We start from the raw sequence: 461,373 nt of genomic DNA, 5'->3' as shown, positions 1-461,373 counted from the left end.
TATTAATCGTACCTGTTACACTATCCATTACACGTATTTTAAAAGTAAATCCTGTTCCTTATTTAATTTCAGAAGTACTATTTTCAAATATAGGCGGAACAGCAACATTAATTGGTGACCCGCCTAACATTATGATTGGATCAGCTAATAAGCATTTAGACTTTAATGCCTTTTTACTAAACTTAGCTCCAATCGTAATCATTATTTCTATCGTTACACTTGGCATTATTTACTTCATGTATCGCAACAAACTAAAAACAACGCCTGAGCAAATCGAAAAGCTAATGGCATTAAATGAAAAAGATTATATTAAAGATCAGAGCCTCCTTTTAAAATCCATTACGATTTTAGGACTAACTATTTTAGGCTTTGTACTTCATTCTATTATTCATGTAGACGCTGCCGTTATTGCGATGACAGGTGCTACACTTCTTATGTTAATCGGTGTGAAAGAACATGATATTGAAGATGTATTTGCCCACGTTGAATGGGTAACAATTTTCTTCTTCGCTGGACTATTCGTTCTCGTTGGCGGATTAATTGATACCGGACTTATTTCTTCACTCGCAAAAGAAGTACTCGACGTAACAAATGGCGATATCGGTTTCGCTGCTATACTTATCTTATGGGTATCTGGCATCGCATCTGCGACAATTGATAACATCCCATTTGTCGCAACGATGATTCCACTTATTCAAGATTTAGCTACAGGACTCGGACTATCTGTCGATTCTCCGCAAATTGAAGTACTATGGTGGGCGTTATCACTTGGAGCTTGCCTAGGAGGCAACGGAACATTAATTGGAGCATCAGCAAACGTAGTCGTTGCTGGTATTGCAAAACGTGAAGGACATGGATTCTCTTATATGGACTTCTTAAAAATCGGCTTCCCCTTAACTATCATTGCGCTATTGTTATCACATGCTTACATTTATTTACGTTATTTAATGTAGAAATTGTAGTGTACGAAATTATATCATCAAATACAAAAGGTTTGCAGCACTATGCTACAAACCTTTTTTCATCACCAAAATATACCTATAATTGCTAATCCACCTAAAATCATACCACCAATTTGTCCGACGATTGTTGGTGATAGTTGAACACCTTTTCTCACTTCAACAACCGGTCTTTCATGCCTTAGTTGCTGCACTTCACTTTGAAGTTGGTGCACACTTCCGTGCAATTCTTTAATTAATTCTTTTAATTCAGCGACCTCTTCGTTTACTGGCTTACTTTTTTCTAAGTTCATCTCGCATAACTGCTACTAAAAATATAGACAAATGTATATTCTTAGAGTATTCCTGCCTCTATGTGTCCTGTCTCGCCACTAACTCGCTACTACAGTTTGCTGTAACACTCCACAGGCGTAAATTCCGATGTAGCCCACCGTACATATATACAATCCATTTACGTTAGTATTGTATATTTTTTTGCTTGTAAAAGGTTGATTGACGCGTTCAAATCTCTATCTATTACATTTCCACAGTCACATTCATATACTCGGTCGGATAGCTTTAAGTCTACTTTCTTTTGACCGCAACATGAGCATAACTTTGACGAGGGATAGAATGTATCTACTTGACGTAGTTCGATTCCATATTCCTCACATTTCGTCAATAACCATGTTTGAAATGTATAAAAGCACTGCTTAGCAACTGCTTTAGATAGATGTTTATTCTTCATCATACCTTTCACATTCAAATCTTCCACTGTAATAAACGTTGGCTTGGTTTTCACCACATCATTTACAACAGACTTTACATACGCTAACCGAATATTTGCTAGCCTGCCATGTAGTTTTTGCACCCTAAGAATATTTTTATCTATATTCGCTCTTTTGTTAGTAACAGATTGTTCACCTCTCTTTTTTATATTTTCAAATTTACGCGATAAAGAACGTTGCTCACGTTTTAACCGTTTTTCTATCTTTTTTACTTGTATTGTTTTGTTAATGTTTTCATGAACGATACCGTCGCTACGTATAACGAAATCCTTCACCCCTAAATCAATCCCTACACCTGTTTGATTGAGAGTTGGCTTCGTTTCTATTTCTTCCAATTCGCAAAGCACAGACACAAAATATCTTCCTGCTCTTTTACCTATCGTTCCACTTTTTACAATCGCATTTTTGGGGATATACCCATATTCTTTTAACCTCATCCAACCAATCGTTGGGACTTTTATCCTATGTCTTTCTACTGTCCAATCTGTTTTGTTGTTTTTAGGAAAATAGCATTTCACATCTTGATTCTTCTTTTTCTTATAACGCGGAAATCCAGATAAACCCTTAAAAAATCTTTTAAAAGCTTTATCTCCATTCATAATTGCCTGTTTTACCGCTTTACTAGATACCTTTTTAATCCATTGGCTACATTCTTTTGTATAGACATTGTTTAGCCATTTAGAAAAATCATATCCCCTCAAAAACTTTCCTTCTGATTCATACATCTCTTTGTTTTTGGAGAGATACAGATTGTAAACGTACCTACACACTCCAATTGTTTGATTGATTTTGATTATTTGTTCATTTGTCGGTTTTATCTCTATAAAATATGCTCTTTTCATATCTCTTTATCCCTCGACATTTTTGTATTTTCTCAATCATATATCCTACGAATACATACATGAATGATAGATAGCAAATTTTGAACAAGTTCTTCTTCTGGAGATCATTTTTCATTTTCTTTTTGTGTTTCCGTAAGCAGTTAAAAAAACTTGATTACCCCATCTTTGCAATGTTTTAACGGAAACGTTAAGCATTTCTAAAAATTCTTTCGATTTTTATTGTTTCATAATTATATTTTAATGCACATGTCTATGATTACCAGATTTTTAACTTACTGTTAAATACCCCTTATAAATCCAATCAGTGCACTGTAAATTTTCGCCAATAATCATTATATCTCCTGCATACTACATATATAATATGGAATGTACTTTTAATCTTGCAGCTCTATCCATTCATCCCGCAATATCCCCATAATCATTCGATCAAAACACTTTCCATCTCTTTGAACTGCTTCTCTCATACAACCTTCCATTTGAAAACCCATCTTTTTATATAGCGCAATGGCTGCTTTATTATAAGAAATAACATCCAGACCGACGCGGTGTAAATTCATTTCATAGAAGGCATACTTTAAAATAAGATGTATTGCTTCTTTCCCATATCCTTTTCCCCTATCTTTTGTATCTCCTATACCAATTGCTAATAAACCTGTTCTGTTATTCCACTCTATGCCATGAATTGCAACAAAACCAATTAAGCGATCATCATGAACTGTTCTTAACAGGAAAGAAATACTATTCGATCTTCGTCCCTTAAATAGTCCATCATTTGATATTTCATGTAAAGATTGCGGGCATGCTAAGTCTGTATCTACATTTCTTAAATACTCACTATCCTCTTGCCACTTAGCCATTACTTTAGTATCTGTTTCTCTAACAGCTGATAATTTAATTGTTTTATCTTGAAAAAGATTAATTGTCATCTAAAACTCCCCCTTTTTTAAATAGCGGGGACAATAATTCTAGCCTATTTATCCCCTTGTTCCATAAACTGTTTTTTTAACGGGATACTTACAATAAGCGCTGACATTGGCACATCTCCTCTATATTGAATTAACTTCATTGTATAATTTTTCATTTATTCTAACAATAGAAACAATAAAAAGACCCTCCAAATTTAGAGGGCCTTTCCTAATAGCAAAACTGTATTATTTCGTAAACATTTTCTCTGCTTCATCCATTGCCATTTTGTTACCTAAAGCAGAATAGTCAAGCCATGGTTGATCATTAATAATGTATACGTGCTTACCTTTAACAGCTTTTAAGTCTTTCCAAATTGGTGTTTCTTGCAGTTGTTTAAATGCTGCTTTCGCTTTATCGTCTCTGTTTACAACAACGAAAATAGCATCCGCATCAAAGTCAGGTAATACTTCTTGTGAAATTACTTCGAAAGGACGGTTTCCATCAATTTTCTCTACACCATTTGCAGGTTGTAATCCTAAGTCTTGGAATAGAATTGGTCCCATCGGTTTTTTCGTACTAAATACACGTAATTCTTTTGCAGTAACGCGAATTGCCATTACTTTTTCGTTATTACCTAACTCTTTATCTATTAAACTTTTTACTCGTTTTGATTGTTCTTCATAGTCTTGAATATATTTATCTGCTTCTTTCTCACGGTTTACAAGTTTACCTACTTCTTTTAAATGATCTCTCCACGTACCTTCATCTAAATTAAAAGTATGTGTTTTTGCAATTTTTTCGTATTTCGCTAAATCTTTGCCAGCATATTTTTCATCCACATAAATTTCAGATGGCTTTAATTGTAGTAATGCTTCCATATTCGGATCTGTTACAACGCCCAGTTTCTTCGTATCTTTCAGCTGTTCTTTCACGTGAGGTAAGAAATCTTTTAAATCTCCACCAATTACAGAACCTACCGGTGTAATTCCTAATGCAAGTAAGTTATTCGTTAAATGAATAGACATAGAAGCAATTTTTGGATCATTACTTTTTTCAGTTTTTTTAGTTGCCTCTTCACTATATTTCGTTTGACCACATGCTGATAATACTAAAATAAACATAATGCTAAATAAAATAGTAAGTTTCTTTTTCATATGTTCTCCTCTTTGAAGTATTTATTTTGTTTTTGTAAGTAAATAAAGAAAATATGGCGCACCTAAAGTCGCTACTACTACGCCAGCTGGAATAGAGTTTGGCTCAAATAAAGATCGCCCTATCGTATCCGCGAGTACTAAAATAATCATTCCAATTATGCCCGCTAACGGAAGGAAATGTTGATATGTACTACCTACTAACTTTCTTGCGATATGCGGAGAAACTAAGCCGATAAAGCCAATTCCCCCTGCCATTGATACACTTGCACAAGACAATCCTACCGCTGTAGCTAAAAGCAGTAACCGTTCTTTTTGAACAGATACACCAAGTCCTGCTGCTACACTATCACCTAGTGACAGTGCATTTAACGTTTTGGATTTCAGCCATGCGTACGGAGTTAGTATCAAAATCCAAGGTAATAATGCTAGGACATGAATCCAATCTCTTCCCCACACGTTACCAACTAACCACCTAGAAGCGAATGTATACGTCTCATCATTTAACTTGAGCGAGAAAAATAACGAAAGTGCACTAAAACCAGCTGAAACTGCAATACCAACAAGAATAAGTCTAATGGGAAGTAAACCTTTTGACCGATCACTCGCAAGCAAAACAATAAGAAATGCAGCTAACACTCCTCCGCCAAATGTAAATAACGGTATTAAAATCGATGCACTCTCGTTAATAGAATGAAAGAGAGTAACGAATATAATAATCCCGAAAGATGCACCTGAATGCAATCCAAGAATCCCGGGATCTGCGAGTGCATTACGAGATAATCCTTGCAAAATCGCACCGGAAACCCCAAGGCCAATACCTGCTAACATTGTGATTATAATTCTTGGCATACGATAATCGTATAGCACGGTTGCACTCTCAAAATCACCATAGCCAAAAAGCGTTTGAATTACTTTGAGCGGTGCGATGCTCAGCGTTCCCGTATTTAAGCTAATCAAAATTACAGCGATACTTATACATCCGAAAATTGTAGTTACAGTAATAGCTCTCTTTTTATCCGTGCTAAAAAGATCCTTCACTTATAACTCCCTCCCAACTTTACGTGCTATATAAAGGAAGAACGGAACTCCAACAAGAGCTACCATAATTCCTATCGCAAGTTCTTTAGGAGGATTTACTGTTCTTGCTCCTAAATCAGCTAAAACTAATAAAATAGCTCCTAATAATGCTGACATAGGAATAATAAGTTGATAATTAACACCTACTAATTTTCTAGCAATGTGCGGGATGACCAATCCTACAAATCCAATGGAACCAACAGCTGAAACAGAAACACCTGCTAGAATCACTACCGTAATCATCCCGAGTATTCTCGTTCGGTTCGTTTTTACACCTAAATTTGTAGCGACATCATCCCCCATGGATATGAGTGAAATAGATCGCCCTAGCGCTGTCGCAAAAACAATTGTTATGAGAATAATAGGCACTAAAAATTTCAAGTGTTCCCACTTAACCCCCGCAACACCACCAGCATACCAAAACGCTAAATCTTGGCTTAAGTCATAATAAATCGCGACACCTGAACTTAACGAATGTAAAAGCGCGGCCATAACTGCCCCTGCAATCGTTAACCTCATCGGCGTTAGCCCGCCTGATGTTGCTGATCCAATAATAAAAATGAGTACTGTACTTAAAACTGCTCCAATAAAGGAGACAATCATTAAATAGGAATACGGCATATGCGGGAAAAAAGCAAAGCTAAGTGCTACTACAAACATCGCACCTGCATTTATTCCAAGTACACCTGCATCAGCTAAAGGATTTCGTGTTACCCCTTGCATAACAGCTCCAGCGACTGCAAAAGCAGCTCCTACAACTGCTGCGCCAATTACCCTTGGGAGCCTTAATTCATAAATAATTTGATGCTGTGTTAATTTCGGATTATAATCAAAAACCGCTGCCCACACAGTTTGCAAATGGATATCCTTTGCACCAAATGCAACGGCTAAAAATATAGCTCCAATTAAACATATAATTGTTAAGCTCATGAAACATATGAACTTAATATGTATCCAGCGATTATTGCCAGCATGTACAGTAGACTTATGTAACATGTTTCATTTCATCCTTTATATTCAGTTCTTTTTTATTTATAATCATTATTGATAATAATTATCATTTTCATTTAGATATTATATCCCCACTTTTTTTAAATAGCAAACTTTTTTTTACTTTGTTAAACTATCAAAATACTTATTACAACTCCCTTCTAAAACTTCCAAATACATGCAAAATGACGTACTGTTTTATTTTCAAATTTGTAGTATACTAAGTTATTATTTTGATTTTTCAAATAATAATCCTGAAGGTGAAAACATGTTTTATGTAAAACAACTACTCTATTTTACTTATGAACAAGCATTATCCTGTTTGTTCCCTGTCATTATTTTTTTAACACTTGCTCTTTCAAAAATCATTTCGATTCCAGGGCTGTACCGATATGATTTCATACTCATCGTATGTCTTCTTATGCAGTGGATTATGTACAAAACAGGTCTTGAAACAAAAGATGAACTAAAAGTAATTACTGTCTTCCACCTCATCGGCCTTTTACTAGAAATATATAAAGTACATTTCGGTTCATGGAGTTATCCTGAAGAGGCGTATTCAAAAGTTTTCGGAGTTCCGCTTTACAGCGGTTTTATGTATGCGAGTGTCGCAAGTTACATATGCCAAGCGTGGAGAAGATTGCATTTACAAATGCATCATTGGCCGAAAGCTATTTTTGCAATACCTCTAGGAGCAATGATTTACTTTAATTTTTTTACACATCATTTTCTATATGACTTTAGATGGGTATTAACTTTAATTTTATTCATTGTTTTCTTTCGCACATTTGTGGAATTTTCATTACGAGGCGTTACATATAAAATGCCGCTCGTACTCTCATTTTTCCTTATCGGATTCTTTATTTGGATTGCAGAAAACATCGCTACCTTCTTCGGAGCATGGCAATATCCAAATCAACGGGAAACATGGAGCCTCGTTCACTTAAGCAAAATTAGCTCATGGTTTTTACTCGTTGTTATTAGCATTATGATTGTTACACAACTCAAACATTTGAAGCAGTCGAAAGGATAATAAAATGATACATCACATTATACTCAAATAAATATCATGCATCAAAAGATTTGAACACACTAGTTCTCTCAAACATTACAATAAGGAAAAAATCATATTGAATAAACAAAAAAACAAGTGCCTATAATTTAGGGAGTGAATCTATGATAAGCGTTCACGACAATACCATTATTTCATACCAAGTTAATCTTGAGAAAGAAGAAATTCATATACACACCCTTACTGAATCAGGAAGGAATGTAAATATAATTTTTTCTGGTGTCTTAGCACACTTTTTTGAAACTCATCTAAGTTCTAGCATTATTTCTAATATAGACGAATATCCCCTTCTAGATTTTTTTAAAGAGAATAAGAAATTATTAGAGGAACAAAAACCTTATGGTTGGCCAATATCTTATGATAATATTACAGAATTAGAGGAAACATTGGTAAAAGAGAATTATGTTTATTACAACATTTTTGCATCTTATGGTCTAAGTGGTTGGGTGTTAGCTAAGAAACTTGAGATATTAGATTCTAATTAAGTTGATATTAATCTTAAATACCCTTCCGATAACGATTTTCTAATTACAAAAAAACGAAATCCATCTGGGATTTCGTTTTTTCAAGCAATTAAATTCAAAACTACAGAGATTTCACAAGACGTTCCATCGCCTTCATTTGCCCAATATGGTCTGCTTCATGATAAAGCATCATACCGTAAAGCTCTCCAACTGTTTCCAACCCTAAAAATGGCTCTGGAAGTTTATTTTCAAATGCTTCTGCTGGAATTTCTTGAATGCGCTTCGCTTGTTCTTTTAATTGAACCGTTAACACTTCTAATGATGGCCCTTCTGTTTTCCATTTAGATGGTCTTGAACCATATCCAAACATACCTGGATATTCAGTTGGTAATTGTTTAAACTCTTTTCCAAACATGAAAACTTCTGCTGCCGTTAACACATGACCGATATGCCAGCGAATTGTATTGTTAAAGCCCTCCGGCTGCGTATCCGCAGTTTTGTCATCTAACGTTTCCATAAATTGAAGTAATGCCCCACGCGTTATTTCAAATTGTTTTAAACCAATTATTCTATTCATTTTATCGTCTCCTTTTTTATGTACAATTTATTATGAACTAAGGATGTTAAACTTATTAAAGTTTCACCTTGTTTAATCTATCAGAAACAATTAAAAAATACATCTAATATGCTTACTGAAAACAATAAAAAAGGACCACTCCTCATAAATATAGAAATACTTACTGCACAAATATTACAGTAAACAAAAGAGGAGTGTAATTACATGTTAGATGTTTTAAAACAACAATATAATCTTATTAGTTCTACAAGGGAAAATCTATTTACATTTTTGGAAGAAATTCCACAAGAAAAATTGCACAGTACGGTTCCTAATTTCGGAAGCGGTAGCATTATGAAGACGCATATTCATGTAGCCGATTGCTATCGATACTGGCTTGGAACATTCGCATTCAAGCAAAAACGGGCAGATTTTTCATTCGCTAGTGATGATGAAATTGAGCATGCAGATGTCGAGAAAATCCGTGCTAGGTTTAAGTTAGTAGATGAAGTTGTACAACGCTTTTTAGATGAATACAATGACCGTTGGCTCGAAAATATAGCAAATGAAGTGAAATGGCAAAAAGAACATTGGAGTACAACTCCACTATGGCTTTTAACTCATACAGAAACTCATGAGTTTCACCATAAAGGCCAAATTGTATCAATGGCTCGTCACCTCGGATACACGCCTCCTGATACAGATCTTAGTTAATTACTACAACTGAACTTAATGCACACAAAAATAAAGAGCACGTTTTGATTAATCTTTTTCAAAATATGCTCTTTCTCTATTTAAATAACTTAATCGTTTACTATATTACTGGTTCACCTATAACAACTGTTAATGAAATGACTCCCTCGTCACCTCAATAAATTGCTGCAGTGGCGCTGTCATCCATTTATCTTTATGCCAAGCAATTTGCGTATAGACCGGAGTGATTGTATTCTTTAAGACTAATTCCTTTATCGTTCCCTCTCGTATATCTTTTTCTACTACTATTGCTGGCAAAACTGCTATACCTAAATCTGCAATAACGCATTGTTTAATTGCCTCGACACTAACAAATTCGATCTTATTTGCTGGGTATACATCTTCCGCACGGAATAACTCTTCAAATAAAGTCCGATACGAGCAACCTAGTTCTGTTAGTAAAAGTGTTTCGCTTTCTAAATCTTTTGTAGAAACGGAAGGTTGTTCAAGTAAACGATGCGTAGGAGCAGCTACTACTTTTAATTCTTCTTTCATAAGTGGCTCCACATGTAAAACATCCTCTGTTTTACATTCGTCCAAAATAAATACAAGATCTACTTTCCCCTCCATCAATTGTTCCTTCGCATCTTTATTGGAATGTGCAGGTTTAAATATAAGCTTTATTTGGGGAAATTGTGCTTTAAATTTCTTTAATATAGATGGAAGCCTATATGTACATTGACTTTCTTGTGCACCGATTATTAACGTACCCGCTATTTCCTCATCATCTTTCACAGCCATTTTCGCTTCGTTACTGAGTGCAATCATCTTATCAGCATATAGTTGAAACTTCCTGCCTGCTTCAGTTAAGAAAAGACGTTTTCCTAATCTTTCAAATAATGGCGTACCGAGCTCAGCCTCTAACGTTTTAATTTGCGCCGTTACGCTCGATTGAGCAAAGTTTAATTTCTTCGCAGTTTGTGTAAAGTTCAAAGTCTCTGCAGCTACTTTAAATGTAATTAATTGTTTTATCTCCATTTATCATCCCTCTTTTCAATCGATATTTCCGATTGATTTTATCGAAATAATCCTCTTTGCCTATTGATATTTGTATTGTATGATAAAGAACATCGACAAACAATATAAATGGAGGTATTCCATATGAAAGCACTTTGTTTCGAAGCATTCGGAGACGCTGATGTACTACAATATAAAGAAATACATGATCCAATCATAAATCCAAATGAAGTTCTTGTTCGCATGCAAGCAATCGGTTTAAATTTCGCTGATATTTATAGACGCCGCGGCGATTATCATCTCGCTGGTAACCCGCCTTATATATTAGGTTATGAAGGCGCTGGTATTGTTGAAAAAGTAGGAGCTAACGTTACTACTATCAATCCCGGAGACCACATTGCATTTGCTGACGTTCCATTCTCAAATGCAGAATTAGTTGCCGTTCCATCTGAAAAAGCAATTACACTTCCAGACTCTATTTCTTTTGAAACGGCCGCTTCTGTCTTATTACAAGGATTAACAGCACATTATTTAACGAAAGATAGCTATCAAATAAAACAAGGCGATATAGCTTTAGTACACGCTGCAGCTGGTGGCGTTGGTCAACTTCTCGTTCAAATGATTAAACTACTGGGCGGAACAGTAATCGGTCTTACATCATCAAAAGAAAAAGCACAAGTAGCTACGTTAGCTGGTGCTGATCACGTATTTTTATATACTGAAGCATGGCCTACGAAAGTACTTGAATTAACTAATGGTGCCGGAGTAAATGTTGTGTATGAATCAGTAGGTTCTACTTTAGAAGAAAGTTTTAAAGCTACTAAAGTTGGTGGTACCGTTGTATTCTATGGAATGGCTGGCGGTAATCCCACGCCTGTAGATCCACGTATGCTTATGGATACTTCAAAAACTTTAACTGGCGGAGACCTTTGGAACGTTCTTACTACTTTTGAAGAACGCAAGCAACGCTCTACTCAATTATTTGATTGGATTACGACTGGAAAATTAAACATCGCGAATGCTACTACATTCTCTTTACAAGATGGTGCTCTTGCACATGAATTATTAGAGAGCCGTAAAAGTACTGGGAAGATTTTATTAATTCCGTAATCGTTCCACTTTAAAAAGGAAAGATAAGCATACTAAAAGAGCATCGATTCCGATGCTCTTTTAGTATGGAATGTTATTAGTTTCTTTTTATTCCAGTAATTTTCGGCTCATCATATGAAATAATGTCGATGATATGGTTCAAACAAGGAATTTGATAGTGAACGAACTGCTCTTCAGGAAATATAAATTCAGCAATTGTTCCTGTTTTAACGAAATCCAAATATCTTGATTTTGAGTAAACTCTAAAAATTCTACCTTCTGAAATTTCGTAGTCATCCATTACAGTAAACGATTCATTAGTAACGGAGTAAGCAACATACGATTCAAAATCCAATTGCACAATTAGCAGATTGTCATCAACATCAATGGATGATGCTTCTATTTCAACCTCATCTGTAATTTTCGCGAGTCCCTTAGTTTTGTTAACTTTACACCTATCAATAAGTACCCTCAGTGAATTTTCTTCAAGTTCAAACAATTTGTTTAAATATATATATCCTTTAAATTCCATCAAATCTTGAAAATCCATTATTCCCCCCCATTTTGAAAATCTAAAAGGAATCGTAATACACCCTGTTAAATTTCCACACTTTCTTTCCCTTTTGCAACATAACTCATATCCCCAACTGATTCGACTGTGTACTTCCCATCTTGATATACAATCTTCGTCACACTAGCATTTTCCACTCCAAGTTTTGTTTTACTACTGTCTAACATTTCTATTAAGGCAGTAATCAAAAGCCCATGAACGACAACTAGAACGTTGCCACCTCCATTTTTAGCAGCTTCTTCACTAATTTTATCAATCTCTGTTTTTATGCGAGTAGAAAATAATTCCCAATCTTCCGCCTGTTTCGTAGGATCTGCTGCTCTAATAAGATTAATCACTTCTTGAATAGAAAACTTCATGAGTTCTTCTGGTGATGCAACGCCCACAGCTTTTCCAACCACATCCCACATATTTTCAAGTTTTTCACCTTCAAAAATACCAAAATTTAATTCTCGTAAATTTTTCCTTTGCTCAAGTTTTAAGGTGGATTGCTCACTATATTTTAATACTAAATTAGCAGTTTCAATCGCTCGACCGCTATCACTACTATACGCATTCGCAAAATGAACATCTTTTAATCCCGTTCCTAAATTAGAGGCAACTTCCACACCTTTTTCTACTAACGGAGAGTCTGCCCAACCTTGCGCACGATGATTCGCATTTAATATTGTTTTACCGTGTCTTGTAACATATAACGTAACTACATTCTCATTGCTATCTGTTTCTCGATTCTTCATCATATTCTCTCCCTTTACATTTCTATATCAATTTTACCATCTCAATTATTCATTGAGCAAAATATACGTAAGTAGATCTGCTTAATAAAAAAAGCTATCTTTCTGTATATCCCTACAAAAAGATAGCATCTTTTATGATTACATTTCTTAATCGATTCTCCTACTCAGCAAAAGCACTCGAATACTGTACAACCCCTTCTACACCTTCAAGAGCATTTTCCGTTAATTCCATTACCATAAACACTTCTTCAGGCACTTCAAATGGTGCTTTTATATTCCACTCACTTGCTTTTTTAAATCCGAATTTCGGATAGTACTCTGGATGTCCTAATACTACAACTGACCCGTATCCAAGTTCTTTCGCTTTTTCTAACGCAGCTCCAATAAGCTTTCCACCAATTCCTTTTTTCTGATGGCCCCTAACAACTGAAACTGGTGCAAGTGCTAATGAATCTACAGTAGTCCCATCTTGTTCTATTGTAATTTTCGATAACATAATATGCCCGACTATTTCCTCATCTACTGCAACGATTGATAATTCAGGAATAAACGAGTCACATTCTCTAATACGTTTTACAAGTTCATGTTCCTTTTTATCACTAAATTCTTCATTTAAAAATGCCTCTTTTACAACTTCTTCTGTCTTTCTATAATCATTTTTTTGTTCTTGTCTAATCGTTACCATTCTATATTATCCTCTATTCTTTCTTATTTCTTTTTCAATTTTACGAAGCGCTTTTTTCGATCCGCGCTCAATATCGTGTTGCATTTTTCTTTCTTTATAATCAACAAATAGTGTATTTAAATCATATCCTTCTGGGTATAATTCTTTCGCCGCTACCTCTAAAGTAATACGTTTCACATTCACTTCAACGAATTCACCGTTATAATATACAACGACATTATAGAAATTATCTTTTTCCTTATATACAATCCCGAAATCGTTATGATCTAACAAATTCACACGGTCGCCGATTTTATATTCATAGTCATTTTCTCTTTTTTCTTGCACCATTTTCGGTTTTCTAATCTTACTTTCATTCACTTTTTCTATAGCGTATTCTTTATTTCCCATATACTCTTTCGCTCTTTGCAGTACATGTTCTCTCACATTCATTTTATTCGCAATCCAAAGTGCATTACTTTCACCTGATTTACCGATCACTAATTTATAAAGTGGCTCTAGTGTTTCACTATTAAATTGCATTGCTGCGTTCATAAAATCATCGTGCATTTCTGAAAAGCGTTTAATTTCACCGTAATGCGTACTCGCAATTGTAATACATCCCGCAAGATAAAATTCTTCTAAAATAGATATCGCAAGCGCCGCACCTTCATTCGGTTCTGTACCGCTTCCTATTTCGTCAAATAACAGTAACGTATTATTATTTGACATCCTCATAATCTCAGAAAGATTTTTCATATGAGATGAAAATGTACTTAGTGCATTTTCGATACTTTGGTTATCACCAATGTCTACAAATACATTTTCGAAAATAGCAATTTCCGTTTCTTTATCTCCAGCGATGTGAAGGCCTGACATTGTCGCTAATGTTAACAATCCAATTGTTTTTAGCACAATTGTTTTCCCGCCTGCATTCGGCCCAGTAATAATTAAACTACGATATTCTTGACCGATTTCAAAGTTTAATGGTACTACTTTTCCACTTAAAAGCGGATGCTTACAATTCATTAAATGAATGTAGCCATGATCGTTTAATTTCGGCTCTATTCCATCGATTGATTTACTAAACTTCGCTTTCGCAAATACCATATCATATTGGCTAATTAGTTCCATATTAATTTTTATATGATAAATATTTTCTAATACCATTCCTGATAAAGTCGCTAAAATTTGATACTCTTCCATCGCTTCTTCTGCTTTCCAACTTGCGAGTTCCGTATTTAACTTTGTAACCGTATGCGGTTCTATAAATACAGTTGAACCTTTAGCGGAAGCTTCAACTATACTTCCCGCAACTTGATTTTTATAAGAAGATTTAATTGGAATCGTATACCTATCGTCCTTCTTACTAATAAAGAATTCCTGAATATATTTCTTATTTGCACTACTATTTAAAAACTTCGTTAAACGTTCTTTTATTTTTCCGTCTACAGAATCAATGTTATTTCGAATTCGTTTTAACTCTTTACTAGCCGCTGCATCAATGCTATTTCCTTTAATTGAAAAGTTAATTTCCTCTTCAATACTTTTAAATTCAGTCATTGAATTTGCATAGGAAGCTAATACTGGCGCAAAAAATTCTTTATCTAGCATAAACTTTTTAATCTTTCGGCACCCACGTAAAAAGTCTGAAACGCTCACTAACTCTGCTGGATCTAAAATCATCCCTTTTTCTAATTTTTGAATTGTACTAGCGATATTAGAAATTCCGAAGAAAGGCACATGCCCTTCTGCATCTACTATAGCTCGTGCTTCTGTCGTTTCATTCAAGCGATTCCTCACTACTTTTATACTCGTACTCGGCTCTAATTTATTTAATAGTTCTTTACCTAATCCACTTACACAATAAGATTTCACTATATCCTTTAATTCGTTATATTGTAACTTTTCAAAAGTCATCGTATTCATTTTGTTTCTCCTCACTATGATTGGTTTTTATCATCAATGAAGATACCTACTCATTAGATTCCAATGAGTTCTACATTATTCAATTATCATTTTTATACATTAAAAACATATACAAAAAAGCTGCGGGGATACCGCAGCTTTTACATTTACAAGGCATGTGTAATAACATATGAGAAAATAAGCCATAAAAACAGATGGCAATCCCCTTATTACACGCTTTATAAAGTATTGTAGGTATCTTCATAGGTTTCGAAATAAATGCATGACAAAATTAGGGGGATGATATACATAAAAATCCCCTGGTCTTATCCGATTTATTTCATTAAATTTTTCCTATTTAGTACCTACCGCACTCACAAAAAGCACCTCTCATTAATTTATATTTTATGTTCATTGAAATCTAATTTATTGAAATCATCATACTATATGTTTTGTAATAAGTAAAGATGTCAGACTTTTGCCCTTCACACCTGAGGAAGGACAATTTTTTCGGATAATGCTTTTTTCACTTTGTAGACTGTAAAACTTTCATATAATCAACCTTTTTCTCAAGGGTCTTTTTCGCATCTTCAGCCGTTACTATATAATCTACAGCAATATTTTGTAATACATCTTTATTAGTATTTGGCAGCTGAATCGTTATATCTTCTACACTACTTTTACTATTTTCAATCGTTTTATTAAATTCCTGAATACTTCTTGCAGCCTCCGCTAATTTTTCCATATGTGAAGGATTATTTACATCTAAAACAGTATCACTTCTAAAAACTGCCGTATAATACTGCTTCAATTTTTTCTTCGCTATTTCTTTCTCAGCATTTTTATCGAAAACAGTATCCCCTGTCTGCATTTGATCAAAATTAATTACAGTGTTATTCCCTTTCTTCCCATAATATTTATTAAATTTTTCTTGTAAATCATTTGTTTCCTTTTTTATTTTATAGTTATCATTATTTACTTCTGGAGAGATTTGTCCATCGAAATAAAGTTGAAATTGCAAATACGGTTCATCTACTTGCTGCACAAAAGCTATCCGTCCCTTTGGACCAAGGAAATCCTTTCCATTATCCAGTGTTTCAACTTGGTTTAGTTTAACAGAAATACCATACTCCGATTTTGTATAACTTTGTGCTTTTTGTTCAATTTCTTCATTCGATATATCACATGATGTTAATAGGAATAAACTAAACATTATGATATATATCATTTTTGTTTTTTTCATCTTGCGTCTCCTTTTGCTACTACTGCCTATACAGAAATGTCCTTATGGATTTTAAATTACGATTTATATAAAGAACTTCTTCTAATAACCGCTACATCAAATTGTCTTCGCTGACTTGAATAATAAAAACTCATCATCTTGCTTTAGAAAGCCCTAATAACCACAAGTGTAAAAACACCCATTTGTTATCGCTTTACAATCATAGTGTAATTTTACAATATAATCATTTTATCGTAAAGCAAATATAACATCTATTAAAATCATGTTAAAAACATACTAATATTTAGTTCTATAGCAATCACAGTACGGTTTTTATTGTATCAACTTTAAAGTAATAACTTTAATTTCGTTGCGGAAAAATTAAATAAGCGCCTCCGCTATTGCGAATGTCATTTACTTTCCCTAATACATTTAATAATTATGACAAGCAATCATAGGAGGTTACTATATGAGCAAAGAAAATATTATTTTACATGGACCTGCTCTTGAACCAAATTTAATTGGCCCCACACTCCCACCAATTCCACCATTTACATTCCCAACCGGACCTACTGGAATCACAGGACCTACCGGTGCGACAGGTTTTACTGGAATTGGAATAACTGGTCCCACTGGGATTACAGGACCTACTGGAATTGGAATAACTGGTCCTACTGGTGTTACAGGAATTACTGGACCTACCGGCGCTACAGGAATCGGAATAACCGGTCCCACTGGAGCGACCGGTTTAGGAATTCTCCCGGTATTTGGAACAATAACTTCTGAAGTAGGTATCGGTTTTTCAGCAGTAGTTAATACAAATGTTAATTTGACAATTCCAGGACCTGTTAGTGGAACTACTCTAACCCCAGTAGACAACTCCATTACAATTGATACCACTGGTGTGTACTCTGTATCTTTTTCAATTGTATTTGTGATACAAGCTATTTCGTCTAGTATATTAAACCTTACAATAAATGATTCCATTCAATTCGCCATTGAAACACGAGTTGGTGGTGGTTCTGGGGTAAGAACTACATCCGCTAGAACTGATCTATTACCTTTAAACCAAGGAGATGTCCTTCGAGTACGAATAAGAGAAGCCACGGGTGACATTATTTATTCCAATGCATCTCTTGTTGTTTCAAAAGTCGACTAGTTCATTTATTAAAATAAAGATTTAGGAATGATATCAATGTAAAAAGAAGAGGAAACTTATATTTCAGTCTACCTCTTCTTTTTCATCACCAATTTACTGCTGAACATATATGGAAACTGAGCCTCCACTTACATAGAACTGCCCCCATCCGTCCTTATTAATTGTTACAGTATTTGTTTGATTACCCGTAATATCGTACCATACTTCCCCAGCGTTATTCTTTCCAACATCCATCCACTTTGATCCTCCTGGTCCATCCGAGAGTAATGTCGCTAAACCAGAATTAGCATGTACACCATCGCCTTCTCTTGTCCAGCCAATCACATCTGGATGGTCTAAATAATCACGCTGCGTACCATATGCAAAGTTTTTTCGTGCCGTCAAAATTGGATCAATTTTATCTTTTAACGCTGGAATTTCATAACTACTATTTCCGCTTGTCCCATAGTAATCACCATAGAAAACTGAAGGATAGCCCTCTGCACGAGTTAAAATAAATGCATATGCCAGCGGCTTAAACCACGGACTTACTACAGATTCCAATGACTGCCCAGGCTGAGAATCATGATTCTCAACGAGAGTAACTGCGAGTGCAGGGTGATTTTTCATTACTGTTCCATTTAAAATATTTCTCATATCATAATTCCCATTTCCTGTTGAAGCATAATGAAAATTGTAATGAAGCGGTGCATCAAACACAGATTGATTATAATTGACTTTCGCTAAATAATTGTTTAAAGCCTGAACATCATTTTGCCAATATTCAGCTACTGTAAACATTTCTTTCCCCGTTTGCTGTCTGGCATGATTTACCCAATCGCGTAAATATTCATGATCAATATGTTTAACAGCATCTAAACGAAAACCATCTAAATTTAATTCATTCGCATACCACGTCCCCCAATTTTTCATCTCATTCGCAACATCAGGATGATCAAAATCAAGATCTGCATACATCAAATAATCATAATTTCCATTTTCGCTAGACACTTCCCAATCCCACGCTTTATCTACACCCCTAAATTTATAAATTCGATTTAATTTCCTTCCTTCATCCCAATCCGTTCCGTCAAAATGATACCATTTCCATTTGAAATTAGAATAAGCATCTCCGCGCCCTGGAAAATTAAACCCGGTCCATGCACTAATTTGATAATCACCTGATACTTCAATATTTCGATTGTTACGGTCTACCTCAACAGCTGTTACGGTTTCAGTATAATCAGCCCCACCTTTATGATTCATAACTACATCACCGTATACGTCGATGTTTTGCTTATGTAAAGCGTCAATTGCAGATTTCAACTGTGCTTTTGTCCCATATTTCGTCCGCACCGTTCCTTTTTGATTGAATTCCCCCAAATCATATAAATCATACGCTCCATACCCTACATCATTTTGCGAAGTCCCTTTATATGCAGGTGGTATCCATACAGATGTAATTCCTTTATGAGCTAAATTTTCAGCATCAGAACGCAAACGATTCCAATGATTCCCATCATTTGGAGCGTACCACTCAAAATACTGCATTAATGTTCCATTGTTCACTGTTGCTGCTTCTGCCTTATTTCCCTCATATATATTAGGAAAAAGCAAAATAAACAATAAACAGACTACCGTAATCCTTTTCAACATATTTACACCATCCCCTTTAAGAAAACGTTTGCATAATTCGTTAAAGTTATTATAATATTCGTTCTACAGTTAGTAAAGTAACAATCTTTTAATCTCTCACATTATTTTTCAAAATATGAATTCAACTATTCCACAAGTACCCCACATAGTTTAAAATTCACATCGGATTCAAAATTGTTTACAATTTATCTATAAAAGCATAACGGAGGGATTTCTATGACCGACTTTCAAAAACAATTTTTTGCAAGATTAAATATAGAAGAAAAACACAAAGTTTCATTTGAAGATTTACCTAACATTATGTACGCAATGGCACAAACTGTCCCTTTTGAAAACTTAAATATTCTCGAAAACAACTTTAAAGAAATATCAAAAGAAAATCTAAAAGAAAAAATTTTAATAAACAACCGTGGCGGCCTTTGTTATGAATTGAATCCGGCTATGTATTACTTCCTTAAAGACTCTAAATTCGATGTCCATCTCGTTTCAGGAACAGTTTATAACGCTGCAAATTCTATATGGGCTGTAGATTCAGGGCATATCGCAACTGTTTTACAACATCATAATGAACTTTACTTAATTGAAGTAGGTTTCGGATCATATTTACCCCTTTCCCCTGTTCCTTTCTCAGGTGAGATCGTTCATTCTGTAACAGGCGACTATCGTATTCGTAAAGAAACGACTGAAAAAGGTAATTATATTTTAGAAATGCGTAAAAGTAATGAGTTTCTAGATCAATCTTCTACTGATGATTGGACAGTAGGTTATGCATTTTACTTGGAAGAAGTGGATGAAACGAAAGCAAATGCAGCACAAAAAATTATTGTTGAACATGAAGGTTCACCATTTAACAAAGTACCTCTTGTTGTAAAACTTACTCATGACGGGCACGCATCATTAACAAAAGATAGCCTTACAGTAACGAAAAATAGAAATAAAACAAAAGAAACAATTACAAAAGAGCAATATACAAACCTCCTTCATTCAACGTTCGGCATTACATTATAACTTTTAAAGCCTCGCCATTCTCGGCAAGGCTTTTTATTTTTCAGCAGGAATTTTTTGCAATTTGTTGTATTTCATAGTTATATAGGAATATAACTACATATTTAGAAAGGAAATGATTATGACAGAACTTAACGATCGACTACAAGTAGCTGATAAAGAAAAATGGGATTTAACGGATATTTACCATACAATTGAAGATTGGGAAAACGATTTTCATAAAATTGAATTATTAACGAATGAATTACACAAGTTTAATGGAAATATTCACGATGGCAATAGTTTATTAGCTTATTTAACAAAGAGTGAAGAAATATCTAGCATAATATCTTTAATGTTTGCTTATGCACGATTACAATCCGATCTTGACACACGCGATACTGACGCTCAATCCCTTGTCGATAAAGTATCACAATTACACGTGAAAGTAAGTGCGGCTAAATCTTTCTTTTCCCCATTCTTACTTAGTGTAGATGAAAACACATTACATTCTTACATAGAAGAAACAGAAGGCTTACACTATTATAAAGAAGACTTATTTGAGCTATACCGTTATAAAAAACACGTTTTGAATAAAGACCAAGAAGAGATTTTATCACAAATGGGTGAAGCACTCTCCTCCCCGCAGCATACATTTGGCATGTTAAATAATGCAGATATAATTTTTGGTGAAGTGACTACTGATGATGGAGAAAAAGTAAACTTAACACGTGGAATGTATTCAAAGCTAATAGAAGATGAGAATCGTGAGAATCGTGAAGAAGCCTATAAAGCTTATTACAAACCATACGTTCAATTAAAGAATTCTATCGCTTCTACTTTGTCCGCAGCTATTAAAAACAATGTTACTGTCTCAAAGCTACGAAAATATCCATCAGCTTTAGAAAAATCATTATTTGGCGACATGGTTCCGAAAGAAGTATATGAAAATTTAATTGAGACAACGAAAAAAAACATTCGATCATTACATACGTATAATGAACTTAGAAAAGAAAAATTAAATGTAGATGAACTACGACAATACGACTTGAGTGTTGATTTAGTAAAAGGTGTAAAACAAGACATTCCATACGACGAAGCGTTTGATATAATGATCGCGTCACTAGCTCCTTTAGGTAAAGAATATATCGAAACATTAAAAAACTTTAAAGATAAACGCTATATAGACGTGAGAGAAACACCAGGAAAACGTTCTGGCGCTTATAACTTTGGTGTATACGGTGTTCATCCTTTCATTCTTTTAAATCATCATGATGATTTAAATAGCCTTTTCACCCTTACTCATGAATGCGGGCACGGTATGCATACGCATTACTCACACGGATACCAACCAAGAATTTCTGCACACTATACTATCTTTGTTGCAGAAGTCGCTTCTACAGTAAATGAAGTGTTATTAATTCATTATTTATTAAAAGAAGCAAAAGAAACGAACGTACGTAATCATTTAATTAACTACTTTATCGATAGCTTTAAAGGTACTTTCTTTACACAAATCATGTTTGCAGAATTTGAAAAAATCACACATGAAATGGCCGAACAAGGTAAACCATTAAATGCCAAAGTCTTTAGTGAAATTTACGAAAACTTATTTAGAGAATATAATGGCGACTCCCTCGTATTTGACGAAGAAGTAAAATATGGCTGGTCTAGAATCCCTCATTTCTACCGTCCATTTTACGTATACAAATACGCAACTGGATTCGCTTCTGCCATTCAAATCGCCGATAAATTATTAAGCGGTGATCCAAATGCTCAGAAAAACTATATTGAATTCCTTAAAGGCGGAAGTTCTGACTATCCATTAAACCTACTGAAAAAAGCTGGCGTTGATTTAACTACACCAGAACCGATTGAAAGTGCATTAAATCGATTCACCCAACTTGTTGAAGAGTTTTCAGCATTATAGAAAAAAGCATGCAGATTATAGAATCTGCATGCTTTTTCATATAAAATATACATTTCATTTATTCACTTGTTGCTGTGTCACACAGTGAATCATACCACCATACGCAAACAGTTCATTTACATAAATACCAACAATTCTTCTTCCCGGAAACTGCCCTTCCATGATTTGAAGCGCTAACTTGTCATGCTCATCGCCATATATAGGAACCAATACAACTTCATTTCCAATATAAAAGTTCAAATATGAGCCCTTACAGTCTGCTTCTTTTACCACTTTTCTTGTCACCGGTACTGGGATGAGCTGAAATGGATTTCCATCTATATTTCTCGCCTGTCTCAATTCTTGATAATGCTTTTCGTACGCCTCCAAAAGGTAGGATTCACTCTCCCCAAAAGGATCATATTCATAAAGAATTGTATTTTCATTTACAAAACGCGCTGCCCCATCAATATGGTAATCTGTATCTTCATCATAATTATCCTCTCCGCGAATACCAGTTATCCATATAAAATTCGTTACTCCCAAATACTTCGTTAACTCTATTTCAATCTCTTCCTGACTTAGTGTAGGATTTCGATTTTCATTTATAATAGAAGTTTTTGCCGCCATTAAGGTGCCATTTCCATTTATCTCTATTCCTCCACCTTCTATACAGACACTAGATTTAACTTTTGGAATGCTATACATTCCACTTATTTTTTCCGGAATAACAGCATCATTTTCATACGGATATTTATCCCCCCAACCATTAAATACCCAGTGTGTTAAACAGAGATTGCCTTCCTTGTCTTTTACAAAGATCGGTCCATTATCTCTTATCCAAACATCATCCGTTTCTTCAATTAAAAAATCAATTTTATCCATATCTACATTCGCTTCAGTTAACTTCGATTGTACATGTACTTTTTCTTCCTCATCAAATACAACAATATGCACATTCTCTCCGTAATGAAGCTCCTTTGCCATCGTTACCCAAATATCATCTAGCTTAGATCTGTAACCTTCGCCTCTATGAGCCTTATCATGAGGCCATTGGAGCCATGTCCCCTCATGATTTTCCCACTCAGCAGGCATATAAAACAAACTATTTTCTATATTTCTCATACGTGTTCACCCCTTCTTCGAATGTAAGTTCAGTCTAAACTTTAACATCATGTTAAGGTCAACAGAAATATATTAACTACTTCATAAACCGATTCTTTATTTTCCCTTGTGATACACTACTTCTCCTTGTAAAACCGTCACTAAAACTTTCGCATTCGGAATCTTATCGGCACTCATTTTAGTAATATCTTCATTTAGTAATACCATATCGGCTGATTTACCTACTTCAATTGAACCAGTAATATTATCAAGACCTAATGCTTTGGCGGGCTTAATTGTATATGCATCAATAGCTGCGTATACATCAGACAAGCCCTTTTCATCAATACTTAGTGCATTCGAAATCGTCACAAGTGGATTTAGTTCATTTACATCCCAATCACTACTAAGTGATACGTTTGCTCCTGTTTTCCAAATGCGTCCTAACGGCATAATTCGTTTCATCTGTTGATTTGTAAAATACGCACTTGCCCAGCTTTGTTTAGGATCTTCTGCAAAATCATGACCTACTTGGAAATCAGCGCTAATACCTAACTTAGCAAAACGATTTATATCACTATCTTCTACCATTTCCACATGTGTAAGCGTATAAGGTTGATTCGCCCCTTCTTTTTTCGCTGCTTCAATTGCATTTAAACTTTCTCTTACTCCGCCATCTCCAATTGTGTGGATGAGTGCACCGTAACCAATTTTATTGAGTTCACTCAACCACCACTTCATTTTTTCTTCTGGAATATAGTTCAAACCGTACGGTGTTCCTTTAAACCACTCAAATTTATATTTTTCTAGTATTTTAGCTGTGCTGTTAATGCTAATTCCATCACTATACATCTTCACTTGATTAATAAGCATTCTAGATGATACATCATCACGCTTAATTTTTTTGAAATACTCCATTTGCTCTGCTTCATTTAAGTTCGGATATACCCACGGACGAAGTACTACTCGCGACGTTAACTTTTTCTCATCATTAACTTTATTCCAAACATCTAACCAGCCTCGTTTCCAATAAAGACGTCCATCGCCGACTGTAGTAATACCATTCTTCGCAACCTCATCTAAACCGTCTAACAAACCTTCATAATTTTTTTCAAAGAGATTGGGCTGGGAATTCCATGCTTTTTCCATCACGATATCCCCTGCTGTATCATACAGAAGCCCGAAAGGTTCTCCTGTTTCTGGATCCCGAATGATTCTTCCGCCTTGCGGATCTTTCGTCTCTTTATTTATTCCTGCTGATTCCAATGCCTTTGAGTTAACCCATACAGAATGAGAAGTTCTTTCCATAATTAATACAGGGTTATTAGGAAATAACTCATCAAGAACTTGTAATGGTGTTTGTTGTTCTGATTTTTCGTCCATATCTTTTAACAGCTCTTCCAAACTAAATCCTGTTCCGCTTATCCATTCGCCATCTTTCACATCTTTTTTACAAGCCTTTAAATACGAGCGTTGTTCTTGCAGCGCAGCATCCGGTGAAACACTACAATTCCCTGCTGCTGGTGATTTCGCCTCAAATATATGATTGTGATTGTCCACAAAACCAGGAAGAATAAAACGCCCTTGTAAATCCACCACTTTCGTATCTTCATTTATAAATCCTTCTACATCTTTGTTTGAACCAACAAATGTAATTTTCCCTTCTTTAACGGCTACAGCCTCTACAATGTCTTGCTTGTCATTTGAAGTATAGATTGTACCATTTTTAAACACTACATTTTTTGGCAACTGATTTGGTAGAACGAAGCTACCATTCTCACCTTCTCCTACTCCAGGAGTACACGCTGAAACCCATGTCATACTTAGAATCAGACAAATAATCATGATTGTTCTTTTCATATTCTTTCTCCTTTTTATTATGATGAATTACTTACATAAATAGAATAAGGATTGACATAATGTTAATGTCAATCCTTATTCTCAGTCTATTTTCATAACTAAAAAACAAATTTGTGTCACATACTCCTCTACTAAACAATCACATTCAGGTCCCTTTATGTAGACCTCATATGGTGAACCATCTATTACATAACCATTTCTTTCAATCCATTTTTCTAACGCAATATAAGCGTAGCCTATATAGTCATAACTTCCATAATGCATAGTAGTAGCGATTTGATGTGGATTTAATTTTTTCATTTCATATTCTTGTACTACATCTTTATTGTTCCCATGCATGACCGGAATCCTTAATTCAACATCACTTTCATTTGGAATATACTCTTCATCATAAAAGACCGTAGAGGGCGAACCAACCATTTGTAAGTTATGCTTTTGTACTTTTTCATATAAGTCATAAAAATAATCATCCATATCATCTATATTTATTTGCAGTCTTTGGGCAATTACTGTTATTTCATTTCTCATTCCAATAAATATATCGTAATTTCTATGACAAGCAGTATTTAAAGCATGATTCATATTTACCATTTCATTCATTTCTGAAATAACCTGTAAATTTTGTTTCACCTCATGAGACAACTCTATAATTTGTGATTGCATATGTTTAATAAATGAATCTTGATCTGATGATTGAAGAATTATTTTAATTTTCGGTAAAGGGAACTTGTACTCCCTTAGCTTTTTAATTTTCAACGCTATTTCAAGCTGTCCTTGCTCATAATATCTATATCCATTTACCGGATTCACATATGCTGGTTTCAATATTTCCTCTTTATCATAATGCCTTAGCATTCGTGTACTCATTTTACAAATCCGTGAAAATTCAGTAATTGTATACATATAAATACCCCTTGAATACATTTTCTTATATATAAGCTTATTTATTAAAACCAATCAAATATTTTTCTGATTGAAGAACCTTCATTCTGATCGTTCAGCCTTTTCATTTTTGAAGGTAACAAATGACTAGGACAATACCACGTTAAACAATTCATGGCGCCTCCCATTGTCGATATTTCTCCTACATGACTTTGAATAACTTGTTTCTCAGTATGCTGTTGAATATATCGTAAAACTTCCTCATCTTTAGCTAATCCAAACTTAGGAACGTAAAGCGTATCACATGTTTCTAACATATTTATATATAAACCTTTTGCTGACGCTATCTCTTCATCGTATTGACCCTTCTCTGTATATGACGAAGGAACAACTATAAATTCAGCCTCTGGCATTTGCTCTTGAATAATCTCTTGAACCTTATATCTAAATTCATGATCCCCTAAAAAATCACTAATAAACATTGTATGTTCATCAATAAATTTAACCATCCCGTCTGCGTGTGCAAGTACATCTCCCTCTTCAGCAGGAATAATAATAACCCGACTCACATCTAAATCCCATTCCAGTTGCTCTATAATTTCTTCTTCCGTCCAATCATAATTATCATCAAATATGCGTTCCGTTAATATAACGGTATCTTTTTTATTCCAAATAAGATTTCCACCGTCTAATATCAATGGAGATGTCACATATTCAAAGTCGTTCTTTTTCAACCATTTATTAAATTGTTGATCTAAATATCGTCCTTGATCTTTCGGTAAGTAATTTGGTTGATATTTGAATTTAACTAGATGATTTGTTACAACTGGTGCAACATCTCTTAACCAAATATCATCATACTCAAAAAAGTTTGTATGAAAGTTTTGCTCTTCAACAGATAAAGATATAAGTTGATCGGTAAATGCTTTATTTTCATTTAAGTATTTATTAAAATAAATAATATCTTCATAAAATGGTCGATAATATTCATTCGATTCATCTGGTATTGCAGTAAAAATAATGCCACTATGTTTTTGTTCCATATTACTTACCTCGCTTTTTAATAATGATTGAATAACTGTTTTCAATAAGCCAACTATTCCCCAATTCATTTCTCTTTTCATTACAATTTTTGAAACGTGCACATTTCATGAATGGATTATAGCACGGAGAAATATTATATATTTATATAAAAAATATAAAGCCGTCGTCGTTAAGCCATAAACTGACTCTTGACAAGATTTTAAAACTTTAATCGCCGTACACAATGACGGATTAGATGATTTTTTTATCAAGATTCAAATCCATTACTTCTAACAGGGCGTTTTGATTATATAAATTCACTAAATGTGTTTCTACCCCTATGCAAATCCCTTCTAGCGGAAGATCGTTTGGATCTTGACCAAATGGATCCTCAATTTCAACCCCTATTGCTTCAATCCCTATAAATGCAAAACTTATGAACGTAGTTGCAAGTACTGTAAACCATCCAAGACTATCAACAAGACCAATCGATAAAGTCCCGCAAAATATGAGCAGTAAAATTTTAATATGAGCAAAATATGCAAAAGGAATAGGCGTTGTTTTGATCCGATCACATCCACCCACAGCCGTAAGCAGAGTATTCAAATCAGCTTCCATATTAATTATTGCATTTGGGTGAATTTGACCCGTTTTCAAACCTTTTGATAGTATAGTTTTTAACATAAAAACTATACTAATCGGTAAATGAATAGACTCAGCCAACATTTCTTTTTCCTTCTCAGAACAAATATCAAACAATGCTTTTATTTCGGATAAATCTTTTTCGTCTCTCAAATGTCCTTTCGCTATCTTTGGAAAAGCAATTAACAAATGTAAAAATTTTAATTTTTCCTGATCCGTCTTTTTCCCTTCAGACTCCCAATAACATAAAAAACTAACTGCCAAATTTCTAGTACAAGCACCAACCGTGCCAAATAACTTTCTACCTTCCCAATACCTATCATAGGCAGTGTTAGTACGAAAAACTAACAGTAGCCCTAAAGCTCCTCCAACAATTACCCAAGGAGTTTGATTAATTTTTATTTCTACATAATAATAATTAATCACAGTTACTATCGTTGAAATACATATATATAATAAAATTTGCGGGAAAATATCTCTTATAACTGTTCCCTTTAATGTAAATATTTGATGTAAACTATTTTGATTATTGTAATGAACCATATTTACAAAAACCTCCTTCCTTATTAACCTTTTATTCTTTTAAATTATGAAAGTATACAATTAAATAGTAGAATCATAAACCCTATTATTATAAAACTGGTTAAGATTATTTCTTTCAATACTATTACTCCTTTTTATCAAAAGATAAAACATCTTTTTTGATTTAAACAACAAACGTTCACTCTTCTAAATCACGACGCATTATTTTAGAATTTGCAATGAATAAAGCACTAATTAATACAAGAATCGCGCAAGCATATATCAATGAATCCATTGGACTATCATGGTCTATAATAATTAGACGAACAATAGCCGTAATACCTATATATATAAAATAACGTAATGGAAAATGAAAGTTCATTTGAAAATACTTTATAATCATTACGATGAATTCAAAATATAAAAAAAATACGACAATGCTATCAATTAAATGATAACTAGATTCCTCACTATTTAATTTAAGTTCTTGTATAAATTGAATGACTTCTTTCATAAGAAACACACTTAAAACAATTCCCAAACAGATCAAAGCTACATTTATAATGTACTGTAGAACGATAGGAAAAAACGAAAATACTCTTTTAAAATTCTTTAACACAAACATTTTTCTCCTTTTCCATATAAAACAAGAATGACAATATAGTTTTATTTAATTATCGTTACATTAAAATTATACATTACTATCTTGTTACAGATGTTAAAACAAGACAAAATAAGTAAAGATAGCATTTCACCTATTTTGTCTATAAAGCAACATAACGAAACTATAATCGATTACTTCAATTGAATCGGTTGTTGCTGTGTCACACAATGGATCATTCCGCCATTTTTATAAAGCTCTCTCACATCAATTCCCACTACTTTACGATCCGGGTATAATTTCTGAATCGTATCGTTTGCGATTTTGTCATTTGGATCATTATAGTTAGGCACCAATATAACTGTATTCCCAACATAATAATTGATATATGACCCCTTATAATCTAAAGTTTTTCCACCTTCTAAAGTAACTTTATCTTTACTAAGCGGTAAGTATTCGTACTTATATTTCTGTCCTGAAGCATTTTTTGCATCTAACAATTTATCCATATCTTTGTTTGACAAGCCCCATTCAGCCAAGTCATCTTCTGCCATCGTTACGATTGTAGATTTATCATGGAATTTAGCAAATCCATCAATATGAAAATCAGTAATATCTAAATTAGGCACTCCATCTAACCAAATAAAGTTTGTCACCCCAAGGTCACTTATATATTTTTCAATTTCCGCTTCTGATAAATCAGGATTTCTATTTTTATTCGTTACTGCGCTTCGAGTTAATAAAGCAGTCCCATTGCTGTCTAATTCAATTGCGCCACCTTCAAGGACAAACTTCCCCCAATCAATTCTTTCAATCCCTAATTGTTTACTAACATTCTCACGTATACGGGCATCATTTTTATATGGAGTTTTCTTTCCCCAACCATTAAATGCTGGATCTAATATTTTCAGATTTTTATTATTGTCATAAACAAAAATCGGTCCACTATCTCTTGCCCACACATCATCAGTAGGAGCGATAAAGAAATCAACTTTATCCATATTCAGCCCTTTATCTATTAAAAGCTTATTGATTCGCTCTTTCTCTTCCTCATCATATGCAACAATGTGGACTTTTTCACCCTCAGTTAAAGCACTTGCCATCTTAATCCAAATAGGTTCAACTTCTTGTTTATACTCTTGACCATATGTGTATTCATGAGGCCATTGTAGCCATGTACCTTCATGTTTATCTTTTTCATCCGGCATCGTATATTTTCCAGCGTTTTTCTGTACCTCTACTTTTTTATCCTCTTTCTCTTTCCCTTTGGCATTTTCATTATTCCCTTCAAAAGAACATCCACTAATAATCGTTGTAGATAATGTAGCTATTAAACAAAACTTTACTATTTTTTTCATTTTTCAACCTCCTGTTCATGTCTACAATACTGTAAGGCTTAACATAGTGTGAAGCTCAAGCTTTTTCATCAATGTAAAAATTACCAATTATTCTTCCGCATGATAATCACATAATTTCAATACAAATAGATGACATTCACAAAATACACTTCCTATATTTAACATCCATATCATTTAACTTCCTTCATAAATTTATTCTAATACTAATCCCCTCTCATACATGCTCGTTCACTAAATAAAAAAAATCGGTATTGATAATTTTATATCAATACCGATTTTTAAATAATTATTTTCCTTCTATTAAATCATTCGCTAATTTCCTAAACTCTTGATTAAATGTATCATTCATACCATTTTGTACGTTAGAGAATAATATTACAAACGTTCTTTTATCCCAGTTAAAATTATTAAAAGTGTTCCAGCCAGCTAATACACCGTGGTTATGATAATAATCTGGGTAAATATAGAAGCTAAATCCATATTTTCTCGCAGGTGATACTGTAAACATATCTGATAAGCTTTGTTTAGAAATCAGCTTTCCATCCATAATAGCCTCATCTAATCTTTTCATATCTTCAACGGTCGTATACATTTCACCACAACCATACAGCCAGTTCATTTTTAAGCGGGGTGCAGCTATTAACTCATTATCTTTTTTCGTGTAACCTTCTGCTAAGAAAATATCTTCAGGGAGAGTTGCACCCATACCAGATTCATTCATTTCAACAGGAGTAAAAATGTTTTCTTTCACATATTCAGCAAGCGGTTTATTCGATATCTTTTCTACAATATACGCAAGTACCATATAATTATAATCTGTATATTTCCATCCTGTCCCTGCAGGAAATTGCAACTTTTGCGCTCCAATCCACGTTACTAACTTTAAACGTGATGCCGCATCAACACTACCTTGTCCCTGATCTGGTAACCCGGACGTATGTGTTAACAAATTTCGTAACGTAATGTTTTTATCTGCTGGAAACGATGGAATATACTTATTTACATTGTCTTCAATATTCAATTTCCCTTTTTCTCTTAGCTGTAATATAGATATTGCAACTACTGTTTTCGTTATGGAACCGATGCGATATTTTGTTCTTGGCGTTGTTAAAACTTTATCTTTTACATTCGCATACCCGTAGCCTTTTCGTAAAACCACATTATTTTTATCCGTTACGAGAACCGTCCCGTTAAATCCTTTATCTTTTAAATATTGATCGAGTTTCGTTGCTGCACTATCATAACGTTTTTGCTGATTCGCATCAACTTTCGATTGAACATTTCCAACTTTATCCTCAAAATTTGAAAATGCCTTCAAACTGTATTTCTTTTCTTTATTTGCATGTATAAGTGCAGCGACACTCCCACAAAAAATAGCAAAAACAAAGAAAGCGATTAACCATTTCTTAAACATATGGGAACCCTCTTTTATCTAGTTTCACTTTATACTTTTCCATTCTATTCTATATCTTTTAGTTTTTAAATATCTTATAATCTATCTACTCTATTATTCCTCATAGTAAACTAGATTCCTTTTTCTAACGTTCAAATTTTAACTACTCTCTATTGTAGTTCTTTTTTACAAAATTTCCACCTTACAATCGGATACATCCAACTTTAATTTTAATTTTTTATGTAACATTCGTTACACATTAACAAGAATGGAGCCGTTAATTTGAAAAAGACCGATAAGCGCAATCGTTTAGATGATATGATGTTTCATTATCGAGTAACAAAAAACAATATAGTTTCAATTGAATATTACAGAAAACAGATTATAATTTTAAAAGGAAATGATGCTGAAAAATTTTTAAACAAAATAAATCGGGCAAGTAACGAAAAAGAAAAACAGCTTATTATGGCTAAAATTACAGGTAATTTCAAAAGAGGAAATGAGCGTTAATGAAAACGAATCTCATTTATAACTTGATTATACAACATATTAAAAAAGAAATGTCACTCCCACGACATTTCTTTAGATTTTCTTCATAAAAGATTTACATTTTTAATATTCTTTTACTGTTACATAAATTCACCGCTGAAACGCTTAGTAATGCAGCTATACCTATCCATGCATATGTGTAGCCTTTTCCATCTACTATATAACCAAACAAAGCAGGTGCAAAGATAATAGCAATTTGATTAAGTGTAAGCGCAAAACTCACTGTTAGGCCTACCAATTCCTCACTTGCAGACTCAGCAACTTCAACCATAAAAAGACTAAACCAACCGATCGCAAAGAACCCTAGCAGTCCGCTCATCACAAACAATGCCTCAAGTGTCATTGTGTTTATACTCATTACAACAACTAAAATTAAGCAAAAAGATATACATACAGTTATTAATAAAGGTTTACGACGATCACCTTTGTAATATGTATCACTTATTGTAGTTAATATAATTCGCCCAATCATTCCTGCAACTAGCATAACTGAAAATACTTTCCCTGCTACAATAGGTGTTATCGATTTTTCAACAGCTAAAAACTTCATAAAATGTCCGACTAATATCATTTGTAAAGAAATCATGCAAATACCTGTAGTAAAAATTGGATACAGCTCTTTTTTACATATTACCTTTTTTAACTGCATCCAAAAAGAAATACTTACATTTTCTTGGCTCTTGTGTTCTCGTACGTACGATTCCTTATAAAATATGAAAAACAATAACCCGCCTATTATACATATAGTTGCAATAACATTTATCGTATAAGATAAACTAAATCTAAGTGTAAGCAAAGGGATCGTTACTCCTGCTAACGCCCCGCCAATAGGTATACCAGCTTGCCGTATTCCCATAGCTAATCCGCGCATTTCTTTCGGAAACCATTTCAAGATTACTTTACTTCCCCCTGGCTGGGATACGCTATAAAAAGTTCCTATTAAAAGAAGGACAAATAATAGCCCAATAAATCCCCTTGCCATATGAGCAAGTAAAAGTGCCCCGCCAATTAATACAGTGCTCGATCCAATTAATATTCTTTCGTTATATCGATCAAGTAACCTTCCGGCAAAAAGCATACAAAACAGCGGACCAATATTTACAGCACTTATTAACAACCCAACCTGCATATTCGAAAGTACATATTTCTGTTTCCAAAATAAAGCGAGTACCCCTACTCCATATGTTATAAGTGTTGCACTTGCCTGTGCTACCGTTGCCAAAGTTAACATGATCCATTTATTAGAACTACTGTACTTTTCAATTTTTTCTTCACTTATCAACGTTATCTCCCCCATATCCCTTTCATTGTATGAAGGTTCTGATATCATGTAAAATAAGTGTTAATAATAGAATCCATCAAAAAAATTGATAGCTTTTTCGGGGTGATAATAAATGGATATAAAAGATTTAACGGTTTTTTACGAAGTTGCGACAGTAGGAAATATATCTCATGCTGCTAAAAACTTAAACTATGTACAATCAGGTGTAACGATGCGTATAAAACAACTAGAAATTGAGTTAGGTGTGCCTTTATTTTATCGAAATGGAAAAGGCGTTACTTTAACTTCTAACGGAGAAATTTTATTAACATATGCAAAACAAATCATCCACTTAATCGATCAATCCATTCAAGCTGTCCAAAGTAACGGAACCGAGCCAAAAGGCACGTTAAAAATCGGATGTACAGAATCGACAACAGCCGTTCGTCTCCCGCCCATATTAACGACCTATTATGAAAAGTATCCAGAAGTTGAATTGATTCTAGAAACAAACACGACAGACCAATTAACTCAGCTCGTTTTAGAGCGAAAACTAGACGGGGCTCTTATCGCTGGAAATATTCAGCATACTGAACTTCATACACTTTCATTTCGAGAAGAAGAACTCGTTCTCATTAGTAAGAATCCTCTATCTTCCTTTAAAACAATAGAAGAACTGAATTTACTCGCTTTTAGTCAAGGTTGTTATTACAGAAGACTATTAGAAAACTGGCTTCAAGAAGAAGGGATTTCACCTAAAAGAATACTAGAGTTCGGAACAATTGAAGCAATACTTGCATGTGTAAAATCAGGTATGGGTACGGCTATTATGCTGAAATCTATTATTCCAGATTACGAACATGGTTTATCTTTAAATACATTACCAAATCACTTTAGAAAGGTTCCTACTACCTTTATTATTCGAAAAGATATTTTCCACTCAGCTGCCTTGCAAAAATTTATGGAGATGATCAACAATGCGTGAAAAGAAAATACGCGGAATGAAACGAAAAACAAAAACTCTTATAAAAAGAATTGAAGACGCCACTAAAGCATTTCCATCTACTTTCTATAACGATGAATACTGGCATATGCCTTTACCAGGCTCTCAAGCTTTTATCGATTCTAGTACAACACCTAGGAAAGTAAAGCGATTGTGCATTCAAACCCTGTTAAATCAAGCGAATCACTTAATGACAATGAAACCGAACGATACAAATACATATCGAGTCGTTGTTATGATCAAAATAGCAAGCTTATGGAACTCACAAATCATCATATTTAAAAACGATGACTACTTTCAAAATTTTTTCAATAGAGATAACGAATTTCAAAAATGGATTCCCCTCTCCAATGCTTCCGACTTCGGGCATGAATGGAAAATATCAATTTCTAACAGTGTCCAAACATTGCATTTCCAAGAGATAATCAAGGATGAAGATGGATTTTATGATGAAGGAGAACTTTTGTTTATAGGAGAGTTATCATAAAAGGGGAACTGTCAAATGAAAAACTTCCCTTTTTCCACTAAACAACATCGCTATATAATGAATTTAACATTTCACTATATAGGAGGTTTTCATATGGTAATCCCTAAATACCCTGAAGTCCCACATCTTACGAAAAAACAAATTGAAGAAATAACCGAAATCGCTTTCCTAAAAGAATCAACACCACAACAGTGTGATGCAATTTTCGTTTTCGGTGGTTCCCATCCTGGTAATTGGCAAGCTCCTTTACATGCTTATCAACAAGGTTTAGGTGCACAAATTATCGTCACAGGTGGTACTAGTTTACATGGAATGAAACATCCAAACTGGAATTAAGGAATAATGTAAAAAAAACTGCTTATTTAAACAGTTTTTTCACATTATTTCTTATTATATTTTAGACAATACATTTTCTTGAAAAGTACGTTCTTCTTGATCTTCATATCCGGTTGAAACAACTTCTTGAATATCATCATGGTTAAATAAATATGTGAAATCTGGATTCATATAGCCTTCTGGATAAGGACACCCCATATAATCGAACTTCCTTACCTCATCCGTTTCTACTTGTTGTTTCCGCCCGAAAATCATGAGTTTCTTTGTACCTTCTTTTAAAATTACAATAGAGCCTATAGGGAGCAGTTGTGAATTCATTGTCTTTTCTCCTTTCTTGTAAGTTTAGGTTTCTTTTGGGAATGTGGTGTATTTACATGTCCCGAAGCAGCCGTGGATTGTCTCCTTTCCTTCCTTGACAGTTTAGGCTTCTTTTGAGAATGTAATTTGTTTAAATGTCCTGAAGCAATAGATTGTTTTTTGAAGTCAAAGTAAAAATACAAATGTGTACTTAGAGCTAAGAAAACAACGGAAAACAATGAGGCGAGAATGATTAATACGATAGCCATAGCCTTTTGACTCAAAATACCAATAATAACTTGACCAACCATATAACCTAAACTTGAAAAAAGTACAATTTTAGGGATTTTTACTTCTTGATTAGTTGTCCCTCTTAAGCGGTCTGTAAAATATTGAATCCAAAATAATACAGATTTATAACCAATTAAACTATATGCAATAAGTGATAAAATTAAAAATAAAGGAGACTCTATTTCTACGAATTCGTAAGCTAACTTTTGCACAGCTATAAAACTACAAAATGAAATACTTAATGCAACAAATCCAGAATATAGTAAATGTTGCAATTGAGGCTGCCGAGGCTTATAAAAGGAAACCCAAATCCCCCATAGATTACATATCACATAAAATGGTAAAGCTACGTAAGAGTATATATTGTACGGTGGAAATATGAATAAAATGATAAGTAGCATAAAATTCATGATAACCCACACAAAAGCCCCTACAATATTTCTTATATCAAATGGTATTAATATTCGCATACAATCAACTATGTTGTTTCCATTATATTTGTCCATTATGCATCCCATCCATTTCATTCCTCTTCAAATCAACATATACCCATATATACGCTCCAGATATACTAAACACAACAGCCAATAAAGAAAAGACTAAAATTAAGACCGTCGCTAAACCATTTTGTGATAATGTACCTACACATATCTGTCCAATAATATATCCCAATCCTGATAAATAAACAATTGGAGAAATTTTTATATTGTCATTTTCTTCATTGTTTAATCGCCTTAAAAAACTTTTCATTCCAATAGAAATTAATTTATAAATTGTAAAAATGTAAAGCACAAAAGTAACAATAAAAAACAGAGGTGTTTCAATTTTAATAAAGGTATATGCAATCTTTTGAATCACTATAAAGCTTCCAAAAGAAAAAGTTATTCCCATAAATCCATTATATAAAATGTGTACCAACCTTGGCTAATTTGGTTTACAAAAAAATACCCATACCCCCCATATATTAGCAGTAAAAAGAAAAGGGAAAATTATATATAAGTATATAGTAAAGGTTGGAGGAAATAAAAATGGGGTTAAAATCATAAAATTAATAACTACCCACACCATAACGACACTCGATCTTACACTGTCAGGCATCAATTTCTGAATAATTTGTTCTGTGCTTTTTCCGTGGTATTTTTCCATATTAATCTCCCAAAAACTAAAAAATTTTATCTAAAGCTGCTCCGATTCCAGATTTAACTCTATCTTTTACCGAATCCTGTTTGCCATCATGATTCCAATCACCTTTGTTAAATTCGATTCCATCAGTGAACATACTAATTTCCATAAAAACATCCAAGCTTATTCCACTCCAATAAAGGTTCCATTTGCTGCATCACTAATAAGAAATAATATAAAAAAACTGCTTATTTAAACAGTTTTTTTACATTATTTCTTATTATATTTTAGACAATACATTTTCTTGAAAAGTACGTTCTTCTTGATCTTCATATCCGGTTGAAACAACTTCTTGAATATCATCATGGTTAAATAAATATGTGAAATCTGGATTCATATAGCCTTCTGGATAAGGACACCCCATATAATCGAACTTCCTTACCTCATCCGTTTCTACTTGTTGTTTCCGCCCGAAAATCATGAGTTTCTTTGTACCTTCTTTTAAAATTACAATAGAGCCTATAGGAAAAAGTTGCGAATTCATTGTATGTCCTCCTCCTTATTAATTGTTTTTTTAAGAATTTAAGGAATCTAGCTTGGTTTTCTGCCTCTTTAAATCAACATATGTAAATATATATACACCATATATACTAGACACAACAGCCAATAAAGAAAAGACTAAAATTAAGACCGTCGCTAAACCATTTTGTGATAATGTACCTACACATATTTGTCCAATAATATATCCCAATCCTGATAAATAAACAATTGGAGAAATTTTTATATTGTCATTTTCTTCATTGTTTAATCGCTTTAAAAAACTTTTCATTCCACTAGAAATCAATTTATAAATTGTAAAAATGTAAAGCACAAAAGTAACAATAAAAAACAGAGGTGTTTCAATTTTAATAAAGGTATATGCAATCTTTTGAATCACTATAAAGCTTCCAAAAGAAAAAGTTATTCCCATAAATCCATTATATAAAATGTGTACCAACCTTAGCTCATTTGGTTTATAAAAAAATACCCATACTCCCCATATATTAGCAATCAAAAGAAAAGGTAAAATTATATATAGGTATATAGTAAAGGTTGGAGGAAATAAAAATGGGGTTAAAATCATAAAATTAATTACTACCCACACCATAATGACACTCGATTTTACACTATAAGGCATCAATTTCCGAATAATTTGTTCTGTGCTTTTTCCGTGGTATTTTTCCATATTACTCTCCTAAAAACTAAAAAATTTCATCTAAAGTTGCTCCGATTCCAGATTTAACTCTATCTTTTATCGAATCCTGTTTACCATCATGATTCCAATCACCTTTGTTAAACTTAATTCCATCTGTTAGTATACTAGCTCCTATAGAAACACCAAAGCCAATACAAGCTCCAGCAACAGTTCCGATTGGACCGCCAAAAACAGTTCCAACAGCTGCACCTAGTTTGGCTCCCGCAAAGGCACTTACAGCAGTTGTACCAACCCCGATTGCTGCATCACCAATAATATCACCAGCTATCTTAGTTTTTGACGCTTTATTTTCAATATTTTCCTTTGTATCATTAATTACATCCCATCCTACAGCTGCATAGCCTAAAACATTTGTTTTTAATTTCAATGAATCTTTAAGAATTTCTTTTGGTGATAAAACATGTCTTTTTACATCGTCTATTTGCTTTACTTCGGCTAAAGGTAATTTTGTACGCCTTATCACATTAAGTCCATTTTTATCCTTTAGTACGGTGCGATTTTGAAATCTTACCATTTCTTTTCCTTTTCTATCTGTGTAGGGTGTTACACGCAAGCCTTTATTATGTAAAGATGCCAATTTGTAGGCAGCTGCACCTTCCGTTACGGTACCCAGTAAAGTAAATGAAGACCCTGCAGGGTTATCTTTCCAATCACCAATATCGCCACCAAACGGTGCAAACCAATTTATCTCAATTGCTTCTTCTCCAAATGAAACTTCTTGTTGATCAGCCTTCTCAAAACGATCAGCAGCTTTTCTTAATGAATCACTATGTTCTTTTAAAACGGTCGTTATAGTAGCTAACATGGATCCTGCGTATTGGGATTGATTTAACACAGCATCTCTTCCAGATATTTGGAAAGGTAGATCAAATATCTGCTGATTGATACGTTGATATGTTTCAGATAGCTCATGAGCTGTTTGTTCTATATTAGAAGCCAGTTTCCTTAAATGGTCAGGAGTAACCTTAATTTCACCGCTCACCTTGTTTCACCGCCTAATGATTTAAGATAAAGTACCATTTTCTTTATCTCTTCAGTAATTGTAAAGGTATCAAGGCAAATAAAATTCGTTTGTGTTTGCTCATTATCTAAAACTTTTTGGATTAGCCAATATTGGTTTTGACTATATAAAAACTGAATACAGTCTGTAGACCATGAGTCCTTTATATAATAATGAACTTGAACAGTATTTAACTCTTCACGATTATGTATAATGTTTGCTAACTCTAAGGAAGCTTCATCATCTAAGTAAAGTTTCAAGTAATCTACTAATTGCTTGTTTGATTGATTTAAAATGTTTTCTTTATATGCAGAAGAAGGGATTTTAAATGTATAATTTGGACGAGAGAAAGTATTTTTAGGCTGTAATGCTTGATATATAAATTGCCAAGCTACATCTGGTGTCCCGCATTCTTTAAATGTACATTGTTTATCACCGTTATCATCTGTTATTACATTTTGTATAACTTTTTTTTCACTAAAATAGAAAATGTTTTTTTCTAAAGCGCTGTTTTTACTTATCTGTACTTCAATAACAAATCCTGTAGTTAAACAAATGCGAAAATATTCTAAAAGTTGTTTGTTGCATAATGTTTCATCTTCCTTTATTATGAGTAGCTCTTCGTTTGTCCAATTCTCGTGCATTACATCTAATTCTTTGTCTATTTCTTCATCTGACCAATTTTCAAAGGGGTTCTCAATTCCAATCATAGTTTCACGGTCAAACATACCAGTTAATACATATGCTTCTTTATTTGATAAAATAAGAGGTTCAATAGTCAAATAGTCCCACTCCCTAGCGTAATATGTAATCCCTAAGAAATATAATACAATAAAAAAATGATTCAATCTAGTAATTGCCAACACTTATAACTAAAAACTAAAAAAATTCTAATAACAACAAAAAGAAAGGGAATTAATTTACATATATTTTTATAATAATAATGGCTCTTCACTAAACAATTTTATTTTGTAAGCTAAAAAAATAGAAGTATCGTCCTATATAAGACAATACTTCCTTAGTTACTTAAAAATCACATAATAAATTACCCATTACTTCTTCAAGCACTACATCTGGATTTACTACCTCTTTTTCCAAACGCCATCCTATAAAGCCATCTGGTCTAATCAATGCAGCACCTCCATGCCCTATCCCATATAGTTCACTCAAAACATCTTTTTGAGCAACAAAGTCTCCACTTAAACCAACACGATACACTTTTATATTTACTCCTAATTTAGATGAAACGTCACGTGCAGCTTCAGTCCAAGTACTAGGCTCTGCTCCAGTAAGTAACACAAAATTGCTACCAAATAGATCAAGTATAGAAACTTCTTTTCCTTCATAAGTTCCCCAAAAATGTGGCGCTCGCGTTCCAGGTCTTCCGTTCAACTCTATGCTATCCATTCTATGTGGAGTGACTGAATTATCTATAATCGCCTCTGAACAATACTGATATCCAACTGTAACAGCTAAACCATCTATATTATTCAAACTGCCTTCCTCTCTATTCGCAGCACGAAACAGTAAACTACTTGCATAAGCGGTCGTTAATTTTGCAACAGAGTGTCTCTCTTCATGATATGTTTCTAACAATTTTGGTTTTGCCTTCCCTTTTATAACAGCCGCTAATTTCCAAGCTAAATTATGTGCATCTTGTATTCCTGTATTTGAACCGAATCCTCCTGTTGGCGGCATAATATGCGCCGAGTCACCAACTAAAAAGATGCGATTGTCCTGAAATTTTACCGCTGTACTTTCACTCGCTTCCCACGGCAAAACACTTACTATTTCTGGCTTAATATCCGTACTTCCAATTGCAGTTTGAATAATTTGTTTACAGCGTTCTATAGAGAAATCCTCTGGTCGCTCCCCTTTTACTGGATCATAAGCTACATGATAAATCCATTTACTTTCGTTATCGACTGGAATAAGCGCACCAATTACTTCTGGATGAAGTATCATAGTAAAACCGAATGCGTCTCCTTTAATACATTCACTCAAATCCGCTTCAAAATATATGTTCATATAATAACCACCGATTGTACCACGGCCCTCGGTTAAAATACCTAACTGTTCACGTATTTTACTTTTCGCTCCATCTGCTGCAATTACATAATCACAATGAATCATGCTCTCTTCTTTCGTTTTACGATTTCGCATCGTTGCTATTACTCCGTTTCCATTTTGCTCATAAGAAACTAGTTCATGATAAAAAGATAGCTTCCCGCCTAATCTCTGTGCTTCTTGTAACATCATCTCCTCTAAAGTAATTTGATAACAAGCCGTTTGTTTTGATGGACTAATCTCTTCTATTTTTTGAAGTAACTTTTCATCGTTTCCATACTGAGCGGTCCTCATTTTTGCCAATTCTTCCTTTTCCACCTCAGCTATTGTATGAACTGCTAGTCTTCCTCGGCAATTTTCTAATGCTTTACCCGCTGATTTAATTCTTTGTTCTAAACCTAATTCTCGAAATAACTCCATCGTACGAAAAGTGATTCCACCTGCTTTTGGATGAATTGCAGTAGTCGGGTGCCTTTCAATCAGTAAATAATCAATTTTATGTTTTGCAAGGAATAAAGCAGATGCTAATCCTGATAATCCTCCTCCAACAATTAAAACTGGTATATAATTCGATTTCATATATTTCCCCTCCACATCATTGTTCTGAGCTCAGTGACATAAATATAATCAAAAAAACAACAAAGATATAGACTTATATTTCATTTTAAATTATCATATAGATAGATTACGCCCCAAATTACTTTTATCCTTTCATACATCTACAAGTCACTTAATTTGTGTGTGTATGAAAGGATAAAAAAGAAGGCTTTACTTTGAACTATTCTCTGATATAGACATCAAAAATAATAAAAACATTATAAGCGGTCGTAACCTTGTAAATTATACAAGGTTACGACCGCTTATTTTATTGTTAAATGGCTACCCTTTATCCTCGGCAGACATCGTATTTTTAAATCATTTTCTACCTTTCAACTCCATTATTTTCTATTCCCTATAATAACTACTCCATAATTTTCAATACGTAAAAATAGATTCGTCTCGATTTTCTTTCTCAATATTGCAGCTCATACAACATTCATGTAGCATTACCGTATCGATGTAATGGTTCATCATCTTAAACCTTTCGACTACTTATTGGAGGTAAAGTGATTGAAATGAATAAACAAGAGCAATTAAATGTTATAAAAAAAGGTTTTATTGATTCTCAAAAAGTATTATTAGCAATTGGCGATGAAACTCGTCAAGCTATTTTGTTAGTTCTCATGGAAACGGAATGTCAAACCGGATTACGTGTAGGAGAAATCACGAAACAAACACACCTTTCTCGACCAGCAGTATCACATCACCTTAAGATTTTACGAGAATCTGGTATTATTTTAATGCGTAAAGAAGGTACAAAGAACTTTTATTATATTGACATACGTACAAAATTAGGATTATTAAAAAACCTTGTATTAGATATTGAGAAGCTACTGCAAAACTTTTATTGAACTTTGGAGGTATAAGAAATGAGAGCAATGGTGATTGATAAGTACGGGAAAGTTCCAATGCGTATGACTGAGATGCCCACCCCTGAAATAAATGAGTATGAGGTGCTCGCAGAAATTCATGCAGCTAGCATTAACCCAATTGATTTTAAAATACGCGATGGAAAAGTGAAGTTGTTACTTAAATATAAAATGCCCCTTATTCTTGGTAATGACTTTTCTGGTGTCATTGTAAAAGCCGGAACAAAGGTGACTCAATTTAAAGTTGGTGATGAAATATATGCACGTCCAAGAAAAGATAAGATCGGTACTTTTGCGGAATATATAGCCATTCATGAAGATGATATAGCCTTAAAACCGAAAAATTTAACTTTTGAGGAAGCGGCGTCGATTCCACTCGTTGGCTTAACATCATATCAAGCATTACATGACATCATGCAATTACAAAAAGGACAAAAGATTTTGATTCACGCTGGATCCGGCGGTGTTGGTACTTTCGCAATTCAGTTAGCAAAAATAATGGGTGCCACTGTTGCAACAACTGCTAGTGAAGCTGGTGAAAATTTAGTAAAGTCTCTTGGCGCAGATGAAATTATTAATTACAAAAAAGAAAAGTTTGAAGATATACTGAAAAATTATGATGCGGTATTTGATACACTTGGCGGTACAACACTTGAAAAATCATTCGATATTATAAAAAGCGAAGGGAACATTGTTTCCGTTTCAGGAATGCCGAATGCTCGCTTCGGTAAAGAATTTGGTTCAGGATTTTTCAAAACACTCTTATTTTCATTAGCAAGCAAAAAACTTACTGCACTTGAAAAAAAGCATAATGCTCAATATTCGTTTTTGTTTATGAAACCAAGCGGAGATCAATTACGTATAATTGCAAAGTATATTGAATCTGGACAAATCAAACCTATAATCGATCGCATTTTTCCTTTTGAAGATACTCAAAAAGCAATGGAATATTCAGAGTCTGGAAGAGCAAAAGGAAAGATAATTGTAAAAATCAAATAATAATAAAACTCCATTTTTTAAAAATGGAGTTTTATTATTTGCTGTTAAATAGACATAGTGCAATGAAGTCCTTACAATAGATTTCAAGGGGAAATATCATATTATACTTTTAGCTAATTTTACAAAGAATACATACGTACAAATACATAATAAAAAAATAAACAAGGAGGAGATAAAATGACTAAAAATAATGAAGCAGGTTGGAATTTAGATAATAGTTATACGACTTTACCACAATCATTTTATACAGAAATCCCCCCAACTCCTGTACACTCACCGGAGTTAATTAAACTAAATAATTCTTTAGCAATATCTCTTGGCTTTAATCCTGAGGAACTAAAAAAGGACGCTGAAATCGCCATTTTAGCTGGTAATACTATTCCAGAAGGAGCTCATCCACTAGCTCAAGCGTATGCTGGGCACCAATTTGGTCATTTCAACATGTTAGGAGATGGTCGTGCCCTTTTAATTGGAGAACAAATTACTCCTTCAGGCGAACGGTTTGATATTCAATTGAAAGGTTCCGGTCCAACTCCATATTCACGCCGCGGTGATGGTCGTGCTGCACTCGGTCCAATGCTACGTGAGTATATTATTAGTGAAGCGATGTACGCGCTTGATATTCCAACTACTCGCAGTTTAGCAGTAGTCTCAACTGGCGAACCAATCTATCGCGAAACGAAGTTACCTGGAGCTATTTTAACTAGAGTTGCAAGCAGTCATATACGCGTTGGAACATTCCAATACGCCGCAGCTCGAGGCTCAATCGAAGATCTCAAAGCTTTAGCTGATTATACGATAAAAAGACATTATCCAGAGGTTGAATCTACTGAAAATCCATATGTCGCACTACTACAAGAAGCCATTAAGAGACAAGCAAGCCTTATCGCAAAATGGCAACTCGTTGGCTTCATTCACGGCGTAATGAACACTGACAATATAACGATTAGCGGTGAAACGATTGATTACGGTCCATGTGCCTTTATGGATAGTTATAATCAAGGAACAGTATTTAGCTCTATTGACACACAAGGCCGTTATGCATACGGAAATCAACCATATATGGCTGCATGGGATCTCGCACGTTTAGCTGAATCTTTAATACCGATACTACATGAAGATGAAGAAGAAGCACTAAAAATTGCACAAGATGAAATTTCAAAGTTCAGTGTGCAGTACGAAAACAATTGGTTCCTCGGAATAAAGAAGAAATTAGGACTATTTAGCAATGAAGAGCATGATCAATCCCTTATTGAGAAACTTTTAAAAGCAATGGAAAAATATAAAGCAGATTATACAAATACATTCCGTGCATTAACTGACAATATATTAGAAAATGCACCTTTATTTGAAAGTCCTGAATTTAAAGAATGGTACGAGCTATGGCAATCTCGGTTAGAAAGACAAAAAGAATCGAAAGATGATGCATACAAATTAATGAAAAATAACAACCCAGTAATCATCCCTCGAAACCACCGAGTAGAAGAAGCACTAGAAGCAGCTGTTAAAGATGGAGACTATAGCGTAATGGAGAAACTTCTTCAAGCTTTAGCAAATCCTTATGAATATTCTCAAGAACAAGCGGATTACTGCACGCCTCCTGTGCCGTCGAATCGTCCTTATCGGACTTTTTGCGGGACGTGATTTAGAGCACTAAGACTGTTTTTCTGCTCCTAATTGTATTATTTATTAGTGTAATTCCCACTAAATTCAAGTACACGATTCGTTATTTTCCATAAAGGAACATTATAAGTAGAAAAGGTGTTTTCGTATAAAAACACCTTTTCTACTTTTTTCTCCATCTTGTGAAAAAAAAAAAACGTAATTTAATACTCTAGTTTGCGTTTCTTTTATGTATTACATATCGTTAGCATATTCTATGTGATTACAGTTGTATATTATCACCTCTATCAATTTCCTCCCATGCGAAAAAGATACATACACCAAACAAGCTGTCACGAACAAAGGAGAGCTCCTTACTTCCTACCTATTTCTTTCCTAATGCGTTAACTTGGTAACTATTCTATTAAAATTCTTCTATTCAATCTTCATTTTTTCTTATTATATTCAGGAACATCGATAAGGAACAACTATTCTCGAATATAAAAATCCAGCTATTGTACAAATGTTGATAAAAAATAAAGGAGAAGAGAATGAATCCATTTTAATATAACTAATGAGAATTTGTATGTTCCAATCTCTTCACTATATTCCTCAACAATTTTTTATTAAAATTCATTACAATAGTTTAAAATTATGACGGATTACTTTCAACATAATGTGAAGGTAGCTCTAACAACAAAAAACTGGCTTGTAAACCTTTAATGTTTACAAGCCAGTAAATAATATCAACTAAAGCTAGCACTCTTAAAATAATACTTTAGAGTTGTCTTCCCTCTAAGTATACTAACTCAGGTCTCGTTGGAGACCACCCTTCTCCGTGAGTCGATTGTAACTTATTGACGACAGTATTTGCGGTTGCTGTTTGTTGAATCTTTGGAGTAGTATTTATCGTAAAAACTGTAATACCTGTAACAGCTAAACTCATTACCATTAAACTCAGTTTCTTCATTATTTTAACGCCCCTTTAGCTAAATTTGTTTTTCTTGCTTCAAGACTTAAACAAAAATATTCACTAGACGTTTTATAATCACACACCTCATATAACCTAGCTGCCATCACCTCAGCATATTCTTCTACATAATAAGAAAGATTCTCTTCTTTGAAATAAGAAATCCCTGTAACAATTACCCTTTTTAATTCCTCGATAGTCACATTATTATTTAATGCTTTTAAAATATTGAAATGATGTGTATATTCTTCATTCTCTACTTCTAAACAAAGTTCCAATCCTTTTTCAATAAGAATAGAAGATACATTTGTTTCACCTAACTTAGAATATTCCCTAGCTTGTAAAAAAACAGCTTTGAAATGATTAGGTATTTTCTCTGTTACTTCTGATAAGTGACGGATAGCTAATTCAGAAAGGTTTTGATTTGCATATAGCCACCCTAAGTTGTGCCGCACGAATGAAATTAATCTTTCTTCATTATTTTTTTGTAATAAATTTAATGCAGAATTTAAATGTTCCTCGGCCTGTTCAAACTGTTTTAGAGATACACAACTCATTCCAATAGTATTTTCGCAAGAAGCAGTATTACTTTCATAACCTTGGTGTTTAGAGAAGATATCTTTTGAAATAGTTGCATAGTGAACAGCTAAAAGTGGTTCATTATTATTATGATAGAATAAGGCTAACTTAGATTGAAATTCAGCTTGTTCAATTTCTTCTGGAACGTCTTTCAAAAGAAACTCTGCTTTTTCATAATATTTTTTCGCTTCTTTATAATCTTTAATTATAGTAGCATATACCGCTTTACAAAAATGGTAATAATAAGATACGAAACCATCCGTCGGAATTTTAAAAGAATCTATTTCGTCAAAGCTTCTCTTTGTGATACTAAATCTATCAACAAGCGTTTTATAACGAAAATCTAGTAAGAAATAATATAATAAATTTTGTTCTTGCAACATTTTATTTGATTCTTGTTTCAAAACATCAATATTTTTATCAATTTCTTGTTTTAAATTAGTTGCTTTTGACAATTGTTGTTGTAACATTGCTTGATACCATTCATTAAGTTGCTTTGTAACCTGTTCGCTTCCCTTCACTGGAATGTTCATAAGATCCCCCTTTTTTGAATATTCTCACATAAATAATAACAAATAGATATTAAGATATAAATATCTCATTAATATTTCTCAACATTTATTTAACATTAAATCCATTAAATTAATCACATGCTGTAAATTTTTTAAAACACTAAAGAAAATTGCCCCCATAAATACAGCGTCTAAATCACTATAAAAATCTATAAATACAATATATTAACACTTTATAAATGTGTATTCACACTCCACCATTATTTTAAACACCCTTCTTCATCAACCCTGCAATCCCCCTACTTCCTTCACTACCAACTTTCTCAAGTTCTTCTACAACTAATTTCCGTCTCTCCACAGAATGATTTTGACTTAACTTCGCTTTTCCTTCTATTTTATTTATCTTTATTCTAAACCCAACTATTCCCCTACTTAATCCTTCCATATAATTCGGATCTACATTATTCAGTGAGTAGGTGCTCTTTGGATTTTCATATTTATGTACTAAATCTTGAAGAGAATCTATTAATTCCTGTTCATCTTCAACAATTTCCAACTCTCCATATACATGCACCGCAACATAGTTCCATGTTGGTACTGCTTTATTTGTTTCATACCATGACGGAGAGATGTAACTATGTGGCCCTTGAAAAATAGCTAACACTTGTTGATTTCCACTATCTTTCCACTGCTCATTTGGACGTGCAAAATGCCCGGATAAAGTAAGTGTTTCCCTATTTAACAATAACGGTAAATGCGTTGCGTACGGTGCTCCGTTATGTTGAGAAAATAAAGTTGCAAAGCTATTTTGTTCAATCATTTCGTACTTCGTCTCTTCATCTTGTATAGTGAAATGTTTTGGTATGTACATAAGCTCCCTCTTTTCTTATCTTCTTATTTCCCATTATATTTATGAGATTTATTATTGGGCAGGGACAGATGATAATTGTTTTATAAGGTCAGTGCATATAGTAAAACCTTTGTTTCAAAAATAATAGGTGGCATTATATGATTTCTGCCACCTTAGTCAATTTTTTTATTTATACAAACTCCCTTATTCAACGATCCTTCATAGCTTTTTCTAATACATATTCAATAAATTCCGTTTTACCTAAGCTATAATTTAAGCGATTTTCCGCCGTTTCCGCTAATTCTTTCTTTAGCTTTCCATATTCAATAACAACGTTTGGATTTCCACGAAGATACTCACGAAACGCTACATGTCTTCTTAACTCTTCACTATTCTTATCGCATACATATAAATGATGTTCCATCCAAATTGTATTCTTCCCGTCCCTCGGAACATATTGACCCTTTCTCCCAAAAGCCTCTCTCCCCTTAAAACTCCACTCTTCTTGATGAAAATAACCTACCTGTTCAAGTCTATTTATTACTTTTGGAAAAACATCATAATCTTCTATTACAACATCGACATCTAATATCGGTTTAGAAGCAAGGCCTTTAACAGATGTACTCCCAACGTGCTCTATAGAAAAAATGAGTTCTCCCATTACGTTATTAATCAACGTCTGTAATTTACAAAATTCACTTTCCCATTGTGTATTATATTTCTCAACAGTAATAAATTGTTTCAATTGACCACCCTTCTCAAATCACTTTTATAACCTCTGAATATGCATATCCTTAAAATCAGTTTCATACTTCAATCCATACCCAAGCATTCGATCCATTCCAATATGTGCTGTCCATATTAAACCAATCATTAAAATCGTATCCATCTTTAAATAGACCCCTATTAAAACAAGTAATATTGATATGATATATGTGTGAAATAGATTATATATTTGTGCACCGATACGTTTGTTAATAGCGTACGCCACCATTGCTAAATCAGGTGCAAAAAGTAATACAATAAATAATAACCAACTAAATCCACATAATCCATATATATAAATTGCAGCTAATAAGACCACCAATCCTTCAAAGTGTATAATTCGTTTCTCCAAACTTCATCATTCCTTATCTGTTAGCTTGAAAATTTTATTCGGATTTAAAATATTTTGCGGATCAAGAGCTTTCTTTATTTTCTCCATTACCAATAATGCCGCACCATGTTCTTCTTCTTGATACTTTTGCTTTCCTATTCCAACGCCATGCTCTCCTGTACAAGTTCCGCCACGCTTAAGAGCATACAGTACAATACTTTCATTTATTTCATCCGCTTTTTTCACTTCATCTTTATCATTTGGATCAATCATTAAGAGCACGTGAAAATTCCCGTCTCCTACATGGCCAAGAATACCACCAACAAGTCCCACTTTATCTAATGTCTCTTTCGCATGTTGTATTGCGCCAGCTAATTCCGAAATTGGTACACAAACATCTGTACTCATTAGCTTTTTACCAGGATAACTATGCACGTAAGAATAAGCTAAATTATGCCTTGCATCCCATAATTTATTTCTTGCGGCAGTTTCAGTTTCAAAAGCGACTTCTTTACATTTATGATCAAAAACAATTTCCTTCGTAAACTCGATATCTTGCGTTAGCCCTGCTTCATTTCCGTGAAACTCTAAAAACAGTGTTGGTTCTTCTCTGTAATTTGTCTCATTATAATGATTTACTTGTTTCATAGATAATTCATCAACAAGTTCTATTCTCGCAATTGGAATGCCAGCTTGCAGTATATTAATAACAGCTTCTACTGCATCATTTATAGTTGGAAACGATGCTCTCGCAGCCATAACATGTTCTGGTATGCCGTATACTTTTAATGTTAGCTCTGTAAAGCATCCAAGCGTACCCTCTGATCCTACGAAAATACCATTTAAATGATAACCTGATGATGACTTCGCCGCTAAATTGCCAGTATGTATCACTTGCCCATCAGCAAGTACCACCTCTAAATCACGAACTTGATCACGCATAACTCCATATCTCACCGCTGTCGTTCCGCTCGCATTCGTAGCAGCCATGCCTCCTAACGTTGCATCTGCACCTGGATCTACACTAAAAAACAAACCGTACTTTTTCAATTCTTTATTGAGCTGAGAACGAGTAACTCCTGGTTGTACTTTCACAAGAAAATCTTTCTCTCTTATTTCAAGTATTTTGTTCATTAATGAAAAATCAACTGTAATCCCCTTTTCATAAGGAATTATATGACCTTCTAAACTAGAACCTACTCCAAATGGAATGACAGGTTTTTTATGCTCACTCGCTACTTTCATTATTGCTCTAACCTCTTCCGTCGTTTTTGGAAAAACAACTACATCAGGTAAACTACTATTATGGTAAGATTCATCTTTACTATGTAACTCTCTTACTGTCTTATTAACCACTACTTGATCTTCAGGAAGTACATGCTTTAATTCATTTACTAAACGCTCAATTGTTATTTCCATTACATACTCTCCTTTTATATTATTTACTCTACATTAATTATACTATTTTTATACAAAATAATTAGAATAGTTAAATTTATGAAATTTTATATACAAAAAGGAACTTGCAGTATTCCCTACAAGTTCTTTTTTAAAACTATATTTTAGACGATTTTTTCAATAAAATCATAAACCAAACTAAAGTAAATGCCATCATAGAATGAGAGAACCCTACAATATAAGTTAACCCTTTAAAGTCCGCTCCATTTAGTTGAAGAAGTCCTCTCGCTGCCAGCGATCCTAACATTAAAGTTAATGCGATATTATGTAAAATAAACCAGTTATTAAATCCTTTCACTTCATGAAACGCGAATACTTTCGCTAATCCTAAAGCAATTAAAAAGAAGAAAAAGCCAAGTACTAACGTATGCGTATGCAAAAGATTTAATAAAGTAGAGCCTAAAATCCCTTTATATTTCCCATACTCCCTAGCAAATATTCCTGACAATAAACCGATAATCAAATAAGTAAACGATGCATTATATAATTTCTTCATTATGTACCTCCTTGAGTAGAATGTGTAGTGTGTCATATTTAGTAATAATGATAGTTATATAGTAAAAACTCCTAGTTTCCTAGGAGTCATTGTATAAGTATCTCACTCTTTACAATCAATCCTAATTATAAAATATCCTTTTATACAAAACAATCGAACTTTATGTGAACAGTAACTCTCAATTAAAATAACTTGCACTTTTATTTCGCACAATCCATACTAATTGTTATAACTTTTAAAGGTGGTGCAATAGATTGATAGTTCTTGAAACTGAAAGACTCACTCTTCGCTGGCTCGATGTAAAAGATGCTCCGTTTATTCTTGAATTAGTAAATGATCCTGCATGGATTCAATTTATTGGTGATAAAGGCATTAAAAACTTAGAAGATGCAAAAAAATACATCTTAAACGGACCCGTCGATATGTACAATAAAATGGGCTTTGGTCTTTACTTAGTTGAACGAAAAGAAGATCTCACTCCACTTGGTATGTGCGGCCTTATTAAAAGAGATTCATTAGAAGATGTTGATATCGGCTTTGCTTTTTTAGAAAAATTCCGTTCAAAAGGGTACGGCTATGAATCAGCTGCTGCAGTAATCGAATACGGTGTACAAAAGCTCGGACTGAAACGAATTGTAGCAATTACTTCTATAGATAATGTTGCTTCAGGCACGCTGTTAGAAAAAGCAGGATTGCGATTCGAAAAAATAATTTCAGACTCAGGAGAAAATCTAAAATTATTCGGGTATAACGCATAACAAAAAAGGTCGCCATTCATGGCGACCCTTTTTTTCACTTCACTTCTACCGTATAATTCCCTGTTCCACCACCATACTGGTATACATGTAAATAGTACTTCCCTGGATACGTATTGTAACTACCTACTAATTTATTTCCTTGTTGCTGTGCATACGTAACATAATTATTTAAATCTGCTTCTGAATAAAGAACCCAGTTTACTCCGATATTATTTTCCTTCGTTACATTAATTTGAAGGTTTTTCGCAGTTTCTACATTTATTTCAAAGTAATCACTCGTATCACCGTTTCCTAAACTAGCACGTAAAACTTGATTTAACTGCAGTTTATTTGCCGTTTGGAATGAATTATTTGGCTCTTTTTCTACACTGTTATCTTCTTTCTTTTGAACCGTTACACTTGTTGTAGCAGTATTAGTTAACCCTTTATCGTCTGTTACTGTTAATTTCGCTGTATACGTCCCTTCTTTTGTATAAACGTGAGTTGGATTTTGTTCATTACTTACAGTACCATCACCAAGCTCCCATTTATAAGAAATAATTTTCCCATCTTCATCTTTTGATCCATCGCTTTTAAACGAGATCGCTTCATTCGTATGTCCGCTATACGGACCATTTATAACCGCGACCGGCGCTTTATTCACTGCACCTTCTTCTGTATTAATACCGTGGAACACAACATCATATTCAAATTGCCCTGATGCATTCACACGATAATTCACAAAGTATGCTGTTACAGTTTTATAGCCTGTCCATTCTTTTGCACTTAAACGTTTTAACGTATCATTAACGTTTTGCGTAATTGTTTTCCAGTCTTCATTTTCTCCTTTTGCAGCAGTACCTGTATACGTTCCTTGCAGTGTAAATGTATTAAAGAATTGTGATTTATTTTTCTTTACTGATACATTACTTAATTTTGCTTCCGCTGTAATTTCTGCGGCAATATCTGAAACTGGTTTCGGTGCATGAGTTGCTAAATAATCATCTGACACTAACGGAACATTATATTTCTCACGGTTGTCTACTAACATTTGCATATAGTCTTGATACTCTTTATTTAAATTCGCATCTTTACTTAAAGCAGAGCGATATGCATCATATGCTGTTACATCATTTTCCCTAATAAGATCATGAACTTTATCAAACATATCGTATCTCTTATTGTACATATACGATTGTAAAGCAAAGGAATAATTATAGAAATCCCACGTTCCATACTTTGCATTTAACGTTCGCTCTGCGGTATAACGTTCTGCTGGATTTGAAGATAGTCCTCCTATAATACTCTTTCTTGGAACGACGTTGTCCGTTCTCGTTGCACCTGCAAAAAACTCAGCATTCCCTTCTTCAAACCAAGATAATCTCTCATTCTCATACATCTTACCTTGTCCCCAAAGTCCTGGCACTTCATATCTACCTTGTAAATAATGCGTGAATTCATGTCGGAACAATTCTTCTAAACTATAAATACTTTCTTCTGGCGTACGTTCATAAGTAAAGAACGTACCTGTTCCTTCTATATAAAGACCGCCGTTATTCGTTTCATACCCGTACAATTGACGATTAAATTGATATTCAGCCGGGCTATTATAAATAACCATCGTTAATACATCATCTGGATTTCCTTTTTCTAACGGTTGGTCACTTTCAACCGTACGATGGAATTGTGCCTTCACTTCTTTTGCTGCCCAATATAAACGTTTAACTTTCTCCTCAGTCACTTTATCTCCCGCTTTTAAAACAATTGCACCATCATCAAACGTATACGTTTTCGGCAAATACTTTTTCTTCCCATCTTCTCGTATTTGATCTAAATCAACAACGTTACCGTTTGCATCTTTCCCGCCATAATTCGTCGTAATTTGCTCAGCTGCTACGAAATATTGCTCACCTAAATAAGGATAGATTTTCATCGCATCTGTTACAACTTGTAATCCTTTTGTCCCTGTACTATGGAATGTGCCGAGTCTACCTGTATAATAAATTCCATTATTAATAAGCCATCCGTTTTTCTCTGTAATCGTTCCCATTAACGCGAATCTACTTAATTCATTAATATAACTATCTATTTTTTGGTACCATACTGTATCTTTCGGTGCTTTTCTCGTATCGTACAAATACGATTGAATATCGTAATCAACACCTTGCATAATATCGTAAATCGCATTTCCAGCTGAAAGATTATCTACCAATGTAGAAAAATTATCATTATATTGCTTAAAAATCTTTGCAGCCGATGTTATCGTTTCCACATCACTCGAAGCATTTCCTATTAATTTCCCATATGATGATACAACTTTATTTTGTTCTAACGTACCGAGTTTGAAATTTGGATTGTTCGCAATCGTTTTTAATGCAGGTAAGCACTTGTCATGATAGCTACGTTCATTTAGTTTACTTAATTCTGTATTATAAAACCCTAAATAAAACCCTGATCGCAAAACTTCCACTAATGTCTCAATCCCTTTTGAATCGTCTTGCGTATAAGCCTGTCCTTGCTGCTTCAATTTATCAATAATTGCCTGCATCCTACTATCATTTTGATAGAATGCAAGGCTGTCCTTATTAAACTGAAATAGCCCCGTAATTTGCTCCCAATCGATTGTTACAAGTAAATCTACTAATTGTTGATTGCTTAATTGATTTAATTCAGCAATTGTATAAGTTTTCGCTACAGCTAATTGCTTACTTTCCTTTTTTACTTCAGGCGGTCTTTGCGATAAATCAGCAAATTGTAGCCTTTTCTCAAAAGACTTGCTTTCTAATACTTTCGATGAATGAGCTAATTCTTCCACGGGCAGTTGTACACCAACCGGCTCCATTTTTAGCACATTTCGATATGAAACTTGCTCTCCCTTAGTATCTTCCGCCAATATGCTTCCTTGAAAACTCCCTAACATTAAACTAGCAAAACTTACCCCTACTAAAACTTTTTTTGAATAGCCTTTCATGCTCTCCCCTACCTTACATTTTTTAGTGTCTCGCTCCATTATTTTACTATTCTGACTATTTATTCTGTATTGAGAAAAAAGAAGGGAACGTTCACACATGTATCCATTCAAAGCGAAAATAACACTTGACTTCACATGTGATTTATGTCAAAAAAGGATAGATAATAGCGAAATTCCTGCTACATCTATCCTCTATTTCAACACTATGATTTTAACTTTATAAACGTAACTTCCGGCAATGTTTGCATATGCTGAATAAATGCATTCTTTTCTTCTGACGATATATTTTTCAATTGCATTCCTACCTTATAAACTATTTCTGTATCTTGCTGTAAGGCTTCAACTTCATATGAAAGTATTGGAATACCTTTCACTCGTAGCGTCTCTACTATTTGTTGTACCGCTTCGTGTTTATTTATACACATTTGCACCGTTATATTTTGCGGAAATAAAAATTGTACCTTAAAAATACGACTTACAATCTCTAAACCAATCAAAACGAGAATCATCGCTCCAATCCCTACAACATACATACCTGCTCCAATTGCTAGCCCTATTCCTGCTGTAGCCCATAAACCAGCCGCTGTCGTTAATCCTTTCACTGCCTGCTTTTGAATAATGATTGTACCTGCACCTAAAAATCCAACTCCACTAACAACTTGCGCTGCAATCCGGCTCGGATCAAGAGCCATATGTTCTTCAAACACAATATCCGAAAAAGCATATTTCGAAACGACCATTATTAAAGCACTCCCTACGGCTACTAGGAAATGTGTTTTTAATCCAGCTTCTTTTGAGCGAATTTCCCTTTCAATACCGATTATCGCCCCTAACAAACCAGCAACACCGATTCGTATAATAAAATCAATATGTAAGCTCACGAGCACTTCCCCCTTTTATTCATTATAGAGAGATAGAACAAAAATTATCACATGCATCTACCCATCGATATAAAAGCATTTTATTAAAATACATTTAATATCCCAGTGATTTTATGTTAATATTTTAAATATTAACATAAATAAAACAACCTACTTCTCATACAAAAAAACTTTAAAGTTCAACGTCTAACTTATTTTCAGTTAAAAATGGCATATGAGTTGCGTGAAATGAGGTTGAGAAAGTCGGGAAACGCTTTCATTTTATATCATAATTTTTGTGAAATAAAACATAAATAAAAGGAGCTTACTAACAATGAACGTCTCTTTACTTACACCTACTACTGATTTACAAGAAGAATACTTAGATTTTTATAACGAATGGAAAGATAGCAGCGAAACGATGATTCCATGGGTTATTTCAAAAAATCCTTCTAATTTCACGGCAATGATTCAAGAATTACACGACGCACATAACGGAATAAATATTCCTGAAACTTGGGTACCAGATTCTACTTATTGGCTTGTTACAAATGAAAATAAAATTGTAGGAGCTGTTAATATTCGTCATAGTTTGACGGAGCATTTATTTAATGCTGGAGGCCATATCGGTTATGGTATTCGCCCTTCTGAAAGAAGAAAAGGTTATGCTACAAAGTTACTAGAGTTATCATTAGAAAAAACGAAAGAATTAAACATCACGAAAGCACTTGTCGTTTGCGACGAAGTGAATACTGCTTCAGAGAAAACGATTTTACATAACGGAGGTCTCCGTGATGATGATTTCACTGAAGAAGATGGGAATGTTGTGAGAAGGTATTGGATTGAGCTCTAAATAATCAAAAACAAGCCAGAAAGTGATTAAACACTTTCTGGCTCCTTTTATCCCGCGTTAACGGGCAGTACAACTCCCACCTCAAAATTCAGCTGGAACAAAGAAGTTAGGTGGGAGATTAACTGCCCATAAACGCCCGATTGGTGAAGGCTAATAATCAGTGGGGGATGAACAAAGCCCCCACTGATTAAAGTTTCACTTTATACTGCTTCTATTTCAAACTGCACTGTAATACCACTTGGATCTACTACAGTAAATCCATTTGTAGTTTCATTTATTTCATGTTGTTTTTCTATTAATCTTTCTTTCACTTCATCTAACGCTTCTTTATGCGGTAGTACTATCGTATACACTTTTAGTCCAGTTGCATGTGCTGGTGGATACGGATTATTTACTCCATTCCACGTATTTGCACCGATATGGTGATGATACCCTCCTGCCGAAATAAATAAGCAATCATCTTCACGCTGCTGCACTTCAAAGCCTACTGTTTCTACATAAAACTCATGTGACTTTTCTACATCAGCTATTCGTAAATGGACGTGTCCAACCACCGTTTCGGCTGGTAAGCCATCAAACTCATAATCAACGAGCACTGCCAGTTCTTTTAAATCAAGTGGCGTACTTCCTCCTGGCCCTTCTCCCCACTGACCTCGAGGGCGATCTGCATAAATCTCGATACCATTCCCCTCTAAATCTTGTAAATAAAACGCCTCACTATACGTATGATCACTTGCACTATTAAATCTTGAAATTGGCAAAATTTCATTTGAATATGTATAACGCCCTTCTTGCTCAGCCGGACTATCAATTACCTTTTTATTGCGAATAACACCAAATAGTGCCGAAGCAAAAGCTTCACGAGTCGGAACTAAAAAGGCTACGTGATATATACCCGTCGTACGCGGTTCTTGTAGCGCTGCATCTTCCAACTGCTCAAGAACAAGTAACGTATTCTTACCACCTTTTCCTGTTAAATATGCTTTATTCCCCTCTTGCTTACTTACCTCTAACCCTACTACATTCTCATAAAAAGCAATTTGACGCTCTAGATCTTTTACTTTAAATGCAACATGACCAATACGTGTTTTCGGATGAATTTGTACCATGAATAACGTCCTCTCCAGTTCCCTTTAGTTTTTTATGTAAGTTGATAGGCAATAGGCCCATTCAACGAATACACCTTAATTTTATTTTTTTGTAGCATCAACTTTTAGCCATTTTTTCGATATGTCACTTAATGTTCCATCTTGCTCTAATTCTTTTAACGCCTTGTTTATATCTTCTAACTTTTCACTCTTTTTTTGCAAATGGAAATGCAATCTCTCCCCATTCAAGTGGGCCAAATCCAACTTTGACATTATCTAGTTTCGCCTTTGTTATTGTTGTTTCCACTTGAACTTTATCATTATAATAAGCATCGACGCGTCCAAACCCTACTTCGTTCAATTCCGCCGTTGGATCCTCTGAGTACGTTTTAATCGTAAAAGCATTATTTTTATTTAAAGCTTTTAACTCTTGCTCTCCTGCTGTACCAAGTCCAACACCTACAGTCTTTCCTTTTAGATCCTCTAGCGATTTAATTGTATTATTATTTTTCTTCACCGCAAAAACAGAACCTGAATACACATACGGTATCGAAAAGTCATATTTCTTTTTTCTTTCCGGAGAAACGGATAATTCATTTGCAATCGTATCAATACGGCCTGAATCTAATAAACCGAATAATCCTTCAAAATCAGAAACATTCCATTCTACTTTATATCCAGCTTTTTTAGCAGCCGCTTCAATAATTTCAGCATCAAAACCTTTTACTTTCTCACCCTCTTTAAATATAAATGGGCTACGACCTGCAGAAGTCCCAACTTTCACTACTTTTTCATCTGTCTTTTTACTTGCTGCATTAGAACCACATGCAGACAAAGCTCCAACAGATAGTATTAATGCTAATGTTAGTAATAATGACGATTTTCTCATAACTCTTCCTCCTAAATAACGAAATGATTTCCTTCTTCAGATGCATTTAATTGCCGTAAAAACTTTTTCGTACGTTCATTTTGTGGGTTTCGAAAAATCTCTTCTGGCGTTCCCTGCTCTACGATAATTCCATCAGCCATAAAAATAACGCGATCAGCCACCTCTTTTGCAAAATTCATTTCATGTGTAACAATAACCATCGTTATATGTTGTCTTGCCAAGTCTTTAATAACTTGTAATACCTCATTAACTAATTCTGGATCAAGTGCTGAAGTCGGTTCATCAAACAATAATACAGCTGGATTTAAAGCCATTGCCCTAGCAATCCCTACCCTTTGCTGTTGTCCACCTGATAACATCGTCGGATAAAAATCTTCTTTATCAGCTAAGCCTACTTGTTTTAATATTTCTCTCGCTATTCCATTTGCCTCTTCTTCACTTTTTTTCTGTACAACCGTTAATGCTGTTGTAATATTTTGCAATGCTGTTTTATTTTTAAATAAATTATAGTTTTGAAAAACCATAGCTGTTTTTTGACGTAATTTTATGATTTCTTTTTGATAAAGTTTCTTCGTATGAATCTCTAAATCTTCAATTCTAATACTGCCATCATCCGGTTGTTCTAATAAATTTAAACATCGTAGTAATGTCGATTTCCCTGAACCAGAAGGTCCAATAATTACTACCACTTCCCCTTTTTTTACAGTAAGTGAGATTCCTCTCAGCACTTCATTATGTTTGTAAGATTTATACAATTTTTTCAACTCGATCACATATATCACCTCATTTCTCTTATAAATACGGTGCATCAAGTTTCTTCTCCAACCTTTTCTGTCCCCAGCTGATTACGATTGTAATAATCCAATACACAATCGCTACCGCTAAATAGCTTTCCATGTAACGATACGATTGTGCCGCCAGCATTTTCGCTTGTGCCAATATTTCAGCCACTCCAAGTGCAAAAGATAACGAAGATTCTTTTAACAATCCAACAAAATTATTTCCAAGTGACGGCACTGCTACACGAATAGCCTGCGGAAAGATAATTTGTCGCATCGCTTGTGCTTTTGTCATTCCAACTGATAAACAAGCATCCATTTGCCCTGATTCCACAGCATTTAATGAACCTCGAATGATTTCTGACAAATAAGCAGCATTATTTAAACTGAGGCCAATTAAAGTTGCTTGCATAGCTGTAAGTACTGTAAAAGCCGGAGATATTTGTGGCAATCCGAAATATAACACAAACAATTGAACTAATAACGGTGTCCCTCTAAAGAAAGAGATATACACCCTTGCAATTGGATATAAAAATTTCGTTTTGTTTTTTGTAATAATCGCCAAGCCAATCCCTATAAAGAAAGAAATAATCATTGAAACTACAGTAATCCCTAAAGTTATGTATACATACTTAAATAATTGCGGAAAACTTTCTAAAAAATACGCTACATCAAATTTCACGCTATCCCCCCTCTCTAAACAAAAAACTCTTCTTACACATATAAGAAGAGTTGAATGTTAATCCATTTCCCTTCATCTTCCAAACGTCTTTTACGTTTGCTGGAATTAGCACAGTGCTTTTTTAGCCTGTTGCTGAGATTTCACCGGGCCAGTCCCTCCATCTCTCTTGATAAGAAAACTAATAAATTTTTCCATTTATTTAGTTGTTATTATGAAGAATACAGTTAAAAATAAACAATGTCAATAGGAAAACTAAGAATTAAACTCAACCCTTTTTCGAACATACTAGTAATACATCAATTTACTATTCTTAATAAACTGTACACAAAAGCCATCTCCTCTGAAATTCAGAAGAGATGGCTTCAATTATAGAAACTATAAATATTTTACTTTCTTATCCTTTAACTACATATTTATTTCATCTTATGTACTTCAGCAACTAACTTTCCGCCCTGAATGCCCATATAAAGCTTAACAGGAGCATCATTCGTGTTTTCAAATACTAAATCTAAATATGGATACGCAATTGTTGCATCTCTTCCCTGAGGGACATAACCTACTGTTTTAGAATGTGTAGTTCTCTCTACCATTTTCAAACCAGCTTGATCTGCTGCATTGTATAGCGTTGATGATGTTTGACAAACGCCACCACCATAACCATCTACTAATTTACCATCTACAATTTCTTTACCTAATTGATACCCTTTATCTGGCGTTGTATCACCGATTAATGCATTGAAAGAGAAACTGTCTCCTTTTGCTAATACAACTCCATTTATGCTCGCTGCCGACAAACGAATATTCTCAATACGGCCACCTGCTGATCCACCTAAATTCGTTTCATATCTACCAATTACCGTGCCACTTCCTTGCGCATCACTTAATGTTGCGGTAGGCTTTTTCTCAACGATAGGTAACTGATATGAAGAATCCCACATACCAACGTTTAATAATTTATCTACTAATTCTTTTTCCATTAATTCAAAAGAAGGCTTTCCTTCTTGCCATGATCCATCAGATGCTATACGTGAAGGGACCATCTTTTTGTCAACACTTTTCCCGACTTCACCTGCAACCTTCGTTACGGATTTTTTGAATTTCGCCTCATCTTCAAAATAACCTAAACTCGATAAGTCTATTTTTTTCACTTCAGTACCAGTACGCCCATCCACTAAGCTAATTGAATCCTGTACATCAGCCTTAGCCTCTACAACATTCCCACCAAAATCACTTACTAATGCCACATCACTTACTTTTGTACCACAACCACTTACTACAGCTACGCATAGCACCCCTACTAATATACCCTTTATTTTTCGGAACAATATACTCTCTCCTTTTCCCCAACATTATTTCTTATGTATTATTTCATTTTTATGTATCTTTTGTTACAATCATTTTACAATATATTTAGAAAATGTTACAAGTTGTTTTTTACTCTATTAAAATTACTCTTTTCTTTTGTAAATGTCTATACATATTTATATAAATTTTCGAGTTTGATAAAATTGTAACTTTTATGCAACCTATCTCCATCCAGTATATACCATTCAACAGATGAAATACAAATGTAACACCCTTTCATTTCACCTCTCTATTCACCTGCATGCTTCAGAAACCGCAATACCGCTTTCTCATATGTGATCATTATTAACAACTTAAACCGAGCTTTTATCGGTAAAAACAATCATTCACTTCAGGTATATAGGTATTTGCCGTGCCACTACTCCGCTTTTGCACATACATTATGATGAATTTAACCTATTATAAAGAAATGGAGGATGTTTTTATGTATCCCTACAATCCTTATGATCCATATAACCAATATGGTTACCAACCTCAGTATGATTTACAGGCACAATACCAACAATATATAGATCAAACAGAACAAGTTAATCCATATGATCAAAATCGACAATTTCAACTTCCAATCTCTTTCCCTGGTACTGGAAACCGTCAATTAGAAAGACGAGTAAATGAGCTTGAGCAAAGAGTACGTCAACTAGAAAACACAGTTGAGCGTCATACGCGTAGATTAAACCGCTTAAATCAGCGTTTACGTACAGTAGAAAATAGGCTAAATATTCCATTTTCAGCATTAGAAGACGGATTTTAATTTCGAAAATAACAAATATATAAGGAAGGGGCTCCCCCTTCCTTATATAAATTGACGAAAGTTTTTTCCATCTCTATACTGATAAGAGTTAATGAAATGAAACAAGGTGATAAATATGGATTTTGAAATAAATTTTCTTTCCTTTTATGTAGTACAAGTAGAAGGAAAAGGTGAAGCAGTTGATAAGCGCTATAAACATTTTCAAACATTAGACGCTGAAGAGTATGAAGATAGCTCTTTAAAAGAATTTTTGAATGGTGAATTATTAAAAATTTCAAAGCGAAAAGTAGAACGTCACGCAAAAACAGAACAAGCCCCAACGAAGATCGGTCGCTTTATTGTAGAAGAAGGGCATGAACTCGATTCAAACCCTCATTACAACTTATTTAATCGTATTCGCTTTGCAGAAACAAAAGAAAACTTCAAAGATATGAGCGAACCTCTCGTTTATACATACCTTGACACAAGCGCTGTACGTGGTGGTGTGTTTTTAATCGCTCAAGCAAAACTACGCAAATACTTTGATGATCCATTCGTATTCGTAATGAAATGTGACTTCGAACCAAAGGTTGCTTCCATTTCTGATGAATCAACACTTATTCGTAACGTTGAAATGGCCATCACAACAAAGAATATGAAATCTATCCAGTACCCATACATGCCTGAAGAAGGTATGGTGGAGCCTGGCGAACTAAAAATACACCAAGCATCACACGCCCGCTACTTTGAAGACTTCTTAAAATTCGTCGAATACGAACGCTCTATGCCTGAAATTATGAAAACACAAGTAATGGACATGGTATACGACCAAATTGAAGATGTATTTGAAGAAGGTACTGAAGAACGTGAACAGTTCGACCAAGCGATGGAAGTATGGGCTGCCAGTCCGAAACGCGAAATTATGGAACAATTTTCAACAGAAGAAGTAATGGAAGCTACCGCTCAAATCGTCGAGCACGCCCCTGAAGTGGAATTAAAGCTAAAAGCAGATCATATCTCTGTGAAGGCTTTGCTTGCTGATTTCGGAGACCTAATACATATTGCAAAGGTAAACGACCGATATGTATTAATGATTGAGGCTGATACACTTACGTTTGAGAAAGGTTTCTCTCCCATTGAGTTTTTGAAGCCGGATGAATTACAAGACGTAATTGAGCGGATTGAGAATAAACAGCAGTATAGCTATGGATCAGGAGAAATTGAATAGAATAATGTAAAGAAGACAATGACGGGTTAAATTCCATCATTGTCTTTTTATTATCGAAAACATTTCGTATCAAGAACATGCGCTGTAACGTGTCCGTCTTGTATATCTGTTAATGTTATATTGTATGATCCGAATGGGATTGAATAAATGCTTCCATATACCTATTTTTACTGAGCTCTATTAACAAGCACTCTTTTATTTGGGACATAGTTGACATTTATACTAAAAACCGATTCTACTAAGAATCGGTTTTTCTTCTTTATAACAAATATGCTTATTTTTAAAATTTTTTTTTGCTCCAAGATGACATTTCTTGTAGAATCAAGCAGATTCCTTCCTTGTTGTACAAGCGTATTTCCATGAGAGACATCTACTTCAATATTTCTAGTTGACCAAGTCCTTCTATAAGTTTTTGGTGTTTTTGGTGTTTTTCCTTTTAGTCATTATGTATGTTTTTAAAATGAAAATTTCACTTCACTACCTCAAATTTATTGTACTCGTAAAAAGATAATTGAAAACGATATTCTGGATGCTCTCTCACCCAATCGTAAGCTTCTTCTAAAATATCCATTTTGTTTTGTAAGTCATTAAGTTCACTACATTCGTCCCTTTTCTGTTTGCACAGAGGGCAGAATCCATTCACTATTTCGGCACTCGTCGCCCTAATAGTTTTACTTTCTAAGTCAACTACTAGACGAAGAAGAAGAGAATGCTCTTCTTTTGTAGTCACCGTCATTTCAGCGATCCCATCCTCATTCCAAAAGACCCCGTTTAATTCCATCTTTACGGTGACGTCTTTGATATCCAAGTCTATCACTATCACACCTCCCTTGTATAAAACTCTTATCTTATTCTTCGATTTTAATCTTTAATACACCACGATTTAAAGATATATTAAGCGTTTCCATTTTTTCTAAATTCAGTTACCTGTCCTTTCATTTATACATATACTACTATAGATTAAACTTACTTTAATAGAATGGAGGATTTATATGGGGTGTTACAATTCATCAGAAAGAAAGATATACGAACTCGAACAAAAAATAAACAAGTTAAACTTTCAGGTGAATAACTTAAATGAAAGAGTTCATCAATTAGAAAATACAGTTGAGCGACACACCCGTCGGTTGAACCGTTTAAACCAACGTTTACGTACTGTAGAAAACAAGTTAAATATTCCATTTTCAGAAAGTGAATATTAACTCGTTAATTCGAACAATGTAAACAATGCTATTCCTATTATATTTCAAACTAGAAATTCACGTTATCTCTCCCTAAATACTGAATCCTCTGCGTAATTTGCTCCCTATTTTGTTCTATCCCTCACACTACTCTCCATTATCTTTCTCAGAAAACAAATAATTTGTACATTCGTACTAAAAACAACAAAATATTCCATTAACAATACAGGACAAGCCGTGAATTCTCCAACTAAACTTCAGCAACTTAATCCTGAAGTCTAGTTGTACATATGAATAAAATAAATTTTATTACTAACTTTCTTCTACTACTTTCTCCATCTCAGCCAAATACCTAAGCTGCCGCTCCGCTTTTCTCACCGCAGTAGGAAAGTGTTTTTTCAGAAGTTCTACTGCTGATTCACTTATATAATATCTTTCCGTTATACTTTCCCATGTGTCACTACTTTCAAATGCACTCCATACAAAAGGACGCTCTGTATTTTTTCTCAGTTCTTTAAACACCCATTTCCGCATCCTTTTTTTCGCTTTTTCTGTTAGTTTTCCGTTCTTTACAAGTTCAAGCTCACCATGTCTCTTGTATCGCTTGTTAATATCTCTCTCGCCATATACTTTCAGAAAGATATTTGCTGTATTCTCAGCATCTGCTAAAGCCCGGTGCTGCTTCCCTTCCCACGTTAAGCCGAGCTGACCCACTGCTAATTGTAAACTTGGTGTATGCTCAAATAATTCTTCATACGCCTGAAAAACAAATTTTTGCACATCAAATCTACTCTCTTTTTCCATACATGGGCATTCTACACCGTATAATGTACAATCTTGAGATAGAAAACGGTAATCTTCTTTTCCCCATGAAACAAATATTGAATCTTCTCCGATGAACTGAATAAATTTCTCTATAATTTGAGGGAAATTCCCTACACCTATTAAATCTTTCTTTGTAATTCCAGTTAATTTTGTTGTATGACGAGTTAATGGGGCACTTGGTTTTACTAACTCTGAAAATTCTCCAATAACCTTCATTGTACTCACATCTATTTTTACAGCTCCAATATCAACTATTTCTGACGGATCTTCTGATTTATACGGCCTAAAATTCCTTTCAATATCAAACACAATGAAGTGTGTAGCGTTTTTCAATTTATTTACCTCTTTCTAAATTCCTTTTCACACACATACTTTATTTTCAGTATTTATTTATTAATGCACTTTATGCATGAAAAACTTCGCATAAAAATCAAAAATTCAGTCTTATTATTACATGTACATAGGAGGATATTCAATAAAAACGCAAAAAAAAAGAAGGGCAAGCCCTTCTTTTTTTCATAATTACTTCTTGTTTACGTTTGTAGCTTGAGGTCCACGGTTACCTTGTTCTACTTCGAAAGTAACTTCTTGACCTTCTTCTAAAGATTTGAAGCCGTCGCCTTGGATAGCTGAGAAATGAACGAATACGTCTTCTCCGCCTTCAACCTCGATGAAACCGAAACCTTTTTCTGCGTTAAACCATTTTACTTTACCGTTTTGCATTTAAAAAATCCTCCTACAATGTACCTATATGTACATATTCATTTTCAACCACTTTACAATAATACATCATATATTAAAAAACTGCAACCCCAGAGGAGATTTAACATTGCTATCCTCCTCGGAAGTTACAGCTCATTTAAATCTCTATATTATTAAAAGTAAAATGGTTTAAAGTAACTATATCATACCAATATAATAAAAGTAAAGTTTTTTTAAAGTTATACAGCTTTTTTTTTCCACTGCATCGTTTTTAATTCACCTGATCCAGCTACAACATAGCCTTCTTTTTCATTAACAATGCGCCAACCATGCCCTTTAACCGAATCACATACTGTAACAATTCCTTCTTCAAGAAGCACACGGCAAACAGTGCTAATTCCCGCCTTATTTTGCGTTGACGTTGTATATAACACATGTTGATCCACACTTAAATCTAAATAACTACTCGCTTTTTGTTCACTTTGACATGTATGCCAACCTATTTTATCACTTTCGATACTCTCATTTATTCTGCAAAAAGAAATATTTCCGCTAATCCCCTTGCACGATCCCCTTGCCGCTACTAAATAGGAATTATGTATAGTCAACGCAGAAATCATCTGATTCATCGCTATTTTAATCCTTTTTAATTTACGTGTCTCTAAATCAAAAAGCCAAACACCACCATATTTAGTATGTATTTTCGTACCGATAAATAAGTAATGTTTATATAAAAATAATGATCGAATAGATGGTGCCTCACTACCGTAATTAAGAAATGGCTGAATAGTCTCCCATGTGGAACCAAAATTATTAGAATGATACAGTGTTTTATCTCCATGAGCAATTACTGTTCCATTCTCATTACTACATACATTCCAGCTCGTTGCTTTCGTTGGAAAGCGCTGGATCGTCCACGTTTCTCCACCATTCATACTACGAATAAAAACTCCTTCGTCTCCTACTCCGTAAACTACGTTACCTTCACTATGTAAATCTCGAATTCGCTTTTGGAAACCAGTTAAAGCCTGTTTCCATTCTCCATCTTTTTCAATGAATAAACCATTATATGTAGTAGCTAACAAAAGCTTTCCATCTCTTAACTTTGTAATAGCAGTTGCACTTAACATTGTTTCCACGTTGACACTCCCGTTCCTAGAACTTCTCGGCAAAAGCAATTGCAAAATCACTGCATTTTTCAACGTCTTCTTTATCTTCTGGAGCTAATTCAATTTTCAATCCTTCTTGTACAAGTTCTGCCCCACATTTTACAAGACGTTCTTCAAATATCGTTACCGCTTCACAAAACAGCTCATACGCCGTATCACCTGATCCAAAAACAGCCACTTTTTTACCCGTTAAATCTATATTTTCTAACTCATCATGGAAATCTTCCGCTTCAAATGGTAATTCACCATCACCCCACGTATAAGATCCTAAAATGATTCCATCATAAGCTAATAATTCTTCAGCATCCATACCTTCCATCTCTTGTAATACTACTTCATGATCAAAGGCATCTAAACTTACTTTAATTAAATCAGCAATACTCTCTGTATTCCCTGACATACTTGCATACGCTATTAAAATTTTCGCCACTTTGGCATCCCCCTCTTACAATAAATGATTCTCATTCTCATTATATTAATAATGAGAATCAATTTCAATTATATTTTTTGCTATTTTATTTTATTCCATAAAAAAAAGAACAGATGACTATACAATCATCTGTTCTTTTTTATTACTTTTTAAAAATACCAAAGGGTTTTCCAACTGGTAATACAACTTTTCCGAAGTGTGTATTTAACACAGCTGCTGCTGAACCATAGAAAGATAATAATGAAATACATAGTTCAGAATACGCTGCTAAATTATGCATTGCGTGCGGCATAACACCTAAAGTACTTAATGAAAGACCGATAAATAAGAAATCAATAAGGACGAAAATCATAAATAATACTTTATGTGTTTCCATTGCACCAATTGTCATAAAGATCGTGAAAATCAAGTATCCGATAAAGGCTACACCGAGCTGTTTTGAATCTGCAGTTTGGGCTAATTTTTCGCCAAATACTCCAAGTTGAATTAACCAAGTCATTCCAACACCTAACCAAAATAGGCCGTACGCACCAAATGCTGTTGTACCGAACGTATTGTTGTGCTTTGCATCGTGAATGCATGCAAAGATTTGTGCAAATCCTCCTAAAAAGATTGCCCATGGTAATACAAGTGAAACGCCATCTGTTAAGCCTAACTTTTGAGACGATGCTACAAGTGTTACCATCGCTAATCCAAATAGACCGATTCCAGATGGATCTGCTGTTGTCATTTTCACATGATGTGTAGTAGTTTGATTGCTCATATAAACCTCCTGATTATAAACATACTCGAATACAATACTTAAATCAGAAGGCTATGTCAATGGTTTTTTTTGTATGTTGTCAGACCTTATATTCCATAATAATCAAATACACATTTGGCCACATCATAAGGTTTTACATTTAAATTTGGCAACTCATTTACTGGCATCCATAAAGGAATATAACTCCCTCTATCTTTCAGCTCGAACTCCTCGCCTTTACCACTTCCGAAAACTCCACCTATAATATGGGCATTATAATAATACTCCGTACCTTTATACTCCACCTTTGCAATCAGATGCTCCACTTGTATATGTACCCCTAATTCTTCATAAACCTCTCGCTTCGTTGCTTCTTCAGGCGTTTCTCCTTCTTCAATTCCCCCGCCTGGAAAAACAAAATACATCTCACCTTCTCGAACACGTTTTATAAGAGCGATTTTACCACCTTGTATAATTATAGCTGCACCGCGATTTCTTCTCACTTTATTACCTCAACACCAATCGCAACTGTTCCCCATTCTTTTTCTTGTTCTTTCGTATATATTCCGTATGTACTTTCTAACATTTCTTTTATACTAAGTTCTTCACAATCAAATAATTTTTTATCAATTTGTTCGTACATTGCTTTAAAGCTTTCGTATCGTTTTATCTCCGTTACTTTTACAGCCATCGTTTCTGCTGTCGTAAGGTTCGTAAATACAATTTCATCGTCTTGTTTTATAAGTTGACGTTTTTTATCGTATAAGCGTACTTCATATACTTTTTTTCCTAATTGAATCGACTGAAAAGGTTTATTATATAATCCCATTTCGTATCTCATACATTTCACTCCCTTTTATTCATCTTGCCTACTAACATTTTTGCACATTACCATTTCATACAACATAGTTCGCCTTACTTCACCTTACATATAATGTTCCATATCCATTACTTTCTTTAGAGAGGATGCTAAAATTGGTATGTTATATTTAAATCAAAAACCTGAATATAATAAATATGATATCGGTGATTATACTTACAGTAAAGTAGGCCCTATTATTTTTTCTTGGAATGATGAAACAAAATTAAAAATAGGTAAGTTTTGTTCATTAGGAGAAGAAGTCGTTTTCGTACTTGGCGGTGAACATCGTGCTGATTGGATAACAACTTATCCATTTAATGTCCTCTTCGAAGAAGGAGCACACATTACTGGTCATCCTTCTTCAAAAGGTGATATCGTAGTCGGCAATGATGTATGGATTGGTTATCAATCCTGCATTTTATCTGGTGTTACAATTGGTAACGGGGCCATTATCGGGGCCAAGAGTGTTGTTACAAAAGACGTACCTCCATATGCAATCGTCGCTGGTAATCCTGCCAAACTAGTTCGATATCGTTTCTCGCAAGAAATCATTGAAAAACTAGAAAACCTTGCATGGTGGGACTGGGACATTTCCGTTATAAAAGGAGCTATTCCATTTCTACTCTCCAACAAAGTCAACGAATTTTTCACTTCTCCCGAAGAAGAAGCTACTTGATCTAAACAAAAAGAGCATCCTATTCTTTCAGGATGCTCTTTTTGTGTTTATTTTTTATTTATTCGCAACTGATTACACGGAGAACAGTGAAATGGAATTTTGTCTAAACAATTAAAGTTTGTTTCACAAATTTGTTCTATCGTTGGAACAAATGGAATGACAACTATGTTACTATCTATTATTTGTGTAACAGGTGGCAATACTGTGCCTACTTGATGTTCGAAGCGAATACTCGCTTGATTAATATAATTTCCTGAACCACTTGGTGCACTCTGAACTGTTACTTGGAACGAAACTGTCCGTGCTTCACCTGGATTTAAACTTCCTATAAGAAACCCTGATACTGGGCTTACATTTGGCACTGGCGTATTATCAACAGTTACACTTCCAGGAACAAATCGAAAACTACTATCTAACATATCTTGAAAACGAATATTTTGTATCGCTGTATCCCCCGTATTCGTAATAACTGTCGTAAACGTAATAACATCTCCAATTGTTGCTGATTGAAGATCTGCCGTTTTTACGACTGTTGTTGAAACATTTTGAGGAATAAACGGGATAACAACTGTATTACTATCGCCTTCAACTACTACTGGCGGCTCATTAGGATTTACAGTTGCAAGCCCATTCGCTGTAGCTGTATTTGTTACTAAGTTATTTATTTGCCCTCCTGTTATTACAACTTGGAAATTAATAATTGCTGCATCATTCGGCTGAAAATCACCTAAAAGGATACCGGTATTCGGATTGGCAAATGGAAAAGGTACATCATTTACCGTTACCGTGCCATTTATAAATAACGTATTTGGGTCAATGATGTCTGTTAAAATAATATTCGTCACAGGAACTGTACTATCATTTATAACAGCAATTCCGTAAGTGACAACATCTCCTACCATTGCTACTTCAAAGTTTGCTCCTTTTGCAACAAATAAGATTGCAGTATTTACCGTTACAATAACTGTATTACTCGTGTCCATCACTGTAACTGGCGGTTCCCCTGGTACTAAAATATATTCTGCCGATGCCCCAGCAACGTTCACTACTGTACCACCATCTGGAAAACTTGTAATTGTAGCTTCATATGTTACAATCGCCGTCTCACCGACTGGAATGTCTAAAATCGTAAATCCAACCTGCGGATTTACTCCTGGACGTGCTACTCCATTTACCGTTACACTATTTGGTACAAAAGCCGCTTCCGGAGATAACACATCAATAAATTGAACATTCATTGCATCAGCCGTACCAGTATTTAATATGCGAACACGGTACGTTACCGTTTCTCCTACTCCAACAATTGAATGATCTACTTCTTTCAGCATATCTAAACTGCCTCTATTTACTGGTGTGACTGTCGTATTACTTGAATTCGTAATTGTAAACGGTGGTTCTCCTGGAATCAATTCAAAATCTCCAGTTACTCTCACTGTATTCATAATGCTACTAGAAGGCGGAATTACGATTACATTTACTTCAAATGTGATTAGTATGCTATCTCCTACTGCAAGATCCGGTAATGAAAAGCCTACAAAAGGATCTAAACCTACTTGTGGAATCCCATTTATCTGTACACTCCCTGGAACGAATTCTAAACTAGGTGATGGAACGTCAATAAATTGCACATTTGTCGCTGTTACCGTTCCTGTATTTGTAACTTGCACACTATACGTTAACGTATCTCCTAATCGTGTCGCCTGTTTGTTGACAGTTTTTATAACATTGAATCGCCCTCTATTTACCCTTGTTATTGTCGTATTACTCGGCTCTGTTACTACAACTGGTGGTTCTCCTGGTACTAAAGTAAAACTTCCTGTTATATTTGCAACATTCGTTATCGTTCCTGAAGATGGAATATTTGTCACTATCGCTTGGAACGTCACTATAGTCGTATTGCCAACAAGTATATCGCCAATTCCAAACCCAGTAATCGGATTCAAACCAGGTTGCGGAGTTCCATTTACCGTTACACTATTTGGTACAAATGACGCTCCTGCTGAAATCGTATCAATAAACTGAACATCGTTAGCTGTTACTGTTCCTGTATTCGTTATTTGCACTGTATACGTTAATACATCTCCAACTAAGGTAGCAGCTCTATTGACTTGTTTAATAACATTAAAGCGTCCTCTATTTACAGTTGTGAGCGTTGTGTTACTTGGCTGATTTACTATAACTGGTGGTTCTCCTGGTACTAATATAAAGCTTCCAGTAACATTTGCCGTATTGGCAATTGTTCCGTTTGATGGAACACTAACAACGGTTACTTGGAATGTGACTTCTACACTTCCCCCTGAATTTATATCTGGAAGTGGGAATCCATTATTAGGATTGAACCCAGGTTGTATCACACCACCTATCGTTACACTATTCGGCACGAATGCTATAGAGGAAGGTAATACATCACTATATTGAATATTCGTCGCTGTCACTGTCCCTGTATTTTGAACTACTGTCGTATATGTGATTGTATCGCCTACTGCAACAATTGGCTCACTTACTGATTTTAAAACATTCAAACCAGGTTCATTTATTTCGGTTAATGTCGTGTTACTTGTCGTTGTTTCAGTAATAGGCGGCTCTGTTTCACTTACAGCAAATGTAGCCGTAACATCTACAAAGTTAACAACTGTTCCACCTTCTGGTATGCTCGTTACCATCTCTTGATATGTGACAAGTACAAAATCATCTACAGGTATATCTGGAACTGTAAAACCGATAAAAGGATCTAATCCTGGTGCTGGTACCCCGTTTATGCTCACACTTCCTGGTACAAATGCTACACCCGCGGAAGTAGTATCTATAAATTGAACATTCGTCGCTGCCACTGTTCCAAAATTAAAAATCAATACATCATACGTTAAAATTTCTCCTACAGTCGCTACTTCTTTATCTACTAGTTTTAACGGAAAAATAAACGCTATATTAATTGTCGTAACGACTAAATTTGTTAATATCGTTTCCGTAATCGGTGGTTCCTGCGGATTTGGTTGTGAAGTAAATGTAACGTCTGCATCATTTAATATGACTTCATTATCTGGAATTTCTGTAATCGTCACTCGGAACGTTACCTCAATACTTCCACCATTAATTAATAATGGAGTAACTGTAAATCCTATTTCTGGATTTAAACCAAGTTGCTGCACCCCACCTATCGTTACACTATCTTCTACAAATGTCGTTCCTTCTGGTATGACATCTTGGAAGAACACATCTGTAACAGGTATAATTCCTACGTTTGAAATTAGCACGGTATACGTTAATACATCCCCAACTGCTCCAGTTGCAACGTCAACTGTTTTGGTTGCTGTTACTTCACCAGGAGGAGGTAACGGTATCGTAACTACTGTCGTATTACTTGAATTTGTCGTTGTTACAGGGGGCTGTAAAGGATTTAATAAAAAAGTGGCCGTAGCAGCTGCCGTGTTTAGTACGGCTCCACGCGTGGATGGCGCAACTACTGTTACTTGGAACGTTACAGTCAATGATGTGCCAGCAGCTATATTAGGAAGCGTAAAACCTATATTTGGATCAAATCCAGGTTGAGGAGTTCCATTTATCGTTACACTATTTGCTACAAATGTTGTTTCTGGAGCAATTGGATCAATGAAAGAGACATTCGTTGCTGTTACCGTTCCATTATTTCTAATGACAACAGAATACGTGTAAATTTCTCCAAGTGCCGCTTGTTGTACAGATGAAGATTTTTGTATATTTAACTGTGCTGTGTTTACTTGCGTCACGACGAAATTGCTATTCGTAACAGTCGTTATTGGAGGATTAGCTGGATTTATAAGAAAACTTGCAGTAACGTTTGATTGGTTTCTAATATTTCCACCACTCGGGACACTCGTCACTATAACTTGAAACGTAACTGTAACGGTTTGCCCAACTGGAATATTCGGAACTGGAAAACCTACCACAGGGTCTGCACCTTGCTGAACAACTCCATTTATCGTGACACTATTCGCTACAAACGCAGTTCCAACAGGAATCGGATCTTGAAAAATAATATTTGTTGCAGGAACAGTTCCTGTATTTTGAATAAGAATCGTATACGTTAACGTATCTCCTACACCTGCTTGCGGTGTGTTTACACTCTTTATTACATTAATTGATCCTACATTCACTCGCGTCACAACAATATTACTAATCGTTACAATTGTAATTGGTGGCTGGAGAGGACTTACTTGGAAATCCGCAGTTACATTCGCATTATTCGGAAGAACTCTATTTGGTGGTACACTCGTGATTGTCACCTGAAAAGCAGCTGTTACCATCCCTCCTACTGGAATATTAGCAAGTGGAAATCCAGTTGTTGGGTTTAAACCGGGTTGAGATATCCCGTTTATTGTTACACTATTCGCAACAAACGTTGTTCCAGATGGAATTGGATCAAGGAATGACACATTTGTCGCTGCTACCGTTCCACTATTTTGTATACGAACTGTATACGTTAACGTATCTCCTACTCCTGCTTCAGTAGCGCTTACGCTCTTCATTACATTTAAACCTGAAGAATTCACCACTGTCATAACAGTATTACTTGGTACTGTTACAGTAATCGGTGGCTCTGTTGGATTTACAAGGAAATCTCCAGTTACATTCGCATTATTTACGACATTATTTCCTTGGGGAATTTCATCAATTAATACTTCAAACGTAACAATTACACTCGCGCCAGTAGGCAAATTATTTAATGGGAATCCAAGTTCTGGATCTGCCCCTTCTTGTAAAACACCATTAACAAATACACTGTTTGCAATAAATAATGTCCCTTGTGGAATTGAATCTTGGAAAAATACATTTGTAGCTGGTACACTACCCGCATTTATGACTTCGATTGTATATACTAAAACATCCCCTACCGTTGCAACATCCGTATTGACTGATTTCACAACTTCAAAATTCCCTGATTGTACAGTTGTATTCACAATGTTACTAGGAACATTGATTGTTACTGGCGGTTCGCTCGGATTCACTTGAAAACTTGCTGTTACATTTGCTTGATTTAAAATATCTTCATTTTCTGGATCCTGTACAATTAATACGTCAAATGTGACTACAACGGTTTGAGCCGCAGGAATATTTGGAAGAGAAAATCCTGTATTCGGATTCAATCCACTTTGCGGTACTCCATTAATCGTTACAGTATTTGCAACAAATGAAACAGCGGAAGAAATAGTGTCTTGGAAAAACACATTTGTTAACGGAACGTTTCCTGTATTTTGGACGGCAATCGTGTATGTTAAAGTGTCCCCTACTGCCGCTTGCGTTGTATTCACTTCCTTTATTACATTTAAACCACCTGTATTAACTTGTGTTACAACTGTATTCGTTTGTCTATTAATCGTTACTGGCGGCTGATTCGGAATAACGACGAAATTAGCCGATACATTTCCACGATTCGCAATCGTCCCTCCTGATGGCGTAGATGTGACTTGTACTTGAAAAGTCACTGTCCTACTTCCACCTGGAGATATATTCGCTACTGTAAACCCAGTCGCAGGATTTGCTCCAGGCTGTGAAACCCCATCTACAGTCACACTATTTGGAATAAAAGTCGTTCCAGTTGGGATCGGATCTTGAAAAATAACATTTGTCGCAAGTACATTTCCTGTATTTTCAATTGTAACGGTGTACGTAAGAACGTCATTAACTGTCGCAAAAGCTCTATCCACTGTTTTTCTCGTTCTTATATCAGCTATATTAATAGTAGTAAATACAGTATTACTTGTCGCTTGACCTGAAATTGGTTGTTGGCCAGGCACTGGAGTAAAGTTAAATGTTACACTTGCACGGTTCGGAATTGGATTTACAAGAGGATTAGATGTTACTCGAACTTGAAAGCGCACTACAGTCGTTTGTGAAGCATTAATACTTCCAAGATTAATACTACTTGATGGATTCGCTCCTGGACGTGCTACTCCATTTACCGTAACACTATTTGCGACAAATGTTGTTCCTGCAGGGATACTATCAACAAAAATAACATTGTTTGCAGCAACATTCCCATTATTCGTGACATTAACTGTGTACGTTAATACGTCATTAAGCGTTGCCGTCTGTAGGTCTACAGATTTTTGCATACTTATAGTTGCTTGATTCACTGTCGTTTGTACTGTATTTGAAGAAGACGTACTTGTAATAGGGGGACTACCGACAAAAGGACGGAATTGATATGACACCATTGCACGATTTGGAATAGGGTTTGGGTTCGGGAACGATGTTATTCGAACTTGAAATGTAACAATTCTTTGCGTGTTATTTGGGATTGTACCTAAATTAATTCCATTCGCTGGATTCGCACTCGGTTGTGTTACTCCACCTACCGTTACACTACCTGCTACAAATGTCGTTCCGTTCGGAATACTATCTTGTAATACAACGTTTTCTGCACTTCCTGTTCCTGTGTTCGGGACCGTAATCGTATAGGTGAGAGTATCCCCTACCCCTGCAACTGTTCTATTAACCGATTTAACAGGATTAATGATTGGACCTGTCGCATCAATTTGAACACCAAAACCAGCTGCAGCGTATCCATCTCCATTTGTGACAAAGCGAACAGTTGCTGACGTCTGATTGTTTACTAAAGAAGATGAGGCGTCTACATTCGTAATATCCCACCCTTGTCTTCGGACCGCTAAAGCGATTCCTAACGGCTGATTCAAATCTCCAAATGTGCCGCTCGTATCTAGATTGCCACTATCATTACAAATTTGTGATTGAAAGAAATTATTCGCGGGGTTTCTCGGTCCGAATAATGCGACTGTAGCATTTGCATTCGGTCCAAAGCGAAGCTGATCTCCAACAATGTTAGAATCACCTTCTTGAGCAGTTACGAGCACTCTTCCTGTAACAGCTCCTGTTGCTGGAGTAGCAAATCCTGAAATAGTAGCATCAACTGGCGGGGATGAAGCATCGATAATTTCTTGACCTGCATATACTGACAAATTCCGAAGTGGTAAACTTGCATTTTGATAAACTACCTCAAGCGTCCAGCCAGCTGAACGACTGATTGTTGGATCAGCTGAAGTTCTTGCAGCTGGCACGGCACCTGTTGTATATGTGCCTGCCCCACCTGCACTTACAAGATTCGTTACATTAGCAGAGCGAGCATAATAAAACTGGTTTCCTACCGAACCTTGCTGCGCAGTTGCAGGATCTGGTGCAACAGAAAATGTTCCTGCTGGTGTTGTAAATGAAATATTATCATTTAAAAATGCTGTAACATCCTCTGTATCGGTTCGGTATGTGCCGGCCCATACTAGTTCTGCGTATAAAACACTACTCCCTGCTGGAAGGTTCAAAATTGCACTTGAAGAATTTAATGGCCAGTCATTCGTTGTTCCTGCCGGGAATCCAGGCACTTGAAGCGATGTATTTATCGTTGTAAACACATCAATCGTGCCGAAGTTATTGTTTGGTGCAGGTGATGTAGGACTTAGTCCCAACGTGTTCCCAGTGAACGTGACAGCACCAGTTACTGTTGTTGTAAAACGATTCATAAAAGGCACACAATCATCTCATTTCATTTATAGTAAAAAGTGCTCTATACTATAAAATGTAGACAAACTATATAATGTACGTTGTCCAACAAAATTCCACATATATGGAGAGGAGTTTACTATACTATGCGCTACGTTATCGTAACAGGAACTTCACAAGGTTTAGGTGAGGCAATCGCCGTGCAATTGTTAGAAGAAAATACAACCGTTATCTCTATTTCTAGGAGAGAAAATAAACAGCTTGCAAAACTCGCAGAGCAAAACGACAGCAATTATATTTTCCATTCCATAGATCTTCAAGATGTACATAATTTAGAAACTCATTTTAACGAAGTCTTTTCATCTATTCAAAAAGACAATGTCTCATCGATTCATTTAATTAATAATGCAGGAACACTTGCACCAATGAAACCTATTGAAAAGTCAGAAAGTGAACAATTCATTACGAACGTTCATATTAATTTAATCGCACCAATGATTCTTACTTCCACTTTCATGAAACATACGAAAGACTGGAAAGTAGAAAAACGCATTATAAATATTTCATCTGGAGCAGGAAAAAATCCTTATTTCGGATGGGGAGCTTATTGTACAACGAAAGCCGGTGTAAATATGTTTACACAGTGCGTAGCTACTGAAGAAGTGGAGAAAGAATATCCTGTAAAAACTGTCGCTTTCGCACCCGGTGTTGTTGATACAAATATGCAAGCACAAATTCGTGAAACAAATAAGGAAGACTTTATTAACTTAGATCGATTCACCGCATTAAAAGAAGAAGGAAAGCTGCTGTCACCTGAATATGTTGCGAAAGCTATTCGTAACTTACTAGAAACTGAGAATTTCCCGCAGGGTGAAGTAATTCGAATTGATGAATAACAAAGAGGCACGCTATAATAGCGTGCCTTTTCATTCTATTTCTCTAAAAATATAAGTACAGACTCCATAATCTTCTCATAACCAATTTCTTGATAAATTTTATTTGATGTCGGATTTGCCAGGTCCGTATATAATGTCGTTGTTTTGTAGCCTTCATCTAACATACGTTGACTAAGTGCAGCGACACAACTAGATGCGTACCCTTTTTTCCGAGCTTCTTTCGGTGTATATACAAAATTAACTGTTATATTGTTTGTAGTCGGTCTCGTTTTTGCAGCTACAGAAATAATCTTCCCGTCTACTTCTAAACCAAATAGACAACGATTAGTAATTAATGTATGAGCAGTTTGTTTCGCTTCTTCTTTCGTAGTAGGAAGCTTCACATCTTCGCAAAATTGATATATCCACTGCTCTATTAATGTTAGCTCATCACTACTTACTTCTCGAAAGATTCCATCTCCGTTCCACTTTTTCTTTACTTGTTTTAATTCATATATACCTTGCTCCATTGCAACATTAGTTTTCTTATTCTCTAACACTGCAATCTCTTCCGCTAATTTCTGTACGATTTTTTTATTACCAATCAATCCAGGAATATGTGGATATACTTTCGTTAACTCTTTTGCAAGTTCCTTAATAGCTACTGCCGAAATCTCAGACGTAGCAACAATTATTTGTTTCTTTTCTTCTGTTTGAAGAAATACAGCTGCAATTTCTTCCTCTTGTTTTGCTACTCCTATAAATATCGGTTCTTGGACCATTTGTAATACACCTAATATGAGATTATTTTCCTGCTCATTCTTCTCTAAAAATGGTTTAACCTCTTCTGTAAAATTAAGAATCTCTTCATATACATGTAGTTGAATCATCGACAATCTCTTCTCTCTATTTATAGTTTCATTAAGTATTGGCGATTAATTCATTAAATCCTTCTTTTACGATTTAATAATATTCGAAGCTAACGTATTCAAATCATTTTCAGCTTGTAAAATTCTTTGTTTTTCCTTTTCAAATACCTCTTCTTCTTTTTGAAATGACTCTTTTCGATTTTTAATCATACGCTCAATCTCTTTTTTACTCGGTCCACCATATACATTTCTTTTTTGAATAAAAGCTTCTGGTGATATAATTTCTTTCCACTCTTCTTCTAATAAATTTACTTTCAAATTTTCTTGTAAGTATACATTTATCTCTTTGAAATTTAATTCATGTAACTCCTTTTTCTGCTCCAATGACATATTCGCAATCGCACTTGCTGCATGATGTGCATGCCGAAATGGTATTTCATAGTTTTTTGTTAAAACATCTGCGAAATCTGTAATCGTAATCGCGTGTTTATATGAACGACTTTTTAACGTTTCCTCTTCTACTTTCATCGTTCGAATAACTGCGTTCATCATACAAAAAACACGAATCGCCTTTTCAATTCCTTTATATAAATATGGCTGCAAGTCATCCTCCGTATCGACAATATCGCCAAATGGTGTATTATGAATCATTTGAAATACAGTAAATGCTTCCCCTAAAGCACTACTCGTAATAGCACGGGCATGTTCTATTGAAACAGGATTTCGTTTTTGCGGCATAATACTACTTATTTGCACATATGGCTTCGCTACAGTAATCCCATCATATTCTTTCGTCGCTAATAGTAAAAAATCATGAATCCATCTACTCGTATTCGTCATAATAACCATTAGTAACGAGCTAACTTCTAATAAATAATCTGCTCCAGCAACAGCATCATATGAGTTCTCAATTACATTTGTAAATCCAAGTAACTGTGCCACTCGTTTTCTCTTAATTGGGAAGCTTGTTGTAGAAAGGGCAGCTGCCCCCATTGGAGAATGATTTAAAAGATGATACGCTTTTTTCATTCTTTCTAAATCTCGTTGCATCGTATCATAAATTGCCAAAATATAATGACCAAATGTTGTCGGCTGCGCCGGTTGTGTATGTGTATACGCGGGCATAATTGTTTCCATATGTTCACCGGCGAGCTCCAGCATACTTTCTTGCAGCAATAAATGATGTTCCATTAACCGCAATACAAATTGCCGTAAACTCATGCGATACATCGTTACACCCATATCATTTCTACTTCTACCGATATGCATATTACTTACAAATTCACACTTTGCTTCTTGAGAAAGCAAATGTTCAACTAAGAAAAAAAGATCTTCATGTTGCTCTGTATATAGCAACTTCTCCTTTGGGATCCCCTCTACTTTTTTAAGTGCGGTTAATATAACTTTCGCTTCTTCTCTTTTCATTAACTTTTCTTCAGTTAACATAGTAATATGTGCCCTATGCACTTGAAACATATCTTTTAATAAATAATTACGCTGAAAATTAAATACGTGCTGTAATACACAATCTACATATGTTTTCCCAGGGAAATCAGCGCCTTCATTCTTAATAAACTCTTCTTTACTCTGTTTCATCACCTTTTCCCCTTTCGCCTAAGTGTTACTACCCATCATACCCAAGGATGGTGAAAAAGTGTTTGTACATAAAAATAAACTCGGCGCTCATAGCACCGAGTTTATTTAATAAAAGTCGCATCATACTTATCACTTTGCAACACTTGAAAGTGTAGATTTGCTAAATGTTTACGTATTTCAGCACTGTCATCCTCATTTAAATTATTTGCCAAGAAAACAATTTCTGTACAGTTTCCGCGTTTATCCATTGCATAAACTGCTTTTGTTACCGTCCATGGTGTATAACCATTCTTTTGTCCAGCATGCCTGAATGTTTTACGATATTTCTTTGCGCTCATATCTGTTTCAACGATATTCGCCCACACTTTTTCTTCCGCTTCTGTAAGACCACCTTGATGATTTGCCTTTTGAAGCAGTACCATATAATCGTTAGCGGAAGCAGCCGGCAATCTATCCGACCAAATTTTGTCGTAACGTTCCTCTAAATACAGAGGAATTTCCTTCTGTAATAATGGTCCCTTCTTTTTTAAGCGTTCATGAATAATCATAGCATATTCACGATATTGCTCTTGAGACATTTCTTTTAACTTTTTCTCTATTTTATATTTTGGAACATGTAATTCTTTATGCAAATATCCCGGAATGTATAAAGATGAAACAATCGGAAATAGCGGTTGATGTGCAGGAAGTGCTAAACTTTGTAAATTCCGATTAATATTGTCTAATCCTAATACCTCCATTAAATATTCAGTATTTGCATTAGAACTAAACTTAACCATTCCTTTTGCAACTTCTTCTAAAGAAACCGCTCCTTCAGTTATCTTTTCTTTTTTTTGCAAATAATTTTGCCATCTATCTTGTGCACCACCATCTGTACCCGGCACATAATAACGATTCACATCATTAATTGAAACGAAACTAGACGGATCGATTTTCCCCTCTGTAACTTGTTTCGTATATTCAAGCGCCACAATTAACTTCATCGTACTAGCAACTGGCAATACAACATCCGGATTCACAGAATACACGACTTTATCATTTCTTTTTATTAAAAGTGCACTATTCTTTTCATCTTTATGTTCTTCAATAAAGGATGCTATGTACTGCGCATCATCATTATTTGAACTCCACACCTTTTTCACTAAAAAGTTACCTGATATCAGCAAAACAAAAATACCCACAATCACTGCGCATACTATAGTTTTTTTCAAGTAAAATTCCTCTCCTATTGTGTAACTCTTCTCTATTTATCTCTTAAAAACAAAATAATGGAGATGATTATTTAAACAATCATCTCCATTATTTTAACTTGTATGCTACTATTATGTCTACGTCATAATTTTCACAAAATCCTCTAGAAACTTTTTATAATGTAAAGACCAGCCAATTTTAACCCAATTTTTCAACGCTTTTGCTTCAGGTTGCGGGCGAAAATCAGCGATACTTTCCCCTTTCGCAACTCCAACCGTATCTACATCAACACGACGATACACGTAATCTAAAATAGATGGATTTGCCGCTACCATCATCGTTACTACATCATGCACTGGGCTCCCTGTTATTTTAGGATTCAGATTTTTATAAGCTTTATAATAATAATTGAAAATCGGTTCTATTAATTTCTTGAAATTCGTTTTAGAATGTTTCGTAATGTATTTCACCATCTCCGGTGTAATAATCGCTTCTGATGTAACGTTAAGCGGTATTAATGTCACATTTTTTGCATTTTGCATAACTAATTGTGATGCAATTGGGTCACCATGAAAATTGGCTTCCGCGACTGGTGTAACATTTCCGGGCATTAAAAAAGCTCCGCCCATTATATAATATTCTTTCACATACTTCATCATTGGTTTTTCTAAAATAAATGCCGTCGCTAATGTTGTTGATCTGCCGGCATCAACAATGATTAGTTCTCCTTTATATTTTTCAATGATATCGAAAAATGCACAAAAAGGTTTAATATTGGGAGAAAAAGTTTTAGGAGGCTTAATAGGTCCCAAACCGTCTACCCCATGAATTTCCGGATAATATGTTACAAAATCCCCAGATAAAGGAATTTTTGCTCCATTAATAACAGGTATATCTTCCCGACCCGCTATTTGCAATAAATATGCCGCATTACTCGTCGCCTTTTCCTGAGTTACATTCCCATATCCTGTTACTACTCCAACAATATCAATATCAGGATGCAATAATCCATACATAATTGCTAAAGAGTCATCAATTCCTGGGTCTCCTAAAAATAATATTTTTTTCATAGACCTCAACTCCATCCCATCAATTGTTATTACTTTATGAATACATGACGGAATACAGAATGAAAAAGATAAATTTTGTATAAACAAAAAACGTAGGAACTTCATATTAGAAGTTCCTACGTTTTTCTATATTTTCATGCTACTTTTTTCATCGTGACCATACTACCAATTATATAAGAAATAAATGCAAAGCAAATCGGGAAAACAACTGTATGTATACCGAATGGATTAGGGTAGCAAAGGTGAATAAACATATAGGAACCTACTCCAACTAAAATAGATGCGAGAGCTCCAGTTGCATTTCCTTTTTTCCAATATAAACCTAACACAATCGGCCAAATGAACGCTGCTTCTAAACCACCGAAAGAAAATAAATTTAACCAAATTAAAAAGTCTGGTGGCTTAATAGCGGCAGCATATACGAGTAATCCTACGATACCAGTAATCAATAGGCTACCTTTCTTTATCGTACTATCCGCGGCATCTTTATTTATGTAGTTCACATATATATCTTTAATAATTGACGAACTTACAAGTAATAATAATGAGTTCACAGTAGACATTATCGCTGCCATTGGTGCAGCTAAGAAAACTCCAGCTAACCAAGGTGGCAACACTTCCATCGCGAGTAGCGGCATTACTTTATCTGGTACCGTTATGCCTGGAAGGACTACTCTTGCAAACACACCTGTTAAATGCATACCAATCATAATTGTACCGACGACAACCGTTCCAATGATTAATGCTTGGTGCATAGCTTTTGAATTTTTATAAGACATAGCACGCACACTAATTTGCGGTAATCCAACGACACCAATCCCAATTAAAATCCAAAATGATGTGACATATGATTTCGTTAAACTTCCATCCGCTCCGAACGGTGTTATTAGATTCGGATTAATTTGAATAAGTTCCTGCATAATCTTTTCAACTCCGCCACCAGCAATGACAGTAGCAATTAAAATGATTGTTGTTCCGACTAACATAATGATTCCTAATAACGTATCTGATAAAGCGACTGCACGAAATCCACCAATTAACACATACACAAGTACAGAAAATGTAAATAAAAATAGTGCCGTTGTGTAGGAAAGTCCTGTTAGCGACTCAATTAATCGTCCGCCGCCAACCCACTGGGCTACTGTTGCTGAGAACAAAAAGATTATAATACATAACGCAGAAAGAACAACTACCGCTTTATTATTGTATCTGCCCTTTAAATAATCAATAAGCGTAATTGCTTCCATCTTTCTAGCGATAATAGCAAACTTTTTACCAATAACCGTTAAAACGATATATCCTGTTACAACTTGAATCGCTGATAACAGCACCCATCCAAGACCCATATTGTAAGCAATACCAGGCCCGCCGATAAAGCTACTTGCACTACCGTACGTAGCAATCATCGTCATAGCTAATAATAAGCCCCCAAGTTCACGCCCACCAAGAAAATATTCTTGTAAAAATTTATTATTAGCGGTTGCTTGTACACGTCTTGATGCATATACACCAATTAAAAACACAACGATAAAAGAAATTATCATTGGGATTATTACATACCAATTCATCTATCATTCCTCACTTTTTTCTTCCTCATCGAGTGAAATATCTTGAAATAAAAAACGAACAACTAAAATAAGCAAACTAACCATTACGATAAATCCAACGATACAGCTATAAAAAAACCATGCTGGAAAACCTAATACATATGTATATTCACTCGGATCCTTATTTCCAAGCCCATAGGCAAATCCATACCATATTATAAAATTAATAATAGCTAATCCAAGACCAATTAACGCTTCTCTATGGGCAACTCGAAAGCGCGGATCATCATGATAATTCTTCATTTTCCCCCTCCTCTCACGATGTATAATTGTACCACTGTTTTTCTAGTTTTTCCTACTAGAAAACAAAAACGCGCAGGATTTTTTGTAATTATATAGAATACAATGTTTCATTACATATTTTTTACAATTGTAACGAAAATGAAATTTGAATTTTCAGCGTTTTTTATTTATGATTTTAAGTAGAGGCTTTTCATCTAGTTCCCACATCCTTGATTTCAGAATAAACGCCGTCTCGTACTGCGTTTAAATTATATTTTCAAGGGGGTTATACAATGAGTCAACTAGCTGTAAATCTTCATGAAAAGGTAGAGAAATTTCTTCAAGGCACAAAGAAACTATATGTGAACGGAGCGTTCATTGAAAGCGCTTCCGGAAAAACATTTAAAACGCCTAACCCAGCAACTGGTGAAACACTCGCTATCGTTGCTGAAGCTGGTCGCGAAGACATTCATAAAGCTGTGGTAGCTGCTCGAATGGCTTTCGATGAAGGTCCTTGGTCACGCATGAGCACCGCTGAACGCAGCCGTCTTATGTACAAGCTCGCTGATTTAATGGAAGAGCATAAAGAAGAGCTCGCACAGCTCGAAACGTTAGATAACGGAAAGCCAATCCGTGAAACAATGGCGGCAGACATACCACTTGCAATTGAGCATATGCGCTATTATGCTGGCTGGGCGACGAAAATTGTTGGTCAAACAATTCCTGTTTCCGGTGATTACTTTAACTATACACGCCATGAGGCTGTTGGTGTCGTCGGTCAAATTATCCCTTGGAACTTCCCACTTCTTATGGCAATGTGGAAAATGGGAGCTGCGCTTGCTACAGGATGTACAATCGTTTTAAAACCTGCAGAACAAACTCCACTATCCGCTCTATATTTAGCTGAATTAATTGAAGAAGCTGGATTCCCGAAAGGTGTTATTAATATCGTTCCTGGATTCGGTGAATCAGCTGGACAAGCACTTGTTAATCATCCACTCGTTGATAAAATTGCATTTACTGGTTCTACTCCAGTCGGTAAACAAATTATGCGACAAGCATCTGAATCATTGAAACGTGTTACTTTAGAGCTTGGCGGTAAATCACCGAACATTATTTTACCAGACGCCGACTTATCTCGCGCGATTCCTGGTGCACTTTCTGGTGTTATGTTTAACCAAGGACAAGTATGCTCTGCTGGATCACGCCTATTTATCCCAAAGAAAATGTATGATAATGTCATGGCTGATCTCGTCCTCTATTCTAAAAAACTAAATCAAGGTGCCGGTCTTAACCCTGAAACAACAATCGGTCCTCTCGTTTCCGAAGAACAACAAAAACGTGTAATGAGCTACATTGAAAAAGGGATTGAAGAAGGCGCTGAAGTACTTTGCGGAGGAAGTAATCCATTCGATCAAGGCTACTTCGTTTCTCCTACAGTATTCGCTGACGTAAATGACGAAATGACGATCGCAAAAGAAGAAATTTTCGGTCCAGTTATTTCTGCAATACCTTTTAACGATATTGATGAAGTGATTGAACGTGCAAATAAATCACAATTCGGCTTAGCGGCTGGTGTGTGGACAGAAAATGTTAAAACAGCACACTATGTTGCAAGTAAAGTACGTGCTGGTACTGTATGGGTAAACTGTTATAACGTCTTTGATGCAGCATCTCCATTTGGAGGATTTAAACAATCCGGTCTTGGCCGCGAAATGGGATCTTACGCGCTGAACAACTATACAGAAGTGAAGAGCGTTTGGATTAACTTAAATTAACGAGAAAGAACCTGACCTACTCGGTCAGGTTCTTTTCATTATGTATTCATTTACACTTGCAACCCACCGCTCACATTTAATACCTCTCCTGTAATGTAAGACGCATACTCTGATGCTAAAAAGGCAGCTGCGTTTGCAATATCTTCCGGCGTTCCGATTCTTCCAACTGGAATCGCTCCAACCATTTTCTCTTTTACTTTATCCGGTATTGTTTTTGTCATATCAGTATCCATAAATCCTGGACAAATCGCATTACACGTAATACCAAAACTTCCAACCTCTTTCGCTGCTGTTTTTGTTAAACCTACAACCCCTGCTTTTGTAGCCGCATAATTTGCTTGTCCAATATTTCCTTCCCTACTAATAGAAGAAATATTAATAATCCGCCCATACCCTTGTTGCCTCATATAAAGAAGCGCTGGCTGCATACAGTAAAAAACGCCAGTTAAGTTCACTTGTAATACTTGTTCCCAAGCTGATTTCTCCATCTTATGTAACATTGCATCTTTTGTAATTCCAGCGTTATTCACTAAAATATGTAATGTACCAAATTTTTGCACCGCATATTCAATTAACGACTTCGCTTCATTTTGATTACTCACATCACATCGATATAAACTCACATCATACCCTTCATCTGATAATTCACGTGTCGTTTTTTGTAGCTTCTCTTCATTTACATCACTAATTAATACTTTGGCCCCTAGTTTTGCAAAAACTCGTGCGATTTCTTTTCCAATCCCCTGCGCAGCACCCGTTACAACAGCTGTTTTCCCATTCAACAATTCCATCTCTATCCCCCATTTCTATTAGTTATATTGTATATTTCGGCTCTATGCTTTCCAAATCCTCTTTGTATAAAAAAGTCTATTTGTGTCAAACTAACTTTGCAACGCCGCATAAAACACAAGGAGATTGTGTCGAATGAAAAAAAAGAATGTAAATCAAAACAAAGCTGCCGATGGCATTGATGTTGAGTTCGCTCGCGAACTCAACATCAATGACTTAGAAGCAAACGCACGTGCAAATGCCGCTGATGCACGTCAAAAACGCCAATCAACAGAAAAATAAGGAACTACAACGTTCCTTATTCTTTTCAACAGGGACCTACTACCCATCAAAATAAACCGAGAGTATCTCTCGGTTTATTTTCTATATTTCTTTACGTAGTGCGCTAAAGCAAGTAACGGATATATATGCCCATAACTATGATAGCGAATATAAAAGCCCCCCGGTAACCCTGTACCAGTAGGATATTTTTCATTCATAGTAGACTGCGCGAGCAAATATGTAATTCCTTTTCGAATAATCGGTGTTTCTTGGTCGTAGTAAGAAATGAGTGCATCAAGTGCCCACGCTGTTTGTGACGGCGTACTAAAAGGTAAAGAAATAAATTTTTTCTCTACACTACTTTGACAGGATTCTCCCCACCCTCCGTCTTCATGCTGCAAATGTTCGAGCCATGAAGCTGCTTTTTTCAACGATGGATGAGTAGAAGGCACTCCTAATGCACGTAAGCCTGTCATCGTTGCCCATGTCCCATATATATAACATATCCCCCATTTTCCATACCATGATCCATTCTGTTCCTGTACATCCATTAACCATTTGATAGCTTTCTTTTTTTGCTTTTCAAGCAATTCATTCGGTGCATACGTTCCGAATAATTCTAACACCCTACCTGTAATATCTGGTGTGGACGGATCGGTTATCATATCACTCGCATTTTCAATCGGCAAATTCGATAGTAACTTGCTCGTTACCCCTCGTTCAAAAGCTCCCCAGCCTCCATCATTGTTTTGCAATCCTTTTACCCATTCCACACCTCTTCCCCACGCATCATCTACTCTATCATTCCCTCTACTTCGCGCTAACGCTCTAAGGGCAGCTGTAGTATCGTCTATATCAGGGATCGTCGTATTAACATCTGAAAATCCCCAACCGCCAGCTACAAGTGATGATGCATGTACGCTCCAATCTACCTTTTTAGTTTGTTGTTTTTGCAATAAATACTCCGTCGCCCTTTGAATCATCTTATTTTCATTTGTAACTTTAGCTTCTTGCAATGAATAGCTAAGTAAAGCGGTATCCCATACGGTAGAAGGAGAATTTTGCAAATGACTTCCTCTGTCCATCTTCCATATATAAGATTTTAATCCTGTCACAGCTTTCTCAATAATTGGAGACTGAATAGAGTGCCCTAATGCAAGCAAAGCATAAATCATATAAAACGTAGCACTGGCGTAACTATATAATGTTCCATTTTCATCTATACGCTCCTTCATAAAGCGCTCTACTTCTTCGTATCCTTTATGATGTAACGATAATGGATAAGATATTACCTTTTTCACATCACCTAAAAACGATTGAAACAGCGGAGACCGCTCCTCTCGAAACCATTGCCCACCCCCGCCTGCAATATGATTTAAATTTGGCAATAACTTTTTCTCTACACGGAATCTCTTATTCATACAAATCATCATCGGAATTAAATGTATACGCGCTGAGCTGCTTAGCCCAAATATACTGAGGGGGGAGTCATCTTGTAAAAATAAGATTGGCGTTGGAAAGTGAAAAAGCGCAGGAAATTCATATTCTCCATGAATCGCTAATAAAAATTTCGTCATAAAATGAGCACGAGAAACTCCCCCGTGTTCCTTAATAAACATTTCAGCTCGCCTCATATTCATAGCTTCTTTCGAATATCTTTCCGAAGCAAGTAAAGCAGCATATGCTTGAATCGTCGCGGATAAATTCCCTCCCTTTTCATCTTCGTATAATTTCCAAGTCCCTTCATTTGTTTGAAGAGATACTAACCTTTTCACAAACGGTTCTATTTCGTCATTTCGCCCTAATAATTTGAGTAAAAAAATCATGTGACAATCCGTTAGCAAAGCTCCTTCAAAACAAAATTGCCACGTTCCATCTCGCCTTTGCATCGTTTGAAGTACAGTCGTTCTCCGCTCTATCTCCTCATGCACTTTGTCATATAGTAGCACACCGCTCACCCACCCTTTCTAAGTCCGTATACGATATTCGAAAACTCATCTAAATATGTATGAAAACAAAGAAAAGCAGAACGTGTATTACACACATTCTGCTTACAAACAATACCCAACCCCAACAACAATTCCTAATAGTGCACCAACAACAACTTGATACGGTGTATGTCCAACGAGCTCATTTAACTTTTTATATTCTGTTTGTCTACCATGAAAAAAATCATTCAATATTTTCGCTTGCTTACTTACCGCAAGCCTTACTCCTGAAGCATCGTACATAACAATAATGGCAAAAATAGCGGCAACCGCAAATATTGGACTCTCCACACCTTCCACCACTCCGACACCTGTAGCAAGTGCAGTAACCGTCGAAGCATGCGAACTTGGCATTCCACCTGAAGCAAAGAACTTAGCAAAATCAAACTCGCCTGTTTTTATTAATTTAAAAACGACTTTCGTTAACTGTGCTAAAAACCAAGAAATTATAGCTGCTATAAGTGGATCATTATGTAAAATTGTTTCCATGTTTTTCAGCTCCTCACTGACTATAATGGAATTTCTATATAATATAAGTATAAAGAAAAATGCGTAGAAAATACTACGCATTATGATACTTTTGCTGATTTATTTTTAATAAATTTTGGTTGCTTCTGTAGTAGAAACTTTGTTTTCGCCATTGAAAAGACAAATAAAGCAATCCATATACAGAAAAACGCAATCATATGAGTAGATGTGAAATGTTCACCAAAAACGAACACACCTAAAATTAAACTAATAGTCGGCGCGATGTATTGTAAAAATCCTATCATATAGAGCGGAATAAGTTGTGCTCCTTTAGCAAAATAAAAGAGTGGTAACGCTGTAACAATACCTGCCCCTATTAAAAGAAACGTTGATATTGCCGAAATAGAACCGAACGAACCAAAGCCATGAACTCCTGTCATAAACAAATATATAAGTGCAAATGGCGTCACTAACATCGTTTCCATCGTAAGCCCAATTGTTGCATCATAATTTAATAATTTTTTCGTTAATCCATATAATCCAAATGAAAAAGCAAGTGAAAGAGAAACCCATGGAATTGATCCGAAACGTATCGTTAAAATAACAACGCCCAATCCAGCTAAACCAACCGCAACATATTGCCAAAAATTAAGCTTCTCTTTTAAAACAACTGTACCAAGTAAAATACTTATAAGTGGATTAATATAATACCCAAGACTTGCTTCGATTACATGGTTATGATTTACGGCCCATATGTATACAAACCAGTTTCCACTAATAAGTACCGAAGCAATTGTTAATGACATTAATAATTTAGGTCGTTTAAAAAGGGCCACTAACTCCCCACCAAACTGACGAAACCTCTTCGTTACTCCTAAAACTAACAACATAAAAACAAATGCCCAAACGATGCGATGCGCTAATATTTCATCTGCCGGTACTTCCTCCACCCATTTCCAATAAATCGGAAGGACTCCCCACATCGTATACGCACCTGCTGCATATATAATCCCCTGCTTTTGCTCTGCTGTTTGACTCCCCATCTTCCTTTTTCTCCTCTTCTCTTTTTTCTTCATTATAAAGTCTCACATACTTACTTTACCAATATTCAATCTGCATTTCTTTCGACATTCCTCTTGCAAATCCTTTATATGTATAAAAACACTCCTACTGTTATAATAACGAGCACTGGAATACCGAAGACAAATTTACTTTTATGTGTCTTATGATGAAACATATACATACCAATCCAAGCTCCAACCGCTCCTCCAGCTACAGCTGATAAAAACAACGTACTTTCTGGCGTTCTCCACTGTTTTTTCTTTGCTTTTCGCTTATCAAGCCCCATCATACTAAATGCTATAACGTTAATAATAATAAAGTATATCCATTTCATCTTATTCTCTCCCTTAAAAAATCCGCTTTATGTTAACACGAAAATAAGGTGCGCACAAATAAAAATGGCTATAGGTAAAAAAACTTTAGCCTACAGCCATAATTGTAATACCTTATACTCTATTTCTAATCTTACTATGTTTTTTCGCGTATATAAAATAAATAAAAATACCTACAATAACCCAAATTGCAAAACTGATTAAAGTGGTTTTAGAAAGATTTAATGCTAAATATAAACAACTTACTATCGCAAGTATAGGTAAGAATGGAACTAACGGAGCACGGAACGGTCTTTTCAAATTAGGATGTGTCTTCCTTAATACAATTACAGCTATAGATACAAATATGAACGCTGTTATCGTTCCCACATTCACTAAATTTGCCAACAAATTCAAGTCCAATAAACCTGCTAATACAGCCGCAAGAATACCCGTAATCCATGTATTAAAAAATGGTGTTTGATAACGTTTATGAACACTCGAAAATCTTTTTGGTAACAATCCATCTCGGCTCATCGAGTATGATACTCGAACAAATGCGAACATAGCAACTAACAGAACTGTTGTTAAACCAGCTATCGCTCCAACTGATAATAGACCAGCAATTCTATCCTCTCCTACAATACGCAGTGCATATGCAACTGGATCAGCTACATTCAGATCCGTAAATGGAACCATTCCAGTTAACACGAATGAAACACCAACATAAAGAATTGTACAAATGCATAAAGAGACAAGTAATCCAATTGGAACGTTACGTTGTGGGCGTTTCACTTCCTCTGCTGCTGTTGCAACTGCATCGAAACCTAAAAAGGCAAAAAATACAGTAGCAGCTCCTCCAATAACACCATGGTATCCAAAAGGAAGAAACGGCTGCCAATTCTCTGGCTTTACATAGTTTGCTCCTACAATAATAAATACTAAAATAACAGCCAGTTTAATAATAACCATTATATTATTTATACGTGCACTTTCTTTCACACCACGACTTAGTAAAAATGTAACAATTAAAATAATAATAACCGCTGGCAAGTCGATAATCCCGCCATTCCCCATCCCTGGTGCAGAAGCAATGATTGCCGGAATATGAATATTAAACCCTAGTAGCAATGACTGAAAATAGGCTGACCATCCCGCCGCCACCGCAGAAGTAGCTAATAAGTACTCTAACATGACACACCAGCCAACTATAAAAGCAAAAATCTCACCTAATGTCATATACGTATACGAATACACACTTCCTGAGACCGGGACTGTAGATGCAAATTCAGCATAACAAAAGGCTACACAAGCACATACAATTGCAGCTAACATAAAAGATAATACAATTGCTGGACCAGCATGTTTCGCCGCTACAATACCTGTTAATACGAAAATACCTGTACCAATAATTGCTCCAATTCCTAAAAGCGTTAAATCAATTGCTCCTAAAGTTTGCTTTAACACTTTTTTCTTTTCTTCATTCATTGCTTTCTTTATAAATAAACTCATTCGTAGAAACCTCTTTTTCAAAATTATCCCTTACTCATTACAATCTTTATTACTGTTGCTATTACACATTAATAATATTCATGCTTTACTTTCACTCCCTATATAGACTCCACAAATTACATAATTTAAAATCAGAAAAATCAATCTTCTAAAAACAAGCTTGTTTTTAGAAGATTGATTGAATTTATCACAGGATTAATTATATTGTCAACAATATAATTAATTCACCCGAATTGAATAATTATAAATAAAATAGCATTCCAAAATATACGATACCACTCACGAACACTGCCGATTCCCATTTTAATACAATTTCCATTATTCCAAAATTCATTTTTATACATTTAACTCAATGTAATCCCCGTATGCAAACATGATAAAATCAGTCGATTTGTTATATAGAAATAACTATTCATCTTATTAGAGCAATTAACTTTCCTGCAAATTACAAACAGTATTTTCACTTAAGACAATAAAAAAAGCGCAGATGTTCATCTGCGCTTTATTCTTCCGCTTCAATTTCTGTACTACTATTATCGATATGTTCCTTTCGAGCTTCTTCTTGCAGCTCTGCTGAAATCATTCCATAATAAATTTCTGGATATAATCCAAATATTTGATATACACTTCCTAAAAATGGCATCGGAATCCCTCATTTCTAAAGTTGTATTGTCATTCTTAAGGATTCCCTTTTCACTCATTATACATTCGTTTTTGGCACTTCTTCTTCATCGGGAACATGTAATATATTTTGCCATTTTTTATAAGGCGCACTATTTGGATCCACATACCCTTTCGCATACGAACGATCCCACAATTGTTTCATAAACATCTCTTTCTCTTTCTTTGCAACCATATCTGCACCTGTTCCGTAATAGTTTTGGAAATACAGCTCAATTTCATCAAGGAATAACCTTAACAAATCGTCAGATGTTTCTTCTAACGTCGGGTCATATTTTGCCTCACGGTCATACATTAAAATCATATCTAAAATATTATGAACATGCTCTTTACGGAGCCATCTTATATCTTGAGCGCCTAATACAAATGCATGTGTATATAAATGTCCACCTTGTATCATTGCCTTTTCTTGTTCTTCTTCAAATCGTGACAAGATGTTTTCATAAATAAACGGATTATGAAGCAATGCTCTGTGCAACTTATAACTTTCACTTGAAATATTTTTCCCCATCGACTGAATTAAAAAGCTACGGCCGACACCATTATATTGATACACGAATTGTCCATCAACAGCAACTAAGCTAATCCAGCGATACATATACGCGTATAGAAGAGCACGATTACATTTGTCGTAATCTAACTTCGTTTGCGTTGCATTCAAGTCTGGCATAAAGGCTGGTAAGTGCCAATATTTATCTAAATGCGGCGTCAAACTAGATTTTTTACTATTTAATTTGTTCACGCGGCGATAATACGATTGAAAATAATCACCTTTATCGTTCATAAAACCATTCGCAATATGTCCAGATGAAAGCTTAGGAAAATCTTGTAGCGATAATCCGTAATGAGCACGATAACAAATCACTTCAAATGGTGAAAACGCCTCGTTTACCGTATCTTTTTCTTTAAACATTTCTTGCAATAACTCTTCTTGCAATTCTTGTTTTAAAGATGGATGTACGCCCCAATATTGTAATTCTCTATGATGAGAAACTTTCGGAACGAACGGACTTGCTAAATGGAAAAGATCTTCAATTTTTTCACGAACGTATTCATCACGATCACGCTTCTTGAAATCTGCTTCTTTTCGCAATGCTTCAACGATATTAAGCTCTAATTTGTCACGATAGCGCACTTGAAGTTCGTCATAACAATAACTCAATATATGTTCACGATAGAAGTCTTCCACCTTTTTCGACTGAATTTCTTCGGCTTTCGCATCACGACAATATTCCCCGTACAAGCTCATATAAATTTCGGACGATATATCTTTCGGTAATACACCTAAATTTAAATGTTGCTGCATATCTTGCCAAATCTTTTCTTGCAATTTCTCTTCAGCTAATACGTATACATTCGTCGGGTTCGTTTTCCCCTCAAATTCCTTGCTTCGCTTTTGGATTTCAAACAATAAATTTTCACGTGTTTCGTATAAATTATCAAAGAATCTTTCCCAATATTGAATCATTTTATCAACTGCTTGGTATAGCGATTGATACACGAGTTCTAACAACATTTCTTTACGATACTCACTTAATTTGTGTACGTACTGCGTTACAATATCTTCAAATTCTTTTTTAAACAAACGCTGCTGATTATTAATCATTTTTCCAAACCAGCCTTGTTGCTGCGCAATTTCAACGCGGCGAACAGCCGTTACAGTTCCATCAATATTACTCACATTAAATTTCTTATCGTAGTTTTGAATTAAATTACGCTTTTGTTCATTATTTTCATGTAGTCGATTCATCTTCTCTACTAACTGCTTACGAATTTCATACAGCATAAAACGTGCTGCAACTGGATGAACTGGATCCGTTTTCTTTAAAAACCATGTATTTAATTGGTAAGACTGTCCTTCTGAGCCACTCGGTGTAAAGCAGTCTGATTCAATCATGTCATATAAAAGGGTAGTAACATGCTCATGTACACGGCTCGGAATGGCATAAGCATATAAACGAACCGCATGATCAACTCTCGCTACTTCCCCCTTCATTTGTTCCATCATTTTAAGCTTCGCAGCCGATATTTTGCACTCATGCTGCAGGCGGTTTAATTCCTCATCTTTTTGCACTGTACGGTGTACGTAACTCTCTACAGCATCTAAAAACAATTTTGATTTTGCAACACCGAGCTTACCACCCTCTGCCCCTTCACGTGTTTCATGGTACATTTGTCTATAAAAAATATGAGCTTGTTCTGGCCGAGTAGCAAGATGCTCTAAGTCTTCTAAATAACTTTTCCCGCGCTCTGGCTTTTCACGCTGCATACCACGTTTGACATCTTGGTCGTATCTTTGCTTTTTTTCTTGAAACAGTTGATCTAAATGAAGCCAAGATTCATCTAAACCTTGCACCGCCCATTTTAAAGCACAGTATTTCAAAACGTGCTCATACGGATAAATAAGTTTTGCCGTTCCTGCTCCGCAATATCTCCCTTTCCCACTCGATTCTGCCAATTGCTGAATTTGATTATCTTCTTGTGCAAAATGATTTGCAGACATTGGACTAAATAACTGTAAATAAATCGTATTTGCCATTTGCTCCATATAATCTGATAAATTGTGCAAATGGTGCCCATGTAAATTTTCATAATCATATAAGAAACAATAATTGTACGGTAAATGATGCTGCTTTATCGTATGGTTTGTTCTTCCGTCCTCATCCACTTGATCAGGACGATATTCTAATTCAATCGTTACGCCGCCTCGTTTTGATAATTCACCAGTCGATCCAAGCGTAATAGCGTGCAACTCTTTTAACGATGCATAACCATTCGCTTGCACAGTTTCAAACTCTTTCGCACTAACCGTTCTCGTCTTAACTAAAACATCTGGCATTAAAAACGCACCGCGAATTAAAATGTTATGATGCTGCAATTTCTTCCGGAGCATCTCACGCAAATATAATGCGATTTGTAAAAACATCCCTGAGCCTGTTCCGCCGGCTAGTGATGTTACAATAATGACACGTACACCATATTCGGTCTGATCACTTGTAACTGGAAAAATCTTCTCGATTTCTTGCCAAAACGATGTGAGTTTATCTTCTTTCATCGCAGCACGTAACGCTAACCGTGAAATGACGCGTAACTGTCCAGCCCCTTCTGTTAACGGTTTATCAAGTATAGTCGGATCCATCGGAAACCACTCTGGAATCGTTGGATCTCCCGCAATATACTCTCTCGGTGTTTTACTCGAGCTCGTTTGCGTCTTAAACTTCCGAATATGATCAAATTTACTCAATGTATTCACATCTGTATCAAATACATGCATCGCTACCTTTTTACGACGCTCCTCAGGTAATCTTTCATATATTTGATGTGTGACAGTACTACCGATTCCACCTAAGCCAATTAAAATTGTTGGAACTTGTAATGTCATGTGAACCACCTTCCTATTCTTGCTTGTTTGAAAAGAAGAATAAAGAGAGCCGGGCCTCCTCCGCCCCTCTTACACCCTATCTACTATTCACATTCGTACCGGTAAATCTCCTTACCATATCCTCTATCAATTACTAAAAGTTCATTTGGATACAACGTCTTATGCTCCATTCCTACCTCTTCCTCTGTTATAAACATCCCATCAATAATCATCCCAACCACTTGTGATTCTTTCGCTACAAATATAGATTTCGATCCTTTTTTCGCTATTAATGTTACAGATTGCACCGCCTTTCTTTCTGCTCGAAATGGAATGCCAAAATAGTGCTTCCACCATTTATTTTTAAGTAACTCTGGTTCAGATTGATAAAGCCAATCTTTCGCTACTTCTTGATCCCATTCGTAATATAGTAATGCTTTCCGATGAAATCTCGGACGAACAATCCATCCTAAAATAATAATTCCTACTATTAAAAGTAATAAAGTAATAGGAATTACAAATTTAAAAACGAGCGCATACTTCTCAAAAAACGGCGCATTTTCAATGTGCAGTACGATCTTTTCCTTTACTTCTTGTAATTTTGAATCATTGATCGTGATGGTAGCCTCTACGGTGCCGGTATCTGTAAAATTGAATGTGTCGGAGTAATAAGGTCGAGGATAAACATAAACTTGACTACCATGCTGTTTTAATTCATAGTTGATCGATTGATTCGATGTGACACCAGTAGATTTTAATAGTTTCTTTACAGCCTCTTCTGTCATCGGTTTACCATTTAACTGGGGCTGTAAAATAAATGGTTTACTATGTTCTAAATTTGTTACCTTTTCTTCATAATCTTTCGTAACAGCTTGAAGTTTTAATTTTGGTTTTTCAGCTGGTTCAATCTTGAATTCTTTCGTCTGTCTATAAAATCCCTTTATATTCATATGGACTTTCCCGCGTACTAACTCTTTACCAACCTGTGTCTCGTAATAAAACACATGGCTTTTATCATCCCATTTCATCGGATACTGCTTTCCGTCTATTTCTACTTCTGCTTCGAAATAAGAAGTTTGAATTGGTAATTCAGTAGGTTTCGCTTCAATAACAGCTGTCACACCTTCATACATTTTCTCAACATTTTTTCTATCTTTATCATCTTTGTCGTACGTAGAAACAGTATAATTAAGCGCTGGTTCAACAAGTACTTGTAATCCCTCTTTCTCAATGTCCTGATCCACTTCTATCGTATATGTCCCTGGCTTAATCACTTCCTGGTTCGCTGTACTTACATGCACTATATTTCCGAATAATTTAGCTTCTCCTGGTGCATGTATAGAAAAAGAAGACTGCAATTGTAACGGTTTGGAAAGTTGCATAACTTTATAATTAGACAAAGAAGGTGATTGTCGTACAAGCGTCATACGCTTTAATGGAAACGGTGTTGTAATCTCTACTTTTTTCCCTACTATTTTCGTTTTGACAATCGACTCAACAGAAGAAAATGGATCACGATTTGCAACTAATGCTGCCACTTGATTCACACTTTGTACAATACCATCCTCACCGCTAGACGGCATGACAACTCCATTCATTTCTTTTTTCCAAATCTCTTTAAACGTATTTAACTGCAGCTTCTCTTGCTGCCCTAAATCCTCTTCCATCGTGATTAAGACTGGGTGTAAAGAGATCTTTTTAGAATCCATCTCTTTCTTAAACTGTGCTAACTTCTGTGTAATTTGTTCTTTTCCGCCAATCTTATCTTTCTCCAAATCATTAAATGCCCCGTCAGTTAATACAATAAGCCAAAATTCACGTTTCCCATCTATATCTGCTTCCTTTTTTATAGATTGCATCGCCGTTTCTACTGCGCTAAATGGAGTATTTAAATATGTTTTCCACGCCCCAATCCCCTCAATTTCTGTTTGCCTTTGATCCTTTGTTAATGAAATGTTTAATGGAGCATCCGGCTTACTCATTGGAACGTAAGAAAATTTATCTTTCTCATCTAATAGCGCAACTAAACTTTGCAAGGCGTAATTGGCATACTTCCAGCGATCGTTATTTCTCATGCTGCCCGAATCATCATATACAAGTGAAACGACCCTTTCCTTTGCCTCCTCTCCTTTTGCAAAAACTGAAAAAGGTAAACATATAAATAGAAACAGCATGAACGTGGCACAAATTCGAATTTTCATGATGAGGCTTCGCCACCTTTGTAGACAAATTCCTATGTTTAAATTTATGAGAGGAAACAAGATATATGACTTGTATTTTAGGACAACAGTTCACAGCAATTACATTATGTAAACAAAAATGAACTACTCCCATATTTTATTTCGAATTTTTTCCTTATTATATATATCTGAAATAACACATAGATTTCATACTTTTCCCGCTATAAATTCCACCATTAAAGTTTGATTTTCTTTTCAATACAAGAAATAAAGAGCACGCTATAATTAGCGCACTCTTTACTTCTTCACATATACTTCAACAATCGGATTTTCCTTTTGATCTGCATGTAAACGTATATTCTCTTCACCCGTATTATAAATGCTAGCTACCAGCATAACTGTTAACAAATTAGGGATTTTCCCGTCACTTCCATATTTTCGTTCAAGAGCTTCTGTATACTCGAAATCCAAATCACCCTGCACATATGTATACACTTCAAAACCATCTTTCAAATTACATACGACCGTATCAATAATATCCGCCCCTACTTGTTTCTTCATTTCACCTCGCAGTGCTTCTATTAATTCCTCCCAAGGAACTTCGTACGTCTGAAATTGGTCTGTAGATTTCATTTCTCTTCCTCCTCGTTATGTATCCTGTTCGTATATTTCCCCTTTCGTATAACAATTATGATAGATAGGTCATTCGTACAAGCCGCACTTGTCCTGCTTACATATCGTATTACGGTAATACGGAAGGAGGAAAGAACATGCATAGAAAAAGATGTTATGATACATGCCAACGTTATTTCGGTAAAGTTGTTCGAATTGAAGATCGGGATGGTCGCATTCACTTAGGCAAAATAATAGATGTAACAAACGATTCTGTTTGGATTGAACCAATGCAACAGCGCTCATCTTTTGATACAGGATTCGGGTACTATAACGCATATTCAAACGGCGGATGTGATATTTGCGGTGGTATTAGCAGATGTGATAACTGTGGATTTGGATGCGGTGGTGGATTCGATGGTGGATTTAGTGGCTGTGGATGCGGCGGTCGTGGTTGCGGTGGTTGTGGCGGCGGTGGCTGGGGCCTTGAACTCGGATTTGGCTTTATTTTTGGAATTACTTTGGCTGCATTATTTTTCATCTAACATAGTAAAGAGTTGACTATCTTTAGCCAACTCTTTTTCTATTTTTCACATATAAAAATCCGATGCCCTAAAATATGTTGATACATAAGCAGTACTTGTTCGTGTTGCACCCACGCCCCATACAATTCTTCCGGAATAAACGGTGATACATTCCACTCTGGCTCTTCCACATGTCCTGCAACTGTTTCTGCAATAGTTCCGCCACCCGCAATTGTAATTCTTTTAAAATTTGCTGCTTGAAATAAATGAATCCACTCATTCTCAGTTAATAATTCTTTCATACCGTATAACTGTCCAATCTTTTCCTCCTCTTTCTTCTCAATATGTTTTTCGGTAATCATTTCAATGACAACAAGCTTTCCATCCTTCTGTAATACACGATAACATTCCGAAATAACCTTTTCTTTATTTGTAAAAGCGAGTATAGATTCTCCAAGTACAAGCTCAAATGAATCATTTAAACACGGTAACCCTTCTACATCTCCTTGAATCAATTGTATATTTAAACCATCAAACAACCATCTATCTTTCGCTTTTTGAATCATAATTTCATTCTTTTCAACCGCTGTCACTTTATAACCCAATTCTTTTGTCATATACGCCGCTGTTTTCCCCGTGCCGCAACCTATCTCAAGGACATTTGCTCCGTGTCTAAGTGGTAATTGAGATAGCAATTGTTTCGTTAGCGTAAAACCACCAGGATGAGCACTCCCTATTCCGTAATAAGCTAAAAAATCAATGTACGAATTTCTTTTCATGGGATTCTCCTTCATTTTTCTATAATACTTATATTCATTCATAAAAAAGTGGTGCAAAAAAAAACATTTCCAAAGTGCTTTACTACACCTTAGAAATGCTTTTATTTGTTATTATTTCTCTTCTACATACGCCCATTTGAAACTATATTCCGGACTAATATTATGTTTCACAATTCCCTTTACATTTGGTTGCATAACATATGATCTAGCATTTTGATATAAAGGTACAAGTGCTACATCATCTTCAAGTAACACTTTTTCTGCCTTCCCTAACTCTTCCCAACGTTTCTTTGCATCAGACATTAATTCTGTTTTACTCTTTTTAATACTCTCATCATATTTTGAATTTGAGTAACTCATTTGATTCTGAGAATTCGTTGTTTCAAACATATCTAAGTATGTCATCGGATCTGCATAATCTGGGCTCCAACCACCATATGCGATATCATATTCTTGCTCTGATTCTAATTTTAATTTTTGCTTAAACGGCTGAAGTTTAATATTTACTGTTACACCTTTTAAGTTTTTCTCAATCTGATCCTTTACATACTCTCCAACTTTTTTCGCATTACCAGTATCGTAGTTTAAGAATTCAATTGTCACCTGATCTTTTCCAAGTTCTTTTTTCGCTTCGTCCCATGCAGCCGCAGCCTTTTTAGTATCTTGTTTCAAACCATTTTTAAATGTTTCTTGGAAATCTTTACCGTCAGGTCCAGCTGCTAAACCCTTCGGAACTAAATAATCGGCTCCTTTTGAACCATCATTTAAGATGACATTTGCTAAATTCTTTTTATCTATCGATAATGCAATTGCTTCACGTAATTTCTTGCTTTTTAGTGGTGTATCTTGACCAGCACGCTTTTGATTTAAACGTAAATAGAATGTACTTGGTTCTGAATATGTTCCAAACTCATCTTTTTTATTTCTATACTTATCAACGAATTCTCCTGATAAAAGCGCGAAATCAATTGCACCTGTATCATATAAATTTACCCTTGTAGCTACTTCTTTTACTACACTGTAATTAATTTCATCTAGTTTTACAGTCTTTTTATCCCAATATTGGTCATTTTTCTTCAATTTCCAGCCTTGCTCATGTTTCCAATCAGTAAGTACAAACGGTCCATTATAGACTGTCGTATCAGATTCTAAACCGAACTTCTCTCCTTTTTCTTTTACGAACTTCTCATTTAATGGATAGTATGATGGGAATGCCACTAAGTTTAAGAAGTATGGTACCGCTTGCTCTAATTCTACTTCAAGCGTATAATCATCGGTTGCTTTTACTCCTAATTCAGTTACAGGTTTTTCTCCTTTATTAATCGCTTCTGCATTTTTAATATAGTAAGTAATAAATGCATACTCAGCAGCTGTTTTTGGATCTAATAGACGTTGCCATGCAAATACGAAATCTTTTGCAGTTACTGGATCACCATTTGACCATTTTGCATCTTTACGTAGCTTGAATGTATATTTTTTACCATCCTCGCTTTTTGTGCTAGATTCTGCTGCAGCTGGGATTGGCTTATTATCTTTATCAAGACGATATAATCCTTCCATCGTGTTTCCTAAAATTTGTGAACCAAGTGTATCCGTACTTTTCGAAGTATCCATCGTCGGAATTTCATTCGTTTCTGTTCGATTTAATACTTGTTTTGCTGCATATTTAATATCGGATTTTTTCTCTTCCCCACCATTAGACGTTGTAGTTGTTTTCTTCTCTCCACCTGATCCCGAGCAAGCTGTTAATGCCATACTCATTGCTAGAACTGGTGCTACAACCGCTGTTAATTTTGTCATCTTTTTTCTCTTCATTTCTTTGTACCCTCCCCAATTATATGTACGATATTAACAGTTAGAGATTCTCTATTAACTTTCGTTATCAGAAAATTCTTATTAATTAATATTCTACTATTTTTTCTGGTTTTGTAAAGTATTTTTGTAAATTTTCTAAATATTTATTTTTTTATGATAATAACTTGCTATTTTACTATTACTACTATATGAATCATCCCCCGTCTACTATATGTAAACATATCCCCTCTTATTCTTCTCTATTGCTATGTTCTATATTTTTCTCATCAATATGAAATCTCTGCTATCATTTATCTATCCAATTGTTGAACTCCTTTCTAATTTCCATGTGCCTTATTCTCCTATTCATACAAAAAAAGCATTTCAAAAGCATATTAACCACTTTTGAAATGCTTTCATATTATTTCTTTCCGCCATCCTCAGTTACATACGCCCACTTAAAGCTATATTCTGGACTAATGTTGTGTTTCACAATTCCTTTTACATTCGGTTTCATTACATATGCTCTTCCTGTTTGATATAAAGGAACTAATCCTGCATCTTCTTCAAGGAATAATTTTTCTGCTTTTCCTAACGTTTCCCAACGTTTCTTCGGATCAGACAATAATTCATTACCCGCTTTTTGTACCATTTCATCATATTTCGGATTTGAATAACTCATTTGGTTATATGGGCTCTTCGATTCAAACATATCAATAAATGTCATTGGATCCGAATAATCTGGGCTCCAACCTGCAAACGAAACTTCATAATCTTGCGCTGACTCTAATTTTAATTTTTGCTTGAATGGCTGAATTTTCGTGTTAACTGTTACACCTTTTAAGTTTTTCTCAATTTGATCTTTAAAGTAATCGGCAATCTTTTTCGCAGTTCCATCATCATAGCTTAGTAATTCAATTGTAACTTGATCTTTTCCAAGTTCCTTTTTCGCTTCTTCCCAAGCTGCTGCACCTTTTTTCACATCATATTTCAGACCATTTTTAAATGTATCTTGATAATCTTTACCATCCGGTCCTGTCGCAAGCCCTTTTGGAACCAATTGATCCGTTGCTTTTGATCCATTATTTAATATAACGTTTGCTAAACCTTTTTTATCAATTGATAATGCGATTGCTTCACGAAGTTTTTTGCTCTTTAACGGTGTATCTTGTCCGTTACGTTTTTGATTTAAACGTAAGAAGAATGTACTTGCTTCTGAATATTCACCGTATTCATCTTTGTTCGATTTATATTTATCTACAAATTCTCCTGATAATAATGTAAAGTCAATCGATCCTGTATCATATAAATTTACTTTTGTAGCCACTTCTTTTACAACGCTGTAATTAATTTCTTCTAATTTCACAGTCTTATTATCCCAATACTTATCATTTTTCTTCAGCTGCCAACCTTGTTCATGTTTCCACGATGCCATTACAAATGGCCCGTTATACAATGTTGTATCTGCTTCTAAACCGAATTTCTCTCCTTTTTCTTTTACGAACTTTTCATTTAAAGGATAATATGACGGGAATGCTAATAAATTTAAGAAGTACGGTACCGGTTTTTCTAATTCTACTTCTAGTGTATAATCATCTACCGCCTTTGCTCCTAATTCAGTTCCAGGTTTTTCTCCTTTATTAATCGCTTCTGCATTTTTAATATAGTAAGCAATAAATGCATATTCTGCAGCTGTGTTTTTATCAAGTAAGCGCTGCCATCCGTATACGAAATCTTTCGCTGTTACAGGCTCTCCATTTGACCATTTCGCATCTTTACGCAGTTTAAACGTATATTTTTTACCATCTTCGCTTTTCGTACTTGATTCTGCAGCAGCCGGAATAGGCTTATTATCTTTATCAAGACGATATAATCCTTCCATTGTGTTTCCTAAAATTTGTGCCCCTAACGTATCAGTAGATTTAGAAGTGTCCATCGTCGGAATTTCTTGATTTTCCGTACGATTTAATACTTGCTTCGCTGCATATTTAATATCAGCTTTTTTTTCTTCCCCACTATTAGATGTAGTAGTCGTTTTCTTCTCCCCACCTGATCCAGAGCACGCTGTCAATGCAACACTCATTGCTAAAACTGGTACTACAACCGCTGTTAACTTTTTCATCTTTTTTCTCTTCATTTTTGTACCCTCCCTAATTATATGTACATTACCAACCCTTGAGAGACCCCTTGCTAACAATTAATTTTCTGAAAATTATAACTAATATTATTCTACTCTATTTTTCGTATTTGTAAATAGTTTTATTTTAAATATTCTGATTTTTACCTTCATAAATTAGTATGATTTATCCCCCATCTACTATATGTACGTACTATACGCCTTATTCTTCTCTATTTAACTGAGCTAAAAAAAAGCATTTCAAAGTAGCTAAGCTACTTTGAAATGCTTTTTCAACTCTATTATTTTTCAGTCACGTATGCCCACTTAAAGCTAAATTCTGGACTGATATTATGTTTTACTACACCTTTTACATTTGGTTGTAAAACATAAGAATCTCCACGTTGGTATAAAGGTACAATCGCTACATCTTCTTCAAGTAATGTTTTTTCAGCTTTTCCTAACTCTTCCCAACGTTTCTTCGCATCACTCATTAATTCCGTTCCAGCTTTTTTCACCATGCCGTCATATTTAGGGTCAGAGAAGCTCATTTGGTTATGAGAATGTCCAGTCTCAAACATATCTAAGAACGTCATTGGATCTGCATAATCTGGATTCCAACCACCGTATGAAATATCATATTGTTGCTCAGATTCTAATTTTAGTTTTTGCTTAAATGGTTGAAGTTTAATGTTAACTGTTACACCTTTTAAGTTCTTCTCAATTTGGTCCTTAATATATTCTCCAACTTTTTTCGCATTACCAGTATCATAGTTTAAGAATTCAATTGTAACTTGGTCTTTACCTAGCTCTTTTTTCGCTTCTTCCCAAGCTGCAGCAGCTTTTTTAGCATTTGGTTTTAAACCATTTTTAAACGTTTCTTGGAAGTCTTTACCGTCTGGTCCAGTTGCTAAACCTTTTGGTACTAAGAAGTCAGCTTCTTTTGATCCATCATTTAAAATTACGTTTGCTAAATTCTTTTTATCAACTGATAATGCAATTGCTTCACGCAATTTTTTGCTCTTTAATGGTGTATCTTGTCCATCACGTTTTTGGTTCATACGAATGAAATACGTACTCACTTGTGAATATGTTCCGAATTCATCTTTCTTATTTCTGTATTTATCTACGAACTCTCCAGTTAATAAAGCAAAGTCAACTTGACCGCTATCATATAAATTGATAAGAGTTGCTGGTTCTTTAACAACACTGAAGTTAACTTCTTCAAGTTTTACAGTCTTTTTATCCCAATATTGATCATTTTTCTTTAATTGCCATCCTTGTTCATGCTTCCAATCTTTAAGAACGAACGGTCCATTATAAACTGTTGTATCAGACTCTATACCGAACTTCTCCCCTTTTTCTTTTACGAATTTTTCATTTAATGGGTAGTACGATGGGAATGCTACTAAGTTTAAGAAGTACGGTACCGCTTGCTCTAATTCAACTTCAAGCGTAAGATCATCTACCGCTTTCACTCCTAATTCAGCTACAGGTTTTTCACCTTTATTAACCACTTCTGCATTTTTAATTGGGAATGCGATAAATGCATACTCAGCAGCTGTTTTTGGATCTAATAGACGTTGCCAAGCATATACGAAATCTTTCGCCGTTACTGGATCTCCATTTGACCATTTTGCATCTTTACGCAGTTTAAATGTATATTTTTTACCATCTTCACTTTTCGTGCTAGATTCTGCTGCAGCTGGAATAGGCTTATTATCTTTATCAAGACGATATAATCCTTCCATCGTATTCCCTAGCATTTGTGAAGATACTGTATCTGTTGATTTAGAAGAATCCATCGTTGGAATCTCTTGGTTTACTGTTCGATTCAACACTTGTTTTGCCGCTAATTTTCCCTCTGACTTGCTATCTCCACTTGAGTTTGTGCTTGTCTTTTTATCTCCGCCTGATGTAGAACATGCTGTTAATACCATGCTCATTGCTAAAACCGGTACTACAACTGCTGTTAGTTTTTTCATTTTTTTCTTTTTCATTTTTTGTACCCTCCCTAATTCTAAACGATATCTATTTAAGAATTTTCTGATAATTCTGTTTTTCTTTATATATTTATCAGACGATTCTTACTACTTCTTATTCTACTAATTTTTTTAAATTTGTAAAGTGTTATTATTGAAAATTATTAAAAAATTATTTTCTTACAGTAATATTCATAAAAATTCCATATAGTTTTTTAACATCGTTTTTTATCGTTACATATACACTAATTTAATAGTGTTAATTATATTTTCTAATAAACAGACTGTAGATTATCGTTAATAAATAATGTATATTCCGGAAAACTTTTTCCTACAAAAACAAAAAAAGCAGATATAGCATCTGCTTTAATTTCCCTCAATTTGTTTCTCACTTAATCCAAGATGTGTTCTGAGTGTATTACTCAAATTTTGTAAGTCTTTTTTATTAGGATTATAATAATATACACGCTTTCCATTTTGGCCATTTGGTAAATATAAATCATCACCGTTCAGTTGAATCTTCTCAACTGAACAATCTAAACCATATTTATAAAAAGATAAAATATCATCCAATGCTAAATTTGTTTTAAAATCGCCATCGACGGCCTCAACCATTTTCTCCAGTTTTGTAATAGACCCTACACTTTTTAATTTACTTAAAATCGCCTCAATAACAAGTTGTTGGCGCTGTCCCCTCATTGCATCACTATCAATATGACGAGTTCTCGCCAAAGCAAGTGCTTCTTCTCCCGTTAATTTTTGAACCCCTTTTTTCAAGTGAATCGTATCGGGTTCATCTTTACTATTTTGTTCAGTAAATTCAACCGGGACATCTACCTCAACACCATCGAGCCCATCGACAATTTTAATAAATGACCCAAAATTAAATTTCACAAAATAATCTACCGGTACTTGCAGCAACTTTTCTACTGCCTCAACAGAAGCTTGTGGCCCTCCATCCTTTCCGTTTTTAACGAAACCACTTCCATATGCGTGTGTTATTTTATCTTTTTTCTTTTCGATTGGAACATATGTATAAGTATCTCTTGGTATACTGGTTAATTTCACTGTCTTATCTTCTTTATTAAACGTAGCTAACAATAATGCATCCGTATGAAATGCACCATTATAGCCCTTTTGCCGTTCTTGATTTTCATCAATCCCCATAATTAACATTGAAACGTTGTGTGTAATTGGCTTTACAGCTTTCTCACGTAAATTTGATTTTTCACCACGCGATAAGTTCAAATTAGATTTTTGTACGAGATTAGAAGTTTTCATATATACATAAGCACCATACCCAACTCCGCCAAATAGTAATACTCCTAACAATACACTTATGATCGTTGTCTTTTTATATTTTCGTTTATTTTTCTTTTCTCTTGAAGGAGAGGTATTCTCCATATAGTTCCCTCCGTTTTCTATTCATCTAATATGTTTTTCAATTTTTCATAATTAGTGCTATCCTTTTGAAATACATTCTCTTTCAATCCTTTGTTTATTTGTATCCATTCAGTCGTAATCGAATATTGAATCATACCTTCATGGAAACTAAGGAACTTCAACATAATCCCCGTATTTTTCTCTACAACCATTTCAAATTTCCCACTCAAATCTTCAGATGTACTTACAGGCATTTCTATGTTTATTACCCCTTCTATTTTGTAGCAATCGAGTCCAAGATACTTCGCTTCTTTATAACTCCAATCTTTATATCGAATTAATAGATCAGCAAATTCTGATTGAATACTGTACTTAGCGAATCCCACATATTCGTCATCATACCGTTTCTTCTCACCTGATTTTCTCAACAACCTTTCCATAGGGCTTAATTTTAATAGTTCATTATTTCTTTTTTTAGGGATCCATCTCGTCTCTTTATACGTATTATTCTTATCATTAAACTCTTTTTTTCCGTCCTCGTTATAAATAATCGTGCTTTTTTTCGATAGTTTGTCTTCTTTAGATGAAATACCACTTTGTTTCTCCGTATCAATCACATATTTATATGTTGTAGCAATTCTTGTAGAGCTAGAATATTCTTCGAATTGCCCTGAAACATTTTGGAAATGATCAATTGAATCAAGCATCTTTTGATGAATCTTCTCCTTATCTGGATAATTGACGTTCGACTTTATTTCTTCTTCATTCTCATAATCAGAAAACGCATTCTTCTTTACGTAATTAAACATCCCTCCATTTTGTGCAAAGCTCTGTATAGAAAACTCAGACATAGATACAATTGATAGCGTTAGAACAGCGGCACTAATAAACATCATATGTACTCTATAACTCTTTCTTTTTACAGGAAGATTATGAAGTGTATCATTAATTTTTTCATTTAGTGCCTGTGGCAATACGGTATTATCCTTTTCTATTCTCTTTTTTAATTTTTCATCAAATGATTTTTCTTTATCCATTTTAACCACCTCCTACTCCATCTTTAATCGCTCTTCTAATTGTTCCCTTGCACGTGACAATCTTGATTTAACCGTTCCTTTTGGAATTTCTAAAAGCGTTGCAATACTTTCTTGATTCATATCTTCATAATAATAAAGTACAGTTACAGCTCTTAGTTCTTCCGTTAAAGACTGAATAGCATTACAAAGGTCAATATCTTCATATCGATCGAACGCCACCATATTACTATCATGATCCTCAATTACAATTACTTTTTTATAAGAGCGAATTATATTGTTACACTCATTTATTAAAATTCTAATGAGCCAAGTTTGAAAAAACTCTTCCTTTTTCAGTTTTTTTATATTTTCATAAGCTTTTAAGATTGTTGCCTGCATCGCATCCTCTATATTCGTCTCATCACGTAACATCGCCTTCGCAATGCGATACATCTTTACTTTGTCTGTATGTATAAGTGTCATAAAAGCCCCATGATTACCCTTTTTCGCTAAAGAAACATCCGTTTCTTCTTTTACAATCATCTTATATAAAGGAATTACTTTCACAATTGGTCCTCCTGTTTCAGCCTCTCTATTAATTAAACTTTACACATATTAGACGGAGTATCCTAGAAAAAGGTTCAATTCTTTTGAATATTTCTACAAGAAAAAATGTAAACATTCCATTTTGACTATCTACTTAAATGTTTCTCTAAAAGATATCCCTTCGAATTTACAAACAAAAAAAGCCCACTTTCTCAGTGGACTTTCTAATTTACAACGGTAAATCCCTCTTCCTAAACACTACAATTGCTACTATGAAGATACAAAGTGCTCCAGCAGTTAAGCCTATACTTACTGGCCATATATTATATGTTCCTTCAGCAATTTCTTTCGGACGAAACAATGTAAATAAAGATATATTTCTCATCCACTCTAACTTATCACTTAATTTCCCTACCATATCTAATACGAAAAATAAGATTGTTAAACTGGCTGAGTAGCTAAGTGCCTTTCTTTCATCATTACATATACAAGAAAAGAAAAATGAATAGGCACTAACTACTAAAAATATAAGCCCTCCAACTACATTTATTTTCAAAAATAATTCTTTATTTAAGTTATTATCTTTTAAAAACCAATCTGCACCTAATATACCAGCTACATAAGTGACAATTACAATTATTAGTAGCCCCAATATGAGAACAGTAGCTTGTGTAATTGCAATTTGCACCCTGGATACAGGTGTTGCTAATAAATATGCCATCGCCCCTTTATCTACATGACGAGCAATTAGATGCGTTGCAACCGTGACACAAAAAATTGTTAAAATGATAATAAACAACAGGCTATAATATTCACCAGCTAAAAAATCCATTACATTTTGAATTGGGCTTTCCATTCCAACAATTTTTTTCACACTATCAGGCATGGCACTTATTAATTCATTTAAACCTTTGGCTGAAACCATCGATGGGAATATCCAAATTAATAACCATAAATAAAGAGCTGCACCAGTAGCATAGCTCAATATACTTTTTTTCGTTTCTTTCAAACTAGCTAAAAATAGTTGTTTATTCATGCTTTACCCCTTCTTTCTTCTCGTAATAATGCATAAATAAATGTTCTAAATCCGTCGCTCTCGTTTGAAGTGCAGTTACATTATAGTTTGAAAGTATTTGTAAAACAGTTTGATAGTTTCCTTGCACAATAATTGACGCCTCTCTAGCTTTCACTCCTTCAAATTGCAAATCACATTGTTTAAGAGACTCGATTTCTTCTTGAGATGATACTGTTACATCTATCACCTGTCTTCTCATGCCTTGTAAATCATGAATATTTTCAACCGTTACAAGACAACCATCTTTAATAATAGCTACTCTGTCACAAGTTCTCTCAATTTCAGTGAAAATATGTGATGACATAAGGATTGTTTTTCCTCTTTGCTTTTCCTCTAATATTAAATCTATAAATACTTGTTGCATAAGTGGATCGAGTCCTGATGTCGGTTCATCTAAAATTAACACTTCTGGATCATGCATAAATGCCGCAACTATACCTACTTTTTGTTTCATTCCTTTAGACATTTTTCGAATTGGTGTTTTCACATCGAACTGCAAACGTTCTATCAATTCATCTCGTCTTTTTATATTTTTTAACCCACGCATTCCTTGCATCAAATTTAAAAACTCTAATCCATTCATTCCTTCAATAAAAGAAATCTCTCCTGGTAAATAGCCAACTTCTCTTTGAATTTTCGCAGCATCTTCCCAACAATCTAATCCGAAAATTGTCGCTTTACCAGCCGTCGGTTTTATAAATCCCATTAAATTACGAATCGTTGTTGATTTCCCAGCACCATTTGGTCCTAAGTAGCCAAAAACTTCTCCTTCTTTCACTTCAAATGTAATATCAAACAAGCCTTTTCCATTTGAAAACTGTTTTGTGACATTTTGAACTGAAATCATAAACCCACCTCATTTTTTGAAATATTTAACATGTGATATTTCAAAATTATTGTACTCCTCATCTTTCATATTCGCAACAACTTTTTGAAATATTTATATGTCCATATTTCAAAAATATTGTTTTCAATTATTTTTTCTTGTATATTTTAAATGAGGTGATTGTATTGAACGGCTTTGAAAAAGTGAAAGAAAAGAAAAAACGTGCCATTAAGGATGCGGCCTTTAAATTATTTTCAGAACGTGGATTTAATGAAGTGAAAATAGAACATATTGCAAAAAAAGCAAACGTTTCTCAAGTGACAATTTATAATCATTTCGGAAGTAAAGATGCGTTATTTAGGGAACTTATACAAGAATTTATAATATCTGAATTTCAATATTATAAAGAGCTTGCAGAAGAAAAATTACCTTTTCATGATATGATGCAAAAAATGATTGTAAGAAAAATGAATACTGGGGGGTTATTTCAGCCTGATATGTTACTACAAATGATGCAAAGAGACGAAGCGCTCCGAGAATTTATTTATAGTTATCAAAACGAAAAAATCTTGCCTTGGTATTTAGAAATATTAGAACAAGCACAGCGCAAAAATGAAATTAATCCACACCTTTCAAAAGAAATGATGTTACTTTACATTCAAATGTTCACTAAATTAGGTGATGATTTCGGGGCACAGCTTCTTGAAGGAGATCGAGAAAAACATATACAAGATGTAGTTACGATGTTTTTTTATGGACTTTCCGTCCCAGAAAAATAATTTTTTCTAAAGAACAAACAAAATCATAAAAAAGCCCTTTGGATATTTAAATCTCAAGGGCTTTTTCATGTCGAAAAGAATTATTAAAACTAACTTTATCTCAAAGAAGTTAAATGATGTTTTATAGATACTACCTTATTATAGATTAAATCTTTCAGCATGACAGGCTGAATTGAGATAATCGTTTTTCCGAAATTCAAAAAATAACTTGAAATAAAATCAATTTCTTTCTTGTTAAAATAGCCTGTTATAATGTAATTTTCTTTTTCTTTTTGTATCCTCATGGAAGGATAATTCTCTTTATCAAAAATGTCTTTTCCTTCTTGATTAACAATGACAATAAAATCAATTGCATCAGGCTTTCTGTGAAAAGTAGTAAGATAACTTAATAGTTCTTCGAGCTTTTTTGGATTAGTATTGCTTGTTTCCATAATAGAGAGAATTTTATCACATCTAATTATTTGAACATTACTTGTCTCAAAATTAAAAATTTTAGCATACCACTGTCCAAATTTAGATTCTATTCGAATAAATTGGGCGACCAATGCTTTCTCCTCATCTTTTTTCAAATATGTTAAACGATAAACCCGTTCAGCAAAAATCCCCTGTAAAAGTTCTTTTAAGAACGGACTAAAGTTACTATGATTTGTTACTTCAAAGGAAAGCGTTCGTTCCATGATTGAAATATTTTTACTCACATTATCAGGTAATACATGTTTAAATTTATTTTCAAGCGCAATACTTTCTATATTAAATGGCTTTGTTTTGTATCCATTTAATGTAAGAATCGAAAAGTATAACGCATACATTTCATCCACACTAAAATATATTGGTGATAACACACTATTTTCTATAATTTTATAACTTCCATTTCTACCTAGTTCAGAATATATTGGTACACCTATTTCTTCTAATGATTGAATATCTCGTAGAGCGGTACTTTTAGAAATATCATATCTAACCATTAAATCTTTTAAATTAAAATGTCTTTTATTATTTAAGAAAATAAGCATATCATTTATTCGTTCAGTTTTTTTCATATTTCCCTCCATAAAAGGTGTCATGTATTGAAACCTTTTTAGTCTATATTATAATTATTAACTAATAAAGGAGTTATATATTTATGACATTAGAAATAGCTATTTTTCTTTCAATGGATGGGCAAGCAAAGGAGGCAATTAATTTTTATACACGTAATTTAGAAGCCAAGAAGTTAATGATTGTTACGTATGAAGAACTGGCCAAAAGAGATAGTTCTTTTGAAATTACAAATGAAAATAAAGATCATATTGCCCACTCTGTTTTACAAATTGGGAATACAAAGCTAATGATAGCCGAAGATACAATGAACCCTACTGAACGTTATAGCGTTGGAAATAACATGTCACTTTGCATTCAAAGTGCTAATTTAGAAGAAATACAAAGATTTTATAATAATTTAATTTCCGATAAGTATGTGAAAATAATCTCTCCATTAGAAAAAAATATATTTAGTGAAGCATATGGTATTATTGAAGATCCTTTCGGCATACAAATCCAGTTAATGTATGATAAACGATTAAACTAAATAATGAGTCATATTCATATGTTCCTAATAAAAAAGACACGAAATTCGTGTCTTTTTTATTTTACCGCAATGACTCTACCCGTTTCACTACTCTCAGTCGCCAATTGAATCAATTTAATAACGTCTAAACCTTCTTGAGCAGTTACAGGTAGCTTTTCACCATTTAATATGCTATCTCGCACGCCTTTATAATACATGTCATAGCAGCCGACTTCTGTTGGAATACGCTCTAAGCTTTCTTCTGTTTCTAAAGTAGCAAAATTCTCTTCAGAGTCTGATCCATAACCATTATCCCCTGGCTTCATTCCAGTCTTTAATTGTTCTTCCTGTGAATCCATACCATACTTCACGATAGAACCTTTATCTCCATGCAGTGTAAAATGTGGTCCAGCTTGCTTTACGTAACTGCTACTATGTAAAATAACGCGCTTCACTCCATAGTGAAGTACAACATGGAAGTAATCATCCACTTCTGCACCTGGTCGTTGTTTTATTACATCTGCGCTTATCGCATCTGGTTTCCCAAATAATGATAATGCTTGGTCAATTAAATGCGATCCTAAATCATATAATATACCTGATCCTGGTAAGTTCTTTTCTCTCCAGCGATCGCGTACATGTGGGCGGAAACGATCGAAATGCGCTTCATATGCGTATACATTCCCTATTCTTTTTTCTTGTAATAATTTCTTTATCGTTAAGAAATCATTATCCAAACGGCGATTATGATACACACTTAAAACGACATTATGTCGGTTCGCTAATGAAATAAGTTCTTCTCCTTCTTCAATTGAAACAACGAATGGTTTTTCCACAACAACATGCTTACCGTGTACAATTGCTTCTTTTACATATGGAAAATGGGTTGTATTCGGCGAAGTAATGACCACTAAGTCAATATCAGCTCGATTTACTAATTCATCAATTGTACCAACAACTTCAGCATTTGGTAATGCTTGTTTCACTACTTCTTCTTTTGATGATAAAATAGCACGAATATCGTATTCTTCTATCGTTTGTAATAACGGGATGTGAAATGTTGTACTAGAAAATCCAAATCCTACAATCCCTACACCTATTTTTTTCATGTTGCCCCTCCATTTGTCCCGCTTTAACGGGCAGTAAGATTCCTAACTCAAAATTCAGCGAAAGCAAAGAAATTAGGTGAGGAATCAACTGCTCGTAAAAGCCCGATTGGTTCAACTAATAATCAGTGGGGATAAAGAAAATCCCCACTGATTAAAGTTTCACTTTATGAGAACGATTTCATTTCATCATTATAACAAGATTATTTTTATATACATAATGATTTGCTTAGAAAAAAGCATCTTGCTATCATTCATAGCAAGATGCTCCCTTTATCCCGCATTAACGCGCAGTAAGACTCCCACCTCAAAATAAGGCGAATGCGAGGGAAGTTAGGCGGGAGACCAACTGCCCGTAAAAGCCCGATTGGTGAAGGCTAATAATCAGTGGGGGATGGAAAAAAAACCACTGATTAAAGTTTCACTTTATTCCGTTCTTTTCTTTGTCCACGTTTCAATTACTTCACCAGTATCATTAACATCTAGTACTAAACTACCATTACTATACCGGTCTTTATTTCGAAACGCTTTCGGATCAATTTCTTCTACAATGTGTTTCTCTGTCTTCATGTAAACTAATTCATCATCTCGAACAATTTCAATACCGACAATGCGGTACGGATTACGTTTTAACTCTTTAAAAATTACAAGGCCTCGCTTCGCCCTCGTTGATTTCTCAATTTCCGATGCCTTTATACGTTTCACAGCACCTCGCTGCGTAACGAGAATAAGTTGATCTTTTTCACCATTTAACGGTTTACCAGAAGCAACATAGTCATCTTCTTTTAAATTAATTGCTTTCACACCAGCTGCTCTGACACCAACTGGACTTACTTCTTCTTCATTGAATACAAGTGCATATGCACCATGTGTTGCAAGAACAATATCACTTGTCCCATCTGTCGCAAATATATCAACAACTTCATCATCTTTTTTCAAGTTTACAGCAACGAATGCCCGTGAATAACGCTGCACTTTATATTGGTTTAATTCTGTTTTCTTAATCATACCGTTTCGTGTAACAAATACGATAAATCGTTTTTCTTCTTCAAAATTCGGTACGACTGTTGCCCAAATTAACGATTCATCTCGCTCGAGTGAAACAAGATTCGCAACGTGTTGACCTAAATCTTTCCAACGAATTTCTGGCATTTCATACACAGGAAGATAAATATAATTTCCTTTGTTCGTAAATAAAAGAACGGTTTCTGTCGTGTTTGTATCGAAACGCTCAAGTAAGATGTCACCCTCTTTCATACCGAAGTATTTCCCGTTCGATGCATTATGCGAACGCCAACCTGTTCGTTTCACATAGCCTTCTTTCGTTACAGTAACGATGACATCTTCTTGCGGAATCATAACTTCCACATCGATTTTAATTTCTTCAATTTCCTCTTCAATTATCGCACGGCGATTATCACTATATGTTTTCTTTACTCTCTTCAAATCTGTTTTAATAACTTGAAAAAGTCTTTTTTCACTTTGTAAAATTGACTGTAACTCTATAATTTTCTTACTAAGTTCCGCTGCTTCTTGCTCTAGCGCTGTAATATCTGTATTTGTTAAACGATATAATTGCAGTGAAACAATTGCTTCTGACTGCGCCTCTGTAAATCCAAATTTCGCACTTAAATTATCTTTCGCATTACGCTTATCTTTAGACCCACGGATCGTTTCAATCACTTCATCTAAAATTGATAATGCTTTCTTTAAACCTTCTACAATATGCTGACGATTTTCTGCTTTTCTTAATTCATATTGTGAGCGTCTTGTAACAACTTCTTTCTGATGTCCAATATATGCATCCAAAATCTTAGGTAATGTCATAAGTGTCGGACGACGATTATTTATCGCTACCATATTAAAGTTGTATGGAATTTGTAAATCTGTATTTTTATATAAATAATTTAAAATACCTTCAGCATTCGCTTCTTTTTTTAATTCTACAACGATACGAAGACCTGTACGATCTGTCTCATCACGTACTTCAGCAATTCCATCTAGCTTTTTATCTATACGTAATTCATCCATTTTCTTAACAAGATTCGCTTTATTTACTTCGTACGGAATTTCTGTAATAACGATTTGTTGCTTCCCGCCACGAATCGTTTCAACCTCTGCTTTTCCGCGAATAATAATTTTACCTTTACCTGTTTCATACGCTTTTTTAATGCCATCTATCCCTTGTATAATACCACCTGTAGGGAAATCTGGTCCTTTAATAACTGTTAACAAGTCCTCCACAGAACTATTCGGTTGATCGATACGCATAATTGTAGCATCAATTACTTCTCCAAGATGATGCGGTGGAATTTCTGTTGCATAACCAGCGGAAATCCCTGTAGATCCGTTCACTAATAAGTTCGGGAACATTGCCGGTAATACAATAGGTTCTTCACTCGTATCATCAAAGTTTGACACGAATTCTACTGTTTCTTTATCAAGATCACGTAATAACTCAGATGCGATTGGTGATAAACGTGCTTCCGTATAACGCATTGCCGCTGCTGGATCCCCATCAACACTACCGTTATTTCCGTGCATTTCAACTAAAACATTACGTACTTTCCAAGTTTGACTTAAACGGACCATCGCCTCATATACAGAGGAATCACCATGTGGATGATAATTACCGATAACATTACCTACTGTTTTAGCTGATTTACGAAACGCTTTATCATGTACGTTTCCTTCTACATACATAGAATATAAAATACGTCTTTGTACCGGTTTTAAACCGTCACGCGCATCTGGAAGCGCGCGGTCTTGAATAATATATTTACTATAACGTGCAAAGCGGTCACCTAACACGTCTTCAAGCGGGAGGTCATGAAACTTCTCTGCCTGCATGTTATTCCACCTCCGTCTCCATAATCATTTCATTTTCTAAAATATTTCCTTCTTCTTGCATACCAAATTGTACATTACGCTCAATCCATTTACGGCGAGGTTCTACTTTATCCCCCATCAATGTCGTAACTCGGCGCTCAGCTCTTGATGCATCGTCAATTTTCACACGGATTAACGTACGTGTTTCAGGGTTCATCGTTGTTTCCCATAATTGATCGGCATTCATTTCGCCAAGTCCTTTATAGCGCTGCAACATGTAGCCTTTACCGACCTTTTTCGTTACATCACCTAATTCTTCATCCGACCATGCATATTCAATTACTTCACTTTTCCCTTTTCCTTTACTTACTTTATATAAAGGTGGAAGTGCGATAAATACTTTACCAGCTTCAATAAGTGGTTTCATATAACGGTAGAAGAACGTCAGTAGTAACACTTGAATATGTGCTCCATCCGTATCTGCATCGGTCATAATAACAACTTTATCGTAGTTAATATCTTCAACAGCGAACTCATTCCCTACGCCTCCGCCAATTGCGTAAATAATCGTATTGATCTCTTCGTTCTTAAAAATATCAGCAAGCTTTGCTTTTTCCGTGTTAATTACTTTACCACGTAATGGTAGTACCGCTTGGAAACGACGATCTCGCCCTTGCTTTGCTGAACCACCAGCCGAGTCACCCTCTACTAAATACAATTCGTTTTTCTGAGGATTACGTGATTGTGCAGGCGTTAACTTCCCGCTTAAAGTACCTTCTGATTTTTTCTTCTTCTTACCAGTACGCGCTTCTTCTCTCGCTTTACGAGCAGCCTCACGTGCTTGTGCTGCTTTAATTGCCTTTCTCACAAGAAGTGTAGCCACATCCGGGTTTTCTTCTAAAAAGTAAGCTAAATGCTCAGATACAATTGCATCAATTGAAGAACGAGCTTCACTTGTACCTAGTTTCCCTTTCGTTTGCCCTTCAAACTGGAGTACGTCTTCTGGTACACGTACAGAAACAATCGAAGCTAATCCTTCTCGAATATCTGTACCCTCTAAATTTTTGTCTTTTTCTTTTAATAAAGAAACTTTACGAGCATACTCATTGAACACACGTGTCATTGCTGTTTTAAATCCAGCTTCGTGTGTACCACCGTCTTTTGTACGTACATTATTTACAAACGAAAGAATGTTTTCTGAGTAACCATCATTAAACTGAAACGCTAACTCTGCTTCAATTCCATTTTGCTCACCCGAGAAATATACAACTGGATGAATCGAATCTTTCTCTTCGTTTAAGTATGAAACGAAAGCCTCAATTCCTGTTTCATAATGAAACACATCTTCTAAATCATTACGTTCATCTTTTATCGAGATTTTCATTCCTTTTAATAAGAATGCAGATTCACGTAATCTCTCACATAATGTTTCATAATTATAATTTGTTGTGCTGAAAATAGTTGTATCTGGTTTGAAGTGCATCGTTGTACCAGACTCTTTCGTTTTCCCGATTTTCTCTAACGTCGTTGCAGGAGTACCACCATTTTCAAAGCGTTGTTCATAAATGCTACCATCTCGCTTAATCGTTACTACTAGCCATTCTGATAAGGCGTTTACAACTGATGCCCCAACACCGTGTAAACCACCACTCGTTTTATAGCCTCCTTGGCCAAACTTACCACCAGCATGAAGTACAGTTAAAATAACTTCAGGTGTCGGCTTTCCAAGCTTATGCATTCCCGTAGGCATTCCTCGCCCTTTATCAATTACGCTAATACTATTATCTTTATGTATTACGACAGAAATTTCGTCGCCAAATCCCGCTAATGCTTCATCAACGGAGTTATCTACTATTTCATATACTAAATGATGCAATCCACGGCTATCCGTACTCCCGATATACATACCCGGGCGTTTTCGAACGGCTTCAAGTCCTTCTAACACTTGGATTGCATCTTCATTATATTGGAACTGATGCTTCGCCAAACTCCTTGCCCCTTTCCTAATCAAATCAGAACATATGTTTCTATTATAGAATAACGCCTCGACTATAGTTTTGGCAAGTTATCTTATCTCTTTTATATACTATTTTCAATAGAAAAATCCTTGTTTTTTTTCACAAGGATTCCTCTAGGCTACTATTTCAGAAAAATAATCGTTTGTCAACGAGAAATGGATATGTATTCCAACATTATACATTCCAAACCTTTATCATGATCCAAATGATCAATATCCAAAATGGGATAACAAGTAACAATCCCCAAAAACAGCCTTTAAAAAATCTCATGATGAACACCTCGTTCATCCGCCCTACTTATGTAAAAAGTGAGGGCTGAATCAATCTTTCTATCTTTAAAATCTATACTATTTTGTCATTACATGCTCTACTTTAATGCAACGATCCATTATTACTGTGTAGCCTTTTTCTTGTAAAAGTTTATATGTATCTTCATCTTGTACTCCTAATTGTGCCCAGAAAACATCTGCATCAATCTCTACAAACTCTTTCGCAACATCCTTTAAAAATTCTGAGCGACGAAACACATTTACAATATCAACATGTTCTTTAATATCCGTCAGTGAAGAAACTGCCTTTTCTCCGAGTACTTCATCTACTGTTGGATTTACTGGAATAATGCGGTACCCAGCATCTTGCATTGCTTTTGAAACCATATACGATGTGCGTTCTGGCTTATCTGATAATCCAACAACTGCAATCGTTTTACTTTTCTTTAATACTTCACCAATTTCCGTACGAGTTGGGTTTTCAATTATCATAATTTATCCCTCCTATTCCTTTAGTATATCCGATAAAGAAAGTCTCTTTCAACATGAAAGAGACTTTCTTTTATTCCGATTATTGATTCTTTGTAGCTGAATTATCTGCTAATGTAGCTGTTTTCGTCATTTTTTGGCCATTGCGATAGAATGTAACTTCTACTTTCTCGCCTACTTTTTTCTTTTCATATAAATATTTACGGAATTGAAGTGAATTCTCTACTTTTTGATCATCTAACGCTACTACTATATCATATTGCTCTAAACCAGCTTTTTCCGCTGGTGATATTGGATAGATTTTACCTAATACAACTCCATTTGTTACTTCTTTTGGCACTTTTAATTGATTTACTGCATAAGCTTGCACATCTTCTAATGAAACGACACCTACTCCAAGAGCTGGACGTTTCACTACTCCGTCTTTTTCAAGGGATTCAATAACTGGCTTTGCAATATTAATTGGAATAGCAAATCCAATTCCTTCAACTTCTTGTTGTGCAATTTTACTTGAATTAATCCCAATTATTTCACCGTTTTGGTTAAATAACGCACCACCACTATTACCTGGGTTAATCGCTGCATCTGTTTGAATAACTTGAGCATTCCAATCTGCACGCTTATCGCCATCAATATCTACTGGAATTTCACGTTCTTTGCTACTAATAATACCTTCTGTTACACTTCCATCAAACCCTAGTGGGTTACCGATTGCAATCGCTTTTTCACCCGCACGAAGTTTACTTGAATCACCTAAAGTGGCAACTTTATTTACATTAGATCCATCAATTTCTACAACCGCTAAATCTAACCAAGGGTCTTTCCCTACAAGCTTTGCATCTACCTTTTTACCATCACTTAGTTTTACAGCAAGTTTATTTGCTCCATCTACTACATGGTTGTTCGTTACAATATACGCTTTATTTCCTGCTTTTTTATAAATAACACCTGATCCTGAGCCAGCTTGTTGCTCTTGGCCTGTCGGTTGCATTGCAAATGGATCAACACTTTGTTGCATATTAATAACACCTACAACAACATCCTTCGCGCCTTCGATCATTCCCGGTAAATCAGTTTCATTTTTCGCTTTATTTACAACTGGAACTACAGTTCCTTCTACTTGTTTATTAGAATTGAATGACGAAACAGCTGCATCATTATTTTGCACCCATGGCATGTACGGTGCTGCAAAACTAATCGAAACCGCCCCGACTACAGCTCCAACTAAACCTGTGAAAAAATATCCTTTTTTACTACCTGATTTTTTCACTTCTCTCGTTTCACTATGCTCTTCATTCAAATTCGGTCCGTCGTAATATCCCATGTTTTATTTCCCCTCCCTGGTGAATTCGTACTTTCAGTATAGTCACATTTTGTGTCCTTCTTGTGAACTCATCGTGAAATCCAATTAAAAAAATACTCCTATCTACCATTGTAGACAAGAAAAGTATTTTTTGTACATTCCACCTACAAAGGAGAGTGTAAATTTGCTATATCCCAAAGCCGGGATGCATAGTAAATTAAAGGTTATTCTTCGAATTTGTAACCTACTCGAATAACAGTGCCGATATGCTTCGCCTTATCTCCTAGCTTATTTCGCAGTTTTTTAATATGTGTATCAACCGTTCGGTCATCACCGTAGTAATCATATCCCCATAACTGATCTAATAAATGTTGACGTGACAACACAATTCCTTTGTTCTCCATTAAATAAACAAGAAGTTCAAACTCCTTATGTGTCAATATAATTTCTTCACCATCTACTAAAACTGTTCTAGATAGTCGATTCACTTCTATTCCAGCTAAAGACATAGTATTTTCTTCTGATACTCCTACCGCTCCATCCGCACGTTTCAATAACGTCTTTGCACGAGCTACTAACACTTTCGGACTAAAAGGTTTTGTTACATACTCATCTGCACCTAGTTCAAAGCCTAGTAATGTATCATCCTCATCAGAACGTGCTGTCAGCATAATAATTGGTACCGCTGACTCTTTTCTAATTCGTCTACAAACAGACCAACCATCTATTTCTGGTAACATAATATCTAACATAATTAAATCAATTGTATGTTCAGCAAATAATTCTAGCGCTTTTTTTCCATCTTCCGCTTCGATTACTTCAAAGCCTTCATTACGAAAATAATCACTAACAATTTCACGTAATCTTCTTTCATCTTCAACAAGTAATACTGTTTTATTCATATAACCTATCCCGCCTTTTTACTCTTTCAATCGAATAATACGTTGATTGGAGCTTCCGCGAAATGGAAGTGTTAAATCTTTTTTATCAAGTTCAAATCTTCCATCGACCAAAACATCCCCATAATGTAACAATTCTATCATATCATTATTTTGAGCACTCTGTATCTCTTCTAACCTGTAACCTGTATAAATCCATAGATTTTTTCTCAAATCCTTCACTGCTTTTGCTACTTTTTTCACTTCAGCAGCTTGAAAAAATGGATCTCCGCCTGAAAATGTTACATCGGTTAATGAATTTTTTTCAATCTCTTTCACAATTTCTTCTACCGTCATTTCAGTTCCATTGCAAACATTCCATGATTTCGGATTATGGCAACCGATACAACGATGCGGACAGCCCGCAAAAAACACGACTGTCCGCAATCCTTCTCCATCTACTACACTATCATGAATGATATTCATAACTTTCATTTATGCTTCACCCGATCCATCTCTTCACTACGTTTCGCGCTATTCCACTTTGACATATCTCCAACAAGATATCCTGTTATGCGGCGAATTCTTTCTATTTCATTCTCATCTTCATTCCCGCAACTCGGACATTCATTCCCGATAATGCCATGATAACTACAGCACTTACAACGATCAACAGGATGGTTAATTGAACCGTACCCCACTCCGTACTGCGCCATCGCTTGTACAATTTGCTTTAACGCTTTTTGATTATGCACAGCTGCACCATCTAGTTCAATGTACGTAATATGTCCGCCATTACAAAGAGCGTGGAACGGTCCTTCTAATCGAATTTTATCTATCGCTTGAATATTGTAATACACCGGTACATGGAACGAATTTGTATAATAATTATGATTTGTCACACCGCTAATTACACCAAATTCTTCTCTATCTTTTTTCACAAACTTTCCTGATAACCCTTCTGCCGGCGTTGCAATTACAGAGAAATTGAGTTGATGTTCTTCCATCGCCTTATCCATTCTCTCTCTCATAAAGGAAATAATTTCATATCCAAGCTTCCACGATTCTTCATTTTCTCCATGATGCTTTCCAGTTAACGCTACTAAACATTCTGCAAGACCGATAAAACCAAGACTTAACGTCCCTTGTTTTAAAATCGGTGCCACAGCATCTTCAGGTTGTAACGTCTCTCCACCGCGCCATACACCTTGTGAATATAAGAACTGAAAATCTCTTGCTCTCTTTGTACATTGATAAGCAAATCTCTCTAATAATTGCTTAACGCCTAAATCTAAATAATAACTTAGCGCTTCAAAAAACGCTTCTTTCGATCCACTAATTAGCCCTAATTTCACTAAATTAATAGAAGTAAACGACAGATTACCTCTTCCTATTGCCGTTTCTTCTCCATGTATATTAGACATAACACGAGTGCGACATCCCATGTAACATACTTCACTTTCAGGTCGTCCATCATAGTGCACTGCATTAAATGGAGCATCTAAAAACGAAAAGTTAGGGAATAATCGCTCAGCGGTCGTTTCTAACGCTAATTCAAATAAATCATAGTTCGGATCACACTCTTCAAAGTTCACCCCTTTTTTCATTTTGAAAATTTGAATAGGAAAAATCGGTGTTTCTCCTTTACCAAGTCCAGCTTGCGTCGCTTTTAAAAGTTGCTTAATTAAAAGTCTTCCCTCTTTCGATGTGTCTGTTCCGTAGTTAATAGAAATAAATGGTACTTGTCCCCCGCCCCTACTATGCATACTATTTGAATTATGAACGAAAGCCTCACACGCCTGATACGTATCATTTTCTGTCTCTTTCCATGCAAATTCCTCTATTTGTTCTTTCGTAAGCGGATATGACTGTAGTCGTTTTTTATGTCTCTTTACTGTTTTTCTCACATATGGAGCTAAATCAATATCAAAGAGTGCAAACGATTGACCACCGTGCTGCATATTTTGATTCGCCTGAAAAATAATTGAAGAAAGCGCCAACGCACTTTTAATGTCTTGCGGTTGTCTCATATGTCCATGTCCAGTATGAAAACCGTTAGCTAGCATTTGCGCTAACGGAATTTGCGAACAAGTCGTCGTTCCTGTTGCATAAAAATCTAAATCATGTGGATATAATATATTTTGATCTATCGCTTTTTTCACTTGATCTGATAATAATTTTTCTACTGCATAATACTTTGCGCTCTCAGATGCGAACGTTCCCATTACTCCCATTGGAGATCGACCATCTACATTTGCATTTTCCTGCATTAAATCTTGTTCATTACCGTGGATAATTGTCTCAAATACTTTCATTAATTCTTCTCCACGTACATTTTGTTTCAACATTCATAACCCTCCACCAACATGTTGTTGTCTTTTGATTAAAATCATACAACATATAGTTCTTCTGTTCCTGTGAAAAATGTAACATTCCTGTGAAAGTTTTTTTAAAAATTAATGACTTTTTCATTTATAAAAAAGAAATGTGCTCTTTACAAATGTATGGTACAATAAATGGGAAAAACTCTTTTTACCCTTTATCAACACATTTGTATAAAGGAGACTGAACTCATGGTTATTACATATCTTTTATTTATCGTTGCCTATCTACTCGGTTCGATTCCATTTGCATTAGTCGTTGGAAAAATTGGTTATGGAATCGACATTCGTGAGCATGGAAGCGGTAATCTAGGCGGAACAAATACATTCCGTACATTAGGGAAAAAAGCAGGTTTTATCGTAACAATTGCTGACATTTTAAAAGGTACATTAGCAACAGGTCTACCGATTATTTTCGGGTCAGATATTCACCCACTATGGTTTGGATTAGCCGCTGTTCTTGGACATGTCTATCCGATCTTCGCAAAATTCCGCGGGGGGAAAGCAGTTGCAACTTCTGCTGGGGTGCTATTATGCTATTCACCAGTTGTTTTTGCAATATTAGCTGTTGTCTTTTTCAGCCTTTTATTTACAACAAGATACGTATCACTTTCTTCTATGATAACAGCTGTCGTTGCTGTTATTGCATCCATTGTTAGCGGGGATAAAATCTTCATTATTGCGATGTGTTTATTAGCAGGTATGGTTATTTATAAACACCGTGCAAATATCGGACGAATTATAAATAAAACTGAACCAAAAGCAAACTTTTCAAAAAAGCAAAAATAAGATCGTAACCCACATAACGCAAAAAGAAAACGTGAAGCATATTAATAGCGTCTTTTTGCGTTATTTTTTATACTAAAAGAAAAAGCAACATAATTTGGAGGAACTATACATGAATCTTTCCGTAACAAAAGAAGCAGCACAATGGTATAAAAACGAATTAAACTTACAATCGGGTGAAACAATACGCCTTTTCGTACAATACGGCGGTTGCAGTACTGTGCAAAAAGGACTTTCTTTAGGTATTCGTAAAGATGACCCTGCGCACCCTGCTGTTCAAACTCAAGAAGAAGGTATTAACTTCTTTATTGAAGGCGATGATGAGTGGTTCTTCGATGGACATAATTTATTAGTTACACTTAACGACGGTGATGATTTCCCTCAATTTAATTATGAAAAATAAAAAAGCGTGGCTTCTGCCACGCTTTTTTTATCCCGCTATTTGCGGGTAGTAAGACCCCCACTGATTAAAGTTTCACTTTATTTCTTTTTAATTTCCTCATATTTCGCATACCACTCAGGATATAATTTTTTAAATGATACAGGGCGGAACCCTTCTTTTTTCGCACAAATATTCGTCGTGCTTGCAGTAATACAAAGTTCGCCATCACCATTATAAATTTCATATCCATATACAACGCGGAGCGGGCTCACAGTATCAACCCACGTTTTCACAATAGCTTTTTCTCCGTAACGCATCGCTTTACGATATGAAATTTGCAAGTCTAATACAGGAGAAATAATTCCCTCTTTCTCCATTTCAACATATGAAAATCCTAATTCTTGTATAAGTTTAGTGCGCCCAAGTTCTAGCCACACTAAATAGTTTGAATGGTAAACAACACCCATCTGGTCTGTTTCCGCATAGCGGATTTCAACTTCATGTTCTGCTACAAACATTTCTATTCGCCTTCTTTCACTTCTGCTACCTTGCATACATTTAATCATAATACAGAGGAATCAAAAATAAAATAAAAACAGTGAATCTTTTACCGAAAGGGGCAAGCACATGATCCAAATTGTAACTGTTCGTAGCGGTGATAGTGTTTATGGTTTAGCATCAAAGTACGGATCTACACCTGAAGAAATTGTAAAAGACAATGGACTAAATCCAGCTGAAACACTCGTTGTTGGTCAGGCACTTATCGTTAATACAAAAGGCAATAATTATTATGTACAGCCAGGTGACAGCCTTTATCGAATTTCTCAAACGTATAACGTCCCTCTCGCCAGTTTAGCTAAAGTTAATAACCTTTCATTAAAATCTATTCTCCATGTCGGACAGCAATTATATATACCGAAAGGAACAAAACGAGCAGTAGAATCCATTGCTTATTTACAGCCTTCAACAATACCGATAAAAGAAAGTTTAGTAAATGCTACACGTGCTATTAATCCATTTTTAACATATTTAGCCTACTTCAGCTTTGAAGCAAAAAGAGACGGCACTTTAAAAGAACCGACGGAAACAGCGAAAATCGCTAATATTGCAACGCAAGGTAACACCATCCCTATGCTCGTTATTACAAATATTGAAAATGGAAATTTCAGTGCCGATCTGACCTCGGTTATTTTACGCGATGCAACAATTCAAAACAAGTTTATTACTAACATTTTGCAAACAGCTGAAAAATATGGCATGCGAGACATTCATTTCGATTTCGAGAGTGTGGCACCTGAAGATCGCGAAGCGTATAATCGTTTTTTACGAAATGTGAAAACACGCTTACCTAGCGGATACACATTAAATACAACACTTGTACCGAAAACGAGCTCAAATCAAAAAGGGAAATTTTTTGAGGCTCACGATTATAAAGCACAAGGACAAATTGTTGATTTCGTCGTCATTATGACATACGACTGGGGTTGGCAAGGTGGACCACCGATGGCGATTTCCCCTATTGGTCCTGTAAAAGAAGTACTTCAATATGCAAAATCTCAAATGCCCCCACAAAAAATTATGATGGGGCAAAATTTATATGGATTTGATTGGAAACTTCCTTTCAAACAAGGGAATCCACCCGCAAAAGCAGTTAGCTCTGTCGCAGCTGTTGCACTTGCTCGTAAATACAATGTTCCTATCCGCTATGATTTCACAGCCCAAGCTCCACATTTTAATTACTTTGATGAAAACGGCGTACAACACGAGGTTTGGTTTGAAGATTCGAGGTCTATTCAAAGTAAATTCAATTTAATGAAAGAACAAGGCATTGGCGGTATTAGTTACTGGAAGATTGGTCTACCATTCCCACAAAATTGGCGTTTACTCGTTGAAAACTTTACAATTACGAAAAAAGGCTGACGAAAGTCAGCTTTTTAAATATTTTTATAATATTATCCAAACACACAAAAAGGAGAATGATGACATTCTCCTTTTTTTAACCGTTATCAACAATTGGTTGTTTGCCAGTTTGGTCTTGCATTTGCTTTCCTTTATTGCCACCAGCTTTTTTCGATTGTGTTCCAATTTGATTTGGTGCAAAGTCTTTTGAATTCTTTTTCGGATTACCCATTACTATCGCCTCCTTAACACTAGTATCGTACTAGTGTTAAGAATTATTCAGCCTGCTTAAAAAGTTTCATTTCATAACGTTTTTCAATTCGTTTTTCAATTCGATCCATTGCATCACGATCGCTTAATAATTGTTGTTTATTTTCATTTACAAGTTCTTCAAACGATCTACGGCGACTTCTTCTCATGTTGCTCACCCTTTCTTCTACGCTTTCTTATTACATAGTATGAGCAAATGAAAAACTCTTTAATCAGATTTGCAAGAAAATTTTATGTTTTGATAAAAAATCCCATGCGCATATATTGCACATGGGATTTTTTACACCATCGTATTTAAATATTTTTTAATTTCTTCATCCGCATTTACTTTATTTGCTCTATATTCATCCAGCGCTCGTAATACAGAATCGTATTCTGCTACAATGTAGCTCTCTAGCTTCAAAATGTCCTCTACACTGTCAATCATAATTCTCGTGTTGCCAATCTCACTTTTCAATGCTGCCTCGTATGTTAAGCTCGTACAAATTTCTCTTACATCGTCTTCCATTTTTTCTGTTAACACATATTTCTTTCGCCCTTTGACCTTTAACCTTATAATTGGGTAAAAGGCTTTTATATCTAAATAACTCCCAACATTCATACAACGAATCCACTCAATATCACGTTTATTTCGTACAAGCATTTCTTTTACTGCTTCAAATACCGCTGTTTCATCAAGTACTTCCTTATTCGCTTTTCTTTTTCCTTCTTCTTCAACCGCTGCACATTTTTGATAAACAGCCGCACACGTAATACAGTCGTCAAATGCATTATGAGAACTTAATCGAATTCCAAGCATTCGTTTTAACGTTTCAAGTTTATGATTAGGCGCATGCTTCATATATTTTTTCGCTAAAAACACAGTATCAATAACGTTATTTTTAGGCTCAGGTAGTCCAAGCATATTTACATTACTTTTTAAAAAACGCATATCAAAAGATGCATTATGAGCGACAATAACATTTGTATGTAAAAATGCTAAAAATAAAGGTAATACTTCTTCAATCGTCGGTGCATCTGAAACACGATAATTTGTAATACCTGTTAAACTCGTTATTCGGTCCGGAATTGAACGCTCTGGATTCACATAGGAAACAAATTGATCTACTAGTTCATGATTATGATATTTCACTGCTGCGACTTGAATAATTTTATCATTATAAGGGTTAAATCCTGTTGTTTCAAAATCAATTACAACATAATCTAACGGTAAGGATATATTCCCCACTTCAAACACTCCTTTACCTCTAAACGTTTATATTTCTTTTATCATAACACGCTGCTATCACTACGTGAAAAAGAAAAGGCAGAAATGGTAACTTTCCACCTCTACCTTTTCACCGTTATTTTAATTTAGCAATCCGTTTCTCCATCTCTTTTTGCGTCATCGGTCCAATGAACTTATCTTGAATGACACCTTCTGTATCAATAAAATAAGAAGTTGGAATGGTAATTACTTTATACGCTGTTGTCACATCAATGTTCTTGTCCAATAAAATAGGAAAAGTAATTCCTTTTTCTTTAGCGAAGTTCCTTACCTTTTCTTCTCCCCCTCCTTTTTCTGAAGGAGTATAGTTTATAGCTAAAATTTCTACGTTTTCTTTATGTTCTTTATAAAAGGCCTCCATATCAGGCATTTCTTGCTGACAAGGCCCACACCACGTTGCCCAAAAGTTTAAAATAACTTTCTTTCCTTTTAAATTGGATAACTTTACATTCGTTCCATCTATCTTTGCTAATTCAAAATCTGGTGCGCTCTTTCCAATTTCAATACCGTTCCTTGCGAAAATCTCTTTCATAGCCGCTTCACTTTTGGCAGGCTTTTCTTGCATTACTTGATCCTCTTTACCAAACTGTTCATAAGCTGCATATCCCGCTAAACAAAGTAACACTACAATAATGGTAAGCTTCCGCCACATATTATATCACCCTTACGTGTTTATCTTCTTATTACATAATCACCAAAATACTATATACCTTATTTTAGCTTATACGGACAAGCTTGGAAATATTCACAGTCGAAATAGTTAGAATATTTATAGTCAGGATGAAATATTTCCCTTTTTATCATATAATTAGAAATAAATACAAAACTTGCGAGGTGATATGTATTTTACAATTACTTATCAACCCTTTCACTTTTGTTTTTTTCACTTTACCATTACTATGTATTTTTTTTAGCACCTTACTATACAAATTCAAATGGGCTGCAATTATTATTTCTTTTACTGTTCCACTTCCACTTATATTTTTCATTATCGTCTCTAAATTTAATATACACCTAGCTTTACAAAACTTAGACGCTTGGATTGTTTATAGTACTGTTTATTCTGTACTTTCCTACATAACAGCAGCGCTAATACGAAGAAAACTGCACATGTAGAGCTTTCAAAAAGGGGGATTTTTATGAATTTATTTGAAAAAATACTATTATATATTCTTAGTTTTATATTTTCACCAATCGGGATTATCACTTGGATCATCTCGCTCTTCAGTAAAGATCCTGAAAAAAAGCAAGTGGGACGTATTTGTCTCTATGTCGCTTTAATCTCATTTATCCTTTTAGCTGGTCTCGGTATTCTTAGTTTCTTCACGATGACTACCACCACTACTATACAATAGTTACAGAAAGGATGATTGTTTTGGGAGAACACCCTATTAGTAAAGAACTTCGCTATATACGAATATGTTTAGTTATTTTAGTAATCGTTCTTTTATTTTTCAACGGTGAACGAGTCGTTGAAATTTCTACAAATCATGATTCCATAGAAAATATTTCCACCAGTAATATGACACAGATTGCTGAAAATACATTTGCTATTCAAGAATATAATCCATCACTAAGTAGCGAACGTACGGTCAAAATTTTCAAATATAATCCGGATACAAATCAACTTACTCTAGTCAAAGAGTTTAGCACTAACGATACTGAGTCTTATACGTATCAACTTAATAAGAGTGAATAAAGATAAGAGCGCTATATAGCTCTTATCTTTTTATTAGCATCTCTTTAAACAATGACTTACACGTTAATAATTCTCTAGGATCCCCGCATTCCACAACAATTCCATTCTTCATGACCACAACTCGATCCGCTATCATCGCCCTCTCAACATCATGTGTCGTCACAATTCTCGTTACATTCCCCCCTAGCCCTTTAAGCATATTCCAAACCACTTCTTGATTGCTCAGATCTAATCCCGCAGTCGGTTCATCTAGAATAATGAGATTCGGATTTGATACAATCGCTCGCAATAACGCAAGACGCTTTCTCTCTCCTCCCGAAAACTCTTCACCGCTTTTATGTAGTACAGTCTGAATCCCTTTAGATAAACTCCTAATAATTGACTTCGCATTTACAAGTTCAATATTTTTTGCTAACTGGTTTTCTAAATACTCTTCCCCGAAATACATATTCTCTTTTACTGTCGTCCGAAAGAAACGAGGTTCTTGCCACACTGTAGTCATACGAGCCCCATTACCATAATAAACAATGCTACCGTTAGATGGTTTATACACACCCGTTATTAATTTTAAAAGCGTTGTTTTTCCTGCACCACTTTCTCCTACAATAATGACGAGTTCACCAGGATTAATTTGCAAATGAATATTTTTAATTCTACATCTCTCTTCGACGTTCTCTTGAAATGAAACATTTGTTAATCTCATTCCCATCGCTCTCTCTACATTTCTGTATTCAGCTCCTATATTTAAAAAACAAAAAACTCGATTTGCCGAAGCAATAGCAACTTGTGTCATCATTAATAAATCACTTGCATAACGAACAGGAAAAAATAACATCTCAATTGTAGCTAATACCGCTACAAGCGAACCGACTTCCATATCCCCTTTTATTATTTTTTTTGCTCCTATAATAAGAACAACTATATATGCTCCTGTTTCTATTACCGTTCCAACTATCCCAATACAATGTTGTATCATCGTCTTCCTTACTTCTGTTTTATAAGATTGTGCCGTCACTCCTTTAAACAAATGAATTGCCCATTTTTCTTTTTGTAAGCTACGTAAATCTTGTATACCTTTTACAAACTGTGACATCATCTCTACAACACTTGATTGATTTTTTTGAGCAATACTTGCAATATTTCTTACTTTTCCCCCCATAAGCATTGGAACAATTGCACTTAAAAATAAAAACGGGGTTATCCACCATATGAACTGTACATCGATATGTTGTAGAGCTATGAACGCACCAATAAATTGTGCAATGGCGTGGATGTATTCTATTAATATAGATCCATATAACCTTACCCAATTCGGAATATTAGAAACGACTAATGTTTCTAACTCCCCTTGTTTTACCTTCTCACTTTCTTCAAACGGTAATAAGAAAAAATGACGTAATACATCTATACGCTTCTCTCGTAATATTCGCTGACTTACTTTTGAGCTTACATAATCAAATAACAGATTGTTCACCCACATCAAAAATCGACTCCCCGTAAACAAAGCAATATATACATACGTACCTTTTAACTCCCGCTGAATAATGTTATCTACAATTAGCCCCATAAATAGCGGACGGGATAAATTTAAAATGGCAGCTACTATTCCGCTACAAATCGCACTAATTAGCAATAGCTTTTCTTGCAACAGCGGCAACATTATTCTTCTATACTCATTCATTGTCATTCCCCCAATTTTGCATAATAAAAGGAAAGGGATGAAACCAAATGGTTTCATCCCTTTCCCTCTGTACATAAAGTAAGGAAGCTAACAAATGTTAGCTTCCTTATCATTCATTTCAATTATTTAGTTTGACACTTTAGACTCTTCGATTTTCGAACGAAGAACCATTTGCAAGATACCACCGTGACGGTAGTAGTCAATTTCAACTTCACTATCGAAACGGGCTACTACTTCAAATTGCTTCTCTTTTCCTTCTGCATCGATTGCAACTACTTTTACAAGATCGCGTGGTCTAACCGTTTTGTCAATTTGAATTTCAAATGACTCGTCACCAACAAGACCTAATGTTTCAGCACTGTCGCCATCTTTAAATTGTAATGGTAATACGCCCATTAATACTAAGTTACTGCGGTGAATACGCTCGAAGCTTTCTGCGATTACTGCTTTAATACCTAATAAGTTTGTACCTTTCGCAGCCCAGTCACGAGAACTTCCCATACCGTAGTCTTTACCAGCAACAACTAGAAGGCCTGTGCCATCTTCTTTATATTTCATCGCAGCATCATAGATAGATGTTACTTCACCAGTTGGCCAATATGTTGTATATCCGCCTTCTGTTCCTGGTGCGATTTGGTTTTTAATACGGATGTTTGCAAATGTACCACGCATCATAACTTCATGGTTACCACGACGAGAACCGTAAGAGTTAAAGTCGACTGGTTGTACGCCGTTTTCTAGTAAATAACGTCCAGCTGGCGTGTGCTTACCAATTGAACCTGCTGGTGAAATGTGGTCTGTCGTTACAGAATCACCAAATTTACCAACTATGCGTAAACCTGATAACGTTTCAACTTCACCTGGCTCTTTAGATAATCCTTCGAAGAACGGTGGGTTTTGAATGTATGTTGAATCATTATCCCAAGTATATAAAGCTTCATTTGAAGTTTGGATTTCATTCCAGCGCTCATTGCTGTTAAATACTTGTGCATATTCTTTTTTGAACAATTCAGATGTAACAACACTTTGAACTACATCTTCAATTTCTTTAGCTGATGGCCAAATATCATTAAAGTAAACAGCATTACCATTTACATCTTTACCGATTTCATCATTTTTCAGGTCAATATCAACAGTACCTGCAAGTGCATATGCCACAACAAGTGGTGGTGATGCTAAGTAGTTTGCCTTTACAAGTGGGTGAATACGACCTTCAAAGTTACGGTTACCAGATAAAACAGATGTTACTAATAAATCATTTGCTGCGATTGCTTCTTCTAATTCCTCTGCTAATGGACCAGAGTTACCGATACAAGTCGTACAGCCGTAACCAACTGTTTGGAAACCTAATTGATCTAAATACGTTGTTAAACCAGACTTATCTAAGTACTCTGTAACAACTTTAGATCCTGGTGCTAACGATGTTTTTACGTAACCAGGTACTTTAAGTCCTTTTTCAATTGCTTTCTTCGCAACTAACCCTGCTCCAATTAACACGTACGGATTTGACGTATTTGTACAGCTTGTAATTGCAGCGATTGCAATTCCACCTGTTTTCATCGTTACTTCTTGATCTTTCAATGTAACTTTCACTTCTTTATCAAACTCTTGCTCATTGAATCCAAGCCCTTGTGTTCCAACTGGTGCTACAACAGCTTTATGGAACTCCTCTTTCATATTTGAAAGTGGGATTAAATCTTGCGGACGTTTCGGTCCAGAAAGATTAGATTCGATTGTATTTAAATCAATTTCAACAAGATCAGTATAAATTGGATCTTTACTGTCTGCTGTATAGAATAAGCCATTTGCTTTACAATATTCTTCAACAACGCGAATTTGCTCTTCATCTCTACCTGTTAAACGTAAGTATTCTAATGAAATATCGTCGATTGGGAAGAATCCACAAGTTGCACCGTATTCTGGTGCCATATTTGAAATTGTTGCACGGTCAGCTAAAGGCATGCTCTTTAGTCCATTACCGAAGAACTCAACAAATTTACCAACTACACCTTTTTGACGTAACACTTGTGTTACTTTTAATGCAACGTCAGTTGCTGTTGTACCACTTGGAAGTGTACCAGTTAATTTCACACCGATTACTTCAGGTACTGGGAAATATGAAGGCTGTCCAAGCATTCCTGCTTCTGCTTCAATACCACCAACGCCCCATCCAAGAACACCAATACCATTAATCATTGTTGTATGTGAGTCAGTTCCAACTAATGAATCTGGGTATGCAACTAAGTCACCTTCAGCATTTTTCACCGCATGAACAACCGGTGCTAAATATTCAAGATTTACTTGGTGTACAATACCTGTTGCTGGTGGAACTGCACGGTAGTTATCAAATGATTTCTGTGCCCAGCTTAAAAATTTATAACGTTCTTCATTACGTTTAAACTCTAAGTCCATGTTGAATGCAAGCGAGTCCGCTGTACCCGCTCTATCAACCTGTACAGAGTGGTCAATTACAAGGTCTACAGTAATTTCCGGATTAATTTTATCAGGATCTCCGCCCATATCTGCCATTGCTTTACGAAGCGAAGCCAAATCTACAACAGCTGGAACACCTGTGAAGTCTTGTAAGATTACGCGAGATGGTTTAAACGGAACATCGATATCTTGAACATCTTTCGTTCCCCATTTCGCTAAATTTGTAACATGTTCTTCTGTAATTACGCGTCCGTCTACTTGACGAAGTACAGATTCAAGTAAAACTCTCACGGAATATGGTAATTGAGATACGTTGCCAACCCCTGCGTTTTCAAGCGCTTTCAATTGATAATAATGATACGTCTTTCCATCTAGTTCAAAAGTTGCACGTGATTGAAATGGATTATGTTTGACCATTATGTTTCCCCCCTGTTAAACGTGACTAATTTGTCTGAATATAAAATGTAGACAAACTTTTCAATACCTTACGATAATATCTTATTACAACTTTCTAAATAAGTAAATAATAAGAAACTTATGGATTATCATAAGTTTTCTTTATCTTTCTAAATTTGAATAGTGTCCATGCTCTTTATTAATACTATTACTATAAAGTAAAGCACTCTTTCAGTGTTTTACTTTACGTTCATATATGCTATGAACGACTCATGGTTCGTCTATAAAAAACATTATAGAGGTGAGAAAAATGGGTAAAAGAAAAGCCAATCATATTATTTCAGGAATGAATGCTGCATCCGCCCAAGGGCAAGGAACTGGCTATAATGAAGAGTTCGCAAATGAACCTTTAACTCCGGCAGAGCGACAAAATAATAAGAAACGAAAAAAGAATCAGTAACGAAAAATCCCAAAAGGTATACCTTTTGGGATTTTCTCTAATGTTTATAACGTAACAACTCCGAAACTGTTACAAATCGATAACCCTGCTTTTTCAGTTCAGGTAAAATTTTTGCTAATGCCGCCACTGTTTGACTACGATCACTTCCTCCATCGTGCAACAGTACAATATCTCCACTTTTAGCATTTTTCACAACATGATTTACTATGGATTCTGTACCCGGATTCGCCCAATCACGAGGGTCTTGATGCCATGACCATAGAACAATTTGATACCCAGCTTTTTTTGCCGTAGTAAATACAGCATCATTAATATATCCACCTGGCGGACGGAACAATAAAGGTTCTTTCACCCATTTTTCAAAATATTTCTTTCCATTTAAAATATCATGTTCTAATTTTTCATCTGATGAATTACTCGCATACAAATGATTCATCGTATGATTTCCGACTTCATGCCCTTCTTTCAACACTTGCTTTACTAAGTACGGATTACGCTGAACTCGAAAGCCAATCATAAAAAAAGTCGCTTCCGCTTTATATTGACGTAATAACTCTAATACTTGCGGTGTATAAGTTGGGTCCGGTCCATCATCAAATGTAATTGCGATAATTTTTTCATTATTTGGCACTTCCCATGTTACATAGCCAGTTGGCTCTAGCTCTTTTCTTAACAACATTTTAGCTTCCACTTTGTCCACTTGAAATATATGTACTGCACAAATTAAAGAAAAAATTGATAGAATAATTTTTCGTTTCAGCATAGTAGCACTAAAAGTAATGAGGTTGTTGAATTCACAACAACCTTTTTCACTTTTCTATTTGATCTACATTTCGCATAATATTTTGGAGATTACTTTCATATTGCTCAAGTTGTGGACGCTGCGTTTCTGATGCTACTTCAAGTGCATTTTGAATCTGTTCGTACGCCTCTTGCACTTCTTGGCGTAACTCTTTTAAATCATGGCCGTAATTCGGGTCATTTTTCACAATATTATTGAATATATTTTCCGCTTGAACAACCCCTTGCTGCGCGGCCTGAAAAGCCTGTTGCTTATCTTTATGATATGGCATAACACTTTCCCCTTCCTATATGAGTTAGTCCTACTTATCTTTACCCATTTCTCAAAAAACATTCTCGTATAAATTCGCAAACTTCTCTCATTCTAAATAGGGAGAGGAGGTGTAAAATACAATGGGTAAAAACAAGAATCAATCTAATCGTCAAAACGAGAAAAAAGGGCAATCTTCTGGACAGCCCGAGCCTTTAAGTGGATCTCATAAAGTTAAAAACCGTAATCATTCACGTCAAAAAAATCATGCACATCATGATATGTAAAGCAAAAGTATTCACACACACTGTATCTTTCACATAAAATGTTTATATTTTTCTATTTGTTCTTCACCTCTATTTCATTCATGCATAACATAGTATGAATTGAGATTTTACGGAGGGTGTCTTTCATGGGCAAGAAAAAGAAGGATTGTCTTTTTCATGTTGATGGTTTCGAAGAATGGATGGATCAATTTTGTTCCGATTCTTATAGTAACTTTAGTTTTCCAAATCAAATTCATATTGACCTTTGTGAAACAGAACAAGAATACATTTTGGAAACAGATGTACTAAATGTAACTGAACAAGATGTACTCATTAAAAAGATGGAGACAGGCCTAAACATTTGCATACTTCATAAAAATAATTCTTTACAGCGGATAATTCCTTTACCTGCTAATATTATTTATAAGAAGATGCTAGCCTGCTTAGAGAATGGATATTTAGCCATTCATATTTCCAAAAATGAAGTTGCCAACACGCATGAAGAGAAAGTCTTTTTTCGAATTAACGATTAATATAAATACAAACATAAGCCCCAGCAACCTTTTAGTTTGCTGGGGCTTATGTTATTTCGCATGTATTTCTATTTTAGAATTTCTAATATATCTTTTTTTCATTAAGCTTTTTGTAACTAATAGGACTGGAAATGCAGTGGTTGAAAAAACAGCTAATATAAAAAATACAATAAAGCCATTTTGATATCCATAATGATCGAGAAGTATCCCGCCAAACCAAGGACCAATTACTACTCCAATTCCCGAAAAGCCCATAGCTCCAAAATATGTCCCTTTCAAATGCGAAACAGCTATCTCATCAATAAATACATCTGTCATTGAAAACATTAATACTTCTCCGAATGTAAAAATAATTGTACATATAGCAGCCCCTAACATAGATTCTACTAGTCCAAATCCAAACAATCCCCCGCTCACAAATAACGTTCCAACCATAATAGATGCTAACGGCGTATACTTTTTACACATTTGAATAACAGGGTATTGAATAACTACTACTGTAACCGCATTTAAAGTTAGCATATATGAGAACAACTTTACTCCATCTTGAAATATATGTGCGTTTGCAAAATATTGAGATAGTGTCGTCGTTAAATGTGAAAAACCACTATTACTCAAAATGATTCCGACTAAAGCAACTAAAAATACTATGTCTTTTCGCAAAATCCGAACCGCACTTAACATTGTGACCGGATTTTCTGTAGTTACTTTCTTATTATCAAGTGGATATTTCTTAAATTGAAACGCTAATATAACTGTATATAAAATGTACACTCCAGCGGCTACTAAAAAAGGAATCGTTGATTTTGCACTTCCAATCTGTAATCCAACAAGTGGACCCATCGCTACTCCAACATTTATTGCACCGTAACGCAAATTATATACGAGTAAACGATACTCTGGTTTCGTTAAATCTGATAATAAAGCTCTTGATGTCGGTTCAAAAAAAGAACGACATAATCCATTCAAAGCGTTTAATAGAAAGAAACTCAAAACATGATCTGCAACTGAAAATCCTATAAATACAAACACCCAAACAATCATGGACCATATTATAATCATCTTTCGACCAAATCGATCCGATAAATTGCCTCCAATAAAACTAGCTAACACTCCAACAAGCGCACTCGTTCCAATGATAGCACCGGTCATTCCAGCCGATACGTCTTTAACAGTCGTTAAATAAATCGCTAAAAAAGGAATGCTCATTGAAGTTGCAAACCTAGCAAATAATGTCCCTATAATGATACTCATTCCAAGTGGATGAATATTTTGTAACTTCCCCTTCATCTTTAAACCTACTCTCCCTTTTCTTACATAAAAAAAGAAAGCAAAGGATCTGCTTTCTTTTTCCTTTTTCTATACTTGAGATGTTTATACCCGAGCTGTTCTCGTTATTTCCATATCAATTCCGTATGTAAACTGTAGTTCTTTACAAACATCTTTAATCAAAATAGCTACATTATACTTTTCATTAAATTCTAAAACAATGCTTTCTACTTCTTCATATGTATACTTATATTCGCCAGTAATTACACTTTTTAAATCAAAGCATTCATTAATACAAAGCTGGACGAGTAATTGTTCATACTTCTCTATGACATCTTCTTTTTTCCAAAGTAACTCCTTTACATATAACCGATCAAATTTCACACTTTCTCGATTACAATCCGTTAAAATCCGGGTCATCTCATTTAATTCTCGATATAATTCGGAAATATTTCTGCTTAAACTAAGCAACTTATCTACGCCGTTTTCATATGGCATTTTCATTCCCCCCCCGCATTTTCTTCTTATTATAGCAAGAAAATTCTAAAAAAAGTTTCTTTCTTCTGAAATATTAGGAAACTAATTTCAATTGCTTTACAATGAAACTAGCTAACACGAAAGGGGAAAGAAAATTGGAGAAAAAATTATATTACATCGACGCTTATAAGAAAGACTTTACTACTAAAGTTATAAAACAAGAGCATGATACAGAAGGAAACTTATATGTTGTCTTAAATGAAACTGCATTTTATCCAACAGGCGGCGGACAACCACATGACACTGGAACTTTAAATGGTATTCCGGTAATTAACGTTGAAGAAGTAAATGGAGAAATTCGTCATTTCATAATAGAACAATTACATACAGAAGAAGTAGAAGGTAAAATAGATTGGGAGCGCCGTTTTGACCATATGCAACAACATACAGCTCAGCACATTTTATCCGCTGCTTTTTGGGATCACTTTAACATACCGACAATCGGGTTCCATCTTGGAAAAGAAACTATAACCATTGATTTAGAAACTGCCAATCTTTCTACAGAAACTGTTGAGAAGGCCGCACAAATTGCTAATCAAATTGTTTTTGAAAACCCCCCTATTCGTATTAAATGGATGAACTTAGAAGAGGCCAAAGCATTACCCCTTCGCAAAGAACCAACTATGACAGAAAATATACGGGTTGTTATCATCGAAAACTATGACTACAACGGTTGTGGTGGAACACACCCGAAACATACAGGTGAAGTAGGTCCTATTCAAGTACTAGGATGGGAGCGCAATAAAGGTGGTATACGCTTAACATTTATAGCTGGTTGGCGTTCTCTTAAATTAATGGGACAACATCAACAAATATTAACCGATGTTTCTAAGCAATTGAACAGTAGCGAAACTGATATTCCAGCAAAAGTAGCACAACTTCTTACCTCTCAAAAAGAAAACGAAAAGGCAATACAAGCAATGAATGAAAAACTATTATTTGTAGAAGCAAATGAACTATTACAACAACCTGCAGAAATATATGCTGGAACACTTATCTCTCGAGCATTTACAAATCGCTCTATGCAAGAAGTCGCAAAACTAGCTGCCATTATTACAGAACAACAAGAACACGCAATTACATACTTCGTTATTGAAAATGAGGACAAATTACAATGTATTCTTGCTTGTGGTAAAGCAGTGACACTCGATATGAATGCTCTTTTAAAAGATGCCCTCCCTTCTATTGAAGGAAAAGGCGGAGGAAATAAAAAGAGTGCTCGTGGCGGTGGGAAAGCAATTATGAGTAGAGATGAGTTTTTAAATCAACTTGTTTCTTCTTTACAGTCAGCAGTGTAAAACATGTTTATGAAGGGTAGCTAACGGCTATCCTTCAATTATTTACAGGCCTATATTTTGTTTCAAGCCTTGATAACTCCCTGCACTTGCAAAACCTTCACTTATAAGAGTTATAAAAGTTTCCGAAAAACCATAATGACTTAAGTCTTTAATCACTACCATTTGTACATCATGAATTGGATTAAGATCAAATTCATTAGAAGGTAGCGTAATTTCACCTTCAATCCTTTCAAGCAGAAACGTAATATGTAATAAAGATGGACTAGCATCTGGTTTATCACAAACATAGAGTAGCTTCTTAATTTTAACTTCTAATCCTGTTTCTTCTCTCATTTCTCGAATCATCGCTTCTTCTAACGTTTCACCGTTCTCTACTCTTCCTCCAGGTAAAGACCAATTGCGATTAGCAACTTTTTGCTTTACTAGCAATACTTTTTCATCTTCAATTAAAATTCCCGTAACACGAACTTACATTACACTTTCCATATGTAATCTCCTCTTCCCGTTATATTTACAAATTAATCCTTCCACAAAAAGAACATATGTTTTATAATTAAAGAAAATTATGGAAGAAAGAAGTTGTTACATCTATGCGTCCACCTTTAACAAAGTCTATATCACTTGAAGATTTCCAAAACTTTTATTGGTTAAAAGCAGAACTCCAAACATTTTGTCGTGAGCATGGTTTGTCAGCTAGTGGCTCTAAGATTGAAATAACCGAGCGTATCTCACATTATTTACATACTGGTAAAATATTAAAAAACAGCTCTAGTCAAAAGGTGAGTAAAGCTTCCCTCTCTTATAAAGAACTTTCTCTTCAAACGATTATTACTAACAATCACCGCTGTAGCGAAGATGTTCGTTCTTTTTTCAAAGAAAAAATCGGAGCAAACTTCCGCTTTACAGTAGCTCTTCAAAAATTTTTTAAAGAGAATGTTGGAAAAACATATGAAGACGCGATAACGTTTTGGTATGAAGAAAACGAACGAAAAAAAGATCCTACATACAAAACAACTATCAGCGCGCAGTTTGAATACAATCGTTTCACTCGCGACTTTTTCGAAGATCCAAATAACAAAGGGAAATCAAAAGCTGATGCTATCGCTGCTTGGAATGAAATAAAAGCAAAACCTGGTAGTAATGCTTATATTCCTCAAAAAGTAGAAAACTAGTCCCTTTCTAGTTTTCTACTTTCTCAAATAATAGCGCAAGCCCTATTCCACCACCAATTCCTAACGTCGTAATTCCATATTTCATATGCTCTCTTTGTGCTTGATAAAACAAACGTGTCACAAGCATAGCTCCAGATGCACCGTACGGATGACCGAGCGCAATTTCTCCACCATTTACATTTAATTTTCCAAAAGGAATTTGTAACTCCTTTGCACAAGCAACAATTTTTGAAGCAAATGCTTCATTTATTTCAAAATAATCGATGTCCTCTACTTTCATATTCATTTCGTTTAATAATTTGTTCACCGCAAATATCGGACCAGTCCCTGGAAGATTGGGATCCACGCCAACTACAGCACTACGAACGAAACGAAGTACAGGCTTGTATCCTAATTTTCGGGCTTGCCCCTCTTCCATTACAAGAACAGCACATGCTCCATCATTTACACCGCACGAATTACCTGCCGTTACTGTACCATTTTTCAAAAATGCGGGCTTTGTTCTTTTAATCATTCTTTCATAATTCATTTCTCGTTTTATAGATTCATCTAATAATCCATTAAAATAATGAGGTAATATCTCTTCTTGTATATATCCTTTTTCTAATGCTTGCAGCGTTCTTTTATAGCTAAGACAAGCATATTCATCTTGCATCTCTTTTGTTATGTTATATTGCTCTGCAACATACTCAGCCGCTAATCCCATATCTGGATCACCAATTGTTTCTGGTGAAAATCGCGCTCTATTTTGAAAAGGTGATGTACTTGTACTCTCTACTCCTCCTGCAATATAACAATTACCTGCGCCGCCTTGAATGAAATGACATGCGGTGCGAATCGCTTCCAATCCAGCGCCGCATTGCCTATCAATCGTTACACCAGGAATATGATAACCAAGTCCTGCCGCTAAAGCAGATAATCTTGCAACATTCCCTCCCGGCCCCACAATATTCCCTAATATGACATCGTCTATTTCTCTCTCAATTCCTTTACTTAAAAACGTAAGAAGCGGCGTTACTAATTGCTGAACTTCATAATCTTTCAACATCCCATTTTTCTTACCAATAGGTGTTCTTTTCGCTTCTACAATAACCGCTCTATTCATATATCTTCTCCCGGTTTTCAATCATATTTTTTGCTGCATTGCGAGCTATTTTCCCGCTATTTGTATAAGGTATTTCATCAACAAAGTACCATTCTTTCGGTATTTTAAAAGATGATAATCGTTGTAAGCAAAAACTCTTTAATTGTTGCTTTGTAGCACTTCCTTTTACGATAGCGACAGGCTTTTCACCCCAGTAACTATCTTCTACACCAACCACAACTATTTCTTCAACAGCTGGATGTGTCTGTAATACCCTTTCTATTTCTTCTGGATAAATATTAATTCCTCCAAATAAAATCATATTCTTCTCTCTACCAACAATATATATAAAGCCTTCTTCATCTTGGTAGCCCACATCCTGCACTGTCATCCAGCCACCTTCGGACAATTGCGGGATTATAGCTCCATCCGATACATAGCCCATAAAAAATTGATCACTTTTCACATACACAGTTCCTATCTCACCTGTCTGTACTTCTTCTCCTGCTTCATTACATATTCGAACTTGTACATTATGACAAGGTTTCCCTACTGAATTCGGTTTTCTTTCACTCTCTTCATCAACCAATGCCGTTACAAAGCTTAGCTCAGACGCACCATAAAACTCATATCTTTTTGCATAAGGAAACACATTCTTCATCTTCTCTTTTGCTTCAGCTTCCCATTTCGCTCCTGACGAAATAATTTTCATTTCACTTTCAATTACTTTATTTTCTTTATACAAAGACTCAAGCATTGTAGGAACTGTATACATTACAGAAATATTCTCTATCCTTATAGTAGATAGCACTTGAACTGGTACAAACTTTCTCATTATGTGTACCGTTTGCCCTAAAAACAATGCACTTATTGCCCCGTATAAGAAAAGAGAATGAACGAGCGTCCCAGCTATTAAAATAAAATCTTCTTTTTTCATATGAAAGTCATGTATATTGCAATCAAAACTATGAACCCACGATTGTTGTGCACGTAAAAATGCTTTTGCCTTCCCAGTCGATCCTGATGTAAATCCCATATAAAACGGAGCATTTTGTACACTTTCTACAGGATTATATGTAGGAAGATAGTTCTCTATCATTCTTTTCCACTCATCAATTTCAATTACTCTTCCTTCTTCATCCGGTAGATCATTGACCTTATATCGCTCTGTCACAATCACATCCGGATTACTAATTGCAATTCTTTCTTTGAGCTCATCCTCTTTCCACTTTATATCTAACGGCACACAAACCCATCCAGCCATCGCGGAACCCGCAAATAGTTGTAAAAACTCCATACTATTTTCTAATACAATTGCTATCGTTTTATTCTGCGATTCTTTTTCATTCAACCAATTTTCTACTTTACATACTGACTCAAACCACTCTTTATATGTTAATACTCGATCATTTTCCTTTATTGCTATTTTATTTGTTTGTAAAGAGGCATACTTTTTATATTCTTTTGTAATCCCCATTTGAGACGTCCTTTCTTTACAAAATAATAAAAAGAAACACGCAATAAACGTGTTTCTTCTCTTTCTTATCCCGCATTTGTATATTTCCCACTCTTGAGAGCAGGCGTAATAATATGTTTCAATGAACGATGTAATTTCGTTACAAGAATTGCTGCTATAATCGCTTTTATGCAATCACCTGGTAAAAATACGGCACTTACTTTCATCGTCTGCCATATAGAAACATCCATAAAGAAAGCTTGTACAATAATACCAAATACATAAACTACGAAAATACCACCAATTATATTAATACATAATACCTTTATTATAGAAACTTCACTTAAACGCTCAATTAAATAACCAATGACAAACGCTCCAACGATATAACCAAGTAAATATCCTGCACTTGGCCCAACAAATACGCCTGGACCACCGCGTCCACCAGCAAGTAATGGTGCTCCAACTCCAACTATAAGTAAGAAAATAAGCTGACTTAACGCACCAAGACGTGATCCTAACAATCCACCAGCAAGCATAACACCGAGTGATTGTAATGTAATCGGAACTGGTGTAATAGCAAGAGCAATTGGGGGTATTAATCCTAACACTCCCATAATAGAACTAAATAAAGCGACGAAAACTAAGTTTTTTGTATTCATATTTGCTTCTCCTATTTGTAAACTTAAAATGATTTTTAGGTAACATATTATAGGAGTTATATTATCTTTTCACTAGCTTTTTGTCAACTTATTTTTAATATTGGTTTACAAATATAAATTCAATTATTTCTCTTTATGCAAATGCTCAAGTTCTTTTCGAAGTGCCTGTTTTAAAAACTTCCCAACAGATGTTTTTGGTATTTCTTCCATAAATACAATATCATCTGGTAACCACCACTTCGCAAACTGCGGTTTTAAAAACTCATATATTTCTTCTTTTGTAACCGTACTATTTTTCTTTTGAACAACGCAGGCAACTGGGCGTTCTTGCCACTGCGGATGAGGAATTGCAACGACAGCCGCTTCAAATATAGCATCATGTGCCATTAAAGCATTTTCAAGATCCACTGAAGAAATCCATTCTCCCCCGCTTTTAATAACATCTTTCGTACGATCAACAATTTTCACGCAGCCTTCCTCATCAACTGTAACAACATCACCAGTATATAACCAACCGTCTCGGAATCCTTCGACAGTACGATCATCGTTATAATAGCTTTCAGCGATCCAAGGTGCTCGTAAACATAACTCTCCCATCTCAGTACCATCCCACTTCACTTCACCGTTTGTACCGACTACTTTCATCTCTACACCAGGGACAAGATATCCTTGTTTTGAGCGGATTTCTAATTGCTCTTCATATGATAATTCTGTTTCATAACTTTTTAAACGTGCAAGTGTTACGAGTGGGCTTGTTTCAGTCATACCATATGCATGTACGAAAGGAACATTATATTTTTGCTCAAATGCTTTAATAACGCTTTTCGGTGCAGCTGCACCACCGCATAATATTCTCGTTATACTAGATAAATCGTAACTATTATTTTCTAACTCTTGTAATACACCGAGCCAAATTGTCGGCACACCTGCTGCTATCGTTACTTTTTCAGCTTGAATCATCTCTAATAAAATTTTTGGAGTAAACATTGGTCCTGGCAGAACTTGTTTAGTTCCAAACCAAGTAGCTGCAAAAGGAAGCCCCCAAGCATTCACATGGAACATCGGTACAATTGCCATCGCCGCATCACTTTCCGATAAAGCAGCTGTATCCGCTAAACCGAGTGCCATACAATGCAATACAGTACTACGATGCGTATATACAACACCTTTTGGGTTTCCTGTAGTCGCTGACGTATAACACATACCAGCAGGTGTATTTTCATCAATATCTTTTACAAATTGGAAAGTTGGATCGCCTTCTTCTAATAGCTTTTCATAATGATATACAGGTTCTAGCGTAGTATTGGGAAGTTCATCTTTATCAGTCATAATAATGTAGGCTTGTACGGTTGATAATTGTGATTGAATATTTTCAACAAGTGGTACGAGATCTTCATCTATAAGTAGAATTCGATCTTCTGCGTGCTGAATAATGTATGAAATATGTTGAGGAGATAAACGAATATTAATTGTGTGTAAAACGGAAGCAATACCAGGAATAGCAAAATACGCTTCCACATGTCGATGATGATTCCACGCTAACGTTCCTATACGCTCGCCTTCTTTAATTCCTAATTTTTTTAGCGCACTTGAAAGTCTTCTCGTCCTTTCACCTAACTGCTTATACGTTAGCGTCGTAACTGTATCATGTGTCCGTGAAACAATTTCTTTCTTCGAAAACAGTTTCTCTGCTCTTTCCATCATAGAACTAATTGTTAGCGGTACATTCATCATCATATTGTTTATAGCCTCCCTTTAAAGCGTTTTCATTTCTGTATATTATAACAGACTTCTACAAATAATTACGATATTTTTCTGTATTTTCTGAATTATTTCTTTGGAAATAATTCAGAAAATACTAAGAGAAAATATATTAAAATTCCTTCTTACGATATATAAATACCGAAATGAAATAAGAAAAGATATATATGATAACGCCAAATATTGTATATAGAATTGAAACGTATACAGATGAATTTAAATTTGATATTGGAAATTGTTCTATTAGATATCCAATTACACTTTGTAATCCAAAATAAGTAGCAAGTCCCCCGTATGCGCCTCCAATTGTAATAGCATCAGATTTTTCTGCTCCAAAAACATAGAGAAGCGGATAAGCTATTGCTCCGGCATTAAGAATGATGAACGCCCCTAAAGAAACACTCTTAAATATACCATCATCAATTGGTGTATCTGAAACTAAACCATGTACATAAAATATGCCATACGATAATAAAGTACCAATAATTACAACTAAAAAATAGAAAAGATAGTGACTTTGTACAATATTATTTCTAGTAACCGGTAAAGTAAGTACATATTTTTCATACCCCGACTTACTCTCATATTTAATAACTTCAAGTGCAGGAATCGCAGCAAATAAGATAATGAACGTAGCAATTAAACGGTACATTGAAGCATTACCAAAATAAAAAACAAATCCCGCTCCTAATATCGCTATTCCCATGAACATAAAGAAAGTTCGATACACTAGATAATAGTTTGTCAATAATAAACCTTTCATTTATTTTTCACTCCTCGTTAATAAAACACTTATTTCTTCTATCGAAATGGTTCTATGAGCAATCCCACTTGGTAATTTATGCACATCTGATACAAGTACATTAAAATAAGAACCATTATTCCTTTTCACCACAACTATATCTTTGTTGATTAAAGTTAGTTGTTCCTCATCAACATCTACAATGGCATAATTGTCCAAAACCTTATCCTTTTCTTCATTCAATAAAATTTCTCCATCTTTTATCACAATAAGGTGACTAGCTATTTTTTCTACATCACTCATAATATGTGAAGAAAGTAATATACCACCATTACTTTTATTCACAAAACTTTTTAATTCCTCTAATACCTCCTCCCTAGATGAAGGATCAAGACCTCCCGTCGCTTCATCTAGGATTAATAATTTTGCATTATGCGATAATGCAACAGCTATAGATAGTTTCATCGACATTCCACGGGAAAATCTACCTACTTTTTCATTAGTAGGTAAAGAGAAAGAATGAACTAATCGGTAAAGATTTTCTCTATCCCAAGATTCAAACATCTTTTCAAAAACCTTATTTAGTTGTTTTATTGTAAGATGAGCCGGTAGATTCATAGCATCAAATACGACTCCAATCTTTCCCTTAATCTTGGCATCTTTATTTATATTTTCTTCACCTAATATTTTTACTGTACCGCTATCTTTAGAAATTAATTCTAATACTGTTTTAAATGTTGTTGATTTACCTGCCCCATTGTCACCAATGAATCCCACTATTGACCCTGATGGCACATTGAATGTAACATCTTTTAAAACAACTTTGCTTCCAAATGATTTACTTAAATTTTTAATTTCTAGAATGTTTGACATCATTTCACTCCCATCTTAACTTTTAATAAAATAGATTTTCTCCTATTAAAAATTATCCACTTTATCTCTCACTTTCTTTTTTAGTTTAAAAATAATACGATTGCTATATTCTTTATTCTCTACTAAAATTCGATACATCTCCCACACTCCTACAACACGAACAAAAAGATAGACTCCAATAGCAATAAGTACAACACAGTACGGATAATACTGCACTAATTCTCCTGAAGTGATATGCTTTTTCTCAAATAAAAATGGTATCGCTCCTGCTGCTATAAAACAAAATCCAACGATCATTACTGCAGCATACTTCTTCTTAATTACTTCATATCTTTTTGTCAATTCTTTTAGAAAGTTTTGATCAAATAGTAGTTCTTCCTTTTTCAATACATTGTATCGACTCTCTTCTATCGTTACAGATACCATCATTGCTCCAATTCCAAGGACAGCAATGATAATGATAAGGAATGTAGACATTGTTGGATCTTCTTTAAATAATAAATACGGTATTGTAGATAAAATAAGCAAACTAAACCCTAATGCGATATATTTAGAAATTTTTTGCCCATATACTATATACCCTTCTGCCATTTCCTTACTTACATAATAACCATGTTCCTTTTCATTACTTTGCTCAGCAGTTTCTTTTAATAAGTAATCAAGAGATACTTCAAATACATTTCCAATCATTATTAGTTTTTCGGTTTCAGGAAAACCTTGACCATTTTCCCATTTACTAACCGCTTGTCTTGTTGTGTTTAATTTCTCAGCTAACGCTTCTTGAGAAAGGCCTTTTTCTTTTCTTAATTTAAAAAGTTTCTCACCAAATCCCATATGTGTGTCCCCCTTTGTTTTCTTAACTAAATTATACGTAAAACATTGCTCCTATCTCTATCTTCCTACGGTTGCACTTTGTCAACTTACGGTTGCGATTGTGTTATATAGCGGTTTTGTATACGATTTAGCTGTTTTTCTTCTATAATTATGGCGTTAATAAAATAATTACTCTCAATGACCAATTATAACAATTAAAGGGAATTATTGTTATAAAAAAACCAAAAAAACTCCTTTATTCATTTAAAGGAGTTTTCGTTATGAACCATTCTAAGATGACTACTTTTTCTTCTATATATTTTTCTGTTTCATGTAATGAATGATGAGCATCTCATACAGTATATGTTTTTATCTCTTTTTTAAGGCGTACTCATATATATGTAAAATGTCACTTATATTATATTAAATTAACTTAATGTAAGATCTTTCGTATACGACGTTTTATATTACCACTTCTTAACAATCATAACGGCTTCTGCTTAAACTTTTCATAATTCCGTACCTTTAATGAAAGGATATTCCCGCAATCTGTACAAATATAAGCATCCACTGGTGAAGATGTGAACATCGTTTCCTTTTTCCGTATTTGTGCATAACCGATAAACTCACCTTCTCCTATGTTTTGAGAACCGCAATGAGAGCATGTCTGCACGTCTTTCTGTTTCATGAGAGCACCACCTTTAATCTGTTTCCACTCCCTTCGACAGTTCGCTTCCATTTCCCTTCCAAAAAACCTCTTATTCTCTTACATTTCAACAGGAATCTCAGAAGAAAAATCGTATATGTACTATGAACTATATTAATTGACGGAGGAATCGTATGAGTACAATTATGACAGTCAATACAGCACAAGAAATTGAAAATGCAGAAATACATATGCTTTCTTCTAGATTAGAGGCACTACAAACAATAAGCAGCAACCCAATGCAAGTACAAATGAAAAAGTTCGGGAGTGCCACTGCCTTTTCATCAAAAATAATTGCTGGTCCTACTTTTAACACAGTAAAAGGCGTTACCTTTACAAATACAGATGAGATAGATGAAATCATCTCTTATTATCAATCACTACAAATCCCTTGCCGTTTTGAAATTACACCGGCTCAAGGTACAACTGAACTATTTCAATACTTATCTCAAAAAGGCTTTTACCAATCTAGCTTCCATACCGCTTTATATAGTATACCGGGACAAGATTTTTTGCTTCCCCCTTCTAACATTTCAGTACGCAAACTGAAAGAAAATGAGTTTCATACTTTTGCAGATATTTATGTACGTGGATTTAATATGCCGTCCTTTACAAAAAATGGTGTTCGTCAAAATAATGAAATTCTTTACAATAAACCAGGATGGCATTTTTTCATAGCCGAAGTTCAAAACACTCCTGCTAGTATAGCGGTACTTTATATAAATAAAGGTGTTGCTTCATTAGCTGCTTCTGCTACTTTGCCAGAATTTCAACGTAAAGGTTGTCATACCGCATTAATTCAAAAACGAATTGAGACCGCTGTTGCATCCAATTGCAATTTAATAGTTGGACAAGCTCGATTTGGTAGCGGCAGTCAAAATAATATGGAACGTGCCCATATGAAAATTGCTTATACAAAATCAATATGGACTGCGAAAGACATATAATTAACTTTCTTTTTCTTTCCATTACGAATGTATACATTTTATGACAATTACCTTTCTATCCTGTTACTCATTTGAATATTCAAACTAAATTTGTTACGCTATTACTAGATACATCATTCAACTTGCAATATGAAAAGAGAATTCTACTCAAACTACAAGGAGGAGAAATGTATGACTAAACATGATCATGGTTTAAAAGAAAAAGTAGAAGGTGCCATTGATAAGGTAAAGGGTGAAGTAAAGGAAGTTGTCGGGAAAGTAACTGACAATAAAAAATTACAAGCCGAGGGAAAATGGGATAAGGTGAAAGGCACTGCTAAAGATACTGTCGGTAATGTAAAAGAAAAAGTACATGAATATAAAGAACATAAAGAAAACAAATAAAAAAAGAGCCATCTGGCTCTTTTTATTTACCCTCATTCTTCTCTAACACATACAAATCTTCTTCAATATTCGTTAATTTCTCACTTACAAGCTTTCTTGCATCTCCAATTGCTTGATTGTATGCAAATGGTCCAACTAATTTAATCATTTCCTCTATTAAACGTTCTGCTTGGAAACGTCCAATTTCATCTAAATCTTCTTCAACGAAAAATTGCTGAATTTGTGCTACAAGCTCTTCTTTTTTATCAGTCGGTATTTTTATGTTCATCATCATTCGTTACTCCTCTATATTTAAGATAATACTTTTCTTAACTCTACCATAGAAAAGCGATTTCCTGGACAAGTTTTTGTAACCCCTTCTAACTCCCTATGGCCGAGTATATTTCCTTTCTCTATGGCAAACTGCTTCATAAACATTTTACATAAAGAATATAATGAATTCATTTGTGCAGTATTTGGATCATATTTATCAAAATTTCCCGTCATACATATTCCAATTGTGTCACTATTATTATCTTTCGCATGTGCTCCAATATGTAAACCTCGCCCTTCGACTACAGTTCCATCTTCTTCAATAAAATAATTGTAACCAATCCCGCTCCATCCTCTTACCTTTTGATGAAATTCGTGAGTTTTATACACATCCCAGCCATCTTCTGACGTATGGTGGATGATCAGTTTATTTACTTTTTCTAAAGGAACTAACTCATTTTGAAATGTTAAATTTGCACATTTAATTTCCATATGAACATCCTCCTCTTACAAATCGATCATAATAACTGTTTTATCATCTGGCCTTATTCTATTTTCTCCTTCTAACCTTTCAATGATTGCTACATATTCTTTTATACTATTCTTTCTTATATATGCTACAGTTTGTTCTAACGACCACTCTGGGTGAAACAATCCGTCTGAACAAATAAAAATCCCACTTACTTCAGCTACCTGTAATTCACCATATTGTAAATAATCCATAGCTTCTTTCATCCCATTTGCAACTGAGTAGCCGTTTGGCATATTTGCAAGATAGCGATTGTATTTTAACTGCTCCCGAACATCTTGAAAAACGTGTTCCTCAGGTACAGGTAATCCCTTTTCTCTATCTTCCTCTCTCTTCTTTTTTGCACGTTTACTAATTCCTTGAACCGTATCTTTCGTTAATACTCTCATCGCCCCATTTTGAAGTATTGCAGCGATCATACAATCACCTAACTGTGCATATTCAAGTTTTTCGCCTTCTATTTGAACTGCTGCAATACATGTACACCACAGATGGTCTTTTTTTCTCGTATCAACCTTGTACTCTAGCATCTTGTTTTGCAATAATTCATTCGCCTTTGCAACTTCACCTTGTAAACTATTAATCTCCCGTAACGAAGTAAAATGACTTGCAAATAAATGCGAAGCGATGTATGCTCCATTATGTCCTTCTTCATCACAAAACGGGACGAGCGGAGTTGCTCCATCGCATACACCGTAAATCATTTTATCTTCATTACAAAAAAATGAATCCTCACACTCTTGTTTTAAAGGACTTTTCTGTTGATATGTTGTTATCTTCATATCTGTATCCCCTTTCAAATTACCAAATCATCAAATACTCAAATTGTTTAGATTAATCTAATTTTCCGAAATAAACTGTTTTTACCTAAAACTTTCAATTTCATATATAATCTTGAAATAATATGATTTTTTAGTGAAGGACGGGAAAGAGATGGTCAGATTTCTTGGTGTTATTTTTGGTTCTATTATTATCGCAATTGCCTTTAATCTTTTCCTTATCCCCCATAAAATTTTAAGTAGTGGAATTGGCGGAATTGCTATTATTTTAGGGATTGTAACCCCTGTAAACACAGGTATTATTAACTTTGTATTGAACTTACCTATCCTTATTTTAGGATACATAGGTCTTGGAAAAAAAGTAATTTTTAACACGGTTGTTTCTGTAATTGTATTATCTGTTGCACTATACTATGTTCCAGTAAAAGTCGTAGCAACAGATCCACTTTTATCATCTGTATTTGGCGGTGTCATCGCCGGAGCTGGTATTGGTCTTGTCTTTAACTGCCATGGTTCAACTGGTGGATTTGATATTATCGGTATGTTGTTATCTCGTAAGCGAGATATTAAACTTGGTGGATTCCTTATTGCATTAAATACTGTTGTTGTTGTCATTGCAGGATTTTTCTTCACTTGGGATGTTGCCCTTACAAGCTTACTTTCAATTTATGTAACTGGTAAAGTAATTGATGCCGTTCATACAAAACATCGTAAAGTTACACTTATGATTGTAACAAATCAAGCGGAAGAAATGAAAAAAAAGCTTCTTTCAACTGTAGTACGCGGAATTACGTTACTTGATGGTGAAGGTGCTTATTCAAACGAAAAAAAACGTGTACTTATGACAGTCGTTTCTCGTGAAGAGTTAGCAAGTATGAAACTAACGATTTCCGAAATTGATCCTCATGCATTCGTTAATATTACAGAAACTGTTGAAGTATTAGGATTGTTTAGAAAAGCATAAAAAACTAGGTGGACCTTCACCTAGTTTTTATTTTGCATAAATTCAATTCGATTTCCAAACGGATCTGATACGTAAAATCTGATTACATCTGGTCGCGCATGATCATCTATTACTTCAATACCTTGCTTTATTAACCTTTGTTTAAATTCATTAATTTTCAAAACATAAAAAGCTGGATGCGCTTTTTTAGCTGGATTAAAATCTTGCTCAACTCCGATATGAATCTCTTGATTTCCACACTTAAACCAACACCCACCACGCTTCTTTAATTCCTCTGGCTTTGGGATTTCCTCCATACCAATTTTATTACCATAAAATTCTCGTGCTTCTTCTTCACATCCTACTGGCGCCGCTACTTGTACATGATCAATCCCTTGAATATAATTTTTCATATTCCTTCCCCCTCTTCTATTCTAATGTTATAACGAAAATACATTCATGTAACTTAGAAAATATTAATAAAGCAATATAAGATTCTCTTATTACTACCCTTTTTTACCTTCCACTAAAAATAAAAAAGAAAATTTATTATATAATTTCCATTTTTTATAGAAATACACATTGCACCTATATTATAGTTAGTACTAGATTCATCTTTTTTAGATGCTAGTTGTACGGAGGAAATATTATGAGTCGTAAAAAACATTCATCTACTCACAAAAAACGTCACCCAAACGTATCGGAGCGCTTGCGAAACCATATACAAAATCGTTCTTTAGCAGAAATGTATGCATCTCTTTTTGAACATAACCCTGATAGTATTATTTCATTGAATTTAGAAGGAGTTATTTTACATATTAACCCCTCTGCGGAAAGAATATTAGGTTATACTTCTAACGAATTAGAGCGAAAAACAATCACTTCTATTTTAGAAGCACATATTTCTGATCAAGTGCTACAATACATAAAAAATGCTGCAGCTGACAATCAAAAAGAGTATATCGTCTCTATTTATCATAAAGACGGATATTTACTAGATGCCGTAACAAAATTAGTTCCTATTTTTGTTAAAAACCGTTTAACAGGTGTATACGCCATTATGAAACCCCTTGAAAAATCAGAAAGAATTGAGAAAGTATTACAAGAGAGTGAGAAACGATTACGCACATTAATGAATTCAATGCCTGCATTTGTTATTTTTAAGGATCATGAAGGACGCTGGCTTGAAGCGAATGACTATGCGCTTTCTTGTTTCAATTTTCATAACGTTCCTTATCATGGAAAAAGAGATAATGAACTCATTCAATATAACGAAGCATACCGCGAATCTTTTTTGCATTGTGAAGAAGTCGATGAACTAACATGGCAAAAAGGACAAATTCTTCACGGAGAGGAATTTATTATACATAGAAATGATTTCGACCTAGTTTTAAGCATTTCAAAAGTCCCACTCTTCCATCCTGATGGCTCACGCAAAGGTCTTATAGTGATGGGAAGAGACGTTACCGAACTAAAAGAAACTGAAAAGTTATTACGGAAATCCGAAAAACTTGCAGTAGTAGGACAACTGACAGCTGGAATTGCCCATGAAATTAGAAACCCGCTCACTTCATTAAAAGGATTTTTAACGTTATTACATCCAGAAATAAATGAGGAAAATAAATGGTATGTGGACGTTATGTTGAGTGAAATTTCACAAATGGAATCTATAACAAGCCAATTTATGGCGATGTCTAAACCACAAGTGTTATCTATTCATACATGCAACGTACAAACATTAATTGAAGAAGTTGTAACTTTTATTTTACCAACAGCAATTATGCATAGCGTTCATATCATCATGGATCATTTCGATTATATTTCTGACATTCAATGTGATAGTAATCAATTAAAACAAGTTTTGATTAACATATTAAAAAATGCAATCGAGGCGATGCCTGATGGTGGTAACATATTCATTCAAACAACTTCGTTAGAAAATGATTTTGTTTCAATACGCATTATGGATGAAGGTTGTGGGATTCCTGAAGAGCGCATGGCTCGTCTTGGCGAACCTTTTTATAGCTTGAAAGAAAAAGGAACTGGCCTCGGCTTAATGATGTGCTATAAAATCATTCAAGAGCATCACGGAAAATTATTCATTTCCAGTGAATTAAACATAGGAACAACTGTCGATATCCAATTACCGATTGCTACAGCTCAGCCTGTAACAAACTCTTAACTATGCTACATTAATATAGTAAAAGACATCTGTTATAAGTAGTCGAGTTATTGTGGAAAACATCTACACTAATACGTTAAAAAGCTCAAAGTCCCTATATGACTCTGAGCTTTATTTTTGTATACGATTTATTTTATTAAATCCACTCTTTTCCATGTTTACGAATAAACTGAATATCATTTTCATAATGTTCAAGATGCCCTTCATCTATCATCTTTTGGAAGTTCATATCGCCTTCTAGTGCTTTTCTTTTCATGTATTTACATAATCCTTCTAATCGTAGAAGTACCATCTCCAAATAATCCTCGGCGATGCCATCACTTTTATAGGACTCAAAAAACAATTTAACTCTTTGCTTTATGCGGTCTGCATGCTGTAATGAATTATAATAAACCGCCGCACCTGTTTCCTTATAATACACTCTACTTAATGGGACACAAGTGTAAAGAGTATAGGCTATGTCCCAAAGTCTGGGTCCAGGACCAGCAACATCAAAATCAATAATACCTACTGGTTTTTCGTTATTAAAAATAATGTTGTATATTGCAAAATCATTGTGGCATACAACCTCTATTGTATTTGGAGTATTATCCATCGGTTTCCAATCATCTGATAACGGGAAATCACTCACAGCATCATGATAAAGACGGAGCATCTTCGCTATTTCTTTTAAAACATCATTAGACCACATGTACTCTTTTAAAGGGTAATTACCAGCTTCTCCTTCAATAAATGATAATATCTCTCTATCTTTATCATCAATACCTAAAAACTTTGGTGCATAACTAAAACCTTTGTTTTCCAAATGATTTAATAGCTTATGAATTTTGGTACTGCCTTGCTTTAATTCTCGTCGAACAGTATCTTCCGAACGATATACGTTTGAGACATTCCCTCCCGTTAGCATTTCTTCATTTTCGTAGTTTGACATCTAATAGTCCCCCTCCATTATTCTACATTTTCTTTATATTTTAACATAACTTTCCTATTCTCTTTTAACCCCTTAAATTGCAACAAAAAAATCGAGTATAAAATCTTTATGATTTTACACTCGATTTAGTCTAATATTTATGCCTGTGAAACCATTTTTTCATACCATTCCGTTGCCTTCTCTACTTCACCAATCGTTAATTGGTGCCCTCTATTTTCCCAATGTATTGTTACATTAGCATTTGCATTTTCTAATAGCACCTTCAATTCCTCTGACTCAGAAGGTGAACAAATTGGATCATTTGTTCCAGCAGCAATAAACACTGCTTTCTCTACTAAATTAGGAAGTTCTATCCCTCTTCTTGGGACCATTGGATGATGAAGAATGGCACCTTTTAATGCATTTTCATAATGGAATAATAAACTCGCTGCAATATTTGCTCCATTTGAATACCCAACAGCTACGATATTATCTCTATCAAATTCATATGTTTTTGCTGCTTCATTTAAAAATTCATTTAATTCCTTCGTACGGAAAACAAGATCCTCTTCATCAAAAATACCTTCTGCTAATCGGCGGAAGAAACGAGGCATCCCATTTTCTAATACATTTCCACGAACACTTAATACAGAAGCTTCCCGATCAATTCTTTCTGCAAGCGGTAATAAATCTAATTCATTTCCTCCTGTACCATGAAGCAATAACAATACTGGTTTTGATGTATCTTTTCCTTTTTGAAAAACATGTTTCATCATATTCCTTTTCCCCTTTCAATCACTTTAATCTAGATTTCTCACTTCAAATGGTAAGAGTGTCTGTTCAATTTGTTTTCTATGTTGTTCGTATCGGTCCGGTAATTTTAACTCCTCACCCATCGTCTCTAAAGATTCGTCATGGGCAAAACCAGGAGGGTCTGTTGCAATTTCAAATAAGATTTCGCCGTGTTCTCTAAAATAAATTGCGTTAAAATAGTTTCGGTCTTGTACAGGGGTTACACCATATCCAAAGCGAGACACATGCTCTTTCCAGTCTAATTGATCAGCATCATCACTCGCTCTCCAAGCAATATGATGAACTGTACCAACACCCATTTGCCCACGTCCAATTGTTGATAATCTCAAATCGATAATATTTCCAATATCAGCAGAAGAACGGAACCGCATAAACTCTCCCTCTTCTCCTACTTTCTCAAGACCCATAACATGCTCTAACAATTCAGCAGTTTTTTGAGGTTGTGCAGATAAAAGAACAGCACCGCCAAATCCTTTAATTGCTACTTCTGGCGTAACTTCCCCAAAAGTCCAATTATTTAATTCGCCCTCTTCTCTTTCAACTAATTCTATATGCAAACCATGTGGATCATCAAATTCTATATACTGTTCTCCAAACCGAGTCATTTTTGTATACGGTACGTCGAATTTTTCTAATCTATTTTCCCAAAACTCCATTGTACCTTTTGGTACGACATAAGACGTAATGCCTACTTGACCGTCCCCAATAATACCTTGACGAGCACCTGCCCATGGAAAAAACGTAATAATTGTTCCAGGCTTTCCTCCTGTATTACCAAAATAAAGATGATACGTACCTGGATCATCAAAATTCACTGTTTGTTTTACTAAACGCAATCCTAATACACCTGCATAAAAATCTACATTTTCTTGTGGGTGACCTACGATTGCTGTAATGTGATGAATTCCCATCGTTTTCTTTTCCACTTTCTCCACCCCTTTTTTTATTTCATTACAAAAAACGTTTATTCGCTAAAATTCATTATTCATTTTGTCCATATGATAAAGTTCAATCCGCAATACTATCTTTTACAAAATTGAGGTATCTCTCTAAAAAACTAACACATTTCATTTAGTTCAAAAATTATCTCGAATTCGAGATAATCGACAAAAAAACTACAGTTCTTATGATTATATTTTAAATATTGATTTTATGATTTTGACTATCCTTCAAAAAATATCTTGAATTCGAGATTTATTATAGTCTAATTAGTTTTTATTGTCAATGCAGATATCGTTTCATTTTTTCATCAAAAACAATATTCTGATAACTCATCTCCATCAAATAATTTGTTTGAAAAAGAGCAACCAAAAAGCGGGAACATTCATGTAATAAATTTCTACTTTTCCCATAACCAAAAAAGCCATACAAATGTATGACTTTTTTGATTATTTTTTGTTCAGCTACATATTTACTTCCCAATTACGGAAGGAAACAATTCCGAAAGTGGAACTACTTTCCCCATCTCATCTTTAAACACAATATGCTCTCTCGTTAAATGGCGCGGGCTCTTTACCCCTGCTGCTGCCGCTAATGAAAACAAACTATATCTCATACTAATAACATAGTTCATTACTCGCCATTTTTTCTCATACGGATCTAATGCTTTTTGGTAGTGTGGATTCGTAGTTGCAACCCCAGATGGGCATTGCCCTGAATTACATTGAAGTGCCATAATACAACCACTTGCCATCATGAATCCACGTGCTGAATTTACGGCATCTGCACCGATAGCTAAAGCAATCGCTACTTTATCTGGCGTGATTAATTTCCCGGAGGCAAACACCTTTAATTTATCCCTGACACCGTAATGATTTGCTGTATCAATAAATGTAAGTAATGCCGGTATAAGCGGAAGCCCCATACTATCTGCCATCGATTTATATGTTGCCCCTGATCCACCTTCTGAACCGTCGATTGTAATAAAATCTGGATAGATGTTTAATTCTTTCATTGCTTTTAATAAATCTTCCAAAGGCTTCTGTTGACCAATTACAATTTTCATGCCCACTGGTTTACCACCGTTTTCTTGTAAATCTTGAATAAAATATAAAGCCTCTGCGGCACTACTAATAAATGAAAAACGATTTGGCGAATTAATCGTTTCTCCTTCTCGTACTTTCCGAACGGAAGCGATTTTCTCATTTACCTTCTGTCCTTCTAAATGACCACCACGTATTTTTGCTCCTTGCCCAAATTTCAATTCAAACGCTTTAATATTACTTTCTTTCGCCTTCTCCATAAATTCCTTCATCGAAAAATTCCCGTCCTCGTCACGGTATCCAAATAATCCCGGACCAATTTGGGCAACGATATTTGCACCCGTATGTAAATGTTCTGGAATGACGCCCCCTTCCCCAGTATTAATCCACGAACCACCTGCCATTTTTGCACCAAACCCAGCTGATAAAATATAATTTTCTCCAATCGCACCGTAAGATGTCGCTGACGCTCCAAACATCCCATACAGTTTCCATGGATATTTACGATTTTCGCCCACTATAATTGCATCTTCTTCTTCATACAACCAAAGGTTTGTTGTATCCGCTGTCAATTTTTCTCTTCTTGAAAATAACCCTTCTTTATGAATCATATATTTTTTCCCCTCACGTTCTTGCGTGAGATTCACACTTAATTCATCTGTTAATGTGGGGAATAATGTATTAGCAATATAATAGCCAGATTCCTCAAAATCTCGTTTTGATCCAAAACCAAGTATTTCAGAACGGTATTTTGCTAGAAACATAACACTTTGAAAATCGTAGCGCGAAAAGGGCTTTCCGTCAGTATCATGATCAAACCAATATTGCCGAAATTCCGGACCTATTTTTTCGAGTAAATAGCGCATTCTACCTAAGTATGGATGCAGTTTTAATATAGAATGATGCGTCCGTTTTTTAATAAAAAATGTAATGATAAAAAAGACAATTAAAAGTAGCATCAAAAAGAGCAATATACTAATAATAATGAGTAGCGCTTCACTCATTCCGCTTCCCCCTATATATGAAATTCCATAATAAAAAGAGAACACTCCATGTGTTCTCTTTTTATCCTTATTCACACTAACGTAGCAAGATGCTCTTTCGCGTCATATTCAACCAAACTTTCAGCATTTTTAATTCGCTGCACAAAATCTGGATTAGCGATTAATGGTCTTCCGAACGCCGCTACATCAATTGTTCCTTCTTGCAGTGCTTCTTCTGCCTCTTTCGGATTCAAATTACCTACTCCTACGATAGTACTATCCCAATACTTTCTTACTAATTGATGAAAATTCTTACCGTCAGCAATAACTTGCGTATAATTCATCGTTGAAGGGTGAATCATCGTTAATCCAACTTCTTTAAACATATTTACAAACGTTTCAATTGCAAGTTCAGGATGTTCCCACATATAAGTAGGATTATCACCTTTAAAGGCAGAGAAGCGAAGAAGCGTTTTATCAGCTCCAACTGCTTCAATTACAGCCTGAACAACTTCTTTCATAAACGTTAACCTTTGTTTTAAGTCCCCGCCGTATTTATCAGTACGCTTATTCGCAAATTCATAAGTAAATTGGTCAATTAAATATCCGTGTGCACCGTGAATTTCTACACCATCAAATCCAGCTTCTATCGCATTCTTTGCGGCTTGTGCATATTGACCGATAACTTCTTTTATTTCTTCTATTGTCATTGCTTCTGGTGTATCAAACGGTTTACGAAAACGCGGAACATTACCCTCCGCAGCAATAGCAGACGGTGCTTGCGGCATTTGACCACCAATTATTTCGTGATGACTCATACGTCCAACATGCCATATTTGAGCAATAATCGTTCCGCCTTCTTTATGTACTGCCTCTGTAACAGGTTTCCAAGAATCAATTTGCGCTTGTGTATAAATACCTGGTACTCCCGGATTCCCTTTTGCTCTCGGGCTAATGACAATTCCTTCTGTAATAATTAATCCGATCCCATCAGCAGCACGTTTTTGATAATACTCTACTACATCAGTACCAACTACCCCAGTCTCATTATTTGCAAAACATCTCGTCATCGGTGCCATCGCTATACGATTACGAAGAGACCAAGATCCAATTTGAATCGGATGAAATAACTTCGTTTCTTCAATATTTTCAAAAGACCCCCAAGCGTTTATATTTGTTCCTTCATAAATACTTGCCGCTTTATTATTTGAACTTGTCATTTTTCTTCCCCCTAAAAAAATCTAACTATAATCGCATCATACTTACTTTTAGATAGTAACGTCAATTTATACGTCTTTACCATTAAAGATTCGAATATTAAACAAATAGAATGATAAAAATAAAAATTAAAAAGGTTTCCTAATTAGGAAACCTTTTTTAGTTGACCATATAAGGCTAACAATTCGTTTATCTCTTTTAAATAAAGAAAATAAACAATTATTATCTCCTCACATATGGAAAATCTCTTAACAATAGAAGTGGGAGTGGTTCAGTATTCTTCTAAAAATAATAACTTATATACCTAAAACAATGAAAGCCCTACCTCTCTTTCATCCTTACGGCTCCTCGTCCGTGCCAGTGTGAATCAGGATTGCAAAAATCAAGTAACTATTTTATCGAGTTATTTAATTAAACTTCGAACATTCGTAAAAGAAATTAAAAAATAAAAATGGATTAAATTGTAGTAATAACAAAAGAGGTTAATGCTCTAAAAGTGGTTTGAAAGAGTTGAATGTCTTTGAAATGATTGATTTTCTATAATTATATTCCCAAAAAATTCAAGATCTTTTTTGGGATGTAATACATTATCTACAATGAATCTTAACAAAAGCTTTTTATTTGATTTTCTGTGATACCTTCAATTAATCCCAGCTCACTAATCAAAAATTCATGTGCGTTATCTAACATTTTCTTTTCGCTTGCATTAAGTGCTTTTTCTTTCTGCATACGTAATAAATCACGTACAACTTCAGCACCTTCTTGTATTTTACCCGTTTTTATTTTATCAGTGTTCAATTTATACCTTTGTTTCCACGTAAGTAATCTATCTGATTCCCCATGCTGAAAAATATCTATTATGTTTGTTAATGCCTTTATATCTGTAACTGGTCGTATATTTGAACTCAATATTTTCCCCATAGGAATCATTACTTCCATATTACTAGCCGACATTTTTATAACATAATACTGTCTTTTTTCTCCTGAGATTTCCTTTTCTTCTATGGCTTTAATTATACCTGCTCCGTGCATTGGATAAACGATGTTATCGCCAATTTGAAACAAATAATCCACCTCCATATATGGTAACCTTCTCAATCTTAACACACATTTATTTTTTTAGCAAAATTTTTATAATATCACAAAATTATTTTCTATGTCAATTTATTTACACATAAAAATTCAAGCTGTACAGAAACACTAAAAAACCCGCGATTTTGTTACATTTCCACACCCATTTTCTCCAATTTTATATACCTTGTAAAACAAAAAAACACATCACTACATATAAATAGCGATGTATTTTTATATAATGACAAAAACGGTTGCTTCAAAACTTCACACACGATCCTTCGCTTATATACTAACCTGTTTACTAATCGTTTCTCGCGCTAAAAGAAAACTCATAATCACTTGCGCAGCTACTCTACTCGTCATATCCCTAAAATCAAGAGTTGGATCAATTTCTACTATATCCATCCCTTGAACGAGTGGCTCTTTACCAAGGAATTCAATTGCATCAAGTAAAGTTTTACTATCCATCCCACCAGGGCCAATTGCTGGACAGCCTGGCGCAAACGCTTGGTCTAGTACGTCCATATCAAGAGAAATATAAATAGAAGTCACATCTTGTTTTCTTAATACTTCAATACTTTCTGAAATAAGATCTTTTATTTTTCGCTCTCTTACATCTTTCATTGTATACACTGTCACGCCATGCTCTTTTGCATATTCATGGTACGCTCGTGCATTTGAAAAATTACGAATCCCAATTTGAACGAGTTGTTTTCCTGTAATCACATCATTTTCTAGCAAACTACGGAACGGTGTACCATTTGATGGACCACCATCATCTAAATTACGTAAATCATGATGGGCATCAAATTGAATAATACCGACCTTCCCTTTACTATTTGCAAAACCAGTTATACTCGGAAAACTAATCGAGTGGTCACCACCAAGAACGATTGGTATCATTTTCGGATTTACTTTCGTCAAGTGACCAACTGTTTTCGCAATTCGGTTATGACTCTCTTTTATATCTGTCACATGCATCGTAATATCACCACAATCATGAAGAACACTTTCTTTCATATCGTGTTCTTCTGTAATTGCGTACGTGCTATATGCATCCAACATTGAACGAATTGTTTTTGGTGCAAAACATGCTCCTGAATGACTAATAGATGGTTTAGAAAGGGGTGCTCCAATTAAGGCAGCACCGAATATTTCTACGCCTTCCTCCCAATCTTTAATCATTTCGCTCCATTTCGTCACTTCCCGATCGATAAACTTTGCATTTTTCTTTAAATAGTGGCCGTGCTCCACGATTGTTCACCTCTTGTATATGCGATATTCCCATTCTTCCATACTGTATTTACATGACTTACGCCGTAATGGTACGGTACGTAAGCGTAATTATAAGCATCCCATAAAACTAAATCCGCCTTACGACCAACTCTAATTTTCCCAGCTACATCGCCTCGATTAATGGCATAAGATGAGTTCACTGTTACCGCATTCCAAACTTCTTCTGGTGTCATTTTCAGTTTCAGCATCGCAATGCTCATAATAAGCTGAATGTTTTCAGTTGGACAGCTACCTGGGTTAAAATCTGTAGCTAAAGCAACTGCAACACCTTCATCAATCATTTTGCGGCCGCGTGCGAAGCTTTCTTTATTTAAATAGAAAGTTGTTCCTGGTAATAAAGTTGCTACTGTATTAGAATTCGCAAGCATTTCAATTCCTTTATCAGAAGCGCCAACTAAATGGTCCGCTGATGCTGCACCAATTTCAGCCGCTGCTTCCGCACCACCAAGAGGGTCGATTTCATCTGCATGAATTTTCACATCAAAGCCAAGCTCTTTCGCTTTTAATAAAAATTCTTTTGATTCTTCTACAGAGAACACACCTGTTTCACAGAAAATATCAACGAACTCAGCTAATTGCTTCTCTTTCATTTCTGGTAATAGATCTAGCATCCATTGTAAAAATTCTTTCGATCTTCCTTTATACTCTTTCGGAACTGCATGAGCACCTAAAAATGTTGAAACTAAATCAATTGGATGCTCTTTTTGTAATTGTGCAGTTGCCTCTAATTGTTTCCATTCTGTCTCATCATCCAATCCGTAACCACTCTTCGCTTCTACAGTTGTAACTCCGAAAGATAGCATACGGTCTAAATGGAATTTAGCTTTTTGAACAAGTTCTTCTTTCGACGCTTGTTTCGTTGCATTTACAGTTGAAAGAATACCTCCACCTTGTTCTAAAATTTCCAAGTACGGAACTCCTTGTAGTTTTAGCGCGATTTCATTTTCACGAGATCCACCAAATACAAGATGAGTATGCGGATCAACAAGACCAGGAGACACCATTTTCCCGCCGCAATCAATAACCTCTTTCGCTTGTAATCCTTTAGCTTCTTCCGCTGTTCCAACAAAAGTAATTACACCATTTTCAATTCCAACCGCACCATTTTCAATAACAGGAAGCGTATTCATCGCTTCCCGTCTTAACAAGCCATCTTCTTGATCCATTGTTAGTAATTGACCGATATTTATTAGTAAAGTGTCCAGCATGTTTCTGCCTCCTTATTTCATCATTGGGATGTTAACGCCTTTTTCTTTCGCAGTTTGAACCGCTAAGTCATAGCCAGCATCAACGTGACGAACAACACCCATACCAGGGTCAGAAGTTAATACGCGTTCAATACGTTTTGCCGCTGCTTCTGTTCCATCTGCAACGATAACCATTCCAGCGTGAAGTGAATAACCCATACCAACGCCACCACCGTGATGAACAGACACCCAGCTTGCACCGTTTACACTGTTAATTAATGCATTTAAAATTGGCCAGTCTGCTACTGCATCACTACCGTCTTTCATAGATTCTGTTTCACGGTTTGGAGATGCTACTGATCCACAATCTAAATGGTCACGGCCGATAACGATCGGTGCTGATAATTCACCATTAGCCACCATTTCATTAATAATGCGGCCAAATTTCGCACGCTCGCCATAACCAAGCCAACAAATACGTGATGGAAGACCTTGGAACTCAACTTGCTGACGTGCCATACGAATCCAATTACATAAATGCTCATTATCCGCGAACTCGCGTAAAATAACTTCGTCTGTTTTATAAATATCTTCTGGATTACCAGAAAGTGCTACCCAGCGGAATGGTCCTTTTCCTTCACAGAATAATGGACGGATAAATGCTGGAACGAATCCCGGGAAATCGAAAGCATTTTTTAATCCTTCATCGAAAGCAACTTGGCGAATGTTATTTCCGTAATCAAATGTAATCGCGCCTTTTTCTTGCATTGCAAGCATTGCTTCTACATGTTTTTTCATACTTTCTTTTGATAATTGTACGTAACGTTCTGGATCTTCTTCACGAAGCTTCGCTGCTTCTTCTACTGTGTAACCTACTGGAATATAACCGTTTAATGGATCATGGGCAGAAGTTTGATCCGTAACTAAGTCAGGGATAATATTACGGTTTACTAACTCAGGTAAAATTTCTGCTGCATTACCTAATAATCCAATTGAAATAGGCTCTTTCTTCTCTTTATATTCGTTTGCAATAGCCAATGCTTCTTCTAATGATTCTGTATACTTATCACAATATCTCTTTTCAATACGACGATCGATACTACGCTTATCTACATCAATAGCAATTACAACACCGCCGTTCATCGTTACAGCAAGCGGTTGTGCGCCACCCATGCCACCTAAACCAGCAGTAATCGTTACAGTACCTTTTAATGAACCATCGAAATGTTGACGTGCCGCTTCACCAAATGTTTCATATGTTCCTTGTAAAATCCCTTGTGTCCCAATGTAAATCCAGCTACCCGCTGTCATTTGTCCGTACATCATAAGACCTTTTTTCTCTAATTCACGGAAGTGATCCCAGTTCGCCCACTTCGGTACTAAGTTTGAGTTCGCTAAAAGAACGCGAGGCGCATCTTCATGTGATTTAAAAATTGCAACTGGTTTTCCTGATTGAACAAGTAACGTTTCATCGTTTTCTAACGTTTTTAATGAATCAACAATTGCATGGTAGCTTTCCCAGTTACGAGCTGCACGGCCAATTCCGCCGTATACAACTAATTCTTCTGGTTTTTCAGCTACTTCAGGGTCTAAATTGTTCATTAACATTCGAAGTGCAGCTTCTTGAACCCATCCTTTCGTTTGTAACTCAGTACCTCTTGCCGCACGAATTGTTTGTTGTACTTTTTCCATTTCAATCTCTCCCTTTTCTCGTTTTATAGTGCTGCATTTACATCCAATCTTTCCTTTATTGAATAATTCGTTTTTAACCAATGCGCGATATTTTCAATATCCGTTGAGAATATACGGTCATTTGTAATAGATGGCACTTGCTGACGACCTTGATGATAGAACGTTTTTGTAACTGTACTCATGTTTTCAATTCCGCGATATTCTGCTGCTTGCATCGCACAGATCATCTCAATTGCAAGAACGCGTCTTGCATTTTGAATAATTTGATGCGCATGACGTGAAGCGATTGTTCCCATACTTACGTGATCTTCTTGGTTAGCTGAAGACGGAATTGAGTCTACACTCGCTGGATGAGCTAACGTTTTATTTTCTGAAACGAGTGAAGCCGCTGCATATTGCATAATCATGGCACCTGATTGAAGTCCTGGTTCTGGACTTAAAAATGGTGGTAAGTCATTTAATTGCGGGTTTACTAGGCGTTCAATACGGCGCTCTGAAATATTTGCAAGCTCCGCCATCCCTACTTTTAAGAAGTCCATTGCAAATGCAATTGGTTGTCCGTGGAAATTACCACCAGAGATTACTTTTTCACCGCCATCAAAAATAAGTGGATTATCTGTTGCTGCATTCATTTCAATTTCTAATTTTTCTTTCACATAATTTAAAACTTGCCAAGAAGCACCGTGAACTTGCGGGATACAACGAAGTGAATATGCATCTTGTACACGAAGTTCTCCTTGTTTTGTCACAAGTTTACTATCATGAAGAATATCACGAATTCTGCTTGCCACTTCGACTTGCTCTTTATAACCACGCGCTTTATGAACATTTTCATCGAATGCATCAATAATGCCGCGTAATCCTTCCATTGTCATCGATGCAATTAATTCTGATTGATAAGCACTTGCTTCAGCTTCTATATAAGAAAGAACCCCTTGCGCTGTCATTGCCTGCGTACCATTGATTAACGCAAGACCTTCTTTTGCTTCAAGTTCAATAGGTTCAAGTCCTTCTTCTGTAAGAGCAACCATCGCATGAACTCGTTTTCCTTTGTAGAACACTTCACCTTCACCTAATAAAACGAGAGCAAGATGAGATAAAGGTGCTAAATCGCCACTCGCACCAAGTGATCCTTGTTGTGGAACGACTGGATGAATTTTACGATTTACAAACTCAAGAAGCATGTTTACAACAAGTGGTCTAACACCCGATACTCCTTTTAACATCGTATTAGCTCGTAAAATCAACATACCGCGTGATACTTCTTCAGGGAATGGATCGCCTATTCCGCACGCATGTGACTGAATTAAGTTGTGCTGAAGTGCTTTTACATCATCTTTTTGAATAAGCACATCACTAAACTTTCCAAATCCAGTTGTAATACCGTAAACGACTTTTCCGTCCTCTACGATTTTCTCAACTACTTCGCGGCACTCTGCTACCTGTTGCATACTATTTGGACAAGCTGTTACACCTTCACCTTCAAGTAACAACCTCTTCATTTCTTCAACTGTCAATGTGTGTCCTGTTAACGTAATCATTCTTTTTCCTCCTTATAAAGGCAAAAGGGGACCTTATCTTTTTAAGACAGACTCCTGTCCTAAAAAATAAGGCCCCCTTCTAACTAATAGACTATGGGCAAATCATATGTGATTAATTCCTAAACCAATCGCCTCATGCTCAGATCCTTTTACAGGTGCACCAATCGTTCCATAAAGCGCAACAGCAACCCATTCGCCTTCTTTTTTTCCGTCGTATGGTGTACCGCGCACAATCGCAAAGCGAAGTCCTACTGTACGAAGAACGTCTGCTAACTGAATTTGACCTCTCGTCACTCCGTACAAAGCTTCCATAATTGCATGATAAAGTGCATGTGTTTCTCTGTAAACATCTGTTTCAATAACTCGGTTGCTCTTAGCCGCTGTTTCCATTGCTGCTACTACTTTTTGCGAATTCATAGAACCAACTTTCCCAGTACAATATTTCCAACCTTTCGGAATAGATAATACGGGACTTTCATTCTCATCCGCAAGTGCCAACAGCATGGCCATACGACCAATTCGATGTGTTCCTTGAAGAAGCATGTGACTCTCTCATTTCTTTTGAATTATTTGAATATTACTTAATTTAAGAATATATGAAAACGGTTAAATCGTCAATAGTTTAAAATATTATTCAAGCAATTTTTTATCCCTCTCATACTTGTACTTGTGTACACAATTTATTTACAGATTTTTTTCAGACGTGCTATAGTTTCACTAACATGTAAAAAGACAATAAAGTTATTTAATTTTAAAACCTAAAACAAGCATAACCCCGTTCTAAATTTAAGACGGGGTTAAAATATAGTTGTTTAATTTGCTATATATGATACTTCACTGTACTCAAAAATATAACCATAAAGTCGTTTAAAAATCTAAAGTTTCTTCAAAAATAGCGCCCTTTAGCTGACTAAACGAATTATATAATCTCCATTGAAAAATAAAATCAAGTCGCCAAGTGCACCAATACAAAAAAACATAAAATAATAACTTGCAATTGTGATTTCTTTGTTAAACAGCTCTTTAAATGCCTGAATAAACAACTTATCAAACTTAAACCAACTTAATATCCAACCTGTTAAAAGAAAAATTATAATCATCATTTCTTTTTTCTTACCCCCTCTTAAATTTACATTTTCATACTCAACAAAATGGCCCGATTGTTGAATAACATGACTGGCGTTTTTTAAACAACTTTATTATGTTTTAAACGACTTTATTATAAATTAAACAACTTTATTATCTCTGTACATAACAGATGCAAAGGGGCGAGATTTCAGTGGCGAAGCGAAAGGATATTCATTTTCGAATTGAAGAAAAATTACTTGTAAGGTTTGAATCGGCACTCCATTACGAAAGTCTAAATAAAACAGACGTATTAACACATGCGATCCAGCAATTTTGCATAAAGGTGGAATGTGAAAAAATGAATGATGTAAAACGCCAATACAACGTTAGTAACTATTTACAAACACGTATCGATACGCATACATATTTCGAAGAGAAACGAGTGCATGTAGATGAAGTCGTCATTGAACATTTACAACTCCAAGGGGAAGAAAAAATATTAGAGGTCGGGTGCGCTAATGGAAAATTCCTTTCCCTTTTGCAAAACAATGGTCATAAAGGCCAGTTAACCGGCTTTGATCAATCGAAAACCATGATTTCTGAAGCCGCTATAACGAATAATACGATTGAATGGAAACTCGGTGACGCTAGTAAACTTCCTTTCGAAGCTAATTGTTATGACTGGGTAATCGCAAGACATATGTTATACCATATGAAAGATGTCGAGAAAACAATTCAAGGATTCCATAAAGTAATTCGTCCCGGCGGCGCCCTTTTAGCTACAACAAATTCTAAAGTTTCATTGCCTCGTATAGTTGAAATGTGCAACAAAATGTTAGTCGCATTTGATTTACCGAAAACATCACCAGCAGTCGCTCCATTTTGTTTAGAAAATGGTAAAGATCTATTACAATCTGTTTTTCCAATTGTTGAAGAAACAATTATTCATAATGCACTTGTTTTTCATCATTCCACTCCAATCGTTAACTATATTTCTAGCATGTTTCCGTCGCTGAACATACCTGATAATATGTCCCTTCACACCGAAATGAAGGAATGGCTAAAAGAAGAAATAGAAAATGAATTAACAATTCATGACGGTATATGGAGCGATCCGAAAACGTTAGTGATTTATCAATGTAAAAAAAGCTAGCATTTGCTAGCTTTTACACGTTTTCTGGTAAGAGCTTCTCCATCATCATATTGCCCTTGCCACTATAAAAATTTATATTATGTTCATTCGCTACCCCAAAATAAGAGGCAATCGCTATTCCAAATGGTACAAATGCATGTCCTTGTGCTGTAATAATATTTTTTTCATAGCCTTTTCTCCCTTAGCCACCCTATAAAATATGCCTCTAATTCGTCCACTGATAATATATTAGTGTCCACATAAGTTACGGGAAATTGTTTATACCATTCTTTTTCAACTTCTACTAATCTAAATTGTTCCTCAAATGTACTTCGATTTCTTGCCCTATCATTATTTTTTCTATCATACAAATTCTCTTTCGAAACATCTAAATAAAAAATTGCATCTGAACGACATTCTCTTAATTTATACAATTCATCTTTTAATTCTGTTTCTATACCCCACTCTTTCCCTATCACTTTCGGATAAAAGAGTGTATAAAATTCAATATCTTCTGGCCCACGATCAAAAATCACGACTGAACTTTTCACATTTTGAAACTCTTTTATTTTTGCTTCAATAAACATTTTTTGATTTGTACTAAACCCCTCTTTTGTACACATATCCAAATTTAATTTTTTTCGCTTTTCTACAATTGGATAAGGATTTTCATATATAACTGAAAGCCCACATCGCTCTAAGCTTTTGGCCAATGTTGTTTTTCCACTTGCCATCGGTCCTTGAAGTGAAATTACGTATACCATCCCTCTCATTCCCTTTTCTTATAATACATTGATAATATACAGAATTTTGAAAACTATCAACATAATATATAGCATCTTGTTTCTTATTCTTATGTAACTTATAATAAAAAATAGAGATTATGACGGACGCATCAATAATGTAAGCTTGGAAATCCAAGCTTACATTATTTTTTGCTTTCCCTTTTCTTATAAAAAGAGTATACTAGATTAGAACGTATGTTCTTAATAATTACATACAGTAAGGAGATAGAACAATGGTATACGACACAAAAGCAATTTCTTGGAATGCATCTTTAAAACAACTTCAACGCCGCTATACAAACAAACAAGTTGACCGAAAAGAATTTGAAGATATTGAACTAATGGAATTCTTCCGCGATAACGACTACATTTCTTTACCTACACATATAAGCGGCCTATCAACAGCGCGTTTTACTTCTTACTCTATTTTCACAACTGAAGATAAAGATCGTAAAGTTGGCACACTTATTATTGAGTACGTTGAAGACGATAATAATAATTTATGTGTTGAACAACTATACTTCGTTTAAACTATAACGCTTGGTCAAACTGACCAAGCGTTCTTGCTTTCTATGAATCTCACTGTTTATAATATGAATAAAAGAAAACCGCAATCATTAAGGGGGGATACACTTGCTCGAAGGATGGTTCAGTTGGTTTATTGTATTATGGACTGTTATTTTATTAGGACTTATGTCTATCGGTGGATACTTTATGTTCAGAAAATTTTTAAAACGATTACCGAAAGAAGACGGTATGTCCATTTTAGATTGGGAAGAGCACTATATTAATAAAACGAGACATTTATGGGATGATGAACAAAAACAATTATTAGAAGAACTAGTAAGTCCCGTTCCTGAACTATTTCGTGATGTTGCCACGTCAAAGATTGCCGGTAAAATTGGTGAACTTGCAATAAAGGAAAACGCTTCAAAAATTACACAAGATTTAATTATACAAGGATATATCGTTGCCACACCGAAGCGCGACCATAAATTTTTAATTAAGAAACTTCAAGAAAAAAAGATTGATTATTCAAATTACAAATCTTTACTTGCAAAATAATCTTCATTTTTTATTTCCCTATTTTCGACAAGTTACGTTTTATACGTCGTGGTTGGGACAGAAGGTGCTAACAATACCAATAAAAAATACAGCGTCAAAGACGCTGTATTTTTTATTTTATACATGTACAATTTTCACGTTAACTTCATATCTTTTTCGTTATAAAAACCGTCTTCTTTTTCCATTTCCTTCTGTAATTTCGTAAAGGAACGGTACATTGCAATTCTCCATGAAACGATCATTGCAAACGCAAGTAAGAAGAACATGCCACTAAGTTGTCCTAAATCAAGAGATTGGCTTAAGTATGTTTTAAATACAATCCGCACGACAAGTAATCCAATTAGTATAAAAACAAATGCTTTTGAACGCTTCAAATAAATCTCTTGTCCTCTAATTTCAAATTTAGATGTTTTAATAAGAAAAATAGAGAAAAACAAACCGACGCCAATTGCTTCTAACATTTCTGCTGGAGTTAATCGAAATTCAGGAAAAACAAACATCAACGCTCCCGTGCTCATAAAAAATGGGGGAAGTATAATTTTTTTCAATGTTGCAGGTTTCTTAGCTGCTTTTAAACGAATAAACATCGCACCGACAGCCATACAAACAGCAACGATACTTGATAACAGAACTATGTTCATATTTTCTCATCCTTTTTTGTGGCTATATGCAAAATATAATTTTATTATATGCTTTTCCGTTAGTATTTCCAACATTTTCACAGAATAATACTAAAAACCGGTAAAACCACCAAATAAACTTGAGAAATATACGATAATTTTCGTCATCCAGTTAAAATATAGGAAGATACCCATGACAATCATAACGTATCCTCCAATCTTCATGAATTTCATACTATTTCTTTTAATCCAAGACATTTTCGTAATAAAGAATGAAAGTACGAAAAACGGGATAGCAAATCCAAGTATGTAAGCAATCATATAAATCATTGCCGATTCTGGATTTGTTGCAGCTAATCCAATTACAGACACTAATATAGGTCCAGTACAAGGTGTCCATCCAGCAGCAAAAGCCAATCCAATTAAAACTGAACCAAAATAACCACTCGGACGATTTTTAAACGTAAATTTACGGTCTTGCATTAAAAACTTCGGTTTAAACACACCGACAATAATAAGACCAAACACGATGATAAATATACCGCCTAACTGTCTAATTAAATCTTTATAATTTGTAAAGATGCCTCCAATAAAACTTGTACCAAATCCAATTGCAATAAAAATAATTGAAAAACCAAGTAAGAAAAACGCTGTATGTATCATACTTCTTTTGCGAAGCATTGCATTTTCTTCTTTCAATTCAGAAACCGACATACCTGTTATGTATGATAAAAATGCCGGATAAAGCGGTAAGCAACATGGGGATATAAATGATAAGAACCCAGCTCCAAACGCTAAAAAAATACTAATATCTTGCATTATTCCACTCCTCTCCTCTTCAATATTGTAGCAAAAACAATTGAAAATACTATGGACATTTCATGAATTCACTTTTCCAACATGACAATAAGAAAAACTACCCTTTCACACATTTTCTAATAAAACGTTTTCATTCCCTTCTATTATATAGAAAAATCTCAATTGAATTATGAAACTCTTTCTAATTGTTACTAACATAACAAAGGTTCCACAGTTTCTCAAATGATTAGCACATTATAATTGACTTCACACCTATTGGCCTTAAAAATTTTTTTCAAATGCTGTCTTTATACAACATAAAGCTGATTTTACAATACTTTAATTATTATTAATTTCAAGATTATGCATAAATATCATACTTTTATTATTATTCTATAAAATTTTGCACTTTTCTTTCATTTGACCCTTCATTTTTAATTTTGTATACTTCCCTCTAGTTATATATGTCCGTTACGGAACAATTTCATATAGATGGGAGGAATTTTTCATGCTTCGTTATTCTCTTTTAGTTTTATTAGGAGCGTGTAGTTATGGGGTTTTAGCTATTTTTGTTAAACTTGCATATGCAGAAGGGTTTTCACTTGGAGAGGTAATTGGTAGCCAGTATTTGTTCGGTTGGATTATTTTACTTGCTATTACACTTCTATTTTCTAGACATCGTGTTCCACTAAAACAAATGTTAATTTTATTCGTCGCAGGAACGTCTGCAAGTTTTACTGGAATTTTTTATTACGCTTCTTTAAAAACTGTACCAGCTTCTATTGCAATTATACTTTTATTCCAGTTCGTTTGGGTTGGAATTATCATTGAAGCAGTCGCAACAAAAACATTACCTTCAAGAGAAAAAGTTATTTCAGTAATCTTCTTACTTGCAGGTACATTTTTATCAAGTGGGTTATTAGAAACATCAGCTGGTGATTTCGATACGACTGGAATCATTTTAGGCTTATTATCTGCTATTACATTTGCAACATACATTTTCGTAAGCGGGAAAGTTGCCGTTGAAGTACCTTCTTTACCACGTGGTGTCCTTTTAATGGCTGGCGCTTTAACTTTAGTCATGATCGTATTCCCGCCAACATTTATTTTTAACGGGGCGATCTCTCAAGGCCTTTGGAAATACGGCTTAGGATTAGGAATATTTAGTATCGTTATTCCGTCCATTGCCTTTACAATTGGCATTCCAAAAATCGGTTCTGGATTAGCAACTATTCTTGGTGCAGCAGAACTACCAGTTACAACTATTATGTCTGTATTCGTTTTAAAAGAAGCTGTACTATCTTCACAATGGTTCGGTGTATCACTTATTTTAATCGGTATCGCAATCCCGCAAATTGCATACGCAATGCGTGGGCGTTATCGAAAACAGCATACTCATAAAAAAGTTGCAGCATAAAACGAGAGAGGATTTTCATTTGAGAATCCTCTCTTTTATTATTGTATAATTAATACAAATACTTCACTTAAGAAAGAGGGCATAATAAGTGACATCTATTCCTGATCAATTAACAGAAAAACTTATTTCCATTCGTCGGCATTTACATGAAAATCCAGAACTATCATACGAAGAATTTGAAACGACAAAAGCGATAAAAAATTGGTTAGACGAGGCCAATATCACTATTATTGATTCCAATTTAGAAACAGGAGTTATCGCTGAAATTTCTGGTAATAAAAACGGACCGGTTGTAGCGCTTCGTGCTGATATCGATGCCCTTCCTATCCAGGAAGAAACTGACCTTCCATACACTTCAAAAATACAAGGTAAAATGCATGCTTGTGGGCATGATTTTCATACAGCTGCTGTATTGGGTGCGGCTTACTTATTAAAAGAAAAAGAAGCTTCTCTTAATGGAATTGTCCGCCTTATATTCCAGCCAGCCGAAGAAAGTAGTAATGGTGCTTGCAAAGTTATTGAAGCTGGGCATTTACGTGGCGTGCAAGCTATTTTCGGTATGCATAATAAACCTGATTTACCAGTAGGTACAATCGGTATTAAAGATGGGCCACTAATGGCCGGAGTTGATCGATTTGAAATTGAAATCCATGGTGTTGGTACACATGCAGCTGTGCCTGATGCCGGCGTCGATCCTATCGTTGCATCATCTCAAATCGTTATGGCACTTCAAACGATTGTAAGCCGAAATATTAGTTCTTCTCATAACGCTGTCGTAAGTGTAACAAACATTCATTCAGGGAATACGTGGAACGTTATTCCCGAAAAAGCAATATTAGAAGGAACTGTCCGTACATTCCAAGCTGAAACACGTGAAAAGATTCCGGCATTAATGAAACGTATCATTAATGGCGTTTCTGATGCATTAGGTGTAAAAACAGAATTCCGATTTTATCCAGGTCCTCCTGCTGTTCAAAACGATAAAGTACTCACTGATTTTTCTATTCATATTGCAGAGAAAATGAATCTAAACGTTACCTCTCCTACACCATCAATGGCAGGAGAAGACTTTTCTTTTTACCAACAAGAAATACCAGGTTCATTCGTCTTTATGGGAACAAGTGGTACACATGAATGGCATCATCCAGCTTTTACAGTAGATGAAAAAGCATTGCCTATTAGCGCAGAGTATTTCGCCCTATTAGCCGAAGAAGCTATTCATCAATTATTACAAACAAAAAGCCGTTAAGTTACCCTTAACGGCTTTTGCTTATGCTGTTAAATCTCGTTTTATAAATACAGTATAGGAAACCCCTAAAAATACAGCTAAGTATAGAAGAAGCATACAAGAAGCAAATGGGAATGTTACTCCATCAATAAAGCTTCCATTCTTTGAAATACTATATAAATCTGTGTTTGCCGGCAATAAATATTTCGCCCATTCATATCTAGTTGCTGCTATTAACGCAATATTTCCTGATAAAGCAAGAAATAGCGAAATACCAATTGCGCCGCCACTAGATCTCGTTAAAACAGAAATCATAAACGCAAACGCTGCGTACACAATGGTTGGCAACCACGATAAAACATAATACTTACTTGCTTCCACAAAAATATTTTGTTTTATAATATTTCCATCTTGGAAAATAAATTCACTCCATGCAGGCTGTTGGAATTTATAAATAGCAAGTCCACATAAAACGGAGAAAATCATATTAAATATAAACAATAACGCTCCAAATATAACGATTGCCAAAAACTTAGATGTTAAAATTTTAAATCGGCTCGCTGGACGAATTGCTAAAAATTTATATGTTCCCCAGCTATATTCATTCGCAAAAATCGTACTCGCATATACGAGAATAAACGGAAGTAAAATTGGAAATACGATAAAACCTGTATCTCTCATAAATGAAAGCGGAGAACTACTTGCTGGCGCTGTATTCGTATCTAAATGCTTCATTTTAAGCTGGTATTCCTTTACAAGCTCGTCTCCTGACTTTTCTGTTAAAATATCCTCTTTTTTCATGCCGAGCTTTTTCTCAATTTCTACAGTGCGTTCTGTATAATCCGCTTTCCACCCTTTTGTTTCTGGCTCTAAATATTTTACCGTAACCCATCCTAATCCAATAATTAATACCGCAATAACTGCAAAAGGAATAATCGTTCGCTTTCGCTTAAATATTTTATACAGCTCGTTATAAACTAAATTAAACAATATCTTTTCCTCCTGTTAATTCTAAAAACTGCTCTTCTAGCGTTTTTCTTTCTTCATATACACGATAAACTTGAATGTTTTTCTCCATTAATGTACGAAGAATATTTGGAACTTCTTCATCTTTCACGTTTATAATTAATTCGTTTTCTTTTACTAAAACATCGTATTCTAAAACCTCTGCCGCTTTATTCGCATCATCTACACGTATATGTATTTCTTCTGTTTCTTCCTTTTTATCACTTTGAATATTTTGTGTTGCGACATATTCTCCATGCTGAATAATAATAACCCTGTCACACATTAATTCAACTTCTGAGAGTAAGTGACTAGAAACAAGAACAGCTTTTCCTTGTTCATGCGCAATTTTCTTTATGTACATCCGCATTTCATGTATACCACTAGGATCTAATCCGTTCGTCGGTTCGTCTAGTATTAATACATCTGGATTATGTACAAGTGCCTGAGCAATTCCTAAACGCTGTCTCATACCGAGTGAATATGCTTTTACTTTACGGTCAATTACTTGTCCCATTCCTAGCAATTGCACTACTTCATCGATACGCTCTTCAGTCACATTCCCATTCATTCGTCCGAAATATGTTAAATTTTCATAGCCGCTTAAGAAAGGATAAAATTCTGGTGTCTCAATTACAGCACCAATTTTCGCAGCAGTTTTTTCAAATTGCTGTTTTACAGATTGACCATCAATCCATACTTCTCCTTCTGTCATACGAATCATTCCGACCATCATTCGCATTAATGTCGTTTTTCCAGCACCATTTGGTCCTAATAAGCCAACTACTTCACCTTTTTTCACTTCAAAACTAATATTTTCTACTAACATCTTTGAACCAATTCGCTTTGTTAATCGATCAACTTTTACGATCGCTTGCTCATTTATCATTCCATACAACCTTTCTTCTTAACTCTTTTTTTCAGTTCTTCCCACTGTATCATGATTAATAACATGTGTAAAATGAAGAAAAAGCCATGATTTCTCATGCCTTTCTCCTCGTTTCATATGAATTTTCACCCTTTAACCTTTGTGTAAACCTACAACATTGCCACATTGATATTATAATGACGGTTATCATAACAACTGCTGTTATCCTTATCGCATACGTCGTAATCGGTGCATTTGTTAATCCTTGGATTCCTACTGCTTTCATAAAAATAATAATAAATAATTTCAAAAATAACATACCATGAATTAATCCGAAGACGAAAGCTCCCCCGTAAATTAATAATTGCTCCTGACATAATAAACATAACATTTCTTTTCTCTTCATATTCACTACTTCGTACGATTTAAACTCCTCTCTTCTTACCTGTAGAAGCGAGGCTGTCATTTTATAAGTAATGAAAATACATACAAAAACTACAAATAGAAACATAGCATAAAACCAATTTACAAATATAAGTGTATGTCCCGCTTTACTTATTACAGCTTCATTGAATCGGAATGATACCATAAAAAAACAAATCATTGTATTCATAGCAATCCACATAAATTGTTTTAACCTTTTGGTAGCAAATGTTTGTATATTTTTTCTCGCTAACCGAAATAAAGACATAGTTTCCCCCTACCTTACTTCATAACATACGCATTCTATACTACTAGTGTATAAGAATATGACATTTTAAACATCGCACTTCAATCGGAATCTTTACTAAGCCTTTAGTCCTAGAAACCACGCATATTGATCTCCTTAGCATTGAATAAAAAACAAAAAACGGAAATGCACTTTAGTTACATTTCCGTTTTTTGTTTAATGAGGTGAATCTTTATATAACTTAATTATCATGACTATCCTGTAACTTCATCAACTATTCAGCCTTCGCATCTTCCACTTCAATCCTTTTTTTCTCTCTTGCAATTTTCAAAAACTCTAACAACTCTGGATTGTTATTCATTTTTTTATAAGCCACTGACATTTCTGCAACAAAATTAGAATCACATAACTCTTTATATACAACTTCTGTTCTATACAATTTATTTGCGGATACAGGTATTACCGTAATTCCAATACCTGCCGCTACAAGCCCCATAACAGTTTGATACTCCGTTGCTTCTTGTACAATGTGCGGACTAAAACCTACATCACGGCAAAGCGATAAAATTGTATCATATAACGCTGGCCATACTGGTCTCGTAATAAATACGAACGGTTCATCCCTTAAATCTTCGATATGTATTTCGTCCTTTTCAGCAAGAGGATGTGCCTTCGGTAAACATAACGTACATGAAAGTTTTTGAATTGGTTCTAACTCAAGTAATTGCGTTGGAATTGGCGGACGTAAAAATCCAATATCAATTCGATTATCATGAAGTGCATGCACCTGATCCGGTGTGGACAATTCATGTAATGCTACAGACACTCTCGGAAATTTCTTTCTATACTCTCTGACGATTGACGGTAAAATATCATATATCGCCGCACCTACAAAACCAATTGAAAGTGATCCAACTTCTCCCCTTTGAGCACTTTGTGCAACTTCTACTGCTTTTTCAATTTGTTCAAACGCTTTTTTCACTTCTTTTAAAAACATTTCTCCTGCTTCTGTTAATTCAACCTTTCTCTTCGTTCTTGAAAATAACATAACTCCCATTTCTTTTTCTAATTGCTGAATTTGTTGACTAAGCGGTGGTTGTGTCATTTGTAAACGAGCAGCTGCTCGTCCAAAGTGTAATTCCTCTGCCACTACAACAAAATATTGCAAATGCCGTAATTCCATTTTGGACACCCTTTTCACTTTCGATTAATACATCTAATATATTAATAACATATAATTTATATATTAGACAAATATTTCGAATGAACGTATAGTAGAAATTGTGAATTCTTTTTTACAATTTTTATGTAAAAAACAAAGAGGTGGTTACTGTATGAAATGGTGGAAGTTAAGCGGACAAATTTTATTATTATTTTGTTTCGCTTGGACAGGTGAATGGATTGCAAAACAGGCACACCTCCCAGTTCCAGGAAGTATAATCGGTATTTTTTTATTGTTAATCTCATTAAAATTTAATATAGTGAAAAAAGAATGGATACAAGACGGTGCAGACTTTTTATTAAAAGAACTTATTTTATTTTTCATCCCTTCTGCAGTCGCTGTCATTCGTTACAAAGATACATTATCACAGTATGGAATCGATCTCATTTTAATTATCGTGATTAGTACACTTTGTGTCACTCTCGTAACAGGACTTTTAACAGAATTGCTATTAAAGCGGAAAGGATCAACACAATGATCGGCTTTCTTTGTTTACTATTAACACTATTCGCATATTGGGTATCTAAAAAAATGTATCAACGCTGGAATTGGAGTTTGCTTTCTCCCCTTCTTGTATGCCCAATCATTTTAATCGCTTTATTACTTGGATTAGATACACCATACGAAACCTACGAATCTGGTAGTCATTGGCTAACAGAATTATTAAAACCTGCAACAGTTGCTTTCGCATGGCCAATCTATAAATATTTTGATCTATTAAAAAAACATGGCACTGCTATTTTAATTAATGTCATTGTCGGTTCTTTTCTATCTGTTATTACTTCCGCACTACTAGCTAATTTTTTTCAAATTGACTCTACAATAGAACAAAGTTTAGCACCGCACATTGTAACAACACCTATTGCAATGGCTATTTCAGAAATGATTGGCGGCATGTCACAATTAACAGCAGTTTTCGTTGTATTAACTGCCTTAACTGGAGCATTACTCGGTCCTACACTCATACGCATATGCCGTATTAAAACAGCGCTCGCAAAAGGTATAATGCTAGGTACTAGCGCGAATGGAACCGGAACATCAAAAGCATTTGAAATCGGCCCTGTAGAAGGTACAATTGCAAGTTTATCAATGCTTTTAACAGCTGGAGCTAGTTTAGTTATCGTTCCACTTTTCTTATCGTGGATACACTAAAAAAGCAAGTATCTACACACTTGCTTTTTTATTTATATATCGGTATATTAGCTCGTAATCCTCCGGAAAAGCTAACGATAATTTTCCAACTTCATGTATCCCTTTCCAATCAATCTCATGTATTAACTCATCCGGATCTTGGATTTTCATATTACCGCCTATTTTTTTAACAAAGTAATAATGAACATACACCGGAATCCCGTATGTAATACCTTCTTTTTCGTATATTTTATTTACAACCTCCACATTGTAGCCTGTTTCCTCCCAAACTTCCCTGATACAACATTCTTCTAGTGTTTCTCCCTTTTCAAGTCCTCCACTTGGGACAGACCACCTTTTTTCTTCCCCCTCTTTTCCTTGCAATACCATTAAAATTTCATTTCTTTCATTTATACAAATAGCTGCCGTACCTATCCATCTCTCCATATACATCCCTCCCCTACTAAAATTCACCTTCTTTTTTATTTCCCCTTTGAAAAAAAGAGGAAATAAGTAAAAAGATGCCGAAAGTTTACATCAACTTCATGAGCAGTCCCTTCTTAGAAATTCAAACCGGAAGGATGAAATTATGATTTCTAAATATGTTGTGGAATGTGTTTTTTGTGAAGAAAACCGAAAACCTCGGCAAGCCATTGTCACAGTGCCTGCTACTTCTCAGCTACTAGCCATTCAAAAAGTACGAGCTGAATGTAAACGTCGCTTCGGAAAAACTTTATTATTGCAAACAGAAATTAAAGAAGACTTACTCATTGAACAAAAAGAAAGCTGACCATAAATTGGCCAGCTTTCTTATCCGATCATATTTTCACATGAAGATTAGGGGCATCCTCTTTAAGGATCGGGATTTACCCATTATGTGCGTTCCATAATGGTCATCGAACAATATATTTCTATACAATAAACTATTGAATAGAATAGGGCAAAACTTGTTCGCATTTTTAGAAAAGGGATAGGGATATAATTCAAGTAATACTTCGAATACTCGAACTTTATACTCATTATATTAAAGCAAATCCTTTTATATGAGAAATATGAATTACTTACATAATTCATTCGTAAAATATATTAATAGATTTCTATATATTCTCTTTAATCTACTAACAACATACATCCAGCTAATATTGGTGTCATAATCATCGAAAATCTTAGAAGCATGCGAGGTGCATAATTTGTAAACTTAGCTCCTATATATGCTCCTAACATTGTCCCGATTAAAACTTGTACTAATAATACATAATCTAAATACCCTTCCGAACTATATCCAAACCCACCTCCAATTGCGATTGGTAATATAACGAGCATTGTCGTCCCTACAGATTGACGGATTGTTAAACCTAATAGAACCATTAATCCGAGTTGGATAAAAGGTGCTGAGCCAATACCAAATGCACCTGCTAAAATTCCAGTCACCAATCCGAGGAATATACATTTAATCACGTTATCTTTCGAAAGTTCTTTATGCCCTTTTAAAGACGACTGTGATCTTTTTTGAAACATAATCAACCGAATAAACATAAAAATTGCCGATAAAAATAACATACCAGCTGTAAACCAATGCAACAGATGTGCTGGTATTAACGAACCAAACTTTGAACCAATAAAGGAACCAATCGCGCCAAATCCCCCAACAACTCCGCCTATTACAAGCACAACATTCCCTTCTCGGTAATGACTTACTACTCCAGATAATGTCGTAAATGCCATCGCAGTTAAAGATGTTGCAAGAGCAACATGAATAGGGATATGGAATACTAGAGTGAGTATCGCGATGATAAATCCTGCTCCCCCTGCTCCGACAAATCCTAATAAAACTCCCATTAATAACATTGTTATAATAATTGCCACATAATTCCCCTCCAATATCCCAATTATCTATCATATACACACTTCCATACAAACAAAAAGCACCCTAAGCGGATGCTCTGACTACTTTTCTTTATTGATAATATGTACTTAATCTTGATTAATTAAAATAACAGCTGGACCAGAAACAACTACTCCGGCCACTTCTATCTTTTCAAATTCCATCACTGTAATAGATATAACCCCTTCTCTTTCCATCAATTCCTTACTCAGGACTTCAGTCGGTATTGATTTCACCGTCCTACCTCCTTTTCATTTTATACGAAATTACAAAAAACTACCCAATGCATCTAAATATATGCATCACCTCCGCTTTCATTCCTTATTCCAGTCAAAATTCACATCACCTTTCTATAACATATTGAAAAATAAAAAAGCACTCGCCAAAGCGAATGCCTTTCCATTATTTACTCTCTATTACTTTTAACATTCTATTAATAAATGCTGCCGATTCCCCACGTGTTGCAGAACCTTTTGGCATAAACTCATTATTCTCATTCCCTTTTACGATACCTAGCCCATAAACACGTTGAACCGCCTTTTTATCATACGCTAAATTTTGATCCGTAAATAGTAATGGAACTAAATTACCTTTAATATTTTTGAATTGCAATGCACGATCAATCATAATGACAGCTTCATCACGTTTAATCGTATCATTCGGAGCAAATATATCATTTCCTCATCCACTTATAATCCCAGCACTAGCTGCACGATTAATACCATCTACTAGCGATGGATGAGCTGTGCTTAAATCTTTGAAATTCGATTTCCCCTCTGGTAATTGCAATGATCTTGAAACTAAATTCGCAAATTCACCACGTGTTACAAGACGTTCTGGCCAGTAAGAACCCTTCCCGTCTCCAACCATAATACCTCTTTTATCTAATTCACGAATATCTGCTTCATACCAACCGCCAGTTATATCATCTTTATGATTCGCATCATAATAAGCTTTCGTTCCCTGTAAAAATGGCTCCCACGCATTATTCCTTATCATAACGGCCGGACAATTCTTTCCGCTCCAAAATTGATGTTTTTTTACATTTTCTAAAGGAATATTTAATTCCCCCATTAAATAGACTGCTAGTTTGCGAGCATTTTCCACAGCTTTATTATAATCACCATCTTGATTGACAGCAATTTCAATTGCAATTGATTCTCTGTTACCGGTTCCTTCTGATCCATCTCCAGCATGCCAACCATTTTCATTTAATGGTAGATGTTGATAAATTTCTTTATCATCTACTGTAAAATGCCAAGATGCTGAACGATCAGTCGTTCCTGTTGCTTGACTGTATAAATATTGTGCATGGTTTCTAGCATTTGCTCCAACACTATAATTATCTGTCTCATGAATTGTAATGTATTTTGGTTTCATCGCATAACCTGGACGAATATTTTCATTACCTGTTGGTACAATCATTTCCTTTAATGGTACACCGTAAATATCCGTTGTTTTCTCTTCTATTGGTGCAGTATACATAACCGCTGCACGTTTCGTACGAGTTGGAGTTGTGCTTTGAATAAGAGATGCTTTTGTACCCTCAAATTTTGCTGAAGGTGCATAAATCCATTTCACCTCATTATCTATTTGGACTTGGAACCACTCTCCAACTTGTCCAATTGCAATAATTGTTTGCGGTTGTAACACTTTCTCGTCTTTATATGAATTAAATGGTGCGGAATATGTAGCTGTCTCTTCATTAATTACTAATTTTTCGTTTGCCAAGTGATAAACTTCCTTAACCTCTACATTTCCTTCACTACTTTGTATCCACCCAGCTCCAGATTCTGTTTGTATATAGTAAGCGCTTCCTTTTTGTTTTTCGGCTTTCACTACTTGATTAGAAAGCTGAACACCTGTCGCTTTTTGTAACTCAGCAGAATCAAATAAAGATGCTGAACCTATTATATGTACAAAAAAATCTCCTTGTACTTCATTTGTTATTCCTTTGCTCTCTCCACGTCCATCTTCATCTTTCATATGGCTTTCAATACTTTTTAATGCTTGCTCGTCTGTTGAAATTGTTACGGTCTTTTCTACTGTGTCTGCATAGGAAAAACTCGGAATCGTTACCATACTAAATACAATTGATGCAGCTAAAACATTATAAAATTCTTTTTTCATACTAATTATTTAACACGTTTATATCTTAATTCGTGTTAACTTCCCTCCCTAATCTAAAATATTTAAGGCTATCTAGCAGACTTCTAAACTAAATAACCCTTTACAATATAACAAACTCTATCTCATTCGTATAGATAGGAATGACTACTATTTGCCTAATTTTTCTATATTGGAATATAGAAAAGAAGCTATAAAAGATATAGCTTCTCCTCTCACTATTTCAATCTCGTTGTACCTTATACTCTATAACTCTACCATCTTTATCAAATTGCAAAACAAGACATTCACTATCTATAGGAATGAAACCACGTTCATTCCCAAGATAGTATAGTGTAGTAATTCCCGTTTCCAAACTGCTTGTTTTCGTAGGGGCCCCTAACAATTTTGTAATTTCCTCGTTTGATTTCCCTATCAATTTATGCTCCTGTAATAGGTCATCTACCATATGTACTCGTTTTTCTTCATAATTTAACCACCGATCCTGATTAAAGTTTGAAGTGTATTTATTTATACTTAATTGTACGGTGCATACTAGCAATGGAATCAGACCTACCATCATTATAGTGAACAGTTGTTTCTTACCTTTATCACGTCTTGCCGAAACATGTAAGATAGACTTTTGAATAATAACTAATAAAATAAAAGGCATTACTACCACCAAAATACTCATTACACTCAATGACACATGAACCATATCAATAACGACAATAAACGCAATATACATTAATATATGCAAACAAAAATAAATGTACAACATTCCCCACAATATAGAGCTTTTACCTTTCTCCACCCAAATAACACCTACTTTATCCCGCTATTTGCGGGCAGTTAGACTCCCACCTCAAAATTCGGCTGTAAAGGGTAGAAGTCGGGTTGCCCATAAACCCCCACTAATTAAATTTTTACTTTATTTTTCACTTCGCAACATAATTCATCTGGCCAATCATATCTCTAATCTTTTGTAGTTCTCGTGCTGTATATATTACTTTACTTGTTAAAACTTCATTTCTGAAAAACGTTACAATTTGCTCTCTATCTTTAAATCTCGGCAATTCTTCATTAGAAAGATCAATAACTTCTTTTCCACTCTCATTTTCAAAATATACAATTGGTTTTACTTTTTCCTTTACAATATCTACTTGCATTTCTTCCAAACAATTATATAAAGTTTGAGATAGCATTTTCGCTTTATACGCTGGATTCCCTTCATTTCTTACTTGCAAAGTTAATGAAGTTCCATCCATAATAAATTCAAATGTCTCTTCTTTTTCAATTTCATGTTGATACTTACCAATTTCCTCAATCATAAATGAATATATACCCGCATTTTCTTTCGTTAAGCCATGGATTAATTTCCCTGTCCATTCTTTCGTCTCAAGTAGATAAATACCAGTTTTACATAAGATAAGGTGTTGAATTCGATTATCATTTATGTCACGTTTATCTCTATATTTATTGCGTATCATAAAAACGTTCGGTATAATATGAAACTCTTCTTCTAGTATTATTCCTTGCTCAACGAAACCTCGCTTCATATAATGTAATATTTCATGCGCATTCACTTCAGCACCATTTTTGGTATATTCTCGTAAATCCGCAATTAAATTTTGAAACATATGTATTTCACTACTATGCTTATCTTGCATTTCACTACGTTCTTTACTATGTTGAACAGCCAATTGATTTTTCATCATACGCATATTTTCAAGTTCTCTAGCTGTATTCACTTGTAAATCATTATATTTTTTCTGTTCCATATTCTTTAAAGTATCCTGTTGTTCTTTATGCCCTGTAATCGTAGCTGCAATCTCATTTTCATACGTTTCAATCGCTTGTTTCTTTTCAAACTCTACTTGCTGACTCTCTGATTCTAACTGTTTATTTTTATAAAACAGTACAAACACTACAGCTAATAATATTAAAATCCCACCTATTAGCACATACTCCATATTATTACTCCTTTATTTCATTTCCGATTATTTTTAAACATATATCAATTACATTATACTATGCTATCAATATATACTTTGTAAAAATTATATATTTTTAATAAAAGGCACCTCAGTCGAGATACCTTTTAAGTTCACTTTATTGTACACCATATTGAATATAACTTGAATCATAGTATACCCATTGATTTGTCCCTAAGCAAAGCCATCCATCTAGCTTACTCCATACTCGATATGATTCACCATGATGTAACTGTCTTATAACATTCCCGTTTAATGATGGAGCATCTCGCAGATTCACATTATCACCAGTAATAGTTGCTACATAATGTTTATACTGAATATAACTTGAATCATTATATACCCACTGATTTGTCCCTAAGCAGAGCCATCCATTTTGTTCTCCCCAAACTTCATATGATTCGCCACGATTCAATTGGCGAATTACACTAGACTGTAAAGATGGTCCACTTCGTAAATTCACATTATCTCCATTAATTACAGCAACTCCGTATACTGGAGTCGCATTATTAGGCGTGGAAACATTACCTCCACCACTTGCTCCATTTCCTTGTAAAGCTTCTAATGAAACAGCTGCTGATACATCACAATTTCCTACACCTGAAATTTGACCAGAATCTGTGTACTGCCATGCTGTCCACTCTGTCCATCCACCAGCATCAACAGGCGGTATACTAGAATATTTGGAAATCCAAAGTGGAATGTCACTTAACCCGCTAATTCCAAATTCATTAATATACCAAATTCCTGTATATAACATTACATCTTTCCCAGTAGCTTGTTTCACATAATTTACGAAACTTCTTGCCCAATTCGATATAGTCGCCCCCGTTAAACTACTATTGCTAGTATCCGTTGGGGATTCTAAATCTAAAACAGGAATTAAGTCCGTCTGATTACTCTGTAATATACTCACAAAATATTTCGCTTCTGAAATTGCATCATTTTGTTCTGGATGAGCAAAATGATATGCACCAATTAATACATTCGCATTTCTCGCAGCTTGTACATTTTGAACGAAAGTCGGGTCAATATAGTTCACACCTTCCGTCGCTTTTGCGTACGCCGCTGGAATGCCAGATGACTTCACAGCATTCCAATTAATGTTTCCTTCCCAATGAGACACATCAATAAACGTAATATTTGAACTGGATCTATTTTGCATATAAAAGCTCCTATCAAATTTTGTTATTCTATATACAATATGTACAACTCTAGTTAAAGGACATGACAAACCTCTCACATATTTCGAAAATTTTATTACATTTTAATATCTGAGAGAATAGAAAAAAGACCTTGTAATTCTACAAGGCCTGTTGCAAACTCCCTTTATTTTGTAGCAAGTACATATTGTAGTAAAGTCCTTGTTTACTAAGTAACTCTTGATGTGTTCCGCTTTCTACAATTTCCCCTTCATGCATAACAAATATTTGATCCGCATCTTGGATTGTAGACAATCTGTGCGCAATCGCTATCGTTGTTCTACCTTTTCGCATTTGCTGCAATGCCGTTTGGATAGCCTCCTCTGTTTCTGTATCAATATTTGCCGTCGCTTCATCTAACACTAATACTTTCGGATTGGTTGCTATCGTTCTAGCAAAAGCAATTAATTGCCTTTGACCACTAGAAAATGCAGCTCCTCTTTCGACAACTTCTGTATCATACTGCTCTGGTAATTTTTCAATAAACGTATTCGCTTGCACAAACTTTGCCGCTTCCTCTATCTCTTCATCCGTAATCTCTTCATTATACATACGAATATTTTGCTTTACATTTCCAGCAAATAAAAATGCATCTTGCAGCACAAGACCAATTTTCTTTCGAATTTCTTGTTCTTCAAACTGCTCTAAATCTACTCCGTCTATTACAATATTTCCTGATTTAATATTGTAAAATCTCATTAATAAATTCATAATCGTACTCTTTCCGCTACCAGTATGCCCTACGAAAGCAACCGTTTGCCCTGGCTTTACATGAAAAGATACATTTTTTAAAACATCACGCTTTCCATCATATGAAAAAGTAACATCTTTAAACTGAATTTCCCCGTTAGCTACTCGTGGCTGTTCACTCCCCATTTGAACAGGAGCTAAATCTTTATCATCCATTAAATGAAATACACGCGATGATGAAACAAGCGCTTGCTGGAAGAAAGATAATTTCATCATCATCTCATTTACCGGCTGGAAGAAACGATGAATATAGTTAACGAAAGCATATAAAACGCCTACTTCAACAGGACTCTTTAAAGCATCGATTCCGAATAAACCAAGTACTAACGCAATTGCTACAATATGAACAAGATCTGTTGCTGGACGTAAAAGTAATGCATCTAATTTCAATGTACGACGTCCAGCACTAAAATGTTTATTGTTCACTTCTTCAAATTCTTTTCTCATCCGCTTTTCTTGCCGGAACACCTGAACAATATTCATACCTTGAATGGACTCATTTAACTTTGCATTTAATATACTCAGCTGATTACGTACCTCTAAATAAAAAGCTGCACTTTTCCGTTGATACAACACCATAATTGCAAACATTACCGGAATTAATATGAGCGAGAATAGCGCTAATTTTACATCTAATAAAAACATCGCTACTAAAATCCCTACTAAAAAGACTACATTTTTCACGAATGTTGATAGTACACTAACATAAAAATCCTTAATCGCTTCTGTATCATTCGTTATGCGAGATACGAGCGTACCAATCGGCGTACGATCAAAGAAGCTTAATGACAATTTTTGAACATGTTCATACACTTCAACTCGCATATCTTGGACAATCTTAAAAGCGATATTTTGAAAGTACAATAAGTCTAAATAAGTAAATAATACTTTTAATAAATGAGCAATAATATACACTACAAATAGGGTTACAAGTGCTGATTGTTCAAAGTTACCTGGCACTAAGTGTTCATCAAGAAATTGTTTAATTAAAAAAGGACCCATCATTTCAGTTACAGTTGCACCAACTAGAAATAAAAATGCTAACGCCAATAACCCTTTATAGGGCCTCATATAAGAAAGCAACCTTCTTAAATCACTCCGTTTTTTCTCAGCCATCATACGCCTCCTTTCTCTACTAATGCCTCTAACTGCTGGCTTTCGTACATTTCTTTATACCAACCATTTTCTTTCATTAATTGCTCATGTGTCCCTCGCTGCATAACCCTACCTTCATCAATAACAAGAATAAGATTTGCATGCTGAATAGCACTTAAACGATGGGCAGTAATAATCGTCGTTTTCTCTGCCCTTTCTCGTTTCAATGCAGTTAAAATAGTTTCTTCTGTTTTTGCATCTACGGCTGATAAACAATCATCTAATATTAAAATTTCAGCATTTGTTAATAATGCACGCGCAATAGAGATTCTCTGTTTTTGACCTCCTGATAGTGAAACGCCCCTTTCACCTACTACAGTGTCATACCCTTCTGGAAATTGAAATATATCATTATGAATACAAGCAATATCAGCAGCTCGGCTAATTTCTTTATATGTAGCATCGGCCTTTCCAAAAGCAATGTTCTCCCCAATACTCGCTGAAAATAAAAAGTGATCTTGCGGTACATATGAAATTGCAGAACGCACACCGTGAAGTGTTAAATCTCGAATATCCCGCTCCCCAACTTTTAATTCACCATTAAAATGATCATACTCTCGAATTAAACATTTTAATAACGTCGTCTTCCCTGCACCGGTACGCCCTACAACTCCTAACGTTTCACCTTTTCTTAAGTTAAAGTAAATATCTTTTAAGTTTAATAGTTCATTCTTTTTATAAGAAAACGAATCAACAGCAAACGAAACATCACCACTTGCTATAGCATGTATAGCATTTTCCTTATTCACTACATCTGAAGTTTGTGAAAATATTTTCTCCACACGATCATACGAAGCACGTCCACGCTCCATAATATTAAATAACCATCCAAAAGCTAACATTGGCCATACAAGTGTCCCTAAGTACGTTGTAAATGTTACTAATTCCCCTACAGTTAATTCACCTCGTACGACTAATAATGATCCATAACAAATTGCGATCAAAAATGAAAATCCGACAATTAGGGAAATCGTTGGATCGAATAACGAGTCAATACGTGCAACTAGCATATTTTTATGTACGACATCTTCAGATTTTTTCCGAAACGCTTGTAAATCCTCTTTCTCTTGTCCAAGTGAGCGAATTACCTTCATCCCACTCATACTTTCTTGCACTTTATCATTGATTTCAGAAAACGATTGCTGTGCCTTATGAAATCTTCTATGCAATAAAGTTCCATAATAATTTGTAGAAATAGCTACAATTGGCATCGGAATTAAACTTAATAACGTTAACTTCCAACTAATTGTAAATCCCATCGCTACGAGTACACATCCTCCAACAGCTAATGAATCAACGAGTGTTAAAACACCTGCCCCCGCAGTTTGCTGAATCGCCTGAATATCATTTGTCGCATGTGCCATCAAATCGCCTGTGCGACGTGATTGATAAAAGGATGGGCTCATCTTAGTAAAATGTTCATATAGATTCTTTCGCAGTTGACGAGCTAGTTTTAAAGAAGATCCAAAAATCATAATACGCCATAAGTAACGTAATATATACATCATAATTCCTACAACTACTAATAGAATAACCCAGTTCAACAATTTTTCAGACGTTAATGTTCCACTATTAATTTCATCTACTACAATCCCTAGTACTCTTGGCGCTACAAGTTCAAGAAGCGCGACACCAAATAACATAATAATTCCAATTATGTACGCTCGTTTTTCTTGCTTAAAAAACCAAGCTAAATTAAAAAACACTTTCATATTTATCCTCCTCCCTTAAAATGAGCGATGTTTTCAGTGTAACAAAAATACAGAATATTTAAAAGTTTTAAATATGTTTTATAACCAAAAGAAAAGGGCACTCGGTAAGAGTGCCCTTTTGCGCTTATTTTGTTTGTTGCTTGTTCATCGCGCTCATCATTTGATTGATTTTCTTTTGGGAAGGTTTTTGTCCCATTTGCATCATCATCATTTTTAACATTTGTTCGTTAATTGGTGGATTTTTTTGTAAGTAATTCATCATGTATTTGCGGGCAATGAAAAATCCTAACGCCACGCCTGCTACTAGTGCTACTACGCCCACTAGAATACCTAACCACATTGGCATATCTTTTCCTCCTTCATGTTGTCTACCTTACAGTGTACTAAAACCTTTTCAATAAGACAAGATACTATTCGACATTTTTTACACATATGTTCGTACTTGTTTGAGAGGATTTAACCAACCGTACTTTTTATTTTCATAATCCATCGCTAAAAATGTTAACTCACACTTTCTAAGCACCTCAAAGAAAGTTGTTTCCATGGATACATTTCCAGAAGTATTTATTCGAATATATTGTGGTTTCACCATTATTTCTCCGTATTCGGCTCCTGTATAAAGCGTATGAGTATGATTTGTTCTTTCATATTTACCAAGAACACGCAAAGCTTGTTCTAATTTATGATGAATTTTCATTACTTGTAACGGCATCGTAATATACGTCATTTGTTTATATAATACTTTCTTCTCCGAAAGGAACCCAGATTCTGAAAATCGAGCAAATAAATCAAAAAACAAATATTCACGACCAAAGTAAGCTTTCGCAATATCCTCTTGAATTAAATACAATTCATACGTTTTCATTTTTCCCCTCCCGATCTGGACAACCTTTTCCCTACATTATATAAGAGAAGATTTGCAATGATTGTCTGACTACGGAGAGAGAAAAAACTTTTCCTGTCGAAAAAACTCAATTACATAGAAAAATCTCCCCATGCTGGAGAGATTTTTCTAAAATCATTAAAGCATTTCTTTTACTTTACGAACAACGTTCTCTACAGTAAATCCATACTCTTCCATAATCTTCTCACCAGGAGCAGAAGCACCGAATGTGTCGATACCTAGTACATCTCCATCAAGGCCTACGTAACGGTGCCATCCGAATGTAGCACCCATTTCAATTGCGAAACGTTTCGTTACTGCTTTTGGTAGTACAGATTCTTTGTACTCAGCAGTTTGAGCTTCAAAGCGATCCATAGATGGCATGCTAACAACAGCTGCATCAACGCCGTCTGCTGCTAGAGCTTTTTGCGCTTCGATTGCTAAGCTTACTTCAGATCCAGTTGCAATTAAGATTACATCAGCAGTTTCTTTCTTGCTTGCAGAAACTACATATGCACCTTTTGCTACTTTTTCATAAGTATCGTCTTTTGCACCTTCTAATGTTGGAAGATCTTGACGAGTTAACACTAATGCAGTTGGTGTTTTTGTTGATTCTAGAGCTAGTCTCCAAGCTGCAACTGATTCGTTACCGTCTGCTGGACGAATAACAGAAACGTTTGGCATTGCACGAAGTGCTGCTAATTGTTCAACTGGCTCATGTGTTGGACCATCTTCACCAACAGCGATACTATCATGTGTGAATACATACGTTACAGGCAATTGCATTAATGCTGCAAGACGAATTGCTGGACGTAAGTAGTCAGAGAATACGAAGAACGTACCACCGTAAGTTTTTAAACCGCCATGAAGTGCGATACCGTTCATTGCTGCACCCATTGCGAACTCACGTACACCGTACCAAATGTTTTTTCCGCTGTAATCAGCTCTTGTAAAGTCTTTTTCGTTATTCATGTATGTTTTGTTAGAACCAGCAAGGTCAGCAGATCCACCGAAGAATGATGGTACAGACTCTGCAATTGCATTAATTACAGCACCTGAAGAATTACGTGTTGCTGCTTTTGATCCTAATTCATAAGTTGGTAAGCTTTGTTCCCAACCTTCTGGAAGAAGACCGTTCATTGCTGCTTGCAGTTCGTTTGCTAATTCTGGATATGCTTGTGCATATTCACCGAGCATCGTGTTCCACGCAGCTTGCGTCGTTTCACCAACATCTTGTACTGTTTTACGGAAGTTGTCATATACTTCTTCTGCTACATGGAAGTCTTGTTCAGCAGTCCAAGCGTATGCTTCTTTCGTTAATTTTGTTTCGTCTACACCAAGTGGAGAACCATGTGAAGCTGATTTTCCTGATTTGTTTGGAGAACCGAAACCAATTGTCGTTCTTACTTCAATTAGCGTTGGGCGTTTTTCGTCAGCTTTCGCTTCTTCAATTGCTTTTGCGATTGCTTCAATATCATTTCCATCCTCAACACGGATTACTTGCCATCCGTATGCTTTGTAACGATCTTCTACACTTTCAGAGAATGAACGATTTAAATCGCCATCTAATGAAATATCGTTTGAATCGTAAAGTACAACAAGACGACCTAATTGTAAATGAGCAGCTAATGAAGATGCTTCAGCAGAAACGCCTTCCATTAAATCTCCATCACCACAAATAGCGTATGTATGATGATCTACTACATTATACGCATCACGGTTGTATTTAGCCGCTAAATGTCTTTCAGCCATTGCCATACCTACAGCAGTTGCAATACCTTGTCCAAGTGGACCAGTTGTTGAGTCTACACCTGCTGTGTGACCATACTCAGGATGTCCTGGAGTTTTGCTTCCCCATTGACGGAAGTTCTTTAAATCATCCATTGTTAAGTCATAACCAGATAGATGAAGTAGACTGTATAGTAACATTGAGCCATGACCTGCAGATAATACGAAACGATCGCGGTTAAACCACGTTGGGTTATTTGGATTGTGTTTCATAAATTGAGTCCATAATGTATAAGCCATTGGTGCTGCACCCATTGGCATTCCTGGGTGACCAGAGTTTGCTTTTTCAATCGCATCAATGGATAATGTGCGAATCGTGTTGATAGAAAGTTGTTCGATTGAATGTGACATGCTATTCTTCCCTTCGCGTATGTTAGTAAACGTTTTATACATTTATATGATAGCTTCCCACGCAAGATTATACAACATGTATCGACAAATATGTTGATGTTTTTTTGATTTTCCATAAAAAACACAGTGATTTAGGGAATGTATGGGCATTCAATATGACATACTTTTTAATTGTTTTTATTTTAAAAATAAATATAATTATCTGTATATTTATACAAATATACTAATTTCTGATATATCTCCTTTTTGATAACCTTTAAAAATACAAAAAAGCATCTGAATTAGATGCTTTTAAAACAAATTAAATAATCCGCTTACGAATAGAACTTGAAATAAAATCAATTATAATTACCATTAAAATGATACCTAATAAAATAATTCCCACACGAGACCAATTACGTGAACTAAGTGCAAAAATTAATGGCGTACCAATACCACCTGCTCCAATAACACCTAAAATCGCAGCGGATCGTACATTAATTTCAAACCTGTATAACGTATACGATAGAAAATCCGGTAACACTTGTGGTAATACGGCATACCAAAGTATTTGAAACCGATTTGCACCCGTTGCTATTAACGCTTCCGTCGGTCCCTTATCTATATTTTCAATTCCTTCCGAATATAGTTTCCCTAACATTCCGATAGAGTGTAACCCTAAAGCTAGAACTCCGGCAAAAGAGCCTGGACCAACAGCTTTTATAAATAAAAGAGCCATAACTAATTCAGGAAATGTACGAACAAAACTAAGTACAAATTTCCCAGTTCCTGAAGTTAATTTTCCACTACTCATATTCGTTGCCGCCCAAAAAGCAAATGGAACAGATAAAAAAGCAGAAATAAATGTACCTAATATCGCAATTGCCAACGTATCAATTAAACCGTGTAATAAATCTTCACCATCTGGCAAAGATACATACGACCAATCTGGGTTCAATACGCCTGTCATAATTGCTTTTGTAATTTCTCCCGCCGTATTCTTTATTCCCTCTAACGGGACTCCTGAAAAGGCCCATACATATATAACTGTAAGTGCTATAAAAATAATCCAGCGATATATACTCGGTTTCTTCGGTTTTGGTACGATTATTGTCGTTTTACTCATTATAATTTCCCCCGCAACGCTGTACTTATATAATCAATTAGCAATACAACAACAAGGGTATAAATAATAATAGAAGCAGTTTGTTGATATTGTAAAAATCCAAGTGTACGATCATAATATAATCCAATCCCACCTGCTCCTACTAAACCTAGAACAGCTGCTGCACGTACATTCACCTCAAATGTATAAAGTACATAGGAGACGAAGTGCGCTTTTACTTGCGGAATGACCCCATAAACTATCCATTGCACCTTATTCGCTCCTACAGCTGTCATCGCTTCTAATGGACCTGGATCAATTGATTCAATTGACTCATACAATAATTTCGCTACGAGTCCAACGGAGAAACAAGTAAGAGCCAAAATACCTGGAAGTGGTCCTATTCCAAAAATCGCTACAAAAATAGCCGCTAATAATAAATCTGGTATTGTTCGTATAAAATTTAAAATCAATCGAGCTGGACTGTACAAAAATACACTAGTAAATACGTTACTTGCCGCAAATAGTGCAAGTGGAATGGCTAAAATCGCCCCTAAAGTCGTTCCAATAATCGCCATACGTATTGTATCTAACATTGCTGTTGTAATAATTTGAAAATAACTCCAATCTGGTGGCACCATTTCCTTCAATAAATCCATCATATTCGGAAAACCAACTACTAGTTTTGAAAATGATGCGTCGACCTGTACACTACTACCCCACAACAGTAAAATAACTAAAATAACCGTTAACATATGTTTCAATTTACTCGGCGGCTTCGGTATCGATTTCGAATATATCGTCACTTCATTCATTTAGCTGCCACCTCTAATAATGCGCTTTTCTGAGCTACGTCCCCATAAATTTCAGCGAATTTTTCATCCGTTGCCTCTTCTACTAATCCATCAAAAACAATTTCACCAGCATGTAATCCAATAATACGAGTAGCATATTGCCTCGCTAAATCAATAGAATGTAAGTTTACAATTGTCGTAATTCCAAAATCTTCATTAATTTTCTTCAAATCATCCATTACTTGCTTTGTTGTCAGAGGATCTAACGAAGCAACAGGCTCATCTGCCAATATGATTTTCGCTTCTTGTGCCAATGCTCTAGCAATTGATACACGTTGCTGTTGTCCCCCTGATAATTCATCAGCTCGTGCATATGCTTTTTCTGAGATATTCACTCTATTCAGCGCCTGGAATGCAAGCTCCACATCCTCTTTCGGAAACAGACCTAACGTTGTACGCAATGTAGAATGATATCCAACCCGCCCAGCTAATACATTCTTCAGTACCGTTGATCGCTTCACAAGGTTAAAGCTTTGAAAAATCATACCAATATCTCGGCGCATGCGTCGTAATCCTTTTCCTTTTGCAGCAGTAATAGACTCCCCTTCAATAATGATTTCTCCTTCTGTGATTTCATGAAGGCGATTTACCGATCTAAGAAGTGTTGATTTTCCAGCACCGGATAGCCCGACCATTACAACAAACTCACCTTTTTGAATTTTCAAGTTTATATTATTCAATCCTTTTGTACCATTCGGATACACTTTGGAAACATTTCGAAACTCTATCACACATCTTACCTACCTTCTATGTATTATCAATAACTGAAAAACGGCAAACTAACTGAAATCACACACTTTCCAGTTAGTCGCCATTTCCATATGTATTATTGCGTTTTCACTTTCTTTCCATATTCACGAACGATATCAAATTTACTATCATCAGATTTAACGTATCCTTCATGTGAGTATACTTCTTTAATGATTTTGTGCCCTTCCTCATTCTTTCCTATTTCAATGAAAGCATCCTGTAATTTCTTGCTCCACTCTGCATCTAAATCAGAACGTACAGAAATCGTATCGTTTGGAATTTTCTCCGTAAATTTTACTATTTTCGTTTGATCGAATATATTCGGATAATCTTTTTTTACAATATTACGAGCATCTTGGAATACAACAGCTGCATCTACATCACCATTTAAAAGAGCAATAAGTGACTGATCATGACCTTTTAATGTAACAGGTTTCACATCCTTTAGCGGATCGATTCCCTCTTTTAACAATACAGCCGCAGGCCATACATAACCCGCTGATGATGTTACATCTTGATAGCCAATTTTTTTACCTTTTAAATCTTTTACACTATTAATATTAGAATCTTTCTTAACAACAAACTCTGATTTATAAACATCTACTAAATCCTTTGTGGGAGCTCCAGTTTCATCATCTACCCCAAAACGTTGCGCCTGTAAAATTACGTTTGCAGCCTTTTTCTCATGCGCTAACACATACGCTGTTGGAGGTAAAAAGCCTACATCTACTTGCTTAGATGCCATCGCTTCTACAATTGTATTGTAATTCGTTGAAATACTAACTTTTACCGGAATGTTTAATTTATCACTTAATAGCTTTTCCAATGGTTTTGCCTTCGCCTCTAACGTATCTGCATTTTGAGAAGGAACAAATTGAACATTTAGTGTCTTCGGTACATAACCTTTTTTCGTATCTTCATTTTTACTTGCACTTGATTCCTTCGTTCCACATCCACTTAATAATCCCGCTGCTAGTACAACTGTTGTGCTCATTGCAAAAACTTTTTTCAACATGTTAATGCCTCCATTTTTCGTTGTTATAAAATAACCTTCCATAAACATGAAGAAATATATCACATATTTTTACAAATAATTGCTTATTTACAGAATCTTTACACATTCTATACATTCACATTAAAATTCTTTTCATATATTTGATATGATTAATTGAAAGATAACTATAGAAAAGGTGAATGGCGTTGAATCAAAATCAAATTGTAACTTTAAATATTTTATTAACAAGCGATGTACATGGTACTGTGTATCCAATTCACTACCAAGATAACTCCAAAGCAGAAATTGGTTTAGCTAAAATTTCTACTCTCATAAAAAAAGAACGTTCTCAAAATGCAAACGTTCTTCTGATTGATAACGGGGACTTCATTCAAGGAACACCATTTACTTATCATTACGCTACATACGAAAAAGATATGGAAAACCCAATGTCCTTATTAGCCAACTACTTAGGGTATGACATTGCAATTATCGGAAATCATGAATTTAATTACGGAATGGATATATTAAATAATGCTGTGGCTACTGCAAATTCCCCTTATCTATCAGCAAACATTTTAGATAAAAACAGAAAAGAACCTTATTTCGGGAAACCATATATAATAAAACATATTGAATCAAATATAAAAATTGCTATTTTAGGGGTGACAACGCATTACATCCCCCATTGGGAACAAGCACATCATATTAAAGATTTACAATTTGAAGATGCATTTGAAACAACAAAAAAATGGGTTTCTTACATCCGTAAACATGAAAAACCAGATTTACTAGTCGTAGCCTATCACGGGGGATTTGAACGTGATTTACAAACCGGAGTACCGACTGAAGTTTTAACAGGTGAAAACCAAGGATATGCAATGTGCCACGAAATTGAAGGCATAGATATTTTACTAACAGGCCACCAACACCGAGAAATCGCTCACACCGTGATTAATGGTGTAACAATTTTACAGACCGGATGCAATGGACACTCAGTTGGAAAAGTAACAGTAACATTCGAAAAAGCAGAACAAAAATGGGTGAAAAAAGAGAGTTATTCAGAGTTATTGCCCGTACAAGGAATTGCGGCAGACCAAGATGTTCTTTCCTTGGTTGCCAATTATGAAGAGAAAACACAAAATTGGCTTGATAAACCTATTGGAATAATTTATGGGGATATGCAAATTTCCGATGCTATGCAAACACGTTTGCAAGACCATCCTTTTATTGAATTCATAAATAAAATACAGATGGATATAGCTAATGTTTCAATTTCTTGTACAAGTTTGTTTCATAATACATCTCCAGGTTTCCCGAAACATGTAACAATGCGTGACATCGTTTCTAATTATATTTATCCAAATACATTAAAAGTAATTAGAATAACTGGAGCGGATATAAAAGATGCTCTCGAACTCTCTGCTTCTTATTTCACATTAAAAGCAGATGGAACCATCATCGTAAACCCTACCTATATAGAACCAAAACCACAACACTATAATTACGATATGTGGGAAGGGATTTCGTATGTATTAAACATTTCAAAACCAATTGGAGAGAGAGTAGAGTCTTTGCAGTATAAAGGCACTCCCCTTAATATGAATGAAGAATATGACGTTGTTATGAATAATTATCGTGCAAGCGGTGGCGGGAACTTCTTTATGTTTCAAAATAAACCAGTAGTAAAAGACATACCAACAGATATGTCTGAACTTATCGCTAACTATATATTGAAGCATAAAAGGATAGAAGCAACGAAAAATGAAAACTGGAAAGTTATTAAATAACAATTTTAGCAAATAAAAAAAGATGGGCTATGCCCATCTTTTAATTTAATTTTGCATTATCCTGCTTTTTTAAAGCTTTTAATTTCGCCGGTGTAACGTCCGTGCCTTCTTCGTTAACGACTTTAATTCCTTTTAATTCGTTTAACATATTTTGACGAAATCCTTTTAAATATTGTTCACGAAGCGATTGGCGCTCACGTTGTTCTTCTTCAGTTAAGCCTTCAGCTTTTGCTTTTTTCGCTAAGAAGTTAATGCGTTCAATGAGTTCTTGACTTGGCATCTCGAATCCCCCTTCTACTCAAAACTGATTATTATCATACAATAGTTAGTCCTCTTTATCAAGCAATTGCTTTGTATATTCTACATACCTTCGATGTACAGTTGCTTTTGAAACATCATGACCAAAACCACGAAGTGTTGCTGCAATTTCTTCAAAAGTTAATTCATTCCGACGCAAACGTACAATTTCCTCAATTGGCACTTCTTTTTTCTCACGTCCTACGCTTAAATGACGATTTTTCAAATTATTTTCTGGACGAAATCCTTTCTCCACTGCTCTTTGCATGCCACGTTTAATTTTTAAATTGTGGATCTTTCTTTGATACTCTTCAACGATCCCAATTATATTTAGCACCATCGAATCAGAATCTGAAAGCTGTAATTCACCACTATGCGTGTGCGTATAAACTTTTATCCCCTCTTTATGTAAACAATGCATTAATGCAATCTTTGCATTTCCTCTACCAAGACGCGTTTCATCTTGTATAAGTAGTACATCAACTTGTTCATCTCGAATTGTATCTAGCACTTCTAATATGCCATCACGTTCAATTGTATAACCGCTAGCCTGCTCCTCAATTACCTTTGTAACATCCATTTGATAGCGCTCAGCTAAATGCAATAATTCATCTTTTTGACGCAATAATGATGTTTCCTGTTCTTCTTTTGTTGTGCTCACACGTGCGTAAATAATTGCATTCATTTTGAACCCTTCTTTCTCACTATATTTTCCTTATAGTGTATCATAAATTTGCCTTTCGTTCGAACTTATGTTTGTAGAATGTTTTTTCGCATGTTATACTTAATAATAAGAAAAATGAAAGAAAACGAGGTGTTAGAAAACATGGAAAAGTTAACGAAACGCCAGCAAGACATTCTCGACTTTATTAAGCTAAAAGTACAAGAAAAAGGATATCCACCTTCCGTACGTGAAATCGGTCAAGCAGTCGGCCTTGCTTCTAGTTCTACAGTGCACGGACATTTATCACGACTAGAAGAAAAGGGATATATTCGACGCGATCCAACAAAACCACGCGCAATTGAAATTTTAGGTGACAACCGAACGGAAACACAATCTGTTATTCAAGTTCCAATCATCGGAAAAGTTACTGCCGGTTTACCGATTACAGCAGTCGAAAGTGTAGAAGATCACTTCCCACTTCCAGCTAGTATCGTTGCTGGAGCAGATCAAGTGTTTATGTTACGCATTTCTGGAGATAGCATGATTGAAGCCGGTATCTTTGATGGTGATTTAGTTGTTGTTCGCCAACAACAGTCTGCATACAACGGTGAAATTGTAGTTGCTTTAACAGAAGATAACGAAGCAACTGTTAAACGTTTCTATAAAGAAAAAGATCATTTCCGTCTACAACCGGAAAACTCTTCACTAGAACCTATTATTTTAAAACAAGTGTCAGTTATTGGAAAAGTAATTGGCGTATATCGTGATTTACATTAAAAATAATAAAAAGAAGATAATTCCCTTATTTATATAGGTAATTATCTTCTTTTTATATTTTGATAGATTTCCGTTCATTCAAAAGAATGCGTTTCATTAATTATTAACGCGTTTCAATAGTAACATCTCCAGCAGCGGTTTTACCGCTAATCTTTTTACTACCATTACCAATCGTTATATTTTTATTGTCTTCATTAAAAATTGTCACGTCTCCAGCAGCAGTTTGCCCAGTTATAACTGCATCTTGTGGTTTTTCCAATAAAGTAATATCTACATCTCCAGCAGTTGAACTTACCTCTAAATCATATTTAGAATCATGATCAATAATATCTATATCCCCACTAGCCGTTTTTGCTGTTGCTTTCCCTATTACTTTTTTAAAATTCACCTCACCAGCTTTTGTAGACCCCTCCACACTCTTTGCTGTTACATGTTTCAAATCCACTTCTCCGGCGAGTGTTTCAACACTTACGCGGTCACTTTTCACATTACTTATTTCTATTTGTCCAGCGGATGAATTTACTTTTATCTCTTGATAAGAACGTTCAGGTACTAATATAGTCAATGTAGGCGTTTGAAATCCGAAATTATAAAATGAAAAATCAAATGAAACACCTTTTTCTATTTCCCCTATGATTTTTAATGTATCACCATCTTCAGCAATACGAATCTCCTGTTTACTTACGTCTCCTTTTTGCTTTACATAAAAAGAGGAATCAGGAGATTTTTGGACAACAATATCTCCAGCATCTAACTTAACTTCTACATTTTTTAGCGTTTCGTTTTTAATTACGTCCTCTTTATCTCCTTTTTCTGCAGTTTGTACTGCTTTTTCATATGTTTGTGAAATCCCTATTACTCCAATAATGATACAAGCGATAGCTACTAATAATATCTTTTTCATCATCTACTCCCCTTTTATCATTTTGAAGTTCCAGACTACATAGCGTACACATAATCTTTTAAACCACTTCGTACTATAATAAGCTACAATACATAACAACAAACCTACTCCGACAAACGTTATACTAACGAAAAGATCCAACCATATAAAAGTGCCCATAAATACTTTTACAATAACGAAAAATGGTGTCACTACACTAGCAATACCACCGACCCAAAAGGAAAATATAAAAGCTATAATTGCAACTAACGGGCCTAACACGATAATAAAATTAAACAAACTAAGTCCAACCGCTGCCATGACAGCTCTTGTCACATTTGAAGTCGACGGATCTTTTTTCATTTCATCAAATCGATACATCGCAAGTAAGTCTTTCGCAATTACTTTCGGAGAGCCAAGACCCTTTATTATTTCTGATTCAGTTTTCCCTTCTTCTACCCCAAACTGAAAGTGCTCTTCATAATCGAATAAAATATCTTGTCTCTCTTCTTCTGGTAACTTTCTAAGATGACTTGATAATTCTTTAAGAAACTGCTCTTTACTCATCCCATTCCACCCCTTCAATAATTTCTTGAACACCTTTAGCAAAATCACGCCACTCTGTTACTAATAACGTAAGTTGCATCTCCCCTTGCTCTGTTAGTTGATAATATTTACGGGGCGGTCCTTCCGTCGATTCTTTTAAATACGTTTGAAAATATCCCTCTTTCGTTAAACGACGTAATAACGGATATACAGAACCTTCCGATATTAAAAATTTATTAGAGATTTGCTGAACAAGTTCATAACCGTAACTATCTTTACGTTTCACTAGTGCCAAAACACATAGTTCTAACACACCTTTTTTAAACTGAACGTTCAAGGACAATCCCCCTTTCTCATTTTAGTACTGTTCAATAAACGGTAGCTATTTTATCCATAATATACCACTTAGTATTATTTATTGCAAGGTACTGAATTATATTTATTCCCTAAATTTAGAAAACACAAATATAAAAGCCCGAATAAGACCTTTTGTAACTGACCATTATCCGGGCTATCATTCAACTTGAATTACAATAATACAAGATTTCATTCAATCTTTCTCCTCTATGAACCCACTTCCATTTGTGACCCTAATAAATTTCGAAATACACCTTTTCTCTCTTTAGCCAATTGATTAAATTCACCTTTTTGAACAATCTCACCTTTTCCTAAAACAATAACTTGATCTGCATTGCGGATCGTAGATAACCGATGCGCAATAACAACAATAGTCATCGTTCCTTTCAACCTTTCTATTGCTGATTGAATTTTCACTTCATTTTCAGTATCTAATGCACTCGTAGCTTCATCTAATACTAAAATGGATGGTTGTCTTAAAATAGCTCGAGCTAGTACAAGTCGTTGACGTTCACCACCTGAAAGTCTCACTCCACGATCTCCAATGAGAGTATCAAGCCCTTTTGGAAGCATTCGTACAAATTCAGCTGCCGCCGCAAAATCTAATGCAGTCCAAATTTGTTCTTCACTCGCATTCGGCTCAATCATCAATAAATTTTCTCTTATGCTTGCATTAAATAAAAAAGGATCTTGTGGCACATAACTAATAGCCCGTCTCAATGACAATAAATTTTCACTTGTAAGAGGAGTTCCATCTATTAATACTTGACCTTTCTCTGGCTGAATCAATCCCATTAAAACATCGATTAATGTGCTCTTCCCAGCTCCCGAATGTCCCACAATAGCCGTCATACTATTGATTGGTATTTTCACATTAATATTTTGAAGTGCATACAAATGCTCCTTCTTATTATATCGAAAATAAATACCCTTACATTCAATACCCTGCTCTATACAAATCAGCTTTATATGTTTTTGCTGATGTATATCCTGCATTTCAATTGCTTCATTACATTCCCCTTGTAAGTCCCATAATGACTTAAAAGCAGGAATGCTTGCAGCAAGCTGTTCTAAATTTGACTGAATTGTCATAAATCGTGGCCATAGTCTCGAAAAGATGAGTATGATTAATAGTAATTGGGTAGGTTGAGCTTTAAATATACTTACTGATAATAATATAAAAAATGCAATTAAAATAGCCATTGAAACTTTATAAAACAATTGAGAGTTCGACCTTATTCTCATATACTCCATTTGTTCATTACTCATCTTTTCTGTTATAGATTGTAACCAATCTATACGTGATGCTTCCAAAGTATTACTCTTTATATCTTTAATTCCATTAAAATGATCTGTTATACCAGAAAGATAGTCTTGTGCTAATTTCGAGGTCTTACCGCCTAGTATTCGTGCTTTTTTTATAAAAGCACGAGAAGCTACTAAGAATAATAAGCCAAAGACCAAAACAAATATAGTTATTTGGGGAGATAATAAAAACGCAAGCCCCACCTGTATGAATGTAAACAGAATAACAGCTAACAATTGTAAAATTAAATTAACCCCATAACTTACGCGAGCTAATTCTGTAGTTAATATATTTATTAGATTTGTTTTCCTTTTCTCTAAAAAAAAACTCCACTTCGCTTTTAGAATCATATTATATGTTTCTATTCTTAATTCTCGTACAAAAGCTTGTTGCGTTCTCGCATCCCTTAGTGTTATGTTTCGTTGTAATAGATTTTGCCCTAACACTATTAGTATATATATACCTAAAATAGAAATTAGGCTTGTTGTTTTAGGGAAATCCTGCAAAAATCTATAAACAGGTGCAATAAAAGCAGTCTCCTCGCCTATATTAATTATTCCAGCCATACTTATCATAGGAATTAATAAAATAATACCTATCCCTTCAAGTAAACTTATTAAAACCATACCAAACAAATTCACATACAGAATTTTCCCTGCAGAAGAATATAATTTCTTCATAAAATATATAATATGATTCATCGATGTTCCCCCTATGACAAAGCAAGCTTCTTTGTTTTCCTCCAAAGACATAGAAACGGACGTAAAGGAAAATATAAAAAATGAAGGAATTTAGGTAACGGCAATGTTTTTGCATCAATCGGATAAGGATAGAGTTGGCTCATAATAAATAAAATTTTTTGCTGATTAGACATCAGTGAAAATAAATGCCTACTATGATAAGCAAGTACTTCTTCAGGAACAGGATCGGTATGCAAGTTTATCATTTGCTTGAAATAAAACAGCGCTTCTTGCGCTAACTGCTTTGAATGTTTTTTAGTTACTAATTCCATCATTCTTTCATCTAGTCGTACACCTAGCAATTGAGATGCCAAAATTAACGCTTGTCCTCCTAAATGAAGCATTTGATATTTTCTCATTAATTTATGAATCTCACTCCAATTAAGATCTTGATCGACAATTTTTTTTATGTCTACTAACCAACGTAGCCTGGACCAACCATGTCTGGCACCATGAGATACAAGAAATAAAAATAAGTCTTCCTTCCCTAACATATATACCGAATTACTTGTAAGTGCACTTTTTCTCTTTCGCTTCCAAAGCTCTTCAAACCCAGGTTCCTTACCCGGTCCGGGATTTAATCTCCAATGAATTTCAAGTTTGATCCGCCTTGTTGGGTGGAAAAATGTTATATGGTGATGCCTCCATTTCCAATCACTTAATATCGTTTGAATATAATCATCTTTCACATACCCTTGCTCTAAAAGTAGTTTTTCTGCTTTTTCTAAATTTTGAATAGGGATGAGAACGTCCAAATCACAGGATGTTCGTAAAGAAAGATCTCCATATAAGTCCTGAGATAGTACAGGCCCTTTTAGAAAAATCGTACGAATCTCATTTTCATTACATAATTTATTTATTCTTTCCATTTCAGCACTTAAATAAAGCATTTGAAATGTATTTCTTTTATATTTTCTAGTCAAGGTTTGTACAATATGTGAAGGAATCAGCTCCTTGTCCACCTGTTTAAGTTTTTGATATATCACCGGATAAACGCGATGATGCACGGCTTGCTCAAGAAATACTTCCCAATCAATATCCGAAAACCATTCATTACTGTAAGTTTGCATTGTTTCGTCATCTTGTAACTTCAAAATTGCAAAAAGAAGTTTCAATTCCTTAGACATGAACTCTACATTAAGACCAAAATCTTTCTCCATTTTACTCTCCTTTAATAGTGTTCTCACTTAGCCTCTTTGCAAATGATCCAACGACAGTGAATTTCTCCATTCCTTCCGATCCAGTAACATAAAAAGAACCGCTCCGTAACCATGCATGCGCAATTAATTCACCATGACTATCCTTAGCAGTTCCTAAATAAAGAGTACTCTCAATGTGACGTTTTTCGAGCATTTTCATCCCAGCTATAGCTTTAACAAGGCATTGACTTTCCCAAAAAGTATAACGACTCATAATAGAAATAGCTTCAGACACCTTCTTTAGTGTATCCCCGTGTGGCTGAATTTGAGCAACTGATGTTTCGTTCATGTAATCCCCTAAAGAAGGTGCAACTTTGGAAAAGGTAATACTTTTTAATACACGTGCCCATCCTAAAAAAATAAAAGCCTCTAAAAATAAAAGCTTTGTTTCCATGTTCAGTGATAAAAATACCCTTAACCTTTTCACAATATTCATTAATCCCTTCCTAACAGTTCTCTTGAAATTGCGAATCTATCTATTAGATTGATCTTTTATTTGAATTAAACCTTCTTGAAATAAACGCTCTAAAAAGGAAAGAACTTGCTCTTCACAATCGCCCCGTTCAATGTTGTACTTTGACAACAATGTACTGACAAGTTCAGTAACCATAATTGGAGTTTTTATTAGTTCCCAAATTTCTCCTCCTGTTTCTCCCAAATTATAATATTTCCCTTTTTGAACATTTAGCATTACTTTTTCCCCATCCATATCACTCACAATATTCCCTTCACTTTGCACAATCTGACACTCTAGAGAAATTCTCTCTGTATACATCATCTATTACTCCTCCATGTATAGTTTTTAATATAATTGATACAAGTTCATGCGCTGTAAACCTATTATTTGGACGTTTCAAATGAAACATATCTACCTGGTTTATCACACTTGTAGAAGTAGTGAAATGCCACTCTGTCAATTTTAATTGCGTAATTAAAAACTTACGAAACGTGTGAAAAAACAATGTACGCAGTCGTTCAAGTCCTTCAATTCGAATCAATTCAACGTTCTCACCCTCTGTTTTCGTTAACTCAATAACACCAGCAAGAGGTAATGGTTCAGAGAAAAAATGAGATTGTACAGGCACAGCATACTTTGTTTCTCGCTCAAACAATGGATTATAACTTGCCGTTCCCATTCCAAAAGCATTCAAACTTTCCGCCCATAATTTTTGTTGCGGATAAGATGGAATCACAATTGGAGTCTTCTCTGACGAAACTGTCACAGCAATTACATCATCACTCAAAATTTTGTATCCTTTACTTAAAAAAGCCGCTGCAAGAGTTGATTTACCTGCTCCTGAATTACCTACAAAGGCATAAACCTTCCCATCAATATTTATTGCACTACCATGTAATGGTAATATTCCCCTTTGAATTAGTAAGGCACCCATACAAGTTCCAAGTATATAAAGACGGATCTTATCTTCACAAGCTTCCTTCATTGGTGAAACAAATATTTGCTTTCCTCCTTGTATAGAAAATATAGCAGTATCAGGAATACGAATCATAACTACGTTTTTATCAACTACAAAGTTTTGTTTTGCGCTAGCAAGTTCACTCCACTTCTCAGATAAATCAGTTAATCGAATTACAATTTCTACATTCTCTTCTTGTTCATTAATTTGAGGTAATTCCGGCAACTTCATTTCACTCAAAACTCTTAACCCAAAAACTTTATATACATTTTTATTTGTAGTTTCCATCAACTCTCTCACTCCAAATAGCTTTCAAAATTTTTATAAAAAACCCTTATACTTTTACTGTATAAGGGAATAACAATGTGCATCCTAATTGATAAATTAGCTATGGTGAATCGTTTCATCAACATCTGGTTGGGCAGCATCAGGTATTTTAATACCCGGTCCAGCCATTGTCATATTGATATCAAGCACTTCCAGTGTAGGCATTGTCCAATCCTTTTTCATGATGTCACCTCCCTTCAAATAATTTTTTTCATAAATCGATATACTATTAAACTACGCATTAAAATTCGAAAATCCAAACCAAATGCATATTCTGGATGGGGTTCTTCTTTAATCTTAGAAATCGCAGTTCTAATAACCCCTATATCCAAGAATTCTGAAATTATAGGATCCTTACTAAGCTGCTCAAGCTCTTCAATAAATTCACTCCATTGATGAGCCATACGGTAAACACCATCAGAACCTTGAACACCCCGAGTGCGCTGGTTCAATCTTACTTCATCAGGCAAGAAATTTTTCGTTGCTCTTCGAATTAGTGCCCGATCTAAACCATTTTGAACGTATTGCTCTTCTGGAACAGCTAAACAAAATTGAACAACCCGTAAATCATTCGTTGGATCGCGATCCCATAAAGAATAACGCAATGATAATTTGGATCCGTATGCACCAGTTATGCTCCAATAATATAACTGTTCAAATTGCCTTTTTTTTATTTCATATACATCTGTTATAGAGGTTCCTGTTATATCAACATCATGCTCTAGAAGTTTATCGAACACATTCATTCTATTTGCAAATTCTGGATTAATAAACCTCGGGAAAACAATTTGGTTTTTTGATGAAGATATTCGATTCAAAAACGGAAATGCCTTTTTTTTCACTACTGAAAATACTCGTGATTTCTTTACACCAATATTTCTACTATACGAATATAGTTCTTGCAAAAATCGACGTAAATTCATCTTTTTCAAAAGCATAGCTTGATAGTCCACAGCCGGGCCCCATGACACCGTCCAGTTGCCTCTCTGTCCGTTTAAGAGTACTCCAATTCCTTGTAACCGTGCCTCCTCATAGATTCCCCTAAGCCAAAAAGTATTCTCGAAGAATTTATACGGCATCTCTAGAATTTCAAGCCACTCATCTATTTCTGATAGAGGACTTCTTCCTTCAAAATCCAAATAATGCTCCTTAATATTTCCTACATGCTGTACAGTCGATTGAATAAAAGGTCTTTCATCAGCTACTCTACTTCTATGCGTCCAATCTACAAAACCCTTTACTGGGACATAACTATATGTATGTAGACGTTTATTTGCTGCTCTTAAATCCCGTGCAGCAAAGCTAGCTACAGAACCAGAATCAAGTCCTCCACTCAAATGAGCCCCTACTTGATGATGAGTACGTAAACGTGATCTTATCGCATTTTGATACACTTCTAAAAACGCTTCTTCATACTCTTCGTTTGATTTGAGTTGAAGCCTTTCTCCAACGATTGGTGTATTGTATCTCGATAACTTCACTTTCCCATTTCTCACAATAACAGAATGGGAAGGTGGGATTTGCTCAATAGTTTTATATACCGTTGAAGAAGCATCTATCGATTCAAAATTCACCGGGATGGCTAAAAATTCAGCAAGCCACTGCTCATTCAATTTTTTCTCAACATATGGTAGAGTAAATAACGGGTTTATATTAGTGCAAAAAGCAAACTTTTCCTCACCACGATAAAAATAAAGGGTTCGGCTTCCCGAAAAATCTCTGGCTCCAAAAAGGGTTTGTTTTTTCTCATCCCAAATCATAAAGGCAAAATCGCCTACCAAATATTTTGGAGCTGCTTCCCCCCATTTCTGATAAGAGAGTAAAATCAACTCACTATCTGTCATGTTTTTTCTATCTGCATAATCCACTTGTAATTTTTCAAATAACTCATTACGATTATCAATAATAGCATCTGCTGTAATTGCCAGTTGCTTTTCGTAATTATAAAAGGGTAGTTGTTCACCAACAGATTCTGGTGTAATCCACTGTGCGTGACATCCCAGAAAGGCATTTTCTTTATGCCATATTTGAATATCATCAGCAGGGTACTTTTGTAAGTCACTCATTAACTGTGTGCCATGCTGAATCGATATAGTTTCTTCATTAAAATGAATAATACCTGTTATAGCACTCATTTTCCCCACCCCATATACAACAAGTTACCGCAAAGGTTCTTTTTTTATTTAACGCAACTTTTCTCCCTTGATTTAATTCTTTTTAAAGAACAAAAATATACATTTCAACTCCCAATCAATCACACATCCTAATCCACTTATAAACCTAGGTATAGATACATCTAAATTATCATTATATTACTTTCACGTCAATACAATAATGGAAATATACACCAAATTAACAACGTAAACATTCATTATAATGAACATTAATCCACTTGTTTCTCTGTGAATTATTCCCTGTTATATAATATTTATAATAGCCTCAATAACTCTCCGTTGATCCTCATCCATCATATTAGAACCCGAAGGAAGACAAATCCCCTTTTCAAATAATCTTTTAGATACATCATTATCTTTCTGATGAGAATAATACTTACTTTCTTTAAAAAGTGGCTGCATATGTAGTGGCTTCCAAGTAGGACGTGCTTCAATATTCTCTTCTGCTAAGGTTTTCAATAATTTTTCAATAGAGATACCAGATTCCTTTTCATCAATCATCATAGTTGTAAGCCAACGATTCGAGCGAGTATTTTCTAATTCCGGCATAAAACAAAATCCAGGTATGTGAGATAATTCTTCATAATACCGATTAAATATACACCTTCTAGTCCTCACTCTATCTTCTAACACTTCTAATTGCCCTCTCCCGACACCAGCTAATATATTACTCATTCTATAATTGTAACCTATCTCACTATGCTCATAATGTAGTGCTGGATCCTTTGCTTGCGTCGCTAAAAATTTTGCTTTCACTAATGCTTCCGCATCATCTGATATAAGCATTCCACCACCTGAAGTTGTAATGATTTTATTTCCATTAAATGAATAAACCCCAAACCTCCCGAAAGTACCGCTCGCTTTTCCTTTATATGTAGAACCTAGAGATTCTGCTGCATCCTCGATTATAGGAACATCATATTGATTACAAAGCGAAAGAATTTCATCTAACTTAGCACTCTGACCATATAAATGAACAAGAATGACAGCTTTCGGTAATTTCCCTGCTTTATTAGCATCATATAATGCAAGCGCTAGCGCTTGCGGTGACATATTCCATGTTTCTGGTTCCGAGTCAATAAACACCGGTTCAGCTCCCAAATAAACAATCGGATTCGCACTCGCTACAAAAGTAAAACTTGAACAAAACACTGTATCTCCCTTTTTAACATCTAATAGTCTCAAAGCCAAATGAATAGCAGCCGTACCTGAACTAACTGCAGCCCCACCTTTCACTCCTACAAAAGATGCAAGTTCTCTTTCGAATTCATCTACATTTGGGCCAAGAGGGGCAATCCAGTTTGTATCAAATGCATTTTGAATATATTTTTGTTCATTTCCACTCATGTGCGGTGAGGAAAGGTATATTTTCTCCTTATTTTTTATCATTATTCTTCATCCCCTCTTAATTTACTACATTAATAACCTTCGCTGGAATGCCAACAGCAGTACAATTAGATGGAAAGTCATTTATTACAACAGAGCCCGCCCCAACAATAGACCAACTCCCAATTTTAACACCTGGAATTATAGTAGCTGATGCTCCTATATGTGCCCCCTCTTCTATTGTGATAGAACCTGTAAGTGTAGCATGTGGTGAAATGTGAACAAAATCATCAATTATATTATCATGTTCTATTATTGAGCCCGTATTTATTATCGTATGGTTACCAATGATAGTATCAGCATTAACAACCACATTCGGCATAATTACCGTTCCGTTCCCTATATGCGCATGAGGACTTATAATTGCTGTTTTATGAATTAATGTAGCATATATGCCGACCGGTTGATTTAATATTCTGGAAATTATCTTTCTCATTTTGTTATTCCCTATAGCAATAACAAGCTTTATATCATTAAAATTGTTGATAATTTCCCGTGCATCTTCAATTCCCCCAAAATAAAGGTTATCAATAATAGTTATACCTGTATATAAATCATCTAAATAACCGACTATCTCGTATCCTTCATTTGATAAGATGATGTCCTTCACAACCTTACTATGACCACCACACCCAATTATCAAAATTTTCATTTCCCCTCCCCCTTTATCTCTATTTTCTCTCCAGTAAATCGCCCCATTGTTACATGCCCAACATGATTTATCCCTTCTGTTTTAAATACTTTTGTTATTGTAAGTACAATTATTTTCAAATCTAATAAAAAAGAACGATTCTCTACATACCATACATCTAATTCAAACTTTTCTTCCCAAGTAATCGAATTCCTCCCATTTATTTGTGCCCATCCCGTAATTCCTGGTTTTACATCATGTCTTTTAGCCTGTTTACTAGAATATAAGGGTAAGTATTCCATCAATAATGGGCGTGGGCCTACTAAACTTAAATCACCTCTTACAACATTCATAAGCTGGGGTAACTCATCTAGACTATATTTTCTAAGGATTTCCCCAAAAGTAGTCAGCCTATCTTGATCTGAAAGTAATTCCCCATTACTATCCCTCTTATCCAACATAGTTCGAAACTTATAAAGATTAAACGGTTGTCCATGTAGTCCCGGGCGCTGTTGTTTAAATAATACAGGGGACCCTAATTTCAGCTTAACTAAGATTGCTACTACAAGAATAGGAAGCAAACATACAAATAATAACAATAAAGAAATACATACATCAAAAATTCTTTTCATGTACTATCCCCCTTACTTATTTACGTTTAATACCCCTAACACGAAGGACCATTTAAAACTTTATATGCAATTAAACAAAACAAGAGGCAACTAAAGTTAGTTGCCTCTTGTTTTGTTTAATTACGTCATCTATCATTACTTCTATCTCATCAAATAGTTTAAACATAGCTAGCCTAAGTGAATATTTCCATGCGCTATCACTACTTACTTGCAAAAGATCTGTTACTCCATTAGTCCCTATAACTTTACACGTACGGATCAAAGACGCCATTAATATAATTATCCTTTTTTATATGTTCATCCCTTAACTTTATAACTACTGTGTCCACAATATTATCTTTAAAAATCAAAGTGATTGAGGATGAAATCTGAATTGCATTCAAGCCTATCATACTTTTATTTGACCTAAATATATTATTTTCTATTAACATAAACTCACTCGTAAATGTTTCATTCCAAAAATTAATTATACTGTCTGTCGATTCCGAATTAAGGTATTCAAATGCATTATTATTAAATTCTATTCTTCCCCCAATGTCCCATAAAAAAAATGCTGAGCCCCATCTTCCCCCTCTAAAATTACTATTTTTCACTTTTAGCATTGCTATCCTTTGAGAGGACTCAACAGTAAACAGATTATAAGCATCCCAACTAAATGAACATCCATTAAATTCATATTCTGCTTGAGGAGTGTTTGTAACAAATGATATTGTACCACTGTTCTCAAATTTACATCCCGTATATACTCCTGGTGGTAAATTCATAATGATTCCTTGCGGGTGTTTCGTATCTATAAAAGAAATATTATTTAATCTCCATCCATTTTTCATACCAGGTGATACGCCTGTCAAACTTGTACCCTCTACAGCCCCTCCTTTAATAACACAATCTGATATAGTTTGCGGTTCTGCTGAGAAACCAATTATTGCACCCAATTGTGAAAAAGTATGAAATAAATCTCGATCACTAAAAAATTCACATTGGTTGACTTGAATACAATATGCTTTATCTCTTCCCATTAACAATGCGCTATTATGGAAAGTACAGTTACCAATAAGCGCTTCTTTATCTCCTTGATCTATCGTGACTCGAGTAGCATACATTTGATTATTTGTAAAAGTTACTTCTCCGCTTAAAACACAACTAACTTCCCTTAAGTGATTATTGCTTATAATCACTTTCTCTACATTTTCGCCTACTACTAATGAATTATTAGCTAATTTATTTTGAATGATATTAATATATCTACCACCGACTACAACAACGTTATATCCCTGATTATCATATATGTTATTACGCTCAATGTTTATATATTGATTTAATCGATATCCATCTTCAATATCTATTGCTCCCTGAGGTGCTGTACCTTTCATTTTGTAAATTTCACAATCTCTAATATAAATTTGTTTCGCTCCAGATACGCTTACCCCAAGCCTTCTACAATCATGTATTTTACATTTCTCAATAAATACATTTTTAGAGAATTCCGGAATTCTAACAGTTATTTTACAACCGTTTTCTGTAGGTACTGCACCTTGGTGAAGAACTATTTTCGCATAATCTGCTTCTTCTGGAACACTCACTTCTTCAAAAAACTTCACTCTCTTAGCAGCCGTTACAAAAGTATTATCAGCCCTATAAAATAACACATCATATAATTCTGTGTATATTTCTGAACCAGTTCCACCATAGCCATCTCCATACAAACCGAAATATCCCCATTTTATAATGCTACTATGATGTAAATCTATTTTTAAATTGGATCTAATTTTATTATCATCTACTATTAGGGCACCATTGACATCACTAATCCCACCCACTTCAAATGTACCAGCAAAATCATATTCTCCAATTTGTCCCCATGTACTTTCCATTGCTATACCATCGCCAGTACAATTTAAAATTTCCATATTATCTATTGAAATATAATTCATATTACTCCCCTCAGCAGGAGTCGTATTTCCAACTTCAATTCCATACCCCCATTCATGAGTATGAGGAATCGTTGTATAATCGTGTGTATTTTTATCCCCTTCAATCCTTCCATTTGTAACTCGAGAAAATTTTTGATTTCTTTGATATCGTACGATTGCATATTTAACTAATCCATTACTTCTTATTTTTAAAGTTGATCCACCTAAGTTTAAAGTCATAAAGCTTTGTGGCTCAATTGGTGTATTTTCATCAATTAAATATGTCCCCAGGGGTAACACAACTTCTATAAATCCTTGTTGGGATGCCCATAATAATGCATTATTAATCCCTTTAGAAGTATTATCAGCGTCCGTTCCATCATTTTTAACATTCCATCTCTCTAACTCAAGAAAATATGTGCCTGAAACCACATTAGCAGATTCTGTTTCTCCAACCAGTGATTTTCTGGACTTAAAACCTCCAAATGTATTGCTTTTAAGTTTACTTACTAACCTCTCAAATGTATTCTCTGTTGATACTTTTACATTCCCTTTTTTCGTTCCAATAAATAACTCACTAGTATCTATACAAAAACAAAATTCTCCCTCACTTAACACAGGAAGATTACTTTTTAAAACACATGTCACCTGAAATTTTGCCATGATTTATATATAACCTCCAACTAAGATGCAAGCTGAATTTCACCAGAAAATTCAAACTTATATCAGTAGATTGGGATAAATATTTTATATTCTGCTTACATACGTATCCCTTTAATAGAATACTATGCATTATATAAATACTATGTTAGGGCTAATGATTCATGTTTTCTAATTAAAATCAGGTTTCATTTCATACTAACCGGTTTCAACAATATTATACTTCCTTATTAATTCAAATCAGTATAATGTCCATACTTTTTTATACCTAAATAACGTTTTGTTTCTTTTTAATTTGTAAAAACATCGTACTAAAGATGTTCCTTATATATTTAAATTCTGTACTTTTATAAAAAACTAAAACGTATATTACATTTGGTACTAATAAGCAAATTACACCTTTTCCGACTAACGAAATAAAAGTACTTCCTTCTATAAAATAATTACATATACTCGTAGTAATGAAACCTGTAACTATGGTTAAAAATATATATAATACATATGTTGTAAAATAATTCAAAACCGATTTCTTAAAAAGATTTTTATATACAATATAAGGCTGAATCCACAGTACAGTAGCAATTGTACTTATCGCCGTGCCTATGAATATACCTACCAATCCAAAAATTTTAACTAATACAATGGATAAACTTAAATTGATTAGCGCTTCAACTAACGGAATATACTTATCTTGTACAAATAATCCCGCTTTATTTTTAAAAATGGCTATCGCCGTCCGCATACCTGTCAAATAAAAGTTTATTAATATCACTACAAAAACTATGTTATTTAATAAATACTTCTTATCAAGCCACCACCCTATAAACGGCTCTAAAAGGTTATATAAAAATATGGTACAAAAAGAGAATATCCAAAAATTCACTAGATAAGTCACTTTAAATATAGAATAATTTTTATCATTATTCTCAGTAGCAATTAAATTCCCCACACTCGCTTCAATACCATTTAATATAGGACTTACTAGTGCTGATAATTGATTTATTATCATTGTGTAGTTAGAATATATCCCGACCATAGCAAGACCTATAAAAGAAGAAATCAATATATTATCCGTGCCAAATACAATATATCCTCCAATATTATGCAAAAACATCGCCTTTACATTTATAATTAAATTTTCTTTCGTATCTTTATCTATAGAATACTTCTTTTTTGTGTTTATATAAGGATAGTTCTTATTCACAATCCTACCGTTTACCACATTTTGAACTGTATATATGCTCAATTCTATAATTAAATACAATACATAATTTTGCGTATAAAGAAGTATGAATATTTTGAATATAGTAGTTAGCACTTGGAATACGAGATCCACCCTAGCTAATATATATCCCCTTTGATCCGCATTTATTAAAGACCTCTTATGAGCATTTAAATATGTGACTACATTTTTTGCTACAAATATTGAATAGATTATCGCGACATTTGATATAGCCCCCCCATCTTTCATTAAATAGCTTAAAAACGGATATATCATCGCACTTATCACTAGAATAATTATTGCCAAAATCTGATAGATTTTTTTATATAATTGAACAAGGGCTATAACTTTATGCTGATTATTTTCTGCCAAGGGTTTGTACAAATTGTATACTATACTTGCTCCTATACCAGCCTCAATTAACGCTAACATGGATAAAACATTAATTAATAAACCATCTATTCCTAAATACTCTATTCCTAAACTATCTAAAAAAACTTTCCTCGATATAAATCCTAGAATAACAATAACTATTTGAGAAAATATACTTATTGATATGTTCTTGATTGAATGCATCGTTCGCATGATTAATTCCCTTCATTAACTATATCTATTCAAAAAGTTTGAAATAATAAAATTATATTACCCTGGCAATAATTTCACTCTCATACTTTAAGTCACTAATTGCATTCACATTAGTTCCATTATCTACTTCACCAATATACTTATTTTTTACAGGCTGTTTTTCTGTTGCTTTCTTCAAAAACCATTCATACTCTACATCGATATGACCAATATCTAAAGTTTGATATCCATAAGAAGATAAATCATACGCTAATACCGTAGCTGTTGGACCTAGTGCAATTAATATTAATTTAGATTTTTTTTGGTTCTTTGCTATCTCTAAAATTTCTCTATACTTCGCAAAAGCATTTTTCGATGGGCATATTATCCTATCAATTGTTTTAACATTTTTAAAAAGATCGTTTCCTACCCCTAATCTACTTTGCACCCCTTCAATAACAATTACTTCTCTATCATCCCAAACATCTTTTATTTTATCAAAGCGAATTCCAGCCATACTCTTATCTTGATGGTCTATATATAACCTTGTAACTAATGCATCATAATATTCTTTATTCATACTTATACTCTTATAAATTCTGCTACGATTTAACTCTAAATATCTTTTCCAATATACTCTTGATTTTTCAGTGCACCAATTTAAATCTTTAAAAACATTCGGAATACAAACTAAATGCCCCACCTTATTACTCTTAATAATTTCATCCAGTCTATCCTTTAATTCATTTGAATACGGCTGAAAGATTAAACTTTCTCCATTTATAAGAGCGAATTCACCATCACCAAATCTACTTACTGAACAATTATTACCTATAATATAGTCAAGCGTTTCATCAAGAGTTTTCACTGTTGGAGGCTGCCTTTTCACTGTAATCATCCTGTTATATTGAATGGTTACCTTATTCTTCGTTCCAATATATAAATAATATAACTTTAACAATGACTTCTTCATACCTGCCCCCTTTTTGCAAAATTGTTTATTAAAAATTTATACAATAATGGATGCAGCTTAGTCGCAAACAATAAGAACTTTACACTTTTCCCATACTCTTTTAAACTCATCGTTTTATAAAAATAATTATTCAATATACCAATAACCTTATAATATTTAACCTTATGTTCATTAAACCTTCCGCTCATTGATATTAAATTTAAAACTACCATCGAACAATTTCCTAGTTTTAATATAACTAAGCTATATAACTCCTTATAATATCGCTCCATAAATTTACACATTTCATCATAAATTAAGACTGAGTCAATTTTAAGCTCTTTTACAGCCCGATCCATCATGCTATTATCACGCTTTATATAATGATATTTAGGTTCTCCTATGAAACATACTTTTTTACACTTATGAATAACTTTATACGTAAATGCTGTATCTTCATATGACATACCTACTGGAAATTTAATATCCTCCAATAAATTTCTTTTAAATAGTTTAGTCCAAACGACTTCATCATACAATTTCCCTTCTAACATCGTCTTCATTGCAGTATTTCTATCGTGAATAATAAATGGATGGTTACTTGAAGTTACAATTCTATTACTGTAATGGATTTGACTACTACAAATAGCTATATCACATCCTTGTTCAACACACATACCATATAATAATTCATACATATCTGGTTCTATCCAATCATCACTATCCACAAACCCTATATAATCCCCCTTTGCATTTTCTAATCCGGCATTTCTCGCAGAAGATAATCCACCGTTCTCTTTATGAATTACTTTAATCCGCATATCTTTATCTGCATATCTATCACATATTTCTCCGCAAGTATCAGGAGAACCGTCATCAACAAGTATTAATTCGAAATCTTCAAACGTTTGCACCAATATAGAATCAATACATTTATGAATGTATCGTTCAACCTTGTATACCGGTACTATAATACTAATTTTAGGATTCATAATTGACTCCCTTCATTTAAATTCATCCAAAAACTCTATCAATATTTTCTATATTATTTAATTCTTCTGTCAACAAATTCGTCGTTATTTTTTCACATATTATCTTTTGATCTAAAAGATACTTAATTTTGTTATACAAATCTTCCTCATTCCATTCGACGATAAAACCATTATGCCCATTTTTTATTTGTTCATATGCTCCAGTAAAATTAGTTGTTACAATAGGTTTTTTTAAACATTTTGCCTCAGCTAAGGTGAGACAATATCCTTCATGTCTAGAAGTTTGAACATATATATCTGATTGATTTACATATGGATACGGATTTTTTGCTGATCCTAATAATAGAAAATCCTGTTTCAAATTATACTTACCTATTAACGTCTCATAATACGCTCTATTTTCCCCTTCCCCGATACAGTACCACCTTACATCGTATCCGTCTTTACGTAACATTGATAAAACTTTAATTGCAAGGTCTTGACCTTTTTCTTTTGAAAGTCTACCTACTGTTACTATCTTCATACCTTTATATCCATTATCAAATTCTATTTTTTCTTTTGCCATTTCGTTTATTAAATCCGGAAGTACAATATTAAAAAAGACACTTGTCTTATTTTTAACTATAGGAAACTTCTCTATTAAATGTTTTTGCGCTTCTTTAGAAACTACAAATATATTATCTAGCTCATCGTATAATTTTTCATATAATTTGGTATTAATTTGATGTTGAAAAACATCAAAATGTACCCAAGAAATCTTCTTTTCTGAAGCTACTTTATTTACTACATAATAATCAATTATGTCTGTAGGTCCTTGATATGCTATTGCAATATTATATTTATTCTTATTATGTGGAATGTCTTTAAAAATCTCTTTATAGAAAACATATCTATCCTTTAATTTTTTAGATACCATATAAGATAGTAAAAAATTTAAAGCCTTAATATATCTTTTATTTTTAAAGTACTCTTTAATCGTTTTCTTTGGTGGTTGCATAATTTTAGGTTTTATACTTTCAAACCAAACTGCTTCTTCTATCTTTACCCAGCTTGGTAATTGTTTTAAAAATCCCCCTTTCTTCTCCAACATCAATACCGTAACGTCATATTTGTCTTTTGGTAAAACAGATAACAAAGAAAGTAGTGATTTTTCTACCCCACCTATATTCATACTACTTATCATAAATAGCACTCTCTTCATAACTATCTCCTTCTACCATCAAAATGTTTTATAGCAAAATTAAAAACATCCTCACCAAGATGTTTTCGCACGCAATACAATTCATAACGACTAACGTTCCATATTCTTAAAATATTATAAAAAGAATAATAACAATCCCGTATGAAACAGGTTATACATTAGAATCTGCTATTCTATATAACTTTTCCAACTCATCCCTCGTATCTACCATTTCTTTTTCTATGTTTTTTCTCAGCCATCCTTCCAACAGTTTATCACCTAATATTTGTACAATTGCATCATACATTTGCTGCTCGTCAAATTGAACTATTAATCCATTGTGGTTATGGTTTATTTGTTCACTCGCTCCTGTAAAATTTGTACTAATAATTGGATTGCTAAAGCATCTAGCTTCTGCGAGTGTTATGCAGTATCCCTCATAACGAGATGGTTGTACATATATATCACATTGCTTCATAAAAGGATATGGATTTGACATTGCCCCTAAAAATATATAGTCACTTTGAATACCGTAATTTTCTACGAGTTTTTCATACATTACTTTTTCCTTTCCATCTCCTATACAATACCACCTAACCTTATAGCCAGCTTCTTTAAGCTTAGCTAATACCGATATTGTTAAATCCTGTCCTTTTTCTACACTCAATCTACCAACAGTAAGAACCCTTACTCCATCAAAATCATCCAAAAATCCGATTCCTTCATTTGCCATCTTTACTATCATGTCAGGTGAAATAATGTTTAAAAAAGTTCCTGTCTTATTAATTAATTCTGGCATCGTTTGAGTAAGTTTTTCCCTTCCTAAATCAGAAACTACAAAAATATGCTGGAACTTTTTATATACTTTACTTACAAAGTATTTGTTAAAATATATCTTTTCAATATCGAAATGTATCCATTGAACCTTTCGTCTAGCTTCTATTTTATTTGCAACAACATAACTTATAAAATCCATAGGTCCGGCATAAGCAACTGCAATATCATAGTTGTTGTTTATAACAGTGTAATCACGCAAACAATATCTAAAAATAACACTCCTTTCTTTCATAATTTTTGATACTAAATACCAAAAAGTTGTTTGAACAGCTTTTATAACTTTTCCTTGTCTAATAAAACTGCTTATAACGACTCGTGGTGGTTTATTTAACACCTCTTTTATTTCCCCGTAATTTGTTAAATATTCTACATGTACCCCATCTGGGATAAACTCCAAAAAACCCCCTTTTTCTTCTAACATCAAAATTGTTATATCATACTTATCTTTTGGAATTTCTGCAACCATATTCAACAAAGCCTTCTCCGTACCGCCTATATTCATATTTATAACCATAAATATAATTTTCTTCTTCATATTTCCTCCGAATCACCTTATCCTACTATTTAATAGAATACAATCTTCATTGATTAAAGATTCACTTTCCCGCTCTTATTAATAAGCTTTGGATTCTTAGATTTACTCAGGTTAATATTTTTCTAATAAGGCATACACCTTCTTAAGTTCCCCTTCCGTTCCAACCTGCTCATTCTTTAAGTTCTCACACAAATATTTCTTCAGTAAATTGTCCTCTATAATTTCTTCTATCCCTTCGTACACTTCTTCCGAATTCATCTTCACTATTAAGCCATTTTCTCTATTTTTAATTTGGTTATGAACGGTTATAAAATCAGTTACTACTATAGGTTTTTGAAATATTCTAGCCTCTGCTATCGCTAATCCATATCCTTCATACCTTGACGGTTGTACATATATATCACTTTGTTTTATAAAAGGGTATGGATTCTTGTGAGTACCCAATAGTATAAAAGTATCGTGTAAATTATATTTACTTATCATCTCCTCGAGTTTATTTTGAAGATTCCCTTCTCCTATTACATACCACTTAAATTTATACCCTTTTTGCTTTAATTTATAACAAGCTTCTACGGCCAGTTCATACCCTTTTTCATACACTAACCTACCAATAGTTAATATTCGTAATCCCTCAAACTGATCACTAAACCCCTGCCCCTCATTTGCCATCGATTTAATTAGAGTCGGCGATATAATATCATATACAACCTGGATCCTTGACTCTATTTTAGGAATTTCTTGAATCAATACTTCCTTACAAACATCGGACACGGCTACTATTTCATTAAATTCCTCATAATAGTTCAAATCAAAATCTTTATTATATGCAGCTAACCTATAATCTGTATTGACCCAGGCAATTTTTTTACTTGCGTAAACCTTATTTGCCACAAAATATGTCGGCATTCCTTGACTATAAGCTATGGCAACATCATATTTTCCCTTTAAATTATCCATCCCTTTAGACACCCATCTCCAAACTATTTGAGCTGCATGTAAATTATTATTTATGTATGGATTTCTAAGAGATATCGAAGCTCCAATTCTAAGAAATAACTCTTTAAAGTATTTATGTTTAATTAAATTTTTAAATTTCTCCGCCTGCCTTTTAATAACTATCGGTACATCTAATACGTTTACCTGCTTTGGAAGTAATGGCAAATACAATCCACTAGCAGAAAACATTAACAAATCCACTTCATATTTTTCATAATCCAATAAAGAAAGTAAAGAAACTAAACTTTTTTCTGCCCCTCCACTTTGTAACGAATCTATGACGAATAAAACTTTTTTTTTCATAACTATCACTACCCTAAAGTGTTTTTATTACGCTCAAAATATTAAACATCATTTATTGATTCTAGCTTTATGAAAATAATGCATATAATTTATCAATTTCATTACGATTTCCGTATTCACCTTTAAGCGTATTTTCCGCCAGTTTTTCCCTCAGCTCTTTATCACCAATAAGTTTCTTTATTCCATTAGCTATCCCATTTATCCCCATCTCAGTTACTATTCCATCGACCCCATCCCGCACCTGACTATTAGCAGTTGAAAAATTAGTAATAAGTACTGGCTTTCCAATAATTTGCGCTTCACGAACTGTTACAGCTTTCCCCTCATACCTAGACGGTTGCACATATATATCACATGCTTTTATATATGGATAAGGATTTGTTTTTTTACCCAGTAAAAAAAATCTTTTTTCCAGGTTAAGTTCAGCTAATAACTTCCTAAGTTCAGCTTCTTGTGCTCCATAACCAACTACATACCATTCAATATCATATCCCTGATCTACTAAATCTCTTAATGCATACATAGCAAGATCTATTCCTTTTGCATACGATAACCGTCCTACCGTAACAAGCTTTACTTTTTCTGATTTCACCTGTATTTCTTCGGTAATATCTTCTTGATAAGCTTGCTCACGCACAAACTCAGGAGATAGTATATTTTCTATAATTTCAACCTTTTTATTCACATTTGGTAAACTACTAAGAAATGAATCTCTACATCCTTCTGAAACAGCTACGATATTATCCATCTTGCTCCACATTTTATACTCCATGTCTGTATTAAGTTTTATATTTGAATAATCCGTATGGATCCAACCAATTTTTCTTTTCGCTCGAACTTTATCTCCAATAAAATAATGTGGCCATAAAAAACTAATTGCTACATCATACTCCTCTTCCAATTTCGGTATAAAGGGTAACGTTATTCTCCAACCATATTGAATAACAAGGTATCCAGCTTCTTCACTTTTTACATATCTCCCATGTGCATCACCTAAAATTCTCCCCAAGGTGCTTGTCAATCCAATTGTAATTTGTCCTTCTTGCAATATTTGCTTGATAGATTTTCTAAAAGTAGTATATTGTTTTACTTCCTTTAACAAATTAGGCATTTTAGGCAACAAAAAAAGAAACTCTCCTTCGTGTTTAAATAACATCAAATCTACATCATATTTGCTATAATCGATTGTATTCAATAAACCGATTAAACTTCTTTCTACTCCACCAATTGCCATATCAAATGATGTAATGAGAATTTTTTTCTTTTTCATTTTCTAATCCCTCACCCAATTTATTGTAAATTTTTATAATAATAGCCTTACCTTCATCATATATAAATACTTACAATTAATTATGACTCCCTATACTCTACTCCATATAACGCTAACCAATCTGGAATATTATTCTTAATATCAAAACCTAATTCCGAAATCTTATTAACTACTATTTGTGTATTCAATTTTTCTTTTAATAAAGCTCCATGAATTTCTGCAGACCATATTTCCAGTTTTTCATCTAAACTAATAAACGATATTATTCCTAAACCCATATCGACATTTTTAGTTATTGTATTTGCTACTACGCATGGTACCCCCGCACATTGTGCTTCTAATGCCACAATACCGAATCCCTCGAATAAAGATGGAAAAAGAAAAACATCAAACATCCTTATAATTCTTGGAATATCTTTTCTTACCCCCAAAAATCTAATTTTTTCATAGATACCTAAACTTTTTGCTTCTAACTCAATAGAATCCTGTAACGGACCATCTCCTACTAAAACAAGCATAAATTTCGAATCAGACTTTAATACATCTTTGAATACCTTTAACATAAAAATATGATTTTTAGATTCAGAAAAACGACCAATATGACCTATCACCTTCGCTCCAACTGGTATGTTGAATTCTTCTCTTACTTTATTACTATCCTGTATATCTACATTAATAAATTGATTAGTATCTATTGCATTTTTCACTATCTTTACCTTTGTATTACCAATATTTTCATTAAATAAAAAGCGTGCAGCTTCAACACTGCACGCACAATAATTTGTTCCAGCATAAGCAATAAGTGTTCGTAAAAAAAACAACAAAACTTTCCCTTTCATCCCTGATCCTATCGGCCAATTATTACTATGTGAATGACAAACTCTTATTTTTATACCAGCTATTTTGGCAGCAACAGCAACAAATCCCCCTTGGTAATCAGTATGTGCATGTGCTGCCACATATTGATTACTAGACATTACCTTAACAAGCTCTTTAATGTACGAAAGAGGGCCTGCCTGTCCTAAGCTAGATATTCGATATATTTTCCCACCCAATGCAATTATTTCCTTATCATAATCACATTCTTCACTTTTATGGGAAACAAAATCAAATTGTACCTTTTCTCTATCTACATTCCTATATACATTCATTAGCAACGCCTCTGCACCACCTCGGTCCATCGCACTAACGATATGCAACACCCTTTTAGGTCGTTCTAGTTTACACATTGAAAATTACTCCCATCTAAGAATGATTTTCAAATATACATTTTATCCCCAAAAATTACTCTTATAAACTATCCCTAAAGTAATAACATGTTCATATACAAAATAAATAAAGTAACATAATATTACTGCATAGTAAATTAACTTTTGGTCCTTTTCAATAAATACCTTTATAACCCACGATATCAATATCAATTGGTATAATCCAAAATATATGGAGAATCTAGCAAAAATCCAATTTTGAGTTGAAATAATCATAAAAACTAGACCTAATAATGCCATATTTACGATATAATCACTCTTCGGAAAAAGCTCTCTTAGTTTATGCCTCCCAATAAAAGCAAGGATGAGCGGGGTTGCTTCCACAGCAACTCGAAGAATATTAGCTCCCCCTTCTTGAAAATCCTTATAATGTCCATATTGAGTATCTCCTATAGTCGCAAAGAAAGCTTCTGCAAATTGATTAAATCCTATCACAATAAGCACCGCAAGAAGGAGTAGTATAAATGTTATTGTCGACCAAGCTTTCCTTCGGACTACAAAATAAATAGGAATTAATACAAGAGCACTTTGATGAAAAGTAGATGCAAACAGAACTATTAAAAAATATTTTTTCCAATTCCCATCTAAAATATATTTTGTGGCGGTAAAAATAATTGCTGCTGTTAAATACTGCCTCACTCCATTCATTGAAACTAAGTACATACCCGATGCTATATATACATATAAACTTAACTCAATCATTCTTGAATATTTATATAAAACTGCTACTATTAATATATTTGTTATTAACGCTGTTATAAAAATTAGAACTTGGGGATTATCCGTATATACTTTTAATATCATTTGTAAAATACTAAACCCAACATCCTTACTATTTCGAATATACCCCCAATTGAAATCAGTAACTTTAAAAGCATGCATATAAAAATACGTATCACCAATATTATTTCTAAAACCAGATACTAATACAAGAGAGGTAGTCGCCATTAAAATCAATAATCGATTTGGTTTTAACATCACAATTCCTGTAGTTACCGGCATAGCAAAATACCTTGCAAAAAATGCGAGTATGAGCACTATAAAAAGATTCATCCAAAGTATAGTCATTATTATTCCCTCTCATTTAACTACCAAATAAATTTCTATATATTTGCTTTCACTCTTGTTTTTACTGTTATATAACTATAAAGGATAACTCCAAATGGCAGTGCACAAAGTGTAAGCACTTTGCATGGTGACTCTTTTATAAATCTTATGTTTTTTGCTATAAAGCTACTTGATACATAATGTACAGCTTGCCTATATTTAAATAACCTATTTGTAAATGGTAGCTTCATCAGTTCCTTACGATAAAAAGCAAAACCTTTTGGATTCTGACGATACTGATTTAACATATTCATCGAAGAGCCATCAGGCATATATTCAACATAGCAAAGAGCTTCATTCATCAGTAACATCTCATATTTCTGATCCAACATATAATATTTATATGCCAAACCTACATACTTCTCATTTTTAAAAATCGGATACGGATACTTCTTTGTTAGTTCTGTACGATATACTAATTTCTTATCTCCAGTTACACCATGTTTATTGTAGAGATTAAAAAGTGTAGAACGGTTAAGATGTAATGGTAACTTTGAACCAATTAGCTTCTCATCTTTATATAAATCAAGAGCAATTATCCCACTTACCTGTTCATTTCCATTTTCATTCCAAAAATTAATGATTTTCTCTACGGCATCACTGGGCATTGAATCATCTGAATCAATACATACATTGAGTTCTGTATCAATCATTTCATAAGCCTTATTATGAGCACCATGCATCCCTTGATTTGGTTGCCAATAATACCGTATGTCTATGTAATCTTCAGAAACCCAAGAATGCACTAACTCTTTTGTATTATCATCAGATCCATCATCTATAATAAGCCATATAAAATCTTTACACGTTTGCTGCTTCAAGCTTTCATAACACCCCTGAAGACAATACGCTCTATTATATGTAGGGGTAAAAACCGTTAGTTTTTTCAAATTTATCACCTCGATACTGCTACATAAAATTTTTGAGTGAATCCAGTAATATTTTTTATATCGTATCCTTTTTCAGCTAACGTAAATTGTGCAATGCCCCTCGATATCTTCCTATCCGCTATACTTTGTAATTTCCCTGTCCACTCTCTTACATCTAACAAAGAGCACTGTTCAACTAAATTCAAACCCAGATCTACATCTTGCGTAATAGTGTCTGATATAATACATGGTAAACCCGCCCCTTGCGCTTCAATAAGGGTAACGGGTAACCCTTCATAAATAGACGGAAAAATAAACATATCAAATGCCTGCAACAAGCGATTGATATCATCTCGTATCCCCAAGAATTTGACTCGACCTTTTATATTCAGTTTTTCTACTTTCTTCTCAATCTCTGATCGAAGAGGACCATCTCCCACTAACAAAAGAATAGATTTCGGTCGAGTTTCTATTAATCGAACAAAAATATCTATTAGAAAAGTATGATTTTTAGGATACGCAAATCTTCCTACATGTCCAATTACAAAAGCATCCTTATGAAGTTTCAGTTCTTTTCTTACTTGTTCTCTAATTTCTGAAGAAAATGCAAACTTATCACATTCAATTCCATTCTTTAAAATTTCAGTTGTACTTACCCTATCAGCAAACAACCATTTTGCCGCTGTAATTGAACATGCTAAAAAATGTGTTGCACATGGCACAATAAATGCTCCTGCATACCATTTATATATCTTCGCTATAGTTCCACCTTCACTACTTGTACTATGGCTATGTGAAATCCTAACCGGTATTCCCGCCTTCTTAGCAGAACGAAGTACAAATCCACTCATTTTATCCATGTGTGAATGTACAATTCTATATTCTTGATGAGAGGTGAAAAAATTATCCAGTGCTTTTATATATCCTCTATGACCAACATCCGTAACATATGGAATTCTATGAATTTCCCCGCCTAACTTTACTATTTCTTCATCAAACACTCCTTCTTTACATGTTAAAAAATCAAATTGAACTTTGGAACGATCTATATTGCGATATAAATTCATAATTAAAGTTTCCGCTCCGCCTCTATTCATATTTACGACTACATGTAATACTCTTAATGGAGTGCCCAATTTAAATCCTCCATTTCACCCATAAATGTTGTATAGATTTCTTGTTTCTCCTTTAACACTTCATTTACTGAATATTGATTTTTAATACTAGTACATCCATACTGCCCCATCTGAGCTAATACTTTAGGATTTATAGAAATACCCTTTATCCTGTCAGCCATTGCTTTTATATCATCACGATCTACAATCCAACCATTTTTATTATTAATAATCAATTCCCTATGTCCCCGGTTATCAGTAGCTACAACCGGAAGTCCACAAGCCATGGCTTCCATAATATTAACTGGCAAACCTTCCCTGTAACTAGATGCAATTGCAAGATCAGACATCTGTAGTAAGGAAGCTATATCATTTCTGTAACCGAGAAAATGAACCATTTTAGTCACTCCTAGTTGAGTAGCTATTTTTTTACACTCTTCCATTAACGGTCCTTCACCAGCAAGCAAAAGCTTCGCATGTGGCATTTCATTTTTCAATTGTGCTAATACATGGATTAAAAAGTTTTGATTTTTATTCTTATTAAATTCAGCAGCATAAAACATTAAAAAATCTTGTGATTTATAGCCACATTGTAGCTTTAATTCTCGTTTCTCAATTTCAGTTACAGGAGTAAACCGTTGTACATCTATTCCTACACCGTGAACTAGCTTAATATCTCTCACTGGAAAGCGATGTTTAACTGCTAAATCATAATCTTCTTGGTTAATTGTTATTAGACAATCCGTATGAGAAGCTAGAATTCTTTCAATTGGATAATAAAGCAACCAATTCATATACGGTGATCCTTTACAAAAGTGAAATCCATGTGCTGTATATACGACTTTCGTTCCTTGCTGCCTGGCTTTCTGAGCAGCTAAACGAGCAATTACTCCTCCCATAGGCGTATGACAATGAATGATATGATATTTATTTTGATCAATAATTGATTTTAGTTTTTTATATGCGTGGATGTTTTGTATACTAAGAGGTGACCTTTGAATAGGAATATTATATTTTCGAGTTACGTACGGAAGATGTATATTCCCATTCGCTGCAACATGTACTTCCCATCCTTGTTCTGAAAACCATTTCAAATACGGTAAATGAAAAGCCTTAAAATGATAATCTACAGTTGCACAAAACAGAACTTTTTTAGACACCATCCCACGCACCCGTCTTATATAAATTTTTTCTATTGACCTGATACAGGTATTAACAGTTTTAAAGTTTTACGCTGATTTACTAACTTTAACAATCGCTTTCTTAATTCTACTTCGTTTAAATCTGTATAATTTGAAATAAACTCTTCTATTTCTTCTATTCGAACATTCATTTCTTGTCCTACATAAATTCTTGGGTGAACTTGCTTCTCATTCATTTCATCTTCTTTTAGTAATTCTTCAAAAAGTTTTTCTCCTGGGCGTATACCAGTAAATTCTATTCCTATTTCATCCACTGAATTTCCTGATAATCGAATGAGATTTTTAGCGAGATCGACTATTTTTACTGGTTCTCCCATGTCCAACACAAAAATCTCTCCACCTTCAGCTAACGCACCAGCTTGCACTACAAGTCTAGACGCCTCTGGAATTGTCATAAAATACCTAATCATATCTGGATGAGTAACTGTAACTGGTCCACCGTTTTGAATTTGCTTCTTAAATAAAGGAATAACACTCCCTCTACTTCCTAAGACATTTCCAAATCGCACAGTAACAAACTTTGTATGACTTATTTTATCTTTATGTTGAATTACCATCTCAGCTAATTTCTTTGTTGCTCCCATAACACTCGTCGGGTTCACAGCTTTATCAGAGGAAATCATAACAAACGTTCCTACTCCATGTGCTCTTGCTGCCTCTGATACATTCATAGTTCCAATCAAATTATTTTTAACAGCCTCTTCAGGATTATTCTCCATTAGTGGTACATGTTTATGTGCAGCTGCATGATATACAACATTTGGAAGATGTTTATTCATTATTAAATTCATCTTTTTTTCATCTTGTATATCTGCGATTTCAGGAATAAACGTGCCTTTCATATCTCCATATTTTCTGTTTAATTCCATTTCTATAGAATAAATACTGTTCTCCCCATGCCCTAGTAAAATCAACCTTTTCGGCCTAAATTTTGCAATTTGTCTACAAATTTCCGAACCAATCGAACCTCCTGCACCAGTAACTAAAATAACCTTGTCAGTTATATAATCTGAAATAATATCCACATCAAGTTCTACAGGATCACGCCCTAATAAATCCTCTACTTGAACATCCCTGAATTCGTTCACCGATACTTTACCCGTTACTAAGTCTTCTAACATCGGAAGAATTTGAGTTTTCACTTCTGTTTTTAAACATCTTTTCAAAATAACATTTTGCTCTCTTTTGTTTAATGAAGGAATTGCTAAAATTATTATTTCAATATTCAGTTTTTTGACAGCGTATTCAATTTGATTCTTACCACCAATTACTGGAATACCCCAAATATCAAGGTTATGTTTTTTTACATTATCATCAATAAATGCGACTGGCATTAATTCGGCAGCACTATTCTTTAACAACTGCCTTGCAACCATTGTCCCAGCAGATCCCGCACCAACAATTAACGTTCTTTTTTTATCACCCTTTTTTACATAATAAATATCTCTGTACATTCTCCATATAAAACGTGAACCACCAATTAATAAAATATGAATCATCCAAGTTACAACTAACAGCCGAAAATACATTTTTTGCATGATTAGTTGCTGCACAACCGCTGTAGCAATTATAGAAAATGTAACAACTTTGCATATAATGAGTAATTCTCCTATACTTGCATATTCCCAAGCTTTATTATACAACTTATATATTAAAGCAAATAAATGATGACTGACTAGTAGAGTGATAGAGCTAATAATTGATGATAAAGTGATAACACTAAAGCTAGCATTTACAAAGAAATAACTAAAGAAAATAGCACTTAACACAATCATTGAATCCATTAAAAGCAATAACGATATCCTCCGCCGATACGTCATGTAACTTCCTCCTTTAATCAATTCCATACTTAACTCTTTCAAATTTAAAGTTTCTAACTATATTCTCTTTATTAAAAACACATAGTTAGAAACTTTAATAAAATAGGGGCATCTAACCCTCCCTCACATTACACTCTTGATGACTCGCATCTAAGGTTGTTTTCACAACCCACAGCATAATCGAGTGCCTCCGTTGATAGCGGTAAGGAGACATCACCACATCGTATCCCTTTAAAAAATTCTTTATAAAGAACATCCTGATATAAGGATATTAAATTTATTTTTCTAAAGTACATTTATGTTATTTATACTTTCCCATTCAAAATCGCACCTAATATCCTACTTTTCGTAAAACTTAACGCCCTTTTCGTTTCAAGCGCATCTTCATTCACAGTATGATTATAACGTATCACCAATAATACACCTTCACACTTATCAGCCAATACACTTGTATCTGTTACTTCTAGTACAGGAGAAGAATCAAATAATATAATATCGTATCGTTCCAGCGCCTTTTGAATTAACATATCCATTGCATCTGAACTAAGCACTTCAGATGGATTAAATGGTACTGGTCCGCTAGTTAATACATCCAGACTTTCCATCTCTGTTTTTTTCACGGCGCCCTCTAAAGTTGTTTTTCCGTTCAATATATCAATTAATCCAATTGTATTTTCTACTCCAAACATTTCATGAATCGTTGGTGTTCGTAAATTTGCATCTATTACCAATACTTTTTCACCTTTTTGTGCTATTGAGACTGCTAAATTAACTGTAATCGTTGATTTTCCTTCACCATACCTCGGAGAAGTAATAACTATAGTTCTGCTTTTATGAATAGATGAAGATAATTGAAGGTTTGTTCGAAGCGAACGATACTGCTCCGAAATTTTCGATCTTGGAGCGGTATGTACAATTATACTTTCTCCTTTAACTTTATTTGTTTTTCGTCTATTTTTGTAAGCCACTCCGTTCCCTCCCCCAATAATACCGTATTTTTTTTACTGAATTTGTCTTTCACATTTTTTCTATTCATTTTAGATATTCCGCCCAAAACAGGGACATCTAACAATTGTTCAATTCGCCGTTCCGATTTGATTCTCTCATCAAGTGAATCCAATAAAAAAATGAATCCAATACTGAGCACCATACCTATAGAGAATGCAATTAGTATCGTCTTAAGGTGATTTATATTTATAGGCATAGAATGTTTTTGAACTGGGTCTTCTGGTAATATACTCACATTATTAAAATTCAGTATATTCGCTACTTCTTTCTTATAAACAGCGGCTGTAGTATTTGCAATTTTATGAGCAAGCACAGGATCTATATCCACTACATTTATTCTCATAATCTGGGACCCTTGCACACTTTCTGTACTTATTTGTCCACTTAATGCACCTGCAGATCTGTTAATATTCAATTCAGCAGCCACTTTTTCTAATATTACAGGCTCATTTACCATCGCTTTCAATGTATTCATCGTTTCAGCATTAGCTTGAACAATAACTCTTGCTGAAGAGGCATATAATGGTGTTTTTACATATATAGTATACATCGCTCCTGCTACTGTTGTGAGAGTTGTAAATAATAGAATGATCCAAATTCTTTTCCGTATAATAGTAAATAGATTTTTCAAATTTATTTCCTTATCCATAACTTCCCTCCTCATTTAAAACCAATGAGCTTCAACTTGAAATTGGCATCGAAAACTTAAGAAAAAAAACAATATTTTCATTCTTTTTAATATACAAACATTTCTAGTTAATGCCATTTTAGTTCTTTATACAGAACGAGTCAACACAAATTATTTTCACTAAATTACTTCCTGATGACACTAAAAAAAATGCGACAATATTCGTGTTTTTTCACTGTAGATAAATGACGAAAAAGCCCTAATACCGTAGTATTAGGGCTTTTTTCTCTCTTAGTATAGAGACATATATTGGTCGCGTTCCCATTGGTGAACTTGCGTGCGGAAAATATCCCACTCAATTTCTTTTGCTTCAATGAAGTGCTCAAGTAAATGATCACCTAATGCGCCACATACGATTTCATTAGATTGTAAAGTAACTAACGCTTGCGCTAATGTTGCTGGTAAGTCAACGATACCTGCTTCTTCACGCTCTTCTTTTGTCATTACGTAGATGTTACGGTCTACTGCAGCTGGTGGAGTTAATTTATTTTTAATTCCATCAAGACCTGCTGCTAATAATGTAGCCATTACTAAATATGGGTTCGCAGCTGGGTCAACACTACGTACTTCTACGCGTGTACTAATACCACGAGATGCAGGAATACGCACTAATGGACTACGGTTTTGTGCAGACCATGCTACGTAACATGGAGCTTCATATCCAGGTACTAAACGCTTGTAAGAGTTTACAGTTGGGTTTGCTACCGCTGTAAATGCTGGCGCATGTTTTAAAATACCTGCGATGAAGTGACGAGCATCATCACTTAATTGTAAATCACCGTTTTGATCGAAGAATACGTTCTCACCATTTTTAAATAGTGATAAGTTACAGTGCATACCTGAACCGTTCACACCGTATAATGGTTTCGGCATAAATGTTGCGTGTAAACCATGTTTACGAGCAATCGTTCTTACAACAAGCTTGAATGTTTGAATGTCATCACATGAGCGAATTGCATTTGCATATTTAAAGTCAATTTCATGTTGACCTGGCGCAACCTCATGGTGAGATGCTTCAATTTCAAAGCCCATTTCTTCAAGTTCAAGAACGATATCACGACGACAGTTTTCCCCTAGATCCATCGGCGCAAGGTCGAAGTATCCACCGTTATCGTTCAATTCCAGTGTTGGATTTCCTTTTTCATCAACTTTAAATAGGAAGAATTCTGGCTCTGGTCCAAGATTGAAATCTGAGAATCCTAATGCTTCCATTTCTTTTAACACACGCTTTAAGTTGTTACGTGGGTCGCCATCAAATGGAGTACCATCAGCATTGTAAATATCACAGATTAAACGAGCTACTTTACCTTTTTCAGCTGTCCAAGGGAAAATTACCCAAGTATCTAAATCCGGATATAAATACATATCAGATTCTTCAATACGTACGAAACCTTCAATAGAAGATCCATCAAACATCATTTTGTTATCAAGAGCTTTTGTTAATTGGCTCACTGGAATTTCTACGTTTTTAATTACCCCTAAAAGGTCCGTAAATTGCAGACGGATATACTTTACATTCTCTTCTTTCGCCAAACGGAAAATATCTTCTTTTGTGTACCTAGCCATTATAAATTCCTCCTTAGTCCCTCTAAACACCTTCAGAATCAGTTATCTTTAGTGAAAAAACCTTGAAATGTCACCTTGTCGCAATGAGGTCCGATTAAATCTACCTGTATGTTGTAGTTCATCTCGAAGAATTTTGCGAAGCTCGGATTTTGAAATTTCTTTCGTTTCTTCTTTTACTTTCACTGCTTCTGTTTGATTTTCTTTCATTTGCAATACTTGTTTAATTCCGGCCATATTTAAGCCTTGATCTAACAAATCTTTAATTTCCAACAATTTATCTACATCGTTAAATGAAAATAATCTACGATTCCCTTTTGTACGGGTTGGAAAAATAAGATTATGCTCTTCATAGTAGCGAATTTGACGTGCAGATAATTGTGTTAAATCCATTACAATACCAATTGGAAACAGCGGAGCAGAACGTCTATCTTCTTTCATTGTTTCAGTTCCTCCTTCGCCTTAACTGTTTCTCATTTTACACCATGTTATGTTTAGTGTCAATAGATGTTAGCTTTTCTTACATGATTTTTTTGTGAATTTTTTCATTTTTTTCTAATGGCACAAATCATTACTTTCACATGAAAAAAGCTGCCGAAATCGACAGCTTTCCTTTAAGAAATTGTTAATAGTTTTTTTTCAATTAACGCATCAATCGCAGAACAAATCGCAATCTTTACATGCGAATAAGTTAACCCACCTTGTACGTAAGCAACATAAGGCGGACGAATCGGACCATCAGCCGACAGCTCAATACTTGCACCTTGAATAAACGTCCCCGCAGCCATAATTACATCATCTTCATAACCCGGCATATAGTTTGCATATGGAGTGAAATGAGAATTAATTGGAGATGCATATTGAATCGCTTGACAGAACGCAATCATACGATCTTTATCATCAAATTGAACAGACTGAATTAAATCTGTTCTTGGTGCATTCCAAGCTGGTGATGTATTCATCCCTAACTTTCCTAAAAATGCAGCTGTAAAAATCGCACCTTTTAGCGCTTGTCCCGCTACATGCGGCGCTAAGAAGAAACCTTGATACATTTCTTGCAAACTGTATAAAGATGCCCCTGCTTCCGCACCGATTCCTGGAGATGTTAGACGATATGCACACGCTTCAACATACTGCTCTTTACCAACAATGTAACCACCAGTTTTAACAATTCCACCGCCAGGATTCTTAATAAGAGAGCCTGCCATTAAGTCCGCACCAACATGACATGGCTCTTCTTCTTCAATAAATTCGCCATAGCAGTTATCTACAAATACAACAACATCAGGTTTAATCTCTTTCACAAACGCAATCATCTCTTTAATTTGTGAAACAGTAAACGACGGACGAGTAGCATATCCTTTTGAACGCTGAATACCAATCATCTTCGTATTACTATGGATCGCAGCTGCAACAGCTTCAAAGTCCACAAATCCCTCTTCAGTTAACGGAACTGCGTTATAACCAATATTATATTCTTTAAATGAGCCTACACCTTTTCCGCGTACACCAACGATTTCTTCTAACGTATCATATGGTTTTCCTGTTATGTATAGCAGTTCATCTCCTGGACGTAAAATACCGAATAGAGCTGTCGAAATTGCGTGAGTACCTGAAATAATTTGCGGACGAACAAGACCCGCTTCTGCCCCAAATACATCAGCATACACTTTTTCTAACGTGTCACGACCAATATCATCATAACCATAACCTGTCGTCGGAATAAAATGCGAATCGCTAATTTTGTGTTTACGAAAACTTTCTAATACACGAAATTGGTTACTCTCAATCACTTCATCCACATGTTTATGTACTTCTATAATTTGACTTTCTACTTCTTTTACGATTGGAGCAATTTTTTCTCCATTTTTCAAACGATCAAACATTATTTTCTCCTTCTTCCACTAAAAATCTCTTTAATTGCCCCTTAAGCGATGAATGAGCAAATATATACCCTGTACAATCATATACAAATTTATCTTCTAGAAACTCCATTTTAGTTAATATTGTTTCTGTCTTTAAAAGCGTTAATAACCTACCTTCACTCGGAGGGATTTCCACTTGATAATCATCCATTTCTTCCTTCATCCTCGTTTCTAGCGCTTCTTTTATACGCAATAAATCACTTTCTTCAAAAGCACTAGTCATTAAGAAATCACTTTTCGGAAATGGAATGAAGTTTTGATGCAATTTATCTTTTTTATTATATAACGTAATAATAGGAATACGATTAATTTCAAGGTCCGACAATAATTGTTTTACTGTCTGCTCATGCCCTACATAATTAGGATCTGCAGAATCAACAACATGTAAAATAACATCCGCTTCCCCAGCTTCTTCTAACGTAGATCGAAAAGCAGCAATTAGTGACGTAGGTAAATCTTGTATAAAACCAACCGTATCAGTCAAAAGCACTGTATAACCAGAAGGTAACGGCATCTTTCTTGTCGTCGGATCTAGCGTTGCAAACAATAAGTTTTCTTCAAACGTATCAGCTTCCGTTAATCTATTAAACAACGTAGATTTTCCTGCATTTGTATACCCAATTAACGCAACTTGAAACACTTTATTATCTTTTCTTCTCTCACGATATCTCTTTCGATGCTCCACAACAACCGCAAGTTGTCTCTTTATTTCATCAATACGAGATCGAATATGACGACGATCTGTCTCAAGCTTCGTCTCTCCTGGTCCCCTTGTACCAATTCCACCACCAAGACGCGATAAAGCAAGACCTTGTCCCATAAGGCGCGGCATTGTATATTGCAATTGAGCTAATTCTACTTGAAGCTTACCCTCTCTCGATTTCGCACGTTGCGCAAAAATATCTAGTATTAACTGCGTTCGGTCAATCACTCTCGCATCTAATACTGAAGATAAATTCCGAATTTGACTTGGTGTTAACTCATTATTAAAAACAATAACAGCTGGTTCTAATTCTTCCGTCAACGCTGCAAGCTCTTCTAGTTTACCTTTTCCTATATAAGTCGCCGGATGAAACTTCGGGCGCTTTTGCGTCGTTGATACTAACACTTCCGCTCGCGCAGTTTTCGCTAGCGATGCAAGCTCTTTCATGGAATGCATAAATTTTTCATCATCATCTTGTGGCAATTGACAGCCAACTAATATGATTTTTTCTTTTTCTTCCATCAAATATGTTCACTCATCCTTTTCGAAATTTAAACCTTCTAATATAATAGCAGAGGAAGCACATTTCATCTAGTTAGCGGGGGAGAAAATTCATGGCATGGGAGATTTTTAGCATCATAGGCACAATCGCTTTCGCACTAAGCGGAGCCATTGTTGCAATGGAAGAGGATTATGATATTTTCGGGGTATATATTTTAGGAATGGCAACCGCATTTGGGGGAGGTGCCCTTCGTAATTTATTAATTGGTTATCCAATCGTCGCGTTTTGGCAACAAGACATGTTATTCCAAATCGCACTATTATCAATGACGATCATTTTTCTTTTTCCTAATAAATTAATTATACATTGGAAAAAGTGGGAAAACATCACAGATGCCATTGGCTTATCAGCGTTCGCCGTACAAGGAGCTCTATACGCCCAAAGATTAAATTTACCAATTAGCGCTACAATTGTAGCTGCTGTTTTAACTGGCATTGGCGGCGGTATTATTCGTGATCTTTTAGCACGTAGAAAACCTCTCGTCCTTCGAGCTGATGTATATGCGTTTTGGACGATTTTAGCCGGTTTTTTGATTGGCGCTAAAGTCATCGTTAGCGATTGGGCTCTATACACCTTATTCATTTTAATTGTTTGCTTCCGCATGGTTTCTATTCATTACAAATGGCATTTACCGCATAGACGCATCGATACAAAGGAGCGCTCAATGCATAAATAGCAATCTAACCTCTTTACATATCGTAAAGAGGTTTTTCTTTTCTAACGAGTTTTTCTTTACATAATGTTTATACTAATTTTTAAAGCGAGGTGAATGCAAATGACAAACCATGTTAATAAAGGAGCTCAAAAAAGCTCAGTAAACCAATTTGGACATGATCCAAATTCAGCGCACGAAAAGAGCGCTAAAATGGAACGTCTTCATAAAACTCACCAAGAAAAAGCAAAAAAAGAGTAAACGAACTTATGCATAAAAACAGACGCACAGTTTACGTACTGTGCGTCTCCTCTTCAAGCATTAAATCCATACTTGATATCCCAATTAAATCATATTTATCATACGTATCCTCTTGTAACAATCGCATAGCTTGTGTACGAATCGATTTTTCAACAATATTCCGTACGTATCGCCCATTACTAAACGATGTAATTTGCGACGAATACTTTACCGCATGTAAATGATCTCGAAATTTCCACTCCGCTTCTTTAGATAACTGATATTCACGCTCCTCATACATTCTCTTTCCAATTTCCAACAGCTGATTTACCGAGTAATCCGCAAATTCAATAATAAATGGAAAACGAGATTGTAACCCTGGATTTAATGAAAGAAAATGATTCATCTCTCTTGAATATCCAGCTAAAATTAATACAAAACCGTGCTGCTTATCTTCCATATGCTTCACAAGTGTATCAATAGCTTCCTTCCCAAAATCCTTCTCTCCCCCCCGCGCTAAAGAATACGCCTCATCAATAAACAAAATACCTCCCATGGCCTTTTTTATTAAATCTCTCGTCTTTTGCGCTGTATGACCGATATACTCCCCCACAAGATCAGCACGTTCTGCTTCAACTAAATGCCCCTTCGATAAAATATTCATCTCAAACAACAATTTCCCTATCATTCTAGCAACGGTTGTCTTCCCAGTACCGGGATTCCCCCTAAATAACATGTGAAGCACTTGCTTCTCAGATTTCAACCCCATCTCTTGTCTTTTTTTATTTACATAAATCCAAGCATAAATTTCTTTTATTATCTTTTTTATTTCATCCATCCCAACAAGCTTTCCCATCTCTTCTTCAATTCTCTGCAACATCTCATGTTTAGTAGTGGTTTCACTTGAAATTACCGTTTTATTTTCTGATGCCGGTAACGAAATTTTCTTTCGATGGTTTAATACAATATTAATTTGATTGTTATTTTTCTTACGCATCGATTGTTCCATACAATCACCTCATTTTATCCACTCACCAAATATTATTATTCCAGTCCCTCTTGCAAATGCCTATTTTCAGAAAAGTTTGCTATAATATAAGAAATAATCAAGGTGGTGGGACTATGGAAACAACGGAATTCCATGATACAATACAAGCCTTTTCTATTTTTTTATTGAATAAAGGCCGAAAGTCTTCAACCATTAAACGTTACGTTTATGACATTGAAGATTTTGGACATTGGTTAGAAAAAAACAAAAAGCTCCCTTCCAGTAATATATGGGCAACACTTTGTACAAAAGACTATGAAGATTACTTTTCAGACTTAAAAAAGAATCGACACTACTCTGAGAAAACAATGCATCGTGTATTTATTGTATTAAATAGAATGCATCATTTTCTTAACATTCCAAATCCATTGAATGATATGGAAATTACTATTCAACCAAACCGTGCATTGCGTAATGAAGATTTCATTTCATCCGATGAAGAAAAAAGATTAAAGCATATAGTCACTTCATTAGAAGGACTTTCAGAAAAACAGCGTCCCGTTCGTCCATTATTAATGGATCGTAATATCGCCATTTTAAGTATATTAATCGACTACGGACTATCCTTACAAGAGCTTACAGCATTAACTATGCATCACGTTCATTTTGAAACTAATACACTTTCTATTCCAGCAACCGCAGGAGTAGAAAGAACAATCACATTAGCAATCGAAGACAAAAAACAACTGTACACATATTATAAAAGTATTCCAGAACCAGTTCGTCCTAAATACCATAGTAATGACCCGTTGTTTGTTGCATTCGATTTTAACCGCGGAACATACAGATGGGTATACGAAAACGATGCACCAAAAGCACTAACAGAAATCGCTATCCAAAAAATGATCCGACTTGAAGTAGCAAGAGCGAATTTACGTAAAGGCATTTCTGGACAACATTTCCGGAACACGTTTATTTTACGCCTAATAAAAAAACAAACCCCAGAGCCAGAAATCATAAAATTAGTTGGCTTCAAATCAAAAATTTCACTAAAGCGATATTATCAATATGCTGAAAATAAAAAAAACGCCCTATAATAAGGCGTTTTTTTTATTTTTTTCTCGAAAGAATCCATTTCACTATGACCATTTAACTACTCTCTGCATCTACTATGATGAGTTTCGTTCACATTCTTATTAGAAAGGAGAGATTTAATGTCTCGCTTTAACGACAATCAAAATAAATACTCCAATCCATGCTTTCCAACTAGCGCTGGACGAATTCCAACTACCCCAACGATTCCAATTACTAAAGCGCAAATTAGAACATTCCGTGCAATCATTAACGATTTAATAAAAATAATCCCTAAACTTTTCGCCAATCCATCTCCCAAAAACATTGAGAATCTAATAGATACATTGCACCTACTAAGCAAATTCATCTGTTCACTAGACACTACTTCCGCTCTGAAAGCACAAGGATTAGCCATCATTAAAAACTTAATAACTATATTAAAAAATCCAACCTTCGTAGCAAGTGCTGTATTTGTTGAACTTCAAATTTTAATTAATTATTTACTTTACATTACAAAGTTATTCCGAATTGATCCTTGTACACTCCAAGAACTCCTTAAATTAATTGCAGAGTTACAAACTACTCTAGTTAATTCAGCTTCGTTCGGCAGAGGACCTACTGGACCTACTGGACCTAGAGGTAACACGGGCGCTACTGGTGCTACCGGACCTAGAGGTAACACGGGCGCTACTGGTGCTACCGGACCTAGAGGTAACACAGGCGCTACTGGTGCGACCGGACCTAGAGGTAACACGGGCGCTACTGGTGCGACCGGACCTAGAGGTAACACAGGTGCTACTGGTGCGACCGGACCTAGAGGTAACACGGGCGCTACTGGTGCTACCGGACCTAGAGGTAACACGGGCGTGACTGGTGCTACCGGACCTAGAGGTAACACAGGTGCTACTGGACCTCAAGGCGTTCAAGGTAACACAGGTGCCACTGGACCTCAAGGTGTTCAAGGTAACACAGGTGCTACTGGTTCCACTGGACCTCAAGGCGTTCAAGGTAACACAGGTGCCACTGGTTCCACTGGACCTCAAGGTGCTCAAGGTAACACGGGTGCTACTGGACCTCAAGGCGTTCAAGGTAACACAGGTGCCGCTGGACCTCAAGGCGTTCAAGGTAACACAGGTGCTACCGGTTCCACTGGACCTCAAGGTGCTCAAGGTAACACGGGTGCTACTGGACCTCAAGGCGTTCAAGGTAACACAGGTGCTACCGGTTCCACTGGACCTCAAGGCGTTCAAGGTAACACAGGTGCTACTGGACCTCAAGGCGCGCAAGGTAACACGGGTGCTACTGGACCTCAAGGCGTTCAAGGTAACACAGGTGCTACCGGACCTCAAGGCACTCAAGGTAATACGGGTGCTACTGGACCTCAAGGCGTTCAAGGTAACACAGGTGCTACTGGACCTCAAGGCGCGCAAGGTAACACGGGTGCTACTGGACCTCAAGGCGTTCAAGGTAACACAGGTGCTACCGGACCTCAAGGCACTCAAGGTAATACGGGTGCTACTGGACCTCAAGGCGTTCAAGGTAACACAGGTGCTACTGGTTCCACTGGACCTCAAGGCGTTCAAGGTAACACAGGTGCTACTGGACCTCAAGGCGTTCAAGGTAACACAGGTGCTACTGGTTCCACTGGACCTCAAGGCGTTCAAGGTAACACAGGTGCTACTGGTTCCACTGGACCTCAAGGCGTTCAAGGTAACACAGGTGCTACCGGACCTCAAGGCACTCAAGGTAATACGGGTGCTACTGGACCTCAAGGCGTTCAAGGTAACACAGGTGCTACTGGTTCCACTGGACCTCAAGGCGTTCAAGGTAACACAGGTGCTACTGGACCTCAAGGCGTTCAAGGTAACACAGGTGCTACTGGTTCCACTGGACCTCAAGGCGTTCAAGGTAACACAGGTGCTACTGGTTCCACTGGACCTCAAGGCGTTCAAGGTAACACAGGTGCTACCGGACCTCAAGGCACTCAAGGTAATACGGGTGCTACCGGACCTCAAGGTGCTCAAGGTAACACAGGTGCTACTGGACCTCAAGGCGTTCAAGGTAACACAGGTGCTACCGGTTCCACTGGACCTCAAGGCGTTCAAGGTAACACAGGTGCTACTGGTTCCACTGGACCTCAAGGCGCGCAAGGTAACACGGGTGCTACTGGACCTCAAGGTGCTCAAGGTAACACGGGTTCCACTGGACCTCAAAGCGTTCAAGGTAACACAGGTGCTACTGGACCTCAAGGCGCGCAAGGTAACACAGGTGCCACTGGTTCCACTGGACCTCAAGGCGTTCAAGGTAACACAGGTGCTACTGGTTCCACTGGACCTCAAGGTGCTCAAGGTAACACGGGTGCTACTGGACCTCAAGGCGTTCAAGGTAACACAGGTGCTACTGGTTCCACTGGACCTCAAGGCGTTCAAGGTAACACGGGTGCTACTGGACCTCAAGGCGTTCAAGGTAACACAGGTGCTACTGGTTCCACTGGACCTCAAGGCGCGCAAGGTAACACGGGTGCTACTGGACCTCAAGGTGCTCAAGGTAACACGGGTGCTACTGGACCTCAAGGCGTTCAAGGTAACACAGGTGCTACTGGACCTCAAGGCGTTCAAGGTAACACAGGTGCTACTGGTTCCACTGGACCTCAAGGTATTCAAGGTAATACAGGTGCCACTGGACCTCAAGGCGTTCAAGGTAACACGGGTGCGACTGGTATAGGAGTTACCGGACCTACTGGACCTTCTGGTGGGCCTCCTGGACCTACTGGACCTCAAGGCGCTCAAGGTAACACAGGTGCTACCGGACCTCAAGGTGTTCAAGGTAACACAGGTGCTACCGGACCTCAAGGTGTTCAAGGTAACACGGGTGCTACCGGACCTCAAGGTGCTCAAGGTAACACGGGTGCTACCGGACCTCAAGGTGCTCAAGGTAACACGGGTGCTACTGGTTCCACTGGACCTCAAGGTATTCAAGGTAACACGGGTGCTACCGGACCTCAAGGTGTTCAAGGTAACACAGGTGCTACTGGACCTCAAGGCGCTCAAGGTAACACGGGTGCTACTGGACCTCAAGGCGTTCAAGGTAACACAGGTGCTACCGGACCTCAAGGCACTCAAGGTAATACGGGTGCTACCGGACCTCAAGGCACTCAAGGTAATACGGGTGCTACCGGACCTCAAGGCACTCAAGGTAACACGGGTGCTACCGGACCTCAAGGTGCTCAAGGTAACACAGGTGCGACTGGTATAGGAGTTACCGGACCTACCGGACCTTCTGGACCTTCTGGACCTTCTGGACCTCAAGGTATTCAAGGTAACACAGGTGCTACCGGACCTCAAGGTGTTCAAGGTAACACGGGTGCTACCGGACCTCAAGGTGCTCAAGGTAACACGGGTGCTACCGGACCTCAAGGTGTTCAAGGACCAACGGGTGCGACTGGTATAGGAGTTACCGGACCTACTGGACCTAGCTTCCCAGTAGCAACAATCGTTGTAACAAACAACATCCAACAAACAGTAATCCAATTTAATAACTTTATTTTTAGTACTGCAATTAACGTAAACAATATTATCTTTAACGGCACAAATACAGTTACTGTTATTAACGCTGGTATTTATGTAATTAGCGTATCTATTTCTACAACTGCGCCAGGATGCGCTCCACTTGGAGTAGGAATTTCAATTAATGGAGCAGTTGCTACTGACAACTTCTCTTCAAATCTAATAGGCGACTCACTTTCATTTACTACAATCGAAACATTAGCTGCTGGAGCAAACATTTCTGTCCAATCTACTCTTAACGAGATTACGATCCCTGCAACAGGAAACACTAACATTCGTCTTACTGTATTTAGAATCGCTTAAATTTCACTATTTATTGTTTATGGCAAATAAAAAAAGAGCGAGAAGCTCGCTCTTTTTTATTATGTACAATAATTCATTACTACTCTAATTCAATTGAAACATTTTTTTGTGGTACAAATGTAGAAATTGCATGTTTATAAATAAGCTGTTGCTTACCTTCTGTTTCCAGCAGGACTGTAAAATTATCAAATCCTTTAATTAATCCACGAAGCTGGAAACCATTTAATAAGTACAGCGTAACGAACGTATTCTCTTTACGGAGTTGATTTAAAAACTGATCTTGAATATTGATTGATTGCTTCATGTCGAATCCTCCTCTTTTTCTCTACTTACTATTATTCGACTTTAGTTGTAGCTTTCCTTCTATGTATCGTAAAATTTCTGACGTTTTTTCACCATCAGTAACATCGAACCACGTGACATCCATCTTATTACGGAACCACGTTAATTGACGTTTTGCATAACGGCGTGAATTCGTCTTTAATTGTGATACCGCTTCTTCTAAAGATACACGATTCTCAAAATAATCATATATCTCTTTATAACCAATCGCTTGAATGGATTGACAATCTCGCACTCCTCTTTCATGTAAACCTTTTACTTCTTCTAATAAACCTTGTTCAATCATTAGGTTAACACGTAAGTTAATGCGATCGTATAGCATTTCTCGATCCATTGTCAAGCCAATTAATGAAACATCGTACAGTAACTCATTTTCTTGTTTTTCGAGCTGGTTACTCATTTTTTCACCGGTCGTGTGAAAAATTTCTAACGCCCGAATAACACGCCTTACATTATTGGCATGAATACGCTCCGCACTTTCTGGATCTACTTCTTGCAACTTTTTATGTACATATTCCACACCGTGTTCTAATGCTAACTTTTCCATCTGTTCTCGGTATGTAGCGTCCCCAGCCTCATCTGTAAACTGGTAATCGAATAGAACAGATTGTATATAGAGACCGGTTCCACCAACAATAATTGGTAATTTCCCGCGCTCTGTAATTTCTCGAATGCACTTACGGACACTTTCTTGAAATTCCGCCACAGAAAATGAATCTTCCGGATCTTTTATATCAATCATATAATGTGGAATTCCGTCCATCTCATCTGTCGTCACCTTTGCAGTCCCGATATCCATCGTACGATAAATTTGCATGGAATCACCACTAATAATCTCACCATTCAACGCTTTTGCAAGATCGATACTTAATTTCGTCTTTCCGACAGCAGTTGGCCCAATGATGACAGCAACTTTTTCACGTTGCACTTCTCCCATATCATTCAACTCTCTTTATGTAATATACTCCATCTATTGATTATACCCAATCTTACCAATTTTAACGGCATGATTGCAAGTTCTTTGAATCCAGTACATGAAATTACACAAAAAAAAGAGCATAGCTTGTCCAATTCTGCATATACATGATAAAAAATAGCTCGGAGAGGGTGCAATGACTATGAAACAAGCGACTATCGATTTTCCATTATTAATAAAAGACCTTATTTTAGCTACTGCTACAAAAGAACAAAATTGTTCACAAGAAGAATTATACTTCGCACTAAATTGTTTACTACGTTCCTTTCATTCTACTCTTCAAGAAACAACGTTACATCCAGAAAATAAAAATACAGAGTATATGCAAACTCAATTTTGCACCGCGTATAAAATTATTACAGGTAAAACAATTTACCCTTTTCAATAATTCTTATATAAAAAAAGCGGCCGCTTAGACATTTTTAAGCAGCCGTTTTTTATTTTAATAAATTATTTTATAACTTTCACTTTAACGGATTTACGACCCCAACTATCAGCAGTGCTATCTGAACCAACTAAAACATCAATACGGTTTCCTTTAATCGCGCCACCAGTATCTCCAGCAATTGCTTCTCCATATCCTTCCACCCACACTTTTGATCCGAGAGGAATTACTTTCGGATCAACAGCAATAACTTTCATATTTGGATTCGCTGTTAAATCATGCCCCATCGCAGTTAACACACGACCACCATATGTGCCATTTTCACTCGGGTGAGCTGTGTAAGCTGTCGCTTCTACTGTTATTTCACGACCAGCAGGTTCACTTGTTTCAGTAGGTTTTGCCACTGGCTTAGTTGCCGGCTTCGCTTGCGCTACTGGTTTACTTGATGCTCCACTTTTAACTGATTCTTTTCCATTAACTGCCGTATCATTTTTAGCCGGCGCTTTCTCCTTAACTGATGTATCATTTTTAACCGCCGTTTTCACCTTAGTTGGCGCTTCATCTTGAGCTGGAACTTCTTTTCTTTCAATAACAGGTGCTGTACCTGTTAAAAATGGTATGTGAACATACGCCGCTTTCCCGCCATATTCGAATTGTAACCATTCGTTTTGTACTTGATTTGTCGTTTCAATCAAGTCATCTTTTTTAAGCGTGCCAAGAATTTCTGAATCAGTATTCGCTCCAGCACGAATGTTTAATACGTTTGCTGTTACATAATAAGAACTTTTCGTAAACTCAGCACTTACAAAAGCTTCTTTACCATCTAATTTAATTTTGGACCATCCGTTTTCTGTATTTATAACATCTAATTTATTTCCACTTAACATTTTACCTACAAGTTTTGATTCTACAGTTGGGTTTTCTCTAACGTTTAATACATCTGTTGTTACAATCGTTTCCGCTTTAGCAGAACCTGCAAAAATCCCAAGACCAAAAACTGCTGCTGTTGCTATACCTAATAATTTTTTCATGAATAGCCTCCATTTGCTTTGTTTTCGTGTTCTCATTATAGCAACAGTTTTTTGTAGAATTTCGAAAATCACACAATTACAAAGCATTCGTAATAAACGATTAATGATTTGTAACATAAATTTCCATATTAAAGAATTGTATTTCTACCAAAATTAGCAATAGTTTTCATATATTTCTCACAAATTAGTATAAGAATTTTTTTCCAAAAAAAATTACAGTATTACTTTTTTGTTACAAAAAAATCACTTTTCATTACATCTTTTACCAAAATCCATCATAATCCAATTATTAAATTACTTTTTGTAACGAAAAAGGAACAACTCCTATTAGCTGTCCCTTTTTATCTTTTATTTAACTTTCTTCTTCCAAACACCTATCATAATAGCTGAAACAATCGTTCCAATTAATATAGAAACAATATATAGCAACGGTTTATTCACTAATGCGATAACAAACAATCCACCATGCGGTGCCGGCAATGTAATTTGGAATAACATAGATAAGGCACCCGCGATACTTGAACCAACAACACAACTTACTATTACTCGAACCGGATCGGCAGCTGCAAATGGAATCGCACCTTCTGTAATAAACGATGCTCCCATAATATAATTTGTTAAACCAGATTTACGTTCTGCTTCTGTAAATTTTGTTTTAAAGAATGTGGTTGCGAATGCAATCGCAAGTGGCGGTACCATACCACCAGCCATAACTGCTGAGTGCACTCCAAAATTCTGCGCTTCTATTGCAGCAATACCAAATGTAAATGCCGCTTTATTAATTGGACCACCCATATCAATTGCCATCATACCACCTAAAATAAGACCTAATAATATAGCATTCGTACCGTTCAAACCATTTAACCATCCTGTTAACATTTCATTTAATGCTACTACAGGCGGATTTACTACTTTTTGCATAACAACTCCTGTAATCAACAATCCAAAGACTGGATATAACAAAACAGGTTTAATTCCTTCTAACTGTACTGGTAATCCTGAAAATAATCTTTTCAATCCTAAAACAACATATCCAGCTAAGAAACCAGCAATTAATCCACCTAAAAATCCCGCATTCGCTTGTGCTGCTAAAAACCCACCTACAACACCAGGCATAAAACCAGGACGATCAGCAATAGAACTCGCAATAAATCCAGCTAAGATTGGTACAAGGAATAAAAACGCACCTGTTTTTCCTCCCCCAATAGACATGAACAATTCAGCTAAAGGACCTTCCGCTTTTATACCACCAAACGAAAACGCTAGTGCAATTAAAATTCCACCACCAACAACGAACGGAAGCATATTACTTACACCGCTCATTAAATGCTTATAAATTCCTAGCCCTTTTTCTTTCTCTACATTTTCTGCCTTCCCATCCTCTTTTACCCCTTTAAAGATTGGTGCATCTTGTTTTATAGCTCGATTAAGAAGGATTTCAGTTTTTCTAATCCCATCGGCGACTGGTACTTGAATGACATGCTTCCCAGCAAAACGATTCATTTCTACTTGTTTATCTGCAGCTACAATAATAGCCGTTGCGCGTTCAATGTCCTCTTTCGTTAAATCGTTTTTAACACCTGTTGATCCATTCGTTTCAACTTTAATCGCTATTCCTAACTCTGCTGCTTTTGCTTTCAAACTATCCGCAGCCATATATGTGTGAGCGATACCAGTCGGACAAGCTGTAACAGCTAATACGTATGGCTCATTCCCTTCCGGCTTTGCTACTTCAACTTCTTCGTCTTCTTTTTCATTCTCTTTTTCATCAAATAAACGGAGAAGCTCATCCTCATCCTTTGCTTCTAATAATTGCTTGCGGAACCCTTCATCCATCAATAACGTAGAGAGACGAGATAACGTTTCTAAATGAGTATTATTCGCCCCTTCACTCGCAGCAATCATAAAAAACAGATGTGCAGGCTGTCCATCAAGCGACTCATAGTTGATACCGCTTACACTTCTACCAAAACAAATCGATGGTTGTTTAACGGCATTCGTCTTCGCATGAGGTATAGCAATCCCTTCCCCTATGCCAGTTGTACTTTGTGACTCCCGCTTTAAAATAGATTCTTTAAATTCAGCTTTACTATTTAAACGATTTGCCCCGTTTAATTTTTCAACTAATTCATCTATGACAGCTTCTTTATTTGAAGCTGTCAAATTCATAATGACTGTATCCCTTTTTAATAGTTCTGTAATTTTCATATGTTGCTTCCCCCTATCGCTTAGCTACAATTACTTGCGACAATAATTCTTCTACCTTTTCCTTTGTACATAAATCCGCCGAGAATGCTGTTGCACTTCCTGTTGCAACGCCATATTGAAATGCCTTTTCAATATCTTTTGTCTGTTCATATTTACCTACAAATCCTGCAACGAGAGAATCTCCGGCCCCAACCGAATTAATTACAACACCTTTTGGAACAGTTGCTTCATATATACCTTGTGCCGTAAATAATAAAGCCCCATCTCCAGCCATTGATACGATAACATGCTCTACACCTTGTTCAACTAATTTTCTTCCAAACGGTAAAACATCTTCTACTGTTGAAATCTCTACTCCGAATAACTCACCAAGTTCATGATGATTAGGCTTTATTAAAAATGGTTTATTTTTAATTACATGCTGCAGCGCACTTCCACTTGCATCGACTACTACGCGAATACCTTTCTCAGCTCCGAGCGCTGCGATTGATTCATAAAAAGTAGTTGAGATAGACGCCGGTACACTTCCAGCTAGTACAACACAATCTCCCTGCCTCATACTTTCGATTTGTTTCATTAATTGTTCAAATTGTTCATTTGTCACATTAGGACCTTGCCCATTTAATTCTGTCTCTTCTTGCCCTTTTATTTTCACATTAATTCGGGAATCACCGTCTACTTGGACGAAGTTTGTTGTTACACCTTCCGCCTGTAATACACCTTTAATAAATCGACCGGTAAATCCACCAGTAAATCCAAGCGCTACATTTTCAACACCTAAACGATGAAGAACACGAGAAACGTTAATGCCTTTCCCTCCAGGAAATTTCATATCTTTCTCTGCTCGATTTACTGCGCCTAAATCGAAGGAATTAACTTGTACTACATAATCAATAGATGGGTTTAAAGTAACTGTATAGATCATTGTTTATCAGCCTCAATTACATTGGTTTGTCTTTTATATTTTTCTAAATCAATTTCTAAATGGTTTGTAATAATATTCGCTTCTTCAACATTGGCAATTTTCGCAAATGCAACTTCTGAGAACTTACTTTCATCAATTAAGAAATATCCTTCGTTTGCAAATGTTAATGCCATTTGTTTTAAAAGTGCCTCTTCTGGATCTGGAGTTGTAAAACCAAGCTGTTCATGTACACCATTTGCTCCTAAGAAACATTTATCAAAACGGTACTTTTGCATGCTTTCCTGTGCCATAGCACCAATTAAAGCTTTCGTCCTACTTTTCATCATCCCGCCTAGTAAATATGCACGAATATTATTTTCAACTAAAGCTTCAATATGCATAAGTCCATTCGTAACGACAGTAACATCTTTATTTATTAAAAATGGAATCATTTCAAATGTTGTACTTCCCGCATCTAAATAAACGCAATCCCCTTGTTCAACAATACTAGCCGCATACTTGGCAATTTGTTGTTTTATTTGAATGTTTTTGGATGATTTTTCAATCATCGTTGGCTCCTGTCCTTTTCCTGTTAAAACAGAGGCACCACCATGAACTCTTTTTAATAACCTTTGTTTTTCTAATTGTGCTAAATCACGACGAATTGTCGATTCAGAGCTTTCTGTTCTTTCAACTAATTGTTGTAATTTAACAACCTTCTGCTCTTTTACAAGTTGCAATATCATTTGATGACGTTCAGGAGTTAACATTTTATTCACCTCTTCTTTGATTACAGTATAATGAAAACGATCACAAAAATCAACCATAAACAGTCAAAAATAATCACTATCAATCAAAACCGGTTATAAACAAAAAAAGAAACCTATTTGATACAACAATCAAATAGGTTTCTTCTCTCGCTTCACTTATAAAGAAGCTTTATAAATTGCAAGAACATCATCTTTATTTAATTTTTTAAAGTTACCGAATTCACCATAAGTCATCGCTTTATCCGCCATTAAGTCAATTTCACTTTCTCTAATAGCGTAATCAGCTAATGTTACTGGAGCTTCAATTGAAGTCCAAAATTGACGTAACGCCTCAATTCCCTCTAATGCAACCTCTTTATCTGTCTTCCCATCTGTTTCTACATCGAATACACGAATAGCGAACTGTTTAAAGCGACTCACATTTTCATCTATAACATGCTTCATCCAATTTGGGAATAGAATCGCGAGTCCGCCCCCATGCGGTATGTCATGAACAGCAGAAACTGCATGCTCAATATTATGAGTTGCCCAATCTCCTTTTACTCCCATCGCTAAAATGCCGTTTAACGCCATAGTACCGCAATATAAAATTGTTTCCCTATGCTCATAATTTTCTAGATCACTTAAAAGCTTAGGAGCTGTTTCAATTACTGTTCTTAAAACAGATTCACAATAACGATCTTGTAATTCTGTATTCATGCCGTGATGGAAATATTGCTCTAATACGTGCGACATAATATCGACCATACCATAAATCGTTTGATCTCTCGGCACAGACGAAGTATGTAGTGGATCTAAAATTGAAAACTGAGGGAATGTAACTGGACTGCCCCAGCCGTACTTTTCATTCGTTTCCCAGTTTGTAATTACAGATCCTGCATTCATTTCAGAGCCTGTTGCCGCAAGAGTGAGTACAGTACCGAACGGTAACGCCTCGCTAGCAAATGATTTTTTCGTTACAATATCCCATACATCTCCATCATATTTACTACCAGCAGCAATCGCCTTCGTACAGTCGATTACACTTCCTCCGCCAACCGCTAAAATAAATTCGACTCCATTGTCTTTACAAATTTGAATCCCTTTCTTTACTGTTGATAAACGAGGATTCGGTTCAACTCCTGTCAACTCAAATACTTCCGCATTTATATCCTTTAAAATAGAAATCACATTATCATAAATACCATTTCTTTTAATGCTGCCTCCCCCGTATACGAGAAGAACTTTTTTACCGAACTGTGGAATTTCCGTTTTTAACTGCTCTAACTGTCCTTTACCAAAAATAAGTTTTGTCGGATTACGAAATACAAAATTTTGCATATATCTTTACCATCCCTTCTATATAAAAAGCAACTATACTTTTGTATACCACAATTTTTTCATTTCACAAAAATATTTGCCTAATAAAAAAATCCCAGCCTACAGGCTGAGATTTTTTTATTGATAATAAGGTGAGATCATTAAGTAAACAATAACACCAGATAAACTTACATATAACCAAATCGGCATCGTCCAACGTACAATTTTACGGTGACGTGTTAATTGATTCGTAAAACCAAACACAAGTGCAAACAATGCAAGCGGTACAATAATTGCTGCAAGGATAATATGTGTAATTAAAATGATGAAATACACATATTTAATGAATCCTTCTCCGCCAAAATGTGTTGCTGGCGCCAAGTAATGATACGATAAATAAGAAACACAAAATAGCAACGTCGTTGTAAATGCTGCTAGGATGAAACCACGGTGCATTTTCACATTCTTCTTAATAATAGAGTATAAAGCTGCTAATAAGAATACGAACGTAAAGCTATTAAAAATTGCATTTAACATTGGTAAAATTGTTACATCAAAATGTACTTCTCCTTCATAGCCAACAGGTCCAAAGAACAAAAATAAAATAATCGCATTTACAATTACAGAAAGCGTTATCACAATAGGAGCATAGCTTTTCTGATTCGTTGATTGATCCACCAAAATGGTCACTCCTCTTCCTTCAAATATGTATACGTAACCTCACTATTTTAACATATTATTCACAGTGTAAATGTGACAATAGTTTGACACAGTAAGACAGGGCAAAGAAAAAATCCTTCTTAACAATACTTCTTAAGAAGGATTTTATCGCTTTATTATTCAAATAGCAATGCGATTAGTTTTTGTTAAAAAACGTACTGCTATACGCTTGATATATTTCAGACACTTGATATCCCATTAATGAAATTGCTGTTAATGAAAAGAAACCAATCATAAGAAATCGAAACCACATATAAATCTCCTCCTTGTATTTAGCTTAAAAAGCAGTCGCTATATTACAAGTTGAGTGGCACTCTTCATCGTCACTTTCCTTTTTCTTTACAATTGCTGTTATAAATCGAATCATAAAGAAAATCACAAAAGGAAATTGTTCGTAATTTACCTTGGCATAGTTTGGCAACGGCTCGCGCTGCACATCGAACGGAGATGAGAAGGAATAGAACATACCTTGCTCTTCCATATATACAATTACAATTTTCATACAAAACATTATTCCTAGAAATGAAACAATATCTTGCCATTCTGTCGTATATAAAAAGTTATACAGCTCTAATACGTACTCTTCCATCGTCATCCCCCCTTCCTTTTTTACCATTTTGCTCGCCTTCATATAAAAAGTCAAGAAAAAAGTTTATATTCACTATGACAATAGTAATTACTTGTTTCTATGATTATATATGATTCTTTTATAGCAATGATTGGGTGTAACTCTCTTCTAAAACAAGAAATTAGAATCGAACAGATTCCTCATTCTTACTTTTAGGATTCAACAATGTACTATTTTTATTTCTATTAAAAATAAAATAAGAAATTATTATAAGAACAGTAACAAGCATTGTTAAAAGCGCTTGTGAACGTAAAGATTCAATTGCGAGCATGGCAACTAAAACTGCTATAATCGCAGCAATTGTAACATATGTTACATATGGAAAAAGCCACATTTTCACTTTCAAATTTTGTTGTTCCGCTTTCCCCATTTTTTTACGTATCTTGAAATGTGAAACTGCTATAACGAGATAAACGAGTAACGCAATCCCGCCAGATGCATTCACTAAAAATAAAAATACTTTATCTGGAGATATGTAACTAAAAACAACTCCAATGTAAGCAAAGAAAGTTCCAAATAAAACCGCCCGAACTGGAACACCACTACTATTCAATTTCAAAAATGCCTTTGGCGCATCTCCTCTTTCTGCCATTGAAAAAAGCATTCTTGAGTTCGTATATAAACCCGAATTTAAACAAGAAAGTACAGCTGTTAAAACGATAAAATTCATAATTTGCGCTGCCGCTGGTATCCCTATATGTTCCAGTACCGCCACAAATGGGCTTTTTAGTATGTTCGCCGAATTCCACGGAAGGAGTGTAACAACTACAGCGATCGATCCAATGAAAAATACGAGAATACGCCAAATTACACTATTTGTTGCTGTTTTGACTGCCTTTACAGGTTCGGCAGACTCTCCAGCGGCCACTGCAACAATCTCAGATCCCATAAATGAAAATATAACGACGGTGATTCCAAGTAACACCGAACTTATACCATTTGGCATAAATCCTCCTTGACCTACCAAATTCGAAGTGCCAGGTGCTTCCGTTCCTGGTACAAATCCTAAAATAACAGCTAGTCCAAGACAAAGGAACAAAACAATACTTATTACTTTAATAAATGAAAACCAATATTCAAATTCTCCAAATGATTTCACCGAGAAAACATTCGTCAACGTTAATAAAATCGTTAATATTAAGCTTAATAACCAGAGTGGGATTTCTGGAATCCAGTATTGAATAATACCAGCACCTGCTGTAGCTTCTATTGCAATAACAATTACCCAGAAAAACCAATATAGCCACCCAATTGTATAACCTGCCCATGGACCAATTGCCTCTCTTGCATATGTTGCAAATGAACCACTTGTCGGATTAATAGCTGCCATTTCTCCTAGCATTCTCATAACGAAAATAACTAGAAGTCCTGCTAATGCATATGAAACGATAGAACCTGGACCTGCTGAATGCACAACCGCACCACTTCCAACAAACAAACCAGCTCCTATTACGCCACCAATGGAAATCATTGTAATGTGGCGTATTTTGAGGTCTTTCTTAAGATTTTTATCCAACTCTTGTACATCCCCTTCCAAACTCAATTTTGAAATTTACGTAAGAGTATTATGTGAAAAATCTTATCCTATACTTTAAAATATATCAAAATATTCTGAATTTAACAATCGTAATTCGACCTCCTTCAAAAATTATTTCATTAGGTTTAATAATTTCCCATACACAATTGTTGAGAAAATTATAGTCACCTTACAAGAGAATGAATTTTCAGATACCATTAAATAAACAAGATTATACATCTAGACAACTTTTTGTATAGGAGTGTTGATATGTTAAACAAGTTCAAATTCATTTGTTGTACTTTAGTAATTTTCTTACTGCTACCGCTAGCTCCCTTTCAAGCACAAGCAGCAAACAATTTAGGATCAAAATTACTCGTTGGATACTGGCATAACTTTGATAACGGTACTGGCATTATTAAATTAAGAGACGTTTCACCAAAATGGGATGTACTCAATGTATCTTTCGGTGAAACTGGTGGTGATCGTTCCACTGTTGAATTTTCCCCTGTGTATGGTACAGATGCAGAATTCAAATCTGATATTTCCTATTTAAAAAGTAAAGGAAAAAAAGTAGTTCTTTCAATAGGTGGACAAAATGGGGTCGTTTTACTTCCTGACAATGCTGCTAAACAACGTTTTATTAATTCCATACAATCTCTAATCGATAAATACGGTTTTGATGGAATAGATATTGACCTTGAATCAGGTATTTACTTAAACGGTAATGACACTAATTTTAAAAACCCAACAACTCCTCAAATCGTGAATCTTATCTCAGCAATTCGAACGATTTCAGACCATTACGGTCCAGATTTCCTATTAAGCATGGCTCCTGAAACAGCTTATGTTCAAGGCGGCTATAGCGCATATGGAAGCATCTGGGGTGCATATTTACCTATTATTTACGGAGTGAAAGACAAACTAACATACATTCACGTTCAACACTACAACGCTGGTAGCGGGATTGGAATGGACGGTAATAACTACAATCAAGGTACTGCAGACTACGAAGTCGCTATGGCAGATATGCTCTTACATGGTTTTCCTGTAGGTGGTAATGCAAATAACATTTTCCCGCCTCTTCGTTCGGATCAAGTCATGATTGGACTTCCTGCAGCACCAGCGGCCGCTCCAAGTGGCGGATATATTTCTCCAACTGAAATGAAAAAAGCTTTAGATTATATCATTAAAGGAATTCCTTTCGGAGGAAAGTATAAACTTTCAAATCAGAGTGGCTATCCTGCATTCCGTGGCCTAATGTCTTGGTCTATTAATTGGGATGCAAAAAACAACTTTGAATTCTCTAATAACTATAGAACATATTTTGATAGTCTTTCCTTGCAAAAATAATAAAAAACAACAATAGGTTTTATATGACCTATTGTTGTTTTTTATTTATGTAAATTACTTTTTCACTTCTACATGATGAAGAAATTCTTTTCCATCTCTTGAATAACTATTCACAAGACTTAAAAGCAACTTCCCACCAACCAACATCGCACGTTCATCAAAATCGAATTGAGGATGATGGTGTGGATATGTTGCCCCTATTTCTTCATTACCAGCACCTGTGAAGAAAAATGCTCCTGGAACATGTTCTAAGTAGTATGCAAAATCTTCTCCGCCCATAATAGGTGGTACTTCCATGACCCTTTCTTTGCCAAGATCGTGTTCCGCAACCGTCATAAAATGACGTGTTTCAGCTACATGATTTATTAATATTGGATAGCCTCGTTTATATTGAATATTAACTTCAGCATGAAGGGACTGACAAATCCCCTCAACAACTCGTCTAAATTCCTTCTCCATATATTCTCTCACTTCAGGATCTAACGTTCGAATGGTTCCTGTAAACGTAGCAGTATCCGCAATAATATTATCGGCTTACCCGGCATGGAATGTACCAACTGTTAAAACTGCTGATTGAAGTGGATCGACTTTTCTACTCACTAAAAGTTGCAACTGATTAATAACTTGTGTTGCAACGATAATAGCATCTACAGTATGATGTGGCATACCGCCGTGACCGCCTCGCCCTTGAATCTTCACTTCAAAAGTATCAGCTGCCGCCATCATTGCTCCAGCTTTCGTTCCAACAATTCCTAAAGGCATCTGAGAAGATAAATGTGTACCAAAAACAACATCTACTCCTTCTAAACAACCATCCTCAATCATGGCAATTGCTCCGCCAGGCTCTTTCTCTTCTGCATGTTGATGAATAAGGACTATTTTTCCTGAAAGTTGGTCTCTGTTATCACTTAATATTTTTGCAACTCCTAAAAGTGTTGCTGTATGTCCATCATGGCCACAAGCGTGCATTACACCAGGAACCTTTGATTTATATGAAACTTTCTTTTCATCTTGAATAGGTAGTGCATCAAAATCAGCACGTAGCGCCATCGTCTTCCCAGGTATTCCACCTTCAATTACGCCGATTACCCCTCTTCCCCCGACATCTGTTTTCACATCAATATGAAAACTTTTTAAAATTTCAGCTATTTTTTTCGGTGTTTCTATTTCTTGAAACGATAGCTCTGGGTATTGATGAAAATCTCTTCGCCACGAAACCATTTGATTATATAAACTTTCCAATTCTTTATGCCATGTTTCTATCATAGAAATTCCCCTTTCTTTTTAACAGTTTAAATAAAAAATACATAATATTCTGTATTTAATCAATAAAAAAAGAGAACTTTCTTTAAAAGTACTCTTAATTCTTCAAAATATTAAACGTTCTACTTCAGTCACTACTTTGCTTCAATACAAATAGTGAAAGTTCCGGTACACTCAAAAATCTAACAGGCATTCGGGTTGTCCCAATACCACGATTTACGTATAAATGTAACAGCTTACTCTTCCCTTCTAATTCATACATACCTTCAACATGACTCTCAGCTAGTTTTGTAGTAATTAAAGGACCTACAAAAGGAATTTGAACTTGTCCTCCGTGACTATGTCCTGACATTTGAAAATCGACTGGATAACGAGATACTTTATCTACAACATCCGGCTCATGTATTAATAGCATATTGAAATCTTGTTGTCTTAAGTTTTTTAAAGTCGAGTCTATTTGTGGCTTCCCTAATAAAAAATCATCCAAACCTGATATTGTAATATACTTGCCGTTTTCCGCTTTAATTTTCTGCACTTCATTTACTAACACAGAAAAACCAGCTTCCTCCATATACTTTTTGTAAAATAAACTACCGCCCCCACCTCTATCATGATTCCCAAACACAGCATATTTTCCTAGGGGAGCTGTAATTTTCTGCAAAATAACCTTTGCTTCTTCTCTTTCCGCACTATAGGATCCAAACTTATCTATTAAATCTCCTGTAAAAACTACTATATCTGGATGTAATTCATTCATCTTCTCCACCAAATTTTCTAGTTGTTTCAATGTAAAATCTGGTCCTAAATGTACATCTGAGAACTGCAATATTTTTTTATTATTAAACTCTTTAGGAATTGTAGGAGCTTCTATTTCATTCCACGTAACTGTTACTAGTCTTCTTTCTATTTCAGTCGCATAGAAATACAAACTTACTGGTATCATTAATATACTTATGAAACTAATAATAAATATCTTTACGATTGATTTTTTTCGTTCTTTTTTTACATGATGCGTATTCATGTTTTCACCTCTAAAATCACTTTAAATCCTTATTGTTACATTAATGTGACAACATGAACAATGTTCGTTATATCCAATTTCATCCCCATTCACTTTGACAAATTTATACAGAAGTCATATCATATTTTTATCATACATAGATTCTTTAAAATGTTCCTTCTATTCATTCTATCATTTTATTGAGGAGAGATTATTCATGTCTGTATTTACACCAGAAGAAATTACGGAACTTGCTGCTAATTCTGGAAGAAAAAAAGCTCATTTATCATTGCTCCCTATGCTAATTCTCGGTTTTTTTGGTGGTGCTTTCATAGCATTAGGATATTTACTTGATATCCATGTTATCGGAACAATGCCAAAATCTTGGGGATCATTTACTAGCTTTTTAGGTGCTGCCGTATTCCCTATCGGTCTTATACTCGTTATCCTTGCAGGCGGTGAATTAGTAACTGGCAACATGATGACCGTTTCAATGGCATGGCTTCACAAAAAAATCGACTTATTTCACTTCATACGAAATTTAGTTATTGTTACGTTTAGCAACTTCATAGGTGCTATATTCGTCGCTTATTTTTTTGGTCATATCGTCGGCTTAACGGAGGGAGCTTTTTTAGCAAAAACAGTTTCTATTGCACAAGCTAAACTACAAGATACACCACTGCAAGCCTTCATTTCTGCAATCGGGTGTAATTGGCTCGTTTGTTTAGCTGTTTGGCTCAGTATGGGAAGTAAAGAATTTATCGGAAAGATTGTCGGTATTTGGTTCCCTGTTATGACTTTTGTTGCGATTGGATTTCAACACGTTGTAGCCAATATGTTTGTCATCCCAGCTGCAATTTTTTCTGGTCATTTAACTTGGGTTGAATATTTTCCAAACTTCATTTTTGTTTTCTTCGGAAACTTAGTAGGGGGTATGTTATTTGTAGCATTACCTTATTTCATATCTTATAATAAGAAACTACCTTCCAATAAAGAGCAAACTGCATTAAAGAAAAAATCTGTATCCGCTTAAATTGAATGTCTATAAATTGGTCCTAAAAAATATTACAAATTTCATTTTTTTTGCGAATATATGTACGTACACTTGTTCTCGAATGTTTTATACGTTATAATAACAACTTAAATAGCATTATTTACATATGAGGTGAAAAACATGAATAAGACAGAATTAATTAAAAACGTAGCACAAAACGCTGAGATTTCTCAAAAAGAAGCTACTGTAGTTTTACAAACTGTAGTAGAATCAATCACTAACTCTTTAGCTGCTGGCGAAAAAGTACAACTTATCGGATTCGGTACATTCGAAGTTCGTGAAAGAGCTGCTCGTACAGGCCGTAACCCACAAACGGGTGAAGAAATGCAAATCGCAGCTTCTAAAGTACCTGCTTTTAAAGCTGGTAAAGAACTAAAAGAAGCTGTAAAATAATGAAAAATAGCCTTCTCATTTATGAGAAGGCTATTTTTTTCATGACATAATTAATAAAAATCTGACCATTATGCTGCTTATTTTGTTCCTTTATGCAAATAAAACCTTTGCTTTCAAAGAAAGGTTTTGCTGTAATACTCGCCTCTGTATATATATCCCTATGCTGCAAGTTCACTGCTTCTTTTTCTAACTTCTGTAGTATGTATGATGCTATCCTTTTTCCTTGATAATCTTTATGCGTAAATAAGCGATCTACGTAATGATCATCATTATAATCCCCAAATCCCACTATCACACCTTTATAATCAGCAACGTAACAAATATTCTTTTCTAAAGACTGTAGCCATCTCTCTCTATCTAGTCGCTCTGGGGCCCACGCCTGTAGCTGTAACTCGTTATAATCTTTTGCATTCACCGTATGAACCGTTTCATAGAACAATTGTAATACTTGCTCTAAATCCTCTTTCTGGAATGTTCTAATTTTAATATCTTTAAACATATGTAAAACTCCTTATCAAACTAACTCTTTTATTTCGGTTATCCGGATAATTATTTCGTGTTTATTTTCGAAGCAGTTTCTTCCACTATATATGATTCTACTTCTGCTCTTTCTATATTATATCGACTTTTCCTTCTAAACGAACAATAAACAATACTTATACAAAGTATTGTTTATTGTAAAAAAGCATATTAAATTCGCTTTATAGCTGAAAGTGTTTAAGATTTCAATTTAACTCTTTGTAATCTTAATGCATTTAATACGACTGATACAGAGCTAAATGCCATTGCTGCACCTGCAACCCAAGGTGCTAAGAAACCGAGCGCCGCAATTGGAATTCCTAGGCCGTTATAAGCTAACGCCCAGAATAGATTTTGCTTAATATTTCTAATCGTCATTTTACTCATAAAAATTGCATCAGCAATACTATTTAAATCACCACGGATTAACGTAATATCTGCCGCTTCCATCGCTACATCCGTTCCGGTTCCAATTGCCATACCGATATCCGCCGTAGCCAGTGCAGGAGCATCATTTATTCCATCTCCAACCATTGCTACTTTCTTACCTTGCGCTTGCAGTTTTTTCACTTCTTCTGCTTTTCCTTCTGGTAATACTTCTGCAATTACGTGATCAATACCAACTTGCTTAGCGATTGCCTGAGCAGTTTGTGTATTATCTCCTGTAATCATAACAACGTCTAGACCCATTTTCTTAAGTCTTGCGATAGCTGCTTTTGAAGTATCTTTTACAGTATCCGCAACAGCCACTATACCAGCATATTCTTTATTAATCGCAATAAGCATTGCTGTTTTTCCTTCTCGTTCTAGCGCTTCCATCGATTTAGAAACCTCTTCAATATCAATATCGAATTTCTTCATTAATCGACGTGTACCAATTAATAATTGTTTCCCTTCTACAACTGATTCGATGCCGAATCCTGGAATCGCTTCAAACGTTTCTGAACTTGGGATATCAATTTTCTTTTCTTTAATTCCTTCTACAATCGCTTCTGCAAGTGGATGTTCAGAATTTTTTTCTGCCGCACCTACTAAACGTAGTATTTCTTCTTCATGGAATCCATCTGCTACAATTACGTCTGTTAAAACAGGCTTCCCGTTTGTCACAGTACCTGTTTTATCTAGAATAACTGTATCTAATCGGTGCGTTGCTTCTAAATGTTCTCCACCTTTAAATAAAATACCATACTCAGCTGACCTTCCTGATCCCGCCATAATAGATGTAGGTGTCGCAAGACCTAAAGCACATGGACAAGCAATAACAAGTACTGCTATCATTTTCTCAAGTGCTCCGCCAAAATCACCAGGTGTAACAAATATCATCCACACCGCAAATGTAATAATAGCAATTACAACTACAACAGGTACGAAAATACCTGAAATTTGATCTGCTACCCTTTGAATAGGAGCTTTTGAACCTTGAGCCTCTTCTACTACTTTAATAATTTGAGCTAATGCAGTATCTCTTCCTACCTTAGTTGCTTTAACTTTTAAAAATCCATTTTTATTCATTGTAGAGCCAATTACTACATCCCCAATTGTTTTATCAACAGGAATACTCTCGCCTGTTAACATCGATTCATCTATCGCTGATTTTCCTTCTACAATTTCTCCATCTACTGGGATTTTTTCACCGGGTTTAACATAGACAACATCACCAGCTACCACTTCTTCGATTAAAATTTTCATCTCTGTTCCATCTCGCACAACTGTGGCAGTTTTCGCTTGTAGTCCCATCAACTTTTTAATAGCTTCTGATGAACGCCCTTTTGCTCTCGCCTCAAATAATTTACCTAAAATAATTAAAGTAATAAGTACCGCACTCGTTTCAAAATATAAATCTGTCATATGTTCTGAAGAACCAATCGACCTAATACTTAAATACACACTATAGAAATAAGCTGCGGACGTTCCAAGTGCCACAAGAACATCCATGTTTGCACTTTTATTACGTAACGCTTTATAAGCCCCAACATAAAACTGGCCTCCAATTATAAACTGTACTGGAGTTGCAAGAGCTAGCTGCACCCAAGGGTTCATAAGCATATCAGGTAAATAAATAAATGATGTAAATGAGAAATGACTTACCATTGCCCACAGTAACGGGAATGATAAAATAAACGAAATGATAAATTTCTTCTTTTGTCGTTCAATTTCTTGTAAGCGATGATCAGTTGATCCATCTTGCTCATCTGATTTCACTTCCAATTTATATCCTAATTTCGTGATTGCACTCTTCATTTCATTTACATTAATTTCATCAGGATTAAAATCTACTGTAGCTGATTCCAAAGCGAAATTTACTGTCGCTCCGTTCACACCTTCTAACTTATTTAAACGCTTTTCTACTCTATTCGCACATGCTGCGCATGTCATCCCTGAAACAGTAAACTCAGCTTTATCACTTACAATTCCATATCCTAGTGACTCAACTTTTTCCTTAAATTGTTGTGGATTTGTTTTATGGGGATCATACATTATTTTTGTTTTTTCAAGTGCAAAATTTACATTTGCATCATGAACACCTTCTACTTTTTTCAGGCCTTTTTCAATTCTATTTGCACAGGCTGCACATGTCATGCCTGATATTTGGAGATTGGCCTCTTTTTGTTCATTCATGTCTCTCACCTCTATATACCCTTATAAGGTATAATTTTTAGCAAAATAAATCGTACTCCATATAAAGTACGATTTATTTCTATATTAAAAATTATTATTGAATTTCATAACCTTGATCTTCAATTACAGCAACGATATCTTTTAACGTTACAACTGATGAGTCGATAGTAACTTCAACAGTTCCTTCTGCTAATTGAACTTTTACTTGTTCAACACCGTTTAGTTCTTTCACATTACTTTCAATAGAATTTACACAATGCCCACAAGACATACCCTCAACTTTTAATGTTAACTGTTCCATTTAAAATCCTCCTCTTGTTTATTCATTGTTTATTAATCACAACTATATCTTACCATACCCCCCTAAGGTAATCAATGGTTTTGTATCATGATTTTTATTTTTTTCTAAAATCTTTTTTTTGCTCCAATTATGAATTTATATATCTTCTCCTATATAAACAAAAGCCAAGCTAGTCAAATGCTAGCTTGGCTTTTATGCTTTTGAAAAACGTTCAAATACTGTCATTAATTCTTCAATTGCTTCGTCACCATTACCATTTTTAATAGCTCCTGAAACACAATGACTCGTATGATTTTTTAAGACACCCATTCCTACTTTTTTCATCGCTGCATTAATCGCAGAAATTTGAACTAAAATATCCACGCAATAACGATCATTTTCAATCATATTTTGAATACCACGGACTTGGCCTTCAATTCTCTTTAATCTATTTATAATTTGTTCTTTTTCTTTTTCTGATCTATGTGTTACTGATTCATGGTCCTTATGATCCATATTATCACCTTCTTAAAGTTTCTCTTCATCCAATAAAACAATTGCTTTTATGAGTATACCAATTATATCATCAAATATCTATGTAGGATACCCCATATGAGTATATTTTCGCTTTATGATTATTCTTAACACATCATTAGCTTCTCAGTCTCAATTAATATGATACCCTTTCTTTTTTTCAAAAAAACAATAATAAGCAGGGATTGTCCATCCCCGCTTATTATTCATCCACAAATATAAAAGTCTCAATTTTCACACGTGTAAATTGAGACTTTTTTCCTCCTATATATAATTATTGCTGATCACATACTTTTGTATCATTCACTACTGAAGTTCCTTCAACGGTTACCGTATGAAAACAGTCATTTACACGAACTGTCACAACATTATCTTGCCGATCAATGATATGATAGTCATTAAAATTTTTATTCAGAGCACTGCGAATTTGTTCTCCTTCGTAAATTGGAATACCATGTGATAAAACCCAAATAAGCCCAGCGATAGCAAGAATAGTTTTCATACGATTTACCTCCTTGAGAATATAGTGAACTTTTAATCCATGCTTTTTCAGCTCTATTAATCATGAATGGAATGAATCAAGCCTTTTTGGAAATAAGTTCATTTCGTCTATTTTATGTTTATGCTAATTGTGACCGAATTGTGACAACTTTTTGTCTATTTAGACGAAAAGTTGAAACAAAACTTTCAAAAAGGACAATTCTACTTATAAAAAAAGGTTATGGAATGTTTCATCCATAACCTTTTTTCAGCTCTATTCTACAACTCATCCACCGTACTTCATGTGATTTTTGTAGAGTTATTTTATTTTTATTCATCGACATCAAAACAAAATCTTGAAAAAACTTCCCACACGAGTTCATTTCTACTACTTACCCCAGTCTTTTCAAAAATGGATTTTAAATGATCTTGTACCGTGTATATAGATATACAAAGTTCATGGGCTAATTCCTTTGTCGACATACCTGTAAGAATTTTACGTATTACTTGCTTCTCACGTGTTGTAAAACTATACACTTCCGTAATAAGCGGAAAGATTTCTTCCGGTCTTGCTCTTTCGAATAGAACAACATAACCACCCTGAAAACTACTTGTACGTTCTAACTTACTGGCCCGAATGATTAAAAAATGTCCATAGGCTAAAGGTATACAAACTTTTTCTTCTCTATTCATACAACCTACATTATATTCGTTAGCCTTTACTTTCGAACAAACCGCACGTATTGGCCTTGGTATTTCTTTTATATTTAACTGTTCATACTTTCTAAGATTTGAAAGCCAATCGCTGCCATCTTGATTCCAATATAATAAATTAAAATCCTCACTTAATATAATCGTACCTGTCCCTATTACCTTCTCTTCTGAAAAAGGTTTAGGAAATGCCTTTTTTAAAGCCTCTCCAGCAATCGGGACTACCATTGCTAAATACTTACAATTATCTATATGAAAAGCGGGACTTGTACTCCCTCGAAATAAACTAAGATGCCCAAAACAGTTCCCCTTACTCATACAAACGCCCCTTAATTCATCTCCAAAACTTGCTGGTTTTAAAATATTTCGGTATCTAGAGCTTTTCTTTTGTTCACCATTTGTCACCATACTAAGAGAAGCAACATGAGGATAGTGTTCTGATAAATATTTAAATTTATTAAAATCATCTTCTAGAAATTCATTCATAAACAATTGTGGATGAATCTTTTCAACACTTTCATCCGTAAATGCCCCAGTAGATAAAAAAGAAATTGGGTCTATAGCTGTAAAACAAGCGGCGTCAAAATCAATGACTTTACGTATTAAGTGGAGAAATGACTCTTGAAATGTCCTTATAGAACTTATACGATTCGCTACCATTGTAATTTCTTTCGTTATTTTTTCATACATCCTCTTCCCCCCAGATTTACGGGATTGTTTCCCTTCATAATTTCATTCCATAATAAACCTATAACACACATACTTAGGAGGTTAAAAATGAATTGGAATGATACTACCGTAAATTCATATGAACAAAGAATTCCATGTAAAATCCCAGGCTACTACAACCTATATGAAATGATGAATCATTTCTTGTTTACTACACTCCCTAAAGAAAATATGAATCCAAATTTTCTAGTTATAGGTGCTGGTGGTGGACAAGAAATTCTCTCAATAGGCAAACAAAATAGCAACTTATCTTTTACAGGTGTTGATCCATCTGAAAGCATGCTACAGCTAGCTAAAAAAAGAATTGAAAGCGCAGGCATACAAAATCAAATTCACTTTGTACATGGAACTGTCCATTCATTATTAACCAATCCATTATTTGACGCTGCTACTTGTATGCTTGTTCTTCATTTCATCCCAACTATTAAGGAGAAAAAAGAGCTTCTTAATGAAATTAGTAGTCGCTTAAAACCTGGTGCTCCATTCTTTCTCTCTACAATAAATGGTGTACCCCATACAAGTATGTTTTCTGCACAATTGAATGCTTGGCGCAACCACATGTTGCAAAATCAAATTCCATTAGAAGATTGGAACCGATTTGAAAATTCTTTTGAAACAGAAATATTTCCTATTTCCGAAACGAATCTACTAGCTATCATGAAGGAATGTGGATTTACTCAAATCAATCGCTTTTTCACAAGCTTTTTAATTGATGGATACGTAGCAATAAAACAATAATGAAAAAAGGTAAGCAATTGCTTACCTTTTTTCATATACGTCTTCTACACTTGACTAATAAATCTCAATCCTTTACTTAAAGAAGTCGGCACAACAGATGCATGATTCTCCCCTTCAGCTTCATAAAACATAAATCTAAACTGATCGTGTTTTACTTGGAGAAGGCGCTCTGATAATTCGTTTGCACCTAAAACCATATGCTCTCGTTCCAATGACCCAACTGTAAGGAATACTCCCGTTTCAACCTTAGCATTGTTTAATTCACTTATAAGATTCTTTTCTTTTTCAAGCACGGATTGGTTATTCCACCAAATAGATGGACTACTTATAAAATAATTTTGAAAGGCATTTACGTTTGTGAATAGTATATGTAAAGCAAATAGACCGCCTAAAGAATGTCCAAATAACGTTTGCTTTCCTTTATCAATCTCAAATTCCTTTTCAATTTGTGGTTTCAATTCTTCTTCAATAAAAGTAAAGAAATTATGCGCTCCCCCTGTTTTAGGCCACGGTTTACCGTCCGGTTTTAACGGGGCATCTTTTGAAATTACGACAGGTGTAAGATCATAGCATCTTTCTTCTCCTGAAAATGCCCCTTCAATACGATAACCAATACCTACTATAATAGCTGGTGAAACACCTGTTTTCTCTGCTCTAACTGATTGTATTTTAACCGCTTCATGGAATGTTTGAAAAAAGGCATTGCCATCTAATACGTATATAACAGGATATCCTGACTCTGGTGCTGGCTGCCTCGGCTTTGAAATATGAATTTGATATTCTTTACCTTCTAATTTTGAATACATTTTCCACTGTTCTGTATTAAATGTAATAACCTGCTGTTTTTCAATAGTAGTATTCATCTTACATCCCCCTTCTTAACTCGTTACATATATTTCTACTTTCTCTTCTTGAGATACAACGCTATCGTAACCGAAACAAACAGGAGACCCATTATACGGATCAATCATGACACGTGCATCAATATGAAATACTTCTTTTAACACTTCATTTGTAATTATTTCTTCTGGGCTACCAGTTGTAACGATTTCCCCTTCCTTCATTGCAATAATTTCATCTGAAAACCTTGCTGCATGGTTAATATCATGTAATACCATAACGACCGTACAATTATGTTCTTTATTTAACTTCTCCACAATTTGTAATACATCTAATTGATGAGACATATCAAGATATGTAGTTGGCTCATCTAATAGCAACACTTCTGTCTCTTGTGCTAAAGCCATCGCTAGCCATACCTTCTGTCGTTGACCACCTGATAAATTTGCAATTTGTCTCGTTCGAAATTCAGAAGTTTTCGTTATTTCTAATGCCCAATCAATCATTTCTTTATCTTTTGAAGTTAACTTATTTACGTTATTTCGATGTGGATAGCGTCCATAAGAAATTAACTCTTCTACTTTAAGCTCCCCTGGTGCAATTGGAGTTTGCGGAAGTAAAGCTAACTGCTTCGCAATTTCTTTCGTTGGAATTGTATTTAAATCCTGTCCTTGCAAATATACTTTACCGCTCTTTTGCTTTAAAATTCTTCCCATTGTTTTTAACAATGTCGATTTCCCGCACCCGTTTGGTCCTATAATTGTCGTTACTTTTCCTTCTTGTATTTCCACATTTAAATCGCGAAACACTGTAAGCTTTTCATAACTCGTTTCTAAATTTTTTGCACTTAAAATACTCACTTTTATTCCTCCTCTTACGCTTTCGCCTTATAAAGTAAATATAAGAAATACGGTACACCGACAATAGAAATAACGATCCCAACAGGTAACTCTACAGGGGTGAAAACTGTTTTTGCAATAAAGTCTGAAGCTATTACAAGGAACATTCCGATTACTCCACACGTAGGAATTATATATTTATGCTGAATACCGACGAGCCTTTTCGCTATATGCGGTGCCATTAATCCAATGAAACCAATACTTCCTGAAACAGCAACACATGCACTCACAAGTCCGATACTACTTAATAGTAAAATGGATTTCTCTCGTTCTACTGCAACACCTAAACTTGTAATACTCGTTTCTTCCAATTGAAATAAATCTAATAAATAAGCTTTCTTTTGTATAAGCGGAATTAAAATGATAAGCCACGGTAACATAGCAACAATATACTTCCAGTTTGCACTATATATGCTTCCAGACACCCAAACTGCAGCCATCTCGAAATCAGTTGACTTCATTTTGAGCGATAAATACATAGAAAACGCTCCAAATCCAGATCCAATTGCAATCCCTGTTAATAAAAGACGTTGCGAGTCTAACTTACCGTTTTTCCAAGAAAACAGATAAATTATTATAGCGGCTCCTAGCCCACCGACTAAACCAAACATCGGCATCATCATAATAGAAACCCAGTCTGTGCTCTTTAATTGTCCTTGAAAGAAAAACATAAAAATGACAATGGCTGTTCCTGCCCCGGCATTTACACCTAAAATACCTGGATCTGCCAATCCATTCCTCGTAATCCCTTGAATTACAGCACCCGCAACACCGAGGCCTAATCCTACTAATCCAGCAATTACAATGCGCGGAAGGCGAAACTCAAAAATAACTAAATCATGGTCTGGTACTGGATCTATTCTAAAGAGTGTTTTAAATACATCTGTAATCGTAATATCAAACGTACCATTCGTTAAACTAATATAAATAGCACATAATATTAAAAATATACTAATCCCCATTGTCATTCCAAAACGTTGACTTGAACTTTTAAGCATGTCTCTCTCCTCCTCTTGTACGGATTAAATAAAGGAAGAAAGGAATTCCAATTAAGGAAGTAACGACTCCAATTGGTGTTTCAAATGGATAGTTTACAAATCTACTTAAAATGTCACATAATGCTAAGAAAACTCCACCAATAACGCCTGCGCAAGGCAAAATCCACTTATAATCTACCCCAATTATAAAGCGCGTAATGTGTGGAATAATTAAACCTACAAAACCAACTTTCCCCACTAAAGCAACTGCTGTTCCTGTTAAAAAAATAACTGATAAAATTGCCATCGCTTTAACTAGTTTTGTACGCTGCCCTAGATTAATAGAAACTTCTTCTCCTAAAGAAAGAATGGTAATAGATTTTGATATTAACAGTGCTAAAATTATACCAATTATCCCAAATGGTATCGTGATTTTAATGATATTAGGGTCCACTTGATCTAACTTTGCATTAAACCAAAAACTAACATTTTGAGAAATTTGGAAATATGAAGCCATTGCAGCCGATACACTACTTAAAAATGTTCCAATAACTGTCCCTATAATTGCTAATCTAACTGGGGATAAGCCATTTTGAAGGAGTGAGCCAAAACCAAACACTATACCGGCTCCTAGTGCAGAGCCAATCATTGAACATAAAACCATACCAATCGATGACATTCCCGGAAGAAAAATCATACAAAGTGTAATAACAAAGGCTGCACCATCCGTCACACCCATAATAGAAGGGGATGCAAGATAGTTTCTTGTCATCCCCTGCATAAGTGCTCCTGATATGGCTAGAAATGCTCCGACTAAAAGAGCTGCAACTACCCTTGGTAAACGTGAAGTAATAATAATATTATGATTTACATCGCTTGAATCAAAATGAAATAAAGCATTCCACACTGTTTCAGCATCAATGTTTTTCGCCCCATATAAAACAGAAAGTATAACTGTAAATAAAATCAATATGGGTGCTATACATAAAATGGTTACTGGTACCGCATTCGTTTTCTGCATATCATTCAACGCACCTTACTTATTGTATTATTTAGATAAATTTTTCACTGCTTCTTTTAAGAATGCTGTTTTACTCCAAGCTGTGCCACCTTGGGCCATTGGATCTACAACGTTTACAAATACTTTCTTTTCTTTCGCAGCATTCATACTTTGCCAAATTGGATTGCTTTCAATTTCTTCTAGCACTTTCGGGTTTTTATTTTCACTTGCCTCATATTGTAAGAAAACATAATCTGGGTTAAGTTCAGCAAGTTTTTCAAATGAAATTTTCTCTTGTGCTTTTACAGTTTTAAGTTGTTCTGGAGCAGTTAGTCCAAGATCTTTATAAATTACAGGGTTGAAGTATACTCCTTCTGGATATAGGAATAATTCATTTGCTCTTAGTCTAATTACAAGTACTTTTTTGTCTTTTAACTTATCTCCTAATTTTGCTTTTGCTTTTTCAGCGTCCGCATTGTAATCTTTAATAATTTTTTCTGCTTTATCTTTTTTACCAGTTAATTCTCCCATTAACTTTAAGTTATCTTCCCAATCTGTTGAAACGTGTGATACCGGGAACGTCGGAGCTACTTTCGTAAACTTTTCAGCTGTTTCTGCTGGGAATTTCGTACTAGATGTAATAACATCCGGTTTTAATTGAAGTAATGTTTCAAAATTAGGTTGCATTTTTTCACCCACAGATTTTGCACCCTCTAATTCTTTTTCAAGATACTTTGGTAATTTACCACCTACAGTAATTGCACCGACTGGTTTAATTCCAAGTACTGCTGCATCTTCCATTGACTCTAAACTAGCTGTCGCAATTTTATCTACTTTTGCTGGTACTGTGTATTCTTTACCTAAATATGTAATTTTTCGTTTTTCATCTTTTTTTGTTTCCGTAGCTTTTGTCTGTTGCTTTTGTTCCCCTGAAGTTTTATCCGTACTATTACATGCTGCTAAACCTACACTTAAAACTGTAACCATCCCTAATGTAAATAACTTCTTGTTCATCTTTATATATCTCCTCTCAAAACTTGTAAATAGATTATTTTTATATGAAAACTTAACTACATGAAACTTGTCCCAAACATATATTTCATTAGATTAATAATTTTATCCGGAACTCATTCTCATTCACTTCCCCTAAACTATAATTCTTTTACACTTCATCCATCGATAACCTTTTTCAATGATAATGATTATCGTTACTAAGTATATATTTAATATGCAATTATTTCAAGAATGATTTGAAAAATTTTAACAAACTGAATTAAAAAGAAGTATCCGCCTATTATTAGCGAGATACTTCCTTTTTTAGAAATTTATATGTAATTCAACTGGACAATGGTCTGATCCCATTATTTCACTGTTAATTTTCGCCTCTGTTATTTTGTCTTTCATTCTTTCCGAGACAACAAAATAATCTAAACGCCATCCAATATTTTTTGCTCTCGCTCCCATACGATACGACCACCACGAGTATGCTCCTTCCTGATCAGGATAAAGGTAGCGATACGTATCAACAAATCCTTCTTCTAAAATACGTGTAAACTTCTCCCTCTCCTCATCAGAGAATCCAGGGTTTTTACGGTTACTTTTTGGATTTTTTAAATCTATTTCTTTATGCGCGACGTTTAAATCTCCGCAAAAAACAACTGGTTTCTTTTCATCTAATCGCTTAATATAGGCCCTGAAATCATCTTCCCATTCCATTCTGTAATCTACACGTTCTAATCCTCGTTTAGAATTTGGTGTATACAGCGTTATCATATAAAAATCATCAAATTCTAACGTAATAACTCGTCCTTCTTGATCATGCTCTTCAATCCCTAAACCATATGTAACAGAAATCGGTTCTTTTTTCGTGAAAATAGCCGTTCCTGAGTAGCCTTTTTTCACAGCATAATTCCAATATGTATAATATCCCTCGGGATTTAAATCAATTTGTCCACTTTGTAATTTAATTTCCTGTAAACAAAATATATCTGCATTAGATTCTTCTAGATATTCTAGAAATCCACCTTTTGCAATAACTGCTCGCAAACCATTTACATTCCATGAAATCAACTTCATCTATGTTCCTCCTCTTGATGTGCATTTTCAATTTTCATGCTAACACAAAATAGATACCCTATCATAGTTTCATCTTTGTAATCTTGCTCTTACATTCGTAAATACGTACATACGTACTTTATTCAGGTTATACTAATGCCAGAGGTGATGTTCTGTGCATAATGAAGAGTTCACAGTAACAAATGAGTATTGGCAAGCAATTATTCATAATGACTCCACATATGATGACAAATTCTTTTACGCTGTAAAATCAACCGGTATTTTTTGCCGACCATCATGTAAATCGAGAATACCGAATAAAAACAATGTACGTATTTTTCTTAAGGCAGAGCAAGCATTACATGAAAATTTTCGTCCGTGTAAACGTTGTAAACCAAACGGGCTAACTTTACCTAATGAAGAATGGGTAGAGCAAATTAAAGAATATATCCAAAAACATTATTGTGACGTGCTAACCCTCGACTTGCTCGCAGAAATATGCCATGGTAGCCCTTATCATCTACAACGCACTTTCAAGAAAATTGTAGGGATTAGTCCAATAGAATATATACAGCAATTCAGAATTAAAAAAGCGACAGAATACCTTTCACATACAAATCAACCCATTATGGAAATTAGTACTGATGTCGGGATAGAAAATCCGGAGTATTTCGCGACTTTATTTAAAAAGAAGACAGGATTTACCCCTACTGAATATCGAAAAAAGAACGGAATAAAAGAGGTATGAAATAATGAAACCATATGAAAATAAAATTATATATTGGACATTGCTTATTCATAAACATTGGCGTATGCATATTGCAGCTACTTCAAATGGATTATGCTTCATCGGATCGCAAAATGAAACTTTTGAAGAACTAAATACGTGGGCTAGCAAAAAACTGCCACAACATACATTCATCCAAAATCCAGATTATCTGCAAACATATACAAAAGAACTTATCGAGTATTTGGAAACCAAACTAGAAACCTTTACAATTCCTATCGATGTTTACGGAACTGCATTTCAATTAGCTGTTTGGAATACGGTACGTGAAATTCCTTATGGGGAGACACATTCTTATTCAGAGATTGCGGAAAGAATTCAAAAACCTAACGCTGTACGTGCAGTTGGGACTGCCGTTGGGGCAAATCCTCTGCTTATCACTATTCCTTGTCACCGCGTTATTGGGAAAAATGGTAAACTTACCGGTTTTAGAGGTGGTTTAGAAATGAAAAAAGAATTGCTCAAATTAGAAGCGCTTCGGGAGGAGTAAATATGACAGAGGATTGTAATGAAATATTGTCTTTAGTCGTTCCAAAAGAATTTAGTTTTCAAGAAAACTTACGCTATCTATCGCGTTCTAAAAATGAATGTATGTTTCATATTGAAAATAATAAAATCTATAAAGTCATTCCTGTTCAAAACATAAATCCATTAGTTGAAATTGGTTTTAATGCCGATAGTAATATTCAAATACGTTTTTTAGGAGAATCATATGTCTCTGAAAAATGGGCACACGATGCCGTATCTAACTATGTAAAAGAGTGGTTTGATTTAACTACTGATTTAGCTCCCTACTATAAATTAGCTAAACACGACCCACTCCTTCAAAAACCCATTAAAGAATTTTACGGTCTTCGTACTTTGGGAATTCCGGATTTATTTGAAGCACTATGCTGGGGGATTCTAGGTCAACAAATCAACCTCACATATGCCTATACTCTAAAAAGAAGATTAGTCGAAAATTTTGGCGATTATGTAGATTGGAACGGTAGAAAACATTGGATATTCCCATCACCTGAAGTAATAGCAAATTTAGATGTAGAAGATCTCGCAACATTAAAAATGACTACAAGAAAGTGCGAATACTTAATTGACGTCGCGCAGCTCATTACAGAAGGTAAATTATCAAAAGAATCTCTATTACAAATACAAGACGTGAAGCAAGCTGAAAAACAATTAACTAGCATTCGCGGTATAGGGCCATGGACAGCTCACTATGTTTTGATGCGTTGTTTACGATTCCCTTCAGCTTTTCCAATTGATGATGTTGGTTTGCATAATGCAATTAAATTTATAGCAGGTTCCGAAAAGAAACCGACTAAAAATGAAATAAAAGAATTTGCATCAAATTGGACAAATTGGGAGTCTTACGCGACTTTTTATTTGTGGCGGGTGCTATATTAAAATTTCCTAATAAAAAATAGATAGGGAAACCTATCTATTTTTTCACATGTAAAAACTTCACACATACTGGCTCTGGAACATTTACGTCCGTCTGTACAAGCGTTAGCTCCCCTGTCATTTCATCCCTAGCAAATAAAGTCAAAGTATTAGATCTTTCATTCGCTGCAATTAAAAATTTCCCATCCGGATCTAAAGAAAAATCACGTGGCCAATCCCCTTCTGTCGATACTGTTTCAATAAAAGCGAGCTCTCCATTGTGCTCATTCACTCGGAAAACCGCGATACTATTATGTCCCCTATTTGCTGCGTAAACAAACTTGCCATCAGAAGAAATGTGAATTGCACTTCCGTAACTATCTTTTCTAAAATCTTCAGGTAATGTAGAAATGTATTGTTTTTCTTTAAAACTGCCACTCTTTGCATCATATTGAAGTACAATAATCTCTGAACTTAATTCTGTCATAACATATGCATACTGCGCACTTGGATGAAATATAAGATGCCTTGGACCACTACCATGTTTTACAGATAACCGTGTAACTTCTATTAGTTCTCCATCACTTTCTTTATATGTAATCACCTTGTCTATTCCTAAATCAACTGCTACTACATATTTTTCATCAGGAGTAAAATCTATATAATGAGCATGTGCCTTTTCTTGCCTTTCCTTATTTGGTCCTGACCCTTTATGTTCTACAATTACCGTAGCAGCATTTAAACTTCCATTATCCTTTTTCATTAAATAGGACTCTACTGTTCCTTTATGATAATTAGCTGCTACTACTATACTATTCTCCCGATTCACACTTACATAGCACGGCGATGCCCCTTCTAAAACTTGCATGCTAATCGAATTTAGATTACCGGATTTATTATGAATAGAAAAACTAGCAATTCCACCTAACCCATTATCTTTCGCAACAGAATAAAGGTACTCGTTGTTATGACTAATCGTTACATATGTCGGACTTCCTATATGAGCTGCTAATTCAATCCCTTTAAGTTCTCCGATGTTCGTATCAAGTATAAATTTATAAATCCCCTTACTCTCTGCTTTGGTATATGTCCCTATATAACCATGAAACTGATTTTCACTCATAACATTTCCCCCTTTTACAAACGTCTTGTAACAAGTTTCACTTTGTATTTTTTACTATAGAAAAGAACCAAGTAGCACTTCATTACTACTTGGTTCTCTTTTTAAGCTTGTTCTTCAAATCGTCTTGCGATTTCTACAATTACTTGAACAGCTTTTTCCATAGTATCTACCGAAACATACTCAAATTTACCGTGATAGTTTTCACCACCAGTGAAAATATTTGGCGTTGGTAATCCCATATATGATAATTGCGAGCCATCTGTTCCACCGCGAATTGGATGAATATTCGGTTCAATATTTAAACTTTTCATTGCCTCATACGCAATATCAACAATTTCTCTCACCGGTTCAATTTTTTCAAGCATATTATAATACTGATCATTCATCTCTAAAACGATTGCATCTTCGCCGTACTTCTCTTGCATGTTTTTCACAATATCTTTAATGTTATTTTTACGCGCTTCAAAATGATTACGATCAAAATCTCGAATAATATAGTAAGCTTTACTTTGCTCGACATCACCATTTAAAGAGAGTAAATGATAAAACCCTTCATACCCTTCAGTATATTCTGGCGCCTCTTCTACTGGCAACTGTCTATCGAATTCCATAGCGAGTTTACTTGCGTTACGCATTTTGTTTTTCGCTGTTCCAGGATGTGTATTTGTCCCTCTAAAAGTTAATTTGGCACTTGCAGCGTTAAAACTCTCATATTCTAAACCACCTAATGGACCTCCGTCCATTGTATAAGCAAACGATGCACCAAACGCTTCTACATCAAAATGCGATGGTCCACGGCCAATTTCTTCATCTGGTGTAAATGCTACTCTTATTTTTCCATGCTTAATTTGCGGATTATGTATTAAATAATTCATTGCGACCATGATTTCTGTAAGACCAGCTTTATCATCTGCTCCAAGAAGTGTTGTACCATCAGTTGTAATAATTGTATGTCCTTTATATGATGGTAATTCCGGGAACTGTTCAGGTGTTAACACAACATTTAATTCTTCATTTAACGTAATCGCATTACCATCAAAATTTTCATGAATTTGTGGTTTTACGTTTTTCCCTGTAAAATCTGTTGCTGTGTCTAAATGAGCTAAAAAGCCGATTACAGGAACATCCTTATCTGTATTAGCAGGCAGTGTTGCCATTACGTAACCTTTTTCATCCATCGTCACTTCTGATAACCCAATCTCTTTCAACTCTTCCACTAATAACTTACCAAACTCAATTTGCCCTGGTGTTGTAGGCACTGTATGACTTTCTTCATTTGATTGTGTATCAATCTTTACATATCTCGTAAATCTTTCAATAAGTTCTTGTTTCAAATTCGTTCACTCCTTTTATAGTTCTCTCTCTATTATAATCCTTATAACGAAATATTTTAACTTTTTTGACTGTGAAAATATATATCCATTTACATTTTTAATAAATCATAAAAAGACATAACATTTGTACATTTAAATTCAAACATGTAATATACATCATTATATATTGGGAGGTTTTAAAGATGAGGCTAACTCTCTTTCGCTATTTTCTTTTTTTCCTAGGATTAATTTTTTTTGGACTTGGAAATGCTCTCGCAGTCAAAGTTAAATTCCTCGGTTTACATCCTTGGGAAGTTTTAAATATGGCTCTCTACCAACGGTTTGGGTGGACAATTGGTACTTGGAGTGTCATATGTGGATTATGTCTCGTTCTTATCTCTTTACTAGTAGATCGAAAATATATAAACGTGGGCACATTTTTAAATGCACTACTTATCGGTCCTATTATGGACTTTTTCTTACAATCAAAAATCCTTCCAAACGCTAGTGATTATTTATGGATAAACTTACTCATTTTATTTTTTGGTATTACAATTACAGGAATTGGGGGCGGCATGTACGTCGCGGCTGGCATTGGTGCTGGACCACGCGATGGATTCATGCTTACCATTTCTGACAAAACTGGGTTATCTATTAGCCGTGCTCGAATCATTGTAGAATGCTTTGTACTAGTCATTGGATTCATGCTAGGAGGTCCTGTTTTTATCGTAACTTTTCTATACACTTTTATTCAAAGTCCAATATTCCAGCATTCATTTAAGGTATTTCAAAAACTCTTACATACTTTAAATAACAAAAACAAAGAACGTATTAGTGAAAATATTTAAAACTCAACTTAATGCAAAAGAGTGTGTTTTAAAAGTAATTTTTAAAACACACTCCATATACCCCATTTCATTCTTCTCTCCATAATCTCTCTACATTCATTAATTGCTCTTCTTTAAATTCTAGCTTATATATATCCGGTTTGGATGTATTCATTAAAAATTCAAGTCCATATTGATTATCAAAATAGTTCATCATTAGTGTCATTACAAGCCCATGTGTACCAATTACAATTTTATGTCCTTGAAAATTCATTAATATTTCTTTTAACACTCTCACTACTCTTCGCTGACAATCCGCATATGACTCTCCATCTGTCAGTGCATATTCTGGATTAAAAAACATCTCCTTTACAAGTGGGTACACTTCCTTATCCGATATAATTTTATTTTCATTTGAAAACTTACACTCTTTAAGATCTTCATATACTAACATTTCTTTTTCATGGAGATTCGCTGACTCTTCTATCGTTAACATAGCCCTCTTATACGGACTTGAAATGAAAGTATTAATTCCCTCTGTTTCTAATATCTCAGTTATTCTTTGAGCATCTAAAATTCCCTTCTCAGTTAATCCACGTGTTCTTTCATTTCCTTCTAATTTTGGCGATTCACCATGCCTAACCATATAGATATATGTATTCATAATTCCTCCCTTTTCTATATCCCTCTTTAAAGACATGACTATCAACCCATAAGAATATACGTTCTTATTTCATATCTTTCCAGAACAAATTATCAAATGTTAATCTTCAGATAAATTCACAAAAAAGCTTCCCCTTGATTTTATCCCATTCAAGGAAGCTTATATATATTTTCTTTTACACTATCAAAACTCGAAACGTCTTTCTCCTCTAGTTTCGCCACACCTCATTCTTCTATTTTCATCAATACAATTCTCCAACCATCCGGATCTTCTATCGTTATCCCCTTTTCTTTCCAATACGGATTTTCTGGATTTACTTCACCATACCCCATTGTATGCAGCCTTTTACTCACTTTTTTCATTTCACTATCTTCTCGCATGTAAAATACAAGTAAGTTATCTTTTGTTGGAGCTGGACATGGGCTCCCATCTATATATCTTGTAAATTCTAAATGATATTCTTCATCTGGTAGTCCAAACATGACGCCATCGTAACCTTCATGACCGTAAAATTCACCTATACGCTTTAAACCTAATCCTTTTTCATAGAATGCTATAACCTCTTCAAACTTATCTGTTGGACGTGCTATTCGAAACTTCACCCAATTTTTCATGCTTTTCCTCCCATACTAAAAACGTAATGAATGACTATATTTTATTGTATATTCTTAAAACATTTTTGAAATCCCTCATTAGTATGAAAATAGATACATACAAAGGTGTTACTTACTAGCCTATAACAATCAAAAACTCACCTAGAAAGAAAATCCCATCATTTTATATGCAAATTTGCATCTCCACTTGCAAAGTACTAAAAAACCTTTAAAATATACTGGATGACTAAATATACAATTCCCATCTAAAATCTTGATACACTAAAAATCATTAAATGTAGTGTTTTTTCATTTTCAAGAATTATTGCACTCTTGTTTTTTTCCTTATAAGCATGCTTTTTATAAGGAAATCTGATACAATCCTTAAGTAATATTATTACGTATAGATATTACGAATATAGTACATACTTAAAGAAGGTGATTTTTTTGAAATTAAATAAAAATTTACAGCTATGTATATTAATCACAACATTAATATGCTATTCAATCTATTTTATGTTTTTCTTTCTGTTCCCTACTAATTTTTCAAATTTCAATGTACGCTTCGCTTCACTCATCGTTGAAGTCATTACATTTATATCGCTAATTTACTCTATATACTCTAAAAAAGTTAGTTCAAATCCTTTTTGGATATGTATTACAATTGCAATTGGTAGTTTTTTATTAGGAAAAGTAGTATATACGTATCAAGATACCTTTTTCGAACTTCCAATACATCATTTTACTATTTCTGATGTATTTTACATGTTTTTTCTATTCTTCTGCCTTATCGCTTTCTGCTATAAGATCTTAAAAGAATGCACTAAATGGGAAAGAGCTTTCTTTATTTGTGATATATGTATAGTACTTACTTCCATATTCACATTAGAATGGTATTTATTTAATCAGCCAAATTTAAATATATTCTCACTTTCACTCGGTGATATTTTCCTTTCATTTCTATATCCAATTGCAGATCTATTATTTCTTCTACTAGGTGTTAGTCTCTTTTTCCGCCCAACAATTTTTAAGTCCAAGCGGAAAATTTATATCTTTATTTTTGTATTGATTAGTTCTGCAACTTTTAACTATATTTATTTTTACTTAAATACCCATTTATCAACTGACACTATAACATTTTTACGTCTTTTATATAGAATACCTATATTGCTTATCGCAATAGCTGGGTCTATTTCAGAAGATGATAATAGCCATAAAAATTATTTCATTGTAAACCCTATACTAGGAAAAAAAGTATTAGTCGTATTTCCCTATCTTGCTGTTGCAATACTAATCGGGTTTACATTAAAAGAACAAACATCGTCTTCAACTCTCATTACAGGAAATTGTATCGCTTTTGTTTTCGTACTTATTCGCCATTCTATTGTGCGTATGCAAAACGACACCCTAACAAAACGTTTACAAGTATTTAATGCTCAACTAGAAGAAAAAGTTACTTTAAGAACTTCTGATTTAGTCCATAAATCAGAGGCCCTATCTCAGAAACAACAAAAATTCAAATCATTATATGAATATCATCCTGATCCCATTTTTACGATTGATTTAAATGGAATATTCTTAAATGTAAATAAAGCAGGAAGTATACTACTTGGAGCACCAACGAACGAGTTACTTGGTGAGACATGTTTTTCTATTATTTTAGATGCAGATAAACATAAACTGATATCTGCATTAGAAAAAGTTAAACAACAAGAATCAGCATCCTTACAACTTAGTTCTCAATATAAAGATGGCTTTACTTATTTTTTATACGTTACCATCGTTCCTATTATGATAGATGGACAAATTTCTGGAAGCTATATTATGGTAAAGGATATTACCGCACTAAAAAAACAACAAGAAGAAATAAAATATTTAGCATTCCACGATACTGTAACGAAAATTGGGAACCGATCCTTTTTCCATAGGAAGTTAAGAAAATTTATAAAAAATGCTCAAACAACACAAAGTGAGTTTGCATTATTATATTTAGATTTAGATCGCTTTAAAGTAATTAACGATACACTTGGACATTCGTCAGGTGATTACATATTAGAAGAAGTAGCAAAACGTTTCCAATCATGTCTTCCATCACATACTCATCTGTCAAGAATCGGTGGTGATGAGTTTACAATCTTAATTGAAAACCATACTGACGAAGATTCCTTATTCGAGTTATGTAACCAATTATTTGAAAGCATGGAAAAGCCGTTTGTCATACATGAGCATAAATTAACTTTATCACTGAGTATCGGTATCTCCATTTATCCACATTCCGGAATCGATACCGCTACACTTCTGAAAAACGCTAATGTTGCAATGTATGATGCAAAGGCAAAAGAGCTTAACTCTGTCTCTATTTATGACGATGTAATCGCTAAAAAAATCGAAAGACGATTACGATTAGAAAAAGATTTACCAAACGCAATACAAAATGAAGAATTGTTCCTTTTGTATCAACCTCAAGTTGATAGTGAATCTAATAAAATTATCGGTGCAGAAGCTTTAATCAGGTGGAATCATCCTGAATTAGGTGTTATTTCTCCATACGAGTTTATTCCGATTGCAGAAGAAACACTACAAATTATTCCAATAGGAAAATGGACATTACAGCAGGCTTGTGAGCAAATGAAACGTTGGCACGCACTCGGATATTCGCATTTAAAAATAGGGGTAAATTTATCTGCTAAAGAATTTGAACAAGAAGGATTTGTAAAATCTATTTCTTCTACTTTAGCAACTACAGGCTTACCAGCAAGTTCCCTTGATCTAGAATTAACAGAACGAATTGCAATGATGGATGAGAGAGAAACATTGATAAAACTGCGTACACTAAAAAGTTTAGGGATTCACATTTCAATCGACGACTTTGGTACAGGCTATTCTTCCCTAGCCTACTTACCTTTATATCCAATCGATACGTTAAAAATCCCAAGAGAATTTATTACAATGTCTGAAACGTGTGAAGATGGAATGGAAATCATTAAAACAATCATCACATTAGCAAATACATTAGGAATGTCCGTCATTGCTGAAGGCGTAGAAACGAAAGAACACGTAAATTTCCTTCAAAAAAATAAATGTCAGTTTATTCAAGGTTACTATTACAGTAAACCTATTTATGCCAATGCATTTACTAAGCTGTTAGAAAACGGTATTCGTCCATAGTAAATCAAAATGCATATAACTCTATACGGAATGTAATCGTTATAGGTAATAATGAATTTGAACAACTATAGTAAAAAGGAAAGAAGATACCTTCTTTCCTTTTGTTTTGTTTTGTTTTTCTATTTAAATTTCTATTACTTCACCACTTCATTTATTATATCTATTAATTGATGAATCCCCTCATCATTTGTTTTCTTATATCCATTCATGTTTTGAATATATCTCTCCTTATTTATATACAACTTATTTACCGCATCTGTAAATGTACTGGTGCTTATTCTATCTTGAAGTAATACTTCCGCATACCCTTGCCTAGAAAAATAGTCAGCATTTAAAACTTGATCCCCTCTACTGGAACCATTAGTTAACGGAATAAGTAATATCGGTTTCTTCGAATATAACAATTCTGAAATAGCAGTAGAACCCGCTCTGGAAACTACAACACTTGCCATATTCAGTATATGTGGCAACTCTTCTCCTATATATTCAAATTGCATATAACCTTCCATTCCGATAGAAGGATCCACCTTCCCTTTACCACACATATGAACAATATTAAAACTTAATAATAATGTATCTAAACTTTTCCTTACCATATCATTTATCCACTTAGCACCTTGACTCCCACCCATTATTAACAATACTGGCTTATCTTGCTGAAATTCACAATACCTTCTTCCTCGTAATACGTTACCTCTCTCAATTTCTTCCCTTACAATTGGTCCTACATAAACCTTCTTCTCGTTACTTACATTATCCCCTGTATGAGGAAATGTTGTGCATAGTTTTGTAGCAAAAGGTAATGCTATTTTATTTGCAAGTCCTAACGTGCTATCTGGTTCACGTATTACGATAGGTACACTATTTAACCATGCCCCTACAACTACAGGAACTGAAACAAATCCTCCTGCAGAAAAGATAACGTCAGGCTTTATTTTCTTAATTAATTTATAACTTTGTAAGCAGCCTTTTATAATTTTAAAAGGATCTTTAAAGTTCTCCCAATCCCAATATCTCCGGAGCTTCCCCGTTGAAATACTATTGTACTTAACATTTTGAACTAATAATTTTTCAATTCCATTTTGAGATCCAATATACTCAACTCCCCATCCTTTTTCTATAAATTTAGGAATCAATACCATATTAATCATTACGTGTCCGGCTGTACCGCCCCCAGTAAAGAGAATCGTTTTATTCATAGCTTATATCCCACCTTTATCATTAAAAGTCTAGCTTTATAGTAATCTTTCAAATGTACATTAACTTACTATGATTTATATAAATCTTTAACTCCAGACCTATGTCTTGCAAAAGATCTTTGATGAGTTCATAAAAATCATTTCCATACTCACTACATTCATACTGAGTAAAGACTTGGATTACAGGACTAGTTCCTGTATATATTGTTTTGGGTTTTCGATTAACCTTTTCCACATATGCTCGACATGTATTTATCGCCTCATAGATGCTCAAAACATGTTCTTCTTCATCTTTCCAATCCAGCGTATCAACAATCGAAAGCGATAGCATATTTTGATTATTTATAGTCTCATAACAATTCATATATTTCTTACATCCTTTTATATTTTTCATTAAATGCAGATGTCACTACACTTCGCATACTCAAGTACATCTTTTAATGATTGCTGAAATGGGATTTCTGGAACCCAACCTAACTTTTTTATATCCTCTAATACTAAACTTTCATTTGAGCCGCTCTCACTATTCTCTGTTTCTTTTATAGTAAAATTCAACTGTGTTAATCCTTTATATTGTTCCAATACATCTAATAAAGAGCGTTTTACTCCTGATCCAATATTATATTGTTTTCCATTTATACCATCACGTAATAACACATGATACGCTTTAACTGCATCACGTACATCTAGAAAGTCTCTACTATCTTTCAAACTGTTTACTTCAATAATCGCTTTACTTCTACCCGATTCTATATCTATCATTTTTTTTGCGAGAATTGAACAAACACCATTCGATACTCCTGGACCAATTAAATTTGAGGGCTTTGCAATGATAATATTTGAATCCATTAATCCGCCCCAAGCCTCCGCAATAATGACTTGCATAGTTTTACTTAAACTATATGGATTTGAAACTTTTATGTTTTTCATACTATCTGCTTGCAATGTAGATCCTATAACTAATGTTTTACAATGCGAGGCTTCCTGCTTAATGGCTTCTAATAAATATAAAGTCCCTATTACGTTAATCTCTATATATTCCAGAGAAGCTGTCCAAGACTCATTAACTGAGTTTCTTCCTGCTAAATGCAATACATAGTCTGGTTTTATTTGTTTAATTACCTTCATTACTTCACTCTTATTTGTTAAATCACAAGTAATACCATTTTCGATTTTTTCTCTATGTGAACGATTTTGAAACATAGGAATTACATGAAAGCCCTGCTCTAAAAAATATTGGCAAGCATGACGTCCTGTGAATCCATTTGCACCAGTTATTAAAAGGCTCGCATTTCTTTTCATCGTAAAAACCCTCCTTTTTCTAACATTTGTTTCACCTCATGTTTTGTAAGTAAGTCTTGTTGAGAACTAAAACTCTTCACATCCACAAGCGGATAACTAGCATAATATTCTTGAAGTCCTTCTATAGGAATAGTCGGTAGTACCACAAAATAATTTTGATCAAAACTAATACTTGTTTTACTCTCTACCTCAGATAAAAGCATTTCACTTAATTTTTCACCAGGTCTTATCCCTACCTCTTTTATCTTCACGCTTTCTTTTTTCGAATCTTCAATCAATATTCTTGCTAAATCCGTTATTTTACATGCTGGCATTTTCATAACAAAGATTTCTCCTCCTCTTCCTTCAGATGCTGCTTTAAATAACAATCCAACAGCATCTTCAATGGTTAAGAAAAATCTAGTCATATTTGCATCAGTAATCCCTACTTTTGAAGATTGCTTAATTTGCTTTTTAAAAAGCGGTACCACACTTCCACTCGTTCCTAGAACATTTCCGCCACGAACACAAATGAATTTTGTTTTCTTCGTTTGCACATTCGCATGAACCATTAATTTTTCACCAATTGCTTTTGTCATCCCATACGTATTTGATGGATCCGCCGCTTTATCAGTTGAAACATATATAACTTTCTCAACTTGATTCTGGATAGATGCTTCAATTACATTTTGCGTACCATGTATATTTGTTTTTATAGCTTCATAAGGATAATATTCACATACTGGAACATGCTTTAAAGCTGCAAGATGAAATACATAATGTACACCTTGGCAAGCATATATTAGTTGCTCTTTATCACGAATATCTCCAATAATAAATTTCAATCTCTCTTCATTTATAAACTGTTGCTGCATTTCAAACTGAACCGTTTCATTCCTTGAAAAAACTCTAATTTCTTTCGGTGATTTTTCTAATAGTTGTTTTATAAGTTCGTGTCCCCACGAACCTGTACCACCAGTAATTAAAATTATTTTATTAAGCATTCCTTTTCCTCCTACCATACATTTCAATTCAAATTGTATTTATTAAGGTTATTGAATTATTTTCAATTGATTCAAATCATAATCGTCGTTTGTTACATTTAATTGACAAAATAAAAAAACAGAAACTATTTTTTAATAGTTTCTGTTTTTCATTTCACTTCTTAGCAATTAGATTTTCTTTATACTGTTTGAATGATAACTATATTACTGGTTTAAAAAACACCGCTCATTTATTTCTTATACTCGTAATAAAATAAAGTGAAACTTTAATTAGTGGGGATTTTGTCCATCCCCCACTGATTATTAGTTGAATCAATCGGGCTTTTACGAGCAGCCCCAGCCCCACCCTCACCTAACTTCTTTGCTTTAGCCGACTTTTGAGATGGGAGTCTTACTGCTCGTTAATAGCGAGATAAATGGAATGATTCATAACCAATACCACATTTAAACTCATAGAAAAGGGAGGTAATGGAATGTACCAAAGCAATTCAAACAATACGTCTAAAGAATTCTCAAAAGCACTCCCTCTCTCCCTATTCGACGTGAAAAACGAGTTACAACAAAAAAGCGATCTCATCTCTTCTGTTACCATATATAAATTAACGAAAGAAGAGCAACTTATCATCGATAAAATTAAAGCTCAGACAAAAGAACTAAATAAAAATAACGTCACAAGAACACGTGCATACTACCAATTTTACATTCAATATCCCGAAATACATTGGGCACTACTTGGACATATGGTATCACGTAACGGTGGTTGGAATATGACTGATTTAAAGGGAGACTTATATACGAGGATTTTATCAGAGAAGGATCAAATTACATTTTTTTCTTTTTTAGAAAGAGGAAATTGGCTCATTTTTCAAGATGTATATCCTCAATTTTTGCTATATGAACAAAGTGTTAAAAAATCACAAAAGCTATTTCATCTTCTTCCTCACCTAAATGTTTCTACATTTATGGAAACGATGTGGAACGATTTTTGGAAAACAGGTAACAAAAAAACATTGGCGATCGCAACTATTATTAATGAACAAAACTACTTAGAAAAAAGGGTTATTCAAAATGTACACTTTCAAAAGACTGTACTAAATAGTATTGGATTTAAACTCTTTGATTTCTTTCAGTTTAATCATATCCTTTTCCCATTCTACGAAAATGATAAGAAACAAAAAGTATTACTATTTGGTGATACAATGAAACATTTTACGTCCTTGCATGAACGAATCTTAATTGGAAAAAGGTTGTATTCATTGTTATTTCGGGATACACATATTTTATCTCAAATAATAAACTGGGTCCATCACCATCCACATACAGGCTCAAGAAAAGATTATTGGCCTCATTTATTTTCTAGTGTAAATGAATCTTTTTCGCGTGAGTTTTATAAACGCCGAATAAAGAAATGCCAGTTACGTAGTGACGCGTATCGTATATACAGCCCTGCACTCATCTATGCATGGCGGGATATGAAACATGAAGAAGTTGAAAATGAAGATTGGTTTAACGATTGGCAAGTTGTAAATTATTTAGTTGATAAGGAGGAAAATATAAATGGACAAATTACAGAAGACTACTGCAAAACACTCGAAAAAATTGAACTCGCAATTCTCGCAAAGAAAAATGTCCTCCTTCGAGAAGAAGAATGATTTTTTAGCATTATTAGTTACAGTCTTACTTTCTTCTATTATTGGAACTTGCTTAGATGCTTTCTTTGTGCATACACAAATATATTCCTTTCCAGTTAGACCTTTCTCATCTATATTTTCAGTTAACATAGGCTTTACGTTGTTTGTGCTACCAATTTTAACAATCATTTTCATACAAATTTCAAAAACATTATCTGCAGTTTCTAGAACTCTATTTATTATTTTAATAGGGCTTTGTGCTAGTATTTTTGAACAAGTTGCTGAGAGGTTAGGTTTATTTGTACATAACGGGAATTGGCATCATGCTTATTCTTTATTTGGATATATCATTTTCTTTTCTCTTATTTGGAAATTATATACTTGGATGCAAAAATAAAGAGACCGTTATAATAACGGTCTCTCCTTAAGCATAATCTTCAGTTACTGCTACTGAACGACTTTGAAGGCTTTTTGATCGCAAACGATATGCAACTACTTTCTTCTTATATTGCTTTACTACATCAACGTGTTCCTCGTAGCTATATATAGAAAATCTAATCTCTCTTTTTCCTTTCTTCGTCTCCATGACTATCGGTGTACCATTCCCTTGCGGCGGAAAATAATGTTTATCTAAAAATAAAGCCTCGTTAAATTCATGAATAACTTGCAGTTTCATTTCTCCTTCTATACTTTCCCCATCTACCGTTACAGTAGTATTTTCCTCATCAAGTTTTTGGTGTAACTCAAATCTACTAATAATTGATTCTACAACAGAAGTTGGCATACTAGAAACTAGTACTTTAAGAGCACCAAAAATAAATAATGTAACTATAAACCATGTTGTCATTTTAATCATCTCCATTACGCTCTAAAATGAGTAGTGTTATGCTCCTTATTACGATTCATTAATTTTCAAAATAAAAATTTCACTCCATAAGGTACTAATATACTAATAAGTATCCCTGTTACAATCATCGTTACCGAACCGATAGTTGCCTCTTTCTCTCCTTCTTTCACTAGACGGCTCACACCAATAATATGTGATGCACAGCCCATCCCCACTCCTTTTCCAATCGTACTTGTTATTCGGAAAAACTTAAGTACTGTCGGTCCGATAATAGCACCTGTTATTCCTGCAACAACTACAAAACTAGAAGTCATAGATGGAATGCCACCAATTTGATCCGCTAATGAAATGGCAATAGGCATTGTCGCTAATTGTGGTAAAGTTGTTAATATAAGTTCCTTATCTATATTTAAAATTCCACCAATCACTACATTCATACTCGTTAAAGCCACTATACCTATCACTACGCCGATTAGTATCGCTAAAAAGTTTTTCATAAGTATCTTTCGCTCTTTAAATAGAGGTATGGCTAACGCTACAATTGCAGGACTCAAAAAACCTGAAAGAATGTCTCCCCCATTTTCCTTATACTCATGATGAGAAATACCAAATATCAAAAATAAGCAAATCATAATTGCTGTAACTGTTAATACCGGTAACGTAAATGGAAACGTAAATTTTTTATATAACTTTGTCGCCAATAAATAAATTACTACAGTAATAATAATTAAGACCATTTGAATCGTGCACCTTGTCGATTTTATTTTTTTGATGTTACTAATAATTGACTTACATACCCTGAAACAATCAATGTTACTACCGTACTTGCAATTACTAAAAGGAATATAACACTCCCCTTACTTAAAAGAAAAGATCCATATTCCATTAATCCTGTTGTCGAAGGAATTAGAAATAACGGTAAAAATACTATTAACTTTTCTGCCCCGACCTCAAACCACTTTAATGGAAAAATACGAGTAGAAAGGAGTAGAAACAATATTAACATCCCTATTAAACTTCCTGGCATCGACAGATGGAATACTCCTTGAATCCACGTACCAGCTAAGCTAAACACATATAGCACGCCTACTTGAAGTAAAAGCGTCACGTACTTCATTTCTTTCCCTCATTTCCATATTACGCTTCACTATTATGAAATCTCATTTAATGTTTCCGCAAACCTTGTAACTCCAAGCTGAATTTGTTCTACATTCGCTCTGCCAAAAGTAAATCGGACATATTCACTTTTCGAACCTAGGACGCTTCCTGGGACAAATGCTACACCATTTTGTATAGATTCACCTAGTAAATGATATTCATCAAACGTTCCTTGCACTTTGCACCATAAATGTATTCCGCCCTCAGGAACAAAAAATTCAATCTGATCCCCTAATATTTCTTCAAGCTTTCTAATTAACTCATCTCTTCTTTGTTTCAGTTGTCCACGAAGCAACGTAATATGCGTATGAAAATCCTCAGATTCTAAAAATTGGTTCGCTACCCACTGTGTAAATACACTATGACCGAAATCAACTTGCTGCTTCGCATCTGCCAATCTCTCAATTACGCGCGTGGGGCCAATTACCCAACCAATACGTAATCCTGATGCAACAATTTTTGATAATGAGCTCACATAAAGAACATTCCCATTTTGATCCATCGATTTCAATGTTGGATTCACTTCTCCATTAAAAGAAGTCAAACTATACGGATCATCTTCTACAATCGGTATACCAAATTCAGAAGATAGTTCTAAAACCTTTTTACGTCTTGCCAATGAAAGTACCGTTCCAGTTGGATTTTGATAATCCGGATTTAAAAACACCATACGAATGCGATGCTTTTTGTGCAAATCGATTAAGTCATCTGGATTCATACCATGCTGATCAACTGGTAAACGGAATATTTTTAAACCTGCTGATTTAAACATCGGAAGTGAATAACAATAGGAGGGATCCTCAATTGCAATCGCATCTCCAGGCTTTAACAAACATTGAACGATAAGATTAAGTGCTTGCTGAGCTCCAGATGTAATAAGAATAGAGCTTGAATCTGCTTCTATTTGTTTATATTGCTCGACATGTGCCGCAATGGTTTTTCGCAACATTTCATTTCCAAGCGGATGGTCATAACCGAGATTTCCCATAAATGTTTTCTCCGACAAAATTGTTCGAAATCTATCACTCGGAATTAAATCTGATGACAATTCACCACTCGCTAAATTGATTAAATCATCTTTTTGTGTTTCCGTTCGAATTTGTTGAACAAGTGGTACATTAGGTAAGAACGATCCATCCTCAACGTACCTACCCCAGTTCGGTATTCGTTTATGTGACACACCCCATATATCTGTATTCACCCGAGTGCCGCTTCCTTTTTTCCGTTCTACTACCCCAAGTGATTTCAATTCCTCATAAGCAGCTACGACCGTACTCCGGTTCACTTGTAAATTCTGTGCTAACATACGCTCGGAAGGTAATTTTCTATCAGAAGGGAATTCACCGGTAGAAATGCCTCTTTCAATGTAATCAGCAATTTGTTTATAAACTGGTATCTTATCTTCACGATTCGGTTGCCATTCCATTTAGTTCCCTCCTCTCCAAGCTGGTGCCCTGAACTCATTAATAACAGTATTCACTGCAAAAATGGTATTAATCAAGCGCATGATTTAAAAATGCCTCTACCGTCACATTAAAGCTAGTAGGCTGTTCTAAATAAGGCAAGTGCCCACTATTTTTCAACTCAACGAAGGTCACGTTTCTCAGGTGTTTTTCAAATTCTCTCACATACTTTTCCGGAACAAAATAATCATTCTCTCCTCGTATTATTAATGCAGGACATGCAATGTTAGAGAGGTATGGTCTTTGATCGTAATCAACTAATTCAGCGAATAGCCTTTGAATATGCGTCGGATGAATCATTTGTAGGGATTGATGAAATCCTCGGACAATTGCATCATTATCTTCTACTCCCATTGCTCTCAATAACGTATCAGCCCAAGTTTTCCCTTTATCCTGCAAGCTAAGTAAATCATATACTTCAAGTCGTTCTTTACGATCTGCCGGTTCTAAATAGGGAAATGCATTTACAACAATTAAGCTAGAAATAAAACGTGGATATTGAATAGCAAAATCGATACCCACTCTAGCTCCTTTTGAAAGACCACAAATTGTTACTGATTTTAGCTTTAAATGATTACATAACTCATATAAAACATTTGAATATTCTTTAAAACTAATTTCCATCCCTTCGGATTTCCCATGCCCAGGTAAATCGAGTGAGATTACGGTCCATGTCTTCTTGAAGTATTTTCTTTGATATAACCAATTATTCGAATTTCCTCCAAGACCGTGTAAAAACAATATGACAGGACCCGATCCTTCTATATTGTAAAAAATCTTTCGATTCTTATATTCAAAATACATATTCATCACCTTCAGATGTAGCATCACATATTTTTATCTTTGAATGAATATATCCAAAACGGTTCTCTTTCTAACCACTCAACTGTGCCTGAAATACCGTCTTCATACTCCCTTTCCAGCTCATCCACTTTAGTTGTAAATTGTGATGCATGTGCTCGTAATGCTTCCAATTTTTTCGAAACATATTTTTTCACTTCATTTTTAAAACCTGGAGGTCCTATTTCGTCTTCATGATTTTTCGAAAAAGCTACAGCATAAAAGGCTGGTCGTTTACTTTCCGAAATATTAGCTAAGACCTCTACTACTGCTTCCCCTGTTGCATCGTGATCCGGATGAACTGCATACCCAGGATAGAAAGAAATAACTACAGAAGGATTCAATTCTTCAATACAGTTTTGAATCAAGCTTCTTAATTTTCCAGGCTCTTCAAATTCAAGAGTTTTATCACGATATCCCATCATACGTAAATCTTCAATCCCTAAAATATTTGTAGCTCGCTTTAACTCTTTCTCTCTAATTGTATATAAAGATTCACGAGTTGCAAAAGGTGGATTCCCCATCGCTCTCCCCATTTCACCAAGTGTTAAGCAAACATAGGTAAGAGGGACTTTCTGCTCCGTATAAGCCAAAATTGTGCCAGCCACACAATACGACTCATCATCTGGATGCGGGAAAACAACTAAAACATGGCGCTCATTTTTCATCAATGCATTAACTCCTTCATCATATACACACTCTATAAAATAACGACCGCATACCAAGTAACTCCCACAAGAAGCCCTAAAAGAAGAATGATATAGATAGCAGATAAGTTTTTTACATTCCTCTTTGTAGACTTACCGTAATTCTCTTCTACATTTCGTGCGACTAGTACGGTCCCAAATAGTGATACAACTACAATAATAACAACTAGTGAAATCGCAAAACTCATTGTCTTCCACCTCTCTAAGGCCAGTCTATTTTAAAGCATGAATAAAATACTACCTTTCTTCTCTTATCATAATAGAAGTTTGTAAAAAACGGACCAACCACTTTTGTGTTTTTTTGCTCATCCACTTTAAAAATAAAAAGCAACTGCTCACTTAGGACCAGTTGCTTTTTTACAAGGCTACTTATATTCATTTTCAATTAAAATTAATTCGATTTAAAAGTTTGGTCTTTTCATAATGAAACATTGATTGAGATAGCTCAAAAATTGTTCCATTTACAAGATAAACTGTATTTTCAATAAGAAGCGCTGGATCACCTTCATTTAGTTCTAAAAGCTTTGCATTTTCTTTATTTATTTTTTCACAACTAATAACTTTATCGGCAAAGCCAATATTTAATCGTAAATCCTCAATGAAATAACTGTATACAGAACTTAATGCTATTTCTTCATTCAAATAAGGAATGATATCTTTTTTGAAATAACTTACTTCAATAGAGAATGGTTTCCCATCTACAATTCTTACGCGCTTCAAGAAATATAACCTAGTTCCAATCTCGCATTGCATCCGTTCTACTATCTCTTCATTTGCCTCTATTACTTCAATCTCTAGCACTTTCGTTTCAATATTTTGTGAAACGAGATTTTTCGTTAATCCACGTAAACTTCCTAAATTAATGTAATCTGTTACAGAAGTTTCACGTAAAAACATACCACTACCTTGCACTTGAAAAATATAACCTCTATTCACAAGCTGACTAATTACTTTACGTATCGTATTACGGCTTACTTCAAATCGATTCATCAACGCTTCTTCTGTAGGTAATTTTTTCGTTTCATTAAAAAGCCCATCTCGAATGTTTTGCTCTAACACATCTGCAATTTGTTTATACTTTGCACTCATACACTTTCTCCTAAAATACTCTTTTATCTGTTATAACTCTTCTCCTCTCGTTTCGATCACATGTTTATACCAATGAAACGAAAGTTTCTTCTTACGTTTTAAGTTATCATTATGATCGACAAAAATAAAGCCATATTGCTTTTTATATCCATTTAACCAACTTAATAAATCAATAACTGACCATGCATAATAACCTTTTAAATTAATTCCCTCTTGAATTGCACGCTTCATTACTTTTAAATGCTCTTCAATAAATTTAATTCGCGGAACATCTACAATTTCTCCGTCAATGATTGGATCTTCATCACCAAGTCCATTTTCCGTTACATACATCTTTATGTCACCGTAACGCGCTTTCAACATATGCAATCCATCTAAGAAACCTTCGGGAGATATTTCCCACCCCCATTTGGTATATGTTTTATCATCCATTTTTACTGTTCGATAAAAACCATCGAAAGAAGGATTACCTGGAGCAAGTGTTGAGTTTTCTCGAGAATGCTCCTCGCTCTTTATATCCATATCATATCTTTCTACTCGTATTGGCTGATAATAATTCAAGCCAATAAAATCATTTTTTTCAGCATTTTGTTTAATGATTTCTAATTCTTCAACCGTCCAATTAGGAGTCCACCCATTTTCCTTTAATTGTTGTACAACATAAGACGGATACTCACCTTTTAAAACTGAATCGTAGTACCAGTACGTTTCATATTCATTCGCATGATTTGCTGCTAGTATATTTTCTTTTTGATCATCCACACTATAAGCAGGTAAGAAAACATGTGTAATCCCAATCTCCCCATACTGTTTCAGCTGCTTGTACACCGCAACTGTTTTCGCATGCGCATAAAATACATAATGAGTCGCTTGAAAATACTTTGGAACATCATTTTGTATTCCTGGTGGATGTGCACCTTTTAAATAGCCTAATCCACAAAACATTACTGTTTCATTAAAAGTAATCCAATGTTTCACTCTATCACCAAATGCCTTAAAGCAAATTTCTGCATACTTTACAAAAGCCTCTGCTGTTCGTTTATTCGTCCACCCACCATCTTTTTCTAACGGTAATGGTAGATCCCAATGATATAAAGTGGCAAACGGTACAATCCCGTACTTTAAACATTCATCAATTAAATTGTTATAAAATTCAATTCCTTTTTCATTTACCTCTCCATCTCCAGTCGGCAATATTCTCGCCCAAGAAATCGAAAAACGATACGATTCCAATCCCATCTCAGCCATTAAACGAACATCTTCCTTATATCGATGATAATGATCAACCGCTATATCACCATTTGTTCCATCGTATGTTTTGCCAGGAATTTTTGAAAACTCATCCCAATTCGTAACACCTTTTCCATCCTCATTCCATGCACCTTCTACTTGATAAGAAGCTGAAGCAGCCCCGAATAAAAAATCATGTGGAAACTTCATAATATATACCTCCGTTTCATTACAATAAATCAAATTCATTACTACATATAAAATTTATAGGTGCAAATTTTATATGTAGTAATTATAGCTTAAGTTTCGATTTTTTTCTATCATGAACGTACGATATGTAAAGCTATATTTGATGTTAATTTTTAGAAAACAAAAAAGAAGCGATGTATTTCATCGCTTCTTACTATGACAATCTTTACTCTTTTACAAGTGACTTATTCGCTCTTATAACTTCTTCATAAAGTATTGGGGACCATTTTTCATTTATATAATCTTGAATTACCCAGCCCACTCTCGTAGGATTCTTTTGCTTCATATAGTTTGCAATTTCAGGATTTATGTAGGACGCATAATAATATGGACTATTCCATGCTGTACCACCAGAAGACAAGCTTGTAAAATTAATATATAGATGATTACAATCTTCACTGTTGTTAATCGTTTCATTTATCGTATCTTTAATAGATTTTACTTTCTCATCATAACTCACTTTATATTTATCTTGTACTGTTACATTTACATTTTGATTTACAGTTGTCGTAAACGTCTCATTATCTGGCCAATAAAAATTATTATATCCTCCAGATTCATTACTACCACTGTATCTTTTTAGTAGCACAATTTTTCCTCGAGCATCTCCAAGTCTTATATTCCCTTCTGTTTTTAAAAAGATAGGATCAGGAAAATATTTTTTTTCAAACGTACTACTAAATGAATCTTCTGCCCCTTTCATATCCTCATACTCTTTTTTTAAAGACATAATAATCGTTTCACTTGGATTATCTTTTAAAAATTGTTTCGCTTCATTTATAAATTCATGCAATGTTACATAAAGATATAATGGCCCATGATGAAGAACTATCGTATTATCATCTGTTAAACGCCCTCTAATATCAAAAATTCTAGCTCCGTGATCCATTTGGTAACGAAAATTATATTCTTGCGTCATTCCCCATACTTGCTTTATCGGATTTTGCAACTTGAACGTTCCACTATCATGTGTTCCTGGAATTGAAATTCGTGCTAACGGTACGTTATCGGGTATAGGTTGCATCCATTTTGACCAGTTTTCAAGCCCATTACCAGCGCTAGCAGCAACTGCTTGCTTATCATTGAAAGCAAATACAAATGTGCTAAGTATAGTACTACATATGAATAATTTCAAAATAAACTTCTTATTGCTCATTTTTATCCCTCTCTTTTTCTGTTTTATATCAAACTTATTGAATATAATATAAGCTACTTAATAAATAATGTTTCATAAATATGGTATATTGCATAGAAGTAAAATTTAAAAACATCCACATATTCTCATCTCAATGCATTAAAAAAATTTAATATCCCTTTTCACTAGATAAATTATAGTAAGCAACAACTCGAACTTCAATGGGCTTTCATATGCAATATTTCATATTTGGGTCCTACATGATATAAATAAAAAACTTATAATGATTATTTATTCTATACGTGCTAATATACTTATATTAAAATATAAATACATACCTTATATACTCTGAACTACATTACTCAACAGTTAAAACTTAATTTTTTATTGGGAGGATTTACAATGAAATTATTAAAAATAAAACATATAATTCCTTTATCTGCGGCAGCAATTACATTCGTATGTAATCAAGGTGTAGCTGAGGCTTCCACCATTCATACAGTAAAAAAGAATGATACACTTTGGGGTATCAGTAAACAATATGGAGTTTCAATACAATCTATTAAACAAGCAAATAATAAAGGAAAAGATCAAACTTTTATTGGTGAACAGTTACATATTCCAGGATCCATGAAATCAAATGAGGTCACTGTTCATCAAAACGACAAACCTAAGAACATCTCTGGACAAATTATTTATCAAGTACAGCCGGGAGATTCATTAGAAATTATAGCAAAGCGTTACAATGTTACCGTTCAATCTATAAAACAAATTAACAATACAGTCGGAAACAAGCTTTATACAGGACAACATTTAAAAATCAATTCAAGTATTTCAGAAAAAGAAAAAGACTTAATGGCACGCTTAGTTACTGCTGAGGCAGGTGGCGAATCATATAAAGGAAAAGTAGCGGTGGCGAAAGTTATCTTGAATCGTGTAAATGCAAATGGTTTTCCAAATACAATAACAGGTGTTATTTATGAACCTATTAAACGCGGATATGCATTTACTCCTGTTACCGATGGTAGAATTAATCAGCCTGCAAGCGCAGAAGCAAAAATGGCAGTAGAAGAGGCTATCTCTACAAATGGAATACATTCTGATTGGCTTTATTTTTATAATCCAAAAACTTCAACAAACAAATGGATTACGACACGTCAAACAGTAGCGGTAATCGGTAACCACGTCTTCGCTAAATAAAACTATAATTCTCTTCAAATTTATGCACTTAACAACTATTTCCAATGATTAGCAGACCTCTTTACTTAAAAGGTCTGTTTTTTTTATATGTAAGATTTTATTAATCATATGACATAGTGATCATTTAAATCTATTTCTTCTTTCAAATAAAAACATTTGTATTTACTCCACCACTCAGAGAAATTAAAAAAGCATCAAGTTCAAAAACTCCCTCTTTATTAATAAAAGCTATTTCTTAACTTCATAAAAGTGTTATACACTAAGAAAATAAAAAACAAACTATTCGTTAGCAGGTGAAAGAATATGTATGATGTTACAATTATCGGAGCTGGAGTGAGTAGCATTTTTATGGCTTATTCATTAGCCCAAAGTAACAAAAAGGTTTTAATTCTTGATAAAGGTAAAGCGCTAGAAGATCGCCATTGTCCTTTAGACCAAGGAAAAGTGTGTAATTGTACTACATGTGATAAATATTTCGGGTTTGGTGGTTTAGGAAAATCTGAAGGGAAATTTAATTATACAAACGGATTTGGCGGAGAACTTGAGCAAAAAGTCGGTAAAGAAGGCTTTTTACAACTTATGGCTGAAGTAGATGAGATTCTATGTCAGTTCGGAGGAAATTCTGTTTCAAAATATTCTACAGAAAATCCAACTCTTAATAAGAGAGCTGAAACGTGTGGTTTACAAATGCTAACAACAGAAGTAAGGCATCTTGGTACTACACTTTCAAGTAACATTTTTCAGCAGCTCTATGAATTTTTACTTAACAAAATAGATATCCGATTTCATATAGATGTACAACATGTCGTTAAGCAGCAAGACCATTTTAAAATATCTACAAATCAAGGAACTGTCCATTCTAAGCAATTAGTATTTGCAACTGGGCGTTCTGGAACGGATTGGTTAAAAGAAATGTGCTCTTCCCTTGAAATTGCACAGGAGCAAACCCGTATAGATTTAGGTATTAGGGTAGAGATGAAAGAACATCAATTACGTTCTATATTAAAAGATACATTTGAGACGAAACTTTCTTATCAGCATGAACATTTCACGGCTACTACTTACTGTATGAATCCAAAAGGACGCATTATTCGAAAGTATGAAGAAGGTTTAGTTATGCCTGACGGTCAAAATTTTCGAGAGCAAGGAACTGGCACTTCTAACTTAAATTTCACTTTATTTATCCCGCGCTATTTTCCAACTCTCAAAGAAGCAAATGTATACGCAAGTTCAATTATTAAAAGCATTAACCAAGGACGAAATCGGATTGTTATACAGCGTTTAGAGGACTTAATAAAGAAACAACCTACAGCGGAGAACAACATGAAACATAATCGTATACAGCCTACACTACACGGAGATTATGGAGATTTGAATGAAGAAATTCCTCCATTATATATTGAAGGACTCAAAAAATTTTTATTACGTTTAGAACAATTTATCCAAGAACCTATCGATAAAGATACTTTATTATATGGAATTGATGGAAAGTTCTATGCTCCTACAATAAAAATCAATAACCATTTTGAAACAAGTATGAATGGGCTATTTTTAATTGGAGATTGTTCAGGCGTCACTCATTCATTATCTCAAGCAGCTGCAAGTGGTCTGTATGTTGGAAAATATTTATCAGGTATTTAAACTTTTTAATTAAGATGCCAGTCAAATGTTTTAAGTTTCACCAACACTTTACTTATCTAATAATAGCTTTAACGAAATTATTATCCCTCCCCCGCTGATGATTAAGCCACAAAGAATCAGGATTTTACGGGATATATTGAAAACACATGAAAAACTACATTCTATATAGAATGTAGTTTTCTACTAATTAATATAACCGTTTTCTTCAAGTTGACTTTTCTGGAATTTCAAACTTATTGAATGTCAATGGTTTAAAAACCATCTATTCATTTTCACTTTCATTTGTTCGATATTTTGTAACATCGCCGTAGTGTTTAATATGTTAGGATGTCTATAAGTATTTTTTACTACGACTATGACTTTTTCTGCTCTGTTTCAAAAAAATTAGATGTATGTTACTTCGCTTTAAAATTCTCCATTGTATGTATATGAATACTTCAAATTATTACCTTTAGAAAAATATAATCTAAATGGTTCACCACACTCTAATAGTTATAAAAACATAATATATAACCTTAGTTAAATAAACTCTATAAAGAAGGTGTAAAAATGAAGAATAAAATAAATTTACAAATGCAAAATATAAGCTTTGTTTTAATAATTGCTTTAGCAGTATGGTTAAAAACATATCTTATTACGCGATTCAGTTTTGATTTGAAAATTGAGTCTTCCACACAAGAACTTATTTTGTTTATTAGCCCTCTAGCTGCATCATTAGCATTTGTTGGATTAGCATTATTTGCAACTGGTGAAAAGCGAAATTATATAGCGCTATGTATTAATTTCTTATTAACTATAGTTCTCGTTGGAAATGTAATGTTCTATGATTTTTATAGCGATTTTGTTACGTTACCAGTGCTTGGACAAACATCTAACTTTACACAGTTAGGCGGCAGTATTAAAGAAATATTAAACTACAAAATTATACTCGCATTCGTAGACATTATTTTCTTCTTTATTTTGTTAAAGAAGAAATCGATAGTCTTTAAAACAGGACGTGTAACTCATTCTGCACGCTTGTTATATTTTCTCTTAACGATTGGTGTATTTTTTGCAAATCTACAGCTTGCAGAAAAAGAACGACCTGAATTATTAACGAGATCCTTCGACCGCGTAATGCTTGTGAAAAATTTAGGACTATACACTCATCAAGTATATGATTTAACACTACAAGTAAAAGCTGGATCCCAAAAGGCACTTGCAGATAGTAGTAAATTACAAGAAACTGAAAACTACGTAAAGGCAAACCATAGCGAGCCGAATCCTAACATGTTTGGTGCAGCTAAAGGAAAAAACGTAATTGTCGTTACTCTTGAATCCTTGCAAACCTTTTTAATAGGTGCATCCGTCAATGGTCAAGAAGTTACACCGTTCTTGAATGAATTCATAAATGAAAGCTATTACTTTGATAACTTTTTCCACCAAACTGGTCAAGGAAAAACATCAGATTCTGAATTTCTAATAGATACATCGTTGTATCCATTAAATCGAGGAGCTGTATTCTTCACGCACGGTAACAACGATTATACTGCGACTCCAGAAATTTTACGTCAGCAAGGTTATTTCACTTCTGTATTCCATGCGAATAACGCAACATTTTGGAATCGTAACATTATGTACTCTGCTCTCGGTTATGATCGTTACTATAATGAACTTGATTACAAAATTACACCCGAAACAAATTTAAATTGGGGATTAAAAGATATCGAATACTTTGATCAATCCGTAGATATATTAAAAACTGTTGATCAACCATTTTACGCTCGTTTCCTTACTTTAACAAACCATTATCCATTTACGTATGATGAAGATACAAAATTCATTGAACCATACAACTCTGGTAATGGCGTATTTGATCGCTACATCGTAACAGCACGTTACTTAGACGAATCAATTAAAAAATTTATTGAGCGTTTAAAAGCCGAGGGAATGTATGATGATTCTATTATTGTGTTATATGGTGATCATTATGGCATTTCTGAAAAACATAATCGCGCAATGGCACAGTTTTTAGAAAAAGATCAAATAACAGAATTTGATACTTTAAATTTACAACGCACACCTTTATATATTCATATCCCTGGCCAAACAGAAGGTCAAACTATTTCAAAGCCTACGGGACAAATTGATATGAAACCTACTATTCTAAATTTATTAGGGGTTGATACTACTAACGATATCCGTTTTGGTCATGATATGTTTTCAGATGAATATAACGGATTTGTTGTTTTCCGTGATGGCAGCTTCGTTACAGACAAGTATGCATATACAAATCATACTTTTTATAATCGAGAAACAGGTGAGGTTGTAGATTTACCAAAAAAAGAAGCTCAAGAAATGATTAACCGTGCACAAAATGAGTTACGAATGTCTGACAAAATTATTGAAGGCGATTTATTACGTTTCTCAGAAAGTAATAAAATTAAAACTGGAGAAGTAAAAACTAAAATTAAAGAAACTGAAAAGTAATCTATATAAAGAAAGGGAGCAACTCATTACGGTTGCTCCCTTTTCCCCTCTTATAACACATGATGCAATTTTATATAAAAAACTTGATATATTTTACTTTTATTCTACGCTTGTTTCTAAAGTTAAATCTGTATAGGCATTATCCTCACCTATATTTAAGATTACTTCACATTGACGTAATCTCAATTCAAAGAGCGTTATAGGATCATGATAAACTTCAGGGTTTGATTTCATTTTATGCAGTTTATCTTGTTTTTCTTTTATTTCTAAATGAGTGTTTTTTACAGCTTGTTCCAACGAGCCAAATGGATTTCTAAAGAACATATTAATATCCCGCTCTTGTGTGTTTTCAAATAGCTCAAACTGCAAGAAAAATTTCTTCATAATAGAAGCCGTTACATCGGTATAATCTTCATTTTCTAAATACTGTTTGTATTTGTTATATAGCATAGCTTTATTTTTAGGAAGAACTCCAAATAATTTACCGGCACTTTTCAGTAAAAATTGTGCTGGCGTAAATCGGCGTAAAATATTTACTTCTTCCATTTGTATTCTAGTTGTCATTCTATCAGTATCTCTTCGCCAGTCATCAATTACTTTAAAGTCACATTCTAACTGTATTCGATTTTCTCCAAATAAAGAATTAAGTCCTTCACTGGTTTCTGCTAAGTACAATTGACTTTGAAGGAGCTCGTTATTAGAAGTCGCAATCCAATTTTGCATCGAGCGAGCAAGATTAGGTAATACAGTTTGTTCTAGATATTGTTGCACCCTTTCATTCATCGCTGTATTTAGTTCAATATCAATGTTCCCAAAATCACTTTCTTCACTAATTAAATCGGAACAACTCTGCAATAATTTCGGAATATGTTCTGTAAGATCATTAGTAATTTCGTTTTTCATTGTACGATATGTTTCTGTAATTAAATGAATTTTTTCCTTCTCAAAAGCAGTAAGGTTATTAATACAAGCATTTAGTTTAACTAACATATCTTCATTCCAATTAATAGAATCCACTAGATTATTTTCTCTCTCGACGCGTTTATCCAAAAGATATGTAATTGTTTTTCGAATGAAAAACAATAGCTTTTCAGTACGTTCTGCATCGATATTTTTATGGTTAAAGTTAAAATGAATAAACTCAGTTAAATCGTTTAGTTGTTTACTATTTGTATATAACGAAGAATAAGGGAAAACTCTTGCATTAGGGAAATATGTATTTATTCTCACTTGCGTATCTTGTATAACTCTTTTTGCTTCTGCTTCATTGTAAATGTTATCGATTTTATTTAATAAGAAATGAACTTGTAGATTTGGTGTATGTTCTTGGATACTTAATAGAATGTCACGTTCTTTGTCAGTAAAAGGTGAATCCGTATTCAATACGAATAATAATTCATCTACAGAGTTTAAATATTCAAACACCTCATCTCTCGCGTCATTGTTCCTATTAAAGCTAGGTGTAACAACGAATGTAAGTTTATTTTTACTTAAAAACCTGCATGGTAATTTAAATTCAACACACGCTCTATCTCTATATGTTTGACGATGCACTGCCATCATGTTATGGAAATCAGAGAAATTCTCAGTTGTTGTAATTTCCGAATCTGTTATAGCGTTAATTTCTGTATAAGCGTCATTTTTAAAAACAACTACATTTGAGATTGAGTTTTCTAATATATTTTCTCCTAAAATAGAGTTAATAAATGAAGCTTTTCCGTTCCCTGAAGTTCCAGTTACTAATAGGCGATTTGTTCTTAAATCTGCAAGCTCACCAACTAACCAGCTAAATCGGTTACCCATTTCTAAATCATGTTCTTGTGCCCAGTGTGTAATAGATTCAAAAAGATGTAAACTATACTCTAAGCCATTCACATGATTAATAGAATATGACAGTAGGTCTTCTGCATCTTTTATATCCGCTGAATCTATTTTAGAAGGAAAAATCTCATCCCATGCCAATACTGCTGCAGATGGAAATACAGCATGAGAGGGATTGACTACCTTTAACCAATTTGTTAACAGGTTTGGAATGATATCGTGTAATTGTCTAAGCATATATTGACCTTGAATTAATTCAAAGTATGTTTCTTCGTAAAGAGAAGAAATTTCGTCCCATATATCGGACGAATGTATTTCGATATGTATGAAAAATTCATTTATTGTGTTGAGCCATAATAAGTAATTTTGTTCATCTTTATAGCTGTGCCAAAGTGATGAAACAATTTGCGTAAATTGTACTTGATCTACATTATTTAATGTAACTAATACTTTATAAAAATAGTCTGGTGAAATATTTTTAGTAAATCCTTTATCGATATATTCTTTTAGAACCTCAAACCACGGATAAGATTCTGTTCGAATTAACTCGTTCACAGCAAGCTCTACTGCACTATCAAAATCTTGCTGTTCTTCATAAAAGGAACGGGCAATTGTTGTGACGTTTGGATAATCGGGATTTAAAGAAACCGCTTCTTTTATAACAGCGAAAGCTGAATCAAAATTATTTTGCTCGATGTAAAGAGACAGTAATTGCAGTACAATTTCGGTCATAAGTATTTTGTTATCAGTAGTAATGGAAGTATACACATTTTCAGCAACTGATAATTGGTTAAGTTCGAAGTAAGCATCCGCAATATTTTTTTGTGCCCATGGTGCTAGTTCATTACTAACTTTCTCCCATTTAAAAATAGCTGCTTCAAAATCTTGATGGTGATAATAAAATTCACCTTGTGCAAAACGAATATAAGATCCATCAGAAATCTCATTTTTTTCTTCGTTTACATAAGCTTCTCCAAGTACTTGAAGAGGTGGGTGTGTTTCATTCTCCATTAGGAATGTTTCATAATACATCTTTTTTATTAATTGTTTTTCTAATCTCATCTTTTCCCCCACTATATCTCGAAAATACATTTTTGAGATATGTCAATACTTTTTTGTATGTATGCTTTTTATCTTAACAAAGAATTCCTTTTAGAAAATTTCATTTTCCTTTCATTTTTCAAGTAAGATTGAATTTTTATGAGAAAAGTTTCAGTTTTTTTTCAATTCCCTTTCAGTTGTGAAACAACATTAAATGTTCCTAATAACCTAATAACACTATAATATTCCACATTATATTATCAGGAAAACTATATATATATTATATTATAAAAACAACCTATAACGAATATATATGCAAGATTCCCTTCGCTAATAAATAAAAGAAATCATTATAATATATTTCTCACATTGTTTTCCTTTGAAATATTTCAGTAGTTACGTAATTAAATTCCATTAACCTATATAAATAACTAGTCCAAAAAAAATCTATATGCATATCATGTTATAGTAAAGAATCCAGGAAATCCTAAAAAGGAGGCATTTTCATGTTTGAAGATAAATCTAAAATAAATTACCCATATGAATTTACTGAAACTACAACAGTCCCTCTAAAAAACCCCATCAATAAAACTTTCAAAAACGGCTCTGGTACACATAACTTCCCAATTAAAAAGCATTATAAAGAGCAGGTTTTATATACTGAAAAAATTAATAATAATAAAAATAAATAACCGCATAAATCCTTGTAACGATGTGCCAAATAAGAATCTATATTAGACCTTGCATAGTTATGTTTTTATTAATGTATAAATCTTTCTTATACAACTCATGTACTTTTAAAAAGTGCTGATATACAGCGCTTTTTTATACATAGATAATGGAAGAACTTGAATTATAAATATAAGGTATGGATTTTTTCCATACCTTTTTTGTTCTTTGCTATTTATAAATGGAGTACGCTCATGTTTACTTTGCATAATAGCACTTTAATGGCCCTTCTAGAAGTCGTTGTATTGAATTTATATAATACCTTGAATATTTTGCGTCTATTTTTTCTTAAGGGATATTTATTCGGGTTACTTATTAGATTATCAATTATATCCCTTCCGATTCCTACTTTTTATAGGTCATTATTGCTCTATTATATATATTTAAAAATTTACTAAGCGTTGTTTCAAAGCTACTTAGTTTTCATAAAATATTTTTTGTTTTCGTTGGAACGAATAGGCTTTAATCTCATCTGTATCTAAATTTTCATGAAATAAATGAATGGCTATAATTTGTCTACAATCGTAGGTATGGTAATAATATGTTCCGGACTCCATACACATTACGCTTGTATATATGGTATTATCTAATGTACCTTCTTCTGTTATTACTCCACCTTTAGGAACCTCGCAATTTGATAAGATATGAAAAAGGGCCGATACTCCCTCTTCTTCGCTATCTATATCTTGAATATTTTGTTTGCCATATGCTGCCCGCACAAACCTTGATGGCGGGGTGAAATCCCCAGGAAGTCCCATTGAGCCTGAGCCTTGCCCAAAAGCACTTAATGGTAAATCACTCCACTCTGTTGGCGCGAATGGCTGCGCTTTAAGGCCAATATATTGTCTTAAATTTTGTAAATGCCAATTAAACTCCGGACTATTAGTTATCACTCCTAGTGGGTTGTCATACATTTTTAATCCTTCATTTGTCGGCTCCAGTACAATACAATCTCCCCATTTATCCGCTAAAATCCAATGTAGTGGTGGCGTAAGTCCTAAATCCGGTAATGGTATATCCAAAAAGGTAATGCTATCTACAGACTTCTTTAACTCTTTGACAGAATTGAATTGTGTAAGACTCCAAGTCACAAAATCAAATGGAGCCAGATTCGTTTTGTTATCATCTATACTTTTACTATAAGTAGCGAATCCTGGAAAATAGAGTGTTGCACATGTCATACCTGCTTCATTTACTCCGTCCGCCATAATGACCCTTCCTTGATGATTAATCCCCATTCCGACCGTAGCATGTTTCGTATTAATGATTTCACCAGTTATATTATTCCACTGGTAATGTCGAGGAATGATTATTACTTCTTGATTCAAATCTAATGTGAAATCCATCGTTCTTGCAAAAAGATGCTGACCGTTTTTTGTCTGTAATGTCAAACTAGTACACATAAAGAACACCCCATTTTATGGTTTTATATACACTTTACATAATTCTGATAAATCTGTAAATTAAAAACCATTTCCTTACAAAAAAATGGGAAAGCACATATAAATTACAAATAGGTTATTTCTAGTTTATAAATGAATTTAAAAAAAGGAGCGACTTGTTACTATCGCTCCTTTTTATTTCTCTCTATATTTTATTAAAATAACTAGGAACCATTTTTTCTCTATGGACAGTATACCTACATAACCCTCTTAAACATCTTCTCCAACTCATAAGTAGAATGATGCACCAGAATCGGTCTTCCATGCGGACATGTATATGGGTTTGTTGTTGTACGAAGTTCTTCAAGTAAAGCGAATATTTGATCGTTCGTTAAATATTGATTTGCCTTAATCGATGCTTTACAGCTCATCATAATAGCTGCTTCTTCACGTAATTTTTTAATATCAACTTTTTTTAGTTTGACGACTTGCTCCATCATCTCATCAATGATTTCTGTTTCTTGTCCTTTCGGGAACCACGTTGGATGCGAACGAACGATAAAGGATTGATGGCCAAACTGCTCTAAAAATAGTCCGACTTTTTTTAGTTCTTCTAACTGCTCTTCGACACGTAAAAATTCGGTAAGAGATAAATCGATGCGGTACGGTACAAGTAATTCTTGTACTTCTTGCGTAACTCGTCCCACTTTATCACGGAAATATTCATAATTGATGCGCTCCTGCGCAGCATGCTGATCAATCATATATAGCCCGTTATCATTTTGAGCGAAAATATATGTTCCGTGCATCTGTCCAATTGGATAAAGCGGCGGTAAGTCATTACCGTTCATTTCAATCTCTTCTATCTCCCCGACTTCTTCTTCCAATTCCTCTAATTCAAAATCGTCATCGTTGCTAGTCCATTCCTTTTCCTCCCGAACCGTTTCCGGCTTAGAGGATGGCTGCCAGCTTTGCTCTTCTCTTACGAGTGACTGTGGTGGTTGCCATTCTTGCTTCGGCGGTTGCCACAGTTGTGCTGGTTGTTTTACAGTCGTTGTTTCTTCTTGTTTCTCATCCATTCCTGTTGGTAAAACGATGTTAGGCATAGATGATTCTCTCGGTTTTGTATGCTCAAACTTAAACTGTTCTTGCACACTTTCATCTTTTTCTTTTTTCTTCGTTGTTACACCAGCATCTGGAATGAGTTGTATTTTTTTGAATGCAGCTTGCAATGTTTCTTCGATAAGCTTTAGCAATTCTTGTTCTTTACTAAAGCGTACTTCTAATTTTGCTGGATGTACGTTGACATCAACAAGCATTGGATCCATTTCAATTGATAAGAAGCCGATTGGGTATCGTCCGATTGGCAATAACGTATGATATCCTTGCTGAATTGCTTTCATTAATACGAAATTTCGAACGTAACGGCCATTTACAATCGTTGACATATAGTTACGCGACGCTCTCGTTACTTCTGGTAATGTTACATATCCTTTAATTGTAAAGTCTAGAGATTCAGCTTCAATCGGAATAAGCTTCTTCGCAACTTGAATGCTGTAAATCGATGCAAGTACTTGTCTTACATCACCGTTTCCTGATGTATGAAGCAATTTCTTTTCATTATGAAACAGTTTTAACGATACTTCTGGGTGAGACATTGCAATACGATACACGATATCTGTAATGTTCCCAAGCTCTGTATGAATAGTTTTCATATATTTAAGACGCGCTGGTGTATTAAAAAATAAGTTTTTTACAGTAATATCTGTTCCTTTTCGGCTTGCCGTTTTCTCTTGTTTTATAATGTCTCCACCTTTAATACTAAGGTGTGTACCAGGCGCATCACCTGTGCTCGTAATTAACTCTAATTCACTCACTGAGGCAATACTCGGCAGGGCCTCTCCGCGGAAACCGAGCGTTCTTATACGAAATAAATCATTTTCATCTTTAATTTTACTCGTTGCGTGTCGTTCAAATGCAACGATACAATCTTCTTCAGCAATACCATCTCCATTATCGATGATGCGAATCTTCGATAATCCAGCTTCTTCTAAGTGGATTTCAATAGATGTACTATTCGCATCGATGGAATTTTCCACGAGTTCTTTTACAACTGAGGCAGGGCGCTCTACTACTTCCCCTGCCGCAATTAAGTTAGAGAGTTGATCATCGAGTTTGCGAATTTTCCCCATCTACTTACTCATCCTTTCTTTAACTTTTTCTGTAAACGATACAGTTCATTCATCGCTTCTAAAGGCGTCATATCGAGTAAATCAATCTTTTTAATTTGTGCAAGTACTGCCGTTTCTTTTGCATCTAGAACTGACTTGTCTTGTTTTTTCGAAGACTGTTCTCCACCAAAGAATGATAATTGCGATTCTTCCTCAGTCTCTACTTTCGTCTCTTGTATTTCTGCTGGTTCTTCTTTTACAACAACTGGTTCTGGAGCGACTTCTGGCACTTTCACTTCTACTCGTTTCGGAATAACAATTTCTTCCTGTCCTTCTAGTTGTGCTAACACTTCTTTCGCGCGAGCGATTAAACTCTCTGGAAGCTCGGCAAGTTGAGCAACGTGAATTCCGTAACTTTTATCAGCCGCTCCATCTTGAATTTTATGAAGGAAAACTACTTTTCCATTCTCTTCAATTGCTGAAACATGTACATTCTTTAGTTGGTCTAAACTTTCTTCTAACACTGTTAATTCATGATAATGTGTAGAGAATAATGTTTTCGCACCAATTTGGTCATGAATATGTTCAATGATTGCTTGCGCAAGTGCCATACCATCATACGTAGATGTACCGCGTCCAATTTCATCGAATAAAATTAAACTTCTCTCTGATGCATTTGCAATTGCATTTTTCGCTTCTAACATTTCAACCATAAATGTACTTTGACCTGAGATTAAATCATCCGCTGCACCAATTCTCGTAAAGATTTGATCGAAGACAGGTAATACTGCTTCTGTCGCTGGTACAAAACAACCAATTTGTGACATAACAGTAACAAGTGCTAATTGTCTCATATACGTACTTTTACCAGACATGTTCGGTCCTGTAATTAAAAAGACATCCATCTTCTCCGGCATAATACAATCATTCGGTACATACAATTTCCCGTTCAATACTTTTTCAACGACAGGATGACGACCATCTTTAATAAAGATTTCGCGCTTATTTGTTAAAACAGGTTTTACAAACTGCTCTTCTTCACTAACTGTCGCAAAGCTTTGCAGTACGTCTAGTTCACTAATTACTTTCGCTAAATGCTGTAATTTCGGAATGAATACTTTTACTTCTTCGCGAAGTGCTGTAAATAAATCGTATTCTAATTGTACAATTTTCTCTTCTGCTTCTAAGATTAATGTTTCTTTTTCTTTTAGCTCATCTGTTATGAAACGCTCTGCATTTGCAAGTGTTTGTTTACGCTCATAGCGCCCTTCTGGAAGTGCTGCAAGATTAGCCTTCGTCACTTCAATATAGTAGCCGAAAATACGGTTGTACCCAATTTTTAATGATTTAACCCCTGTAATATCACGCTCTCGTTTTTCAAGCTCAGCAATCCACGTTTTTCCGTTTTTACTAACGTAACGATATTGATCAAGCTTATCATTATAGCCATCTTTAATAATATCTCCATCTTTAATAGAAAGCGGTGGGTTTTCTTGAATACTTCTTCCTAGTAATTCAGTTAAGCTCTCACATGGATCTGCACCTTGAATTAACCTTGCTGCATAAGCATTATCTAACAGACTAATCGCTTCTAAAATAGCTGGTACTTGCAGTAAAGAACGTCTTAATTGTAATAAGTCCCGTGCATTTACATTACCAAATGCAACTTTCCCTGCTAAACGCTCTAAATCATATACTTCTTTTAACTTTTCTTTTAAATCTTCACGTAAGAAGTAATCATTTACAAACGTTTCAACCATTTCTAAACGCTCTTCAACTTTTTCTTTCTGGATAAGTGGACGTTCCATCCACTGTTTTAACATACGCCCACCCATAGCCGTTTTTGTTTTGTCTAATAGCCATAATAATGAGCCTGTCTTTTCCTTCGTGCGAAGAGTCTCTGTTAACTCTAAATTGCGTTTTGAATGCACATCAATTTTCATAAATTGATTCGTGTAATAAATTTCTACTGGTTGCAAGTGATCTAACGAACGTTTTTGTGTTCTTATCACATAGTTAAATAAGCGTCCAATTGCTTTAATTAATTTTGCTTGGGAAACACTTTTCACAAGATGTTCTAATCCTTCTGGAATAGTTGTTGTATCTTCATACGAAATCGTCATTTTTAATGTTTCAGTTAACTTATTTAATTCATCTTTTGAAAATGTAGAATCTACAACAATTTCTTTTGAACCAGTCGCATACACTTCTAATAAAATATCTTCTACTGAACCAGTTAATAACGTCACTGTATTTTGTCCAGTCGTTAAGTCATTACAAGCTAGCGCATAAGATCCATCTTCGAAATGTGTTAATGCTGCTAAGAAGTTATTCTCCTTCTCGTCTATTGTACGCCCTTCCATCATCGTTCCTGGCGTAATTAGTTGTACTACTTCACGACGTACTACACCTTTAGCTGTTTTTGGGTCTTCCACTTGCTCACAAACAGCTACTTTATATCCTTTTTCAACAAGTTGTTCAATATAATTTTTAGCTGCATGATGCGGTACACCACACATCGGTATACGTTCACTACTACCACCATCTCGGCTCGTTAATGTAATTTCAAGTTCATGAGCTGCTTTAACCGCATCTTCAAAGAACATTTCATAAAAATCACCTAATCGGAAAAATAAAAAGGCATCTTGATAGTCTGCCTTAACCTTTAAGTATTGCTGTATCATAGGCGTATATTGCGTCATGTCTTTCCTCCATAATTCTTACATAATAATCTATATTCATATATGTCACACTTCACGGACATCCATATCTCCTATTCCAGGAGTCTTTCCTCATTATAGCACATTTCATAAGGAATCATGTTGATGCAGAACCACTTATGTACTGTAAAAAGCTAGGAAGAACTTCTCCCTAGCTTTCTCTTACTCTTCTTCTGCATCGACGATAAAGTTCGGATCTAATTCTTCAAACTCATCATCATCGACTTGGAAATCCTCGTCTGATTCTACGCAACCTTCAGGATTTACACTTACACAAATTTTCGTTTCCCCAACTACTTCTGTTACAAATTCACGTTCTACCGTCACAACAATTTTATTACCATTTGGCGATACAAGAGCTTCTAAACAATTTGGCGGCTGAATTACACGAGCGATAATTTCTAAATCGTCACCAGAGAAGTTTTTATCACGATACCCAATACTTACTTCATCATTGTAGTTAACACGTTCTGTTACAACTTCAGTCTTTGTGTTTCCATCAAATGAATACCAAGTGTTTACATCATAGAAACCTTCAATTTCCACATGTTTTCCATTCTTTCTCGCTTCGTACGAATGGTTAATTACCCAGCACCCTAAAATACTTGTTGGCTCATTATTCGATTCACATGTATGCGTTGACTTTGTATACTTACGTCCTTTTCCAACCACTGCTTTTGTAATAATCTCTCTAAATTCGGACATTCGTAACCCTCCTCAATCACTATTCACTTAATCATATGCGTGACAATAGCGGAATGTGTCATTCTTTTTTTTGAGAAGAATTTCCGATATAACCCACTAAAAAAAGAGATGTCAATAAGACATCTCTTTAACAACCACAATTTCCTTTTTTACTTTCTACTGCTGCACCAGTTTCACCCTTCAACACATCGCCGCCAGTTGAAACTAATATTTCATCTGTTACATTGTTAGAAATGGTACTAGCAACTAGCTGTAGTAAGTCATTTACATACGTTTGTGAAGATTTAAACTCCTGTACAACTGGGATATTATCTAACTTATCTTGAAGTGCATCAATTTCAGCTTCTACTTTTTTCAAAGCTTCCCATTTCCCATAATGTTGCAAGTTTACTGCTTGTTTTTGCAAAGCTTTTATTTCATCAATTGCTCGCTTTACATTTTCATTTTTATGAATTTGTGCTTCTGCTCGCTTAAAGAAATCGACTTCTTCTGTTTCAGAGATCATTTTCGCTAATTCTTTCGCTTGCTCAACAATTTCATCTTTCGTATATACTTTCATCTATTATTTCACCTCAATCGGCTCCTTAACCAATTCCCCGTTAAGAGACCAAGTTTTTGCTTCCGTTATTTTTACTTTCACAAGCTGACCAATTAAAGATTTTGAAGCAACAAAGTTTACAAGTTTATTCGTACGTGTATATCCCGCAAGTACTTCAGGATTATTCTTACTTTCTCCCTCAACTAATACTTCTACAATTTGACCTATATAACGCTTATTCTTATTAACTGCATATTCATTCACTAGTGTATTTAAGCGTTGTAATCGCTCTTTCTTCACTTCCATCGGAACATTATCTTGCATTTTTGCAGCTGGTGTACCTTCACGCGGAGAATAAATAAATGTAAATGCCGTATCAAATCCTACTTCACGATATAACGACATCGTCTCTTCAAACTGCTCATCCGTTTCATTAGGGAAACCAACGATAATATCAGTCGTTAGCACTGCATTCGGAATTGTTTCTTTAATTTTTCGTACAAGCTCTAAATAGTGTTCTCGCGAATATTTACGCGCCATAATTTTAAGCATATCTGTACTACCAGATTGAACCGGTAAGTGGATATGTTCTACTAGGTTACCACCTTTTCCAAGAACATCAATTAAATGATTGTCAAAATCACGTGGATGGCTTGTTGTAAAACGAATACGCGCGATATCGATTTTACGAAGTTCATCCATTAAATCGCCAAGACCATATTGTATATCTTCAAAGTCTTTACCGTATGCGTTTACGTTTTGTCCAAGTAACGTAATTTCTTTATAACCGTTCGCAGCTAAATGGCGAATTTCTTTAATAATATCTTCTGGACGTCTGCTGCGCTCTTTTCCGCGTGTATACGGTACAATACAATATGTACAAAACTTATCACAGCCATACATAATATTTACCCAAGCTTTAATATCACCACGACGTACTTTCGGAAGGTTTTCAATTACATCCCCTTCTTTTGACCAAACTTCAACTACCGTCTCTTTTGAGAACATTGCGTCCTTTAGAATATACGGTAATCTATGAATATTGTGTGTACCAAACACCATATCTACATGCTGATTTTTTTGCATAATTTTATTTACAACAGATTCCTCTTGAGACATACAACCACATACACCAATTATAAGATCCGGATTTCTTCGCTTTAATGATTTTAAATGACCAAGTTCACCGAACACTTTATTTTCAGCATTTTCACGAATTGCACAAGTATTTAATAAAATTACATCTGCCTCTTCAGTTGAAAAGGTTGGCTCATATCCAAGTGTTGTAAAAATCCCAGCCATTACTTCTGTATCATGCTCATTCATTTGACAGCCGTATGTACGAATGTAAAACTTTCTTCCTGCGCCAAAATCGCGAAACTCTTTAGGTAGGCCAAAATCTCTTTCAATTTTAACTTCTTCTTTCCCACGCTTTTTCGCCAATTTCAAGGAAGGTGGTTGGTATACACTTTCAAAGTATTTACTATAATCTTTCTCTTCTTTTTTCGTAGAGGAATTTGCTTGTCGACTTGCTAATCGTTGTTGCTCGTTCATCGGTAATCTCCTTTCACCCTTAACTATACACACACTCTGTAGTCCATTTTAATGCGCTTAGACCCATCTCAATGATGTTAGATAGCATGAGAGATAACTTGCCCTTTGAAACTTGAGTAATCGATCTAATCATCCGTAAGAATGAAGTCTTCCCCACACAAATAGACATTCCCTTTTTTTATTTCATCTTGTCCTACCCAAAAGTATATTGCTTTATCCCTATACACATTATCATAGTATAGAGCCTTTAGCCAACTTTAACGAAGAAGGCTTCTTATCCTATATTTCATTTCACAGTTATTGAACATGCTATTTTTATACAACGATTTATATATTATTTTATCATTCTGAATTTTCTAAGTAAACAAATCTATTAATTATTTTTATTCACTCAAAAAGAAGGTTACCAAGCGGCAACCTTCTCTCCGATTATTACATAAATTCAGCAACAAGCTCATCAAACATTTTCTGATCCATATTCAAATCAGCTTGCACTAAAGGTTTTTCACTATAGTCTTTTACAAGCTCTTGGTAAGAAGGCTGCTTTGTGTTTTGATAAATTAAACCTGTTACTAACCCGTTCTTTTCCATTAATGTTTGCATAGCCATCATGCGGTTAGATGGATCATATCCTTCTACTGTACTTAGTTTCGTTAAATTCTCTTTAAACCAATCATAAGTATTTACTTTATTATAAGTAACACATGGACTAAATACATTAATTAATGAAAAGCCTTTATGGTTAATACCAGCTTCAATAATTTGCGTTAATTCTTTTAAATCACTTGAAAAGCTTTGCGCCACAAATGTCGCACCAGCTGTTAAAGCCATTTCCATAACATTTAGTGATGGTTCAATTGAACCTTGTGGTGTACTTTTCGTTTTAAATCCAGCTTCACTACGTGGTGAAGTTTGACCTTTTGTTAATCCGTAAATTTGGTTATCCATTACGATGTACGTAATATCAATGTTACGACGAATAGAATGGATTGTATGTCCCATACCAATCGCAAAACCATCACCGTCACCACCGGATGCAATAACTGTTAAATCACGATTTGCCATTTTCACACCTTGTGCAATCGGAAGAGCACGTCCGTGAATACTATGCAAACCATATGAATTAATATACCCTGAAATACGACCGGAACAGCCGATACCAGAAATAACAGCTAGCTCATCTGGATTTAAACCAACGTTAGCTGCCGCACGCTGAATCGCAGCCTGCACCGAGAAGTCTCCGCAACCTGGGCACCAGTTTGGTTTTACACTGTTACGAAAGTCCTTAAATGTTGCCATTTAATACAACCCCTTTTTTACATTCGTTGTAAATCTCTTTCGGCAAGAATGGATTTCCATCGTATTTTAAAAGACTAGAAATTTTCTCACCATTGCCAAGATTCATTTTCATAATGTTAGCAAGCTGACCAGTTGCATTGTTTTCTACTACTACAACACGCTTCGCTTTTTTCACAAGTGGATCGATTTCAGCTGTTGGGAACGGATGAATTAAACGTACATGGGCATGGTTTACTTTCATTCCTTCTTGTTCTAAACGCTGCATTGCCTCTTCGATCGCACCACGAGTTGAGTTAAAGCCTACTAACAATACGTCTGCGTCATCATGCTTAGCATTTTTGTAAATAGGGGTATTAAACTGTAAATTCGCCATTTTACGGAAACGTTTGTCCATTTGATCTTTACGATTTAACGCTGATTCAGATGGTTTACCCGTTTCATCATGTTCTACACCTGTAACATGGTGAATACCATTTTTCATACCAGGTAAAACACGTGGTGAAATCCCATCTTCTGTTACTTCATAACGCTTGAAGTATGCTTTATTTTCACGTTCTGGTAATTCTACTTCTAAATCAAGCTTACCACGACGAATTTCCACTTTATCTAACTTAAGTGGTTCTACTGTTTGCTTTCCTAAAGAAAGCTGTAAATCTGTTAAGAAAATAACAGGCACTTGATATTCTTCTGCTAAGTTAAACGCTTCTACAATATCATAGAAAGCTTCTTCAACTGTACTTGGCGCCATTACGATTTTTGGAATTTCACCATGCGTTCCGTAAATCATAGCCATTAAGTCAGACTGCTCTTGTTTTGTTGGTAAGCCCGTACTTGGGCCACCGCGTTGTGTATCAATGATAACTAGCGGTGTTTCAGTAATACCTGCTAAACCAATTGCTTCCATCATTAAAGAAAGACCAGGACCAGCAGATGCTGTTAATGTACGAACACCAGCGTAGTTTGCACCGATCGCCATTGTACAAGCTGCGATTTCATCCTCAGTTTGGATTACTGTTCCGCCGACTTTTGGTAACTTTTTAATTAAATATTCCATAATTTCAGATGCAGGTGTGATTGGATATGCAGACATAAAGCGAGCACCACCAGCTACCGCACCAAATGCGATTGCGTCGTTTCCAATCATAAACATGCGTTTCTGACCATCAGCTTTTTCAAGCTGCATCATGTTTACTTTCTCACCAAGCAATTCTTTCATGTATTGAGAGCCGCGTTTAATTGCTTCCATATTCTTTTGAACGACTTGCTCTCCTTTACGACCAAAGATTTCTTCAACAACCTCTAAATAAGCTGTTTCGTCTAATCCTAATACCGCACTAGATGCCCCAACAGCAACCATGTTTTTCATTAAAGATGTGCCTAATTCTGAAGCGATATCCGTAAACGGTATCACATATAGATTTACATCTGTATTATCAGGTATTGTCGGATTAAATTTCGCATCTGCAACTACAATTCCGCCCGGACGTAGTTCGTGGAAGTTAAAATCAATTGTTTCTTGATCAAAAGCAATTAAAATATCTAAATCATCTGAGATCGCACGTACTTCTGTTGTACTTACGCGAATTTTATTATTTGTATGGCCGCCTTTAATACGTGATGAGAAGTGGCGGTAACCGTATAGGTAATATCCTAATCGGTTTAATGCAATACAGAAGATTTCTCCTGTACTTTCAATTCCTTCACCTTGTTGGCCTCCAACTTTCCATGAAAGTTGACTAATCATCTCCTACACCCCTTTTGGCTGCATTCATTGTAGTGTATTTTTTTACAGTAATAGTTTAGCATTTTTTATGCAAATAAACTACAATGGACGCAAATTATGCCTCTTCTGATTTCCCTTAATCTTTAGTATAATGCTATTTCGTTTACCATTCTAGTATTAGGTCTTAAAAAAATCAATAAATTCAAGTAAATTTATTTTAATTTTTCCGAATTTTTAAAACATATTCTTTAGAACGTTATACAGTCAACAAAATTTTTATACAAAAATCGCTCTACAGTTGATTCATTATACTTTTTACACAGTTGATTCATTATATTTTCATAATCCCTATATGCTTCTACACCTACAACAGTTTCTAAAATCCCATCAAAATCAGAACCGAATCCTATATTTTTTTCTCCACCTAATGAACAAATATATTCCACATGCCTTAATATATCTGCTATATTCGCTTGTCTTTCATTCGTTAAAAACTGCGGTACGAAAGTAATACCAATAATGCTATTTTTCTTTATAAGGGCTCTTATTTGTTCATCGGTTAAATTGCGTGGATGCCCACAAAGTTGATAACAGTTTGAATGAGATGCAATTGGGTTTTTAGCAATTTCAATAACATCCCAAAAGCTTCTTTCATTTAAGTGAGACACATCGGTCCATAAATGTAACGTATTAAGTTCTTGTACAACTTGTCTACCAAATGTAGTTAAACCTGCTCCACGTGCCTCTAGCGCTCCATCAGCTAACAGATTGGCATAGTTCCATGTCAATCCAAAGGAACGTACACCTAAGCGATAAAACAAACGTAATTTCATCGCCTCTTTTCCAATTGCTTCGCATCCTTCTAATGTTAATAATGCTCCAACCTCGTCCTGTTTTAGCATGTTAATATCGTTTTTTGTCTGAATAAACTTCATTCCTGGTAGCGATAGAATTTCATTATGAAAAATATCTATCATTTGCAGCGCAACTTCAAAACGCTTTTCATACGCTACTGTTTCTGGTATATATATAGCAAAGCATTGTATACTTCCTTTTCTTTTCATTAATTGTTCAAATGTAATATGTAATTGTGAATCGTTTTGAAAGTCTTTTTTTCCCTTTGCACTCCATAACTGAAAGAGTACATCGCAATGTGCATCAAAAATTTTCATTTTCATTCCTCCATTACAAAAACAACCTGTTTGCATACATGCAAACAGGTTGTTTCAACTTAACGAGGTTCTACAATTAATTTTATCGCTGTACGCTCTTCACCATCAATCATAATATCTGTAAACGCTGGGATACAAATCAAGTCCAAACCGCTAGGCGCTACAAATCCTCTTGCAATCGCTACTGCCTTTACCGCTTGGTTCAATGCACCTGCACCAATAGCTTGAATTTCTGCTGTTCCGCGTTCGCGAATAACACCTGCAAGTGCACCAGCTACAGAATTAGGGACCGACGTTGCTTTAACTTTTAATATTTCCATTCCGCGTTTCCTCCTCGTTTCTATAAAAAGTAATAGCAATTATTTCACTTTAACTTATATTCACGAGGAATGGCACGTATTCCTGCTAAATTTCTGTAATTTTTCTAAAAAATTAAAATATAACGAATTCTCTAACTTTTCGTTAAAAATCAGTCAAAAAATGGCTGATCATCATTAATTAAAATGCGCTCAATTTTCTTTGCTTTCCCTGTATTAGGATCCACATCAATTAACACTGCACTTAATTGTGTTCTACCATTCGTCACCTCAAAACGCACTGGTAAGTTCGTTAAAAACTTCTTCAATACCGCTTCGCGATCCATACCTAAAATCCCATCATATGGGCCTGTCATACCAACATCTGTAATATAAGCTGTTCCGCTTGGTAAAATACGATTATCAGCTGTAGGAACGTGTGTATGTGTACCTACTACCGCTGTAGCACGACCGTCTACATACCAACCTAACGCCTGCTTCTCACTTGTTGTTTCAGCATGAAAATCAACAAAGATAATGTTTGTACGTTTTTTTGCAATACTGATTAACTCATCCACTTTACGGAATGGACAATCAATTGGAGGAAGGAAAGTACGTCCTTGTAAGTTAATAACTGCAACTTCTGTTCCATTACAATTTACAAAGATAAGCCCTTTTCCCGGCGTTCCTTCTGGGAAGTTAGCTGGTCTTGCAAGATATTTTGCATCATCGATAAATTCAAATACTTCACGGTTATCCCAAGCGTGGTTTCCAAGCGTAACCGCTTGTGCCCCGCACTCTAAAAAGTTTCGATATATTTTTTCCGTAATTCCACGTCCACCCGCAGCATTTTCTCCATTAATAATTGTTACTGTCGGTGTATATTTCTTCTTTAATGCCGGTACGTACTGTTGAATCATGTCTCTACCAGGAGATCCTACTACATCCCCAACAAATAATATTCTCATATGTCTTACCCTTTCTATGTACTACATTTTTTATTACCATACTATAACCTTAAAGCTATTTCCTTACAACAGTTACAATTTATCTATTATAAGTTTCTTTCACTTGCATACTGCTCATAAATAATTTTCTTTATTTTACCCAATTCCAACACAAAAAAATAAAGTGGTGTTTCACCACTTTATTTTGCGTATTCCACTGCACGTGTTTCACGAATAACAGTTACTTTAATATGTCCTGGATAATCCAGTTCATTTTCAATACGTTTTCGAATATCACGAGCTAAACGATGAGCTTCTAAATCATCAATTGTATCTGGTTTTACCAGAATACGAACTTCACGTCCTGCTTGAATTGCGAAAGATTTTTCTACGCCTTCATAAGACTCTGAAATTTCTTCTAACTTTTCAAGACGACGAATGTAATTCTCAAGCGTTTCACTACGAGCTCCCGGTCTTGCAGCTGATAATGCATCTGCTGCAGCAACTAGAACTGCAATGATAGAAGTTGGTTCTGTGTCACCATGGTGAGATGCGATACTGTTTATTACAACAGGATGCTCTTTATATTTCGTTGCGAGTTCAACACCAATTTCAACGTGGCTACCTTCTACTTCATGATCGATTGCTTTTCCGATATCATGTAATAGACCAGCACGTCTTGCTAGTTTTTCATCCTCACCAAGCTCCGCTGCCATAAGTCCAGTTAAATATGCAACTTCCATAGAGTGTTTTAAGACGTTTTGTCCGTAACTTGTACGGTATTTTAAACGACCTAAAATTTTAATTAAATCTGGATGTAAGCCATGAACACCCACTTCAAACGTTGTTTGCTCTCCGACTTCACGAATATACTCGTCCACTTCACGTCTTGATTTTTCGACCATCTCTTCAATACGCGCTGGGTGAATACGTCCGTCCTGTACTAGTTTATCAAGAGCGATACGAGCTGTTTCACGACGAATCGGGTCAAATCCAGATAGAATTACAGCTTCTGGTGTATCATCGATAATAAGGTCAATACCTGTTAACGTTTCTAGCGTACGAATGTTACGACCTTCACGTCCGATAATACGTCCCTTCATTTCGTCATTTGGAAGATTTACAACCGAAACGGTTGTTTCAGCAACATGATCAGCTGCACATCTTTGCATTGCAAGAGATAAAATCTCTTTTGCCTTCTTATCCGCTTCTTCTTTCGCGCGAACTTCACTTTCTTTTACCATAACGGCAATTTCATGAGAAACTTCACTTTCCACTTTACCAAGAATAATTGCTTTCGCTTGTTCGCGGGTCAGATTGGAAATGCGCTCTAATTCTGTTTGTTGCTTTTGAACTAACTCTCCCACTTTGCTTTCCAACTCTTCAATCTGTTGTTGTTTCGCTACAAGAGATTCCTCTTTCTTTTCTAACTGTCGCTCGCGGTTATCGAGCGTTTCGTCTTTACGATCAAGGTTCTCTTCTTTTTGCATTAAACGATTTTCTTGTTTTTGTAATTCGCTTCTACGGTCACGAATTTCTAATTCAGCTTCTGTACGAAGTGTATGAATTTCATCCTTTGCTTCTAAAAGCGCTTCTTTCTTAAGTGCTTCAGCATCACGATTCGCTTCGTCTAGAATACGTTTTGCTTCATTAGCTGCACCATTAATCTTCGCTTCAGCAATAGACTTTCGAACAAAAAAGCCAACAACTGCACCGACTGTTGCAAGCAAAATGGAGATGAGTATCCAAACTGTACTACTACTCATGATTTCACCTCCCCTTGCTATGAATGAAAAAAGACTGTCGGCATGTACATTGAATTACAACGTACAGCAAAGACCGTCGTCCCGCTTTTTTAAGGGACTTTCTTCATTTCACAATTAAAATGTCATATTATTATTTCGGCAAGATTTAAGTCTTACTCCGAATATTACTTCTCTTCTTGAGAAGAGTATATCGTATATAAGAAAAAATATACATTCTCATTGTATCTATCGCAATTTTCATTGTCAAGCGTTGTCTACTTTTACTTTCTTTACCTTAAGCCCTGAATCTTATATGGATTTAAAAAACAGACAGCATATTATCCTGGAAAACCTTAGAAAATCCCAATTCATTCACTTAAAATATATGAATATTCCCCTTTACACATAGCCTTTTGGATAGAATAAATATTTTATCTCCAGCTATATATAACGCTTTCATAGTGGATTAAAAAATAAAAGACACGGGACCGTGTCTTTTATTTTTTAATCTTGACGAGTTGAATCTTCCGTGTCTTCAACACCAGAGTTTTCACCAATTCCGTGATGTTCACGAACAAAGAAGGCAATTTCTTCTCTTAAATCCGTATTCTCTTTTAAGAATTGCTTCGAATTTTCACGACCTTGTCCTAAGCGTTCTTCATTATAAGAGTACCAAGCACCGCTCTTTTGAACGATATCAAGTTCAGAAGCCATATCTAAGATTTCACCTTCTCTTGAAATACCTTCTCCGTACATAATATCAACTTCAGCAACACGGAATGGTGGTGCTACTTTATTTTTAACTACTTTTACTTTCGTTTTATTACCAACAATATCGTTACCTTGCTTTAACTGCTCAGCACGACGTACTTCAAGACGGACAGTTGAATAGAATTTCAACGCACGACCACCTGGAGTTGTTTCTGGGTTCCCGAACATAACCCCAACTTTTTCACGAATTTGGTTGATAAAGATTGCGATTGTTTTTGATTTGTTGATTGCACCTGAAAGTTTACGAAGTGCTTGTGACATTAAACGTGCTTGTAAACCAACGTGAGAGTCACCCATGTCCCCTTCGATCTCAGCTTTCGGTACAAGAGCTGCCACAGAGTCAATTACGATAATATCAACCGCTCCACTTCGTACAAGTGCTTCTGCGATTTCTAGTCCTTGCTCCCCTGTATCAGGCTGTGATAATAGTAATTCATCTATGTTAACACCTAATTTTTGTGCATATACAGGATCCATTGCATGTTCCGCATCAATGAACGCTGCTTGTCCACCCTGACGCTGTACTTCCGCGATTGCGTGTAATGAAACTGTTGTTTTACCTGAACTTTCAGGTCCATAAATTTCAATAACACGGCCACGTGGGTATCCGCCTACCCCTAGTGCCACATCAAGTGCTAAAGAACCACTTGAAATTGTAGAAATTCTACGCTCCGCTTGTTCTCCTAATTTCATAATTGAACCTTTACCGAATTGCTTCTCTATTTGTTTTAACGCCATATCTAATGCCGCTTGACGATCGCTCATTCAAAATTCCTCCTTAACTAAATTGCTAATCTTATTATACCTATTTTCAATTCAATTTGCCAACAAAAATCGAACATTTATTCGTTTTTTTATTTTATATCGAATAAAACTAGGTTTTCCAACAAAAAAAACTAGAAGAAATTTATATCTCTTCTAGCTTTTTAAATAAATGATAAAATCCATATTTTGTAGAGCGTTCTCTAATTTGTTGACGACTTCCACTTAAATTAAGCGAGAAGACTACAGCTGGTTCATCTTTAATCACCAATCCAATAAATACTGTTCCTGGTTCTTTATGCTCTGAAGCATCCGGTCCAGCCACCCCAGTGAAACTAATTCCGATATCTGCTTTTAACAGTTCCTTTACATTTTCAGCAAGATAGCGAGCACACTGTTTACTAACCGCGCCATCAGTACGTAACACTTCTTCAGGTACATGTAAAATTTGTTGCTTCACATCATTTTGATAACAAATGACACCGCCTTTAAATACAGACGAAACACCAGCATTTTCTGTTACTTGATTTCCAAAAAGACCACCTGTTAAACTTTCTGCACACGCTAAAGTTAACCCTTTTTCCTTCAATAGCCTTATTGCCTTGTAATGAAGGAAATCTTGGTCATATCCGTAGAAAAATTCTCCTACTCTTTCTAAAATCAAATCTTCCACATGCTGAATCAGTTTCTCCGCCTCATCAGCATCATAATGTTTGGCAGTTAAACGTAATGTCACTTCTCCATCATTTGCAAGTGGTGCAATGGTTGGGTTCGTTTGTCCATCAATTAAATCTTGAACTTTCACCTCTAATTGAGATTCCCCAATACCAAAAAAACGAAGAACACGAGAATAAATATTTTCCCCCGTTGTAAACTTACATAAAAAAGGCTCTACGTAACTTATATACATCGGCTTCATTTCTTTTGGTGGTCCTGGTAATAAAATATAAACTTTTCCGTTCGTATTTAATCCCATACCAGGCGCCATACCGTGATCATTCGCAAATACAGTCGATCCATTTAAAACGAGCGCCTGCTTTTTATTATTCTCCGTAAATTCACGGCCTGTACGCTTAAAATAATCGCTTATCGATGTTAATGCCTTTTCATCATACACAAGCTCTTCATCTAAACTAGACGCTATTGTTTCTTTCGTTAAATCATCTTTTGTCGGTCCTAATCCACCTGTGAAAATGAGCATATCAGCTCGTTCTTCAGCCAATTCAATTGCCTTCTGTAATCGCTTGTTATTATCCCCAACAACAGTATGGTAGTACACGTTAATTCCGATTGAAGCTAACTTTTCAGATAAAAACTGGGCATTTGTATTTGCAATTTGTCCAAGTAATAATTCCGTTCCAACCGCAATAATTTCAGCATTCATCCCAATTCCCCCATAAACTTCTATTTTGAGTTTACAAAAGCATCTTTATTTTTCCAGAAATAATCCCATCCTGAAATAACGGTAAAGAATAACGCAATCCATATGAAAATATCTGCAACTGGAATATGAAGTAGATTTAACGGTACATCATGTAATAAGTATGCTGCAATCGCAATAATTTGTGTCCATGTCTTAATTTTCCCTAGCTGATTTGCTGCAACTACTTCTCCTGTCCCAGCAAGTACAAGGCGTAAACCTGTTACTGCAAACTCACGGCTTATAATTACAATAACGATCCAAGCAGGTACATATTGCATTTCTACCAATGTGATAAGTGCTGCCGAAACAAGTAATTTATCTGCTAACGGGTCAAGGAATTTCCCTAAATTCGTTACAAGATTATACTTTCTTGCATAATGTCCATCAATCCAATCTGTAGCCGAAGCAATAATAAAGATAAGTGCCCCTACTAAATGTTGAATTGGTAACTCTACATCACCAATTATAAATGAGCCCCACTCAAAGGGCGCTAACATAATTACCATAAAAATTGGAATTAAGAAGATTCTAGATATTGTAATTTTATTTGGTAAATTCACAGCTATTCCTCCATCATGTCAAAAACATTTGTTCATTGAAAAAAGTCATCGAAGCGATGACTGTTATTGCGCAGCTTGCCCTATCCCTTGGTTTTTTATCACCAATCTTTGGTGATATTCTTTTGCTGGATCTAATGGGAAAGTAACCACTTGGCCATTCAGTTTAATTTCAACATTTGGTGCACTTCCAATATTAAGCCGCACTTCTTTTACTGTTGATAAATCACGTTTTTCTGTTTGACCACTTTGTACTGTAGTGTTTAGAATTTCGTTACCCGCATCATCTTTAACATCTACATAGCTTGCACCCTTCGCCGAAATTTCCAGTTCTAATGTTTTATTATTATGAATTTCCAAAGTAGATACCTTACCACTCGTTCCAACTACCTTCACTTCTTGTTGTCCAGTTGGTTGCGCTGGTTGCTCTTCTTTCTTTGGTTCTTCTTTCTTTGGTTCTTCTTTTTTTGGTTCTTCTTTTTTTGGTTCTTCCGCTTTCGCTTCATCTTTCTTCGTATCTAACGGAGAATTTTTTGCTTTTTGAACCTCAATTTTTTCACTTTGAGCATTTTGAACTTGCCTATCATCTTTTCCAGTTAACGCTTGAATAACAAACCAGACTACCACTCCAAATGCGATTACTAACAACGCAATCAAAATTTTGGGCATATGATCCGCAATTGGCCATGATGAAGATTTTTGCATTGTTTCTTGTGTTTTTTGTCCAGTTGATACTTGTGGAACTTCACGTTTTTCAGACTGTGGTATCGTACTCTGATATTCCACAAGCAGTTCCTCTCCATTTAATCCAACAGCATCTGCATATTGTTTAATGAATGCACGCGCATAAAAAGCTCCTGGCAACACATCATAATTGCCTTCTTCAATCGCTACTAAATGGCGTTTTTGAATTTTTGTAATCTCATGCAGCTGATCAATAGATAAGCCTTTCGCTTCTCTTGCTTCTGTCAGCTTTTGTCCTAATTCCGTCACTACTAACACCTCAATATTTCTTTAAAAGTCGAACATAGAGAAATTGTTTTGCGTACCTTGCTCAATTTCATCTACTAAATTATATTGAATTTCTTCATCATAATCGTTACGCAATTCGATAATATAATCAAAATCATCCAATGTGTATTCTGACTGACTCACAAACACATCCGGATGTTCCACAACTTTCGTTGCAGGCAATCTCATGATTTCACGAACGAGCTGCCAGTGTCTTTCATTTGCACGCTTTGTCGACACAATTCCATCTAGTATGAAAATATTATCGTCGCTATACTCATCTTCAATCAATTGGCTACGAACAGTTTGCTTAATGAAAGTAGATGATACGAATAACCATCTCTTATTTGCACAAACACTTGCGGCAACAATAGATTCTGTTTTTCCGACACGAGGCATTCCTCGTATCCCAATTAATTTATGACCTTCTTTTTTCATTATCTCCGCCATAAAGTCTACAAGCAATCCTAATTCATCACGCACAAATCGAAATGTTTTCTTATCATCTGCATCTCGTTGTATGTACCTACCATGTCTAACTGCTAGCTTATCTCTAAGCTTTGGCGGACGATATTTCGTTACCGTTATATTATCCATCGTATTTAAAATTGATTCAAGTCTAGAGATTTGTTCTTGATTATCACACATAAGCAAAAGTCCACGTCGTGCATTATCTACACCATTAATTGTGACAATATTGATGCCAAGCATACCGATTAACGAAGAAACGTCACCAAGTAAGCCAGGTCGGTTTTTATGTATTTCATATTCAAAATACCATTCAATCATCCAAGATCACTCCCCTACGCTTACTTTACACCTACGTACTATATTATATGATTTCACCTTAATAGGGAAGCTAAATGTATAATCTATTCCTCCTAATTACTATACAAAAAAAGTAGAGAGGAGAAGCTCCTCTCTACTTTTACTTATGTTGTACAAACTTCACCATTAAATTTGCAATTGTATGTTGCTCTTGTTCATCAGCAACTTTCCAAAGCTCAGACAATAATTTTTCTTGATCGTTGCGCGCTTCTACTTCATTTGCTAAATAATCACCAACACGAAATGCCATATCTGATACGGCACCACCATCAAGCCCTTTTCCCCCCGCTTGTTCTAAACGTTCTCCTAAAAAGCTCTTCCACTGATCAAAATTATCTAACACTGACATGTTTAAGCACCTCACTATTTTAGTAATAGAATCATGCTTAATTTGTACAATTTCTTGTTTTTTATGTAAGAATTTTTTAGCAATGCCAACCGCCATTCACTCCGATAATTTGCCCCGTAATATAAGAAGCTCCTGGCGAAACGAGGAAGGAGACTGTTTTTGCTACCTCTTCGGGTAGTCCTATTCTACCTAATGGAATATCTTCAGCAATTTCATTTTTATCATCTTCTGAAAATACATTTAACATTTCTGTTTCGATCGCACCTGGCGCTACCGCATTAACGCGCAATCCACTTAGAGAAACTTCTTTCGCTAAAGCCTTCACATATGAATTTTGTGCACCTTTCACCATTGAGTACAGCACCTCACAAGACGCTCCTATTTGCCCCAAAATGGATGAAATAACAACAACATTACCACTTCTCCGCCCGATCATCGGCGGAAGCGCCATCGATAAAAGTCTATATACACTCTTCACTTGAAGCTCCACCATATAATCTAATTCTTCATTCGTAACATCCGTTACTAATCCAAATATACTCTTTCCAGCTGCGTATACAATAACATCAATAGGATGTTCGATTTGTCCCCACAATTTCTCTGCTCCATCGATAGAAGCTAAATTTGCTTGCACAGGAATCACTGCATCAAACTCCTTTTGTAACCCCCTTATCTTCTCTTCGTTTTTATTGTAATGAATATAGACTGTATAACCATCCTCGATTAACTGCTTCGAAATAGCAGAGCCAATCCCTCCGCTTCCTCCAGTTACTAATGCATACTTTTTCATAAATTCCCTCTCTTATCTTTTTATGTATAAATAAATAATACCCTCATCTTACCATTTGGCAATAACCAAACGTTAGATGAGGGATATAGATACTGCGTTTTTTATTCACATATTACTTCATTTTTTGGTAACACTTGGCAGACACTCATTTTCTCTTCAACTAATAATGTTTTTGCTGCTTGTTGTAGGTCTTGAACAGTTAATCCTTCTAACACTGTAAGAGCATCAAATAAACTAGATTCATTAAACGCATATCGTGTAAACTGATTTGCAATATATTCAGGTGAATTCAACGATCGTAAAAATCCACCAATTTTCTTTTTCTTCACCCGTTCCAGCGCAGTCTCATCTAACTGATCATAATTCGTTTGTAGTAAAATACCTTTTAATCGCTCTGCCAATTCATCAGGGTGCTTCGTATCTCCACCAACCATTGCAAAACCGAAGTTATTTTCTTCTGTATAGTCATACGAGAACGAATCATCAATAAGACCTTCATTATATAAAGATTCGTAATGAACTGACCCTTTTCCAAATAAATAATCTAAAAGTAATGTAAGCGCAATTTCTTGTTTTAACAGAGCTTGCCCTTTTTCTTTTAAATTCGTTGCCTTAATACCAACTAAACATTTTGGAGTTTGAACAGGCATTGAAATAATCTTTTTCTTTTCATTTACTTCTTCTGGTTCCTCTTCAAAAGAGCGAACGATTTCTGGTTGATTTTCGTAATCTTTTTTCGCTTGATTTTCACGAACTAAATCCATTGTTTTTTCAGGATCAATCGCTCCAACAACAAATAATAACATGTTGCTCGGATGGTAAAAAGTCTCATAACATTCATACAGTAGGTCTTTTGTAATCTTACTAATAGACTCAATCGTCCCTGCAATATCAATTTTAATTGGATGTTTCACAAACAAACTATCGATTAATCCAAAGTATAAACGCCAGTCTGGGTTATCTTGGTACATTTGAATTTCTTGACCGATAATACCTTTTTCTTTTTCAACCGTTTTTTCAGAGAAATACGGTTCTTGTACAAAGTCTAACAGTGTATTTAAATTTCTCTCTACATTTGATGTACAGGAAAAGAGATAAGCGGTTCTTGTAAAAGATGTAAAAGCGTTCGCTGAAGCACCTTGTTTACTAAACAATTGAAACGCGTCATGGTCCTCTTTTTCAAACAATTTATGCTCAAGGAAATGAGCAATTCCATCTGGTACACGAGTCATGTCTTCTTTTCCAAGCGGTACAAATGTATTATCAACAGAACCGTACTTCGTCGTAAATGTTGCAAATGTTTTATTGAAGCCTTGTTTCGGTAAGATATATACGTCTAATCCATTCGGAAGTTTTTCATAATATAGCGTCTCTTTTAATTGCTCATACACAATTTTCTCCATTTATTCTCCCTCCGTTCCATGTAAAAAGTAAATTGTATCTAGTTCAATATTATTAGCAACTTTCACAATCTCTTCTTTCGTCACGCTTTCTATGCCCGTTAGCCATTCTTCAACTGGACGCGTACGCTCTGAAATCACCCCGTGATAAAGCATTTCAACAAAACCACGTGGTGTATCAATTGCCTCTAAGATTTGATTTTGAATTACACTTTTCGTTTGCTGAATCTCTTCCTCTGAAAAATCACCGCTTTGCATTGCTTTCATCTGTTCTTTAATAATTTCAACAGCTTTTTCAAAGTTCTTCGCTTCAATTCCAGACATAACGAAGAGCAAACCTTTATGACTTTCAAATCTCGATGCTGCATAGTACGCTAAACTATTTTTTTCACGGACATTTACGAATAACTTCGAATGAGAAAACCCTCCAAATAATCCGTTAAACAATTGTAATGCAAAATAATCTTCATCTTTATACGTAATGAATGTGCGATAGCCGATATTTAATTTACTTTGCTTTAGTTCTTGTTGTTCAACAATTTCTTTTTCTTCATTATTTCGTTTATGAAGAAGTACATTTCTCTCTTTCATAGCGCGAGGTGAAATCGAAAAATACTTATTTACAAGCCCCACAGCATCTTCTGAAATATCACCAATGATATATAAATCCATTTCATCTTCAGCTAACACTTTTTGATAATATTGATACAAACTTTCATTTGTAATAGAAGCAACACTTTCTTTTTTTCCATTTGCACTTAAGCGATATGGTTCTACTTTGCACATTTCTGCAATTAAACGCTCATTTGCATAACGCATTTTATCATCATAAGTAGCTTCAATTCGTTGCAAGAGTGCTCGTTTCTCACTTTCTACAATAGAAGATAGAAAACCGTCCCCTTCTGTTGCTGGATGTAAAACAATATCAGATAACATAGAAAGCGCTTTTTCAAATAACGGTGGTGCATCGCGTAAATATGTTTCATTTGCAATGTCTACATAAATAGAGATAATATGGTCTTCCCCTTTTTTACTTACATCTACCGCTAAAGAAGATCCATATAATTCTTCTAAATATTGACGAAGACGAATTACAGAAGGCAGTTTTTCTGTCGCACTTTGCAATACGTACGGCAATAGGGCACGCTCTGTCACCGTCTCCTCATTTAAAGGTGCTTTAAAACGAAATACAAAGGTATTTGTTTTAAATTTATCAGTCGGAATAATATGTACTCGCAAGCCACCTAATTCATGCAGTTGCTGTTCCATTAGTTTCATTAATAGCCCTCCTTTACGTATGTAGGAATATTCCTCTTCAATATACAGTTTTTAGAAATAAAAAATCAACTTTTCTTCCTTATTATGCTTACATTTGAGTCTTTCTAAAAACTTTAATATGTAAGGAACATAGTAAAATTCCGTATTAAATATATTCTATGTAAAAAAGCCCGCACTAATGTGCGAGCTTTTTTTATACTTTCTAAATACTCATCGTTTTCCTTTTTCATAAGGCGTTCCTAATGCTTTCGGAGCTTCAGATCGGCCTACAAAACCAACAAGTGCTAATATTGTAAATACATACGGTAATATCGTTAAGAATACACTTGGAATTTCTTTCAATACAGGAATTGTACCACCTGTTATCCCAAGTGATTGAGCAAATCCGAAGAACAGTGCGGCTCCAAGAGCACCAAGTGGATTCCATTTACCAAAGATCATAGCTGCTAGTGCTAAGAAACCTTGTCCAGTAATTGTAGCACCTGAGAAGTTACCAGAAATCGACATTGCGAAGACCGCACCACCCACTCCTGCAAACATTCCAGATATACAAACTGCAATATAACGCATTTTATATACATTAATCCCCATCGTATCTGCTGCCATTGGATGTTCACCAACAGCACGTAGACGAAGACCGAACGGTGTTTTATAAATAATGTACCAAACAACAAATGCTAAAATAATGGCAATATACGATGTTAACGGTACGTTTGAGAAAAATATTTTTCCGATAACTGGAATATCTGATAGACCTGGGACATCGATTTTTTCAATACGGTATTGAATAAAATCTGTCTGCCCTTTATCAAAAATCTTCTTAATCGCAAATACTGTTAAACCAAGAGATAAGAAGTTAATCGCTACACCACTTACAACCTGATCAGCACGGAACGTAATAGATGCTACCGCGTGAAGTAATGCAAATAATCCACCACCAATTGCCGCAAATAGTAATGCAATCCATGGAGTCATCGTTCCCCAAGTATCACCCATTAATAAGGTTGTAACAATTCCAACAAATGCACCAAATAGCATTAGTCCTTCTAACGCAATATTTACAACACCTGATCGTTCACTAAATACACCACCTAATGCTGTAAAAATTAAAGGTGCTGATGTATATAACGTACCTGTCACAAGAATGGCTAATATATCTAAAAAGCTCATTTATTTCCCCTCCTTGCTCATGCGTGTAAGCGCCCATCTTAAAACATAACTACATGCAACAAAGAAGATAATACATGCAATAATTACGTTAATAAGTTCTGATGGTACATCTGCCTCAAAGTTCATTTGAGGGGAAGCACTTTTCAAACCACCAAATAACAATGCTGAAAGGATAATACCAAATGGATTATTTCCTCCAAGAAGCGCTACGGCAATTCCGTCAAATCCAATCCCTGTAAATGAAGACATTGCTGTCATGCTTTGGAATGTTCCTAGCCCTTCCATTGCTCCACCAATCCCAGCAAATGCACCAGCAATTGTCATGGAGAATACTACATTACGAGAAACCTTCATACCTGCATATTGAGAAGCATGTTGATTAAATCCTACTGACTTTAATTCATAACCTAGAGTTGTTCGATCTAATAAGAACCACATTAAGATTGCTACTAAAATTGCAACAATAATTCCCCAGTGAAGACGTGAACCATCAGTTATTGCAGCTAACCAATCTGAAGATAAAGATGCACTCGCTTTAATATCGTATGTTTTATCATTGCCCTCATGTAAAAAGCGTTTAATTATGTCATACGTTACATATAACGCGATATAGTTCATCATTATTGTTACAATAACTTCATTAACCTTAAACTTCCCTTTTAAATAACCAGGAATAAAGCCCCATATTCCACCCACCATTGCTGCAAATAAAATAGATAATGGAATATGAAGAAACGCTGGTAGTGAGACCGCATAACCGAACCAAACTGCCGCAAGCCAACCAACTAATAGTTGACCCTCTACCCCGATATTAAATAAACCTGTACGAAATGCAAACGCCACCGATAATCCAGCAAGAATAAGTGGTATCATAGTGCGAAGTGTCTCACCAATCGCACTAGCACTGCCGAACATACCTGTCCAAAGCGCACTATAACCAACAATTGGATCATAGCCACTAACCAGCATTACAATCGCTCCAACAATTAAACCAAAAATAACGGATAGTACTGGGACTAAAATATTTATCGTTCGCTCTGTTAAAAGTTTTTTAGCCATTTGTACCCACCTGCTCTTTCTCTGTTCCTCCAGCCATTAGCAAACCAAGCTGTTGTTCATTTGTGCCTTTCGCATTCACAATTGCTACAATTTTCCCTTCATAGATAACCGCAACCCGATCACTCACATTTAAAATTTCTTCTAATTCTAAAGATAAAAGAAGAACCGCTTTCCCATTATCTCTCTGCTCGATTAATTTTTTATGAATAAATTCAATTGCACCTACATCTAAACCACGTGTTGGCTGTGCTGCAATTAATAAATCCGGATTACGATCTACTTCACGTGCAATAATAGCTTTCTGCTGATTCCCACCAGATAGAGCACGCGCTAATGTTTGTTCGCTAGGTGTACGTACATCGAACTGTTCAATAAGTGCCTTCGCTTTCCCTGTGATTTTGCTAAAGTTTAAAATCCCCTTCTTTGAAAATGGATTTTTATAGTACGTTTGCAAAACTATATTGTCTCTAACAGAAAAATCAAGAACTAGTCCGTGCTTATGACGATCTTCTGGAATATGACCAATTCCTTCTTCTGTAATTCTTCGAACAGGCCAATTCGTTATTTCTTTCCCTTTAATTGCAATAGAACCTGACTCAACTTTTCGTAAACCAGTAATTGCCTCTATTAATTCGCTTTGTCCATTTCCATCGATTCCTGCAATACCAACAATTTCCCCCGCACGAACAGTTAAGTCAAGGCCTTTTACAGCAGGCAGTTGGCGTGCATCGTGAACAACAAGATTTGCAATAGAAAGTACCTCTTCTTTGGGCGTAGCGTCTATTTTTTCTGTTTTAAAATTCACTTGACGTCCGACCATTAATTCTGCAAGTTTATGTTCATCCGTATTTGCAACGTCAACAGTTCCAATCCCTTTTCCTTTGCGAATAATTGTACAACGATCGCAAACTTCCATAATTTCTTTCAATTTATGAGTAATAAGAATGATAGATTTTCCTTCTTGCACAAGCTTTTTCATAATTTGAATCAATTCATGAATTTCTTGTGGTGTTAACACTGCAGTCGGTTCATCAAATATTAAAATTTCCGCTCCACGGTAAAGTGTTTTTAAAATTTCAACACGCTGTTGCATACCAACAGAAATATCCTGTATTTTCGCGTATGGATCTACAGCTAAACCATATTGTTCAGACAACCTTTGAATCTCTTTAGCAGCTTCTTCAACAGCTATTTTCCCTTTTTTCTTCGGTTCATTACCGAGAATGATATTCTCTGTAACTGTAAAATTATGAACAAGCATAAAATGTTGATGGACCATCCCAATACCAAGATCATTCGCAATATTCGGATTTGTAATTTTTACAGGTGTTCCTTTAATTTTAATTTCACCTTGTTCTGGCTGATACAAACCGAATAGTACATTCATCAATGTGGATTTCCCTGCACCATTTTCTCCAAGTAAAGCATGTATTTCTCCCTGTTTTACTTGCAGCGTAATATCATCATTCGCTACAATGCCTGGGAATACTTTCGTAATATTATTCATCTCAATTACGTATTCCATTTCGTTCCTCCTTTTAACAGGGAACATTCCCCTATTACACTATTAACTTATTAAGCAATTTGGAAGTTTTATACATACAAAGGTTAGTTCTAAGAACTAACCTTTGCTATTTCTCTATCTTTATTTTTTTAGAGAAGCTTCATATTCTTTATATTCTTTATCTGTAGCTGGTACTTTAATTTCTCCAGCTGTAATTTTCTTTTCAAATTCTTCTACTTTTGTTAAAATCTCAGGGTTAACTTTTTTCACGTTATCAGTTGTTTTTGCAATACCAACACCGTCATCTTTTAAGCCAAACGCTTCAATTTTACCACCTTTTAATTTTCCATCTTTCGCTTCTTTTGCTACTTTTTGTACAGCGATATCAACACGTTTTACCATTGAAGTTAATGTTACGTTTTCAGGCATACCTTCTTGATTTTGGTCACGGTCAACACCGATTACCCAAACGTTTTCACCTTTTTTCTTACGGTTTTTCGCTTCAGTGAATACACCATTACCTGTACCACCAGCAGCATGATAAATAACATCTACGCCTTGACCATACATTGCTGACGCAAGAACTGTACCTTTTTCAGGCTTATCGAATGCTTCAGCATATTCAGATACGATTTCAATATTTGGATTCACTGCCTTAGCACCAGCTTTAAATCCATTCTCGAATTTACTAATTAAATCACTCTTCATTCCACCAACAAATCCTACTTTATTCGATTTTGTTGACATAGCTGCCACCGCACCTACAAGGAATGACCCTTCATGATCTTTAAATGTAATACTTGTTACGTTTGGTGCATCTACAACAGTATCAACAATTGCAAATTGTTGTTTTGGAGATTCTTTTGCTACTTCTTTAATTGCTCCCTCTAATTTATACCCAATACCGAAAGCTAAATCATACTTATCTTTTGAAAATTTCTTTAAGTTCGGAATATAATCCGCTTCTTTTTCAGATTGAAGATAACGATAATTTGTCTTCTCTTTTAATCCATTATCTTTACCAAACTGTTGTAATCCTTCCCAAGAAGATTGGTTAAATGATTTGTCATCAACGCCCCCAACATCTGTAACCATACCAACCTTAAACTCTTTATCCCCTTTTTTGTCACTATCCGCTTTATCCGAGTTACCACATGCACCTAACACTGTACTTGCTGCTAACGTTAACGATAATAAAAGACCTGTTTTTTTCTTCATACTAGAAACCCCTCCTGAAATGTTTTTTCTAATGATTCATACGCTGCTGTCCCTTACTTCTTGCTGTCACCTCCCTAAAAAGGAACTTCCCTACATACGTTTTCTTAATACGTGGAAGCTAAACTTATCAGCTCTAAAGTAATTAATAGAATATAAGATTGGCTCATCATTTTGATCATAGTGCATTTGTTTTAAAACTAGCAGTGCCGTTTCAGGTTCACATTCTAAAATCGGTGAAATTTTCGGGTGATAACCAATCGGTTCAATGTGAGCAACTGCGTATGTGATACGCTTGTGCGTATTATTATGTATTACTGTAAGCAGCGATTCCTCATTGTATCCCGATAAATCTGGTAATATCTCTTTTGCCAGTTTATCAATACAATATACAACTGGTTCCCCATCCGCTGTACGAACACGTTCAATCATTACTGCGCTAAAAGCATCTTCACAATTAAATTTCTCTTTTTCTTCTTCTGTTAAAGTTGTTGTAGATGATGATAAAAAGATTGTTCCTGGTGTTTTCCCCACACTAGAAATCATATCTGTAATACTAGAAAGTTGCTCTATTCCGGAAGAAAATAACGGCTTCGCATTTACAAATGTCCCTACACCATGTCTACGAATAACAACATTTTCTTCTTCTAAAATACGTAGTGCTTCCCTTAAAGTTGCCCTACTTACACCAAGTTCTTTCGCTAGATCAAACTCTGAAGGTAACTTTTGTTTTTCTTTGTAAGCCCCATCTTTAATTTTTCCTTTGATGTGATCAATCACCCGCAAATATAAGTGACGACTATCGGATTTTACTGACATAAGACTCCCCCGCATTTCAATTATTCGACCTCTGATGTAAGACTTCTTTTCTCTTTTTTCAACTTACAACATAGTATAAATTACTAAATACTAAAAATAAGCGTAATTATCGAATAAATATTAATAATTTTTCAAGATGAAATTTTCACACTTTATTCCATAAAAAAAACTTTGTACCATAAACATTTCTCATATAGAGAAAAAGTTCGGCACAAAGATTCCTTACATCCTTTGTTACACACTTTTCCCCTCATAGTCTAGCAATTCATGGTTGCCAGGTAGAAACTTATGGACCTTATCTCCAAGATTATATGAGGCAGTGATTCTTTTCGAAGTAATCTTACCACTTTCTCCCATATGTGTCAACAGATTTCAACATTTTTCTACATTAAATATCGAACGTTTTGAAAATCAAAACGATAAGCATTCGTATTCTAAAGGACCCTTAAAAATGTAAGCCCTTTCTTAGCCAGTGACTATAGTATATAACAAAAACAGCATATAAAAAAGCCTAATTGTAAAAACAATTAGGCTTTTTTTAAGAACTTTTTTCTTGCACATCTTTAATGAGTACTCCCCTTGGTTTACTACCTTCATAAGGGCCTACTACACCATTCATTTCCATGGCATCAATTAAACGAGCTGCTCGCGTATATCCTACTCTAAATCTACGTTGTAACATAGAAACAGATGCTGTTTGCATTTCTACTACAAGCTGAACCGCTTCATCGTATAATTCATCTTCTACTTCCTGCTTTGTTTCAGGAACATCTTGTGGAATCATATCCTCTTGATATTGCGCTTTTTGCTGCGCAATAACAGCTTCTACGACTCTCTCAACTTCATCATCTGATAAAAATGCCCCTTGTACACGAACAGGTTTCGATGCACCAATTGGTATGAATAACATATCTCCACGACCTAGCAACTTTTCTGCACCACCACCGTCAAGAATCGTTCGAGAATCTATTTGGGAAGATACAGCAAATGCAATACGCGATGGAATATTCGCTTTAATAACACCTGTGATAACATCAACTGACGGGCGCTGAGTCGCAATAATTAAATGAATACCAGCAGCACGTGCCATTTGCGCTAAACGCATAATCGCATCTTCTACATCCGAAGAAGCAACCATCATTAAATCAGCTAACTCGTCCACAATTACTACAATATATGGTAATTCAGGTTGTTTCGCTTCCGATTGGCTATTATGTTCTTTAATATAATCATTATATCCTTCAATGTTACGCGTACCGCTATGCGCGAATAATTCATAACGACGCTCCATTTCACTCACAACTTTCTTCAAAGCCTGTGATGCTTTTTTCGGATCAGTTACGACTGGTGTTAATAAGTGCGGAACACCGTTATATACATTTAACTCTACCATTTTCGGATCAATCATCATTAATTTTACTTCATGCGGTTTTGCACGCATTAAAATACTTACAATAATTCCATTAATACATACACTCTTTCCACTACCAGTCGCACCAGCTACTAATAAATGGGGCATTTTATTTAAACGTGCCAATACAGCCTCTCCTGTAACATCACGTCCAAGACCGATTAATAACTTCTCTTCTGGGTGGTTATTCGCCTTTGAATCAAGAACTTCTCTCAGCGTTACCATAGAAACTTCTGAATTCGGAACCTCAATCCCTACAGCTGATTTCCCGGGAATAGGTGCTTCAATACGAATGTCTTTCGCTGCTAAAGCAAGCGCTAAATCATCACTTAAACTAACAATTTTACTTACCTTTACTCCCATATCAGGATACACTTCATATTTCGTAACTGCAGGACCTCTATGTACTTTTGTTACTTTCGCTTTCACACCAAAACTTTGGAATGTACGTTCCAATTTACGAGCATTTTCATAAATTTCCGCATTTTCATTTGTAACTTGCTTATTTTGGGGAAACTTTAATATATCAAGCGAAGGAAGCTTATAATCTTTATTTTCCACATTAGAAAATTGCATAGGAGGTGCTTTCGTTTCACCTTCTAGCGATTCAACGATTTTTTCTCCTCGTTTCTTGTGAGGTTGTTCTTCTGGCGCAGGCGGAACTGCCTCTTCAATAAACGGAGGAGTGATTAAATCATTTTCTTCTATCTGCTTTTCCGTCTCTTCACGTACTGGATAATTCTCAGTAAAATTCGAAATAATTGGTGGACCAATTTCTATTTCTTCTACTGGCTCAATAGCTTCTTCTTGTTCAGCAACACGTTCACGCCTCTTGCTTCTTGTTGTTTTTTTCTTTTCAGTTTGCTCGGCGACCCTTTGAGATTTCCAATCTTTATAATCCCCTTGCATTACTTGAAACTGACTTCTAAGAATTCTCCCTACCGGAGCAAGTACTTCTCCAATATGTTTATTTGTTATACAAAGTATTCCAAGAATAACTAAAATAATTCCAATGATATATGCCCCTACTTCGTCAAATAAGAAGTAGCACGTTGCGAACATCAATGCACCGAACATACCACCACCTAAATGAACACTATCCGGGCCCTTTTTCATTTCAAGGAAGAAGTAATCTTTTGTACTAACAATTACAGAAGTATTTTGCACAGCTCCATCTTTCGTAAGCAGGTTAAATAATGTAATATGACTAAACATTAATATTGCTAGTACAATTAAATAAACACCTATTAGCCGTTTATTTAAAAGGTTGGGCCATCCCCGCTTTATTACAAACGCAACAGATAAAGCTATTACACCTAACACACCAATTATGTACCACTCACCAAAGAAGAAGCGAAAAAATAACACAAACGATTTCCCTACAACACCTAGCTGTAAAATCGTAATAATCGAAAGTGCAAAAAGAGTCAACCCGACGATTTCATAATACAAAGTTGGCTTTATCGTACGTCTTGCCTTAGCCTTCGTCCCTCTTTGCTTTTGTTTTGCCATTTCTTCACCTCGTGTTCTAGAAATTAAGTACAACTTTCTTATAAAAAAGATCTACTTACATGTCTTTCTCTCTATTTTTCAGGTCTTTATATCTTCTATTTTTACACTTCTTGTAAAATGTTAAATAAACAGAAGAAAGCAGCCTACTCATGGCTGCTCAACCGTCTTGTTTTTTATATTATACCATAGCTCCTAAACAAAATCCTTCTTTTTGCTAAAAGGTAATTTTCTGTCCAGGCTCAAACTCTAGGTAGTGAGACGGATTCGTACTTAATACACGTACAATAGAGTAACATTGATTATCCTCCTCAGAAACCACTAATTCCACGCCATTTATATTCACAACTTTTTGGCTTTCGCATTGTGAATAATCGGCCGGATACACAAGTTGCTCTGGCATAATTGTATATAAAATCATTGTAGCATTGTCCCTTCTGTACTATTATCCTTGCGTTCATCAATTAATTCGTTTAATTTTCGAAGTGCGCTACCAATACCACCGACACCATCTATAAGACCATACTTCACTGCATCTCCACCTATTACATTCGTCCCAATATCTCGCGTCAAATTCCCTTTTGCAAACATAAGCTCTTTAAAACGATCTTCCGTTACTTTCGAATGCTTTGTCACAAATCGAATGACTCTTTCTTGCATTTTATCCAAATACTCAAATGTTTGTGGCACACCTATAACAAGACCTGTTAAACGAATTGGATGAATTGTCATCGTCGCTGTTTCGGCAATAAATGAATAATCAGTTGAGACCGCAATCGGTACACCGATTGAATGCCCTCCTCCTAAAACAAGAGATACAGTTGGTTTTGAAAGCGAAGCCACCATTTCAGAAATCGCTAATCCAGCTTCAACGTCACCCCCAACTGTATTTAATATTAACAGTAAACCTTCAATTTTTGGATTTTGTTCAATCGCGACAATTTGCGGAATGATGTGTTCATATTTTGTTGTTTTATTTTGTGGTGGCAACTGAATATGACCTTCCACCTGCCCAACAATTGTTAAGCAATGAATACGCGATTCATTCATTTGTGGTACATTTGTCTGTCCAAGTTGCTGAATTTTCTCCACTATAGAAGCCTCTTTTGGAACTTCTTTCGGCTCAGCTTCTTTTTCTTCATTTGTATAACGATCACGTTCTGTCATATCGCATCCCCTTTCACTCGTATATAACTATTATTTCTTAAGTTATGAATTTCATTCGATAGGGTTAAAAAAGAAAAAGATCACCTGTAAAGGTGACCTTCTTTATACTTCCATAATAATCGGTAAAATCATTGGCTTTCTCTTCGTTTCTTCGTACAAGAACTGCCCTAATAATTCACGAATATTTTGTTTCAACATAGACCATTCAATTGTATATTCTTTAATTGATTGTTCAACAATCATACGTACAATATCTGTGGATCGTTCGATTAATGCTTCTGATTCACGAACATATACAAAGCCGCGTGAAATAATTTCTGGACCAGAGATTATTTTCTTTTCATCCTTACCAAGTGTTACAACAACAACTAAAATTCCATCTTGAGATAACATCTTTCTATCTCGAAGAACGATGTTACCGACGTCACCTACACCTAATCCATCAATTAAAACATTACCAGCTTGCACTTTACCAGCTAATTTTGCTTCATCGTCACCAAAAGCAATTACATCGCCTTTTTCTACGATAAAGATATTCTCTCTCGCAATACCTACATCTTCCGCTAAATACGCATGTGCTTTTTGCATACGGAACTCACCATGTACGGGTACAAAATACTTCGGCTTCATTAAATTTATCATCAGCTTTAATTCTTCTTGGCTACCATGACCTGAAACGTGAACTTTTCTTTCACCGTAATAAATAACCTCAGCACCAGATCTAAATAACAAGTCAATAATTTTTGATACAGATACTTCATTTCCTGGAATTGGAGAAGCTGCAATAATAACAGTATCACCTTTACGAATTGAAATTTGTTTATGAGCTTGTTTCGCCATTCTAGAAAGGGCTGCCATCGGTTCCCCTTGACTACCAGTCGTTAAGATAGCTACCTTTTTTTCCGGGAAATTGTCTATTTCTTGTAATGAAATAACCATACCTTCTGGAACATCTAAATAACCAAGACGTCTTGCAATATCTACCACTTTCACCATGCTACGTCCTACTACCGCTACTTTCCTTCCAGTTTCAGCAGCTGCATCAAACACTTGTTGAATACGATGTACATTGGAGGCAAATGAAGCAACAATAATACGTCCTTCTGAACTATAGAATACTTTAGAAATCTCTATACCAACTTCTTTTTCCGAACCTGTATAACCAGGACGTTCAGCGTTTGTACTATCAGATAACAAGCAAAGTACGCCTTCATTTCCAATTTGCGCCATTTTCCCAAGATCTGCTCCACTATTTCCGATTGGAGTTTGATCAAATTTAAAGTCTCCTGTATATACTACAGCACCTTTTGATGTATGGAAACAAACACCCACAGAATCCGGAATACTATGTGTCGTTCCGAAGAATGACACATTTGTTGAATTAAACTCTACTGTTGAATTCGAGTCAATTGTTTTTAAGTCTACACGGCCTAACATTCCTGCTTCGCCAAGCTTTTCTTGTATAAGTCCTACCGTTAATTTCGTCGCATATACTGGAATAGATAATTTACGAAGCACATAAACAATTCCACCAATATGATCTTCATGACCATGGGTAATAAATAGTCCTTTTACTCGCTCTTGATTTTCTACTAAATATGTAATGTCAGGAATAACAATATCAATCCCAAACATTTCATCTCCCGGGAACATCAATCCGGCATCTACAATAAAGATTTCAGAATCAATTTCAACACAGTACATGTTTTTTCCGATTTCACCTACTCCGCCAAGAGCAAATACTTTAACAGACTCATTCTCTTTTCTCTTCATGTTGTTGCCTGGTTTAAAAATCTTGCAAACACTGATTTCACTAAAATTGCAGAGACACCAGGGGAAACTCTACAACCACCATATATTCACCGTCCAAGACGAATGTCCTTACCGTTATGCGATATCATGTCCTTGTTAATTTTTTAAACCAGGTTTCACCTCTCTTTCATTATATAAATCAAATATCTTATTCGATATGATATGAAAATTTCATTAAATCTTAATTTTTACCAATTTTGCTAAGCATACCCGTACTAAGCTACTTAGCCATATTATAACTGATACAAGAAATAGAACACAAGTTAAATTATGCGAAAGACAAGAGAAGACACTAAAATGAGATTATAATTTAAGAGGGCAAAATTCATATCAGTTTTACTATTTTCCCTACGTAATAAGAGTTTGATGGAAAAATATTCATGTAAATTCTTTACATAAACATGAAACGATATTCACTAAAAAAATCTTATCTCTGTAATCAGTTTCTTACTAATTCTCCCCCCTGCCATCCCCTTCTTATTACAGCCTATTAACTATAGCTAATTTTCATCACTTACATATAGTTAGTCAAAATAAAAATGACCTAGTTTCACACTAGGTCATTTTTATTAACGAGGAATAGATTGCATTACGGATTGTAACGTTATTCTTTCTTCTTCCGTTAATGGAAGAAGTGGCAAACGTACAGAACCTACATCCAATCCCACCATTTGTAATGCTGTTTTTACTGGTGTTGGGCTCGGCGCCATAAATAGTGCATCCGTTACTTTTACTAGTAATTGATGTAATTTCTGCGCTTTTTTGAACTCTCCAGCTTGGAATGCAGCAATCATTTCTTGCATTTCATTCCCGATAACATGAGATGCTACAGAAACAATACCTTTTGCTCCAATTGCCATAGCTGGTAATGTTAAACCATCATCACCGCTGTATACTGCAAAGTCGTCCGCTGTTTTTTCAATGATTTCTGTCATTGTTAATACATCGCCGCCTGCATCTTTAATCGCAACAATGTTTTCTATTTCCGATAAACGAACAACTGTATCAACGGAGATTTGTACAATAGATCGTCCTGGAACATTATATAGCATTACCGGAAGCAGAGTGCTTTCAGCGATTGTTTTAAAGTGCTGGTACATCCCTTCTTGACTCGGTTTATTATAATACGGTGCCACTAGCATAACTGCATCAACACCAACTTCAGTTGCCTTTTTTGTTAAATCGACAGAAGCATGCGTATTATTGCTACCTGTTCCAGCGATGACGGGCACCCTTTTATCGACAACAGATACGACATGGCGATATAACGCTACTTTTTCTTCTGATGTTAATGTAGGAGATTCTCCAGTCGTCCCTCCTACCACGATTGCTGTTGTACCGTTATCAATTAAATAATTTACCAATTTCGTTGTCTTTGCAAAATCGATATTACCATTTTTATCAAACGGTGTTACCATCGCGGTTGCAATTGTCCCAAAATCTATCATGATCTCACTCCTTATTGTTCCAGTTGCTTTTCTTTTGAAAGCTCAAATGCACTATGTAATGCATTCACAGCCTCCACTAAATCGGCTTCTTTTACAAGAACCCAAATTGTCGTATGACTATCTGCTGATTGCAGAATTTGAATACCTTTTTCCGCTAAAGCTGTGACAATTTTCGCTGTAACCCCTGGAATACCTGCCATTCCAGCACCAACGATAGAAACCTTCGCACAATGCTCTGTCACCACTGGATCATATCCAAGGTGCTTTAAAACCTCAACTGCACGCGCTGATACACTATCCTTTACTGTGTAAGCTACACCAGTAGGAGAAATGTTAATTAAGTCCACACTAATCCCTTCATTAGCCATTTCTTTAAACACGTGTTGTTGTAAATCATATGCAGTTTCTTTTGCAAGCACTTTAATTTGCGTTACGTTTGACACATGGGCAATCCCTGTAACAGGACGTTCTTCTACATCCTGCCCTTTTGTAGCACCATCATATGCCGCAATAAGCGTACCTTCACTATCAGAATACGTAGAACGTACACGAAGTGGTACTTTTGCATGCATCGCAATTTCAACCGCACGCGGATGAACAACTTTCGCACCCTGATAAGCCATGTTACAAATCTCGTTATATGTTACAGTTTGAAGATGACGTGCATCTTTTACGATACGAGGATCCGCAGTCATAACACCTTCAACATCTGTGAAGATATCGATATATTCAGCATGAAGCGCAACACCTAATGCTGAAGCTGAGGTATCACTACCTCCGCGTCCAAGTGTTGTCGTATCTCCATTTTTCGTTTGACCTTGGAATCCAGTCACGACGATAACATCTACATTTTGTAACTCTTCATGTATACGATCGCAATTCATTTCAATAATCTTAGCATTCGTAAAGTCATTATTCGTTACAAAACCAGCTTGCGCACCATTTAATGCTGCTGCTTTTATACCATTCTCATTCAACATGTTAGAGAAAACAATTGCTGAGATTAATTCTCCGCATGATAATAATAAATCTTGCTCACGTTTAGAAATATTAGGTTCCTCTTGATTTACAAGACTTAATAACGTATCAGTTGCATACGGTTCACCTTTACGGCCCATTGCTGATACAACAGTAACTACTTTATAACCAGCAGCTAACGATTTTTTTATATGGTGAAGCGCATGCTTGCGCCCATTGTCATCACGTACTGATGTACCACCAAATTTTTGAACAATAATTTTCATATTTTGCACCTTCTCTTAGCCGTTTACACTAATTGTAATTTTACTAAGCGCTCTGCAATTTGAACAGAATTCCATGCAGCGCCTTTTAATAAGTTATCAGATACGACCCAAAGGTGGAATCCTTTATCATTATTTAAATCTTTACGGATTCTTCCAACGAATACTTCATTTTTACCTACTGCAGTAGCTGGCATTGGATATAACTGCTCTGCTGGATTATCTTGCAGTACAATACCTTCTGCATTTGCAAGTAAGTTTTTCATTTCTTCTACTGTTACGCCTTCTTTATCTACTTCAATGTACACAGACTCGGAATGACCCGATACAACTGGTAAACGTACACATGTCGCAGCTACTTCTAATTCAGGCATATGCATAATTTTTTTCGTTTCATTAATCATTTTCATTTCTTCGAATGTAAATCCATTATCTTGGAATTTATCAATCTGTGGAATAGCATTAAAAGCGATTTGAAAATGCTTTTCGTCACCTGATACAGGTAAAACATTCGCCTTTACTTCTTCGCCATTTAAGATTGCTTGTGATTGTTCATGAAGTTCTTCAATAGCTGCCGCACCAGCACCTGATACAGCTTGATATGTGGAAACGATTACTCGTTTTAAACCATATTGCTGACGAACTGGTTCAAGAGCTACTACCATTTGAATTGTAGAACAGTTTGGATTTGCAATAATACCATTATGTTCTTTTAAATCATTTTCATTTACTTCAGGTACAACAAGTGGCACGTTTTCTGTCATACGGAATGCACTTGTATTATCAACAACAATTGCACCGCGCTTTGCTGCTTCTGGCGCTAATTGTTTCGATACAGATCCACCTGCACTAAATAGTGCAATATCTACTCCTTCAAAACTTTCAGGAGTTGCCTCTTGAACTGTAAATTCTTCGCCTTTAAATACAAGTTTCTTACCTGCAGATCGTTTAGATGAAAGTAACGTTAACTTCCCAATTGGAAATTCTCGCTTCTCTAAAGTATTTAACATTTGTTCACCAACTGCGCCGGTTGCTCCAACTACAGCGACATGAAAAGTTTTTTGCTTTTCCATCACTATGCCCCTTTCTAGATACCAATCCTTCTATAACTTAGAATTAGAAGGAGCTTACAATGCCCCCTCTAATCTTAATAACGTTAATTTTATCATATTCTACAGTAAGAATGATGGTTTCAACAAAAATTGTACGTTTTTTTCGTTTTTTAATTCATATATCTGAATTTTTCTACAACAACAGGTTGTAATTGTTTTCCTTGTAGCGCTTCCAATACTGTATCTTCAAGTAACTCCATACGAGCTACCATTGAGTTCGGTTTTTTCTCTGGTGCATCTTGGCCAAATGGTACGAAGTAGATATCTTTTGTAGCCATTAGGCGCATGAGATTTACTCCATTAAGCCCTAAAGCATCATTCGTCGAAACAGCCAATACGACAGGCTTCCCATTTCTAAGCGTCGCTTTTGCTGCCATTAATACTGGAGAGTCTGTCATTGCATTTGCAAATTTACTCATCGAATTCCCTGTTAGTGGTGCAATCACCATGCAATCTAGTGGAATTTTCGGTCCTAGTGGCTCTGCGCCAACGATTGAATTAATTGCCTTAAAACCGGTTATTTCTTCGATCTTTTTAATCCATTCTTCCCCTTCGCCAAATCTAGTATTTGTTGATTGGACAGTATAAGAAACAACGGGACGTACTTCTGCACCTTCTGCAATTAACTTCTTTAAATGTGGCATAACTTCTTCATACGTACAATGTGACCCTGTAAATCCGAAACCAATTCGTTTTCCCTTCAAACTCATTTCTCATCATCCTCCTTTGCGATTGCATCTGCTATTAATAACTGAGAAAGAACATTCGCTAATATTTGTCCTGCTGTTTTCGGTGCAACAATCCCAGGAAGACCAGGTGCTAATAGTGCCTTCACTCCACGCTTCTCCGCATAGCGAAAGTCCGTGCCACCTGGCTTAGAAGCTAAATCAATAACTAGCGTATGAGCTGGCATTTTTGAAATAACATTCGCTGTCACAACGAGATGCGGAATTGTATTAATAACAATATCGCTATTACCTACTTCTTTCTCTATGTCTTGCATATGAAAAGGAGAAAACATCATTTCTGTAATACGAGCAATATGTTCCGAACGTCTCGCTCCAACTTTGACATGTGCTCCTAATGATTGAAAGGCTCTTGCAACACTCATACCAGTTCTACCAAATCCTAAAACCATTACATTCGATCCATGAATTGTGTAATCAGTATGTTGAATAACCATCATTAGTGTACCTTCTACGGTCGGAATAGAGTTATAGATTGCAACATCATCACGATCAAATAATTTTACAAGTTTGCGATTTGTAGTAGCTACGAGATTTTCCAAGTAAGGTGTACCAATACCTGAATATATAGTGAAGTTTTCTGGCGTCTTTTCAATTTGTTCTTTCGTTATGGAAACTTTCTCATTTGAAAAAATAGTATCTACTTCTCCTCTGGCATTCGTCCCTGCAACCGGCAAAATAATTGCATCTAAAGAAGTGAAATTTAAATCTTGTATACTTTCCTTTGCTGCCCCTGTGAAGCCATGATCTAACTGTTCAAACCCTATTAATGAAAGTTTCGCGTCCAGTTCGACTAGCTTGCGAATTACTTCTAGCTGCCGTGCATCTCCTCCTATGACAGCAATATGCATCTCAGTCAACATTCCCTAATTCACCTTCTTTTTCTTTCATTTATAAGAAAAATGCCTACTTTTTCTTTTTCCTCCACATCATATGTAATGTACGAGTTTGAGGTGATTGAAAAACAAAAAGCACACGTGATTTATCTTCTTTATATAAAGATAAAAAAAGACAACCAAAATGGTCATCTTTCACTATGATCTTGAATGGTTCGTAAGATCGCAAAGTATCATATCATTTCCAACCTTCTTTATTTTGCTCCATTCTACTCTCACTTCTTGCTGTTCTCTTTTAAAACCTCCCCATTTCCCAGCAGGTATAATAAGCGCTTGTATTTTTCCATCTCTCTCATCAATTTCTAAATCTGCATGACCTAAAACTCCCATTTTTTCTGCTCTTTCTAAATCCACAATCTCTTTGCCACTTAATTCACTTAAACGCATTAAATCTCCCCCTATCCTACTTTTTATGAAGGTTATCCTATAATAAGTACCTATTCTGCATATATAAAAAAATAACCGTATCTCATATAAAAGAGATACGGTTATTTCCGAAAGCGAATGAATTACAAGATCGATTAAAGTTTCATTCCTTTTGGCAGTTTTCCATCTGGACTAATAAGTGCCGCAGAGAATTCATCGGTAAACATATTGCGAATTAACTCGTCTACATTTTGCTTTGTTACAGTGTTTACACTTTCAATAATCTCATCAAGAGAACGATGTTTACGAAGAAGCAATTCGTTTTTACCATTACGGCTCATACGACTATTCGTACTTTCTAAACTTAACATTAAGTTTCCTTTTAATTGTTCTTTACTATTAACAAGCTCTTTTTCTGTAATACCTGTATTTTTCAACGTATTTAACGTTTCTTGCATTGTTTCATACAGTGTATCTAATTGTTTACTACCTGTTCCACCGTAAAGTGTTAACATTCCTGTATCTTCATAAGAAGAGTGATAAGAGAATACTGAGTACGCCAATCCACGTTGCTCACGTACTTCTTGGAATAAACGGCTACTCATACTACCGCCTAAAACATTATTTAATACAATTAAGTTATAAATATCTTCGTGTCCCATTTGCAAGCCTTTATATCCTAAACATAAATGAGCTTGTTCTGTTTCCTTCTTACGTGCTACTTTATTGAAATGGAAGATTGGGCTATGTACTTGTTCACGATTTGTTGTCCCTTCGTAACTACCGAAATATTGCTCTACAGTTTGTAAAAATGCTTCATCAATATTCCCTGCAATTGATACAACAACATTTTCAGGTGTGTAATGATCTTTCATATATTGACGTAACGTATCACCTGTAAATGTTTCAAGCGTTTCTTCTGTTCCTAAAATAGGATATCCAAGCGGATGCGTTTCATATGTTGCTTTCGTTAACATATCATGCACAATATCATCTGGCGCATCTTCGTACATTTTTATTTCTTCACATACAACATTCTTCTCTTTTTTCAGTTCTTCCTCATCAAATGTTGAATTAAAGAACATATCTGCTAAAACATCTAATGCATATTTAGCATGCTCATCTAGCACTTTCGCATAGTAACATGTATATTCTTTTGAAGTAAAAGCATTTACTTGTCCACCAATGCTATCAAATGATTCTGCAATCTCTCTTGCACTTCGCGTTTCTGTCCCTTTAAAGAACATATGTTCCAAAAAGTGCGAAACCCCATTATTTTTTTCATTTTCATTTCTTGAACCTGCGTGGATCCATATACCAATTGCAACCGAGCGTACAGTTGGTATATTCTCCATAACAATTCTTACACCATTTTTACACGTATATTTTTTAATCAAAAACTTTCCTCCTAATGCCAGTTTCTCTAAATAATTGCTATTATTTAATGATAACAAGTTTAGAGATGAATGTCATGCAAATGTATTTAATCCACACGTTTTTCATCTAGTAATTCTGTAATATTCCCCACTTTATATCCTTGTTCCTTTAAATTTTTAATCATAGTATCTAGCGCTTCTGTTGTAGATGAAGTAGGATGCATTAGTACAATAGCACCTGGATGTATTTTTCGCATTACTCTCTGCAATAGCACACCCGGTTCTGGCCGCCTCCAATCAATTGTATCTACAGTCCACATAATCGTCCCCATTTGGAAATCATCCGCTATTTTTACTACCTCATCCCGAAAGCTTCCACTTGGCGGAGCAAACCATCTCACTTTCTGATTTGTAGCTGCTTCTATCATTCGATTCGTTTTTTGTAATTGATCTCGTATTTCATCTGTAGACAGCGTTTTCATATTAGGGTGTGTGTAAGAATGATTTCCTACTTCTTGATTTGCATCGACAATCATTTTGGCAAATCGTAAGTTTTCTTTCACCCAGCGTCCTTCTAAAAAGAAAGTCGCCTTCACATCATGTTTTTTCAATATCTCTAATATACGTGGCAAATACTCATTACCCCAGGCCACATTAATTGTTAATCCCACCATCTTTTTATTTGGATGTCCTCGATAAATGGGAGCTGGTGGTAAATCTTCTAAGTGAACACTCGGTGATACTTCCTTAAATTCAAGTTGTTTTTGATCAAACTTCTTGATTTTCTTCATATTATTATAGGACGCTTCTATATCCACTTGTTTTCCATTATACCCAGGCGTCGCCTTCCAAATCTTATCAATCATCGCATTTTGCGGCATAATCTCGTACTGTTTTACATGCTTTTGAATCTCTTCATGCAAGTTATCCTGCGCAAAAACGGAATAAGAGCCACAACCCATATATAAAGAAAATATAAATATGTACGCTAATATACGAGCTTTCATATAAACCCTCCCATTAACTATAAAAAAGAAACCATTTTCTTCTTATCTTTGTTAATTTGAGCGTTATGATGAAAACTATACCTATACTCACATAAAAATCTAAATGAATCACATTTTTTACATAACAAAAAAAGCCAGCTAAACTGGCTTTCACTTATTGTTGCTCTTGTGCGTTTTCTTCTTTAGCTGCTTCTTCTTTAGCTGCTTCTTCTTTAGCTGCTTCTTTTTCTTGCTCTTCTTTTAGCAATACTTTTCTAGATAAGTTTACACGACCTTGTTTGTCAATCTCGATAACTTTAACTGAAATCTCATCACCGATTTTCACAACGTCTTCTACCTTACCTACACGCTCAAGTGCAAGTTCAGAAATGTGAACAAGTCCATCTTTACCGCTAAACAATTCAACGAACGCACCGAATTTTTCAACGCGTTTAACTTTTCCTAAGTAGATTTCGCCTACTTGTACTTCGCGAACGATATCTTCGATAATTTTCTTCGCTTTTTCATTCATCTCTTGATTAATTGATGAAATGAATACTGTACCATCTTGCTCGATGTCAATTTTAACGCCAGTTTCTTCAATGATTTTATTGATCTGTTTACCACTTGGTCCAATAACATCACGAATTTTATCTGGGTTAATTGCCATTGTAATAATCTTCGGAGCATACGCAGATAACTCAATGCGAGGTTCAGCGATAACAGATAACATGTGATTTAGAATGTGCATACGACCAACTTTCGCTTGTTGTAATGCTTCTTCTAAAATCTCACGAGATAAACCATCGATTTTAATGTCCATTTGTAGTGCAGTTACACCTTTTGCAGTACCTGCTACTTTAAAGTCCATATCACCTAAATGGTCTTCCATTCCTTGAATATCTGTTAAAATTGTATAATGCTCACCAGATTTCACTAGACCCATTGCAATACCAGCAACTGGTGCTTTAAGTGGTACACCCGCATCCATCATCGCTAATGTACTACCGCAAATACTCGCTTGTGAAGTAGAACCATTTGACTCTAATACTTCAGATACAAGACGAACTGTATATGGGAAATCCTTTTCAGATGGAAGTACAGGTTCAAGAGCACGTTCTCCTAGTGCTCCGTGACCAATTTCACGACGACCCGGTCCACGCATTGGTCTTGTTTCACCAACACTAAATGAAGGGAAATTATAATGGTGCATAAAGCGTTTTGACTCTTCTACACCTAGACCATCTAAAATTTGCACATCGCCTAATGCACCTAATGTACAAATACTTAATGCTTGCGTTTGTCCACGTGTGAATAGACCAGAACCATGTGTACGAGATAAAATGCCAACCTCTGATGCTAAAGGACGAATTTCGTCACCTTTACGACCATCTGGGCGGATTTTTTCAACTGTAATAAGACGACGTACTTCTTCTTTTACAATTTTATATAAAATCTCACTTACTTGTCCTAATGTATCAGCATCAGCTTCCTCAGCTTCGTAATGCTCAATTACACGCTTTTTCACTACGCTAATTGCATCTTCACGTGCATGTTTTTCGTGCACTTGAATTGCAGAATGCATATCTGTCTCAGCCATTTCACGTACAGCTTGGTTCAAATCAGCATCCACTTCATAAAGTTTCACTGCTGTTTTCTCTTTACCGACAGCTTGTACAATCTCTTCTTGGAATGCAATTAGACGTTTAATTTCATCGTGTCCAAACATAATTGCTTCTAACATTGTTTCTTCAGGTACTTGATCCGCTCCTGCTTCAACCATGTTAATTGCATCTTTCGTACCAGCTACAACAAGGTGCATATCACTTTGTTCTTGCTGTTCTACTGTTGGATTAATAACGAACTCGCCATTAATACGACCAACTGTCGCACCTGCGATTGGACCTTCAAATGGAATATCTGAAATAGATAATGCTAATGAAGAACCAAGCATAGCTGCCATTTCAGAAGAACAGTCTTGATCAACACTCATTACGATGCTGACAACTTGTACTTCATTACGGAAACCATCTGCGAAAAGTGGACGGATTGGACGGTCAATTAAACGACTTGCTAAAATTGCTTTTTCACTTGGACGGCCTTCGCGCTTAATAAAACCGCCTGGGATTTTTCCAACTGCATATAAACGCTCTTCATAGTTTACTGTAAGCGGGAAGAAATCTACATTTTTTGGCTCTTTTGATGCAGTTGCTGTAGATAGAACTGCTGTGTCGCCGTATCTTACTAATACTGCTCCGTTTGCTTGTTTTGCAAGCTGACTTGTTTCAATTGTTAGCTGACGACCAGCTAAATCTATCGAGAAGACTTGCTTTTCCTGACTCATTTAAGTACCCCTCTCAATTTAAAATATTCAATTCTTCTATGTAAATGGATAGTATATCATAATATTCTTTCCTCTAGTATTGCCGAAAATTAAGTAAGCTATAAAGAGTAGAAGATATATTTTTACCTAACAAAAAAGCGGGAATATTCCCGCTTCTTTGACTATCGACGTAAGCCAAGCTTTGTGATTAATTCACGGTAACGTGTGATATCGCTATTACGAAGGTAAGTAAGTAAGTTACGACGTTTACCAACCATCTTTAATAGACCACGACGTGAATGATGATCCTTCTTGTGAGTACGTAAGTGCTCGTTTAGAGTGTTAATTTGCTCCGTTAGGACAGCAATTTGAACCTCTGGAGAACCAGTATCAGTCTCATGAGTTCTAAATTGTGCAATGATTTCATTTTTACGCTCTTGTGTTAAAGCCATCCTATTTCACCTCCTATTAATTAAACCCCCAGTTACCTAGCAAGCATCGGTGAGTCGCAATGCCAAGTAATGGTTGTCATAAAGTACATAACATAGAATACTACTTTTCATTTGAAAAAGCAAGTATATTCTTTACGCTCGCAAAATATTCTTGGGCAACCTTTTTATCTTGAGCGATTTGAGCAACTAACTCATCAATTCCATTAAACTTTTTTTCTTCTCTTATACGCATGTGCCATTCCACTGTAACACTTTGATCGTATATGTCTTTATTAAATTCAAATAAATGCACTTCAATAGATAATTGACGCTCATTCTCTTTGAAAGTTGGTTTATATCCGATATTACATACACCATCATGCCATTCATCATGAACCTTCAATCTTACCGCATATACACCTACAGGTGGCAACAAATATTCATCACTTAAACCTACATTTGCAGTTGGGAAACCAATTTGACGTCCACGCTTATCACCGTGTACAACTGTTCCTTCTACCGTGTAAGCTCTCCCTAAAATAGATGGAATTTGTTCCATTTCACCGTTTCGAATTAACTTTCGTAATGAAGTAGAACTTACTTTTTCTTCTTGATATTCAACTTTTTCGATCACGGTCTGTGTAAACTCCCCTCTTGCATGAAATGGTAAAGTCTCCATCTTCCCTTTTCCTAAACGTCCATATGAATAATCAAAGCCTGCTACTACATGCTTTACATTTAAACCAATAATATACTCATCGACAAACTGCTGTGGTAATAATCCAGCAAATGGCTCATCGAATTTCACCACATATAAGATATCAATTCCTAAACTTGCGATGATTTCTTCTTTAAGGCGCATCGGTGTAATATACTCCACATGCGCTTCTTTTTTTCCTAATACAACAGATGGGTGTGGATGGAACGTCATGACAGCACTTTTACATCCTCTTTCATCCGCTATTTTTTTCGCTGTTCGAATCACACGTTGATGTCCTAAATGAATGCCATCAAAATATCCTAATGCCATTACAGTAGGTGGTAATTCTATTTTATTTTGTTCATGTGGATGAGCTAAATGAATAAGTTTCACGCTTGAATTCACCTTTTTCTGTAATAATCCTTCCAATAATTCATTATAGCTTTAGTTCTTGATTATTCACAAGTACTTTCATTGGCTTTAGCATTCCAGGGTGTTTTGGGTGATGCTCATAAATTGCTAAGCAACGATCATTTTTATCAAATACTGTAATAAATGGTGCTGTTGTTTCTAATTCATTGTTTAAGAACATACCGTTCTTTATTTTTTCAGCTTGCTTTTCATCTACAACCATTTTTGGAAACTTACTTAGCGCCTCATCAATTGAGATGAAAATAGACTCTACTGTTCCATTTTGCACGTTTTCTTCAATTTCTTCAAATGATATGCAATCTTCTAGTAAAAATTCACCAGATGCTGTTCTTACAAGGTGAGACATATGTGATGGAAATCCAATTTTTTCACCTATCATTACTGCTAGTGTTCTTACATATGTTCCTTTACTACACGTTACACGGAAACGAAATGAAATATTTTCCCCTTCAAAAACTTCACGTTCATCAAGTAATACAAATTCATGAATTGTAATTGTACGAACTGGACGTTCAACTTCTTGTCCTGCCCTTGCATATTCGTATAGTTTTTTCCCGTTAACTTTTACAGCTGAGAACATCGGCGGTATTTGTTCAATTGTCCCTGTTAATTCCACTAGTACCTCTTCTACTTCTTTACGTGTAATGACACGATTTACATCTTGTTTCTCCACAACTTCACCAGAAGCATCTTCTGTTGTTGTTGAAAATCCTAATGTCACTTCACCTTCGTATGTTTTTGTTTCACTTGTTAAAAATTGCGCAATTTTTGTTGCACGCCCAACGCAAATAGGTAATACTCCTGTTACATCTGGATCCAGTGTCCCTGTATGACCAATTCGTTTCTCACGCAATATCTTTCTTAATTTGAACACACAATCATGTGATGTCATTCCCTTTGGCTTATGTAATAATACTACACCTTCCATATACTCACCTCATCATTATTCTTTTGTAGTAATTGCAATTATGCAAAACTTATTTTACATTGAAAAAATGGATAGACAAATGTCTATCCATTATTCTTCACGTTTACCGTCTTTATTAATTTCATGTAAAAGTGTATCAATTCGATGACCATATCCGATAGACTCATCAAACTCAAAGGTAATTTCTGGTGTTTTACGAAGACGAATACGTTGGCCAATTTCTGAACGAATAAAGCCTTTTGCCTTCGCTAAACCTTTTAATGTATTTTCTTTCTGTTCTTCGTCACCTAAAACAGAAATGTATACTTTAGCAATTTGTAAATCTCCACTCACTTGTACATCTGTTACTGTAACAAATCCAATACGTGGGTCTTTAATTTTACGACTGATAATGTCGCCTAATTCTTTTTTCATTTGCTCGCCCACACGGTTCGCACGTAATTTCATAACTCTTCACCTCATTCAATACCATTCAAAATGTGTTATCGTACGTTCAATTTCAGGAAATGAATCGATATACTCAAGTACACGATTCATTTCTTTTTCACAGACAACACGATTTGAGGATACGGAAACAATTGCAATTTCTGTACGTTGCCATACATCTTGATGCCCAACTTCAGAAACAGCTACATTATAGCGCTGTTTCACACGAGTTAACACACGTTGCAAAATTGCTCGTTTCTCTTTTAAAGAATGCACATCGTAAATCATACACTCGAATGAGAGTGAAGCGATAATCATCGCTTCACTTCTTCCATAACGTATGCTTCAATGATGTCCCCTTCTTTAAGATCATTATATCTCTCAATTGTAATACCACACTCATAGTTTTGTGCAACTTCTTTTACGTCGTCTTTAAAACGTTTTAACGTATCAAGTTTTCCTTCGAAGACTACTACGCCATCACGGATAATACGAACGCCACTATCACGTGTAATTTTACCGTCTATTACGTAACAACCTGCGATTGTTCCAACTTTTGTTACTTTGAATGTTTGACGAACTTCCGCTTGACCGATTACTTTTTCTTCGAATTCTGGATCCAGCATACCTTGCATTGCTGATTCAATTTCTTCGATTACTTTATAGATAATACGGTGTAAACGAACATCAACTTTCTCTAATTCAGCTGTACGCTTCGCATTCACATCAGGGCGTACGTTAAATCCAATTACAATTGCATTAGATGCAGAAGCTAAAATAATATCAGATTCTGTAATCGCACCTACGCCTGTATGGATAATTTTTACTTTTACGCCTTCAACATCAATTTTACGAAGTGATGCTGCCATTGCTTCTACAGAACCTTGTACGTCTGCTTTCACAATTAAGTTAATTTCTTTTACATCGCCCTCTTGGATTTGTTGGAATAAATCTTCCAGGCTGAATTTAGATTTCTCACCACGTTGTGCAACTAACGCTTCTTGTGCACGTGATTCACCAATTTGACGAGCTTTCTTCTCATCAGCGAATGCCATGAAACGATCTCCCGCTTGTGGCACTTCATTTAAACCTGTAATTTCAACAGGAGTTGATGGACCAGCAACTTTTACACGACGACCAATATCACTTACCATTGCACGAACACGACCGAATGATGTTCCAACAACAATTGGATCTCCAACTCGAAGTGTACCGTTTTGAACAAGTAATGTCGCGATAGTTCCTTTACCTTTATCAAGCTGTGCTTCAATTACAGTACCAGCTGCATAGCGATTTGGATTTGCTTTATATTCTTCTACTTCACTCACAAGAAGGATCATTTCTAGTAAGTTGTCAATTCCCTCGCCTTGAATTGCAGAAATTGGTACGAAAATCGTGTCTCCGCCCCAAGCTTCTGGAACTAATTCATATTCTGTTAATTCTTGCATTACACGATCAGGATTTGCCGCTGGTTTATCCATTTTATTCACAGCAACAATAATTGGTACTCCAGCTGCTTTCGCATGGCTAATCGCTTCAACTGTTTGTGGCATAACACCGTCATCAGCTGCAACAACAAGAATTGTAATATCTGTTACTTGTGCACCACGAGCACGCATTGTTGTAAATGCCGCGTGACCTGGTGTATCTAAGAACGTAATTTTCTTATCATTTACATCAACTTGGTATGCACCGATATGCTGAGTAATTCCACCAGCTTCGCCAGCAGTTACTTTTGAATTACGGATAGAGTCAAGCAATGTTGTTTTACCATGGTCAACGTGTCCCATAATTGTAACAACAGCTGGACGTTCTTTTAAGTTTTCTTCATCATCTTGCTCATCGATGAATGTTTCAAATTCAGTTTCACTTACAACTACTTCTTCTTCTACTTCAATACCGTAATCAGTAGCAATTAACTCAATTGTATCTTTATCTAAGTCTTGGTTAATTGTCGCCATAATTCCTAGCATGAAGAGCTTTTTAATAATTTCAGATGGCTCTTTGCTTAACTTTTTAGCAAGGTCACCTACTGTAAGGCTTCCAGAGAAAGTGATTTTATCTGGTGTTTCTACTATTGGTGTTTGTTGTCTTCCAGCAAAGTTATCTTGACGTTTATCTTCATTTGCTTTGCCTTTTTTCTTATTCTTATTGCTGTTCTTTTTACTGCGAACAACTTTCTCTTCTACTTCAAACTCATCTGCAACAGAAGGTTTTTCCGCTCCAGCGCTATATTGATTATCTAATTTGTTTACTACTTCATCTTCTAACATTGTCATATGATTCGAAACCTCGATATTCATCTCTTTTAGTTTTGTCATAAGATCTTTACTTGAGATATTATTTTTTTTTGCATATTCATGTACTCGAATTTTACTCATACCTTCACCCCCGGTAATTTGTATCGAGCATGCTACGTAGCTTTTTCGCAAAGCCTTCATCTAAAACAGCTACAACGACTCGCTCGTCTCTCCCAATCGCATGCCCTAATTGTTGTCGATTTTCGACTTTTCTCATTGGTATGTTGTAGTACGTGGTTTTATCAATGATACGTTTTGTAGTGTTCGCTGACGCATCTTCAGAAAGCAATACTAGCTTTGCTTTGCCACTTCGTACTTCTTTTAAAACGAGTTCTTCACCCGAAATAAGTTTTCGAGCGCGGTTTGCTAGTCCTAAAAATGATTTCCAATCAGACACTTATTTCGACTCCTTCTCAACAAGCTCAAGAAGCTCTTCGTACAGAGAACTGTCGATTTTCGCTTTTAGATGATGTTCCAAAATATTTTTCTTTTGGGCTTGAATAATGCTTTCTTTATCTTTTGATAAATATGCACCTCGTCCTGATTTTTTTCCTGATAAATCAATAGACACTTCGCCCTCTTTGGAACGAACAATGCGAACTAGCTCTCGTTTTGATTTCATCTCTTGCGTCGCAATACATTTTCGTAACGGAACTTTTCGATTGCTCATACTCATCACCTCTATTCGATTTCGTCTTCAGCTGAATCGAATCCGAATGCGATTACGCTATCTTCTTCTGTCACAATACCAAGTTGTTTCGCATCAGACTCACTTTTAATATCAATTTTCCAGCCTGTTAATTTAGCTGCAAGACGCGCATTTTGTCCACGCTTACCAATCGCTAATGAAAGCTGGTGGTCTGGAACAACAACAGTTGTTGCTTTCTCTGCTTCATCTACAAGTACTTTAACAACCTGTGATGGACTTAAAGCATTTGCAACATATTCAACTGGGTCATTCGACCAGCGAACGATGTCAATCTTTTCACCTTTTAGTTCATCTACAACGCGTTGTACACGTTGTCCTTTCGGTCCTACACAAGAACCTACTGGATCAACATCGATATTCTCTGCATATACAGAAATTTTAGAACGGTCGCCTGCTTCACGTGCTACAGAGCGAATTTCTACAGTTCCATCATAAATTTCTGGAACTTCCATTTCGAATAAACGTTTTAAAAGACCAGGATGTGTACGTGATACGTAAATTTGTGGTCCTTTTGTTGTCTTTTCTACTTTTGTAATAAATACGCGAATACGATCATGTGGTTTATATTGCTCATTTGGCATTTGCTCACTTACAGGTAATAAAGCTTCTACTTTACCTAAGCTTACATAGATGAAACGAGCATCTTGGCGCTGTACAATACCAACCATAATGTCTTCTTCACGATCACTAAATTCTGAATAAATTACACCACGTTCCGCCTCACGAACTCGTTGTGTTACAACTTGTTTTGCAGTTTGCGCTGCAATACGACCAAAATCTTTTGGCGTTACTTCAATTTCTAGTACGTCACCATCTTGGTAGTTTGGATTAATTTGTCTTGCCTCTTCTACAGAGATTTCAAGACGTGGATCAAACACATTATCTACAACGTCCTTACGTGCTAAAACTTGAATTGTTCCCACTTCTGGGTTAAAGCTCACACGAACGTTTTGTGCTTGGTTAAAATTGCGTTTATAAGCAGAGATTAATGCTGCTTCAATCGCATCAATAATAATATCTTTGCTAATACCTTTTTCTGACTCTAATACGAGCAAAGCATCTAACAACTCAGTGCTCATGAAGATCCCCCTTCTTACTAAAACGTAACAGCAAGTCGCGCATTTGCAACTTTATCCATTGGAATTTGGATTTCTTTTTTACGTGTTTTAATTGTTAATAGTAGTGTAATTGTATTACCGTCGTAGGAAAGTAGCTTTCCTTCAAACATCTTCTCACCATCAATCGGCTTATATGTTTTAATTGCCACTTGTTTTCCTACCGCTTGCTGGAAGTCTTTCTCTTTCTTCAATGGACGTTCCGCTCCAGGAGATGATACATCCAAAAAGTAAAGATGAGGAATTGGATCCTCTTTATCTAAAGCTTCGCTTAAACGTTCACTTACCGCACCGCATTCTTCAATTTCGACTCCCTTTTCAGAATCGATGAATACGCGTAAGAACCAGTCTTGTCCTTCTTGCACATACTCTACATCTACAAGTTCAAGATTTAACTCTTCAACGATTGGCTGCGCAAATGCTTCTACAATTTCTGTGACTTTCTTATCCATAAACAGCCTCCTTCCTGCCGCCATGTACCATTTACAAGAAAAGATCCCGTTCATAAAGACGGTCTATCTTATTCTTTCTCGTTAGCTAACAAAAGCCCCTGCCGTTAAGCAGGGAATATCTGTCTTAGTATTACCAAATTTAAGAAGTAAAACTTGTAACAAAATATGTATATACGACAGAAATATCTTTACTATCTACATAAGCAAAATGTAGATAGTAACACGAAAGAGTGGGTTTCCCCACTCTCTTTTTCACAAAATATACATGACATGGTTATCTCGGTTTATAGTATACCATAGCAAATGTTGATTTGCAAAGATTTTTCCTACCTATTAGAACAGTGACAATTGGTTTTGATCCGGTAAATCTCCTAGACAACCTTGACCATCTAAATACTCAATAATCGTTTTAGAAACCTTACTGCGCTGCTGTAAGTCTTCTTTTGATAAGAAATCACCATTTTTACGAGCTTCAACAATACTGAAAGCTGCGTTTGTACCAAGACCGGGAACTGCATTAAATGGAGGAATTAAAGTATCCCCATCAATTATAAATTCGGTTGCATGCGAGCGGTATAAATCAACCTTTTGGAATGAATAACCACGCTCACACATTTCAAGTGTCATTTCTAGTACCGTTAATAAACTCTTCTCTTTCGGTGCTGCATCCAATCCTTTTTGTGCAATTTCATCAATTTTTACACGTATGGATGCTGAACCTTTCGCCATCGCCTCTACATCAAAGTCATCTGCACGAACTGTAAAATATGCCGCATAGAATAAAAGTGCGAAATGTACTTTAAAGTATGCAATACGTACAGCCATAAGTACATAAGCAGCCGCATGGGCTTTAGGGAACATGTACTTAATCTTCTTACATGAATCAATATACCAACCTGGTACATTGTTATTTCTCATTTCCTCTTCCCATTCTTCTGGTACACCTTTACCTTTACGCACCGACTCCATGATTTTGAAGGCTAATGATGGATCCAAGCCTTGATAAATTAAATATACCATGATGTCATCACGACAACCGATAACTTCACTCAGTGTACACGTACCGTTATAAATTAATTCATTCGCATTACCTAACCATACATCTGTACCATGGGACAGTCCAGAAATTTGGACAAGCTCTGAAAACGTCGTTGGTTTCGTTTCTTCTAACATTTGTCTTACGAATTTCGTACCAAACTCTGGTATACCAAGTGTACCTGTTTTACAATTAATTTGTTCTTCCGTTACCCCTAAAGACTCTGGACCAGAGAAAATTTTCATTACTTCTGGATCATCCGTTGGGATTGTTTTCGGGTCAATACCACTTAAATCTTGAAGCATACGAATAACAGTCGGATCATCGTGTCCTAATATATCAAGTTTCAATAAATTATCATGAATTGAGTGGAAGTCAAAGTGCGTTGTTCTCCACTCAGCACCTATTGAATCAGCCGGAAACTGAATTGGTGAAAAGTCAAAAATATCCATGTAATCTGGTACAACGATAATACCACCTGGATGCTGTCCGGTCGTACGCTTTACACCTGTACATCCCGCAACTAAGCGATCAATCTCTGCATTTCGAATTGTTAAGTTATGATCATTAGCATAACCTTTCACATACCCATAAGCGGTTTTTTCCGCAACCGTACCAATTGTTCCTGCGCGGTATACATAATCTTCACCGAACAGTAATTTCGTATAGTTATGGGCGCGTGGTTGGTATTCTCCGGAGAAATTCAAATCGATATCCGGTACCTTATCCCCTTTAAATCCAAGGAACGTTTCGAAAGGAATGTCATGCCCATCTTTCACATATGGAACATTACATGTTGGGCATTCTTTATCTGGTAAATCAAAACCAGAACCTACAGAACCGTCATTAAAGAACTCTGATTGTTTACACTTTGGACATACATAGTGCGGTGGTAATGGGTTTACTTCTGTAATTTCCATCATCGTTGCAACAAATGATGAACCTACCGATCCACGCGAACCTACTAGATAACCGTCCACTAACGATTTTTTCACAAGCTTATGTGAAATTAAATAAATAACGGCGAATCCATGTCCAATAATACTTTTCAATTCTTTTTCCAAACGAGCTTCTACAATTTCCGGTAGTTCATCTCCATAGATACTTCTTGCCATTATATAGCTCATATCACGTGTTTCATCATCAGCACCTTCAATTTTCGGTGTGTATAAATCATCTTTTACTGGACGAACATCACCAATTAATGATGCGATCTTGTGTGTATTTGTCACAACAATTTCTTTTGCTTTGTCTTCACCTAAGAATGAAAAACAATCTAGCATTTCATTTGTTGTACGGAAATGTACAGGCGGTAATGAATGGCGATTTAACGGATTAGCTCCTCCCTGCGAACTGACTAAAATTTTCCGATATATCGCGTCCTCTGGATCTAAATAATGGACATTCCCAGTAGCAACAACTGGCTTATCTAACGTCTCACCTAGTTTTACTAAGTTAGAAATTATTGTTTTTAACTGTCCTTCATCTCGAACGAGTTCACGTTCCACTAAATGACGTAACACTTCTGGAGGCATAACCTCAATGTAATCGTAAAACTGTGCAATTTCTTCTACTTCTTCAGGCGCTTTTTGCATCATAGCTTCAAATACTTCACCTTTGTCACAAGCTGTTCCTACTAAAATGCCTTCGCGATATTTTTTTAATAGTGATCGTGGTACACGTGGTACACGATAAAAGTAATTCAGGTGAGAATATGAAACAAGTTTATATAAGTTTTTCAACCCAACATCTGATGTGGCAAGTAACGTCATATGACTTGGACGCCCACGTTTATACGCATCCCCTTGTCCCATACTATCGTTTAGTTGATCGTGATATTCAAATCCCTTTTCAATCACATCTTTTAACATCTTCACAAGTAAATATCCTGTTGCTTCTGTATCATAAATCGCACGGTGATGTTGCGTTAATTCAATATCAAGCTTTTTACACATCGTATTTAATCGATGATTTTTCATTTCTGGGAATAAGAACCGTGCAAGTTCTAACGTATCAATAACTGGATTTTTCGTTTTTTCTATCCCAGCCTTTTTAAAACCTACGTTAATAAAGCCCATATCGAAGCTTGCGTTATGAGCAACAAGTGTATGGTCACCCATCCATTCCTCAAACTTTTTAAACACTTCGTCCACTTCTGGTGCATCAGTTAACATATCATCTGTAATACCTGTTAATTCAATAATCGTCGCCGATAATGGCTGATGAGGATTTGCGAAAGATTCAAAGCGATCAATAATTTCTCCACCTTTTATCTTTACAGCAGCTAACTCAATGACTGTATCATATACAGCAGATAACCCTGTTGTCTCAACGTCAAAGACAACATATGTTTCTTCTGCAAGTAGACGATGTGCTTCGTTATATGCTATCGGCACACCATCATTAACTAAATTTGCTTCTACACCATATAGAACTTTAACTCCAGCCTTTTTACCAGCAGAATATGCTTCTGGGAACGACTGTGCAACAGCATGGTCTGTAACTGCAATAGCCTCATGCCCCCATTTTCCGGCTTGGGCAACGAGCTTAGAAACAGAAGTAACAGCATCCATTTGACTCATTGGAGTATGAAGATGAAGTTCTACTCTTTTTTCCCCTTCTTTTGCTTTATCTTTACGAGAAGGTCCCGTTATTTCATTTATATCATTTGCGATCATAACTAAATCACGCACGAATGTATCATTTTGAACTGAACCACGCGCTTTTACCCAAGTTCCTTTTTTCAAGGATTGTAACATCGGGATATCTTCTTTATCACGTGAGAACATCTTAATCATAATAGAGTCCGTATAGTCAGTTATCTTTAAAGTTAATAATGTACGTCCACTACGAAGTTCTTTCGTCTCTACATGGAAAACATACCCTTGAACGGTTTTTCTTCTTTCTTCATCTTGAATTTCACGCAGCGGCGTAATCTCTTCATCTGGCTTAATAAGATAACCAAGTACAACTGGTCCTTCGTGAACAACATCACTTTCTTCAGCTTGCCTTTTAGCCATCTCTTCCATAGCCTGTATAACTCGTTGACGATCTTCTTCCTGTGTTTGCTCACGAAACTTTTGCATTTCTTCTGCATTTTGCTTTATATGTGTGTCTAACTGAAAACGCGGGAATCCAAAAGCTTCGTATTGATCACCTACTGGTTTCGCAACGTTTTTCTTTAAAGTAGTAGATTCCAGCTCATTATTCACATTTAATAGCAACTTCACGCCATTGACCTGCGGAAGTTGCTTCTTTAAGTACGCGAACATAGGTGAAAATGTAATTCGTTCTGTACAAAGCGGCCAATATGCCTTCACTTCTTCTTCTGTAAATTGTTTATTCTCTGCTTCTAATGCAAATGTTGTTCTTGCAATATGAGAAAATGATTGCTTAAGCTTTGTTTCTAGCAACTCATATAATTCTGTCGGCAAAATACGTGGCACTTGTAAGTCAAAATGCCAACTTTTATTCGCTTTATCAATAACTAGCTTTTCAATACCACCGCCATGTAAATATTGATTTATAAGGTCTTCTGGTATTTGCAACTGTTGGAGCAAAATTTGAAATCGCTCTTGTTGTTCATTTGTTAATGACATAAGCACTCTCCTTCCATTTGCTATTATAAATTGAAACGTACTACAAAGAAAGATTTCTTCCTTCTTCTTTTACAAAATACGTTTACAAAGAAAGAGAAGGTACCTCATTACGAGGTACCTCTTCTTATTTTAAAATATTAGCAATATATGTTTGAAGTTCTTCTACTTTCACTTCTTCAGACTCGCCTGTAGCACGTACTTTCACTTCTACAATACCTTCGTCTGCTTTTTTACCAACTGTCACGCGAACTGGAAGGCCGAATAAATCTGCATCTGCAAATTTAACACCTGCACGTTCTGCACGATCATCTAGTAATACTTCGTATCCTTGCTCTTGTAATGAGTTATAGATATTTCCACCCATTTCACGTTGTGCATCAGATTTCATATTTACCGGAATTACATGCACATGGAACGGTGCAACAGATTTCGGCCAAACTAAACCATTCTCATCATTAAACTGCTCTGCAATTGCTGCCACTGTACGAGATACACCGATACCGTAACAACCCATAATAAGTGGTTTTGTTTTTCCGTTTTCATCTAAGAACGTTGCGTTCATTGCTTCACTATAACGAGTTCCTAATTTGAATACATGACCAACTTCAATTCCACGTGCGAAAAGAATTGTTCCATTTCCATCTGGAGATTGGTCTCCTTCTTGGATGAAGCGTAAATCTGTATATTGACTTACTTTAAAGTCACGTTCTGGATTTACATTTACATAATGGAACCCTTCTTCGTTCGCTCCTGAACATCCGTTGACAATTGATGCTACAGCATGGTCAGCGATAATTTCGATATCCCCTGTAACACCAATCGGTCCTAAAGAACCCACTTCACAGTTTAATAACTCTTTTATTTCTTCATGTGAAGCAAGCTCAACGACTGAAGCTCCGTATACATTTTTCACTTTTACATCATTGACTTCATGATCGCCACGAACAAGTACTACTACTAATTTCGCATCTACTTTAAACACCATAGATTTAATGCATTTTTCCGCTGCGATATTTAAGAATGCAGATACTTCTTCAATAGCTTTTTGATCTGGAGTTGCTACTTTTTCAAGTGCTTTTTCGGCTTCATCGCTCTTCGTATACGTAGCAACAACAGGAGCCATTTCAATATTTGCCGCATAATCAGATGTATCAGAATACGCAATTGTATCTTCACCTACATCAGATAACACCATAAATTCGTGTGTATCTTTTCCACCCATTGCTCCAGAATCAGCGATAACTGCACGGAAATTCAAACCACAACGAGCAAAGATATTAGAATACGCTTTGTATAAACCGCTATATACTTCATCCAAACTTTCTTGTGTTGCATGGAAAGAATACGCATCTTTCATTAAAAATTCTCTTCCGCGTAATAAACCGAAACGTGGTCTTTGCTCATCACGGAATTTTGTTTGAATTTGATATAATGTTAATGGTAGTTTTTTGTATGATTTAATTTCATCACGTACAAGATCTGTAATTACTTCCTCATGAGTTGCCCCTAGCGCAAACTCGCGAGCATTACGATCTTTCATACGCATTAATTCTGATCCGTAAGAATACCAACGGCCTGATTCTTGCCATAATTCAGAAGCTTGCATAGCTGGCATTAATAGTTCTACTGCCCCTGCGCGCTCCATTTCTTCACGAACAATACGTTCTACTTTGTGTAACACTTTTAAACCAAATGGTAGAAAACTATAAATACCAGAAGCATTTTGACGCATAAACCCTGCGCGAAGTAATAATTGATGACTCTTAATTTCAGCATCTGCTGGAACTTCACGTAATGTAGGACTGAATACCATACTTTGTTTCATTTATTCGCACCTCTTCATTTTACTCTTACACGCAATAAAATCCCTCACCTCGAGTTAGGTGAGGGATTTTATTCTATGAGCTCTATTTCATTATAAACTTCTTCTTATTTTACAAGAAAAACTTACGGATGTCATTCCATGTTACAACTAACATAAGCAACATTAATAATGCAAACCCAATAAAGTGAACCATTCCTTCTTTTTGACGATCAATTGGTTTTCCTCGTAATGCTTCAATTAAGAAGAAGAACAAACGTCCACCGTCTAAAGCTGGGACTGGTAATAAATTAAATAAACCAAGGTTAATACTTAAAACTGCCGCTAAACTTAGTACACGCGTAAATCCATAATCTACAACTTGATCTGTTAGATTATAAATTCCTACTGGACCTGACAACTCATTAATAGAAAATTGACCCGTTACTAATTTCACAAGCGAATCAAAAATTAGTTTCGTCCATTCGTATGTTTGTTCAAACCCTGATTTAATAGAACCCATCACTGTTTTCTCTACAGGAGAATAAACACCAATTCTACCAACTTCGTCTTTTCCTTCTTTATCAAGCGTTGGTGTTACTTTCACATTAAATTGCTCACTATCACGCTTTACATGTAACGTAATTTCTTTATTTGGGTTTTCACGTACAATCGTTACAACATCTTTCCATGTACTAGTGTTTTTCCCATTGATTGCTTGAATCGTATCGTTTTCTTTTAATCCAGCTTGTTCTGCAGCACTATTTTCCATTACTTTTCCGACCATTGGTTTGTCAACAGGAACTCCTTGTACAAATCCAAGAATCACAAAAATAACAAATGCTAGAATAAAGTTCATTGCAGGACCTGCAAAGATTGTTAGAGCACGTTGGCCCAATTTTTTAGAGCCAAATTGTCTATTGTACGGAGCGATTTGAATTTCTTCTCCCGCAGAAATGATACGAGCTTTTTCATTTACTCGGAATGTTTGCAGCTCTTCCTCGTACTCTTCATAACCCAAAATTGTAAGATTATGCTCTAAATCAGCTTGTTCGACTTCAATGACACGAACATTTGGATATTTTTCATGTCCGTCAAAAACTAATTTCACAACTTCGTCTTTTTCATTTAATACAAGTCCAACCTTTTTTCCAGGTTTTAACTCAACTGTGTCCGCATCCTCGCCAGCCATTCTTACATAGCCACCAAGGGGCAGTAATCGAATCGTATACACCGTTTCATTCTTTTCAAATGAGAATATTTTCGGACCAAAACCAATCGCAAACTCGCGGCACAAAATACCTGCTCTTTTTGCGAAATATAGATGCCCTAGCTCATGGAAAAATACGAGTGCACCGAAAATTAATATAAAGGCAATCGCTGTATTCAATTCCATAACCACCTTTGCTAAATTTGTTCCATCACAAACCGTCTTGTGGCTGCGTCAATTTCCTGAATTTCCTCTAAGCTCGGACGTGCAATGACAGTGTGATGGTGCATTGCTTTTTCAATGAGGTCTTCCACTGTTAAGAAACCAATTCTCTTTTGTAAAAAAGCTTCAACAGCTACTTCATTTGCCGCGTTCATTACAGCCGGCATACTTCCACCTGTCTTTCCAGCTTCATACGCAAAACGTAGACAACGGAAACGCTCTTGATTCATTTTCTCAAAATGCAATGTTCCCATTTCCCATAAATTTAACTGTTTCGTGTCTGAAAGAGGCAATCTATCAGGATATGTAAGCGCGTATTGAATCGGTACTCGCATATCAGGTGAGCCAAGCTGTGCCATTACACTACGATCTTCAAATTCAACCATAGAATGAATAATACTTTCTTTATGTAGAACAACATCGATTTGCTCATAAGGGATACCAAAAAGCCAGTGTGCTTCAATTACTTCTAGCCCCTTATTCATCATTGTAGCAGAATCAATTGTAATTTTCGAACCCATTGACCAGTTTGGATGACGAAGTGCATCTTCTACGGTCACTTGATGCAATTCATCTCTCGTTTTATCACGAAAACTTCCGCCTGAAGCAGTTATAATTAAGCGAGAGATTCTTTTTTCATTTTCACCATTCAAGCATTGAAAAATAGCTGAATGTTCACTGTCTACTGGAAGTAACGATACATTATGTTTTCGTGCTGCTTCCATTACAAGATGCCCTGCAGTTACTAACGTTTCTTTATTTGCAATTCCAATTGTTTTTTTCGCCTCAATTGCGCGGAGTGTCGGTAACAACCCTACGCTACCTACAACAGCATTCACTACAATTTCTGTATCTGGGTGCAGCGCTACTTCTAATAAGCCTTCGCTACCATATACTACTTTTGTATTACCAGAAACAGCTTGTAATTTTAAAACATCTTCCTCTCTTTGCACAGAGACAATTTGCGGGGAAAATTCTTGAATTACCTTTACTGCATAATCAACATTTTTCCCTACAGAAAAAGCAACGAGACGGAATTGGTCTGGGTGCGAGCGTAACACATCTAATGTTTGTGTACCGATTGATCCGCTTGCACCTAGTAAACTAATGTTTTTCATGACTCCAACCCCTCGTTCATTTATTAATTGTATTGTAATAAGAAGTATAGAATTGGTAACACAAATAACCAACTATCTGTTCGATCTAAAATACCACCATGTCCAGGTAAAATTGTACCTGAATCCTTTACACCATAATGGCGTTTAAATGCAGATTGCACTAAATCACCAATTTGTCCAAAAATAGAAATGATAATCGTCAGAACGATTAAAACTCCTACATTCGCTTCAACTGGGAAGAACATATTGTAAACAAGTGCAACAACAATTCCACAAACAATACCGCCTAATGAACCTTCAATCGTTTTATTCGGACTAATTTCTGGCCATAATTTTCTTTTTCCAAATGCTTTCCCTATGAAATATGCACCTGAATCAGTTGCCCATATGACAAATAGTGCACAGAACACATATTTGATTCCTAATATTCTCGTTTCATTTAAATATAAGAATCCCATTCCAACATATGTCGTTGCCATAAGTAAAAATGAAGCATTGTCAAAAGTAAATGTATTCTTAGAAAGGACTGTATATGATAAAAGTAATAAAACAATCACAAATGTGATTTCTAATTTACCTAACCCAATCCACGTAAACAGTTCTGATGCACTACTCGGAATTAAAATAATCCACAATAATACTGCAGCTAAAACTGTTGGTACCGAAATAAGCGTAAGCTTGTTCATACGAATTAATTCATATAAACCTATAGAAGCAAGTGCATACACTAAAACTGTAAAAGGCACGCCACCGTAAATTACGATGGGAATGAATAGCGCGGCAGCAATCACTCCAGTAATAATTCTCTGTTTCACTACCAAACCCTCTCTTTCTACACGCCTCCGAATCTGCGCCCTCTATGTTGAAAGTCTGTAATCGCATTTAGCAAATGTTCCTCGGTAAAATCTGGCCAATACACATCTGTAAACCAAAATTCCGAATAAGCAATTTGCCATAACATGAAATTACTAATACGTAGCTCTCCGCTTGTACGGATTAACAACTCTGGATCAGGTAAAGAACTCGTCATTAAGTAAGAAGAAATCTTTTCTTCACTTATTTCTTCCGAACGAATTTTTCCTTCCTCACTATCTTTCATCATATGTTGCACAGCAGAAACGATTTCATCTCGACTTCCATAGTTTAACGCGAAATTAAGAATTAATCCCGTATTCTCTTTCGTATCTTCCATGGCTTTTTCCATCGCTCTGCGCGTATGCGTAGGAAGACGATCTTTTTGCCCTATTACTCGGACTTGTACGTTTTCTTCAATCAACTCTGGTAAAAATGCACCTAAAAATTCTTCTGGAAGCTTCATCAAATAATCAACTTCTTTTTTCGGTCTTTTCCAGTTCTCAGTCGAAAAAGCATAAAGAGTTAATACTTTCACATCAAGCTTACTTGCAAATTTTGTGATTTTCTTCACAACTTGCATACCTTCATGATGACCAGCAATGCGAGGCATGGCTCTTCTCTTTGCCCATCTTCCATTACCATCCATAATAATAGCAATATGTTCTGGGATATATCCTTTTTTCACTTTTTCAATGAGATGATCAAACGATGTGACCTTTTTACTTTTAAAAAAAGGAAACTTTTTAAACATCATTCATACCCTCCAACAAGCAGACGTATGCCTAAAAGTGTAAAAAGACCCCCTTAAGAAGAGGGTCATATTTGCGAAATTATCGCTATTACACTTCCATAATTTCTTTTTCTTTGTTTTTTGCGATTTCGTCAACTTTTGCAATATATTTATCTGTTTCTTTTTGGATATCTTCAGTATATCCTCTTAAATCATCTTCTGTAATGTCGCCAGCTTTTTCAAGCTTCTTAAGGTCATCATTACTGTCACGACGTACGTTACGAACAGCAACTTTTGCTTCCTCAGCATATTTCTTCACAACTTTTACAAGATCGCGACGACGCTCTTCTGTTAATGCAGGGAATGCAATACGAATTACAGTTCCATCATTAGAAGGGTTTAAGCCTAAATCTGCTTTTAAAATTGCTTTTTCAATATCACCGATAGAAGTTTTATCATAAGGTTGAATTACAAGCAAACGTGCTTCTGGAACTGTAATGTTCGCTAATTGCACAACTGGTGTTGGTGCACCATAGTAATCAACTTGTACCTTATCTAATACAGACGAGCTTGCACGACCAGCGCGAACTGTTGCTAATTCACGAGAATAAGCAGCAACTGCTTTTTCCATTTTTTCATTTGAAGACTTCAATACTTGTTGTCCCATAATTTATTTCCCCCTTACAACTGTTCCAATATTTTCGCCTAAAACGGCACGTTTAATGTTACCTTTTTCCATAACCGAGAATACAATTAATGAAATATCATTATCCATACATAAAGAAGAAGCTGTAGAATCCATTACACCTAAACCTGCTTTTAATACATCTAAGTAAGTAAGTGTTTCGTATTTCGTAGCTGTTGGGTCAATAGATGGATCTGCACTATATACGCCATCCACATTATTTTTCGCCATTAAAATAACGTCCGCTTCGATTTCAGCTGCACGTAATGCTGCTGTTGTATCTGTAGAGAAGTATGGGTTACCTGTACCTGCAGCAAAGATAACAACACGTTTTTTCTCTAAGTGACGAATTGCTTTACGACGAATGTAAGGCTCTGCCACTTGACGCATCTCAATTGAAGTTTGTACGCGAGTTTGAATTCCAATATTCTCTAAGCTATCTTGAAGAGCTAATGAATTCATAACTGTTGCTAACATGCCCATGTAATCTGCTCCTGCACGATCCATGCCCATTTCACTTCCAATTTTCCCACGCCAAATGTTACCGCCACCAACAACAACAGCAACCTCTACATCAAGTTCTGCAATTTCTTTCACTTGTTCCGCAACTGACTTAATAACAGCTGGGTTAATTCCAAATCCTTGCTCGCCAGCTAAAGCTTCTCCGCTCAGCTTTAAAACGACACGATTATATTTCGGTTTACTCATAATGAACCTCCAATTGCTTACATCTTTATTTTAAAAAAGGGAACACAATGTGTTCCCTAATCTGTATTAGTTGTTACCTTTTACTTGGTTCATTACTTCTTCAGCAAAGTTGTCTTCGCGTTTTTCGATACCTTCACCAACAGCGTAGCGAACGAATCCTTTTAATGTTCCGCCTTTAGACTCAACGAATTGACGAACTTTCATGTCAGGATTCTTAACGAATGTTTGGTCAAGTAAGCAAATCTCTTCAAAGAATTTGCCAAGACGGCCTTCTACCATTTTCGCAACGATTTTTTCAGGCTTGCCTTCGTTTAAAGCTTGTTGTGTTAATACTTGACGCTCATGCTCAACTTCTTCAGCTGTTACAGCATCTCGGTCGATGTATTTAGGGTTAACTGCTGCGATGTGCATTGCTACATCTTTAGCAGCTGCTTCGTCAGTAGAACCTTCAAGAACTGTTAATACACCAATACGTCCACCCATGTGTAGGTAAGCGCCGAATGCATCAGCATCAGTTTTTGATACGATTTCGAAACGACGAAGTGTAAGTTTTTCACCAATTTTAGCGATTGCTTCGTTGATGTGCTCTTCTACTGTTTTGCCGCCTTCGATTGTTTGAGCCATAGCTTCTTCAACGTTAGCAGGTTTGTTAGCTAATAAGTGAGCAGCTAATTCTTTAATTAACGCTTGGAAACCTTCGTTTTTCGCAACGAAATCAGTCTCAGAGTTTAATTCTAAGATTAAACCTTCGTTACCGTTTGTTTCGATGAAAGTTAAACCTTCAGCAGCGATGCGGTCTGCTTTTTTAGCAGCTTTCGCAATACCTTTTTCACGTAAGAAGTCAATTGCTTTCTCCATGTCGCCGTTAGTTTCTGTTAAAGCTTTTTTGCAGTCCATCATACCTGCGCCAGTTTTTTCGCGAAGTTCTTTTACCATTTGTGCAGTGATTGCCATATTTTTCATCCTCCTAAAATATGTATTTATACCTTTTATAAAGGTGTTTATACCTTAAAAAAGGTGATAAAAGGCCGAACCCCTTATCACCTTTCCAAATTTGTTACGCAGTAACAGTTTCTTCACCTTGTTTTGTTTCAAGGATCGCGTCTGCCATTTTAGATGTAAGAAGTTTTACAGCACGAATTGCATCATCGTTTGCTGGAATAACGTGATCGATTTCGTCCGGATCACAGTTTGTATCAACGATACCGATGATTGGAATGTGTAATTTGCGTGCTTCAGCAACTGCAATACGCTCTTTACGAGGGTCTACTATGAATAATGCACTTGGAAGACCTTTCATATCTTTAATACCGCCTAAGAATTTCTCAAGACGCTCTAACTCTTTTTTAAGTTGAACAACTTCTTTCTTAGGAAGTACTTCGAAAGTACCATCTTCTTGCATTCTTTCGATATCTTTAAGACGCTTGATACGCTTTTGGATTGTTTGGAAGTTTGTTAAAGTTCCACCTAACCAACGTTGGTTAACGAAGTACATACCAGCACGAGTTGCTTCTTCTTTAATAGCTTCTTGTGCTTGTTTTTTAGTACCTACGAATAAAATGTCTCCACCTTCAGCAGCGATGTCACGCATCGTTCTGTAAGCTTCCTCAACTTTTTTCACAGTTTTTTGTAAGTCGATGATGTAGATACCGTTACGCTCTGTGAAGATGTAACGCTTCATTTTTGGGTTCCAACGACGAGTTTGATGTCCGAAATGAACACCAGCTTCAAGCAATTGTTTCATAGAAATTACTGACATAATTTAGTTCCTCCTAAATGGTTTTTTTGATATCCTCCGTTTACTTCATCTCTAAGCGAAACTACGAACGTAGCACCAACACTTAAATCAGTAAACGTGTGTACTTTGTACTGACACCACTGCTTACTATATCATACTGAAATATTACAATCAAGTCGAAAATGCGAACAATGTAAAACTTTCTTTTTTTCACGCTCAAATCCTAGTATTACCAACCTTCAATTCCTTTAAGCAAGGAATTGAAGGTTAATTAATAGTTTTCTAATGAATGTTGTCATGACGCCTTACGTAAGCAAAATCATTCACTTAAAAAAACAAAAAACTCTCCTCAAGCGAGGAGAGTTTTTTTATAAATTAGTTTGTTTTTAATTTAGCAAGTTCCTGTAGAAACTTGTCGTTTAGCACTTTAATGTATGTTCCTTTCATACCTAAAGAGCGAGACTCAATAACACCAGCACTTTCTAATTTACGTAGTGCATTTACGATTACCGAACGAGTAATTCCTACGCGATCAGCAATTTTACTTGCAACAAGTAAACCTTCTGTTCCATTTAATTCTTCGAAGATATGCTCGATTGCTTCTAACTCACTGTAAGATAATGAGCTAATCGCCATTTGAACAACAGCTTTACTACGTGCTTCCTCTTCGATTTCTTCTGCTTTTTCACGTAAGATTTCCATACCTACAACAGTTGAGCTGTATTCAGCAAGAATTAAATCATCGTCTAAGAACTCTTGACCAAGACGAGCTAATACTAGTGTACCTAGACGCTCACCGCCACCAACGATTGGTACGATTGTAGTTAAACCTTGACCGAATAATTCTCTATTTTCTACTGGGAATGCTGTGTAGTCACTATCCACACCTAAATTTGAAGATGTTTCTGTAACATTGAATAAACTTTGCGTATACTCTTCTGGGAATTGACGCTCTGCAAGCATGTGCTTCATACGTTCGTTTTCGATTTGTTGGTGAATCGCATATCCTAATAATTTACCGCGACGACTTACAACGAACACGTTCGCTTCAATTACTTCACACATTGTGTCAGACATCTCTCTAAAGTTTACAGGCTTTCCTGCTGCGCTCTGTAATAACGCATTTAATTTTCTCGTTTTTGCTAATAATTCCATTTCAAAATTTCCTCCTACATGTTACTTACATATTTTTTCATCACTTGGAAACTAGGGCGAGTCACCTGATGACACTATTACAAAATAAACTGGCTCACATCTTTATTTTTAGCTATTGTCGCTAATTTTTCCTCAACATATTGAGGTGTTATCGTTATTTTCTCTAACGTAATTTCAGATGCCTCAAACGATAAATCTTCAAGGAGCTTCTCCATAACAGTATGAAGTCTTCTCGCTCCAATATTATCTGTATCCTGATTAACTTGATAAGCAATCTCAGCAATCCTACGAATAGCTTCGTCTGAAAATTCAATTTCTATACCTTCAGTCGCTAATAACGCCGTGTACTGTTTAATTAGCGCATTGTCAGGCTCGATTAATATTTTAACAAAATCATCCGCCGATAATTTTGTTAATTCTACTCGAATCGGAAATCTCCCTTGCAATTCCGGAATTAAATCCGACGGTTTAGACATATGGAACGCTCCAGCTGCAACAAATAAAATATAATCCGTTTTTACTGATCCGTATTTCGTTGCTACATTCGATCCTTCTACAATCGGTAAAATGTCACGTTGCACACCTTCACGCGATACATCTACGCTATTCGACTGCTTACCAGCAATTTTGTCAATTTCATCGATAAAAATAATCCCGAGCTGTTCAGCACGATAAACAGCCTCTTGTGTAACTTCATCCATATCAATTAAGCGCTGTGCCTCTTCATTTGTCAAGAGTTTTCTTGCTTCTTTTACAGAAAGTTTACGTTTTTTCGTTTTTTTCGGCATGATACTTCCTAGTGCATCTTGGAAATTCATTCCCATTTGCTCCATGCCAGTTCCTTGCAACATATCAAACATAGAAGACTGTTGTTCCGTCACTTCGATCGATATCACTTCATCTTCAAGAAGGCCTGCCGCAAGCTTTCTTTCCACATCTTGACGTTTCTTTTCGATTTCATCATCTTCCTGTGCATCAGATGTTTGGTTTGAATTTTGATTACCACCAAAAAGCATTTCTAATGGATTTTTAAATCCAGATTGCTTCTCCGGACTCGGCACTAAAATTTCAACAAGACGTTGATTCGCTTGCTCTTCTGCTTTATCTTGAACTTTAACTACCATTTCCTCTTTCACAATACGAACAGACGTTTCAACAAGGTCACGGACCATCGACTCTACATCTCGACCCACATATCCAACTTCTGTAAATTTCGTCGCTTCAACCTTAATAAAAGGTGCTCCAACGAGTTTCGCCATTCGCCGTGCTACCTCTGTTTTACCAACACCTGTCGGTCCAATCATTAAAATGTTTTTAGGTGCAATTTCATCACGTAAATTTTCAACTAATTTACTGCGACGGTATCGATTTCGTAGAGCTACAGCAACCGCTTTCTTTGCATCTTTTTGACCGATGATGTATTGATCTAATTTTTCCACAATTTGACGCGGAGTAAAATGTAAATGCATATAAAATGCCTCCCTTACGATTCTACAATTCTTCAACAATTATGTTGTGGTTCGTATAAACACAAATATCGCCTGCAATTTCTAAACTGGCCTTCGCAATTTGTTTCGCTGTTAAATGTTCACTTGCATGTTGCTTTAAAGCACGACCAGCAGCAAGTGCATAATGTCCGCCTGAACCAATTGCTAAAATACCATCATCTGGTTCAATCACTTCTCCTGTACCTGAAACAAGGAGCATCGTTGTTTTATCCATGACAATGAGCATTGCTTCTAGCTGACGTAGCATTTTATCACCACGCCATTGTTTCGCCATCTCAACTGCAGCGCGCTGCAAGTTGCCATTATACTCTTCTAATTTTCCTTCAAACATTTCAAAAAGAGTAAATGCATCAGCAACTGATCCTGCAAAACCAGCTAAAACTTTCCCTTGGAAAAGTTTGCGAACTTTGCGAGCTGTATGTTTCATTACAACAGCATTTCCCATCGTTACCTGACCATCTCCAGCCATTGCACATTCTCCATTATGATGAACTGCAAATATCGTTGTAGCGTGGAAATTTCCCATAGAAAAAACTCCTTTATATGTTTTTATAGCCTTAAAAGCAATTTATGCCCGCGGGTGATGCTTCATGTACACAGAACGCAATCTTTCTTTAGAGACATGCGTATAAATTTGTGTGGTTGACAAATTCTCATGACCTAATAGCTCCTGCACAGTACGTAAATCCGCTCCTTCATCCAACATATGTGTAGCAAATGTATGCCTTAACATATGGGGACTTATCCGCATTGTAAGTGAAGCTCTCTTAATGAGTTCGTTCAAAACATAACGTACACCCTGATCTGTTAACGGCTTACCTTTCGCATTTAAAAATACCATATGAGATTGTTCTTCAGTCTTTTGAGCTAACTGTTTTCTCCCGTTCTCTATATAAGTAATTAAAGCATCTTGTGCATAGCTTCCGAACGGAATATATCTTTGTTTTTTCCCTTTTCCCATCACTAAAATTGTTCCCACTGCAAAGTCAATGTCGGTAAGTTGCAAATTAACGCATTCGCTTACACGAATCCCAGTTGCATACATCAACTCTAATAAAGCTTGATTCCTTTGACCTAATGGTGCCCCTGTATCAGAAACTTCAAACAATTCCTCTAACTCTTCAGCATATAAAAACTTTGGGATTGACAATTCTTTCTTGGGAAGTGACGCAAGTGCAAACGGATTATCTTTTTGATAACCTTCACGCATCAAAAAACGATATAAACTTCGTAAGCTTGATACTTTCCTTGCGACAGATTTACGGGCTAACTTCTGATCGTGCAACGTCGTCAAGTATAAACGAACATCCGCGTATGTAACATCTAAAAAAGAGGATATGCCTTCTCGCTCCATAAATTGCACAAAATGTTCTAAATCATTTTGATAACTTGCAATTGTATATTTTGAATAATTTCTTTCAATTTGTAAATAACCAACGAATAATTGTAACAATTTCTTCACATTCACATCCATATAATTCACCTCAATAAAGGCTACTAAATCGTATCACAACTTAGTAGCCTTTGCAAGAAATTTAATTAAATATTTACAAAATTTTGAATTGTTTCCAAAGCGCGTGTAGCATATGCTTCATTTCGCTCTTGTTTCTTTTTAATTTTCTTCTCTAACGGTGTAAATAAACCGAAGTTTGCATTCATTGGCTGGAAGTTTTTCGCATTTGTCGCAGTAATATAATTTGCCATACTTCCCATTGCAGTTACAGGTGGTAATACAACTGGCTCTTCACCTTTTACAAGTCGAGCAGCGTTAATACCCGCTAATAATCCTGATGCTGCTGATTCAACATAACCCTCTACACCAGTCATTTGACCAGCGAAGAATAAATCATCACGTTGTTTATATTGATATGTTGGACGAAGTAAATTAGGCGAATTAATAAACGTATTACGATGCATTACACCATAACGTACAATCTCTGCGTTTTCTAGTCCTGGAATTAGCTGTAACACTTCTTTTTGTGGCCCCCACTTTAAATGTGTTTGGAAGCCTACAATATTATATAATGTTCCTGCTGCATCATCTTGACGTAACTGAACAACCGCATACGGTGTTTTCCCTGTTTTCGGATCTTCTAACCCAACAGGCTTCATCGGTCCAAATACTAACGTCTGTCTTCCTCTACTTGCCATAACTTCTACTGGCATACAACCTTCAAAGAAAATTTCTTTTTCAAATTCTTTTAAAGGCACTGTCTCAGCAGCAATTAAAGCCTCATAAAAACGATCAAACTCTTCTTCTGTCATTGGACAGTTTAAATATGCCGCTTCACCTTTATCATAACGGGATTTTAAATATACTTTATTCATGTCAATGCTGTCTTTCTCAACGATTGGCGCTGCAGCATCATAGAAATAAAAATAATCTTCACCTGTTAGTTTTTTTAATTGTGCAGAAAGATCCGGAGACGTAAGTGGACCTGTCGCGATAACAGTTGGTCCCTCTGGAATTTCAGTGATTTCCTCATTCATTACAGTTACGTTCGGATGATTTTTCACATATTCAGTCACTTTCGCCGCGAATTCATGACGGTCTACAGCTAAAGCACCTCCTGCTGGTACAGAGCACTCATCAGCTGCACGAATAATGACAGAATCCATTAGACGCATTTCTTCTTTAATAACACCAACAGCATTTGTCAATGTGTTTGCGCGAAGTGAGTTACTACATACTAATTCAGCAAATTTATCTGTATGATGAGCTGGTGTTTGCCTTACTGGTCTCATTTCATATAATTTTACTTGGACACCACGCTTTGCAATTTGGTAAGCTGCTTCGCTTCCTGCAAGACCTGCGCCAATGACGTTTACTACTTGTGTTGTCATATATATCACCTTTCCTTTTCTTCCCGAAAAAAATGTGAGCAGTTACGCTCACATTTGTTGTTCTTCTTCATAATCACACGAAATACATTGTACTTGCACGCCTTTTTTTAACTTTTTCTCTACGAGCATACCTTCACACTTCGGACATTTACGACCAATCGGCTTATCCCAAGATACAAAGTCACATTCTGGATACGTACCGCATCCGTAGAAAAGGCGTTTCTTTTTATTACTACGGCGTTCAATAATTTGCCCTTTATCACACTTCGGACAAGTAACACCGATTTCTTTTACAATCGGTTTTGTATTACGACATTCCGGGAAATTTGAACAAGCCATAAATTTCCCATATTTACCCATTTTAAAGACCATCGGGTGACTACATAATTCACAGTCTTCCCCAGCTGGTTCATCTTTAATTTCCACTTCACGCATTTCTTTTTCCGCTTTTTCTAAGCGCGGTTCAAATCCTACGTAGAAATCATCAACAATTTTCACCCAATTTGCATTTCCTTCTTCTACTTCATCAAGGCTTTGCTCCATATTGGCAGTAAATTCAATGTTAATAATTTCTGGGAAAAACTCTAAAATAAGTTCGATTACTATTCCACCAAGCTCAGTCGGAACGAAGCGTTTATTATCTAAAGCAACGTATCCTCGTTTTTGGATTGTTTCAAGTGTCGGTACATAAGTAGACGGTCTCCCAATTCCAAGCTCTTCAAGTGTTCTTACTAGACGAGCCTCTGTGTAACGCGGCGGAGGCTGTGTGTAATGTTGCTTTGGTTCTATATCTTTTGAAAATACAGTTTCACCTACTTCTAACGGTGGCAACATCTTATCCTTTTCTTCCGCACCATCATCTTTCGACTCTACGTACACTTTCATAAATCCTGGGAACTTTACAACTGATCCACTTGCACGGAACTGAACATTGTTATTAATGAGTTTCGCTGTAACAGTATCCATTATAGCAGATGCCATTTGACTTGCAACAAATCGCTCCCAAATCAGTTTATACAAACGGAGTTGATCACGACTTAAGAAACTTTTTAGTTCCTCTGGCTTTCTCATTACCGAAGTAGGACGAATCGCCTCATGCGCATCTTGTGCTTTCGACTTTTTCGTTTCTTTCCTCTTCTCTGTTCCTATGTATTCCGCACCAAACGCCTCAGTAATGTAATCATGAGCCTCTGTTTGAGCTGTTTCTGAGATACGTGTTGAATCAGTTCTCATATACGTAATAAGACCTACAGTCCCTTGTTTTCCAAGATCTATCCCTTCATACAGCTGCTGTGCAAGCATCATTGTTTTCTTTGCTCGCATATTTAACTTACGCGCTGCCTCTTGTTGCAAGGAAGATGTTGTAAACGGTAATGCAGGGTTACGCTTTCGCTCTTTTCGCGTTACATTTTCAACCGAAAACGCATTGTCTTTCATCTTTTCGATTATTTCGTTCACTTGTGCTTCGTTCGTTAATTGAACTTTTTCACCATCTACACCGTAAAAGCTTGCTTCAAATGTGTCTTTCCCTTTCACAAATTCTGTTTTAATTGTCCAGAATTCTTCAGGTTCAAAACTTTGAATTTCTTTTTCACGTTCGATGATTAAACGAACTGCTACAGATTGTACGCGTCCTGCACTTAATCCTTTTTTTACTTTCTTCCATAATAAAGGACTAATATTGTAACCAACAAGACGATCGAGTATACGCCTTGCCTGTTGTGCATCTACTAAATCCATATTAATTGCACGAGGATATTTAAATGATTCTTTTATTGCATCTTTTGTAATCTCATTAAATACAACTCGGCAATCTGATTCAACGTCCACATTTAACGTATTTGCTAAATGCCAAGCAATTGCTTCTCCTTCACGATCCGGATCGGCCGCGAGATAGACTTTCTTTGCTTTTTTTGCCGCTGATTTTAAATCTTTTAAAACGGGACCCTTACCACGAATGGTAATATACTTCGGGGTGAAGTTATTCTTTACTTCTATCCCCATTTGGCTTTTAGGTAAATCGCGGACATGTCCCATGGACGCGACGACTTTGTATTTTTTCCCTAAATATTTTTCAATGGTCTTCGCCTTAGAAGGCGACTCCACGATTACGAGGTAATCTGACATGCTAGTGCCTCCTTAAGAGGTGGATTCAAGTCTTCATCAATCTTATTGATTTCTCTTGTTTTTGTCAATCAAGAATGAATATACCATACAGCGACAATCTACCATTTGTCAATAATTGTTTAATAAAAACATAAAAATATATGGTTAATTTAAAATTTCTTCAAGGATATCCTCCGCATTTCTTACTAGCTTTGCGCCTTGTTGAATTAGATGATTCGTTCCCGCTGCACTCTCTATAAATATAGGTCCAGGAAGCGCAAACACCTCTCTATTTTGTTCTAGCGCAAGGTCTGCAGTAATAAGGGATCCACTTCTCGTTTTTGCTTCTACAACTAAAACACCTTTACTTATACCGCTAATAATTCGATTTCTTTTTGGGAAATACCATTTTTTCGGCACATAATGGGGCGGATACTCTGTCAATAACAATATATAATCTTTCCACGTGTCATATAAATCTCTATTCTCCTTTGGATACATATAAGATAATCCATGTCCTAATATTGCAATGGTCGGGCAATGCTGCCTTACTGTAACTTCATGAGCAATTGTATCTATCCCTCTTGCAAACCCACTAACAATAAGCCATTCTTTTTCAAGTAAAGGTTGTAAAATAAACTTCATACTCTCCTTTCCATATAAAGACGGTTCTCTCGTTCCAACAATCGCTAATTTATTTACTTTATTTAGAAAATCTCTTTCTCCTTTTCCGTATAAAACAAAAGGGGGATCTTGTATTTCTCGCAGTAATTGTGGATAGTCCTTATCCCATATTGTTATATAAAATATTCTCTTTTTTTCTAACTGGGATACATATTGTTGGAGATTTGAAATTTGAAGAAAATTTACTAGTTCTAAAGATTTTTCCGAGGATATTCCAGCGTAATATTCAAATTGTTTCGGACTAAAAGTGTATATTCCCTTCAGTTCTGGATCAACATATAGTAGTCTCTCCATCGCCTTCCAATGATCCGCCAACATGTAATGAAGGTGCAATAAACGTTCTCTTTTCATCCCAATTCTCCTTACCCATAATTTTTATTATGTAAACAAAAAACGTGTAAAAAGACACCCTCTAATAAGAAGGTGTCTTTCAAAAAGATTAGTAGTTTTTACAAGTCTCAAATAATCCCTTTTCTTTTAAAACAGAGATTAATGTTTCACCCATAACAGCTGGTGTTTCCGCTACTTTAATACCACAAGCTTCCATTGTTTTAATCTTTTCAGCAGCAGTTCCTTTGCCGCCAGAAATGATCGCCCCAGCATGACCCATACGTTTGCCTTCAGGCGCTGTTTGACCACCAATGAAGCCTACAACTGGTTTTGTCATATTAGCTTGTACCCATTCTGCTGCTTCTTCTTCTGCCGTACCGCCGATTTCACCAATCATAATTACAGCATGCGTTTCTTCATCTTCATTAAATGCTTTTAACGCATCAATAAAGTCCGTACCGTTAACAGGGTCTCCCCCGATACCTACAGCAGTAGATTGGCCAATACCTTCTTGCGTTAACTGATGTACAGCTTCATACGTTAATGTACCAGAGCGAGATACGATACCAACATGACCTTTTTTGTGAATATATCCTGGCATAATACCAATTTTACATTCGTCAGGTGTAATGACACCAGGGCAGTTTGGTCCAAGTAAACGTGTATGTTTACCCGCCATATATCTCTTTACATTTACCATATCTAATACAGGGATTCCTTCAGTAATACATACTACTAAATCAACCTTTGCATCAACAGCTTCCATAATTGCATCAGCCGCAAAAGCGGGTGGAACGTATACAACTGAAGCGTTTGCGCCTGTTGCTTTCACAGCATCTTCTACTGTATCAAATACTGGTACGCCTTCAATATCAGTGCCACCTTTACCTGGTGTTACACCACCTACAATTTTCGTACCGTATTCAATCATTTGCTTTGTATGGAATAACCCTTGAGAACCTGTAATACCTTGAACAATAACTTTTGTATCTTTATTAACTAATACGCTCATTTTTCTCCCCCGCTTTCTATTAGCCCACTAGTGAAACAATTTTTTGTGCACCGTCTGCCATAGATTCTGCTGCAACAATATTTAAACCAGACTCATTTAAAATTTTCTTTCCTAGCTCTACGTTTGTACCTTCAAGACGTACAACTAAAGGCAACTCAAGACCTACCTGCTTCGTCGCTTCAATAACACCTTCTGCGATAACATCACACTTCATAATGCCACCAAAAATGTTAACGAAGATACCCTTTACATTTTTGTCAGAAAGGATAATTTTGAATGCTTCTGTAACTTTTTCAGCTGTTGCGCCGCCACCAACATCTAAGAAGTTAGCCGGGTCACCATGGTAATGTTTAATGATATCCATTGTAGCCATCGCTAAACCTGCACCATTAACCATACAACCGATATTTCCATCTAAAGGAATGTAGTTTAAATCATATTTAGAAGCTTCAATTTCTTTTGAATCTTCTTCTTCAAGATCACGAAGTTCTAAAATGTCTTTATTGCGATATAACGCATTAGAATCAAAGTTTAATTTTGCATCTAACGCCATAACTTTACCGTCACCTGTTGTAACAAGTGGATTAATCTCAGCGATAGAGCAATCTTTTTCGATAAACGCACTGTATAAGCCCATCATAAACTTCACAGCTTGTCCTACAAGTTCTTTTGGAATATTGATGTTAAACGCGATTCTACGCGCTTGGAAACCTTGTAAACCTACTGCTGGATCAATATATTCTTTAAAGATTTTTTCAGGCGTTTTTTCTGCTACTTCTTCAATTTCTGTTCCACCTTCTTCAGATGCCATTAAAACAACTTGAGAAGTTGCACGATCTAATACAAGACCTACATAATATTCTTTTTTAATATCGCAACCTTCTTCGATAAGTAAGCGTTTTACTTCCTTACCTTCAGGACCTGTTTGATGCGTCACAAGTGTAGTTCCTAAAATGCTTTCTGCATATGTACGAACTTCTTCTAAATTTTTCGCAACTTTTACACCGCCAGCTTTGCCGCGTCCACCAGCGTGAATTTGCGCTTTAACTACACATACTTCCGTTCCTAATTCTTTCGCTGCTTCTACAGCTTCTTCTACTGTAAATGCAACCTTCCCGTTCGGAACGCTAACCCCATAGCTTCTAAGGACTGCCTTACCTTGGTACTCATGGATATTCATGGTCCCATCCTCCCCTGTTTTCCTGTTTTACTCGAAAAGTTTTTTAATGTTTAAAAAACATTACATTGCCATTGTATAAGATGATTGGCACGCTGTCTACAATAAAGTGTCAGAAAACTGAAATCGCTTTATTCTTTTTCGAAAATAATAATGTTTATATACCAAAATAAAAAATAAGCTGTGAATATACAGCTTATTTTTGAATCATATCTTTAATTGGCGCGAATGATTTTCGATGTTCTTCTAATACTCCATGTACTTCAATCGCTTCTAAATGCTGTTTCGTCCCATATCCCATATGTTGTTCGAATCCATATGCAGGATACTTTCCTCCTAACTCTTTCATCATGCGATCTCTCGTCACTTTCGCAATAATAGATGCAGCTGAAATAGAGACACTTTTCGCATCACCTTTAATGATTGATGTTTGCGGAATTGATGTAGGAAGCTTCATCGCATCGATTAATAAATATTCTGGTGTACATGATAAATTAGCAACGGCATCTAACATCGCTTGCTTCGTCGCTTGATAAATATTTATTTCATCAATAACTTGTGGTGATATAATTCCAACTCCAATCGCAATTGCATGATCTTTAATTTCATCATAAAAACGCTCACGTTTCGCTTCACTTAATTTTTTCGAGTCATTTAATCCTGGAATATAAAAATCTTCCGGAAGGACGACTGCCGCCGTCACAACCGGTCCTGCTAACGGCCCACGACCCACTTCATCAATACCAGCAATGTATGTGAGCCCTTTTTCACGTAACTCATTTTCGTACTTTGACATTTCTAGAAATTTTTCTCTTTCTTTTTGCGCTAACTCTTTTTGTTTATACCACTTCAAAATTAGTTTTTGAACACCTTTTCGCTCATCTTTCACTAACATTTGAAAACGCTCGTCTTCTTCATTCATAATTTCTTGCAGCAAACATTCCGCTTCATGAATAGTCATTTTTTGCATCTATTTACACTCCTTTTAAACGTAACCAAAAAGAAAAGACGTACAAACGCACGTCTTATACTTCTTCTACTTTTTCCGCATCTTCTACCTGCTCTGCAAACTCTTCTGGTGTTTCAAATGTCATTTTTCCTAATCTTCCACCACGAAGCTCACGAAGTATAAGCTCAGATGTTTTATCATAATCAATCATTCCGCCGCCCATTAAGCAACCTCTATTTTTTCCAATTGCATCAAATAACTCCACAATTTCTTCTGGAATGTCATTTAAATTATATCGCTCTTTTAAACGTTCCGGATAATGTTTTTCCATAAAACGTAACGCATAAATAGCTACATCCTGTAGATTTAATATAGAATCTTTAATTGCACCAGTCGTCGCTAAACGAAGACCAACTAATTCATCTTCAAATTTAGGCCACAAAATACCTGGTGTATCTAATAATTCCATTTCTTTCCCAACTTTAATCCACTGCTGGGCCGTTGTCACACCAGGACGATCTCCTGTTTTTGCTATATTCTTCTTCGCTAATTTATTAATTAGTGTAGATTTACCAACGTTTGGAATACCTACAATTAAAGCACGAATTGCTCTTGGTCTAATGCCTTTAGCAACCATTTTATCGAATTTTTCTTTGACAAGAACTTTACAAGCTGCTGCAATTTCTTTCATACCTTGTCCAGCTTGCGCATTAATTGAAATTGCCTTTTGACCTCTTTCATCAAAATATGCAATCCACTGCTTTGTAAGACGATCATCCGCCATATCCGCTTTATTTAAAACAACAAGCCTTGGTTTATGTGTAATAATTTCATCAATCATTGGATTACGAGAAGATAAAGGTAATCGAGCATCTACAAGCTCAATTACAACATCAATTAACTTTAATTTTTCTGTTACTTGGCGTCTAGCCTTTGCCATATGTCCTGGGAACCATTGAATTACCATGTTGCCACCTTCTTTTTCTTTTATTTCACAATACGCGCATCTTTTAACGGCCAATATAGCATATTTGCTTTACCAATCACTTGGTCCATTGAAATTGTACCAATCGAACGGCTATCTTTACTAAAACGACGATTATCGCCTAAAACAAATAATTGACCTTCTGGAACAGTTTTCTTTCCTGTCATTTCTTCAAGAGTAAAATCATATGTAAGCGGTCCGTCAGCAAGTTGTTTTTTCTGCTTATCTAAATACGGCTCCTCATAAGGTTTCCCGTTAACATATAGTTTATCATTACGGTATTCGATTTCGTCGCCTGGCAGGCCAATAATACGCTTAATATAATCTTTTTCTTCCGTCGCTCGGAATACAATAATATCAAAGCGTTTCGGATCACCTATGTGATAGCCAATTTTATTAACAATCATTCGATCACGGTCATGTAAAGTCGGCGACATCGATACACCGTCTACGAGAATTGGGGCAAAGAAAAACTGTCTAATTACGCCCGCTAATACAACAGCAATCAAAATTGCTTTGATCCATTCCCAAAGTGAGCTCTTCTCTTTCTTCATGCTTTCCCCTCCACTGTTATGTAAGCTGCTCGTATTATACCAAAATTTCATATAGATTGGAAAAAGGGAGCTTGTGTATTTACAAGCTCCCATACATGTCTTATCGAATTTCTTTAATACGTGCTTTTTTACCGCGAAGGTTACGTAAGTAGTATAACTTAGCACGACGTACTTTACCACGGCGAAGTACTTCGATGTTCGCGATTCTTGGCGTGTGAACTGGGAATGTACGCTCAACACCTACACCGTAAGAAATCTTACGAACTGTGAATGTTTCACTGATTCCGCCACCACGACGTTTAATTACAACACCTTCGAAAAGCTGAATTCTTTCACGAGTTCCCTCAACTACTTTTACGTGTACACGTAAAGTGTCTCCAGGACGGAATGAAGGAAGGTCAGTTTTCAATTGGCCTTTTGTGATTTCTGTGATTAATTGTTGCATATTAAATTCTCTCCTTTAAACAGATGCTCTTATAAAGTCTTATTAAATTACAGCGGAACATCGTTAATACGGCTACTGATTTCAGTAGCACAAATGTTATAATAGCATATTGCTAGGACTGTTGCAATAGAAAATATATCAAGCCCTTATCGGTCTTCTTTAATCTGTTCCAGCCATTTCTCTTCTTGCTTAGATAATTCTCGTTCTTCCAGTAAATCCGGTCTACGTGTGTATGTACGACGTAGTGACTCTTTATGGCGCCATTCATCAATGTTTTTATGATTTCCTGACATTAGTACATCCGGTACCTTCATACCACGAAAATCAGCAGGACGTGTATAATGTGGGTGTTCTAACAAACCTGTGCTAAAAGAGTCTTCCACTTGTGACGTTTGATTCCCAAGCACTCCTGGCAAAAGACGTACAACACTGTCAGTGACTACCATAGAAGCCAATTCTCCACCCGTTAATACGTAATCCCCAATAGAAATCTCATCTGTTACAAGATGCTCACGAATTCGTTCATCGTATCCTTCATAATGGCCACATACAAAAATAACATGCTCTTCTCCAGCAAGCTCTTCTGCCTTCTTCTGCGTGAAACGCTCTCCTTGTGGACACATTAAGACGATTCTCGGCTTACGGTCTGTTTCCTTCGTTAACTCTTCTACTGCGTCAAAGATAGGCTGTGGGGTTAATACCATACCAGCGCCCCCACCATACGGATAATCATCTACACTATTATGCTTACTAGTTGTATACTCACGAAAATTGACAACACGAAGCTCTACCGCTTCTTTTTCTTGTGCTTTCTTTAAAATTGAAGAACCAAATACACCCATAAACATATCTGGAAACAATGTTAAAATATCAATTTTCATTATAGTAGCCCTTCCATTACATGAATGGTTACTAATTTATTTTCAATGTTAACTTGAAGTACAACGTCATCAATATAAGGAATTAACAAATCTTGACCCTTTGGACGTTTAATCACCCAAACGTCATTCGCACCAGGAGATAGAATCTCTTTGATTGTCCCTAACGCTTCGCCTTCTTCCGTTACAACGTTGCAACCAATAATTTCATGGTAGTAGTATTCACCTTCAGCTAGTTCGCCTAACTGCTCTTCTGGTACTTTTATTAAAGAACCTTTTAACTTCTCTACTTCATCTACATTGTTGTATCCTTCAAGTGTTAATAAATCAAATGTCTTATGTTGACGATGAGAAGTCACCTTCACTGTAAGGTAGTCTGTACCTTTCTCATCCCATATGTATAACGTGTTCCCTACTTTATATCGCTCTTCTGGAAAATCAGTACGAGAAATAACACGAATTTCTCCTTTTACGCCATGAGTATTTACAATTTTCCCTACATTAAACCATTTTGTCATAATTAGTATGTCACCCCTGGTTTCTATATAAATTAAGCATTTCCATTTTATATATGGACCATGCAATTTCTCTTTAAATGTTAAAAAAGGGAGAGGAAATAACTCCTCGCCCTTTTTACGTTTATTGAATTTCCAGTGTGACGTTCTCATCATTATGATGTCCCACTGAATACAAGAGCATTCTAATCGCTTTCGCAACTTTCCCTTGCTTTCCAATGACTTTTCCAACATCCTCAGGATGTACAGTTAATCGATACTTTATTTCTCCGTTGCAAAGTTCCTGTGTAACTTTTACATCTCCAGGATGATCCACAAGAGGTTTAACAATTGTCTCGACTAACATCTTCATTGTCATTGCCTCAATTACTTACCTTGTTTAGATAAGTGGAATTTCTCCATGATACCTTGGTTAGAGAAAAGGTTACGAACTGTATCAGATGGTTTAGCACCATTTCCTAACCATTTTAATGCTGCTTCTTCGTTGATCTTAACTTCCGCTGGTTGAGCAACCGGATTGTAAGTACCGATTTCCTCAATGAAACGTCCGTCACGAGGAGAACGAGAATCTGCAACAACTACACGATAGAAAGGAGTTTTTTTAGCTCCCATACGTTTTAAACGAATTTTAACTGCCATTTATAAAGCACCTCCGAATTTATTTCACACAGATAATTATATTAGCAAAAAGACTATTGCTTTGTAAAGTATTTTTTCTTAACAGAGCCATCTTTTTTCCTTACATGAATGGAAACTTCAATCCACCTAGTCCTTTTTTCTTACCTTTTTGCATTCCCGTCATCGTCTTCATCATTTTTTTCATATCATCAAATTGCTTGATTAGACGATTGATTTCTTGTACCGTTGTACCGCTACCTTTGGCAATGCGCTTTTTACGACTAGCATTGATTATTTCCGGTTGTTCTCGTTCTACTTTAGTCATAGAACGAATAATTGCCTCAATATGCCCAATTTGTTTTTCATCAACTTGTGCATTTTTCAGCCCTTTAATTTTATTTGCACCAGGAAGCATTCCTAACAATTCGTCAAGCGGTCCAAGTTGACGCACTTGTCCAAGTTGTTCTAGGAAATCGTCAAGCGTAAACGAAAGCGTACGCATTTTTTGCTCAAGTTCTTTTGCTTTCTCTTCATCAACTGTAGCTTGCGCTTTTTCAATTAATGTTAAGACGTCGCCCATCCCTAAAATACGGGATGCCATACGTTCTGGATGGAACGCTTCAATTGCATCTAGTTTTTCACCCATACCAGCGAATTTAATTGGTGTATTTGTTACAGCCTTAATAGATAATGCCGCACCACCGCGCGTATCACCATCTAATTTCGTTAATACAACACCTGTTAATCCTAACTGTTCATGGAAACTTTGTGCTACATTTACCGCGTCTTGTCCTGTCATCGCATCGACAACAAGGAAAATTTCATCCGGTTTCGCAACTTCTTTGACTTTTGCTAATTCACCCATTAGTTCTTCATCAATATGCAGGCGACCCGCTGTATCGATTAAAACGTAATCGTGATGATCTTCTTTTGCTTTCGCAATCGCTTGTTTCGCAATTTCAACCGGACTTACTTGATCTCCTAAGGAGAAAACAGGCATGTCCAATTGCTTCCCTAATGTTTCAAGCTGTTTAATCGCTGCTGGACGGTAAATATCCGCTGCAACAAGCATCGGTTTACGATTATGCTTTTTACGAAGCAAATTTGCAAGCTTACCTGTCGTCGTTGTTTTACCCGCACCTTGCAGACCAACCATCATTATAACAGTAGGTGGCTTATTAGCAACAGCAATTTTGCTTTGCTCTCCGCCCATAAGTTCTGTAAGTTCTTCCTGTACGATTTTAATTACTTGTTGTCCAGGTGTCAAACTTTTCATTACATCTTGTCCGACAGCACGCTCAGACACACGCTTTATAAAATCTTTTACTACTTTAAAGTTAACATCCGCTTCTAAAAGAGCTAGACGAACTTCTCTCATCATTTCTTTTACATCGGCTTCAGAAACTTTTCCTTTGCCGCGGATTTTTTGCATTGTCTGTTGAAGTCGGTCGGCTAATCCTTCAAATGCCATATTGCCGCCCTCCTAATCTAATTTTTCGATAGCTTCAACAACTTGTTTCATTTCTTCATTCACATGCTCTTCTTCGCTGAGTAGCTGTTTTAGCTTTGCAACAAGTCGCTGTCGCTCTTGAAACTTTTGAAGTAATACTAATTTATCTTCATATTCTTCAAGCATCGCTTCAGTCCGTTTAATGTTATCATACACGGCTTGGCGACTTACATCAAATTCTTCCGCAATTTCACCAAGAGATAAATCATCTAGATAATAAAGCGACATATAACTTCTTTGTTTTTGCGTTAACAACGATTGATAAAAATCAAATAAATAGTTCATTCTCGTTGTTTTCTCGAGCATGTTGGATCATCCTTTGTTAAGTGATTTCCCTTTACATGACTTAGTTTACATGGAGTATAAAAGAGTGTCAAGTTTTTTTCTTAACATCACATATTTTTATAAAAAAAGAAGCGGAAATACCGCTTCTTTCACTTACACTTCTTCTGTTTCTACTACGTTCGCAAACAAACCATAAACATATTGTTCTGGATCAAACTGTTGCAGATCATCCATTTGCTCTCCTAGCCCAACAAATTTCACCGGAACATCCATTTCGTTACGAATCGCTAAGACGATACCACCTTTAGCAGTTCCATCTAACTTCGTTAAAACAATACCAGTAACATTCGTTGCTTCACGGAATGTTTTCGCTTGGCTTAAACCATTTTGCCCTGTTGTTGCATCAATAACAAGTAATACTTCATGAGGAGCCCCTGGTACTTCACGCTCAATTACACGCTTCACTTTCTCTAACTCATTCATTAAGTTTACTTTATTTTGTAAGCGTCCCGCTGTATCACATAGCAATACATCCACTTTACGGGCCTTTGCCGCTTGCACAGCATCATACATAACAGCCGCTGGATCAGATCCTGACCCTTGTTTAATTACTTCTACACCAACACGATCGCCCCATACTTCTAATTGCTCAATCGCCCCAGCACGGAATGTATCTCCTGCCGCCAATAGGACAGACTTACCTTCTGATTTAAATTTATGCGCAAGCTTACCAATCGTCGTCGTTTTCCCCACACCATTCACACCAACAAATAAAACTACTGTTAATTGATCCTCTTGTATATTAACTTCATTACTAAAATCGCTGTCACCTTTGTAAATGCCCACTAGCTTTTCAGAAATAACAGCCTGTACTTCTTTCGGATCTTGAATGTTACGACGTTGCACTTCTTCTTTCAACTGATCAATTAATTCCATCACTGTCGAAACTCCGACATCCGCACTAATTAAAATTTCTTCTAATTCTTCAAAGAAATCTTCGTCTATTTTGCGGTAACGGTACACTAAGTCATTTACTTTATCAGCAAATGAATTTCTCGTTTTTTCTAATCCTTGTTTAAACTTCTCTGTTACCGTATCCGTTTGTTTTGAAATTTTTTCTTTTAATTTTTTTAAAAAGCTCATACTTCCCATCCTTCCTATCTACTTGTAACAAGTTCTTCGCCATCATCTAAACGAACAGAAACAAGCTTCGACACCCCTGATTCTTGCATTGTTACACCGTACAATACATCAGACTCTTCCATTGTACCTTTTCGGTGTGTAATTACAATAAACTGCGTTTCATCACTAAATTTCTTTAAATACTGCGCAAAACGAGCAACGTTTGCCTCATCAAGAGCTGCTTCCACTTCATCTAGAACACAGAATGGAACTGGGCGTACTTTTAAAATACCAAATAAGAGCGCAATTGCCGTTAAAGCACGCTCTCCCCCTGAAAGTAAACCTAAATTTTGTAGTTTCTTCCCTGGTGGTTGCGCTACAATATCAATACCCGTATTTAGTAAATCTTCTGGATTTGTCATTACTAAATCCGCTCTTCCACCTCCGAATAATTCAGAGAATACAGATTGAAACTCTGTTCGAATCCCTTCGAATGTAGTAGAAAAGCGTTTTTTCATCTCTTCATCCATTTCCATAATAAGTTGATGCAATGTCGATTTCGCTTCTTCTAGGTCATCTCTTTGCTCTAATAAGAATGTATGGCGCTCTGCTACACGTTCATACTCATCAATTGCCCCTAAATTTACTGCGCCTAACTCTTCAATGGATAGTTTAATTAGTTTCACCTTTTTACGTGCATCTTCTGCAGGCATCATCATTGTATACTTAAGTTTTGCTGCTTCAAATGAAATAGTATATGTTTCACGTAAATGTTGCAATCTATTTTCCAGCTCTACATCAAGTCGGTTAATTTTCACTTCTTGATCTTTCAGCATCTCAAGAATATATTTATGTTTACCTATTGTTTCTTTCACACCGCGCTCTAAATGCTCGACTCTTTCTTGCAATGATACGCGTTGTTCACGACGAGAACGAATTAACTCCGAAGTTTGATTACGATCATACGCTTTCTTCTCAATCATATTCGTAATTTGTTCTTCGCCACTTGAATTAGATGTCATCTCTTGCTTTAAGAACGCTAAATCTTCTTTCGTTTTTACAAGCGTCGCATCAGTCTCTTCTTTTTCCTTCGTCAATCGTTCGACTTTTTCTTTTTGATTAGACAAACGTTGTTGTTGTTCAGCAGCTTGTACTTTTAGCTCCGTCATTTCCTTCTGAACTTTTTCTTTTGAAGAATATTGTTCACTTTTTTGTTTCGTTAAAACGACGATTTTGCTATCTAATTCCCCAATCTCAGCTTGAAGGGTCGCTAAAATCTTTTCTAACTCTTCTTTGCGCCCTTGCATTTTTACTTGATCTTGTAAAAATCCTTCAATCTCTAAATCGTAAATCGATAAACGATCATTAATACGATGTTCATCTAATTCTAAACGATTAATTTCTTCTCTTAGCTTCTGTTCATCTACACGTTCGGTCTCTACACCTTGGCGTAGCTCTCGTATTTGTACTTCTTTTTCTTGAATCTCTTGCTTTACTGCTTTAACAAAGTTTTCTAGCTTCGTTGTTTTTTCTTCCATGTCAGTTAGTTTTTTAGTCCACTCTTCAAGTTCACGTTGACGTCCCAATAAAGAGGATTTCGCCTGTTTTACAGCTCCACCCGTCATAGAACCACCCGGGTTCACTACGTCACCTTCGAGTGTTACAATACGATAGCGGTATTGCAGTTGTTTCGCTAACTCATTTGCTCCGCGTAAATCTTTCGCAACAACAACTGTACCTAATAAACTTGAAACTACATTCTCATATTTATTATTGTACTGCACAAGTTCTGCCGCTACACCGACAAACGATGGATGCTGATTCACAATGCGTAATTGATCAAATGATAGCGATCGGCTTTTAATAACAGCTTGAGGTAAAAACGTTGCACGGCCATGTTTATTTTGCTTTAAAAATGCAATTGCATTACGAGCATGCTCTTCTGTTTGTACTACGATATGTTGCATCGCTGCCCCAAGGGCGATTTCCATTGCGATTTCATATTCTTTCGGCACAGTCAGAAGTTCTGCAACAGCTCCCTCAATACCTTGTAGTCTATTTTCTCTAGCCTTTAATACTTCACGTACCCCTTGATAGAAGCCAGAGTAATCCTCTTGCATCTCTTCTAACATTTCTTTACGAGAGCGCGCCTGTTGCACAAATTGATACGCTTGATACAGTTTCGTTTCATTTTCACTATACTGTGACTTACATTTCCCAAGTGCCGTTTCTGTCTTCTGTATGTTAGAAATAATGCCAGCTATTTTCTCTCTCGCTTGCTCATAACTGTCTACAAGTTTCGCCTTTTTCGCTGTAATTTCCACACGCATCTGTACATACTTTTCATTTTCTTCATCAAGTCGTTCGTTTTTAGAGTTTTGCTGTTTTGATTGTTCTTCAATCATAGATAATTCATTACGAAGACTTGCTTGTTGATTTAAAAGTTCAATATAGTCACCTTTTAAATTCTCAATTTGTTCCTCTAAATTCTCAGCAAAAGTCGCAAGTAATTGCTCGTTATCATGCAATTTCTTCTCCAATTCTTTTACTTGATTCACAAATTGCATTAAAGCTTCTGTACTTGTTTCAATTTCGCCATCATAACTTGTAGTTTTCTCTGTTAACTCAACAATTAGCTTTTCAAGCTGCGCACAATGTGTCGTTGCATTTTGCTTTCTTTCCTTTAACAGCTCGCGTTGCCCTTCTAGTTTTTCTAGTTCTTTACTAGACAGAAGTAGAACTTCTTGTAAGGAATTTACAGATTCATCAACGGCTTGTAATTGCCCGCGTAATTCCTCAAGCTCTTCTTCACTTTTTTGTAAGTTCGCCGACATTTTAGCTTCTTCATCTTTATTATGCCCAAATTGATTTCGAAGCGCTTCCCACTTTTCATGTAATTCTTCAATTTCATGTACAATAAGCGCAGCTTCTACTTTCTCTAATTCTTCTTTTTTCTCAAGATAATCTTTCGCAATAGAAGCTTGTCTTTCTAGTGGTTCTACTTGACTACTTAATTCGTGAATAATATCTTGTACACGATTTAAGTTTTCTTGTGTTTCCGCCAATTTCCCTTCAGCTTTCTTTTTACGAAGTTTATATTTCAGCACACCCGCAGCTTCTTCAAATACACCACGACGTTCTTCTGATTTACTACTCAAAATCTCTTCGACTTTCCCCTGGCTAATAATCGAAAAAGCTTCCCTTCCCATACCAGAGTCCATAAATAAATCAATAATATCTTTTAATCTACAAGATTGTTTATTAATATAAAAATCACTATCACCCGAACGAGATACACGACGCGTTACACACACCTCGTTATACTCAATCGGTAAGCGTTGGTCTTCATTATTTAAAGTTAATGTAACTTCAGCAACATTAACCGCTCTTCTCGTATCACTGCCGGCAAAAATAATATCCTCCATCTTTGCACCGCGTAATGACTTTGCAGATTGTTCACCAAGTACCCAGCGAATTGCATCAGTAATATTACTTTTCCCGCTCCCGTTAGGTCCTACTACAGAAGTTACACCTGGAACAAAATCGACAGATACACGCTCAGCAAAAGACTTAAATCCTGCTATTTCTAATCTTTTTAAAAACACGAAAGGCCTTCCTCCTATTCTCCGTTGTTGTAAACGTTGTCTGTACGAAAACAAACTACTATACGGATTTCCCACTCCTTTTATTTATAAATAAAAGGAAAGTTTCATTCTATGCATAAGGAATCCCCCTCATTCAAAGGGGGATTCCTCATGATTGTTCTTTTAATTTTTTCAATGCTTCTGCAGCAGCTTGTTGCTCTGCCTCTTTTTTTGACTTACCACTTCCAAGACCTAATGCCTCATTATTTAAAGTTACACGGGACACAAATTCTCGGTTATGGGCCGGTCCTTTTTCTTGCAAAATTTGATACTCAACATTGCCACTACCATCACGCTGAATCAATTCTTGCAATTGACTCTTATAATCCATCACATGAGAAAAAGCACCTTCATTAATTTTTGGATATACAACTTCTTTTAAGTAACCCCAAACTGTTTCTAGCCCTTGATCAAGATAAAGGGCACCAATAAACGCTTCAAAGACATCCGCTAATAAAGCTGGTCGTTCACGTCCACCCGTCATTTCCTCACCTTTCCCTAATAAAACAAGGCTACCAAATGACATTTCGTTTGCAAAACGAACAAGAGATGGCTCACATACAATAGCTGCACGTAGTTTTGTTAACTCTCCTTCGCTCATTGTCGGATATTTTTGAAACAGATACTGTGATACAGTGAGTTCCAATACAGCATCGCCAAGAAACTCAAGACGCTCATTGTCCTCATGCGGTTTTTTTCGATGCTCATTCACATACGATGAATGCGTAAACGCTTGAATCAATAATTTTTCATCTGTAAACGTAATACCTATCTCTTCTTGAAATACTTTAAAAGCTTCACGATATTTTGCTTCGTATTTTTTTTCTCTATGTTTTCGGTACGGCATAGGTCCCTCCAGATATAAGCCGAGAAGCCCCGTTAAAAAACGGGACTTCACTTAAGCATTATAGATGACTCTCTATGTAAGTCACAGCATCGCCAACAGTAGCAATCTTTTCAGCATCTTCATCAGAAATTTCCATTTCGAATTCATCTTCTAATTGCATTACAAGTTCTACTACATCTAGGGAGTCTGCGCCTAAATCTTCTTTGAAGCTTGCAGCTGGTACTACTTCAGTTTCTTCTACTCCTAAACGATCAACGACAATTTTGGTTACACGCTCTAAAACATCTGCCATTCTATTCACCTCCCCTCAAATATTATATAAAATATTGTCCAAAAAAACTAGGTGAAATCGATTCTTTTATTACATTACCATACCGCCATCAACATTTAACGTTTGACCTGTAACATATTTACTTTGATCAGAAGCAAAAAACGTTACAGTATTTGCGATATCTTGTGCTTCTCCAAACTGAGCTGCAGGAATTAATTTTAACATTTCGGCTTTTATATTTTCATCTAATACATCCGTCATATCAGTTGCAATAAACCCTGGAGCAATTGCATTTACAGTAATATTTCGGCTCGCTAATTCTTTTGCTGATGTTTTTGTTAATCCAATTACACCAGCTTTAGCAGCAACATAATTTGCTTGTCCTGGGTTTCCTGTTACACCAACAACAGAAGCGATATTAATAATACGTCCATGACGTTGACGCATCATATAGCGCGATACTGCTTTCGTACATAAGAAAACACCTTTTAAGTTTGTATTAATAACTGTATCCCATTCTTCTTCTTTCATACGCATTAATAAATTATCTTTTGTTACACCAGCGTTATTTACAAGAATATCAACTTGTCCAAACGTATCTACAGTTTGTTTCACCATTGCAGTAACATCATCAGCATTTGCAACATCTGCTCTTACTGCAATGGCATCTGAACCTAATTTCTTTATTTCATCAACTACTTCATTCGCCTTTTGCTCATTACCAGCATAATTTACTACAACATTTGCCCCTTGTTTCGCTAAATCAATAGCAATCGCACGACCAATCCCACGTGAAGCACCAGTTACTAATGCTACTTTCCCTTTTAACATCAGCTTTCTCCTCTCAAATTTGAAATGGTATCTTTTAATGTCTCTTCATCATATACCGCATATGCTTTCACTGAAGAATCAATCGACTTCATAAGACCAGCAAGTACTTTTCCAGGTCCGATTTCAATAAATGTATCTACCCCTTGATTCACCATATACTCAATAGATGGGTACCATAATACAGGCGAATAGAGCTGTTCAATTAGCTTTGCTTGAATATCTGTACCACGCGTAATAACATCTGCCGTAACATTTGCAATAACAGGAATATTCGTGTCTTGAATTGTAATTTCATTTAAAACACTTTGGAATTTCTCAGCAGCTGGTTTCATAAGCGAGGAATGAAACGGTCCACTTACTTTGAGCGGAATTGCTCTTTTAGCACCATTTTCTTTCGCTCTTTGAGAAGCAAGCTCTACTCCTTGCTTTGTTCCAGAAATAACAATTTGCTTCGTACTATTCATATTAGCAATTTGTACTGCATATCCTTCACTTGTTACTTCTTCTGTAACTCGTTTCAGCATATCCGGATCCGCACCTAAAATAGCTGCCATTGCACCTTCCCCGCCTGGAACAGCTTCTTCCATATATTCCCCGCGTTTCCTTACAGCATATACAGCGTCTTCGAATGTTAATGCACCAGCAGCTACAAGAGCGCTATATTCACCTAAACTATGTCCTGCGACAAAATCAGGTGTAATATCATACTCCTTCAAAGCTGTTAAAATTGCAAAGCTCGTTGTTAATAGTGCCGGCTGCGCATTTGTTGTTAATGTTAACTTTTCTTGCGGTCCTTCAAAAATCACTTCTGAAAGAGAATCATGCAAAACCTCATCCGCTTTTGCAAACACTTTCGCAACCTCTTTATTATTCTCCGCTAACTGTCTACCCATTCCAACTGCCTGTGAACCTTGGCCCGGAAAAAGAAATGCTATTTTTCCCATTTCAAATCCTCCTCTTATTGAAGCGGCTCCTTCTCCATTACACTTGAAATTGTAGGAATTACTTCTTTCGCTACCATTTCTCTCGTTTGACGAATCGCACTAAATATCGATTGGTCATTAGAAGAACCATGAGCCTTAATGACAGGAGCTTTCAATCCAAACAACGCCGCTCCACCATACTCCGAATAATCCATTTTATCTTTCAATACCATAAGTTTTGGTTTTAATACCGCTGCTGCTAATTTGCTCGTAAACGAACTCATTAATTGTTCTTTTAACATAGAGAATAACGCAAGTGCTGTTCCTTCTAATGATTTTAGCGCTACATTACCCGTAAAACCATCACATACAACAACGTCTGCTACACCTTGCAATAAATCTCTTGATTCAACGTTTCCAACGAAATTAATTGGTGCATCCTTGAGCATAGCAAAGACTTGTTTTGAAAGCTCGTTTCCTTTACCATCCTCTGTTCCAACGTTTAAAAGTCCAACGCGTGGATTTTTAATTCCTCTTACCTTCTCTGCGTAAACAGAGCCCATTACTGCATATTGATATAAATGAATTGGTTTTGCATCAACGTTGGCTCCAACATCTAACATAACAAAGCCTTCTCCATCAACAGTTGGCATTGTAGGTGATAAAGCTGGTCGTTCAATTCCTTCCATACGACCAACAACAAACAATCCAGCTGCCATCAAAGCTCCTGTACTACCTGCTGATATACAAGCATCCGCTACGCCGTCTTTTACTTGCTGCGCCGCTAGTACCATTGAAGCTTGTTTTTTCCGACGAACCGCTCTTACTGGTTCGTCTGTCGATTCAATTTTTTCGTCCGTATGAAGTATAGTAATTCGCTCTTCACTCGTTAAATATTGACGAATTCCCTCTTCTTTCCCTACTAACGTAATATGTAAATCTGAGTATTCCTTAATAGCTTTCATTGCTCCTAATACTACAGCCTTTGGTGCATGATCGCCGCCCATTGCATCTATTGCGATTTTCATAAGTTGTTACCTTCCTCACTATAATTACTAGATCGATACATTTCAAAAGTGCCTGTAAAGACAAGTTCTTCTCCAACAAAACTACGCACTTTGACAACCGTCCGTCCTTTATCATTCTCCACATCTTCAACACGTACTTTTGCAACAACACGCTCTCCTAATTTTACAGGACGAATATATCGAATGGTGGACTTTGCAGTTAAAGCTAATTCTTCATCAATAACCGCAACAGCTAGTGAGTTTGCTTGTGCAAACAAATGATGCCCACGAGCAATTTGATTTCTTTTAAATACATGTTCTACCTTTACTTCAAAGATAGAAATCGCATGTCTATCTAATTCTATATCAATAATTTCTCCGACAACCTCTTCTAACGGTAAAGATTTCACGTCTTCTTCATGTTGTTTTGTAGCCACATGCTTAATTCGTTCTCTTAATTCAGGAATAGATAATTCCATACGATCAAGACGAACAGTTTGTATGCTCACTTGAAATTTTTCCGCTAAATCTTCATCCGTTATAAAAGGATTCGTTTCTATTGTTTGTTGTAATAATTCTTGTCTTTCTTTTTTACTTCTTCTTTTTTTCATACCGCACCATCCATTTTTATGACTAGGTACTAAAAGTAGTATATAATCATTAAAAGTAGAATGCAACAAAAACTTTTGCAGACTACTTTTAATCGAGCTTCTCTCCCTGGAACACACCTGTCCCATCAAGATAAGTACGCAACGAAGCATACTGATCATTATGCCAAAACGCTTCTGAATCAACTAGTATCGCTGCATCTTGTCTTGCTGTTTCTAACGCCCGATAATCATGTACCATATCAGCAACCTTAAATTCTGGTAGACCACTTTGCTTACTTCCAAAGAAATCCCCAGGACCTCGTAACTCTAAATCTTTTTCTGACAATACAAATCCATCATTTGTTTCAGTCATAATGCGCATTCTTTCTTTTCCCGTTTCTGATTTCGGGTCCGCAATTAATAAACAATATGATTGTTCACTACCACGCCCAACACGCCCCCTCAGCTGATGGAGCTGTGATAAACCGAAACGTTCCGCGTCATAAATAACCATAACAGTCGCATTTGGTACATTCACGCCTACTTCAACAACTGTTGTCGACACAAGAATTTGCACTTTATTTTCACTAAACTGTCCCATTATCTCTTCTTTTTCTTGAGATGATAGTCTCCCATGCATTAATCCAACTTGGCATTTCCCTTGATAATGATGAGTCAGCATACTATGTAAGTCGATAGCATTTTGTACATCAAGCTTCTCAGACTCTTCAATAAGAGGGCAAATAACATATGCCTGTCTTCCTTTTTTTATCTCTTTCTCCACAAAGCCAAGGACACGATCTAACATATCATGTTTTGCCCAGTACGTTTCGATTACCTTTCTACCAGCTGGCATTTCGTCGATAATAGAAACGTCCATCTCTCCAAATGCAGTGATAGCTAACGTACGCGGGATTGGGGTCGCCGTCATAAACAATACATCTGGGCTTTCACCTTTCTCACGTAAAACCCGGCGCTGCGCCACACCAAATCGATGCTGTTCATCGGTAATAACGAGACCTAACCTATGAAATATAACTTCGTCTTGAATTAAAGCGTGCGTTCCAACAAGGATGTCTACTTCTCCCTGTTCTAAGCTCGACAAAATTTCTCGACGTCTCGCACCTTTAACAGAACTTGTTAGCAATTCAACCTTCATACCGAAATGTGAAAACGTCTCCGCGAGCGACTGATAATGTTGCTCGGCTAAAATTTCTGTAGGAACCATCAAAGCACCTTGATAATGAGCCAATTTCGCCGCATAAAGAGCAATCGCAGCAACAACTGTTTTCCCAGAACCTACATCCCCTTGCAATAATCGATTCATTCGGTACGGAGATATCATATCTTTCATTATTTCATCTACAACCCGGCGTTGTGCACCAGTTAATGGAAACGGAAGCGCATCAGTAAATTCTTGCAATTCTACTAATGAAATTTCCTTTTTCGTCCCTTTCGAGTTTTCCCTTTCCATTTTCCGTAATGTTTGCATTTTCAACTGAAACAAGAAAAACTCCTCATATACAAAACGGCGACGCGCTTGCTTTAAGTCTTCCTGTCCCACTGGAAAATGTAACCCTCTGAGCGCTTCATAGCGTGATAATAATTTATATCGACTTAACAAACCATCTGGTAACACTTCGACTATAGAATCTCCATACTCCTTAAATGCTTGTGCAACAAACCGGCGCATCTGTTTTACTGTCAGTTTTCCTTTCACTGAATATACAGGTTCTACTTCTTGTTGTCGTACAACTGGTCCAAAATTCAGTTCTGATACAGCAATTGTTTGGCGATGCTGATCCCATTTACCAGTAATCGTTACCGTTTCATCTAAATTTAACTTTTGTTTATAGTATGGTCTATTAAAACATACAGCTGTAATTAAATAACGACCGACGAGAACACGAACTGTAAGACGTGACTTCTTCTTCCCATAATATTGCAGTAAAGGAGCACTATGAACTTTCCCCTCAACCGTTACACGCTCGTCATGCTTTACTTCAGCAAGATCTTTCATCGCATAGTCTTCATAGCGGTACGGAAAATGTTCTAATAGATGAGAAACTGTATAAATTCCCATCTCGTGTAACAACTCAGATGTTTCTCCTCCGATTCCCTTTACATCCGTAACAGGAACTTGTACAACTTCATTCAAGATTCTCACGCTCCGTCACATTATTTTCTTTGATTCATTCTATTGATTATCCATTATTATCATTGACATCTGTAATCGCTCTCTTTCACCTTATATATTCTATCATAGGCATTCTAAGAGAAACTACTCTAATCCCTCTATATAAAGTGAAACTATAATCAGTGGGCGCTTACGGGCAGTTAATCTCCCACTTAACTTCTTTGCTCCAGCCGAATATAGGGGAGTGGAAGTTTTACTGCCCACAAATAGCGGGATAAAACAAAGTTGTACAATACGTAAGAAAAGAGCCTCACTATTAGCAGCAAGGCTCTTTTCTATCGTCAATATGCTAGCCTTTTGAATAAAAACTAGTAATAAACTTCATATCACTATTTCTTATCCATTAGCAAGTAAGTAACCCATTTATTTTCAAATCGAATCTTTTCTTATTCTACAGAGAAGATGAAAGAATACACCGGTTGGTTCCCTGCATGTACTTCTACTTCTGCATCTTCAAAGTTCTCTTCTACAAACGCAACTAATTTAGCCACTTCTTCATCTGTTGCATCTTCACCTTGTAGAATCGTTACGATTTCAGAATCCTCATCAATTAGCGCTTCTAGTAATTGCTTTGCAGCTCCTACTTTCTCAGCATTTGTAGATACAATTTTCCCATCTGCAATACACATGAAATCATCTTTTTGAATCGCTACACCGTCAATTTCCGTATCACGAACAGCATACGTAATCTGACCTGTTTTCACATGAGCTAAAGCTTCTTTCATGTTTTCTTCATTCTCTTCTAGCGTTCCAACTGGATTAAATGCTAACATTGCAGCCATACCTTGAGGAACTGTTTTTGAACGAATAACAATAACTTCTTGTTCTACAACTGACGCTGCTTGTTCTGCTGCCATCACGATATTCCCGTTATTTGGTAAGATGATGATTTTTTCAGCATTCGCCTCTTCAATCGCCTTCACAATATCCTCCGTACTCGGATTCATCGTTTGGCCACCTTCGATAACTTTCGTTGCACCAATGCTCTCAAATAGAGTTTTAATACCCGATCCCATAGCTACAGTTACAATACCATACGGTTGTTTCTCTATTGGCTGATTCGTTTGTTCAGGTACCATGCTAGGTTCATCTAATAAAGCAGTATGCTGTTCACGCATATTTTCTACTTTGATCTTAATTAGACTACCGTAACGTTGTCCATAGTTCATAGGATCTCCAGGATGTTCCGCATGAATATGAACCTTTACAACCTCATCATCCGATACAACAAGTAGTGAATCTCCGTACACACTAATATCTTCACGGAATTTTTGTTCAGAGAAATTATGTTCCTTCATTTTTCCAGGCTCTAATTTCACCATGAACTCCGTACAATATCCATACTTAATATCTTCTGTACTCAATTGGCTTTGTACACTACGGTGATGTTCTGCACGTACCATGTCATTCATAGATGGTTGGGCAGGCATATCAGAAGAAATCGTTTCTCCTTTTAAGTCAGCTAAAAATCCTTCATATACAACAACAAGACCTTTACCACCGCTATCTACAACGCCAACTTGTTTTAATACAGGTAATAAATCTGGCGTACGATTTAACGATGCGTTTGCTTCTTTTACAACGTCTTCCATAAACAAAACAAAGTCGCGCTGTTTTTTCGCAACTGTCACTGCATATTTACCCGTTTCTCTTGCAACCGTTAAAATCGTTCCTTCAATTGGTTTCATAACCGCTTTGTAAGCTGCCTCTACTCCAGCTTCTAAAGCTGCAGCAAAATCAACTGTCGTTAATTCTTCTTTTTGTTCAATGGATTTAGAGAAACCACGGAATAACTGAGATAAAATAACCCCAGAGTTACCACGAGCTCCCATTAATAATCCTTTGGCTAAACTTACACCGACTTTACCAGCATGCTGCGAAGGATTTGCTTTCACTTCACGTGCGCCTGAAGTCATTGATAAGTTCATGTTTGTACCGGTATCGCCATCTGGAACTGGGAATACGTTTAATGCATCAACAAGCTGAACATTATTTGTTAAATTATTGGCTCCTTGAATGATCATTTGTGATAAACGTTTTCCATCAATTTTTTGAATTGACACAGATTTTCCTCCTTAATGCACATTACAAGTTTATTACTTTAACTCCTTGTACGTAGATGTTTACAGAATCTACTGCTAGTCCTACAGTTTGATCTAATGTATATTTCACTTTAGTCTGCACGTTATGTGCTACTTCTGAAATTTTCGTACCATAGCTCACAATAATATACATATCAATATGTACTTCATCTTCATTTTTACGAACAATAACGCCTCTAGTGAAGTTTTCTTTTCGTAAAATTTCTGTTAATCCATCTTTTAACTGATTTTTTGATGCCATACCTACGATACCGTAGCAATCTACTGCGGCACCTCCAGCAATTGTTGCAATTACATCTGTACTAATATCAATTTGACCGTACTTCGTTTTAATTTCAATTGACATCTCGTTTCCCCCTTCATAAATGGTGAAAGTGAGCTAGACTACTTTAGTTACTATCATATAATCTTTTTAAAGAAAATTCCATCGTTCTTTCTTTTTCACTCTCATATTTTATGTTTTAAATTACATTTTTTTATGATGAGCAAAATAGTCCATTGTTATTATACAACATGTACCACTATAATATGTCAAGCAATTTTTCTTGATTTCACCTTTTCTTCATTGACATATAGTGTCAAGTATTTTTTCTTGATTTCTTTTTCCTACGGTGTTGCATTCTCTTTTTAGTTGTGTTAAATTATAGTAGTGTTTTTAGCATCGCATAAAAGACTAATATTGAAAAATTACGTATGTTACGGTAGTTAAGGGAGGGAAATATAAATGGCTCGTGTTTGTGCTATCACTGGAAGAAAAGCTCGTTCTGGTAACTCTCGTTCTCACGCAATGAACGCTACAAAACGTAAATGGGGCGCTAACCTTCAAAAAGTTCGCGTACGCATCGACGGAAAAGTTCAACGTGTTTACGTTTCTGCTAGAGCATTAAAATCTGGCAAAATCGAACGTGTTTAATAATAAAAAAAAGAGCCGCTAGGCTCTTTTTTTATTATACCATTGGAAAAAGCACCGGTAATAGGTGCTTTTTTTAGTCTTTTTTGAAGGTATTTAACATCGCACGAACAATTCCACCAAGAAATTTAGGTAACTTAATTGTATAAAATCTCATGGTTTCCCTCCTAATCCCCATTACTCCACTTGTTCACTATATGATGCAAGGAGCAAAATTGTTTCTTCAATCAGTGCTTCTTATCATCATTAATATGCCAGAAGTGAATGAAAAAGTACCTTTTTCCTCAACGAGTTCATTACTAATACAAAGTGTCGATCCCCACTCTATTGTTTTATTAGTAAGGGGATACTTAAAACCGTGAAGTGTAATACCTTCTACCCTTTCAGTAACTGGTACAAATGATACGTATGGAAAATGTTCGTTTCCTTCAATTATATACATACCAAACTTTTTCACCATTATTTCATTTTTATTGTCCACAATACACATTTCTATATTTACTTCTAATCCCTTTAAAAGCATCTGAATATTTGCTAAACCATGATCAAGTCTTCCACCAGTAGCACCAAAAATACGAATTAATTTTGGCTTCTGTTCTAAAGCCCAGCTAATTGCAATTTCTAAATCTGTTTGATCTTTTTCTCGCGGGACGATATGTAATTCATTTGTTTGTTGCCTCATCCATGCTAATTCCTCATCAGTAACTGAATCATAATCCCCAAACGCAACAGCCGGAGTGATTCCTCTTTTCAACAAACGGTACACTCCTCTATCAACGGCCGCCCAAACTACTTCTTCATTTTCATACCGCGAAAAATCTGCGCAGTATTCTGCAGGTCCTCCCGCTAAAATATGAATAATCATTTTTCCTTCCCCTTCTATTGTAAAAAGGCAATCTGCCATTCGGTAGATTGCCTTTCTCCTTATTTGCCACTCTAACATGTATAAATAGTGAAGTCTTAATGAACTAGAAGCTTCACTAGGATAAAGGTTCGTTCATTCTTTATCCGCGAATTACACGAATTGCTTCACCGCGGTCTTTTTGATTGTATACTGCTGATCCCGCTACAAGAACATTCGCTCCTGCTTCAATACAAAGTCTTGCCGTTTCAGCGTTGACACCACCATCAACTTCAATTTCCACTTCTAGATTTCGCTCTTTAACCATTTCTGCAACTTGTTTGATTTTCGGTAATACAGAATGAATAAACTTCTGCCCGCCAAATCCAGGATTTACTGTCATAAGTAATACCATGTCTATATCTTCTAATACATGCTCAATCGTTGAAACTGGAGTATGCGGATTTAATACAACCCCTGCTTTAATGTCATGAGATTTAATTAACTGAATTGTACGATGTAAATGAGGACACGCTTCTACATGAACAGTAATAATATCCGCTCCCGCTTTTGCGAAAGTTGGGATATAGTTATCAGGATTTTCAATCATTAAATGTACATCTAACGGTAATGATGTAATCGGACGGATTGCTTCTACAATTAATGGTCCAATCGTAATATTTGGTACGAAATGCCCATCCATTACATCGACGTGAATGTAGTCAGCTCCGCCTTTTTCTACATCTTTAATCTCTTCCCCTAATCTTGAAAAATCTGCTGATAAAATCGATGGTGCAATTTTAATCATGACTAATACCTCGGCTTTCTCTCTCTAATTTCTTCTACGAATTGTTTGTAATTCTTATAACGATATTCGGTAATCTTTCCTTCTTCAACCGCAGCTTTCACCGCACATTTCGGTTCAGCAAGGTGTGTACACCCTCTAAATTTACAGTATTGGCTCGCTTCTTTCAACTCTGGAAAACAATATGTAAGATCTTCTACCTCTATATCTATGAAATCAAGCGAACTAAAACCAGGTGTATCCGCAACAAGTCCGCTTCCAACTGTAATTAATTCTACGTGTCTTGTCGTATGCTTTCCACGTCCTAAATGTGAAGAAATATCATTAGTTTTCAATTCTAAATCTGGACGTAATACGTTTAGCATTGAAGATTTCCCAACACCAGATTGGCCTGCAACGACGGAAATACAACCTTCTAAGAATGGTTTCAGAATATCAATACTTTCCGATGTATTTATAGAAGTAAACAACACATCATAACCCATTTCACGATAATCATTTGCATAAGATTCAACAGTTTCTCTCATTTTTTCATCTACTAAATCCATCTTACTAATACAAATAATTGGTTTAATGTTATGATATTCAATTAATACTAAAAATCGATCTAACAGTCCTGGATTAAAATCTGGTTCTACCGCAGAGAAAACAAGAATAGCTTGATCAACATTAGCAATAGGAGGTCTAACAAGTTCATTTTTCCGATCAAATACTTCTAACACATAACCTTCATTCGGATTATCCGCTTGAAAAACAACTTGGTCTCCTACAAGTGGCGTAATTTTATTCTTTCTAAATACACCACGCCCACGACATTGTGTAATCCCTTCCTCATTCTGCACATAATAAAACCCACTTAGAGCTTTTACAATTTTTCCTTCTGGCATATAATTCTCCTTTATTTTGTATAAAATGAAACTGCAATTAAATATGAATAGACTAGCGTTCTTTAAACAATTAGTTCAAAGCCCACCAAATATATATCCAGGTTCATATATTTAATCTACCATCAAATTTGAAATATTATTTACAACAGTATCACTTTTACAGCTTTTTGAATCATATATTTTTGCCTGTTATACAGTCCACGATGTAGACAGCATAACAGGCAAGAGTAATAAATTCCATCTTCTATATAAGGACGATGGAATTCACTATTATTGAGCTGGATATGGTACTTCCTTGTCCATAATCGTTACTCCATCTCGGACAATTTTATAGTGTCCCTTTGCACCTTCTTGAATTACAAATTCTAAAGAAATAATCGCTGACTCAGTAATTGTTCTCGTTTCAACTGGTTTATCCATTTTTTGCTGCATATCTTCTTTATAAATTTCTATTGTTTGCGGCTTTTTCTCACCTGTTGCAGAAGCTTCATATGGGATAGAAATGTTATCCACTTTTACCGTTTTCGTCACTTTAGGCTTCGGACCATCGGAGATAACAATCGATACTTTATCTCCTTCTTTTAAAGGTGTCCCAGGCTTTGGTAACTGTGAAATAACAAGACCTTTATCAACCTTATCTGAATACTCTCTTTGTATATCAGAAACAAGCTTTCTTTCATTTAAATAACCTTTTACACTATTTTCAGTCCATCCTGAAAAATCACCTGGTCTTATTTGATAAGGTCCTTTACTTACCCAAATTTTCAGCTCTTGTTCTGTCTCTATAACCATTTGATCAGGCGTTGGTATTTGCTCTACAATTTCACCTTTCGGCTTATCATTTTCAATATAATTTATTGTAACTTGTTTATATTCTTCTTCTAACTCAGCTCTTATACTCTCGAAATCTTTTCCTGTCAAATCACGCATCTTACTTTTCTTTTTCCCACCTGATTGATAGATAGTAATTTTAGAGTTTTCTTTCACTACTCTTCCTGCTATAGGATCTGTTTTTATCACGTTTCCGGCTTCAACATCATCTGTATATACAAGATTAGGTTCAGTAACTTCAAAACCTTTTTCAACTAACGTATTTACAGCTGTCGTATATTTCATACCAGCCACATCAGGAACCTTCACATCTTTCGGAATAAAGAAGCCTGGAATAACAGTAAGTGCTAATGTTATCCCTATCGCTAAAAGTAAAAATGTTGTAATTAAAACTTTCAGCCATTTATTATTTCGCTTTTTCTTCTTACCTGATTTGGTCTCTTCTTTTCTTACTTGTTCATCCACTTTACTTCCTTTTAATACAATCGTTTCATCACTTACATTTTGAAATAGTTGTTCTTGTTGAATAATTGGAATCGCTTTCGTTGCTTCCATATCTTCTGGTATGTAAAATGGTTGTTCATTTATTCGTTCTGGGTATAGTGCTGTTTCAATATCTCGTTTCATCGCGTTAGCAGATTGATATCGATGGAACGGATCTTTCGCAGTTGCCTTTAATATAATATTTTCAACACTTTGTGGAATATTTTCATTCCATCTTTTTGGAGATGGCATTTCATTTTGTAAATGTTTTAACGCAATTGCAACAGCAGATTCACCAGAAAACGGTTGTCTTCCTGTTAACAATTCAAACATAACAATCCCAAGTGAATAAATATCTGATTGTTTATTCGCTATACCGCCGCGCGCTTGTTCTGGTGATAAATAATGCACCGAACCGAGCACCGAATTTGTATGTGTAATCGTTGCTGCACTTGTAGCTGTCGCAATTCCAAAGTCTGTTACTTTGACCACTCCGTCATCTCGAATCAAAATATTGTGCGGTTTAATATCACGATGTACAATCTCAAAATGATGGGCGTGTGCCATAGCGGACGTTAACTGCTCCATTATATCAAGAGCCTCTCCTATCGGTAACATCCCTCGATCAATTATGTATTGCTTCAATGTTCGTCCAGGTACATATTCCATTACAAGATAATATATATCATCCTCTTCCCCAACATCATACATATTCACAATATTTGGATGCGACAACGTTGTAACAGATTGCGCTTCTCGATGGAAACGTTTAATAAACTCTTCATTATTTGAATAGTCGAGTCTTAATATTTTTACCGCTACATCTCGGCCGAGTATATCATCATGAGCTAAATATACATTGGCCATTCCTCCACCGCCAATCATTTTCAGCAGCTTATAACGGTCATTTAAGCGTTTTCCAATCAGCACGTTGCACTTCACCTACTTTCGTTTGTCGAATCCGTATAATCAATAATAACGAGGGTAATATTATCTTCTCCACCACGATCATTTGCTAATTGAATGAGATGCTCTCCCTTCGCCTCGAGCTGTTCATTCAATTGTAAAATTTGTTGCATATCAGCAATAGAAACTTTGTTAGACAATCCATCCGAGCAAAGAAGTAATTGATCATCTTCTTCAAGTACCAATGTTTTAACATCTAATCCAACTGTTTCTTCATTTCCTAATGCTCTTAACAAAACATTCTTTTTCGGGTGATATTCTGCATCTTCCTTTGAAATTTCGCCATGTCTTACAAGTTCATTTACAAGCGAATGATCTTCCGTTACAAGCATCATTTTCCCCTCTGATACCATATAACAACGACTATCTCCTATATGACCTATCGTCACAAAATTCGATGTACAAATGGCTATTATAAGTGTTGTTCCCATGCCATTACATTCTGCATGCTGCTGAGAGTAAGCATATATGCGCTCATTAATAATTCCAACGTTAGTATGTAACCACTTTTCTACCTTTTTAGGCTCATTCATATTATGCGTTTGCTTCCAATAATCATGGAATAATTGAATAGCCATCGAGCTAGCTACATCGCCAGCTCGATGACCTCCCATTCCATCTGCTACTACCGCTAAAATATTTCCATCTAAATTGCGAAAAACTCCTGCACTATCTTCATTATGTTGACGAACTTTTCCTTTATCCGATAGAAACACGGCTTTCATCTAGTCACCTCGTCTCTTCTTTGCGCTCCTTTGCACGCAACTGACCGCAGGCTGCATCAATATCATGACCTTGTTCACGGCGAATGGTTACATTCACTCCACGATCTTTTAGCGTCTTTTCAAATAAGAAAATTTGCTCTCGTGGCGTACGTACATAATCACGTTCTGGCACGTAGTTTACCGGAATTAAGTTTACATGACATTTTACACCTTTTAAGAGCGCAGCAAGTTCTTCAGCGTGCTCAACTTGGTCATTTTCTCCTCCAAATAAGCCATATTCAAATGTAATACGACGCCCTGTTCTATTTACATAGTATTTAACAGCTTCCATTAAATCAGGTAGCTTATAAGCACGGTTGATCGGCATTAATTTTGAACGTATCTCTGTATTTGCAGCATGCAATGAAATCGCAAAATTAATTTGCATATCTTCTTCAGCGAACTTATAAATTTTTGGAACAATTCCACTTGTTGAAACTGTCATATGTCTTGCACCGATATGAATTCCTTTTTCATGATTTACAATGCGTAAGAATGACATTAAGTTATCATAATTATCAAATGGCTCTCCAATTCCCATAACAACAAGAGAACTTACACGTTCTTCTGTTTCATCAAGCGCACGCTGAACTTCTACTACTTGCGCTACAATTTCTCCAGCCTCTAAGTTTCGTTTTAACCCACCAAGTGTAGAAGCACAGAACGTACAGCCAATGCGGCAACCCACCTGTGTTGTTACACAAATGGAATTTCCATATTCATGTCGCATTAGTACAGTTTCAATAGAGTATCCATCGTATAACTGGAATAGGAATTTAATCGTTCCATCCGAAGACGTTTGTTTTACTAAAGTGTTTAAAGTAGTAATATCAAAGGAATTCGACAATTTATCGCGCAATCCTTTAGCAAGGTTTGACATATCCTCATAATTTTTTACACGTTTTTTATATAGCCAATCAAAAATTTGTCCTGCACGGAACTTAGGTTCTCCTTGTTCCTTTAACCAATCTTGCATTTCATGAAGTTGTAAAGAATAAATTGATGGTTTCTTTGTTTCTAGATTTTTCTTTTGTTTTTTTACAGTCGTTTCCATGATGCTACACCTTCTTTCTTAAACAAGCAATATAAAAGCCATCTGTTGCAAAATAATGCGGTAAAATTCGTACTTGACCTTCATCAATATACGGATTTAACTTTTCTGGCATGCGATCTTTTATCGTAGTATCCCATTCAAATTCAGGATGCTCTTGTAAAAATTGCTTTATTACTTGTTCATTTTCTATTTTTTCAATTGTGCACGTACTATAAACAAGGCGACCACCTTGTTTTAACAATGGTGCTATTTTTTCTAGTATCGCAAGTTGAATCGTTGATAACCTTTCACTATCGCCCTTATCTTTACCTAACTTAATATCAGGTTTACGTCTAATAACACCAAATCCAGAACATGGTGCATCTACTAATATTTTGTCAAAAGATTCATTTGCAAAATGCTCTTGAACTTTTCTAGCATCTAAAGCCATCGTTTCTACATTTTCTAAACCAAGTCTCTTCGCCTGTTGTTCAATTAAACGTACTTTATGTGCGTGTAAATCAAGCGACATTACCTTACCAGTTCCGTCCAAACGCTCTGCAATATGAGTTGTTTTTCCGCCAGGAGCAGCACAACTATCTAGAACTGTATCTCCTTTATTCGGTTCTAAAGCACGTGCTACAAGCATTGAGCTTTCATCTTGAATAGAAAGGAAACCTTTTTTGAACGCTTCTGTATGTGCGACATTTCCTCTTTCAATTTGAATTGCATCCTCTGACAATTCGCCACGTTTTGCTTCTATACCCTCATCAGCTAATAACGCAACCGCTTCTTCTACCGTTACTTTATCAACATTTACACGTGCTGTTGGTACAGGTGGCAACATATTTACTTCACACATTTTCTCTGCTGTCTCTAAACCATATTCGGATGCCCATTCTTGTACAAGCCACATTGGATGACTCGTTGCAATCGCAAGACGTTCTACTGGATTTTCGATTTCTTCTAACGAAGGTACACCTTCTCGCTGAATTGAACGCAATACTCCGTTCACCATGCCTGAAATCCCTTTATGCCCACGACGCTTTGCAATCTCAACTGCTTCATGAATAGCCGCTCTTTCTGGAACTCGGTCTAAATATAGCATTTGATATAGAGATAGGCGAAGCAACACTCTTACCCACGCTTCAACCTTTTTTCTTAAAAATGGTTGTAAATAATAATCTAGTGTGTCACGACGTTGAATTGTTCCATATACCATTTCAGTTAATAAACCAATATCTTTTCTGTCAATTGTATTTTTTTCAATCAAATTATTTAAAAGTAAGTTGCTATATGCACCACTTTTTTCTACTTGAATTAAGCCATCCAGAGCTAACTCACGAACATTTTGTCTCATGCATTTTCTCCTAACTTCGTACCAATTTCAGGTTTTGTTCCACGTAAAAATTGTGAACAACTCATACGCTTTTTACCAGATGGTTGCAATTCAGTGATTTTAACGCCTGTCTCGTTCCCTGTCGCAACAACAAATCCATCTTCTTCAAGCGCTACTATTGTACCTGGTTCAGCTTTCTCTGTAATAGAGACCTTCTCTCCCCACCATACTTTAATAACTTGTCCTGCCAAAGTCGTATAAGCAACTGGCCATGGATTCAATCCGCGAATGTGATTGTATACTTCTTCACCTGTTTTTGTCCAATCAATTATCTCTTGCTCACGTTTTATATTATATGCAAACGTCACTTCAGCTTCACTTTGTTTAATTGGTTCTAGTTTACCCTGAATTAGTAAAGGAACCGTTTTAGATAAAAGGTGTGCTCCTGCTTCGCTTAACTTATCAAATAATGAACCTGTTGTTTCACGCTCTTCAATTTCTACTTCTACTTGCGTTAATATATCGCCCGCATCTAATTTTTCTACCATATACATAATTGTAATACCAGTTTTCTCTTTACCTTCCATGATCGCATAATGAATTGGTGCACCACCGCGAAGTTCTGGAAGTAATGATGCGTGGACATTAATACATCCATACTTTGGCGCTTCTAAAATTTCATTCGGTACGATTTGTCCAAATGCTGCTGTTACAATTAAGTCTGGCTCTAGTGCTAATACTTTTTCATATTCGTCTTTTTCACGAATTTTTAACGGCTGTACTACTGGAATACCATGTTTCTCCGCTTCTACTTTAACAGGAGTAGGTGTTAAAACCTTTTTTCTACCAACTGGACGATCAGGTTGCGTTACAACACCAACTACGTCATATCCGTCCTCGATAAGACGACGAAGCACCGGCACAGAAAAGTCCGGTGTCCCCATAAATACTACTTTCATCATTCAAAAACCGCTCCTTTTAAACCTATTCTAATTCGCCTGCTTCATAATACCTTTTCACTTTAGATGTAAATAAAACACCGTGTAAATGATCGATTTCATGCTGAATTGCACGCGCTAAGAAGTCATCCGCTTCTAATAAAAATATTTTACCGCGACGATTTTGTGCACGTACTTTAATGTAATCTGCACGCTCCACTTCACCATAAAGTCCCGGAAAGCTTAAGCAGCCTTCGGGACCTACTTGTTCACCACGTTTTTCTAAAATAACAGGATTAATTAATTCAATTTTACCCGTATCATCACCTATATCAACAACAGCAACTTGTAAGCTTACACCCACTTGTGGCGCAGCTAGACCAACTCCGTCTGCAATTAACATTGTTTCATGCATATCTTTTAACAATTTCACTAACTTTTTATCAAAGTTAATTACTCTTTCGCATGGTGTTTCTAACACTTCATTTGGATGCTTTACAATTTCTAAAACTGCCATATTTCCCTCCGCTACATTAACATTGTTGGATTAAAATCAATTGAGATTTGTAGCTCTTTTTGCATTTCTGCTTGATAATGTTCATTTACCATTTTGAGCACGTTCTTTAAGTTTGGTTCCCGTTTGTATTTTATCATGCATTGGTAACGATATCTATCTTTTATCCTTGGAATTGCTGAAGCAACCGGCCCTAACACCATTGTTTGCCTTGAACAATGCGTTCGTAAATGACCGACAATTTTTTCCGTCACTTGGACTGCCTTTAATAACTCCGGATGAGATACAGTTACAAGTACAACGTAGTAATATGGCGGATATTGTCTCATTTGCCTCATTTGCATTTCGTGCTCATAAAATACATCATATTGTTGATTCTTTGCTAATTCTACACTGTAATGTTCCGGCGTATACGTTTGAATTACAACTTCACCTGGCAATTCATGTCTTCCTGCACGTCCACTCACTTGTGTCAATAGCTGATACGTCTTTTCACTCGCCCGAAAATCAGGTAGATGAAGCATCGTATCCGCCGTTAAAACGCCAACAAGCGTCACCTTCGGAAAATCAAGCCCTTTTGCAATCATTTGTGTTCCAAGTAATATATCTGCTTTCTCTTCACCAAACGCCTTTAATAATTTTTCATGCATTCCTTTACGGCTTGTTGTATCCACATCCATTCGAATGACCCGCGCCTCAGGGAATAGTTTTGTGATTTCTTCTTCAACCTTTTGCGTCCCTGTACCAAAGAAACGAATATACGTACTATTACAAGCAGGACACTCCGTTGGCATATTTTCCTCATGACTACAATAATGACACTTTAAACGATGGTTCATTTTGTGATATGTCAACGAAATATCACAATGCGGACATTGTACGACATACCCACAATCACGACACATCACAAACGTAGAATGACCCCTTCTATTTAAAAAGAGAACCATTTGTTCTTTCTTTTCTAATCGATCTGCTATTTTTTCATGCAGTGCCTTTGAAAACATTGAGCGATTTCCATCACGAAGCTCTTCACGCATATCAACAATTTCTACAGTCGGCAAAGCTTGTTTGTTCATACGTTTTTCCATTGTAAGCAACCCATAGACACCTTTTTTCGCTCTAGCAAACGATTCAAGTGTCGGCGTTGCACTTCCGAGAACGATTGGACACTTATGGTATTGTCCTCTCCACACTGCTACATCTCTTGCATGATACTTTGGGTTATCCTCTTGCTTATAACTTGATTCATGCTCTTCATCAATAATAATGATTCCTAAATTTTCGAATGGAGCAAAAATAGCTGAACGCGCACCAACTACAACTTTCACTTCTTTTCTTAATATCTTTCGCCATTCATCATATTTCTCGCCAACAGAAAGCGCACTGTGAAGAACTGCAACTTGCGAACCGAACCTACCTTTAAAGCGATCTACCATCTGGGGCGTTAGCGCAATTTCAGGAACAAGCACAATTGCTTCTTTTCCTTTCTCGAGCACCGCTGCTATAGATTGTAAATACACTTCAGTCTTACCACTTCCTGTAACACCATATAGTAAAAATGGATTGTAAGTTTCATTTGTAATTGATGACAAAATCGGTGTAATTACTTGTTTTTGTTCCTCAGTAAGCGGAAATGGTTTCGTTTGTTCAAAATCATCATCGTCATACGGACTCCGGTATACCTCTACATATTTTTCTGAGATTAGACCCTTTTTAACAAGTGCTTTTATTGGAGCATCTGTTATTTGTAATTCTTCTGTTAAATTTTTTAACGGTACACTTTTGTAGTTTTCTACAAAATAATAGAGTACATCTTGTTGTTTTTTACTTTTCAGTTCAAATGCTGCTAATTCCAATTTATCTGCCGGCAACTCCGGTTGAACTACTCTTTGTTTCTTCTTCTGCACTTTATCCTTTACTTGATAAACCACTTCAGTCGTACCATTTTTAATTTCTTGTTGAATAGTGCGATATAGGTGCGGCTGTGCTTCGATAACTTCCCAATCTATCGTTTCCTTCCCTTGAAATAAAGAAAGAATTTCTGGTGCTACTTCTTCTCGGTTACGAAGTTGCAGACGCTTTTTATATGTTGCTTTAATCGCCGTCGGAAGCATCACCTGAAAAGCTGAAATCATATAACATAACGTTTCACTTGTAAGCCAATACCCAAGTTTTAATAATTCATCATTTAAAACCGGAGTGACATCTAATATTTCATACAACGCTTTTAACTTTTTACTTTCTAGTTCAACCGAATCCTTTATGCCAATAATAAAACCTTGCAATTTCCTCGGACCGAATGGGACTACTACACGCATTCCTGTTTGCACGATATCTTCCCATTTCTTAGGGATAATATAATCAAACGGTCGATCTGTTTGACGTGCAGGTACATCAACAATTACACTTGCAAACTTCATACATAATCATCTTCTAACATCATTTCTATTTGCTTTAATATTTCACGAGCCACTTCTTTCTTCGTTAAAAGTGGCAGCTCAATGATTTCTCCATCTTTTCTATACATTGTCACAATATTTGTATCCGTACCAAACCCAGCTCCTTGCGCTTTCACGTCATTCGCAACAATCATATTTGCATTTTTCTCACGTGATTTTCTCGTTGCGTATTCCTCTATGTTTGTCGTTTCAGCTGCGAAACCGATAAGTAACTGTCGGTCCTTCTTCTCACCTAACGTTTTTAAAATATCCACTGTTCTTTCTAATTCAATTACAGCATCGCCATTTTTCTTTTTCATTTTATTATCATGAACATATTTCGGACGGTAATCTGCAACGGCTGCTGTTTTGATGACAACATCCACACTCTGATAATGCTGAAGGACTGCCTCTAACATATCTTGTGCAGATTCTACTTGTATTGTTGTGACATGTAATGGTGACTCTAATGCTGTCGGTCCTGACACAAGTACGACATCAGCACCTAAGCTTGCTGCAACTTCTGCAATCGCATACCCCATCTTTCCAGAAGAAAAATTCGTCATAAAACGGACTGGGTCAATCTTTTCACGTGTCGGGCCAGCCGTTATTAATATTCGCTTTCCTTGCAATGGTTTTTGTTCTGAGAAAACCTCTTCTAACCTTCCAATAATCACTTCAGGTTCTTCCAGTCTTCCCTTAGCTACATAACCACATGCTAAAAAGCCTTCGCCAGGCTCAATAAATGTATATCCTAACGCTTTTAACGTCATCATATTTTTTTGAACAATTTTATTTTCATACATATGCACATTCATAGCAGGCGCAATCCAAACTGGAGCTGTAGTAGCCAACAAAGTAGTTGTAATCATATCATCCGCAATACCATTCGCTAACTTCCCAATGCAATTCGCTGTAGCAGGTGCCACAAGTACAACATCTGCCCAATCCGCTAAATCAATGTGAGCGATAACTGCTGAATCTTTTTCATCAAACGTATCCGTATATACATCGTGGCGAGAAAGCGCTTGAAATGTAAGAGGTGTAACAAACTTCATTGCCGATTCACTCATCATTACTTTTACAGTAGCACCCGCTTGTGTCAATTTACTCGTTAACGCAGCTGCCTTAAAAACTGCAATGCCTCCTGTTACACATAGAAGTATCTTTTTCCCTTTTAGCATATGACTCGTCCTCTTTCTTTTTCAAACTTATTCTACTGAAATAGAATTTTCAGCTCGTCAGTACCAATATGTTGTTCCACCTTTTTACGATTATTTCTTCCCTATCATAAAAAAATAACAACCTACTTGTAAATAGGTTGTTACCGTTACATAGAAAATTATAAAGTCTATGTTTTAATTTGTCGAAAAGAATGTCTTAATCAATTATTGTGTCATCGCTTGGTACATATTTTAATACTTCTGCATCGATTTCTTCTAATGATTTACCTACACATTTATGAGAAACAGGCTTTTCAATAACACAATTGTCAGCAATTTGCATTTCACGTGCACGCTTTGCAGCTACTGTTACAAGTGTATATTTAGAATCGATTTTTGTTAATAATGAGTCAATTGATGGATTTAACATAATTATAGACCCTCCGTCATTTCTTTATAGTATTTTGCCACTCTTTCGCGGCGGCAATGTTCACCAACCACAATTGCTTTAATTCGGTCGCAAGCTAATTCAACTTGATCGTTTTCTACAACATAGTCATAAGCGTCCATCATTTCGATTTCTTCTTTCGCTACAGTTAAACGATTTTCAATAACATCTTCAGTTTCTGTACCACGGCCGACAATTCGGTTCTTTAGTTCAGATAAACTTGGAGGTGCTAAGAAAATAAATACACCTGCTGGGAAGGCTTTCTTAACTTGAATTGCTCCTTGCACTTCAATTTCTAAGAACACATCTTTTCCTTCTTGTAACGTTTTTTCAACATAATCAATCGGTGTTCCGTAATAATTACCAACGAACTCAGCCCATTCAAGTAACTTTTCATTACGAATCATTTCTTCAAATTCTTCTCTCTCTTTAAAGAAATAATCCACACCATCTACTTCACCTTCACGCGGTTTACGTGTCGTTACTGAAATAGAGTACTGAAAACGTGTGTCTTCATGGCTAAACAGCTCTTTTCGAACCGTTCCTTTCCCGACACCAGAAGGTCCCGAAAGAACGATGAGCAATCCTCTTCTACTTCTCATAAATATGTAAAACCTACCCTTCCTCACTTAAATCTTCTTTATTATTCAAACGATGTGCAATCGTCTCTGGCTGAATTGGACTTAATACTACATGCCCATCATCCATAACAATAACCGCCCTTGTTTTTCTCCCATACGTAGCGTCAAGCAAAGCATTATGTTCACGTGCTTCCTGTACTGTCCGTTTAATAGGAGCTGACTCCGGACTTACAATAGCAATAATTCGATGAGCAGATACAATATTTCCGTATCCAATATTTAAAAACCGCATGGCCATAGTTTGCGCCTCCTAGTAAGTCTATCCGATTTCTCCACCACGTATAACTTTATATATTTTTTGAAAGCTACTCAATATTTTGTACTTGTTCACGAATTTTTTCAAGGTTATTTTTCATTTCTACGACATATTTTGAAATTGTTAAGTCATTTGCCTTAGAACCTATCGTATTAACTTCCCTATGCATCTCTTGCACGATGAAGTCCATTTTCCTTCCAACAGGCTCTGTAATTTGCAGTGCTTCACGAAATTGATCTAAATGACTTTGTAATCGAACTAATTCTTCGTGAATATCTGAACGCTCTGCAAATATTGCTACTTCTGTCAACAATCGTTGTTCATCTAAATCTTGGTTATGTAATTCTTTTAAGCGATTTTCTAATCGTTCACGATATTTTTGTGTAACAATTGGTGCATGTGGAATAATTGCATTTACACAATTATGAATCTCTTGCAAACGATATGCTATATCTTTATGTAATCGTTCTCCTTCGCCATCTCTCATCGTTTTCAACATATGAGCAGCTTGGCGAACAGCTTCATATAAACCGATTTCAAATTGTTCATTTACATTTTCTATTTCTTCAACTGCCGTTACTTCTGGCATTCCCATTAGTTGCCCGAGTGTAATAGAATCTTGTAATTGAAATTTCCCTTTTATATCTTCCATAATGGATTGGTACTGCTTGAGAAGTTCCCAATTCACAGTTAATTTTCTTTCAACAAGCCCTTCGCCTGTTATACTAATAGACACTTCAATACGTCCACGGCGAACTTGCTTTGCAATTATTTTACGAATCTTGTCTTCAAACGCCATCATTTGCTTCGGAAGCCGAATACTCATTTCTAAAAAACGATGGTTCACCGACTTCATTTCTACTGTTATTTGAAAAGTATCGTTTTCTACCTTCGATCTTCCAAATCCTGTCATACTACAAATCATCTTTATCACATCCAAGCCATGAAATAACTCAATGAAAAAGGCAATAGAGACAAGGCTCTACTACCTTCTGTAAATTATATCATATTTTCATATCATTGACTATTTCAAGTTTAATCCCTTCTTATATAACAGCGGCTTTTTCTTTTTCCCCTTTTTTCTTGTTAATAAGGATCCTACTAATAAGAAGGTCGGAATAGATGATAATCCTCCAATTAACAACCAATCTCGTGCTTGTATCGGCATTGTGCTAAAAATCGGCTGTAATGGTGGATAATATATAACTACAAGCATTAACAGTAAAGAAATAATAACCGCCCCTACTAAATATATATTTCCAAACGGGTTGCGGTGAAATATAGAATGTTCACTACGACAATCAAATACATGAATAAGCTGAGCCAGTACTAATGTTGCGAAGGCTACCGTTTGTGCATACTTCAATTCATTCGGATGCTGGTTAAATGCAATAATAAACGCTACTAATGTCACTGCTCCGATTAAAAAACCACGACTTATAATTTTCCACGCAAGCCCTCTAGCGAACACCCCTTCTTTCGGATGGCGTGGTGTTCTCTTCATCACATCTCCTTCAGCCTTATCCAAACCTAATGCCATCGCTGGTAAACCGTCAGTAACTAAGTTCACCCATAAAATTTGAATTGGAACCATCGGCAATGGCAGTGCAAGTAACATCGCAAATAGCATAACTAAAATTTCACCAACGTTAGATGCTAACAAATACCGAATAAACTTCCGAATATTTTCATATATGTTTCTACCTTCTTTAATCGCCGATTTAATCGTAGCAAAGTTATCATCTAACAACACAAGTGAAGAAGCTTCTTTTGCAACATCTGTCCCTGTAATTCCCATCGCAATCCCTATATCAGCTGTTTTAATAGCTGGAGCATCGTTCACTCCATCACCTGTCATAGCTACTATATGTCCCTTATTTTGCAGTGCCTTAACGATTTTCAATTTATGCTCAGGAGACACACGAGCGAATACATACGTATCTTCTACAATATCTTCTAATGCCTCTACATCCATATTCGCAAGTTCTACACCTTCAACAACGCGTCCACCCGCCGGTAAAACCCCTAGCTGTTCCGCAATTGCCATTGCCGTCACTTTATGATCTCCCGTAATCATTACCGTTCTAATACCAGCTTCCTTACACTCTTTCACCGCTTGCGCCACTTCTAGTCTTGGCGGATCTATCATTCCTTGTATTCCAACAAGCATAAAATCCTGCTCGACTTCTCTTTCATGTTCAATTGAATCTGTAGCTTTTAACGGTTTAAATGCCACTGCAATCGTTCGTAAAGCTTGACTTCCTAAACTATGAATCGCTGCCTGCACTTCTTTTCGATACATTTCACTTAAAGGCTGCTGCTTATTTCCCCACAAAATTGTTTGACTCATCTGCAAAAGAACATCTGGTGCTCCTTTTGTAATAACAAATTTTTTACCTTCACGATCACGAACGATAACGCTCATCATTTTTCTAGTTGAATCAAAAGGAAATTCACGAATGACTTCAAACTTTCCTTTAAGAGCTTCACGTGATATTCCCGCCTTCATTGCAGCAGCAACGAGAGCTCCCTCTGTTGGATCTCCATCTAACACATACGTCTTTTTCTTTTGAATAACATTCGCATTATTACATAAACAGCCAAATGTAAGTAGTTGATACAGTGATTTCGTCTTAGTAGGGTCAATTACTTCTTCACCTTTCATAAACGAACCTGTTGGCTCATAGCCTTGACCTGTTACTTTCCACAATTCTCCGCCTGACCACATATGTGTTACCATCATTTTATTTTGTGTCATTGTTCCTGTTTTATCTGAGCAAATAACAGAAGCACAGCCTAACGTTTCTACAGCTGGCAACTTTCGCACAATTGCCCTCTTTTTAATCATACGCTGTACACCAAGTGATAGCGCAACCGTAACGATAGCTGGCAATCCTTCTGGAATAGCTGCAACAGCAAGCGAAACCCCAGCCAAAAACATGTGATACACTTCATTCCCTTGATATACACCAGCTAGTACAACAAGAGCCGTCAAAATAAGAGCAACAATAATTAAAATTTTTCCAAGCTGTTCTAATCTTCTTTGTAATGGCGTTTCCATTTGTTCAGCATTTTGCAACATATTTGCAATTTGCCCCATAGCTGTATTCATTCCAGTTGCTACGACTACCCCTGTTCCAGCACCTCTCGTTATCATCGTCCCCATAAATGCCATGTTTTTTTGATCACCAATTGAAACATCTTGACCTTGTAACGCATCTACCTTCTTTTGTACAGGCAATGACTCTCCTGTAAGAGCCGATTCTTCAATATATAAACTTGAAGATTCCACAAGGCGAACATCCGCGCCAATACGGTCACCACTAGAAAATTTAATAATATCACCCAGTACAAGCGCTTTTGACGGCACTTTTATCCACTTCCCATTTCTTAGTACAGTAACTTGAGGAGCTGCCAATTCTTTTAAAGCTTCCAACGATTTTTCAGCTTTCCTCTCTTGGAAGAAACCGAGGACACCATTAATAATAACAATTGCAACAATTGCAATCGAATCAATATACTCTCCTAAAAAAGCTGAAATAATTGTAGCACCAAATAAAACAAGTACCATAAAATCTTTAAATTGCGCTAAAAACACCATAAGCGCAGAAGGCCGCTTTGCTTCTTGCAATTCATTTGTGCCAAATTTCTTTAATCGGCCCTCTGCTTCTTGCTCTGTAAGACCTACCTCCACATTCGTATTCGTTCTTTCCTCCACTTCATGTGCTCGCATTTCATACCAGTTCATCCTGCCATCGACCTCCTGATTCCAGACATACTCTAATGAAAGCTTATTCAGCCTCGTCCAAAAAAATGCTATAATTAACTTTTAGTTAGAAAGGAGTGTTCATTCATGGCATTCGATGGATTATTTACAAGAGCAATTACACATGAAATTGCAAATTCTCTTCAAACAGGAAGAATTTCAAAAATATATCAACCCTCAAAATATGAAGTTTTATTACATATTCGAGCAAACGGAAAAAACCAACAACTAATTCTTTCATCTCATCCTACATATGCGCGTATGCACTTAACAAATCAAAACTACAATTCACCAGCGCTACCGCCGATGTTTTGTATGCTTCTTCGCAAACATTTAGAAGGTGGATTTATTGAAAAAATTGAACAAATTGACTTAGAACGTATTATTCAAATTACAGTCCGCAGTCGCAATGAAATCGGTGACGAATCAGTAAAAACATTAGTAATCGAAATAATGGGACGACACAGTAATATTATCTTAGTAGATACGAAAACAAATGTTATTTTAGATAGCTTAAAACACGTTTCTTTAGCGGTAAACCGACATCGTACTGTATATGCTGGAGCTGAATATGTTGCCCCACCGGCACAACATAAAGTTAATCCGCTTCTTATCGAAACAGAAGATGATTTTATTAAACCGCTAGACTTTTTATCTGGCAACATGGACAAACAACTTGTCGGAGCATTCATGGGAATTTCCCCATTATTTGCAAAAGAAGTTGTAAAAAAAGCAGGTATGGCAAATGAAAAAGCATTATCTGAAGCTTTCTTCAGCTTGCAAAAACCTTTGCTAACACATCAGTACGTGCCAGCAATGATAACAGCAAATGGAAAAGAGTTCTTTTACCTATTCCCTCTTTCTCACTTACAAGGAAACGAAAAAACATTTTCATCTGTTAGTGAATTATTAGATCGTTTCTTCTTTGGTAAAGCAGAGCGCGATCGTGTAAAACAACAAGCTCACGATTTAGAACGCTTTATGCAAAATGAAAAAACAAAAAACGAAAAGAAGCTAATTAAACTAGAAAAAACATTACAAGATGCCGGAAAAGCAGATAAATATCAACTATTTGGAGAGCTACTTACAGCCAATATGTACGCTTTGAAAAAAGGTGATAAAGAGATAGAAGTCGTTAACTATTACGACGAAAATGGTGGGACTGTAAAAATCACATTAAATCCTTTAAAAACACCATCTGAAAATGCACAACGCTATTTCCAAAAGTACCAAAAAGCGAAAAATTCAGTTGCTATTGTAGAAGAACAAATCGTAAAAACAAATGAAGAAATTCTTTATTTCGATAGCTTACTTCAACAAATGGAGGTTGCTTCTTCAAAAGATATTGAAGAGATTCGTGAAGAACTGACCGAAGAAGGTTATGTACGTAATCGTAAGAAGAAAAACTCAAAGAAAAAACCGACAAAACCAGTATTGGACAAATATTTAGCTAGTGATGGCACAGAAATTTTCGTCGGTAAAAACAATAAGCAAAATGATTATTTAACAACGAAATTCTCCCGTCGTGATGAAATTTGGTTACATACGAAAGACATACCTGGGTCCCACGTTGTCATTCGTTCTCTTGAACCTACGGAAGAGACTTTACAAGAGGCCGCTAAAATCGCTGCTTATTACAGTAAAGCAAAAGATTCTAGTTCTGTTCCTGTAGATTTCACAAAGGTACGCCATGTCAAAAAACCGAGCGGTGCAAAACTTGGATTTGTTACATATGACAATCAACAAACATTATATGTAACACCAGATGCTGATACAGTAATGAAATTAAAAGCGTAAATTAAAAAATGCGTTGCTTGCTAGCAACGCATTCTTTAATTTAGTTCATATATCCATTAACTAATTCGTAACATCTTTCTTTTGTCATCTTATATTTCTCTTCCGAAGCCTCTATACGTCTCATCGTTCCATTATTTGGATCTGTACCAATCGCTATAACTTTACTTTCTTTTTCTTTAACCCATGCAATCTGTTTTGTTTTTAATGACTGAAATGCATCAGCTGACATCGTATTTTTTAATGTACTGTAAATTTCATTTAGTTTATTATCCCATAGTTGATAATTTCCTTCTATTTCATTTACTATGTCATTTGTTGACATAACATTTGTATGTTTTTCTTCGTTTTCTAGAGCAACTAACTCATTTAGAGCCTTAGTTTTACCTAATACTGAAGAAGATTCTTTTTTTGGCTGCTTCTCTTCTTTTGAACTAGTATACGTACTGGAATCATTTCCCTTAGCTGTTTCTTGCTCTTGAATAAAATCCTGTTTCGTTACCTTCTCTTGCTCTTCATCATCTACATTGTGAGTAATAACAGATGTTTGGGCATCCACAGCAACTACTCCGTTACTTTCTTTAAAAATATATTTCTTATTTCCACTATTCTCTTCTCTAACGAAAGAGACATTCTTGAAACCTTGAACTCTAAGAATTTCGTTAGCTTCTTCTTTAGTTAACTTTAAATCTACTGGCGTATTTGATGACCATTTATCCATTAACCATTTTCCATCGGTATAAACTAAAACAAATTCCCACGTCTCCGCTTCATTCCCCATATCATTTGCAAGGATAAGCGTCTCAATCTTTAAAACATCATTTTTCTGTGAACAAGTTATTCTCACGTCTGGCTCAATATGAATTGGTAATGGCAACATATCCGTCTCTCTAGACCTATTAAATGTGTCAAGCGACTTAGGAAGCTGATTTTCTACAAACTTATCTGTAACTAATCCCTTAACTCCTTTTTTCGCTGTCTCCATATCTTCAGGATTATTTCGGCTCCATCCATTTTCTTTTTCCATCTCACTAAAAGCGTTTGCTATCCTATCTACGCTCTTTCGTACAATCTTTTTCGCTTCTTTTCCTGTCACTTCTGGTGCTTCATCAAGCTGTTCAATCTTTTCATTTACTTGAACTTTGTTTTCACTTTTTTCACAACCTGCTAGAACAGACATACTAACTACCAAGCAAAATGACATTACTTTACTTAATTTTTTCATATACTCACATTCCTTAATCCTATTTATTCGTTACGTATCCCTATCTTCGAGAGAAACCCAACAATTACCTATTGTATCAATAATCATCATTTCCTTATACAATTAATTTTATATTCAAATAAAACAAATAATATACTTTTCAAATATTTAATCTAAAAGTCGCTTATATTTTCCTTTCCTAACTTCAATATTATCAAAAAATTTGACAGTTCTATTTCGTATTTGTATAATTTTTTTTACAGTGTGTAAAGAAATTGAGTCTTGAGTTGATGTTTTTTTCATTCTCCCACTGCTAATTGAAGGAATCTGTATTTCACGAACAGCCCACCGCCCACAAATAATGGGCTAAATTTCTTATTTTCTCTAAAACATATGTAATTCCCACTATCTTTTCTCTAAAGATATTTTTTGGCATGCTATTTGCTTTATTCAATACTGTGAATAGGGGGAGGAATTAACATGACTTTACAAATTAATAAAATCCAAAAACAACTACAAAACTATGGGATTGACGGGTTACTCATTACAAAAAAAGAAAATCGCCAATATGCAACAGGATTTACAGGTAGTGCTGGCGTCGTCTTAATCTCTGCGGATACAGCTGTTTTTATAACCGATTTCCGCTATGTAGATCAAGCAAAATCACAAATAAAAAAAGCTGAAATCATTATGCATAATGGGAATTTAGAAAAGGAAGTTGCCAATCAAGTATCAAAATTAAATATCCAAAAACTTGGAATTGAAGAAAACAATATAACTCTGCAACAATTTAAGAAACTACAAAAATATATACATACGGAAATGGTTCCAGTTTGCGAAATCATTGAAAATATTCGCCTTATTAAAGACACACCTGAAATAGAAACAATGAAAATTGCAGCTAATATCGCTGACGAAGCATTTCACCACATCCTTCAGTTTCTAAAACCAGGAATAAGTGAGACTGCTGTCCGAGACGAATTAGAATTTTTCATGCGAAAAAAAGGAGCTGCATCTTCGTCGTTTCAAATCATTGTAGCTTCTGGTGTTCGTTCTTCCCTTCCTCATGGAGTCGCATCGAATAAAATAATCGAACGCGGCGATATCGTTACATTAGATTTCGGTGCCCTTTATAATGGATATTGTTCCGATATTACACGTACTGTAGCAATCGGCGAGCCATCAGAAGAATTTAAAAAAATATATAATGTTGTCTTAGAAGCATTAAAGCGTGGAACTGAAGCGATTAAACCTGGAGAAACTGCGAAAAGTATCGATGATGTAACGAGAAATTGCATTACAGAACATGGATATGGTCAATATTTTGGTCACTCTACAGGGCACGGTCTTGGCTTAGAAATACATGAACCTCTTCGCCTATCCCAAGAAAGTAAAGCTACTTTAGAAGAAGGTATGGTTGTTACAGTTGAACCAGGTATTTACATACCAAACTGGGGCGGTTGTAGAATTGAAGACGCTATTGTAATTACAAAAGAAGGATATGAAGTTATTACAAAATCAAATAGAGAGCTAATTGTTATTCCTTGTTAATATTATAAAATTTTTAACAGGATTTTTTCCCTGCACATAGAATTCTTTCTCTGGAGTATTCGTTTAAAGAGGGGGAATTTTAATTGAATTTTGTAATTGATAAAATAGATGGTTTACAAGTTGAATTTTCAAAACTTGTTTCCATGATGAATTACGCTCGTTACACAACGATGCAAGCGGTGGAAGGTTTAACAATTGAAGAACTTGATTATTTATATGATGATGAAGCAAATTCAATTGGCATGCTATTATATCACATGGCTGCTATTGAATTTTACTACCAAATTCATACCTTTGAAGATCGTGAACCGACAGATGCTGAATTAGAGCGGTGGTTACCTGCTGTTGAACTAGGGAATCTTGGACGTGAGAAAATAAAAGGAAACTCTATAGAATTTTACATCAATACATTACAAGAAGTACGCTCTAAAACAATTGAAACTTTTCAATCGTTACCCGATGAATGGTTATTTAAAACGACAGATTTTTGGTATGACAAACCAGCTAACAATTATTTCAAATGGTTTCACGTATTTGAAGATGAGATCAATCACCGCGGACAAATTCGTTTGATTAAGAAGATGCAAAAAGCTCATGCAGTGAAATAAGAAAGTGCCACCTTATCCGGTGGCACTTTCTTCTACTCATTCGCAAATATTTTTCCGTTTACTTTTTTAGCGACCACTGTTACCGCTATTAAAATGAATATTAAATATAACCATTTTGTCAAAAGTAACCACCCTTGAAAAATCGCTATTTCATTTATTTGTTCATAACCTTTTATTAGCAAAAACGGGATCGTACTAATTATAATGACAAACTCAATACTAAAAATAATTTTTTTTTCGACTATATGCTTTCCATTCATTCCAGCGATACATAGGTGCAAAAATCAATACTCCTATACATAATATAACTGGTACCCATTCACTTTTAAGAAATTGCCCTGAAATAACTGATAATAGTAAACAAGCGAGCACACCGTAATACCCTATTTTCTCTCTCATTCGTACTACCTCCATTCTACCCTCTCTTTAATATGTAACTCCCTATTCTTATCATGACTCTTAGAAACATAACGACTATAATTACAAGATAAAGACCTTTTGCAGAAGACATCCAATCTTGAAACATAGACATTTTCTCCATTTTCTTTTCGCCCTCTATTAAAATAACCCCTACGACAAATGAACAAACAACAATGATACCTATCATAATTCCAATACTTTTCTTACCATGTTGTTTCATGTCATCCCAACGATATAACAGTATAAAAACAAACCCAAAAACAGGTATGATACTTATCCATTCATTGTTTGTAAGCAGATTTAAAATGATTAATAGACTACAAGATATGATAAATCCCCAAAAACCAATTTCTTTGCGCATAAGTCCTCATTTAATTCCATTTTTAGGATTAATTGCATTGTAACATCCATTTATTGTTCTTACCATTACAGTACATGAAATTTCACTTTTTTTCTTTTTCCTATACTCACATACTTTCACTGCTTCCATACAATGAACTACACGAATGCCTAAAGGATGTGAATGTTATGGGAGTTGAATTAACGCTTTTACATGCTCTCTATGTTCTTTGTTTACTCACTATTATTACCTTTTTTATTTTTAGAAAAGATACGACGATCATTTGTATCGTTTTTATCTTTTTATTAGCATTAACCGCTACAAGTTCTATCCCTCTTGCCATTAGTGGTATCTTTCAAAGTTTCATTTACGCCATTACCGAACTATTACCAACTATATTAATCATCTCCATTATCGTATCAATGAGCAACCTACTCGTTCATACCGGCATAAATGATACGATGATTTCACCATTTACAAAGATGATTCGGACACCTGCACATGCCTACTGGATTATCGGTCTTTTAATGATGACAATTTCCTTTTTCTTTTGGCCTTCTCCAGCTGTCGCCTTAATGGGGGCCATTTTATTACCAGTCGCTGTACGCGTCGGCCTTCCGCCAATTGGAGTCGCAATCGCTATGAACTTATTCGGACACGGCATCGCCTTATCTGGTGACTTCGTTATTCAAGGTGCACCGAAATTAACTGCAGATGCTGCTGGTCTTCCTGTTTCCAGCGTTGTTTCAGCCAGTGTTCCCCTCGTTATCGTTATGGGTATTGTGACAACTTCCGTCGCATTTTTCTTCTTACGAAAAGAATTTCATACAGGCTTATCTATACAAGAATCTATTCCATCAACTGAGTCTTCTAAAACGCTCACTTCATTATCTCCTCAGACAAAAAAATGGCTCGCTATTTGTATTCCGATCGTATATGCCATAGATATTCTTTGCATGATTCAATTTAAACTACAAGGAAGCAATGCAACTGCACTTATCGGCGGGACGACTGTTATTATGATTATCATCATTTCTCTCATCGCCTACAAAGGTAATGGACTGAATAAAACGACCGATTATTTTATAGAAGGGCTCCAATTTGGATTTAAAATCTTTGGTCCAGTTATCCCAATTGCTGCACTCTTTTATTTAGGAGATAGCGGCTTTATAAAAATTATCGGAGACTATTTACCGAAAGGTTCACATGGAATCATTAACGACTTAGGAATCGCCTTATCCCAAACTGTACCTTTAAATCAATATGTATCGGCAGGAACATTAACTATTGTTGGTGTCATAACAGGCTTAGATGGATCTGGTTTTTCCGGTATATCACTTGCTGGTTCGATTGCAAACCTTTTCGGAACAGCACTTGGGCATGGAACCGCTACATTAACAGCACTTGGGCAAATTGCAGCAATCTGGACCGGCGGTGGCACTTTAATTCCTTGGGCGCTTATTCCTGCCGCTGCCATATGCAAAGTAGATCCGTTTGAACTTGCGCGCCGAAACTTTTTACCAGTTGTGATTGGCTTAATCGTCACCACGATCGTTGCGATGTTTATTCTATAGCGTAAGCGAGTATTCTCTTGCTTACGTTTTTTATTGTGAAATCAATCATTTATTACTGACTTTCAAAAGGGATTATGTATATGTTAGCGAAGTTATATTAGGAGAGTATTTATTTCAAAACGTTTACGAGAAACAGATTACTTCAATTAGAAAAGGGGACATAACTATGAATGAATTGATTTTTGTCTTATTAATTTGTCCATTACTTATCTTTATCGTTTCTGTTATTGGAACACGTAGAACGAGAACGTACTATGTAATGCCAATTGTAACGTTTGCTAGTTTTTTAATAGCAGGTGCTATCGCCTTCCCTCCAAAGTTTTTCTTTTGGGTCGGTATGTATAGTATCTTCTCATTTATTATTTCTTATATGACTCTATTGTTTGTGAGAGGATATGAAGTTGCAGAAAACAATAAGTAGTTATTAGTGAGGAGATTGTAATATGATTTTCTTTGATATCGATGGAACTTTACATAAAATTTTAGCAATGATATAAAAAAGACGACCACGTTCCCCCGCGGTCGTCTTTTTTCGTGTTACGCTGTAATCCAAGCTTCGTTTGCTGGATTTTTACGCCACTCTTGTAATTTTTTCGTTTCAGCTTGTCCGATCATACCTTTTTCTGCTGCAACTTCAGTTAATGCACTGTAATCACTTAAAGAATATGATGCTACGTTTGCTGCTTCTAGTTTCTCTTTTCCTGACTCAAGCTCGTATGTGAAGATTGATACGATTCCTAATACTTCACAGCCAGCTTCGCGAAGTGCTTCTACACATGTAATTGCACTACCGCCAGTTGAAATTAAGTCTTCTACTACTACTACTTTTTGACCTTTTTCAGCTTTTCCTTCGATTTGGTTCCCTTTACCGTGACCTTTTGCTTTACTACGCACGTAGCACATTGGTAAATCCATACGATCGCTTACCCATGCAGCGTGCGCAATACCAGCAGTTGCTGTTCCTGCAATAACTTCTACAGTTGGGAAGTGCTCTTTAATTAACTCTTCTAATCCAGCTGCAATCGCTTGGCGTACTTTTGGATAAGATAAAGTTAAACGATTATCACAATAAATTGGTGATTTTATACCAGAAGACCAAGTAAATGGGTCATTCGGTTGTAAAAATACTGCTCCAATTTCTAATAAATGCGATGCGATTTCTTTTTTCATACTGTTACACCTTCCCACTGTTGTTTTACTGTTTTATACGCTTCAAGCGGATTTTCTGCTTTTGTAATACTACGTCCAACTACGATGTAGCTTGAACCAAGTTCCCTCGCACGTTTCGGTGTTGCTACGCGCACTTGGTCATTTACATCATCGCTTGCAAGACGAATCCCCGGTGTTACTGTTACAAATTCATTTCCGCATACTTCACGTAATTTTGGTACTTCAAGTGTTGAACAAACAACTCCATCAAGTCCACTTTCTTTCGTTAATTTTGCATAATGAGCAACCGCTTCTTCTAACGTTTTCTCAATGCCAATCTCTTTTTTCATCATAGCTTCCGAAGTGCTTGTTAATTGTGTAACGGCAATACAAATCGGTCTCTCTTTTCCTTCTTGCTTACCTTCCTCTAATCCCTCAATCGCAGCTTTCATCATACTGCTTCCCCCAGCAGCATGAACATTTACCATATCTACATCTAGACTAGCTAGGCTACGCATAGCGCTTTTTACCGTATTCGGAATATCATGAAGTTTTAAATCTAGGAAGATTTTATGTCCTTTTTCTTTTAAGTACGTAATAATTGCAGGACCTTCTTTGTAAAACAACTCCATACCAACTTTGACAAATAACTCTTCCCCTTCAAAGTGGTGTAAGAATTGTTCTACCTCTTGTTTCCCTGGAAAATCTAGTGCAACGATTAACGACTGTGACATATTTGCTTCCAGCTCCTTCCTTGACATTCCGAAATATGATCAAATCCTAATTCATCTAGTAATGCTGGTAATTCTTCAATAATTGTCGGACATACGAACGGATCGATAAAGTTCGCCGTTCCAACTGCAACCGCGCTTGCGCCAGCATAGAAGAATTCAATTACATCTTCCGCTGTTTCAATACCACCCATTCCGATGATCGGAATGTTAACAGCTTGACTTACTTCATGTACCATACGAATTGCTACTGGCTTAATCGCAGGCCCGGATAGTCCGCCCGTACGGTTTGCTAAAATTGGTTTTGCAGTTTTTAAATCTAGACGCATACCAAGCAATGTATTAATCATCGTTAAACCGTCCGCACCCGCATTTTCAATTGCTTTTGCAATTTCCACAATGTTTGCCACGTTCGGTGACAATTTCACATATACCGGTACTTCAGAAACCTCTTTTACTCGCTTCGTTAAATCAGCAGCAATTTCAGGATTTGTACCAAAAGCGATACCACCCGTTTTTACGTTTGGACAAGAAATATTTAATTCTAGTGCATGAACATTAGGTGCCTTTGAAATCGCCTTCGCAACCGCTACGTAATCCTCAGCTTGTGAACCCGCAACGTTTGCAATAATCGGAAGATCAAATTGCTCGAGAAAAGGTAATTCAGAATTCATTACCTTTTCTAATCCAGGATTTTGAAGCCCGATTGCATTTAGCATTCCGCCTGGTGTTTCAGCAACACGAGGCGTTGGGTTTCCATAACGAGGTTGTTCTGTTGTCGCTTTAATCATAATTGATCCAAGTACACTTAAATCATAGAACTGTGCATACTCACGACCAAATCCGAAGCAACCAGATGCTGGGATGATTGGATTTTTTAATGATAACCCTGGTAATTCAACTTGCAATCTGTTCATAGTACAACCTCCCCGATTGGAAATACTGGTCCGTCGCTACACACCTTCTTGTAAGAATGTCCACTCGGATCTGCTTGCAAATGGCATACACATGCGAAACATGCTCCGATACCACAGCCCATACGTTCTTCTAATGAAATGTAGGCTTTTCTCTCCTTATAGCGTCCTTCTAATGCACGAAGCATCGCTAAAGGTCCACATGAGTAGAGAATGTCAAAGTCAATTCCATAGCTATCAATTACATCTGTTACAAAACCTTTTGTACCATGTGTACCATCAACTGTTGCAACATACGTATCACCAAGTTCTGCGAATTTCTCTTCATAGAAGACAACATCTTTCGTTTGGAAACCTAAGATGTGAATAACGCGTACTCCTTTTGCTACAAGACGCTGTGACAATTCATATAGTGGTGGTACACCAATTCCCCCACCAACTAATAGAGCCGTTTGTCCAGATTCCGCTTCTTCTACAGGAAATCCATGACCAAGTGGTCCTAACACATCTACAAGTTCACCTTGTTTTCTTTTCGCTAATGTTTTTGTCCCTTGTCCTTCCGCACGATATAGCATTGTAAATTCGTTCTTGTCTTGATCGACATTACAAATACTAATTGGGCGGCGCAGAAGGGGCGTAATGCCCTCTGCTACCTTAATGTGTACAAACTGCCCTGGATCGTTCATTTGCTGCACTAAATCCCCTTGAAGCACTAATTCGTAAATGTTTTTTGCGATTTCTTTTTGGTTAACGACGATCATATTTTGCTTTTGCATCATGCATGTACCACCTCGTGACGCTTCGTTTGCGTAATTTCTTTCATTGAATGAGCTGAGAATGTCATAGATTCTAATACTCTCAAGATTGCTCTCGTTGTATCAAGTGATGTTAAGCAAGCCACACCATTTTCTACTGATTCACGGCGAATGCGGAAACCATCACGCGCTGGTTGTTTTCCTTTTGTTAATGTATTGATTACAAACTGCGCTTTCCCTTGACGGATAATATCAAGTAAGTTGTAGTCTTCAGAATCAATTTTGTTTACAACTTGCACCGGAATGTTTTGTTCTGTTAGCGATTGTGCTGTTCCTGCTGTTGCTAATAAGTTATAGCCGATTTCATGGAAGCGTTTTGCAATTTCCAGCGCTTCTTCTTTATCTTTATCCGCTACAGTGATGATTACTGATCCGTGCGTTGGAATGTTAATTCCTGAAGCAACAAGTCCTTTATATAATGCTTTTTCAAGCGTTAAATCTTTACCCATTACTTCCCCTGTTGATTTCATTTCAGGCCCTAATGTTGTATCAACTGAGCGTAGTTTCGCAAATGAGAATACCGGTGCTTTTACATACACTTCCTTCTCTTCTGGGTGATAGCCAGTTCCATATCCTTGTTCTACAAGGTTTTGACCTAAAATAACTTTCGTTGCGATATTTGCCATCGGTACGCCTGTAATTTTACTTAAGAATGGTACTGTACGGCTCGCACGTGGATTTACTTCAATTACATACACTTCATCTTTGAATACTACAAACTGAATATTTAGTAATCCAACAATGTTTAAACCTTTTCCAAGCCCAATTGTATGTTCAATAATTTGTTCTTTTAGTTTTTCAGATAAGCTCTGTGGTGGATATACTCCAATTGAATCCCCAGAGTGAACTCCAGCGCGTTCGATATGTTCCATAATACCTGGAATGAATACATTCTCACCGTCTGAAATTGCATCTACTTCAATTTCTTTACCAACCATATAACGGTCGATTAATACTGGGTGATCTGCGTGAACTTTAACCGCATTTTTCATGTAGTGCAGTAATTCTTCTTGACGATATACGATTTCCATCGCACGTCCACCTAGTACGTAAGATGGTCTTACTAATACTGGGTAACCAATTTTGTCAGCGATCGCTACTGCTTGCTCTACAGTCGTTGCTGTTTTACCAACTGGTTGCGGGATACCAAGCTTTGTTAAAGCTGCTTCAAACTTATCACGATCTTCTGCACGGTCTAAATCTTCAAGTGATGTTCCTAAGATTTTCACACCGTGTGCTTCTAATTTAGCCGCTAAGTTAATTGCCGTTTGTCCGCCGAATTGGACGATAACACCTTCTGGCTTTTCTAAATCGATAATGTGCATTACATCTTCGATTGTTAATGGTTCAAAGTATAATTTGTCAGAAATACTGAAGTCTGTTGAAACTGTTTCTGGGTTGTTATTAACAATGATTGCCTCATATCCAGCTTCTTTTATTGCCCATACAGAGTGAACTGTTGCATAATCAAACTCAACACCTTGACCAATACGGATTGGACCAGATCCTAGTACAACTACACTCTTACGATCTGTTACAATCGATTCATTCTCGTCACCATATGTGCTGTAGTAGTATGGTGTTGCAGATTCAAACTCTGCCGCACAAGTATCTACCATCTTATAAACAGGAGTCATATTGCTTTCTTTACGCATATCGTAAATTTCACGCTCTGTTTTGTTCCAAGCATTGGCGATGTAATGGTCACTGAAGCCCATTTCTTTAGCAGATTGTAACACTTCCATATTTCCTACATTCGCTTTTACTTCGCGTTCCATGTTTACGATATTTTCAATTTTTTGTAAGAAGAAGAAGTCCATTTCACACCATTCGTTGATTTCTTCTTTCGTTACACCTTGACGGATTGCTTCTGCTACAACGAACAGACGCTCGTCATCAGCTTTTATAATACGCTTTTTCATCGTTTCTTTATCAAGCTCTTTTAAGTGGTCTAACTCTAGGTGATAAACGCCAAGCTCTAAAGAACGAATCGCTTTTAATAATGATTGTTCTAAGTTACGTCCGATTGACATAACTTCACCAGTTGCCTTCATTTGTGTACCAAGTGTTCTGTTTGCTGATTCAAACTTATCAAATGGCCAACGTGGAATTTTTGAAACAACATAGTCTAATGCTGGCTCGAAGCAAGCATATGTTTTTTGTGTTACTGGGTTTATAATTTCATCTAATGTTAAACCGACTGCAATTTTCGCCGCTAGCTTCGCAATTGGATATCCAGTTGCTTTAGATGCTAGTGCAGACGAACGACTCACACGCGGGTTTACTTCGATTACATAGTATTGGAAGCTATGTGGATCAAGTGCAAGCTGAACGTTACATCCACCTTCAATTCCTAATGCACGAATAATTCTTAATGAAGTGTTTCGTAACATTTGATACTCACGGTCACTTAATGTTTGGCTCGGTGCTACAACGATAGAATCACCTGTGTGAACCCCAACCGGATCGATATTTTCCATGTTACATACTACAATCGCGTTATCATTCGAATCACGCATTACTTCATATTCAATTTCCTTACAACCGGCAATACTCTTTTCTAATAAACATTGTGTTACTGGACTATGTTTTAATCCACCTGATACGATTTCAATTAGTTCTTCTTCATTATTACAGATTCCGCCACCTGTTCCCCCCATTGTAAATGCTGGGCGAACAATAACTGGATAACCAATTTCTTTTACAAATTCATGTGCTTCTTCCAGCGTATGAATAATCGTGCTAGATGGAATTGGTTCATTTAATTCCTGCATTAATGTACGGAATAAATCACGATCCTCGGCTTGCTCGATTGCTGATAATTTTGTTCCTAAAATTTCAACTCCGCACTCTTCAAGTATGCCTGATTTCGCAAGTTCAACAGCCATGTTTAGGCCTGTTTGACCACCTAATGTTGGTAGGAGTGCATCTGGACGTTCTTTACGAATGATACGGCTTACGAATTCTAATGTTAATGGTTCTATATATACTTTATCTGCTGTTGCAGTATCTGTCATAATTGTTGCTGGGTTAGAGTTAACAAGGATTACTTTGTAACCTTCTTCTCTAAGAGATTGACAAGCTTGTGTACCAGAGTAATCAAACTCTGCTGCTTGCCCAATTACAATTGGTCCTGATCCGATTACTAAAATTGTGTTAATGTCTAGGCGTTTTGGCATAACTCTTCCCCTTCTTTCTTGAAGTTTTCAATCATTGCTAAGAAATCTTCGAATAAATCATTTGCATCTTCTGGTCCTGCAGAAGCTTCTGGATGGTATTGCACTGTAAATGCTGGGAGCTTCGTATGACGAAGACCTTCTACTGTTCCATCATTTAAAGCAACATGTGTAATTTCCAGTTCTGTATTTCCAACTGATTCTTCTTCTACTGCGTAACCATGGTTTTGAGATGTAATTGCTACTTTTCCAGTTGCAAGATTTTTTACTGGATGATTTAAACCACGGTGACCGAATTTTAACTTACTTGTATTCGCACCAGATGCCAGGGCGAACAATTGATGTCCTAGGCAAATCCCGAATAAAGGAACTTTACCAATAATTTCCTTTAACATTTCAATTGCTTCTGGTACATCTTTTGGGTCCCCAGGTCCATTACTTAACATAGTTCCATCTGGGCTAAGGCGTAGAATTTCTTCTGCTGTTGTATTGTAAGGTACAACAATTACATCACAATCACGCTTATTTAATTCTCGTAAAATACCATGTTTCATTCCGAAGTCTACAAGTACAACTCGGTGTCCACGGCCTGGACTTGGATATGGATCTTTTGTTGATACGCGTTTCACATGATCTGTAAAGACAGTTGCTTTCAATTGGCTAACGATGTCCTCTACATCCACATCCATATTGCAAAGACGTCCGCGTAAAGTTCCATATTGACGAATTTTTCTTGTTAATTTTCTCGTATCAATTCCTGCTAATCCTGGGATATTTCTTTCTTTCAAGTAATCATTTAGCGAAATTTCATTACGGAAGTTTGATGGGTGATCACAAATTTCGTTTACGATTAAACCATTTACAGATGGGTGAATTGATTCAAAATCATCACGGTTAATGCCGTAGTTCCCGATTAATGGATACGTAAATGTTACGATTTGACCGCAGTATGATGGATCAGATAAAGTTTCTTGATATCCAGTCATCCCAGTTGTAAATACAACCTCACCTGACTTTTCTATTTCTCCTCCGAAACCTTTTCCAATTAATACTGTTCCATCTTCTAAGATAAGTTGTCTTTTCATACTAATGCACTCTCCTTTTGCCATGCGATCTTACCACCAACGATTGTCATAACCGGCCAACCTTGGCATTTCCAACCTGCGAATGGTGTGTTTTTTCCTTTTGATAAGAATGTTGTTGGATCAATTTCTTCTTCTTGTTCTAAATCGATAATTGTAATATCAGCTGTTCTACCTTCTGTTAGGCGCCCTGCTTCTAAACCGAATGTGTCAGCTGGTTTTTCTGTTAAGAATTGAATCAGTTGCTCTAATGTAATGATTCCTTTTTTCACAAGGTTCGTATATAAAAGCGGGAATGCTGTTTCAAAACCAGTAATTCCGAACGGTGCTCTTTCAATCCCTTGCGCTTTCTCTTCTGCAGTATGCGGTGCATGGTCAGTTGCGATCATATCAATTGTTCCATCTAATAGTCCTTCAATTAACGCTGCATGATCTTCTTTTCCTCGAAGCGGTGGATTCATTTTAAAGTTAGGATCAGCCGATGGGATATCATCTTCACATAATACTAAGTGATGCGGTGTTACTTCTGCTGTCACCTTAATTCCAGCACGTTTCGCGTCACGGATTACACGTACAGATCCTTTTGTACTTACATGACATACGTGGTAGTGACAATTTGCAGCTTCCGCAAGTAAGATGTCCCGGGCAATATGTACGGATTCACATACTGATGGGATACCGTTTAATCCGTGTTTCTCAGAAAACTTCCCTTCATGTACACATCCTTTATTAATAAGTGTGTTCTCTTCACAGTGTGCAACAACTGCCATATTTAATTTCGATGCACGCTTCATTGCAGCTAACATCATGCTTGCATCTTGCACGCCTACGCCATCATCAGTGAAAGCAAACGCTCCAAGTTCTTTTAACGTTTCAAAATCGGTCATTTCAGAACCTGCTTGACGTACTGTAATTGCTCCATATGGTAATACATTTACATGTGCTTTTTCTTTAATACGCTTTTGCAGGTCTTCCATATGTTCTTTACAATCTGGTACTGGGCGTGTGTTTGGCATTGCGCAAATTGTAGTAAATCCACCTTTTGCTGCTGCAAGTGTTCCTGTTTCAATTGTTTCTTTATGTTCACCACCTGGTTCACGAAGATGAACGTGTACATCTACTAATCCAGGTGCGATTAACTTTCCATTTACATCGATTACTTCAGCATTATCTGCCGTAATATTTTCTGCTACCTTCGCAATTTTACCGTCTTGTACGAGAAGATCTGTTGCTACAATTGTTCCTTCTGCATTCATATAACGACCATTTTTAAACAAATAATTCATGTTTCATTCCTCCTAATACATTTGGTAATGCGCGTTTTAGTACAGCCATTCTTACGTAGACCCCGTTTTCCATTTGCTTGAATATGCGTGAGCGTTCACACTCGACAAGTTCACTCGCAATTTCAACATCACGGTTTACAGGGGCTGGATGCATAATAATGCTTCCTTCTTTCATACGTTTTTCTCTTTCAACTGTTAACCCATGTTGCTCGTGATACTCTTTCATAATGTCTGTTTCATAATGGTCATGACGCTCATGTTGTACACGAAGTAACATCATCACATCCACTTCTGGAACAAGTTCATCTAAACTCTTGTACGTTCCAAATGTATTCTCTTCATCTTTCCACTCTTGTGGGCTTGCAAAATAAATTGTCGCGCCCAGTTTCGTTAATGCTTCTGCATTAGAACGTGCTACTCGGCTATGACGAACATCCCCAACTATTGCAATCTTCAAACCTTCAAATCTTCCAAACTCTTGTTTAATTGTTAGAAGATCGAGTAGACATTGCGTTGGATGATTTCCACATCCATCTCCAGCGTTCAAGATTGGGATATTCACCTGATCTTTTAATTCATCGAAGTAACGATCTTGCTCATGGCGGATGACTACCGCTTTTGTTCCGATTGATTCTAGTGTTCTTATCGTATCGTATAAAGTTTCTCCTTTTTGTACGCTAGATGCATCTGCGGAAAAGTCTAATACTTCAAGTCCTAATCTCTTCTCAGCAACTTCAAAGCTAAATCTCGTCCTCGTACTATTCTCAAAGAACAAGTTCGCAACAAATGTTTGCTCTGTCGTTTTTCTCTCTTTTCCATTCGCGAAATCTTCTGAGTCTTTTAGGATTTCTGAAATTTCTTGTTCCGATAATTCACTCATCGTTAACAAATGGCTCATCGTCATCCCTCATCTTTCTGTTTTTTATGATAACACCATTGAATTTATATAACAATAACTGTATAAAAATACCCTAGTCTTTGAGACTAGGGTGCGTTAAAGTAGCCACCCTTTTCTATCTCACAGGACTGAATTAAAAGGTTATTTTTATGAAGCAATCTGCTTAGATTGTTTTGTTTTATTTGTTTGTTTTGTCTCTGGTAGTAGTAGATTTAATAGTACACCTACAATTGCTGCTAGCGCCATTCCTTCTACTTGGAACGATTCACCTACGTGCAGTACCGCTCCGCCAATACCGATTACTAGTATAACTGATGCAATCATTAAGTTTCGTTTGTCACCTAAGTCTGTTTTATCGTCTACCATCATACGTAAACCACTTGATGCGATTACACCGAAGAGTAAGATTGATACACCACCCATAACTGGTGTTGGAATCGAATGAATCAGTGCTGAAATCTTCCCGATAAATCCAAACATGATTGCGAACACTGCTGAACCGATGAATAAGTATACACTGTATGCTCTCGTAATTGCTAGCACACCGATGTTTTCACCGTACGTTGTATTCGGTGGTCCTCCTATTAGTGATGCGATCAATGTTGCTATCCCATCACCGAAGATTGAACGATGTAAACCTGGTTTTTCAATTAAATCTCTTTTAATAACATTTCCAAGTACAATTTGATGTCCGATATGTTCTGAAATTGTTACAAGTGCAACTGGCACCATTAAGAGTACAATTTTCCATGAAAACTCCGGAGTATATGTTACAAACGGTACTGTGAAGTCTGGTATGACAAACCATTTTGCCTCAGCTACTGGCTTTAAATCTACTAGCCCTTGGAAGTAAGCGAATATATACCCGCCGATGATTCCAAGTAGCACTGGTATGATACTGAAAAATCCTCTCCCGAATATGGAGCAAATGATTGTAATTGCTAATGTTACTAATGCTACTGAAAAGTGTGTAATGCTATACTTACCATCCGCACCGTTCATCGCCATGTTCACTGCTGTATGTGCTAAAGATAAACCGATTACCATTACGACTGGCCCAACTACGATTGGCGGAAGTAATTTCATAATCCATTCTGACCCAGATTTCTTAATTCCGAGTGAGATTAAGATGTAAACAAGTCCCGCAAGCATTCCTCCAAGCATCGCTGCTCCAGGTCCACCTGCTGTTTTCGCTGTAATAATTGGTGCAATAAAGGCGAATGATGATCCTAAATATGCTGGTACTTGACCTTTCGTTATTAGAAGAAACGCTAGCGTTCCTAATCCACTTGATATTAAAGCTACTGATGGATTCAGTCCTGTTAAAAACGGAACAAGCACTGTTGATCCAAACATCGCGAACAAATGTTGTATACTTAATAATAACCATTTTCCCGGTTTCGGTACTTCATGAATGTCTAACACTGGCTTTTGCTCCATTGTTACATCCTCCTTCAGTTTTAATTTTTGCAATAAAAAAACTCTTTGTGCCTGTGCACAAAGAGTCCTACACTTTCGTATGCCAAATTTGACATATGAAAGCCAAGACCCTTTGGCAGCCTCACAGGACTACATTTAAAAGGGCTTTACTTATCGTATATGCTTACTCGATCTTGTTGATCTGTCTCTTGCAAATCAACTTCGATACGCTCTTCACTAGATGTTGGAATGTTCTTTCCTACATAATCAGCGCGAATTGGTAATTCACGATGACCTCTATCAACAAGAACAGCCAATTGGATTTGTGATGGTCTACCTAAATCCATAAGAGCATCCATTGCTGCTCGAACTGTTCTACCTGTATATAACACATCATCCACAAGGATAACTTTTTTCTTCGTAATATCTACAGGAATATCAGAACCTTTTACAAGTGGTTCTTTATGTTTCGATTGTAGTGTTAAATCATCACGATATAACGTAATATCTAACTCTCCTACTTCCATCTCTTTTCCTTCAATTTGACCAATTCGTTCTGCCAAACGTTGTGCAATAAAAATTCCACGTGTTTTTATTCCGACAAGAACACAATTATCGACACCTTTATTTCGTTCCACGATTTCATGACTAATTCGTGTTAAAGCGCGGCGAATCATTTGGTCATCTAAAACGACAGCTTTCTCTTGCATGCTCTACACCTCCAAGTTTTTTTCTTGCGTGAGAGTAATGGTATAAAAAAAGTCCTCTCAGCGTGTGCGAGAGGACTTTTGAAAAAGGGTACAACATACCCTAAGTATTTCAAACCGTTACCTTCTCAACCTCACGGGGCTGTGTTAAAGGATCATTATTTAACTGTTGTCAGTATCTCAGTTTTCTTATGATTTGTCAATACTATTTCCGTAAAATATTTAGCGCTTCTTCAAACACTTCTGGAATCGGTGCCTCAAACTCAATATATTCACCAGTACGAGGGTGATCGAAACCTAAAATCCCTGCATGAAGTGCTTGTCCATTCATATCTAATGTTTTCTTCGGACCATACTTTGGATCCCCTGCAAGTGGATAACCAATATATTTCATATGAACACGAATTTGGTGTGTACGTCCCGTTTCTAAGCGGCATTCTACAAGTGTGAAATCCTTAAATCGCTCTAACACTTGGAAATGTGTAACTGCATTCTTACCATTTTCATCAACAGTCATACTTTGACGTTCTTTTTTATCACGACCAATTGGAGCGTCAATTATTCCTTTATCATGTGGAATTACACCATGTACAATCGCTTTATAACGTCTTGTTACCGTTTTTGCTACAAGTTGATTTACAAGTGATTCATGCGCCATATCATTTTTAGCAACCATTAATAATCCAGATGTATCCTTATCAATACGGTGTACTATACCAGGACGCATTACACCGTTAATACCTGATAGGTCTGTACAATGATGCATAAGTCCGTTTACAAGCGTACCCTTCGTATGCCCTGGTGCTGGATGTACTACCATGCCACGCGGCTTATTTACAACTAGTACATCGGCATCTTCATAATAAACTTCTAAATTCATATCTTCCGGTTGAATATCTAACTCTTCTGGCTCGGGAATTGTTACTGTAATTTCATCATTTCCTTTTACTTTATAATTCCCTTTAACTGATTTCCCATTTACTGTCACAACAGCATCTTTAATCCATTGCTGCACTTGTGAACGTGACCATTCACTGTTTATTTCTGCAACGAATTTATCAATTCGCTCGCTTTTTTGTTCTTCTGCAACTGTTACTTGTACTACTTCACTCATTCAATTACTCCTTCGCTTTCTTTCCTTCTAATACTGTTTGAATAATAATTAATACAACTCCAATACATAATGCTGAGTCAGCTATATTGAATACCGGATAGTTGTACGAGAAAATATACACGTGAATGAAATCCACTACTTCTTGTCTAAATACACGATCAATAAAATTGCCAATTGCTCCGCCTAAAATTAGACCTAATGAAATACCTAGAAGCTTGTCCGTTTTCGCATATTTTTTCATATAAAATACGATAAATGCTACGAAAATGACTGTAATAATGTAGAAAAACCACATTTTATTTTCTAAAATACCCCAGGCAGCTCCTCTATTTCGATGAGATGTTATGTATAATACATTATCGATAATCGGAATGCTCGTACCCAATTCCATGTTCTTTACAATTAGCCACTTCGATATTTGATCGATGGCAATGACAAATAACGCTATTACATAATATATCATTTTCATTTCCCCCACAAAGACAGTGTACCTCAAAATTTTAGCATAGCTGCTACCTTTTCACAATGAACCTTTGTAGAAGAATAAAATAAATTAAAAAAAGGTAACATAATATCGTTGTGCGTATTCATACATTTACCTTTTCATAGAAAAATTCATGAATAGTACGAGCAGTCGGCATTGTTTTCATTTGTTTTGTAGAAATCGCTCTTCCAGTTTCTTCACAAATACCGTACATATCTATTTCCATTTTAAACAATGCACGTTCTACATCTTTTAAATCCTCTTTTATATCATGTAATAGCAATTTTTTCTTTGTCTCTTCCTTTATTTCGTATCCAAGTTCTTGCCCAAATTCCATATAGTATGTGTGCATTACTTCTTTCGCCAATCTATCTTGCAACTCTTTTCTCATCAATTGTAATTCTTCTTTTATTTCCATATAAATTTCATTCACGTGTACATTCCTCCCAGCTGCAATGTACAATTAGTGTGTCCGAAATTTCCACGCTTACCTCACACACATTTTTCCTTCATAGGAAAGAGAGTGAAAGTTATTTTGATATATCATCAACAAAAAACTGACTGCTATTATGAGCAGTCAGCTTTTTTTCATTATTTTACATAATTTTCTTTAACAACCGTTGCACAACGCTCACATAATGTTTCATGTTCTGCATCTTTACCAATTGTTTCTGAAACAACCCAACAACGTTCACACGTCTCACCTGTCGCCTGTGCTACAACTACAGCTGTATGCTCATACTTTGGTGCATCTGTTGGTGCTTCTTCAATTGTACCACCAAGTTTATACTCAGAGACGATGAATAATTGCTTTAAGTCTTCGCTAATAGACTCTAACATAGCCTTCATTTCTGCAGTCGGATATAGCGTAATGCTCGCATTTAATGACTTACCAATTACTTTCTCATTACGAGCTACTTCTAACGCTTTTAAAACGTCATCACGTAATGTCATAAATGCATCCCATTTTGCTCTTAACGCTTCTGAACCCTCTACTTCTGTAGCTTCTGGCATATTAGTTAACTGTACGCTTTCTTCTTCTGCACCAGGAACATATGGCCATACTTCATCAGCTGTATGAGGTAAGATTGGCGTTACAAGTTTCGTTAATGCAACAAGAACATCATATAATACAGTTTGAATTGCACGACGATCCGCGTGATCTGCACCTTCAATATATAAAATGTCTTTTGCAAAGTCTAAGTAGAATGAACTTAGATCAATTGTACAGAAGTTGTGAATTGCATGATATACAGCAGCAAAGTCATATGTTTCATATGCATCTTTTACTTTTGTAATTAAGTCATTTAACTTCACTAACATGTAACGATCTACTTCACGAAGTTCAGCTACCGCTACTGTATTTTCACTTGGATTAAAATCATCTAAGTTTCCTAATAAGAAACGGAATGTGTTACGGATTTTACGATACACTTCTGCTACTTGTTTTAAAATATCATCTGAAATACGTACATCAGATTGATAGTCAACAGAAGATACCCATAAGCGTAAAATGTCTCCGCCTAATTGATCCATAATTTTCTTCGGTACGACGATGTTTCCAATCGACTTACTCATTTTACGTCCGTCACCATCTAGTACGAAACCATGGCTTAGTACGCCTTTATACGGAGCTTTACCAGTTACAGCAACTGCTGTTGATAATGAAGAGTTAAACCAACCACGATACTGGTCAGATCCTTCTAAATATAAATCAGCTGGACGTTGTAAGTCTTCGCGCTCTTCTAATACCGCTTGGTGAGAAGAACCTGAATCGAACCATACATCCATGATGTCTGTTTCTTTACGGAATTCACCATTTGGGCTACCTGTATGTGTAAATCCTTCTGGTAATAAATCTTTCGCTTCACGCTCGAACCATACGTTAGAACCGTGCTCACGGAATAAATCTGCTACATGATTAATTGTTTCATCTGTAATAATTGGATCACCATTTTCTGCATAGAATACAGGAATTGGCACACCCCATGCACGCTGACGAGAAATACACCAGTCACCACGGTCACGAACCATATTATGAAGACGAGTTTCTCCCCATGCTGGTACCCATTTTGTTTCCGCAACAGCTTCTAATAATTCTTTACGGAACGCTTCAATAGATGCAAACCACTGCGCTGTCGCACGGAAAATAATTGGTTTTTTCGTTCTCCAATCATGTGGGTATGAATGCGTAATGAATGTTAGTTTCAGTAACGCGCCTACTTCTTCTAATTTTTCCGTAATTGGCTTGTTAGCTTTATCATAGAATAAGCCTTCAAATCCAGGTGCTTCATTTGTTAATACACCTTTATCATCAACTGGGCAAAGTACTTCTAAGCCATACTTTTTACCAACAACGAAGTCATCTTCCCCGTGTCCTGGTGCTGTATGAACACAACCTGTACCTGCATCTGTTGTTACGTGCTCTCCTAGCATAACTAATGAGTCACGATCGTAGAATGGATGTTTTGCAACTGTATACTCAAGTTCGCTACCTTTTACCGTTTTCACAACTTCAGCATTTTCCCACTCTAACGTTTTTGCAACTGTCTCAAATAGTTCAGAAGCGATGATATATTTCTCATCATTTACTTTCACAATAGCATATTCAAGTTCTGGGTGAACAGAAATACCTAAGTTTGCAGGTAACGTCCAAGGCGTTGTTGTCCAAATAATGTATTTCTCATCACCTTCTAATACGTTCTTTCCATCTTTTACAGGGAATGCTACGTAAATAGATGCTGATTTTTTATCTTGATATTCAATTTCAGCTTCTGCTAAAGCTGATTCACTTGTTGGAGACCAGTAAACTGGTTTTTGTCCTTTATAGATATAACCTTTTTTCGCCATGTCACCAAACACTTTAATTTGTTGTGCTTCATAAGCTGGCTCTAAAGTAATATATGGATTATCCCAATCTGCACGTACACCTAAACGCTTAAATTGTTCACGTTGACGTTCTACTTGCTCATATGCATACTCTGCACATAACTTACGGAACTCAGCAACTGTCATTTCTTTACGCTTTACACCTTTATTTGTTAAAGCTTGCTCAATTGGTAAACCGTGTGTATCCCAACCTGGTACATATGGTGCACAGTATCCAGTCATTGATTTAAAACGAACAATAAAGTCTTTTAACACTTTATTTAGTGCGTGTCCCATATGGATGTCACCATTTGCATATGGAGGTCCATCATGTAGTACAAATAAAGGACGGCCTTTCGTATGTTCTTGTACCTTTTCATAAATATTCATTTCAGCCCATTTTCCTTGCATTGCAGGCTCACGTTTCGGTAAATTCCCACGCATCGGGAATTCTGTTTTTGGCATTAGTAATGTATTTTTGTACTCCATGCTCAATTCCTCCTTAAATATATAAACGACAGACCTTAAAAAAGGGAATAAAAAAGAGACCTCTCATCCCCAAAAAGGGACGAGAAAGTCTCCCGCGGTACCACCCTAGTAGACCATATACAAATGCATAAGGTCCTCTTTATATTCTTAACGCGAATATACGCCTACGCTTACTAAATTTGTTCAGCGCGGAACTCCAGGGTGATATTCCCATTATCTCCTTATCCTGAGCTTACACCATCCTCAGTTCGCTATATAAGGTATGAAAAAGGTACTTATCCCTATCTTCGTTTTTCTTAATAAATATGCTGTTTAAAATTATATGTAATAATGAGAAAAACGTCAAGCTTACACTGTTTCTTCTTTTTTCAACAGTTCGTCCACTTCGTCTTCTAATTCAATTAGTTTATCCCAATCATCGTTGTTTAACATTTCAAGTTGTGTTTCTAATAACATACGGAAACGAGTTCGGAATACTTTCGCTTGTTTCTTCAACTCTTCAATATCAAAAGCAACTTTTCTTGATTTCACTAACGCTTCATTAATGATACGATCTGCATTTTTTTCTGCTTCACGTACAATTAATTTTGCTTCTTTTTGTGCATTACGCTTCACTTCTTCAGCAGCTTCTTGTGCGACAATGATAGATTTGTTCAGCGTATCTTCAATATTAGAAAAATGATCTAACTTTCCTTCTAATTGTGCAACCTTTTCTTCTAAAGCTTTTTTCTCACGAATGACTAATTCATAATCTTTGATGATTTGATCAAGAAACTCATTTACTTGATCTTCATCGTAGCCACGAAATCCGCGACCAAATTCTTTGTTATGAATATCTAATGGTGTTAACGGCACAACGCCACCTCCAAGTAGTTATCTAAATTTCCTCTTTCAATTATATCTTTTCTTCGACAAAATAAGAGAATTTCCTTCTAAAAAACCAATCATTTTAGTATACCATACAAAACTCTCCATTTGTCGCGCTTCGTTTTACCTTCTACAGAAAATAATTTACTTCGTCCATACCCTCTAACCGAGAAAACATCCCCTGGAAAACATTCATACGAAGTTTGCTCTACTGTTTTCCAATTGACTTTTACTAAGCCACCTTTTATAAGAGGCTGTACCTTCTGCCTAGATATATGTAGCATTTCAGCTAATAAAACATCTAGACGAAGTGACGAAACAGTCCCAGATTTTTCTCCCCATTTTTCACCTACACGCAAAATTTTCTCTACTTGTATAGGAGAGAGTGTGACTTTCATTTTCCCTATTGATTGTAAGTTCATTTCAATATACGATACAACTTCTTTGGCAACTGCAATTTGGGCACGGTCTTCTTGAAGCAAAATATCACCACATTTTTCCCTTGTTAAACCAAGCGACATGAATGCACCTAATATTTGCCTATGTTCTAGCGTAAAAAACTTGGAAGGATAGTCAATTTCTAATACTTCTACTTGAAATTCCTCTTCATTTAATTCTAGATAATCTGGATAAATTAGTGCTCTTTTCCGTTCGGCTTCAGGCATCGCACCATCAAACCGTACAGCTACATCTCCTTGCCCTATTACCATAGAAACAATTTGTTGCTGTCTTGGATCAAGAAAATCTGTTAACTTGACTTGATGGTACTCAGCAGCCTGTTTCCACTCTAATACTTTATCCACAAAGACCTCTTCATCAGGTCTAAAATGCTCATAGATGCTCATGTATTTAACCTCACACTATAAAAAATAGTTGAATAAACTCACTAAACCACCTCTAGCAAGTTTCAAGGCAACAATAGCAACAAGTGGAGAAATATCAATCATACCAAATGGTGGAATAAACCTTCTAAACGGCTCTAAATACGGTTCGCAAATACGCGCAAGAAAATCTCCAAAAGCTGATTCCTTTGCGCCAGGAAACCATGATAGGAGAATGTAAATAATTAGTGCCCACGAGTAAATCTCGATAGCAGTAAGTAACACTGTTAAAACTGTTGTCATGGCGTATTACCACCTCTTTATATTTGTCTCTTCTTCTTCACCGAATAACTCTGAAATCGCACCAACGATATCAACATTTTCAGGTGTACACATAAATGTTTTCGGGCCTATTTTTTGAATATCCCCGCCTATAGCGTATACAGTACCACTTAAAAAGTCAACGATACGTACAGCTTGATCTGTAGACATTCTTTGCAAATTAATTACAACAGCTCGTCTACCTTTTAAGTGATCCGAAATGCCTTGCGCTTCCGAATATGTACGTGGTTCTAGTAAAACAACTTTTGAAGATTGCTTCGCTGTTTCAATACTCACTACATTTTGCTTCGGTTGCACTTTCGCAAACGGAACATCTTGTTGTTCTGGGGGATCTTGTTGCTTTTTCATGTCTGTTTGCTCCTTTTCATAACTATATTGAGCTGCTTCTTTTTCTTCCGGTGTGTCAAAAAAGAAGTATTTTACTTTTGACCAACTCATAATAACTTTCTCCTTCCTCCTACGCTTTTCCTACTAAAACCGTTCCCAAACGAATATATGTAGCGCCTTCCTCAATTGCAATCGTGTAATCATTTGACATTCCCATTGATAATTCTTTACATGGTGCATGTAATAATTCTAGCTCCTGCACCTCTGTTTGTAGCATGCGCAATTCCTTAAAGCAGCGACGAATCTCTTCCTCTTCTCCTGTAAACGGAGCCATTGTCATCAATCCTACCACTTCAATCTTATCCAATTCTTGCAAACTTTGAATAAAAGAAATTGTTTCTTCTATCGCCAATCCTTGCTTTGATTCTTCAGATGATGTTTTCACTTGAATAAAGCATTTAACTTTCTTATCAGCACGTTTTTGAATTTCTTTTGCAAGCGAAAGACGATCTAATGAATGTAAATAATCAATCTCATTAATGATTTCTTTTACTTTTCTCGTTTGCAATGATCCAATAAAATGCCAATTCACTTTTGAACCGAAATGCTCGTATTTTTGTAAGAAACCTTCATTTCTATTTTCACCTAAATCAATAATTCCTGTTTCAATTACTTCGCTTGTTTTTTCAATCCCTACAGTTTTTGTAACTGCAACGAGCTTAATATCTTTCATCGAACGTCCAGCTCGTACACAAGATTCTTTAATTACTTCGTTTACATCTGCTAAATTCCCTTGCACTGTCACTTACTTCACTCCTCCTTAAAACCTATGAAACTCAACATTCTCCCCGTCTTACCTTGATCACGACGATGAGAGAAAAATAATTGTTCTTCACAGCTTGTACAAAGAGATGACATTACAATATGTTCTTCTTTTATGCCTGCTTGTACACATAATATACGATTAACTTCTTTTAAATTAATTGCATACTGACCATCAGAAATTACTTTATGAGGAACAGATCCGTTTACTACTTGCTGTGCTGCTGTTAATACACGATCATCAACAACATAACAACATGATCCGATTGCAGGACCAATTGCGACATGAATTTCATCACTTGAAACACCTTCTGCATTCCACTTTTGAATCATTTCTTTCGCAATCTCTGTTACAGTCCCTTTCCACCCAGCATGCGCAAGTCCTATCATATCATGTGATGGTGCATAAAAATAGAGCGGAACACAATCAGCGTAACAAGATGTTAAGAGAACATCTTTGTTAGTCGTATAAATGCCATCCGTTTTTGGAATACCGTCTTCATATGAATAAACGCCTTTCCCTTTTTCTTGCAGTCCTACTTTCTCAACATGATGGTCATGAACTTGTTCAGAGCAAATCCATTTTTCTAATGGTTTTTGTAACTTATTCGCTAAAATGCGTCTGTTTTCATGAACATTCTCCACGATATCATTCACATGTAATCCTAAATTCATCGCATGAAAGGAGCCTGTACTTACTCCACCATCTTTTGTCGTAAATCCAACAGTAATGTTTCCAAGTTCTTTCCACGCTTGTAAATACAGTATACCGTCCGCATATTTAAATGGTTCTCTCATAAAGCGACTCCTTTTAATTAAAATAACAGAAAAAAGTATGGTACTTCCTGTCTATTTTACCATACTTTTATTTTTTCATAATGACAACAGAAAAAAAAGAGGAATTTGTAATATTCTTTATGAAATTGTCGGTGTTTGTATTGATTCTGTTACAGAATTAACATGATCTACTTTTACAAGTATGACATCTTCTCCAATTTTCATAATTTGCTCCCAAGGAATCACAAATTCTACTTCCTTCCCAAAGATTCCAAGCATTCGTGCCTGCTTAGAAATAATAACCGCCCTAATCTTTCCTGTGTCTATATCAATATCAATATCTCCAATATTCCCAAGCCTCTTTCCATCTGAAACATTTACAACATCCTTCATTTGAAACTCCGAAATCCGTATCATATTCATCCTCTCCCTTATATCATGAATCGTAAGTACGCTCTCAAATAAAGTGAAACCTTAATCAGTGGGATTATCCCCATCCCTACTGATTATTAACCCATGCCAATCGGACTTTTACGGGCAGTCCCGCTTCCATCTAACTTTTTACTTCAGCCTAATTTCGAAGCGGATAAACAGTATATAACCGCTACTAATAGAACATCCATTTTATTTTCATTATATGAACCTACCCAATCTACTATGAGCGCAAAATATTATATATAAAAAAGACCTCACCATAACTGGTGAGGACCTTATCCTTGAATCGTCTTATTCATTTGCTTAATAGCAGACTTCTCCAAACGTGATACTTGCGCTTGAGAAATCCCAATTTCTTCGGCAACTTCCATCTGTGTCTTTCCTTGAAAGAAACGTTTTCGAATAATCATTTTTTCACGATCATTTAAACGCTTCATTCCTTCTTTCAACGCCAGTTCTTCAACCCACTGCTCGTCCTTTTGTTTTTCATCCTTTAATTGATCCATAACAAAGATAGGATCTCCTCCATCGTTATAAATCGGTTCAAATAATGAAACCGGATCTTGAATCGCATCTAGTGCAAAAACAATCTCTTCATGTGTCACTTCAAGAACTTTCGCAATATCCATTGCTGTTGGTTCTTTTGAATTTTCAGCAATCAATTTTTCTCTTACTTGCAACGCTTTATACGCAATATCTCGTAATGAGCGAGATACACGAATTGGATTGTTATCACGCAAATATCTACGTATTTCTCCAATAATCATCGGCACAGCATACGTTGAAAACTTTACATTTTGGCCTAAATCAAAGTTATCAATGGATTTCATAAGTCCAATGCAACCAACTTGAAATAAATCATCAACATATTCTCCTCTGTTATTAAATCTTTGGATGACGCTCAGTACAAGACGTAAGTTTCCATTTACTAATTTCTCTCTGGCGCTTATCTCTCCACTTTGCATTTCACGAAATAATTTACGCATCTCTTCATTTTTTAGTACTGGAAGTTTAGCTGTATCAACACCGCAAATTTCTACTTTGTTTCTCGTCAAAGTGTTCCCTCCTATCGGGAGTTGCTGTACAGTGTAAAGTATTTCCTTTGAAGGGGATTTTATGCATACGGTTTTTCCATCATTTTTCACAAATATCATATTTCCTAATGCACAAAAAAAGAATAAGACCAGTCTAGATACCGACTGGTCTTATTCTTCACACCATTTTATTAAATTCTTTTCGTAATCTTTTTATAATTCTTTTTTCCAAACGAGAAATATAAGACTGTGAAATTCCAAGCATATCAGCCACATCTTTTTGTGTCTTCTCTTCGCCACCAGCGAGTCCAAACCGAAGCTCCATAATTTGTTTTTCACGGTCATTTAATTGATGCAATGCTTTCATTAAAAGATGACGATCTACAGTAGCTTCTAAATCTTTTGTAATAATGTCATCATCTGTACCTAAAACATCTGATAGTAACAGTTCATTTCCGTCCCAATCAATGTTAAGCGGTTCATCAAAAGAAACTTCCGAACGATTTTTATTATTTCGACGCAAATGCATTAAAATTTCATTTTCTATACAACGAGATGCATATGTTGCTAATTTAATTTTCTTTTCTGGATTAAATGTATTCACTGCCTTAATAAGACCAATTGTTCCTATACTAATCAAATCCTCAATATTGATCCCTGTATTTTCAAATTTTCTTGCTATATATACAACAAGCCTTAGGTTACGTTCAATAAGCATCGACCTCGCAGCTTGATCTCCATTTGGTAATTTATTCAAAAGAACTGCCTCTTCTTCTTTCGTTAACGGCGGTGGCAACGCTTCACTTCCACCAATATAATAAATTTCATCGGTCTTAATTCCTAATTTCAGCAATACTTTATACCAAAGGTATACCAAATAAAATTTAAATTTCACCATATTATCCCGCCTCTCATAATTAAGCAATTACCATCTTTTTCAAAATCAACATTTTCGGATGTACAATGCATTGATACTCTCCATTAGTAGATAATTGTTGTGTATTTAATCCAATCAGTACTTTGTTTACAACAACCGAACTACCTTCATGATAAACTCGCACACAATCTGGCTTAATTGCCCATAAAAATTGATTCTCTACTCCTACTGCTCGGAAAGGAATTAAACGTAGTTTCGTCGCCCATCCAGAATCATTTTCTGGTATTTGAGGAATTTCTGTTTTGGAATAAATTTGTTCTGTTAACCAAGCTGGCAAACAATGTTCTAATGATGAAATATGCATAATCATAACGGGTGTTTTCGTTAACGGGTCATAAAGTTGGTTCCCACTATCAATTAAACCTGCTAATTCTAGTTCCTCTCCAGCTAATTGAATTTCCACTTTCACGATTTGATCATAGTGTATCTTTGTGACCTCTACGCTTTCTATACGCTTTTTAGAAAAATAATAAATTACTGGAAAACCAAAAATAACAAATACCCAACTAATTGGATCACCGTAAGAAACTGATTTAGATTGAACTAATCCATTTACCATTTCGTTCGTTTGCAAAAAGTAATGCGTTCCAATTAATCCTCCACCAACCATAAAGGTTACAAAATAGAAAGTAAAAACAGTTTGTGTATAATTTCTAAATGTCGAAAACCCAAATGCTGTATACACAATAAGTAACGAGTACAATAGTTTCATAATTGGATGTGTCATCATAGAAGCAAAAGGCGTAAAGGCGAAAATAACAATAGTTGAACCTATAAATGCCCCTAACACAAGCCTCCATCTTTTGATTCTCTTTTTTAACACGGTGGCTGTTAATAAAAGTAAAAGAAAATCAATGCAGGCGTTTAACAACCAGACAATGTCGGCGTAAACAACCAAACAATTCACCTCTTTTTTTAAGTTGAGACTAGTATAATGCATATCCAATAGGAAAGTGTGTCAATTGGTGGAGGGGTTTTTTTGTTATTTTGTGATTTCTAGACATAATCTGTCGGTAAAAAATAAAAATGTATTTTTCATAGAATAATATAAATTTCTTACTTGTATACATAATAATTGAATTATATATATACAAAGTTTATCTTGCTATTTGCGGGCAGTAAGACCCTGCCTCAAAATTCAACTATAAAAAAGTACAGAAGTTAAGTGGGAGTCGGGCTAACAATCATTTTCGGATGAACACCCCCGATTAATTAAAGTTTCAATTTATCACAGCTTATGGCTTAAAAATAGGACTGGGCTCTCCATATGCAAAATAATAAAAAAAGATCTGATTAGCAGATCTTTTCCATTTAGACAACAAAAAAAAGGAGCATGAAAGCTCCTTTTCTTTTATCGTCTACGACGGTTACGTAAGAATGCTGGAATATCGATGTCATCTGAATCTGTATGACGATCATGCACAACCGGCTCTTCACGTTTCATTTCACGCTTAACTTCACGTTGTTTTGAAGGTTGAGCTACTGGTTGTTGTTGCTGTTGTGTGTGATTCGCAGTCGGACGGATAATTGGTTTTGGTGGTTGTGTCGAAGCACTATCATCAAAACCAGTTGCAATTACAGTGACAACGATATCATCTTTTAATCCTTCATTAATAACAGAACCGAAGATCATATTTACTTCTGGATCCGAAGCTGAAGCTACAATGTCTGCTGCTTCTTGTACTTCATATAAACTTAAGTTTGCGCCGCCCGTAATGTTCATAATAACACCTTGAGCTCCATCAATAGATGTTTCTAGTAATGGACTAGAAATCGCTTTTTTCGCAGCTTCAGCAGCACGATTTTCACCATTACCAGAACCGATACCCATTAAAGCAGAACCTCTATTAGACATAATTGTTTTTACATCTGCAAAGTCTAAGTTAATTAGACCTGGTGTAGCAATTAAATCAGAAATACCTTGAACACCTTGACGTAATACGTTATCTGCTTCACGGAACGCTTCTAACATTGGCGTATTTTTATCAACAATCTCTAATAAGCGATCATTTGGAATTACGATAAGTGTATCTACATTTTCTTTAAATGACGCAATACCAGATGCAGCTTGAGTTGCACGTTTACGCCCTTCAAATGTAAATGGACGTGTTACAACACCAACTGTTAACGCGCCTAGTTCTTTTGCAACTTGAGCAACAACTGGAGCTGCACCAGTTCCAGTTCCGCCGCCCATACCAGCAGTTACGAAGACCATATCCGCGCCACGAAGCGCTTCTTGAATCTGTTCTTTACTTTCTTCTGCAGCTTTTTTCCCTACTTCAGGGTTTGCGCCTGCACCAAGTCCACGCGTTAATTTTCCACCAATTTGCATTTTCGTTTCAGCTTTTGATAGATTTAATGCTTGTGCATCAGTATTCACAGCGATAAAGTCTACACCTTGTACACCGTGTTCAATCATACGGTTTACAGCGTTGTTTCCGCCACCGCCGACACCGATAACTTTTATATTCGCTAATTGATCTTGAGTAGTATCAAACTCTAACATGTCGAAATCCCCCTAGAACCTCATTTTTCGTGTCCAATTTTAATCCCATAAATAACGGAATGCACGTTTTACTTTTGACATCATGCGGTCATCATTTTGATTAGTATTGTTTTGATTACGAGTTTTTTGTTTCGCAGGTTGCTGTTGTACCGGCATTGGTGCTGGTACTGGTTCAAAATGTTCTTGCTTTTCCTGCACATTTTTCCCACGTAATTTAGCTTTTTGATAAGAATGTTTAATTAATCCAACTCCACTTGTATATTGAGGCTCACGAACACCAATATAATCAGGAGTTGCTATACGAACATTTTCATGTAAAATATCGTATGCAAGATCAAGAACACCTGGCATAGAAGCTATCCCACCAGTTAGTACATATCCAGAAGCAGCTTGCTTTACTCCTAACTTATGCACTTCATCTTGAACAAACATTAAAATTTCCTCTACACGAGCCTCTATTATATC

At 35.6% G+C, this 461,373-nt stretch carries 432 protein-coding genes, 9 pseudogenes, 2 riboswitches and 1 other annotated feature (2 of these 444 cut by a window edge); of the genes and pseudogenes, 77 read left to right on the top strand and 364 right to left on the bottom strand.

Annotation, left to right across the window (positions count from 1 at the left end; genetic code table 11):
• Nucleotides 1-953 carry the 3' portion of an ArsB/NhaD family transporter gene (locus MHH66_RS09475; RefSeq protein ID WP_078185517.1) on the top strand. The gene continues 373 nt to the left of window position 1, outside the view, so 953 of the gene's 1,326 nt are visible here — the last part of the coding sequence; the start codon falls outside the window, past its left edge; its stop codon occupies nt 951-953.
• A gap of 71 nt (nt 954-1,024) precedes the next feature.
• Here MHH66_RS09475 and MHH66_RS09470 read toward each other — a convergent pair whose 3' ends face one another.
• The 6 genes from MHH66_RS09470 to MHH66_RS09445 form a co-directional block, all read right to left on the bottom strand.
• Nucleotides 1,025-1,252 carry a hypothetical protein gene (locus tag MHH66_RS09470; RefSeq protein ID WP_001047525.1) on the bottom strand — a complete coding sequence of 76 codons (228 nt, stop codon included), beginning with the start codon at nt 1,250-1,252 and terminating at the stop codon, nt 1,025-1,027.
• Between the two features lie 158 nt (nt 1,253-1,410).
• Nucleotides 1,411-2,568 (bottom strand): RNA-guided endonuclease InsQ/TnpB family protein, encoded by a 1,158-nt coding sequence (locus MHH66_RS09465; RefSeq protein ID WP_078185516.1) that lies wholly within the window; start codon nt 2,566-2,568, stop codon nt 1,411-1,413.
• Between the two features lie 374 nt (nt 2,569-2,942).
• Nucleotides 2,943-3,494, bottom strand: coding sequence for a GNAT family N-acetyltransferase (locus MHH66_RS09460; protein ID WP_078185515.1), 552 nt, complete (start codon nt 3,492-3,494; stop codon nt 2,943-2,945).
• Nucleotides 3,495-3,719: 225 nt separating this feature from the next.
• Entirely contained in the window at nt 3,720-4,628 is a 909-nt protein-coding gene (locus MHH66_RS09455; RefSeq protein ID WP_078185514.1) for an iron-hydroxamate ABC transporter substrate-binding protein, read from the bottom strand.
• Between the two features lie 21 nt (nt 4,629-4,649).
• On the bottom strand, nt 4,650-5,666 hold the full coding sequence (locus MHH66_RS09450) for a FecCD family ABC transporter permease (protein ID WP_078185513.1): 1,017 nt from the start codon (nt 5,664-5,666) through the stop codon (nt 4,650-4,652).
• The gene (locus tag MHH66_RS09445; RefSeq protein ID WP_063218589.1) at nt 5,667-6,701 is read right to left on the bottom strand and encodes a FecCD family ABC transporter permease; all 1,035 of its coding nucleotides are present in this window, start codon (nt 6,699-6,701) and stop codon (nt 5,667-5,669) included.
• Between the two features lie 262 nt (nt 6,702-6,963).
• Here MHH66_RS09445 and MHH66_RS09440 point away from each other — a divergent pair, with 262 nt between their 5' ends.
• Together MHH66_RS09440 and MHH66_RS09435 are read left to right on the top strand one after the other, a co-directional pair.
• Complete coding sequence (locus MHH66_RS09440) at nt 6,964-7,728, top strand: DUF817 domain-containing protein (RefSeq protein ID WP_063218590.1); 765 nt, start codon at nt 6,964-6,966, stop codon at nt 7,726-7,728.
• Between the two features lie 143 nt (nt 7,729-7,871).
• A complete protein-coding gene (locus MHH66_RS09435; RefSeq protein ID WP_063218591.1) occupies nt 7,872-8,252 on the top strand; it encodes a hypothetical protein in 381 nt (126 codons plus the stop codon).
• A gap of 100 nt (nt 8,253-8,352) precedes the next feature.
• Here the strand turns inward: MHH66_RS09435 and MHH66_RS09430 are convergent, their stop codons facing one another.
• Complete coding sequence (locus tag MHH66_RS09430; RefSeq protein ID WP_063218592.1) at nt 8,353-8,808, bottom strand: DinB family protein; 456 nt, start codon at nt 8,806-8,808, stop codon at nt 8,353-8,355.
• A gap of 204 nt (nt 8,809-9,012) precedes the next feature.
• On the opposite strand from MHH66_RS09430, the gene MHH66_RS09425 reads away from it, so the two are divergent.
• Nucleotides 9,013-9,501 (top strand): DinB family protein, encoded by a 489-nt coding sequence (locus tag MHH66_RS09425; RefSeq protein WP_063218593.1) that lies wholly within the window; start codon nt 9,013-9,015, stop codon nt 9,499-9,501.
• Nucleotides 9,502-9,630: 129 nt separating this feature from the next.
• Here MHH66_RS09425 and MHH66_RS09420 read toward each other — a convergent pair whose 3' ends face one another.
• Nucleotides 9,631-10,518 carry a LysR family transcriptional regulator gene (locus MHH66_RS09420; RefSeq protein WP_078185512.1) on the bottom strand — a complete coding sequence of 296 codons (888 nt, stop codon included), beginning with the start codon at nt 10,516-10,518 and terminating at the stop codon, nt 9,631-9,633.
• A 123-nt stretch (nt 10,519-10,641) separates the two neighbouring features.
• Here MHH66_RS09420 and MHH66_RS09415 point away from each other — a divergent pair, with 123 nt between their 5' ends.
• Nucleotides 10,642-11,607: a quinone oxidoreductase family protein gene (locus MHH66_RS09415; RefSeq protein ID WP_078185511.1), complete on the top strand. Its 966-nt coding sequence runs from the start codon at nt 10,642-10,644 to the stop codon at nt 11,605-11,607.
• A gap of 76 nt (nt 11,608-11,683) precedes the next feature.
• Here MHH66_RS09415 and MHH66_RS09410 read toward each other — a convergent pair whose 3' ends face one another.
• The 5 genes from MHH66_RS09410 to MHH66_RS09390 all read right to left on the bottom strand — a co-directional run bounded on the left by MHH66_RS09410 (nt 11,684) and on the right by MHH66_RS09390 (nt 16,709).
• Entirely contained in the window at nt 11,684-12,136 is a 453-nt protein-coding gene (locus tag MHH66_RS09410) for a hypothetical protein (protein ID WP_078185510.1), read from the bottom strand.
• Nucleotides 12,137-12,183: 47 nt separating this feature from the next.
• Nucleotides 12,184-12,894, bottom strand: coding sequence for a histidine phosphatase family protein (locus tag MHH66_RS09405; protein ID WP_078185509.1), 711 nt, complete (start codon nt 12,892-12,894; stop codon nt 12,184-12,186).
• Nucleotides 12,895-13,054: 160 nt separating this feature from the next.
• Entirely contained in the window at nt 13,055-13,579 is a 525-nt protein-coding gene (locus MHH66_RS09400; RefSeq protein WP_078185508.1) for a GNAT family N-acetyltransferase, read from the bottom strand.
• A gap of 6 nt (nt 13,580-13,585) precedes the next feature.
• Complete coding sequence (locus MHH66_RS09395) at nt 13,586-15,487, bottom strand: endonuclease MutS2 (RefSeq protein WP_078185507.1); 1,902 nt, start codon at nt 15,485-15,487, stop codon at nt 13,586-13,588.
• Nucleotides 15,488-15,992: 505 nt separating this feature from the next.
• On the bottom strand, nt 15,993-16,709 hold the full coding sequence (locus MHH66_RS09390; protein WP_078185506.1) for a hypothetical protein: 717 nt from the start codon (nt 16,707-16,709) through the stop codon (nt 15,993-15,995).
• A gap of 448 nt (nt 16,710-17,157) precedes the next feature.
• Here MHH66_RS09390 and betA point away from each other — a divergent pair, with 448 nt between their 5' ends.
• A complete protein-coding gene (gene betA, locus MHH66_RS09385; protein WP_078185505.1) occupies nt 17,158-17,847 on the top strand; it encodes a collagen-like exosporium glycoprotein BetA in 690 nt (229 codons plus the stop codon).
• 93 nt (nt 17,848-17,940) lie between these two features.
• Here betA and amyS read toward each other — a convergent pair whose 3' ends face one another.
• Nucleotides 17,941-19,482 carry an alpha-amylase gene (gene amyS / locus MHH66_RS09380; RefSeq protein WP_063218599.1) on the bottom strand — a complete coding sequence of 514 codons (1,542 nt, stop codon included), beginning with the start codon at nt 19,480-19,482 and terminating at the stop codon, nt 17,941-17,943.
• A 216-nt stretch (nt 19,483-19,698) separates the two neighbouring features.
• On the opposite strand from amyS, the gene MHH66_RS09375 reads away from it, so the two are divergent.
• Together MHH66_RS09375 and pepF are read left to right on the top strand one after the other, a co-directional pair.
• Nucleotides 19,699-20,490: an arylamine N-acetyltransferase family protein gene (locus MHH66_RS09375; protein ID WP_002033438.1), complete on the top strand. Its 792-nt coding sequence runs from the start codon at nt 19,699-19,701 to the stop codon at nt 20,488-20,490.
• 118 nt (nt 20,491-20,608) lie between these two features.
• Nucleotides 20,609-22,396, top strand: coding sequence for an oligoendopeptidase F (pepF, locus tag MHH66_RS09370; RefSeq protein WP_078185504.1), 1,788 nt, complete (start codon nt 20,609-20,611; stop codon nt 22,394-22,396).
• Between the two features lie 54 nt (nt 22,397-22,450).
• Here pepF and MHH66_RS09365 read toward each other — a convergent pair whose 3' ends face one another.
• The 8 genes from MHH66_RS09365 to MHH66_RS09330 all read right to left on the bottom strand — a co-directional run bounded on the left by MHH66_RS09365 (nt 22,451) and on the right by MHH66_RS09330 (nt 31,781).
• Nucleotides 22,451-23,500, bottom strand: coding sequence for an agmatine deiminase family protein (locus tag MHH66_RS09365; protein WP_078185503.1), 1,050 nt, complete (start codon nt 23,498-23,500; stop codon nt 22,451-22,453).
• Between the two features lie 96 nt (nt 23,501-23,596).
• The gene (locus tag MHH66_RS09360; protein ID WP_078185502.1) at nt 23,597-25,339 is read right to left on the bottom strand and encodes an amidohydrolase; all 1,743 of its coding nucleotides are present in this window, start codon (nt 25,337-25,339) and stop codon (nt 23,597-23,599) included.
• Nucleotides 25,340-25,420: 81 nt separating this feature from the next.
• Entirely contained in the window at nt 25,421-26,242 is an 822-nt protein-coding gene (locus tag MHH66_RS09355) for a MerR family transcriptional regulator (protein ID WP_078185501.1), read from the bottom strand.
• Nucleotides 26,243-26,286: 44 nt separating this feature from the next.
• On the bottom strand, nt 26,287-27,264 hold the full coding sequence (locus MHH66_RS09350; protein WP_078185533.1) for an agmatine deiminase family protein: 978 nt from the start codon (nt 27,262-27,264) through the stop codon (nt 26,287-26,289).
• A 232-nt stretch (nt 27,265-27,496) separates the two neighbouring features.
• On the bottom strand, nt 27,497-28,429 hold the full coding sequence (locus MHH66_RS09345; RefSeq protein ID WP_002087673.1) for a bestrophin family protein: 933 nt from the start codon (nt 28,427-28,429) through the stop codon (nt 27,497-27,499).
• A gap of 178 nt (nt 28,430-28,607) precedes the next feature.
• Nucleotides 28,608-29,027 carry a phosphate-starvation-inducible protein PsiE gene (gene psiE, locus MHH66_RS09340; RefSeq protein WP_016100895.1) on the bottom strand — a complete coding sequence of 140 codons (420 nt, stop codon included), beginning with the start codon at nt 29,025-29,027 and terminating at the stop codon, nt 28,608-28,610.
• 176 nt (nt 29,028-29,203) lie between these two features.
• Entirely contained in the window at nt 29,204-30,367 is a 1,164-nt protein-coding gene (locus tag MHH66_RS09335; protein ID WP_002142629.1) for an agmatine deiminase family protein, read from the bottom strand.
• 286 nt (nt 30,368-30,653) lie between these two features.
• The gene (locus tag MHH66_RS09330) at nt 30,654-31,781 is read right to left on the bottom strand and encodes a serine hydrolase domain-containing protein (RefSeq protein ID WP_078186029.1); all 1,128 of its coding nucleotides are present in this window, start codon (nt 31,779-31,781) and stop codon (nt 30,654-30,656) included.
• 261 nt (nt 31,782-32,042) lie between these two features.
• Between MHH66_RS09330 and MHH66_RS09325 the strand changes: the two genes are divergently transcribed.
• A complete protein-coding gene (locus tag MHH66_RS09325; protein WP_012261353.1) occupies nt 32,043-32,270 on the top strand; it encodes a hypothetical protein in 228 nt (75 codons plus the stop codon).
• A gap of 94 nt (nt 32,271-32,364) precedes the next feature.
• On the opposite strand, the gene MHH66_RS09320 is transcribed toward MHH66_RS09325, so the two are convergent.
• Nucleotides 32,365-33,591 carry an MFS transporter gene (locus tag MHH66_RS09320; protein ID WP_078185293.1) on the bottom strand — a complete coding sequence of 409 codons (1,227 nt, stop codon included), beginning with the start codon at nt 33,589-33,591 and terminating at the stop codon, nt 32,365-32,367.
• 112 nt (nt 33,592-33,703) lie between these two features.
• Here MHH66_RS09320 and MHH66_RS09315 point away from each other — a divergent pair, with 112 nt between their 5' ends.
• The 3 genes and pseudogenes from MHH66_RS09315 to MHH66_RS09305 form a co-directional block, all read left to right on the top strand.
• The gene (locus MHH66_RS09315; protein WP_078185292.1) at nt 33,704-34,555 is read left to right on the top strand and encodes a LysR family transcriptional regulator; all 852 of its coding nucleotides are present in this window, start codon (nt 33,704-33,706) and stop codon (nt 34,553-34,555) included.
• Complete coding sequence (locus MHH66_RS09310) at nt 34,548-35,060, top strand: DUF3916 domain-containing protein (RefSeq protein ID WP_063218607.1); 513 nt, start codon at nt 34,548-34,550, stop codon at nt 35,058-35,060. Before MHH66_RS09315 ends, MHH66_RS09310 begins: the two co-directional genes overlap by 8 nt.
• Before the next feature lie 93 nt (nt 35,061-35,153).
• Nucleotides 35,154-35,393: pseudogene (locus MHH66_RS09305) on the top strand (hypothetical protein); the annotation flags it as partial.
• Nucleotides 35,394-35,450: 57 nt separating this feature from the next.
• Here MHH66_RS09305 and MHH66_RS09300 read toward each other — a convergent pair.
• The 9 genes and pseudogenes from MHH66_RS09300 to MHH66_RS09260 form a co-directional block, all read right to left on the bottom strand.
• Nucleotides 35,451-35,714, bottom strand: coding sequence for a DUF4176 domain-containing protein (locus MHH66_RS09300; RefSeq protein ID WP_078185291.1), 264 nt, complete (start codon nt 35,712-35,714; stop codon nt 35,451-35,453).
• A complete protein-coding gene (locus tag MHH66_RS09295) occupies nt 35,711-36,502 on the bottom strand; it encodes a hypothetical protein (protein ID WP_207553939.1) in 792 nt (263 codons plus the stop codon). Before MHH66_RS09295 ends, MHH66_RS09300 begins: the two co-directional genes overlap by 4 nt.
• A pseudogene (locus MHH66_RS09290) lies at nt 36,477-37,130 on the bottom strand (hypothetical protein). Before MHH66_RS09290 ends, MHH66_RS09295 begins: the two are co-directional and overlap by 26 nt.
• Nucleotides 37,131-37,146: 16 nt before the next feature.
• A pseudogene (locus MHH66_RS09285) lies at nt 37,147-37,266 on the bottom strand (type VII secretion protein); the annotation flags it as partial.
• Between the two features lie 120 nt (nt 37,267-37,386).
• Nucleotides 37,387-37,650, bottom strand: coding sequence for a DUF4176 domain-containing protein (locus tag MHH66_RS09280; RefSeq protein ID WP_001088077.1), 264 nt, complete (start codon nt 37,648-37,650; stop codon nt 37,387-37,389).
• A 30-nt stretch (nt 37,651-37,680) separates the two neighbouring features.
• Nucleotides 37,681-38,331, bottom strand: coding sequence for a hypothetical protein (locus MHH66_RS09275; protein WP_340866727.1), 651 nt, complete (start codon nt 38,329-38,331; stop codon nt 37,681-37,683).
• Between the two features lie 16 nt (nt 38,332-38,347).
• Nucleotides 38,348-39,343: a WXG100 family type VII secretion target gene (locus MHH66_RS09270; RefSeq protein ID WP_063219695.1), complete on the bottom strand. Its 996-nt coding sequence runs from the start codon at nt 39,341-39,343 to the stop codon at nt 38,348-38,350.
• Complete coding sequence (locus MHH66_RS09265) at nt 39,340-40,143, bottom strand: hypothetical protein (protein WP_078185288.1); 804 nt, start codon at nt 40,141-40,143, stop codon at nt 39,340-39,342. Before MHH66_RS09265 ends, MHH66_RS09270 begins: the two co-directional genes overlap by 4 nt.
• 244 nt (nt 40,144-40,387) lie before the next feature.
• Complete coding sequence (locus MHH66_RS09260) at nt 40,388-42,007, bottom strand: FAD-dependent oxidoreductase (RefSeq protein WP_078185287.1); 1,620 nt, start codon at nt 42,005-42,007, stop codon at nt 40,388-40,390.
• A gap of 527 nt (nt 42,008-42,534) precedes the next feature.
• Between MHH66_RS09260 and MHH66_RS09255 the strand changes: the two genes are divergently transcribed.
• From MHH66_RS09255 to MHH66_RS09245, 3 genes are all read left to right on the top strand, one after another.
• Nucleotides 42,535-42,879, top strand: coding sequence for an ArsR/SmtB family transcription factor (locus MHH66_RS09255; protein WP_078185286.1), 345 nt, complete (start codon nt 42,535-42,537; stop codon nt 42,877-42,879).
• An 18-nt stretch (nt 42,880-42,897) separates the two neighbouring features.
• Nucleotides 42,898-43,896, top strand: a complete 999-nt coding sequence (locus MHH66_RS09250) for an NADP-dependent oxidoreductase (protein WP_063219691.1) — start codon at nt 42,898-42,900, stop codon at nt 43,894-43,896.
• A gap of 177 nt (nt 43,897-44,073) precedes the next feature.
• Nucleotides 44,074-45,540, top strand: a complete 1,467-nt coding sequence (locus MHH66_RS09245) for a protein adenylyltransferase SelO (RefSeq protein ID WP_078185285.1) — start codon at nt 44,074-44,076, stop codon at nt 45,538-45,540.
• A 736-nt stretch (nt 45,541-46,276) separates the two neighbouring features.
• Here the strand turns inward: MHH66_RS09245 and MHH66_RS09240 are convergent.
• From MHH66_RS09240 to MHH66_RS09210, 7 genes are all read right to left on the bottom strand, one after another.
• A complete protein-coding gene (locus MHH66_RS09240; protein WP_002165311.1) occupies nt 46,277-46,468 on the bottom strand; it encodes a Phr family secreted Rap phosphatase inhibitor in 192 nt (63 codons plus the stop codon).
• Entirely contained in the window at nt 46,468-47,580 is a 1,113-nt protein-coding gene (locus MHH66_RS09235) for a response regulator aspartate phosphatase (protein WP_078185284.1), read from the bottom strand. The genes MHH66_RS09240 and MHH66_RS09235 overlap by 1 nt, the downstream gene beginning before the upstream one ends.
• 244 nt (nt 47,581-47,824) lie before the next feature.
• On the bottom strand, nt 47,825-48,430 hold the full coding sequence (locus MHH66_RS09230) for an FMN-binding negative transcriptional regulator (protein WP_012261364.1): 606 nt from the start codon (nt 48,428-48,430) through the stop codon (nt 47,825-47,827).
• A gap of 187 nt (nt 48,431-48,617) precedes the next feature.
• Nucleotides 48,618-49,154, bottom strand: coding sequence for a GrpB family protein (locus tag MHH66_RS09225; RefSeq protein ID WP_012261365.1), 537 nt, complete (start codon nt 49,152-49,154; stop codon nt 48,618-48,620).
• Between the two features lie 24 nt (nt 49,155-49,178).
• Nucleotides 49,179-49,526 (bottom strand): DUF4260 domain-containing protein, encoded by a 348-nt coding sequence (locus MHH66_RS09220; RefSeq protein ID WP_078185283.1) that lies wholly within the window; start codon nt 49,524-49,526, stop codon nt 49,179-49,181.
• 6 nt (nt 49,527-49,532) lie between these two features.
• Nucleotides 49,533-50,924 carry an FAD-binding oxidoreductase gene (locus MHH66_RS09215; RefSeq protein ID WP_078185282.1) on the bottom strand — a complete coding sequence of 464 codons (1,392 nt, stop codon included), beginning with the start codon at nt 50,922-50,924 and terminating at the stop codon, nt 49,533-49,535.
• A 136-nt stretch (nt 50,925-51,060) separates the two neighbouring features.
• Nucleotides 51,061-51,459 (bottom strand): DUF2871 family protein, encoded by a 399-nt coding sequence (locus tag MHH66_RS09210; RefSeq protein WP_002033617.1) that lies wholly within the window; start codon nt 51,457-51,459, stop codon nt 51,061-51,063.
• 254 nt (nt 51,460-51,713) lie between these two features.
• On the opposite strand from MHH66_RS09210, the gene MHH66_RS09205 reads away from it, so the two are divergent.
• Nucleotides 51,714-52,217 (top strand): GNAT family N-acetyltransferase, encoded by a 504-nt coding sequence (locus tag MHH66_RS09205; protein WP_002033615.1) that lies wholly within the window; start codon nt 51,714-51,716, stop codon nt 52,215-52,217.
• 34 nt (nt 52,218-52,251) lie between these two features.
• Here the strand turns inward: MHH66_RS09205 and colA are convergent, their stop codons facing one another.
• Both colA and MHH66_RS09195 read right to left on the bottom strand, forming a co-directional pair.
• Nucleotides 52,252-55,167, bottom strand: coding sequence for a collagenase ColA (gene colA / locus MHH66_RS09200; protein ID WP_078185281.1), 2,916 nt, complete (start codon nt 55,165-55,167; stop codon nt 52,252-52,254).
• 203 nt (nt 55,168-55,370) lie between these two features.
• Entirely contained in the window at nt 55,371-56,048 is a 678-nt protein-coding gene (locus MHH66_RS09195; RefSeq protein ID WP_078185280.1) for an MgtC/SapB family protein, read from the bottom strand.
• A gap of 313 nt (nt 56,049-56,361) precedes the next feature.
• On the opposite strand from MHH66_RS09195, the gene MHH66_RS09190 reads away from it, so the two are divergent.
• A complete protein-coding gene (locus MHH66_RS09190) occupies nt 56,362-56,880 on the top strand; it encodes a GNAT family N-acetyltransferase (protein ID WP_078185279.1) in 519 nt (172 codons plus the stop codon).
• 200 nt (nt 56,881-57,080) lie between these two features.
• Here the strand turns inward: MHH66_RS09190 and MHH66_RS09185 are convergent, their stop codons facing one another.
• The 5 genes and pseudogenes from MHH66_RS09185 to MHH66_RS09165 all read right to left on the bottom strand — a co-directional run bounded on the left by MHH66_RS09185 (nt 57,081) and on the right by MHH66_RS09165 (nt 61,643).
• Nucleotides 57,081-57,989, bottom strand: a complete 909-nt coding sequence (locus tag MHH66_RS09185) for a VOC family protein (protein WP_078185278.1) — start codon at nt 57,987-57,989, stop codon at nt 57,081-57,083.
• A gap of 81 nt (nt 57,990-58,070) precedes the next feature.
• Nucleotides 58,071-58,857, bottom strand: a pseudogene (locus MHH66_RS09180) (amino acid ABC transporter substrate-binding protein).
• An 11-nt stretch (nt 58,858-58,868) separates the two neighbouring features.
• Nucleotides 58,869-59,630: an amino acid ABC transporter ATP-binding protein gene (locus tag MHH66_RS09175; protein WP_165689470.1), complete on the bottom strand. Its 762-nt coding sequence runs from the start codon at nt 59,628-59,630 to the stop codon at nt 58,869-58,871.
• Nucleotides 59,631-59,649: 19 nt separating this feature from the next.
• On the bottom strand, nt 59,650-60,318 hold the full coding sequence (locus MHH66_RS09170) for an amino acid ABC transporter permease (RefSeq protein ID WP_002066492.1): 669 nt from the start codon (nt 60,316-60,318) through the stop codon (nt 59,650-59,652).
• 69 nt (nt 60,319-60,387) lie between these two features.
• Nucleotides 60,388-60,494, bottom strand: a riboswitch (SAM riboswitch).
• A 237-nt stretch (nt 60,495-60,731) separates the two neighbouring features.
• Nucleotides 60,732-61,643: a VanW family protein gene (locus MHH66_RS09165; protein ID WP_002128453.1), complete on the bottom strand. Its 912-nt coding sequence runs from the start codon at nt 61,641-61,643 to the stop codon at nt 60,732-60,734.
• 464 nt (nt 61,644-62,107) lie between these two features.
• Between MHH66_RS09165 and MHH66_RS09160 the strand changes: the two genes are divergently transcribed.
• Together MHH66_RS09160 and MHH66_RS09155 are read left to right on the top strand one after the other, a co-directional pair.
• Nucleotides 62,108-62,434: a hypothetical protein gene (locus MHH66_RS09160; RefSeq protein WP_002087720.1), complete on the top strand. Its 327-nt coding sequence runs from the start codon at nt 62,108-62,110 to the stop codon at nt 62,432-62,434.
• A 115-nt stretch (nt 62,435-62,549) separates the two neighbouring features.
• A complete protein-coding gene (locus MHH66_RS09155) occupies nt 62,550-63,641 on the top strand; it encodes a DUF3900 domain-containing protein (protein ID WP_002033604.1) in 1,092 nt (363 codons plus the stop codon).
• Nucleotides 63,642-64,110: 469 nt separating this feature from the next.
• Here MHH66_RS09155 and MHH66_RS09150 read toward each other — a convergent pair whose 3' ends face one another.
• Nucleotides 64,111-64,458, bottom strand: a complete 348-nt coding sequence (locus tag MHH66_RS09150) for a hypothetical protein (protein ID WP_033709368.1) — start codon at nt 64,456-64,458, stop codon at nt 64,111-64,113.
• Between the two features lie 262 nt (nt 64,459-64,720).
• Between MHH66_RS09150 and MHH66_RS28575 the strand changes: the two are divergent.
• Nucleotides 64,721-64,843 (top strand): annotated as a pseudogene (locus MHH66_RS28575) (hypothetical protein); the annotation flags it as partial.
• A 291-nt stretch (nt 64,844-65,134) separates the two neighbouring features.
• Here the strand turns inward: MHH66_RS28575 and MHH66_RS09145 are convergent.
• From MHH66_RS09145 to MHH66_RS09115, 7 genes are all read right to left on the bottom strand, one after another.
• Nucleotides 65,135-65,980 carry an exonuclease gene (locus tag MHH66_RS09145; RefSeq protein WP_078185276.1) on the bottom strand — a complete coding sequence of 282 codons (846 nt, stop codon included), beginning with the start codon at nt 65,978-65,980 and terminating at the stop codon, nt 65,135-65,137.
• 189 nt (nt 65,981-66,169) lie between these two features.
• A complete protein-coding gene (gene cspB / locus MHH66_RS09140; protein ID WP_001179147.1) occupies nt 66,170-66,370 on the bottom strand; it encodes a cold shock-like protein CspB in 201 nt (66 codons plus the stop codon).
• A 218-nt stretch (nt 66,371-66,588) separates the two neighbouring features.
• On the bottom strand, nt 66,589-67,488 hold the full coding sequence (locus MHH66_RS09135; RefSeq protein WP_078185275.1) for a WD40/YVTN/BNR-like repeat-containing protein: 900 nt from the start codon (nt 67,486-67,488) through the stop codon (nt 66,589-66,591).
• 16 nt (nt 67,489-67,504) lie between these two features.
• Nucleotides 67,505-67,948 (bottom strand): flavodoxin, encoded by a 444-nt coding sequence (locus MHH66_RS09130; RefSeq protein WP_001062757.1) that lies wholly within the window; start codon nt 67,946-67,948, stop codon nt 67,505-67,507.
• 142 nt (nt 67,949-68,090) lie between these two features.
• Complete coding sequence (locus MHH66_RS09125) at nt 68,091-68,711, bottom strand: acetate uptake transporter (RefSeq protein WP_000070943.1); 621 nt, start codon at nt 68,709-68,711, stop codon at nt 68,091-68,093.
• An 86-nt stretch (nt 68,712-68,797) separates the two neighbouring features.
• Nucleotides 68,798-69,193, bottom strand: coding sequence for an NUDIX hydrolase (locus tag MHH66_RS09120; RefSeq protein ID WP_002128457.1), 396 nt, complete (start codon nt 69,191-69,193; stop codon nt 68,798-68,800).
• Entirely contained in the window at nt 69,190-69,531 is a 342-nt protein-coding gene (locus MHH66_RS09115) for an ASCH domain-containing protein (protein WP_002128458.1), read from the bottom strand. Before MHH66_RS09115 ends, MHH66_RS09120 begins: the two co-directional genes overlap by 4 nt.
• A gap of 139 nt (nt 69,532-69,670) precedes the next feature.
• Between MHH66_RS09115 and MHH66_RS09110 the strand changes: the two genes are divergently transcribed.
• Nucleotides 69,671-70,228: a CatB-related O-acetyltransferase gene (locus MHH66_RS09110; protein ID WP_063219680.1), complete on the top strand. Its 558-nt coding sequence runs from the start codon at nt 69,671-69,673 to the stop codon at nt 70,226-70,228.
• A 47-nt stretch (nt 70,229-70,275) separates the two neighbouring features.
• Here the strand turns inward: MHH66_RS09110 and MHH66_RS09105 are convergent, their stop codons facing one another.
• Nucleotides 70,276-77,748 carry a DUF7507 domain-containing protein gene (locus MHH66_RS09105; RefSeq protein ID WP_078185274.1) on the bottom strand — a complete coding sequence of 2,491 codons (7,473 nt, stop codon included), beginning with the start codon at nt 77,746-77,748 and terminating at the stop codon, nt 70,276-70,278.
• Between the two features lie 117 nt (nt 77,749-77,865).
• Between MHH66_RS09105 and MHH66_RS09100 the strand changes: the two genes are divergently transcribed.
• Nucleotides 77,866-78,615: a (S)-benzoin forming benzil reductase gene (locus MHH66_RS09100; RefSeq protein ID WP_002128461.1), complete on the top strand. Its 750-nt coding sequence runs from the start codon at nt 77,866-77,868 to the stop codon at nt 78,613-78,615.
• A 35-nt stretch (nt 78,616-78,650) separates the two neighbouring features.
• On the opposite strand, the gene MHH66_RS09095 is transcribed toward MHH66_RS09100, so the two are convergent.
• The 6 genes from MHH66_RS09095 to MHH66_RS09070 all read right to left on the bottom strand — a co-directional run bounded on the left by MHH66_RS09095 (nt 78,651) and on the right by MHH66_RS09070 (nt 85,170).
• A complete protein-coding gene (locus tag MHH66_RS09095; protein WP_078185273.1) occupies nt 78,651-79,484 on the bottom strand; it encodes a GNAT family N-acetyltransferase in 834 nt (277 codons plus the stop codon).
• A gap of 66 nt (nt 79,485-79,550) precedes the next feature.
• On the bottom strand, nt 79,551-81,059 hold the full coding sequence (argH, locus tag MHH66_RS09090; protein WP_078185272.1) for an argininosuccinate lyase: 1,509 nt from the start codon (nt 81,057-81,059) through the stop codon (nt 79,551-79,553).
• Between the two features lie 101 nt (nt 81,060-81,160).
• Nucleotides 81,161-82,270, bottom strand: a complete 1,110-nt coding sequence (locus tag MHH66_RS09085; RefSeq protein WP_002128464.1) for a serine hydrolase — start codon at nt 82,268-82,270, stop codon at nt 81,161-81,163.
• A gap of 117 nt (nt 82,271-82,387) precedes the next feature.
• Nucleotides 82,388-83,425 (bottom strand): nucleoside hydrolase, encoded by a 1,038-nt coding sequence (locus MHH66_RS09080; RefSeq protein ID WP_078185271.1) that lies wholly within the window; start codon nt 83,423-83,425, stop codon nt 82,388-82,390.
• 29 nt (nt 83,426-83,454) lie between these two features.
• Complete coding sequence (gene panF / locus MHH66_RS09075; protein WP_002087740.1) at nt 83,455-84,888, bottom strand: sodium/pantothenate symporter; 1,434 nt, start codon at nt 84,886-84,888, stop codon at nt 83,455-83,457.
• 3 nt (nt 84,889-84,891) lie between these two features.
• Nucleotides 84,892-85,170, bottom strand: coding sequence for a YhdT family protein (locus tag MHH66_RS09070; RefSeq protein ID WP_078185270.1), 279 nt, complete (start codon nt 85,168-85,170; stop codon nt 84,892-84,894).
• A 272-nt stretch (nt 85,171-85,442) separates the two neighbouring features.
• Between MHH66_RS09070 and dhaS the strand changes: the two genes are divergently transcribed.
• Nucleotides 85,443-86,927, top strand: a complete 1,485-nt coding sequence (gene dhaS / locus MHH66_RS09065) for an aldehyde dehydrogenase DhaS (RefSeq protein ID WP_002014355.1) — start codon at nt 85,443-85,445, stop codon at nt 86,925-86,927.
• A 50-nt stretch (nt 86,928-86,977) separates the two neighbouring features.
• Here dhaS and fabG (MHH66_RS09060) read toward each other — a convergent pair whose 3' ends face one another.
• Entirely contained in the window at nt 86,978-87,718 is a 741-nt protein-coding gene (gene fabG / locus MHH66_RS09060; RefSeq protein ID WP_063219673.1) for a 3-oxoacyl-ACP reductase FabG, read from the bottom strand.
• 133 nt (nt 87,719-87,851) lie between these two features.
• On the opposite strand from fabG (MHH66_RS09060), the gene MHH66_RS09055 reads away from it, so the two are divergent.
• Entirely contained in the window at nt 87,852-87,998 is a 147-nt protein-coding gene (locus tag MHH66_RS09055) for a YfhD family protein (RefSeq protein WP_078185269.1), read from the top strand.
• 74 nt (nt 87,999-88,072) lie between these two features.
• On the opposite strand, the gene MHH66_RS09050 is transcribed toward MHH66_RS09055, so the two are convergent.
• The 9 genes from MHH66_RS09050 to MHH66_RS09010 all read right to left on the bottom strand — a co-directional run bounded on the left by MHH66_RS09050 (nt 88,073) and on the right by MHH66_RS09010 (nt 100,173).
• On the bottom strand, nt 88,073-89,926 hold the full coding sequence (locus tag MHH66_RS09050; RefSeq protein WP_078185268.1) for a terpene cyclase/mutase family protein: 1,854 nt from the start codon (nt 89,924-89,926) through the stop codon (nt 88,073-88,075).
• 102 nt (nt 89,927-90,028) lie between these two features.
• Complete coding sequence (locus tag MHH66_RS09045) at nt 90,029-90,454, bottom strand: divergent PAP2 family protein (protein ID WP_000447809.1); 426 nt, start codon at nt 90,452-90,454, stop codon at nt 90,029-90,031.
• An 80-nt stretch (nt 90,455-90,534) separates the two neighbouring features.
• Entirely contained in the window at nt 90,535-91,476 is a 942-nt protein-coding gene (gene rarD / locus MHH66_RS09040; RefSeq protein ID WP_002014350.1) for an EamA family transporter RarD, read from the bottom strand.
• Nucleotides 91,477-91,580: 104 nt separating this feature from the next.
• A complete protein-coding gene (locus MHH66_RS09035; protein ID WP_016092058.1) occupies nt 91,581-91,829 on the bottom strand; it encodes a DUF1294 domain-containing protein in 249 nt (82 codons plus the stop codon).
• Between the two features lie 112 nt (nt 91,830-91,941).
• Nucleotides 91,942-93,318, bottom strand: a complete 1,377-nt coding sequence (locus tag MHH66_RS09030) for an APC family permease (protein WP_002128470.1) — start codon at nt 93,316-93,318, stop codon at nt 91,942-91,944.
• Between the two features lie 502 nt (nt 93,319-93,820).
• Nucleotides 93,821-93,961, bottom strand: coding sequence for a hypothetical protein (locus MHH66_RS09025; protein WP_002066460.1), 141 nt, complete (start codon nt 93,959-93,961; stop codon nt 93,821-93,823).
• A gap of 57 nt (nt 93,962-94,018) precedes the next feature.
• Nucleotides 94,019-97,381, bottom strand: a complete 3,363-nt coding sequence (locus MHH66_RS09020; protein WP_078185267.1) for a tubulin-like doman-containing protein — start codon at nt 97,379-97,381, stop codon at nt 94,019-94,021.
• Nucleotides 97,382-97,464: 83 nt separating this feature from the next.
• Nucleotides 97,465-99,561 (bottom strand): vWA domain-containing protein, encoded by a 2,097-nt coding sequence (locus MHH66_RS09015; protein WP_078185266.1) that lies wholly within the window; start codon nt 99,559-99,561, stop codon nt 97,465-97,467.
• 276 nt (nt 99,562-99,837) lie between these two features.
• The gene (locus tag MHH66_RS09010; RefSeq protein ID WP_002033583.1) at nt 99,838-100,173 is read right to left on the bottom strand and encodes a hypothetical protein; all 336 of its coding nucleotides are present in this window, start codon (nt 100,171-100,173) and stop codon (nt 99,838-99,840) included.
• 137 nt (nt 100,174-100,310) lie between these two features.
• Between MHH66_RS09010 and MHH66_RS09005 the strand changes: the two genes are divergently transcribed.
• Nucleotides 100,311-100,697: a hypothetical protein gene (locus MHH66_RS09005; protein ID WP_002128474.1), complete on the top strand. Its 387-nt coding sequence runs from the start codon at nt 100,311-100,313 to the stop codon at nt 100,695-100,697.
• Nucleotides 100,698-100,735: 38 nt separating this feature from the next.
• Here MHH66_RS09005 and MHH66_RS09000 read toward each other — a convergent pair whose 3' ends face one another.
• The 9 genes from MHH66_RS09000 to MHH66_RS08960 all read right to left on the bottom strand — a co-directional run bounded on the left by MHH66_RS09000 (nt 100,736) and on the right by MHH66_RS08960 (nt 112,214).
• On the bottom strand, nt 100,736-101,455 hold the full coding sequence (locus MHH66_RS09000; RefSeq protein ID WP_078185265.1) for a class I SAM-dependent methyltransferase: 720 nt from the start codon (nt 101,453-101,455) through the stop codon (nt 100,736-100,738).
• Nucleotides 101,456-101,566: 111 nt separating this feature from the next.
• Nucleotides 101,567-103,270 (bottom strand): peptide ABC transporter substrate-binding protein, encoded by a 1,704-nt coding sequence (locus MHH66_RS08995; RefSeq protein ID WP_002192731.1) that lies wholly within the window; start codon nt 103,268-103,270, stop codon nt 101,567-101,569.
• A 400-nt stretch (nt 103,271-103,670) separates the two neighbouring features.
• A complete protein-coding gene (locus tag MHH66_RS08990) occupies nt 103,671-105,386 on the bottom strand; it encodes a peptide ABC transporter substrate-binding protein (protein ID WP_063219667.1) in 1,716 nt (571 codons plus the stop codon).
• Between the two features lie 281 nt (nt 105,387-105,667).
• A complete protein-coding gene (locus MHH66_RS08985; RefSeq protein ID WP_078185264.1) occupies nt 105,668-107,365 on the bottom strand; it encodes a peptide ABC transporter substrate-binding protein in 1,698 nt (565 codons plus the stop codon).
• 348 nt (nt 107,366-107,713) lie between these two features.
• Entirely contained in the window at nt 107,714-108,751 is a 1,038-nt protein-coding gene (locus MHH66_RS08980; protein ID WP_012261388.1) for an LCP family protein, read from the bottom strand.
• A 17-nt stretch (nt 108,752-108,768) separates the two neighbouring features.
• On the bottom strand, nt 108,769-109,767 hold the full coding sequence (locus MHH66_RS08975) for an anti-sigma factor (RefSeq protein ID WP_078185263.1): 999 nt from the start codon (nt 109,765-109,767) through the stop codon (nt 108,769-108,771).
• A 12-nt stretch (nt 109,768-109,779) separates the two neighbouring features.
• On the bottom strand, nt 109,780-110,313 hold the full coding sequence (locus MHH66_RS08970; RefSeq protein WP_078185262.1) for a sigma-70 family RNA polymerase sigma factor: 534 nt from the start codon (nt 110,311-110,313) through the stop codon (nt 109,780-109,782).
• A 208-nt stretch (nt 110,314-110,521) separates the two neighbouring features.
• Nucleotides 110,522-111,328, bottom strand: coding sequence for an ABC transporter permease subunit (locus MHH66_RS08965; protein WP_078185261.1), 807 nt, complete (start codon nt 111,326-111,328; stop codon nt 110,522-110,524).
• The gene (locus MHH66_RS08960; protein WP_002167840.1) at nt 111,321-112,214 is read right to left on the bottom strand and encodes an ABC transporter ATP-binding protein; all 894 of its coding nucleotides are present in this window, start codon (nt 112,212-112,214) and stop codon (nt 111,321-111,323) included. The genes MHH66_RS08965 and MHH66_RS08960 overlap by 8 nt, the downstream gene beginning before the upstream one ends.
• 164 nt (nt 112,215-112,378) lie before the next feature.
• Here MHH66_RS08960 and MHH66_RS08955 point away from each other — a divergent pair, with 164 nt between their 5' ends.
• On the top strand, nt 112,379-112,972 hold the full coding sequence (locus MHH66_RS08955; RefSeq protein WP_002128486.1) for a TetR/AcrR family transcriptional regulator: 594 nt from the start codon (nt 112,379-112,381) through the stop codon (nt 112,970-112,972).
• 95 nt (nt 112,973-113,067) lie between these two features.
• Here MHH66_RS08955 and MHH66_RS08950 read toward each other — a convergent pair whose 3' ends face one another.
• The gene (locus tag MHH66_RS08950; RefSeq protein ID WP_078185260.1) at nt 113,068-114,036 is read right to left on the bottom strand and encodes a helix-turn-helix transcriptional regulator; all 969 of its coding nucleotides are present in this window, start codon (nt 114,034-114,036) and stop codon (nt 113,068-113,070) included.
• A 59-nt stretch (nt 114,037-114,095) separates the two neighbouring features.
• On the opposite strand from MHH66_RS08950, the gene MHH66_RS08945 reads away from it, so the two are divergent.
• Entirely contained in the window at nt 114,096-114,539 is a 444-nt protein-coding gene (locus tag MHH66_RS08945) for a VOC family protein (RefSeq protein WP_078185259.1), read from the top strand.
• Nucleotides 114,540-114,595: 56 nt separating this feature from the next.
• Here the strand turns inward: MHH66_RS08945 and MHH66_RS08940 are convergent, their stop codons facing one another.
• The 8 genes from MHH66_RS08940 to MHH66_RS08905 form a co-directional block, all read right to left on the bottom strand.
• A complete protein-coding gene (locus MHH66_RS08940) occupies nt 114,596-115,627 on the bottom strand; it encodes an oxidoreductase (RefSeq protein ID WP_002014316.1) in 1,032 nt (343 codons plus the stop codon).
• Nucleotides 115,628-116,050: 423 nt separating this feature from the next.
• On the bottom strand, nt 116,051-118,474 hold the full coding sequence (gene parC / locus MHH66_RS08935; RefSeq protein ID WP_002014315.1) for a DNA topoisomerase IV subunit A: 2,424 nt from the start codon (nt 118,472-118,474) through the stop codon (nt 116,051-116,053).
• A gap of 1 nt (nt 118,475) precedes the next feature.
• Nucleotides 118,476-120,440: a DNA topoisomerase IV subunit B gene (gene parE, locus MHH66_RS08930; protein WP_002014314.1), complete on the bottom strand. Its 1,965-nt coding sequence runs from the start codon at nt 120,438-120,440 to the stop codon at nt 118,476-118,478.
• A gap of 378 nt (nt 120,441-120,818) precedes the next feature.
• Nucleotides 120,819-121,232: a CoA-binding protein gene (locus MHH66_RS08925; protein WP_002014313.1), complete on the bottom strand. Its 414-nt coding sequence runs from the start codon at nt 121,230-121,232 to the stop codon at nt 120,819-120,821.
• Between the two features lie 79 nt (nt 121,233-121,311).
• On the bottom strand, nt 121,312-122,553 hold the full coding sequence (locus MHH66_RS08920) for a S1C family serine protease (protein WP_002185182.1): 1,242 nt from the start codon (nt 122,551-122,553) through the stop codon (nt 121,312-121,314).
• 203 nt (nt 122,554-122,756) lie between these two features.
• Nucleotides 122,757-123,434, bottom strand: a complete 678-nt coding sequence (locus MHH66_RS08915; RefSeq protein WP_002087776.1) for a response regulator transcription factor — start codon at nt 123,432-123,434, stop codon at nt 122,757-122,759.
• Nucleotides 123,435-123,452: 18 nt separating this feature from the next.
• A complete protein-coding gene (nrdG, locus tag MHH66_RS08910; RefSeq protein ID WP_002128495.1) occupies nt 123,453-123,905 on the bottom strand; it encodes an anaerobic ribonucleoside-triphosphate reductase activating protein in 453 nt (150 codons plus the stop codon).
• Nucleotides 123,902-125,758, bottom strand: a complete 1,857-nt coding sequence (locus MHH66_RS08905) for an anaerobic ribonucleoside triphosphate reductase (RefSeq protein ID WP_002167839.1) — start codon at nt 125,756-125,758, stop codon at nt 123,902-123,904. The genes nrdG and MHH66_RS08905 overlap by 4 nt, the downstream gene beginning before the upstream one ends.
• 225 nt (nt 125,759-125,983) lie before the next feature.
• On the opposite strand from MHH66_RS08905, the gene plsY reads away from it, so the two are divergent.
• Both plsY and MHH66_RS08895 read left to right on the top strand, forming a co-directional pair.
• The gene (gene plsY / locus MHH66_RS08900; protein ID WP_002014306.1) at nt 125,984-126,580 is read left to right on the top strand and encodes a glycerol-3-phosphate 1-O-acyltransferase PlsY; all 597 of its coding nucleotides are present in this window, start codon (nt 125,984-125,986) and stop codon (nt 126,578-126,580) included.
• Between the two features lie 109 nt (nt 126,581-126,689).
• Nucleotides 126,690-126,980: a HesB/YadR/YfhF family protein gene (locus tag MHH66_RS08895; protein WP_002033558.1), complete on the top strand. Its 291-nt coding sequence runs from the start codon at nt 126,690-126,692 to the stop codon at nt 126,978-126,980.
• A 77-nt stretch (nt 126,981-127,057) separates the two neighbouring features.
• On the opposite strand, the gene MHH66_RS08890 is transcribed toward MHH66_RS08895, so the two are convergent.
• Nucleotides 127,058-127,477 (bottom strand): acyl-CoA thioesterase, encoded by a 420-nt coding sequence (locus MHH66_RS08890; protein ID WP_002128497.1) that lies wholly within the window; start codon nt 127,475-127,477, stop codon nt 127,058-127,060.
• A gap of 109 nt (nt 127,478-127,586) precedes the next feature.
• On the opposite strand from MHH66_RS08890, the gene MHH66_RS08885 reads away from it, so the two are divergent.
• The gene (locus MHH66_RS08885; protein ID WP_078185258.1) at nt 127,587-128,879 is read left to right on the top strand and encodes a glycosyl hydrolase family 18 protein; all 1,293 of its coding nucleotides are present in this window, start codon (nt 127,587-127,589) and stop codon (nt 128,877-128,879) included.
• Nucleotides 128,880-128,955: 76 nt separating this feature from the next.
• Here the strand turns inward: MHH66_RS08885 and sspN are convergent, their stop codons facing one another.
• From sspN to MHH66_RS08865, 4 genes are all read right to left on the bottom strand, one after another.
• Entirely contained in the window at nt 128,956-129,090 is a 135-nt protein-coding gene (sspN, locus tag MHH66_RS08880; protein WP_000527988.1) for an acid-soluble spore protein SspN, read from the bottom strand.
• Between the two features lie 43 nt (nt 129,091-129,133).
• A complete protein-coding gene (locus tag MHH66_RS08875; RefSeq protein ID WP_002014298.1) occupies nt 129,134-129,277 on the bottom strand; it encodes an FbpB family small basic protein in 144 nt (47 codons plus the stop codon).
• 131 nt (nt 129,278-129,408) lie between these two features.
• Nucleotides 129,409-130,356, bottom strand: coding sequence for a 3'-5' exonuclease (locus tag MHH66_RS08870; protein WP_016100849.1), 948 nt, complete (start codon nt 130,354-130,356; stop codon nt 129,409-129,411).
• 115 nt (nt 130,357-130,471) lie between these two features.
• Entirely contained in the window at nt 130,472-131,047 is a 576-nt protein-coding gene (locus tag MHH66_RS08865; RefSeq protein ID WP_002128499.1) for a TlpA family protein disulfide reductase, read from the bottom strand.
• A 487-nt stretch (nt 131,048-131,534) separates the two neighbouring features.
• On the opposite strand from MHH66_RS08865, the gene MHH66_RS08860 reads away from it, so the two are divergent.
• On the top strand, nt 131,535-131,750 hold the full coding sequence (locus tag MHH66_RS08860) for a hypothetical protein (RefSeq protein WP_078185256.1): 216 nt from the start codon (nt 131,535-131,537) through the stop codon (nt 131,748-131,750).
• Nucleotides 131,751-131,761: 11 nt separating this feature from the next.
• A complete protein-coding gene (locus MHH66_RS08855) occupies nt 131,762-132,094 on the top strand; it encodes a YmzC family protein (RefSeq protein ID WP_078185255.1) in 333 nt (110 codons plus the stop codon).
• 22 nt (nt 132,095-132,116) lie between these two features.
• Here the strand turns inward: MHH66_RS08855 and MHH66_RS08850 are convergent, their stop codons facing one another.
• Together MHH66_RS08850 and acnA are read right to left on the bottom strand one after the other, a co-directional pair.
• Nucleotides 132,117-133,832: an ABC transporter ATP-binding protein gene (locus MHH66_RS08850; protein WP_078185254.1), complete on the bottom strand. Its 1,716-nt coding sequence runs from the start codon at nt 133,830-133,832 to the stop codon at nt 132,117-132,119.
• A 69-nt stretch (nt 133,833-133,901) separates the two neighbouring features.
• Nucleotides 133,902-136,625 (bottom strand): aconitate hydratase AcnA, encoded by a 2,724-nt coding sequence (gene acnA / locus MHH66_RS08845; protein ID WP_078185253.1) that lies wholly within the window; start codon nt 136,623-136,625, stop codon nt 133,902-133,904.
• A gap of 289 nt (nt 136,626-136,914) precedes the next feature.
• On the opposite strand from acnA, the gene sspO reads away from it, so the two are divergent.
• Nucleotides 136,915-137,064, top strand: coding sequence for a small acid-soluble spore protein O (sspO, locus tag MHH66_RS08840; protein WP_002033549.1), 150 nt, complete (start codon nt 136,915-136,917; stop codon nt 137,062-137,064).
• A gap of 37 nt (nt 137,065-137,101) precedes the next feature.
• Here the strand turns inward: sspO and pdaB are convergent, their stop codons facing one another.
• On the bottom strand, nt 137,102-137,827 hold the full coding sequence (gene pdaB, locus MHH66_RS08835) for a polysaccharide deacetylase family sporulation protein PdaB (RefSeq protein WP_078185252.1): 726 nt from the start codon (nt 137,825-137,827) through the stop codon (nt 137,102-137,104).
• A 46-nt stretch (nt 137,828-137,873) separates the two neighbouring features.
• Entirely contained in the window at nt 137,874-138,137 is a 264-nt protein-coding gene (locus MHH66_RS08830) for a hypothetical protein (RefSeq protein WP_002014282.1), read from the bottom strand.
• A gap of 121 nt (nt 138,138-138,258) precedes the next feature.
• On the opposite strand from MHH66_RS08830, the gene MHH66_RS08825 reads away from it, so the two are divergent.
• Both MHH66_RS08825 and MHH66_RS08820 read left to right on the top strand, forming a co-directional pair.
• Entirely contained in the window at nt 138,259-138,402 is a 144-nt protein-coding gene (locus tag MHH66_RS08825; protein WP_002128508.1) for a small acid-soluble spore protein P, read from the top strand.
• A gap of 125 nt (nt 138,403-138,527) precedes the next feature.
• On the top strand, nt 138,528-138,914 hold the full coding sequence (locus MHH66_RS08820; protein ID WP_002066632.1) for an Hsp20/alpha crystallin family protein: 387 nt from the start codon (nt 138,528-138,530) through the stop codon (nt 138,912-138,914).
• Between the two features lie 51 nt (nt 138,915-138,965).
• On the opposite strand, the gene MHH66_RS08815 is transcribed toward MHH66_RS08820, so the two are convergent.
• Both MHH66_RS08815 and MHH66_RS08810 read right to left on the bottom strand, forming a co-directional pair.
• On the bottom strand, nt 138,966-140,204 hold the full coding sequence (locus MHH66_RS08815; protein WP_002128510.1) for an MDR family MFS transporter: 1,239 nt from the start codon (nt 140,202-140,204) through the stop codon (nt 138,966-138,968).
• A gap of 84 nt (nt 140,205-140,288) precedes the next feature.
• A complete protein-coding gene (locus MHH66_RS08810) occupies nt 140,289-140,681 on the bottom strand; it encodes a hypothetical protein (RefSeq protein ID WP_002137716.1) in 393 nt (130 codons plus the stop codon).
• 134 nt (nt 140,682-140,815) lie between these two features.
• Between MHH66_RS08810 and MHH66_RS08805 the strand changes: the two genes are divergently transcribed.
• A complete protein-coding gene (locus tag MHH66_RS08805; protein WP_165689469.1) occupies nt 140,816-142,018 on the top strand; it encodes an alanyl-tRNA editing protein in 1,203 nt (400 codons plus the stop codon).
• A gap of 42 nt (nt 142,019-142,060) precedes the next feature.
• On the opposite strand, the gene MHH66_RS08800 is transcribed toward MHH66_RS08805, so the two are convergent.
• Nucleotides 142,061-142,471 carry an NUDIX domain-containing protein gene (locus MHH66_RS08800; RefSeq protein ID WP_234803736.1) on the bottom strand — a complete coding sequence of 137 codons (411 nt, stop codon included), beginning with the start codon at nt 142,469-142,471 and terminating at the stop codon, nt 142,061-142,063.
• Nucleotides 142,472-142,608: 137 nt separating this feature from the next.
• Here MHH66_RS08800 and MHH66_RS08795 point away from each other — a divergent pair, with 137 nt between their 5' ends.
• Nucleotides 142,609-143,190 carry a DUF6434 domain-containing protein gene (locus MHH66_RS08795; RefSeq protein ID WP_002033539.1) on the top strand — a complete coding sequence of 194 codons (582 nt, stop codon included), beginning with the start codon at nt 142,609-142,611 and terminating at the stop codon, nt 143,188-143,190.
• A 7-nt stretch (nt 143,191-143,197) separates the two neighbouring features.
• Here MHH66_RS08795 and MHH66_RS08790 read toward each other — a convergent pair whose 3' ends face one another.
• From MHH66_RS08790 to MHH66_RS08755, 8 genes are all read right to left on the bottom strand, one after another.
• On the bottom strand, nt 143,198-144,295 hold the full coding sequence (locus MHH66_RS08790) for an acetyl-CoA C-acyltransferase (protein ID WP_078185250.1): 1,098 nt from the start codon (nt 144,293-144,295) through the stop codon (nt 143,198-143,200).
• A complete protein-coding gene (locus tag MHH66_RS08785; protein WP_078185249.1) occupies nt 144,288-145,751 on the bottom strand; it encodes an acyl-CoA synthetase in 1,464 nt (487 codons plus the stop codon). Before MHH66_RS08785 ends, MHH66_RS08790 begins: the two co-directional genes overlap by 8 nt.
• 65 nt (nt 145,752-145,816) lie before the next feature.
• Nucleotides 145,817-146,392, bottom strand: a complete 576-nt coding sequence (locus MHH66_RS08780) for a biotin transporter BioY (RefSeq protein WP_078185248.1) — start codon at nt 146,390-146,392, stop codon at nt 145,817-145,819.
• A 123-nt stretch (nt 146,393-146,515) separates the two neighbouring features.
• Nucleotides 146,516-148,129 (bottom strand): long-chain fatty acid--CoA ligase, encoded by a 1,614-nt coding sequence (locus tag MHH66_RS08775; RefSeq protein WP_002167835.1) that lies wholly within the window; start codon nt 148,127-148,129, stop codon nt 146,516-146,518.
• A 136-nt stretch (nt 148,130-148,265) separates the two neighbouring features.
• Nucleotides 148,266-148,916: an ABC-2 transporter permease gene (locus tag MHH66_RS08770; protein ID WP_078185247.1), complete on the bottom strand. Its 651-nt coding sequence runs from the start codon at nt 148,914-148,916 to the stop codon at nt 148,266-148,268.
• The gene (locus tag MHH66_RS08765; protein ID WP_078185246.1) at nt 148,917-149,768 is read right to left on the bottom strand and encodes an ABC transporter ATP-binding protein; all 852 of its coding nucleotides are present in this window, start codon (nt 149,766-149,768) and stop codon (nt 148,917-148,919) included.
• Between the two features lie 45 nt (nt 149,769-149,813).
• Nucleotides 149,814-150,602 (bottom strand): helix-turn-helix domain-containing protein, encoded by a 789-nt coding sequence (locus MHH66_RS08760; RefSeq protein ID WP_078185245.1) that lies wholly within the window; start codon nt 150,600-150,602, stop codon nt 149,814-149,816.
• A gap of 463 nt (nt 150,603-151,065) precedes the next feature.
• Complete coding sequence (locus MHH66_RS08755) at nt 151,066-151,269, bottom strand: hypothetical protein (protein ID WP_012261408.1); 204 nt, start codon at nt 151,267-151,269, stop codon at nt 151,066-151,068.
• A 152-nt stretch (nt 151,270-151,421) separates the two neighbouring features.
• Between MHH66_RS08755 and MHH66_RS08750 the strand changes: the two genes are divergently transcribed.
• Complete coding sequence (locus tag MHH66_RS08750) at nt 151,422-152,234, top strand: GNAT family N-acetyltransferase (RefSeq protein ID WP_078185244.1); 813 nt, start codon at nt 151,422-151,424, stop codon at nt 152,232-152,234.
• Between the two features lie 171 nt (nt 152,235-152,405).
• The gene (locus MHH66_RS08745; RefSeq protein ID WP_000160409.1) at nt 152,406-152,618 is read left to right on the top strand and encodes a CsbD family protein; all 213 of its coding nucleotides are present in this window, start codon (nt 152,406-152,408) and stop codon (nt 152,616-152,618) included.
• Between the two features lie 22 nt (nt 152,619-152,640).
• Here the strand turns inward: MHH66_RS08745 and MHH66_RS08740 are convergent, their stop codons facing one another.
• From MHH66_RS08740 to MHH66_RS08730, 3 genes are read right to left on the bottom strand one after another with little or no spacing between them, the layout of a single operon-like run.
• Entirely contained in the window at nt 152,641-152,892 is a 252-nt protein-coding gene (locus tag MHH66_RS08740) for a DUF2164 domain-containing protein (protein WP_002087817.1), read from the bottom strand.
• 17 nt (nt 152,893-152,909) lie between these two features.
• Nucleotides 152,910-153,362, bottom strand: a complete 453-nt coding sequence (locus tag MHH66_RS08735) for a peptidoglycan recognition protein family protein (protein ID WP_002033528.1) — start codon at nt 153,360-153,362, stop codon at nt 152,910-152,912.
• Nucleotides 153,363-153,377: 15 nt separating this feature from the next.
• Nucleotides 153,378-154,181, bottom strand: coding sequence for a protein phosphatase 2C domain-containing protein (locus MHH66_RS08730; RefSeq protein WP_078185243.1), 804 nt, complete (start codon nt 154,179-154,181; stop codon nt 153,378-153,380).
• A gap of 151 nt (nt 154,182-154,332) precedes the next feature.
• Here MHH66_RS08730 and MHH66_RS08725 point away from each other — a divergent pair, with 151 nt between their 5' ends.
• The gene (locus MHH66_RS08725; RefSeq protein WP_016096337.1) at nt 154,333-155,142 is read left to right on the top strand and encodes a YitT family protein; all 810 of its coding nucleotides are present in this window, start codon (nt 154,333-154,335) and stop codon (nt 155,140-155,142) included.
• 20 nt (nt 155,143-155,162) lie between these two features.
• On the opposite strand, the gene MHH66_RS08720 is transcribed toward MHH66_RS08725, so the two are convergent.
• Nucleotides 155,163-155,534, bottom strand: a complete 372-nt coding sequence (locus MHH66_RS08720; protein WP_063219747.1) for a VOC family protein — start codon at nt 155,532-155,534, stop codon at nt 155,163-155,165.
• 236 nt (nt 155,535-155,770) lie between these two features.
• Between MHH66_RS08720 and MHH66_RS08715 the strand changes: the two genes are divergently transcribed.
• On the top strand, nt 155,771-157,303 hold the full coding sequence (locus MHH66_RS08715) for a BA3702 family sensor histidine kinase (protein WP_063219748.1): 1,533 nt from the start codon (nt 155,771-155,773) through the stop codon (nt 157,301-157,303).
• Between the two features lie 136 nt (nt 157,304-157,439).
• Here the strand turns inward: MHH66_RS08715 and MHH66_RS08710 are convergent, their stop codons facing one another.
• The 12 genes from MHH66_RS08710 to MHH66_RS08655 form a co-directional block, all read right to left on the bottom strand.
• Nucleotides 157,440-158,234, bottom strand: coding sequence for a phosphotransferase (locus tag MHH66_RS08710; protein ID WP_063219749.1), 795 nt, complete (start codon nt 158,232-158,234; stop codon nt 157,440-157,442).
• A gap of 137 nt (nt 158,235-158,371) precedes the next feature.
• The gene (locus tag MHH66_RS08705; protein ID WP_063219777.1) at nt 158,372-158,986 is read right to left on the bottom strand and encodes an alpha/beta hydrolase; all 615 of its coding nucleotides are present in this window, start codon (nt 158,984-158,986) and stop codon (nt 158,372-158,374) included.
• Nucleotides 158,987-159,013: 27 nt separating this feature from the next.
• Entirely contained in the window at nt 159,014-159,952 is a 939-nt protein-coding gene (locus MHH66_RS08700; RefSeq protein ID WP_002167825.1) for a ring-cleaving dioxygenase, read from the bottom strand.
• Nucleotides 159,953-160,437: 485 nt separating this feature from the next.
• On the bottom strand, nt 160,438-162,012 hold the full coding sequence (locus tag MHH66_RS08695) for an FMN-binding glutamate synthase family protein (RefSeq protein WP_002128539.1): 1,575 nt from the start codon (nt 162,010-162,012) through the stop codon (nt 160,438-160,440).
• A 71-nt stretch (nt 162,013-162,083) separates the two neighbouring features.
• Entirely contained in the window at nt 162,084-163,211 is a 1,128-nt protein-coding gene (locus MHH66_RS08690; protein ID WP_002066589.1) for an alkene reductase, read from the bottom strand.
• 601 nt (nt 163,212-163,812) lie between these two features.
• Nucleotides 163,813-164,274 carry a CarD family transcriptional regulator gene (locus tag MHH66_RS08685; protein WP_170935206.1) on the bottom strand — a complete coding sequence of 154 codons (462 nt, stop codon included), beginning with the start codon at nt 164,272-164,274 and terminating at the stop codon, nt 163,813-163,815.
• A 291-nt stretch (nt 164,275-164,565) separates the two neighbouring features.
• On the bottom strand, nt 164,566-165,537 hold the full coding sequence (gene hutG, locus MHH66_RS08680) for a formimidoylglutamase (protein ID WP_078185588.1): 972 nt from the start codon (nt 165,535-165,537) through the stop codon (nt 164,566-164,568).
• Nucleotides 165,516-166,787 (bottom strand): imidazolonepropionase, encoded by a 1,272-nt coding sequence (gene hutI, locus MHH66_RS08675; RefSeq protein WP_000887529.1) that lies wholly within the window; start codon nt 166,785-166,787, stop codon nt 165,516-165,518. The genes hutG and hutI overlap by 22 nt, the downstream gene beginning before the upstream one ends.
• Before the next feature lie 12 nt (nt 166,788-166,799).
• Nucleotides 166,800-168,458 (bottom strand): urocanate hydratase, encoded by a 1,659-nt coding sequence (gene hutU / locus MHH66_RS08670; protein WP_063219751.1) that lies wholly within the window; start codon nt 168,456-168,458, stop codon nt 166,800-166,802.
• A gap of 23 nt (nt 168,459-168,481) precedes the next feature.
• The gene (hutH, locus tag MHH66_RS08665) at nt 168,482-169,999 is read right to left on the bottom strand and encodes a histidine ammonia-lyase (protein ID WP_063219752.1); all 1,518 of its coding nucleotides are present in this window, start codon (nt 169,997-169,999) and stop codon (nt 168,482-168,484) included.
• A gap of 102 nt (nt 170,000-170,101) precedes the next feature.
• Nucleotides 170,102-170,542: a hut operon transcriptional regulator HutP gene (gene hutP, locus MHH66_RS08660; RefSeq protein ID WP_000926519.1), complete on the bottom strand. Its 441-nt coding sequence runs from the start codon at nt 170,540-170,542 to the stop codon at nt 170,102-170,104.
• A 359-nt stretch (nt 170,543-170,901) separates the two neighbouring features.
• Nucleotides 170,902-171,102 (bottom strand): hypothetical protein, encoded by a 201-nt coding sequence (locus MHH66_RS08655; protein WP_078185589.1) that lies wholly within the window; start codon nt 171,100-171,102, stop codon nt 170,902-170,904.
• 176 nt (nt 171,103-171,278) lie between these two features.
• On the opposite strand from MHH66_RS08655, the gene MHH66_RS08650 reads away from it, so the two are divergent.
• On the top strand, nt 171,279-172,220 hold the full coding sequence (locus MHH66_RS08650; protein ID WP_063219754.1) for a class I SAM-dependent methyltransferase: 942 nt from the start codon (nt 171,279-171,281) through the stop codon (nt 172,218-172,220).
• 13 nt (nt 172,221-172,233) lie between these two features.
• On the opposite strand, the pseudogene MHH66_RS28570 reads toward MHH66_RS08650, so the two are convergent.
• Both MHH66_RS28570 and MHH66_RS08645 read right to left on the bottom strand, forming a co-directional pair.
• Nucleotides 172,234-172,380, bottom strand: a pseudogene (locus MHH66_RS28570) (DJ-1/PfpI family protein); the annotation flags it as partial.
• 4 nt (nt 172,381-172,384) lie between these two features.
• Nucleotides 172,385-172,963, bottom strand: coding sequence for an AAA family ATPase (locus MHH66_RS08645; RefSeq protein ID WP_063219755.1), 579 nt, complete (start codon nt 172,961-172,963; stop codon nt 172,385-172,387).
• Nucleotides 172,964-173,217: 254 nt separating this feature from the next.
• Between MHH66_RS08645 and MHH66_RS08640 the strand changes: the two genes are divergently transcribed.
• Nucleotides 173,218-173,514 carry a hypothetical protein gene (locus MHH66_RS08640; RefSeq protein WP_000262392.1) on the top strand — a complete coding sequence of 99 codons (297 nt, stop codon included), beginning with the start codon at nt 173,218-173,220 and terminating at the stop codon, nt 173,512-173,514.
• Nucleotides 173,515-173,617: 103 nt separating this feature from the next.
• Entirely contained in the window at nt 173,618-174,049 is a 432-nt protein-coding gene (locus MHH66_RS08635) for a DUF2621 domain-containing protein (RefSeq protein WP_016092107.1), read from the top strand.
• A gap of 134 nt (nt 174,050-174,183) precedes the next feature.
• On the opposite strand, the gene MHH66_RS08630 is transcribed toward MHH66_RS08635, so the two are convergent.
• Complete coding sequence (locus tag MHH66_RS08630; protein WP_002014224.1) at nt 174,184-174,690, bottom strand: CcdC family protein; 507 nt, start codon at nt 174,688-174,690, stop codon at nt 174,184-174,186.
• Nucleotides 174,691-174,780: 90 nt separating this feature from the next.
• On the bottom strand, nt 174,781-175,488 hold the full coding sequence (gene ccdA / locus MHH66_RS08625) for a cytochrome c-type biogenesis protein CcdA (protein WP_001152684.1): 708 nt from the start codon (nt 175,486-175,488) through the stop codon (nt 174,781-174,783).
• A gap of 487 nt (nt 175,489-175,975) precedes the next feature.
• On the opposite strand from ccdA, the gene MHH66_RS08620 reads away from it, so the two are divergent.
• Both MHH66_RS08620 and MHH66_RS08615 read left to right on the top strand, forming a co-directional pair.
• On the top strand, nt 175,976-176,884 hold the full coding sequence (locus tag MHH66_RS08620) for an EamA family transporter (protein ID WP_002128551.1): 909 nt from the start codon (nt 175,976-175,978) through the stop codon (nt 176,882-176,884).
• An 88-nt stretch (nt 176,885-176,972) separates the two neighbouring features.
• Nucleotides 176,973-178,133 carry a M20 peptidase aminoacylase family protein gene (locus MHH66_RS08615; protein WP_063219756.1) on the top strand — a complete coding sequence of 387 codons (1,161 nt, stop codon included), beginning with the start codon at nt 176,973-176,975 and terminating at the stop codon, nt 178,131-178,133.
• 21 nt (nt 178,134-178,154) lie between these two features.
• On the opposite strand, the gene MHH66_RS08610 is transcribed toward MHH66_RS08615, so the two are convergent.
• The 4 genes from MHH66_RS08610 to alsR all read right to left on the bottom strand — a co-directional run bounded on the left by MHH66_RS08610 (nt 178,155) and on the right by alsR (nt 181,838).
• Nucleotides 178,155-179,102: an ABC transporter permease gene (locus MHH66_RS08610; protein WP_078185591.1), complete on the bottom strand. Its 948-nt coding sequence runs from the start codon at nt 179,100-179,102 to the stop codon at nt 178,155-178,157.
• Nucleotides 179,095-180,006 carry an ABC transporter ATP-binding protein gene (locus MHH66_RS08605; RefSeq protein WP_078185592.1) on the bottom strand — a complete coding sequence of 304 codons (912 nt, stop codon included), beginning with the start codon at nt 180,004-180,006 and terminating at the stop codon, nt 179,095-179,097. Before MHH66_RS08605 ends, MHH66_RS08610 begins: the two co-directional genes overlap by 8 nt.
• Nucleotides 180,007-180,100: 94 nt before the next feature.
• Complete coding sequence (locus MHH66_RS08600; RefSeq protein WP_078185593.1) at nt 180,101-180,676, bottom strand: FtsX-like permease family protein; 576 nt, start codon at nt 180,674-180,676, stop codon at nt 180,101-180,103.
• 253 nt (nt 180,677-180,929) lie between these two features.
• On the bottom strand, nt 180,930-181,838 hold the full coding sequence (gene alsR, locus MHH66_RS08595; protein ID WP_002128558.1) for an acetoin biosynthesis transcriptional regulator AlsR: 909 nt from the start codon (nt 181,836-181,838) through the stop codon (nt 180,930-180,932).
• A 151-nt stretch (nt 181,839-181,989) separates the two neighbouring features.
• On the opposite strand from alsR, the gene MHH66_RS08590 reads away from it, so the two are divergent.
• Together MHH66_RS08590 and MHH66_RS08585 are read left to right on the top strand one after the other, a co-directional pair.
• The gene (locus tag MHH66_RS08590) at nt 181,990-182,355 is read left to right on the top strand and encodes a CidA/LrgA family holin-like protein (RefSeq protein ID WP_000872360.1); all 366 of its coding nucleotides are present in this window, start codon (nt 181,990-181,992) and stop codon (nt 182,353-182,355) included.
• Entirely contained in the window at nt 182,352-183,029 is a 678-nt protein-coding gene (locus MHH66_RS08585; protein WP_063219759.1) for an LrgB family protein, read from the top strand. The genes MHH66_RS08590 and MHH66_RS08585 overlap by 4 nt, the downstream gene beginning before the upstream one ends.
• Before the next feature lie 12 nt (nt 183,030-183,041).
• On the opposite strand, the gene MHH66_RS08580 is transcribed toward MHH66_RS08585, so the two are convergent.
• Nucleotides 183,042-183,455, bottom strand: a complete 414-nt coding sequence (locus tag MHH66_RS08580) for an NUDIX hydrolase (RefSeq protein WP_078185594.1) — start codon at nt 183,453-183,455, stop codon at nt 183,042-183,044.
• Nucleotides 183,456-183,597: 142 nt separating this feature from the next.
• On the opposite strand from MHH66_RS08580, the gene MHH66_RS08575 reads away from it, so the two are divergent.
• On the top strand, nt 183,598-183,798 hold the full coding sequence (locus MHH66_RS08575) for a DUF3903 domain-containing protein (RefSeq protein ID WP_002137765.1): 201 nt from the start codon (nt 183,598-183,600) through the stop codon (nt 183,796-183,798).
• A 320-nt stretch (nt 183,799-184,118) separates the two neighbouring features.
• Here MHH66_RS08575 and MHH66_RS08570 read toward each other — a convergent pair whose 3' ends face one another.
• The 15 genes and pseudogenes from MHH66_RS08570 to MHH66_RS08500 form a co-directional block, all read right to left on the bottom strand.
• On the bottom strand, nt 184,119-184,874 hold the full coding sequence (locus MHH66_RS08570) for a sulfite exporter TauE/SafE family protein (RefSeq protein WP_002137766.1): 756 nt from the start codon (nt 184,872-184,874) through the stop codon (nt 184,119-184,121).
• 108 nt (nt 184,875-184,982) lie between these two features.
• A complete protein-coding gene (locus tag MHH66_RS08565) occupies nt 184,983-185,129 on the bottom strand; it encodes a BC1881 family protein (protein WP_002014405.1) in 147 nt (48 codons plus the stop codon).
• Between the two features lie 166 nt (nt 185,130-185,295).
• A pseudogene (locus MHH66_RS08560) lies at nt 185,296-187,023 on the bottom strand (S-layer homology domain-containing protein).
• Nucleotides 187,024-187,243: 220 nt separating this feature from the next.
• On the bottom strand, nt 187,244-187,813 hold the full coding sequence (locus MHH66_RS08555; RefSeq protein WP_063219761.1) for a hypothetical protein: 570 nt from the start codon (nt 187,811-187,813) through the stop codon (nt 187,244-187,246).
• Nucleotides 187,814-187,937: 124 nt separating this feature from the next.
• Nucleotides 187,938-188,972 (bottom strand): nuclease-related domain-containing protein, encoded by a 1,035-nt coding sequence (locus MHH66_RS08550; protein WP_078185595.1) that lies wholly within the window; start codon nt 188,970-188,972, stop codon nt 187,938-187,940.
• 139 nt (nt 188,973-189,111) lie between these two features.
• On the bottom strand, nt 189,112-190,158 hold the full coding sequence (locus MHH66_RS08545) for a GH25 family lysozyme (protein ID WP_078185596.1): 1,047 nt from the start codon (nt 190,156-190,158) through the stop codon (nt 189,112-189,114).
• A 139-nt stretch (nt 190,159-190,297) separates the two neighbouring features.
• Complete coding sequence (locus tag MHH66_RS08540) at nt 190,298-192,061, bottom strand: ABC transporter ATP-binding protein (protein ID WP_044443688.1); 1,764 nt, start codon at nt 192,059-192,061, stop codon at nt 190,298-190,300.
• Nucleotides 192,061-193,812, bottom strand: coding sequence for an ABC transporter transmembrane domain-containing protein (locus tag MHH66_RS08535; RefSeq protein ID WP_002033485.1), 1,752 nt, complete (start codon nt 193,810-193,812; stop codon nt 192,061-192,063). The genes MHH66_RS08540 and MHH66_RS08535 overlap by 1 nt, the downstream gene beginning before the upstream one ends.
• Nucleotides 193,813-193,936: 124 nt before the next feature.
• The gene (locus tag MHH66_RS08530; RefSeq protein ID WP_001132292.1) at nt 193,937-194,158 is read right to left on the bottom strand and encodes a YneF family protein; all 222 of its coding nucleotides are present in this window, start codon (nt 194,156-194,158) and stop codon (nt 193,937-193,939) included.
• A gap of 78 nt (nt 194,159-194,236) precedes the next feature.
• Nucleotides 194,237-194,677: a sporulation inhibitor of replication protein SirA gene (sirA, locus tag MHH66_RS08525; protein WP_002014415.1), complete on the bottom strand. Its 441-nt coding sequence runs from the start codon at nt 194,675-194,677 to the stop codon at nt 194,237-194,239.
• Nucleotides 194,678-194,833: 156 nt separating this feature from the next.
• Entirely contained in the window at nt 194,834-196,834 is a 2,001-nt protein-coding gene (tkt, locus tag MHH66_RS08520) for a transketolase (RefSeq protein ID WP_002033482.1), read from the bottom strand.
• A gap of 301 nt (nt 196,835-197,135) precedes the next feature.
• Complete coding sequence (phnE, locus tag MHH66_RS08515; RefSeq protein ID WP_002066554.1) at nt 197,136-197,939, bottom strand: phosphonate ABC transporter, permease protein PhnE; 804 nt, start codon at nt 197,937-197,939, stop codon at nt 197,136-197,138.
• The gene (gene phnE, locus MHH66_RS08510; protein WP_002137773.1) at nt 197,939-198,733 is read right to left on the bottom strand and encodes a phosphonate ABC transporter, permease protein PhnE; all 795 of its coding nucleotides are present in this window, start codon (nt 198,731-198,733) and stop codon (nt 197,939-197,941) included. Before phnE (MHH66_RS08510) ends, phnE (MHH66_RS08515) begins: the two co-directional genes overlap by 1 nt.
• Nucleotides 198,730-199,503, bottom strand: coding sequence for a phosphonate ABC transporter ATP-binding protein (phnC, locus tag MHH66_RS08505; RefSeq protein ID WP_002033479.1), 774 nt, complete (start codon nt 199,501-199,503; stop codon nt 198,730-198,732). The genes phnE (MHH66_RS08510) and phnC overlap by 4 nt, the downstream gene beginning before the upstream one ends.
• A gap of 95 nt (nt 199,504-199,598) precedes the next feature.
• The gene (locus MHH66_RS08500) at nt 199,599-200,537 is read right to left on the bottom strand and encodes a phosphate/phosphite/phosphonate ABC transporter substrate-binding protein (RefSeq protein ID WP_002137777.1); all 939 of its coding nucleotides are present in this window, start codon (nt 200,535-200,537) and stop codon (nt 199,599-199,601) included.
• Nucleotides 200,538-200,722: 185 nt separating this feature from the next.
• On the opposite strand from MHH66_RS08500, the gene MHH66_RS08495 reads away from it, so the two are divergent.
• Entirely contained in the window at nt 200,723-202,306 is a 1,584-nt protein-coding gene (locus tag MHH66_RS08495; protein ID WP_078185597.1) for a bifunctional metallophosphatase/5'-nucleotidase, read from the top strand.
• A gap of 40 nt (nt 202,307-202,346) precedes the next feature.
• Here MHH66_RS08495 and MHH66_RS08490 read toward each other — a convergent pair whose 3' ends face one another.
• Both MHH66_RS08490 and MHH66_RS08485 read right to left on the bottom strand, forming a co-directional pair.
• Entirely contained in the window at nt 202,347-202,586 is a 240-nt protein-coding gene (locus MHH66_RS08490) for a DUF896 domain-containing protein (protein WP_002014431.1), read from the bottom strand.
• 45 nt (nt 202,587-202,631) lie between these two features.
• Nucleotides 202,632-203,288: a YneB family resolvase-like protein gene (locus tag MHH66_RS08485; protein ID WP_002128580.1), complete on the bottom strand. Its 657-nt coding sequence runs from the start codon at nt 203,286-203,288 to the stop codon at nt 202,632-202,634.
• A gap of 141 nt (nt 203,289-203,429) precedes the next feature.
• Here MHH66_RS08485 and lexA point away from each other — a divergent pair, with 141 nt between their 5' ends.
• Nucleotides 203,430-204,044 carry a transcriptional repressor LexA gene (gene lexA, locus MHH66_RS08480; protein ID WP_002087894.1) on the top strand — a complete coding sequence of 205 codons (615 nt, stop codon included), beginning with the start codon at nt 203,430-203,432 and terminating at the stop codon, nt 204,042-204,044.
• 103 nt (nt 204,045-204,147) lie between these two features.
• Here the strand turns inward: lexA and MHH66_RS08475 are convergent, their stop codons facing one another.
• From MHH66_RS08475 to hflX, 34 genes are all read right to left on the bottom strand, one after another.
• Complete coding sequence (locus MHH66_RS08475; RefSeq protein WP_100248658.1) at nt 204,148-204,951, bottom strand: DUF4097 family beta strand repeat-containing protein; 804 nt, start codon at nt 204,949-204,951, stop codon at nt 204,148-204,150.
• Nucleotides 204,952-205,494 carry a DUF1700 domain-containing protein gene (locus MHH66_RS08470; protein WP_012261435.1) on the bottom strand — a complete coding sequence of 181 codons (543 nt, stop codon included), beginning with the start codon at nt 205,492-205,494 and terminating at the stop codon, nt 204,952-204,954. It lies immediately after the preceding gene.
• Nucleotides 205,487-205,810 carry a PadR family transcriptional regulator gene (locus MHH66_RS08465; protein ID WP_002185126.1) on the bottom strand — a complete coding sequence of 108 codons (324 nt, stop codon included), beginning with the start codon at nt 205,808-205,810 and terminating at the stop codon, nt 205,487-205,489. Before MHH66_RS08465 ends, MHH66_RS08470 begins: the two co-directional genes overlap by 8 nt.
• Nucleotides 205,811-206,037: 227 nt before the next feature.
• Nucleotides 206,038-207,837, bottom strand: a complete 1,800-nt coding sequence (locus MHH66_RS08460) for an ABC transporter ATP-binding protein (RefSeq protein ID WP_078185598.1) — start codon at nt 207,835-207,837, stop codon at nt 206,038-206,040.
• An 11-nt stretch (nt 207,838-207,848) separates the two neighbouring features.
• Nucleotides 207,849-209,036, bottom strand: a complete 1,188-nt coding sequence (locus MHH66_RS08455; RefSeq protein WP_078185599.1) for a nucleotidyltransferase domain-containing protein — start codon at nt 209,034-209,036, stop codon at nt 207,849-207,851.
• 1 nt (nt 209,037) lies between these two features.
• The gene (locus MHH66_RS08450) at nt 209,038-209,511 is read right to left on the bottom strand and encodes a lasso peptide biosynthesis B2 protein (RefSeq protein ID WP_061689952.1); all 474 of its coding nucleotides are present in this window, start codon (nt 209,509-209,511) and stop codon (nt 209,038-209,040) included.
• Nucleotides 209,512-209,547: 36 nt separating this feature from the next.
• Complete coding sequence (locus tag MHH66_RS08445) at nt 209,548-209,853, bottom strand: lasso peptide biosynthesis PqqD family chaperone (RefSeq protein WP_012261439.1); 306 nt, start codon at nt 209,851-209,853, stop codon at nt 209,548-209,550.
• Entirely contained in the window at nt 209,804-210,781 is a 978-nt protein-coding gene (locus MHH66_RS08440; RefSeq protein WP_078185600.1) for an aldolase, read from the bottom strand. The genes MHH66_RS08445 and MHH66_RS08440 overlap by 50 nt, the downstream gene beginning before the upstream one ends.
• Before the next feature lie 93 nt (nt 210,782-210,874).
• Nucleotides 210,875-211,000: a paeninodin family lasso peptide gene (locus tag MHH66_RS08435; RefSeq protein ID WP_040963111.1), complete on the bottom strand. Its 126-nt coding sequence runs from the start codon at nt 210,998-211,000 to the stop codon at nt 210,875-210,877.
• Nucleotides 211,001-211,014: 14 nt separating this feature from the next.
• Nucleotides 211,015-212,952: a lasso peptide isopeptide bond-forming cyclase gene (locus MHH66_RS08430; protein ID WP_078185601.1), complete on the bottom strand. Its 1,938-nt coding sequence runs from the start codon at nt 212,950-212,952 to the stop codon at nt 211,015-211,017.
• 282 nt (nt 212,953-213,234) lie between these two features.
• On the bottom strand, nt 213,235-214,380 hold the full coding sequence (locus MHH66_RS08425; protein ID WP_078185602.1) for an aminotransferase class I/II-fold pyridoxal phosphate-dependent enzyme: 1,146 nt from the start codon (nt 214,378-214,380) through the stop codon (nt 213,235-213,237).
• Between the two features lie 16 nt (nt 214,381-214,396).
• Complete coding sequence (locus tag MHH66_RS08420) at nt 214,397-215,029, bottom strand: acetyltransferase (RefSeq protein ID WP_078185603.1); 633 nt, start codon at nt 215,027-215,029, stop codon at nt 214,397-214,399.
• Complete coding sequence (locus MHH66_RS08415) at nt 215,026-215,640, bottom strand: sugar transferase (RefSeq protein WP_078185604.1); 615 nt, start codon at nt 215,638-215,640, stop codon at nt 215,026-215,028. Before MHH66_RS08415 ends, MHH66_RS08420 begins: the two co-directional genes overlap by 4 nt.
• Before the next feature lie 70 nt (nt 215,641-215,710).
• Complete coding sequence (locus tag MHH66_RS08410) at nt 215,711-215,911, bottom strand: hypothetical protein (RefSeq protein WP_078185605.1); 201 nt, start codon at nt 215,909-215,911, stop codon at nt 215,711-215,713.
• Nucleotides 215,886-218,216: a right-handed parallel beta-helix repeat-containing protein gene (locus MHH66_RS08405; protein WP_078185606.1), complete on the bottom strand. Its 2,331-nt coding sequence runs from the start codon at nt 218,214-218,216 to the stop codon at nt 215,886-215,888. Before MHH66_RS08405 ends, MHH66_RS08410 begins: the two co-directional genes overlap by 26 nt.
• 265 nt (nt 218,217-218,481) lie before the next feature.
• Entirely contained in the window at nt 218,482-220,020 is a 1,539-nt protein-coding gene (locus tag MHH66_RS08400; RefSeq protein WP_098167673.1) for a lipopolysaccharide biosynthesis protein, read from the bottom strand.
• 52 nt (nt 220,021-220,072) lie between these two features.
• Entirely contained in the window at nt 220,073-220,972 is a 900-nt protein-coding gene (locus tag MHH66_RS08395; RefSeq protein ID WP_078185563.1) for an SP_1767 family glycosyltransferase, read from the bottom strand.
• Nucleotides 220,969-221,943, bottom strand: coding sequence for a glycosyltransferase family 2 protein (locus tag MHH66_RS08390; protein ID WP_061689942.1), 975 nt, complete (start codon nt 221,941-221,943; stop codon nt 220,969-220,971). The genes MHH66_RS08395 and MHH66_RS08390 overlap by 4 nt, the downstream gene beginning before the upstream one ends.
• Nucleotides 221,944-221,965: 22 nt before the next feature.
• On the bottom strand, nt 221,966-223,144 hold the full coding sequence (locus tag MHH66_RS08385; protein ID WP_078185564.1) for a glycosyltransferase: 1,179 nt from the start codon (nt 223,142-223,144) through the stop codon (nt 221,966-221,968).
• Between the two features lie 151 nt (nt 223,145-223,295).
• Complete coding sequence (locus MHH66_RS08380; RefSeq protein WP_078185565.1) at nt 223,296-224,495, bottom strand: glycosyltransferase; 1,200 nt, start codon at nt 224,493-224,495, stop codon at nt 223,296-223,298.
• A 111-nt stretch (nt 224,496-224,606) separates the two neighbouring features.
• On the bottom strand, nt 224,607-225,794 hold the full coding sequence (locus MHH66_RS08375) for a glycosyltransferase (protein WP_012261450.1): 1,188 nt from the start codon (nt 225,792-225,794) through the stop codon (nt 224,607-224,609).
• Between the two features lie 67 nt (nt 225,795-225,861).
• A complete protein-coding gene (locus MHH66_RS08370) occupies nt 225,862-227,064 on the bottom strand; it encodes a glycosyltransferase (protein WP_078185566.1) in 1,203 nt (400 codons plus the stop codon).
• Nucleotides 227,065-227,144: 80 nt separating this feature from the next.
• Complete coding sequence (locus MHH66_RS08365) at nt 227,145-228,293, bottom strand: glycosyltransferase family 1 protein (protein WP_078185567.1); 1,149 nt, start codon at nt 228,291-228,293, stop codon at nt 227,145-227,147.
• A gap of 42 nt (nt 228,294-228,335) precedes the next feature.
• Nucleotides 228,336-229,400 carry an EpsG family protein gene (locus MHH66_RS08360; RefSeq protein ID WP_012261453.1) on the bottom strand — a complete coding sequence of 355 codons (1,065 nt, stop codon included), beginning with the start codon at nt 229,398-229,400 and terminating at the stop codon, nt 228,336-228,338.
• Between the two features lie 35 nt (nt 229,401-229,435).
• Entirely contained in the window at nt 229,436-230,329 is an 894-nt protein-coding gene (locus MHH66_RS08355; protein WP_078185568.1) for a glycosyltransferase family 2 protein, read from the bottom strand.
• Nucleotides 230,330-230,334: 5 nt separating this feature from the next.
• Entirely contained in the window at nt 230,335-231,444 is a 1,110-nt protein-coding gene (locus tag MHH66_RS08350) for a glycosyltransferase family 1 protein (RefSeq protein ID WP_078185569.1), read from the bottom strand.
• Entirely contained in the window at nt 231,429-232,586 is a 1,158-nt protein-coding gene (locus MHH66_RS08345) for a glycosyltransferase family 4 protein (RefSeq protein ID WP_078185570.1), read from the bottom strand. The genes MHH66_RS08350 and MHH66_RS08345 overlap by 16 nt, the downstream gene beginning before the upstream one ends.
• A 29-nt stretch (nt 232,587-232,615) precedes the next feature.
• Complete coding sequence (locus MHH66_RS08340; RefSeq protein ID WP_078185571.1) at nt 232,616-234,445, bottom strand: polysaccharide biosynthesis protein; 1,830 nt, start codon at nt 234,443-234,445, stop codon at nt 232,616-232,618.
• Nucleotides 234,446-234,750: 305 nt separating this feature from the next.
• Nucleotides 234,751-235,413: a CpsD/CapB family tyrosine-protein kinase gene (locus tag MHH66_RS08335; protein WP_002128609.1), complete on the bottom strand. Its 663-nt coding sequence runs from the start codon at nt 235,411-235,413 to the stop codon at nt 234,751-234,753.
• Nucleotides 235,362-236,102: a YveK family protein gene (locus MHH66_RS08330; RefSeq protein ID WP_002167787.1), complete on the bottom strand. Its 741-nt coding sequence runs from the start codon at nt 236,100-236,102 to the stop codon at nt 235,362-235,364. The genes MHH66_RS08335 and MHH66_RS08330 overlap by 52 nt, the downstream gene beginning before the upstream one ends.
• A 270-nt stretch (nt 236,103-236,372) precedes the next feature.
• Nucleotides 236,373-237,707, bottom strand: coding sequence for a type I glutamate--ammonia ligase (glnA, locus tag MHH66_RS08325; protein ID WP_002014472.1), 1,335 nt, complete (start codon nt 237,705-237,707; stop codon nt 236,373-236,375).
• A gap of 48 nt (nt 237,708-237,755) precedes the next feature.
• Nucleotides 237,756-238,145 carry a transcriptional repressor GlnR gene (glnR, locus tag MHH66_RS08320; protein WP_002014475.1) on the bottom strand — a complete coding sequence of 130 codons (390 nt, stop codon included), beginning with the start codon at nt 238,143-238,145 and terminating at the stop codon, nt 237,756-237,758.
• Between the two features lie 173 nt (nt 238,146-238,318).
• Nucleotides 238,319-239,590, bottom strand: coding sequence for a methionine gamma-lyase family protein (locus tag MHH66_RS08315; protein WP_002128611.1), 1,272 nt, complete (start codon nt 239,588-239,590; stop codon nt 238,319-238,321).
• Nucleotides 239,583-240,854 (bottom strand): GTPase HflX, encoded by a 1,272-nt coding sequence (gene hflX, locus MHH66_RS08310; RefSeq protein WP_063219776.1) that lies wholly within the window; start codon nt 240,852-240,854, stop codon nt 239,583-239,585. Before hflX ends, MHH66_RS08315 begins: the two co-directional genes overlap by 8 nt.
• Nucleotides 240,855-240,946: 92 nt before the next feature.
• Here hflX and MHH66_RS08305 point away from each other — a divergent pair, with 92 nt between their 5' ends.
• The gene (locus MHH66_RS08305) at nt 240,947-241,570 is read left to right on the top strand and encodes a trimeric intracellular cation channel family protein (protein WP_078185572.1); all 624 of its coding nucleotides are present in this window, start codon (nt 240,947-240,949) and stop codon (nt 241,568-241,570) included.
• Nucleotides 241,571-241,669: 99 nt separating this feature from the next.
• Nucleotides 241,670-241,807, top strand: a complete 138-nt coding sequence (locus MHH66_RS08300) for a hypothetical protein (protein WP_002087943.1) — start codon at nt 241,670-241,672, stop codon at nt 241,805-241,807.
• Nucleotides 241,808-241,838: 31 nt separating this feature from the next.
• On the opposite strand, the gene spoVK is transcribed toward MHH66_RS08300, so the two are convergent.
• Complete coding sequence (gene spoVK / locus MHH66_RS08295) at nt 241,839-242,795, bottom strand: stage V sporulation protein K (protein WP_002014481.1); 957 nt, start codon at nt 242,793-242,795, stop codon at nt 241,839-241,841.
• A gap of 113 nt (nt 242,796-242,908) precedes the next feature.
• Here spoVK and MHH66_RS08290 point away from each other — a divergent pair, with 113 nt between their 5' ends.
• Both MHH66_RS08290 and MHH66_RS08285 read left to right on the top strand, forming a co-directional pair.
• Complete coding sequence (locus MHH66_RS08290) at nt 242,909-243,871, top strand: tyrosine-type recombinase/integrase (RefSeq protein ID WP_002128613.1); 963 nt, start codon at nt 242,909-242,911, stop codon at nt 243,869-243,871.
• 117 nt (nt 243,872-243,988) lie between these two features.
• Nucleotides 243,989-247,717 (top strand): Gly-Xaa-Xaa repeat protein, encoded by a 3,729-nt coding sequence (locus MHH66_RS08285; protein ID WP_340866698.1) that lies wholly within the window; start codon nt 243,989-243,991, stop codon nt 247,715-247,717.
• Nucleotides 247,718-247,796: 79 nt separating this feature from the next.
• Here the strand turns inward: MHH66_RS08285 and hfq are convergent, their stop codons facing one another.
• Nucleotides 247,797-248,021 (bottom strand): RNA chaperone Hfq, encoded by a 225-nt coding sequence (gene hfq / locus MHH66_RS08280; protein WP_000813896.1) that lies wholly within the window; start codon nt 248,019-248,021, stop codon nt 247,797-247,799.
• A 21-nt stretch (nt 248,022-248,042) separates the two neighbouring features.
• Nucleotides 248,043-248,996 carry a tRNA (adenosine(37)-N6)-dimethylallyltransferase MiaA gene (miaA, locus tag MHH66_RS08275; protein ID WP_002185122.1) on the bottom strand — a complete coding sequence of 318 codons (954 nt, stop codon included), beginning with the start codon at nt 248,994-248,996 and terminating at the stop codon, nt 248,043-248,045.
• Nucleotides 248,997-249,177: 181 nt separating this feature from the next.
• Here miaA and MHH66_RS08270 point away from each other — a divergent pair, with 181 nt between their 5' ends.
• Nucleotides 249,178-249,423 carry a hypothetical protein gene (locus tag MHH66_RS08270; protein WP_002014695.1) on the top strand — a complete coding sequence of 82 codons (246 nt, stop codon included), beginning with the start codon at nt 249,178-249,180 and terminating at the stop codon, nt 249,421-249,423.
• A 62-nt stretch (nt 249,424-249,485) separates the two neighbouring features.
• Here the strand turns inward: MHH66_RS08270 and MHH66_RS08265 are convergent, their stop codons facing one another.
• From MHH66_RS08265 to gabP, 8 genes are all read right to left on the bottom strand, one after another.
• Entirely contained in the window at nt 249,486-250,451 is a 966-nt protein-coding gene (locus tag MHH66_RS08265) for a 3D domain-containing protein (protein WP_078185574.1), read from the bottom strand.
• Between the two features lie 348 nt (nt 250,452-250,799).
• A complete protein-coding gene (locus MHH66_RS08260) occupies nt 250,800-252,659 on the bottom strand; it encodes a PTS fructose transporter subunit IIABC (protein ID WP_078185575.1) in 1,860 nt (619 codons plus the stop codon).
• 13 nt (nt 252,660-252,672) lie between these two features.
• On the bottom strand, nt 252,673-253,584 hold the full coding sequence (gene pfkB / locus MHH66_RS08255) for a 1-phosphofructokinase (RefSeq protein ID WP_078185576.1): 912 nt from the start codon (nt 253,582-253,584) through the stop codon (nt 252,673-252,675).
• Nucleotides 253,581-254,333 (bottom strand): DeoR/GlpR family DNA-binding transcription regulator, encoded by a 753-nt coding sequence (locus tag MHH66_RS08250; protein WP_002128628.1) that lies wholly within the window; start codon nt 254,331-254,333, stop codon nt 253,581-253,583. Before MHH66_RS08250 ends, pfkB begins: the two co-directional genes overlap by 4 nt.
• A 156-nt stretch (nt 254,334-254,489) precedes the next feature.
• Complete coding sequence (locus MHH66_RS08245; RefSeq protein WP_078185577.1) at nt 254,490-255,653, bottom strand: iron-containing alcohol dehydrogenase; 1,164 nt, start codon at nt 255,651-255,653, stop codon at nt 254,490-254,492.
• A gap of 117 nt (nt 255,654-255,770) precedes the next feature.
• Nucleotides 255,771-256,313 (bottom strand): DUF420 domain-containing protein, encoded by a 543-nt coding sequence (locus MHH66_RS08240; protein ID WP_000228316.1) that lies wholly within the window; start codon nt 256,311-256,313, stop codon nt 255,771-255,773.
• 316 nt (nt 256,314-256,629) lie between these two features.
• On the bottom strand, nt 256,630-256,968 hold the full coding sequence (locus tag MHH66_RS08235; RefSeq protein WP_078175321.1) for a hypothetical protein: 339 nt from the start codon (nt 256,966-256,968) through the stop codon (nt 256,630-256,632).
• Between the two features lie 133 nt (nt 256,969-257,101).
• Nucleotides 257,102-258,496 carry a GABA permease gene (gabP, locus tag MHH66_RS08230; protein ID WP_000360102.1) on the bottom strand — a complete coding sequence of 465 codons (1,395 nt, stop codon included), beginning with the start codon at nt 258,494-258,496 and terminating at the stop codon, nt 257,102-257,104.
• Between the two features lie 270 nt (nt 258,497-258,766).
• On the opposite strand from gabP, the gene MHH66_RS08225 reads away from it, so the two are divergent.
• Entirely contained in the window at nt 258,767-259,849 is a 1,083-nt protein-coding gene (locus MHH66_RS08225) for a chitinase (protein ID WP_078185578.1), read from the top strand.
• Between the two features lie 54 nt (nt 259,850-259,903).
• Here MHH66_RS08225 and MHH66_RS08220 read toward each other — a convergent pair.
• Together MHH66_RS08220 and MHH66_RS08215 are read right to left on the bottom strand one after the other, a co-directional pair.
• Nucleotides 259,904-261,115, bottom strand: a pseudogene (locus MHH66_RS08220) (M20 metallopeptidase family protein).
• Between the two features lie 124 nt (nt 261,116-261,239).
• The gene (locus tag MHH66_RS08215; RefSeq protein WP_002167779.1) at nt 261,240-262,133 is read right to left on the bottom strand and encodes a metallophosphoesterase; all 894 of its coding nucleotides are present in this window, start codon (nt 262,131-262,133) and stop codon (nt 261,240-261,242) included.
• Between the two features lie 196 nt (nt 262,134-262,329).
• On the opposite strand from MHH66_RS08215, the gene MHH66_RS08210 reads away from it, so the two are divergent.
• Nucleotides 262,330-263,145, top strand: coding sequence for a formate/nitrite transporter family protein (locus MHH66_RS08210; protein WP_002014675.1), 816 nt, complete (start codon nt 262,330-262,332; stop codon nt 263,143-263,145).
• Between the two features lie 141 nt (nt 263,146-263,286).
• Nucleotides 263,287-263,559 carry an HU family DNA-binding protein gene (locus MHH66_RS08205; protein ID WP_002033657.1) on the top strand — a complete coding sequence of 91 codons (273 nt, stop codon included), beginning with the start codon at nt 263,287-263,289 and terminating at the stop codon, nt 263,557-263,559.
• Nucleotides 263,560-263,578: 19 nt separating this feature from the next.
• Here the strand turns inward: MHH66_RS08205 and MHH66_RS08200 are convergent, their stop codons facing one another.
• The 6 genes from MHH66_RS08200 to MHH66_RS08175 all read right to left on the bottom strand — a co-directional run bounded on the left by MHH66_RS08200 (nt 263,579) and on the right by MHH66_RS08175 (nt 269,392).
• Nucleotides 263,579-264,058, bottom strand: a complete 480-nt coding sequence (locus MHH66_RS08200; protein WP_002033656.1) for a GNAT family N-acetyltransferase — start codon at nt 264,056-264,058, stop codon at nt 263,579-263,581.
• A 218-nt stretch (nt 264,059-264,276) separates the two neighbouring features.
• Nucleotides 264,277-266,697: a heavy metal translocating P-type ATPase gene (locus MHH66_RS08195; protein WP_063219213.1), complete on the bottom strand. Its 2,421-nt coding sequence runs from the start codon at nt 266,695-266,697 to the stop codon at nt 264,277-264,279.
• Nucleotides 266,698-266,791: 94 nt separating this feature from the next.
• Entirely contained in the window at nt 266,792-266,998 is a 207-nt protein-coding gene (gene copZ, locus MHH66_RS08190) for a copper chaperone CopZ (RefSeq protein ID WP_002033654.1), read from the bottom strand.
• Nucleotides 266,999-267,190: 192 nt separating this feature from the next.
• Entirely contained in the window at nt 267,191-267,493 is a 303-nt protein-coding gene (locus MHH66_RS08185; protein ID WP_002014668.1) for a metal-sensing transcriptional repressor, read from the bottom strand.
• A gap of 292 nt (nt 267,494-267,785) precedes the next feature.
• Nucleotides 267,786-268,013, bottom strand: coding sequence for a hypothetical protein (locus MHH66_RS08180; protein WP_002190443.1), 228 nt, complete (start codon nt 268,011-268,013; stop codon nt 267,786-267,788).
• A 308-nt stretch (nt 268,014-268,321) separates the two neighbouring features.
• Nucleotides 268,322-269,392 (bottom strand): helix-turn-helix transcriptional regulator, encoded by a 1,071-nt coding sequence (locus tag MHH66_RS08175; protein ID WP_078185579.1) that lies wholly within the window; start codon nt 269,390-269,392, stop codon nt 268,322-268,324.
• Nucleotides 269,393-269,479: 87 nt separating this feature from the next.
• Between MHH66_RS08175 and MHH66_RS08170 the strand changes: the two genes are divergently transcribed.
• Nucleotides 269,480-270,169, top strand: coding sequence for a class I SAM-dependent methyltransferase (locus MHH66_RS08170; RefSeq protein ID WP_078185580.1), 690 nt, complete (start codon nt 269,480-269,482; stop codon nt 270,167-270,169).
• A gap of 44 nt (nt 270,170-270,213) precedes the next feature.
• Here MHH66_RS08170 and MHH66_RS08165 read toward each other — a convergent pair whose 3' ends face one another.
• The 6 genes from MHH66_RS08165 to MHH66_RS08140 all read right to left on the bottom strand — a co-directional run bounded on the left by MHH66_RS08165 (nt 270,214) and on the right by MHH66_RS08140 (nt 275,961).
• A complete protein-coding gene (locus MHH66_RS08165; RefSeq protein WP_078185581.1) occupies nt 270,214-271,032 on the bottom strand; it encodes an alpha/beta hydrolase in 819 nt (272 codons plus the stop codon).
• Nucleotides 271,033-271,047: 15 nt separating this feature from the next.
• The gene (locus MHH66_RS08160) at nt 271,048-271,869 is read right to left on the bottom strand and encodes an ABC transporter ATP-binding protein (RefSeq protein ID WP_002014663.1); all 822 of its coding nucleotides are present in this window, start codon (nt 271,867-271,869) and stop codon (nt 271,048-271,050) included.
• Between the two features lie 14 nt (nt 271,870-271,883).
• Nucleotides 271,884-272,906 (bottom strand): FecCD family ABC transporter permease, encoded by a 1,023-nt coding sequence (locus MHH66_RS08155; RefSeq protein WP_002128652.1) that lies wholly within the window; start codon nt 272,904-272,906, stop codon nt 271,884-271,886.
• Nucleotides 272,899-273,906: a FecCD family ABC transporter permease gene (locus tag MHH66_RS08150; protein ID WP_002014660.1), complete on the bottom strand. Its 1,008-nt coding sequence runs from the start codon at nt 273,904-273,906 to the stop codon at nt 272,899-272,901. Before MHH66_RS08150 ends, MHH66_RS08155 begins: the two co-directional genes overlap by 8 nt.
• 27 nt (nt 273,907-273,933) lie before the next feature.
• Nucleotides 273,934-274,899, bottom strand: coding sequence for an iron-hydroxamate ABC transporter substrate-binding protein (locus MHH66_RS08145; protein ID WP_002014659.1), 966 nt, complete (start codon nt 274,897-274,899; stop codon nt 273,934-273,936).
• 303 nt (nt 274,900-275,202) lie between these two features.
• Nucleotides 275,203-275,961, bottom strand: coding sequence for an exodeoxyribonuclease III (locus MHH66_RS08140; RefSeq protein WP_063219209.1), 759 nt, complete (start codon nt 275,959-275,961; stop codon nt 275,203-275,205).
• Between the two features lie 154 nt (nt 275,962-276,115).
• Here MHH66_RS08140 and MHH66_RS08135 point away from each other — a divergent pair, with 154 nt between their 5' ends.
• Genes MHH66_RS08135 through MHH66_RS08125 form a run of 3 tightly spaced genes read left to right on the top strand, consistent with a single transcriptional unit; the run spans nt 276,116 to nt 278,131 of the window.
• Nucleotides 276,116-276,688: a bifunctional transcriptional activator/DNA repair enzyme AdaA gene (locus MHH66_RS08135; protein WP_078185582.1), complete on the top strand. Its 573-nt coding sequence runs from the start codon at nt 276,116-276,118 to the stop codon at nt 276,686-276,688.
• A 4-nt stretch (nt 276,689-276,692) separates the two neighbouring features.
• Nucleotides 276,693-277,217: a methylated-DNA--[protein]-cysteine S-methyltransferase gene (locus tag MHH66_RS08130; RefSeq protein ID WP_078185583.1), complete on the top strand. Its 525-nt coding sequence runs from the start codon at nt 276,693-276,695 to the stop codon at nt 277,215-277,217.
• Nucleotides 277,218-277,219: 2 nt separating this feature from the next.
• Nucleotides 277,220-278,131, top strand: a complete 912-nt coding sequence (locus MHH66_RS08125; RefSeq protein ID WP_078185584.1) for a DNA-3-methyladenine glycosylase 2 — start codon at nt 277,220-277,222, stop codon at nt 278,129-278,131.
• 34 nt (nt 278,132-278,165) lie between these two features.
• Here the strand turns inward: MHH66_RS08125 and MHH66_RS08120 are convergent, their stop codons facing one another.
• Both MHH66_RS08120 and pepT read right to left on the bottom strand, forming a co-directional pair.
• A complete protein-coding gene (locus MHH66_RS08120) occupies nt 278,166-279,230 on the bottom strand; it encodes a lactonase family protein (protein WP_078185585.1) in 1,065 nt (354 codons plus the stop codon).
• Nucleotides 279,231-279,331: 101 nt separating this feature from the next.
• Nucleotides 279,332-280,564, bottom strand: coding sequence for a peptidase T (gene pepT / locus MHH66_RS08115; RefSeq protein WP_012261523.1), 1,233 nt, complete (start codon nt 280,562-280,564; stop codon nt 279,332-279,334).
• A gap of 182 nt (nt 280,565-280,746) precedes the next feature.
• On the opposite strand from pepT, the gene MHH66_RS08110 reads away from it, so the two are divergent.
• Nucleotides 280,747-281,391 (top strand): YczE/YyaS/YitT family protein, encoded by a 645-nt coding sequence (locus tag MHH66_RS08110; RefSeq protein WP_078185586.1) that lies wholly within the window; start codon nt 280,747-280,749, stop codon nt 281,389-281,391.
• A 67-nt stretch (nt 281,392-281,458) separates the two neighbouring features.
• Here the strand turns inward: MHH66_RS08110 and MHH66_RS08105 are convergent, their stop codons facing one another.
• The gene (locus tag MHH66_RS08105; RefSeq protein WP_002142816.1) at nt 281,459-282,034 is read right to left on the bottom strand and encodes a histidine phosphatase family protein; all 576 of its coding nucleotides are present in this window, start codon (nt 282,032-282,034) and stop codon (nt 281,459-281,461) included.
• A gap of 224 nt (nt 282,035-282,258) precedes the next feature.
• Complete coding sequence (locus MHH66_RS08100; RefSeq protein ID WP_078185587.1) at nt 282,259-282,648, bottom strand: VOC family protein; 390 nt, start codon at nt 282,646-282,648, stop codon at nt 282,259-282,261.
• A 426-nt stretch (nt 282,649-283,074) separates the two neighbouring features.
• On the opposite strand from MHH66_RS08100, the gene MHH66_RS08095 reads away from it, so the two are divergent.
• Nucleotides 283,075-285,795, top strand: coding sequence for a putative bifunctional diguanylate cyclase/phosphodiesterase (locus MHH66_RS08095; RefSeq protein WP_078184322.1), 2,721 nt, complete (start codon nt 283,075-283,077; stop codon nt 285,793-285,795).
• Nucleotides 285,796-285,929: 134 nt separating this feature from the next.
• Here the strand turns inward: MHH66_RS08095 and MHH66_RS08090 are convergent, their stop codons facing one another.
• The 4 genes from MHH66_RS08090 to MHH66_RS08075 are packed head-to-tail and all read right to left on the bottom strand — an operon-like array spanning nt 285,930 to nt 289,279.
• Nucleotides 285,930-286,994: an undecaprenyldiphospho-muramoylpentapeptide beta-N-acetylglucosaminyltransferase gene (locus MHH66_RS08090; RefSeq protein WP_078184323.1), complete on the bottom strand. Its 1,065-nt coding sequence runs from the start codon at nt 286,992-286,994 to the stop codon at nt 285,930-285,932.
• A gap of 49 nt (nt 286,995-287,043) precedes the next feature.
• Complete coding sequence (locus MHH66_RS08085; protein WP_207553931.1) at nt 287,044-287,388, bottom strand: DUF6572 domain-containing protein; 345 nt, start codon at nt 287,386-287,388, stop codon at nt 287,044-287,046.
• The gene (locus MHH66_RS08080) at nt 287,388-288,296 is read right to left on the bottom strand and encodes an NAD-dependent epimerase/dehydratase family protein (RefSeq protein WP_078184325.1); all 909 of its coding nucleotides are present in this window, start codon (nt 288,294-288,296) and stop codon (nt 287,388-287,390) included. The genes MHH66_RS08085 and MHH66_RS08080 overlap by 1 nt, the downstream gene beginning before the upstream one ends.
• On the bottom strand, nt 288,293-289,279 hold the full coding sequence (locus MHH66_RS08075; RefSeq protein ID WP_078184326.1) for a UDP-N-acetylglucosamine 4,6-dehydratase family protein: 987 nt from the start codon (nt 289,277-289,279) through the stop codon (nt 288,293-288,295). Before MHH66_RS08075 ends, MHH66_RS08080 begins: the two co-directional genes overlap by 4 nt.
• A 473-nt stretch (nt 289,280-289,752) precedes the next feature.
• Between MHH66_RS08075 and MHH66_RS08070 the strand changes: the two genes are divergently transcribed.
• Both MHH66_RS08070 and MHH66_RS08065 read left to right on the top strand, forming a co-directional pair.
• On the top strand, nt 289,753-290,931 hold the full coding sequence (locus MHH66_RS08070; protein ID WP_078184327.1) for a DUF2515 domain-containing protein: 1,179 nt from the start codon (nt 289,753-289,755) through the stop codon (nt 290,929-290,931).
• A complete protein-coding gene (locus tag MHH66_RS08065) occupies nt 290,906-291,307 on the top strand; it encodes a CBO0543 family protein (protein WP_044442960.1) in 402 nt (133 codons plus the stop codon). Before MHH66_RS08070 ends, MHH66_RS08065 begins: the two co-directional genes overlap by 26 nt.
• 27 nt (nt 291,308-291,334) lie before the next feature.
• On the opposite strand, the gene MHH66_RS08060 is transcribed toward MHH66_RS08065, so the two are convergent.
• From MHH66_RS08060 to MHH66_RS08015, 10 genes are all read right to left on the bottom strand, one after another.
• Nucleotides 291,335-291,757: a YfmQ family protein gene (locus MHH66_RS08060; protein WP_002088014.1), complete on the bottom strand. Its 423-nt coding sequence runs from the start codon at nt 291,755-291,757 to the stop codon at nt 291,335-291,337.
• Nucleotides 291,758-291,822: 65 nt separating this feature from the next.
• The gene (locus MHH66_RS08055; RefSeq protein ID WP_002088016.1) at nt 291,823-292,494 is read right to left on the bottom strand and encodes an LrgB family protein; all 672 of its coding nucleotides are present in this window, start codon (nt 292,492-292,494) and stop codon (nt 291,823-291,825) included.
• 23 nt (nt 292,495-292,517) lie between these two features.
• A complete protein-coding gene (locus MHH66_RS08050; RefSeq protein ID WP_002190466.1) occupies nt 292,518-292,874 on the bottom strand; it encodes a CidA/LrgA family holin-like protein in 357 nt (118 codons plus the stop codon).
• Nucleotides 292,875-292,907: 33 nt separating this feature from the next.
• Entirely contained in the window at nt 292,908-294,341 is a 1,434-nt protein-coding gene (pdxR, locus tag MHH66_RS08045) for a MocR-like pyridoxine biosynthesis transcription factor PdxR (protein WP_002033714.1), read from the bottom strand.
• Between the two features lie 67 nt (nt 294,342-294,408).
• Nucleotides 294,409-295,206: an alpha/beta fold hydrolase gene (locus MHH66_RS08040; RefSeq protein ID WP_002185094.1), complete on the bottom strand. Its 798-nt coding sequence runs from the start codon at nt 295,204-295,206 to the stop codon at nt 294,409-294,411.
• Nucleotides 295,206-295,886: a bacillithiol biosynthesis deacetylase BshB2 gene (bshB2, locus tag MHH66_RS08035; RefSeq protein WP_078184328.1), complete on the bottom strand. Its 681-nt coding sequence runs from the start codon at nt 295,884-295,886 to the stop codon at nt 295,206-295,208. The genes MHH66_RS08040 and bshB2 overlap by 1 nt, the downstream gene beginning before the upstream one ends.
• Before the next feature lie 32 nt (nt 295,887-295,918).
• Nucleotides 295,919-296,113: a hypothetical protein gene (locus MHH66_RS08030; protein ID WP_002014626.1), complete on the bottom strand. Its 195-nt coding sequence runs from the start codon at nt 296,111-296,113 to the stop codon at nt 295,919-295,921.
• Between the two features lie 193 nt (nt 296,114-296,306).
• Nucleotides 296,307-297,014, bottom strand: a complete 708-nt coding sequence (locus MHH66_RS08025; RefSeq protein WP_002088023.1) for a GntR family transcriptional regulator — start codon at nt 297,012-297,014, stop codon at nt 296,307-296,309.
• Nucleotides 297,015-297,044: 30 nt separating this feature from the next.
• Nucleotides 297,045-298,454 carry a glycoside hydrolase family 1 protein gene (locus tag MHH66_RS08020; protein WP_002167763.1) on the bottom strand — a complete coding sequence of 470 codons (1,410 nt, stop codon included), beginning with the start codon at nt 298,452-298,454 and terminating at the stop codon, nt 297,045-297,047.
• A 205-nt stretch (nt 298,455-298,659) separates the two neighbouring features.
• On the bottom strand, nt 298,660-299,649 hold the full coding sequence (locus MHH66_RS08015) for a phosphatidylinositol-specific phospholipase C (RefSeq protein WP_002128693.1): 990 nt from the start codon (nt 299,647-299,649) through the stop codon (nt 298,660-298,662).
• Nucleotides 299,650-300,030: 381 nt separating this feature from the next.
• Between MHH66_RS08015 and MHH66_RS08010 the strand changes: the two genes are divergently transcribed.
• The 3 genes from MHH66_RS08010 (at nt 300,031) to MHH66_RS08000 (ending at nt 304,938) form a co-directional block, all read left to right on the top strand.
• Nucleotides 300,031-300,828 (top strand): cell wall hydrolase, encoded by a 798-nt coding sequence (locus MHH66_RS08010; protein ID WP_002088026.1) that lies wholly within the window; start codon nt 300,031-300,033, stop codon nt 300,826-300,828.
• 303 nt (nt 300,829-301,131) lie between these two features.
• Nucleotides 301,132-302,469 carry an NAD(P)/FAD-dependent oxidoreductase gene (locus tag MHH66_RS08005; protein WP_078184329.1) on the top strand — a complete coding sequence of 446 codons (1,338 nt, stop codon included), beginning with the start codon at nt 301,132-301,134 and terminating at the stop codon, nt 302,467-302,469.
• Between the two features lie 549 nt (nt 302,470-303,018).
• The gene (locus MHH66_RS08000) at nt 303,019-304,938 is read left to right on the top strand and encodes an LTA synthase family protein (RefSeq protein ID WP_078184330.1); all 1,920 of its coding nucleotides are present in this window, start codon (nt 303,019-303,021) and stop codon (nt 304,936-304,938) included.
• 99 nt (nt 304,939-305,037) lie between these two features.
• Here MHH66_RS08000 and MHH66_RS07995 read toward each other — a convergent pair whose 3' ends face one another.
• The gene (locus MHH66_RS07995; RefSeq protein WP_063219187.1) at nt 305,038-307,821 is read right to left on the bottom strand and encodes a dynamin family protein; all 2,784 of its coding nucleotides are present in this window, start codon (nt 307,819-307,821) and stop codon (nt 305,038-305,040) included.
• A 485-nt stretch (nt 307,822-308,306) separates the two neighbouring features.
• On the opposite strand from MHH66_RS07995, the gene MHH66_RS07990 reads away from it, so the two are divergent.
• On the top strand, nt 308,307-308,492 hold the full coding sequence (locus MHH66_RS07990; RefSeq protein WP_000461142.1) for a hypothetical protein: 186 nt from the start codon (nt 308,307-308,309) through the stop codon (nt 308,490-308,492).
• A 453-nt stretch (nt 308,493-308,945) separates the two neighbouring features.
• Here MHH66_RS07990 and MHH66_RS07985 read toward each other — a convergent pair whose 3' ends face one another.
• From MHH66_RS07985 to MHH66_RS07545, 89 genes are all read right to left on the bottom strand, one after another.
• A complete protein-coding gene (locus tag MHH66_RS07985) occupies nt 308,946-309,932 on the bottom strand; it encodes a choloylglycine hydrolase family protein (RefSeq protein WP_063219186.1) in 987 nt (328 codons plus the stop codon).
• A 236-nt stretch (nt 309,933-310,168) separates the two neighbouring features.
• Nucleotides 310,169-312,103, bottom strand: coding sequence for a DNA mismatch repair endonuclease MutL (gene mutL, locus MHH66_RS07980; RefSeq protein ID WP_063219185.1), 1,935 nt, complete (start codon nt 312,101-312,103; stop codon nt 310,169-310,171).
• A gap of 8 nt (nt 312,104-312,111) precedes the next feature.
• Nucleotides 312,112-314,784 carry a DNA mismatch repair protein MutS gene (gene mutS, locus MHH66_RS07975; protein WP_002190482.1) on the bottom strand — a complete coding sequence of 891 codons (2,673 nt, stop codon included), beginning with the start codon at nt 314,782-314,784 and terminating at the stop codon, nt 312,112-312,114.
• Between the two features lie 180 nt (nt 314,785-314,964).
• Complete coding sequence (gene cotE, locus MHH66_RS07970) at nt 314,965-315,507, bottom strand: outer spore coat protein CotE (RefSeq protein WP_002014610.1); 543 nt, start codon at nt 315,505-315,507, stop codon at nt 314,965-314,967.
• A 127-nt stretch (nt 315,508-315,634) separates the two neighbouring features.
• Entirely contained in the window at nt 315,635-316,066 is a 432-nt protein-coding gene (locus tag MHH66_RS07965; protein WP_002033698.1) for a RicAFT regulatory complex protein RicA family protein, read from the bottom strand.
• Between the two features lie 3 nt (nt 316,067-316,069).
• On the bottom strand, nt 316,070-317,599 hold the full coding sequence (gene miaB / locus MHH66_RS07960) for a tRNA (N6-isopentenyl adenosine(37)-C2)-methylthiotransferase MiaB (RefSeq protein WP_033731185.1): 1,530 nt from the start codon (nt 317,597-317,599) through the stop codon (nt 316,070-316,072).
• A gap of 432 nt (nt 317,600-318,031) precedes the next feature.
• Nucleotides 318,032-318,898 (bottom strand): 2-oxoacid:ferredoxin oxidoreductase subunit beta, encoded by an 867-nt coding sequence (locus MHH66_RS07955; RefSeq protein WP_002088040.1) that lies wholly within the window; start codon nt 318,896-318,898, stop codon nt 318,032-318,034.
• Nucleotides 318,885-320,642, bottom strand: a complete 1,758-nt coding sequence (locus MHH66_RS07950) for a 2-oxoacid:acceptor oxidoreductase subunit alpha (RefSeq protein ID WP_016092174.1) — start codon at nt 320,640-320,642, stop codon at nt 318,885-318,887. The genes MHH66_RS07955 and MHH66_RS07950 overlap by 14 nt, the downstream gene beginning before the upstream one ends.
• 227 nt (nt 320,643-320,869) lie before the next feature.
• Nucleotides 320,870-321,793, bottom strand: coding sequence for a dipeptidase (locus tag MHH66_RS07945; RefSeq protein WP_078184331.1), 924 nt, complete (start codon nt 321,791-321,793; stop codon nt 320,870-320,872).
• A gap of 59 nt (nt 321,794-321,852) precedes the next feature.
• The gene (gene spoVS / locus MHH66_RS07940) at nt 321,853-322,113 is read right to left on the bottom strand and encodes a stage V sporulation protein SpoVS (RefSeq protein ID WP_000404341.1); all 261 of its coding nucleotides are present in this window, start codon (nt 322,111-322,113) and stop codon (nt 321,853-321,855) included.
• Between the two features lie 149 nt (nt 322,114-322,262).
• Entirely contained in the window at nt 322,263-323,057 is a 795-nt protein-coding gene (locus tag MHH66_RS07935) for a TIGR00282 family metallophosphoesterase (RefSeq protein WP_002014601.1), read from the bottom strand.
• 179 nt (nt 323,058-323,236) lie between these two features.
• Entirely contained in the window at nt 323,237-324,802 is a 1,566-nt protein-coding gene (gene rny, locus MHH66_RS07930; protein ID WP_002014600.1) for a ribonuclease Y, read from the bottom strand.
• Nucleotides 324,803-325,285: 483 nt separating this feature from the next.
• The gene (recA, locus tag MHH66_RS07925) at nt 325,286-326,317 is read right to left on the bottom strand and encodes a recombinase RecA (RefSeq protein ID WP_002014599.1); all 1,032 of its coding nucleotides are present in this window, start codon (nt 326,315-326,317) and stop codon (nt 325,286-325,288) included.
• A gap of 142 nt (nt 326,318-326,459) precedes the next feature.
• On the bottom strand, nt 326,460-327,698 hold the full coding sequence (locus MHH66_RS07920; RefSeq protein WP_033731186.1) for a competence/damage-inducible protein A: 1,239 nt from the start codon (nt 327,696-327,698) through the stop codon (nt 326,460-326,462).
• A gap of 20 nt (nt 327,699-327,718) precedes the next feature.
• Nucleotides 327,719-328,297, bottom strand: a complete 579-nt coding sequence (gene pgsA / locus MHH66_RS07915) for a CDP-diacylglycerol--glycerol-3-phosphate 3-phosphatidyltransferase (protein ID WP_002014596.1) — start codon at nt 328,295-328,297, stop codon at nt 327,719-327,721.
• 63 nt (nt 328,298-328,360) lie between these two features.
• Complete coding sequence (locus MHH66_RS07910) at nt 328,361-329,287, bottom strand: helix-turn-helix domain-containing protein (RefSeq protein ID WP_002165210.1); 927 nt, start codon at nt 329,285-329,287, stop codon at nt 328,361-328,363.
• Nucleotides 329,288-329,308: 21 nt separating this feature from the next.
• Nucleotides 329,309-330,094 carry a DUF3388 domain-containing protein gene (locus MHH66_RS07905; RefSeq protein ID WP_078184332.1) on the bottom strand — a complete coding sequence of 262 codons (786 nt, stop codon included), beginning with the start codon at nt 330,092-330,094 and terminating at the stop codon, nt 329,309-329,311.
• Between the two features lie 139 nt (nt 330,095-330,233).
• Nucleotides 330,234-330,482, bottom strand: coding sequence for a DUF3243 domain-containing protein (locus MHH66_RS07900; protein WP_000114449.1), 249 nt, complete (start codon nt 330,480-330,482; stop codon nt 330,234-330,236).
• 76 nt (nt 330,483-330,558) lie between these two features.
• Nucleotides 330,559-331,272, bottom strand: coding sequence for an elongation factor P 5-aminopentanone reductase (gene ymfI, locus MHH66_RS07895; protein ID WP_078184333.1), 714 nt, complete (start codon nt 331,270-331,272; stop codon nt 330,559-330,561).
• Between the two features lie 101 nt (nt 331,273-331,373).
• Complete coding sequence (gene yfmH, locus MHH66_RS07890) at nt 331,374-332,675, bottom strand: EF-P 5-aminopentanol modification-associated protein YfmH (RefSeq protein ID WP_063219182.1); 1,302 nt, start codon at nt 332,673-332,675, stop codon at nt 331,374-331,376.
• Complete coding sequence (gene yfmF, locus MHH66_RS07885) at nt 332,676-333,950, bottom strand: EF-P 5-aminopentanol modification-associated protein YfmF (protein WP_078184334.1); 1,275 nt, start codon at nt 333,948-333,950, stop codon at nt 332,676-332,678.
• Between the two features lie 210 nt (nt 333,951-334,160).
• The gene (locus MHH66_RS07880; protein ID WP_002190490.1) at nt 334,161-335,120 is read right to left on the bottom strand and encodes an ABC transporter permease; all 960 of its coding nucleotides are present in this window, start codon (nt 335,118-335,120) and stop codon (nt 334,161-334,163) included.
• The gene (locus MHH66_RS07875) at nt 335,121-336,179 is read right to left on the bottom strand and encodes an ABC transporter permease (protein WP_002190491.1); all 1,059 of its coding nucleotides are present in this window, start codon (nt 336,177-336,179) and stop codon (nt 335,121-335,123) included. It lies immediately after the preceding gene.
• Nucleotides 336,172-337,704, bottom strand: coding sequence for an ABC transporter ATP-binding protein (locus tag MHH66_RS07870; RefSeq protein ID WP_012261536.1), 1,533 nt, complete (start codon nt 337,702-337,704; stop codon nt 336,172-336,174). Before MHH66_RS07870 ends, MHH66_RS07875 begins: the two co-directional genes overlap by 8 nt.
• 120 nt (nt 337,705-337,824) lie before the next feature.
• Nucleotides 337,825-338,901, bottom strand: coding sequence for a BMP family lipoprotein (locus tag MHH66_RS07865; RefSeq protein ID WP_002190493.1), 1,077 nt, complete (start codon nt 338,899-338,901; stop codon nt 337,825-337,827).
• A 90-nt stretch (nt 338,902-338,991) separates the two neighbouring features.
• Entirely contained in the window at nt 338,992-339,717 is a 726-nt protein-coding gene (locus MHH66_RS07860; protein ID WP_002088063.1) for a GntR family transcriptional regulator, read from the bottom strand.
• 233 nt (nt 339,718-339,950) lie between these two features.
• Nucleotides 339,951-340,052, bottom strand: a riboswitch (purine riboswitch).
• A gap of 203 nt (nt 340,053-340,255) precedes the next feature.
• Nucleotides 340,256-342,640 (bottom strand): DNA translocase FtsK, encoded by a 2,385-nt coding sequence (locus tag MHH66_RS07855; protein ID WP_033731189.1) that lies wholly within the window; start codon nt 342,638-342,640, stop codon nt 340,256-340,258.
• A gap of 214 nt (nt 342,641-342,854) precedes the next feature.
• Nucleotides 342,855-343,058 (bottom strand): YlzJ-like family protein, encoded by a 204-nt coding sequence (locus MHH66_RS07850; RefSeq protein ID WP_002088064.1) that lies wholly within the window; start codon nt 343,056-343,058, stop codon nt 342,855-342,857.
• The gene (gene tepA / locus MHH66_RS07845; protein WP_002014582.1) at nt 343,055-343,804 is read right to left on the bottom strand and encodes a translocation-enhancing protein TepA; all 750 of its coding nucleotides are present in this window, start codon (nt 343,802-343,804) and stop codon (nt 343,055-343,057) included. The genes MHH66_RS07850 and tepA overlap by 4 nt, the downstream gene beginning before the upstream one ends.
• Nucleotides 343,805-343,906: 102 nt before the next feature.
• Nucleotides 343,907-345,577 (bottom strand): ribonuclease J, encoded by a 1,671-nt coding sequence (locus MHH66_RS07840; protein ID WP_002014581.1) that lies wholly within the window; start codon nt 345,575-345,577, stop codon nt 343,907-343,909.
• A gap of 608 nt (nt 345,578-346,185) precedes the next feature.
• A complete protein-coding gene (gene dapA, locus MHH66_RS07835) occupies nt 346,186-347,064 on the bottom strand; it encodes a 4-hydroxy-tetrahydrodipicolinate synthase (protein WP_078184335.1) in 879 nt (292 codons plus the stop codon).
• 11 nt (nt 347,065-347,075) lie between these two features.
• Nucleotides 347,076-348,308, bottom strand: a complete 1,233-nt coding sequence (gene dapG, locus MHH66_RS07830; protein WP_033731191.1) for an aspartate kinase — start codon at nt 348,306-348,308, stop codon at nt 347,076-347,078.
• A 23-nt stretch (nt 348,309-348,331) separates the two neighbouring features.
• On the bottom strand, nt 348,332-349,378 hold the full coding sequence (gene asd / locus MHH66_RS07825; RefSeq protein ID WP_002014577.1) for an aspartate-semialdehyde dehydrogenase: 1,047 nt from the start codon (nt 349,376-349,378) through the stop codon (nt 348,332-348,334).
• Between the two features lie 149 nt (nt 349,379-349,527).
• Nucleotides 349,528-350,127, bottom strand: a complete 600-nt coding sequence (gene dpaB, locus MHH66_RS07820; RefSeq protein ID WP_078184336.1) for a dipicolinate synthase subunit B — start codon at nt 350,125-350,127, stop codon at nt 349,528-349,530.
• A complete protein-coding gene (gene dpaA, locus MHH66_RS07815; protein WP_016096230.1) occupies nt 350,124-351,026 on the bottom strand; it encodes a dipicolinic acid synthetase subunit A in 903 nt (300 codons plus the stop codon). The genes dpaB and dpaA overlap by 4 nt, the downstream gene beginning before the upstream one ends.
• Before the next feature lie 171 nt (nt 351,027-351,197).
• Complete coding sequence (locus tag MHH66_RS07810; protein ID WP_002014571.1) at nt 351,198-351,446, bottom strand: YlmC/YmxH family sporulation protein; 249 nt, start codon at nt 351,444-351,446, stop codon at nt 351,198-351,200.
• 134 nt (nt 351,447-351,580) lie between these two features.
• Complete coding sequence (locus tag MHH66_RS07805; RefSeq protein WP_002088150.1) at nt 351,581-352,822, bottom strand: M16 family metallopeptidase; 1,242 nt, start codon at nt 352,820-352,822, stop codon at nt 351,581-351,583.
• 86 nt (nt 352,823-352,908) lie between these two features.
• Nucleotides 352,909-353,808 (bottom strand): polysaccharide deacetylase family protein, encoded by a 900-nt coding sequence (locus tag MHH66_RS07800; RefSeq protein ID WP_063219179.1) that lies wholly within the window; start codon nt 353,806-353,808, stop codon nt 352,909-352,911.
• Between the two features lie 154 nt (nt 353,809-353,962).
• On the bottom strand, nt 353,963-356,131 hold the full coding sequence (gene pnp / locus MHH66_RS07795) for a polyribonucleotide nucleotidyltransferase (protein WP_002137924.1): 2,169 nt from the start codon (nt 356,129-356,131) through the stop codon (nt 353,963-353,965).
• Nucleotides 356,132-356,292: 161 nt separating this feature from the next.
• A complete protein-coding gene (rpsO, locus tag MHH66_RS07790; protein WP_001229392.1) occupies nt 356,293-356,562 on the bottom strand; it encodes a 30S ribosomal protein S15 in 270 nt (89 codons plus the stop codon).
• Nucleotides 356,563-356,662: 100 nt separating this feature from the next.
• Nucleotides 356,663-357,634 carry a bifunctional riboflavin kinase/FAD synthetase gene (gene ribF, locus MHH66_RS07785; protein ID WP_078184337.1) on the bottom strand — a complete coding sequence of 324 codons (972 nt, stop codon included), beginning with the start codon at nt 357,632-357,634 and terminating at the stop codon, nt 356,663-356,665.
• A gap of 43 nt (nt 357,635-357,677) precedes the next feature.
• Nucleotides 357,678-358,601 carry a tRNA pseudouridine(55) synthase TruB gene (gene truB, locus MHH66_RS07780; protein ID WP_078184338.1) on the bottom strand — a complete coding sequence of 308 codons (924 nt, stop codon included), beginning with the start codon at nt 358,599-358,601 and terminating at the stop codon, nt 357,678-357,680.
• Nucleotides 358,602-358,691: 90 nt separating this feature from the next.
• Complete coding sequence (rbfA, locus tag MHH66_RS07775; RefSeq protein ID WP_000776437.1) at nt 358,692-359,048, bottom strand: 30S ribosome-binding factor RbfA; 357 nt, start codon at nt 359,046-359,048, stop codon at nt 358,692-358,694.
• Between the two features lie 15 nt (nt 359,049-359,063).
• Nucleotides 359,064-359,345, bottom strand: coding sequence for a DUF503 domain-containing protein (locus MHH66_RS07770; RefSeq protein ID WP_063219178.1), 282 nt, complete (start codon nt 359,343-359,345; stop codon nt 359,064-359,066).
• The gene (gene infB / locus MHH66_RS07765) at nt 359,342-361,408 is read right to left on the bottom strand and encodes a translation initiation factor IF-2 (RefSeq protein WP_002014558.1); all 2,067 of its coding nucleotides are present in this window, start codon (nt 361,406-361,408) and stop codon (nt 359,342-359,344) included. Before infB ends, MHH66_RS07770 begins: the two co-directional genes overlap by 4 nt.
• 4 nt (nt 361,409-361,412) lie before the next feature.
• Entirely contained in the window at nt 361,413-361,724 is a 312-nt protein-coding gene (locus MHH66_RS07760; RefSeq protein ID WP_002033679.1) for a YlxQ family RNA-binding protein, read from the bottom strand.
• Nucleotides 361,725-361,997, bottom strand: coding sequence for an RNase P modulator RnpM (gene rnpM / locus MHH66_RS07755; protein ID WP_002088161.1), 273 nt, complete (start codon nt 361,995-361,997; stop codon nt 361,725-361,727).
• A gap of 11 nt (nt 361,998-362,008) precedes the next feature.
• Nucleotides 362,009-363,115 (bottom strand): transcription termination factor NusA, encoded by a 1,107-nt coding sequence (gene nusA, locus MHH66_RS07750; RefSeq protein ID WP_002014554.1) that lies wholly within the window; start codon nt 363,113-363,115, stop codon nt 362,009-362,011.
• A gap of 17 nt (nt 363,116-363,132) precedes the next feature.
• On the bottom strand, nt 363,133-363,603 hold the full coding sequence (gene rimP, locus MHH66_RS07745; protein ID WP_002088165.1) for a ribosome maturation factor RimP: 471 nt from the start codon (nt 363,601-363,603) through the stop codon (nt 363,133-363,135).
• A 333-nt stretch (nt 363,604-363,936) separates the two neighbouring features.
• The gene (locus MHH66_RS07740) at nt 363,937-368,238 is read right to left on the bottom strand and encodes a PolC-type DNA polymerase III (RefSeq protein ID WP_060749551.1); all 4,302 of its coding nucleotides are present in this window, start codon (nt 368,236-368,238) and stop codon (nt 363,937-363,939) included.
• Nucleotides 368,239-368,362: 124 nt separating this feature from the next.
• Nucleotides 368,363-370,063 carry a proline--tRNA ligase gene (locus MHH66_RS07735; RefSeq protein WP_002128803.1) on the bottom strand — a complete coding sequence of 567 codons (1,701 nt, stop codon included), beginning with the start codon at nt 370,061-370,063 and terminating at the stop codon, nt 368,363-368,365.
• 109 nt (nt 370,064-370,172) lie between these two features.
• Complete coding sequence (gene rseP, locus MHH66_RS07730; protein WP_002088169.1) at nt 370,173-371,429, bottom strand: RIP metalloprotease RseP; 1,257 nt, start codon at nt 371,427-371,429, stop codon at nt 370,173-370,175.
• Between the two features lie 17 nt (nt 371,430-371,446).
• Nucleotides 371,447-372,589, bottom strand: a complete 1,143-nt coding sequence (gene dxr, locus MHH66_RS07725; RefSeq protein WP_002014547.1) for a 1-deoxy-D-xylulose-5-phosphate reductoisomerase — start codon at nt 372,587-372,589, stop codon at nt 371,447-371,449.
• 23 nt (nt 372,590-372,612) lie between these two features.
• Nucleotides 372,613-373,404 (bottom strand): phosphatidate cytidylyltransferase, encoded by a 792-nt coding sequence (cdsA, locus tag MHH66_RS07720; RefSeq protein WP_002088171.1) that lies wholly within the window; start codon nt 373,402-373,404, stop codon nt 372,613-372,615.
• A 17-nt stretch (nt 373,405-373,421) separates the two neighbouring features.
• Complete coding sequence (locus tag MHH66_RS07715) at nt 373,422-374,198, bottom strand: isoprenyl transferase (RefSeq protein ID WP_002014545.1); 777 nt, start codon at nt 374,196-374,198, stop codon at nt 373,422-373,424.
• 85 nt (nt 374,199-374,283) lie between these two features.
• A complete protein-coding gene (gene frr / locus MHH66_RS07710; RefSeq protein ID WP_000531506.1) occupies nt 374,284-374,841 on the bottom strand; it encodes a ribosome recycling factor in 558 nt (185 codons plus the stop codon).
• A 3-nt stretch (nt 374,842-374,844) separates the two neighbouring features.
• Nucleotides 374,845-375,567, bottom strand: a complete 723-nt coding sequence (gene pyrH, locus MHH66_RS07705; protein WP_002014544.1) for a UMP kinase — start codon at nt 375,565-375,567, stop codon at nt 374,845-374,847.
• A gap of 66 nt (nt 375,568-375,633) precedes the next feature.
• On the bottom strand, nt 375,634-376,521 hold the full coding sequence (tsf, locus tag MHH66_RS07700) for a translation elongation factor Ts (protein WP_002088177.1): 888 nt from the start codon (nt 376,519-376,521) through the stop codon (nt 375,634-375,636).
• Nucleotides 376,522-376,624: 103 nt separating this feature from the next.
• The gene (rpsB, locus tag MHH66_RS07695) at nt 376,625-377,326 is read right to left on the bottom strand and encodes a 30S ribosomal protein S2 (RefSeq protein ID WP_002088178.1); all 702 of its coding nucleotides are present in this window, start codon (nt 377,324-377,326) and stop codon (nt 376,625-376,627) included.
• Between the two features lie 354 nt (nt 377,327-377,680).
• On the bottom strand, nt 377,681-378,460 hold the full coding sequence (gene codY, locus MHH66_RS07690; RefSeq protein WP_002014541.1) for a GTP-sensing pleiotropic transcriptional regulator CodY: 780 nt from the start codon (nt 378,458-378,460) through the stop codon (nt 377,681-377,683).
• A gap of 77 nt (nt 378,461-378,537) precedes the next feature.
• On the bottom strand, nt 378,538-379,929 hold the full coding sequence (hslU, locus tag MHH66_RS07685; RefSeq protein WP_002167751.1) for an ATP-dependent protease ATPase subunit HslU: 1,392 nt from the start codon (nt 379,927-379,929) through the stop codon (nt 378,538-378,540).
• Nucleotides 379,930-379,951: 22 nt separating this feature from the next.
• A complete protein-coding gene (gene hslV, locus MHH66_RS07680; protein ID WP_002014538.1) occupies nt 379,952-380,494 on the bottom strand; it encodes an ATP-dependent protease proteolytic subunit HslV in 543 nt (180 codons plus the stop codon).
• Between the two features lie 42 nt (nt 380,495-380,536).
• A complete protein-coding gene (gene xerC / locus MHH66_RS07675; RefSeq protein ID WP_078184477.1) occupies nt 380,537-381,436 on the bottom strand; it encodes a tyrosine recombinase XerC in 900 nt (299 codons plus the stop codon).
• A gap of 71 nt (nt 381,437-381,507) precedes the next feature.
• Nucleotides 381,508-382,812: an FADH(2)-oxidizing methylenetetrahydrofolate--tRNA-(uracil(54)-C(5))-methyltransferase TrmFO gene (gene trmFO, locus MHH66_RS07670; RefSeq protein WP_002014534.1), complete on the bottom strand. Its 1,305-nt coding sequence runs from the start codon at nt 382,810-382,812 to the stop codon at nt 381,508-381,510.
• 48 nt (nt 382,813-382,860) lie between these two features.
• On the bottom strand, nt 382,861-384,939 hold the full coding sequence (gene topA, locus MHH66_RS07665) for a type I DNA topoisomerase (protein WP_078184339.1): 2,079 nt from the start codon (nt 384,937-384,939) through the stop codon (nt 382,861-382,863).
• A gap of 144 nt (nt 384,940-385,083) precedes the next feature.
• On the bottom strand, nt 385,084-385,953 hold the full coding sequence (gene dprA, locus MHH66_RS07660; protein ID WP_078184340.1) for a DNA-processing protein DprA: 870 nt from the start codon (nt 385,951-385,953) through the stop codon (nt 385,084-385,086).
• An 88-nt stretch (nt 385,954-386,041) separates the two neighbouring features.
• The gene (gene sucD, locus MHH66_RS07655; RefSeq protein WP_002033796.1) at nt 386,042-386,944 is read right to left on the bottom strand and encodes a succinate--CoA ligase subunit alpha; all 903 of its coding nucleotides are present in this window, start codon (nt 386,942-386,944) and stop codon (nt 386,042-386,044) included.
• 19 nt (nt 386,945-386,963) lie between these two features.
• On the bottom strand, nt 386,964-388,124 hold the full coding sequence (gene sucC / locus MHH66_RS07650) for an ADP-forming succinate--CoA ligase subunit beta (RefSeq protein WP_002014529.1): 1,161 nt from the start codon (nt 388,122-388,124) through the stop codon (nt 386,964-386,966).
• A 193-nt stretch (nt 388,125-388,317) separates the two neighbouring features.
• On the bottom strand, nt 388,318-389,091 hold the full coding sequence (locus tag MHH66_RS07645) for a ribonuclease HII (protein ID WP_002142917.1): 774 nt from the start codon (nt 389,089-389,091) through the stop codon (nt 388,318-388,320).
• Between the two features lie 55 nt (nt 389,092-389,146).
• On the bottom strand, nt 389,147-390,037 hold the full coding sequence (gene ylqF, locus MHH66_RS07640; protein WP_002014526.1) for a ribosome biogenesis GTPase YlqF: 891 nt from the start codon (nt 390,035-390,037) through the stop codon (nt 389,147-389,149).
• A gap of 20 nt (nt 390,038-390,057) precedes the next feature.
• On the bottom strand, nt 390,058-390,609 hold the full coding sequence (gene lepB, locus MHH66_RS07635) for a signal peptidase I (RefSeq protein WP_002066791.1): 552 nt from the start codon (nt 390,607-390,609) through the stop codon (nt 390,058-390,060).
• 100 nt (nt 390,610-390,709) lie between these two features.
• On the bottom strand, nt 390,710-391,054 hold the full coding sequence (gene rplS, locus MHH66_RS07630; protein ID WP_002014524.1) for a 50S ribosomal protein L19: 345 nt from the start codon (nt 391,052-391,054) through the stop codon (nt 390,710-390,712).
• A gap of 146 nt (nt 391,055-391,200) precedes the next feature.
• A complete protein-coding gene (gene trmD, locus MHH66_RS07625; RefSeq protein WP_078184341.1) occupies nt 391,201-391,935 on the bottom strand; it encodes a tRNA (guanosine(37)-N1)-methyltransferase TrmD in 735 nt (244 codons plus the stop codon).
• On the bottom strand, nt 391,935-392,450 hold the full coding sequence (gene rimM, locus MHH66_RS07620; protein ID WP_002014521.1) for a ribosome maturation factor RimM: 516 nt from the start codon (nt 392,448-392,450) through the stop codon (nt 391,935-391,937). Before rimM ends, trmD begins: the two co-directional genes overlap by 1 nt.
• A 121-nt stretch (nt 392,451-392,571) precedes the next feature.
• Entirely contained in the window at nt 392,572-392,799 is a 228-nt protein-coding gene (locus MHH66_RS07615; protein ID WP_002088196.1) for a KH domain-containing protein, read from the bottom strand.
• A gap of 14 nt (nt 392,800-392,813) precedes the next feature.
• Nucleotides 392,814-393,086, bottom strand: coding sequence for a 30S ribosomal protein S16 (gene rpsP / locus MHH66_RS07610; protein WP_000268750.1), 273 nt, complete (start codon nt 393,084-393,086; stop codon nt 392,814-392,816).
• Between the two features lie 100 nt (nt 393,087-393,186).
• Complete coding sequence (ffh, locus tag MHH66_RS07605; RefSeq protein WP_002014519.1) at nt 393,187-394,536, bottom strand: signal recognition particle protein; 1,350 nt, start codon at nt 394,534-394,536, stop codon at nt 393,187-393,189.
• A gap of 12 nt (nt 394,537-394,548) precedes the next feature.
• Nucleotides 394,549-394,881, bottom strand: a complete 333-nt coding sequence (locus tag MHH66_RS07600; protein ID WP_002033794.1) for a putative DNA-binding protein — start codon at nt 394,879-394,881, stop codon at nt 394,549-394,551.
• Between the two features lie 132 nt (nt 394,882-395,013).
• The gene (gene ftsY, locus MHH66_RS07595; RefSeq protein WP_002088200.1) at nt 395,014-396,003 is read right to left on the bottom strand and encodes a signal recognition particle-docking protein FtsY; all 990 of its coding nucleotides are present in this window, start codon (nt 396,001-396,003) and stop codon (nt 395,014-395,016) included.
• 14 nt (nt 396,004-396,017) lie between these two features.
• The gene (smc, locus tag MHH66_RS07590) at nt 396,018-399,587 is read right to left on the bottom strand and encodes a chromosome segregation protein SMC (protein ID WP_063219175.1); all 3,570 of its coding nucleotides are present in this window, start codon (nt 399,585-399,587) and stop codon (nt 396,018-396,020) included.
• 148 nt (nt 399,588-399,735) lie between these two features.
• Nucleotides 399,736-400,473 (bottom strand): ribonuclease III, encoded by a 738-nt coding sequence (gene rncS, locus MHH66_RS07585; protein ID WP_002033792.1) that lies wholly within the window; start codon nt 400,471-400,473, stop codon nt 399,736-399,738.
• Nucleotides 400,474-400,531: 58 nt separating this feature from the next.
• Complete coding sequence (gene acpP, locus MHH66_RS07580; RefSeq protein WP_002014515.1) at nt 400,532-400,765, bottom strand: acyl carrier protein; 234 nt, start codon at nt 400,763-400,765, stop codon at nt 400,532-400,534.
• A 69-nt stretch (nt 400,766-400,834) separates the two neighbouring features.
• On the bottom strand, nt 400,835-401,575 hold the full coding sequence (gene fabG / locus MHH66_RS07575) for a 3-oxoacyl-[acyl-carrier-protein] reductase (protein WP_002014514.1): 741 nt from the start codon (nt 401,573-401,575) through the stop codon (nt 400,835-400,837).
• Complete coding sequence (fabD, locus tag MHH66_RS07570) at nt 401,575-402,519, bottom strand: ACP S-malonyltransferase (protein ID WP_002128825.1); 945 nt, start codon at nt 402,517-402,519, stop codon at nt 401,575-401,577. Before fabD ends, fabG (MHH66_RS07575) begins: the two co-directional genes overlap by 1 nt.
• A gap of 14 nt (nt 402,520-402,533) precedes the next feature.
• A complete protein-coding gene (plsX, locus tag MHH66_RS07565) occupies nt 402,534-403,526 on the bottom strand; it encodes a phosphate acyltransferase PlsX (protein WP_002128828.1) in 993 nt (330 codons plus the stop codon).
• Entirely contained in the window at nt 403,523-404,116 is a 594-nt protein-coding gene (gene fapR / locus MHH66_RS07560) for a transcription factor FapR (protein ID WP_000747354.1), read from the bottom strand. The genes plsX and fapR overlap by 4 nt, the downstream gene beginning before the upstream one ends.
• Before the next feature lie 88 nt (nt 404,117-404,204).
• Nucleotides 404,205-406,253 (bottom strand): ATP-dependent DNA helicase RecG, encoded by a 2,049-nt coding sequence (recG, locus tag MHH66_RS07555; protein WP_063219174.1) that lies wholly within the window; start codon nt 406,251-406,253, stop codon nt 404,205-404,207.
• A 425-nt stretch (nt 406,254-406,678) separates the two neighbouring features.
• Nucleotides 406,679-408,355, bottom strand: a complete 1,677-nt coding sequence (locus MHH66_RS07550; protein WP_002014508.1) for a DAK2 domain-containing protein — start codon at nt 408,353-408,355, stop codon at nt 406,679-406,681.
• A gap of 22 nt (nt 408,356-408,377) precedes the next feature.
• Nucleotides 408,378-408,740, bottom strand: coding sequence for an Asp23/Gls24 family envelope stress response protein (locus MHH66_RS07545; RefSeq protein WP_002014507.1), 363 nt, complete (start codon nt 408,738-408,740; stop codon nt 408,378-408,380).
• 378 nt (nt 408,741-409,118) lie between these two features.
• On the opposite strand from MHH66_RS07545, the gene rpmB reads away from it, so the two are divergent.
• A complete protein-coding gene (gene rpmB / locus MHH66_RS07540) occupies nt 409,119-409,307 on the top strand; it encodes a 50S ribosomal protein L28 (protein ID WP_000124776.1) in 189 nt (62 codons plus the stop codon).
• A 73-nt stretch (nt 409,308-409,380) separates the two neighbouring features.
• On the opposite strand, the gene spoVM is transcribed toward rpmB, so the two are convergent.
• The 17 genes from spoVM to MHH66_RS07455 all read right to left on the bottom strand — a co-directional run bounded on the left by spoVM (nt 409,381) and on the right by MHH66_RS07455 (nt 427,399).
• Nucleotides 409,381-409,461 carry a stage V sporulation protein SpoVM gene (gene spoVM, locus MHH66_RS07535; protein WP_001213599.1) on the bottom strand — a complete coding sequence of 27 codons (81 nt, stop codon included), beginning with the start codon at nt 409,459-409,461 and terminating at the stop codon, nt 409,381-409,383.
• Nucleotides 409,462-409,527: 66 nt separating this feature from the next.
• Nucleotides 409,528-410,208, bottom strand: a complete 681-nt coding sequence (locus MHH66_RS07530) for a thiamine diphosphokinase (protein WP_002014506.1) — start codon at nt 410,206-410,208, stop codon at nt 409,528-409,530.
• Nucleotides 410,209-410,308: 100 nt separating this feature from the next.
• Complete coding sequence (gene rpe / locus MHH66_RS07525; protein ID WP_002014505.1) at nt 410,309-410,953, bottom strand: ribulose-phosphate 3-epimerase; 645 nt, start codon at nt 410,951-410,953, stop codon at nt 410,309-410,311.
• A gap of 2 nt (nt 410,954-410,955) precedes the next feature.
• Nucleotides 410,956-411,837 carry a ribosome small subunit-dependent GTPase A gene (rsgA, locus tag MHH66_RS07520; RefSeq protein WP_002014503.1) on the bottom strand — a complete coding sequence of 294 codons (882 nt, stop codon included), beginning with the start codon at nt 411,835-411,837 and terminating at the stop codon, nt 410,956-410,958.
• 270 nt (nt 411,838-412,107) lie between these two features.
• The gene (gene pknB, locus MHH66_RS07515; RefSeq protein WP_078184343.1) at nt 412,108-414,081 is read right to left on the bottom strand and encodes a Stk1 family PASTA domain-containing Ser/Thr kinase; all 1,974 of its coding nucleotides are present in this window, start codon (nt 414,079-414,081) and stop codon (nt 412,108-412,110) included.
• An 8-nt stretch (nt 414,082-414,089) separates the two neighbouring features.
• A complete protein-coding gene (locus MHH66_RS07510; RefSeq protein WP_078184344.1) occupies nt 414,090-414,842 on the bottom strand; it encodes a Stp1/IreP family PP2C-type Ser/Thr phosphatase in 753 nt (250 codons plus the stop codon).
• 4 nt (nt 414,843-414,846) lie between these two features.
• On the bottom strand, nt 414,847-415,935 hold the full coding sequence (gene rlmN / locus MHH66_RS07505; protein ID WP_002014500.1) for a 23S rRNA (adenine(2503)-C(2))-methyltransferase RlmN: 1,089 nt from the start codon (nt 415,933-415,935) through the stop codon (nt 414,847-414,849).
• Nucleotides 415,936-415,939: 4 nt separating this feature from the next.
• Nucleotides 415,940-417,274, bottom strand: coding sequence for a 16S rRNA (cytosine(967)-C(5))-methyltransferase RsmB (rsmB, locus tag MHH66_RS07500; RefSeq protein ID WP_002128834.1), 1,335 nt, complete (start codon nt 417,272-417,274; stop codon nt 415,940-415,942).
• Nucleotides 417,271-418,215 carry a methionyl-tRNA formyltransferase gene (gene fmt / locus MHH66_RS07495; RefSeq protein ID WP_002014498.1) on the bottom strand — a complete coding sequence of 315 codons (945 nt, stop codon included), beginning with the start codon at nt 418,213-418,215 and terminating at the stop codon, nt 417,271-417,273. The genes rsmB and fmt overlap by 4 nt, the downstream gene beginning before the upstream one ends.
• Nucleotides 418,216-418,237: 22 nt before the next feature.
• Nucleotides 418,238-418,708, bottom strand: coding sequence for a peptide deformylase (gene def, locus MHH66_RS07490; protein ID WP_002014496.1), 471 nt, complete (start codon nt 418,706-418,708; stop codon nt 418,238-418,240).
• An 11-nt stretch (nt 418,709-418,719) separates the two neighbouring features.
• Nucleotides 418,720-421,125: a primosomal protein N' gene (gene priA / locus MHH66_RS07485; protein ID WP_002128835.1), complete on the bottom strand. Its 2,406-nt coding sequence runs from the start codon at nt 421,123-421,125 to the stop codon at nt 418,720-418,722.
• The gene (coaBC, locus tag MHH66_RS07480) at nt 421,122-422,327 is read right to left on the bottom strand and encodes a bifunctional phosphopantothenoylcysteine decarboxylase/phosphopantothenate--cysteine ligase CoaBC (RefSeq protein WP_078184345.1); all 1,206 of its coding nucleotides are present in this window, start codon (nt 422,325-422,327) and stop codon (nt 421,122-421,124) included. The genes priA and coaBC overlap by 4 nt, the downstream gene beginning before the upstream one ends.
• A gap of 196 nt (nt 422,328-422,523) precedes the next feature.
• Nucleotides 422,524-422,736 carry a DNA-directed RNA polymerase subunit omega gene (gene rpoZ, locus MHH66_RS07475; RefSeq protein ID WP_016100710.1) on the bottom strand — a complete coding sequence of 71 codons (213 nt, stop codon included), beginning with the start codon at nt 422,734-422,736 and terminating at the stop codon, nt 422,524-422,526.
• 2 nt (nt 422,737-422,738) lie between these two features.
• The gene (gene gmk, locus MHH66_RS07470) at nt 422,739-423,356 is read right to left on the bottom strand and encodes a guanylate kinase (RefSeq protein WP_002014492.1); all 618 of its coding nucleotides are present in this window, start codon (nt 423,354-423,356) and stop codon (nt 422,739-422,741) included.
• Between the two features lie 13 nt (nt 423,357-423,369).
• A complete protein-coding gene (gene remA / locus MHH66_RS07465) occupies nt 423,370-423,633 on the bottom strand; it encodes an extracellular matrix/biofilm regulator RemA (protein WP_001251456.1) in 264 nt (87 codons plus the stop codon).
• Nucleotides 423,634-423,700: 67 nt separating this feature from the next.
• A complete protein-coding gene (locus MHH66_RS07460) occupies nt 423,701-424,576 on the bottom strand; it encodes a YicC/YloC family endoribonuclease (protein WP_078184346.1) in 876 nt (291 codons plus the stop codon).
• Between the two features lie 99 nt (nt 424,577-424,675).
• Nucleotides 424,676-427,399 carry a calcium-translocating P-type ATPase, SERCA-type gene (locus MHH66_RS07455; RefSeq protein ID WP_078184347.1) on the bottom strand — a complete coding sequence of 908 codons (2,724 nt, stop codon included), beginning with the start codon at nt 427,397-427,399 and terminating at the stop codon, nt 424,676-424,678.
• A 105-nt stretch (nt 427,400-427,504) separates the two neighbouring features.
• On the opposite strand from MHH66_RS07455, the gene MHH66_RS07450 reads away from it, so the two are divergent.
• Complete coding sequence (locus tag MHH66_RS07450; RefSeq protein WP_078184348.1) at nt 427,505-429,214, top strand: Rqc2 family fibronectin-binding protein; 1,710 nt, start codon at nt 427,505-427,507, stop codon at nt 429,212-429,214.
• 40 nt (nt 429,215-429,254) lie between these two features.
• On the opposite strand, the gene MHH66_RS07445 is transcribed toward MHH66_RS07450, so the two are convergent.
• Nucleotides 429,255-430,436: a lysozyme inhibitor LprI family protein gene (locus MHH66_RS07445; protein ID WP_078184349.1), complete on the bottom strand. Its 1,182-nt coding sequence runs from the start codon at nt 430,434-430,436 to the stop codon at nt 429,255-429,257.
• 459 nt (nt 430,437-430,895) lie between these two features.
• Here MHH66_RS07445 and MHH66_RS07440 point away from each other — a divergent pair, with 459 nt between their 5' ends.
• Both MHH66_RS07440 and MHH66_RS07435 read left to right on the top strand, forming a co-directional pair.
• Nucleotides 430,896-431,966 (top strand): M24 family metallopeptidase, encoded by a 1,071-nt coding sequence (locus MHH66_RS07440; RefSeq protein ID WP_078184350.1) that lies wholly within the window; start codon nt 430,896-430,898, stop codon nt 431,964-431,966.
• Nucleotides 431,967-432,049: 83 nt separating this feature from the next.
• Nucleotides 432,050-432,574: a DinB family protein gene (locus MHH66_RS07435; RefSeq protein WP_002199527.1), complete on the top strand. Its 525-nt coding sequence runs from the start codon at nt 432,050-432,052 to the stop codon at nt 432,572-432,574.
• A 32-nt stretch (nt 432,575-432,606) separates the two neighbouring features.
• Here the strand turns inward: MHH66_RS07435 and MHH66_RS07430 are convergent.
• Both MHH66_RS07430 and MHH66_RS07425 read right to left on the bottom strand, forming a co-directional pair.
• Nucleotides 432,607-432,973 (bottom strand): annotated as a pseudogene (locus tag MHH66_RS07430) (YoqO family protein).
• A gap of 16 nt (nt 432,974-432,989) precedes the next feature.
• Nucleotides 432,990-433,355: a YoqO family protein gene (locus MHH66_RS07425; protein ID WP_063219164.1), complete on the bottom strand. Its 366-nt coding sequence runs from the start codon at nt 433,353-433,355 to the stop codon at nt 432,990-432,992.
• A 167-nt stretch (nt 433,356-433,522) separates the two neighbouring features.
• Between MHH66_RS07425 and MHH66_RS07420 the strand changes: the two genes are divergently transcribed.
• Both MHH66_RS07420 and MHH66_RS07415 read left to right on the top strand, forming a co-directional pair.
• Nucleotides 433,523-434,908 (top strand): hypothetical protein, encoded by a 1,386-nt coding sequence (locus MHH66_RS07420; RefSeq protein ID WP_063219163.1) that lies wholly within the window; start codon nt 433,523-433,525, stop codon nt 434,906-434,908.
• 166 nt (nt 434,909-435,074) lie between these two features.
• Nucleotides 435,075-435,329, top strand: a complete 255-nt coding sequence (locus MHH66_RS07415) for a YbeF family protein (RefSeq protein WP_078184351.1) — start codon at nt 435,075-435,077, stop codon at nt 435,327-435,329.
• A gap of 116 nt (nt 435,330-435,445) precedes the next feature.
• On the opposite strand, the gene pyrE is transcribed toward MHH66_RS07415, so the two are convergent.
• From pyrE to ftsA, 26 genes are all read right to left on the bottom strand, one after another.
• Nucleotides 435,446-436,078 (bottom strand): orotate phosphoribosyltransferase, encoded by a 633-nt coding sequence (gene pyrE / locus MHH66_RS07410; protein WP_002137968.1) that lies wholly within the window; start codon nt 436,076-436,078, stop codon nt 435,446-435,448.
• Nucleotides 436,075-436,791, bottom strand: a complete 717-nt coding sequence (gene pyrF / locus MHH66_RS07405) for an orotidine-5'-phosphate decarboxylase (protein WP_000083510.1) — start codon at nt 436,789-436,791, stop codon at nt 436,075-436,077. Before pyrF ends, pyrE begins: the two co-directional genes overlap by 4 nt.
• Entirely contained in the window at nt 436,776-437,705 is a 930-nt protein-coding gene (pyrD, locus tag MHH66_RS07400) for a dihydroorotate oxidase B catalytic subunit (protein ID WP_078184352.1), read from the bottom strand. The genes pyrF and pyrD overlap by 16 nt, the downstream gene beginning before the upstream one ends.
• Nucleotides 437,702-438,481 carry a dihydroorotate oxidase B electron transfer subunit gene (pyrK, locus tag MHH66_RS07395; RefSeq protein WP_002088239.1) on the bottom strand — a complete coding sequence of 260 codons (780 nt, stop codon included), beginning with the start codon at nt 438,479-438,481 and terminating at the stop codon, nt 437,702-437,704. The genes pyrD and pyrK overlap by 4 nt, the downstream gene beginning before the upstream one ends.
• Nucleotides 438,478-441,696, bottom strand: a complete 3,219-nt coding sequence (gene carB, locus MHH66_RS07390) for a carbamoyl-phosphate synthase large subunit (protein ID WP_002128845.1) — start codon at nt 441,694-441,696, stop codon at nt 438,478-438,480. The genes pyrK and carB overlap by 4 nt, the downstream gene beginning before the upstream one ends.
• Complete coding sequence (locus tag MHH66_RS07385; protein ID WP_078184353.1) at nt 441,681-442,778, bottom strand: carbamoyl phosphate synthase small subunit; 1,098 nt, start codon at nt 442,776-442,778, stop codon at nt 441,681-441,683. Before MHH66_RS07385 ends, carB begins: the two co-directional genes overlap by 16 nt.
• Nucleotides 442,775-444,061, bottom strand: coding sequence for a dihydroorotase (pyrC, locus tag MHH66_RS07380; protein WP_002088243.1), 1,287 nt, complete (start codon nt 444,059-444,061; stop codon nt 442,775-442,777). The genes MHH66_RS07385 and pyrC overlap by 4 nt, the downstream gene beginning before the upstream one ends.
• Nucleotides 444,045-444,959 carry an aspartate carbamoyltransferase gene (gene pyrB, locus MHH66_RS07375; RefSeq protein ID WP_078184354.1) on the bottom strand — a complete coding sequence of 305 codons (915 nt, stop codon included), beginning with the start codon at nt 444,957-444,959 and terminating at the stop codon, nt 444,045-444,047. The genes pyrC and pyrB overlap by 17 nt, the downstream gene beginning before the upstream one ends.
• Nucleotides 444,960-445,106: 147 nt before the next feature.
• On the bottom strand, nt 445,107-446,399 hold the full coding sequence (uraA, locus tag MHH66_RS07370) for a uracil permease (RefSeq protein WP_002014712.1): 1,293 nt from the start codon (nt 446,397-446,399) through the stop codon (nt 445,107-445,109).
• A gap of 146 nt (nt 446,400-446,545) precedes the next feature.
• Nucleotides 446,546-447,088, bottom strand: coding sequence for a bifunctional pyrimidine operon transcriptional regulator/uracil phosphoribosyltransferase (gene pyrR / locus MHH66_RS07365; RefSeq protein WP_001156489.1), 543 nt, complete (start codon nt 447,086-447,088; stop codon nt 446,546-446,548).
• Nucleotides 447,089-447,290: 202 nt separating this feature from the next.
• Nucleotides 447,291-448,199, bottom strand: coding sequence for an RluA family pseudouridine synthase (locus MHH66_RS07360; RefSeq protein WP_002033761.1), 909 nt, complete (start codon nt 448,197-448,199; stop codon nt 447,291-447,293).
• 4 nt (nt 448,200-448,203) lie between these two features.
• The gene (gene lspA, locus MHH66_RS07355; protein ID WP_002128849.1) at nt 448,204-448,662 is read right to left on the bottom strand and encodes a lipoprotein signal peptidase LspA; all 459 of its coding nucleotides are present in this window, start codon (nt 448,660-448,662) and stop codon (nt 448,204-448,206) included.
• 124 nt (nt 448,663-448,786) lie between these two features.
• The gene (locus MHH66_RS07350) at nt 448,787-449,116 is read right to left on the bottom strand and encodes a hypothetical protein (RefSeq protein ID WP_002014715.1); all 330 of its coding nucleotides are present in this window, start codon (nt 449,114-449,116) and stop codon (nt 448,787-448,789) included.
• A 158-nt stretch (nt 449,117-449,274) separates the two neighbouring features.
• A complete protein-coding gene (gene ileS2, locus MHH66_RS07345; RefSeq protein WP_078184355.1) occupies nt 449,275-452,040 on the bottom strand; it encodes an isoleucine--tRNA ligase in 2,766 nt (921 codons plus the stop codon).
• Between the two features lie 72 nt (nt 452,041-452,112).
• Nucleotides 452,113-452,337, bottom strand: a binding site (T-box leader).
• Nucleotides 452,338-452,388: 51 nt separating this feature from the next.
• The gene (gene divIVA, locus MHH66_RS07340) at nt 452,389-452,895 is read right to left on the bottom strand and encodes a septum site-determining protein DivIVA (RefSeq protein WP_001131609.1); all 507 of its coding nucleotides are present in this window, start codon (nt 452,893-452,895) and stop codon (nt 452,389-452,391) included.
• An 89-nt stretch (nt 452,896-452,984) separates the two neighbouring features.
• Nucleotides 452,985-453,752 (bottom strand): YlmH family RNA-binding protein, encoded by a 768-nt coding sequence (locus MHH66_RS07335; RefSeq protein WP_002033759.1) that lies wholly within the window; start codon nt 453,750-453,752, stop codon nt 452,985-452,987.
• A 15-nt stretch (nt 453,753-453,767) separates the two neighbouring features.
• Nucleotides 453,768-454,031, bottom strand: a complete 264-nt coding sequence (locus MHH66_RS07330; RefSeq protein ID WP_002014720.1) for a YggT family protein — start codon at nt 454,029-454,031, stop codon at nt 453,768-453,770.
• Nucleotides 454,032-454,037: 6 nt separating this feature from the next.
• On the bottom strand, nt 454,038-454,508 hold the full coding sequence (locus MHH66_RS07325) for a cell division protein SepF (RefSeq protein ID WP_002014721.1): 471 nt from the start codon (nt 454,506-454,508) through the stop codon (nt 454,038-454,040).
• Nucleotides 454,509-454,527: 19 nt separating this feature from the next.
• Complete coding sequence (locus MHH66_RS07320) at nt 454,528-455,202, bottom strand: YggS family pyridoxal phosphate-dependent enzyme (RefSeq protein WP_002033757.1); 675 nt, start codon at nt 455,200-455,202, stop codon at nt 454,528-454,530.
• 5 nt (nt 455,203-455,207) lie between these two features.
• Nucleotides 455,208-456,017, bottom strand: coding sequence for a peptidoglycan editing factor PgeF (pgeF, locus tag MHH66_RS07315; protein ID WP_002128855.1), 810 nt, complete (start codon nt 456,015-456,017; stop codon nt 455,208-455,210).
• Between the two features lie 117 nt (nt 456,018-456,134).
• Nucleotides 456,135-456,413, bottom strand: coding sequence for a YlmC/YmxH family sporulation protein (locus MHH66_RS07310; RefSeq protein ID WP_078184356.1), 279 nt, complete (start codon nt 456,411-456,413; stop codon nt 456,135-456,137).
• A gap of 293 nt (nt 456,414-456,706) precedes the next feature.
• Nucleotides 456,707-457,486 (bottom strand): RNA polymerase sporulation sigma factor SigG, encoded by a 780-nt coding sequence (gene sigG / locus MHH66_RS07305; protein ID WP_002014725.1) that lies wholly within the window; start codon nt 457,484-457,486, stop codon nt 456,707-456,709.
• Between the two features lie 157 nt (nt 457,487-457,643).
• The gene (sigE, locus tag MHH66_RS07300; RefSeq protein WP_002128857.1) at nt 457,644-458,363 is read right to left on the bottom strand and encodes an RNA polymerase sporulation sigma factor SigE; all 720 of its coding nucleotides are present in this window, start codon (nt 458,361-458,363) and stop codon (nt 457,644-457,646) included.
• 19 nt (nt 458,364-458,382) lie between these two features.
• Nucleotides 458,383-459,300, bottom strand: coding sequence for a sigma-E processing peptidase SpoIIGA (gene spoIIGA / locus MHH66_RS07295; protein WP_078184357.1), 918 nt, complete (start codon nt 459,298-459,300; stop codon nt 458,383-458,385).
• A gap of 453 nt (nt 459,301-459,753) precedes the next feature.
• Nucleotides 459,754-460,908, bottom strand: coding sequence for a cell division protein FtsZ (gene ftsZ, locus MHH66_RS07290; protein WP_002014730.1), 1,155 nt, complete (start codon nt 460,906-460,908; stop codon nt 459,754-459,756).
• Nucleotides 460,909-460,947: 39 nt separating this feature from the next.
• Nucleotides 460,948-461,373, bottom strand: the 3' end of a protein-coding gene (ftsA, locus tag MHH66_RS07285; protein ID WP_002014731.1) for a cell division protein FtsA. 876 nt of this gene lie beyond the right edge of the window; only the last 426 of its 1,302 coding nucleotides appear in the window; its start codon lies off the right edge, out of view; its stop codon occupies nt 460,948-460,950.

This window comes from Bacillus sp. FSL H8-0492, from assembly GCF_038006145.1.
GTDB lineage: Bacteria > Bacillota > Bacilli > Bacillales > Bacillaceae_G > Bacillus_A > Bacillus_A mycoides.
Note: the sequence above shows the minus strand (reverse complement) of the source record. Positions and strands in the feature narration are given on the sequence as shown.

What these genes read in the sequence shown, in the direction of transcription:
- MHH66_RS08785 (WP_078185249.1), bottom strand. Translation starts at nt 145,751, where the DNA reads ATGGGGATTACAAAAGAATATAAAAAGTATGCCTCTTTACAAACAAAT.
- hslU (WP_002167751.1), bottom strand. Translation starts at nt 379,929, where the DNA reads ATGCATTTACATTTTACTCCGCGTCAAATTGTGGAAAAATTAGATCAA.
- MHH66_RS08460 (WP_078185598.1), bottom strand. Translation starts at nt 207,837, where the DNA reads ATGAATCATATTATATATTTTATGAAGAAATTATATTCTTCTGCAGGG.
- mutS (WP_002190482.1), bottom strand. Translation starts at nt 314,784, where the DNA reads ATGACGCAATATACGCCTATGATACAGCAATACTTAAAGGTTAAGGCA.
- MHH66_RS08575 (WP_002137765.1), top strand. Translation starts at nt 183,598, where the DNA reads ATGATTTCTAAATATGTTGTGGAATGTGTTTTTTGTGAAGAAAACCGA.
- MHH66_RS09080 (WP_078185271.1), bottom strand. Translation starts at nt 83,425, where the DNA reads ATGAAGTTCCTACGTTTTTTGTTTATACAAAATTTATCTTTTTCATTC.
- MHH66_RS08430 (WP_078185601.1), bottom strand. Translation starts at nt 212,952, where the DNA reads ATGAGTGCTATAACAGGTATTATTCATTTTAATGAAGAAACTATATCG.
- rpsP (WP_000268750.1), bottom strand. Translation starts at nt 393,086, where the DNA reads ATGGCAGTTAAAATTCGTTTAAAACGTATGGGAGCTAAAAAAACTCCT.
- fabD (WP_002128825.1), bottom strand. Translation starts at nt 402,519, where the DNA reads ATGGGAAAAATAGCATTTCTTTTTCCGGGCCAAGGTTCACAGGCAGTT.
- pdaB (WP_078185252.1), bottom strand. Translation starts at nt 137,827, where the DNA reads ATGCTGAAACGAAAAATTATTCTATCAATTTTTTCTTTAATTTGTGCA.
- MHH66_RS07870 (WP_012261536.1), bottom strand. Translation starts at nt 337,704, where the DNA reads ATGGAATACGTAATTGAGATGAATAATATTACGAAAGTATTCCCAGGC.
- recA (WP_002014599.1), bottom strand. Translation starts at nt 326,317, where the DNA reads ATGAGCGATCGTCAAGCGGCATTAGATATGGCGTTAAAACAAATAGAG.
- MHH66_RS08490 (WP_002014431.1), bottom strand. Translation starts at nt 202,586, where the DNA reads ATGCCAAGTCAAGAACTCATTGAACGCATTAACTTCTTAGCGAAAAAA.
- MHH66_RS08940 (WP_002014316.1), bottom strand. Translation starts at nt 115,627, where the DNA reads ATGAAAAAAATAGGTGTAGGGATTGTAGGATTTGGATTTTCTAGTACA.
- plsX (WP_002128828.1), bottom strand. Translation starts at nt 403,526, where the DNA reads ATGAAAATCGCAATAGATGCAATGGGCGGCGATCATGCACCAAAGGCT.
- MHH66_RS08425 (WP_078185602.1), bottom strand. Translation starts at nt 214,380, where the DNA reads ATGATAAAAAATAAGGAGAAAATATACCTTTCCTCACCGCACATGAGT.
- rsmB (WP_002128834.1), bottom strand. Translation starts at nt 417,274, where the DNA reads ATGAGACAAAATGTTCGTGAGTTAGCTCTGGATGGCTTAATTCAAGTA.
- MHH66_RS08760 (WP_078185245.1), bottom strand. Translation starts at nt 150,602, where the DNA reads ATGGGATTTGGTGAGAAACTTTTTAAATTAAGAAAAGAAAAAGGCCTT.
- MHH66_RS09155 (WP_002033604.1), top strand. Translation starts at nt 62,550, where the DNA reads ATGGATTTTGAAATAAATTTTCTTTCCTTTTATGTAGTACAAGTAGAA.
- MHH66_RS09460 (WP_078185515.1), bottom strand. Translation starts at nt 3,494, where the DNA reads ATGACAATTAATCTTTTTCAAGATAAAACAATTAAATTATCAGCTGTT.
- MHH66_RS08155 (WP_002128652.1), bottom strand. Translation starts at nt 272,906, where the DNA reads ATGCTTAAAAGTTCAAGTCAACGTTTTGGAATGACAATGGGGATTAGT.
- MHH66_RS09240 (WP_002165311.1), bottom strand. Translation starts at nt 46,468, where the DNA reads ATGAAGAAACTGAGTTTAATGGTAATGAGTTTAGCTGTTACAGGTATT.
- MHH66_RS08885 (WP_078185258.1), top strand. Translation starts at nt 127,587, where the DNA reads ATGATCCAAATTGTAACTGTTCGTAGCGGTGATAGTGTTTATGGTTTA.
- MHH66_RS08015 (WP_002128693.1), bottom strand. Translation starts at nt 299,649, where the DNA reads ATGAGCAATAAGAAGTTTATTTTGAAATTATTCATATGTAGTACTATA.
- MHH66_RS08895 (WP_002033558.1), top strand. Translation starts at nt 126,690, where the DNA reads ATGAATCTTTCCGTAACAAAAGAAGCAGCACAATGGTATAAAAACGAA.
- dapG (WP_033731191.1), bottom strand. Translation starts at nt 348,308, where the DNA reads ATGAAAATTATTGTTCAAAAATTTGGTGGTACATCAGTACGTGATGAC.
- MHH66_RS08260 (WP_078185575.1), bottom strand. Translation starts at nt 252,659, where the DNA reads ATGAAAATTACAGAACTATTAAAAAGGGATACAGTCATTATGAATTTG.
- MHH66_RS08400 (WP_098167673.1), bottom strand. Translation starts at nt 220,020, where the DNA reads ATGCGAACGATGCATTCAATCAAGAACATATCAATAAGTATATTTTCT.
- hfq (WP_000813896.1), bottom strand. Translation starts at nt 248,021, where the DNA reads ATGAAGCAATCAATCAATATTCAAGATCAGTTTTTAAATCAACTCCGT.
- MHH66_RS08020 (WP_002167763.1), bottom strand. Translation starts at nt 298,454, where the DNA reads ATGAAGTTTCCACATGATTTTTTATTCGGGGCTGCTTCAGCTTCTTAT.
- MHH66_RS08405 (WP_078185606.1), bottom strand. Translation starts at nt 218,216, where the DNA reads ATGGCAAAATTTCAGGTGACATGTGTTTTAAAAAGTAATCTTCCTGTG.
- MHH66_RS07740 (WP_060749551.1), bottom strand. Translation starts at nt 368,238, where the DNA reads ATGTCATTAACAAATGAACAACAAGAGCGATTTCAAATTTTGCTCCAA.
- MHH66_RS09355 (WP_078185501.1), bottom strand. Translation starts at nt 26,242, where the DNA reads ATGTATACAATTACTGAATTTTCACGGATTTGTAAAATGAGTACACGA.
- MHH66_RS08500 (WP_002137777.1), bottom strand. Translation starts at nt 200,537, where the DNA reads ATGTTGAAAAAAGTTTTTGCAATGAGCACAACAGTTGTACTAGCAGCG.
- dpaA (WP_016096230.1), bottom strand. Translation starts at nt 351,026, where the DNA reads ATGTTGACTGAGATGCATATTGCTGTCATAGGAGGAGATGCACGGCAG.
- rncS (WP_002033792.1), bottom strand. Translation starts at nt 400,473, where the DNA reads ATGCCGTACCGAAAACATAGAGAAAAAAAATACGAAGCAAAATATCGT.
- MHH66_RS08990 (WP_063219667.1), bottom strand. Translation starts at nt 105,386, where the DNA reads ATGAAGAGAAAAAAGATGAAAAAGTTAACAGCGGTTGTAGTACCAGTT.
- yfmF (WP_078184334.1), bottom strand. Translation starts at nt 333,950, where the DNA reads ATGAAACTAATGGAACAGCAACTGCATGAATTAGGTGGCTTGCGAGTA.
- MHH66_RS08330 (WP_002167787.1), bottom strand. Translation starts at nt 236,102, where the DNA reads ATGGATAAGGAAATAAATTTGAAAAATCTATTTACTATTATACGGAAA.
- remA (WP_001251456.1), bottom strand. Translation starts at nt 423,633, where the DNA reads ATGGCCATGCGGTTTTTAAATATTGGATACGGAAATATTGTATCTGCT.
- MHH66_RS08750 (WP_078185244.1), top strand. Translation starts at nt 151,422, where the DNA reads ATGAGTACAATTATGACAGTCAATACAGCACAAGAAATTGAAAATGCA.
- MHH66_RS08250 (WP_002128628.1), bottom strand. Translation starts at nt 254,333, where the DNA reads ATGTTAACTCCTGAACGTCATCAAATGATATTGCAACTTGTAAAAGAG.
- cotE (WP_002014610.1), bottom strand. Translation starts at nt 315,507, where the DNA reads ATGTCCGAATTTAGAGAGATTATTACAAAAGCAGTGGTTGGAAAAGGA.
- MHH66_RS07840 (WP_002014581.1), bottom strand. Translation starts at nt 345,577, where the DNA reads ATGAAGAGAAAAGAGAATGAGTCTGTTAAAGTATTTGCTCTTGGCGGA.
- MHH66_RS08775 (WP_002167835.1), bottom strand. Translation starts at nt 148,129, where the DNA reads ATGATGATGAATGTACCGCTAACAATTAGTTCTATGATGGAAAGAGCA.
- MHH66_RS09430 (WP_063218592.1), bottom strand. Translation starts at nt 8,808, where the DNA reads ATGAATAGAATAATTGGTTTAAAACAATTTGAAATAACGCGTGGGGCA.
- MHH66_RS07455 (WP_078184347.1), bottom strand. Translation starts at nt 427,399, where the DNA reads ATGAACTGGTATGAAATGCGAGCACATGAAGTGGAGGAAAGAACGAAT.
- rny (WP_002014600.1), bottom strand. Translation starts at nt 324,802, where the DNA reads ATGAGTAGTAGTACAGTTTGGATACTCATCTCCATTTTGCTTGCAACA.
- acpP (WP_002014515.1), bottom strand. Translation starts at nt 400,765, where the DNA reads ATGGCAGATGTTTTAGAGCGTGTAACCAAAATTGTCGTTGATCGTTTA.
- ccdA (WP_001152684.1), bottom strand. Translation starts at nt 175,488, where the DNA reads ATGCAAGATATTAGTATTTTTTTAGCGTTTGGAGCTGGGTTCTTATCA.
- MHH66_RS08695 (WP_002128539.1), bottom strand. Translation starts at nt 162,012, where the DNA reads ATGAGTGAAGCGCTACTCATTATTATTAGTATATTGCTCTTTTTGATG.
- MHH66_RS08600 (WP_078185593.1), bottom strand. Translation starts at nt 180,676, where the DNA reads ATGTCTTTATTTCGGTTAGCGAGAAAAAATATACAAACATTTGCTACC.
- MHH66_RS08485 (WP_002128580.1), bottom strand. Translation starts at nt 203,288, where the DNA reads ATGAATGCAATTATTTACGCACGTGTGAGCACAACAAAAGAAGAACAG.
- MHH66_RS08445 (WP_012261439.1), bottom strand. Translation starts at nt 209,853, where the DNA reads ATGATGTATACAGAGAGAATTTCTCTAGAGTGTCAGATTGTGCAAAGT.
- MHH66_RS07330 (WP_002014720.1), bottom strand. Translation starts at nt 454,031, where the DNA reads ATGACAACAGTTTTAACAGTGTTACTTACTGCTATCGAGATTTACTCG.
- fabG (WP_002014514.1), bottom strand. Translation starts at nt 401,575, where the DNA reads ATGTTAAAAGGGAAAGTAGCATTAGTAACTGGTGCTTCACGTGGGATT.
- MHH66_RS09410 (WP_078185510.1), bottom strand. Translation starts at nt 12,136, where the DNA reads ATGGATTTTCAAGATTTGATGGAATTTAAAGGATATATATATTTAAAC.
- MHH66_RS07310 (WP_078184356.1), bottom strand. Translation starts at nt 456,413, where the DNA reads ATGATACGGATTTCGGAGTTTCAAATGAAGGATGTTGTAAATGTTTCA.
- MHH66_RS08140 (WP_063219209.1), bottom strand. Translation starts at nt 275,961, where the DNA reads ATGAAGTTGATTTCATGGAATGTAAATGGTTTGCGAGCAGTTATTGCA.
- MHH66_RS07945 (WP_078184331.1), bottom strand. Translation starts at nt 321,793, where the DNA reads ATGAAAATTTTTGATGCACATTGCGATGTACTCTTTCAGTTATGGAGT.
- MHH66_RS09330 (WP_078186029.1), bottom strand. Translation starts at nt 31,781, where the DNA reads ATGTTTAAGAAATGGTTAATCGCTTTCTTTGTTTTTGCTATTTTTTGT.
- MHH66_RS08550 (WP_078185595.1), bottom strand. Translation starts at nt 188,972, where the DNA reads ATGGAGTATGTGCTAATAGGTGGGATTTTAATATTATTAGCTGTAGTG.
- MHH66_RS09465 (WP_078185516.1), bottom strand. Translation starts at nt 2,568, where the DNA reads ATGAAAAGAGCATATTTTATAGAGATAAAACCGACAAATGAACAAATA.
- MHH66_RS09350 (WP_078185533.1), bottom strand. Translation starts at nt 27,264, where the DNA reads ATGGAACAAAAACATAGTGGCATTATTTTTACTGCAATACCAGATGAA.
- cspB (WP_001179147.1), bottom strand. Translation starts at nt 66,370, where the DNA reads ATGCAAAACGGTAAAGTAAAATGGTTTAACGCAGAAAAAGGTTTCGGT.
- sigE (WP_002128857.1), bottom strand. Translation starts at nt 458,363, where the DNA reads ATGGTGAAATTTAAATTTTATTTGGTATACCTTTGGTATAAAGTATTG.
- MHH66_RS09110 (WP_063219680.1), top strand. Translation starts at nt 69,671, where the DNA reads ATGTTATATTTAAATCAAAAACCTGAATATAATAAATATGATATCGGT.
- MHH66_RS08090 (WP_078184323.1), bottom strand. Translation starts at nt 286,994, where the DNA reads ATGAATAAAACGATTCTCTTTACTGGGGGCGGTACAGCCGGACACGTA.
- MHH66_RS08130 (WP_078185583.1), top strand. Translation starts at nt 276,693, where the DNA reads ATGAAACCATATGAAAATAAAATTATATATTGGACATTGCTTATTCAT.
- MHH66_RS08965 (WP_078185261.1), bottom strand. Translation starts at nt 111,328, where the DNA reads ATGAATAAACAACTATTTTTAGCTAGTTTGAAAGAAACGAAAAAAAGT.
- MHH66_RS08005 (WP_078184329.1), top strand. Translation starts at nt 301,132, where the DNA reads ATGTATGATGTTACAATTATCGGAGCTGGAGTGAGTAGCATTTTTATG.
- MHH66_RS08415 (WP_078185604.1), bottom strand. Translation starts at nt 215,640, where the DNA reads ATGAAAAGAATTTTTGATGTATGTATTTCTTTATTGTTATTATTTGTA.
- MHH66_RS08745 (WP_000160409.1), top strand. Translation starts at nt 152,406, where the DNA reads ATGACTAAACATGATCATGGTTTAAAAGAAAAAGTAGAAGGTGCCATT.
- MHH66_RS09245 (WP_078185285.1), top strand. Translation starts at nt 44,074, where the DNA reads ATGACTAAAAATAATGAAGCAGGTTGGAATTTAGATAATAGTTATACG.
- MHH66_RS09300 (WP_078185291.1), bottom strand. Translation starts at nt 35,714, where the DNA reads ATGAATTCACAACTGCTCCCTATAGGCTCTATTGTAATTTTAAAAGAA.
- MHH66_RS08215 (WP_002167779.1), bottom strand. Translation starts at nt 262,133, where the DNA reads ATGAATACGCATCATGTAAAAAAAGAACGAAAAAAATCAATCGTAAAG.
- rpmB (WP_000124776.1), top strand. Translation starts at nt 409,119, where the DNA reads ATGGCTCGTGTTTGTGCTATCACTGGAAGAAAAGCTCGTTCTGGTAAC.
- pyrD (WP_078184352.1), bottom strand. Translation starts at nt 437,705, where the DNA reads ATGAACAGATTGCAAGTTGAATTACCAGGGTTATCATTAAAAAATCCA.
- MHH66_RS09365 (WP_078185503.1), bottom strand. Translation starts at nt 23,500, where the DNA reads ATGAGAAATATAGAAAATAGTTTGTTTTATATGCCTGCTGAGTGGGAA.
- MHH66_RS08375 (WP_012261450.1), bottom strand. Translation starts at nt 225,794, where the DNA reads ATGAAAAAAAAAGTTTTATTCGTCATAGATTCGTTACAAAGTGGAGGG.
- MHH66_RS09035 (WP_016092058.1), bottom strand. Translation starts at nt 91,829, where the DNA reads ATGAAATGGATATACTTTATTATTATTAACGTTATAGCATTTAGTATG.
- rimP (WP_002088165.1), bottom strand. Translation starts at nt 363,603, where the DNA reads ATGGATAAGAAAGTCACAGAAATTGTAGAAGCATTTGCGCAGCCAATC.
- MHH66_RS08075 (WP_078184326.1), bottom strand. Translation starts at nt 289,279, where the DNA reads ATGCTTAATAAAATAATTTTAATTACTGGTGGTACAGGTTCGTGGGGA.
- fapR (WP_000747354.1), bottom strand. Translation starts at nt 404,116, where the DNA reads ATGAAAAAAAGAAGAAGTAAAAAAGAAAGACAAGAATTATTACAACAA.
- MHH66_RS08855 (WP_078185255.1), top strand. Translation starts at nt 131,762, where the DNA reads ATGATTGTTTTGGGAGAACACCCTATTAGTAAAGAACTTCGCTATATA.
- frr (WP_000531506.1), bottom strand. Translation starts at nt 374,841, where the DNA reads ATGGGACAACAAGTATTGAAGTCTTCAAATGAAAAAATGGAAAAAGCA.
- tkt (WP_002033482.1), bottom strand. Translation starts at nt 196,834, where the DNA reads ATGTCACATTCAATCGAACAACTTTCTATCAACACGATTCGCACATTA.
- nrdG (WP_002128495.1), bottom strand. Translation starts at nt 123,905, where the DNA reads ATGAAAGTTATGAATATCATTCATGATAGTGTAGTAGATGGAGAAGGA.
- hutI (WP_000887529.1), bottom strand. Translation starts at nt 166,787, where the DNA reads ATGCTGGACACTTTACTAATAAATATCGGTCAATTACTAACAATGGAT.
- MHH66_RS07545 (WP_002014507.1), bottom strand. Translation starts at nt 408,740, where the DNA reads ATGTCAATTGAAATTAAAACGAAGTACGGTCAAATTGATATTAGTACA.
- rsgA (WP_002014503.1), bottom strand. Translation starts at nt 411,837, where the DNA reads ATGCCAGAAGGAAAAATTGTAAAAGCTCTAAGTGGGTTTTATTATGTG.
- MHH66_RS08755 (WP_012261408.1), bottom strand. Translation starts at nt 151,269, where the DNA reads ATGAAACAGAAAGACGTGCAGACATGCTCTCATTGCGGTTCTCAAAAC.
- MHH66_RS07615 (WP_002088196.1), bottom strand. Translation starts at nt 392,799, where the DNA reads ATGAAGATGTTAGTCGAGACAATTGTTAAACCTCTTGTGGATCATCCT.
- MHH66_RS07955 (WP_002088040.1), bottom strand. Translation starts at nt 318,898, where the DNA reads ATGGCAACATTTAAGGACTTTCGTAACAGTGTAAAACCAAACTGGTGC.
- MHH66_RS09315 (WP_078185292.1), top strand. Translation starts at nt 33,704, where the DNA reads ATGGATATAAAAGATTTAACGGTTTTTTACGAAGTTGCGACAGTAGGA.
- MHH66_RS08070 (WP_078184327.1), top strand. Translation starts at nt 289,753, where the DNA reads ATGTACCAAAGCAATTCAAACAATACGTCTAAAGAATTCTCAAAAGCA.
- MHH66_RS08390 (WP_061689942.1), bottom strand. Translation starts at nt 221,943, where the DNA reads ATGAATCCTAAAATTAGTATTATAGTACCGGTATACAAGGTTGAACGA.
- MHH66_RS08210 (WP_002014675.1), top strand. Translation starts at nt 262,330, where the DNA reads ATGTCTGTATTTACACCAGAAGAAATTACGGAACTTGCTGCTAATTCT.
- MHH66_RS09185 (WP_078185278.1), bottom strand. Translation starts at nt 57,989, where the DNA reads ATGGTACAAATTCATCCGAAAACACGTATTGGTCATGTTGCATTTAAA.
- dhaS (WP_002014355.1), top strand. Translation starts at nt 85,443, where the DNA reads ATGAGTCAACTAGCTGTAAATCTTCATGAAAAGGTAGAGAAATTTCTT.
- MHH66_RS08410 (WP_078185605.1), bottom strand. Translation starts at nt 215,911, where the DNA reads ATGGCGTCTTTGATCCGTACGTGTAAAGTTATAGGGACTAATGGAGTA.
- MHH66_RS08175 (WP_078185579.1), bottom strand. Translation starts at nt 269,392, where the DNA reads ATGTATGAAAAAATAACGAAAGAAATTACAATGGTAGCGAATCGTATA.
- MHH66_RS08945 (WP_078185259.1), top strand. Translation starts at nt 114,096, where the DNA reads ATGACATTAGAAATAGCTATTTTTCTTTCAATGGATGGGCAAGCAAAG.
- MHH66_RS07715 (WP_002014545.1), bottom strand. Translation starts at nt 374,198, where the DNA reads ATGATGTTTAAAAAGTTTCCTTTTTTTAAAAGTAAAAAGGTCACATCG.
- rpsO (WP_001229392.1), bottom strand. Translation starts at nt 356,562, where the DNA reads ATGGCTTTAACACAAGAGCGTAAAAATGAAATCATTGCACAATTTAGA.
- MHH66_RS09210 (WP_002033617.1), bottom strand. Translation starts at nt 51,459, where the DNA reads ATGAAGAAATTATATAATGCATCGTTTACTTATTTGATTATCGGTTTA.
- MHH66_RS09310 (WP_063218607.1), top strand. Translation starts at nt 34,548, where the DNA reads ATGCGTGAAAAGAAAATACGCGGAATGAAACGAAAAACAAAAACTCTT.
- MHH66_RS07415 (WP_078184351.1), top strand. Translation starts at nt 435,075, where the DNA reads ATGAATGAATTGATTTTTGTCTTATTAATTTGTCCATTACTTATCTTT.
- MHH66_RS09020 (WP_078185267.1), bottom strand. Translation starts at nt 97,381, where the DNA reads ATGACATTACAAGTTCCAACAATTTTAATTGGCTTAGGTGGAATCGGT.
- hutP (WP_000926519.1), bottom strand. Translation starts at nt 170,542, where the DNA reads ATGCTTCTTCAAGGAACACATCGAATTGGTCGTATGGCCATGCTGTTG.
- spoVS (WP_000404341.1), bottom strand. Translation starts at nt 322,113, where the DNA reads ATGGAAATATTAAAAGTTAAAGCAACGTCGGTCCCTAATTCTGTAGCT.
- MHH66_RS08000 (WP_078184330.1), top strand. Translation starts at nt 303,019, where the DNA reads ATGAAGAATAAAATAAATTTACAAATGCAAAATATAAGCTTTGTTTTA.
- MHH66_RS08225 (WP_078185578.1), top strand. Translation starts at nt 258,767, where the DNA reads ATGTTAAACAAGTTCAAATTCATTTGTTGTACTTTAGTAATTTTCTTA.
- MHH66_RS07920 (WP_033731186.1), bottom strand. Translation starts at nt 327,698, where the DNA reads ATGAATGCTGAAATTATTGCGGTTGGAACGGAATTATTACTTGGACAA.
- MHH66_RS08580 (WP_078185594.1), bottom strand. Translation starts at nt 183,455, where the DNA reads ATGGAGAGATGGATAGGTACGGCAGCTATTTGTATAAATGAAAGAAAT.
- MHH66_RS08165 (WP_078185581.1), bottom strand. Translation starts at nt 271,032, where the DNA reads ATGAATACTACTATTGAAAAACAGCAGGTTATTACATTTAATACAGAA.
- MHH66_RS09425 (WP_063218593.1), top strand. Translation starts at nt 9,013, where the DNA reads ATGTTAGATGTTTTAAAACAACAATATAATCTTATTAGTTCTACAAGG.
- MHH66_RS08975 (WP_078185263.1), bottom strand. Translation starts at nt 109,767, where the DNA reads ATGGATAAAGAAAAATCATTTGATGAAAAATTAAAAAAGAGAATAGAA.
- rplS (WP_002014524.1), bottom strand. Translation starts at nt 391,054, where the DNA reads ATGCAACAATTAATCACAGAAATCACAAAAGGCCAATTGAAAACTGAC.
- ylqF (WP_002014526.1), bottom strand. Translation starts at nt 390,037, where the DNA reads ATGGTAATTCAATGGTTCCCAGGACATATGGCAAAGGCTAGACGCCAA.
- MHH66_RS08105 (WP_002142816.1), bottom strand. Translation starts at nt 282,034, where the DNA reads ATGAATACATATATCTATATGGTTAGGCATGGTGAATCGCCAAAATTA.
- colA (WP_078185281.1), bottom strand. Translation starts at nt 55,167, where the DNA reads ATGAAAGGCTATTCAAAAAAAGTTTTAGTAGGGGTAAGTTTTGCTAGT.
- pyrF (WP_000083510.1), bottom strand. Translation starts at nt 436,791, where the DNA reads ATGTCACAGTCGTTAATCGTTGCACTAGATTTTCCAGGGAAACAAGAG.
- MHH66_RS08475 (WP_100248658.1), bottom strand. Translation starts at nt 204,951, where the DNA reads ATGATGAAAAAGATATTATTAGTAGCTATCGCTTGTATCATTATTGGA.
- MHH66_RS08795 (WP_002033539.1), top strand. Translation starts at nt 142,609, where the DNA reads ATGCGTCCACCTTTAACAAAGTCTATATCACTTGAAGATTTCCAAAAC.
- argH (WP_078185272.1), bottom strand. Translation starts at nt 81,059, where the DNA reads ATGAAACAGAGTAAAGAAGAGTTTATTAAGAATGAAGGCGCTGATTTC.
- MHH66_RS08985 (WP_078185264.1), bottom strand. Translation starts at nt 107,365, where the DNA reads ATGAAAAAGAAAAAAATGAAAAAACTAACAGCAGTTGTAGTACCGGTT.
- MHH66_RS07935 (WP_002014601.1), bottom strand. Translation starts at nt 323,057, where the DNA reads ATGAGAATATTATTTGTTGGGGATGTAGTAGGATCTCCTGGTAGAGAC.
- MHH66_RS07510 (WP_078184344.1), bottom strand. Translation starts at nt 414,842, where the DNA reads ATGAAAGCCGTGTTTCTATCGGATAAAGGAAAAGTTCGTCAACATAAT.
- MHH66_RS07985 (WP_063219186.1), bottom strand. Translation starts at nt 309,932, where the DNA reads ATGTGTACTAGTTTGACATTACAGACAAAAAACGGTCAGCATCTTTTT.
- MHH66_RS08765 (WP_078185246.1), bottom strand. Translation starts at nt 149,768, where the DNA reads ATGTCAAACATTCTAGAAATTAAAAATTTAAGTAAATCATTTGGAAGC.
- MHH66_RS08925 (WP_002014313.1), bottom strand. Translation starts at nt 121,232, where the DNA reads ATGATAATTGAAAACCCAACTCGTACGGAAATTGGTGAAGTATTAAAG.
- MHH66_RS08530 (WP_001132292.1), bottom strand. Translation starts at nt 194,158, where the DNA reads ATGCCAATGTGGTTAGGTATTCTAGTGGGCGTAGTAGCACTAGTAGCA.
- MHH66_RS09405 (WP_078185509.1), bottom strand. Translation starts at nt 12,894, where the DNA reads ATGAAGAATCGAGAAACAGATAGCAATGAGAATGTAGTTACGTTATAT.
- trmFO (WP_002014534.1), bottom strand. Translation starts at nt 382,812, where the DNA reads ATGACAACACAAGTAGTAAACGTCATTGGCGCAGGTCTTGCAGGAAGC.
- MHH66_RS08420 (WP_078185603.1), bottom strand. Translation starts at nt 215,029, where the DNA reads ATGAAAATTTTGATAATTGGGTGTGGTGGTCATAGTAAGGTTGTGAAG.
- MHH66_RS08025 (WP_002088023.1), bottom strand. Translation starts at nt 297,014, where the DNA reads ATGAGTGCAAAGTATAAACAAATTGCAGATGTGTTAGAGCAAAACATT.
- MHH66_RS08235 (WP_078175321.1), bottom strand. Translation starts at nt 256,968, where the DNA reads ATGGTAAAAAAGGAAGGGGGGATGACGATGGAAGAGTACGTATTAGAG.
- infB (WP_002014558.1), bottom strand. Translation starts at nt 361,408, where the DNA reads ATGAGTAAAATTCGAGTACATGAATATGCAAAAAAAAATAATATCTCA.
- MHH66_RS08655 (WP_078185589.1), bottom strand. Translation starts at nt 171,102, where the DNA reads ATGATGATTATAATTTTTCTTTTAACAGGTTGGATATTAAGTTGGTTT.
- MHH66_RS08455 (WP_078185599.1), bottom strand. Translation starts at nt 209,036, where the DNA reads ATGGAGAAAGATTTTGGTCTTAATGTAGAGTTCATGTCTAAGGAATTG.
- MHH66_RS08080 (WP_078184325.1), bottom strand. Translation starts at nt 288,296, where the DNA reads ATGAAAAGAAATGCGAGCCTTTTAATAACTGGTGCAAATGGATTCACA.
- MHH66_RS08040 (WP_002185094.1), bottom strand. Translation starts at nt 295,206, where the DNA reads ATGCTACATCTGAAGGTGATGAATATGTATTTTGAATATAAGAATCGA.
- lspA (WP_002128849.1), bottom strand. Translation starts at nt 448,662, where the DNA reads ATGATATATTATGTAATAGCGTTATTTGTCATTGCCATCGATCAAATA.
- codY (WP_002014541.1), bottom strand. Translation starts at nt 378,460, where the DNA reads ATGGAATTATTAGCAAAAACGAGAAAATTAAATGCGTTATTACAGAGC.
- MHH66_RS08200 (WP_002033656.1), bottom strand. Translation starts at nt 264,058, where the DNA reads ATGTTTAAAGATATTAAAATTAGAACATTCCAGAAAGAGGATTTAGAG.
- MHH66_RS07425 (WP_063219164.1), bottom strand. Translation starts at nt 433,355, where the DNA reads ATGCGCAAAGAAATTGGTTTTTGGGGATTTATCATATCTTGTAGTCTA.
- MHH66_RS08305 (WP_078185572.1), top strand. Translation starts at nt 240,947, where the DNA reads ATGGCATGGGAGATTTTTAGCATCATAGGCACAATCGCTTTCGCACTA.
- priA (WP_002128835.1), bottom strand. Translation starts at nt 421,125, where the DNA reads ATGAAGTTTGCAAGTGTAATTGTTGATGTACCTGCACGTCAAACAGAT.
- MHH66_RS08705 (WP_063219777.1), bottom strand. Translation starts at nt 158,986, where the DNA reads ATGAAACATGTTTTTCAAAAAGGAAAAGATACATCAAAACCAGTATTG.
- miaA (WP_002185122.1), bottom strand. Translation starts at nt 248,996, where the DNA reads ATGGGAGAAGTGCAACGTGAAAAAGTTGCTGTCATCATTGGGCCAACT.
- MHH66_RS08540 (WP_044443688.1), bottom strand. Translation starts at nt 192,061, where the DNA reads ATGGCTGAGAAAAAACGGAGTGATTTAAGAAGGTTGCTTTCTTATATG.
- pdxR (WP_002033714.1), bottom strand. Translation starts at nt 294,341, where the DNA reads ATGGAATGGCAACCGAATCGTGAAGATAAGATACCAGTTTATAAACAA.
- MHH66_RS08365 (WP_078185567.1), bottom strand. Translation starts at nt 228,293, where the DNA reads ATGTGTAAACTAGAACGACCTAAAAGGGTGTTGCATATCGTTAGTGCG.
- MHH66_RS08780 (WP_078185248.1), bottom strand. Translation starts at nt 146,392, where the DNA reads ATGAATACAAAAAACTTAGTTTTCGTCGCTTTATTTAGTTCTATTATG.
- MHH66_RS07800 (WP_063219179.1), bottom strand. Translation starts at nt 353,808, where the DNA reads ATGAAAGCTCGTATATTAGCGTACATATTTATATTTTCTTTATATATG.
- MHH66_RS08180 (WP_002190443.1), bottom strand. Translation starts at nt 268,013, where the DNA reads ATGAAAACTATTCTTGCTATCGCTGGGCTTATTTGGGTTTTATCACAT.
- ftsY (WP_002088200.1), bottom strand. Translation starts at nt 396,003, where the DNA reads ATGAGCTTTTTAAAAAAATTAAAAGAAAAAATTTCAAAACAAACGGAT.
- MHH66_RS08890 (WP_002128497.1), bottom strand. Translation starts at nt 127,477, where the DNA reads ATGTTTGTAGCAGAACATGAAGTTGAAATCCGCTATGCGGAAACAGAC.
- tepA (WP_002014582.1), bottom strand. Translation starts at nt 343,804, where the DNA reads ATGACAGAACGTGATCGTTATACAAATGAAGAAAAAGAAGCTGAGCCG.
- MHH66_RS09260 (WP_078185287.1), bottom strand. Translation starts at nt 42,007, where the DNA reads ATGAAATCGAATTATATACCAGTTTTAATTGTTGGAGGAGGATTATCA.
- MHH66_RS09215 (WP_078185282.1), bottom strand. Translation starts at nt 50,924, where the DNA reads ATGGAAATAACAATTGAGCGTTTAGTAAATGAATTAAAGCATGTACTT.
- spoVK (WP_002014481.1), bottom strand. Translation starts at nt 242,795, where the DNA reads ATGGAACAATCGATGCGTAAGAAAAATAACAATCAAATTAATATTGTA.
- mutL (WP_063219185.1), bottom strand. Translation starts at nt 312,103, where the DNA reads ATGGGGAAAATTCGCAAACTCGATGATCAACTCTCTAACTTAATTGCG.
- MHH66_RS07335 (WP_002033759.1), bottom strand. Translation starts at nt 453,752, where the DNA reads ATGAGCATCTATGAGCATTTTAGACCTGATGAAGAGGTCTTTGTGGAT.
- asd (WP_002014577.1), bottom strand. Translation starts at nt 349,378, where the DNA reads ATGGAAAAGCAAAAAACTTTTCATGTCGCTGTAGTTGGAGCAACCGGC.
- sucC (WP_002014529.1), bottom strand. Translation starts at nt 388,124, where the DNA reads ATGAATATCCATGAGTACCAAGGTAAGGCAGTCCTTAGAAGCTATGGG.
- MHH66_RS07990 (WP_000461142.1), top strand. Translation starts at nt 308,307, where the DNA reads ATGTTTGAAGATAAATCTAAAATAAATTACCCATATGAATTTACTGAA.
- def (WP_002014496.1), bottom strand. Translation starts at nt 418,708, where the DNA reads ATGGCAGTTTTAGAAATTGTAAAGCATCCAAATGAAGTGTTAGAAACA.
- alsR (WP_002128558.1), bottom strand. Translation starts at nt 181,838, where the DNA reads ATGGAATTACGGCATTTGCAATATTTTGTTGTAGTGGCAGAGGAATTA.
- MHH66_RS08850 (WP_078185254.1), bottom strand. Translation starts at nt 133,832, where the DNA reads ATGAAACCATTTGGTTTCATCCCTTTCCTTTTATTATGCAAAATTGGG.
- MHH66_RS09470 (WP_001047525.1), bottom strand. Translation starts at nt 1,252, where the DNA reads ATGAACTTAGAAAAAAGTAAGCCAGTAAACGAAGAGGTCGCTGAATTA.
- copZ (WP_002033654.1), bottom strand. Translation starts at nt 266,998, where the DNA reads ATGGAACAGTTAACATTAAAAGTTGAGGGTATGTCTTGTGGGCATTGT.
- MHH66_RS08100 (WP_078185587.1), bottom strand. Translation starts at nt 282,648, where the DNA reads ATGAAAAATTGGGTGAAGTTTCGAATAGCACGTCCAACAGATAAGTTT.
- MHH66_RS08300 (WP_002087943.1), top strand. Translation starts at nt 241,670, where the DNA reads ATGACAAACCATGTTAATAAAGGAGCTCAAAAAAGCTCAGTAAACCAA.
- MHH66_RS09395 (WP_078185507.1), bottom strand. Translation starts at nt 15,487, where the DNA reads ATGAATACGATGACTTTTGAAAAGTTACAATATAACGAATTAAAGGAT.
- MHH66_RS08085 (WP_207553931.1), bottom strand. Translation starts at nt 287,388, where the DNA reads ATGAAAAATATAAAAGGATGTAAGAAATATATGAATTGTTATGAGACT.
- MHH66_RS07325 (WP_002014721.1), bottom strand. Translation starts at nt 454,508, where the DNA reads ATGAGTTGGTCAAAAGTAAAATACTTCTTTTTTGACACACCGGAAGAA.
- MHH66_RS07445 (WP_078184349.1), bottom strand. Translation starts at nt 430,436, where the DNA reads ATGAAAAAATTAAGTAAAGTAATGTCATTTTGCTTGGTAGTTAGTATG.
- MHH66_RS09190 (WP_078185279.1), top strand. Translation starts at nt 56,362, where the DNA reads ATGAACGTCTCTTTACTTACACCTACTACTGATTTACAAGAAGAATAC.
- MHH66_RS08065 (WP_044442960.1), top strand. Translation starts at nt 290,906, where the DNA reads ATGTCCTCCTTCGAGAAGAAGAATGATTTTTTAGCATTATTAGTTACA.
- MHH66_RS09250 (WP_063219691.1), top strand. Translation starts at nt 42,898, where the DNA reads ATGAGAGCAATGGTGATTGATAAGTACGGGAAAGTTCCAATGCGTATG.
- MHH66_RS09345 (WP_002087673.1), bottom strand. Translation starts at nt 28,429, where the DNA reads ATGGTTCATTACAATAATCAAAATAGTTTACATCAAATATTTACATTA.
- sucD (WP_002033796.1), bottom strand. Translation starts at nt 386,944, where the DNA reads ATGAGCGTATTAGTTAATAAAGATACAAAAGTTATTGTTCAAGGTATT.
- sspO (WP_002033549.1), top strand. Translation starts at nt 136,915, where the DNA reads ATGGGTAAAAGAAAAGCCAATCATATTATTTCAGGAATGAATGCTGCA.
- carB (WP_002128845.1), bottom strand. Translation starts at nt 441,696, where the DNA reads ATGCCAAAACGCCTAGACATTAACACAATTTTAGTAATCGGATCAGGA.
- MHH66_RS08725 (WP_016096337.1), top strand. Translation starts at nt 154,333, where the DNA reads ATGGTCAGATTTCTTGGTGTTATTTTTGGTTCTATTATTATCGCAATT.
- MHH66_RS07600 (WP_002033794.1), bottom strand. Translation starts at nt 394,881, where the DNA reads ATGCTCGAGAAAACAACGAGAATGAACTATTTATTTGATTTTTATCAA.
- MHH66_RS07530 (WP_002014506.1), bottom strand. Translation starts at nt 410,208, where the DNA reads ATGGCAGATTGCCTTTTTACAATAGAAGGGGAAGGAAAAATGATTATT.
- MHH66_RS07735 (WP_002128803.1), bottom strand. Translation starts at nt 370,063, where the DNA reads ATGAAACAAAGTATGGTATTCAGTCCTACATTACGTGAAGTTCCAGCA.
- MHH66_RS08590 (WP_000872360.1), top strand. Translation starts at nt 181,990, where the DNA reads ATGAAATGGTGGAAGTTAAGCGGACAAATTTTATTATTATTTTGTTTC.
- gmk (WP_002014492.1), bottom strand. Translation starts at nt 423,356, where the DNA reads ATGAGAAGTAGAAGAGGATTGCTCATCGTTCTTTCGGGACCTTCTGGT.
- MHH66_RS09420 (WP_078185512.1), bottom strand. Translation starts at nt 10,518, where the DNA reads ATGGAGATAAAACAATTAATTACATTTAAAGTAGCTGCAGAGACTTTG.
- MHH66_RS07360 (WP_002033761.1), bottom strand. Translation starts at nt 448,199, where the DNA reads ATGAGTGAAGTAGTACAAGTAACAGTTGCAGAAGAACAAAAAAGCGAG.
- MHH66_RS08535 (WP_002033485.1), bottom strand. Translation starts at nt 193,812, where the DNA reads ATGAAAGTGTTTTTTAATTTAGCTTGGTTTTTTAAGCAAGAAAAACGA.
- MHH66_RS09295 (WP_207553939.1), bottom strand. Translation starts at nt 36,502, where the DNA reads ATGGGATGCATAATGGACAAATATAATGGAAACAACATAGTTGATTGT.
- MHH66_RS08060 (WP_002088014.1), bottom strand. Translation starts at nt 291,757, where the DNA reads ATGACAACATGGTTTATAGTTACATTATTTATTTTTGGTGCTCTTAAA.
- MHH66_RS07440 (WP_078184350.1), top strand. Translation starts at nt 430,896, where the DNA reads ATGACTTTACAAATTAATAAAATCCAAAAACAACTACAAAACTATGGG.
- MHH66_RS08340 (WP_078185571.1), bottom strand. Translation starts at nt 234,445, where the DNA reads ATGACGTATCGGCGGAGGATATCGTTATTGCTTTTAATGGATTCAATG.
- yfmH (WP_063219182.1), bottom strand. Translation starts at nt 332,675, where the DNA reads ATGGAGAAAATTGTGTATGAGCAATTAAAAGAGACGCTATATTATGAA.
- rpsB (WP_002088178.1), bottom strand. Translation starts at nt 377,326, where the DNA reads ATGTCAGTAATTTCTATGAAACAATTGCTTGAAGCTGGTGTTCATTTC.
- MHH66_RS08170 (WP_078185580.1), top strand. Translation starts at nt 269,480, where the DNA reads ATGAATTGGAATGATACTACCGTAAATTCATATGAACAAAGAATTCCA.
- MHH66_RS09125 (WP_000070943.1), bottom strand. Translation starts at nt 68,711, where the DNA reads ATGAGCAATCAAACTACTACACATCATGTGAAAATGACAACAGCAGAT.
- rpe (WP_002014505.1), bottom strand. Translation starts at nt 410,953, where the DNA reads ATGATTAAAATTGCACCATCGATTTTATCAGCAGATTTTTCAAGATTA.
- MHH66_RS08380 (WP_078185565.1), bottom strand. Translation starts at nt 224,495, where the DNA reads ATGAAGAAGAAAATTATATTTATGGTTATAAATATGAATATAGGCGGT.
- MHH66_RS08815 (WP_002128510.1), bottom strand. Translation starts at nt 140,204, where the DNA reads ATGAAGGGGAAGTTACAAAATATTCATCCACTTGGAATGAGTATCATT.
- MHH66_RS07860 (WP_002088063.1), bottom strand. Translation starts at nt 339,717, where the DNA reads ATGTCAGTAAAATCCGATAGTCGTCACTTATATTTGCGGGTGATTGAT.
- hutU (WP_063219751.1), bottom strand. Translation starts at nt 168,458, where the DNA reads ATGGAAAAAGTACAACAAACAATTCGTGCGGCAAGAGGTACTGAGTTA.
- MHH66_RS09005 (WP_002128474.1), top strand. Translation starts at nt 100,311, where the DNA reads ATGCATAGAAAAAGATGTTATGATACATGCCAACGTTATTTCGGTAAA.
- MHH66_RS07900 (WP_000114449.1), bottom strand. Translation starts at nt 330,482, where the DNA reads ATGTCAGTGTTAGATAATTTTGATCAGTGGAAGAGCTTTTTAGGAGAA.
- amyS (WP_063218599.1), bottom strand. Translation starts at nt 19,482, where the DNA reads ATGTTGAAAAGGATTACGGTAGTCTGTTTATTGTTTATTTTGCTTTTT.
- MHH66_RS08735 (WP_002033528.1), bottom strand. Translation starts at nt 153,362, where the DNA reads ATGGAAATTAAATGTGCAAATTTAACATTTCAAAATGAGTTAGTTCCT.
- MHH66_RS09235 (WP_078185284.1), bottom strand. Translation starts at nt 47,580, where the DNA reads ATGAACATTCCAGTGAAGGGAAGCGAACAGGTTACAAAGCAACTTAAT.
- panF (WP_002087740.1), bottom strand. Translation starts at nt 84,888, where the DNA reads ATGAATTGGTATGTAATAATCCCAATGATAATTTCTTTTATCGTTGTG.
- plsY (WP_002014306.1), top strand. Translation starts at nt 125,984, where the DNA reads ATGGTTATTACATATCTTTTATTTATCGTTGCCTATCTACTCGGTTCG.
- MHH66_RS07450 (WP_078184348.1), top strand. Translation starts at nt 427,505, where the DNA reads ATGGCATTCGATGGATTATTTACAAGAGCAATTACACATGAAATTGCA.
- MHH66_RS08790 (WP_078185250.1), bottom strand. Translation starts at nt 144,295, where the DNA reads ATGAATAGAGCGGTTATTGTAGAAGCGAAAAGAACACCTATTGGTAAG.
- MHH66_RS08010 (WP_002088026.1), top strand. Translation starts at nt 300,031, where the DNA reads ATGAAATTATTAAAAATAAAACATATAATTCCTTTATCTGCGGCAGCA.
- MHH66_RS08120 (WP_078185585.1), bottom strand. Translation starts at nt 279,230, where the DNA reads ATGAGTGAAAATCAGTTTCATGGTTATATAGGGACATATACCAAAGCA.
- MHH66_RS09415 (WP_078185511.1), top strand. Translation starts at nt 10,642, where the DNA reads ATGAAAGCACTTTGTTTCGAAGCATTCGGAGACGCTGATGTACTACAA.
- MHH66_RS09030 (WP_002128470.1), bottom strand. Translation starts at nt 93,318, where the DNA reads ATGAGTTTATTTATAAAGAAAGCAATGAATGAAGAAAAGAAAAAAGTG.
- MHH66_RS09440 (WP_063218590.1), top strand. Translation starts at nt 6,964, where the DNA reads ATGTTTTATGTAAAACAACTACTCTATTTTACTTATGAACAAGCATTA.
- MHH66_RS07810 (WP_002014571.1), bottom strand. Translation starts at nt 351,446, where the DNA reads ATGCGTTTAAGTGAATTAAGTGGCAAAGAGATTGTGGATTTAGAAAGA.
- parC (WP_002014315.1), bottom strand. Translation starts at nt 118,474, where the DNA reads ATGCAGGCAGAGAAGTTTCATGACCTCCCGCTTGAAGACGTGTTAGGT.
- rlmN (WP_002014500.1), bottom strand. Translation starts at nt 415,935, where the DNA reads ATGGAAACGACTGTAAAAAAACAAAAGAAAAATCTAGAAACAAAGAAA.
- MHH66_RS09025 (WP_002066460.1), bottom strand. Translation starts at nt 93,961, where the DNA reads ATGCCATTTTTAGGAAGTGTATATCAAATATTTGGATTATATCCAGAA.
- pyrR (WP_001156489.1), bottom strand. Translation starts at nt 447,088, where the DNA reads ATGCAAGAGAAAGCTGTCGTTTTAGATGACCAAATGATTCGCCGCGCT.
- MHH66_RS08740 (WP_002087817.1), bottom strand. Translation starts at nt 152,892, where the DNA reads ATGATGATGAACATAAAAATACCGACTGATAAAAAAGAAGAGCTTGTA.
- MHH66_RS08315 (WP_002128611.1), bottom strand. Translation starts at nt 239,590, where the DNA reads ATGTTTGATCGTTTGAAAAATGGAGAAAAAATTGCTCCAATCGTAAAA.
- pyrE (WP_002137968.1), bottom strand. Translation starts at nt 436,078, where the DNA reads ATGAAAAAAGAAATCGCATCGCATTTATTAGAAATTGGAGCAGTATTT.
- MHH66_RS09095 (WP_078185273.1), bottom strand. Translation starts at nt 79,484, where the DNA reads ATGATTCAACTACATGTATATGAAGAGATTCTTAATTTTACAGAAGAG.
- MHH66_RS09390 (WP_078185506.1), bottom strand. Translation starts at nt 16,709, where the DNA reads ATGAAAAAAACAAAAATGATATATATCATAATGTTTAGTTTATTCCTA.
- lexA (WP_002087894.1), top strand. Translation starts at nt 203,430, where the DNA reads ATGGAAAAGTTAACGAAACGCCAGCAAGACATTCTCGACTTTATTAAG.
- MHH66_RS07460 (WP_078184346.1), bottom strand. Translation starts at nt 424,576, where the DNA reads ATGATTTGTAGTATGACAGGATTTGGAAGATCGAAGGTAGAAAACGAT.
- MHH66_RS08145 (WP_002014659.1), bottom strand. Translation starts at nt 274,899, where the DNA reads ATGAACAAGAAGTTATTTACATTAGGGATGGTTACAGTTTTAAGTGTA.
- MHH66_RS08860 (WP_078185256.1), top strand. Translation starts at nt 131,535, where the DNA reads ATGAATTTATTTGAAAAAATACTATTATATATTCTTAGTTTTATATTT.
- MHH66_RS08205 (WP_002033657.1), top strand. Translation starts at nt 263,287, where the DNA reads ATGAATAAGACAGAATTAATTAAAAACGTAGCACAAAACGCTGAGATT.
- MHH66_RS07645 (WP_002142917.1), bottom strand. Translation starts at nt 389,091, where the DNA reads ATGCAAAAAATGACTATTCATGAAGCGGAATGTTTGCTGCAAGAAATT.
- MHH66_RS08875 (WP_002014298.1), bottom strand. Translation starts at nt 129,277, where the DNA reads ATGAGAAGAAGTCGCCGTAGATCGTTTGAAGAACTTGTAAATGAAAAT.
- MHH66_RS09275 (WP_340866727.1), bottom strand. Translation starts at nt 38,331, where the DNA reads ATGGAAAAATACCACGGAAAAAGCACAGAACAAATTATTCGGAAATTG.
- MHH66_RS08865 (WP_002128499.1), bottom strand. Translation starts at nt 131,047, where the DNA reads ATGTGGCGGAAGCTTACCATTATTGTAGTGTTACTTTGTTTAGCGGGA.
- MHH66_RS09160 (WP_002087720.1), top strand. Translation starts at nt 62,108, where the DNA reads ATGTATCCCTACAATCCTTATGATCCATATAACCAATATGGTTACCAA.
- MHH66_RS08545 (WP_078185596.1), bottom strand. Translation starts at nt 190,158, where the DNA reads ATGCAAAATAGATCCAGTTCAAATATTACGTTTATTGATGTGTCTCAT.
- MHH66_RS09400 (WP_078185508.1), bottom strand. Translation starts at nt 13,579, where the DNA reads ATGGTAACGATTAGACAAGAACAAAAAAATGATTATAGAAAGACAGAA.
- MHH66_RS08905 (WP_002167839.1), bottom strand. Translation starts at nt 125,758, where the DNA reads ATGTTGAAACAAAATGTACGTGGAGAAGAATTAATGAAAGTATTTGAG.
- spoVM (WP_001213599.1), bottom strand. Translation starts at nt 409,461, where the DNA reads ATGAGATTTTATACAATTAAGTTACCTAAATTTCTTGGTGGAATTGTT.
- MHH66_RS09335 (WP_002142629.1), bottom strand. Translation starts at nt 30,367, where the DNA reads ATGAAAAAAATAGTAAAGTTTTGTTTAATAGCTACATTATCTACAACG.
- MHH66_RS08265 (WP_078185574.1), bottom strand. Translation starts at nt 250,451, where the DNA reads ATGAAAAAATTATTAGGTATAGCAACAGCAGCAGTTTTTGGTCTTGGG.
- MHH66_RS07385 (WP_078184353.1), bottom strand. Translation starts at nt 442,778, where the DNA reads ATGAAAAGACAACTTATCTTAGAAGATGGAACAGTATTAATTGGAAAA.
- MHH66_RS08245 (WP_078185577.1), bottom strand. Translation starts at nt 255,653, where the DNA reads ATGCAAAATTTTGTATTTCGTAATCCGACAAAACTTATTTTTGGTAAA.
- MHH66_RS08395 (WP_078185563.1), bottom strand. Translation starts at nt 220,972, where the DNA reads ATGAAGAAGTCATTGTTAAAGTTATATTATTTATATATTGGAACGAAG.
- MHH66_RS07950 (WP_016092174.1), bottom strand. Translation starts at nt 320,642, where the DNA reads ATGATTAGTCAACTTTCATGGAAAGTTGGAGGCCAACAAGGTGAAGGA.
- MHH66_RS08605 (WP_078185592.1), bottom strand. Translation starts at nt 180,006, where the DNA reads ATGATAAATGAGCAAGCGATCGTAAAAGTTGATCGATTAACAAAGCGA.
- rimM (WP_002014521.1), bottom strand. Translation starts at nt 392,450, where the DNA reads ATGACAAAATGGTTTAATGTAGGGAAAATTGTAAATACTCATGGCGTA.
- lepB (WP_002066791.1), bottom strand. Translation starts at nt 390,609, where the DNA reads ATGAAGAAAGAGAAGAGCTCACTTTGGGAATGGATCAAAGCAATTTTG.
- topA (WP_078184339.1), bottom strand. Translation starts at nt 384,939, where the DNA reads ATGTCAGATTACCTCGTAATCGTGGAGTCGCCTTCTAAGGCGAAGACC.
- MHH66_RS08720 (WP_063219747.1), bottom strand. Translation starts at nt 155,534, where the DNA reads ATGAAAAATTATATTCAAGGGATTGATCATGTACAAGTAGCGGCGCCA.
- MHH66_RS07995 (WP_063219187.1), bottom strand. Translation starts at nt 307,821, where the DNA reads ATGAGATTAGAAAAACAATTAATAAAAAAGATGTATTATGAAACATTC.
- MHH66_RS08385 (WP_078185564.1), bottom strand. Translation starts at nt 223,144, where the DNA reads ATGAAGAGAGTGCTATTTATGATAAGTAGTATGAATATAGGTGGGGTA.
- MHH66_RS08435 (WP_040963111.1), bottom strand. Translation starts at nt 211,000, where the DNA reads ATGAAAAAGGATTGGACAATGCCTACACTGGAAGTGCTTGATATCAAT.
- MHH66_RS08640 (WP_000262392.1), top strand. Translation starts at nt 173,218, where the DNA reads ATGGTATACGACACAAAAGCAATTTCTTGGAATGCATCTTTAAAACAA.
- pnp (WP_002137924.1), bottom strand. Translation starts at nt 356,131, where the DNA reads ATGAGTCAGGAAAAGCAAGTCTTCTCGATAGATTTAGCTGGTCGTCAG.
- MHH66_RS09280 (WP_001088077.1), bottom strand. Translation starts at nt 37,650, where the DNA reads ATGAATTCGCAACTTTTTCCTATAGGCTCTATTGTAATTTTAAAAGAA.
- nusA (WP_002014554.1), bottom strand. Translation starts at nt 363,115, where the DNA reads ATGAGCACTGAGTTGTTAGATGCTTTGCTCGTATTAGAGTCAGAAAAA.
- dpaB (WP_078184336.1), bottom strand. Translation starts at nt 350,127, where the DNA reads ATGAGTTTGAAGGGAAAACGAATTGGTTTCGGATTTACAGGGTCACAT.
- MHH66_RS08630 (WP_002014224.1), bottom strand. Translation starts at nt 174,690, where the DNA reads ATGAACATAGTTCTGTTATCAAGTATCGTTGCTGTTTGTATGGCTGTC.
- MHH66_RS08960 (WP_002167840.1), bottom strand. Translation starts at nt 112,214, where the DNA reads ATGATTTCAGTTCAAAATGTCACAAAACAGTTTTCAAATGGAAAAGGC.
- rarD (WP_002014350.1), bottom strand. Translation starts at nt 91,476, where the DNA reads ATGGGGAGTCAAACAGCAGAGCAAAAGCAGGGGATTATATATGCAGCA.
- MHH66_RS08290 (WP_002128613.1), top strand. Translation starts at nt 242,909, where the DNA reads ATGGAAACAACGGAATTCCATGATACAATACAAGCCTTTTCTATTTTT.
- MHH66_RS08920 (WP_002185182.1), bottom strand. Translation starts at nt 122,553, where the DNA reads ATGGGATATTACGACGGACCGAATTTGAATGAAGAGCATAGTGAAACG.
- MHH66_RS07855 (WP_033731189.1), bottom strand. Translation starts at nt 342,640, where the DNA reads ATGGCAAAACAAAAGCAAAGAGGGACGAAGGCTAAGGCAAGACGTACG.
- MHH66_RS09455 (WP_078185514.1), bottom strand. Translation starts at nt 4,628, where the DNA reads ATGAAAAAGAAACTTACTATTTTATTTAGCATTATGTTTATTTTAGTA.
- MHH66_RS09045 (WP_000447809.1), bottom strand. Translation starts at nt 90,454, where the DNA reads ATGGAAACAATTTTACATAATGATCCACTTATAGCAGCTATAATTTCT.
- MHH66_RS08050 (WP_002190466.1), bottom strand. Translation starts at nt 292,874, where the DNA reads ATGAAGTACGTGACGCTTTTACTTCAAGTAGGCGTGCTATATGTGTTT.
- MHH66_RS07880 (WP_002190490.1), bottom strand. Translation starts at nt 335,120, where the DNA reads ATGAGCTTTTTAGATATATTAGCCATTCTTGTGACAGGTACGTTATAT.
- MHH66_RS08030 (WP_002014626.1), bottom strand. Translation starts at nt 296,113, where the DNA reads ATGAGTTTTGCGATTTCACTAGTTGTTATTATTGTAGTTGTATCACTA.
- dxr (WP_002014547.1), bottom strand. Translation starts at nt 372,589, where the DNA reads ATGAAAAACATTAGTTTACTAGGTGCAAGCGGATCAATCGGTACACAA.
- MHH66_RS08715 (WP_063219748.1), top strand. Translation starts at nt 155,771, where the DNA reads ATGAGTCGTAAAAAACATTCATCTACTCACAAAAAACGTCACCCAAAC.
- MHH66_RS09115 (WP_002128458.1), bottom strand. Translation starts at nt 69,531, where the DNA reads ATGAGATACGAAATGGGATTATATAATAAACCTTTTCAGTCGATTCAA.
- acnA (WP_078185253.1), bottom strand. Translation starts at nt 136,625, where the DNA reads ATGGTCAAACATAATCCATTTCAATCACGTGCAACTTTTGAACTAGAT.
- MHH66_RS08710 (WP_063219749.1), bottom strand. Translation starts at nt 158,234, where the DNA reads ATGTCAAACTACGAAAATGAAGAAATGCTAACGGGAGGGAATGTCTCA.
- MHH66_RS09435 (WP_063218591.1), top strand. Translation starts at nt 7,872, where the DNA reads ATGATAAGCGTTCACGACAATACCATTATTTCATACCAAGTTAATCTT.
- ymfI (WP_078184333.1), bottom strand. Translation starts at nt 331,272, where the DNA reads ATGAAAAAGTATGCATTAGTAACTGGAGGAAGCGGAGGGATTGGCTCT.
- pyrB (WP_078184354.1), bottom strand. Translation starts at nt 444,959, where the DNA reads ATGAGCCATTTGTTAACGATGAGTGAATTATCGGAACAAGAAATTTCA.
- MHH66_RS07875 (WP_002190491.1), bottom strand. Translation starts at nt 336,179, where the DNA reads ATGGCTAAAAAACTTTTAACAGAGCGAACGATAAATATTTTAGTCCCA.
- MHH66_RS08055 (WP_002088016.1), bottom strand. Translation starts at nt 292,494, where the DNA reads ATGGTCTTAATTATTATTACTGTAGTAATTTATTTATTGGCGACAAAG.
- MHH66_RS08825 (WP_002128508.1), top strand. Translation starts at nt 138,259, where the DNA reads ATGGGTAAAAACAAGAATCAATCTAATCGTCAAAACGAGAAAAAAGGG.
- MHH66_RS07770 (WP_063219178.1), bottom strand. Translation starts at nt 359,345, where the DNA reads ATGATTATCGCTTCACTCTCATTCGAGTGTATGATTTACGATGTGCAT.
- betA (WP_078185505.1), top strand. Translation starts at nt 17,158, where the DNA reads ATGAGCAAAGAAAATATTATTTTACATGGACCTGCTCTTGAACCAAAT.
- MHH66_RS09000 (WP_078185265.1), bottom strand. Translation starts at nt 101,455, where the DNA reads ATGAAAAGAAATTCGTACATTGATTTTTTAGCTTATTACGGAATAGGG.
- ileS2 (WP_078184355.1), bottom strand. Translation starts at nt 452,040, where the DNA reads ATGGAGTACAAAAATACATTACTAATGCCAAAAACAGAATTCCCGATG.
- MHH66_RS09375 (WP_002033438.1), top strand. Translation starts at nt 19,699, where the DNA reads ATGACCGACTTTCAAAAACAATTTTTTGCAAGATTAAATATAGAAGAA.
- pyrK (WP_002088239.1), bottom strand. Translation starts at nt 438,481, where the DNA reads ATGATGCAAAAGCAAAATATGATCGTCGTTAACCAAAAAGAAATCGCA.
- MHH66_RS08820 (WP_002066632.1), top strand. Translation starts at nt 138,528, where the DNA reads ATGGGCAAGAAAAAGAAGGATTGTCTTTTTCATGTTGATGGTTTCGAA.
- MHH66_RS08285 (WP_340866698.1), top strand. Translation starts at nt 243,989, where the DNA reads ATGTCTCGCTTTAACGACAATCAAAATAAATACTCCAATCCATGCTTT.
- pyrH (WP_002014544.1), bottom strand. Translation starts at nt 375,567, where the DNA reads ATGAGTAAACCGAAATATAATCGTGTCGTTTTAAAGCTGAGCGGAGAA.
- MHH66_RS08450 (WP_061689952.1), bottom strand. Translation starts at nt 209,511, where the DNA reads ATGAATATTGTGAAAAGGTTAAGGGTATTTTTATCACTGAACATGGAA.
- dprA (WP_078184340.1), bottom strand. Translation starts at nt 385,953, where the DNA reads ATGAAAAGAGAACGTTTATTGCACCTTCATTACATGTTGGCGGATCAT.
- MHH66_RS08150 (WP_002014660.1), bottom strand. Translation starts at nt 273,906, where the DNA reads ATGCAGAAAACGAATGCGGTACCAGTAACCATTTTATGTATAGCACCC.
- MHH66_RS09055 (WP_078185269.1), top strand. Translation starts at nt 87,852, where the DNA reads ATGAAAAAAAAGAATGTAAATCAAAACAAAGCTGCCGATGGCATTGAT.
- MHH66_RS08690 (WP_002066589.1), bottom strand. Translation starts at nt 163,211, where the DNA reads ATGACAAGTTCAAATAATAAAGCGGCAAGTATTTATGAAGGAACAAAT.
- miaB (WP_033731185.1), bottom strand. Translation starts at nt 317,599, where the DNA reads ATGAACGAGCAACAACGATTAGCAAGTCGACAAGCAAATTCCTCTACG.
- MHH66_RS08645 (WP_063219755.1), bottom strand. Translation starts at nt 172,963, where the DNA reads ATGGTATACGTAATTTCACTTCAAGGACCGATGGCAAGTGGAAAAACA.
- coaBC (WP_078184345.1), bottom strand. Translation starts at nt 422,327, where the DNA reads ATGCTAAAAGGGAAAAAGATACTTCTATGTGTAACAGGAGGCATTGCA.
- rbfA (WP_000776437.1), bottom strand. Translation starts at nt 359,048, where the DNA reads ATGAAATTACGTGCGAACCGTGTGGGCGAGCAAATGAAAAAAGAATTA.
- pgeF (WP_002128855.1), bottom strand. Translation starts at nt 456,017, where the DNA reads ATGAGAGAACCATTTAAATATGCGGACGGTATACTGTATTTACAAGCG.
- MHH66_RS08980 (WP_012261388.1), bottom strand. Translation starts at nt 108,751, where the DNA reads ATGGAGAATACCTCTCCTTCAAGAGAAAAGAAAAATAAACGAAAATAT.
- MHH66_RS08915 (WP_002087776.1), bottom strand. Translation starts at nt 123,434, where the DNA reads ATGAATAAAACAGTATTACTTGTTGAAGATGAAAGAAGATTACGTGAA.
- fmt (WP_002014498.1), bottom strand. Translation starts at nt 418,215, where the DNA reads ATGATGAAAGTAGTATTTATGGGGACACCGGACTTTTCTGTGCCGGTG.
- pyrC (WP_002088243.1), bottom strand. Translation starts at nt 444,061, where the DNA reads ATGAATTATTTGTTTAAAAATGGTCGTTATATGAATGCAGAAGGAACA.
- MHH66_RS08195 (WP_063219213.1), bottom strand. Translation starts at nt 266,697, where the DNA reads ATGAATGAACAAAAAGAGGCCAATCTCCAAATATCAGGCATGACATGT.
- sspN (WP_000527988.1), bottom strand. Translation starts at nt 129,090, where the DNA reads ATGGGTAATCCGAAAAAGAATTCAAAAGACTTTGCACCAAATCAAATT.
- MHH66_RS08370 (WP_078185566.1), bottom strand. Translation starts at nt 227,064, where the DNA reads ATGAAAAAGAAAAAAATTCTCATTACATCATTTGATATGGCAATTGGT.
- MHH66_RS08585 (WP_063219759.1), top strand. Translation starts at nt 182,352, where the DNA reads ATGATCGGCTTTCTTTGTTTACTATTAACACTATTCGCATATTGGGTA.
- MHH66_RS08470 (WP_012261435.1), bottom strand. Translation starts at nt 205,494, where the DNA reads ATGAGTAAAGAGCAGTTTCTTAAAGAATTATCAAGTCATCTTAGAAAG.
- MHH66_RS08830 (WP_002014282.1), bottom strand. Translation starts at nt 138,137, where the DNA reads ATGCCATATCATAAAGATAAGCAACAGGCTTTTCAGGCCGCGCAGCAA.
- hslV (WP_002014538.1), bottom strand. Translation starts at nt 380,494, where the DNA reads ATGGGAAATTTCCACGCTACAACGATATTTGCAGTTCATCATAATGGA.
- MHH66_RS08125 (WP_078185584.1), top strand. Translation starts at nt 277,220, where the DNA reads ATGACAGAGGATTGTAATGAAATATTGTCTTTAGTCGTTCCAAAAGAA.
- rnpM (WP_002088161.1), bottom strand. Translation starts at nt 361,997, where the DNA reads ATGAGCAATCGAAAAGTTCCGTTACGAAAATGTATTGCGACGCAAGAG.
- MHH66_RS09015 (WP_078185266.1), bottom strand. Translation starts at nt 99,561, where the DNA reads ATGAAAATTCGAATTTGTGCCACGTTCATGCTGTTTCTATTTATATGT.
- trmD (WP_078184341.1), bottom strand. Translation starts at nt 391,935, where the DNA reads ATGAAAATTGATATTTTAACATTGTTTCCAGATATGTTTATGGGTGTA.
- MHH66_RS07965 (WP_002033698.1), bottom strand. Translation starts at nt 316,066, where the DNA reads ATGAAAGTATATACGAAAGATGAAATTGTTGAGCAAGCGAAAGAATTA.
- MHH66_RS07865 (WP_002190493.1), bottom strand. Translation starts at nt 338,901, where the DNA reads ATGAAGAAAAAAACAGGTCTTTTATTATCGTTAACGTTAGCAGCAAGT.
- MHH66_RS08360 (WP_012261453.1), bottom strand. Translation starts at nt 229,400, where the DNA reads ATGACTATACTTTGGATGAATCTTTTTATAGTGCTCATACTCGCATTT.
- MHH66_RS07905 (WP_078184332.1), bottom strand. Translation starts at nt 330,094, where the DNA reads ATGATTGAATGGTATTTTGAATATGAAATACATAAAAACCGACCTGGC.
- MHH66_RS08345 (WP_078185570.1), bottom strand. Translation starts at nt 232,586, where the DNA reads ATGGTGTCTAAAAAAGTTCTGTTTTGTGCAACTGTAGATTATCATTTT.
- truB (WP_078184338.1), bottom strand. Translation starts at nt 358,601, where the DNA reads ATGGAAGGTGTAGTATTATTACATAAGCCAAAGGGAATGACATCACAT.
- glnA (WP_002014472.1), bottom strand. Translation starts at nt 237,707, where the DNA reads ATGGCTAGGTACACAAAAGAAGATATTTTCCGTTTGGCGAAAGAAGAG.
- MHH66_RS09100 (WP_002128461.1), top strand. Translation starts at nt 77,866, where the DNA reads ATGCGCTACGTTATCGTAACAGGAACTTCACAAGGTTTAGGTGAGGCA.
- sirA (WP_002014415.1), bottom strand. Translation starts at nt 194,677, where the DNA reads ATGAAAACGTATGAATTGTATTTAATTCAAGAGGATATTGCGAAAGCT.
- MHH66_RS09070 (WP_078185270.1), bottom strand. Translation starts at nt 85,170, where the DNA reads ATGAAGAATTATCATGATGATCCGCGCTTTCGAGTTGCCCATAGAGAA.
- pepF (WP_078185504.1), top strand. Translation starts at nt 20,609, where the DNA reads ATGACAGAACTTAACGATCGACTACAAGTAGCTGATAAAGAAAAATGG.
- phnE (WP_002066554.1), bottom strand. Translation starts at nt 197,939, where the DNA reads ATGAGTAAAACGACAATAATCGTACCAAAACCGAAGAAACCGAGTATA.
- MHH66_RS07850 (WP_002088064.1), bottom strand. Translation starts at nt 343,058, where the DNA reads ATGATTTTATATACAATTATGCCAGAGCAACTTGTGTATCCGGCCGAT.
- pfkB (WP_078185576.1), bottom strand. Translation starts at nt 253,584, where the DNA reads ATGATCTATACAGTTACTTTAAACCCATCTATTGATTATGTAGTACAA.
- MHH66_RS08730 (WP_078185243.1), bottom strand. Translation starts at nt 154,181, where the DNA reads ATGAAGATAACAACATATCAACAGAAAAGTCCTTTAAAACAAGAGTGT.
- hutH (WP_063219752.1), bottom strand. Translation starts at nt 169,999, where the DNA reads ATGATTACGTTAACAGGACACACATTGACAGTTGAAGAAATGAAGAGG.
- uraA (WP_002014712.1), bottom strand. Translation starts at nt 446,399, where the DNA reads ATGGAGCAAAAGCCAGTGTTAGACATTCATGAAGTACCGAAACCGGGA.
- phnE (WP_002137773.1), bottom strand. Translation starts at nt 198,733, where the DNA reads ATGAATGAAGTGACGATATATTCGAAATCGATACCGAAGCCGCCGAGT.
- MHH66_RS08950 (WP_078185260.1), bottom strand. Translation starts at nt 114,036, where the DNA reads ATGACACCTTTTATGGAGGGAAATATGAAAAAAACTGAACGAATAAAT.
- MHH66_RS08770 (WP_078185247.1), bottom strand. Translation starts at nt 148,916, where the DNA reads ATGAAAGGTTTATTATTGACAAACTATTATCTAGTGTATCGAACTTTC.
- fabG (WP_063219673.1), bottom strand. Translation starts at nt 87,718, where the DNA reads ATGGAATTGTTGAATGGGAAAACAGCTGTTGTAACGGGTGCTGCGCAG.
- MHH66_RS09360 (WP_078185502.1), bottom strand. Translation starts at nt 25,339, where the DNA reads ATGAAAAGAACAATCATGATTATTTGTCTGATTCTAAGTATGACATGG.
- MHH66_RS09230 (WP_012261364.1), bottom strand. Translation starts at nt 48,430, where the DNA reads ATGTACATACCAAAACATTTCACTATACAAGATGAAGAGACGAAGTAC.
- rpoZ (WP_016100710.1), bottom strand. Translation starts at nt 422,736, where the DNA reads ATGTTAAATCCATCAATTGACTCATTATTAACAAAAATCGATTCTAAA.
- MHH66_RS08995 (WP_002192731.1), bottom strand. Translation starts at nt 103,270, where the DNA reads ATGAAGAGAAAAAAGATGACAAAATTAACAGCGGTTGTAGCACCAGTT.
- dapA (WP_078184335.1), bottom strand. Translation starts at nt 347,064, where the DNA reads ATGATAGATTTTGGGACAATTGCAACCGCGATGGTAACACCGTTTGAT.
- MHH66_RS08620 (WP_002128551.1), top strand. Translation starts at nt 175,976, where the DNA reads ATGCTTCGTTATTCTCTTTTAGTTTTATTAGGAGCGTGTAGTTATGGG.
- MHH66_RS08185 (WP_002014668.1), bottom strand. Translation starts at nt 267,493, where the DNA reads ATGGATCATAAGGACCATGAATCAGTAACACATAGATCAGAAAAAGAA.
- glnR (WP_002014475.1), bottom strand. Translation starts at nt 238,145, where the DNA reads ATGAAAGAAGATAGACGTTCTGCTCCGCTGTTTCCAATTGGTATTGTA.
- hflX (WP_063219776.1), bottom strand. Translation starts at nt 240,854, where the DNA reads ATGGAAGAAAAAGAAAAAATCATATTAGTTGGCTGTCAATTGCCACAA.
- ffh (WP_002014519.1), bottom strand. Translation starts at nt 394,536, where the DNA reads ATGGCATTTGAAGGATTAGCCGACCGACTTCAACAGACAATGCAAAAA.
- MHH66_RS07420 (WP_063219163.1), top strand. Translation starts at nt 433,523, where the DNA reads ATGGGAGTTGAATTAACGCTTTTACATGCTCTCTATGTTCTTTGTTTA.
- tsf (WP_002088177.1), bottom strand. Translation starts at nt 376,521, where the DNA reads ATGGCAATCACTGCACAAATGGTAAAAGAACTTCGCGAAAAAACTGGC.
- MHH66_RS09010 (WP_002033583.1), bottom strand. Translation starts at nt 100,173, where the DNA reads ATGAAATCTACAGACCAATTTCAGACGTACGAAGTTCCTTGGGAGGAA.
- MHH66_RS09445 (WP_063218589.1), bottom strand. Translation starts at nt 6,701, where the DNA reads ATGTTACATAAGTCTACTGTACATGCTGGCAATAATCGCTGGATACAT.
- ftsZ (WP_002014730.1), bottom strand. Translation starts at nt 460,908, where the DNA reads ATGTTAGAGTTTGATACTACTCAAGATCAATTAGCGAATATAAAAGTT.
- MHH66_RS08270 (WP_002014695.1), top strand. Translation starts at nt 249,178, where the DNA reads ATGAAACAAGCGACTATCGATTTTCCATTATTAATAAAAGACCTTATT.
- MHH66_RS08810 (WP_002137716.1), bottom strand. Translation starts at nt 140,681, where the DNA reads ATGCCATATGAAAACGGCGTAGATAAGTTGCTTAGTTTAAGCAGAAAT.
- MHH66_RS08110 (WP_078185586.1), top strand. Translation starts at nt 280,747, where the DNA reads ATGAGGCTAACTCTCTTTCGCTATTTTCTTTTTTTCCTAGGATTAATT.
- bshB2 (WP_078184328.1), bottom strand. Translation starts at nt 295,886, where the DNA reads ATGAAAAATGAGCGCCATGTTTTAGTTGTTTTCCCGCATCCAGATGAT.